Raw genomic sequence first — 461,373 nt, 5'->3', positions numbered from 1 at the left:
CCTCAATTTTTTACGAGATAGCGGTTCCAGAGACATCTGACCTTCGTGGAACATACTGGAGCGTCATTATGGTGGAACCCATTCCTCAAGATGCTTTGAAACCTCCGAATCCTAAAAAGGACAAAGCGACTATCGGAGTTCAGGCTGTGTTTAGGCATGCCGTTCAGATGATCACACATATAGAAAATACAGGAACCCGTGCTCTCCAGTTCTCAAACAAAGCCCTCAAAGTTCAAGCCCACAAGACCTTCCTAACCATAGATGTAGAAAATGTAGGCGAACAATGGCTAGTTCCTCAGCTTTATGTTGATGTAGCCGATTCAGGTGGGAACGCAATGAAACGATACGAAGGGAAAAAGTTCCGCATATACCCGGGCTGCTCCGCCCGTTATGTTATAGATCTTGGAAAATTGAATTCGGGAAAATACAACGCTCTCGTTATAGCAGATAGCGGAGAAAATGAAAAAGTTTTCGGTGCCAGATACATATTAGATGTTAAGTGATCCTGAGCGCTAACCTGAGTCTTGGTGCGAAAAGCCATGGTGAAGGGGAGGCTGAAGAAGAGAAATGATGAGAAAAAAGAGACGGTACAGATCAATATTCTTTCTTTTCATTTTATTGATTCTTCTTCTCTGGGCAAAAAGCGCGTACGCTCAGGGTAAGGGATATGGTGTACATATCCGCCTCATGGTTCCCCCACAACTTGATGCTAACCCCGGAGAAATAGTTAGCGCCAGTTTTATAGTTGAAAATACAACCGATAGTGAAGAAACCTTCGAAGAAGCCCTCTCCTTGCCGGAAGGCTGGCTTGAAATCACTCCCCCCGACGTTTTTATTCTGGGCGCTAAACAGCAAACGGTGAGAATGCTGGCTTTCCAAATTCCGACCACATCGAGCGCCAAGGATTATACCGTAACGTACTCGGTGCGATCCCAACGAGACTACGCCATCTCAGACGCCGTTTCCATAAGCATATCTGTTCTTTCAGTAGATGGAATACACATTTTTTCTGAAAGTGCGCCAGACATGATTGTAGGCGGCGAATCCTACGAAATAACAGCAAGAATCGCCAATAAGGGAAACACTGCTCTCACAATGCTGATCTCTGCCAGAAGTTCGAATGACTACCCCTTAACTCTCTCTACACACGAAATTGTTCTTGAACCTGGAGGAAATACCGTCATCGCCATTTCAGTGAAAACCCCCTCCCAAATACCCAAAAGTCTGAACCACACCGTCTTCATTGAAGCAGTGAGCAAAGAGGATTCCTCTATCAGATCGGTTCTTTCCGTAACGACAGGAATCGTATCTCAACACGCGAAAATCGACCTCTACCACCGCATTCCGGCTAGTTTAACCCTGAAATCTATGGGGAGAAGAGATACAAAAGACTCCGATGGTTTCGACATCGAACTGGAAGGTAAGGGAACCCTTGAAGAGGGAGGCAGACGCTGGATTGACTTTTCACTACGCGGCCCTGACACGCATGAGAAGGGACTTTACGGAGAGAGAGACGAATATTACATAAACTACTTTGACCCCGACCTCGATTTCAGACTGGGCGACCAAAGCTACGGACTCTCGCACCTCACGTCTTACTCGCGATACGGAAGGGGAATAGAAGCCTTCTATCATCCCGAAAACAGCTTTTACGGTCTTGGAACCTACTATGTGAAAAACCGTTTCACCACTCCTGACTGGGAAGAGGGCGGAGTGTACATAAAGGGAGCCTTTTCCCCCCAGGCCCAATGGAAGCTCAACTATTTGCAGAAAGAGTGGGATAGGCATGAAAAGAGGGGTTCCAAAACAACAGATGATATTTATAGCATTGAAGGAACCTTCGTGCCTGCCAAGAATACGAGGCTCAGCCTTGAATATGCGAGAGGAGAAAGAAGTGAAGAAAATGGTGCGGGAAAAGTCGAGGATGACGCTTATAGGGTGAATCTTTCAGGCCTTGCGGGAACAGCGCGCTACTCCTTTGTCAAAACTCACGCTGAGCCTGATTTCTACGGATATTACAATGATAGCGATTATATGGCCACGTCGGTGAGCTTTCCTCTATTCGGCCAAAAATCAAGCCTCGTAGCAAACCGTACGCGGGGTTTCCTTGCATACAGCACCTATGAAACCAATCTAGACAAACGACTCGATAAGGGAGACATTTCGGCAAAAGAGACGCTCTTTCAGGCAGGAATCAATCACAGCCTCTCTAATGGCTGGTATGCTCAACTTGCTTACGATAACTTCAGCAGAAAAGACCGACTCTTCCCCTCGGAATATGACACAAAAGAAAAGGCCTACCGCTTCAGTCTCGGAAGAAGCACCGAAAAATTCAACTACCGAGTCGAGGCGCGCTACGCTGACCAACACGATCTACTCACCGATGAAAGCAGTTCGCCATGGAACTACAGTTTCTACATATCGTACATACCCTCAAGCAAGCTCTTGTTCACCCTTTACGGAGGGTTCGGCGATAATAGCGCGATCAGCGGAAGCAGGCTTCTTTCAGATCAAGACAACTGGGGACTTTCTTTCCGGTGGCAGGCAACAGAGCAACTTATACTCAGCGGATGGTACACGAAATATAATTTCAACTCGAAAGATCCCGAAAGCAACAACTATCAGTTCGAAGTATCCCTCGCCATGCCAGACGAAAGCCGTTGGGCCTTCAAAATCCGCCGCTACGACTGGGAGTATGGCAACGAGACTGAAACTGACTACTCCCTTTCATACACCGTTCCTATCGGTATCTCTGTGAGCAAGAAAAAATCTCTAGGAATCCTCTCTGGATCAGTATGGGAACGTGTCGGGGATGTTTCCGCATTGGCGGCAGCTCAAACATCTGCGGCATCGGCACAACTAAACACTTATTCCGCTCCCGACGAAACTAAAAAAGCTCTTCCCAACGCCATTATCACCCTAAACGGCAGCAAAGTTGCCACAGACGCTTCTGGAAAGTTTACGTTTTCGGCACCTCCTGGCACGTACTTTCTCGACATAGATCGCTCCTCCATCGGACTCGAAAAAACCGCGCTGGAAAAACTCCCAATGAAAGTGCACGTACAAGCAGGCCAAACAACCTCCGTTGAGCTCACAATTGTCAACGCTGCTACACTCAGCGGAGAGATCGTTCTTCTTAAAGAGGAGACACCACCGTCACATACAATCAGGGATGAAGCCGTAACGGTAGGAAACCCTGACAACGGCGCGGCGCGGGTTCCAGCAAAATTGGAAGGAATTCTGGTTGAGCTTTCAAAAAACGATGAAACCATCAGAATGATGACAGACAGCGAAGGAAAATTCTCTTTCTTGAACATACGTCCCGGAGCATGGAACTTCAAAGTCTACGACTACGACGTACCTGCTTACCACTACATTCAAAACCCCGAAGAACATATAACACTAGCGCCCGGCGAGAAAAGAAACATCACAATAAAAGTCGCACCTAAAAAGAGACAGATCGAAATATTGGAAGAAGGGATTATACGAAACCAGTCATAAATTCCCTTGCGGATTAATCGTTTTGTGCAAGACTGATATAGACAAAACGTATAGACATAATCGAAAAAGCCGCGAGGAGTTTGACCATGATTCGAAATCGAAAACGTTCTATTTTTGCCAGCCTTCTGACCGCCATTTTCTTAACCATCGCCAGCCAGGCATTAGCACTCTCCATTGGAACCATGAATATCGAGTATTTCGACGTCTCGGGGAAAAAGGCCTACTCCCCCTCTGATTGCGCCAACCTAGCCAAGACCATCACCTTTTCTGGCGCTGATGTTTTAGCCCTCCAGGAAATCAAGGGAAACGCCGCAATGAGATATTTCGTTACTAAATTCTTGCCAAAATGGAAATATGCAGGAAACGACACAGGCGGAAGACAAGATCTTTACTTTCTCTGGAATAGCGAAAACTTAAAACTTCTAGACGGCCCCTTCGCTTATGGAGCCAATGCCTCTTTCCGATTTGAGGGGAAAAGCTACAAACTAAATGACCGCCCCAATCTCGTAGCTACCTTCCTAGACAAAGAGAAAAACCGCCAATTTACCCTGGTCAACGTGCACCTCAAAAGCCAGAGTACCAGAGGGAAAAAAGACCAAGATCAGGCCAAACGATATAACGAGGCTAAACGCAACGCCCAAATCGATGGGATCAACAAACTTGTATCGACACTGAAAGGTCCCGTTTTCATACTCGGAGACTACAACACTGACACGCCTACTGGGTGTTCCTTCCCCTTATTAGCCCTCGGCAAAGGACGATACAGCTACGACAACAGCAAAAGCAACCTTGATTACATCGGATTTGCGAATGTAAAAAGAGCACCCTCGTGGGTATTATACGAAGTCGAAAGTGCTATAGCAGCTCGATCAACAAAACGCACTCAGCACCCAGACCACGACATGGTTGTGCTTTCTATAGATGGAGAAAAACCGTCACAAACTGTTATTGGATTAGAAGGAATCCCCGCTCCACGATTAATAGCGCCACAAAAGGGAACAGTTACGGCTTTTAGCAATCATAATAAGCTACTTTTTATATTTTCTTATTTTTTTTAGTTTTATTCATAGGTGGGATATTACAAGAATGTAAAAGGATTAACGATGATTTTTTATTTTGTCCTTTCTGACAGAATAAATTCTGCTTTATAAATAGTACTGCTTCTCTTCCTATCCTGATTAGCTAACCATTTTATGGTGTATATGTATGTGAATTTCTTTAATGAAGGATTTTGATATCTCAATGCAAGTTCTGCTTCTGGAAAAGGAATTTTTTCTATGTAACATATGTACAAAAGTAATAGTATCGCTCGCGGAACTACTATAGACACAGAATCCTCTGCCTTTTTACCTATTGACCAACACCTTACCTTTTCTTGCCTAATATCGGTGTTTTCAGCTTTATACTTTTTATAATTTACCTCGTTAATACGTGAACTTTTTCTTATTCCATTTTCGCAATTTTGACGTTCTGTATAATCGCACAAATTACCTAGATAAGGGACATCCCATTCAGCCACTATATTTATAGCAGGGTAAACCCCCATGTTAATGAATCCAATTTGTGGCAATTCATTTTTATCACTTTCTATACCTTCTTTCAATTCCTCCTGCCTAAAATTAAGCCCTGTTGGGAATAATTTAGGTTGACGCTCTTCATTATACTGTTTTCTCGTTAAAATCACTTGCCTCAATGAACAAAACGAAGCTATTAACGACGCAATGGCTGACATCATTGCCCAGAATGACATATCCATGGCGGCCTCCACTATAATAGTCAATTTTCGGATAAGCTTTTGTTGTTGTATCTGCAAACTTTCGTAACCGTATAACGATAAGTTGTCTTATTACCAAATTTCTTTGTGATTTTTAAATTAACTTCAAGTTTATCTGTACTACGCAAAATTATTCTGTTTTCACGGATAAGAGAAAGAAAGACCTCGTCTTCCATGTCTACATGGATAGCTTTCCCTTCTTGAACGTAATCAAAACGCCACCCATTATCTTGCCCTATCACATTTGTGATAATAGGCTGAAGTATAATTCTTCTTTCTTCATATTCCTCTTCAGTTATATCAGGAATATTCTCATAATCAGAAGATGTCAATTCTATTTTGGTTAATTTATCACCTGTTGTAATTTCTTCTTTGTAAGTGGACGTCGCCGAAAGAAAAGTTTTAAAATGTTGCATCACTTTTTTATCTCGATAAAGTTCCGCTGAATCTGTACTTGTTTTATATTCTCTGTTGTCTTCGGTAATAATGCGGCATAATCCATCAGGCAATATTTCTTCTATTCTATATTGAGTTTTCTTTAAGAATCTTATTAGATGTATAAGAGAGGCTGGATTAATAATAATATAATCTATCATAGGAAGTAATGATAGTTTTGAAACTTCTATTAAGCTTACTACCACTGAACCTTTTTTTACGTGCCCCTCTATTTCTAGGGAAACTTCTTCTTTATGAATCGCTTTTGCTGCAGCTTTTATTGTTCTAGCAAGACCATCAATAGATTTACAAAAATCTTGAGCGTTAATTCGGCTGCCTCTTTTCTTGTTAATTGGTACATATCTTAGTGTAAATTTCGTTTCATGCCATCTTTTAGCCGAAGGACGAGCCATTTTAAGTCCCCCTATTTTCATAATAAGAACACATAGTAATTGTACTATAAAATTAATAGAACTTTTACTTCAAATAATGTCAAAAGGGAACTCTTTTACCAAACGTCACTTCCTCTTGAAATATTTAATAGTATAGTGCATTGCTACGAAACGTAGAAACATTATAAAGAAAAAGGATCAGTATATTTTCAAGAAAATTTCTTTCTCACATATTCTCCGCTAGATAGTCCCCTTGTTTACACCTCGTCGAACCTCGTACTCTTTATATAAAAATAAATAAAGTAGCACGATAAATTAAATGAAATTTTTCTATCTAATTTTAATTAGATTTTTCATTCTTATGTTTTTTGCAACTCCCGCCCGGTAGGAGTTTTTCCAAAGAAGCAAGACAAGAAAATAAAAAATACACCCCAGAGAATTTCTAGAAAAATAAACGCTACTCTGGGGTGTTATATTTAGTTCCAAGGCCACTTGCCTCGTTTTTCATGATATATAAAGCTACCCATAACTACCAAAGTAAAAATCAACCCCAAGTATGACCAGCTTTTTCCAGCTATATCTGCAAAACTCATGTAGATGCCTCCTTTTGTTGATGTTCTCTTACTAGTTCCTCATACCTCTTCTTGTAATAATCAGGACTCTCTCTACCTCTCTCTTCTACTTCTGATTTTACGGGAGAATGGAATCCCCCAATTTTTACATCTGTGTTATCCCATGCTTTTTTCACGAATAACCCAATCACAATTGTAGAAGCCATATCTACGTAATATCCAGGTAGTTCCAAGGCAGGGACTGTAGCTTGAAATCCCCACGATAATAAAGGAGCCACTACGTGGTTGAATAAGATAACGAAACTAACCATCCACAAAATTGTCGGAATTGCTCCCGCCACGTACGGACTTTTGTTAGATAACCAAGCTTTCTGAACATCAAGTTTGGCTATATCTCTCTTTATGTCGAGTTTGGCTAGTTCTATTTTTAGTTCATTTGCCTGATTGGGGTTGGGAACAACTTTATCTATTAATTGTCCTATAACGGGTGCTACTTCAAGAATATTCATCTTCTACCTCCCTGTCATAGTAGGCAATACAGTGTGAGCTACCCAGCCAAAGATTCCACCAATGAGACCTGCAGAAGCAATCCATGATCTCAATCCCGTAAGCTGACGTTCTATGTGATCAATACGTTCGTCTAAAGCTGCTATGGCCTTTGCATGAAGAACACATTGCCTATCACGATCTTCTAAACGTTGTTCTATTCGGGTTGTACGATCCCTAATTTCAAGAAGAATTTTATTTTCGTCTCCTGTCATGTTACCCTCTCCATTGACGTAAATGTCCGTCTCTAGATTTATGTGTATCTACGTGAATTCTTCCGTTATAAAATCCCAAACCTCCCAACTCTGGAAGTTTTCCCTCTTCATATGCCTGAAGAACCTTTGAATGAAAAATATCGTTAGAACATTTTGTTTGGCGAATATCTGCGGCTATGCCTTGCATATGCCAGCTATTTGGAACCCCCCCCACTTTTTTGTTATGCGTAGGGCAGCGGTAGCCGGAATTGATGAAGATTGGCGTTCCCATCAGAGAGCGGATCTTTTCTAAAAGATTCAAAAGTTCCGGTTTGATATCGCACCTATCACACCCACAACGGCATGCAAGTTCAGATCTGCTAAAGTGCTCTGAAAACATGTGATACATCCCTCCTCTCCATAAAGAAAGAGGCTGCCGAGTAGGCAACCTCTCGAGTGTTTAATTTAGCTTGTTCTTTTACCAGTTGATTTGTTCTAGCTCTTCTAATGTTGCAGCATTATCAGCTTGCTTTTGAAGTTCCCATTTTTTCTGCAGCATTTGAGCATAATATGCTTTCTGTAAAACAGGTATAGATTCATAAACATTTCTAGGTAAAGAATAAAATGTGTTATCTATAGCTCTTACCTCTACTTCAGTTACTTCTGGAGCCACATATTGAACGCCCTCCTGCCAAATAAGAGCATCTTCTACTCCAAAATCAACATTAAAATTGTGGCCTTCTATAGGCATACCGACTTTTTCTATCTCATTCAGCCATGCCTGTTTTATTTCCTCTTTTTTTTCAGTTATTTTTAAAGTTAATAATTTTGCTGTATTTACGGTTATCCTGACCACTACGCCTCACCCCCATAACCATCGGGATTTGAAAAATCAACTTCCCATGTTTCTTGAGGTGCAGTAGGTAATTCAGTTGAATCTATGATAATAAAAGGAACTCCTGCCGGTACATCTTTTTTTGCCGTTGTGAGAGAATCTCCGACAGGTGTCATTACGGCAACTTTTTCATCTATAGGAAATAAAATTACTTGCATGTTAAAACCTCCTAGCAAAATACAGCTACACAATTATTTTCAACATCGACGGGAACAGCATTGTAATTTGTTGTAAATATATCAACTTTATTTTCTGTGGATAATATAAGAGCAGAACCAAGAAACCGACAAATAGCACTAACAGAAGGGGTTCCAGTTGACATTGGTGTTTGAAAATTTATTGTAAATTTCCCAACATCTATTTTCACAATGCTAGAAACGTTCGCGCTGTTTTTTATGACGGGAGTTCCTGATGAGGCATCAAAATTTACCCACGCACGACAAACATACATTGGAGCATCTCCCGGAGCTTTGATATCTACCTTATCAACTTTATTGTTTAGTTCATTTGCTAAAGCTGTAATATCTATTAGCCCTTGGTTGGTCGCTCCGTCAAAAGCCTTAATGCAACAGAGAATAGCAGTGTTGCGTGGGCGGGTTTCAGAATCACCAGTACTTGTAATTCCACTCTCAGAAGATAATAAGGAGCTTCCCATTTGTGTTCTTAGTACATAAACCGCGTTCCCAAGAGTTTCTGTCGTGGTCCCTAATAAATGCGTATGACTTTTAAAAGCATCCATCTGCTCACTACCAACAACTCTGCCAGAATCGGGGTCAACTCCGCGGGTTTTATCGAGTACCCTGAAAAACGTTCCTTGTGGGTTAGGTAACCTGAAAGTGGTAAGGCCATTCCCCACTGTGAAGTGTCCTTCATTTGCCGTTGTATCTTCCGCTAGAATGTTTCCAGAACTTTGAGCATATGCCCATAATTCCGGATATGTTTCTCTACTGACTAAAGAACCATTACACTCAAGCCACCCAGCAGGCGGTGTTTCAGCCAAGAAAATGCCGATAAAACCAACTGGAATGCCAGTACCGTCAGGCAACCTATCTTTATTTATTTTTCTCTCTGCATCTAACCCAACATACCCACCCGGTTGATCTTTTTGCGAGGTTTTCTGATAAGGCAGATTCCCATGCGCCAAGGGGTCTGTGTTATGCTCTGCAATGCTCTCATCGACATATCCACGTGTTGACAGCACAACAGCAGGGTCAATCTTCAACGTAATTGCAGACGCGTTCGACACCTCTAAAATCATCCGGATATAAAGATCTTTTCCAGATCCCTCAGCCAGAGCTGGCTTGTATGTAGCCGGGTATTTGCCCAGAGCTATCAGGTCTCCCTCAGAATCAATAATTCCAGCTTCCCGAACTGTAAAGCTTCCCGTCGTGGTAGGAATCACCACTTCAACAACAATCCAATTCGGATTTGCCTCATCCGTTTTTATCTGATTTATCGGCCCACGCCAAACCTCATTTTTAAGAGCTGCTTGCGATTCGGCAGGTTCGTAGTAGTTTCCAGCCCCATCTCCAACAGCTATGGAAGAAAACTCCACTTTCGTTCCCAACGCCTGGGCGTTGGCAAGTTTTGCTTTCCCCACATTAGTTAAAATAGTATAAAAATTTTCAGCCATATCACACCTCCTAAAGTGGATAAACTGTAACTGTTTCAACTGCTTGATATCCCAGCGCCCACCGGATAGAAGCAACGTTTTCAAGTTCCGTAACGTTATACGGATAGACTGTTATCTCTTCCCCGCACAAACTCACCATTGCAACTTTAGGAACCGCACCCCGCACGGTAAGATACACATTCAATTCGTCAAGCCACGAACGAACGTTCTTGTACTCATCTATTAGTCGCTCTAAAAGCACATAGGTCTGCTCATCAAGTCCACGCTCGCTAAGCTCAAGAATCTCTACCTTGAATTTGTACGGCTCCCCACCGTATTCATACCATTCGGAAATAACTCCACGCATGGAGAGCATTTCGAAAATGCGAAGCAGCGCCGCTTTCGTTCCTTTCAGACGATGTATCTCAACAGCCCTTTTAACAAGATCTCTTTTTTCTTCAACCGAAACGGCCAACCCCGCACCCTCATCAAGGGTGATATGAAACTCCCACAACAAGAGGTCTAATACTTCTTGAGACAGTTCATCAACCCGTGGCAAAATAATGGTTTGAATCAAATGAGAATTAATATCAGCAAGTTGGTCATCTAACGCTAAAGTTGCGGATTTCACCTGCGAATCTATTGCAATACTTGCGGGAATAAGGTCTTTCAACCCGGCGCTAGCCATCTTCAAGTCCTCCATAATTTACCGTCACACTATCTTCCTGAGCAATTTGCCATGACTCTAATGCCGTATAAACTGGAGATGTTACAGAAACTCTCTTAGCCCCGGCATCCATCACACGCTTGATAAGCGCCGAGGGGTTAATATCTCTGCCCAATTTCGCTTTCTGCCATGCAATATATTCCCCTACGGCAGTTGCCACCTGAGCCTGTATCGCAGAAATAGAGATAGCTTCTACGCGATCTATGAAATATGTAATATCAATAGAATAGGCAACCCGTTCCGGGGCTAAAACCGATACCCGATCTGTCAGTGGGCGCACGTCATCAGCTGAACAAATCTTTAAAACGGCATCAAGAATTTCGGAACTGGGGAGTTCTCCTCCCTCCATCAACGGCCTTATTTCAACTTCTCCCGCAGCAGGAGATCTTACCGACACGTCAATTATTCCCTGGTGTGCAGTACGTGCCCAGAAATCATAGGCAAGTCGAGGCCCTGCAACAGAGTACTTTTCCATAGCCTGCCTTATACGCAGTCTGAAATTGTCATCTGTTTCTTCGTCAACACCACCTGCAGAAGGTGTTACATTCTCTACTTTCGCAATATATGGAAGAGGGTCTACCAGTTTGTTAATCTGCCCTATTGCAAAGTTGTTTCCAATAGAACCACTTTGAACGCACGTAACCACTACCTCAATAGAAGTCTCTCCAGAACTGATTTCATGGGCTTTCTGCGTAGCAAAAAAGAGCCCATCTCCAGGAGTAACACGAGTTCCTTGAGGGATAGACACAGGAAAAGGTTGTGCCATTGGCAACGAAAAACGGACTGTGGTCATTGCCGACTGCTCAGGAAGCCGCGCAACCCCCTGCCTGTCACCAAGATGATCAAGATAGGTTCCCGTTGAATAAGCCAGCAAATTTTGCTTCGCAGAAAAATCAATAAATACACGCTGTTGCGCTATAACAGCCGCTACAGCCTCTAAAAAAAGTCTGACCGGATCCCCCTTTGCAAGAATCCGGCCTGCCTTTTGTTCATATTTCGCTATGATCTCGGCCTCAACGTCAGCCGCAGATTTTTCCGTAAAATCTATATTAGGTAATGTCAGCACGAATTCTCACCTTCACTTTCGGAATTAAACGTCCATCACTATCTCCCGAGAAAGAGACCGCCGCCACTTTGGCCCTTGGCTCATATTTCGATATAGCCTCCACGATCTCAGCCATACACCGCGCCTTCACAACAGGAGTTGGAGAATCAACTAAATCAGCACTAATGCCAAAATCCCTATCGAGAGGCACACTCCCGCGCACAGTAAAAAGAATAGTTTTAACGTTTTGCAATATCTCCTCGACTTCACTTTTCGGGGAAAAATTTACCCCATCAAGGCTTGCTGCAATATTAAAGTCCAGCATTTTTAACATACTCCTTCAAAGAAATAGCTACTGTGGCTACAGTTAAAACTCCTGCAGGATTTATGGTTTTCCACGACTCCGTTATTCCGGTTATTACAAATAGCCCGAGAGGAATTCCTCCTATTATGAGAAGTTGAGCAACTCCGTTATCGCGAACAGCACGTAAAGTTTCGATTTCTATCCTTGGATTCATTCCCCAAGAAAGATCGAATCGCATTGAAAAACTGACACTATCGAGCCCTGGCCCCAAAAATTCCAAAAGAGGCTTGCCCTGTGCAACAGTATGCTCGGAAAACCGAGCCTCACACCCCCGTTCAAGGTCGTTTATCGTTTTGACACTCTCTGTCGATACCTGAAAAACGACAGGTCCTAAACTTCCTATCATATTTATCCCCCCGCAAAAACATTGGAAGAGCCCGTAGCTACGCTGGAACCGCACGCAACAGGATCTCCGACACGGCCAATCTGCTTTCCATTAACATAGACTGTCGATGATCCGGAAGCCAATACAGACGCATGGGTTTCAGGAATGTCAGGACACGTATGCGCAGCCCAGCCGTCACCTTGACGATGAACGGCAATTCCATTTACAAAAACATCAGACGAGCCCCCCACTGAGGACCGAGAAGGCCATCAGCCGTGACCAGTCCCCATGTCTCCTATTCGAGTAACTGCTGGCATATATATCCCTCCTTATGGATTCAGATCCAACCGTGACGCTTTAATAACCCCATGCTTCTCGCTTTCAATTACAAAATCACCTGTTATATGAACTATGTAAGCTCCAGTGCTTCTGTCAAATTCAAGCCAGGACCCATCTCCGAAATCAATTCTGCGCTTTTCGCTATTAACCACGGAAGAAACTCTATCTTCCTTGCTGTAAAAAGCCCCCAACACAAAACCTTGCTCGGAACCATTGTCAAGAAAGACACATACTACATGCTCTCCAACATCCGGCATGTAAAAATCTTTATTTATCTTCGTCTGTTGAACTAAAACAGGCAGGTCATAACTAACGAGATTGCTTCTATCTTCGAAGATTACCCTTACCGTACAGTGCGCTGGATCAATGGAACAAACCTTTCCCACACAGATCATTAATATCCCTCCAAAACACGATGCAAAGAGAGTCTGGTTACATACCCACTTCCTTGCGAATACGAGTGTGAAGCTGTATCTATGGCATACTTCGCATCAAATACTCCAAAACCTGAAATTTCTACGTTAAGCCCTGCAGAAAGATTGACGTTCCCAAGAACCGATATATCTCCTGTCACTTCATTTTTATTTTGTAGTCGTAACTTTTTCTTGGCGAGCGTGATAGCTTCGGCAATATTTTCAACTCTCTCGTTAACCATGAGAGTGTGCCCAACTTTAGGCGCATTCGGTGGTTCGTAGGTATAGTCAATATCCGTTTTTGTTACAGCATCGTGCCATTTCACGCGACAAGCCCGATAGGTGGCCTCCGCCTGAGAGGTAAAAGACCAGGACAAAAGGCTGGAATCAGACGCTATCGTACATACTGCCGCTTTCGACTCGTAATCAGCTTCATCGAAGATAATGATCTTCTCATTTGCAATCTTCAGACACACTCCTGCGTCTTCGCACATTCGCTTTAAAAATTCCATATCGGATTCTTCATTCTGGTCGCGTCTTTCATAAAGAGGGTCAGAGGCAACTTCCCAAAACAATTTCATGCCTCCATGTTTGGCTATGTCATTGGCAATAGCAGATAAGCTGATATTTTCCCAAGCGCGCGTTTTCTTTTCACGCCTGATATCAGATGAGACAAGGGCTGAGACTCCTTTGATCTGACATGTGCCCGGAGATCCGCTTACATCAATCTCATCTATAGAAAATGTTCCGCAGGGCAATGTTATGGACTGTCCATCTCCGCTGAAATTTTTAGTCACTATTGCAGCCTTGATTTTTGCCCCTTTTGAAGGAAACCACGGCCCCCGCCATAGACCGTCTTTGTCTTCAAGGGTTATCTGCAAATCATCCGACTTACCATGACCATTGTCAGTGAAGGAAAAATCCAACAAAAAAGAGTGGATATCCCGAGAGATATCCACTCCTGCATAAATCAACGATATATAGGCTCTTCTTGCTTCCACGATATCACCTCTTCCATGGCGGCAAGATAGCAAATCGGGTTACATCCACATCTGGTACACGAATAGTTATATTCGCAGGGAAAAAGACTCTGTCATGATGTTTGGGGTTCGCCTCTATCAAATGATGCATGAAACGTTCGTTCCCATATACTTTTTTTGCAATCCAATCCCATGTGTCACCTTGAATAGTTGTGTATGTCGTCATGAAAAATTCAACCTCCGTTCATCACGACGCATACTTTCAATTCGTCGCATAAGATCATCACAAGCTTTTTTCATGACCATTTCAAGATCGCCAGTAGCGTTTCCGTTACCCGAAACTGTAATATTCGGAGCAAAAGTCAAATCGATAGAACCCTCTGAATTATTTACTCCAAGTATGTCTCCTGTCTTTTCCCACAAATTTATGGCTCTTTTTCTTCTGTGTGGAGCATGAGGGATAATAGACTCGCCGCCCTCTTCTGCAACCACCGCCAAATGTGGAGACCTCGCAATAGCGCCAGAAGCATATCCAGGAACTGAAGAATACACATCCCAGGCCAGATCCGCTTCTTCTTTCTGGCTCTCTTCATCGCCCCCAAAGCCTATAAACTTTTTGAGACCGTTCCATTTTTCTTTGAACCACTCTATTTTCTCGGCAAGCCATTCAAAAACCGATCTGAAAGGTTCAACCATGCAACTCGCCAACGCTCCAAACCCAGCCTTCATCGTGTTCCAAAAGCCAGAAAACCAGCTTGAGACTTTATCCCAATTTTTATATAGGGCTATTCCTGCAGCTATAAGTCCTGACACTGCTATAACAGCAATAGCAATCGGGCTAGCCGATAAGGCCGCGTTAAAAAGCCACTGTGCCGCCGCCGCTGCCTTCTGAGCCATTGCAAGGGCTACTGTTTTTACCTTCATTATTCCCAACATGGCTATATGCTTCGTTGTTCTCCCTATATTGAGAGCCTTTTGCCAGCCTTTCTGTGCAAAAGTAACAGCCTTAGCAACTGCAGTTCCTTTCAGCTGAGAAGCCATAAGTGCCTCATGACCACCTCTTAACAGCAAGATAGATGCACGAACGTTAGTGAAGACTGCTGAAATGCCAAGAGCTCCATCCTGTACAAATGTCCATACATAACTTCCAATAGTCGCAGCTTTGTTCAGCTTGACCCAAGCAACAGCTGTTGTCGAAAGAGCATTCGTGAGGAAGGGAAATTTCTCTGTCATCTCAGTAAGAAACTCTGCACTTTTTGCTTCCAAAGATGCCACATTATTTACTCCTGGCAACAACATTTTTCCAATAGAAGCAGACAGAGAGGCCGAGTTTTGAGAGGCATTACCCCCTTCTCCGCCCCCTCTTTCTTCAGGACTGACGTTGTACTTCGACATGACTGAGAGCGCTTCATTCATAGCTGAATCGTTATGCTTCTCATTAACAGCAGTTGGAAGTTTTATCTCTGCATTTTGAGCTTTCTTTGCAGCATTGACAGGAGCCGCTATCAATGAATCCAAAACTTCAATATCCGCCACTCGCTCTCGTAACTGAGACCTCTTTTGCTGATTGGCTTGCTTCTTTCCTTGTATCGCCTGTAGCTTCTTTTGAATCTTCGTTGTCTTGTCTATCTGCTTTGTAATTTGTTCCTGCTCACTTTTAAAGCTTTTCGTCGAAATTCCGGCAGTTAAGAGAGCTCCTTCAAGCTGAACAAGTTCTTTGCGCTGATCAATAAGTTTTACTTGCAAGCTTTCCACTTTTTTTTGCGCTGAACCGAATCTATTTTGAAGGGTCCTCGCCGGTTTTTCAGATTTCACCATCTCTCTAGATAAAAGCTTTGCATCAGAACGAGCCAGAATAAACTGCAAACGTGTGTCATGAGTATCTTTCTTTAATTTTCTAAAAGCATTGATTTTACCGAGTCTGTCATTCAGCCCCTGTAACCTTTTATCGAGCCTTTCGATATTGGCAGCGGTAGAAATGAAAGATTTCCCCAAGCTGCTAGATATCTTCGAATCCAAATGAACTGCAAGCTCATAAACTTTCCCCATATCTGCCACCACCTTCCTGAACCATTTGAGATATGTCGTCTAGCCATAACATCAACTCTTCGAGAGGCATTCGTAGCCAGAAATCAACACCTGTTCGGGTGTATTGAGCTACTCGCAATATTAAGCGCCTAATAGTTCTTCCCGAGGGCCTCCCGTATCCAGCAAAAAATTTTGCACCACGAGAGTAACGTAGGTAAAATCTCTTACCGGAAGCTGCTTGATCATCTCGTAATCAACCTTTGCAGCTCTGGCGGCCAAACTACTCAAATAGGTTTTGGAAAACTCCGCCACTGGCGAAACAACCTGCTGAAGAACCAGACATTCCTGCTCTGCGGCAATCATGTCAGCACCACTCAAACCTTCAAGGTCAAGTTCTAACTCCTTATACTCTTTTCCCGCGTAAGACACAGGTTTCGTTAACTTTATTGTCTCCATATAATTCACCCCTTATGCAAGGCCGAGGTCTGCTTTTACCTTGGCGAGAACGTCTTTACCGTTGATTTTACATACGCCATTAAGCTTATCTATCTGAATAAGCTCTTCCCCTTCAAGCCATACCCTGATATGCAAAACTTCAAACTCATTGGCTACCTCTCCAGAAGCTCCAACGTTAAGTTTTCCAAGTCCTGTCTTTTTAGGAACCGCACCACAAACAACCTTTAACGCTTCAGAAGTATATTTTCCTGTAGCAGCGTCATGAACCTGAATCGAACCGCGCATATCAAGCTGATGGGCCTGAGGAACAGACAATGCAGCTGAATGGCTTGTAACAGTTCTCCAATTAATAGTCAGACTCATACTTCCATAATGGCCGAGAATCGGAGAGTCTATTTCTCCGAGAATTCCCGCCCCCTTAATTGTTTCCGTCATTGAATCAAGGGAAGGCAAGTCCACATCGGCTACACCAATCAAATCGTTGCTTTCATTAAAAACTCTAAAGTTAATCAGCTTTTCTGGAATTATATTCATCCAAGGTCACCTCCTAATCAAAAAGAGAGTTCAAATTGCTTACGTCGTACTCTATTAACCACTCAATATCCCGAGCAGGAATAGGTGGAGTCATAAACAAGTGGAAACGAACGATTCCATCGATCAAATCGGTCAACGGATTTTCATCTGATCTGAACTCTACTCTGTTCTGGTTGCCTACCAGAATTCCTCGTGCTGCAAGGGCGTTAAGATTGATATTCTCACTATCGACGATAGTCTCGATCAATCGACGATTTGTAGGGGCATCAACTTTCTGCCAATATGTCATGATCAGCTGATTGGCCTTCCAGTAGAACATGCGTTTTACAGGAATGAAAGAATCTTTTGCATCGGTAACGCCTGGATATGTCGCAGTGCGGTTTCCCCAGCATTTCCAACCGCCGACAAAATTCAAAGCGGTAACAATACCCTGGCTATTCAGATAGTTTGCCTGATCAAGGGTCAGGTTTACCTCGTTGCCCTCACTGGCATCGCCAATCGTCGCTCCATCCATCTGTAGAAGATGGTTTGAAGGGCTTATATAAGGAATCCCCTCATTTCCAGCATCAACCTGCATCATCAAAGCAGCCACCTGAGTACTCAGATGATAGACAGCGTTACCCAGCTTGATCTTCGGCCAACATGTGATCATATTTTCATGAACAAAGTTATTTGTTGTCTTCCAACCTGGTGCATCGGAATATTTTGAGTTTGCATCGACGGGAATATCGACAAGAGTAATAGACTTAAAAACGCTATTGATATTCTTTGTTTTAGCCGCCATAACCGATGCTACGGAAGTATCATCGCTCCAGCCAGGAGCCAATAGCATGCCCGGAACAAGCCTAAACTTCGGGAATACCTGTTCCACAAGTTCAAGACCTGTGTATTGACCGGTAGACACATCGTAACCACCTACAATATCTGTGTTTTTAACAGCTGTTGGATCAAGTTTGTCGTAAGAAACTGTCAGTGTTGCCGAAGCCTCTATCGTCCCTGTAGCAACGCGAGTAATTACCAGCTTCTCATCGTCATCAAAAGAAAGGATGTAGTCTTTGTTAGGCTCATATGTCGTATCTCCAGCCTGACTCTTCACCACAACAGATTTGGGCAAAGCACCTGACTCCTTCAAAGTAGCCTTATCATTCTCACCCAAACTGACAGCTTCGGCAGAAACAGATACCTTATGGATAGAAGGATCAAGAACGTTTACAAAAACGACTGGTGCTACACCGAAAAGAGCGAAGAACGTGTACATGGCTTCGCACAAAGAATAATTTTCCCAATCGGCAGAATAGCCGAGAGCCTCAACAGCTTCTTTATATGAGTAACAAAGAATTGGAACATTCGTCTTCCCAACTCCATCAAGACTCATATGCACAGGTGCAGTTCCTATGACTACAGCGGGACTATCGAGTCTCACGGGCGGCACAATCGCTGTAGGAATTTCAGAAACTCTTACTCCATGGAAATAACTCATACTTTTTCACCTCATTTATATAGATAATTTTTTTGCCCGCTCTGAAAGGGAATACAGAACGGTTCCATGCGTAGAAATAGACACCAAAGCGGCTCCGACCTCTTCCGGTTTAACAAAGAGTTTTTTGAGAAAGGGGTTATCTGATGCCAATATTTTTATTTGTTCCGGCACTCCCCCTATGAATGTGGAGCCATGCAAAAGCCCCAGCATTGGGATGCTGGGGCCGCAATATGTTACTTTGACTATTTTTTTAGAACCCTTCGCCATAAATCGTGGCCTCCTCTTTTATTGAAAGTGTCTCCCTGGGAAGTGGAACTTCCCAAGTTGTCGTAATCTCCCCCTTCCACTCCGGGTAGGGTTGTTCGTCGATCATTCGCCACGAGAAAGGATATTCAATCCTATATCTCCCGTTTAAAACACGCTGTTTTCCGAAAGCAATACGTATTCTCTCTATAATGTTCAGCACATCGCGGAATCCGGCTGAATCTTCTGTATATGTACCAACCAGTATTTTCACAACAGCGGTCGCACGCCCCTCCGTATCTTTACCTTCCGACCCACGCACAATCACATACGGAAGTTGAGGAATATTTGTTGGGTCTATCGAAAATCCTCCTGCAACTACCTGAGGAGCTCTTGCGGTCTTTTCTTTTGTTTCAAGAGAGTAGTCGCAAACAACAGTTTTTAGAAATGCACAAATCGAATCAACAAGACCATTCATTTTCTGAAAGCCTCCTTTCTTTAATAAGATTATTTAATACTGGTTGTCTCTTGCTTATCCATCGCATGCTTGCCTCAACCGATCTATAGACCATCCTCTCCTTGCTCTCTTCTCACACCAACGTCGCATAATGCGAAGATCGCAAAAATCCACGCACGTAATAATTTCAGCGCCAATTGGGAGAGGAGAGCATCGTACATCCGACATGCCTATACGCATACCTTTTCCCTCGGGTATTCCCCAGAGAACATAACGTCTAGCCGTAGCTGCTTCCTCCTTCCCAAAAGAAAAGGGAACGAACGAATAATGCTCGCCCGTCCCCTTTACTTTTATCCTTACAGGAAAATGTTCAGCCCCCCAAAAGTTGGATTCTTTTCCAACATCTGGGGGGCCTTTCAAAGCCTGTCTGGGTTTTTCATATTTTTTCTATGCTAGTATTTTAACAGCTTTTATAGGATTAACAGTGGAATATTAACGGATCATTGTCGGATTATCAGAGACTTTGAATTTCAATAACTCCTTCTATTACCCTGAAATAGCTAACTGAAAACATCCTACTGCTTCACGAGCTATAGCCATTGGCACTGTCTTACGCCGTCTCGTTATGGTTTTGGGATCAACTGAGTATTTTGTTGCGATACGTGCTAACATGCTCCCCCTGTAGAGTCTTGAAGAGAAAGGATTTTCTATATATCTGACGTGATCTATAAACATATCCCAATCTGTAGGAAAAACCTTTCTAAAACTACAAGCAGCTGAAACAACATTTTCCCAACCACCTATACTTTCAAGAAACGACGTAATAAGATTGCCCTTCGAAATATTTGAGAAAAAACCATCTGGGTTAAGAGAGGTATCTACACGCGTATTGGTGGTTCCTTTCTCATGAAGATATTGAGTCAGTTCAAACCACTCTACATCTGAAAGAGACGGACGCTCTCCCAACAAAATCATTATGCCCGACGGATGGTAAGTAACAAGTAAATCTATAATAGCCGCTAGACGCTTCATATCATTCATATAACACCCTCCTTTTCAAAAAGACCTATTAGAAATACACATAAAGTACGCTCTTCGCTTTTTGGAAACATCTCCATTCATTCTGACCATACCATTTTCGTATTTATAAATAATATACTTACTGACGTTAATACCCTTAATAAGCTCAGTTATTAAAAGTTTTTCAGAGAATTGAACGTGACCGAAGATTATCATACTAATTTCGTATGGTCAATGGTAAAAATACGCTTTATGTATTATTATATATACGCAAACCGTTATAACACTTTTCGTATGCTTCATGTATTATTAAATTAGGTGGTGATCTTATGAGTGTTTTTGGAGACAATCTGCGCTCTGCAATAGAGCGTTCTGGCATGACTAAGGTAGAACTCGCCAAGCAACTTAATACGACCCCCACCACGATTTATCGCTGGGAAAAAGGCATAAATGAAGCTTCTGATGAAATCAAAATCAAGCTTGCAGCTGTCTTAAACACTACTGTGGCCTACCTTATGGGAGAAACCAGCGATCCTAACCCACTTAGCGAAGCGAATGTCCGTAAAGATTCCATAAGAAGCTTTGATAACTTGATAGAAATTCCTGTACTTGATCCAACGGCAATCGCTTGCGCAGGTGTCGGAAATGGAGGCATGACAGGTATATATATAAACGCACAAAAAACGGTATTCCTACCTTCCAATCTCGTAGGAACAATTTCCGTAGATGTCGATAAAAAACCCTTTGCTATCTTAGTAGAGGGAGACAGCATGGAGGGAGCCGGAATTCCAGATCGTAGCACGGTGGTAGTAAATCCAGCCGAGTCAGTCTACGACGGAGATGTTGCTCTGGTATGCTTTGGTTTACAAAACGAATGGGCTATAAAGTGGGTCTATTTCAACAAAAAGGATGAATCTATTGAAATTCGTTCTGCTGCTCCTCAATATAAACCTATGCTCTTCACAAAAGAAGAAATAGAACTGGGACTTTTCAATATTGTGGGGAAAGTAACGCTTTATACAGGAACTCCAAGAAAAGGAATTTGATCTTTCGCTGTACTTAAACCTAAGAATAGTTCCATGCTTGCGCACACTTCAAACATAGTCAACGCTACTCCCTACAAATATTTGTACAGCTTCTTATGAACTTAGCCCTATACATCTTTATACACACATAAAAGATCTCTAATAATATATAAGGAGGACTTTATTATGAAAAAGAGAATCATTTTTATTGCACTAATGCTTCTTACGTTTTGCCAAGTTGTATTTGCTGCTGATTTTGAGTTGTTAACGGTGAAGACTCGTAAGTCTGGAATAGATGATTTTACAGAGATCATGGGACAAATTCAAAACAACACAAATAAATCTTATGAGATAGTAATGTTTAATCTGAATATATATTCGGCAGATAAAGAACTATTAGAGGTCACCCCCCTGATAATTCCAAATTTCCCCAAAAAATCAAAGAAAAGTTTTAAAGACATTATTCAAATTGTAGTTCCTAAAGAAGCATTATTTGAACTTGAACTTGACACAACACTGTAAGCGAAGCTCTTTACACGAATACACTTATTGCGTTTACTAAAAGTCAGGCCCGGATTTACGCAACTGGCCTGACTTTTATAATTTTTTCTGAGGATAGATCATATCCAAAAACCGTGCGCCGTAACCTTGCCGTTGGCCTCACAGGTTACTCCGAGCACTCAATACCCAAACGAAAGCAATCAGACCTGATCTGCTGGCTTACTTGAGTGAAATATTCTTCTGTCATGTACTCTTCCAAACCATATTTTTTATAGACAAAGTCTGCATAGTGATAGTTCATGCGATCTACCAAGATGTAGTCAACAGCCCCTTCCAGCAGATTAATCAATTTTTCCGCACCTGGAAGAATCGGAGCAATCATCGCATAGGTCCGAATTCCCTGCCGATGTAATTCCGCAAGAGCGTTTATTCGCTCAGGTATAGACGGCGCAGCTGGTTCAAACAATTTTCTTATGCTCTCATCTGCGGTCGTTATGGAGAACCCTACTTCTATATTTTTTGCTCCCCTGAGTATGTCTATATCTCTGAGAACCAGGGGAGAGCGGGTCTGAATCACCACAGGCCAATCTTCGCTAATTAATATCTGCAAACATTGCCTGGTGAGTTCATATCTTCTCTCTAAGGGCTGATACGGATCACAGACACCGCTAATCCAAACTGTCGCCTTCTTTTTCTTACATATTTCTTTCCGAAGCAACTCTGCCGCATTGATCTTCACATCAACGAACGTACCCCACGGTTCCTTATGGCCGGTGAACCTCTTCATATATCGGGCATAGCAATACGTGCAGGCATGCTGGCAACCGACATATGGGTTGATGACATAGGGGAAAATTTTTGAGGCTGTAAGAATACTCTTGGCGTGTATCTCCCGAATAATCATGAAAGCCTTCTTATTTGTACGTAGCATGCGCTACTGATAGGGAATCTGTCGTCGCGGTTTTCCACGTTTGTACATGCGCTTATTCCATATTTTTGAAGTTCTGAATCATGGACATGTTTTCGAGCTCTATTGAAACTACATTTGTGGTAACCAAAGACAACCAATTTTTAAGAGTCTCTTTCAACACATCTTCAATCTCTGTAAGTCTTTGCTTCAGTTCCTTTTTTATGAGAGGTATTCCATTTGCCCAAGCCGAGAATCACTTGATGTAATTTCCCCTTATTTGCTCTTGGACTTCTTCTGCAGTTACTTCAGCCATTGTGAACCACTCGCCTCTGCGTATATTTGTGATAGGGTATTGTATAAAACCTTCAAAACAATGGCTTTTGCGCGGACATATTACAAATTTTGTGTCTGCAACGAATAGTTTAGTTCTGTCCGTTCGATAGCTTGGCATACATCGAAGGTATGGCGATTCGAAAATAGTAGATTTTGATTTTGCGAAATAGATAGGTAGGTATCTTTTTGATTTTAACACTTGTGGTAGTGGACATGGTAACCTCCTTTCAAAAAACAAAAAAAGCCAAGCCCGGAAATAGACTTGGCATTAACAGATATTCAGATTTAATTAAAGTTACCATTTCCCAAGTCTCATTGTAGTAACTTTACTGCTGCTACAATAATCGCCCTAATCAATGCTGGTGCAGCAGTAATTAATCCTGTAATTATTTTAAGACCCATTTATTCCTGTTCCTCGCTAACCATTAACTGTGGGGCGCGTTTTTACGTCCGCACCAATGGCTGGTTAGAGATCATTTGTTACCCTTTGAATATGAATATCTACAAGCTGACCAGGCGATATGGCCCCATCCTTGACACCAAGCCACGAAAATATTAGTCGAGCACAGTCCTGTTTGATAAGTACAAACAATTGATGCATGTCGTCATAAGAAATGTGAATTAAAGTGCTCGGCGGGAACCTTGAGCCGACAACTTTCAAACGCCTGTGCTCATCGGGACGAATATTACTCTTGGCATGCAAGATTGCATGTCTCAATATTCTGAGATCACCCATGATATCAGGTTTAATTTCATTGATCGGGATGCTTTTTGCGGCAGCTAGGCGAGGCCGTATTTCATCTTCCCAGTAAGTAAACAAAAAAATCACAATTGCTCGGGAAAGGCGTTGCTCATTCGAACCGCCTGGAGAGTTGGCTTCAAGATAGGTATCAGCGCGGACGATTCGGTTGTGAACGATGCCTGGTTTGCTTGGATCTTCGTAACTTGCGTAAACAACGACAGTTTTGCCCTTTTCTTGACGCTTTCCAACCCGGTCGCGATATGCGGTGAACTTGTCTCTGCACTCTAGTGTAGTGTCCAGCAAATCCCGCCAAAGCATCCATGTAGGTACCCACTTGCTCGTTTACAAAATCGATATATTCACGAACTACATCGTCGTAACGCTCAACCACAGCTTTACTCCTGTTTTTTCCACAATCGTTTCCTCAAGCTCTAACATTTGAATTCAACGGCAAAAACGCATGTATTGTCCGGTGGAATGATTTGTTATGTGTACTAACCTTTTTCTTTTTAGTTCGGTCAGTCTTGCGAACGTATTCTTTGGCTCTTTCCAGCCAAGTATTCACGCGATGCATTTGTAGAATTAAGTCACGGAATGTCTGTTCTGCTACGTTTAAATTTTTTAATTGGTTCGCGATCATTGGACAGAGACTGGCCTAGCAACTTCCAAATTATTGTTTCAGCTAAAACGAGTTCCTCAGAAAATCGCCAGCGATGTACCTCCTCGTCTCCCCAGAAATTTTCTTCATATCATTGTTCTTACGTGTTATATGTCAGTTCAATTTTTATAACCCCGGGTTTATCAGGGTGTGTCAACAGACAAATATAACCTAGTTTTGCCGCTTGCCAAACTTCTTCTTGTTTTCTGCCGCCGATACCACAACACAGCGGACAACCTTCACCATCTGCTACAAGAGCACATCTTGTCCGCCATTCATGGCCATTCATGCATCGAAAGCTAGCTTTCCCAAACACCATACTTCTAACATAATTAAATTCTCGTCGGAACGGGATATCTGCCAAAGGCGTTGCTACCCCAAAAACCTTTTCGGCTCAATATGGATCAGGAACGGCAATGTACGTTTTAATATTCTATTTCTGACAGTCTCTTTGACTACCTGTCCCGTGTATGTTTCGTCGTTACAATTATGCTCAGCCAATCGTTCCTCTGGGTAACAAGCAGTTTGTCCGATCTTATAAAGGTCTGAATCGGACGGGTGAACTAAAACATAAAGATAACCTGATTTCATTTGTAAGCTAGGATCAATAACAATGATTCATTAACCACATAACACCGCTCTCACCGGTGCAATGAAACGTAGCGATGTTGGCATCCGGAGGCAGCACCTGTTAAATGCTTGATATGACAAATTTAAGATCATATCCATTGAATCTATGGTTTGGCCATTCTTCTACAGCCAACGAAATAATCTTACCCTCAGTGTTTTCAGAATATGGCTTCCCTTCAACAATAGCGTCCTCCATATCTTCGGACAGAGGCTTATTTAAGCTAGACAAACTCAATACTTCAGCGAGTTCCAACAATTTTCGTCGTGCCTGTTGAGATCTGGTCGCGTCATTCACACTGACTATCAGTTTTAAAGTATTTGCTAATTCCTCAGACCCTTCAACGTAGTAAGCAACATTATCTGGGATAATGACATCGCCAAACGCTTCCATTGGAGATGATGCAAACCATTCATCTTCGAATACGCGATTATAGAAACCAGTACTCAGCCCTTTGCTTGAAATAAATTCCTTGGCATGATATGGACTCCATCCAAGGTCTATTGGTACATCCTTCGGATTTCGTTCCGCTTTCCTCACTTTATGAATGTGCCGAAAAGAATCTATCAAATCTGCGTGTGACTCGATATTTTCCCTAGCGATATGAAATGACCAGCGATCAAGCAAGCTCATCCTTATATTGAAGAATATGATGGCGTATAGTTTTGCCAAATTTCTATAAGTTTTATTTTTAATGGAAAACTGTAGGCGGATAAATACTTGCTCATATGTAGAATAAACGAGCATGGCGAATATAAATGGCAAATAGCAAAGAGTTAACAATGGAGGAACAAAGAAATCATATACAGTCCTTTCATTACCAAATTCACCAAAATTGGTAGCCAGCATATATAAAGAATAAACAATCAAGATAATGCCAACGGACGATAAAAAATATTCAAGTAGCGATTTTACTTGATGATATTTTTTGTCACTTTCAGTAATAGCCAACATAGCCCCTATCAATGCCAAAACAAGTGCGAGTAGAACTTCAATCCAAAGTGTAAACGTGTAAAAGCCAACTATGAATTGAAAGATTGCCAATAACTTCAAATTGTCTATGACTGAGTGTTTGAAGAAGCTTCTATCCTTTTTTATAGTTTCAATCTTGAACAGAGACATAAAGCCCACTGACACAAACCAAAATATGGTGTTTTTGATCTGCTCAACATTCCATAAATCTAATTCAGATAGGAAGTAAACCATAGTAACCATGTACGCAACCATCAAACCGAGCACCAATAAAATCTGTTTTACAAAAAACACAGATAATAAATGTCTAAATGATTTTCTGACCTCGGCCACTTTGGGAGACAAATAGATATAAACTGAAAATGCTAACAGCCACAAGCCAATTGCAATTTCTCGACTATTAAAAATATCCACCATGCTCCTTTTGCATTTAACACTTGAGCTCACCGGCGCTCAAGTGTTACACGTTTTTTTATATTAAAACTTCACAAATTAATTTCTTTCTTACAATCCCAGTTGACCTAGGACTGTTTCAATTACTTTTACAGCTTCAGACACTGAGCAACAAAACACTTCACCAAATGGTGCCTGCTTATCTAGACAATCTTCAAGAATCTTATGTGAAAGTAATTCAACCTGTTCAGCACACTCCGTGTAAAAAGCAATCTTGAATTGCCATTCTCCCAATGGTTCATTGTAGTACCGATACTTTTCTATTCACTTTTCAAGATTATTAATTATTCGAGTGGCTGATCCTTTTTCACTACCTGAAAGTTTGCTAAGATGATCTTTCATATTCTCGAGGTAGGACTCGGCAAACGTCACACCTTTCTCCAGAGGGAAAGCATTTCCGCTAGGACAACTTATACCACTGACAACACGTTGAGGAACAAGGCCATTTGCATTAACTAATCGTCGTCCTCCACAAATCTGACATCTTCAAATCGCAAGACCACTTTGTTAATGATCATATCAACTTTCACGCGCTGGCTTCAGAATTTTCATGAATGTAAATAGCCCCGTAGAGGTAACAAAATCCAACCATTCAAAGTTTGCCAATTTTTCATGGTAATTATTCACGTATAACATCCTGCGTCAGGATCTCGAATTTGGGAACGTATCTTGGACGCTGTTGTTATGTTTCCGTCTTTGTCACTCTTTGCAATATTCGTCTTGCTAACTGAAGAGATTTGGAATTGGTAAGATCAGTATGACAGTCTACGGATCGTCGGCGTAGAGCACCTCCAAAGGCCGTCTTGTACTCAATGCTCCATCTCAAGTTGGCACCCTGGGTTAGCGACAGAGAGTACTTCCTCCCATGTATGGATTCTCCTTCCCACAACTTTCCACCGTGAATTCTCTTCTCAGTCCATCCGACAACAATACTCTGCTGCTCAAGCGCGTGACGCATATCGTCGGCCGACTGGAATCGTTTAGTTGGATCAATGTTCATCGCTCTGTTTATCAACCGACGTAGGGATGTGGGAATAAAGTCGCGGTATTGGTCGCGAGGAGGGAACTCGCCCCTCCGTGCACGCCGGGTTGCCTCGGTGATATCAATCGGCGGCAGATAGATGTCGCCGTTGACCAGTCGGTACAAGGTTACGCCGCAAGCGTAGATATCGGATACAGTCGTGTAATCCTTCATTCTGCGAACTTCGGGCGCCAGATGAAGTCTGTACTGATACTGCTTGAACTGACTCGCATCGACTGAAGCGATATCGGGAACCGCCAGCCCGAAGTCAGATAGCTTACCCTCTCCAGAGTTCCCTATCATGATGTTGGCGGGTTTGATGTCGCGATGGACAATGCCTTGAGAATGTGCGTGAGCCAACCCCCTAAGAACATCCACCATCAACTGTTTCGCTCTTGGCAGCGGGAGAAAGGCTCCGCTCGCCTCGTCCTCAACGCTGCCGCGGGGCAAGTACTCCATGGAAATGTACACACGTCCATCTGACAAAATACCCGTCTCCGTAACACGCACGATGTTGGCGTGCTCGGACGCTTTGAGGGTCTGAGCTTCTTGGTGAAGGTTCGAAGAGTTGATGATCTTTTCTGGAGGAATACACTTGAGGGCTATTTCGCAGCCGAGACCATTGTCGATGGCATACCAGACTTCCCCAAAGCATCCAGATCCAAGCCGCTTCTTGAAGTCGAACGATGCAGCCATGTCTACTTCAAACAGCTCCATCCCACAAGGATGGCTTCCTGCCGCTTTGTGTTGTATGAATCGAACCCCGCAATCGGGCTTGTAATAAGTTTCGTTTCGAGATACTTGCCCTTTCCTTTCATGCCAAGGTCCTTCGCAATGGTTGACTTGACTTTGCGGCAAGCGATGGAACAACCGGCTTCTGCCCCCGACATTAGGGCGATGCCCTCAATTCTTATTCGGGTTTCCAATATCCCCGATCGCTTTACCATAGGCTCGGCAGCTTTGACGGCCACTCCGTCGGGGCTGTAATGGTTGATCAGCTCCATGATTTCCTGATGAAACCAGTGAAAGAGAACATGCTCATCGTATCCCTTTGGGTAACCGACAACTTCAGAATCAATCACGGTTGGAGACCCTTTACTACCCTCGACTATTGCATACGCGAAATCGCAATTGCTGCATCGGATGGCAAGTATTTTCATCTATCCTTCTCCTTGCATAACAAGTTATTTATTCGTTTCTTTATACCTCATCTGAAATGTCACTGATCATAACCTTTCTCTACCAAACAATTCCATCGTACACAATTAAATATACCATAAAAGCATATTATTAAGAAAAAACTTGAAATTATTCCTACGGATATCATAGTTAATATAGGGTAATTGTGAAAAGAGATATCACCTACGATCAAGTTACCGAAGGCGTTTTTAGATAAATTCAACGATTTCACATTTAGGTTTTGGATACTGATGCCAATCATTTCCTGGAATTGACATGGAAAAGTAAATATTACTGAGCAGGTTTGGTACAAAAAAGCAGCCTACAGCTTCTTTTCTTTAGATTGTTTGTAATCATGGTGGAGGTGCAAGGGTAATCACTTCTGCGTATATTTATGAAAAGGTCTCGCATAAAACCTGCAAGAACAATGGCTTTTGCGCGGACATATTGCAAACTTTGTGTCTACAACGAATAGTTTAGTTCTGTTCGTCCGGTAACTTGGCGTACCTCGATAGGTATGCGATTCGAAAATAGTAGATCTTGCCTTTGTAAAATAGATAGGTAGGTGTTTTTTCGATTTTAAGACTTCTAGCAGCGGATATGGCTGATATTTATGAGAAGATTCATGAACAATAGAATTTCTCCTATCCAATAGAACGTTATACACAAGCCCAATCTTTAAAAGAATCCTTGTTATTGGATTCGAATTTAAGACATAACATGCATCATCTCAACTATTTTGTCCTCAAGACTAGACATAACATCGGTGCAAACAAGTAGAGCAACTATGATTCCACCAGGTACCATAGCTTCTTTTAAAACTCTATAAAAAGAAAAGAGTCTTTAAACTCCATCAAATAAATATTCTTCCCAACTGCTAAAATCATTTGGACATCTTTCAAAGAAGTAACCAAGATAGATTAAGATACCCTCAAGTACATTAATATAATCATAACCAGCTTGCATCTGTTCAGAGGTAACACCGCTGCCAACACCGTTATCAAAATCTATCATTACTTTAGCTTTAATAACATTGATTTTGGCCTTGAAGTTTTAAAAATCAATTGCTCTCTGTTTTTCATCTCTTTGTAATGTAAGATATCTCTCAATGGAAGTCTGAGCCCGACATGAAACAGACGACGGTATTTTTCACCCGTTGCTTCATAGTAATGCCTTGGAAACACTTCCCTGCTCTCTTTAACCTTCTAGTACAATCATCTCGATACCTTTCAATTGTTGGCTTGTTAAGTTTTCGTCCAAAACCTCCTCTAACTTGCGTTTCGTTATAACATTCCAGACAAAGGACTGCAAGGTTGTCTTTTCTATTGTTTGGTGGATTTCCATCCAGATGATGGATTTGCACTACCTTACCTTTCTCCCTACATATACAACAAGTTTTATCTGACAAGAATATTATTTCACTTGCAACATCTTCCAGAATTGGAATACTTTCTTTTCCTGAGATACTCCCACCTTTTAAAGAAAGTTTTTATTCATTCCACTTGTAATTACCTGTGAAGCAACTTATACCCTGCCCAAAATGATGAGGTCAAATTCTGTCCCATTTTAAAACAACCTTCCTCGCAAAAAAACGATGCTTAAGTTTTCTTAATTAAAAAGCCGCACTCCGAATTGAATAGCTACGCAAGAGTTGAATTAATACTCTATCAAGACACCATCCAAATCTGAAGGATATACATCAACCAAGAGTCACTTTTAAGGATAATGGCACGAAGCTGCTTATCGGTGAGTTCAATATTCAAATTGTGGACTTGGTTGAAAAATTCCATCAACTTCACAAGCGCTCGAGTGTCTACATCGATAAACTTGGTCAATGGATCATTATTCAGATTCCTGCAGATATACAAGACTTTGGAACGTCTTGTTGGACGCCCATTTTCCAAGTATCCTTGATAGCCGTGTTCCTGGATCCATTGAATAACTCGATCATCCGGTGCTAATTGTCTAAGGAGATGATTCCAAAGCTCTCTTAGTGAACTCAAAATATGTCTTGACCGATCTGGATTATTTCCGTACAAAGCGTCACGTGCCCCTTCGTACGGTAAAACAAGAGATAGATTCACTTGCTGCAAGAGGTCAATACAGTTAGAAGTTTCCTGTTCAATTTCTGAAATTATTGAGATATCAGAATCATCGTCTCTATCATTTGACTTCTTCAAAGGATTTAGTGACTCCAACACGTAGCCTGTTGTGAGTAGTTCTCGCGTCGCTCCAGGAATGATAAATGATGGTTGCTGAATAATTTTAGGAAGGCTTTTCATAGAATCAGCTAAACTACCATAGGAAGTCATCAAATTGGACACATCATGCCCAATATCTACAACTTCTTTGTGAAATCGCATCTGTAATGATTCTAAATCTATACCAGAAAAAATCCTCTCTGCAGCAGCTAACTGATATGAGACATTGCATAACGAAAGTTTTGCAGTGGCTTCAAGTTGAGTAGCAATGCTGCAATGATGGGGCATGATATCTTTAAGCCAAGAGTGATGCACCTTTACTAAGTTATCGAAAATTATATCTTTTGTTCTTACCTGATTGATAAATTCTTGCTTTTGCTGTCCAATTCCGATAATCTCATTTATAAACGCAAAAGAGGGAGATGATGTCAAGACTCGAATAGCTTCTTCTTGAATACAAATTGGCTCCATCACATTTCTCATTTGCTCAACTAAGTTGGTATAGGAAGGCTGATTCAACCTGCTCAAAAATTCCATGTCATCCTGAATCTTCGAAAGAGTAGCTTTAACCATCTTCAAGTCGTTCAATATATAAACCTTCTTTCTCTATTCAACTGATTCTTTGCAGATCCAATTCTCTTTTGGGGCTGGAAAGCAATGATATCAAAATAAAATCAGCACATTATCCGAAATAATTTAGCGAATGGCTTCATTTTGTTATTGTTAACGGATTAAAGTTCACGCTCCTCTTGGCAACTGTACAATATGGGAAGTAGTTTTAATTCTAAGATCTTGAAACATCCGTTGGAGATCTCTAACTGCCTGAGCTTGAGCATTCTGATTTTTATTCTTTGCTTCGATTATTAATACTGATAATTGGCGTCTATTCACCAATAGAGCAATCCCATCGATATTTGCCGCAGTCCAATTAATTACATCTATTTTCCCTAATAAAGTAATGATATACCCTCTAAAGTGTTGAGCTTCAATTGCATCAGCTAATATCTTTAATTGGTGTTTCCTATCTTCATCAAGTGATTTAAAAACCTTAATTTTATTTCGTAATATTTTTGCACTCCTCTTAGCACCTTTATTAATTAAAAAAGCTTCGGCAGAATCATACTTCTTGATATAACCTTCGATAAAACAATCGAATAACTCGTGCAACACTTTCAACAAAATATCTTGTAATAATCGCTCCAGCTGCTTGCTGGACTTCCTTATCTTCAATAAAACTATTTAGTAAAAGAGCAATTGAACGAAAAGGATGACTTATATTTTCATAATTTTTTTAGCATAAAATGAAACTAACATATTTGTGTTTTCCAATGAATTAGTCCGTTCTATGAATATTCCTGCATTTGGGGACGGCAAGAAAAAATTTTTTGCCCTTATTGCAGTTTGTAAGTTCTTTGTTTCGAAAGCTAAACAAATATGTTCTTCTCTTGGATTTTCAGAATAATAATTCTTAATGCCCTTTCGGAGTTCGGAAAGAGAAGTATCTAACCCCGAAAAATACAAATAAAAATACAAATAAAAATACTTAAAGGCAGTATTTTTAAAAGGTGCCGTTTCATTTCGATGATATAGGCGTCTCAAAAATTCAACATGCATAGAAGAAATAAACTTAGAAATACTTAATTCACGTGAAAACCAAACTGAAAGATTCTTCTCCCAGCTTTTGATAACTTAATCCAAAGAAAGATTGAAAGGCACAGAAGAATGTCTTAAATCTAACTACTTAAAACTAAGTAACCTGCACTTTTGAATACCTCGTCCTCGATATCTCTTGGCCTAAAAGGATCAAGATGCCAATCAAAAATTTGATAACATTTTTGTTTTAACTGTTGATCAAAACACAGTCCCGATATTTTTATATAAGAAATAATTTTGTGAAAGCTCATAACATCAAAGTTTTTTAATACCTGATCAAAATACCATTTTAGATTGCGGTGTTGGCAAAATTCTTCGAATGGTCAATAGCTTTATCTTACACATGCAAAAGTACCAGAGACATGACCTATGTTATGCAAAAGGACCAAGGATTGAATGATTTCAGCACGAGATGTCGTGAAAGAGAAAATAACTTATCTCTACGGTGCCGCGATATGTAAAGCTCATGCAATGAACCTATTTGATAAATCTGAGATAACTCTTTTATCAAAACATACCGATTGAGAATATGAAATATGTCTTTCGCTACTCCATAAAGTTGGACAAGAAGGTAGTCAATTCCAGAAAAGAATTTAAATACACACATTAATTATCTCCAATAGATTAGTAAAACATAGTGTGTAATATTTCATTAAGATATTATCATAATTATGAACTCTAATCTTAGGCAACCTTTCTTGAAAATGGATACTCATCCAAATCATTTTGAGAACTCAGGAATAAAAGTCAGCTATAGATTTTTTCGTAGCTACAAAAAAGTAGCCAGACATGCTTGCTATCTGACTACTTTAACCCAATGCTAGTGTAAGCGCGGATAAAAGCTACACCTCTACCGTAAAACCTGCAATCCCTTACAAACACTGGATCCCCTACTTGCCGCAACTTTAAATTTATATCAGTCTTTTATAGCAAAAATCAATATATTTAATATACTAAGAACCGGCCATAAATGGAAATTAGTTTGGAAAATAATTTTTGAGATGAATAACTTCCTAATAATCAAGACTCGCTATTTGTAAGCGCTGTAATTAACTACTATAATTTTTACCACTTTTTGGCAAAAAGAAACAATGGAGCGATGAAAAGAAGCATTGACGGTACGAATATCCCAGCATTACATTCTCTTCCCAAGCATTGTTCGGTAGATTGGAATATTGTTGTTTCAACCTTCATATTTCGAGCAAATCGTCAAGGTCTGGCTCATCTATAATCTTTCCATTGTTCTTTCTGATCTCAGCATACATAAGCTCGGCTGTGTCATTAGCCTTCATATCCTCAGATGCGTCCTTATCAGCAAATGGTTAAGCATTTTTTAGGTGGCAGATCGTCATCTAAGCATGTCAAACCAACTTTGAATAGTTGTTGAAAGGGTGCCTATGGTAGCTGCATTTCGTTTTATCCAACTAAACCCTCTTTGGATTAACGTCTTACGTTTAGAAGGATCTGCACATTTTAGTTCGTCTAATATATTCTCTATTTCATTTCTTTCTTCTTGAGGAACACCTTTTTCTTTTAAAGCACCATGGATGCTTGAATAATCACCGATTTGCACATTTGAAGATGATACATCCCCCAATATGCCTTTAAAGCTTTGAATATTATAAGTCACTGATCCTGCCTTGCTAATTTCTTCGCTTGAAAAGGACATACCATCACCAATAATTCCTTGATTTTCAAGTTCTAAACTCCATTCCAATATTTCATTCCTTACAGCATCCAATATCCCTGCAAGTTGTGACCCGTCAACGATCAAAGTTGGCACCATACCCAATTGGAATTGTTCGCTATGTGAAAAGAGTTTCATTATCCATTCATGAGGTAGAGGAACCTGTAAAACTCCACCTTTGTCTTTTTCAGTTAACAACGACTCAAGTTCTGAAATGGGTTGACCAATATCTCTTTTTGAAATTAATTCACTAACTTCTGAATCTTCTATAATAACTGGTATCCAACCGTTATAAGGATTCCAAGCTTTCACTGAGCCTTTCACTTTCCGGTACGATGGTATTTGGTTTTCAGCATAACCTTTCATCTCAGACTCAATCCATCTTTTAAAATCATCAATTTTGAGTTTCGTCGCAACAACCAAAGCCTTTCTTAAAATATCTGAAAGAAGGCTGTTAGTATTCATTGCTTCTCGTTGAAGCTCTAGAACCAAAGATTTCATTTTATTCACCTTCTGAAACTTAACATTCAAGATAACTGGTGCCTGCCAAAGCGTCCAGTTCACCTCCTTATTAGCTGCATTAAAAAAGTGTTTTCGTCATTTTTCCGACCCCATGAATCAACTCCTCAACTTCGTCATCTGTAGGATCTCTGTCTTTGCTATGATCACAGAGATTTCGTATATCACCAAGCCTTTGAATATTCCTCCACTCTGGCGTATCAATGACTCCACCGTTCTTCAAGCCATCATTGAAATCACTTATGGTTGGGTTTTTCTTGCGTGTTTTGAGTGCATGATTCGCAAAGACTTGCCCAAGATGCTTTTCGAGCACAACACCTGCAACAGCGCCAGCACCACGATGAAATCCTTTCTTAGATAGTTCTGTCGCAGCAGCAAGCTCGGAATCGAACAGATCTGCCTGTACCAATTGGCGAATGTCAAATAGAGAGCTGTGGAATCTTGATTCTACGGACTTGAGGATGGCGATTTGCTGTCGCAGATGAGGAATGGCTGACTCAGGACCGCACTTCTTTTCGCCAAATCCGGTTCTTATTACCAATCCCTGTAGGCAATCCTCAATCCGATAATTTTCAAAGGAAATATCCTTCCGGCTTTTTGGTTTCTCGTAATGACGACGGAAATCATCTAGTCGATCTGGAAGCAATTGCCGTATCAAGGCCGTAGCTTCAGAGTACCAAGATTGATATTCTTCTTTGAAAGAAGGTAGTTTTTCTATGATTTTATCTGCCATATCCCCAGCCTGTTCAGTAAACTGATCGGGATACGATTCATACTGAATGGCCAAGAAAAGGAGATCAGCACGGCTTACAAGCTTCTTGAGGTCAGTTTTATATTTTTCAATGTTTGTTGTCACCAACAACGCTCCTTTCATCCAACAAGTTATTAGTTCGTTCCTTTATGTCTCATTTACGATGTCACTGATCATAACCTTTCTCTACCAAACAATTCCATCGTACACAATTAAATATACCATAAAAGCATATTATTAAGAAAAAACTTGAAATTATTCCTACGGATATCATAGTTAATATAAGGTAATTGTGAAAAGAGATATCACCTACGATCAAGTTGCCGAAGGCGATTTTAGATAAATTCAACGATTTTACATTTAGGTTTTGGATACTGATGCCTATCATTTTCTGGAACTCTACTGGAAATGTTCAAATTTCTGTCCGTTTTCAAACAACAAAAAATCCGCTGTTGCAAGGTTTTTCGTACTACCTTGAACAACAGCGGATCTCTATCTGGTGGAGGCGGGGGGAATTGAACCCCCGTCCGACAAGGGCCAGCCGTGGAAGCTCTACGAGTGTAGTTCCTGATTTAATCTCGGATGCAGACTCCCAGGAACAGGATTCTGCGCTCCCAAGCCCCTTTATCTTTCTCGCAGAACCAGAGGCACTCTCTACGAGGCATTCACCTTATTATGACGTCATTCAGCAGACCGGTGACTGATCTACTGAAGACGTGGCTGAACTAAGCAGCCAATGCGTAATTATTATTATTGACGTTTATTGTTGTTCCGCCGTTTAGCGAGGTTGCGGAGTCCTCGACCCGCTCTTCCAGACCCTCCATCTTGCCGTCGAAACCTGTCGCCCCCTTAATCTCTATCGTCACGTCGTAAGGCTCTGGCCATAGATCTTTTCGCATCTCGTTCAGCTATAGCATCTCGCTTATCATGTTCGGCCTTACCTTTAGCCAACGCTAACTCAATTTTTGCATGTTTGCCGTTTTTAATGTAGATAGAAAGGGGCACAAGTGTTAAGCCTTTTTCTCGAATCTTACTATTTAAACGCAACAACTCAATTTTATGAATTAACAGTTTTCTGTCTCGTTCGGGTTCATGATTATAATAGCTACCTTTTTCATAGGGGGAAATGTGCATACCTATCAACCAAAGTTCTCTATCACGGATAAGTGCAAAGCTATCTTTCAAGTTAACTCTGCCGTCACGTACAGACTTTATTTCGGTTCCAGTGAGAACAATGCCGCACTCAAAAGTCTCAAGAATAAAGTAATCGTGTTTTGCTTTTCTATTTACCGCAACTCGATCTATGGCCACTCTACTTCCCTCCACTGCTGATTCTAGCAAAATAGTCAGCAATAGTCAATAATAGTCAATTTGAAATTTTACCTCTCCATACAAAAAAATCCCGGCTATAAAAGCCAGGATTATTCTTCTATATGGTCGGGGCGAGAGGATTCGAACCTCCGACCTCCTGGTCCCGAACCAGGCGCGCTTACCAGACTGCGCTACGCCCCGAACGGCGAGATTGTATCACGCCCGTAAAAGGTCGTCAAACCCCTAATGAGCTCTGTCGTCATCTCCCGAAGAACTATTTCCGTTCGACGTTTCCTGAGACCCTTTACGCAAATTCCGCCAATTCAGTCGTCCACCGGGACGCGTCGCATCTCCTACAGGAATCTCTGTCCAGCCCCAAGGAGTTATCATTATGAACCGGAAAACAATTCCCTGATTAAAGAGTGTTCGAATATGAGCCGAATACCGCAAAAGATCCGAAATCATGTAACTGTCGCTCATGAGCCAGACCCGCTGACATACGTCTCTTCCGAAGAGAGAGGCGTAATCTATAGCCATACGAACGCCATCCTCAAACTGCGCTGGGCCAAGAGCCAAAACAATGGCATCATCATGACCCGTCGGTTTGTGAAGCGAAGGAATTACATCCGCACACTGCTCCGCCCACTCGATTCGCGAAAACAAATTATCCATATCCACTTCAAAGGGTTCTTCCAGATATGGCATGAGTATATCTTTTTCGTTTTCTGTCATTTCTTCCCCAGATAGAATATCTTCCATCCAGGTCTGCACATCGGTAATAAATTTTAATATATAGTTCGGATACCCCTTGCCCGACATTGCAACAAGAACATCTCGCACAGTCCATTGATTAAGATTTTTTTCATCTTCGCCGTTAGGCATAGTCATTCATGTACCTCCAAAAGTGCTCTTTGCATGTTATTGAGGAACAGCATAACATAAAGTGTGTTAGATTACACGAGTTATATTACAATAAACTTTGACAATCAAAAGAATCTTTTTTTCAAGGAGGAAAAATATGAGTTCTTTAAAATTATCCTGTGAGAATACGCAGTTTCTCATGATCGATATTCAGGAACGCCTTCTCCCGGCAATAGATCACTCCGAAAATGTGAAAGCAAACGCCTTTAGACTTCTGGAAGGAGCGCGCACTCTCCATATTCCTGTAACATATACTGAACAATATCCCAAGGGCTTGGGCCCCACTGACTCTCTCTTATTAGAAAAACTTGAAGGAATAGACTCTTTTCAGAAAACAACTTTCTCATGTTGTGACGAAGAAGGGTTCATCAACGTTCTGAAAGATAAAAAACGAAGTAATATAGTTGTGTGGGGAATTGAATCTCATATCTGTGTACTTGCCACAATTATGGATATACTCAGCCACGACTTCACCGTCTGGCTTGCCGCCGACGCCAGTGGAAGCCGCAATACTCGAAATCATGATCTCGCACTACAGGCCATGTCACAGATGGGCGTCATCGTGGTTCCCACAGAAACAATTCTGTACCAGCTTATGAAGAGAGCGGGAACGCCTGAATTCAAAACGTTGCTACCTCTTTTTAAATAAAAATCGAAAAGGGTTCTTTTCAAGGGGGGATTCTTGTGACTATTGATCGACAAAAAGCTTTAGAGCTCCACCGCAGAGCTCGCGGAAAAGTAAAAATGTATCCTACAATCAATATACGAAACGAAGAAGATCTGGCCATGGCTTACGTTCAGGGAAGCGCCTTCGCCGCCGAAGAGATTCAAGAAGATCCAGACAGAAGTTATGAGTACACCGGACGAGCAAATCGTCTGGCCGTTATCAGTGACGGAACAGCCGTTCTCGGCATGGGAAATATAGGACCCCGCGCAGCCCTTCCCGTTATGGAGGGGAAATGCCTTCTCTTCAAAAATTTCGGCGATGTAAGCGCCATTCCAGTATGCCTGGAAGCTCAAAACGCTCAGGAAATCATTGAGACAGCGAAACACCTGGCCCCCTCATTCGGAGCTATCAATATTGAAGACATATCGAGTCCCAACACCTTCGACATTGTCAAAGCATTACAAGCCATAGAGGTTCCCGTTTTTTCAGATGACCAGCAAGGAAGCGCAGCCGTCGTTCTCGCCGCTCTCAAAAATGCCCTTACCGTCGTAGACAAGAAACTGACCGAGACAAAGATTGTTATTCATGGCGCAGGAGCCGCAGGAATCGCCGTTGCAGACCTTTTCCTCCACTTAGGTGTAAAGAATATCGTCCTGCTCAATAGCAAGGGCATTCTCGGCCCAGACAACCCTTCTATGAACCACGTGCAGCAAAGCATGTCTGAACGGGTGAATCCAGAAAACCTCAAAGGGAACCTGAAAGAAGCCATCGACGGGGCAGACGTCTATATCGGCCTTTCGTCGAGAGGAACCCTGCCTTCGGAATACATAAAGAGAATGAATGACTCTCCCATCATTTTCGCACTTTCAATGCCCACACCAGAAATTTCAGCCGAGGAAGCTCAGGCCGCAGGCGCACGAATTGTAGCCATGGGCCTTAGCACCGGGAAAAACCCCATCCCCAACCTTCACATATATCCGGGACTTGTACGAGGACTTCTCGATGTACGAGCCACAGGTCTGAACAAAAACGTTATTATTGCAGCCGCCAATGCCGTAGCGGGAGTGGTCGATAAGCGGAGAATGAATGAGCACCACATTATGCCCGACCTTTTCTCTGACGAAACGGCACCATCTGTAGCAGAAGCCGTAGCTCAGGCCGCCATCGTTGAAGGTCTGGCAAGACGCTCAGTACCGCCGAAGAAGATTTACGACGATACGTGGCAGCGACTCTTCGGAGGATATTTGCTCCGCACCTAGTGAGCATAGTGAACACAAAAAGGGCCTTTCCCGGATGCATTTTCTGAAAGCAGTCGCGAGAAAGGCCCTTCTTCATGAAGCGTTGCATATAGATGTTACATAACAATAAGATAGATATTGTGCTATTCGAGAATCACTACAGGTTTAATCAGATCTCTTGGCTTATCTTTCATAAGCAATAAGGCTTCTTCCATCTTGTCAAAGGTCTTAAATTCATGAGTAACCAATTTTGACGGATCCAGGCGACCATACTTCACAAGGCTCGCTAAACGCTCCATACGTACTCTACCGCCAGGGCAAAGTCCGCCGCGAATAGTCTTGTGAGCCATGCCGCACCCCCATTCAAGACGGGGAATTAGCAAATCTTCACCTTCGCCATAATAGTTGACATTAGAGATAACCGACCCGGGTTTGGCCATCTTCACACCCTTTTTGATCATATCAATGCCAGGTGCAGCGATAATAACTCTGTCTACACCCTCACCGCCGGTAAGTTCCATAACCTGATCTACAATTTCTCCATCTTTGTAATTAATAATGTCAGTAGCACCGTAAGCTTTGGCAACTTCAACGCACTTGGGGCGGCTTCCAACAGCAAAGAGACGCCCAGCGCCAGCCAAAGCAGAACCGGCTACAGCCATGAGTCCCACAGGTCCAATACCAATAACGGCCACACTCATACCGAAACCAACTTCAGCCAACTCTACGCCGTGAAACCCTGTAGTAACCATATCGGTGAGCATGACTGCTGATTTCGTCGACACTCCATCTGGTATAAGAGCCAAATTCATATCAGCATCGTTAACGTGAAAATACTCAGCGAAAACTCCATCTTTAAAGTTTGAAAACTTCCATCCGGCTAAAAGACCATTGGAATGCTGAGGAAAACCGCGCTGCACAGCAAGTGACGCCCAGTCGGGGGTAATAGCGGGAACAATAACTCTGTCTCCAGGTTTAAAATCTTTAACTTCTGACCCTACTTCTTCAACTACTCCGACAGCTTCATGACCAAGGATCATATCTTTTCTGTCGCCGATGGCTCCCTCAAATACTGTATGGATATCTGAAGTACAAGGTGAAACAGCCAGTGGAGAAACTATTGCATCGCAAGGTCCTGCCACAGGTTTTGCCTTCTCGATCCAACCTGTTTTCCCGATTCCTAACATTGCAAATCCCTTCATGATACACTCCTCCTCTACAGATAAGGTCTGTCGTAAAAGAAACACTAATCCGCTTTTTGCTTTGTGATTTTTTTAGCTTTATTGCCTTGTAGTTATTATATAATAAAAATGTATAAAATTTGATAAAAAAACATATTCTACTATACGCAATATTCCGAATCAATATGGCCAGACTATCTGCTTTTTGGGAAAACGGCTGTTTTTCTCTCTTTTCCTGAAAAATATAATCTTAGTTTTTTGTTTTGTTTTTTCCTGCTATTTACAGTCGAAACTGTGTTATACTTTTGTGAATAAATTATCAAAATCACAGAAAGGGAGAGATTTTTGTGAAGCGCCTTCTCGAAGAAAAATACGCCATTGTCACCGGAGCTAGCAAAGGAATTGGAAAAGGGATCGCAAAAACTTTCTTAGATCATGGAGCAACTGTCGTTATAACAGGTCGAACAGAAAAAGACCTCAAGGCCGCTGTGGAAGAACTCTCTGCCCACGGACCTATCTCTTATATTGTCGCTGACGTCAGTAAGGCTGACGAAATCAAGACCATGATCAGCACTTTCATTGAAAGACACGGACGATTAGACATACTTTGCAGCAACGCCGGCATTTTTCCCATGTCTCTCATCGAAAATATGTCAGAAGAAGAGTGGGACTATATCAATACGGTTAACGTAAAAGGTATGTTCTTAGCCGTAAAAGAATGTATTCCTCTCATGAAAAAACAGGGAGGCGGCAATATTGTCATTACCTCCTCCATTACTGGTCCCATTACAGGTTTCACCGGCTGGAGCCACTATGGAGCCACGAAGGCGGCACAGCTGGGTTTCATGAGATCTGCTGCCATTGAATTAGCTCGCTACGGTATCAGAATTAACGCCGTTCAGCCAGGCAATATTGCAACTGAAGGGCTTCTCAGCATGGGGGAAGACTACGCCAACACAATGAAGAAGTCTATTCCTCTCGGCACGTTGGGAGAACCTGAAGATATAGGAAACGCTATGGCATTCTTAGCTTCAGATCTTGCTAAATTTATTACAGGTCAGACAATCGTAGTGGATGGTGGTCAGATTCTTCCTGAATCGTCTGACGCCATGGAAGTACCAATTGAAGAATAACACGACAAAGACACATCCCTAAAAAATTACTATCCGTAAGGCAAGAAGCCCCCTGAAATCAAATTCAGGGGGCTTCAAATATATGGTTATCACGTAAAAACTTTTTATGCAGCGTACATTAATTACCGCACTACTACCATTTAAAGCGAGAGAGAAGTAGTGCTGTTCCTGCAAGAGTCACCCACAACGAATGCCTCTCGCTCTTCCAGACTATAGACCATTCGTAATGACCGTTAATGCGCTTTCCAGGCCATGAGAGAGGAATAAAACGTCCCGTCGTTTTCTTATAATCTGTGTATGCCGCACCAAATTTTTCTTCCAGAAAAGATTCCTCATAGGGAACGATCCATATGCCGTAAATGAGGAAAAAGGAGAAAAGAAAGAGGGCGACAACCCAGGGGCCTGCCAATATAGACCATCCCAAACCGATAAGTCCATTTCCAACGTAGAGAGGATTCCGTACAAAGGAATAGGGTCCCCATGTAACCAGCTGCTCTGCTCCAACCTTTTCGCCTCTGTATTTCACTATGCAGCCCGAGGCCCAGAAACGTATGAACTGGCCCAAAGCCACAATGAGCAAAGAGGGAACAACCCGACTCAATTCAGGTCTGGCCAAAAAGAGGATAAGGAGGTAAAGAGCTGTCCACAGCCCTCCACGCAATTTAAATACCTTGGCTTGAAATGTGTCATGCGTCATGGTCTAATTTCTCTCTTTCATTCATAAAAATTTCTTCGCTGGTTCCCCATCCCAAGAGTCGGATGGCTACAGCTGCACCCATTCCTATAGCTAAGTATTCCGTAAAGAAACGCCATAGAATGGCCATTACTCCTGCAACATGCCAGGGAACGAGAAGTCCGAAAAGGGCGGCTCCTCCCCCTTCTGCAACGCCACTTGCGCCAGGAGTGGGAACAAAATAGAGCACAAACATGAATACAGCTTGTGCCATAAAAGCCTGAAGGTAGTGAACAGGAAGGCCAACTGCCCAGATAAGGCAGGGAAGAACCGAGAAAAGACAGAGCAAATGAAGGCCAGAAAGAATTATGGCGCCTACAAAGTGAGGAAATCCAGACGTGAAGAAGAGTCTGAAATTCTCGCTATAATTGTCTATTTCCCTATTGACCCTGCGTATTACAGAGAGCACCTTTATATGCTTTACAATCCCGAAACGTTTCAGCATAAGGGTCAATATCTGGCCCCATCTTTTCATCAGCTGAGGTTTCGTGAGACTCAAAACGACAAGAACCCATGAAATACCCACAAAAATTGCAACATATGTAAATACGCTTTTTACAAAGAGGCTTGTTCCCAAAAGCTCTGGTTCAAAAAGAATAGCCATAGGAACCACAACGCCCAGCAGCAAAAGGGTGAGAAGGGTGCGCGTTAAGGTAATTGCCACACCTTTCCCTATAGGCATATCGTGTTTATATAAGACAAAGACCTGAAAGGGTCCGCCGCCACTTTGCATAGGAGTTACAGCGCATCCAAAGTAATGGAGCCACGTTAAAACCAATCCAAGGCGGAAAGTTACGCGCTCTGAAGCTGCTCTGGCTATGGCACAAAAACGCATGGCGTCACAGCACCACGCCCCAAAAACAAGCAGTAAAGCAACTACTAATGCAGATTTCCTTGCGGTAAAAAGCATTTCAACAGTACTCTCGTCCACACTTGAAATAAGAACCAGAGCACTTACTCCGAATGTCAAAGTTAAGAATACAACGAGTCCTTTTCGTAATGACAAGGGTAATGCACCCCTTACTTTCTCCTATGGGTTTCTTCTATAAGACATGCTGCCTCGTACAACCCATCGACGACATGTAGCGACAACATGCTTTTCTTCTCTTCCAACTCTGCCCCATATCCGCTTCGAACAAGAATGAATGGACAATTCACATTCTCGGCCAGAAGCAGATCTGGTTCATTGTCTCCTACGACCCAGCTTCTCCGTATATCTATTGAAAGATCTTTAACCGCTCCCAATACCATTCCAGGAGCAGGTTTCCGACACGTACATTCTTGTTTGTATTGCTCTATCACAGCCTCAGGATGATGAGGACAGTAATAGAAAGCATCAATACCGGTTCCTTCCCTTTCCAATTCTTTCTGTATAAAGCGATGGCTCTTTTGAACAAAGGCTTCATCAAAATACCCACGAGCAACGCCGCTTTGGTTGGAAACCACCACGAGAAGATATCCCAGGCTTTTTAACTTTTTGAGAGCTTGCGCGGCAAAAGGCACAAGTCTGATCTTGCAGATATCGTCTAAATAAGGAACGTGTTCTATTAATGTTCCATCTCTATCGAGAAAAACCGCAGGAACCATTTACTGAATATAACCACTCGCAACTGAACTAAGTTCTTCAATATAAGGGTACAATCCTTCGAGAAGAGGTACGATGTCATCTCGGATACTGGCAGCCATCTCCTCGGTCTGATTGTTCTCCATATATTCCGATGTCTTCTCAAGAGCTTTTGTCAAAGCGTTGCGATGAGATTCAATCTTTCCGTCTCCCATGTCGCCATCCTGCACTGAGAGGAGAAATTGAGAGTGCAACATGACCTGCAACAGCCAGCTAATACCTTCCACTCCATCTTTGAGAGTCGCCATAGCTTCGTCCATCTGGTGATTCTCCAAAAAGGTGGCAACGCGCTTCATACCGTTGATCAGCGTAGGCAAATAGGTTTCCGAGCTTTCCAAAGACTCCATAACAAGTTCTCTAATGGACGTGCTCTGAAAATCAACGGCACCGACACTTTGAAGCTTTTCAAAGGCTTCTTCATCTAACGCAGCTCCATCTACTTCTACTGCCCTCAGCACTCGCCCCTTTTGGGAAAGTATCTGTTTCACCTCTTGAAGCAAAATTTTCTTATCTTCCGTTTCTGCCGAATTCAACTCAACTTTTTTCCCATCAATAGATATGATCAAATTTGATTTCCTCCTTCTTTCTCTGATTTTTTCAATTCCTCTCTCCACCACTCTACCATATCATTTACAGTGTCACTCAAAACGTGGCAAGGTTTCCAGCCAGTATCCTTCTTGATCTTTGATAAGTCATTCCAGTAGATCAATTCATCAACAGCACGCACAAGAGCCGGATCCCGCACTACGTTTACATCTTTTTCGCAACCTTCAAGAACAATGTCGAGAAGCTGCTGCATCGAAACGACATCTGATCCAGAAATATTATAAGCTTCTCCGCCACGTCCCTTCTCCTGAAGAGCCCAAAAGCCCTCTACAGCGTCTCGCACATCAAGGAAGGCCCGCTTCGTGTGCAAATTTCCCACATGAAATTCCGGCGGAATAATATCTAAATCTATCTGAGCGCGACGTCGGGTAAAGTCGGAAACAACTTCCCCCCTGCGGCGACGTCCTACGCAATTGCCTATTCGCAGGCGAATAATATCAAGTGAGTGAGCGTTGCCATACGTCACGGCAAGCAAATCCTGAGCCGCTTTCGACATACCGTAGACGTGAGCTGGCCGAAATGGCTGATCTTCTGTTACAGGAGCCTCGGAGGGATCTATAAATCCGTAGGCAGCTGTAGATGATGCCAGCAAGACTCTCGTATCTTTCAATCCCAGATGAAGCATTGATTCAAAGACGTTGAGCGTTCCCATAACGTTCGATTCTACTGTGAATTCAGGTTCTTTATACGAAACCATAGGGTAGCTCTGAGCCGCCAAGTGGTAAATAACGTGAGGACGAACTTGTTGAAGAGCTTCTTCAAGATGTGATCTCTGACGAACGTCAATATTAAAAAGACCTTTGGCATATCGTGTCGGAACACTCATATCGTTTGTCGGACGGAAATACGACCCCCACACTTCGCATCCCTTGCGGGCCAGAAACTCTGAGAGGTGACTTCCTATAAATCCGCCAATTCCCGTAATAAAAACTTTCAATGACATTCTACAAACACCTTCTTTATTGATCAAGGGAAACTATAAATTCAGGAATATTTTTTTGGCTTTTTTGATAATCGTCTGGAACGCCAATGTCAACAAAAAAACCTTCCGCTTCGTGAGCGTACACGGGGGCATTTCTTTCAAGCAATGCGGGCAATACATCTTTTTCCCAGGAAAGCCGCCCTTCTGGCAAATCCTCAACCACTTTTCGTTTAACAACATAGAGTCCTCCATTGATAAGCCACTGGCCATCGTCCCCAGCTGCTATGGAGGAATCCCCAAATCGCAAGACTCTTTTATCTTCGTCTATCTCAACAGGATCTGTTCTTTCTATTGAAGGCCATTTGCGAAGTGCAATGACCACGTCGGCATCGAGATGCCGGCTCTCTTTAAACATGCTCTCTATATCCACATCGAGAAGGGTGTCGCCGTTAAGAAACAAAAAATCGTCTTCCTGAATGGAAGGCAGGGCATAACGCAGAGCTCCCGCCTTATCGAGAGGCTCAGGTTCCACACTATATTCTATCGATAATCCCCATGGCTCTCCGTTTTGGCAATATTCCCGGATCTGGTCGGCCTTATAGCCAAGAAGCAGAAGACATTTCCCTATGCCTCTTTGACGAAGGAAGAGAAAAAGCCAATGTAAGAAAGGCTTGCCACCTATAAGCGCAAGCGCTTTTGGACGGTCGGAGACAACCGACCGCAGGCGGGTTCCAAGGCCTCCCGCAAGAATAACGGCAAGTTCACTCTTCATGGGAACAGAGAGCCTCCTCTACGAGACCACATATTATATGTCCCCATGTAATATGCAATTCCTGTATTCGCGGAGTGTGAAGGGAAGGAGCCGCAAGAAGAACAGAGACAATGTCAGCTAATTTTCCGCCACCCTGGCCCGTCATGCCGATTGTCTTAAGTCCATTTTCTCTGGCCCATTCCAGCGCCTTCACCACGTTGGCACTTGTTCCACTCGTAGATATTCCTACAACTGTATCTTTTGAATCGGCCAATCCCTGCAACTGTCTGATAAAAATATTCTCATACCCGAAATCGTTGGCAAGGGCCGTTATCGTACTCGAGTTCGTCGTCAAAGCCATTGCAGGCAGCGCCTTTCTGTTCCGTTCAAAACGACCGAGAAGCTCTGCCGCCATATGTTGCGCATCGGCAGCAGACCCGCCGTTCCCACAAAAAAACACCGTTCCACCTTGAGATATGGTTTGAATTATATACTGGGAGGCTAACGCCACTTTTTCAGCTAAAGGCAAGGCTGCCCTCTTGACGTCTATAGATTCTCTGAGTTCGTCTTGTATTTTACCAATCATGAAACCAATCCCTTCACGATCTTCTCAACAAGATATTCTACCACGTAGAGAAACAAAAAACTTTTCCTCCTATAAAGATATACATATATTAAGAAATATAGCGCGCTACCCGATACATATTATGAAACCAATATATTCAAGGAGGAATAGCCATGGCAGATTCTAGTGAGCCTCTCTTTACTATGCCTGGTGTTGCTAGTGGTATGGATTGGGGAAGTATGCTCGATAAAGTGATGGAAAAGGCACGGAAGCCTGAAGAAGTCTGGCTTGAGCAGAAAGATACCCTTGAGTTGAAAATAGATCTCTATAAAGAACTTTCCGCTTCTATTAAACAAGCTCGAACGGCTTTGACTCCTCTAAAACTCGAGTCTACTTATCTTAATAAACAGGCAGAAATGGTCGTTCTCAGCGGGGGATCGTCAAGCGATGCCATTGTAAAAGCTACAGTGAAATCAACAGCAGCCATTTGTCGTCATGAAATAGAGGTTATTCAGAAGGCCACGAAAGAAACTCGCTTCGGTGCTCGTATCGAAGACAAGATGGAAGACCTTGGTCTTACGGAAAACCGCATTTTCTACATTTCAGCAGGTGGAAAACGGGCAAAGATAGAGATTACCCCAAGCGACACGCTTCAGAAAGTTGTAGATAAAATCAACGGAGCCACAGATATAACCCTTAATGCAGACGGTGAAGCAAAGGGAGAGCCACTGCCCATCGTCGCAAAAATTCTTGACAACAGGCTTGTTCTCGAAAGCACCGAAACAGGACTTGGAGAAAAAACTTTCGAATCAACTATTACACGGGGCGCCGACGGCGAGCCAGATCTATTAGACTTTTCCATAGACAAGCAGGCTCCTGCCAATGGAGCGTTGACTGTCACCCAGGCTGGCATAACCTATATTGAAGGTGTTGACTTCGAAGTTTCTCAGGGCGGCAATGAGATTACATGGCTCGCTGGCGGAAACAAACCGGCAGAGGGCATAAAATATAACGTTTCCTATAAAGTAAACGCCAATGTTTACACCTTTGATACTGAAGGAGAGGCAGACGGAAGCATTATCAACATTCTCGGACTGGATAGCGCTGATGCCAGAAATTACATCCCCGCTCAAGATGCAGAGCTTGTCATCGATGGAATGAGCATAACCCGATCGAGCAACACCATAGAGGGCCTCATTGACGGTGTAACCCTTGATGTGGCGGGACCAGGCACAGTCATGATGGATGTAACCCTTGACGCCGAGAAAGCTGTTACATCTACAGAGGAGTTTGTAACGGCCTACAATGACATTATGGACTGGATCAATATCCGTCTTTCCGAGGAACTCGTCAAAGACCCAGTTTCAGACTTCGAACGAAAATGGGGCAAGCTTCATGGAGATTCAACACTTTGGCAAATCAAAAGCCAGTTACGCCAAATATTGGGAAGTTCCGCTCCTATCCCGTTCAACCAGAGAACCGGCACAGAAGCTATTCTTGGAACAATGGCCGACGAAGGTCTTACAAACGATACGGCCTTCTCTATTACCATAGATAACAAGAGCACTTCCATAGTCGTGAAACCTGGCGACACCGTACAAAATATAGCCGATCGTATCAATAGCTCCAGTGAGCTTCGCTACGATTCGAATGGAGAGCTTCTCTCCCCGCCTCTTGCCACAGCAAGAGTTACAGAAGGCCGCCTTGTTATTACTGCTGCAAGTAATAAACAGGCGACAGTTTCCGACTCAAGCGGAGTATTGGGACTTTTAGGTCTCAACGATCCCTACACACAGCTTTCTCAGCTCGGCATTACTACTGAAAAGGCCGACTTCGGAAAGAGCGGGAAACTGGAATTCGATACAGATAAGTTCATGACTGGCATGAAAAAGGATCCTAAGGCTGTGGAACAATTCATGACGAATGTTATGAAAAAACTCGACGAAGCCATGGACGGACTTACCAGTTCTTCCACTATCGCCACTGGCGGAACATCTCAACCTAAGGGACGTATTTCCAGTCAGATACACTCATGGGAAACAGAAGTAAAATCGATAGATAAGCGAATCAGCAAATTCGAAGATCAGCTTTCTGAAAAACGGAAACGAATTTATAAGCAATATACGGCAGCAGAGCAGCAATTAGCCAAACTACAACAGCAGATAAGCTGGCTTTCCAGCGTATCAACGCAACTCGCGTCACAAAGCCAGTAATTCAACAGGAGTTATGCGTCGCATAAAACGGACAATATAACAAACACAGAAAAGAGGGCTTGTTGTTCAGCCCTCTTTTCTGTGTTTGTACCTTTCGTTTACGCATTCCAATCATTCAGTTTACTGATTCAGTCAGAATCTTACTTCGATGATAAAGAACCGCTAATAACCTGTCGCAAAGAATCTGGTTGCAGTTGTGCAAAACCAATGCGCCACGCCAAAATCGCTGCCTGAGTTCTATCACGCAAATCAAGCTTCTTTAAAACGTGACTTACATGATTCTTAACTGTTTTCTCAGAGAGAACCATCTTAGCTGCCACTTCGGAATTGCTCAGCCCCTGTGCAAGCCAGTATAATATTTCCTTTTCCCGGGGCGTCAATTCATAAAGCTGATCATTTTCCTCTTTGCGTCTTGAAAATGAAGTCAATAGTTTTCCCGCAACTCGCGGGTCCACATACGGTTGATTACGATTGGCAGAACGAATTGCCGACAACAATTCCACTCTGCCCGAAGCTTTAAGCACAAATCCTAAAACACCCGCTGAAGAAAGAGCTGAAAGACTATCTTCATCATCGTAAGCACTCACGGCAACATATTTAATAGCATGTGTATAGCTGTTCAATTCCCGTACAAGCTGAATTCCGTCTATTTTAGGCATATTGATATCAAAAAGAAGAACATCCGGCTCTTTCTCTCGCACGACTTTTAAAGCTTCTTCACCATCTCCAGCTTCACCAATTACATCAATATCAGACTCAAGTTCCAGAAGTTTCTTTACGCCATCTCGAAAAAGCCTATGATCGTCAGCTATAACAAGGCGTATGGAATCCATGGCTCCACCCCCATAAAATACTCTGCGAGTCTTTACATATCCATGACAAATGTCTCTATGATATATAGACCTATGATATAGTTTAGGTACTTTTACAAAAAAGGAACCGTACTTACATCTTCGGGTTGATTAGGTCTATAGACCTAATTATATACCATAATGATCAAAGGAGCACTTAAAGAAAGAACATGACGGATAATTCAAAAGAAATAGTCAACCTTCAGCTTCAACCAATGCTCCGTAAACGCTTTGGAAAAGCTCTCGGCAATTTTTCTATGATTAAAGATGGAGACAAGATCCTCATCGGACTCTCAGGGGGCAAAGACAGCCTTGTTCTTTTAACAGCCCTGTCCGCTTTCCGCAAAAGATCTCCCCGCCACTTCGAACTTGGAGCCTGTACCGTCGATATTTCAGGGGGAGAGATGGATACACAACCTCTTTCCGATCTTTGCGATAAACTTCATGTCGAACATTTCGTGACGATTTACCCTATTTCGGAGATAATAAAGAGACGAAATGAGAAATCGCCCTGCAGTTTTTGTTCCAATCTCAGACGAGGCATTCTGAGTTCCGTAGCTGTGGAACACGGATATAATGTACTTGCCTTGGGACACAATCTCGACGATGTATCGGAAACAGTTCTTATGAACCTCTTTCAGACAGGTCGCTTTAAAAGTTTCAGACCCAAGTTTTGGCAAAGTCGCACAGGGTTGTGGGTTATCAGGCCACTCATATATATTGGGGAAAAGGAACTTAAAAAAGAAGCGTTGCGTTTGAAATTACCTATCACACCTGAAATTTGTCCCTTTTCGCTCCATACGCAACGAAGTAAGACACGTTTGCTTATAGAACAGTTAGAGCAAGAGAATCCGAGCATAAAAATGAATATTATTCACGCTCTTTCGTCAGTGCGGTCATCGGATGTATGGGGCATAGAGCAAGAAGATTGCGAGAAGGAGAGACGATAAAGCCGTGAACGATAAGACAGCAAACGAAAAGACAATTAGTGAGTATTTTGCGTGGGATCCACAAAACGACCCCGACTTTTCTTCTCTTATTGTAGGGGAAGGAAGTATCGGAGGAAAAGGTCGTTCCCTCCTCTTTGGCTTTCGCAAGATTCGAGACAACGTTGATCCCGATCTACAAGAACATGTAACTATTCCTGTCTCACTCTTTATAGCTGTAAGCTCTTTTCGTGATGTTATTCGCCAGATTCCCAACCTTGAAGAACTTCAAAATGGGGATCCTGCCCAATTGGAAGAAGCCTTTTTGCGCACCACGCTGCCTGAAGAGGTACGAGGCCATCTGGCTGCTTTTCTGAGCAAAATGACAGACCCCATTATTGTCAGAAGCAGCAGCATACTCGAGGATTCCCTCAAATATTCCTTTGCGGGAAAATACCTCTCTCTCTTTGAAATAAATGGGGATGCCCCGTTGGAAGAACGTCTTGCCCGTGTCGAAGAGGATATTAAGAAAATTTACGCACGAACCTTTTTCCCCATCGCCACAGCGTACAGAAACAAGCATAAACTCGGAAATGATGAAATGGGAATCATTATAATGCGCGTTGCCGGAAAGTGGCGCGGAAACTACTACTATCCCACCATGGCCGGCGTCGGATTCTCTCGGTACTACAGACGGTGGACAACCCGTATTAAGTCGGAAGATGGCATTATTCGCCTCGTCTTCGGTATGGGAACAACAAGCACTAAGCGAGGGTACGCCAGAACCTTTTCACTGACAATGCCCTGTCTCCGCCCGGAGGGACAAAATCCATTTAACGTTATGCGGCACTCACAGGAGCATTTTCAGGTCGTAGATAAAGAGAAAGGAGAGCTTGTCACCGTTGATATAAAGCAGATATGGAAAGACATAGCTCCCTATCACGAGTGTTTCCCCGACTATGCGCAGATATACCGTTCCGACGACGAGGGAGGCTACTTCTCCCCTATGGCATCACGAATAGGATCCATCGTAGAAAAAGGAGACAAGATCTGTTTCACTTTTGAAGAGTTTGCATGTCGCTCAAAGCACTTTTTTGAAAGGATGAAGAAGATTCTTCAACTTCTCGACCATGCCATGGGCGTTCCGGCAGATGTGGAATTTGCCTACCACCCAAGAGAAGATATTGTAGAGATAGTCCAGGCCAGGCCACTGTGGCTAAGCGATACCTTTGAGAAGAGGATTCCCGATCTTTCAGACAAGAAGGTTATTCTGCAAGCTGACCGGATGGTAACAAATGGCGCTCGGGAAAACATACCTCATATTGTGCTTATAGACCATCACCTCTACTCCAGGGAACGTCGTTTCTCAGATATTGCCAGAGGCATTGGAGAGGTTAATCAGAGCATGGGGGATAAGAACTTCATTCTCGTAGCTCCAGGACGTGTGGGATCGAGCAACCCCCTTCTAGGTGTGCCTGTACAGTACGATGAAATAACGAAGTGTTGCTGCATTGTGGAAGTCGGTATTCCCAAAGAAGGCTATATGCCCGAACTCTCTTTCGGAACCCACTTCTTTACTGACCTTGAAATTGATGGCATTCTCTACATGCCAGTCTATAAAGGAGACAGAAATAATATTTACGATGAGGAATTCTTTGAGACAGCTCCATATGCATTGGGGCCTCACCCTGCCATCCGCATCTATACGGGATCTTTCTCCGTCTATACAGATGGAGACCACAACAGAGGAATTGTCATCGTCAATTCTGTAACGAAGCCAGTATAAAAAGAGGCCTTTCCCGTCGAGGAAAGGCTTCTTAATTTTAGTTTCAATATGTTCCCGTTCTCTGCCGGCAAAAAGCTATTTCAAAAGGCCCGAAACAATCATGTCTATAGCTTCGTCGGAAGTAAGTCCCTTCGCCATGAGCCCGGCAATTTTATCATCAGCAATACGGCCAATAGCCGCTTCGTGAGTCACTTCCGCTTCCGGATGAGATGCCCTCACCACAGGCGAGGCATCGGCTATGGCATGTCCCTGAACAACTTCAGTACAATCGACGTGCCCCTTCGCACCAGGAGCAGCTCCGTCGATCATGCCCATGAAACTGCCTACGCTATGATCTTTCAATACGGTTCTCGTCTTTATGAGAGCGGAGCTATTCTTCCCTGAAAGCTTCACGACATCCTGAATTTTTACAGAATCATCGGCCTTGCCGTAGACCTTCGATGTCAGCTCGACGCGGCTTCCTTCACCGACAGCATCTATATCTATATCTATGTCGAGAGAGCCGACCTTGCCTTCGACAAGAGTAAAATCATTAACGTAACGGCCTCCCTTATTAACCTTTACCTTCGTTACAGGACGAACTTCCATCTGACTTTCAGGGCCATGATAGTGAAGTTCTTTGTAAGAGACATTCGCTCCCTCGCCCACTTCTACCGTTCCTTCCATGGCGTGGAGAAATTTCTCCGCATGAGGAAAGACACAATGAGCGAGAAAATCAACTTTCGCTCCCCGTCCCACAGTAACGTGGCTCTCGATAACTTGACGGCCGTTCTTGCGAACATCTCCGAAACAAAGATGGACAGGCTCTACGAGCTGCACACCTTCCTCAATATCGATGAGAGCCTTTACGCCATCGTCTGTCTCGTAGGCTTCAATATGAACTCCCTCAATTTCATGATAATCTACAACTTTATTGGCGTTGATAAGGGCGTAGGCACCTTTTTTATGGTCAAAATGGTCGTATCCTGGCGTGCTGGCAGCAATTTTCAATATTTCCTGAAACTCTTCACTGATCTTAGCCACGGCGCATCACCTCTCCCACTTCACAACCATCACAGGGACGGCATTGAGACATAAAGTATCTCTTTACCGCTCCGGCACTCCCCTCAAGAATAATGCGGCCATCGCACATAAGATACGAACGATCACATCCAGCCGCCACATCTTCGCGGTGAGTAATAACCATGACGCCGCTCCCTTGATCGGCAAGCAGACGCAACAGCCCCAGAACCTCACGAAGGGCCAGGAGGTCAACTCCGGAATCAGGCTCGTCAAGAATGGCAAGGCGAGGCTTCATGAGATAGATAGAGGCCAACTCTATTCTTTTACGCTCACCACCAGAGAGGCTTTTGTCGATTGCCCGGTCAAGGAATGTCGTATTCATCTGAATAAAGTCCATGGATTCTTCTAAATCTCGTTCAGAGCACCCTTTTGTTCCTGTCCGCAGATAGTCTCTGATACTAATACCCTCATACCGTGCCGGAAGCTGCCACGCAAGTGTTAATCCGGCCTTCGCACGATCGGTAATCGACCATCTTGTAATATCTTTTCCAAGAAAGGTGATAGAACCTTTTACGGGAATATAATCGGGCAATCCCATAAGGGCATAGGCAAGACTCGACTTTCCCGCTCCGTTCCGTCCGAGAACGCCGGTTACTTCCCCGCTTTCAACTTTTAAGCTCATATCTTTCAATATAGTCGTGTTTTCTCTACGAACTGTTATAGAGTCAACACTGAGAAGAGTCGTCCCCACGCTTTCCCCAACTCCTTCTTTTTCAAATTCACGTGTATTGTATCACTTTTCGCAAAATGGCACGGTAATGATTCGGGAAGAAAGAACTTTTGAAAAGGAGTTCACTTCCTGTTTCTCTTCGTCGAATCCCTCTCTTCCCATTAGTCCATAGGTATATCGCTTTCCCTGCTCCACTCCCGGCTGATTGAAGGGATTGATCTCCATAATCAAACCGGTAAGGGCCGTCACATATTCCAAAAGGAAAAGAACTGCTCCAAGATAGAATGGGTCAAGAGTAGGAATCTGCAACCAGAGAACTGGACAACCTGCCTTGACCAGAGCCGACGCCGTAGAAAGCTCTTCTGCCGAGCGAAGCTTATGCATGGATTGACCAAAAAGGTATGAGAGGGGAAGAAGACTTTTTTCATCCCCCTTAGGAATCTCAAAATCATCTTTCACATCTTGAACGTTCAGAAACATAAATAATTTATCATCAGGACCCTCTGTATAAAGTTGCAGTTGAGAATGCTGGTCTATGGTTCCCAAAGCTTTTATGGGAGTGGAACCGCGCCCTTCCTTGCCGAGACTCTCACCCCACAGCTGGGCAAACCATTCGCTCAACATGGAGAGACGGTCGATATAGGGCATGAAGACGAGCATATTTCGCTCACGTTTCGCGTGAAGCCATGCCAGAGCAGATATAATCCACGCAGGATTTTCTTCAATATTTTGGGCAGCAGCCAAAAAGTCAGACATCTCGCGCGCCCCCGCAAGAAGACTTTCTATATCAATACCAAGAGACGCAGCAGAAAGAAGGCCCACAGAAGACAAGACAGAATAACGACCGCCCACTCCCTTGGGAATGGGGAGAACAAAGCATCCTGTCTCCTGGGCAAAGGCCCGTAAAACACCCTTTTCGGGATCTGTAATGACTACTGTTCGTTTTGCAGCCTCTTCCGCCCCTAGTCTTTCTTTTAACTTGTTCCAGAAGAAAAGAAAGTTGGCCATGGTCTCTGCCGTAGTTCCTGATTTGCTTACAACAATCAGAGCTGTATTCTGAGGGTCTACGTTATCCCATATAGACTTGTTCTCTTCAGGATCTACGTTATCTGCCATATAAAAACGAGGTCTGGATAGATTATGAGCAGAATCGTTCCAATAGGGGGGCAAAAGCGCATTATGAAGCATGAGGTTTCCTAAAGCGGATCCTCCAATGCCAATTTGAATAACGTCACTCATAGAAGCTAAATGAGAGGCAATTTCCAAAATCCGAGAAGGGGATTCATAAGGAAGAAGGAGCCACCCTGCACCTTCCATGCCATTTTCCTGGTGACTCCTCAACAAAGAATCCGCCTTCTGTAAATGAGGCAGTAAATTTCTTACATTTTTAAATGTCACAGCTTCCGGGGCCGAAGGCTCTCCCAGCGCTGCACCATAATGGAATTCAAGACAACCTTTCATACAATGACCTCCCTACATGGAAGCTAAGGTTAGGCCACTATTATATTACGTTCCCCTTATTCCTGGTTACTTCCCTATTTTTTCAAGTTCAGCATCTATGGCAGGTCGGTCAAATCCTACTATATATACATCATCGAACTGAACAACAGGAACGCCCATCTGTTTCGTCTTTTTAACCATATCCATAGCTGCTTCTCTATCTTGGGAAACATCAACGACTTCAAATTCCACGCCTTTTGAAGTAAGATATTCTTTGGCTTTGGTGCACCAGGGGCACGTGGGTGTTGAATAAACTTTTATCATTATTTATCCCTCCGTTTGAATAGGACTATTTATACCCTCTATGGGTATATTACATAGTTCCCCTTCATTCGTCAACCCTGAGAATAAATCACATTTTTCGTGGTTAAAAATAGTAAAAAAGATGAGGTACTGAATGTAAATATATGGCATAATTTGTATTGACAAAATAAATATAACATATAAGGTATCAAGTTGAGAGTAGATAACACGACCCCTAATAACATAACCCCCAGTATATCTTCGATAAACGAGGAGGAAACAAAGTGTACAAAATTATTTCCAAAAAGCTTGTCGTCCCCAAGGAATTCGACATTTGGGTAGAAGCTCCTAGAGTGGCACGACATGTTCAGCCGGGGCAGTTCGTCATCATCCGTACGAACCCCCAAGGAGAGCGTATTCCTCTCACTGTGGCCGACTTTGACCGTGAAAAAGGTCTTATCCGCATGATTTTCCAGATCGTTGGAAAGACAACTGCCGAGTTTGCCGACATGAAAGAGGGAGACTGTTTAACCGATATTCTTGGTCCCCTGGGAATGCCCAGCGAGATTAAAAATTACGGAACAGTATTAATGATCGGTGGTGGCGTTGGTATAGCCGCCCTTTTCCCAATTATCAGAGCTTTGAAAGAGGCCGGGAACAAAGTTTACACCATTCTTGGCGGACGAACAAAGGATCTTGTCATTATGAAGGAAGAATGCGAGAAGTACTCTGATGAGCTTCTCATCACCACTGATGACGGATCTGCCGGCATGAAGGGCGTTGTTACCGATGCTATGGTGGAGCTTCATAATCGCGGAATCAAATTCGATCAGTCATGGGCCATCGGTCCTTCCATTATGATGAAATTCTCCTCTTTGAAAGCCAAAGAGTTGAATATTCCCATTTTTGTTTCCTTAAACCCAATTATGATCGATGGAACAGGAATGTGCGGCGGCTGCCGAGTAACCATTCATGACCAGATCAGATTCGCGTGTGTTGACGGACCAGAGTTTGACGGATGGGGCGTAAACTGGAATGAGTTTATGAACCGTATGCGTCAGTACAAAGACGAAGAAAAAATGTCTCTGGAAAAATATAAAGCTGAAATGGGTGAAGAGTAATGGCTTTAGACATAACCCCGAAAAGACTTCCCGTTCCTGAGCAGAGTGCCGAGGAACGTGTTCATAATTTTAATGACGTCGTTATAGGCTATAACATTGAAGAGGCTGTAGCTGAGAGTTCCCGCTGCCTTCAGTGCAAAAACCCTCCATGCGTGAAGGGCTGCCCTGTAGGTATCAATATTCCTGAATTTTTGAAAGCTATCAAAGAGAGAGACCTTGAAGGATCTTGGGAAGCTCTTACAAAATACACCAACCTTCCAGCCGTATGTGGACGTGTTTGCCCTCAGGAGAAGCAGTGTGAAGGCGTCTGCACCGTAGGAAGAATCAAAGGCTATGAGCCTGTTTCCATCGGTAAGATGGAGCGTTTCATCGCCGACTGGAAGGGTGAGCACGGCAGCAAAGTTGCCCCTAAGGTTCCTGAACAGAACAAGGGTAAAGTTGCTATTGTCGGTTCTGGCCCTTCAAGCCTTACAGTTGCTGGTGATCTTGCCAAAATGGGCTACAAGGTCACAGTCTATGAAGCTCTCCACGCCGCTGGCGGAGTTCTTATGTATGGAATTCCCGAGTTCCGTCTTCCCAAAGCCATTGTTCGCAGAGAGATCGAGAACATCAAGGCTCTTGGCGTCGAATTTCAGACCAACGTTGCTGTAGGACGCAGCGTAACTATTGAAGAGCTTAAAGATAACTATGATGCCGTCTATATTGCAACTGGTGCCGGTACCCCTCACTTCATGGGCGTTCCCGGAACAAGCTTGAACGGTGTATATTCTGCAAGTGAATATCTCACACGTATCAACCTCATGCACGGCTACGAGTTCCCCAAATACGATACTCCTACAAAACAGTCTGAGAAGGTTGTCGTTGTTGGCGGCGGAAACGTTGCCATGGACGCAGCACGCTCCGCTCTTCGACTTGGAGCCAAGAGTGTTCAGGTTGTCTATCGTCGTTCTCTTGAAGAACTTCCTGCCCGTATTGAAGAGTACCATCACGCAGTTGAAGAGGGTGTTGTCTTCAACTGGCTCACCAACCCTGTTGAGTATGTTGCTGGCGAGAGTGGAAATCTTGTAGGTGTAAAATGTGTACGTATGGAGCTCGGTGAGCCTGACGCATCTGGCCGCCGCCGCCCCGTTGAAATAGAAGGCAGTGAATTCACAATCGAAGCAGACACCGTTATCGAGGCCATTGGACAGGGCCCCAACAAGGTGTTGCTGAGCGCCTTCCCCGAACTTAAGCTGAACAAACGTGGCTACATCGAAGCTGATCCTGAAACTGGTCAGGCTGATCCTGACTGGGTCTTCGCTGGTGGAGACATCGTCACCGGAGCAGCAACAGTCATCCTTGCCATGGGTGCAGGCAAAAAGGCTGCCGTCGCTATCGACAAGTACATCACAGAGAAAAAAGCTGCCGGCAAGTAAGGGAAACGTGCTTCTAAATTAAAACATAAGGAGGAATGCTGAGATGTCTATTGATGAGAAAAAAGCTGCCCGTTGGGAAGAATTCAGAGAGCAAACGTTAGAAATAGCAGCTCGGCGCAACAGTCCGGAGTTTGACGCGTATATTGGTTCTTTAACTGAACGAGCATGGAAACATGTCATTTCTGAGGGAAAACTTAATTCTCAGAATGCGGAAGCTACCATGTGGAAATTCTTTTGTGAAGACCAAAAAAATCGCTAGCTCAACGTTTTAGCAAACCTCCACACATCTTACGTTTCAAAGAAAAGTAAGAGAGGGACTGAAAAATCAGTCCCTCTCTTTTTAATATACATAGTGAACAGCATTTCAGACGCTATTCGCTATTCCTCTTCCTCTTCTTTCTTGTGCTCGGCTATAACCTTCTTGGCCACATCTCCAGGCACATCCTCGTAGTGGTCGAATTCCATAGAGAACGTTCCACGTCCTGATGTCATAGAACGAAGCACGATAGCGTATTTAAACATCTCTGCCAAAGGAACCTGAGCACGTACAACCTGTAAACGGCCGCGGCTGTCAATTCCAAGAATGCGTCCACGTCGGCTGTTCAAGTCGCCCATTACATCGCCCAGATAATCTTCTGGAACGATAACCTCAATCTGCATAATAGGCTCAAGCAACACTGGGTTGGCGTCAAGAATACCTTTCTTAAACGACATGGATGCTGCGATTTTAAAGGCCATTTCAGAGCTATCTACATCATGATATGACCCGAAGAAAAGTTCGGATTTAAAATCAACTGTGGGAAATCCTGCCAAAGGCCCTTTAGTCAATGCTTCACGTAAACCTTTTTCAACGGCGGGAATGAAGCCCTTGGGAATGGCTCCTCCCACGATCTTATCTTCAAAAACAAATCCTGACCCGCGGTCGAGAGGAATAAAACGAATGTGAACGTCTCCGTACTGTCCGCGCCCACCAGTCTGTTTCTTATATTTTCCCTGGGCTTCGGCGGTTTTACGAATTGTCTCCCGATAGGGAACCTGAGGTGTCTTTGTTTCAAGCTCTACTCCATACCGCTCACGGATACGAGAGAGAAGAATCTCTATATGCATATCGCCCATTCCGGAAAGAACGTTGTCGCCTGTCTCGGGATTCTTTGCAAAGGTGAGAACAGGGTCCTCTTCCAGAATCTTATGAAGAGCATTGGAGAGCTTATCTTCGTCTGCCCGGCTCTTCGCCATAACAGCTACGCTGTAAACAGGTTTGGGGAATTTAATCGGCGGGAAGATGTATTCGGTGTTCTTCGTTCCCAATGTGTCTCCCACTTGAGTGCTGTGAAGTTTCGGAATGGCAATAATATCTCCAAGAATAATTTCCTTTTCGTCAGCGCCGTCTTTTCCTTTCATAATTTTGAAGGAACTTATGCGTTCTTCCTCTTGTTGGCTGACATTGTAAATAGTGTTCTCACTAGACAGATGTCCTGAGTTCACACGAATATATGAAAGTTTTCCTACATAGGGGTCAACCATAATCTTAAAGCAGAGTGCCGAAAATGGAGCTTCAGGATCTGGTTCGATAGTTAAGGTTTCTTCACCCTTTTTAGCCTGGCGTGAATGTGATTCCAGAGGAGAAGGAAGCATCGTTCCAATAAAATCAAGAAGATGCTGCGTTCCTACATTAGATGTTCCCGAAACGGGGAGTACCGGATAAATCTGACGTTCCCGAATTGCTTTTCTCGCAACAGAAAGAATCTGTTCTGGAGAAAGCTCTTCGCCGTCAAGATACATCATCATTACTTCATCGTCAGCTTCAACAATCGTCTCAACCAAAGACTCTCGTGCAGCTGCTACGTCGTCTGCCATATCAGCAGGAATATCGCATTCTTTGAAAGAACCTGTCGCGTCTCCTTCATACATATAGGCTTTCTGATTCAAAATGTCGATAACTCCCTTGAAGGAAGCCTCTTTGCCTATGGGAAGGAAAAATGGAACAGCCTTTTCTGTAAGCTGTTTCTGAATATCTTCTACTGTTCTGGCAAAATCCGAATGTTCGCGATCAAGCTTACTGATTGCAAATGCTACAGGAATACCAAAATCTTCTGCAAATTCAAATGCTTTGCCTGTTTGAACCTCAACACCATGAAGACCGCTTACTACTGCTAATGCCGAGTCTGAAACTCTCATTGCTGAACGCATATCACCTATGAAGTCAGCAAACCCCGGCGTGTCAAGAAGATAGAATCTTTTCCCGCTACGCTCAAGTGTAACAAGTGCAGTATTGATGGAAATCTGTCGCTTCTGTTCTTCGGCTCCGAAGTCTGCAACGGTGTTGCCATCTACGACATTCCCCATACGACTAATGTCACCATTAGCAAAGAGCATCGCTTCAACAAGGGATGTCTTTCCGGCCCCACCGTGAGCCACAATGGCAACACTTCTAATGTCTTCAGGTTTGCGCGTTCCCATACCCTACTACCTCCTCTAAGACGTCCGACTGCCTCCCTCTCTATTCTCTTCCGGTCAGCAAGCCGGCAGATTTATATCTTCTTTACATTGCTTTATCTTACGCATTGCTGTTACGATAGTCAATAAAGAAGAGGGCAGGGAATACATTCCCTGCCCTCAATCATTATTCTTCCAAAAGTTGAGCCAACACAGATGCCGCCTCTTTGGGGTCAGCTTGTCCCCGTGCTTCCTTCATAATCAAGCCTTGGAGGAACTTTTGCTTTTTCCCCTTCTTATCTTGTCCCGTCTTGATGATTTCAACGACATCGGCATTATTTTTCAAAATACCGCGAACCATATTTTCAAGGTTCGATCCGGAAATGCCGCCTTCCTCCACTCCACACTCCGACATAGCTTCTTCAAGAGAAATTCGACGAGCTGCCATCATGTCGAAAACCTCTCGCGCCGCTGTTGTCGATATCTTATTATCGTCAACTTTAGAAACGAGCTGGGCCAAAACCGCAGGCTTGATGGGGAAGTCCTCAATTTCGATCTTCTGTTCGTTCATGATGCGAAGAACCTCTGTCCGCACCCAGTTTGAAGCTCTCTGAGGGCTTGCTCCCGCCTTGACACACGCTTCATAGAAGTCGGCAAGAGGAATATGCTCTGTCAGAATCATAGCGTCAGTTTCGTTCAATTTATAGGATTTTTCGAAACGATCCACTTTCTGCCAAGGCAGTTCAGGCATAGTCTCTTTTATTTTGTCTACATACCCGTCAGGAAGAAGCAGCGGAGGCAAATCCGGCTCCGGGAAGTATCTGTAATCGTGAGCCTCTTCCTTGCTTCGCGTAGCCATAGTCACACCCTCTACGTCATTCCAGTGCCGTGTCTCCTGAGTGACAGTTTTACCCTCGGCCAAAAGCTGGCTCTGACGTTTGAACTCGTATTCAAGTGCTCGCTCAAGAGCGCGTAGCGAGTTCAGGTTCTTTACCTCGGCACGGTCTCCCCATCGTCCGTCAGAACATTTCACCGAAATGTTGGCATCGACACGAAGAGAACCTTTTTCCATATCGCCGTCAGAAACACCAAGATAACGAACAAGCTGGCGAAGACGGGCCACATACTCTTTCGCCTCTGCAGCAGAGCGGATATCCGGCTCTGAAACAATCTCTGCCAGAGGAACACCGCCTCTGTTGTAATCGACAAAAGACTGGTCCGCACCTACAAGACGGCCGTCACTTGCTTCATGAACAAGTTTACCGGCATCTTCTTCAAGGTGAAGTCGTGTAATACGAACGTGATATCGTCCGCCATCCTCTGTTGGAATCTCCACATAGCCCTTTTCAGCTAAAGGAAGATCGTACTGGCTGATCTGATACGCCTTGGGCAGATCTGCATAGAAGTAATTTTTTCGGTGAAATCTCGTCGCTGTATTTACTGCGCAGTTCAGGGCCAATGCTGCCTTAACGCCATATTCAACAACTTTGGCATTGAGTACGGGAAGGCTTCCCGGCAACCCCAGACAGACAGGGCAAACATTCGTGTTCGGCACGGCACCGATGTAGTCAGTGGAGCACGAACAGAAAATTTTACTCTTCGTTGCCAACTGCACGTGAATTTCAAGACCGATAACAGGTGTAAAGGTCAATTCAGACATTAGCAAACACCCCCTTGGGCAATAGGAGCGGTTCCATAGGCTTTTTCGTGAAGGGCAGCTATGGAAAGCAGATCCTCCTCACCCCACCATGATCCGATAAACTGAACACCAAGAGGCCGGCCATCTTTTGAGAAGCCAGCGTTGAGAGAGAGACCGGGAAGCCCCGCCAGGTTTACAGGCAACGTAAAGACATCTGCCATGTACATCTGAATAGGATCGTTCACTAGTTCTCCCTTACGGAAAGCCGGTGTGGGCGCTGTGGGAAGAAGTATTGTATCTACAGACTTAAAGGCGTTTACAAACTCTCGCTTAATAAGCTGCCGCACTTTCTGGGCAACAAGATAATAGGCATCATAATAGCCGGAACTCAACACATAGGTTCCAACCATAATACGACGTTTGACTTCCACTCCGAAGCCCTCGGCACGTGTCTTCATATAGAGATCGATCAAAGACGCCGCATCTTCACTTAAACCGTAGCGTACGCCGTCAAAACGGGCCAAATTGGAGCTAGCTTCCGCTGGAGCAAGAATGTAATAGCAAGGAAGTCCGTACTCGATCATTGTGGGAAGAGAAATCTCGACAATTTCAGCCCCCTGCTCCTTACAAAACTTCACTGTTTTGTCGAAAGCTTCTTTGATTTCCGGATCCAATTTGTATCCCAGAGTCTCTTTAATAAGACCAATCTTCCGTCCCTTCAAGGAATCCGCGCGCAGAGCCTTTTTGTAATCGGGACGGGAACGACGGCTACATGTGGAATCATGATCATCTTTCTGTGAAATAACATCAAGCACGAGTGCCATATCTTCGGCAGTTCGTGTAAAAGGTCCGATCTGATCAAGAGATGAAGCGAAGGCGACAAGACCACGACGGCTTACAAGGCCGTAGGTCGGTTTCAGACCGTATATACCGCAGAAAGCGGCTGGCTGACGAATAGAGCCGCCTGTATCGCTGCCAAGGCTGAAAGGAACATATCCGGCAGCAACAGAGGCCGCACTTCCGCCAGAACTACCGCCTGGAACGCAATCCAGTTTCCACGGGTTCGAGGTTACGCCGTAGGCCGAATGCTCAGTTGAGCCGCCCATGGCAAACTCGTCAAGATTCGCCTTCCCCATGAGGATGGCGCCCGCTTCATCGAGAAAATCGACTACTGCAGCATTATAGGGAGGCTTCCACTGTGCAAGAATTTTGCTCGCACACGTAGTTGGAATGCCTTTGGTGCACATATTGTCTTTCACAATAAATGGGACCCCGGCAAGAGGACCAAGTTTTTCTCCTGATGCCAAAGCCTTATCCACTGCTTCCGCCTGAGCCATTCCGCTCTCTTCAGTAAATGAAAGTAACGCGGATATGCGAGGTTCCAGCATCTTAGCCCTATTCAGGCATGCTTTAAAAACTTCACTTGCCGAAAAGGTGCGGTTCTGAAGGCCTTCTATGATTTGCGCTACTGAAAGCTCAAAAAGTTCCATGCTAATCCTCCTCCACTATACGAGGCACTCTGAAGAAATCTCCATGCCGATAAGGAGCTTCATCTAAAGCATCTTCCCGCACAGAACTCTGCACCGCTTTATCCTCTCTCCAGGGGATTTCTTCGTCAACTTTCAATGCAAACGCATCTATCCCTTCGAGATCAAGTTCGTTCAGCCTGTTAAAATATCCTAATATTTCTTCGAAATGCTGGTGCATAGCCTGAACCTCATCGTCTGTGATCTCAAGACGAGCCAAGGCTGCAACATGTCTAATATCATCTGCTGAGACTGCCATGATCACTCCTCCTTCGCTGAAATATGTTTATCTTCGAATGATTCTTCTATATAGGGACGAATCATCGTTAAAAACTCTTCTTCATCTATAACTTTTACGCCAAGCTCCCTGGCCTTTTGAAGTTTGCTTCCGGCACCAGGCCCCGCAACGACTATAGATGTCTTTTTGCTCACGCTGGAGGAACTCGCCCCTCCCAGATCTTTCACGAGAGCTTCGGCATCGGCCCTGGCCATGGATTGGAGTTCACCGGTGAAAACAAAACGCTGGTTTTCAAAGGGCGTATCCTCCCTTGACGCTTCTTGCTTCTCTTCCATCTGAACACCGGCTTCCTTGAGGCGGCGAATCATTTCCCTGTTAGACTCGTCGTCAAAAAAGGCCCTGATGGACGCCGCGATCTTAGGTCCTACGCCTTCAAGAGACGAAAGATCCTCTTCCTTCGCTGAGGCAAGGGCATCTAAGCGACCGAAATGGTCTGCCAGTATTTCCGCAACCTTCTTTCCTACAAGAGGAATGCCCAGAGCGGTAATCAGATTGGAAAGTGATCTCTGTTTTGACGTATCGAAAGCCTTTAAAAGTTTATCTGCCGATTTTTCGCCCATACGTTCGAGAGAAAGAAGCTCCTCTCGACTGAGAGCGTAGAGATCGGCCATATTCTTAACCATATTCTTTTCGACAAGCTGCTCTATGAGCTTATCGCCAAGGCCACGAATATCCATGGCGGCACGAGAGGCAAAATGGGCCAATCCTTCTCGAAGCTGGGCAGGACACGATGCCTTGTTGGGACACCGCAACGCCACTTCGCCAGGTATGCGAATAACGTGAGAACCGCACACCGGACAGGTGTCAGGCATGAGGAATTCCTTCTCATCTCCAGTACGCTTCTCAACAAGCACCCGCACAACTTCGGGAATAATCTCCCCGGCCTTTCGAACAGCTACTCTATCTTTAACGCGAATATCCTTGCGCCGTATCTCATCTTCGTTATGCAGGCTTGCCCGCTTAACGATGGTTCCGGCAAGATGAACCGGCTCCAGATTGGCCACAGGGGTAAGAACGCCTGTGCGGCCTACTGAAATTTCGATGTCAAGAATCTGGCTTTCCTTCTCTTCCGGCGGATATTTAAAGGCAATGGCCCAGCGAGGCGATTTAGCCGTATATCCCAGGTCTCCCCACAAATCCACAGTATTGACCTTCAAGACCACGCCATCAGTGCTGTAAGGCAAGGAAAAACGCCCTTCCCGCCACTTTTCTATAAAGGCATCAATCTCATTCCGAGTGGAACAGAGTTTCCAGGCCTTCTGAACGGGAAAACCAAGATGCTGAAGCCACTCCAGTATCTCCTTTTGAGTCGATAGACCGTACTCCTGAGGCTGAGACACATAATAAAGGAAAATCGAAAGCTTCCGTGACGCCGTAATCGTCGAGTCGAGCTGCCGCAAACTTCCGGCAGCAGCGTTCCGGGGATTGGCAAAAAGCGGTTCCTCAGCCTCTTCACGAGCCTGATTCAGCGCTGCGAACTGCTCTCTCATCATGAGCACTTCTCCACGGACTTCCAGCCGTCCCGGAACTTTTTCGCGAAGACGAAGGGGTAGCGAACGGATGGTACGCAGATTTTCCGTTACATCCTCGCCAATTTGACCATCCCCACGGGTTGCACCTCGCACAAAGACCCCGTCTTCATAGACCAGTGAGACGGCCAGACCATCTATTTTCAATTCGCAAAGATAATCTATATCGTTCAACCCTAAGGCTGATGAAACTCGATCTGCAAACGACCACATTTCATTCTTCGATAAGGCATTATCGAGGCTGAGCAGCGGCGTCTCGTGAATTACCTTTTCAAAATGATCTAAAGGAATGCCTCCTACCCTGTGGGTGGGAGAATCAGGATCGTCAAATTCAGGGAAGAGCTTCTCTAAAGAAAGAAGCTCTCTCAAAAGGGCATCATAGACATCATCCTCTATTTCAGGAGAGTCCAGAACATAGTATAGATAAGCGTGATGGTTGAGTTCTTCTCTTAAAGCTTCAATACGCTTTTGAGCCTCGTTACGATCCACAAAAACAGCCTCCTCTTACGCTTTTGGACGCATTGTCGGGAACAAAATAACGTCCCGTATGGAGCGAGAGTCAGTAAGGAACATAACTAAACGATCTATTCCAATGCCAAGACCGCCAGTTGGAGGCAGTCCGCACTCGATAGCATTAATAAAGTCTTCGTCAAAGGCATGAGCCTCTTCGTCTCCCTCTTCTTTCTTGCGAAGCTGATCGAGGAACCGCTCTCTCTGATCGAGAGGATCGTTCAATTCACTAAAGGCATTAGCCACCTCGGAGCCATAGATAAAGAGCTCGAAACGGTGGGTGTAATCAGGATTCTCGGGATCTCTCTTCGCAAGAGGAGAAATCTCCGTCGGATGTCCCAAAACAAAGGTAGGCTGCACAAGCTTCTCTTCGACAAAGGCCTCAAAGACCTCGTTAAGAACGCCAAAACGGCTCTCTGTACCCTTAAGCTCAACGCCCTTTTCTCTGGCAATCTTGCGTGCATCTTCGTCTGTCTTTATGGTGTTGAAATCAATGTCTGCATATTCTTTCACGAGATCCAGCATGGATACTCTGCGGAAAGGCTTGCTGAAGTCAAGTTCAACGCCCTGGTATGTAACAGTCTGCTCGCCTACGACCTTTGCCGCGTTGCGTATAATCTCTTCGGTAAGATCCATCATATCGTTATAGTCAGCATAGGCCCAATACACTTCCATGGCTGTAAATTCAGGGTTGTGCATTGTATCTATGCCTTCATTTCTAAAGTTCTTACCAATTTCAAATACCCGCCCGAACATTCCTACGACAAGGCGTTTGAGGTAGAGCTCCGTAGCAATACGAAGATACATATTGGAATCAAGGGCATTATGATAGGTAACGAAGGGGCGCGCATTAGCTCCTCCTGCAAGAAGAGAAAGAATGGGCGTCTCCACTTCGAGAGTTCCATGATCTACAAGAGTCTTTCGTATAGATGCGATGATGGCAGATCTCTTTCTAAAGGTATCTTTCACATCGGGATTTACCATCAGGTCAAGATAACGCTGACGATAACGAATTTCAGTATCCTTCAATCCATGCCACTTCTCAGGGAGGGGACGGAGAGCCTTCGAAAGAAGGGTGCACTCCTTCACCAACAGGGTAAGTTCTCCCCGTCTCGTTCTGAAGGGAATACCGACGATACCCACAAAATCTCCACCATCTATCCATTTTTTGGCGAAATTATAGGCTTCTTCTCCCATGGCGTTAAGCTGGAAGTAAAGCTGCATAGTATCAGTTTCGTCCTGAAGATTTGCAAACATGGCCTTACCATGCTTACGAAGGGTCATCATACGACCGGCAATAGTAAGGTTTGCGTTCTCATCAGCTTCGTCAACACCGAGATGATCGAAACGTTCCCTAATATCTTTAAGGAAATCAGCGCGTTCCCAGCGCTCTATGAGGTACGGATTGTACCCCTCTTCCTCTACTAATCTTTGAAGCTTATCTTTTCTCTGGCGGAATATTTCTTCCTCTGGCAGAGCAATCTCATCTGTCTTGTTTTCTACATTGGCCGACACAACACGTCTCTCCTTTCAAAATAGTGCTCGCAGCCGCTCATGAGTCTTCGAAGGTCGTTCCAGCCATGGAAGCTGGCGCAATCCCTTCGAAGTTCTGCTATTCCTGGAATGCCTTTAAACATACCGGAGAGAAGCCGCTTTATCAATATTTCAGCCAGTCTGGGACTGGCCATTTCTGCAATGTGGTCCCCCAATTCAATAAGCAAGGATATTTGCAACTCTATGGAAGGACATAACAATCTATTATCCACCGAAAAGCCTAAAGTCGCCAGTGTTTGGGGAAAAATAAAAGGATCTTTCAACGCCCCCCGGGCCATAAACACTGAAACACACCCCGCATTCAGATATTGGAGGGCATCTTCAGGTTCAAAAACGTCGCCACTGGCGCTTATTTTTCCGGGAAAAAGTTGGGCTAGTTTCATAACAGACTCTTTATCGGCCGTTCCTGAATATCGCTGGGCCGGAGTTCTGCCATGCACACAAATATTATCTGCACCAGCCTCTAATAGTTTCTCACAAAACATTTCTGTTGAGAGCGGGGCACGATCTGAGCAAATTCGTACTTTGGCCCAGACGGGGAGATTGAATTCCTTCAATGCCCTCACCATGGAAACCGCTCTATCGGGATATTGAAGTAAACGAGACCCGGCTCCCTTTTTAAGAACTTTAGGCATGGGACAAGCCATATTGATTCCAACGGCAGCAAATCGCCCATGCGCCTCCTGCTCAGCCTTACAGGCCGCTGCATAGAGAGTGTCTGTATCGCCGGCAAAAAATTGCAAAATCACCGGATCCTCTTTCTCACAGACGGCAAGCATGTTCTTCGTCTTCACACTACTGCGGATCAAACCGGCACCACTGATCATCTCCGTATGAACGGCAGCGGCTCCAAGTTTGCGGAAAAAGGCTCTCATCGGAGGAATGGTTATACCGGCCATGGGAGCTAAGATAAGAGGTGATTCGAGGGGAACTCCTCCAACAACCTTAGGAAACGTTTCTTTCATATATTATCCGCAGTCCTTCCAAGGTAAGCCATTGATCTACAGTTTCAATGGTCTCAGATATTTTAGCGATAGCCTCTGCATGACCGCCTGTAGCGATAACACCACAACGGCATCCCAGAGTCTCCCTTGTTTTTCGAACAAGAAAATCCACCAAACCGGCATTTCCAAACATAAGCCCAGCCTGAATGGATTCCATGGTATTGCTTCCTATAACACTCATCGGAGCCTCCAAAGAGACTTGAGGCAGCTTCGCCGTGCGGCCAAAGAGAGCTTCCATTCCTGAAACAAGGCCTGGTGAAATGGTGCCGCCCAGATAGGCCCCTTCCTTCGAAATAATATCGAGAGTAATGGCCGTTCCGAAATCGATGACGATCAGCGGAGCGCCATAACGTTCACGCCCTGCCACAGCATTGACCAGACGATCCGCCCCAACTTCGTGCGGAGCACCATAAAGGATGTCCATGCCTAAATCCAATTTATACGAAACGCGCAAACAGTGAACGTCGTTAAAGTAACGGGATACGCCTTCCTGAATTACACTGTCTAAAGAAGGAACGACACTCGATAGAATAGCTCCGTGTATCTCTCTATATGGTATAGACGCAAACTGCAATAAGTTGCGTAAGTAGATTCCAAGTTCATCAGATGTATGTCGTTCAGAAACAAGCCGCCAGTGAGCTACAAGACTATCATTATCGTAGACACCCACAACTGTCGTCGTGTTTCCTACATCTAAAACAAGTAACATGCCTCTCAACCTCCATAACTCTCAGTCTCAACTCTTAATCTTAAATACTACATCAAAATCAATATCACAACACATTGTAACAGTAATGCCGTCGATAGAGAACGCTTCCACGAAAGCCGAATGGATCGAGCAAGAAACAAGGGTAAAATTCCAGCGGCAAAAGCTCCCCAGAAGGGGTTCCACGAGACGTGACAGGGAACAAAACGAACAATCGTATCAGCACAAAGTTCCCAAAGATAAAAGAGCCCATCAGCGGAGCGGGAAAGCCAATATCCGCCAGGGATAGCCAGTAACGACGGCAAGACCAAAAGAGAGCTCAGAGGATATAAAACGCCAAAAACAGCACCGGCAAAAGTGTTCATAACAACTCCCGCCAAGGGGACACTCCCCCAGACCGCGGAAACCAGCGGAAGAGTAGACACCCAAATTGCAGGACTCACACTACACCACCACAGAGGAGAAAGTCTTCTCTCAAGGGCTGCGGCAATAATCAAAGCCGCTATTATAGAAAGACGCCATCCCAAATCCCAAAACCAGAAGGGACGCCATAAAAGAAGCAAGAGTCCCGCCAGTGAAACGGAATTAACAGGTGACGGAGGTCGGCCAAATAAGCGCCCTAAAAGAGCTATCTGCATCATAATTGCAGCTCGTATCGCACTTGGAGCCGCTCCAGTCAGGAAAATATAGCCCCACAAAGCACCAGAAACCACGAGCTCCCTTTTCTTTCCTGCGGGAATAAGAAGCCACAGGCCTGAAACAAAAAGAGCAACGTGAAAACCGGAAACAGCCAATAGGTGGCTCGTCCCCCATTGCTGATGCTTAAAGCTCAACACTGGAGATTTCAGACCGGTCCAACAGGCCAGTATGTACCCTCGCGTACGGGGAGGCAATGTCAAAAGAATACGCTGTACGAGGGCATTTCTCCACCCAATGGGCGACATCCAGCGTGATGAGCCAAGCAACGAAACATCTTCTGGAATAATCTCGCCAACGGCTCCGCGGGCTTTCCAATATCGGTCCTCTCGAAAGGAATTATCCTTATCTGACGGAAGTTCGAGCAGTATCCCCGATAATTTTATTTTATCTCCAGGAAGAAGTTCATACTGGGGCCCTACTTTTACCATAACCCGACCTACTGAGGTTCGAAGCAAAAGAGCCCTTCTTCCTCCCCAGGAACGCTCGTAAAGAACAACGCCCTGCCCTTTGTATCTCTCTCCGGCATGGTCAAAAGGCTCAGACACTCTCAGGCAAACTCCCATGCTGCCAATTCCCGCAATAAGAAGAAGTCCTATAGCGGCCTTCCAATAATCGGGAGCATCTCTGTCAGTAAAAAGGAAAAGCAACGCCAGAGTGCCAAGCATGGCCAGTAAAGAATCCCATATCAATGACACGCCACGTTGCTGAACAAGAAGGGCCAGACATATGCCGGCAAAGGGAAAGAGGGCCGGCATTCTGCCGAGAGCTGTCATGAACCTATCGTAACCAGTTGACGTATCTTCTTGAATTTTGCAGGGCCAATACCTCTCACCCTCAACAGATCCTCAACGACCTCAAAGTCCCCTTGAGACTCTCTGTAACTCACTATAGACGCTGCTGTCTTGGGACCAACTCCTGGTAATGCCTGTAATTGTTCCTCTGAAGCACTGTTAATATCAATCTTCCTATTTATATCCCTTTCTTCTGCACGAGACGCGACAGCCCCATTCAAAGAAACGGAAGACGTCCCCTTCGTCTGAACATCCTCTTTGGGAACCTCGCCACGAGCCGGCACGTGAATGTGCATCCCATCCTGTAACGGCGTCGCGAGATTGATAGCTTCGTGATCGGCCAGTGAAGAGAGCCCGCCAGCCATATCGACAACCTGATAGACTCTCGAATCAGCTGGAACGTGGTAGACACCAGGCTTTTGAACACACCCCGTTATATATACGACCCACTCGTCTTTTTCCTCCACAGGTTGCTGTTCCATCGGCTGCGGTTCCTTCTCCACTCTGGCAACAGGCAGGGGCCCTGCAACAACAGTGGGACGGCCTGCCTCCCATCGTCCTGAAAAAGTGGTAATCAGCAAACCTGCGAAGACGAGACAAAGAATTCCGGCGGCGAAGAAAAAGAGCGCCTTCGTTTTTTCTTTAGTCAACGATATCAATCACCTCTCCGTAAAGGCACCAATTATCAGCAGAAGTAATTTTTATAGTAGCAAAATGACCGATAAGGTCTTTTCCACCCTTGATAATAACAACTTTATCAGTAGGAGTACGACCCTGAACCAATCCTTCTCCCTTCGGAGCAACATCGTCAATAAGAATCGAATACGTTCTATTTACAAGGCTCTGGTTGATTTCCGAAGCTATGCGAGACTGTATTTCGTTAACGATATTGAGACGTTTCATTTTTATCTCCTGAGGAATCTGATCTGGCATTGTAGCAGCCACTGTTCCTTCACGGGGAGAATATGCGGCTGTATGAACAAGATCGTAACGGAACTCGTGAAGTGCCGCTACAGAATCCTGAAAGTCTTCTTCTGTTTCGCCTGGGAATCCTACGATAAGATCGCTGGTCAATCCCACTTCTGGCAGAGCGTTGCGAATGATAGAAACAGTCTCTCTATACTTTTCAAGAGTGTATTTCCTGTTCATTTTCTGTAATATGCGCTCGCTCCCCGACTGTATGGGAAGATTTATCGACGGACAAATCTTCGGGTAACGAGACATAACCTTGACAATATCCGGCGTAAAATCTTTCGGATGAGAGGTTACAAAACGAATAAGAGGCAGATTCTCAATATTAGCTACATCGCGAAGAAGGGATGAAAATGCGTAGCCATTATCAAAATCAAGACCATAACTGTCGACATTCTGACCCAAAAGAGTTACCTCTTTTATGCCATCGGCAACAAGTTTCTCAACCTCTCTGATAATTGACTCTGGAGATCTGGAAACAAAACGCCCTCGCACATAGGGGACGATACAATATGTACAGTAGTTATCACACCCATGAGCTATAGTCACATAAGCCTTCCATGGATTCACTCTTTTAATAGGAGGAACCTCAAGGTCAATAAAGGCTCTGGGGTCCTCATCAAGAAGAGAGATACACTCCCCTGCCATTACTCGTTCGCATGCCTCAGGCAGATTTCCTATATGACGGGGACCTCCCACAAGGCGCACCCATGGAAAACGAGTCATCATGGCCTCTCCCAAACGCTGGGCTATACAGCCGGTTACAGCAACATAAGGTTTGCTTTTCTCATTCCAGCTATCACCGTAACGACCGAGTTCGCTCCACACTTTATGTTCAGCTTTGGCCCTGATACTACAGCCATTGAAGATAACCAGATCGGCCTCTTCTTCCTCTACCTCTTTCCACCCTTTTTGAATAAGGGCTGTACGAAGTTTATCGCCATCATAAACGTTCATCTGGCAGCCATATACCTTTAATGCAAAACGATACACACGTATTCCTCCTGGCCATAGAAATTCTAATATTCTAACATAACAAACAGTCTAACTGAAAAATCTTAACATGATTTGGGGAAGACGTCTAAAAAGAAAAGTGGCGATGTACCCGCTCAAGGGAGAAAGTGACAAAAACAAATTAAGTTGTACAATATAAAAGAATTGTCAGAAAGTCGGCATAAAGGGGGGACTTTCATTGACAGACCATAATATTACTATGTCTTCTGACAACCGCCAGAAACAAAAAGAAGCCTTGCTGAACATTCTCTCTTCATACTCCAAGGAATCACGCTTTCTTCTTCCCATTCTTCAGGATATTCAACGAACCTTCCGTTATCTTCCCGTCGAAGCGATGAAAGAAGTCGCTACCTATCTTGATGTTCCGGAAAGTCGCGTTTACAGTGTCGCCACTTTTTACAAAGCCTTTACGCTCTCACCAAGAGGACGTAAGACCATTCGTGTTTGCGGGGGAACAGCCTGCCACCTCAGAGGAGGGGCATTCATCCTCAACACGCTGCAAAAGGAACTCTCTATCTCATCAGGGGAGACAACTCCAGATGGTCAGTTTACTCTGGAAACGGTAAACTGTCTTGGTGCGTGCGCTCTGGCTCCTGTAGTCATGGTCAATGAAAAAGTCTACGGACAAATGACGCCCAATCTCATTCCATCTATGATTGAGGAGGAACGAAACAATGACGTTTAACACCCCTTCAGACCTTCGTGAATACCGGAGGAAACTACAAGAAGAAAAAACAGCGGCTACCATTCCCTCCGTCCGCATATGTTTTGGTACGGGATGTATCGCAAGTGGGAGTCGCGACGTATACCGCGCCTTCGAAAAGGAACTCAAAGAGAGGAAGTTAAACGTTAATCTTCAGATTTCCCTGGATTCAACAGGATGCCACGGTTTTTGCGAACATGGCCCACTGGTAACTATTAACCCAGGCAACATTTTCTACCAGAAAGTCAAGCCATCAGACGTTCAGTCGATCATCGACGAAACCATTTTAGGGCAAAAAACAATTAGTCATCTTCTCTATCGGGATCCCAACACGAAGAAATCGACTACCGAAGCCCAACAGATTCCCTTCTATTCTCATCAGACACGAATCGCCCTCCGCAATTCAGGAGAGCTCAACCCTGAAAAAATAGACGACTATATTCTGGCCGACGGCTACGAAGCCCTTCTTCGGGCCTTCGAAACAGGGCCAGAACATGTTTTACAAGAAATTATCGATTCCGGTCTGAGAGGCCGGGGCGGCGGCGGATTCCCTACCGGCAAGAAATGGCAATCCGCTCGAAAGATAGAATCAGACATTCGCTACGTTGTCGCCAACGGGGACGAGGGGGATCCAGGGGCATTTATGGACCGAAGTCTTATGGAAGGCGACCCCCACAGCGTTATTGAGGGAATGGCTATCGGTGCTTATGTCATAGGCGCTAATAAGGGCTTTATATATGTGCGAGACGAATATCCGTTAGCCGTCAAGCACCTCTCCATGGCGATAAAGGAAGCCCGTAAGGTGGGGCTTCTCGGCAATAATATTCTCGGATCCGGTTTTTCCTTCGATATTGAAGTCTATCGTGGAGGCGGAGCCTTCGTCTGCGGCGAATCGACAGCGCTAATGGCCTCCATAGAGGGCCGGGTCGGCGTTCCGAGGGTCAAATATATCCGTTCTACAGAGAAAGGACTCTGGGAGAAACCTACAGTTCTTAATAATGTAGAAACATGGGCTAATATTCCTCCCATTATTTCGAAGGGAGCCAGCTGGTTTCGAAGTCTGGGAACAGAGACGAGCCCAGGCACAAAAATATTCTCTCTCGTAGGCAAAGTCAAAAACAGCGGCCTCGTCGAAGTTCCCATGGGAACAACTCTCCGTACAATTATCTTTGATATTGGAGGGGGAACCCTGAAAAACAGGCCTTTCAAGGCCGTACAGACAGGTGGACCATCGGGAGGATGCATTCCCGAATCCTTCCTCGACCTTCCTGTGGATTTCGACCATTTGGCTGACGTAGGGTCTATGATGGGCTCCGGTGGCATGATCGTCATGGATGAACGAAGCTGCATGGTCGACGTAGCCCGATATTTTGTTGATTTTCTCGTAACGGAATCGTGCGGTAAATGCACTCCCTGCCGTGAAGGCCTTATGGAAATGCAGCGGATTCTTCATAAATTGACAAGGGGGAAAGGTGAAGCTGGAGACACTGAAAGGTTGCGCGCTATTGCAGAGAATATGCCCGAAACAGCTCTCTGCGGACTTGGGAAAACAGCGGCCAATCCCGTTCTCTCCACCCTTCGCTATTTTTCAGAAGAATACGAAGAACACGAAAGGGAACATTTCTGCCGAGCCGGCGTTTGCCAAGGAATGTACATGCCTTTTATTCTCCGTAACAAGTGTATAGGCTGCGGTGCCTGTCAGGCCAACTGTTCAACTGGCGCCATCTCGGGAAATGACAGGGATATTCGAAAGATCGACCACGATAAATGTATTACCTGCGGAATGTGCCTGGAGGTATGTCGTTTCGAAGCTATCGAACCCAGGCCAAAGGAGGCGACATCATGATCTCTATCACTATAAACGGAAATCCTTTGAACATCGAAGCAGGAACAACCATTTTAGAAGCAGCCGGTCTTCTTGGCATCCATATCCCCACTCTCTGCTACCACCCTGGATTACCGGCTGATGGAAATTGCCGAATGTGCTCCGTAGAGATAGAAGAAGGCAAGAAGCGCAAAGTCGTTATGGCGTGCTCTTATCCCATTACAAAAGACGGACTCATCATAGAAACGGATACGCCAAAAATATACTCGCTTCGGAAATTCGTACTGACACTTATCGCCAAAGAGGCAAAAGAAGCGTGTAACACACCAGTTCTTCGCCATCTCTTTGAAAAATACAACGTTTCTGTTCCCACCCGATTCAATACTTCGCCAGATCCCCTTCCCCACACTCCACTTGATACTCATCTCGCTCCCCCACTCGATCTATCTCCCAATCCATCTCTCAATACTCCGATTGATACGTCTCAGAATGCCACCCACGATTCTGCATCGAAATGTATTCTCTGCGGCCTTTGCGTTCGTGCCTGCGAAGCTGAAGGTATTGGATGTCTTGATTTCTGCCGGCGAGGTCATCAACGAGAGGTCACATCGCCCTTCAAGGAACCGCCAACGTCGTGTATCGGATGCGGCGCATGCGCAGAAGTATGCCCAACCGGCGCTATAGAAAAGCTGGAAAAGGATGGCGTACGAATACTCTGGGGAAGAGAGTTCCAACTTGTACAGTGCACTCGATGTGGACGCTTTTTCGCAACAAAAGAGCAGCTAGAACGGGCAGCTCTCAACTACGACGACGATAACGATCTTAGCTCTTATGAAGAGATATGCCCGCAATGTCGTCGTAAAGAGGAAGCGTACGCACTTGTTTTTTCAAAAGTAAAAGCAACACGGGGGTAGGCTAATTCAACTATATTGCAAAATGTGAAAGGGGAGAAAAGTTCATGGAAAAAGTATTACTCATTTCGCCAGATCGCTGCATTGGATGTGGCAGTTGTGAGGTAGCTTGTTCTTTGTCTCAGGAAGGGGAATGTCGTCCTTCCCTGGCTCGAATCAAAGTGTTCAGATTCGAACTGGGAATACATGTTCCCATGACATGTTTGCAATGTGAAAACGCTCCATGCGCATCAGTATGCAAGACTGGCGCACTGGAACAGGATCAGGAAACGGGCATTATTAATATTCATTCAGAAAAATGCATTGGATGCCGTATGTGCGTAGTTGCCTGTCCTTTCGGGAACATTTCCTATAACAGAGAGGGCAAAAGCGCCTTTAAGTGCACGCAATGCAATGGTGATCCTCAATGCGCTCTTTTCTGCCCTACCGAAGCTCTTCAATATGTTCCTGCCGAAAAGGATAACCTCGAAAAGAAAAGAGCCTATGCCGCTAAATTTGCAGCGATAGTTGAGGAGGTTGAGGCATAATGTTTGGATGGACAGGTCGGGTTTTACGTGTAAATCTCGGCGAAAAAACGTGGAAAATAGAGCCTATTCGAAGCGAAGACGCCCGTCTCTTTATAGGAGCACGCGGCCTTGGCACAAAATACTATATAGATGAAGTTGACCCAACAGTCGACCCGCTCAGCCCTGAAAACAAACTCATCTTTGCCACGGGACCTCTTACCGGCACCCTCACCACATCATCAGGACGATACGATGTTATAACCAAGGGACCTCTGACGGGAACCATTGCGGCTTCCAACTCGGGGGGGTTCTGGGGACCGGAACTTAAATATGCCGGTTTTGACATGGTCATTCTTGAAGGAAAAGCCAAAGCTCCAGTCTATATCTACATATACAATGACATGATAGAAATTCGTGACGCACGTCATCTCTGGGGAAAGGATGTTCACTCCGTAACAGACTCCCTGCTCACAGAGACAGACTCTGAAGCAAAAGTAGCCTGTATCGGGCCGGCAGGAGAAAACCTCGTTAAATTCGCCTGCATTATGAACGAAAAAGACAGAGCCGCCGGCCGTTCCGGTGTAGGAGCCGTTATGGGCTCTAAAAATCTTAAAGCCATCGTCGTTCGAGGAACGAAGGGCATCAAAGTTGCCGATCGGGATGCCGTTTTCCAGAGCGTAGCCGCTGCACGAAAGAAACTCAAAGAACATCCAGTAACATCAGGAGGACTGCCAACCTTCGGAACAAACGTACTTGTCGGCATCATCAACTCAGCGGGAGCTCTTCCCACAAGAAACTTCAGAGAAGCTATTTTCGAAGGTGCAGATAAAGTCAGTGCCGAAACATACAATGAGAAAAACCTCATAAAAAATAAGGGCTGTATGGGATGCCCAATCGGATGTGGACGAGTTGCCAAGAGCAACGGTATCTATGTGGGGCAGGGTGAAGGGCCAGAATATGAAAGCACGTGGTCATTCGGCCCAGATTGCGGCATTGACGATATTGATGCTATTGTCAAAGCCAATTTTATCTGCAACGAACTGGGAATGGACACAATAACACTCGGTTCCACTATAGCCTGCGCCATGGAACTTTACGAAATGGGCGTTCTTACCGAAAATGAAACTGGATATGACTTGCATTTTGGCAATGTTAACGCTATGGTAAAGTTAACAGAAGATACAGCCTATAGACGTGGATTTGGCGATAAACTTGCTGAAGGATCGTGGAGATTGGCTGAAAAATGGGGCCATCCTGAACTTTCCATGACCGTTAAAAAGCAGGAAATGCCAGCCTACGACCCACGAGCCTTGCAAGGTATGGGTCTTGAATACGCAACTTCCAACCGAGGCGGGTGCCATGTAAGAGGTTATTTGACTTCACCTGAAGTATTGGGCGCTCCCGAAAAAATAGATCCTGAAGATAACGAAACTAAACCCGTCTGGCTCAAGGCTTTTCAAGATCTCACCGCTGCCCTTGACTCTGCGGGAATGTGCCTTTTCACAACATTCGCCCTTGGAGCCGCAGATATTGCTCCTCAACTTGCGGCAGTAACGGGAGTCGATTATACAGAAGAAAGCTTCATGCAGGCTGGAGATAGAATCTGGAACCTCGAACGTCTTTTCAATATGAAGGCAGGTCTCTCAAAAAGTGACGACACGTTGCCTCCACGCTTGTTGAAAGATCCAATTCCCAATGGACCTATGAAGGGACGAGTCAATCGTCTTGATTCCATGCTTCCTCAATACTACTCGTTGCGAGGATGGAATGAAGAAGGAATACCAACAGAAGAAAAACTTATAGAACTCGGGCTTGCAAGCTATCTGTAGTTCTATTTGAGGGGAAGGGGCCTTCGGGCCCCTTTTTTGATGCTAAAATATCACCTAAAGAGTTGTCTTCGAAAGAAGGGATAGAGATGAAACCTTTTCATAAAATAGTATTTTTCTCGTTGATGCTTCTGCTCTTCTCTGCAGAAGTATCTTCAGCCGCAATAGATACGTTGCCTGATCTTGAAGGATGGACAGGAGAAGACCTTTTTTCACAACAACTAGAGGCTCCTTCTGGCAATTATGGCATATGGCGTAAACGACGTTATATTGCCCCAGGTGGGCGTAATTTCAGTCTTACGGTGCTCTCTGGCTCAGGAAGCGGCGATCTTTACATTCCTGAAAAGGAAGTTAACACAGATGACCGCCCCATGGGGTTTGGAGCTACCTACCGCACTCTCTCCCTGGGAAAATACAGAGCGCTACTCGAAAGCTACCCGCAAGTTGGAAAAGCTTTATCTATCCGTCTTCCAGAACACACCACATTGATTGTAGAAAGCAAGAGTCTTGAGGAAGAAGAGCTTTTTAGGGTAACACAAGAGATTCTCTTCCAGCTGGAAAATAAAGAGAACTAAGAAGCGTTTAATGCCACGTTACATAAAAAAGAAGCGATGAGAAACTACCTTACACGGTAATTTCTCATCGCTTTATCTCGTATAGTTAAGCAACGTAGCGAAACTTCTAGCTCTTGCTTTTAAATACTATTTCTCTCCCATCCACTTCTTTTCAAGCTCATCAAGTGCCCCAGATTCTTTAAGCTCGCGAAGAGCATTATCGACAGCCTCTACGAACTGAGGATCATCTTTACTCATGGCCAGGGCCATTCCCTTATCGATATAAAGGTTGAAAGCTTTCTTAAGCGTATCTGTAAAATCTTTGTTATTTTCAAGGTTTTCCTGAGTTACAGTTCCATCTACTACTGCAAAATCGGCTCGTCCAAGAAGAACCTCTCTGAAAGCGTCATCCGTCTTCGAGAAACGTTTGACTTCTTTCAAACCAAGCTTAGAGACGTACGCATCCTGAATTGTACCCATCTGAACGGTAGCCACTTTATCACCTTTTAAATCCTCTTCCTTTGTTATTCCCGACTCTTCTGCCTTAACAACGACTGCGGAAGGGGTAAGATAATACGTATCTGAGAAGGCAACGCGTTTTGCTCGCTCTTCAGTTGCACTCATTCCTGCTGCTATAATATCAATCTTCTTTGTCAGCAAAGAAGGGATAAGAGAGTCAAAAGATGAGTCTACGATTTCAACTTTTTTACCAAGTTTTTCTGCTATCATGTTAATGAGGTCAATATCAAATCCTACAACTTCATTATCAACGTTTCTAAATTCAAAGGGGCGAAACGTCGATTCGGTTCCTACTCGAATAACATCTTTCTCAAGAGCTGACTGGGCAGCCATCGCACCAATAGCACTCGTAAAAACAAAAATAACAGCAAGCAACACGACTAACTTCTTCATACCTATTCCTCCCTATTTAAACACTAGTTACATATAGTCAAATTTTAGAACTATAGTTTAAGATTGGTCTATTATAATTCAGGCAAGGAAGAAGTCAAGAAAAAAGAGGGGAAAAATCCCCTCTTCCTTCTACTAAATTAAAAAGACTTATACAACAAGCCACAAGAAAGACTACTCTTCTGGCTCGAACATATCCTTTCCAACGGCACAAACTGGGCAAACCCAATCTTCCGGAAGGTCTTCAAAAGATGTTCCAGCGGCAATACCATTATCAGGATCCCCTTCTGCAGGATCATAAACATATCCACACACTGTGCAAACATACTTTGTCATAACTTCCCCTCCTTCATTTTTTAAACTTCACATGTAGAGACATTATATCCGTCTCTCTGTTAAAAAAGCAACCGTTAATGTATTAAAGAATAAGTAGCCCCTGATCTAAATCTCCGGAAATACGCTCCGCTCCATTTTCCGTAATGAGATAATCATCTTCGATACGCATTCCTCCGAAACCAGGAATGTAAATGCCAGGTTCTATAGTGACTACATCCCCAACTTGAAGAATATCTTTACTTAATGGAGATAATCTCGGATTTTCATGAATCTCCAATCCCAAAGCGTGTCCCAGACCGTGGTTGAAATATTCCCCATACCCTGAATCAAAAATGATTTTACGGGCAATGGCATCTATGTCCTTTCCGGCAACACCTGGTTTAAGGGCTGCTGCTGCTTCCTTATGGGCACGCAGCAAAATTGCTTCGATCTCTCGCACTTTCGAATCAGGTTCGCCAAGGCAGAAATTACGCGTGAGGTCAGAGATATATCCTCCAACCATAGCACCAAAATCGACTGTCACCCAATCTCCTTTTTTGAAAGGCTGGTCAGTGGGTGCCGCGTGAGGCAAAGCGCTCCGAGCTCCAGAGGCAACTATAAAATTATGATTTCCCCAACCTGCCTCAGCACCAAGCTTCTTCACCATATATTCCAATAGAGCTTCAAACTCTTTTTCAGACATCCCTTCTTGTACTCGGGCTGTAACTTCTCTATAAGCATTGCACGCAATCATTCCGGCCTCTTTGATCAGCTCAATCTCAGAAGTATCCTTCGTCCTCCGCATTATAGGCAGAAGACTGGAAATATCACACCATTCTTTTCCTTCCAGTGAATGTTGAATCTGCTCAAATGTCTTAGCCGATATCTTTTCTTTCTCCACTCCGATTCGAGAACAGCCATGTTCCTCCATAAGATCACACATTGTTTCAAGAAGAGAACGTTGTCCCTGTGGAACCAGCGTAAAGGGCGACTGCTCCGATGCCTGCGTTAAATAGCGCCCATCTGTTACAAGAAATGTTTCTTTTTCTGTGATAAGAACTCCAGAGCTACTTCCACGGAAACCGGAAATGTAATACACACTTTCCCAATTAGAACGTTCGAAAACAAAAAGCGCAACAGCGTCTATTCCAAGGGCGGGAAAAGACTGACGTAACTTCTCTGTACGGTGAAAAATATTCTGCATAAGCACTTTTTCCTCCTTATTGGGACTTCTTACAGATCAAGAAGTCTCCATAGTTCTTCTTTTGTGTTCAGTTCATCATTGTCCTGGCCTTCTGCAGCTATGGTTCCTATCAACGTTGCAGAAATATCTTTCTCTTCGAAACGTGCCAATGCTTCGTCAATATGTTCTTTAGGAACAACAACAACAAGAACTCCTGAAGAGATAAGATGAAAAACGTCAAAATCTAAGTCGTCCTGTACTTTTTTCGTTAAGGGGTGAACTGGAATGGCCTCTTTATTGAGTTGAAGGCCAAGTCCGCTTAAGCGACATATCTCTGCAAGTCCACCAAAAAGTCCACCTTCAGTAGGATCGTGCATAAATCTGGCTATATCTCGAACAGTTTTGGCATCTTCCAATACGGATATTGAAGAAATCCATGACGAAACCTCTTGAATTTCTTCGCTGGTCAGACTTCTTTCGAGAAGATCGCATCTATCATGAGCCAGTATGGACATGCCTTCAAGCCCCACATGTTTGGTCATAATAACACCATCGCCAACACAAATGTCAGTTGCTCTGTAAAGATACGATGTTTGGCCCATCATCGTTCCCACTATGACAGGTTTTTTATATCTATCTGTAAATTCCGTATGACCACCTATAACGGCAACACCCATTTTTTTACAGGCGTGGTGGATTTCTTCCATGATCATCGACGCAAAGGGAAGCCCCTGATCTACAGGGATAATGAGCGTAATAATGAGATATGCAGGATCTCCACCTTTACATGCGATATCGTTGGCGTTAATATGAACAAGAAAGGTTCCAGCACCCTCCGAAGCGCCTACAATAGGATCAGAAGAGACAGCTAATAGTTTTCCCTCGGGGAACCGGATAAGCGAAGCATCTTCCCCAATGCCAGGTCCAACGAGAACATCAGGCCGTCTAGCTCCACTAAACTGCAATATGTGCTTCTCTAGAATATCTGGGGGAAGTTTTCCGACAGGCAATACGCTACGTTCATCCTCCATGGGGGTCATCTCCTCTTATCAATACTTTCGGCATGTATGCTATAGCAACAACCGCAATAGTTCTGACGATATAGATTCATCTCACGGCTTTTTCGTACCGATTCTACGAAACCGTTATTTTTTCTCCATATCTTGTTCAGCCATATAATTCCATATCGAGCTGAAATTTCTTCTCCCAACCTATTAATTCTATCAGGATCTTTATGAGGACTAATAGTCAGGGTCGTACATAAATAAGAAAAAGAAAGCTCCCGGGCTCTCTGAGCAGCGGCTTCCAGCTGTAAGGCAAAACAAAGGGAACACCGACGCCCGCCTTCGGGCTCTTCAGATAAAGCCTTTGCCTTTTCAAGCCATTCATTGGGATTATATTCTTCTATATATACAGATTGAGACAGGAGAGAGGCAAGTGTCTCTACTGCCTCTCTCCGCCGATTATACTCTTCTTGCGGGTGAATATTGTGCCCGTAGAAATATCCCGTTACACAATACCCTTCCTCAATAAGTGCTGGCCATGGGATTGTTGCATCTGGAGCACAACAAATATGTAGCAAGAGATTGTGCATGTTTTTTTACTTACGCCCTTCCTTTACAACATTCTTCGGCCTGCGAAGCTATTGACGCTGCATCAAGCTTCATCTGCTTCATTACTTCTTCAGACTTGCCAGAAGCACCGTATGAATGTACGCCAAGAGGCATAAAGGCAGCACTAAGCCTTTCCTCAGCCATTGCTAAGGCTATGCTAACACCTAAACCATTGTGATAATGATGATCTTCAACAGAAATAACAACGCCTGTGTCGCAAGCTTCCCTTAAAGCTGCCGTGTCGATGGCTAATGGAGTAGCTACGGAAAAGAGCTTGAAGTTCAATCCTTTTTCACGAAGTATTTCCCAGGCTTCAAGAGCTTTTCCTGTCATGGCCCCAAGTGCAAAGATGGCACCATCTTTACCATCACGTACCTTCACTGCCTGACCATATTCAAACGTATAATCTTCGCCAAAGATTGGTTTGCCTTCCTCGTCTGTAAGGACTGGCAACTTGCTTCGTCCCATGGCAAGGCAGACATTCCCCGCTTCTTTAATGGCCCATCGTGTCGCTCTGTCTGTCTGATTGGGGTCTGCCGGAACAATAAGTTTCCAACCAAATGTATTTCTTAAAAGGCCAACGTAGTCAATGGACTGATGGGTCATGCCATCTTCTCCCACGTCAAGACCCACGTGAGTAAGCACCAGTTTAAGGTTTGTCTTGTTTATGTCATTCAGCCGCTGCTGATTATAGGCTTCGCTCAATCCGAACACTCCGAAATCAGCCCAAACGCTTACAGCGCCAGCCACAGAAGCAGCTCCGGCAACTGTCGCAGTAGCATGCTCCTGTATGCCTGTCTGAATAAACCATTCAGGGCACTTTTTAGCGAAATCGGCTGTTTTTACAGAACCTGCCAAGTCACAGTCAAAAACAAGAAGAGGTGTCTTGTCTTCTTTCTTATAGTTAAGGGCTCCCACATCGGCAAGAGCATTGCCAAAGGCCGATCTGTTGTCTGTCTTCGTTTCACTGTCATACTGGCGAGGTTCCCCATAGACAAGATTATTTGAATTGGGAACAATTTTTCTCCCTACAGGCATCGGATTGCCCCGTAAAGATTTGGCCTTTTCGAGATATTCCAAGTCACCGCCAAGCTCTTTCATGGCTTCTGCATACTGATCTTTACTCGGTGCTTTTCCGTGATAATCAGGAATACCTTCCATAAAGGAGATGCCTTTTCCCATTTGGGTATGACAGATAATTACTGTCGGAACATCGTCATTTACAGCATCGCGCAAAGCCGCATAGATCTCGGCAAAGGAGTGTCCATCGCATTCGAGAACTCCCCAACCATCGGCTTCCCATAATGAACGCACATCAACAGGCATAACATCTTCTGTACGTCCGGAAATTTGTATGTGGTTATAATCGATAAGGGCTGTAATATTTGAAAGTCCCTCTTTTACCGCAATTCGCCGTGCTTCGGCAACCTGCCCCTTGGTCTGTTCTCCGTCACCCATAACGACAAAGACACGCCCGCCGTTATTCCGGGCTTTCTGCGCAAGAGCAAAACCTACACCAGCAGCCAGCCCTTGCCCGAGGTTTCCACTTCCCCAGTCTATTCCGGGAACATTTCTCTCAACATGTCCCTGGAAAGGACTGGAGCATAATCTGAAATTGGCAACAGCATCGAGAGGTTCGAAAAAGCCCCATGTAGCTAAAGTCGCGTATGCGCCAGGAGAGGTATGTCCGTGGCTGACGACTATATAGTCACGGTCTGTATCGTTGCAATTTTCAGGGGTGAGATTGGCCACACCGTATGTAGCCAAGTACATTTCCATACTTGAAAGGGATCCGGCAGGATGTCCACTCCCTGCGAGAGAAACCATAGTCACAGCATCAATACGTGCCTTGCGAGCTGCATTATCAAGAAGCTTTACGTCTTCGTCGCTTAACGCCTCTACGGGAAAATTCCGAAGTGAAGGCAAATTGTTTTCCATCAGTCTTACGTCCTCCTTATATTCAAACTCCAGGTCTGATTATATCCATTTTTTCCTTTTGAGGCATAATTTTTATGTAAAAAAAGAACATCCCTCAAAAAATGCCCCTTTATCCTATCCTATGTATTCTAACCTCTACAGCATAATTATATGAAGCATAAGGGCATAAAATAGAAAAATATTTTTATTCCCCCATAACAAATTTATTTTGACTTCCAATAATAAGAGAAACTACAATGACACGGTATATTTTCTATACAAAGGAGCATCTCAAAATGACAATACAAGAAATATGGGAGCGCGCAAAAGAAAAGATGTCCCCAAGATGCAGAGTCTGTAAAGTATGTAACGGCATCTCCTGCCGTGGAGAAGTCCCTGGAGTGGGGGCTGTAGGCAACGGTTCTTCTTGGACTGTTTGCACTGAATTTTTGGATAGTGTCAAACTCAATATGGATACGTGCTATGAAAACTGCGGACAAGATACAACTTTGGCTATGTTCGGTCAGAACTTTAGCTATCCGATCTTTATTGCCCCCATAGGTGGTATGAAAAAAAACTATAACGGTATTATGACTGACATCGAATATATGGAATTAACCATTGAAGGAGCCAACAAGGCAGGTATCCTAGCTTTTACGGGAGATGGACCTGCTCCTGGGATGTTCGAAAGCAGCATAGATATTATTAAAAGGCATAAGAATCGCGGTGTCCCCGTATGCAAACCGTGGAGCAATGAAAAATTACAAGAGAGACTCGATTCAATTAATACAACAAAACCCACAGCTTTTGGAATGGATATTGATATGGCAGGGTTGAAAAACATGGGAAGTAAAGTCAATACTCTCTCGCCTAAGAGCGTGGAAGACCTTCGCCTTCTTACTAATGCGACAAAAGTTCCTTTCATTCTTAAAGGTGTTATGACCGCTAAGGGCGCACTTAAAGCCTTAGAGGCAGGGGCCCACGCTATTGTCGTATCTTCTCACGGTGGCCGCGTTATGCCCTCAGCTCCCGCCACGTGTGAGGTCTTACCGGAAATTCGGGCAGCAGTACAAGATCGCCTCAAAATAATAGTAGACGGAGGAATCCGTACGGGAGCCGATATTTTCAAGGCCTTGGCACTAGGAGCCGACGCAGTTATGATCGGTCGACCATATGTTATAGCAGCATGCGGAGGCCAATCTGAAGGTGTTGCTCTTTATACAGAATTTTTAGGCGAACAGCTTCGTAACATTATGCTTATGTGTGGCGCTGCAAACCTCAAAGAAATCACCATGGAAAAAATACGTATGCCCCTTCGGTAAAGAGGGTCATAAAAAAATAAGGAGGCTGCCTCCATTGACAGCCTCCCTTTATTCTTTCCTGTTGATCTAACGAATATAAACTCTGGGAACTCGCGGCAAAAACATAATTGGAATTTCGTAATTAATAGTATTCCGAATTGCCGCCACTTCCTCTGGCGTAATAAACTCTTCACCCTGACGCCCTATAATAACAACTTCATCTCCCACTTTTACGTCATCTATATCCGTAACATCGATCATCGTCTGATCCATGCATATATTTCCAACAATAGGAACTCTTTTACCGCGCACAAGAACTGGTATTTTCATTGACAGTGAGCGAGAGTACCCGTCTCCATAACCTAACGGAATAATGGCAATTTTTTCTATGCCTCGTGTCATATAGCGAAGACCGTATCCGATGCCACTATTGCATGGCAACTCTTTTATAGAAGCAATAGCCGTTTTTACTTCAAATGTGGGCTTTAATTCTATAGGGCGAACGCACTCATCAGAAGGCCACATACCATAAAGGATGACACCTGGTCGAACAGCATCCAGATACATCTCGGGAGAATGAAGCACTGCTGCGCTATTGCAAACATGGCGCAATGGAATTCGGAGCCCCTTGCTCTCAAGAAAATGATACACATCCATATATCGCGTAAATTGAAGCTCTGTATAATCCAAGCGTTTTTCATCTGCAACAGCAAAGTGAGTAAAGAGTCCTTCTACTCTTATTCCTGGTAATTTCAAAATTTCATCTATAACTTGAGGTATTTCTTGTGGGAGAAAACCTATTCTCCCCATTCCAGTATCAATTTTTAGATGAAGCAAAGCTGTCTTTCCCTGATTAACAGCTTCACGGCTCATCGCCTGTGCAAACTTAATATCTGTAAGGGCAGCCGCTATATCATATTTGACATATTCTGAAGCAACATCGTAAGGAGAGGGGCCAAGAACCAATAGTGGGTCGTTTATTGCTGCTTCTCGTATCTGTACCGCCTCATCTGGAGTGGCTACGGCAAAACGCTGACATCCTACATCAAGAAGAGCTTTGGTTACTTCTAAAGCACCGTGCCCATAAGCATCAGCTTTCACTACAGCCATGACCTGGGAACCAGTTCCTACGTGTTTCTGAATTGCTTTGAAGTTAGATTGAATATTCTTCAAATTAACTTCCATTCTGGTAGGACGAAGTAACACACCTATTCCCCCTGTTCTTTATATAAATTTCGTTGCACAGAAGACAGGGGCGGAAATCCGCCCCTGCCGCCATGTTACAATAGTTAGTATATTTGTCAAATTGTGATAATTTACTCAAGTTCTCCTGATTTTCTCTTGGCATCAAAATCTTTGACAAGACGACGAAGCTCGTTAGAAAGTAAAAGAAGGGCAACAAGGTTAGGGGCAGCCATTAGTCCATTCAATGTATCTGAAAGGTCCCAAAGGTTTGTTAAGAAGGAACTGGCATCCCCGAGGAGGGTTCCACCAGCAGCACCAAGGAATATGAAGATAATCCAGAGCACTTTCATGACAGGAATGACTTTTGGTCCAAAAATGTATGTAGCAGCTGTTTCACCGTACCAATACCAACCAAGAATTGTTGAGAAAGCAAACAATCCCAGTCCTATGGATAAGATCATTGTACCGGTTCCGCCAAGAACAACCTGGAATGCAGAAAGAGAAAGCTGAGCTCCAGAAAGCTCTGGTTTTCCCGTAAGAACGCCGCTGGTAATGATGGCTAAAGATGTAAGAGAACAAATAACGACTGTATCTGTAAAAACTTCGAACAAACCGTACATTCCCTGACGAACTGGGTGATCAACTATAGCGGTAGCGTGAACCATAGGGGCAGAGCCCAAACCGGCTTCGTTTGAAAAGACTCCTCGCGCAATACCCTTTGTAAGGGCCATCTTTATCGTCCAACCCGCTAAAGCTCCAGGCATTGCCATGGGATCACTGAAGGCATACTTAACAGCACTGGCCAATGCTGCCGGAACTTCGCTCGCGTGAGCAAAAACGACAATGATGCCGCCGATAATATAAAAAACAGCCATGAAAGGAACAAGATATGTCGTAACGTCAGAAATACGTTTCAAACCACCAACGATAACAAGAGCCGTCAATACGGCAACTGCAATACCTGTCCAAATCTGAGGGATACCAAAGCCAAGGAAGAATCCTTCAGCTGTGGAGTTTGACTGAACAGCACATCCGATTCCGAAAGAGGCAAGGAATGCAAAAAGAGCGAAAAGCCAAGCAAGCCATTTATATCCGGTACCTTTTTCTAATACATACATGGTACCACCGCGCCAGTTCCCCAAAACATCCTTTTCACGGAAACGGACAGCCAGCGTAACTTCACACATTTTTGTCGTCATACCGAAAACGGCTGAAATGAGCATCCAGAAAAGTGCTCCTGGGCCGCCTAGGTGAAGGGCCGTCGCAACACCGGCGATATTACCGGTTCCAACGGTTGAGGCAAGAGCTGTAGACAGAGCTGCGAAGGAAGAAATCGTACCTTCTCCTTCTTTCTTTTTACCTAAATTACCGAAAACTTCCTTAAACATAAGAACAAAATACCGAATCTGAGGAAAGCCGAGAATCAGGGTCAGGTAAACACCTGTGCCAACTAAAAGAGCCAACATCCACGGCCCCCACACAATACCATTAATTACACCGTTCAGCTTCATAATAGCGTCCATTGATGCAATTCCCCCTTTCACTATGAGAGAGAACATGACTTTTCTCTATTCTTGTCATTCTCTACTCTCTTCACAACACACTCTTTCTCGTGGTGCAAACTTCAAGGAGCGAAAAGCACGTGCTAAACTGAACTTTCTACCACCTCCTACTTTTTGTTAGATTTTAAACAATCTAAAAACTACGAAAATTATATCACTTTTATTTCATAAAAAAAGCGGGAAAACATTAAACTGTTTTCCCGCTTACTCTTTTATTTCTATTTTGAGTCTTTAGTATTACTTGATTCTAGAGATATCCGTTGGCCTTTAATATTTCTTTGGCCTTTTCTGTATACTTTGCCGGTAACTTCACCACTGGGCCTGTACAGCCCATGGCAGACTCGGCGTAGATCTTTTCTTTCCAAAGCACCTTTACGGCATCTTCAATGGAAAGTACGTCTATCCCATGAATTTCATCATCTGTCGGCTCTGCAGGAGGAGGTGTTATCTCCTCTTCTGCAGCCGCAGGTTTGGGCTGCAGGGCCGCAATGATATCGTCAAGTCCAGCACTTTTTGCTTTCGCAATTTCCTCAGCAACAACTGCAGGAAGATTTCCACGAACCGCAGCTGCATTATAAGCTAAGGCATTAGCAATTACAGGAGCACCGGAAGCTCTTGAAATAATGGAAATAACGTGAGGCCAGCCTTCACCAGCTGATGGGCCGTAACCCCAACCGAGAGCCTCATAGGAACCACCTGTGTTAAATGAAGAGAATACCTTCATCAACACGTTACCTGTCAATGTGTCGCTAACACACACATCAACGGCACCAGCAAGGATATCGTTCCCACGAAGGACAGAACCGCCATCCTTACGAATGCTTGTTCCAAAGGTAATATCGTAGCCTTTCTCTTTCAACTGGCTTAAAGCTCTGAAAACAAGCTGAGCTCCTTCTACGTTTAATATACCTACCGTCGGATTCTCTTTACCAATAGACTTGGCAACGGCAATACCGTAAATCGCATTCTTAACCATGGCTTCAACTCTCTGAATAGCAGAAGTACCTGTGGAAGAAGCGATAATCATATCTTTTCCTTTAGCAGGAGTTACAACACGTCCAATAGTTGTTACTCCCATGGGGAAAGGATAGTGCATCGCGACAGCACCCTGTATAACTCCCTCTTTTATGGCTTTCTCCATTGCGGAAGAAACATCTGCCTCACAATTAGGAGTTTCAATCCATTCAAGCTCATCATATCCATCCACTTTGGGACCGATCATAACGACCTTGACGTTGGGATACTGTGCCTGAGCCAGAACACCAGCTTTCGCCAGCTCTTCTCCTCCATGTTCACTTCCAGTAGCCATAAGTCCTACGCTGATGCGAGGACCGCCACTTTTAGCTGTTTCAACTATTTCGGAGAGAGCCTCCCCGACTAGACGCCTGATTTCACTCATACTGCTCACCTCGCTCCTACTACTGGAGCTTTTCCGTGATCTCAGAAAGAACCTCGAGAATCAGCGCTTTAACATCTTCCTTGCTCACGGCAGCTCCAGCACCACCGCTGCTCGGCTCGATAAGGAAGGAAGCTCCGTCAGCCAGGTTGGTCAAACGTGCAAGGAACAAACTTCCCTTACCGATGATCATTACCCGGTTCATAGAACCCTCTTTAATGGCTTCGCAAGCTGGGCCAACGAAAGGAACTCCAGAAGGGATATGTCCCTGTGTATGGGCATATCCAACGAGACCTTTCTCTTTTACGAAGTTCATCATGTCGGCTTTCTCAATAACTTTCTTCATAACAGCTAACGCAGCAATCATTTTTGTGCTTGCAAGAGGCACGTCGCCGGCGCCGGCAGGAAGTGTTATTTCAGGTGTGTGAAGTTCAGCTGCAAACTTATCTACATCTGTAAATGTCAAACCAATTTTCTGCAAAGGCTCGAAAACGAGGGCAGAGGTAACAGCCTGGGGGGAAGCTCCGGAACCTACAGAGTGCTTACCCACAGCATCAAGGCGAATTACTGGATTTGTACCATCATCGGGCACAAGCATAATTGCAAAGTTTCCAAGGCAATCTTCCAGTGCAGGCATTCCCTTTTTAACATGGTCGCGGCTGTTCATGTAAAGCTTAGGAATAGCTCCACCAGCGAGCACGACACAGTTTTTACGAAGACCGGAAGCAACCTGTGATGCCGCTGCAAGCATAGCATTAACAGGGCCAGCACAGAATCCACGAACGTCACATCCACTTGCATTTACACAGCCTGCGATTTCAGCAACAGATTTTGCAAAGTTGCCGCCGCCACGCTGGTTCATATCTCCGGCAGCCTCTTCAGAACACTCGATAACAAAATCGATTTCCTCAGGAGCAACGCCTGTATTTTCCAACATGTGAAGAAGGGCCAATACTCCGCCAGCCTTACAAGCTAAATTTTCAAGTAATACGTAGGCGAAAAGGCACTCGTCAACCTCGTGACCGTTACGTGCGCATCCTACAACTTTATTGTCAAAATAGAGAGGCAAAGCTAAATGATCTTTCACTTCTGTCTCTATTTCGGAAAGGTCGTGTCCTGCCTCAAGACGGGCAAGAACATGATCATTAATTATTGGATCCTGGGCGAGCTTCTCTTTTACGCTGGCTGCAAAACCTTTCTCAAGCCAAATAATATCGAAGACGTCGCATATATCCATGAGTCCAAGGAATTCATCCTCGGGCATGATTTCACCAAACTTGCCATAACGGCTTGAACCTGTTAAACGATTTTCATACCAGGGCTGTTTCTTGGCTTCATACTCGGAAAGAGGGAAACCGCCAATATAAGCCTGGTTGGGAGCATAATCTCTTGCATCCTCAAAGGACTGCATATGTTCCGGTAAATTTTTTAAATACTCACTCTCTCCTTTATGATGGTGCCTCTCAACGTAAGGGGTGTTCCCATAATGGAGACCCAGTTCGGGGACGTGGTTCAGGCAGTAAGCGTAACCTTTAATACCAACACTGGACATGGCTGCAAAAACCTCCTCAATTAACAATCTTTCTTTATTATTCTACAATAAGAGATAGGCCCAGGGATTACCCTGGGCCCTGATTACAGACGTTACTAGTCTGTGAAAACTGTCTGATCGTCGACTTCTGTCTGAAGGGCTTTCAGAGCTTTCTCTACGAGATGCCGACGAATTGCTTTTTCTTCCTCGAAAGGCTTTGTTGGGTCACCCAGGGGGTGAGGAATGGCAACAGCTGGAACGATTCTGTTAGCACCAACAGTCAAGGAAATAGGAACGATTGTACAAACGTGAACGACTGGAAGACCAGCGCGCTCAATTTCTTTTACCATCGTTGCACCGCAACGAGTACAAGTTCCTCAGGTGGATGTTAATATTACCGCATCGACGCCGTCTTTCTTTAATTTTTCAGCAATTTCGGCACCGAAACGTTTTGCGCTGGCTACGGCAGTACCGTTACCAACTGTTGTATAGAATTTATTGTGAAGCTTTTTAAATACTCCGGCTTTTTCCATCTCTCTCAGTACGTCAACAGGAAGAACTCTGTCGGCATCCTGGTCAGCATAGGTAGCGTCATAGCCACCGTGGGCTGTGCAGTAAGCTTCAGCTGTAAGGTCATCTACGCCGGTAATATCATATTCGCCATATTTGCTGGCACTGGAAGCCTCGATATGATCAGGGTTTCCTTTGGGGCAAATACCACCAGATGTAACAATAGCAACAGTGGCATTTTTAAGGTCTTTAATGGCAGGGTTTGGAGCTACTCTGTCAAAGACAGGCATTGCATATTCAGTTGTGAAAGGTTTGCCCTGCATTTTTGCTACAAACATGTCAACAGCGCGCTCGGCAGCAAGTTTCTCATAGAACTTGTTGATTCGAACACCGCGCTCAATGTAGCCTTCCTCTGTGGGCAGACCAATTTTCTCTCCCTTAAGCTGTTTGAGAAGAAGAGCAGCCATTGCAGGCACTGCTTTACCCATTCCGCGAGCACTGTCAGCAGCCTCTACGATGAAAAGGTTCTTTCTATACATCTCAACGCCGGGGTTTTCAGGATACATGGCGGAAACGACAGGAACGCCAAGCTCTTTGGAAACTGCGGAACAAATAGCGCCGCAAGCTGTGCCATAACGTCCAGCGTTAAAAGCAGGGCCAGCTATAAAAGCATCGGCATTGCTCTTTTTCACCATATCAAGAATCGTCTTTGTTGCTTCTTCCATATTGGAAGCAAAGTATGTATCTCCACAGACAACGGTGGCGACTATTTCGGCTTCTCCTTTAAATGCTGCATTAAGGGCCATACCAGGGCCTACTACACCTTCACGAAGCTCTGGTAAATAATCAGCCTTCTCCTCACCGCCAATACCTGCAAAGAACTGATTTATATAATGAACGACACGGTAAGTCATATGTACCCCTCCTTTCTATAAGGATTTATAATGTATGCTTACTAAATTCTTCGCGCATAGATTTTACAGCAGCAGAAAGTGCCTCGGGGTCGAGAACCATTTCCATCATGCTGATCTGATCTTCCCAAGCCGCTTCATCGGCTTCATCGCGAATTTCCTGCTCAAATACGTGGTATACTGCGAGTCCCAACGGAACTCCAGCCAAAGGACCAGCGAAAGTAGGATCACCGTTTGTTACTGTTTCAGCGTAAATCTCAGCGCCTTCTGCATCAGAAGAACCAAGAATTACTACTACGTTTTCGGCTCCATACTTTTCAGCAGCATCTTTAACACGCTGCTGGTTCTGCAAGTCCATGGCTCCTGCAGCCGTTCAGACGAAACACTCGGTCACTGAGAAGACAACCTCAGCGCCGCTATCTTTGAAGCATGCTTCCATGGCAGGTCCTGGAACGCCATCGCGCTCGCCAAGAAGAAGAACTTTTTTTCCAGCCAATTTGCCCATGCTTCGCACCTCCTTTTTAGTCTTTTTTATAAGGAACTTCCTACACTACTGAAAACTAGATTGTGTAGGCTCCAAGTTTCGTGTAACCAAGCTCACTTGTAGCGCCGAGGATAGCCTGCAACTCAACGGTAATTGTGCCGTCTTCAGCAAGGGAACCCTGCCAGCCGCCAGCGATAGTGTTGGCTTCTTCAGGAATGCCGATAACTCTCTCCATTGGAGGAAGTACGATAACTTCGTTAGCGTTACCAGCTGTTACACAGGCATCGCCCTCTTTGCAGGAGTCTGCAAGAGACTGGCTTGCGCCGTCCTGACCAGCATATTCGTCAGTAAGAAGAGTGGTCTTGATTCCGGCGCGCTCGGCTTTCCAGCAATTCATGATAAGGTCGGCATCGGGGTTACCAAAGCCTTCCTCAGAGATAAGAACGCCGTCTACGCCAAGTGTCTTCGCAAGTTTGACAGCATAGGAAGAGCTTCTCTTCTTGTCGGCCAAGGTTACGTTCTCATTGGTGATGATGCAGCCGATGAAGTTGAAATCTTTTCCGTGGCGATCAAACATGGATTTGATGACAGGGTTGTTGAGGTGAACATAGGAGTTGTTCTTATCGCAAGCGGAAACGCAGTTTCCGGAAACGATAGCGCCATCAAAAACTTCTGTCGGGTTGATGAATGTGGGAAGAATTTTCTTGGCGTCTACACCGTAAACATAGGTATCGTGAAGAAGTCCCTGAGACTGAAGCATATAGAGGTATGCTACTTTAGGAAGCTCAGGATAGGCATGCATAGCTTCGTTGAAGGAAGGAAGCTCGTAAGTCTCGACCTCGTCAGCTTTTGCTTCCTTGCAGCTCTGGGCAAGGTAAGCAGCGGTCTTAAGGCCAGCCATACGGCATGCTGCTTCATGATCGTGTTTCTCAAGATCATCAACGGGAGTAAGAACAAGTACGACGTTGTTGGTCTGAGAATAAGGAGTATACTCCGCACCAGGACCCATCATATCAATGATGCCTTCCTGGAAACGAACTATTTTTCCCGTTGTTACAACGGCAGCACCTTTTAACACGAGAGTCTTGCCCTCGCCGACGGTGTCTACATCGCCGATGAAACCGGGGAATACTTCGTTAGAGCCTTCGAGTTTGCAACGAGGCTCAACAACATCCTTCACTGGAAGGATACGTACGCTCTCGCCGGGCATAGCAAGATCAACATCAATTTTAGCAAGACGCTCGTCATCGGAAAGCTTTGCAATAAGCTCTTCTTTGTTGACATAGAGAACGCCGTCTTTTACTGTTGTCTTGTCTCCCCATGCAAGTTTACTAACTTTTACGTTATGGAGTTCTAATTTCAAATGACTCCCCCCCTTTTTCGCGGATTCGCTTACAGTAATTTCTCTACATTTTCCTTGATTTTCTCAAGGGTAACCTCAGCACCGCTAATACGTGCAACCTCTTTGCCATCTTTCCAGAAAAGGAATGTGGGTAATCCCATCACCCTATTGTTGATAGCTACACGACGGTTCTGAGAAACATCAACAGAAGTGAACTTGACTTTTCCTTCAAACTCCTCGGCCATTTTATGTACGTTGGGAAGAAGGGCCATACAAGGACCACACTTAGGGCCCCAAAAGTCGACGAGTACAGGGAGACTGCTCTCCTTTACCTCTGCATCGAAATTCTCTTTCGTCAATTCGACCATTGCCATTCAACTTCACCTCCTTTCAGAAAAAGTTAAAAATCTCACTAACACGACAACACTAACCCCTATTTATCTCTGCTCATCCCCAGCAGAGAAAAACATTGAATACTTATTCAGACTTTCTTTAATAAGTTCCTTATCAAGAAATGAGAAATCATCTATCATTTCCTCTGATAGAGACGAGACTTTTAGTATCCTCTCTCCACAAGAACGATAAATCGAAAGAGCGTTTTCTATAAGCTCAAGGGAATATGTATCTACTTGACGTACAGAATTTTCACTTGGAGCTTCTAAAAGAAGGGAACGGAAAGGATGCTGATAGGGGCGCAAATTACCATAAAGCGGATGTGACAAAAGAACCCATCCTTGATGGATATAATCACGAGCTACAACCAAAACGTCGAATGACGATCCTTCTACACATTCGACATTTTTCACTCTCTTACAAAGAGTTTTATTATTTGTTACGAGGAGCTTGCGACCCATATACACTGCCTCCTATATCGATTCTATAGGTAAGACAATCTCTGTCGCATAGCCCAATCTGGCTCTATGAAAAGAGCGGCTAACTCTTCCAGAGACCCGTCCAGTCGCAATCCTTGTGCCTGAGAGTTTCCATTTTAAGGTTCCTACACCTAAAAACATTGCCCCTTCGGCGCCCCTCTACCATAGTAAAAAGGACTCTCTTGCGACCTTCCTCCGGCAATCTGTTATGATTCTACACTATAAGTGATGATAGTCAAGGCCCTTGTGAAAAATGAAACTTTCATCCTATTCACATAAATATACAAAATACAGGGGGAATTATTCTCCCCCCTGTTATCTTTACTTTAAGCAGCTATTGTCAAAACCCGCTGCTGATTTCACTTTTATTACCTTACTACTCTTTTACCATTTCAACCCCTGCCAGAAAATGATAGCAATGGCTATTGGGGCAACAGTTCTACATATCCAAATCCATACATCCATCAGACCAAATTGATATGTGCCATCGTTGCTAACCTCTTTACGCGCAGTCTCTGTCCAGACCCAGCCGACAAAAAGGGCAATGAAGAGTCCACCTAAAGGTAACAACACGTTAGAAGCCAAAAAGTCCGCCGCATCAAGGAAATCTTTTCCCGCAACTTTCAAATTGCCTGCAAGAGAAATTGCAGAAGGAATACCCAACAGGAAAATTGTCAGTCCCATAAGCAACGCAGCCTTGGGTCGTCCCCATCCCATTTCATCGATAAAGTAAGCAGAAACCACTTCAAGCAAAGAAATAGCAGACGTTAGCGCCGCTATGAAGAGAAGCAAAAAGAATAGTGATGACCAAATGGGACCACCAGGCATCTGAGAAAAGACAGATGGCAACGTAACAAATGTAAGCCCCGGGCCAGCTCCGGCTTCGACACCAAATGCAAAAACTGCCGGGAAAATAACGAGACCAGCAAGTAAGGCTACCATTGTGTCGATAAAGCATATCTGACCAACAGCACTTGGTATTGTCGTATTTCTCGTCAAATAGCTGCCATACGTAATCATACATCCCATGCCAAGAGAAAGAGAGAAGAAAGCCTGACCTAACGCTGCCAAGAAAGTATCTCCGGTAATTTTCGACATGTCGGGTTTAAGATAGAATTCAAGCCCTTTTCCTGCGCCTTCAAGAGTCACAGAACGAACAATAAGAATCAAAAGAATTACAAAAAGCGCTGGCATCAACACTTTACAATACTTTTCAATTCCTTCGCCTATACCACGATAGACAACCCAAATAGTTACTATCATAAAAAGCGCTTGGAACATAATAACTTGTGGCGTATTTGTTACGAAACCGCCAAATACATCTCCAGCCTTGCCAGCAGCTCCTGCTTCCATGAGCCCTGTCCATGAGCTAATAAAGTATTTAATAGTCCAACCGCCAATAACTCCGTAATAAGACAAAATAATAAACCCTGCAGCGACACCCATCCAGCCAACGATCGGCCAAGCTCCACCTTTTAATTTTTTAAATGACCCTACAGCATTCAACTGAGCGCGACGTCCAATGGCTACCTCTGCAAGCATAACGGAGAAGCCGATAACAAAAACAAGTGCAACATAAATAAGAACAAAAGCTCCTCCACCATTTTGGCCAGTGATATAAGGGAAACGCCAAATGTTTCCCAAACCAACGGCTGAACCAGCGGCCGCAAGAATAAAACCTATTCTACTTCCCCACTGTTCTCTCTCTCCATTGTTACTCATCTTCCATATAACCCCCCTTTTCATCTGACTACTAAAAACTTTTGTAACATTCGACTCTCACTCTATTTTTTCCTCTTCCACCTCCCCACACTCAACAACTAAATTTGAAAATACTCAAGATTGGCATTATTCAAGATATACGATAATGTACTTCAATTATACATCAAGAGGTTAATAATTGTAGCCCTTAAATGAAAATAAAATGATCAAAAATTCTTTTATTTTTTCTGTCCATTGCATAAGAAATGATATAGAGTAGAATTATATGTCGGAAGGAGTGATAGACGAGATGTGTCTTGCTGTTCCTCACACAATAGAAAAATTCTTAGGTGAAAACAAAGCGTTAGCCAACACAGGTTCCGTTCAGGTTGAAGTTCGTACAGACTTGTTAGACTCTGTTGAAATAGGAGATACCGTTCTGGTACATGCGGGTTTTGCTATTGAAAAACTAGAAAAAGACGATTCAATAGAGTTGCGGGCCCTTTGGGATGAAATTTATCAATATGCCGAACAGAGCCATGCAAAAGTCCGATAAAAAATCCAACCCCTTCAAGGCCTCTTTTACAGCTCAACATGTAATAGAAGCCATCGGCCAGAGAATTTCAAAACCATTAACTTTTATGGAAGTATGCGGAACACATACAGTCTCTATATTCCGTTCAGGAATCCGCTCTCTTCTTCCTGAAGAGTTATCTCTTGTATCTGGACCAGGATGTCCCGTCTGTGTGACAGATCAAGGAGAGATCGATTGCGCCATAGACATTCTTGACATGCCACAAATCACAGTAGCAACCTACGGAGATATGCTTCGTGTTCCTGGAACCAAGAGCTCTCTCTCCGAGAGAAAAAGCGAGGGGAAGGATGTTCGACTGGTAACAAGCGCAGCTCAGGCTTTATCCATTGCAGAAAATAACCCCGAACGAGAAGTTGTTTTTTTGGCTGTGGGTTTTGAAACAACTGCTCCAGCAACCGCAGCTACCGTTCTCGAAGCGCGCGAAAAGAACATTTCAAATTTCTCTATTCTGAGTTATCACAAACAAACACCTCCCGTTTTGGAGCAATTAGTTCAAGATCCAGACCTGAAAATAGATGGTTTTATTCTTCCTGGTCACGTCAGTGTTATTCTCGGACACAACGCCTATCGGTTCATTGCCCAAAAATATAAAATTCCTTGTGCTATTGCCGGATTCGAACCAATGGATATTCTTTTGGCCATTGCTGACCTTGTCTTTCAACATGCAAATGGTCAGGCTGTTTTACACTCTCTCTATCCACGAGCTGTCCGACCAGAAGGCAATCAAAAAGCTCTTTCAATGATAGACCGGGTATTTACACCCTGCTCTGCTCGATGGAGAGGCTTGGGAGAAATTCCTCTCTCCGGATATATGCTTAAGGAAGAGTTTTCATCGTTTGATACCCTTCTTCGGTTTCAAATAACACTTACATCACCGCCTCCTCCTGCAGGATGCCGTTGTGGTGATGTTTTAGCAGGGCATATACGTCCATTGGAATGCCCTCTTTTCGCTAAACGATGCACACCTATGACTCCCGTTGGACCATGTATGGTCTCAAGTGAAGGGTCTTGCTCTGCATACTACAAATATAATAGAGGAGGTGAATCTCCCTGGAAAAAGTCACACTTGGCCACGGAAGTGGCGGACGATTAACTCAAGATCTTATACAGGTCATTCTTTCCGTCTTTCCTAAAAAAAATCTTACGTCAGATCTTGAAGATTGTGCTCTTATCTGGGAGAAGATTGGTGTAACCATTGATAGCTTTACTGTTTCGCCTCGAGATTTTCCAGGTGGGGATATTGGAGAGCTTGCAATCTGCGGAAGTGCAAATGACTTAGCCGTTCGTGGGGTTAAACCTCAATTTATAACGATGAGTGTTGTTGCAGAAGAAGGTTTTCATATAGATGAACTCACACGATATATGAAAAGTGCCTCTTCGATATGCCAAAAACTCGGCATTCAGCTTGTAGCAGGGGATACTAAAGTAGTTCCCAAGGGGCACGTTGAAGGTCTTTTCATAACAACATGCGCTGTTGGAGAAAGAGTTACACCTGCCCCGTTGGGGATGAATCTTCTCCAGCCAAGCGATACGATTATCGTCAGTACATCTATAGGACGACACGGTGCAGCAATAGGGGCAAGCCGTTTTGATCTTAATCCGGAAGACCTGAAAAGTGATTGTGCTCCTCTTTGGCCAGCATTAGAACCACTGCTCAAAATTGATGGGTTACGCTGTATGCGCGACTGCACCCGAGGAGGGCTGGGCACGGTTATGTGCGAATGGGCCGAAGGACGACAATTAGGAGTAACACTCTCAGAAGAGGGCATTCCTATTCGTTCATCAGTGCAGTCTGTCTGTGATATTTTAGGTTTTGATCCGCTTTATTTAGCGTGTGAAGGATGTGCAGCCATAGGAGTTGACCCGAAAGACGCAGATAAGGTATTGAATATTTTACGGGAAAACCCTCTTTGCCAAGAAGCCTCAATAATAGGCAGTGTCACTGAAGAACATAAGGGAATGGTTGCTCTTCAGACAAAAATAGGTGGTATGCGAGTAGTGGATATGCCAGTAGGTGAAATGTTGCCCCGTATCTGCTAAGACCGCAGATTATAAAAATTACATGATTAAAAAAGGGAGGAGCTTTTGAAAGCTCCTCCCTTTTGTTTTATTAATCAATTTTTTTATTATCTTATTAGTTTTCTTCGTCTAATACTCGTACTATTCTTTCTATGTGTGTAGCTTTTTTAGTCTCTGTGTCGATATCAATAAGCACAGCATTAAGACGCAAATCGTCGCTGGCCACTTGAAATCGAGAGGGGAGACCTGTAAGGAATTTTGGCAAAACACTTTCTAACGTCATACCAATAGCGCTGTGATGCGCACCTGTCATTCCTACATCAGAAATATATGCTGTTCCTTTTGGTAGAATTTCTTCGTCAGCTGTCTGTACGTGAGTATGGGTTCCAAGAAAAGCTGAAACTCTGCCATCAAGATAAAAACCTAAAACCCTCTTTTCAGATGTTGCCTCTGCGTGAAAATCAATTAGGGTGGGAACATCGGCAAAATCTTCTAAAATTTCATCAGCCTTACGAAAAGGACAGTCAGTATCAGGCATAAAAACCCGACCCTGCAAATTTATAAGGCCAAGCTTCAATCCTCGTTTCGAAAGAACAGTCACTCCTATTCCAGGACACCCTGGCGGATAGTTAGCAGGCCGCACTATTCGAGTTTCTTCGTCTAAAACTGTGTAAAAATCAGACCTATCCCAAATATGATTTCCTGATGTAATACCATCTACTCCTGCATCAAAGAACTCGTCTTTGATTTTCTCCGTCAAGCCCTTTCCAGCAGCAGCATTTTCACCATTAACAATGACAAAATCAATCTTCGAAAATTCTTTCTTAAGAAGAGGCAACTGGGTCAAAAAAGTTTTTCGACCCGGTCGCCCCACTATATCTCCAACGAAAAGTATTCTCATCATCGCAAATGCCTACTTCGCATATTCTGTTGCCCGAACCTCACGTGTTACCGTGACTTTGATCTGACCTGGATATTTCATCTCTTCTTCGATCTTACGGGCGATATCATAGGCTATTTTATAAACAACGCCTTCATCCGTCACATTGGGAGAGACCACAACGCGAACTTCACGTCCAGCCTGTATAGCGAATGCTTTACTTACTCCCTTGAAAGATTTCGCTACTTCCTCCAGCTTTTCGAGTCTGCGTATATATGCGTCAAGGCTTTCTCTTCTAGCTCCCGGACGAGATGCGCTCACAGCATCTGCAGCAGCAACAATAACGTCAAACACCGACTGCTGCTCTACATCTTCATGATGTGCCGCGATAGCATTTATGATTTCTGGAGATTCGCCATACCGTTTCGCCAAGTCTGCTCCGATAAGGGCGTGAGGCCCCTCTATCTGATGGTCCACAGCCTTCCCTATATCATGCAACAAACCGGCTCGTCTGGCCAACTCCTCATCAACACCCAATTCAGCAGCGATAATACCCGATAAGTGTGATACTTCAAGGCTATGCTGTAAGGCATTTTGTCCGTAGCTATATCGATATCGCAATTGACCTATAAGGCGAATAAGCTCATCGTGCATATTTTTAACGCCTGTTTCCAAAAGGGCGGTTTCTCCAGCTTCAAGTATCTGCTCATCAACATCTTTTGTTGCCTTTTCCACCAGTTCTTCGATCCGGGCAGGATGAATCCTTCCATCGGCAACAAGTCTTTCGAGAGAAAGACGTGCAACCTCTCTTCGTACAGGATCAAAACTGCTCAAAGTCACAGCTTCTGGCGTGTCATCAACAATAAGATCTACGCCTGTCAAGGTTTCAAAGGAACGAATATTTCGTCCTTCACGGCCAATAATACGTCCCTTCATTTCATCAGAAGGCAGAGGCACGACACTCACGGCGACTTCCGATGTCTGTTCAACAGCACAACGTTGGATAGCCGTCGCAAGAACTTCTTTCCCCTTTTTCTCCGCTTCTCGCCGCGTTCGTTCCTCTAAATCTTTCATAAGCATGCCCAAATCATGCTGCATATCGTCTTCTGTCTCTTTAAGAAGAATCTGACGGGCCTCTTCTCTCGACATTTGAGCAATCTCTTCAAGGCGTTTAACCTGTTCCTGTCGAACAAGCTCTACCTCGGCAGACTGTTTCTCTATATCGTCTTTACGTTGACGAAGTTCTTCCTCTTTGTGACCAATCCGGTCCATCTTTTTATCAAGATTTTCTTCTTTTTGCTCAAGGCGTCGTTCTGCTCTTTGAAGTTCCAAGCGACGCTCCTTACTTTCCCGTTCAACTTCCTGACGAAGTTTATACGCTTCTTCGCGAGCCTCCGCCAACTTCTCCCGTTTACGCTGTTCCCCCTCTTGAAGAGCCTCTTTAAGAATTGTTTCTGCTCGTAATTTGGCATTTTCAAGATGTTTGGCTCCAATAGTCTTTGAAAGCATGAACCCTGCTGCAACTCCAGCAGCAAGGCCAGCAGCTATTCCTATAATAGCAGTCATCATTTGCATAATTGGCCTATCACTCCTCATTTTATTATCAAGGTGCTGATCAGTAACATTTTAAGACCGCACACGTAGTGCTGAGGATTCTATTTTACAGATCAACGGAAAGGCTCACAAGTCCTTTCCAAAGCAATCTTGCAGGAACTGGCAGAAAATCCACGACGTATCAATCGTCCCCATATTTTTCGAGAATCAACATCATGCCGCTTCCACTCCTGTGCCAAGACACACGCACGATGTACTTCGTCTGTTTCCGCTTCCTCGAGCACCTTTTGAATTATCGTAGGACTCACTTTTCGTCGTCTCAGCTCGTCCCGTAACTTTCGGTCACCCCACCCCACATGAGATGCTACATAAAGAATACTATAGGCTTCATCATCTAGAAAGCCCAATTCTGTATATTTTTCTACCAATGTATGTGCTACTTCTTCAGCTGCACCCTTCTTTATGAGTTTATCCTGAATTTGCCAACACGTATAGGCTCCACGGGTCAACAAACGCTGAAGATAGTTTTCAAAATATTCTTCATTCATGCAATTCCCACCAAATCCAGGTTTCGTCCAACTGTTCTTAACACGTAGTTCAAAAGTTCCGGTTCTTTTTCAAGTCGTGAATCCTTTTCGATCAGATCAGACGCATCTTTTCGGGCCAATTCCAAGAGAGAACGATCTTTCAATAAATCAGCCACACGAAAATCTGTAATTCCATGCTGTCTGATGCCACAAACTTCTCCTGGACCGCGAAGTTTCAAATCTGCTTCCGCTATTTTAAATCCGTCAGTTGTCGCACACATAACCTTTAGCCGTTCCACAGCTTCCTTTGTTGATGGGTTGCTTAAAAGAACGCAATACCCCTGTTTTTTTCCTCTTCCCACTCGACCACGAAGTTGATGAAGTTGCGAAAGACCAAAACGATCCGCATCTTCGATAATCATGACCGTCGCCTCAGGAACATCAACTCCAACTTCTATAACAGTAGTCGATACGAGTATATCAAGTTTCCCCGCGGCGAAATGATTCATCACGTTTTCTTTTTCCTTCGCTGGAAGTTGTCCATGTAATAATCCCACTCTCAGTTCAGAAAATAGTTCCTGCAAATATTCATATCTTTCCGTAACTGATGTTACTGAAAGGGCTTCACTCTCTTCAATAAGAGGACACACCCAATATACTCTCTCTTTCTCCGAGCATCGCTCCCGAATGAAAGTCCACAATCGCCTCTCTTCTTTTTTCTTGAGCCAGCGAGTATGAATCTCAGTTCTCCCAGGAGGCATCTCATCTATTGTAGAGACAGAAAGATCTCCGTAAACAGAGAGCGTAAGTGTTCTGGGAATGGGCGTTGCCGTCATCACCAACACGTGAGGAACCATGCCCTCATTGCTTCCCTTGGAACGCAGTGCATTTTTTTGAAGCACTCCAAATCGATGCTGTTCATCTATAACCGCCAAACCCAGTTTCAAGAAAAGAACAGGATCTGAGAATAATGCGTGGGTCCCGACAACCACCTGTGCTTCGCCGCTTTCTATTTTGTGCAGTGTATCATCCCTCACGCTGTTTTTTAAAGAACCAACGAGCAAAACTACAGAAATTCCCAAATGTTTAAATAAGGATTTCAATCGATAGTAATGTTGTTGGGCTAAAATTTCTGTAGGAGCCATAAATGCTCCTTGAAACCCAGCTTCCACAGCTTGAATGAGGGCTAAAACAGCAATAGCCGTCTTTCCCGAGCCCACATCCCCCTGAAGCAGACGGTGCATGGGAATGCTCTGTTCCAAATCTGAACTTATTTCGAAAGAGACTCGCTTTTGCGCTTCAGTCAAGGCGTAAGGGAAGACCTCATCTAAAAACTTTTTCCGCAACGGGCCATCTACAGGTAATATTGGCGCTTTTTCTGCAAAATGCGAACGCTTACCCCGTCGGAGAGCCATTCCTGTCTGCAGAACGAATAGCTCTTGAAAAGCAAGACGATCCCGCGCTTTCTTCCAGCTCTTTCTGCCTTGTGGATAGTGCATTTCACGAACAGCTTCGAAGAACGTCGGAAATTCATATTTCAAGCAAATAGATGTTGGAAGAGGGTCCGACGTTATTTTATAATTTTCAAGACAAAAACGAACTACATTGCGAAACCAGCGTTGTTGCAATCCGGCAGTAAGTGGATAAACCGGCACAATATGTCCAATGGAATCCGGATGTTCCCCTTCCTCTATGATTTCAAATTCAGGACTCGTAATTTGCAGTTGCCCGTATCGCCATTCAACTGCACCATATAATGCAACTTCCTTCCCTGGAGTGAGAAGGCGTTCAAGTCCCTTCCGATTGAACCAGACAGCCCGTATGAAATCGTGTCCATCAGTAAGAAGAGCTTGGATAATCATGAAGCCTTTTCTTGAGGTCTGGCGTTTTTCCAAAGCAACAACACGAACGAGAAGAGAAACTGTTGTATCCGGCTTTACATCGGCAAGGGGGGTTAATCCCCTCCGATCTTCGTAACGACGGGGGAAAAAAAGAAGAAGATCTTCCACCGTCTCTATCTCTAGACGATTCAACAGTTTTTCTCGAACTGCCCCTACCCCTTTTATGTAGCGAATCGGTTGCTGATGTACTTCAAGTTCGGTCACTCCGCCTGATGCTCCTCAACTACAGTAATTTCCTGAGTAACGTCAACATCGTCTTCAATAGAATCGATTAAGGAAGAGAACTTGGTCAACAAAGCTGCCATATCACTCTTAAAGACGCGTTTCATGTCAGAAAACCTGGCCGCATCACGTCGATGACGGTCTCGCTCGTTCATCGCCTCAAAAACAATTCTCTCTCCCTTGGCCCGGGCCTCAGAAATAATAGCATCAGCTTCCTGCTTTGCCGCATCATTTTTCGCTTCTGCACTTTTTTGAGCCATGAGAAGTGTTTCCTGCAATGTATCCTTAAGATTGTTATATTCCTTCAATTGCTCTTCCAAACACATTTTTTCCCGTTCCAGGTCTGAGAACTGCTGCCCCATAAGACGTAACGTCTCTGCTAAATGATCAAGGAATTCGTCAACCTGATCGGGGTCATACCCTCTGATAGCCCTGGAAAAGGTTTTACTTTCAATATCAAGCGCCGTGATAAGATCAGGCACGATGTTCCTCCTTCCATTCTTCCACTATACCCTTGCGATGAGATGCCATGAATACTCCTGGAGAGACACGAACTACATCTCCTCGCATAGCGAAAGCAACTCCACACAAAAAATCAAGTACACTTTGCCCTACGTCACGATCCATATTCCGCAAATCAACAATAACATTAAGACCCTTATGCAGGGCTTCCCCAAGTTCTTCTCTACGATCAAGACAAAGTTCTCCACGACAAATAATAATCTGAGCCTGTGTCGGTGGAGATTTTAAGATACGTTTCTGGCGTTCTTCAACATCTTCTTCGCCGTAAGTTGTTTCTAATTCCGTTTCATCTTCACCATTAACGTCATCGTAGTTATATTCGGCAAGCCCCAACATCGCCATAAGGCGCTCGAACATTGAACCACCTCCTATAATATAAGAGCGGTTAATACGATCGAGGACCAAATATCGCCGTCCCGATCCGGACCATGGTACTTCCCTCTTCGATAGCCCACTGAAAATCGCCGCTCATCCCCATAGAAAGTTCTGGAAGCGAAACGTCCCTTGATGAGCTTAAATTTTCTTTCAAGCTTCTGAGTAGAGCGAAAGCCTCTCTAACTTCGCTTTCTTCTTCCGTGAGAGGACCTACAGTCATAAGACCTTGAACTGTTAGAGATGGACACTCTCCCATAACATAATCGAAAAGAGAATAGACATCATCGGGAGCAACTCCATGTTTGGCACTTTCTCCCGAGGTATTGACCTCAAGCAAAACACGAACTGTACGCTTCATTTCCACACAAATACGTTCAAGTCGTTCTGCAAGAGCAATAGAATCTAAAGATTGAATAACATTAAAAATTTCAAGAGCTTTTCTTGCTTTGTTTCTCTGCAAGTGTCCTATAAGATGCCATTCAGCATTTACATTTTCCGGCCAGCTTGCCCGCTTGGTCTGGGCTTCCTGCACTCGGTTTTCACCAATGTTCGTAACGCCCGCTTCCTGTATGGCCTTAACCATTTCTTCTACTTTGTGATTTTTAGTCACAGCAATAAGTTGAATCTCTTCTTTTTTGCGCCCGCTCTTCTTTGCACTTTCTGCAATCAAGCCACGAATTCTTTCTACATTTTCACAAATATTAACGTTTACCATAGCTCAACTCGACCCTCCCTGGCATGATCTGCTTTGAGTATAACAATATTTCCTGGTTGCAGTCCGCTTGTCACGAAAAAAAGATGATCAGACAGGGGAATACCATTGATTTCTTTAAAACAGGCATAGTTTCCTTCTACAAGGAAAACCCCAAGTTTCCCGCCTCGCAAGATAACCGCCGATTGAGGAACTGAAACGCCTACACGTTCTTCCGTAGAAATAAGATACGATACAGAACGATTTTTCACAATATTAACAGGAAAAAAGGGCAATGAGAGATACAATTTTGTTCTATACCCCATTTTACGAACTACGCGTATTCCCGCTTCGTACAATGATTCTTTGGGCCCTCTGCGCACCAAAAGTACTCCTCGTGCCAGTTGTTTTTCAAGGGCCGGAGTTAAATCGGCATAACCTACAATACGCAGCTGTTGAGGCATCGGAATAATTTTGCCGATAGCGTCTCCCTTGTTAACTTTATGATTTCCAGGAAAATACCTCAGCGATGGAAGGTCAGGAAATTTTTCCTCTCCCCCCCAAAGGGAAGAGTAGCTCAACCCACCTTCCACACCATCAAGGCCCGGAATAAAATAACCTGTCTGAGGGGCCCGTAATTGTTGGCGTGCGGAGGCTGTTACAGTCGCAATGACATCCCCTTTGCTGACTCTCCCTCCATGCCCTGAAACAGCATATGAAAGTGTTCCCTTGAGGGGAGAAGTCACTACAACTTCGTCCCATAAAAGAACACCATACAGAGGAACCTGCTCCTCATACGAATGAGGAATAGCCTGTGCAATACGAGGATGAGTCACTTCGTAATAACGCCACCAAAGACCATAAATCCAAATAGCTGCCGTTATAAAACATAAAACAATAACTCCATAAAGAAGTTTTTTCCTTTTTTCTTTAAAGTCCATCGATTAGAGTGTCTTCTTTCTTTGAAGATCCCTGCTATTCAAGCAAGAATAGGGCTCTTCTCCAAGGGCCACCCTCTGAACATTTTTTACAATAAAGTCAATAGCACCATTCAAAGAAGCATCAGTGACCCCTCCAATATGAGGGGTTGTCGTTACAAGAGGGTGATTCAATATAGGGTCAGTAATTTCAGGCGGCTCTTTCCAAAAAACGTCGAAACCTGCGCCTGCAATCCATTTGTTTTGAAGAGCTTTATCAAAGGCTTCACGCACAACAATATCCCCGCGAGCCACATTAATAAAGAAAGCGTCCCTATCCATCGACTGAAAGAAAGGTTCTGCTATTGAATGATATGTCTCTGGGGTCAAAGCCAACGCCAAAATAACAAAGCGGCAACCTGCCAATGCTTTTTCCATTTCAGCCAGGGAATAAAAGGTATCAACTCCCCATTGGGAAAATTCTTCCCGGTGCGTTCTATTAACCCCAGTAACGCTCATTCCAAGGCCTTTTAACCGCTCAACAACACAGTGCCCCAAGTTTCCAAGTCCGATGACACAAGCTCGTTTTCCCCAAAGAGTGACTCCCGGAGGTGTGAACACCTTGCCTTCCTGAAGTTTTTCTTTCGCCCTGTGATATCGTCTTGCCAGCAGCATCATATGAAGAATGGCTATCTCTGCAACACCTTCTGCATTACCTGTTCCCCGCGAAGGAATATTACATGCATAAACGCCTGCTTCAGTACAATCTTCAACGTTTAACCCCTCTACACCAACACCCCACTGCTGAACCAATTTAAGTTTTGCTCCATACTTGAGAATATCCTTATCTATAGTCATGGGGCGTATAACAAAAATATCTGCCCATGGGAGTTTGGAAGGTATCTCTTCGTCTTCGGCAACATCTAAAGAATGCTCTTGGAAAGCCGGAGAAAGCACATCCCATAAACGTAAAAAAGCCTTGCCACCAAAGAGTATGTTCATACTATCCCCCCTAAGAAGATACGTGCCGCTCTAATTCCGCGAAAGCATCGTGATTATGTATACTTTCTGAGCTTACAACTCGCACTCTGTACCATGAAATGCGTTCTTCCGTGTCGAGTTCCAACGCTGTATCACGTAAAACATCCTCCACAAATTTAGCGTTATTATACGCTTGTTCAGTAACATATTTTTCATCTTCCCGTTTCAATAATGTGTAAAGAGGTGCAGAACCACATCGCTCAGCTATTTCTACAAGTTCCTCTATCCATACGAAATTTTTCATACGGACAGAAATATCTATCCGAGCTCTTTGATTATGAGCTCCAACATCCGAAATTTCCTTTGAACATGGACATAACGTTTGAACTGGCACCGAAACAGTAGTTATCAGGTCGAAGTTTTCCTCTTTTTGAGTCCAAAAAGTAACATCATATCGGGAATAGCTCGGAATTTTTGTTACAGGAGCATAACGGCGGATAAAATAGGGAAATTGAAAGGTTATCTCCGCCCGATCGGCTTCCAGAACCTGGCGAAGGTGTTCTGTAATTTGCTCCATTCGGGATAAGGTAATTTTGCCTTGTATCTCTTCAAGCACTTCGATAAAACGACTCATGTGTGTTCCCCTGTAGTGATGAGGCAGGGAGACCGCCATCGAAATCTGAGCTACAGTCTGCTGTTCGTTCTGTTCTCTGTCAAGAACAACTATAGGATAAGAAACATTTCGTACCCCTACGAGGTCAATGGCAACCTTTCTTGAATCTCTCTCGTTTTGAACATCACGCATAGATGTCTTCCTTTCTGACAATAACTCCGCTGGTTGCGGTTTCCCAAATTTCTACAGCGTAGAGATGAGAATGTGGACGTTTGAAAAACTGTTCTATCTCTTTCCAGACCCAGACAGCAATATTTTCCGCTGAAGGCTGAGGAATAATATCGTTAATATAAGCATGGTCAAGACGAGAAACAACTTTTTCCTTTACTATTGAAGAGACTTCGCAAAAATCAACGACCATTCCCTCATGATCTGGAGTTCCTTCTATAACAATAACCATGCGGTAGGTATGCCCATGAAGGTTTTCGCATTTCCCCTTATAGTGCACAAGATTATGAGCCGCATCGAAAATAAACTCTTTCTTAAGAAGCATTGAGCCATTCGCTCCTCTCTCTATAAAAGTGACGTTATTTTGATTTTACACTATATTTACAAGACTTCGCATTTGTTGCATCTCACAAGAAAAGAGACGAAATACCCAGTTTTGATATATTTTGTCATCCCCAAATACATATACATGCAAAACTGCATAAAAAATGCTTCGCTTTAGAATTGAATGTGCATAAAACAACTTTTTAAATGCAATTTGCACATTAAACCCATACTTATAACATTAAATTTGCAAAAAGCTATTGACTCTTTATTTTTTAAGTGCTATAAAACAGCATCGTTTTTTATTCTATATCCACATTAGAAAGGGAGAGGAGATTAAGATGGCGTACGATAAACCACGTGATATTTTCGGCATGTATGTTTTCGATCGACGAGCTATGCGAGAACGACTACCGAGAGATGTATACGATGCTCTCATTGCTTCTATTGAAGGCGGTCAGAAACTTGACGCAAGTATTGCCGATATGGTAGCAGCCGCAATGAAAGAATGGGCTCTTTCAAAAGGGGCTACTCATTACACACATTGGTTTCATCCTCGAACAGAACTTACGGCAGAAAAGCATATGGCGTTCCTCACTGCCGACGAAAACGGACTGCCCATGGAGTCTTTTAAAGGAAAAGAACTGGTACAAAGTGAGCCAGACGCCTCTTCTTTCCCATCAGGTGGCATTCGCTCTACTTTTGAAGCACGCGGATATAGCGCATGGGACCCAACAAGTCCTGCTTTTATTGTTACGAGCCGAAAGGGAGGTACTCTCTGTATTCCATCTGTCTTCATCTCCTACGACGGAACTCCATTAGACCTCAAAACACCTCTGATGAAATCGCTCGATGCCGTGGAAAGCCGAGCCCTTCGTCTTTTAAAACTCTTTGGAAACCGCGGTGTCCGTTGGGCTAAGGTAACAGTAGGAGCTGAGCAGGAATTTTTCCTTGTCGACGGAGCTGGTGCACGTAAACGTCCCGATCTTCAATTCTGCGGACGTACTATTATTGGTTGTCAACCTCCTAAAGGACAACAGATGGAAGATCACTATTTTGGTGCCATTCCTCCACGAGTTCTTGCATATATGGAAGATGTCGAACGAGATCTGTATCGGCTGGGTGTTGTCATTACAACTCGACATAATGAGGTTGCCCCCTGCCAGTTCGAATTTGCACCACAGTTCGCTGAAGCCAACCTGGCATGCGATCAGAACCAGCTTATTATGGAAACTATGCGCAAAATGGCTCGTCGCCACGATCTCATGCTTTTGCTTCACGAAAAGCCTTTTGCCAGTCTCAACGGAAGTGGAAAACACATTAACTTCTCAATACAGGATAGTGAAGGTAAGAATGTATTGAAACCTTCATCAAACCAGAGAAAGAACATTCAGTTTTTGACGTTCCTATCAGCGCTGCTCCTTGGGCTTTCAAAGTATAGCCCCCTTCTTCGCGCCTCCATTGCATCTCCAGGGAATATGCACCGACTTGGAGGAAATGAAGCTCCTCCTGCAATTATGAGTGTCTATCTGGGAGATACGCTATCTGCTATTCTTGAGAGAATCGAGCAAGGACTTCCCGAATCTTTCCCCGGGAAGAGTCTCATCGATCTCGGCCTAACACGTCTACCAGAAGTCAGCGTAGATAATACAGATAGAAACAGAACTGCTCCATTAGCCTTCACAGGTAACAAGTTTGAATTCCGTGCACCTGGTGCATCTCAATCCATAGCCGGACCTCTTACCATGATCTTGAGTATCTGGGCGTGGGGATTAGATCAGATATGCTCAATGATAGAGTCCCGACTTGGCGGTGGGGACGTTGTAGATGCAGCCCTTGAAGCTATTCGTTACGCAGCTCAGGAAAGTAAAAATGTTCGCTTCGAAGGAAACGCATATAGTCAGGAATGGCACGATGAAGCAAAAAGACGGGGCTTGACTATTGCAAACAGTACCCCGGAAGCTCTTGCCCTCTATCTTGTTCCTGAGCATCGCCAGCTTTTGTCTGATTTACATGTTATGACAGATAGAGAGACATCTGCATATTATGAAATACGACTTGAGCAATACGTAAAAACTGTTGAAATCGAGATGGGCATTCTTCACTCCATGGTCTGGGAAGGTATTTTACCAGCTTTGACGAAACAAATTGTTCTAGAAGGACAATCCCTCTCTTCTTTTGAAGGAAAGGGAGCTATCGATACACAACCATGGTTTAAATTCGTAGAACGCCTAGGATCACTTAAGAGCGGGCTTCTAACATCTATCGAACGTCTGGACAATTTGCGTCAGTCTATTCAAGAAATGCCGCTTGAGAAACAGGCTCAGGTTCTCACAGAAGAAGGATTGCCTCTCTATGAAGCTATTCGAGGCATGTGTGACGCAGCTGAATCCATTACGGCAGCTAGCGTATGGCCCTATCCTACATATAGGGATTTACTGTACATTCCATAAAACGATTAATAATACTATGGGGCAGAGAAAATATTTTCTCTGCCCCATAGTGTTTACTGAATAAAAGATGACATTTCCTGAATTAGAGTTTTGTTTTCTAGCTTTTTCCCCCAATCGAGAAGAACTGAAAGCTCCCTACTGTGAGGTTGTTGCTTAAAAACGTTGTAAAGGCGATTGAGACCAATAGCAACTAATTCGGGATTTTCATGATTCTCACCTAAGTTCAAATAATAGTAAGCTAATTTTTTTTCTGCTATATCTTGCACCATAAGGGATGTTGCGGCTTTTTCCAGATAATTTTTTTTGTTTTCAGCACTCTCGCTATCAAGAGAAAGACTGACGAGACGATCGCCATAAAGGCCATGTCCGAAAAAGAGGAGCGCCGACAATACACACATTCCCGCGAAGGTAAATAAAATTTTTTGTCCCTTTTCAGAGAAGGAAAGAAGAGGCTGAAAAAGGAAAATTTCCCTATTGGCAACTCCGAAAGCAACAGATATCCACACTGCATCCTCGATACGATGGAAAGGCCGCGTCCACAGAGCTGTTCCTAATATAAGCGCCAAAATAGATATTCCCCAGAACGCCTCATAAGAGAGGGATCGTTTTCTCAATAAAAGTCTTGTGAAATTCCATAACCACCAACTTGCTAAAAGAAGAAGCCAGCCTCCCCCAATAACGCCTGTTTCGCATATCCATTGCAGATATTCATTGTGCGCCCAGTACGTAAATTGCCATGTTTTTTCCGGACGCAAATGCCTCATTTCTCTTTGGGCTTCAAGATAGTGCCATTTGTATTGGCCAAGGCCTACTCCTGAAACGGGGGTTGAGCGAAACATGGTCCATGACGTGAGCCAAATGCTATCTCGCTTGGCTACAGACGTAGGATGGTCAAGGATATCTTTAAATTTATCCTTCAGCGTTCCTATGCGCCCCTTGTTAATTTCCACAATTCCAGCCATGACGAGGAGGAAAATAAAAACTACAGCAAAAGTCCTTTTGAGTGTCTCTTTCGTCTGCGTCCGAAGAGCCATAATCAACATGAAAAAAATCCCCGCTGCCATTCCGAAAATAGCAGAACGACTCGTTGTATTCCAAAGACCCCATTCAATAATTGCTAACAAGAAAAGGGCAATGATTCCTGAGTTAAAAGATTTTTTCTTTATGTAAAGAAACATGGTATTGAGAGCACATAGAGCAAGCCATATGCCGAACATATTCTGCTGCCCAGTATTGGCAATATAGTGTCCAGGAGTGTTGAGAATAAAGGGGAAAACCCCATTTATTCCAAGCAACTGCAACTCAGCAAAAAAGACACTGAGAACGCCGGCGATACTACTCCCCCATAATATAAAAGAGAGCATCGTTTCCTTAAAAAAGTTTAGAGTTAAGCAATAAAGAGCAAAGAGGCTAGCAAAAAAAACATAGCCCCTTATAAAAGAAGGGATGGAAGATATTTCAATGAAGACTGGTTGTATCGCCATATAGAGTAGAAAAATAAACCATAATATCGAAAAAAAATCTATTGTAAAAGAAATATGACTCCGAAATGAATAGATCCATAAAACCATAACCATCATAGCTATGGGGACAAAAGCAAAAAACCATTTCATCAAATGTAACGTCTGATACCAATAATCACCTGAAAAGATCATATTTGGAAAGATTAGAACCATTCCAAAACAACAAAATAAAAAGCCCTCCATTAAAAATGAGGGGCTTTGAGATGCAAAAAACGATTCAATATTGTTACTTGCTTTCATGGGACAAAGCCTTTTCTTCATCATTCACAATTTGTTCTTTCAAATCTACAGCTATTTCAACAATAAGCTGCCGCTGAGCGAGCTCCTTAACTTTCCAGACAACAGGAATTCCTCGCCGGCGGCTTTGCTCCACCAATAAAGCCAAATCTTTAAGAAGCTCTCCTGTCGGCCCTTCTGGTCCGGCAAAACTTAATCCCTTCTGTTTCTTTCCCTGAGTTGTTCTATTACTTTTAAGCATATCTGTTTTAGACGATTCCTGACGAACAAGCTTTTCTACATCTTTTGCAGGAATTTTTTCATCGACGATACGCTGTGCCCATTCTTTTTGAACGTCTCCTTCAAGAGCAACGAGAGCTCTCGCTTGACGTTCCCCCAACTCTCCCTCAAGAACCATAGTCTGCACATCATCTTCTAATTTAAGAAGACGAAGTTTATTTGCAATAGCAGACTGAGAACGTCCAAGGCGCTGTGCAAGATACGATTGGTTCCAGCCTGTACGTTGCAAGATATCCTGTAGACATCGAGCTTCTTCTATTGAAGAAAGATTACTTCTATGAATATTTTCTACGAGAGCAATAACCTGTTGGTCTGTCGGCGTTACTTCCGTTATGATTGCCGGGATTACAGAAAGTCCGGCTCGTTTAGCGGCTCGAAGACGTCGCTCCCCCACTATGAGTTCATAACCATTCTCTACCTGGCAAACGACCACAGGCTGTATTACTCCGAGTTCTGCAATAGACGTAGCTAGTTCTTGCAGATCATCTTCATCGAAATATTGCCGCGGCTGAAGGGGATTCGGTCGTATCTGATCTATAGGCAAATCACATAATCGCCGCTTTTGATCGTTAGCCGTCTCATTTTTCATCCCGTGCAGCAATGATTCATTTCGAAGAAAATTCATCATGCCTGCCATATCGTTCCTCCATATATAGTCAATCTCCCTGAAAGAAGGACCTTACATATATCCTCTTTCAGCATTTACAAACCTCGTATATTCCCTCAAGAAGACAAGATCGACATCTCCTGTAGGTCCATTACGATGCTTCGCTATACGAATAACAGCCCTATTATCTTCTTCTTCTGGAGCAGCTGCCGTATCATAATAACCGGGACGATATAAAAGCATAACCAAGTCTGCATCCTGTTCTATTGCTCCACTATCTCGAAGATCTGACAATTGAGGCATTTTATCGTTTCGTTGCTCAACAGCTCGTGAAAGCTGAGAAAGGGCAACAACTGGGACATCAAGCTCTCGTGCCACTCCTTTTAAAGCTCGTGATATTTCAGCAACTTCCTGCTGTTTGCTATCAATTCGCCTTGCGAAACTCATAAGCTGCAAGTAGTCGACAACGATAAGTCCCAAATTTTCAAAACGGGATTTAAAACGTCGCGCTCTGGCTCTAAACTCAAGAGTAGAGAGCATTGAACTATCGTCAATAAAGATGGGAGCTTGAGATAGCCGTCCAGCAGCATCCGCAAGTTTATCCCAATCATTTTCTGCAAACGACCCGTTACGTATATCATGAATATTGACCTTGGCTTCAGAACCAAGCATTCTCTGAACAAGCTGTTCAGCGCTCATTTCAAGGCTAAAGATCAATACAGGATCATGACGATCGACACCACCATACTGCGCCATGTTCAAAGCCAAGGCTGTCTTACCCATAGACGGACGAGCCGCAATAATATTCAAACTTCCCGGCTGGAATCCTCCCGTTATTCTGTCAAACTGATAAAAACCAGTGCAGAAACCTGTTACGTCCTGATCTGACTTACGATATTGCTCTTCAATAATCTGGAATGTCTTGCCTAAAACATCAGATATTGGTCTGAAATTCGTTCTATTCCTCTTTTGAGCAATTTCAAAAACTGCTTTTTCAGATTCTTCAAGGATCTCGTCTACTTCCAATTCCTCAGAATAACCAAGACGCACGATCTTATTACCCGCAGAAATAAGACGCCGATGTATTGCCTTATCTTTAACAATAAGAGCATAATATTCCGCATTAGCCGTCGTCGTAACCCCATTGACAAGTCCTGCTATAAAGGGCTGCCCACCAATTTTTTTATCAAGTTCACGGCGATTAATTTCTTCAAGGAATGTCAAAGCGTCGACAGGCTTATTTCGCTGCGCCATGTCACAAACCACATCGTAAGCTTCACGATGAGTCAAATCATAAAAATCTTCTGGAGTTAAAATCTCTATTACCGTATTGAGGGCTTCTCTGTCAACGAGACAAGCCCCCAACACAGCACGCTCAGCCTCCGGACTCGCTGGAGGCACTCTGTCATAAATGGTCTCAGTCACAACTATTCAGCCTCGACTTTAACTGTCATACGAGCTTCTACTCCTGAATAGAGCTTTACAGTAAAGGAATACTCTCCTGTATTTCGGATGTTCTCATCCAATTTGATATCTTTCTTGTCAATAGACACATCCAGTTGTTTCTTTAATGCCTCTTCTACATGAGCATTAGTAACACTGCCAAAAAGTTTTCCGCTATCGCCGGCACTCGCCTTTACAACGATTCTTTTCCCCTGCAACCAACGGCATTTCTCTTCGGCTTCAGCCAAAAGTTTTTCTTCCTTTTTCTCTTGAGTCTTCTTTTCTTTCTGCCACTCTTTTATTTTAGCAGGAGTAGCTTCATCTGCTAAACCTCGAGGGATAAGATAGTTACGAACATATCCATCGGAGGCCTCAACAAGGTCTCCCTTACGACCAAGTTTCGAAACATCTTCTTTCAAGATCACCTTCATTGCTATTACCTCCTGATTCGTGACCTGAAATCAAACCACATATCAGATACACCAAGAATCAATGCAATTGTTGAAAGGAAGGGAACAAAGAGAACTAAAATAACAGCAACCCATCTCACAAAAGATCCCAAACCCTTCAATGAAAAATAATACCAGATGACGGACAGTCCCTGGAGTAAAAAAAGAATATTAATCAAAAGTTTTAGATTCATTCCCATACGAAACATAAGACTTGCTTCCCCTTGTTGCATTCCTAACATGGAAAACAGTATGGAGACAAGAAGAGCCCAGAAAATGCTTTTGGGGAATCTCCAGTTTGAAAAAGAAGGCAACGGAGGAAGAGTGCCACTCCCGATACGTCGGATTACTGCCCCGCTAATAACATAACTCAAATAGCAATCCACTGATGCAGCAAGAGTCAGCAAAGCCGGGAAAACGAGAGGGATAATTTTCAAGGTCATCATCATCTGCTGCTTCATCGATTCGATAGTTTCTTGCGATAACCCTTTTCCCGCATAAAAAGCAAATACTTTATTCAACATACTCTCAATCTCTACAGGATCAACAGAAAAAGGATTTACTCCCATAACTTTACTCGCTATCACCATAAGAAGCAATTTACTTCCCAGAGAAAGGAGTATGCCATAGAGAAGGATTTCCACTCCTCGATGAAGGCGCTTTGCCAATTGGCCAAGACCTACTCCCAATACGCCAAAACCAAGGAGGAAAAAGAGTGCTCCCAGAGGTCCCATGAAGATCATGACAAGCCCTGTCGCTACAGCAACACCCAGCAGAGCTTTCTTAAAATCATGTCTTAGACCCATTACCACCAGAGGAGCCGGACAAAGAAAGGAAAAACCAATCCCCACAACCGGTAGAAACTGTGCGGCCAAAAAAAGGACCACAGCCAACCCTACAAGAAGGGATGATTCTACGAGGCTTCTCGTCGGTGTCACACACAAACATCCTTTCATGCACTAGTTGTGCCGAAAAAACAAGGGGAGAAGCCGCAGCTACCCCCCTTGGAAAAGTCTCTATTTTGCCGTTTAATCTAAGGCGTAGGGCAGAAGTGCCATAAAACGAGCTCTTTTAATCGCTATTGTCAGCTGACGCTGATGCTTTGCGCAATTTCCGGTAACACGTCTTGGCATAATCTTGCCCCGTTCACTTACGTACTTCCGCAGGCGTTCTACATCTTTATAGTCAACGTGATCAATTTTGTCGACACAGTAAAAACAAACCTTTGGCCGTCTCTTGCCGCCTCTTCTCGGACCTCTGTTTCCGCCCTTTGAAGCGCCACCACTTACAGCCATTGATGTTCCTCCTCCCTAAAACGGAATATCTGCTTCATCATCTCCGGAATCAGTCTCTCCCATTTCGGAGATATCCAGAGGGAACTCTTCTCCATCGAAACCTCTGTCACGGATGCTACCAAAGTCATCGCTTCCGCTACTAGAGTGGTTTCCTTTGTTATCGTCATCTCGAGGGGCACTACCTAAGAAGACAACCGAAGAAGCAACTACTTCCGTCACCCAACGGCGTTCGCCAGACTTGTCTTCGTAGCTCCGTACCTGGAGACGTCCCTCAACAAGAACAGGACGACCCTTTCTAAGATACCGCTCGCAGTTTTCAGCCTGGCTTCCCCATACAACGATAGGAATAAAGTCGACCTGGTTTTGAATCTCACCATTTCGCCCCTTCCACTGGCGATCAACGGCTACATTCAACCGCGCTACTGCTTGCTTGGAAGCTGTGTATCGTATTTCTGGGTCTCGGGACAAGTTCCCCATGAGTATGACTTTATTGAATCCCCTGGCCAAAAGATCTCCTCCTTATTCTTCGTCAAGACGGACGATCATATGCCGGTATACATTCTGTCGAAGACTCAGTAAACGTTCAAGCTCAGTTACTTCGTCTGAAACGAGCTTGAAGGTCAAAACGGCATAAAAACCATCGGTGTGTTCGTTAACTGGATATGCTAGCTTTCTTTTTCCCCATATGTCAGTTTTCGAAAGCTCTCCACCGAGGTTTCGCACGACCTCTTCTACCTTTGCAATCTCCTCTTTGGGATCTTCAAGGTCGGCATTAACAAGAACCATCAATTCGTACGGTCGCACGCAACTCACCTCCTCCCTTTGGTCTAATTGGTCCCTTTTATTAATAAAGGGACAGGGACACATGCCCGTGTATTATACGCTACTGTTTCTTCTCGGGCAATATATCATCCGACGTTACTACAATTTTATAAATTTTCTCACCGGGGAAAACCAGATTATATTGGTCTCTCGCTAAATGCGCCATTCCCTCCGGCGTTTTATAAAATTCAATTTTTTCTTTGTATTCCTGAATGATCTGGCTCTTCTGCATTAAAAGAGCCATTCGCTTATCTACCAATGCAGACAAGCGATGAACCTCTCGTAATTCCACGATATAGGCAGTTCCCATGATAGCCGCAATGAGAGATAAAACAATAGCCAGAAGAACCCACCGTAACCGCGGCAAATGTCTACATCCTTTCTGGAGCGTTTAAGCCAAGCAGGCTCAGAGAACGAGAAAGAACGTATTTTGATGCTAAGACAAGTAAAAGCCGAACATTCATAACATCTGGGCGCTCCCCAAGAATACGATTGGCGTTATAGAAGGAATGGAAGTCAGACGCCAAATCATAGGCATAATTTACAATAACATGAGGAGCACGATCTATAGCTGCTCTCCGAACCTCCTGAGGGAAGAGGGATAAACGGTTCACCAGCTTCTTCTCTTCATCGGAAGTCAAAAGTTCTGTGTTTAAAGCTTCAAGTCCGTACAGCTTTATTTGACGGTTTTCAGCTTCTTTTAAAACACTGCAAATTCGAGCGTGAGCATATTGAACATAATAAACGGGATTTTCATTGGAAGATTGCTTCGCCAGCTCAAGATCAAAATCAAGGTGACTGTCACTTCGGCGCATAACGAAGAAGTAGCGGGTTGCATCAACTCCTACTTCATTGATAACGTCTCTTAACGTTACGAATTGCCCAGAACGAGTTGACATTGCAACCTGTTCGCCACCTCGCAAAAGGTTGACGAACTGAATCAGAACGACCTCTAAACTCTCCCTATCCTTCCCTAAGGCTTCTACTCCCGCTTTCATACGGGGAACATACCCATGATGATCCGCTCCCCATATATCGATAACTCGTTCAAAACCTCTGCCAAACTTCTCCATATGGTACGTAATATCTGATGCAAAATATGTTGGCACGCCATTATTGCGAATGAGAACCCTATCTTTTTCATCCCCAAAGGCTGTCGCTTTGAACCAGAGCGCTCCGTCCTGCTCGTAAGCATAGCCATGTTTCCTTAGAGTATCCATGGCTTCCGGCACCAAATTTCGTTCATAAAGGCTCTTTTCGGAGAACCATACGTCAAAATGAACGCCGAAATCTGCAAGATCTTTTTTTATACCCTCTAAAATATGTCCTGCAGCATAAGTTTGGAAAAACTCCATGCTCTCTTCTAAAGGCAAGGAAAGAAAACGATCGCCTTCCTTATCAATAATTTCTTGGGCTAAATCGTAAATGTATTCACCTTTATACGCATCTTCCGGGAATGGGGCGCGATCTTTATGACCAAGAAGTTCAAAGTAACGTGATTGAGTAGATGTGCCCAATATTTTCATCTGCAAGCCGGCATCATTGATGTAGTACTCTTTCTGAACATTCCACCCTGCAAAATCCATTATCTTAGCGATAATGTCACCAACAGCGGCACCCCGTCCATGTCCCACATGAAGAGGTCCTGTAGGATTTGCACTTACAAACTCAACCTGAACTTTTTCGCCCTGCCCCACATTCTGACGACCGTATTGATCTTTAAGCGTAAGTATTTCTTCTAAGACCTCGCCCATCCATTTCTGAGACAACCTGAAGTTAATAAACCCCGGTCCGGCAATTTCAACAGAAGTAAAATAATCGCAATCAGCAAGACGATCTACTATTTGTTCTGCCAATTTTCTCGGGCTATTGTGAAATATGCGAGCCAATTGCATAGCTGCGTTTGTTGCCCAGTCACCATGATCTTCATTTTTTGGCTTCTCTATCACAAAGTCAGGAAGATTTTCAAGTTGAATGTTTTGCTCCTCCGCCATTGATCGTATGGAATCATTAAGAAGTTGGCGAAGAGTTACGAGTACATCAGCCATTCTTACACCTCCGGAAATCTCTAAAAATCTTATTTGGCGCGCAGGGCCAATGTCTTGGCATTAAAATCAGCAAAACGACGAAGAGACTCGTTCAGTGCTGAAGCTAATGCCCCGTCTATACGATCAGAAGAGACAACAACTCTGGCGCTACCACGAATAACATGTTTTTTCTTTCTATATGTCATATCTTCATAATACTTTACTTTACCCATATCTCTATCAGACGTACTTGGAAGTGTGAGTACATTCATTGATGATGGCAAACTCAGCTCATATTCAGCCTCGACAGCAAAAGGAAAACGTAGTGAATACGGCGGACGTACCGAAGAAAGTTCTCGCAAACATGCCGGGACAAAAACAGGAAGTTTTACGAGCATCTGGTGACCTTCAGAACCCGTAATGGCTCCAAGCATTCGTACGGGGAACCGTATCTCAAAACCATATTTAAGCTGCTTGATTTCTCCTTTACTACTATCAAGTTGTAACCCAGTGCAGCTAGATAGAACAGAAGCCGCTTCTTCAAGGGTAGGCGTTTTCCCTGAGAAAAAGAGCCCTGTCCACCCATTTCTTACAAAAAAGGAAAGTTTTCCCACCAAAAAACCTGACTCCTCCAAATCAAGGTCCCATCTAAGAGAAAGTCGGTGGTCTGCTGCACCTCCACCTTGAATAACGTCAGATACAATTTCTTTATTCACAAGTCCGTAAACTCTATTTCCCCAAAGTGATGGAGGTGTTTCGCCTAAAGAGAGACCTTGTTCTACATCAAAGTAGACACGGCCACCCCCAGGGATATTTGCCTCAACAACCGGTTTGAGAAGAAGTCCCCTTGTAATGGGAGTCTCTTCAGTAATTTCCGTAGGGGTAATCCACTTTAGATTAACTTGCCAACCTGCCAAAGGCAACCACTTACAAAGAATTAGCGCTTTTTCCCATTCAGACCACGGCCCGTCACTTGGAATTTTCGATCGGACTACATTATGAGCAGCTTTATCTTGGAAAGATGGGTGATTTTTGACAAACTGAATAATATCTTCTCCTGCTTTTACACGATTAGCTCCACGTCCCATTGAAATGACACTATCTGGTGCCTCTGGAACAACAACGTCTTCTGTAGACTGCAAGAGTTTATAAAAAGGAATTTTCCCCTGCTGAAGGCTAAAAGCTATAAAAGGTTCGAAAGAACTCAAAAGAGAAGTATCTCTCCATACGGGGCGATTGACAATATGCCATTCGTATCTGTCGCGACCCATTTTTTTCTCGAGACTTGGTGCTTCATTCTCACTTGAAAGCCATGTAAAAGAAGAACCTGAAGGAACATCTACAGTAATCTTCTGCTCCCATTGAGGCAAAGATATTCCTGTTTTTACGTATCCGTCCACACCTAATTTTCGAGGGGAAGTAATCCTGTACGAAAGAACCCAAAGAACTTCATCCCGTGCCGGAAATTTAACACGGTAGAAAGTCCGTCCCTCAGATTCTGTAGTTGTTATGTCAGCTTTAGTTAATAACATAGCTGAGGCGGGATCGTATACTTCGGCTTTTTCGATGGAAATGTTCCCTCCTTCGGGAACAATAAGAGACCAATTCTGCCATGACTCATCAATGGTTTCCTTTACAAGGATAGCCCATGTGACGTCTGTCTGCATGCTTCCATCGGCAAGCAGTGTATAATGATACTCTTTCAGCCATACTATTCCCTGTGCGTTTCCGTAGAGAGAAAAATCGGGGGCTTCCTGAACAAGTCTCCGAATATTGATTTCAGTGGAGGCCGTTGCCGGAGACTGTAATAGGAACATTCCCGCTATACATGCACAAAACACAGCAAACACCAGGGCTGCTTTAGTAAAAGTTCGGCCCATACTTATTTTCCTCCTCATTTTAGGCGTTTTTGCCACAGCAGTGTTTATACTTTTTTCCGCTGCCACATGGACACGGATCATTGCGCCCTACTTTGGGACCCTTTCGTATTGGTTGAGGTTTTTCGGCACCAACCTGAGCTCCCGGAACCTCTTCTGAAGGGAAAGGAAGAGTGAAATCTCTACTTTCCCTAAGATTCCTCCGATCAGGAGTCCTCCGCGTTTCCTCTGAAACTACTGTTACTCTGAAAGCAAGTTCAGCAATAGATTCTCTTACCCTTTCCATCATTGCCTGGAAAAGATTATACGATTCGAACTGATATTCAAGCAGAGGATCTTTTTGACCAATTGCACGAAGGCCTATTCCTCTCCGTAATTCATCCATTGCAAGTAAGTGGTCTTTCCAACTGCTATCTAGCGTGTGAAGAACAATAAAACGCATCAGTTCGTCAGAAATTGCCGATCCCAGATTCTTTATCTTTATCCTGAAACGATTTTCGACTTCCTGTTTTATCTGTTCAGAGGCCTCTGGCAAAAGACGGCGGCTATCTACATCTTTCAAAAAGGAGTCAAGCCCTGGACCAAAGATACTTTTTAACTTTGAAGCAGCTCTCTCTGACTCCGCCTCCCCATCTTCGGGGAAGTAGTGGTCTAACACATCACCTATAACGCCCTGAATAACTTCCCATGTATGCTCAATAATATCTTTATCCGTAAGAATCTGGCGTCGCTCACCATAAACAGCTTCACGCTGTTGATTCATAACGTTGTCGTATGCCAAGAGCTGACGACGAATGTCAAAGTGCATCTGCTCTACTTTTTTCTGTGCCGACTCAATAGCTTTCGTCAAAAGGTTATGCTCAATAGCTTCTCCCTCTTCCATGCCAAGCTTTTCCATAAGTCCATGAATACGATCAGACCCGAAAAGTCTTAAGAGGTCATCTTCCAAAGAGAGATAGAAGCGGCTGGAACCAGGATCGCCCTGACGACCTGCTCGTCCCCTCAGCTGATTATCGATTCTTCGCGATTCGTGACGCTCCGTTCCAATAATTTTAAGGCCGCCACTTTTGAGAACCTGATCGCGCTCTTCTGCACAAATGTTTCGATATTCTTCGAGTAGTTCTTCATAATGCTTAGTGTTCTGAGCATTTTCATCGCCCTCTTTTCGAAGGGTCTCTTTGGCCAAAAATTCTGGATTTCCTCCTAAAACAATATCTGTTCCACGTCCTGCCATATTTGTAGCTACGGTAATAGCCCCAGCTCGTCCAGCCTGGGCCACAATCTGGGCTTCCCTTTCGTGGTACTTGGCATTCAAGACCTGATGAGGAATTTTACGTGCTTTAAGAAGTTTGCTAATATGTTCAGAATTTTCTATTGACGTCGTGCCTACAAGTACAGGTTGCTTCTGCTCATAAGTCTCTGCAACTTCCTCTGCAACAGCATGAAATTTTTCTAAAGACGTACGATAGATGACATCTGGAAGATCTTTACGAACCATAGGCTTATTCGTAGGAACCAAAATAACCTCAAGTCCGTAAATCTCTTTGAATTCTTCTGCTTCGGTTATAGCCGTACCTGTCATTCCCGCCAGTTTCTGGTACATACGGAAGTAGTTCTGAAGAGTTATGGTAGCAAGGGTTTGACTCTCTCTTCCGACTTTAACTTTTTCCTTCGCCTCAATGGCCTGATGCAATCCATCTGAGTAGCGACGTCCAAACATAAGACGGCCTGTAAATTCATCGACTATTACAATCTCACCATCTTTGATGACATAGTGTACATCTTTCTGAAAAAGCACATGAGCCTTAATTGCCTGCACGATTCTGTGAGCCAGATCAGAATGAGCCGCGTCAGAAAAAAGCCCTGGCATCTTCAGCAGTTTCTCACACTTCGCTATTCCTTCTTCTGTAATGGAGACATTCCGTTCTTTTTCATCTTTCTCAAAATCCGGACCTTCTTTAAGCTGTCTCGCTATCTGGTCTGCTGTGTTGTACATCTCTACGTTGTCTTCAGAAGGACCTGAGATAATAAGAGGCGTTCGCGCTTCATCGATCAAAATAGAGTCGACTTCGTCAACAATACAGAAATGGTGAGGTCGTTGAACAAGCTGTTCCTGGGAAACAGCCATATTGTCTCGCAGATAATCGAAACCGAACTCACTGTTTGTACCGTATGTCACATCAGAAAGATAGGCTTTTTTACGCTCTTCCTGATCCATATAGGCGTATATAACACCAACAGACAGGCCTAAAAAATGATATATGGGCCCCATCCATTCAGCGTCACGTCTCGCCAAATAGTCGTTTACTGTAATGACATGAACACCTTGCCCAGAAAGTGCATTGAGGACAACGGCCAAAGTAGCAACAAGAGTTTTTCCTTCTCCTGTTTTCATTTCAGTTATTTTTCCTTCGTGAAGGGCAATGCCTCCCATAAGCTGCACATCGAAATGGCGAAGACCAAGGGTTCGACGTGAAACTTCCCTCACCAAGGCAAAAACTTCTTTTAATAGATCATCTGGACTTTCACCATTATTGAGACGCTCTTTATAATCTGTAACCAAGGAACGAAGCTCGTCATCGCTTCTCGCCGTCATTTCCGCTTCGAGCTCATTGATATCATCAACAATCTGGCGATATCTCTTGAGCGCCCGTTCATTAGGGTCCAACCCCAGAACGCGCTTTAAGCCATTAAACATTCACTTCACCTCTACAAATATTTGCAATAATCATTCCACAAAAAAACATTATATGCTGTAACAAAGGAGTGGGTCAAAAGTATTTTCACTTAAAATAAAATATGGGCGGAGGCTCTTATTCCTCCGCCCTTGTTTTTATTCTACACCAGCCATTAAGAGGGCAAAAACCTTGGTTTCGTTTATCAGATGTTCAATTTCACAATATTCGTTAGGCATATGAGCTACATCTGCCTCCTGAGCCCAAACAACAGCTGGAATATCCTCTTTTCTAAAATATGCAGCACACGTTCCTCCTCCAACGCCACCCACCTCGGGATCAAAACTGTAAACGGCTTTAATCGCCTTGGTAAGCAGGTGAACGATTGGAGCATCCAGCGGAGTTGGGGGGGTAGAATCCGTTCTCTGAAGAACAGTCAATTTTATCTTTCCTCCATACTCTTTCTCTATTGGGCTAATTACTTGGGAAACTACATTTAAAACATCATCTACATTCACAGAGGGTAAAATGCGACAGTCGAAACAAAATGTTTCTTTACCTGGAATCGTATTGACGTTTCCTACATTAGGTAAACGTCGTGTAGGTTCGAATGTGGAAAAAGGTGGTGTAAAAAGATTGTCCTCTTCAGGAAAAGCGTCATGAAAAGCCTTGTCAAGTTCCGTAGCAAAGGCATTCGCGATGCGACACGCATTTAATCCTAAATCAGGCCTACTCGCATGAACTTGCTGTCCTCCTACTGTAAACTGAAGCCATAGGATACTCTTTTCGGCAACTTCTACAAAATCTCCCCGATCGTTCCCACCATCAGGAACGATAATCAGATCATCCTCTTTAAAAAGATTCTGCTCTATAAGATATTGAATTCCAAACTCACTGCCCAGTTCTTCATCTGCAACAAAACAAAGATATGTCTCATATTCAGGCAGAATATTGCATTCCTTCATGGCTGCGGCAGCGTACAGACTAGCAATGAGCTCTTGACCATTATCATTACTACCACGGCCATAGATACGATTTTCCTTGATTACAGCTTTAAAAGGATCCGTCTGCCATAAACTGCGGTCACCTTCAGGAACCACATCCATATGAGTAATGATCCAAAGCCTCTTATCAGTTTTCCCCGGAACGCGTATAACCAGATTAGGCCTGAATCCTTCTGGCGCTAGTTCATCTGGAGCGTTATGCCATTGGATATGAGAGAGACCTAATTCTTGAGCAAGTTTTTCCAGAAAACGGGCTTTTCTATTCTCACCTTCTCCTCCTTCATGGGGGGAAACAGCAGGGTATTCTACAAGTTCAGCCAAACTCTTCACGATTCGATCTTGAATCGTATCAACATATTGAATGACATGAGAAGTCATTGTTAAACCCCTTCTTTCTCCATGATTATGAAGCATCGAAAAGCATATTACGCCCTTTAATAAGATATTCCATACCAGACCAGACGGTAAGGATCATTGCAATCCACATTGCAGGAAGGCCGCCAGGCAAGTTAAAAATAAGCAATGATATAGCAATAATCTGACCTACTGTTTTCAACTTTCCCATAGAAGATGCCGCAATAACAACTCCTTCAGCAGCAGCAACAAGCCGAACTCCGGTAACGATAAAATCTCTTGCGATAATCACAACAACAATCCAAGCCGGCAAACGCTGCAATTCAACGAGCGATATTAATGCCGCAATAACCAGTATCTTATCTGCTAAGGGATCAATAAATTTGCCCAAATTCGTAACTATACCTTTTTTACGAGCAATGTATCCATCGGCAGTATCTGTAAGAGCCGCTATGATGAAAACGAAACCTGCAATAAGATCTCCGTAGCTAATGCTTGCTCCCAATTTTTCAAAGATAGGGACAGGCGTACTTATTTTTAAAGTCAAAAATATAACAACTAATGGAGAAAGAAAAACTCGTAGCAAACTTAACATATTTGGGACATTCAGGGCAGACATTTAAACGGGTGCCTCCTCAACTAATTTTCTCTGTTGCTAAGCATCTCAATATTATGACACAAAGAAGGGGACGGCAAGTCATCCGTCCCCTTGCTTTTCATAACAATTTATTATACTACTATTTTTAGCCGCCCAGATAGGCTTCTTTTACTCGCGGATTTTTCAACAACTCTTCGCCCGTACCTGAAAGGACAATGCTTCCCACTTCCAGAATATAGGCATAGTTGGCGATTTTAAGGGCTGCAAAGGCATTCTGCTCTACAAGAAGAACGGTCTTCCCCTGTGCGTTGATTTCCTGAATAATATCGAAAACTTCTTTAACAAGCATGGGAGCCAACCCCAAGGAAGGTTCATCCATCATAACAAGTTCAGGTCTGCTCATTAGAGCACGTCCTACGGCAAGCATTTGCTGCTCTCCTCCAGAAAGAGTTCCACCTTTTTGCCAGGCGCGCTCTTTAAGTCGAGGGAAGAGGGAATAAACGTGATCGATATCTTTTTGAATGCCTTCTTTATCGTCACGTATATAAGCACCCAAAAATAGATTTTCTTCAACAGTGAGATGGGGAAGGATCCTCCGTCCCTCAGGGCTCATGGCAATTCCTTTTTTAACAATATTTTCTGGAGCTTTGCCCAATATATTCTCTTCTATGCCGTTGCCGTTCGTATATAAGATTTTACCTTTAGCTGTTTTAACAAGGCCGGCAATACTTCTGATCGTACTGCTTTTACCTGCACCATTGGCCCCTATTAACGTTACAATCTGCCCTCGTGGAATATCGAGACTAATGCCCTTGACAGCATGAATACCGCCATAGTAAACGTGAAGATCTTCAACCTTAAGCATTTTTCGCGTACTCCTCTCCTAGGTAAGCTTCGATAACTCGAGGGTTAGACTGTATTGCTTCCGGATCTCCCTCGGCAATAAGCTTCCCATAATCAAGAACCCATATATATTCACAGATTCCCATGACTACTTTCATATCATGTTCTATAAGAAGTATTGTCAAGTTGAATTCATCTCTGATTCTGCGAATAAAAGCCATGAGTTCTACAGTTTCGAGGGGATTCATTCCTGCAGCTGGCTCGTCTAAAAGCAAAAAGCTTGGTTCAGTGGCCAGTGCACGAGCAATTTCAAGACGCCGTTGCGCTCCATAGGGTAAAGAACTTGAAAGCTCATCCGCATGTTGAGCCAACGCAACTGACTCCAGCAATTTCATTGATTTTTCTCGAATTTCCTTCTCTTCCCTGATCATTGACGGGATAAGAAAAGGAGCCATCCACCATTTACTTTTCTGTCGTACGTGACAACCTATCATTACATTCTGCAAGACAGTTTCATTCGTAAAAAGTCGTATGTTTTGAAACGTTCTGGCAATGCCCGTTTCGCACACTTTATATGGGGGAAGTCCAGTAATTTCATTGCCGTTAAAGAAAACGCTTCCCTCTGTCGGAGTATAAAAACCGGTAATCATATTGAATACTGTCGTTTTTCCTGCTCCGTTGGGACCAATGAGTCCGACAATGCTTCCCTGGGGAACTGCCATATTTAAGGAGTTAACAGCTGTCAATCCTCCGAAACGCATAGTAATTTCTTTGGTTTCAAGCACTGTTTTGACCTGATTCATTCTGTCTTTCCCCCTTTAGAGAAACGAGCGAATAAACCATCCCAGGTCAATTCTCTCATTCCCATAATGCCCTCTCTTCTGAAGAGAATAATGAAAATAAGGGCTAGAGAGAAAATAACCATTCGCATTCCGGGAATTCCGGGAATTTCAAAAGAACCGATGGTGAGGGGGTTTTCCACAAAACGAAGCCATTCAAGCAATATGGTGATAATGATGCTGCCTAAAACACTTCCAGTAATGGATCCCAAACCTCCGGCTACGGTAATCATGAGAATATTGAAAGTCAGAAGGAAGATAAACATCTTAGGGTCGATAGTTGTAATAAGGCTCCCCATGAGAGCTCCGCCGATACCAGCAAAAAATGATCCTATGGTAAAAGAAATGACACGATATTTGAAGGTATTGATCCCCATATTTTTGGCCGCTATTTCGTCGTCTCGGATAGCCTTGAGGACATTACCAAAATTGCTATTGATAAATTTCACCATAACGTAAAGGGTAAACAGAAGCCAACCATAATTCCACCACAAATTAGAATAGGAGGGAATTCCTTTAATACCGAGAGCTCCATTTGTTATTGGTGTTATGTTCGTCAGAACTACACGAATAATTTCGGCAAAACCAAGGGTAGCGATACCGAGGTAATCGCCTCCAAGACGCAACACCGGAAGAGCAATCAGTAAACCAAAAAAGCCAGCAACGAGACCTCCTGCTAAGACTGCTACAAGGAAAGGAGCGCTCATAACAGAAAAGGGCCATACAATTGGTTCCAAAATCCATAAGGCCTGTTTCTGAGCCGGACTCAAGATTAATATGGCACAAACATAGGCACCAATAGCCATAAATCCTGCATGTCCCAAAGAAAACATTCCGGTGAAACCATAAATCAGGTTGAGGCTGAGTGCAAGAATAGCATTGACAGCCACGAGATTGATTACCTGAATTTTATACCCATCAAGGTTTCCCTGTGCCCAGTACATAAAAAGTGCCAAAAGGCCAATTCCGCATAAATTAAGTATGAAATTTCTCTTCTTTTTATCCATCAGATCTTGTCCTCCAACTTCTCCCCCATTAAGCCGGTAGGCTTTATGAGGAGGATAACGATCAGAAGAATAAATGCAAATGCATCGCGATATCCAGAAAGAGCGGGGAAGAAGGCCACAACCATTATCTCAATAATGCCAAGAATCATTCCCCCAGTAACCGCTCCCTGAATAGAGCCGATACCGCCAAAAACAGCTGCTATAAAAGCCTTAAATCCAGGAATAACCCCCATGAAGGGGTTAATTTGAGGATATCGCAGTGCCCACATGATACCCGATGCTGCCGCTAGGGCCGAACCGAGAGCAAAAGTTATGGCTATAACTTTATCAACGGAAACGCCCATAAGACGTGTCGTTTCAATATCCTTGGAAATTGCCCGCATAGCCAAACCTGGTTTAGTTTTATACACGACCCACAGTAACCCGATAACAAGAAGAAATGTTACAAGAGGAACGACTATTGCTAAGGGTAAAATTCTAACTCCTCCAACTTTGATGACACGTACAAGCCAATCGGGACGAGCCACTGGTCTAGGAAGACCAGTAAAAATGACGAGACCAAGGTTTTCTATAAAGAAAGAAACGCCAATAGCACTAATAAGAGCAGAGATACGGGGCGCGTTCCGAAGAGGACGATATGCAACACGATCTACCAAAATTCCACAAAAAGTCGAAAGTATTACAGCAACAATAACAGCTATTCCCCACGGCAATTTAGTAAGAGTGACAGAGAAAAAGACAAAATAAGCACCAAGCATAAAAATATCGCCATGAGCAAAATTGATAAGACGTAAAATTCCATAAACCATAGTGTAGCCAATGGCAATAAGGCCGTATAGAGAGCCAAGGGTAATAGCATTAAATAAATGCTGAATAAACATATTTAGGCTCACAGCAACTTCCCCCTTGTGAAAAGGCAGGAAGGAAATTATCCTTCCTGCCTCTATAGAAATTAAAATTTACTGAAAAGAGACATGAAAGGCCATTTTACATTTCAGGCTTCACTGTACCTATAAATGTCTTTTTACCTTCCTTGATCATAACAATTCCTACTTCTTTTTCAGCATCGTGAGTCTCATTAATCGTGGTGTTACCTGTTACTCCGGGGAAGTCTTTCGTTTCGGTCAGAGCCTTGGTAATCGCTTCTGGCTCAGCGTTTCCAGCCCGTTTAATGGCATCGATAACGAGAAGATACGAATCATAGCCAAGCGCTGCATTGACGTTAGGATCTTTATCGGGGTGAGCCTTTTTCCAATTTTCAGTAAACTGTTTGGCAAGAGGACTCATATCTTTCATAGATGGGTCATATGGGAAAGTTGTATGCATAAAGCCTTCGACCGCTTCTCCACCAATAGTAACTATCTCTGGATTATCCATGGCATCTCCGCCCATTATCTTAAACTCTGCTCCGAGTTCAGCAGCCTGTTTCATGATAATGGCACCTTCTGCAAAGTAAGAAGGAATAAACATAATGCCAGGTTTCTTACTGATAATTTCAGTAAGCTGGGCCGTGAAATCCTGATCTCCAGTGTTATATTTAAGTTCAGAGACTATCTCTCCGCCCAGTTTTGCAAAAGACTGTTTGAAGAATCCTGCCAAACCAACGCTATAGTCGTTAGAAACATCAACAAGAACAGCGGCTTTCTTTATACCAAGTTCGCGAATTGCGTATGTTGCAGCAGCTGCGCCCTGATAAGGATCTATAAAGCACGCACGGAAATAATACTTTTTCCCTTGGGTTACGAGAGGATTTGTGCATGATGTACCCATAACAGGAATTCCCGCTTTTTCTGCTACTTCTCCACCAGCCATAGCCAAAGAAGATCCATAGGTTCCTATAATAGCTATAACTTTTTCCTTTTCGATCAGTCGTTTAACAGCATTTGCTGACTCAACTTTGTCTGACTTATTATCAACAACGATAAGTTCAATTTTCTTTCCCATCACTTCTGGTATTTCTTCATGAGCCATTTTCACGCCGTCCAACTCCAACTGACCACCGAAAGCATTCTGCCCTGTCAGGGGAAGATAGACACCGATACGAATCGTATCCTGGGCAAAAGCCCCCCCTGTAAGAAGCAGAACCATTGCCAGAGCCAATGCTACTCTTCTCAGCTTCATAAACCAAACCCCTCCTTTTTCATATTAATAAAAAGATATATGAGTATAAGATACAGAAAGATAATGTAATTATACACGAATATCCAATCAAACAATGGTATAAATTTTAACTAGAGAGACGATTATATAGAAAAAGACTATTCTCTTTCGTCAGAAAGACGTGAAATTTCACGCTGGAAACTTGAGAGGTCAGTAAATTCACGATATACAGAGGCAAAACGGACGTATGCTACTTTATTCAGTAACTTGAGTTCTTCCATAACTTTTTCTCCAATGAGAGAGACTGGAATTTCCCCATAACCACTTGAACGGAAACTTTCTTCTATACGAGAAGCTACTTCCTCAATCTGCTCTAAGGAGACTGGAAGTTTCTCGCATGCTTTGCTAATCCCCCTTGTAATTTTTTCCTTATCAAAAAATTCTCTGCTTCCGTCTTTTTTGATAACACGCAGGGTCTTTTTTTCTTCAACTTTTTCATACGTTGTAAAACGCGCCAGACACTCGGGACATTCGCGACGACGGCGTACGACACGTCCTTCATCTGCAGTACGTGTCTCTATCACCCTTGTTTCCATTGCTCCACACTTAGGACATCTCATATAGGGTCCCCCTCTAAAGTGACATTAAAAATAAAAGCCGGGTATAATACCCGGCTTTTATTTTTATACAAAAGTTAATCAACGAGAGACTGCAAATACGATTGAACCCGGGTTTTAACTCTTTTCCCATCAGCCCGGCCTCGAATCTCCCCCATCAAACGCCCCATTACTCGCCCCATATCTTTGGGCCCCGTAGCTTTTGAGGCAGCAGCAGCTTTCTCTATCATTTCATCAAGCTCTACATCAGAAAGCTGTTCAGGAAGATAAACTTCAAGGAACGTAGCTTCTTTCAATTCTTCTGCAGCCCTATCGGCGGCTCCACCGGCAGAATATTGTTCTGCAGATTCATGTCTCTGTTTTATGAGACGTTGGATAAGAATCACAATATCTTCGTCTGTAAGTTCCGTCGTGCGCCCTTTTTCTGTTTGGGCTTTCTGTATTTCTGATTTCAACATTCGCAACGTTGAAAGTTCCATATCTTGTCTCGCTTTCATCGCTGCCACAAGATCTTTTTGAATACGTTCCGACAGATTGCTCACCTTAAATTACCCCCTGGATTTGCCCCGTCGTTTTCTGGCCGCTTCGGCCCTTTTCGCTTTCTTCACTTCGCTTGGTTTCTCGTAATGTTCGCGTTTACGTGCCTCGCGAAGGGTTCCAACTTTCGAAACCTCACGTTTAAAACGTCTAAGCGCATCTTCTAGGGACTCGTTATCTTTCCGAATGATCGTAGTCATACTGGATCCCCCCTTTCTGTGCCACCCACATTGACTAACCTGGTGGCCAGCGGAACGACCGTCCCGCCAACAGGTGAACATGAAGGTGGGGGATTGTTTGTCCAGCTTGAGCACCACAGTTAATAACTAACCTGTAACCGGATTTATTCAAGCCAAGCTCTTTGGCAACATACGTTACTGATGCCATAAGATCGGCCCAAAGACTATTTTCGCTAACTTCGGCTGATGAACCAACGTGCTCTTTGGGAATAATAAGCACATGAACAGGAGCCTGAGGATTAACATCCCTAAATGCTACGACCTTAGAATCTTCATAAACGATATCAGCATTTAGCTCTTTTTTAATAATTTTACAAAAAAGACAACTTTCGCTCACCAAAACCCACCTCTCAGCTTCACGTTATTCTATACCAGATTTTTATTCCGGACAATAGACCCCGCCCAAACTCGTACACTTGCTGCACTATGAGATTGAGCAAGCAATTTTATTTTCGCCATGGTCCAAGAGGGTACATTTTCTTCTCTTCTCAATATTTGCAAAAGGGGAACGAGAATTTCTTCTTTATCTTTCTTTAGAAGACGAATTAAACTTAAATCGTCGGGAAGCCCTTTCCCATGAGGCCATCGTGTCAAAGCTTTCGCTACAACATCTTCCGATGGATGGGAAAGAAAACGTTCGAGATATATTTTACGTTTATCGAAGCGTGCAATCCAGCGCAAAAAAGAAAGAGCTACTTTCTCTGTAAGCTGAGAAGCTTTTGCAGCTACCGCTTCTGCAATTGGAATAAATCTGTTCTGAAAATATATTCCATCAAAAATGTACTGTAACACGTATTCGTCTTCAGGATACGCTTGAATCATTTCTGCAAAAGAATCAACGACACCTTTTTCATCTAAATGATTGAAAAGGAGAGATGCCGCCAGAGATCGAACTTCAGGATGGGAACTTAAAAGTCTCTTTTGTGACCTATAAAAATCTGATTCCCCCTGTTTTTCTGCAACTTTCTCCATAAGTCTAGCCATTTTTATTTCTGCTTCAACTATTATTTTTTCTGTAAGAAGATGCCTTATTTTTTCAGGATTCGCTTTTTTTTCTGTACGTTGCGATTGAGCTTTTCTAAAACCCTCTCTTTTTGGCTTCGTACGAGTATAACGATCTTTAGTTGTCTTTGTTTCTTTGCGAGTAAGAGTGGTTCCCTTCTTTTTCAAAAAAAGATATGCCGCCGTAATCTTTTCAAACTCTGCTGCCGTCTGAGGTCCTGCTATATCAGGATGGCATGTGCGTGCCAAGCGTCTAAAAGCAGAGCGAATTTCTTTCATTGAAGCGCCAGAAGCAACGCCAAGGATTGCCAGACTTTCTTCGATCTGAAGTGATATATCTGTCATAGGGAAACCCTCTCCATTTCACGAACCATCTCTTCAAGAATAGCTACAGCATCCCCATAAATAGATTTATCGGAAAGTGTTCTGGCGGAACTAAAAAGAGACAAAAGCCTGCCTTGTTGCTCTGAAGGTAGAGCAATAGAAACACGGGCTAAACGTTTTTCCAAATCTTTTATTTCCGGCGGTACAGGGTTTTCCTTTAACGTACATTCTTCTACCGTAATATCAGGAATTGCTATTCTCTCTCCATTTTTTCTTTGAAGCTCTATAGCAAGAAGTCCGTTAGAATCTACGGAGAAAAAGAGTTCAACTTCTTCTTTTTCTGAAAGAAAGTCGATCGTTACCTGATTTAATGTTGAAAACTGCCCCTCAGATGTTCCTTGCATTATATGCAAATCCAAACTGCCGTTAGCAATGCTTATAAATCTTTTCGAAGCCTTACAAGGAAGAGGTGAGCCTTTTTGAAGAACAGAAACAAAATCGCCAGTTGCAGAGCGGATACCAAGATCTTGAGAAAGAACATCTATCAAAAAACGTTTTTCTGAACTTGCTCCAAAAAGAGCTGCGCCAATAGCAACAGCCTCATCAGGACATTGATTCAAGTGATCAGGTCGGGCAACTCGTTCTTCAAGCATTGAGTGCAATAAAGGTATGCGACTGCTCCCGCCTACAAGCAAAAGACGTTGAGGAGAGTACTTTTTCCAAAGTTCACTTACTATATTAACCACTTTATGAAGCATGGGGCGCATAAGACGCTCCAATTCCTCTCTTCTTATCAATATCGGTTTGCTTGACTGACAAATTCCAAAGGAAGGCAACCACGTAAAGGAAGAACACGTCGAGAGAGCTACTTTTATATTCTCCGCCTCACCAAGGAGGTACCGCCAGAGCGCTTCACTATCTGCTAACGTTTTAGAGATCAATGAAAGTCGTTTCTGAAGCATGCGAGCGAGAAGAAAATCAATTTCTCTTCCCCCTATACACGAATCACCGACACTCTCTAAAACCTGCCATATACCCTGTTCAGCTTCAACTACAGAGACATCGACAGTTCCCGCTCCAAAATCTAAAATTAGAGAGAGCCCTTCTTTTCCATAGGCAAACGCTGCAGCTGTAGGCTCGTTAATTATTTTTATTTCTTCAAAACCAGCTTTATCCGCAGCTCGCGCAACAGCTTGTCGCTGGGAAAAATTAAAAGAAGCAGGAACAGTGAGGACACACGACGTTATAAAACGAGTTAGTGTTGCTTCCGCATCCTCTCTGACCAACGAAAGAAGGGGGACTAACAGTTCTTCTGGAGAGAAGGTACGCCGACCACATCGAATAGGTCCGGTACAAGCTATATGCCTCTTCATGTCCCAATATGTGTACTCTGGAAACGCCACTTCACGACGAGCAGCCTCCTCGCCAGCAAGCCACCCCTCGGATGCCCACGAAACAACGGAGGGAGTTTTTTTCAATCCCCACCGATTCGAAAGCACTTCAACTTTGTCATTAATTTTGCAGGCCGCCAGGGCATATCGAGTTCCAAGATCTATCCCAAGCATAGAGTCCATACAAACAGACCGCCTTCCACTTATAGCATTGAGACTCCGCTTAATCTATATTCATTATACCAGTGTAAGAATTCATTTTCAGGAATCGGCCTTATGCATAGAATTGCTCTGATGCATATTTACGTGGAGAAACCTCAATTATTTGGCCGACAGACATCTTTCGGGGAACAACAGCTTTTACAAAAAAGGGAGCTAATCCCGAAGATTCGTTTTCTCCTGCCTCCTCTATTAGGATAGGGAAGGTCTTACCTATCCACTGAGAACAATACTCATTCAGAAGTTTTTCGCCAGTTTCTAAAACCCGATGCACTCTCTCCTGAATTATTTCATGCTGTATCTGTCCTCCCAAAGAGGCAGCTTTTGTTCCCTTTCTTCGTGAATAAGGGAAAACATGTACTTTACCAAATTTTACATTTTCCATTAGGGCAAGAGTATTGGCAAAAGCCTTTTCGTCTTCACCTGGAAATCCTACGAGAATATCCGTACTTATATGCACATTATCGCCAAGAAAACGACGAACCTTTTTTACTGAAGTCATATAGTCATTTACACTATATCCACGAGCCATCTTTTCTAGCACTCCGTCATCTCCGCTCTGGAGAGGGAGGTGAAGATGAGGACAAAATTGAGGTGTTTCTGCCAAAGAACTAAGCAGTTCATCATCTATCCCAAATGGTTCAAGGGAACCAAAGCGGATTCGTTTCACTCCAGAAATTGCTCCTATTTGCCGTACAACTTCTCCAAGTGAAACCTCTCCATACTTACCATAAAGACCAAGATGAACTCCTGTGAGCACTATTTCAGAACATCCTGAATCCACTATTGAACAGACCTCTTTGAGGAGGTCATTAAGAGGACGACTTACCGGATTCCCCCGAACAAAGGGGATAATACAATATGTGCAGAAATGATTACATCCGTCCTGTATTTTTACAAAGGCTCGGCTATGAAGAAGAGGGTGATATTGAAACAAATGATCCCATTGGGCATCACGAAGGACATCGCTTCTCATATCAGTAAAAGCCATGGGCTGATTCGACGAAAAGGCCATACTGAAAAGAGAGGGTATTTGCCACTTTTGCCGGTTTCCTACAAGAAAGTCAACTCCTAAAACTTGCGCGAGGTGAGATTCAGCTTGTTGAGCCCAACAACCTGTAGCAACGATAACGGCTTGTGGTGCCTGCCTTCGTAAGCGTCTTAACAGCTGTCGACTTTTTTTATCAGCCACAGCTGTTACAGTACATGTCACCAGAACAGCACCGTCAAAAGGTGGCTCGCTTACAATATCTGCCCCAGCAGCCTGCAACATAGAAGCAAGGGAGTCTGCCTCAGACTGATTGGATCGACACCCCATAGCAATAATACAAATTTTCTTCCCTTTGAGCTGACTTATCATTTCTTAGTTACTGCCACTCCCCACCAATCGTTTCTTTCAAGCTCATCGATAATTTTTAGACCTGCCTTATTAAGCGTCTCGATAAATGTATCTTTTTCCTTCGTCAGGAGGCCAGAGAAAATCGCAATTCCTCCATCGCATAAAGCATGGGGAACATCAGGAATCATAGACATAAGAGGTTCTATTATAATATTTGCCATTAATAAATTTACGGTATGATCGAAACCTTGAAGAAGATTTCCTTCTTTAAGATCCACCTCTTCTTTATAAATGCCATTGAGTTCCATATTATTCAACACTTCATTGAGTACTGCAGGATCAAGATCTCTTGCATACACTTTACCAGCGCCAAGTCGAATAGCACCAATAAAAAGAATGCCTGACCCTGTTCCAATGTCAGCTATATTCCAGTGAGGTTTCATGTGACGTTCCAAAAGTGTCAAAGCAATCTGGGTGCTTTCATGATATCCAGTGCCAAAGGCCGAACCAGGATAAATATAAAGGGGAATGCGATCGTTAGGTTCCGATCCACGATGCCAAGGAGCCAATACAACAAACTTCTCTCCTACGGGAAGGGGAGGAAAGGCTTCTTTCCATTCTGTATGCCATTGGCGATTTTCAATTTTTCCCATGTCCACTACACTTATTCCAGGGAAGGATTCTAAAACATGATTAAGCAATTCGAGCCAATATCCGAGATCGTGAGACGTTCGGTAATAAATTCGAAGACGAATTTTCCCAGAGCCTTCATGTTCCTCTGACCCTATCCCTCCAGAAAGATCTGCTAAAGAAGAAAGTGCTTCTTCTTGCTCAGATCCTCCTTCAAGTGTTATATACCACCAGAAACTATCTGCCCCGGTCATTATTCGTCCTCCTCTAAATCATTTCATTATGAAAATATAGGGAAAAAACGGGGAGCCGCAAAGACAGCCCCCCCGATTCGTTAAGAGCCAAAAATATTTTTAAATTTCGCAAAAAGTCCTTCGTCTTTAACTTCAAGCTCCATCTCTTTTGCTAGACCTTCAATCAGAGCCTTTTGCTTTTCAGTAAGCCGAGTAGGAACCTCTATCGTTACATGTACGAACAAATCGCCACGACCTCGGCCACCTCTCAGCTTAGGCATTCCTTTTCCTCGCACGCGGAAGACCTTTCCTGGTTGCGTACCTGCAGGAACATCAAGCTCTTCTTTACCGTCGATAAGCGTTTCCAAATGGATCACTCCGCCTAAAGCCGCAGTGGGAAATGCTATGGTTTCCTTTTTATGTAGATCAGCTCCGTCTCTTTTAAAGACCGGATGCTCATCTACATTGATAACGAAGTATAAATCTCCAGACGGACCTCCGTTTAAACCGGCTTCTCCCTCTCCTTGAATACGAAGACGCGTTCCAGTATCCACTCCAGCCGGGACCTTTACTTTCACCCGGTGAGTTTTTCTGACACGTCCTTCTCCGTGACATTCTGAGCATTTATTTCGAATGATCTGCCCCGTACCTCCACATTCAGGACATGGGGTCACTGAAACAAATTGACCAAAAGGCGTCTGTTGACGCACTTCAACCTGACCAGTTCCTCCACATCTTGAACACGTTTCAGGAGATGTTCCAGGTTCTGCTCCACTACCGTTACACTTTGAGCACGTTTCCCACCTTGGTATATCTACTTCATGATCAATTCCCAAGGCAGCATCCTGAAGCGTAATTGTAAGGCGCATTTCAAGGTCGGATCCTCGCCGGGGAGCTCTAGGATCTGAACGGCGTCGACCCATTCCGCCACCAAAAATATTATCAAAGATATCTCCAAAGACATCTCCCATTCCGCCAAACCCATCAAAGGGACTACCTCCTGGCGGCATATCGCCTACAGTTCCGAACTGATCGTATTGAGCCCGCTTTTCTGAATCACTCAGAACTTCGTAGGCTGCATTTATTTTTTTAAACTTTTCTTCGGCTTCAGCGTTCCCTGGATTCGCATCGGGATGATACTTCCGAACAAGCCGCCGATAGGCTTTCTTGATATCAGCAGCCGAGGCATCCCGGGGAACGCCAAGTATTTCATAAAAGTCTTCCTGCGCACCGGGAGCTGGCACCTCAGATCACCCCTTACGCCTGACTCTGATCACTAAATTCAGCGTCTACTGTTTCTCCAGCCTGCTCAGAGTCTGCACTCTGCTGTGATTCTTCGGCGCCTGGATTGGAATCAGCTCCAGCCTGACTATACAAGCGAGTGGAAAACTCTTGAATTTGTTTAATAAGAGCCTCTTTGGCCTCTTTCATCTTCTCTAAGTCAGAACCTTCAAGGGATTTCTTTACATTTTCTATAGCCGTATTAATTTTTCCTTTTTCCTCAGCAGATATTTTATCGCCGTGATCTCTCATTAATTTTTCGGCCTGATATACAACGCCATCGGCCTCATTCTTAATTTCTGCCGCTTCTTTACGTTTCTGGTCTTCTGCTTCGTTTTCCTCTGCCTGCTTCGTCATCTTATCGATTTCGTCATCGGAAAGCCTTGAAGACTGAATTGTAATTTTCTGCTCCTTACCTGTTCCTTTATCCTTCGCAGATACGTTCAAAATTCCATTGACGTCTATATTAAATGTGACCTCAATCTGGGGTATTCCCCGTGGTGCTGCAGGAATCCCGTCAAGAACGAAACTTCCCAGCTTTACGTTATCAGCAGCCATAGGACGCTCTCCCTGCAAAACCATTATTTCAACCTGGTTCTGGTTGTCTGCAGCTGTCGTAAAGACTTGGCTACGAGAAACAGGAATAGCTGTATTTCGTTCAATTATCTTTGTGAAGACGCCACCAAGAGTCTCAATTCCCAAAGAAAGAGGAGTGACATCAACTAGAACTATATCTTTATGGTCTCCAGATAAAATCGCTCCCTGAATAGCAGCTCCTGCAGCTACGCATTCATCAGGGTTAATGCCTTTGGTCGGTTCCTTTCCAAGCAGATCTTTAATCTTCTTCTGAACCATAGGCATACGAGAGGAACCACCAACAAGCAATACTTTATCGATCTCGTTAGCTGTTAAGCCTGAATCCTTTAACGCACGCTTTACAGGCCCTTCTACTCTTGCCATAAGGTTATATGTAAGCTCCTCAAATTTAGCGCGGGAAAGAGACATTTCAAGATGTTTGGGACCAGTCTCATTCGCCGTAATGAAAGGCAAGGAGATGGTTGTTTCAGGCATAGAAGAAAGCTCTACCTTAGCTTTCTCAGCAGCTTCACGCAAACGCTGCAAAGCCATACGGTCATTATTTAAATCAATACCTTCGGCCTTCTTAAACTCACTTACCATCCACTCGACAATGCAGTTATCCCAATCATCTCCGCCGAGTCTGTTATCTCCAGATGTTGCAAGTACTTCGTATACTCCTTCTCCTACATCAAGGATGGAAACATCGAAGGTTCCGCCGCCAAGGTCAAAAACAAGCAACTTACTCTCGCCCTGTTTAGAATCTCCATAGGCAAGGCAGGCAGCTGTAGGCTCGTTGATAATACGTAATACTTCAAGCCCCGCAATTGTTCCTGCGTCCTTCGTTGCCTGACGCTGAGCGTCTGTAAAATATGCAGGAACCGTTATGACAGCCTTCGTAACAGACTCGCCAAGATAGTCCTCTGCATCACGCTTCATTTTTTGTAAAACCATGGCTGAAATCTCTTGCGGCGTATACGGCTTATCGTCAACTTTCACGGTCTTTTCAGTACCCATGTCTCGTTTAATCGACATAATAGTACGATCGGCATTGACAATAGCCTGACGTTTGGCTAACTGGCCCACAAGTCTTTCATTATCTTTCGTGAACGCTACAACAGATGGAGTGGTTCTGGCTCCTTCAGCATTAGGGATAATAGTAACGCTGTCGCCTTCTTTAACGGCAATACAGCTATTCGTTGTCCCAAGGTCTATTCCTACTACTTTTGACATGAATATCACCTCTATAAAAAAGAGTTAGTTTTTTGTATGTATTTTTAAATATTAACGCGCTATGCGTCTTTTTCCTTATCTTTATCGCTATTTATACTCGCATCAGAATCTTTTTTACCTACATATTTGCCTACTTTTACTCTAGATGCTCGAACAACCTTATCCCCGATCTTATACCCCGTTTGAAGTTCTGTTACGATAACTCCATCTTTTTGAGGATCATCAACGGCTTCTATTCCTACCGCTTCGTGGCAAAGGGGTGAAAAACTCTCTCCCACAGTAGGAATCTCAGAGACACCGGCACTCTCCAAAACTCCGAAAAACTGCCTACGAATCATCAAGACACCCTTTCGTATATCATCTTCTGCAAAATCACCCGATTGATTCAACGCTCTATCGAAGTTATCGAGAACTGGCAATAACTGCAAAATCAAATCCTCATTAGCTAAACGGATATACCTCTCTTTATCTCGCTCTACCCTGTTTTTAAAATTAAAAAAATCAGCCCTGGCCGAAGCTGCAGCTGTTTTAAGGGCACTATTCTCCGTTTTAAGCTCTTCTATAACTTTTTCCATCTCTTCTTTTTCTTTAACTAAGATTTCCATCTCATCCTCATTCTCAATAAGATGTGCAGACTCTTCTAACACATCGGTCTGGTTTTCCTGAACGACCTGATCGTCTTGTCTTTCACATTTATCTTTATCTACAGGGGCCATAAAGGTGAAACCTCCTTAAATATTATTAATCGATATTTTCTTTCTCAATGTCAGCCATCATGGCTTCGAGGACTGTAATAGTTTTTTCATAATCCATTCGTATGGGACCAATAATCCCCAATACAGTTTTGCGCCCTCTTTTACGGGAAGGAACCATAAGGACTGAGCAATCTTGCATTCCTTCTTCAGGATTTTCATCACCAATGGTCACGTTAACTCCAAGATCGATAGAACACCGGTCTACCATATCTACCATAGCCGATTCTTCTTCAAGAAGTGAAATTATAGCCTGCAACTTACTAATGTCCTGAAAATCAGGCAAACTGAGAATATGCTGGGCGCCTCCGACAAAAAGCTTATAGTTATATTTCTGCAACATGTCGTCCATTTGAAGGATAGCAACATGGCACGCCTCTGACAATCTTTCCAGTCCCTCAAGAACATAAGAAGAAAGAACCTGGCGAACTTCAGCCCACGGATGTCCGACAACAATCATATTTATACGACGAGCCAACTCGTCAAGAGTTTCTTGGGAAAGCTCACACGGCAGGGTAACATTATTATGGTGAACAAGGCCACCTTGAAGAACGAGTATTACGAGAACGGCATTTCCCCCAAGACGGACAAAATCTACCCTCTGTATTTCCACTTCGTGAAGAGAGGATATGGCAGCCACACCGACATAATTTGTAACCCGGCCCAAGAGTTGAGAGGCATACGAAAGAATGGATTCAATACCTTGCTTTTGGTCTTTGATACCATTTCTCCAACTTTTAAACCCCACAGGTGCAATTCTTCTTCGATGCAATATAGAGTCGACATAAAGACGATATGCTCTAGACGTAGGAAGTCGCCCGGCTGACGTATGAGGCTGGTAAAAATACCCCATCTGCTCAAGATCGTACATCTCATTCCTTACCGTGGCAGCACTGCAACCTTTTAAGTATTTACGAGCAATTGTTCTGGAACCGGCAGGTTCCCCAGTCTGTATATACTCATAAACAACGGCAAGAACGATCTCTAGTTGTCGCTCGGTAAGCACAAAGCTCCCTCCTCTTGAGGACGTATTAGCACTCTATGCCAATGAGTGCTAGCCCTCATGTTTACAAAAGGTAGATTATCAACCCTGGGGTGTATTGTCAAGACTGGTCAGCCTTTTTGTTATACTTTTTTTTGTTATACTTTCTTTTGATATAAAGATAAAAATACCTTTTAAAGTGTGAGGAGGCTTTTATATGGCATCTCAATATAAACACACCACTATTATTCTCGCTCGTCACGGTGAGTGCCAAGGGAACAAGGAAGAACGATTCCGAGGACGAGTCGACTATCCACTTAACGAAAGAGGGCTAGAGCAAGCTTCTGATCTGGGGAAAGCCCTTATTGCTCTCTCTCCTCAATATGCATATACAAGTCCCTTGCTCAGAGCTCGCCAGACAGCGTCAGCAATAGCTACATCATGCTCAATAGAAAAAGTTGAGATTCTAGAAGGGATAAATAATATTAACTTCAGTTCATGGGAAGGCCGGCTCAAAACGGATATAGCACTTGAATATCCTTCGGAATGGCAGATGTGGCTTACCTATCCGGAAAAATTGTCTCTCCCTGGCGCTGAAACTCTTGCCGATGTTCAAAAGCGTTCCATACAAACTCTCAATGAGCTCGTGAAAAGACATAAAGGCGAAACTTTTGTTGTGGTCTCCCATCGTACAGTTCTTAAACCTCTCATTGCAGCTTGTATTCATATACCTGAACCATATTTCTGGAAAACTCACATGGATACAGCTTCGTATAGCGTTCTTACTCATGATGAAAAACGAGGGTATAGCCTTTTCTCATTAAATCAGACATTTCATCTGAAAAAAGTACAAACCGAGTGGATTTAGTCTTTTTCTTGACCTCCTTTATGAGAGGACTTATTATCTTTGTGTTTCATGCTTATTAATCACTAAAGGAAGGGAATAGTTCATTGGCTATATACCCAGTAAAAATCAAGAGTAATAAAGACCTCGTATCTTTGATAGCAAAAGTAGGAGCTGATCCCCGATCAGTGGCATATTTTGTTCCTAAACGAGAAGTCTTCGCTTTTTGGATTCCAGATGTTGATTTTCGTGCCGCCGCCTATCTCAAGCAAGAGATGCTTGCCAGAGGTGGAGATGCTGTTGTTCATCGCAATGTTATAGATGCACAGAGCAAATATAGTAATGTTCTTCTTATAGGAACAGAAGGACAATACAAAGCACTTTTTCCTAAACTGGAAGCCATGTCATGTTGGGGCATTGAAAAAATACGAAAAGAGTTAGCAGTTTCTTTTAAAAAATATTTTGCTTCATCATGGAAATTACCACTTCCGAGAGGTCGTTTTCTAAATTTAAAGCAGGGGGAAACAAAAATTATGGGCATCCTTAACGCCACCCCCGATTCCTTTTACGCTGGAAGCCGCTTAGAATCCATTGCTGACCTACTGAAGCAGGCAGAACACATGCTTGAAACAGGAGCTGACATTCTTGATCTAGGGGCTGAATCGACTCGTCCAGGTGCTGATCCTATTAGCGAAGAGGAAGAAAAAGAACGCTTACTCCCCTCTCTTCAGTCATTAAGAAAAGAGTTTCCTGAAGCGATTATTTCAGTAGACACCTATAAAGGGGAAATTGCAACAATTGCAGTAGAAAACGGTGCAGATATTATTAATGATATCTCCGGTTTCTCCCTTGATGATAAAATGCTTGAGGCAGTAGCTCAGACTACGTTACCCTATGTTCTTTCCCATATTCAGGGGGCCCCTAAGAATATGCAAACAAACCCGTATTATAATGATGTTATTGGGGAAAGCCTCGACTATTTCAAAGAAAAGCTACAAAGGCTTCAAGATGCGGGTGTCTCAGCAGAGCGTATTATTATTGACCCAGGCATAGGTTTTGGAAAACGGTTAGAAGATAATCTCCGTATTTTGAAGTCAATACAATCGTTTAGAAGTTTAGGCCATCCTCTTCTCATTGGACACTCGCGAAAAGGTTTTATAAAAACTATTCTCGCCAAAGAGGACCTTCAGTCTCGCCTTTATGGAACCCTTGCAGTTTCTGCTCATTGCGCACAAGAAGGAGTAGAACTCGTTAGAGTTCACGACGTAGAGGCTACACATGATGTTATAAAAATGGTAGAAGCGGTAAGGGAGGCAGAAATGTGATGCGCGTTGCATTAGGAATAGGCAGCAACATTGGTGATCGAATGGGAAATCTGCGAAAGGCAGTGCAGCTGTTGAAAGAAAAAAAGATCGCCATTATTGCAAAAAGTGATATTTTTGAAACCGCTCCAGTAGGCGTGACACAACAGCCTCGTTTTTTAAATGCGTGTGTAATTATAGAAACTGAAGCAAAACCTGAAGAGTTGCTTTCTACTATAAAGACCATAGAGCAAGAAATAGGTCGTGTACAAAGAGTTCACTGGGGACCGAGAGAAATAGACATTGATATTTTACTTTTAGAAAATGGACAAACCTATACAAGCTCCACCTTATGCATTCCTCATCCTGAAATGTATAAAAGAGCTTTCGTTCTTGTCCCATTGGCACAAATAGCACCAGATTGGGTTCATCCTCTTTCAAAGACAACTATTGATGCGCTTGCGCAAAAACTCAATCTACAAGATGAAACTTTAATTAAAATTTCAAGTTTGTAAAACAGGAGGTGTTTAGCATTTATGTCTTTTAAAAAGATCAGAATTTCTTTCATCTTTTATATGGTCTGTCTTCTTTTAACAGCACCTCTTTCCTTGGAAGCAGCAACTACAACTAGAATATACTCTGTGCCAGGACATCCTCTGGCCTTGACGATACAAAGTGATAGAGGCGTTATCAAAGAAGCTTGGCTTCGTTCCCCAGCGGGACTTCATCCACTCAATGTGCTTCAAGGGAAAAAGATCACCGGCAGTGCGTGGCGCCAACCTCTGGCAGACAGTGATCTTTGCCCTGACCTTATATGGCGACTCTCATTTGTTGATAGCAACACTTCCAAAGTTTACTTTCTTTGGATCACCTCTCTCACAGAAACGCCTCGAGCATGGCTAGCCATTACACCAGCAGGGGGTTCATGTTGGGACTCTTTACCTTTGCAATTATCCATGCCTGATGATGTTTTTCTCTATGTATCTCCAACACTTCCGTCATATTCTGAGTTAGAAAATATAGAAAGAGAAAGTTCTTCCCTTCTCACATTTGTCTACACAGTCGGACTTACACGTGATGGTCCTAACTTTGTGCTTGTCCCTGAAGTTTACAAGCAGCTTCTACCTATTACGGAACTCGTGCGTCAAGCAGAAACGGACCCAGTAATAAAAAACGCCTATAACAACCTTTACGACGATTTTGAAAAAATGGGAAAAGGGCAAACTCCATCGCGAGAAGCTATTATTAATTTCTCTTGGAAGAAAATACTCAGCCTCAACTGGCAAAATTAACCCCCCGAGAACTGGGGGGTTTTCTCATCTAGTTTGTTGCATCGATACCTTTGGCTCTGCTATCTTTGATACAGACAGTTCTACCCAGAGCATCTTTCATGCATCTTTGTATTTCAATTTCAATATTAGGGATTTCAGTTCGAGTGTAATCTTTAAGTACGAAGATTATTTCTCGAAGATCAGGTGTTTCTTCCAGTCCGTATATTTTAGTAAAAATGACTTCATGTTTCTCATTGAGAAGTATATTCGCACGAGAAGAAATTCCATCTTGTTCTCTAAAGACGCCATATTGTCTCGCTATAGAACCATGAGGCCAAAAATCAGAAAGGAATTGTAGCTTTTTTATTCCAAGGGCGTCACTCCATGCCTTTTTGCTGGCATATGAGTCTACACTGAGAGCAAAAGGTATAGTATTTAATTTATCAAAAAGTCTCATATGAGTATCTATTGTATTGACTTGCGCTTGACAAACACTTGTCCAAGCTAAAGGATGAAAAGAAAGCAAGATATTTTTCCCTATCAAAGTGGAAAGAATTACGTTTTTACCGTTTTGGTCTCTTGACGAAAAATCAGGAGCTTCATATCCTAACGGAATTAACCCTTCCATTTATTCTTCCCTCCCTTTCAAGAAACATCCTTTTCGTTCTCACATCATACCTGTAATACAAGTTTCAATTTCTCTGATTTTAGCACTTCTTTGAAAAAGAGGCGTTCTTTTTTCTTTATACAGAGAAAAATTCTCCTCAAATGTTTTTCTTCCTTCCTGCTTATACAAAACACCTAAAGGGAATTTATCTTTCTTTAGCGCTAAAGAAAGCGCAGAGATCTGGTTTTCAGGATCATGAGTATCATCAATATAATATGTATTCTCTTCGTACCATTTATATGTATTTATCTTATTAAAGGAAACACACGGTTGAAATATATCGATTAGCGCATAGCCACGATGTTCAATAGCCTGTTTTATTAGGTAGGTTGTTTGTTCCACATCTCCTGCAAAAGCTCGTGCAACAAAAGTAGCCCCCAAAACAATGGCAACAGCTAAAGGGTTAAAAGGAGTGGCAAATACGCCATCTACTTGAACAGGTGTTTTAAAACCAGTAAAACTTGTAGGAGAGGCTTGTCCCTTCGTTAAACCATAAACCATATTGTTATAGACCAAATTTGTAATGTCAGGATTCCGACGAATAGTATGGATAAAATGATTTCCGCCCTCCCCATACATATCTCCATCTCCACCTATAGCTATAACATTCAGTTTTGGATTAGCTATTTTAATTCCTGTCGCGTTGGAAAGAGCTCTACCGTGTAAACCATTTAAAAAATGACATTTTATAAAATGGGGTGTCTTCGCAGCCTGACCTATACCAGATACAACAACTACATCATTAGGTTGCCAGTTTAATTGTGAAAAAGCAGATTTGAGAGCTTCAAGTATTTTAAAATCGCCACATCCCGGACACCACGCTATATCAGCTTCTGGAAGGTCGAAAATTTTCGGCGTAGTCATCTACAGCACCTCCCCGTTTAAACAAGAATCAAGGTCTCGCGTCAGTTGCTCTACTGAGAATTGCAACCCAGAATAATAAGGAAGAACATAATCAATCATCCTCCCTGTATGTTGTGTCAATAATCTTGCAAATTGACCCGTTTTATTTCCTTCTATAACGATAATCTTTTGTGCTTGTTCCAACTTCATTCCTATGTTTTGAGGAAGTGGATAGATCTGTTGAAAATGCATTAAAGCTGTATCAGAACGTCCTATAAACTCCAACGTCTCTTCAATAATATGGAAGCTTGACCCCCATCCAATAATAAGCGTTCTAAAATCTTCTGGACCAATTAGTAACGGCTCTTCGATATCCTTCTGCATGCTCTCAATCTTTCGCAAGCGCTTTTGAACCATACGTTCACGAAGATCAAAGTCTTCGTACACATGTCCAATCTCATCATGTTCATGACTATCTGCTCCAACCAACCCATTTCCATATCCTGGAACAGCTCGCGGTGAAATTCCATCATGAGTTATCTCGTACCGTCTGTAATTGTCATTCGCTTCAACAATTGCAGGGGGGACCAACGTACCCTTCACATCAGGCATAGCCATATCATAATATGTGTTGAGAAAGTATTGATCTGTCATGAGAATAACGGGAATCTGATATGTATCAGCCAAATAAAAGGCTTTTGATGACAGTCTGAAGGCTTCCTCAAGAGAAGCCGGCGCTAATACAGCTCGTGGAAACTCGCCATGTCCACCATATAAAGCGACATTAAGATCTCCTTGCTCTGTACGTGTAGCCATACCAGTAGCTGGCCCTGGACGCTGAGCAAGATGGATAACTACAGGTGTCTCCATTACTCCAGCCAGACTGACGCCTTCACACATAAGATCAAAACCTCCTCCCGACGTCGTAACCATAGATCTGGCTCCTGAATATGAGGCCCCTATCGCCATATTTATTGCAGCAATTTCATCTTCAGCCTGTTCAACAATAATTTCCATCTCTTTAGCCTTTTGAGCCATAAATGTTAAAACTCCCGTTGCAGGAGACATGGGATATGCCGTAACAAAAGAACATCCAGCAGAAAGAGCCCCTAAGGAGACTGCTTCTGTTCCACTCATTACAACTCTTTGAGCAGATCTAATAGCCTGATCAGGTGGAAGAAGAATAGAATCATCTCCAATATATGATCTTCCTATAACATAGCCTCTCTCTAAGGCCACCTTATTCTGTTCTGCAAGTTTCTCTTTTTTACCACTGAACTTTTCATCACAAAATGCTTTTGCCGACTCCATTCCTCCACCGATAAGACCTAATATAACGCCTGCAGCAATAAAATTAGAAAAGACCTTCCCTCCAATTTCTCTTGCGACTTCATTAATATTCACATTTAATATAGAGCCCCTAAACTTCTCTATTTCACTGCCTAAATCCTCTTGATCGCAGATCACAATCGTTTCCTTCGAAATACGTCGCAAAATATTATCTCTGACTCCCAAACTTAAAGGCACCGCTATATCGATACGATCTACAAAGGCCCGTATTGGCCAAGGAGATATTCGTATCTCTGTAGAATTATTTCCTCCTCTTACGCGAGACATATATTCACGACTGGCAAAAACGCTGTAGCCAATATGACGTATAGCCCGTATAAGTAACTCTTCAACTGTCTGTACTCCTTGTCCAGCAGCTCCACAAAGAACCAAAGATATCTCTTTTCTTGATTTCCCGATTGGAATAGTCATTAAAAACCTCCTCTCTCAAAACATGTTAATATTACAATACAAATTTGTATTATTATAACTAAATATCTTCATTAAAAGCACAAATCAATTATAATAAATAGGCCGTCGTGAGATATCTATATGGAGGTGTTTATATATGGCTAAGTTCCAATGTCTGGAATGCAAAAAAGAGTTCGAATTAGAATCGACAGCTCCGATAATGAGATGTTCTTATTGCGGAAGCAGATTTCTTTCAAAGATTGAAGGAGAACCGTTAAAACGAGGAAAATCTTGGAATAGTAAGTCTTTTAGCGTCGGCAGACCAGAAAAATAATAAAAGAGGTCGGAGAATAGCTCTCCGACCTCTTTTTTCATTTACGCTTCCGTAGTATCTTTTGTTTTTAGAGCATTGAAAGCCTCTCTCACCATCAAGACAGCTAAGACCAACAATATGACAGAAATTGAAACGAGTAAATAATTAGGAACGCCAGTAAGCTTCTCTTTTATCATTATGAGCAAAGCAGCTACTGTTGTCGCCAACATAAACCACATTGGAACCATAAGGAAAGAGTTGTTTTTCTTTAACCCCTTGGCAATCCAAACTCCGACAGCAAGAAGAGCTAGAGCAGCAACTAGCTGGTTTGCTGCACCAAACATCGGCCAAATAGCCGCCCATGCCGGAATAGGCTTTCCATCAGGTCCCACTGTTTTAACAAGGAGCAAGGCCATTGCAGCAGCAACCGCTACAATTGTTGCTGTGTATTTATCGACCTTCATATTAGTAAGTTCCTGAATTTGATAACGGGTCAGACGTGTTGCTGTATCAAGAGAGGTAAGCAAGAAAGAATTTATCGCCAATCCGCCCAATGAAGCACCAATTTTAGGATCTATTCCGACAAGGCCTGCAAATTTACCAAAACCTTGAGCATACGTAACAACTGGACCACCTTCAAGAATTTTACCGCTAATCATGATAGTACCGATAGCGATAACAGCAACAACTCCTTCAAGAAGCATAGAACCATAACCGACAAGAGTGCTATCTGTTTCACGACGAAGCTGTTTCGATGTTGTTCCGCTTCCTACAAGGGAGTGGAAACCAGAAATGGCTCCACAGGCAACGATTACAAAAAGCATAGGCCACATATATTGTGTTCCTGCAACAAACCCCTTAAAAGCGGGGAGCTGAACTTCAAATTTTCCACCAAAAATCATTCCAATGGCACCGATAATAACAGCAAAATAAAGGAAGAAAGAAGCAAGATAGTCGCGAGGCTGTAACAAAAGCCACACTGGAAGAACAGAGGCTAGAAGAATATAAACAGCTAGAACCCAACGCCAGGCGGGCATAGAATAAGTAAAGCTGCCTGCTACCCAATCAGCGTAATTTCCATACCAACAAGCTCCGATTACTATAGGAACCATTACAAGGGTCATAAGCCAAAGTGGCGTATTATACTTATAAACAAGGACACCAAAGATAACAGCCATAAAGATGTAAAGAGTACTTGAAAAAGCAACTGCTGGGTCCGCAGCAAAGGTATTTGCAGAAAGCTGAAGGAAAACAGCAACAACGAGGACAAGGCTTAAAATTGTAAAAGTCAGGAAAAAGAATTTTCCACGCCGTCCGATCCAGTGGTCAACAACTTCGCCAACAGATTTTCCGTTATGCCGCATTGAAGAAACAAGAGCACCCATATCGTGCGGACCACCAAGGAAAGCAGAACCGATAAGACACCACAAATATGCAGGAAGCCATCCAAACATACTAGCAGCAGCAATAGGTCCTACAATCGGGCCAGCTCCAGCGATGGAAGCAAAGTGGTGTCCAAGCAAAACAGCTGGATGCGCGGGACAATAGTCTATGCCATCGTACATAGTCTCAGCCGGAGTAGGATTATCATTATTAAGTTCATAAATACGTGCCATATACCGCCCATGAACGCGGTATGCGATTGCAAAAAATACTATTGCTACAATGAATAGCATTGCTAACATCTGTTTCACCTCCAAAAAATTATGTATTTCCATAAATTAAAAGGACTACTCTTTTCTTCGTTATGGCAAGATCACCCCCCTAAATATCAGAAATGGCTATTTCCCGAGCTTTATTAACTAATGGAGCCAAATCTTTAATTTTAGGATTCCATTTAGTTCCCGGAACGTAAGAATAAACTTCAATAAATCCTTTTAAGCCAAAGAAAAACATCTTAACTTTTTTGGGGAAACTGGAAATTTCTTCTATGAAAAGGAAGCGCTGAGTCATTACTTCAGGAATTGGTTTCCATGTGGAGAGGATATATTCGGCGTCATGTCGCCCTTGATGTGACCAAACTATATAATCATATGCATAATACTTTCCGACTTCCCCTAAAAGGGAATCTTTTACGAAGGTTACCTTTCGATAAACCCCCCTCATCAAATTATGAGACCATGGTTCAAAACCCCAATACGTCCAAAAATCCATACTTTTGCCATATAGAAAAGACATATCAACCATACGCATCACCCTTGAATCAAGAATATGCTTTATATGTACAAAATTTATCTCATTGGCTTGAAATAATGAGATAAGACAGCTATAATACCTGCTATTGTGGGTGACTAGCTCAGTGGAAGAGCGCTTCCTTCACACGGAAGAGGTCACAGGTTCGAACCCTGTGTCGCCCACCATTTTTTATGCCTACTCGTCTGGTATACAATTTTAAATACACAATTTTAGACTTAAAGGTGCATCTTAGCTGCAATGAAAGGGAAGTTTTGTCTCCATAAGTAAAGCCGTAGCAAAATCTTCGTAGTAATGTTCTTCTTTTTTAATTACGCGAAATCCGAAATTTAAATATAATTTTCTTGCTGTTTCGTTATCTTCACGAACATGAAGTTTCAATTTATTATACCCCTCATTAAGGCAAAATTCACCTGCTGCGAGAAGTAATTGGCTAGCGATCTTTCTTTTCCTATGGCTCTTGCTAACAAATAAATCACTAATCATAATTGCATTTTTCTTCTTTTCTAACACGATAAGCCCAACTATACGAGAATGCCAACGGGCTGTCATATACACTGACAGCCCGTTTTTAATATCTTCCACTATAAATTCGCGGGGCCAAGCGGCTCCACCTTTTTCCACTTCAAGAGAACAAAGAGAGTCAATATCGCTAAGGGAAGCAAAATCTATTTCTACAAATAAAAAAGACAGTATTAAAGCCCCCTGATAATAGTCTGATCTCTCCCCGGACCAACTCCTATAAGTTGCACAGGTACACCTGTCTCTTTCTCTATGTACTCCACGTACTTTCTCGCTGTCTCAGGCAAGTCATCAAAGTTTCGGCAGGCTGAGAGGTCTTCTTTCCAACCATCCAATGTAGTATAAACTGGCGTAGCCTTTTCAAGAAGGGATGTATTCGTCAAATAATTCTCGTATTTTTTACCATTTGCTTCATAGTGGGTACAAACTTTAATTTTGTCAAACCCAGTAAGAACATCAAGTTTGGTGAGAGCTATGGAAGTCATACCATTAACGCGTACAGCATATTTAAGCGCTACGAGGTCAAGCCAACCGCAGCGCCGAGGACGGCCAGTTGTAGCTCCATACTCTCCCCCCTTGTCTCGTAATGTCTGTCCATCGTTTCCAAGATCTTCTGTAGGGAAAGGACCTTCGCCGACACGGGTACAATAGGCCTTTACAACACCAATAACACGATCAACATCGGAAGGACCTACCCCTAATCCAACACAGCCACCAGCTGCTATAGGTGAGGAACTCGTTACAAAGGGATACGTTCCGTGATCAACATCAAGAAGGGTACCCTGAGCCCCTTCGAAAAGAACGCCCTTACCTTCTAACATGGCTTCTTGCAACGCTAAAGAGACATCGGCAACATAGGGAGCTAATGTCTCTCCCCAGGAAAGTGCCTGGGCATACACATCATCGAAAGCAACAGGTTCTGCATTATAAACCTTCGTTAAAATAAGGTTTTTCAGATCAAGATTGAAGGAAAGTTTCTCGCGCAGTATTTCCGGATCAAGAAGATCTTCAATACGAATGCCACAACGGTTAAATTTATCAACATAACACGGACCGATTCCACGTCCTGTAGTTCCTATCTTTTTATCTTTACTTCTAAACTGTTCGTCGGCCTTATCAAGGATTTTATGATAAGGCATAACGACATGGGCTGATCCGCTAATGATAAGACGGGCTCGATCTTTTCCCTGCTCCTGTAATGTTTTAAGCTCATTAATTAGCTGCTCAGGATCGACAACAACTCCGTTCCCTATAGCACACAATTTACAGGGATAAAGCATTCCTGATGGTAAAAGATGAAATACATATTTTTCCCCTTCTACAATCACTGTATGTCCAGCATTGGCGCCTCCCTGATAACGAGCAAACACTTCCACTCGATTGCCAAGGGCATCTACAACACGCCCCTTGCCTTCATCACCCCACTGGGCTCCAATAATAATCTCTACTCGTCCTTTCACTTTCAAGGCCTCCTCATTGTGCCTTTTGAATTCTAAGAAGTTCAGGCACAGTTACAAATTTTACGTCATTTATATTAGAATCGCAAAGCTCTTGTAAAAAAGGAATTGTATCCGGTCTATTATGACAAATGGCTACAACCCATCCTCTTTTTTTTGCAATAGTAACAGCCTTTTGAAACTGCTTTCTCATAAATTCGATATTTGTCTCATGGTCAAGAAAAATTGAATTATAAGCACTTGGAACCCCGAAGCGCTGAGCAGTTTTATAAGCGACAGATTTAGACGATGTTCGGCTATCTATAAAAATTTTATTCATAGGAGCCAAAGTCTCCATCAGCACACTCATAATCTGGTCGTTACTTGTTGCTTTTGAACCTCTGTGATTGTTCATTCCTATCGCGTTTGGCATGATTGCAAAAACATCTTTTACAGCCTTTGCAACAGCTGGAGCAGACATGCTTACTCCAATAAGAGAGTCCCCCTGCGCTTTATCGGCTAATGCTTCCATAGGCATATGAACCAAGTATGGAATTTTTTTTGATTCCGCCAATAGAACTGTTTTTTCTGTGAAACGTTGATGCGGAATAATTGCCCACGTAAAAGGAAGATCTATAGCTGCTATCTCTTCTGCCATGGAATATGAGAATCCGAAATCATCTATAACAAGAGCCACAAGAGCACCATGTTGCTCTTCTATCTTGTCTTCAGATACAACGTCTTCTATAGACGTTTCAGGTCTCTCTTGAACATTTACTACATATACTTCTTTATTGTCTGCTGAGACATTATTTTCTGACCTTTCTTCCGTTATATCTCTCACAGTATCATGAGATTTTATGAGCGGAACAAATACCAGTAAAATCAATATCCCGAACAGGATAAAGAGGAGGCCTCTAGACCTCCCCCTCTTTCTCGTCTTTTTTCTCGGCATAATTTTCCTCTAATTAATTTTTCAGCAGTTTAGATGTTCCTTTTTCAAGCTTTAGCAGCTCGTCCATAGCCCGCTTCAACTGAATGTCTTTTTTACGATCTGGATTATATTCTCCTTCGACTGTCACATGAGGTGTTAATCCTATATGATCAATAATTGTTCCAGAAGGAGTATGATACCGAGCTATCGTAACATATAACCCCGATCCATCCGAAAGATTAAACAGAGTCTGTACAGATCCTTTTCCGAAGCTCTTTTTTCCTACAAGCACAGCCCTTTGGCGATCCTTGAGAGCACCAGCCACTATTTCCGAAGCACTGGCACTTCCTTCGTTAATTAATACGACAAGAGGAAGCTTCGTCAAAACTCCGGCCTGCGCATATAACTTATCATTTGCCCGTTCTACGCGCCCTTTCATTCCAACAACCAAACCGCCATCCAAGAAGAGGTCGCTAATATCAACAGCCGCATTTAATAAACCACCACCGTTATTGCGTAGGTCTAAAATTAACCCCTTAGCACCTTTTTTCTCTAAATCGATGATGGCATCCCGGGCCTCTTCGGCAGTTTTTTGTTTAAACTGAGAGAGCCTGACATATCCCGTATTTTTTTCAAGCATTTCTGATCGTACTGATATCAGTTTTATATTTTCTCTCATCAAATCAAATTGAAGCAACTTATCTTCTCCTTCGCGACGAACCCATATAGTAACAGAGGTTCCTGCCGCACCGCGAAGTCGTTTGACAACCTGCTGAGATTCCCAACCAATAATAATATCGTCACCTATTTTGACTATTTCGTCTCCAGGCTTTAAACCAGCCCGATCTGCAGGGGTCCCTTCTATAGGGCTTATTACAAGAGTTTTTCCGTCTCTATGCCCAAGGTAAATACCAAGTCCACCATATTCCCCTTCCATTTCTATTTCTTCTTCTTTTAGTTCTTCAGGATCAACAAAGCGAGTATAAGGATCTCCATAAGCCTGCACAAAGCCTTTCATGGCACCATAGACAAGATCTTTCTCTTCTTTTTTATCCTTATCGCTGTCAACCTGATACGTCTCTATAATTGCTCGTGCCTGCTTCATAAGCCAAAGATTTTCCAGCTTAAAAGGAACAAAACGAGCGAAATCTTCCAAATCAGAAGCATGAGCTCCCAAAAGGGCTCCTGTGAGAACTACCCCTAATACCAGTCCAAAAATGACGCCTCTTAGTCGTTTCAGCATGCTCTGTTTTTTACTCCTTTTCTCATCTCAAGAATATTTATCGCAAATATTTCATTGGATCTCGCGCATCACCATTTTTGCGCACTTCAAAATGAAGATGAGGACCCGTACTGACACCTGTACTTCCAACTTGCCCTATAATTTGTCCCTTTGATATCCCTTGCCCCTCATCTACAGATGTGCTTGAAAGGTGAGCATAAACAGTACTCAAGTCATTTCCATGATCAATTATTATAATTTGTCCATATCCACGCAACCATCCAACATAGAGAACTTCGCCGGGTCCTGCTGCATGAACTGACGTTCCTCGAGGCGCTCGGATATCTATTCCCGTATGCATTGAAGTTGTTTTAAAAACAGGATGAACCCGTTTTCCAAATCTTTCAGATATCTCTCCCCTCACAGGCCAAGCCAGCTGGCCACCTGAGGGTAAATATGTAATATTCGTAGACGGACGCTTTTTATTTTTTTCTTTTTCTCTGGCAAGAAGCTCTTGCTTCTGACGCATAAGGCGCCGAATCGTATCTCCCACTTCTTCTTGCGCTTTTTGCAACTCTTTTGCCGTTTGTTCATGAAGCGATTTTTCTTTTCTCAACTTCGACAAGAGTTGATTTCTCTTCTGTATTTCAGCTTTATAAGCTTGACGTTCTGCCTGAAGTTTTTTCTCCTGAGATGCATAAAGTGCTCTTTGTTCTTCCAATTCCTTTTTCGATGCATCAAGCTTCTCACGGCTAATACCTAATTCTTCTATCATATCTTCATCTTCTCTGGCTATTTTACTAAGGAGGATAGATGTGGCCATTGCCTCGTGGGCCGTCGAAGCTGTTAAGAGAAGATCTAATTCAGCCATTCCTCCGTATTTATATATAGCTACAAAGCGTTCTTTCAAATACCCCTTTATCTCTACAATACGTGCATCTGTCTTTTTTATATCATTATTCAATTCTTTTATTCTTCGTTCAGCCTTGTTCTGCTTTAATTCAAGAACCTTGATCTGTTGTTCTGCCTTCCCTTTACGTTGATCGTATTGAGTAATCTGGTCAAGAATTCCCTTTTCTTTCTCTCCGGCTTTCTTTATAAGTTGTTCATAATAAGCCGTCCGTCTTTCCATTATCGTCATGCGACGCTCTTCTGCCGCTATTTGTTCGTCAAGTTCTCGTGACGTTAATCCAAAAGCAGGCAAAACGACAAAAAAAGTAGAAAAAACCGTTAGAAGAATACCGAATAATTGTCTTTTTGTGAAGTTCTTCAAGAGACTCTTATTCCTCCACTCTTTCATATCAAAGGGGCTTTTGTGCCACACGAACAAAACGATTCACCGCAAACCAGCTGCATATCCACCCTAAAGTTGTTCCAATTCCTAAGAGTAATACATAAAACTTCAACAAGAATTGCGAATCGCCGATAAGTTCCACAAAAGGCAGAGTTGTTCGTATAGCCTCCTGCGCCGAAGTATAGGAACCCACGACAGCGAGAACGGCAAATAAAGCTCCCAAGGAACCTAAAATCATCCCCTGTAAAACAAAGGGAAGCGAAATATATGTTTTCGTCGCCCCAACTAAGACCATAACCTGTATCTCTTCTTTACGAGAATAAAGAGAGATTCGAATAGTGTTATACACAACAAGAGCACTAATTATAAGGGCTAATCCAAGAACTACAACGGAAACTCTTGAGACCATAAAAGAGATTTTTGATAGTTTTTCCGCAAGTTTTCCGGCATAAACAAGTTCTTCTATTGCCGGCATTGTCGTAAGGTTTCGCACAAGCGGAGCAACTTCTCCAGCTCGCTTTACTTTAACCTCAATACTCCATGGAAGTGGATTTTCCCCAAGAAGGGTCACTGCTTTTGCTTTAGTTCCCAGTTTGGCACGCAGTCGTTCAAGAGCTTCTTCTGGTGATACGGCCTTTACCTGCGTTACATATGGAATAGTTTTAATTTCCTTTACCGTTTGCTGAATCTTACTGTCATCTTTGAGATAGGCTTGAACAACGAGTTCACTCTCGACCTTCGACACCATAGACCGAACATTCAAAGAAAAAAGAGCTGACATACCAAGAAGGTATATAACAGCACCTGCAGTAAGAAGTGTGAGGACACTCAATCCCCAGTGTCGAAAAACCAACCTGAAGGTATCTCGCAGTGCATATCTAAAGCTCGCCATCAATAAGATACCTCCCCTTTTCTTCATCCCGAACAATACGTCCCTCATGAAGCTCTACAACTCTTTGTCTGTAAGCGTCTACGAGGTATTGATCATGCGTCGCCATAAGAACTGTTGCCCCTGCAGTATTGAGCGATATCAAAAGACGCATAATATCTTCTGCAGTATGAACGTCCAAGTTACCGGTGGGCTCATCAGCAATAAAAATGGATGGGGAATTAGCCATAGCGCGAGCAATAGCTACTCGCTGTTGTTCTCCTCCTGAAAGTTGCGGGGGATACAAAAAACGTCGACGCCACAAACCGACCTGGTCTATTACATCATTGGTACGCTTCTCTACCATTCGAGGCGGCATCGCCATGGACTCAAGAACGAAAGCAACGTTTTCCCACGCAGTTAGATTGGGAAGAAGCTTAAAATCCTGAAAGACAACTCCTATATCTCTACGATAATACGGTAATTCTGAAGGTCTGATTTTCCTTAAGTTACGTCCTCCTACAGTAACTTGACCTCGTGTTTGAACGAGTTCTCGTGTAATAAGCCTCATGAGAGTTGTTTTGCCCGATCCAGTCGTTCCTACGAGATAAAGAAACTCTCCTTGCTTAATATCAAGGTAGACGTCTTCTAAAGCTGTAATGTCTGGTTGAAAAATTTTAGTGACTCCTGCCAGGCGTATATCCATTTTTACCTCCTGCGCATCGTCCAAACCTGTACTGCAGCACTCACAATCTGGCTCGATGTGAGCCCGTAATATTCTTGTAATTCTTCTGCCGTTCCACTCTGACCGAATTTATTATCTACAGCCACAAATTTAACTGGTACAGGATAACTGCGACAAACAAGACTTGCAATAGCTTCTCCTAATCCACCATGAAGCAAATGTTCTTCGGCAACAACGCAGCAACCCGTACGATGAATAGATTCAAGAATTTGCTGAGCTGGTAATGGACTGACACTATAACAATCAATAACTTCTGCGCATAAGTCTTGCTGCGCAAGTATTTTTGATGCCTTTAATGCTTCATGAACCATAATACCACACGCACATATGGTCACTTCTGTTCCTTCTTTTAAAACTCTGCCGCCACCAAGCGTAAAATCAGTATCATTATTTTCATAAAGAAGTGGCTGTTCCGGCCGTCCTAAACGCACATAAACAGGCTTGGTACATTCAGCCGCTATTTTGATCAACGTAAGAGCAGAATTGTAATCTGAAGGAACAAGAACTCCCATTCCAGGTAAAGCTCTCATCAATGCTATGTCCTCAAGCATTTGGTGAGTTGCTCCGTCTTCTCCGACAGTTACTCCTCCATGGGTAGCAATAAGTTTTACAGGCAAGCCTGGAATAGCAATGGTTTCACGAATTTCATCATAAGCACGCCCCACAAGGAAAGATGCTAAGGAAGAGACAAAAACACGAAAATTGGCGAGACTTAATCCGGCAGATGTGAGAATCATGTCCTGTTCAGCTATTCCCAGATCAAAATATCGGTCAGGGTGCAAATTACGGAAGGCGACACTTCGAGTTGAAGATCCGACATCCCCATCTATTACAACTATGTCGTCATATAAAGTAGCCAATTCTGTAAGTGCAGCTCCATAGGCATCACGAGTACTCTTTTTCGTCTCATCAGTTGTCATAATAATAATCCCCCTGAATCAAGTTCTCTAAGAGCTTTGTCTACAAGATCACGGGTAAGGACAACAGATGGCTCATGTTGTCGTCCCTCTAAAAAGGAAACGCCTTTTCCGATAATTGTTTTAGCAATAATGGCCAATGGTTTACCAGAGACCCTCAAGGATAGGGCGTTATCCAAACTAGGAAAATCATGCCCATCAGCCATGCAAACTTCCCATCCAAAGGATTGCAGTTTTGCTTCTAATGGTTCAATCGACATAACTTTTTCAACTGAGCCTTCCATTTGCATATCGTTTCGATCAATAATCATTACAACGTTGTCAAGCTTATAGTGGGAAGATGTCATGGCAGATTCCCAGATTGCCCCTTCCTGAAGTTCACCATCTCCAGTAATGCAATAGACTCTACCCTGAAATCCCTTAAGTCGCATCCCAAGGGCAAGGCCGTTAGATATTCCCAACCCCATCCCTAAAGAGCCACTGGAAGCATCTATTCCAGGTGTACGGCTCACCAAAGGATGTCCCTGCAGCATAGCTCCAAGACGCCTATAATTCCATAGTTCATCTCGTGTAAAAAAACCTCTGTTCGCAAGAGCGGAATAAAGGGCCGGGCATCCATGTCCCTTGCTTAAGACAACTCTGTCTCTTTCCTCCCAATTAGGATCTTCTGGACGTATATTAAGGACTTTCCAATAGAGCCAAGCCATGATTTCTACTATCGAAAGAGAAGAGGCAAGATGGCCAGAACGCGCCACTCCAATCATGCGAACAACATCCTTTCGAATTGAAGCAGCAGCCTCTTCGAGAACTTTTACTTCATTCTCAGGAATTCTATTCATGAGAGTTCAACTCCTTCCAGGCTCTTCTTACGGATTCATCACATTTTTTGCGCGCACGTTTTAATTTTTCGCCACAAGGATACGGCCACGGCAAAGGAGGTAAATCGCCTTGTGGGAAAAGAGGGATTTCCCATTCTTGCGCGAATGCTTCCACTTTGGGATCGTATGGAACGGCAACGAGAGGACATCCTGAGAGCAGTGAAATCATACAAAAATGCAGCCGCATACCCATAGCTAATCCACCTAACTGCCAAACGTCTTCAATATCACGTAAATTTCGAACAAGCCGAACTTCCTGACAGGGCAAAAGTTCTGTTGCAGAAAAAGAGCGTAAAAGCTTTTCATCTTCTGGAGCCATGCCTACACCTATGATCGGAAGAGAATGCTCTCTAGCATACTTTGCCGCTGCCTTGGCCGTTTTAACAGCCAAATCCCCTTCCCATGGTCGAATATTAACAAGCAACACTTTAGGCTTATCATAATTCTCGCGAATAGGGAGTCCCATAACAAGATCAAAAACAAGATCGCCTTCAAGTTTCCATTTATGAAGCAAATTTAGCGATCTCTGGTCACGAACCGTTCTGATTTCACAAAGAGATAAGCCATTACGAGCTAAAATTTCCCCTGTTCGGGAACGAAAGGGACCAATTGATTGGGCTAATGCTGCAGAACGACATCCGGCTATTTTCGCCATACGAAGTAGCCCCCAATAGTATAAACATGAACGGAGGCTTGTCGTGTCTTGAAAAAGCCCACCCCCACCGAAAATCAAGGTTTCCGAACGGGATAAAGTCTGCATAACGTCGCGTAAATTCCATCTATTAACAGCATGAGTTCCAAATGACATTCTGCTTTCTTCAGGAGAATTAGACAATACAACCATTTCACTTTTTGCCACTCCGGATTTTTCAAGTGACGCAATAAGAGACGCTGCTAAAAGTTCATCGCCTAAGTTTTTAAATCCATAATAGCCAGCAATGGCTACCTTAAAGGGGCGATATCGACTCAATCCCAAATCACTCCTCGCCAACGATTCCACAGAGGCCGAAGAACGTAATGAAACACCACAAGGAAGAATACACCAAGCAAAATACCAGACCACCAGCCATTAAATTCTCTCCAGAGAATGAAATACAAAGGCGTATGGAAATGGCAGAAGCTATTAACAAGGGAAGAGAAAGCTAACGTCGATGCCAATCTAAAAATTTCACGGTATCGTCCCCAAAGCTGACTTCTTCTAAAATAAAACCAAAGCAAAAGTGCAGGATACCCTGCGAAAAGCTCTTTATTACGCGGACGAGCAACAAGAATTCTCTCAAGAGTATCGCGAACGGCAACTTCCCATCCTGGCACAAATTGAGCATTACCACTTCGTAATAGAACAATAGCAGCAGCAGCAAGCAGTCCTCCAATAAGAGCGAGTTCTCCCCAAAGAGGAGGTCTTGCAAGAACCTGACCTAGAGATTCTGGATGCACCCGCCGTCGCAAGTCATGAATAAGCACAATTATCAAGGGTAAAAAGAGTGTTAATTTCACTCCGGAAAAGGTTCTAAGCCGCAACGTATAAATGGGATAACTAAATAGAGCTGCTATGGCAAGCCCACCAATGAGGGCGACAAGGAAACTGAAGATCAGCCCCCGTAAAGGCTTTCTCCACTGCTCCAACGCCATAAGGCACGCTTCAGAAGCAAGAAGGCCAGCAGTAAAAGCTGCAACAATACGGGCTATAAATAAAACTTTCCAGACACCTATAGCAAGAAAAACGCTAATAACTATAAAGGCAATCGTCTGAGAAAGATTTACTGATGTCAAATTAAGAAGTTCAAAACGATCAGCTAGTAGAGCAATGGTCAAAAGGAAAATGAAAGAACATGCCACTGCCCCGAAGAAAGACATTTTCCATTCTGAAAGAGGTTCAGGCCATTGAAGAGTGATCCCCTGATCTGATAAACCTTGTGATAAGCGCTGAATCTCTTTTTCGAAGACTAAAAGAGGGTCTTCTGCCGCTTCAATCACAGAAGGACGCATAAGCAATAAGCGCACGCTTCGCTCTTTTGCCGCTCGAAGCATTCGCTCATAAAGTGTGTGTCGAGATATATTACGACTTATGATCTCTTCGGTTGTAACACTATGAAGTGAAAGCAAATTCGGGTACATCAACCAATTTAACTGAGGTGCTCCGAATTGTCTTGAAAATTCAACCATCGCTACAGGAATTCCCGCCTCTTTTAAAACATGAGATAGAGGTTTTAAGTTGGGATATCCAGCTGCAAAAAGTCCGGAAGGAGAGATAACACGTATAACAGAAGAGAAATCGTCAAGCAACGCTTCAAGTAACGTCATCTCGCTTTGTGTATCGGAAGGAGTAACTGGAGCAACTCGGTACATTACCGGCGTTCCCGTAGATAATGCAAAGAGAAGTCCTGAAAAATCAGGCAAAACCCCTGTCTCTAATAGTTCATCCAAGGTATGAGGAAGCACATAAACTACTCCCTCTTCTTTTACATATCTATGGCTATTCGGGAAACGAGTCTGCAAGGCTGTATCATACCATTCCGATTCCATAAGGTTTGAAGGAATCCACAATGCAGCAGAACCGTAAGGCTCATTAATTCCTTTTCCTAGATCATCTGGAAGATCCGCTACTGTGCCATAATAAATGGGAAGCAACCCTGAAGAAAGGTCTTTACCAATAGTTTCAGAGACAATAAGGCCTGAAACCCCCGCTTGGCGGAGTCTGTCAAAAACAATATCTGCCTTCTCGTTACTCTTCTTTGCCAAAGAAAGTACATCTCTATACTCAATGATAATAGCAGTATTCCTATGCTCTTTTTCCGCATTCCAGCGAGGAACAAGGGCCAAGCCAGCACTGATTAGTGTTAGCGTTAAGATAAACAGAGTAAAATACCCTTTCTTAAATTTCATTAACTCCTCATCCTCCATTGATCAGCCAGGGAAATTCCGGCTTTTTCAAAAAGACAACTTAAAGAATATAACGGTAAACCTACAACATTAAAATAACAACCACGAATAGACTCAACAAGAAGAGAACCAAGACCTTGTATAGCATATGATCCTGCTTTATCAAGTCCCTCTCCGCTTTCAACGTAAGCAAAGAGAGCTTCTTCATTTAAGTACCGAAAGGTTACTTCAGTAGAGTCAAAATCTGAGAAAACATTATCGCCAAAGCAAAGAGCAACTCCCGAATAAACGTAATGTGTTCTTCCGTTGAGTAATTTCAACATCTCTATCGATTCTTTCTTATTTTCTGGCTTGCCTAATACCTTCTTTTCTATAACAACGCTGGTATCTGAACCAATAACATAGGCATCTGGAAAATTTACGGCAACGGCCCTAGCCTTTTCTATAGCCAAACGTTTAACCATATCGGGAGGAGCCTCTCCAGCCAATAATTCTTCATCAATATTTGAAACAATAACATCAAAAGACCACCCTAAAGATTCTAAAAGTTCTTTTCGTCTAGGGCTTCCCGAAGCCAAAATAATCTTTTTATTTACCGTGCAAGCCACAATCCTACAATGCCTCCGATCAGTGTTCCCAAATTTACATGAAGATAAAATTTCAAGCCAAAATCAACTACGAGCAAATTAAAATCCTGGAAGTTGAACCCTACAGACACAATGTTGCGAAAATACGGAGCCGTAGGGACAAAACGCTGCAAATAAAAACCGATAAGGGTTCCAATAACAATAGCAACGACAAGCATCCACCAACGAACAGAAAAAGTTTTTCCCACGGCCACCTCTATCTACCTCCAAAAATGAAATATTATACTCACGCTAGCAGGAATTAGACAGTATAGTGCAAATATCCGCCAGCGTCCCAATGTCACCATCCTCCGCAACCAAACAAGGGCCATATAACCAGTTATAAAGGCCGCAACTACTCCACCATACCAAAAATCAGGCAACGTATTTGCAGGGGAAAATCCACTCTCCGATACATCAAGTAGCTGTAAAATAGTCGCTCCTAAAATTGCTGGTAAAGAGAGAAGAAAAGAAAAACGAAAAGCTTCTTCAGGAGACAATCCTCGTTTTAGTCCAGTAACAATAGTTGATCCGGAACGGGAAATCCCGGGAATGACGGCAAATCCTTGCGCAATTCCTATAATAAGACCAGAACGTAGTGATAATTCCGATGAAGAACGTGGCAACCTCGAAGCATAAAAGAGGAGAAAAGAAGTCATAAGCAAAGACACTCCAATAAGAAGAGGTTCGCCCATCCATCGCTCCACAACAGGCTTTAGTGGGAAGCCGATGAAAGCAGTAGCTATCGTTCCCACGATTACAGCCCAACCGAACCGCCACCCTTGAGTCTGTCGACCAGCATCAGAGAGAAAACCGCTTATCCATTCACATGCGAGAGAAAATATATCCCTCCAAAAGAAACACAATGTAGCTATCATCGTACTAAAGTGAAGTAACAGATCAAATGTAAGGTTGTTATCTGTTATTCCCCAAATATTTTGCAATAGAGCAAGATGACCGGAACTACTTACAGGAAGAAATTCAGTCAATCCCTGCACAATGCCTAAAACAAGCGGTTCAATGCTCATTATGAAGTGTCTCCTCTACTATGGTTATGATTGGAAGAATCATCGGTCGAGAATGTTCGTAACGACGACGAATAGTTTCGCGGACCCGGCTTTTCACTCGTAATGCGATTGTATCTTGATCTATAACTTTATTCTTTTTAGCAAAATGCTCAAAAACTTTCTTAACAGATGAAAGTAAATCTTTATGCAAACTAGATGCATCTTCCATGTGAAGGAATCCCCTGCTCTCAATGCAAGGCTCAGATAGAAGATTATAATTCACATCTGCAACAACGGAAACGACAATCAGACCATCTTCTGCTAATTCCCGACGCTCTTTCATAATGCTACCTTCCAATTCCCCCATAGCCACACCGTCGACCATGATTCGACCAACTGTCACATGATCACGGACTTGAGCTTTGTGCTCAGAGACAGTAAGTACATCTCCGTTCTGCATAACAAAGGTATGCTTTGACGGAATTCCCATTTCCTCTGCAAGTTGAGCATGACGAACGAGATGACGATATTCTCCATGAATAGGAATAAAATACTTCGGCTTTACAAGATTGATCATTAACCTCAATTCATCGCGTGCAGCGTGCCCAGAGACGTGAATTTCTTTGTCTCCTTCATAAATAACTTCGCATCCACAGGCGAAAAGACGATTTATGGTGCTACTTACAAGTTTTTCATTGCCTGGAATAGGTGTGGCAAATATGGCAACTACATCTTTTGCCCCCAACTGTATCTGTTTATGTTCTCCCTTACTCATCAAGACAAGGCCAGAAAAAGGCTCACCCTGACTTCCAGTAGTCATAACAACAACTTGATTAGGAGCATACTGATAGACATCAGATGCGGGAATTATCAGCTTATCATCAATGGATAGATAACCTAGCTCCCTTGCCAAATCGACGTAATTGATCATACTTCGGCCTATAAAAGCTATTTTTCTATTAAATCTACTCGCTACATCGGCTACCTGCTGAACTCGATGAAGGTTGCTTGCAAATGCAGCTATAATAATGCGCTTATTTCGATGTAATCGAAAAACCTTATCGAGAGTTCCTCCTATTAAAAATTCTGAAGATGTAAAACCTTTTTTTTCGGCATTCGTCGAATCTGAAAGCATAAGAAGAACACCTTTTTCACCTGCATCGGCAAACGCAGCATAGTCGGTAAGACGTCCGTCTATTGGAGTGGGATCTAATTTAAAATCTCCTGTATGCACAATAGTCCCTAGGGGAGTTTGTATTACCAGTCCGACGCCATCGGGAATAGAGTGACAAACTGAAACAAATTGCACGGTAAAGGCGCCAAGAGTAACTTGGGCTCCAGTCTCTACCTCTACAAATTTTTCTGCATATCCCGAAGCTGTTTCTCTTAATTTATGCCTAACCATACCGAGAGTCAGCCGCGTTCCATAAACAGGAACGTCAAGACGAGGTAAAATAAAGGGCAGTGCGCCAATGTGATCTTCATGTCCATGAGTAATAATAATACCTTTTATATTTTCGCGATGTTCTTCTAGGTACGATGTATCAGGGATGACGAAGTCTATGCCAAGCATTTCCTCATCTGGAAACATCAATCCTGCATCGACAACGATAATGTCATCTTTATATTGAAATACGTACATATTTTTCCCAATTTCGCCGAGTCCCCCAAGGGCAAAAACCTTAAGATTGTTACTTTTTCTTTGCCGTCTAGGGCGACGTCGAGTTTTTTTATTGTCTGGCATTCATGCACCTCCTAAAATAACATTGCCAGAATAGCACTTTTTTGATAACATACTACGTTACCGTAGATTTTTCCCTCTGAAGGAGGTTGAACTTTTTGAGTCGAAGTGATTTTGATTCTGCACCTGTAATGACACGAAGCGGTTACGATAAGCTTACTGCCGAGCTCATTGATTTGAGAAGTAACGGACGGGCCGAAATATCGCGCCAACTTGAAGAAGCCAGATCCTTTGGTGACTTAAGTGAAAACGCAGAATACTCTGCCGCAAAAGATGAACAATCTAAGTTGGAAGCCCGAATCTCATGGTTGGAATATCAGCTAAGTAAAGCTAAAGTCATAGATGCTTCCGACGTAGACACCAGCCGCGTTACCCTCGGTACAACAGTTACGATAGAAGATACTACCCATCAGAAAGTTTTTACGTACACACTTGTCGGATCAGAAGAAGCAGACCCCAAAACAAACCGCATTTCATCTTCAAGTCCAGTAGGAAAAGCCCTTTTTGGCAAAACAGTCGGAGAAGAAATTCTAGTCAAGGTTCCTAGAGGAATCAGAAGCTTACGTATTGTAAGTATTGCAGTAATGTAATGTGCTTCATCGATGCGTCTGCCGTTTAACGGCAGACGCCTTTTTTATCAAAGGATAAGCTGACGATTTTCGACAAAAACGTAGAAAAATCGTAACCTGCAGCTGCTGCAGCCTTAGGGACCAAACTTGTTCCCGTCATTCCCGGTGCCGTATTGACTTCAAGAACCCAAGGTGTACCGTCTTCTTCAACTCTGAAGTCTATTCGCGCGTATCCATCACAACTCAGGGTTTCAAAGGTTCTGCAAGCCATTGTGGCAATTGTCGTATTGACTGTCGGCATAAAAGGAGCAGGTACAATATATCTCGTCATCCCCGGAGTGTACTTCGAGTCATAATCATAAAAGCCTTTTTCCGGGCAAATCATCACAGATGGTAACGCTTCAAGAGAGCCGTTATTATTCCATACTGTCACAGCAACATCTACACCCTCTATGTATTTTTCAAGAATACATCTCGTATCATATTTCCACGCTTCGCAAAGAGCTTGAGAAAGACTCTGCCCTTCTGAAACAATTGTGACTCCTAAAGTACTACCACCATTGCAAGGTTTGACTACAATGGTACCGTGTTTTTGCACAAAGGAGTTAGCTTTTTCCAGCGAATAATCGGAATCTTTTAAAACAAGCACACCTTCAGGAGTTGATATCCCAAAAAGATTCAAAAGTCCTTTACTTGCAGCCTTATCCATTGATAAGCAACAAGCCAACGGTCCCGAACCTGTATAAGGAAGTTTCATGGTTTCTAAGACTGATTGAACGCGCCCGTCTTCACCCCAACTGCCGTGAAGGGCTATAAAAACACTGTCAAACTTCGAACTTTTCAAATCCATTAATTGCTCTATGCTTTTCACATCAAAAGGTTCGACCTTATAGGCAGCATCCCGCAAAGCCTGAATCACAGCTTGACCACTTTTAAGAGAAACCTGACGTTCCGGTCCGTCTCCTCCATATAAAACAGCAATATTCAAAGCTTTTTTCACAGCTATATCCTCATTTCGTTGAAAGATGTAATGTAGTATATCCACTGCCTAAAAAGGGAATGGGCTCGATAATTTTTTATCTCCAAAGGCCAAAGGTTTGTCGGGGAACGCATTAATAACAAGCTTCATACTTATCCAATCGTCGTTCTCGCGACTTAAATCATCTCGGTAGACAAGCTGCCATTTCAAGCAATCGCTTGTATCGTAAGACAAAATATATGCCCGTTCAAACCAGTCTGAAGTGCGTATATTGTAGGCACCGCGAACAGCCAGAGACACATCTTTCCCCACGGGGAAAGCAAACTGCTGGTAGAGTTCTTCCAAATTGCCATATCTATCCCATAGCATGGGCGAATGCCCCGAAACCCAACGTCGGCGATACGCAGTTCTTGCATCAAGAGGTCCCACTTTATATCCCGCGCCTGCCGATAGCCACAAAATTTTCTGTTCATCATCTCCGCCATCATATCGATAATGCCAATAACTGGAACTCCAGAATGGACGAATAGGCGCAGGATCGGCAACACCAGATACCATCAGCCCCAAACCCAAACGATCTGTCGTATAGGTAGTTTTAGCTCGTCGTTCTTCATATTTCCCAGCAGTACCGGCAATACGCCATTTCGTGTTCATCCAAGACATAAGAGGCCAATAGGGACTATAAAAATGGAATTCAGGTTCTCGGTATAAAAGATTCTTATAAATCTCTCCGCCGCCCTTTTCTATGTTCAAACTTTCTCTCTGAGACCACCATAACTTGGCTGTCCATCCATTCCAGCTTCCTTTTACTCCCCATAAAGGACGATATGCCTGCTGATCTGTCGTTTCCTCCCAAGAATACTCCACATTAGCAAAGAGAGAAACTCCAGATAGCCCTAAATTCTGCAAACTCTGAGAGAGAGCAAGAGTCCATTCCATATTTTTTTTAGTCCAAGCTGTAAGACCTATTCGAGCTTCTCCATCATCCCAAACTATAGGCCCACTATACCCAAATCCCACACCTTTATCAGAATCATGAACAATAGCTGGCATCAATTCTGAGTCAAGGAAAGATTTCTTTTTATTTAAACGAACAACGTAATCAAAAGGATATGTAAAAAGGTATGACCCACCTATATATACTTTGGGTTTTTTTGCGACAATACTTTTCCCTGGGATAATGGTTAATTTATTCGTGACCACTCTGTAATGAGGATTCTCCTGAGGACACGTCGTTAAAGAAGTTTCGCTCCATTTCCCTATGGTAACCTTCTCTTTAAAACGTGCTGCGGTCTTCTTGCTGATCCAGCCTTTTTTAGCAGCACTCTCTGCAGGAGCAAAATCAAGTTTTTTCCCCTTTATATAAAGCTGCCCTATTCCTGCTGGTGCTTGTCCGCTTGCGCCATCAAGAACGCCTTCTTCCGTAGGAAGGTGATATAAAAGTCGTTCCCCATAAAGCTTGTTTCCGCCAGAAAGAATAGTAACGTTTTTTTCAGGCAATGCCGTAGCGTACGCTTCCTGAGATTCTACATCAAAGTGAATATAATCGGCATAAATCCGAATGGTACCGTATCGAAGGTTTGCGCTTCCTTCTGCTGTAGCAATAGTCCCCTTTTCATTGTATGTAACAAGATCTGCTTCCAGAAAGACCTCAGAAGGCTGAGAAGCCCAACTAGGTGTATGGCTAGATACTATTATGGTTAACATGCATACCAGAGCGGTGAAACAGTTACGGCCTATTCTTTCCACGTCAGACTAGCCCCTTTCTCGACATAAAATGTACCATCTTCAGTAACACGGGCATATGACCCTGTTAAAGTACCACGGGTATGTTCCGCCCATATCCCCTTAGGAAAAATCCACTCTGCACTTGTACTCTTCCATAAGACCTCTGGAGCATTCCACGTCACAGTAAAATCTTTCCCTGTCGTAGTACCACTTGGTTTATACAATATGCCATCAGATGTTTTTTCATCAAAATTTCCAGAAGGAGCCGTTACGTTCCATTTGTTACCATCAGCCGTGTTTCCCTGCATCGTCAAAGATTCTGCAGAAATATTACCTGATTTCCGAACAGTTCTTTCGGCATGAATATGCCATACCCCCCCAGATATCTCTTTCTCCATAGAAAGGCTTTCCACAACTACAGTCGGCCCCTCTTTAACGACTTTTTTTATAGAATTAGGATCAAGATGAAGATCCTTCCAAGCAGACCATAGATAGAAGGCAATACTGCCACATATAATCAAAATGAATACTAAAAATCTCTTTTTACCACTGAACTCGCCAACCATCTTTTTCTCCTACCATTGAAATTGTCATTTTTCGTAAAGTCCGAACAAAAAGCAACTTTTGAACAGAAGTTATACGTGCCTGTTCTCCATTCCATTCGACACTGTACCCACCACTAAGAGGCACGCGCATATTTTTACTCTCTACGTCTTTTTTAAAAGATCCAATATTCCACATTTTTTTTGCATCAGTTGATAATAAATCATACATCTCTTCAACATTGCCCTTTTGCCAATGTGCCAAAAATTCTTCAAGTACCTTCTCTTTATCCGCACCTAATTCACTGCTCTTCTCTAATGCAGATTCCTTCAAACTCTTAGTATCGACACTTGAAGTATCAATTTTCTCCTCTTCTTCTTTTGTTAATGGTTCATATCCTGAAAGATCTATTTTTACCGGAGGAACAACAGGGACAAAAGGCTCCTCAATTTTTTCAATTTCAGCCTTTACAACCTTTTCAGTTTTTTGCTCTTCTTTTTCTTTCTTTTCTTCTTTTGATCCTTCCTTTAGAGGTGGAAGTTCAATAACAACCCGCTCTTTCTTCTTACTCTGTTCTGCAACAGCAACAGTTTCAGTATTTCTATCATTCTCTTTCGCAGCTGCAAATTCAAATATAGACTCGTCAGAAATGCCCATTCCTTTCATTGCTATTGAAAAAACCGGTACGTTTTGACGAGGGAAAAAAACAAGTCCCTGCACAACCCCGTTTATCGGTTCATCAAATTTTAGTTCATAGGAAAGGGGCTGAATTCGCGTTCCATCTGGCAAAAGCATGGAAATTGCTTCTGAGAAGGGATGAAGCAAAAGAGGTTTAACGCCAAAAGAATAGACAGTTACAAGAAAAGATTCCGTTTCTTCAATACGAAGCTGATCAACGAAAGCTTTCTTATAGGCTTCCTTTTCTTGGGAAGACATAGCAGCCCGGGTCGATTCCGCATCGACCCAGGGCTCTATTAATTCTTCAGGATAATGTACCAACCAGACGAGGCAATCTCGCCCCCAATGAAAGGAAGTCCATTTTTCTAAAATATCTGTCGCTCGCGCCAACGCTTCCATGCCCCACAATGGCGAGGCAACAAAAGTCCCTAAGATGAGGATCAGAATAAGCACAACATGTCTCTGTTTCATAGGGCTGTCGCGAGCCTCCTTTATTACAGTTTAAAGTCAATTATGGCAGAAACTCCCACACCTTGAACTCGCCTAAACTGTTTTATTGGATTTTCCGAGTCAACTGGTATCAAAATCTTGACACGCAGACGATCTCTGAACGTAACTTCAAGCTGCGCTACTGCCTTTGTTTTTTCTATAGCTTCACCACGTGGCCCTGCAACCTGAGCAGCACCTATACGCGTTCCGGAACCTAAAGAAACAATAGGAACAACTTTCGTATGCCCCTCAACCTTGGCACCTTTATTAAAGGTAATTTTGTTAATAAAATCATTAAGAGGGCCCGCTATCTGAGAGACCAAAAAACCGCCGCCTACAACACCAATAAGGTCTCCAAGATTTACTGCATAGGCTACGCCTGACAAAGATAAAACTAAAACGAGAACTACAGCTGCTATTTTTTTCTTAACGAATTTCATAAAATTCTTCACTCCTTCACTACTCAAAAACACTCTTACACACGGGTTAATCTATAGGAGTTAATGTGTTATTTGTTTCGTTACTTGTAGCTTCTGTCGTGTTAGGCTCATCGACAGGAGCTACACCACCAGATTCAGGTTCGCCAGATATTTCATTTGAACGAACCATCCCCTGCAATCCTGCCGGCACTGGATACGCTGAGATACGAACAGCCTGTGCTGTTTCTATGAAAAGTTCAGTTCCTGCCGGTATCTCTTTCGCATCTCCCCTCACCAAAAAGCCACCAGCCAGACCTACCGGGCCGAAAAGGATAGCCCCAATAAAGCTTGTACCAGCAGCTGCAATTTGAGAAGACTCAGCCTTTGAAGCTTTTTTAGCTTGTTCTCCTATAGTTACCGGAATAACTTCAGGCCCCAAAGGCAACAATTGGTCAACTCCTACATTAACTTCTGCGGGACGACCAAAACTACGCGGTTTCGTCACACTATCGATATGAGCCACAACTCGACAACCAGCGGGTGCCAAAAGAGTATTTCCTGAAACTAAATCTTCCGAAAGTTCAAGATCCACACTATCACCCTTTTTAGCGGTTGAAGGGGAAAGAGTATTTTTAAATTTCACCTTAAAGACCTGCCCTGCCGGAATCTCCGAATCTTGCCACTGGACCGCATCTGAAAGAATTAGTCCTAATATACGTTCTAATCTCATGGCTATAGGTTTGTCAGGTTTTGCTGTCCCCTCAAGGACCGTTTCCAGCGCATCAACACGTCGGTTAACAGGGTTATACGCATCTACCCGTTGATTAATCGCCCATTCAGCAACTCCTAATTTAAAAAGCATGGAAGGTTGCCCAGATGTTCCCTTTTCCAAAAAGTCTAGAATAGCCGTCTGTCGTTCAGCAATACTTCCAGGAAGTTCCCGGCCAAAAAGATCTTTCTCAATATTACTCAGCCGCTCTATTAAACCACCAGTCTTAATTCTACCGTATAGTATATCCTCTACATGGTTCAATGTTTGAAAAGTCGACGTTCCTTCGTCACTCTGAGCAAACAAAGCAGTATTTGAAACACCTAAACACAGGGCTGTTAAAATCATTACTGTCACGAACAATTTCAGCATTTTCTTCATTCTATGGGTCCCTCCTTTAACTATCAGTAGCCGTTTTTCTACTCTTCAGAAAGATCCACCGCCGCACGTATAAACCCTACAAAGAGAGGATGGGGTTTAACAGGTCGCGAACGGAACTCAGGGTGGAACTGAACCCCTACAAACCACGGATGCTCTGGAATTTCTACAATTTCAACAAGATTTTTCTCTTTATAAATACCTGCAATTTTAAGGCCCGCATTTTCCATAGTTTCGCGATATGCGTTATTAAATTCGTAACGATGACGATGCCGTTCATTAACAACTTGATCACCATAAGCAGCGGAAGAATGCGTTCCTTCCATGAGAGTGCACGGATAAGCGCCAAGGCGCATTGTTCCGCCTAAATCGTCAATATCGCGTTGCTCATCCATAAGATGTATCACCGGATGTTCTGCTGCTTCATCTATTTCAGCACTATTAGCGCCCTTAAGATCACATACGTGCCGAGCAAAATCAATAACTGCAACCTGCATACCGAGACAAAGGCCTAAATAAGGAATCCTTTTTTCACGGGCATAACGCGCTGCCTCTATTTTACCCTCTATACCCCTTGCTCCAAATCCACCAGGTACAAGAACACCATGAACTCCTGATAAAACTTTTTCTGCACCGTGCTCCTCAATCTCTTCCGCTTCAACAGATCGAATTCTCACTCGAACGTCATTTTGAACACCTGCATGGTTTAGCGCTTCAACAACGCTAAGATATGCATCTTTGTGATTAATATACTTACCAACCATGGCGACTTCAACTTCACCATCAGGATGACAGAAACTTTTTACTACATGTTCCCAATCGTCCAGTTCAGGCTCTAACGGGCTTGTGACGGAAAGCAGTTTCATAACCAACCTATCAAATTTTTGCGCATGAAGACTTAATGGCACTTTATAGATCGTTGGTTCATCAAGAGCCTCAATAACTGCCTCTTCAGGTACATTGCAGAAGAGCGCGATCTTTTCTTTCATCTCGTCACATATAGGATAATGTGAACGGCATACAATTATATCGGGAAGAATACCGATTCGCCTCAACTCCTGAACGCTATGCTGGGTTGGCTTTGTTTTGAGTTCCCGCGCAGCTTCCAAGTATGGGACAAGAGTGACATGACAGTAAAGCACATTTTCACGCCCTACTCGAGTCGCCATCTGGCGAATAGCTTCAAGGAAGGGCTGCCCCTCTATATCCCCAACTGTTCCACCTATCTCTGCGATAACAATATCATTATCATCTGCAGCTCTGAGGATGCACTCCTGAATCTCATTGGTAATATGGGGGATAACTTGCACAGTCCCGCCAAGGTAACAACCATGTCGTTCTTTAGATATGACTGCAGAGTAAATTTTTCCTGTCGTTACATTGTTGTTCGCTGAAAGAGATTCATCAATGAAACGCTCGTAATGTCCAAGATCAAGATCCGTTTCCGCTCCATCGTCTGTTACAAAAACCTCTCCATGTTGAAAAGGATTCATTGTGCCAGCATCGACATTCAAGTATGGGTCAAGTTTAATAATAGAGACTCTAAATCCCCGTTTCTTCAACAACACACCTAAGGATGCGGCAGTGATACCCTTTCCAAGAGAAGAAACCACGCCGCCTGTTACAAAAATAAACTTTGTCATGGATTAATCCTCCACCTAGGAAATAAAATATCAAAAAAGATGGACCAGGGCCGCTACAAATCCCTGGTCCAGTTTAACCAATCGAAGTTCCCTTGTCATGGGGCCCGAAGCCTATCGAAGCACCTTTAAGGGATTAATAGGACTGTTATTTTTACGCACTTCAAAATGAAGATGAGGTCCAGTTGCACGACCGGTAGCACCAACATAAGCAATAACTTGTCCCTGATTAACTCGCTGTCCTTTTCTTACAGCCAACTTGGAACAGTGAGCATATAAAGTAGAATAACTTCCTCCATGGCTTAAAACAACAACTCGCCCGTATCCACCCATCCAACCAGAATACACGACTCTGCCATCTTTTGCAGCGCGAATACGATAACCACGAGAAGCCTTTATATCAATACCCGTATGGAAACTTTTACGTCGAGTAATTGGATGACGACGCCAGCCAAAAGGACTGTTAATACGCCCTACAACAGGCCACCTAAAAGACCTCGAATACGAAGAACTTCCAGATGAAGAGCCCCTACCAGAAGCATTCAATACTGAAACCTCTGGGCGAGCTTCAGGAAGGAATAGTTCTTCTCCTACTTTTAAAACACTTAGATCTACTCGAGATTCATTTATTTCTTTGGTCTTTTCCATGGAGATTTGGAATTTTTTAACGATAGTAGCCAATGTATCTCCCTTTTTTACCGTGTAGAAAATTCCATCTTGGTTAGGAATTCGCAACTCTTTTCCCGGTTTCAAAACATTGGGGTCTCTTAAATCATTACTTCCAAAAAGTGTGTCTATTTCAAGGTTAAATGTGTTAGAAATAGACCACAAACTATCGCCGTTAACAACAGTATATTTTTTTATTTCAAGAGGCTTTACTCTATTTCTTTTTTCTGCTAGCTTTGCCTTTCGTGCTTTTACTTCCTCCAAAACCACCTCTACTTTATCCACAGAATGAGGAATGAGGAGTTTTTGGTTTTCCATTAAACGATTAGGGTTTTTTAATTCGTTAGCACGAGCAATATCCTCTGCAGTTACGTTATAACGAGAGGCAATGTCAATAAGTGTTTCCCCTGTTTTTACAGTATATTCTTCCCACTCCGTCTTCACTTCGGAAAGAACGACATCACCGCCACTACTTTCTGCATTTTCAGCAGCTTTCGCAGATACATAATCTACATTGGGATCAACGTCATCAGTAGCATCGGAACTCTCTCCTTCTGCCATAAGGACAGAATCCTCTGCGCTAGAAAGAGCTTCTCCCTCAGGAAGGGGACCTATTCCTAAAGTTTCGCTATTTACATCCGTTTCATTTGCAACTGCTCCAGACATATCAATAACAACAAAACCAGCTGGAACTCGCCCTTCTTCTGAATCATCACTACCTTGAAGATTTCCCCAGGCCACTCCTGCGGAACGATTACTTGCACAAACAGTAAGAAAGATAGCCGTACTGAACATAAGAAGCATTACTATCATAAAGCCCATACGGCCTGATTTAGAATGGGTACCTTGGGCTGGAGAATCCTTCATACTCGTCCCTCCTTAAACACTCCCACTACTCTATACTACGCCATCTTAATGGTCAACAGGAAATCTTTATTCGTTGGCGATTTCTTCAATTTATCTATAATTAAAGATAGAGCTCCAGCTTCATCAACATTAACCATTCTTCGTCGTAATAACCAGATACGGCTCAAGTCTTCCTCAGGCATAAGCAATTCTTCTCTTCGTGTTCCAGACTTTGTAATATCCACAGCTGGGAATATACGCTGTTCGGAAAGTTTTCTTGAAAGATGAAGTTCCATATTTCCTGTTCCTTTAAACTCTTCATATATTACGTCATCCATACGACTGCCTGTATCAACTAAGGCCGTACCAATAATAGTGAGACTTCCGCCTTCTTCTATATTACGCGCGGCTCCGAAAAATCGCTTAGGGAAATAAAGTGCTGCTGGATCCATACCGCCTGACAAGGTACGACCAGATGGCGGAACAACAAGGTTGGAAGCACGTGCGAGTCTAGTAATGGAATCGAGAAGCAATACGACATCTTTCCCCGTTTCAACGAGTCTCTTCGCCTTTTCTAAAGTAAGATTTGCTACTCGTAAATGTTCTTCGGCAGGACGATCAAATGTAGACGCTATTATTTCACCATCTACTGAACGAGCCATATCTGTAACCTCTTCTGGGCGTTCGTCTATCAGCAAAACCATAAGTATTATGTCAGGGTGATTAACTGTTACGGCATTCGCAATTTTCTTTAATACCGTTGTTTTGCCTGCTTTCGGGGGAGAAACTAAAAGAGCACGTTGCCCTTTTCCCACAGGGGCAAAAAGATCTATCAATCGAGTTGATATTTCTTTGGGGTCTGTTTCTAACGTTAATCTTGAATCGGGGAATATTGGTGTCAATGCGCCAAAATGAGGACGTCTGCGTGCTGCTTCAGGGTCTGCAAAATTTACCATTTCCACCCGTAAGAGGGCCTCATAATGCTCCTGTTCCTTGGGAGGTCTTACCATTCCCCAAACAACATCTCCATTACGCAAACCGAAACGACGAATCTGAGAAGCTGAAACATAGATGTCATGATCGCTTGGCAAGAGTCCTTTAGGCCTTAAAAAACCATACCCTTCATTCAATATTTCAAGGGTTCCTCCACCAAAACGGTAATTAAGTTGCTCAGCTTGCGTAGTAAGAATAGCAATGATGAGGTCATCTTTACGGAGAGAGGAAAATCCGGTTACACCAATATCTTTTGCAATTTTTCTAAGTTCTGTTATGAGCTGAGATGAGAGTTTCGCGTAATTATATCGTGGTCTAGGTACAGATTTCACCTCAGCCACCTCAACCTCTGCCTCTTCTTCGGTCTCATTGACCTCGGGTACTTCATTTTCTGTATTAATGGGTTTATCTATCATGTTATTTTCCGAATTCTGATTATCTGTCATGGCTTTTACGATACCCCTCCCAATCTGAAATAAATTGCTGCAGGCCTTTTTCAGTCAAGGGATGATAAAACATCTGTTTCATCACTTTAAAAGGCACCGTTGCAATATGTGCACCAGCCATCGCTACCTCAGAAACATGGGCAGGATGACGGACGCTGGCCGCTATTATCTTTGTTTCTATACAATGAATATGGAATAAATCAGCTATATCTTGCACAAGACCGCTACCATCTTCGCCAATATCATCAAGACGGCCCACAAAAGGACTCACGTAACTCGCTCCGGCGGCAGCAGCTAAAAGCGCTTGTTGAGGAGAGAAGACAAGAGTTACATTTGTAGGAATATTATCATGGGAAAGAACTCTTACCGCCCCCATCCCCTCTTGTGTCATAGGGATTTTTACTACTATATTCGGGGAAATAGAGGCGAGCTGACGACCTTCATTAATCATTCCATCTGTATCAATCGCAATAACCTCGGCACTCACTGGACCATTTATAATACCTGTAATGGTTTTAATTAACTCTTGAAACTCTACGTTCCCCTCTCTCGCTATAAGAGAAGGATTTGTTGTCACTCCTGAAATAACTCCCCACGCTGCAGCCTGTCTTAACTCATCAAGGTTGGCTGTATCAAGGAAAAACTGCACATACATCCCTTCTTTACTTTTTAAATTAGAGCTATTCACCTTTTATTGAATTGGAAATTTCGAAATTCAGGTTGGAATACACGGTTCCTTCATAACAAACTTGCACATCATACATGCCTATGGGTAACGGAGAACCATCTTCCCGTAAAAGGCAAAACACTTTCGATCCCTTACCTGGAGAAAGCAGAAGAACTTCAGAATAGATCAAATGATCTCCATAATACCACTTAATTCGAATATCGCTTCTTTTGCTATCAAGGCTATAGTCAAAACATAAACACAACTGGCGAACCCCCGCCATAAACTGAGTCCCTGTATGAAGAGGTCGCAGTTTTTCGTCTACTTCGTCGCAAAGCACTATGTTTTCAAGCTGGAAGGAAGAATCTGTTGCCCGTCGATTGTGTTTTACTGCCCAACAGGAAAAACCAAGAAGAAGCACAATACATGAAACCACTAAAAGGAGGAATACTCTCCCGTTCCTAGACATTATACCCATCGCCCCTCGAATATGACAAGCTTTTAAAATAAAAAAGATTTATTCAGGTCCAGAAATGCTGCAATCATTGTCAAACTGGCTCTAAAACCAGACTTAGAATCATAGTACTATATCTATACATTCCCACTAGGACGGAGCTGATCGTATGATGAAAAAAAACACTCAGGCATTTCGCGTCGCTCTCGGAGCTGTTATGGCCTCAATAGTTACAGTTGCTACTCTTATAAGTATTCCCATGCCTGGATTTCGCCTCTATTTTAACATGGGAGAAGGAGTGATCTACACTATTGCTCTTATTTTCGGGCCACGATATGGTGCCTTATGCGGAGGTATCGGAGCATCTCTCGCTGATCTCATTCTAGGTTACCCTTTATGGGCCCCCTTCACTCTCATAATTAAAGGCACTGAAGGTTTTATAACTGGTAAATTACGCGAAAAAAACAAAATACTAGCCATAACAGTAGGAGCTATTGTTATGATTATCGGCTATACGAGTATGGCTACATTACTCTATGGAGTTCAGGCAGCACCGGTAGAATTTGCAACTGACATTACACAAACAGGAATAGGGGCACTTCTTGCATTACTTCTTGCTCCTCTTATTGAAAAACGCCTGAAGCCCTTTCTTCTTTCAAATTCATAGACTTTCTCCACCAGTTATACAATGACTCAACAATCCGAATATGCACATCAAGAGGGAAGCTATCTATGGAAAGCTCCCTCTTTTTTGTTACACCGTCAACAGCCCCCGCCTCATAAAGTGCGGCTAGAAGCTTTTCTTCTTCTTCGGAAGTTTGACCTAGCCATTGAGATTCATAAAGAGAAAGTAATGCTGCCAAGGCGTATCCTCCCCAACTCGACACATCAACTGGCAATGTTACATCTGCTGAAACAATTGATAGGGAATCTTTAAATTCAGGCAACAATCGTGAAAGTTCAGGGAAGAAAACCCCCATTCCGGCCTCGTTACCCCCATCTCCCACTGCAAGTACTGATACTTTATTTTTTAAAGCATGCGTAACAGCATCATCTAAAGGTGCAGTCCACTGTGAAATATCCTTGCCCCGCATATTATGATAACAACCTGAAGAATTTTTACCTAATCGTTCAATATACACGAAAGCATCAAAGAAATCTGATGTCAATATTTCTTCAGATGTCGACACTGCTACTATGTCTGGCCCATTGATAGCCTGACTCGCAGCCTTCACCACAGGGTAACATAACGGATCAGTAAAAAGGGTGACATTACGTTTAGAACGTGCAAGAGCGCGTCCTAAAACGACAGCCCCTGAAGGACCATCTGTCTCAGGGGCGTCAGCTGAGGGGACATAGAAGCCCGTAACAATAGCAAGGGAAGAAGAAGCCACTAAAAGATCAAGAGCCCGACTCCAAAGTTCTGGCGCACAAAGGAGAGAGACTCGTCTTGCTGCCCTGTCTGAGGCAACAAGAGAACAAAGTTCTTTAATTTCGATCATCGTTATATACTCAACTTTTCAACAAGTTCCAATTTCTCTGGACTCAGTATTTTTCTAGTTTGCCATGAAGCGGATAGGGGCGACAGAGTCATTTGATGAGCCACCGTACCTATCATCATTCCTTTATGCCCTTCAAGTAAAGATTCAACTGCAAAGGAGCCCATACGAGAAGCAAGAATCGCATCAAAGGAAGTTGGACTCCCCCCCCGCTGAATATATCCCAAAACAGTTATTCGCGCGTCATACCCAGCCGTATCCTGAAGTTTATTTTTAAGATCCGCCGCAGACATAGCCCCTTCTGCAACAATAATAAGTGAATGTGTTTTACCGCGAGACCGCGTATCGTGAAGTTTATCGCAAAGGCGACCGAGACTAAATGAAAGTTCCGGTACAACTACATATTCGGCACCGCTAGCAACAGCAACTTCAAGAGCGATAAAGCCCGCTTCACGCCCCATGACTTCCACAATAAAGAGCCGATCGTGACTACTCGCTGTATCACGGAGCTTCTTCACAGCTTCAAGGGCCGTATTGACAGCTGTATCGAAACCTATTGTTTCATCCGTTCCTGCAACATCATTATCAATGGTTCCCGGTACACCTATTACGGGAAAACCTTTCAAATGAAGATTTTGTGCGCCGCGAAAAGATCCATCGCCTCCGATAACAACAAGACCGTCAATTCCCGAATTCTTAAGTTGGTAGAGCGCCCTATTGAGACCATCCTCCGTTTTGAAACGTTCACTACGAGCCGTTTTAAGAATAGTTCCACCTCTATGGATAATTCCTCCCACAGAAGACCTGTTCAGAGGAGCAAATTCGCCATCAATGAGCCCCTCAAAACCTCGCATTACACCAATAGCCTCAAGACGATGATAAATGGCTGTTCGCACCACTGCCCGAATAGCCGCGTTCATTCCAGGAGCGTCTCCTCCGCTGGTAAGCACTGCAACCCTTTTCACGTCTTCTCTTCCTCCTCTAAAAAATACGCAAAAAATAAAAAAAGGACGGCAAAGCCGTCCTTGTATTGTCACATAAAAACTACTGTCGTTGCAACTCTTCCACTCGCTTTTGTACCTGTTGCAACTCACTTTCTACTTCAGCTAATTTTCCCTCAAGCTCTTTCTTCTGATCATTCAGCTTCTCAAGTCGCTTAATAAGCCGATCAAGCTCTAATCGAGCAGCTGCCTTACCTGTGTAGAGTTTTTCAGGATTATCATCAACTACATCCCAAATATAATCTATAGTTTTCCCCATAGTTATAGGACTGACATTTCCATTAATAGCAAGGCGTATCGACTTAACACCCTGGAGTACAGGCTTTCCCTTTTCATCATATCTCGGGAAATAAATAAATCCATCGCGCTTACCCTGAAGCTTGAAGTTGAATCTTTTATCATAATCAACTGGCTGTAATTTTTTCTTGCCCACCCACAATGTTATATGGTCACTAAAAGGAGCCATATGCATAGAAGGACCTCTATTATCAATACCTATAAAGATGGGGATATACTCCGTCAAATTTAAAGTTTTTAACAACTGATATTTATATTGCTCTGCTTCATCTGCTGTCCATAAATTTTTTTCGGCTTCACTCTGGACCAAAGCCTCTACATATTCTGAAGCATAATACGTAGCGGTTATCCACAACTCATTTCCCAAATCATTCTCGTAATGATTTGTTTTAGACCAACGACTCAAAATTTTATCACTAGCAAAACCTGACGAAACCACCCCTAATGTTAAAATTAAAAGGACAGTGCATATATACTGTTTTTTTAACTTCAAAAAAAGCCCCTCCTCAGTTTCACTCAAATTGGCAATCATTATACACTGAAAAAGGAGACGAAAAAAGGGCTCCCCTTTAAGGGGAGCCCTTTTACAGACATTTAATTAGTACCGTAATTTGTTTAAAACTAGAATGTTACGCGAGTACGAAGTCTGACTACGTTATCGTCGAGACCATTAACTGTCATGCTATTTTCAATCTTATCATAAGCAAGCTCAAAGGAAAGAGCTGGTGTGTAGTAATACTTCACGCCAAATGTCCAGTTAGTGGTGTCATCAACAAGAACACCTGTTCCACGAGCGCTTCCGCTCAAATAACGCTGGAATGTGCTCCACTTATCGTTCCATTTCTGATTCAAACGTACAAACAGAACATTGTCATAATTTCCGAGAGCTTTGCCTGTAACTGTTCCGTAGTCATCCCAAGGACCATCTGTCCAAGCTTTGAAATTCTCGTCGAAATCCATGTACTCAATCCAAACAGATGTAAATCCAAGAGCTTCCTGATCAACATCAAGGATAGCCTGCCATGCACCTGGTTTATCTTCTCCAGTTACATTACCAAGATCCTCTTTGTAGTAAGCACCTTTAAAGGCCCACTCAGGATTGAAATGTACGCCCATAGCTGCCCACCATACGGACTCATCTTCGCTTACTTCATAGTCACGTTTGATGTAGTTTCCAGACATCCAGAAATTCTCGTTGAAGTTGAATTTCACACGGCCTGCATACTCATAATACTCATCAGCAGCAAGCTGAATACCTGCAACGTTGTCCATCTCGTCTATGATATTACCATCATCATCAAACTGCACCAAAGTATCAAAGCCTGTTACTGTTGTATTTGTGTCTTTACGAGCAGCATAGAGAGCGAACTCACCCATGCTGAAAGGTTTGGCGAAGTAGAAACCCTGGAGGGAACGATCGGTGAAACGAGCATCGTTATCAGTATAGAGTCCATCGTCGCCTTCCCAATCGAAGAGCCAAAGACCTGCCCACATATTTACATCCCAAGGCATTTTTACATCAATGTAGTAACGCTGCCATGCAACGTTTGTACCTTCACCTTTACCCAAACGAGCGATGAAAGTCACTTTATCGTCAACTTTCTTGCTCATCCAGATACGATAACGGTTAAGATCAAAATCTACATCTTCGTTATCAGTGTAAAGTCCACCTTTTTCATCGGCAAACTTTGCATCGAAACGGAACTCGCCCCATAATTTCCAGCCGCCAAGGTTCTCTTCAAGAACAGCTACTCTGCTGTCAAGTTTGTCAACCTTTACGCCAAGAGCGTCAAGTTCGTCTTTAAACTCAACAACGAGTTTCTTAAGCATCTCAACATCCTGTTTGCTGGCTTTGTTCATATCAACAACAGCCAGTGCACGGGCTACGAGAGAAGCCATTTCATAACGGGTCATGGGCTGGTTTCCTTTGTAGGAACCATCAGGATAACCGGAAACTACGCCACGAGCGGCAAGCTGACCTACTGCATCATAGGCCCAGTGATTCATAGGTACATCCATGAAAGGATTAGCGGCAAATGCCGGTGCGGCAAATGCAACCAATGCTACTACTGCTACAAGTGCAAGCATTTTTTTCATATTAGTGCAACCCCCTTGGTTGTCTTTTTGTATTTTTGCGGGATTACACACTTTCGAGAAAGACATTGATAGAAGTTTCCTCGTTTCCTTCTTTTGTCTTTTATCTAAAATGTGTTTTCTCCGCCTTCAACATCCGCTCCCTCTTTATGGCCGGGGGTCGTCGGCACCTCCTTTCCTGCCTTCTGAGATACTCACGGATGAACGAAGCACTGTGATGAACCAAGTCAAATTGTCAAAGGACTCAGTAATTTCGCTGACTATGCTATCGTGAAATTCATTTTATGGGAATAGGGCTTAAGCCCTAAATATACGATCCCTGCGTTGCAAGCCAAAGCCAAGCACAGACCAAAATAAAACAGCTGCCTTATATCTGAAAGAAAAGACATCACCTGCAATACTGTATATAAGGATTAATATTATGGTAACCCAACAGACAAGAAAAAGCCAACGCCACTTATCGCCAGACTGTCTAAACCTATAAAACATATTTTTTAAGGCCGTTAGAAATAAAAACAGTACTCCTAAAAGTGTTGGAATTCCACCATATATGGCAAGATTGAAGTACATATTATGTGCATCAGCAATTTTTATTCGATTTTGGGGAACACATTTTCTTCGTATCGCATCAAATTCTTCATGAAATTTTCCCCACCCCCAACCAGAAAGGGGTTTTTCTTTTATCATATAGTAGGAAACTTTCCAAATATCCGACCTTTTTGTTGTTAACATACTCATATCATTAAAACTTGTTATTTGCTTAATTTCCCGAAGAAAACGATTTGAGACTTGATGAAAAGTTGAATTTCCTGAAATATAGCCAACGGAAGCAATAAGTATAAACATTAAGAAGAAAAGCCCCGTTACTTTCCTGACACGCCGATCAAAATAGAGGAGTAATAATAAGGCAATACTGCATGATCCCCATGCTGCGGTGGTAAAACTCATAACTAAGCTTAAAAACACTAAAAGGGCAACGAGAACATAACCAACTCGTTTTATTGGCATCATTTTTGCGAAATTATTACTTCCGGGATATAAAAGTGCAAAGGGGAAAATGATGCAAATATAAATTCCAAGAGAATTAATATTTGAGAAAAGACCTTCGCCTAACGGGGATTGGAGTATTTCATAAAAAGAATAAGCTAGAGTAAGAATAATCGTTGCGTACCAAATGCGTACCCAACGTGTTATGTTTTTTTCTTTTTTCAAAACATAAGCAGCGAGCCAACAAGCGAAAAGAAACTCCACAAGCATAGAGAATCCTCGCCCCCATGCGTTAAGGTCATGTTTCGCAATCCACGTTCCAACCCCTCCCCATAACAATAATCCTATACATACATAAGATACTGTTTTTTCAAACACAGGAGGAATCGGCTCTTTTCGCACAATTTTTATTGCAAAGCCAACCAATGCAACTAACCAGCCAAAATATCGCGGAACAGGCCCCCATGGAGACCAAAATAAAGACCATAAAAAGCCATACTCAATCATGCGATCTGCAACCATGACAACGCTCCTTTGTTTTAAGCTCTTTTGTGAATAATCTCGCGCGCAACATCAAAAATCTCTAGGGGGTTTAATGTTTTCATACAAGGAGATGTGCAATCCCAATTCTGGCATCCCAGATGAGGACAATTAACTGTAATAAAGACTATATCTTTATATCCCGCATCCCAAGGATCAGTGGGACCGAAGAGACCTATAGTAGAAGTTCCTATAGCTTCTGCTAAATGCAAAGGACCAGTATCTCCACCTAAAGCGACAGCAGCAACAGAGCACGCAGCGCCCATTTCTAAAAATGATAATTTTCCTATTAAATTTTTAACACGTTTGTTTGTTGTGGATGAACATATTGTCTGTCCCCAGTCTTCTTCTAATTCTCCATGGCCTATAAGAAAGGGAATAACATTTAAGTCAGTAAGTAGATTCAAAAATTCAATCCAGTTCGCCACTGGCCAGCATTTTTCAGGTTTACTTGCCCCAATAATACACAAGATTAAGGGGAGATCAGGAGAACTCAAAAGCAATTTAACCCGTTTTTTTGCTTCTTCTGGCACAAAGATTCTTGGTTTTTCAAGAACGTTTGTATCTATCCCCAAAAAGGCAAGGGCATCTTGAACAAAAAAATTATGAACATATGGGAACCAGGCGTGCCAACCTATCCTTTGAGAAGCTCTTGAGAAAAGGGTCATGACCAAAGCTCTGTCAGAACGCTGTAAATCCAAAACAATATCGAACTTACATCTCCTTATCTCTAGTAACAACTTAGCAAAGCCAATATTTCCTTGGGAACGATCCCAAACAATAATTTCGTCTACGAAAGGTTGAGATGCTACTAGCTCCCTGTAGGGGGAACAAACAAGCCATGTAATATAGAGATGCGGATTTTTCCTTTTTAACTCTCTGACTGCACCAAATTTAGAGATAACATCACCAAAAGAGCTATAAGCTATAACAAGCATTCGCCCCGCTAAGTTTAATTCTCTCATTTTTCTGAATCCCGCTGGCTCTCTGACAAGACATCATCGCATGCGTTCATTACAGTATCAACAGGTAATCTAGAAAGGCAACTTCCTACGCCTTGCTTACATTTTTTCCCTTGGATACAAGGAGCACATGAAACAGGCGGAATAACAACTCGATGTATTGTCCCCCACGGACCATTTATCTGTGGTAGAGATGGCCCATAGATGCCAACCACAGGAACTGAAAGAGCAGCAGCCATATGGAGCGGTCCTGTATCATTTGAAACAACCAAATTAGCACATGAAAGCCACGCCCCCAAAGTGCTTAATGCCAGCTTTTTTGATAAATCTATCCCCTTTTCGCCAACAGCTTCAAGCACAGAAGCAGCTATTTTTTGTTCTTGATCGCTATAACCTATTACACCAATATAGGCATTGTAACGTTCGACAAGTTTTTCCCCCAGATTAGCATAATGTCCCCATGGCCATCTTTTAGCGGAATCGGCCCCTGGATTAAGAACAAAAAAAGGATTCCCTTTCAATTTTTCTTTCAAAAATGTCGTAACATTATTTTTTTGAAAAGAAGAGATATGGAGTCGCATATTACGATATAACAATGGAACACCCAAAGATGAAAAAAAATAAAGCCATTTCTCCACCTCATGAATTTTCTTGGGGAAGAAAAATTCGTTTACTGCAAACAGAGGAGAGTACAGAGCTCCGCTAACTAAAGGCATGAGCGTTGCTCTCAAATCGACAACAAGGTCAAATTTACCGCCTCTCATTTTTTGTACGGCCTTTAAACGACCATTGAAACCAGAAAAATCTTTTCTACGATCATACAATTCTACACTATTCCACATAGGATCTTCTTCAAACATTCCTATAATACGAGGTGGGGCCCATAAAGTGAAACTGGCATCAGGTAAAAAATGACGCAAGTTTCTAAGAGCCGCCGTAGCAAAGAGCATGTCCCCTATGCAGGAAAGTCCAATAACTAATACTCGTGAAACACGAGATGCCTCAATGCGCATATTTCTCTCCCATTAATAAAGACTGATAATAATCAATACACAACAAAGAAATTTGTTCCACATCAAAAGTAGCCGCTTTTTGAATAGCACGCTTTTCTACCTCTTTTTTTCGAACTTCAGAAGAAAGCAAAACTTGATTCAAGGTGTTGGCAAGATTTTCACAATCATCGGGAGGAACAAGCCAACCATCATAATCATGATTGATAATATCATTCGGTCCCCCGTTACTTGTAGCAACACATAACAACCCTGATGCCATAGCTTCTAACAAAGAGAGACCAAAGGGTTCCGGTAGTCGCGAGGGCAAAACATAAAGGTTGGAAGCCCACAAAAAGGGACGAATATCATTAACAAAACCTAAAAAAATAATACGAGGATGGTTATCGGCCAATAATTTTAATTTATCTTCTTCCTCACCACAACCAGCCAATAATAACCATACATTTCTACTATTTTCACTGCTAATTTTCTTAAAGGCTTCAATGAGAACATCAAACCCCTTCCAACCAACAAAACGCCCTGCAGCAATGATAATAGCGTCTTCTTTTCTTATTCCATAACGATCTCTAACTATTCCAAAGTCAAAAGTAGCTGGTTTTTCATAATACTTCACCTCTACTGCATTAGGAATAACATCAATGTGTTCTTTCTGCATCCCGCTTGCTATCGCTTGTTGTTTAATATAAGAAGAGACCGCAATAGTTTTATCTATATAACGAAAATACTTCTTTTTAGGCCTTGAATCTATTGTGGCAACAACAGGAATATTATATTTTTCCCCCCAATATCCTCCTATAACTGCTGCAGAAAAAAGTCGTGTATGAATAATATCTGGCTGTATCTTTTTTAGACATTCTTCAAAACCTTTGCAGAGAAAGGGAGCCCAAGAGATACGGGGTTTGTATGTAAAAACAATAATCCCTGCTTCAGTAAATAAGGATGACAATTGTCCTTCCAAAGGACAAGCAACAACATTATCTACATTTTTATTTTGTAGACTCTGGATTAATTGAATCCAAGGGCGGCTCCACGACAACGTCCCTTCATTTACGTAGTGCAACACCCTCATAAATATCCCTCCTGGAGAAATTAAGTAAGAATTTCTTCATAAAAATTCGCTGTATCTCGCGCCATATCTTTATGAAATGGCAATTCATGCATGAAAAACTGCTTTGTTTCTCTGGTCAAAATTATTTCTTCTAAAGCATCTTTCCACTCACTTACACTTCCCGGAGTAATCAAACATTCGGAAGAGAAAGAGAGTTCTTTCACGGGAGGTAAATCGGAGGCCAAAACCGGAACTTTCATTTGAATAGCCCTCATCAACGTAAGGCCCATCCCTTCAGACAATGAAGGGAACAGAAAACATGAACATTCTGACATCCATTGGTCTGGATTATCCTGAAAACCGTGGAAAAAGACTTTGTCCGAAAGATTATAATCAGCACACTTAATCTCAAGTTCTTGCTTAAAGGGTCCATCTCCCACAATATCTAGACGCCAGTTATTTTTCTCTCTAAAAGAACAGTCTTTCAAGGCTTCCAAGACAATATGCAGTCCTTTAAGTTTGGTTAACCGACCTACAAATAAAAAGATGAAAGGACAAGATGAAAGTTCACCCTTCCATGAGATTTTCAAGGGAGGCAGCCCATTTAAGATAACAACTCGCTTAGCAGGTAAATACTCGTCAAGATATTCATATACCCAACGACTTATACATATGGCTCCTGCTGCTTTCTTAAAAACTGCTATTCCCATATTTTTAGAATACGTAGAATGGGCAGTAACAACAAAAGGGACCCCGGAGAAACAACTTGCCCACCACGCTATCCACGCTGGAACTCTAGAATGTGCGTGAATAACATCCCACTTTTCTTGTTTCGCCCTGTTCGCGATCTTTATTGCCGCATATAGACCCGTTGCCGGATTTTTTTGATAGACAGGAAGAGCCCAATGTTCAACATTTTTTAGATTTTTCTGGAGCTTACCTCCTCCAGAAACAACCAGCACCGTATGCCCCATTTTAGATAATTCATTTGAAAGCGCAAGAACATGACGTTCAACTCCCCCCTCAGAAAATTCAGGAAGAAGCTGAATGATTTTCATTCTTTCCACCTCTTGATTATCCACAACGCTGCACGCCGTGCTTCATTAAATTCTGTCGTTCCTTTATAGTCATTTTGTTCTTCTAAAACTTGCTGCGAATATTCCACAAGACAGCTTTTCTCTTTGAAAGCATCAAAAAGTGTGTTAAAACGTGGAATTCCCCACAAATAAAAGGGCTTGCTCATGTGTTGCAACATTCCCCTTATTCCCTTTCTATGCTCAACCCGCATTAATATAACACGATGTCCTGCTGTTACAGCCTCTGAAGCCATAGAGACAGAGTCTTCTGTACAAAAGACACGATTACAAAGCTTCATCATTCCAGGAACAGGGTTCATGGAATCTTTTGATGCCAACAACAGCATTCTAACATGAGCTTCATTACTTGTAATACAGAGTAGCTCTTCTTCCGCTTCAGAGTTCGTTCGTCTGGAAGTTGTTATATAAAGGTCAGCACATGCTCCATGTGCCGCATGAATGATAGGAACAACGTTTTCACGTATCCATTGGCTGCTAATAGAATAATTTGCGTCATCTCCACCAATAAGAAGCGCCCATCTATTCTCAGATTGAAAGGGATAAAGCAAGGCCAGTTCTTCGGCAGCTTGCTGTAACTTCTCAGGGAAAATGGAATTAGGCGCGCCTAAAGTCGGCAAAACATTATTGGCCTTCTTCGGACGATCATGCAGTGGAACAACTCCAAAATCAAAAGGTTCCGAACCTATAAAAGAAGGAGTCATTAAGGCACAACTTTTTGCACCCAAATATTTCGATAATGCGAGATTAAATGCCGCAGTCCCGCTTCCAGCTGAAATAAAAAGGGTATCGCAAGGTTTTACATTATATTGATCGAAAAGAGACTGGCACTGTTGCAATAAAGAAACAGCTCCAGCCTCTTCAAGCCAATTTCTAATTTTTTCTTTGCTCATCGACGGTAGGGCACGCCCTCTTATTTTGAGAAGACGAAACTTACGTCCCCCTAAAACTTTAGGTACTTCATATTCTGTAATGACCGCACCTATTTCTTTATGGAGCCAGCCAGCTATTCCTCTACTCTGAAAAAGATGACCTCGTATTCCATCACTCAAAATAATAACAAGGGCAGGTTGTCGATGCATGTTTGTTCTCCTTAATGATTCCGATCAGCCTAAAATACGACGCACGGCATTAAGATCTTCAAGAGTATCTACACTTGGTCCGCGATGGGATACAGCAGTCTCAACCACTTTCATCGAATACCCGTGCTCAAGTATTTTCAACTGCTCTAAAGATTCTGCCGTAGAGAGAGGCGTAGCTTCTAATTTCACATACTTCATCAAAAAGTCTTTACGGTATCCGTATATCCCTATATGTTCGTATACGGGAAGAGGTGTCTTCACCCTAAAATAAGGGATTGGTGAACGGCTGAAATAAAGCGCAAAACCACGACAATCCCTTACGACTTTAACAACGTTAGGGTTACTTAAATCAGCCTCATCACAAAGAGGCGCACAAAGAGTCGCTGAGACTATATCTTCGTTTTCAGTAAGGGCTAGGGCCACTTCATCGATCATACGAGGATCGAGAAGAGGCTCATCACCCTGAATGTTAATGACGTAATCCACATTCATGTTTTCAGCAACTTCCGCCACTCTGCATGTACCGTTGGGATGCTCTTTTGACGTAAGGACTGCATTGCCGTTAAAGGCTTGCACTGCTTCTATAATCCTTTCATCGTCTGTTGCCACAATAACAGCTCCTAAAAAGGAAGAGCACTGTGCTTTTTCATAGACATGCTGTATAAGTGGTTTGCCGCAAATATCAGCAAGAGGTTTCCCCGGAAGTCGAGTTGATCCATAACGTGCAGGAATTACGCCAAGTATATTCATAGCTAAATACGATACTCCTTCGCTTTTTGAAGTAATTTTTCTCGGTCAAGGAATTTTATTTCCTTGACAATCCATTCTCTCATTGCCTTACCATCTTCTGTTTCTTGGGAATAACTCATAAAATCAAGATTTATATTGAGTTCATTCGCAACTCGCCAAGCCATAAGAGGCCATACCTGACCAATATCTCCAATTATAGGAATACTTCCTTCATGTCTGGCAAAGGCAGACATCTCCATACGGAAAGGTATTTTAGAAATTTTGGTCTTCGGCAATCCTTTATCGATGGCTTCCTGAATCATGGCGCTCTGCTTTTGCAGATCCTGAGCTTTTCTGAGGTTTTCATCAAGATCTATGCGAATAAGCTTCTTATCGCGCAAACTGTATGTGTGAAGACCTTTCCACCACGACCAAATGCCGTGACCTGTATAGCATTCAAAAGGACCGTCGTGAATTTCCTGAGTCAATGCTACTGCCGATTCTATAATAATATCAGCGCTTTCAAGCATACTAGCTATCCGTTTAGACCTTTCAAAAATAGAAATGCTATCTCCGATAGACATTCCGATATGGCCACTTCCTATCATCTGAGGAATGCTTACAAGTACAGGCAATCCTTTTTCGGCACCGATACCAATCATTGTCCGGCGATCAGCACCCCATCCTGCAACAAGTTCGAAGGGAAGGCCGTATGCCTTGCACACCGTCAAAATTTCAGCTGCCAAAGACTCGTTTCTTAATCCCATAGGGTAAGCCATATTACCAGCCGCTTTTAAAACAATATGACCATCAACCTCTTCGCCACGTCTCAGAAGAAGCTCATCAAGAACCATTTCCTGGCGAAGAACGTCTATTTCATAAGGGGTAAGCTGGGTAAACTCAAAAACATTCCCTCGGGGCATATATTTCTCGTCGAACCCTAACTCCGATGCATTACACATTTTCACTTTATCAAGAGCGCCAGCCATTTCGTGACCAATAACAGCAGAGCTTGTTGTAACTCCATCAATAATTCCTTTATCCATTAATTCAGCGATGAGAGTCGTAACTCCTTCATGTATATTGGGGCCACTTCCGGTAGCAACGACTATTTTGCCGCCTTTTTTCTTCACTCCCACCATAGTCTCAACGGCTTCATCTAAAGCCGTTTTCGATCTTTCATCTAACTTCTCATAAAATTGATTCAGCAGCTTTTCATTAACTTCCATTATCTCATCACCTCGCGTATTTCTCTCCATGATATTTGTGCAGCTCCCCCCACTCCCTCAAAATACTGTCTAGCTCCTCGCCGTACATCGTCTCGAAGGGAAGGGGAAAGACTTTTTATCCACCACTCCGCTATCTCTTTTGCATTATGTACTGTAATTGCGACCTTCTTCTCACCAAGAGCCCCAGCAGCTTCCGGGAAATCTTCCATATCTGGACCATGACAAATAGGGACACCGAATATCGCAGCTTCCATAAGATTCTGCCCGCCCTTCGGAACGAGACTGCCCCCTATAAAAGCACTATCGCAAATTCCATAAAGATCAAAAAGGACTCCTATTTTATCAACAATTAAGATACTCCACTCTTTTTCTAAAGAAGACAAGCGCTCTACAGACGCAACATTTTGGGCTAACAAACTTATTGCTTCTGCCCGTTCAGGGTGGCGTGGCACAATAATAAGTCGTGCTTCAGGAACACGGGCCTTCACCAAAGAAAAAGCTTCAAGTATTATTTCGTCTTCGCCCGTATGAGTACTGCCCGCTAAAAATATGGGCTTTTTTTCTCCTATAATTTTTCTAGCCCACGAGAGATCGACGGCTTTTTGACGCAAAGCCAATGCATCAACTTTGCAATCTCCCGTAACAATAATTTTCTTTATATCTATTCCTAATGAAAGCAAATAATCGGCATCACTTTGAGCACGAACCATTAGTCGGGTAAAACAAGAAAAAATGTCCCTCCAAAATGCAGACTGCTTTTTCCCCTTTGATGATGTTGTCTCAGAAAAACGTCCGTTAACAAGAAAGGCTGGGATCTTACGCTTCGCAAGCTCTTTGAGCAAATTCGGCCAGATTTCTGTCTCTATTACAGCATAGGCACGCGGTTGCATAATATCAAGGGCACGAGAAACAATCCATGGAATATCCCAAGGATAGTAGATATGTGTTTCAAAGAGCCCGGGAGCTAGCTTAAAAGCCATTTCCCTCCCCGTAGATGTTGTAGTTGATAAGACAACGGGAATATCTTTCGAATCATTTTTCACAGCACCAAGAAGAGGCCAAGCTGACTGCACTTCGCCTACCGATACAGCATGAACCCAAAGGGGATTATGACTTAAAATTTCTTTTTTCTCGTCACTATAGAAAGCTTTACGTTCATCAAGCCCCATTTTATATTTATGAGCCAGCCATGGATAGGCCAGCATATAAGCAGCCGAAACGAGATGCCGGTATGTTGCGTATTTCAGATCAGGCCACCCCCGCTTTTAGTAGTTCATGAAGATGAATTATTCCCAGCGGTTTTTTATCCCGAACAATAACAATTACTGAAATCTCCCGCTCTTCCATAATGCGAACAGCTTCAGCTGCAAGACGCCCTGGTTCTATGGTTACTGGATTTTGAGTCATAGCGCTTGAAACATCTGATTCTAAACATTCAACACCACAACGTTCTATAAGACGACGGAGATCTCCATCCGTAAATATGCCAACTAGATGTTCCTGAGCATCGACTATTACCGTTGCCCCGTACCCCTTGCTTGTCATTTCGAATAAGGCATCGCTTACCGTAACATTTTGTTTTACTATAGGTAATTTTTGTCCCGATCCCATAACGTCTTCCACTTTGGTCAAAAGTCTCCGCCCCAAAGATCCACCTGGATGGAAAAGGGCAAAATCTTCTTCCACTAAACCACGTAATTCAGTTACCATTCCCGCTATCGCATCACCGATAGCAAGTTGAACAGTAGTACTACTTGTAGGAGCAAGATTCAACGGATCAGCTTCTCGACTTACAGCAGAGTTCAATACAATGTCGGAGTTTTTAGCAAGAGGAGATGATGTTCCTCCCGTTATCGATATCACTGGGGCCCCCAAACGTCTGAAAAAGGGCAACAGAGAGACCACCTCTTTAGTCTTACCACTATTACTTATAAAGAGGCCTACATCTTCTCTACAAACCATTCCAAGATCTCCGTGGGAAGCCTCTGCTGCGTGAAGGAAAAAAGACGGGGTTCCCAACGAAGCCAAAGTTGCCGCAATTTTCCTGCCAATAAGCCCCGACTTTCCCATACCTATAACGACAAGACGCCCTTTGCTGCAATGAATGGTTCGTGCCGCTTTCACTAACTCGATTCCCAATTCATTCGCTTTGCGTGACAGTTCTAGCGCCTCTTGCTCTAAGACATTACGGCCTATGGAAAGAAGCCGCTCATCATCAAGTTCAATTCCAGCTCGTTCTCTGGGAAGACAGACCATGCTTACGCCTCCTCTGCCCAATCTATATCTGTTTTTCCGATGGCGTTCTCTACAAGATTCCACACATCGCCAATCTGAGAAAGGAAATATTCTAACTTCTTCAAAGGAACCATATTAGGCCCATCACTTTTTGCTGAAGATGGGTCTGGATGGGTCTCTATAAATAAACCATCAATTCCGATTGCTGCCGCAGCCCTGGCCAGAGGCAAAGCAAATCGTCTGTCTCCACCACTTGATGTACCCTTTCCACCAGGCATCTGCACGCTATGAGTTGCATCGAAAACGACAGGACACCCCATATTTCTCATAAGCACAAGAGAGCGCATATCAACAACAAGCTGGTTGTACCCCATTGTTGTTCCACGCTCACAAAGAATGACTTTATCGTTTCCGGCCTCTTTGCATTTTTCCACAACCTGCTTCATATCGTGAGGGGCTAAAAATTGAGCTTTTTTAACATGAAGAGGTCGATGCGTCTGAGCTGCAGCTACTAATAAATCGGTCTGTCGACAAAGAAAGGCAGGAATCTGTAAAATATCTGCCACTTCAGCTACGGGCTCAGCTTGCCACGACTCATGGATGTCAGTCAAGACCGGCACTGAAAGTTTTTCTTTTATTTCAGCCAGTTCCGAAAGCCCTTTTTCAAGGCCAGGACCTCGATAGCTATGAATAGACGTTCTGTTTGCCTTATCGTAGGAAGCCTTAAAAATATAATTCATTCCCAAACGATGACATATTTCTTTTGCCTTTTCTCCTATTTCCAAGCCAAGCTCCAGACTCTCTAAAGAGCATGGGCCAGCAATAATTGTCAGTTTTTTCTCTCCTATACAAAAATCATGAACTGGTATCGGTTGAACCATACACGTCATCCCCCTGCTTTATATTTCGGGATATTTTTTTATACACATGGCATCGAAGATCCCAACCATACTCCCGTGCCACATATTCCACTACATTATCCAGAGCGCCAGGTCCGCCTAAACGTTTTTTCCCCTCTTCTGACATGGCCGCACGTCGCTCCGGGTTTGAAAGAATGTCAAAAGCTGTATCGGCCAACACCCGAGGATCTGGTGACACAAGGATTTCTGATTCTCCGAGAAGTTTTTTCTGTACAAGTTTCCCCTTCTCATAAATAGAAACAACGGGAACTCCTAAACCAGCACATACCTGATTCGCCGTTCCTCCCAATCCCAAAAGAATATGTGCACGAGCAGCCGCAGATACTAACGTTCCAAAATGGAAAAAAACGCGCAATCCATTCTTCTCTATTCCGCTTTCGTTTTCCATGAGACTCCATCCTGGAGCTGCAGCAACAAGTTGCTTTATGTCGAGGGACGGAGCTATAACCGCTACAAAAACACATGGAACCTTATCGTAAAGAATCAAGGCCGCATCAAGCAGCAACTTCATATCGTGATACGCCCTTTTTCTACTTCCTGGCAAAAGCAATACCCGAACTTCTTTTTCACCAGGCCATTCAAAGGTCCCATTAGTATTATCACATGTTAGGTCCATTATTGGATTCCCTGCAAAAATTGCATCTGCATGAGAGCGAACAAGCTCTGATGCAGTTTCTGCATCTCGAGTCCAGACACGGCGACAACGATGTTTTAATAAAAAACGTTCAAGGCGCCAATGTCCACTTAAGTATACCGTTTTAGCCGTGGCTACAAGCACTGGCAATTGCCCTTGCCCCCATAATGTGTGGAGCAAAAGATATACATCCCCCACACAGAGCGGGGTTCGTATTTGTCCTCGCAACTTATGCCATGCTTTTAATTGAGAAAAAATATGTCGAACGAGACCCGATTTCAAGTCTCGTATTAAATCTGAAATATGATACTTAATAACTCCTCCAGAAGGAGAATCGGAGGTAACAGAGTCAACAGTAATACCTGCGTTTAAATACTGTTCCCCCTTTCCGACAATGGGAAAAGAAGTAACACGAGCAAGTGGGAAACGCTTTCTTACCTTTTGCGCAAGCAATGCTCCCATTGCATCTTCTCCATATCCGTTAGAAGCTACAACAAGTTGGGGACGAAGCCTTTCACTTAAAAGATGCCAAAAACGCTCTTCCTCGTCTATAACTGTAGAAATAATGGGCACAAGCAAGGGCTCCTCAAGAGAACTTTCCGGCAAGTTATACACATCTTTTTCAGTACAAACAAGGTGTGACGCTCCTAATTCTTTTTTAAGTGCTATGAGGCGTTCCATATCGCGGTAATCAAAACGATGGTGGTCTTTAAAGCGCATCTCTTTCAGAACGTTAAGCCCCTGTTGTTCAAGAGTTCTCCGAAAACTTCCAGGACTTCCTATTGCAGAAAAGGCTACAACGGGGAGTCTATTCACATTAAAGTCAATCTCATCTTGCCAGGAACCGTTCCAGAATGACCAGCATCGTAATTCTAGCCTTGATGTAAATAACCTCTCTTCGGGAACGTAGCGCAAAAGTTTTTGACGAACCTCTCTAAGTTGTTTTTCTGATACTTGATCTGCTTTTGTAATAACAACAATATGTGCTCTTTTCAGCGCACTTGGAGGTTCTCTTAAAATGCCTGCGGGAACAAGACGCCCATTTCCAAAAGGGCAACAGGCATCAACAAGCACAATATCCACATCTCGCCCTAGCCGCCGGTGTTGAAATGCATCGTCAGCAACAATAAGCTCTACATTATATTTTTGCAGAGCCTCAACATCTTTTAAACGATCTCTCGAAACAGCAACTGGTACATAAGGCAGACGAGACGCTAAAAGGAGGGGTTCATCTCCCACTATATTTCTATCGAAAGATGTTCCCTGAATAACCACAGGTTCGTTCGTCTGTCCCCCATAGCCCCGGCTTACAATACCAACATTAATTCCCGTATCGTAAAAATGACGAGAAAGCATTTCCACGAATGGCGTTTTATTTGTTCCACCAAGTGTAATATTTCCAACACTAATAACTGGAATAGAGGGTTCGTAACTCGCCATAAGACCGTGATCGAAAGAAAAATTCCGAGAACGTATAAAACTGTGAGATACGCACGTTAAAGGGACGAGCAAAGACCATGGACTTACTTTGCGCTCTCCTCTCGCCCATTCGAGATAACTACGAACAACTTTCATGGTTGATTTCTCCACCAAATTGCAACTCATAAAGGTGGCGGTATATTCCTCCCTTTTTAATGAGTTCTTCGTGTGAACCGCTTTCTGCAATGCAACCTTTATCTAAAACAAGAATTCTGTCAGCACTCCGAATAGTGGAAAGTCTATGAGCAATAACAAAAGAAGTCCGGCCTTCCATTGCCTTTTCCATAGCTTCCTGAATCTGACTCTCTACTGCAACATCTAGAGATGAAGTTGCCTCATCCAAAATGAGGATTCTGGGGTTACGAATGATCGCTCTGGCTATAGCTACTCGCTGTCGCTGACCTCCGCTCAACGTTATTCCTCGTTCCCCTATCTCTGTTTCATATCCTTTAGGAAGAGACGAAATAAACGTATGAATTCCGGCTATCTGAGCTGCTCTTACAATATCTTCCTGCGTAGCCGATGGACATCCATAGGATATATTAAAAGCCAGGCTTCCTTTCATCAAAACAGGATCCTGCGGAACAATGCCTATCTGTTTTCGAAGCTCCGTCAAATCAAGAGTTTTTACGTCATGTCCATCTATACGTACTGTTCCCCTGGAAGGATCATAAAAACGAGGGATAAGGTCCATCAATGTAGATTTTCCTCCGCCGGTAGAACCAACAATGGCAACTCTTTCTCCAGGTTTTGCTTCCATAAAGATACCTTTCAGAACCCACTGTTCATCTGTATAAGCAAACCAGACATCGTCCATCTGTATAGAACCCTGAATAACACCAAGTGGAATAGGGTTTTCTGGTGAGTGAATTTCACACGGCGTATCGAGTATGGAAAAGATTCGCTCTCCAGCAGCCAATCCAAGCTGCATACTGCTTATTACACGGGTAAAGACACGTATAGGTTGCACGAGAAATCCAAGATATCCTAAAAAGGCAATAAGTTCTCCGGGCGTCAAGACTCCATGTATGACATCTCTTCCTCCAACCCAGAGGATAAATGCCAACGCAGCAATAAGAATAACCTCTATAATGCCTGAAAGAGCAGATTGTACCTGTACTCCATGCATTAATGCTTTGAAGTTAGACATATTTTGTCCCTTAAAGCGTTCATTCTCCATATCCTCTGTCACAAATGAGCGAACGATGCGAATAGCTGACAACGCCTCTTGGACAATGGCAGATAACCTTGCAAGCTCTTCTTGGATGGTGTGCCCTACGATACGAAGTTTTTTCGATGCATGATCAAGAATCAAAAATGTTAAAGGTAGAATGGCAAAGGTCATAAGCGTGAGACGCCAATTTATATATATAAGGAATCCGAGCATTCCCAAAAATGTTATTCCCTGAACAACAAGATCCACAACAACAGATGTCACCATATTCTGTAAAACAGTCACATCGTTCGTAATACGCGACATAAGTTCTCCCACGCGTTTCCCATAAATATAACGGAGAGACATTCGTTGCATATGATCATAAAGACGAACACGAAGATCCATTACGACGTGCTGTCCTACCCAGTTCATAAGATATTGATGCCCATAGGAAGCAGCACCCTTTCCAACAAAGATGGCAACAAGGCCTATTGCGAGGACATTAAGGACATCCATCTTTTTGGCGATCAGCACATCATCAACAACATTCTTTAAAAGCCACGGCGGAATTACGGTAAAGGCAGACGCCAATACCATACAGCCGAGAGCTGCAAAGAGCCGAGGCAAGTAGGGACGTGTATATTGTAAAAGTCGAAGGTAGATATGTTTTTTATTCATGCACACACAGCCTTTCAATCATGGCGCTTATACTTTTCGAAGGCATGTCTCGAGATTGTTGCGATAACTTTAAAAGTTGTGTCTTTTGAACTTCGAAAGCCTCTCTATTCTGCCATAAATCATATAGTTCGTTGGCAACATCCGAAGGATGTAATTCTCCTACACTTTCTCTCATTATCTGTTTTTTTACCAAACGGTTTGGCCACGCCAAATATGTCGTTCTGTGAGCAGCTTTACTTCGTAGTATCTTTTCCTTTATTGCAGGGCCTATCGTTGGTAACGACGTGATAAAACTTTTTATTCCACTTAATGGAATTTCCCTTAAAAAGGCAAAAGGAACTGCCACAAGAGTTGGAACAGACATATGCATTAGTTCTAAAGTATTAGTTCCAGGCTGCGTTAAAGCAATATCCGCCTCTTTCAAAACTATTCCTGTTCCCGTAATAGAAGGATTCATCCCTTCATCTTCCCACATTTTTTGTTCTTCTATCTTTGAGAATGGGGATAACAACGTTGTTACTTGCAATGTTTCTATTTTTTCTCTCAACAAATACGTTACTTCTGACAAAAAAGGCAACGCTTTATTCCGTATTGCCGGACGACTTCCAGGGAAAAAAACTAATTTTACACCATCTTCATCTTGCCATGGGGAGGGCCCTTCGTCCATAAAAACCCCTTCCTTCACAAGATCGCCAACAATAATAGTTTCTGATGATATCTGTCGTGCCATAGCTTCATAGGCTGTAAAAACTGCGTTACAGTGATGCAACCCCTTTTTCTGTCCGTATGTATAACAAAAAAGAGGGACATCTCGCTTTCGAGCAATGTGATGACCAAAGAGAAGATCCCCTCCCATTTGAAGAACAACATCAGTTTGATGATTCTTCAAAGCTCTCAATGTTTCAGTCGCTGAATAGGGACCTTTGACTTCATCTGCACCGATAGTCACAGCAGCCTCTGCTTCCCGCCCACTTGCGAATTGGCAAGGAAGAAGCCAAATTGTCACATGTTTTTTCTGACGTTTCAATTCTTGAGCTAACGGTCTGCACCAACCCCAAAGCTCTCCTGGCCCATTAACCAACAAGGTGACGGATATCACTGCCGTTCCCCCTCTAAAATAACCTTTTGCCAAAGAGCAAGAGCTCCTGGTTTTCCCATATCGTCTCTGGCTCTTTTTAGAGCTTCATGTTTTTCTTGTTGCACCTTTCTGTCCTGTAAATAATTTGTAGCTTCTTTCATTATATTCTTACAAGAAGCATCTTCCTGTAAAAGTTCAGGATATATCTTTTCTTGAGCCATAATATTGGGTAAAGAGACCCAAGGGGTCTTAACAAAATTTTTATAAATACGCCATGATAGCCAAGACCCTTTATATATGACAATCATAAAACGATTTACCATCATGGCCTCCAATGCAACAGTGCCGCTTGCTCCTATTACAATGCAGCTCTGCTTCATTAACTCTTTGCCATTACCCTCGAAAAATTGCCACTCATGTAACTCCTCTTTCATCTTCTTCTTAATCTTAGAAGAAAGACCTGGAGCGATGGAAAAAACTGGCTGATAGCCCATTTCATGAAATTGGGAAGCGCATTCTTTGAGCACCGGCAATAATCGTTCTACTTCGCTCTTTCGACTGCCAGGCAAAAGGGCAATTATATTGCTAGAAGGATCTGTAAAAGAAAAATTTTTCAAATCAAGAAAAGGGTGTCCCACCCAAACAGAGGGAACATTGTGGTCACGTAAATACCTGTGCTCAAAACCTAATAGTGGCAACATAAATGTACAATATCGGCGTAACGCTTTAACCCGCTTCTTTCTCCACGCCCACACTGTGGGAGGAGCAACATAAATAACGGGATTTCTAAAACCTTTTTTCCGAAGGGTACGAACAAGAGGAAGGTGAAAATCAGGACTGTCGATGACAATAACTCTTCGAGGTTGTTCTCTAACAATATAACTCGCTATAGTGTTTTTTAAACGCCATAAACGAGGAATAGCAGCAACAATATCAGAACTTCCCATAAGACTTAATTGATCAATAGACCACAGAGCAGTTCCTGTCGCTTTTATTCCTTCTTTGCCTAGCATACCTACAATAGGCTCTTCTGTAGATTCTCGAAGAGCCTTTATAATCAATCCAGCGTAATAGTCTCCAGAAGGTTCGCCACAACTTATGAAGATAGACACGAGTCTACCCCTACAACGGCAATATCCAAGTTGGCGGCAAGATCAAGAAAATGCTCCTTTTCAAGCAGAAGAGTACGTTCTACTTCAAGAGCTAAACTTGTCTGTCCTGCCTTTGCCATCACTTGAAGGGTATGGGGTCCAACAACAGGGATGTCAAATCGCTCATCCTGATCGATTCGCATCATTTTTATAACCGATCCACCATGAACGAGATCGCCAGCCCGCTGAATCATGGCATCCGTTCCCTCCATAGCTTCTACCGCAACTACGGCACCATCTTGAACAACAATGCTTTGCCCAAAAGAGAGAGGAAGAATCTGAGAAAGGATTGAACAGCCATATGCTATATCTTTCGACTCATCCTCTGTCAGTCCTCGCTGAGAAATCTGCCCTCTTGGGGTAAGAAGATCAAAAAGAATATCTCTGTAACCAACTACATGTATTCCCATTTTTTCTATGGTTTCAACTATCCGTCCGAGAAGAGCGTGATCATTGTTATCTTCAGCATCAAGTGTCTGCTTAAGTAACTGATCAAGATTCTCTCTTTGATACATAAGTTTTTTAGAAACTTGTCCCGCCAAAATAAGTGTATCTATTTGATATGCAAGCATACGATGTAAAAGACCTTTGAGATCGAGGTCAAAAACTGGCCATATTTCCTGAGCGAAAGGACGCAATGCCTCTCTTGTTCCTCCAATGGCAAAGATGTAAGGAGAAGTTTGCTGTTCCGCAAGTCTTCGACTTATAATTTCGGGGAGAACACCTTCTCCTGCAATGATAGCTATTTTACCCATTTTAATCATTCGCCTTTCGTGCAAAGTATCCGCCTACAAGTAAAAACACTACATTTGGAATCCAGGCAGCCAAAAAAGGCGGCATGTGCTCTGTTTCTCCAAAAGCTTTACAGAGAGACATCACGACGTAATAAACAAAAACAATCATTACACTGAGACCAAAACCGACTCCTGAACCCGTTCTATGCGAACGAACGCCAAGACTTGCGCCCAAGATAGCAAGGACAACACTCGCCCACGGCACTGCCAAACGCAAATGAAAAAGAACCCATAAGGGAGCCTTGTTTCCACCTTGCGCCTGAAGTAACCGTATTTGAGTCAACAATTCAATAGCGCTCATTTCGCTGGGTTTACGGGATGCCTGTTCAACTTGCTGTGGAGAGAGGTTTAAATCAAATTGCTGACGATCAAAGCGAAAAAGGAGTTCCACTTTTCCATTCTCTGCTACCTGAAAAACCTCTCCGTCATTGATCCACCATTTTCCATCTTTCCATAAACCAGTTTTACCTACAGTAATACGTTTTATCTTTCCGCCCTCGAATTCCTGCAGTAACACATTGTTCATAGTACCTTTTCGAGGTTGTAATTTTTCTATATAAATAACTCTGTTGAGCTGCCCGTTGCTCTCATCACGAAGAAAAACCTGCTCTTTGAGAATAGATGGCTTTTCCCGCATTACTTCGTACCGCATAAGATTTTCGGCAGCACGATTAGAAAAAGGGACTACTGTTTCATTTAATATAAGAGCCACTATGCCAACGAAAATGGCCCCAATAATTACAGGACGTAAGATTCGCTGAAAAGAAATGCCTGACGATTTTAACGCAACAATTTCACTGTTGGCTGAAAGTTTTCCAAAGGTAAGAAGTGCAGAAAGCAAACAAGCCATAGGCAAAGTCAATATGACAACTTCAGGTAAACGATAAACAAAAAGCCGTAGCACAACACCAAGAGAGATCCCTTTTTCTATAATCAGACTGGCTATCTGAAACAGGAGATCCCCCGCGACAAAAACCATGGTGAAGGCCATTACACCAAAAAAGAAAGACCCGGCCATTTCCCGTAAAATAAATCGGTCAAGTATTCCTCTATTTTTCACTGCATCCACGTCCCGTTACACATTCTCTATTATGCGCAAGTATATATTCAGCCACCTCTCTGATGGCTCCATGTCCTCCACACGCAGATGTTACATTTTTTGCCGCTATTTTTGCTTCATTCACAGCATTAGCTACGGCAAAACTAAATGTCACCCACTGCAAGCATTCTACGTCATTAATATCGTCACCAGCATAAGCTATTTCCGAAGGCAAGATAGAAAGATCAGAAGCCAACTTCTGTAAGGCTTCGTATTTATTTTTTACTCCGTTATGAAGCAATGAAATTCCCAACTCTTTAGCTCGCCCCTCAGTGGCAGCAGAATAACGCCCACTAATAATCGCGACATCAACCCCACTTTTACGAAGACGGGCGATTCCCATGCCATCATGAATATCAAAACGCTTAAATTCATTTCCACGACCATCTAGATATACGCCGCCATCAGTGAGCGTTCCATCTACGTCGAGAACAAGAAGTTTAATCATCTGCATCTCCCTTAATTACATGCGGCCATGGCGTTACTCCTCGCTTGGACTGAGCCACAAAAGCAGAAATTTCTGCAGCGGCGAGGCTTCCTTCTACAGGCATACTTTGAGCTGCCGTTCTGAAAGGGAGTCCAGCATGGTAAAGATGTCGATAGAGCTCCTTTATTTCCTGTCTCTCTCCAGAAGAAAAGCCTGCCCGTTTTAATCCGACTCGATTTATACCATGCACACGCGCTGGATGACCATCTACAAGCAAGAAAGGAGGAACATCTTTAACTATCTTTGATAAACCACCAATCATACAGAAACGTCCAATACGAACAAATTGATGGAAACCTGCGAGACCGCCGACAACAGTACCATCACCCACCGTAACATATCCGGCAAAACCTGCTTTATTAGCTATTGTTACTCGGTTGCCAATATGCACGTTGTGCCCAAGATGGACTCCTTCCATGATGAAGCAATCATTTCCTACTTCTGTTGTCGTTCCTTCACCACTTGAGCGATGAATAGTTACGTTCTCTCTAATAACAACATTATTGCCAATGCGAACCCAGCTCTCTTCACCACCAAAATCTCTGTCTTGAGGTTCTCTGCCAAGAACTGTATTTTCATAGATATGACATGTGCTGCCGAGTTCTGTAAAATCAAGAAGATGAATAAACGCTTCCAACACAGTTCCCTCACCGATATGGACTTTGTCTTCCACAATACAGTAGGGACCTATGACAACATTATCTTCAATTTCGGCTTTCGGTGATACTATTGCGGTAGGGTGAATGGTCGCGCCCATGATTAGTCGTTTACCTCCGTCTTTTCTTTTGGGAGTTGTTCTGCCAAAATGAAACTGTACTCGGCTTCCGCAGCAATTTCTCCATCAACTTCGCTCTTAGCTTTTACTTTGCCTACATGGCCTCGTATTTTCGTTATCTCAGCTGTAGTAATCAACTGATCTCCCGGTCGAACGGGGCGACGGAAGCGGGCCTTGTCAACTCCTGTCAAATATGTAATCTTATTTTCCATATTGGGACGACAAACAATCATCATTGCTGCTACTTGTCCCATGGCTTCCAGAATCAGCACTCCAGGCATAACTGGTTCTCCTGGGAAATGTCCCTGAAAAAAAGGTTCGTTGATTGTAACATTTTTCAAACCAACAACTCGATTTTCTTCTACAGATACGATGCGATCAACCAATAGAAAGGGATAACGGTGAGGAAGAGCCTTCATTATTCTATCAATGTCAATCATTATATATCCTCCTTCATTCATTCCGGTTTAACATTCTTTTTAACCGCCGTACAAGACGAAGGTGCATGTCATGACCAGTACGGATGGCTACTATATGGGCATGGAGAGGTCGACCTAACAAGGCCAAATCTCCGATAATATCCAATATTTTATGTCGAACAAATTCATTTGAAAAATATAATCCCTTTTGATTTAAAGCTTCATGAGGTGTTACTAAAATAGCGTTTTCAAGATTTCCGCCCCTGGCAAGCCCTCTTTCACGCAGGGCATCCATTTCTTCTTCCAAGGCAAAGGTTCTACAAGGAGCAATCTCTTCCAAAAAGCCTTCAGAAGTGACTCTAAAGTCATAGATTTCTGTTCCTATAACGGGATTTTCATACTCAATGGCATACGTTATAGAAAGTGAGTCACTTGGAAAAGCGCAAAGAATTTTTTTCTTGCTATTGTCTGTCTCAACTATAGGTACCCAAGGACAAAAGGGCACTGTTTCGCAATCTGTCTCTACAACTCCTACTTCTTTCAATTTCTTAGAAAAAGCAAGAGAACTACCATCTAAAACTGGCATTTCAGGACCGCTGATTCTTATTACTGCTTGCCCTATGTTGCGAGTATAAAGAGCAGCCATAAGATGTTCAACTGTTCTTACTATGGCTCCATCTGAAAAAACAAGCTCCGTGCCGCGCCCGCTACCTCGAAGCTCCGCTTCGTCAAGACTATAAGAACGATTTTCTATTTCAAAAACAATACCTCTCGACACATATAAGGGGTTGATTTCAACACTACATGGCTTCCCTGAATGGAGACCAACACCTTCAAAACGTACAGGATTTTTTACCGTACATAAAAAACTCATTTCTCTTCCCCGCTACCTGACAATTTTTTCTCCAGAGCCTTAAGGCGCGCAAAGAGCTCTGGTAAACGAAGGTAGAGAGCTTGTGCTCTAAAATGCTCTTTGTGATCCCGCGCAGGAAAACCTGAGACTATTATTCCTGACGGAACGTCTTTTATTGCCCCGCCAAAAGCCGCTATTTGTGCTCTTGAGCCAACTTTTACGTGATCCTTCACTCCACTTCGGGCAGCCATTATAACGCCTTCCCCTATTTCTGCACTTCCTGCAATACCAGACATGGCGACTATAATACAATTTTCTCCTATCTGAGCATTGTGAGCTATATGAACATGATCATCTATCTTTGTGCCCGATCCAATAACGGTATCGTTGAGAGTCCCTCGATCTATAGTGGTGCAGGCTCCAATTTCGACATCATCTTTAATGGAAACGCCACCAATCTGTGGTATTTTCTGAGGACGCGCTTCCGGATGAAATGATGGGATAATACCAAAACCATCGCAACCAATTACAGCTCCGCTATGAATCAATACATTTTTCCCCACCTTCACATCTGAATACAAAACTACCTGGGGTTCAATATGTGTTCCTGCTTCTACAACGCTGCGCTCTCCTATAAAAATCTGCCCTTCAAGAATAACATTTTCTCCTATTACAACATCATCACCTATAACACAAAGAGGACCGACATACGCAGCGGCAGAGATACATGCCGTTTCAGATACAACAGCTGTAGGATGAATACCGTATGAGAAACTGGTTTTTTTATCAAATAAATGTAAAAGATTAGCAAAGGCTTCTCTCGGTTTTTCAACAATAATACCTTGGCGAGATTCGTTAAAAAAAGATTGCGCTGCAACAAGCAAAGCATCAGAAGAAAGTAACTCCAGTTCTTTTTCATCCCAGATTACTGAGAGAGTACCCTTTTCACTCTTTTCTGGAGAGACAAGTTTATGTACAACCATTTCTTTGTCCCCTACGATCTTCCCTCCTATATATTTGGCAATCTGACCTAAGGTCATATTTACGTCAGATTTATTTTTCATATCAACTGCCCCCCTACAAATTTCCGACCGCGCGGATACTCCATTGATCATCATCGCGCTCATCATAATGCAATTCAATGGATAAGAACTCATTTATACGATAGCCTATACCCATGTTGCTTTTACTATTTTCACTATATCGCCACCATACATAGGGCTGTTTAACGTGACCAGTAAACCAAAATCGCCACCATAGTTCTTCTCCTGGATAAGCAATTTCGGCTCCTAGCAATATGCGGGAATGAATCTTCCATCGGGCTCCCCAACGACTTTCAAGATCAAAATCGTTAGTTGAAAGTATCCATTCACCGTAAAGTTCCACATTCCATCCGCTCATAGGTAAAGCTTTACGTCCGACATGAAGCCCCAATTCCGGATACCTATCGTCCGTTCCTCCGTAAGCAGCAGCCCATGCCTGAATCGTATATCGAGAGCTTTCTACTCGCGCATCAGCACGAGAAATTTGAGACGGTCGAAACGAAACGTCCACTTTTGCTTTAGAATTTTCGATGATATTTCTATCAGCAAGAGATTGCTCTGCCAATATCTCAATATCTCTCTTGTGGTAATCAACCCAATTTACAGGTAATCCAATAACAGGAAAAAGTCCCGACTGCAAATTATCTTTCAAATCTGTTTGAAAAGCAACAGGCAACGACCCTGACTGAACTGAAGGAGTAACGGCCAGAACTAAAGGTTGTTCAGGAACAAAGGAAATTCTTAAAACTGGAGAGTTCGCACCTTCTGCCAATTCGACAAGAATTGAAATATCCCAGCCAGGAACATGTTCTTTCGTTATCGCCTCTATTTCCCGCCTCAAAGCCATATCTGCCCACGCTAATGCACTAACAGGTACATTCTCCAAACATATATGAACAAGATCAGGGAACTGTCTCGTATCATCTTTAAACCACGTATTGGCTGGAAAAGGAAGAGAGGGATTGTTCAATTCGATACGCCACTGGGGAAAATCCTCCGCCAGAGCCCTAACAATTACATCACCATCAGAATAGTGAGGCGTTTCAATAGTATATCCTGAAAGCAACCTATTCCCAACAAGAACCAACATAGAAAAACGCTCAGCAAGCGGTATGGTTCTATCCATTTCATTCCAAACCGCATTGAGGCTTTTTTCAGCACTTTCAGCCATCCATTTCGGCATTCCCTCAATACGAACAGCCCCGTACAAGGGGAAAGAAATAAAAAGCAGGGTTGCAGCCAAAAAGAGAGCGGCTACAACCCTTTTTTCTTTAGAAAAGTTCACCGAACCCAAAGTGAGTCTTATTTTCCTCGTCTCCCTTAGCATAATCAAGTCGCAGATTACCTATAGGGGTTTTTACTCTTACACCGACCCCCCAGGAATCGTGAAGATCAGAAAGACTGAAGTTTTTATCATCTCTCCAAGCGTTTCCTGCATCGTAAAAGAGGACAAAGCCAAAAGCATTTTCTATGGGAAGTCGTGCCTCCACATTTGCTAAAAACATTTCGTCTCCTTCAAACTCTCCACCATCATATCCACGCAAAGAGTTAGATCCTCCAATGGAGAAACGTTCAGCAGATGGGAGGGTTCCAGAGGAAAAACCAGCTTTTATACGAGCTGCCAAAATTGGAGGATTATCTTCTTTCCCCAAATTCATATCCAAGAAATCGTTAAGTCCTAAAAGAGGAACATAATATCGTCCTTGCAACCAGTATTTAGTATAGGTCCAGTCAGCTCCCAAGAAATCCAAGGCGTGTTCAACGTTTAAGTCTATAACATCACCTTTGGGATAGCTCAAGTATTCATCAAGGGTGCTTCTTGTCAATGTTCCAATAGCGGCAAAGGTTGTACCCTTTGTCAAATCATCAATATCTTCCTGTGTACCTAAAGAAGTTTTTTTAATGTTATAAACATCTACATCATGCCAATCAAGAGTTAGGAACCAACTCAAACGAGGATCGTGGGTAAATTTTTTACCGGCACCGAAATAAAATCCCACTCGCTCCTCATCGTATTCAAGACGTTTATCTCCACTGCGATAGTAACCGCGCTCTTCCCAAACTCGCTTATAAGCGCCAACTTTCCACGAATAGTGCGTTTCATCCATATACGGCTCTATGTATGTCAACCAATACTGTTCGTTGTCACCAGTTTCAAAACCAATCTCGGCCTTATGCCCTCTACCCTTCCAGTTTATATCTCCGTAAGAGAGTCCCCCGGACCATCCACTTTCTGTACCATGACTAATGGAAAGCCCTACTGAAGCCGTCTTTTTTTCTTCAACCGTCACAACTATATTAGTAGCGAGAGGTGTGTCTCCCGGTTCAAATCCGACATTTACATCTTCAAAATATCCAAGTTGCTGTAACTTATTAATTGAATGGCGAAGTACTGTAGCGTTAAAAAGATCTCCCTTTTTAACCTTTATTTGGCGTTCAATTACATAACGTTTCGTCTTCGTATTTCCCTGAATAATAATATCCCCAACGATAGGTTCCATAATCTGAACGTTTATAATACCATTTTCTACCTGGACATCAGCAACTCTCATCATTACGTAGCCATCTTTTTGATACTTTTCCTGAATTCTTTCTAGATCATGCCTAAAAAAGACACGATTGAAGACAGTTCCCGGGGTCGTAAAAACCAGTTTCATCAAATCTTCATCGCTATAGATGGTATTTCCAGAAATCTCAATCTTTTCTATAACTGGATTTTCTTTCACTACATATGTAACAGCAACACCACCTGCTTCAGGTGTAAGTTCAACATCCACAAAAGAAAAGAATCCTAATTCATAAATGGCTTCCACATCTTTTTGAAGTTGCTCTCGATTCAAAGTCTCTCCAATCTTGGTTCCTACGGTCGAAAGAATATGTTCTGATACTACATGTTCATTTCCTTTAACATTTCTAGAAACTACCTGGAGATCTTGTGCCCAACCTCCCTGAATCATAAAAAACATAAAAAGGAAACATATTATTGAAATAAGTACTGGCCGTTTCACACGTAATCTCTCCTTCCAGGAAGGTGAAGTTTTTTACTGCCGATTTATAATTATAGCAGGTCCTTGTTCACGTAATGCACTTTGCCCTATTTGGAGCAACGTTAAAAGTCGTTCTAGAGTTTCGTTTGCATTACCAACTTGTTGATCTTCTTTTGCCACACTCTTTTTGTTCTGGAGTTCTTTTTTTTCTATTGGCATTTCCTTAGCTTGTTTTACGTCTGTCGTCATCGCAACTGAAGATATAGGTAGAGAATCTCGTTCATTTTTATATCCTTCCTCTCTGTTACGTAACGCTTCAATATTACTTTCGCTCAGGCTTTTACGTAAACCAGCTAATACCGCCCGTTCATCTGAAGTAACCCATTCTAAGGAAAACTCTTTTTTTGCTACATACTTTTGGGAATCATTACTTTGAGAAACAGACAAAGGAACAGACAAAACACAGAGGAAAAGAACAGTAAGAGTGGCAACACGACTTAACACCACTATCCCCTTGTTCTTTTGCTCTTGACCTTGTGTTTCAGCTAGTTGCCAAAGCTCTTTCCTAGCTTCTTCCAACTCAGCTCTGGCGCATTCCATTTCCGTCAAGGCATTATGCCACGATTTGCTTTTTGTGGCATACATACATCTCTCAAGCCATCGCATAACTCGGCTAATACGCTTTTCCACAACAGATCACTCCTGGAAGGGTACCTTTTCTTTCTACATACCTTCTCTAATAGTTATCACCTATTACGCTTTTTTAGTGGTATGATCAGGAAAAATCCAACTCTTAAGACGAGCTATAGCGCTGCGTTTAAGCCTATATACATGACTTACATCAATCCCTTGATCTTTTGCTACTTCTTTTGCCTCATGCCCCTTGAAAAACATCTCCGAAACCACTTCTGCTTCCCGATTAGGAAGCTTTTCTATTTCTTGAGACAACGTAAGAAATAAATCGTATGAATCACAAGAGAAATCGTCTGATATACACATTTCCTCATCGTCGACAGGAAGGGGAGCCTTAGCCTCGCTACGTTGTAAATAATTAACCATTTGCCCCTTAATACGGTAAAAAGCATATGTCGTAAATTTAAGTTGACGCTCAGGTTCGAATTTATCAACTGCCTTAATAAGGGCAACCATACCCTCCTGGACTAAATCTGGATAGATAGACGGAGAAACATGAAATTTTTGAGCAAGCCAAAAAACGAGGGGTCTATAAGATACTATCAATTCTTCACGGGCACAATCGTCTGTGCGGCAGGAAGCCCAGAGTTCTTTTTCCCTTTCTGGAGAAAGTCGTACTTCGTCCTGCTTCTTTTCATAATCTACACTCAACCCTATCCCCCCTTATAGCGCAAACAAAACTATGAAAATTCTATCAGTTTGGCTTACGATTGTCTAAGAAGAAAGAGGTATATAACGAATAAATTCTTTAGGTACGTAAAGATGAGTCGCATCATTTAAAAATGCCAGCATTATCGTACTTTGAAAAACATGCACCGAAGAGATCGAACAATTATCAAGGCGCATGTGCCATACTAATGAGGAATTCACTTTTAACAAATCAACAAGAGCCGTGCGAATTGCTCCCCCATGGGCAACAACCATTATTTGTTCTTCATCTCTTTGTAAGATTTCTTCAAGGACACTCGCTACCCTTAAACGAACGGCCTCAAAAGATTCACCATCCCCAGGAATCACTGTAGAAGGATCTTTTCTCCATTGATCATGTTCATCGGGAAAACGTTTTTTTACCTCGGAGACAGTAAGACCTTCCCATTTCCCAAAACCAATTTCCTTTAAATCCTCACGTACAAGAATTTGGTCTTTTTTCTGCCGCATCGCAATAATTTCCGCTGTTCTATGAGCACGACACAGAGGGCTTGTTACTATAAGGTCAGCTTGAAAACACGAGCATAAACGAAGAGAGAGACGATCGGCTTGTTCCAATCCTTCTGCGTTAAGAGGAACATCACTTTGCCCTTGATACCGCATTTCATTATTCCAATCAGTTTGTCCGTGGCGAATAAATAATATCTGTTTCAAAACCATTCACAATCTCCTTTACTAGCGCATTCTCTGCAATTATATCGTGCCTTCGCATATTATGCAGAATTCATCATTTTTCAAATGGAATAATAAAAGAGGCCTTGCGCTTTTCCTTTCAGAAAGAAAAACACAAAGCCTCTCGCTTTTCATTTATTAAGCTGGAGCCGGCGGGCGGACTCGAACCGCCGACCTGCGCATTACGAGTGCGCTGCTCTACCAACTGAGCTACACCGGCAGAGTAAACTAAAATGGCGGTCCCAACGGGATTTGAACCCGTGTCGCAGCCTTGAAAGGGCTGTGTCCTAGACCTCTGGACGATGGGACCGCGATGGTGAGCCGTGTGGGAGTCGAACCCACGACGCCCGGATTAAAAGTCCGGTGCTCTACCAACTGAGCTAACGGCTCTTGCCCCGGCTAGTTACCGCCGTTACGCAAGGGTTTATTCTACAGAAAAAACGCAGCAAGTCAAGCCCCTTTTAAAATATTTCAGGATTCTGGACTGTACTTACTTTTTTCTGAGGAAAGCCAATGGTATCCATTGTCAATTTGCTTCTCGACACTATCAAAGGATGTGCCACCGTATGTCTTGCGTCTACTCACACTTGCTTTCAATGAAAGAAGAGGCATAATATCTTCTTCCACCTCCGGTATGATAGCTTGCCATTCTGACAAAGATAGATCAAAAAGTGATCGTTCATTATCCACACAATAACGAACAAGCTGTCCCGCTTTCCAATGGGCATCTCTAAAAGGAATACCTTTCCTAACAAGATATTCCGCAACATCCGTAGCAAGAACCATCCCATTTTCCATTTTCGAAGTAGCTTTTCGTTCATCTACATCTACATGAGATAAAAAATCAGGTAATATACCCACCATAGAAAGGATAACTGAAAGCGAAGCTAAAAGTCCTCGTTTATCTTCTTGCAAATCGCGATTATATGTTAAAGGTAAGCCCTTAAGCATAATGAGCATATCAACTAAATGCCCAACTACTTGCCCAACCCGACCTCGTGTAAGCTCAAGCACATCGGGATTTTTCTTTTGTGGCATCATGCTTGACCCTGTACAATATGCGTCTGGAAGTTTAAGCCACCCAAATTCCTGGCTGTTATAAATTATAAAATCTTCTGCGAGTCTGCTGCAATGTACGGCAAAAACTGCCGCAAAATAATGGTAATCTAGCAAGTAGTCTCTATGGGCGACAGAATCCAGACTATTTTCTGTCGGCCTTTTAAAACCGAGGGCCGACGCTGTATTAAAACGATCCAGAGCAAGCGTAGATCCGGCTAAAGCTCCTGCACCCAGAGGGCAATCATCAAGAGCATCCAAAGCTGCCTGTAGATGGATCATATCACGTCGAAAGGCTTGAAAGTGAGACATCCAATATTGTCCCATACTTATTGGCTGGGCCTGCTGCAAATGAGTATATCCTGGGATGATAATATCACGGTGAGCGTAGGCTTTTTTAAGAATAGTTTCAAGAAGAATGCACATTCCCTTATGTATTAATTTCAATCTGTTGCGTAAATAAAGACGTAAAGTAGTAGCAATCTGATCGTTTCGACTTCGCCCAGTATGAAGTTTCGCTCCCAGTGGGCCTAATATTTCTATGAGTCGATGTTCAATATTCATATGTACATCTTCCAACTCAATAGAAGGAGTAAAGCATCCATCTTCTATCTCTTTCAAAATCAAGGAAAGCCCTTCTTCTATCTTTTGACCTTCCTCTGAAGAAAGGATTCCAACAGATACTAGCATCTTGGCGTGAGCAAGACTTCCCTTAATATCAAAAGGAGCCAGGCACCAATCAAGGTCAAGAGATTGTGTGTAATTTAATACGATTTCTGCCGTCTGTTCACTAAAACGTCCCTTCCACATCAAGTACCCCTCCCCTGGCAATACATGAATAATCGTTAGGTGTTTTACAGTCTGTCATTTCTATATGTTGGCGAAACCATTCCTCTGCTGGATGCGTTCCGAGAGCCAACCAAGAAGCAACGTGAAGATGAAGGCATTTCACTGTAAAAGAGTTCTTATTTTGAATTCCCCCGACCCCACCTTGAGTAATGGCTCTCCATAATTCAGGACGTCTTTTTTGGAAATAACGCTTCTCAGACGAAGAAAGCAAGGCTAAACGTACATTAATGTGCTGGATATGATATGAAATCCAACGGCGAAGAGAAACGTTCTTTTGAAGGTACTCTTCTAATCTACTCACTCCGTGTTGGGATTCTAGCTCTCCGCACTTGGCAACCAAATAAGGACAGGTGAGCCAAAAAGAAGTTGGAAAGGGCGTTTTTTTATAAAAAGGCCGACAATATAAAACTTGAGGGGCTCCCCAACAACAGCGACACGCAACAGATGCAACAATTTTCTGTTGAAACTTACGAGAAACCATTTGACGCTTTACTACATCCATATCCTTTTTTGCAAAAAACCAATACAGGCCAGGGGAGCTTAAGCTCCCCTGGCCTGTTATCATATCGATCATTTACTTTTTTTACTCCGTTTTTTATTGGCTTTTGCGTTGTTTAGTTTGCTATTCAAATCGGCTATTTTTTGATCGCTGACTTTTAGAAAGTTAGATAACTTTTTTTCAAAGCTATCTTCTGTTTCCTTGGGAGCGGAAGACGCAACAGAAGGTGGCTCTTCCATCTTCTTAAGAGAAAGGTCAATTCGATTTTTTTCATCAATCTTGATTACTTTCGCCTTAATCTTTTGCTTGAGCTCAAGAACATCTTCCACTTTCTTAACATAACTATAAGAGAGCTCCGAAATGTGAATCATCGCTCTCTGTCCTGTCGAAAGACGTACAAAAGCGCCATAAGGCATGATCTGCTCCACTTCACATTCGACCGTATCCCCTACATGTACAGGAGCTTGGTCACTCCTCTTTTCTTCTACCATCAGTTTTTCTACCCTCCAGAAGGCTAATATGAAAGGCCTTTTTAAAAAGTCTGCCTCTATCTCTAAATGGCAATGATAATTCTAACAAATGTTCAATGTCTAGGTCTATTTTTTAAAATTAGACATTTCGTGAGGAAGATCATGCCACTCCCAGACGAGGCCTCCATTCTTTCCCAGACGGCTAAATAACACCAAACTCTGAGAGAAAAAAGACCTGCTCTGGGAATTATACCAAATTAGCAGTGTTCCAGTCTCTTTATTCAAAACACTTTTCACTAAAGCTTTTTCTATTATAGGAGAAAACAACGCCAAAAAAGCATGTCCATCTTTTCGTGGTTTTAACAAATGTGAGGAGGAGCGGTTTTCTCGAGTCTGTGGTAATGCACGCATGATCTGAATTCCACTTTTTATAGTAACCTTATTCATTCTAGTTTTAAAAGAATGAACTCTTGTTAAGAAAGAAGAAAGCACCACACTATGCACCTGCACGTCATTTTTTAAAAGAGATAACGTACTCACATACGGTTCATGTCGAGTTCCATTTTCCAATAAAGAAAGGGTTGAAACATGCACCTCAGAAAGAATTTTATGAATAGGAAGACTTCTATAAAGGCTAAAAACTTGGAACATTTTAGAGTTTGATTGTAAATGCCGAACTTTTACTCGACCAAGGAAGAGCCGTAATAAAACCTCCTTGAAGTTGTAAAAACGTTGCTCATCAATTTGTTTGTTCATCATCAATAACTTTCAACGCCTTCTCTATTCTCGAAAAAGGTTCGGAAAGTTCCATTGTTTTTGCCACTTCTACAAGGAAAGAAGCTACACTATCAATTTCTGAGGAATACTCTTCTGAAAGACGCAAACGGAGAGGTGATCCCATGGCATCAGCTTGAAGTATAAAAACACCATTTTCTGGCTGGGGCTCAACGTCACCTGTTTGTTCAAGAAAGGGGCGAGAGGTGACAGACAAAGTAAGTGTCGGAATTTTACTTAACTTTCTTAAAGGAACAAGCAAAGAATCATTGCGACAAATCCACACACCTGGTTTTACCTCTATAGAATCAAGTAAGTTGCTTAAAATCAATTCCTCTTTAAGATACACATCTAAAGCCCCTCCATAGAGAATCTGTTCTATGCGGGTCGGCTTTATTGGATCAGTATAACGGAAATCAAGGGGAATGCCTCGAAAATCAGTAACTAAGGCCACTCCACGATAAATGCCGTTGTTTTCTTCAATAAGAATATAACCTATTTGATTATTTGTTATCATAACAGCCATCCTTCCGTGAGAAAAAATCACGCATAAAGATCAAAGTTTTTATTCTGGGACGTTTGGCTTTCTGACTTTTTCTTATGATTCGAACCAGATTGACGCTCTTTTTTAGATCTTTCTTCCTTTTCCTTTTTGCGCCCTGTTTTTTCTCCTTCTGACGCATTATCTCCTGCTTGAACAACTTGCTCCTTTTGTATAGCAGCCGAAACTATCTCTCCTTGCTGACCAGCAAGGGCTGCAGGGCTATTGTTTCCTCTGATAGATTGGGTGTTTTGTTCAACGTTCCAATGGGCCAACTGTAAATGCACTGGATTTACAACCATCCTGGCATTCCCCCCAGACCTTTTTTAATAGTCGTAAGGTTTTATTCGAACTTCACCAGCTTCGTAGACAAAAGCAACAAACCGCTGTTCTTCACGCACTATATGTCGAACACCTCGTATAGTGACAGAAACCCCAGGGTAACAAATTCCCTTCACTCGAACAGCTCCATGAGCTCGACTTGCTTCAATGCTAGACTCGACACTTTCTAGCTCTTGGATGCACTTTGAAAGTTGAGACTGCACTTGAAACTTCGCTTTTGTAAGAGATATGAGCAACTCTCGTTTAGGTCGATCAAGTTCTCCTGCCGACTCTATTTTTTTAAGAAAATTCAAATTTGTCTCTACCTTGGTGGCTTTTTCTTGAAGCTCACCTTTAAGAGCCTGAAGTTCTCGCCTTTTTTCATTATATTCAGGCAAGACACCAACAACGACTTCTGTTTTGGTTCCCATCTCACTTCCAAGATGCAAACAAACTACTTCTATTCCGGCCTGAACTTTTCCACCTGCTATCTGAGCTTTGGATCCTTCTTGCACTATAACGGAATTATTCGCTGAAACATCACTATGCAAAATTGCATTTTTTATTCTTACCGTGCCCTTAGATATGACTGTACATTGATCGATAAAATTAGCAGCTATATCCCCATCAGCTTCTATTTTTGCCTTTCCCATGCCCCGAACTCCGCCAGAAAGTGAAATATTACCACCACTAGAAAGATACGCTCCTTCAACAACTCCTTGTACGTCTACGTCACCTGAAGAAACGATCTCAAACCCTTCTCTCACCGCTCCTTTAACTGAAACTGCTCCAATAAAATTGATATTACCTACACTATAATCAACGTCACCTTCGACGTTAAAAACCGGAACAACGTTCAGTTTGCCATTAGCTAAAACGAGATGACCATCTATTGCAGAATAAAGAGAGAGCGCGTCTTCCGAAACAACAGTTCCCTTGCCAGAAGGTAAAGAACGATCTCTCCCTGCTTTTGCTACAAGGGGTATGCCTCGAACAGTCATTCCATTCTTTCCCTCTGTCGGAGAAGTCTTTGTTGCGAGAAGTTGATTTTTTAGAACAATAGTTATAGAATTCACGTTTTTATAATCAATGCGATCTTTTTCATCTGCAATCACGGGTTTAGCTTGTCCAAACTGAATGGCAAAATCTATCTCTGCATCTTTCCCATTAATTGCCGGTTCCCCTTTGGCAACGACAATCCAATCCTCAACTCTTTTGGAATCTATGACTTGTCGCAATGCAGAATCTTTAATTCCAAACGTAACGCCTTTATCTTCAAGTATTTTTTTCAGATCTTCCACTGTAGGCCAGGGCTTTTCCCCAGAAGGTGGGAAAATTCTTATCTCGGCTGTTAAAGAATCAGAACTGATTTGTACTTCCACAACGGCATCGCGTTCTTCTTCCGCCTCGCGTTCTGCAACTTTAAAGGGTTCTAACGATTTTTCTTTAAGGAAAGTGTTAATTTTATCTCCATCGTAATTATTCACGCCGTTTTTTTTGAGTATATCAACAACATCTTTAAGTGATGGTTCACTTTCGGATACCATCGATATATATACTCCATCTTCACGAAATTCCAGATGTAAAGGTACCTCTTCCATAATTAGAGCCCCCCTCACTTAGCCTGAAGCATCCCCCGTAATGCTACCAAAGCCTTTCCGTGTAACTGGGATACTCTTGATTCAGTAACTCCTAAGACACTTCCAATTTCTTTCAGCGTCAATCCTTCATAATAATAAAAAGCTATAACTTGTTGCTCCCGCTCAGGCAACTTTTGTAGAGCGTGTGCAACTTTATCTACTTCCTCAGAATCTTCAAGCAACGCGAGCGCCGATGGCGACTCGTCAGCAAGAAGCCCCTCACGGGTTACATCTCCATCATCCAAAGCCATAACTTCATCAAGAGATACAATATAACTTCGACTTGCGAGTTCAAGTGTTTCCCTATATGTTTTTTCGTCCATTTCAAGCTCATTCATGAGCACACTATCTTTAATGGTTCCTTGTTCTTGCAAAATTTTATCCATAGCACGGTTCAATTTTTGCAACTTCTCTCTTCCCGTTCTAGAAATCCAATCGTACTTGCGGAGTTCGTCTAAAATAGCTCCGCGGATTCTCGGAACAGCAAATGTTTCAAAAACAACGCCTTTTTCAAGATCAAAGCGATCAATTGCATCAAGGAGACCGAAAACTCCAAAACTCAACAAATCTTCATAATCAAGGCCGGGAGGAGGAGACACAGCCATTCTACCTGCCACATACTTAACGAGAGGAAGATAACGTTTAACAACTTCCTCCCTGATAGCTTCGGTATGATTGTTTACATAACGGTTCCAAAGTTCCTTGTCCCTTGATTTCATCCCCAAATGCAACAACCTTTCATCGCAAGAAAATATAGACAAGCCATAACAATAAAAGAGAGCCACCTATCCAAACTAAAAGCCTTAACGGGAAAGGTGAAATCTTTTCCATCGAATGTTCAGATTCTACTCGTACTTTTATATCTCCAGACACACGTACAAGTCCTTGTACTCCTTCAGAAATTGCAATTTTTGCCAAAACAAGGCCTGTGGGAAGTTTTTCTACTGACCGAACGGGAAAAACAGGCTTCTCGCTTGTTTGCTCTAAGGTTCTTTTGATAAATCCAGAAAGGCCGGTATCTTCGAAAGAAACCCAAATACAATCATTCTCCACAAGTTCTGAAGCAGCTTTCCCCCGAACTGGATCAACAAAAGGATTACAAGAAATCTGGATTCCACCTTCACCGATAACATTCGTAGTTGTTTTTTCTTCTTTTTCTTCTTTCTTTTCTTCTTGGCCCAAACCGGACAATTCCAAGCGAGCTTTATTGAACCGCTCTACCGATATTTGCATTTCAATTTCTGTTCTGAAAGCTTCTTTGAGCTGTTCATGCAATACGTCTTCTATCTGTTTTTCGCCTTTATCTTGTGAAAAGATAAGATTCAGTTGTGTGGGTGTCATGAGATCGCGTACTATACTGCGAAGCTTGTTCCAAAGAACTTTTTCAAAGTGGGCACGCAGATCGGGACCTCTTAAGTCTATTAACGCTTTCCGTACAGATTCCCAACTGGCATTTACACTAAACCTTTCTGGAAATCCTTTACTGGAAACCCAATAACTTTCATCAAAGATATCACCAGATGTTCCTTCACATAAGAGGCAAAAAGCACCGCCAACATCTCCCCTTTTGCGAGAATCAAAACGAACTTTCACAGCAAGAAACTTAGGGGAAAGCGATTTAAGAAGGGTTAAAAGCTCTTTAGGATTTTCATTAACTGTAGACATAATAGCAGACAAAGATTTAGAAGTGCAATGAAAGAGAGAACATAGCTCTTCTTCTATTTCAAGGGGAAGTTTAGGCTCGTCTATTCCAATTTCTCCTGTTTTCTCCAATTCGTTTGTTTCTTCCATTTTTCTTGATTCATCCACTTCCATTATTTCTCCCGTCTTATCCAATGCTTCCACCTCTCTCCCCCCTTTATATTTCTTTTTTCCCTTGCCCTAGGGTTTTAACACTAAGCATCCATGTTTCCGTAGAAAACTCCACGCTTCTACCTTTATTTCCTCCAGTATCAGAATCCATTATCTTAATGCCATACTTATTTAGCCACGCCGTTGTTTGCTGAATATTTCGACTTCCAACAGCGAGAAAATCAGACTGAGAGCCCGGTATAGCAAACATCTGAGCCCCTCCTGCAAATTTTGCTTTAAGCCTAGACTTTAAAGCTCCTTTTTTACATACAGCATCAATGAGCGTAGGAACCGCCGTATTGGCGAATTTCCCTGGCTTATCTACAGGAGCACCTTCCCTGCTTTCAGGAAGCATTATATGAGCCATTCCAGCTACCTTTGCGACAGAATCAAAAATCACGAGACCTATACAAGACCCTAATCCTAAGGTTACAAGTGTATCCGGCGCTGTTATGACAATGAGATCAGCCATGCCAACATGAAAAGTATTCGCCATTGTTTACATAACCCCCAGTTTCTCCAGCAGTCCCTCTAGAGAACCGGGGTCAGGAATCATTATCACATTTCCTTGCACATCAAGATCTGATTCTCCAACACTGAGGGTCGTATTAACTACAAGGGCTACATCTCCTGTTTGTCCGAAAATAGAAATGACGACATCCAAAACCGCAGCCAACATGTCATGAGCTACTCCGGGAACCGATATGTTGTATGTACTGCCTACGAACATGTTTATTGCATTCAAGAAAGAACTCAAAATAATATTGCCAACCTCTGATAGTGCACTGTCTCTCATTTCCTCAGGAAGAGAGGATACATCCATTCCTCCACCAAATTGTTTTGTAATAAGCAAATCCACAAGGGACTGAGCGTTCTCTTCCTCTTGTATAAAAATAAGACTGCATGGGAAATCTCCATGAGATCTGACAAAAACAGCGGCGACAAGACTCATTGCCGGCCCATAATGTTCCCCCAACTCATAAATTGAAATAAGCTCTGCTTTAGGGACATCCATTTCCACAGGTTTTTCCAGAAGTTTCGATAAGGCCGTCGCGGCATTACCAGCTCCGATATTTCCAACTTCCCGGATAGCGTCAAGTTGCAAGTGACTGAAACTGTCTAAATTCATCGCCCTTTAATCCCCCTAGCTCTACCTCGCGCAGAGAGAGGCTACGTCAAGTATTAAAGCAACATTTCCGTCTCCCAATATTGTCGCTCCAGCTATTCCTTTTGTTTTAGATAGGAATTTTCCTAAAGATTTAATGACAATCTCTTGTTGTCCTATTAATTCGCTAACGATCATACCGACCTTGTTTCTCCCCGCTTTAACAACAACTACGGGATACTCTTCCTGACCATCGTCCTCAACGGAAGTCCCCAAAATTGAGGCCAGATCAGACAGTGGAAGAACATCCCCTCGCAAAAGAGTAGCAGGTATTCCGTGCATAGTTTTGATATCATTTTTATGTACAAGAATTGTCTCTTCTACATTTTCAAGGGAGATAGCATAAATCTCATTTTCCACTTTAACAAGCAAAGCAAGAACAATGGCAAGAGTTAACGGTAATCGTACAAGAACACGTGTTCCCTTCCCATGCTCACTTGCCACCTCAAATTGACCGCCAAGAGATTCAACCTTTGTTTTTACTGCGTCCATACCTACACCACGACCAGAGATGTCGGTAACTGCATCGGAAGTGCTGAAACCAGGCAAAAAGACAAGTTGCACAAGCTCTTCTTCTGTCATTTCAGAACTTTGTTCCGGCGTAATTAGAGCTTTTTCAAGGGCCTTCTTACGTACCTTATCAGTATCGATACCATGTCCATCGTCATCGACCTCGATAATAACACCGCTACCTTCCTGATAGGCAGAAATACAGATTGTTCCAGTTGCCTCTTTACCGTTTTTAAGTCGCGCTTCAGGCAACTCGATACCATGATCTATGGAATTACGAATAAGATGAACAAGTGGGTCGCCAATTTCATCTATTACTGTACGATCAAGTTCTGTATCTTGACCTTCTATTCGGAGATCTATCTTCTTTTTCATTGTTTTGGATAAATCCCTTACTAATCTTGGGAAACGATCAAAAATGAAGGAAACAGGCACCATCCGAAGCTTGGTAACCATCTCTTGAATATCGCTAGAAATACGACCAAGCTGAGATAGAGGTTCATCAAACTCTCTCAAACGTGCCTCTTGAACAAGACGCTCTATACGAGCCCGGCCAATAACCAATTCTCCGACAAGATTCATTAGTTTATCGAGACGTCCGATATCTACACGAACCGTTTGACTGCTTTTTTTATGATTAGCCGACTTCGAAACATTATTTCCATTCTTTTCAGAATGAAGAGCTTTATTTTCAGAAGAAACTTCGTTCTGTGAGGCATGATCTTGATCCACAGAGTTTTCGTTTTTTTCTCTTTCCACTTGAGGAGCGCCAACATGCTCTATTTCTATTTTTTCTATCTCACTAATGCGAGAAACAGCTTCTTCTATCTTATCCTGAGAGCTATGTGTAGCAATGTACACTTCAAAAGATCTATCAAATTTTTCATTTTCAAGATCGTCTACAGGAGGTGTTGTTTTAATAATGTCTCCCATTTCTTCTAAACGATTTACAACCATATATGCTCGAGCCGCCTTCAGGAGGCATTCTTGCGTCAGAAAAACCTTGACTTTAAAAACATCCATACCAAGGCTACTTGCTTCATGTATCCATTCTTCTTCATGAGATTCTAAACCAGCTGGTTTGCTATCACTGCCAAGAAAAGTATCTTTTTGTGGTTCATCAGAAATAGCTTCTCGTAAAGCCTGAACAAGTTCATCTATAGAAATAGACGTATCATTTCCATCATTCCGAATAGCGTCTACCATAGATTGAAGAGTATCAAGAGATTTAAAAAGTAAGTCGATATCGTTACTTTTTAACGTATTTTCACCCTTACGAACCTTATCTAAACGATCTTCAAGAGCATGGGTCAGAGACGACATTCTTTCAAATCCCATCGTTGCAGACATTCCTTTTAACGTATGAGCAGATCGAAAGATTTCGTTTATAACTTCCATGTCTTCCTGATTTTTCTCTACAGCAAGTAGAAGATCATCAAGATGCAAAAGATTATCAGAAGCCTCATCAAGGAAAGCGCCTAAATATTGACTCAGATCCATTCCAGCCATGATACATCATCTCCAACCTCAAAATTCACTCTAATTAAACTTTATCCTAATTATTCACATACCTTAAAATAGCTGTTGATATCGAAGTTAAAGGTACCGTTTCATCTACTATTCCAGCCTCTACAGCCGCTCTGGGCATCCCATAAACGACGCAAGATTCTTGTGCTTCAGCAATAACATAAGCACCCTTTTTCTTTAGCATTGTTGCGCCATCTGTTCCATCTCGCCCCATTCCAGTTAATATAACAGAGAGCACCTTCCCTCCCACTTCATCAGCTAAGCTCATAAACAAAACATTCGCAGACGGCTTTACAGATAAAACAGGAGGCATATCGGAAAGCCCACAAAATAATCTTTTATCTTTGTCTCTTTTGACAATTAAATGGGCCCCTCCTGGAGCAATAGCAGCCATACCAGCCTGAAGAGGAGCTTTGTCATATGCCTCTATGACTGTAAGCTGCGACACAGAATCAAGACGTTTGGCAAAAGAAGGCGTAAAATCCTTAGGCATATGCTGAACAACCACTATAGGTAATGGGAAATCGCCAGGCAATTGAGATAACACATATTGCAACGCCCTCGGACCGCCGGTAGATGCGGCTATAGCTACAATAACAGGCGGCTCACTTTTTATAATTTTCGCTGGTCGTATTTGTTGCTCTATCTGTTGCGTTATATATGCTGTTGGTTCTTTTAAAACCGATGGGGTTACAGAGCCTGCAGCTACCACTTTTGCAATAAGCTCTTCACCAACGACATTCATATCAAGAGAAATATGGCCTGAAGGTTTCGTAACATAATCAAAAGCACCTAAAGATAAGGCCTGCAATGTTGCTTGTGCTCCTTCTTGAGTTAAACTACTTACCATAATAACAGGTCTTGGGAACTGTTTCATTATTATTTTTAATGTTTGTAATCCATCTAGTTTCGGCATTTCAATATCGAGAGTAACTACGTCTGGATTCAATTCTTTAATTTTTTCCAGAGCATCCTCCCCGTCTCTCGCAACGCCTACAACCTCTATCTGAGGATGGGAAGTCAATATATCCCTTATTATCTTTCTCATAAAAGAAGAATCATCTACGACTAAGACTTTTATCATAATATGCTCACCTAACGATTAATAAGTTCTTGTTGACGAATAAAATTTCCTAAACTTTTTTCTGCCGAAATAGGCAAAATATCAAAAGAGACCCCAACCTCACATCGACCGTCGCGTTCTTGATTCCTCATTATAGAAACAGGGACTAAAAACTCTGTTTCGGGAAGAAAGAGACGGCAAAGATATCGTCTTTTATTTTCAAAAAGATGTTTCTTAGAAATATCCAACAAAAAACCGCAGCCCCCCAAACTTATATCTTTCGCGGTAACAGCGATTTTTTCCTCTCTTGCTGTTTTAAATTGTTCTGCTTCCTGGAGCAAAAACATCTCCATTTTCATAATACAAGGAACACGAACAAAACGTCTTCTTTGTAGTTTGATTACCTCGCCATGCGGCTCTACCCAAAGTAACGGTATTTGTTCTGCAATGGAGCTTCGAACAATAAAAGCTGCAACTTCATATAGTGAGCCCTCTATCTCTATCTGTAAAACTATTTCGAGACTTCTATGTATTGGTAACAAGGCCCCCTTTAGCATGGGATGAGCCACAGCTATCTGATTCTTACGAATATCTTCAAGTCTGGAAGGATAACGTCCCTTATACAATCCAGCCCTAATATCTACAAAAACTTTCTTCCCTATTTCTTTATCAAGAAGAGAAAGAAAATGAGTTAAATCCATCAAGGCTCCATCTCCATTGTGCGTAATCCTCGAGCAAGTCTCAAGAAAAATGCTTTTAATCCTCTCCCCGCTGTCTCCTGTTTTGCCCCCGTTAACCGCGAGGCTATTTCGCGGAAAGAATAAGATGCCACCGAATTCGGGAATTCTCTCAACAATGGCCTTTGAGAACATATCGCTTTCTTTAAATGACGATCTATTGGAACAAATCCATCATAATCAACGTTTAAACTTAAAAAACGCGAAGAGACTTTTTGCATTCTTTCTGCTGTTTCTCCCGCTTCTACTGCATTATCTGCCATATTTACAACAAGATGCATATCAGCCTTGCTCTTTGACTCTATAGCTAAAATCTTCATTATTCCATAAGCATCACGAACCGACGTAGGTTCTGGCGTTGTAACCACCACAACAGAATCAGCGGCAAGAGCGAAAGAAAGTACATCTTTATGTATTCCTGCTCCCGTATCAATAATGAGATAGTCAGCCATAAGATCAAGAGTAGTAAGTTGCTCTAAAATTTTCAAAAAAATGTCTTCATTTGCCTCTGCCATTTCACGGACTCCACTACCGCCTGGAATAACCCATACCCTATCATCAAGCTCGATCAATATTTCTCTTATTTCCCTCGACCCACGTATAACGTGAGCAAGAGAATAACGAGGAACTAACCCTAGCATAAGGTCAACGTTGGCCATCCCCATGTCCGCATCCAATAAAACCACTGAAAAGCCCAGATCGGCTATTGCAAGAGCAAGATTAACAGAGAGGCTGCTCTTACCTACCCCTCCTTTACCGCTGACAATAGCCATAGAACGAGTATTTCTAAATACTTTCTTCTCAAAACTCCTATTTTTTTCTACTAAACTTCTAAGCGTCTTTGCCTGATCGGCAACTGGGAGCCCCTCTCCATTACGCACGAGAATAGTCCTCTTCCGTCAAAAAAAGGTCTACAATCTTCTGAGCATCTGCAACCTCAATATCATTAGGAACATTTTGTCCTGTAGTAAGAAAGGATGCTGGAAGCTTTTTCGAAAGCAGCACGTTAAGTAAACCACCATAGGAACTTGTCTCATCGATTTTTGTAAAAAGCATATGGGTTAAAGGTAAACTTCCCATTCTTCCTACTACGTCAAGCATATCCTTATCTTTCATATTTGAAGCGAGTACGAGGTGAAGAGCATCAGGTTTAAAGGCTTCGTAAAGTCTTTTAGCCTCTTCGAGTCGTTCAGAATCTTTTTGATTTCTCCCTGCCGTATCAAGTAATATAAGGTCAGCCTTGCTATGTTTTTTCAATACAGTATCAATTTCTTCTATCTCAAAAATAACCTCAATGGGAACCCCAAGGATTTTCGCATATGTTCGTAACTGTTCTACCGCAGCTATACGATAGGTATCTGATGTTAGTAACAATACATTTTTTCGCTCCCAAAGAGCATGTATGGCAGCTATTTTGGCAATTGTCGTCGTTTTGCCCACGCCTGTAGGGCCTACAAACATTACTTTTTTCCCGCCAATTGCTTTCGTCGGAACTTTTGCTGCAACTGGAACCTGATCTTTAAGCCAAAGACAAAACTGATCCTGAGGAAGTTTTTCTTCCAAAAACTTTTCTTGAAGTTTTTGAGCTATATCTGGTAATAAGCCTTTTTCTATAAGAGAACCTGTTAGATCAGAAGAAACAGAAACAGCAATGTTTGTTTTTTTGTTTTTCTCGACACCACTCTCCGCCACAACTGATTTGGGATGAGACTCAATAACTGCATGTTGAGGCTTCTCATCCAGACGTTCCAAAACTTTATCCAGTTTTTCATATATGCGCGCTACTTCTTGTTCTAAATCTTTAGTTTTTCCCTTCTCCTCCTGAGGCTTTGCTAAAGCCAAACTTTGAGATGAAAAAGAAACTTCATCTTTTACATCCTCAGTAATCCGCTCTGAAATTGTCGGAGACGCCGATGTTTTTTTAGAATCAAGAAGACGCTGAAATGCTACTAGTCGATCTCGCGATGCTTCTCGCTGATCTGCTTCATCTTCTTCAAGAAGACCAGCAGTAACAACAAGAATATCTTTTCTGAAAAGCCCTAAAAAACCTCCGGCTTTGGCAGGACGAGTGGAAAGAATTACCGCATCCCGCCCTAAGCGTTCACTGGCAATTCGTATTGCTTCTGCATCATTCTTAGCTTCAAAAGATATCTGCTGAACTACGCGCATTTATCACTCCACCATCCCCACAGATTTTAATTGCATTCTCTGGGATATTTCATTATAGGATACAACATAAAGTCCAGGCAATGATCCCTCGAGAATTCTTCTTACTATAAGACGCACATCTGGATGTACCAATAAAACAGGAAGATGCCCCTCCATGGCCATTTTTTCAACCATTTTTGCTACGGCCGCGGTAAGCCCCTGAATATCTTGAGGACTCATATTGAGTTGCCACCCCTGCAGCAGGTCTCCTTCCAGGCCATCTTTGATTTTCTGCTCCCATACAGGGGAAAGTGTAGACACTGTAGCAACACCTTCCTCTCCCTGTATTTTCAAAGATATAATGCGAGAAAGAGACTCTCTTACACGTTCGGTTAAATAATCTACACTTCTCGTTATTCGACCATTATCTGCCAAGGCCTCAAAAATTGTTACCAAATCTCTAATTGGAATCTGTTCACGAACAAGATTTTGCAACACTTTCTGAACTTCACCTAATGAAAGGACTCCCATCATTTCTTCTACTACAGCAGGAGAATTTTCTTTTACAAGATCCGTAAGTTTCTGAACCTCTTGTCGCGTAATAAGTTCGCTGCCATAACGTTTAATAATTTCAGACAGATGTGTGGCAAGAACCGATGGCGCATCGACAACAGTATATCCCATGGATTCAGCCTTATCTCTCAGTTCAGGAGAAATCCATGTAGCTTGTAAACCGAAGGCAGGTTCAACTGTTGGAACCCCCACAATTTCTTCCTCTGCGTTCCCTGTATTCATGGCTAAGTACTGATCCGGCAAAAGTTCTCCCTTACCTGTTTCAGCGCCTCTGACACGTATGACATACTCGGAAGGTTTAAGTTGAATATTATCTCTTATACGAATGGGTGGAACAACAAGACCAAATTCCAAAGCCATCTGTTTGCGAATAGTGCCAATTCTATCAAGCATATCTCCTCCTTGTGAAGGATCGACAAGGGGGATTATTGCATACCCTATCTCTATTTCCATGGGGTCAACAGTCAAAAGTTGCATTACATCTTCTGGAGAAGCAGGCGCTACAGGTTGAGCAGATGTTCCGCTACCTGCACTCTTCGTTGCTCCCTCTCGTGAACCAGATGGAGTGTGAGCCGCAGAAGAACCAGCTCCCTCTGATGATTCTATTTCCTGAACTTTTCCTTCTCTGTAAACCCAATACCCCATCAAAGCAAGAAATATTCCGAGGACAAGAAAGGGTATTGTGGGTAATCCCGGAATGAACGCTAAAGCAAAAAGCAAACCAGAGCCAATGAAAAGCGGGCGTGAATATTTAGTAAGAGATATAAATATATCTCGCCCCAAATTTGTTTCGCCAGCAGCTCTGGTTACAATAACTCCAGTTGCTGTTGAGAACAGAAGGGCTGGTATTTGGGAAACAAGACCATCACCAACAGTGAGGAGGCTATAAATAGCACCAGCTTCCCCTAAGGTAAGTCCTCGTTGAAGAACTCCTATGGCGAGGCCACCAATAATATTGATTATCGTAATAATAAGCCCCGCTATTGCATCACCTTTTACGAATTTTGAAGCTCCATCCATAGCTCCATAGAAGTCTGCTTCCCGCTGAATATCTTTACGTCGCGTACGAGCAACATTCTCATCTATAAGGCCAGCATTTAAATCTGCATCAATTGCCATCTGCTTTCCTGGCATAGCATCAAGAGTAAATCGAGCAGCAACCTCCGCAACACGTTCAGAACCTTTCGTAATAACTATAAACTGGATGATAACCAAAATAAGGAAAACAACTCCACCAACAACATAGTTACCACCTACAACAAAATTTCCGAAAGCACTGATAACTTTTCCCGCATCTGCCCGCAAAAGAATGAGTCGAGTAGTGGAAACATTGAGGGCTAATCTGAACAAGGTAACGATAAGAAGCATCGTAGGAAATGCTGCTAAATCGAGAGCTCTATTGACATAAAAGGTGGAAAGCAACATAACGACTCCCAACGTTATATTAGAAGCGAGAAGGATATCGAGAAGCCATGTTGGGACAGGAATAATCATCATGGCCACTATCATAATGACCATAATAGCCAACCCTAAGTCGGAATAAAGAAGGAGTCGTTTCAAAAAAGATCGTTGTAAGGTCGTTTCTGCCACTTAGGCTCATCCTCTCAAATAATTTCTGTTTTTTTCCTTTTTTGTAGATTTACCTCTCTTGAGTTTGTAAACAAAAGCAAGAACTTCTGCCACAGCTTTGTACAATTTTTCGGGAACCTCTTCTCCAATATCTATAGCATCATAGAGAGCCCACGCCAACGGTTTATTTTCTACAATGGGAACTTCGTTTTCTTCTGCTAGCTCCCTTATCTTTTGTGCTATAAACCCCTTCCCCTTTGCAACAACAACAGGTGCTTCCATCACTGATTTATCATACTCTAGAGCTATAGCTAACGTTGTTGGGTTTGTAATAACCACATCGGCTTTTGGAACAGATGACATCATTCTGCTCCTTGCCAACTCTCTCTGTTTCTGACGAATTTTTCCCCTTAACTGGGGATCCCCTTCTGTTTGTTTGTACTCTTCCTTTATTTCCTGACGACTCATACGAATAGAACGTTCGTGCTCCCATCTCTGATAAAGATAGTCAAAAATAGCGATTGCAAACAATAAAAAGGCTAATTTTAAGCATAAACGCCATATCTTATAAAAAACCAAAGCAAGTCCCTGATCTATTGGGAACTGCAAAACTCCTGCAATCTCTCGAATATCCTTCTTCAAGGCAGTGTAAATAACAATGCCAAAAAGGGTTGCTTTGAAAAGTCCCTTCACAAGCTCCACCAAAGACCTCAACGAAACGATCTTCTTTAATCCTGAAACAGGATTAAAGCGATCCGGCTTAGGTATAAGAGGCTTCGGAGTCAAAACCAAACCAACCTGTGCAACAGTAACGATAAAGGCTGCCAAAGCAGCAACTCCTCCCAAGGGAAGAACAACTATTGCAAGTGTCTTTAAAGCGCGTATCCACAAAATGTGCTGCCAACCTTGTGCTTTCATGGATGGGCTTGCCATAAAAGCTACAGTATCTCGAATATAAAATAAAAGAATGTCCCAAAAAAAAGTACCGAAAAGAAAAAGAGCAATAAGACCAACAAGAATAACGACAGATGCTCCAAGATCCTGACTTTTAGCGACACGCCCTTCTTCCCTTTCTCGTCTTCGTTTACGAGGGCTCGCAGGTTCAGTTCGCTCTTCTGCAAAAAACTGTAAATCGTAAAAGCTACTCTTTTCTATTTCCATACCATGACACTCTTCATTGCCAATTCTATATATTTTGTCAAATTCGCTGATACTAGATCAACTGTTAAAGGCAAAACTATCATTAAAAGGAAGAGGCCCAAACCTATTTTCAAAGGAAGTCCTAATATAAAGATATTCATCTGAGGAACAGTGCGAGCTAAGAAGCCTAACCCGATATCGGCGAGAAGGAGAGCTCCGTAAAAGGGCAAAACCATTCTGACAGCGATAACAAAAAGCTGTTGAATCCAAACCGCTATTCCCATATCGGCTGGAATAAACAAAAAGAGTTTTCCTACTGGAATTAATTTTAAACTTTCTACAATGGATTGTACCAGAAGTAGATGGCCATTCCAGTAAAAAAAGAACCATAAACCGACCAAAAATTTTAATTGGCCAAGAATAGAACTTTGTTCCTCACTTAAAGGATCAAGAAGACTTACCATCGCTAGGCCCATTACATTACCAACCAATTCACCCGCTACTTGCAATGCATAAAGAGGCAATGCCGACAAAAATCCCAGAGCAACGCCTATTAAAAATTCACGTGCACCAGCTAAAACAATTGGCATCCACCCTGAAAAAAGAGTGGCAGGAACAGATAAATCAGCACTTCCTACAGCCGCTATCGATATTAAAATTGCTGCCCAGAAACGAACAGGCAACGGCATGGAGGAAGCCAAGAAAACAGGGGATGAAAATATCATTCCCACAAACCGAAGTCCAACCACCATATAAACTATAAGGACTTGAGAAATAACAAAATTATCAGCCGTCATTGCACAAATTTCTCTAGTTGCCCCAACAGAAATTGTGTCAATTCACCTATACGACCAAACATCCAGGGGCCAAACAACACAAGAGCTACAAGAACAGCTACGATCTTCGGAATGAAAATAAGTGTCTGTTCCTGAATAGATGTTGCCGTTTGCAAAATACCTATAATAAGCCCCACAATCATGGCAACGAGAAGAACAGGCAGAGAGGTAAGGAGAGTTACCCAAACACAATGACTCAATACGTCGTACATACTAAATGTGTTCATGTATGCGCACCTTCCTCCCTACGAAAAACTCTTAAATATACTCATAACAACCAAATCCCAACCATCAGCCATAACAAAAAGGAGTATCTTAAAGGGTAGGGAGATCATCATAGGAGGCAACATAATCATGCCCATACTCATAAGGACACTTGCTACGATCATATCGACAACTATGAATGGAATAAATATTACGACTCCCATCTGAAAAGCTGTTTTAAGCTCGCTGAGCATAAAGGCGGGTAACAAAAGACGAGTCGGTACATCGTCTGCATTTTGAGGACGTTCCATTTTAGCCATCCGAACCATGAGCGAAAGCTCTTCTTCTCGTGTATATTTCAACATAAATTGACGAACCGGAGCCACTGTATTCTGCCAAGCTTGTGCAGATTGTATTTCTCCTGCCATGTATGGAGCCAAAGCCGTGTCGTAAATTTGGCTCCATGTAGGAGTCATAATGAAAAGGGTCATAAAAAGAGCTAATGTAACAAGCACCTGATTCGGAGGAGTCTGTTGCAGTCCAAGGGCGCGGCGTACGAACCCCAAAACAACAAGAATACGAGTAAAACTTGTAAGCATGAGCATAATTGCCGGAGCTAGGCTCAATACAGTCAAAAGAGCTAAAATCTGCAATGTGAGGGCCACATCTTGAGGTGATTCAGCAGCTCGAACACCCAACTGTAAAGCTGGAAGAGGAATAGACGGAGCTTCTGCACACAATGCAGCTGAAGGAACTACGAATGCTGCAAAAAGAAATATAGCGACTATAAGTATCAATAAATCAGTTACATTTTTTTTCACCATTCACGTCTCCCTGAAGCCAATCTTCTTTCCGCCATTTTCCTACAACCTTAGAATTATTCCCCCCAGATAACAATGCTATAACATCTGGACCACACTGAATAATGTAAAGCATTTCGCGACCAAGTCGCAACGCAGCTATAACTTTCACATTGTGGCTTTCTCTTACCGCAATGGATGGACGAATATACCGAATTAAAATATACGAGATACCGACCAAAAGGCAAAGAGCCAACATAACCCGTATAAAGTAAGTCGTAAGTCCTGACGTAGAGGTTGCAGCCTCCGACGGTGTCTGAATGACAAAAACGAAAAACCCAGCCAGTAACGCTGAAAAGCGACTGCCTGGGATAATTTTTAAAAAATTAACCATTACTCTGACCTTGAAATTTAGGCTAGGGCCTTGCTTAAAGCCTCCACCACTCTATCTGGTTGAAAAGGCTTCACTATAAAGTCAACAGCGCCGGCCTGTATTGCCTCTATAACCATAGGCTGCTGCCCCATAGCACTAACCATTATAATTTTAGCCTGAGAATCAAGAGCTTTAATAGCTTTTACAGCATCAATGCCGTTCATTTCGGGCATTGTTATATCCATTGTTACAATGTCAGGATGAAGCTTCTGATAAGCCGCCACGGCAACTTTACCATTTTCTGCTTCTCCAACAACCTCAAAGCTATTTTTTGAAAGAATATCTTTTAACATCATCCTCATAAAGGCGGCATCATCAACTATTAACACACTTTTTCCCATTCCTGCACCCCTCACTTGTCAAACTCGAAATGACTATGTTATGAACGAAATTTTGCTGAGGAATTTACGATCTCTGTAATTCTCACGCCGAAGTTCTCATCGATAACAACAACTTCTCCGCGTGCTACAAGTTTACTATTTACTAATATATCTACTGGCTCCCCAGCCATTTTATCTAATTCTATCACGGAACCCGGTGTCATGTTTAAGATTTCAGAAATACTTTTTCGTGTACGCCCCAACTCTACAGTAACACGCACAGGGATATCTGCTATAAGATCAATATTACCAGACCCCTGCGATCCACCAGATTGACTTAAGGGCATAAACTGTGCAGGTCGGACATCTACTTGTGAAACTGGCTGCGTAGCAGCACTTCGTTGTTTGTTAACATTGTTCTCCATCGGCTGAACAGGAATTTCAACTTGGCCTTTATTTTGAGTTCTAGATGCAGAAGGAGCCGGTGAGGAATCTTTCTTTTCAGGCTCTGGAGCAGATTTGGCTTTCATAATCTCCAAGGCTTCATCTGCTATTTTATTGACAACGTCCAAAGGAAAGACAACCCAGAGTGGAAAGACTGCGACATCATCAATTTTTATAGACATCTCAACAGACCATATTTTTTCGTCTGGCCCCATCTCCGCAAATGGCAACCACTCTCCGCTTTCTAAAGCAGATTGAACATTATCTGGTAATAGGCGACGACCTCCTAAAATGCCACTCATATTGGTTAGAGATGCCCCTACCATCTGGCTAAGTCCCTCTTGAGCCGCATTGAGGTAGAGCTCACTCGCTTCTTCTGGTAAGTCCTTACCTTCTCCCCCCATCATAAGATCGGCTAAGATCAAAGCCCCTTGTTGGGTCGTTATGAATGTCAACGGCGCATCGCTCATGCCCTGACACGTTATATGAAAAGAAAAGGCAGATTCTCCTGGTTTTAAAACAATATCTTTCTGAGGAATCGTTTCCTGCTTTTTATCAGGAACATTTACATCTCTGCCTGCAAGCATGCCAAAGACATTTGTAATAGCAGTAGCAAAAATGTTTGTTATATCATTAAATATCTGTTGTTGTTCAGAAGATACGCCAGAAAGAGATGATTCTTCCTCTTTCAAAGAATGCCCCTGAAGCAAAGCATTAATTTCATCCTGACTCAACAATTCGTCAATCATCTTTGACTCCTCCCTCATTTTCGGGAATCATCTCGTCGTCATAGAGAACATCTGCTATCTCCGCAGCATAATTGCCTTCAACGGTTCCGGGACGCCCCAGGAATTTAATCATATTCCCTACTCGAATATCTATTCTATCTTCTACAGTCTCATCTAGTTTAATAACATCCCCAGAACGAAGCTGCAATACATCTTCTACACTGAGAATGGTATGTCCAAGTTCTATTGAAAGAGGAATTTTAACGTGCCCAAGATGACGAACAATGGCATCACGAGCTCCTTCTTCTTTTTTACGTCCAGTCGATGCAAACCACTGTTGGGAGCTAAGCTTATCCATAATTGGTTCCATCAGAAAGTAAGGGATACAAATACTGACCATTCCTTCTACATCGGCCACTTTCAATTTCAAAATTACAAGCAACACCATATCAGTACCAGGACATATTTGGACAAAAAATGGGTTACTTTCCATATTTTCAAAACGGAACCGGACATCCACAACAGTACTCCAACTCTCTTCAAGAAGCTCAAGCATTCTCATAATAACCCGCTCTATAACCATCCGTTCAATATCTGTAAGGTCTCGAGCTTTTCCTGAAAATTCACCCTTCCCGCCAAGCATACGATCGATTATGGCAAAAACAAGGTTAGGATTAATTTCAATAAGAGCATTCCCACTGAAAGGATACATCTCTAAGATACCTATAACGGTAGGTTGCACGAGAGAACGAACAAACTCATCATAAGCTAACTGGTCAACAGAAGCCACTTCCGCAGAAACCATGGAACGAACCATCGTCGAAAGTGTTGTTGTTAATTGCCTGGCAAAAGATTCATGGATCATTTGTATAGCTCGAAGCTGGTCTTTGCTGAACTTATCGGGCCTTCTAAAATCGTAAATTTTTATTTTCTTCTCTTCGGACTCCGCATCCATCGAATCGATGTCGAAGCTTCCACTAGAAAGAGCGTCAAGAAGAGAGTCTATTTCATTCTGCGAAAGTACATCTGGGCACATTTTCTGCCACCCCCTAGCCCACTAATTCAACTATTGAAGTACAAAACTTTGGAAAAGAACTCTTTTTACTGGCACCTGCTCTTTAGAAGCGGGAACCATGCTATTTATCGATTGTTTAATTTCCTCTGCCAACTCAAGCACGCCTTCTGCATTTCTAAGTTCTCCAGCTGTTTTCCCTTTTGTTACAAGCAAAATTTCGTTGGTTATACGCATTTTCCAATTCTCTTGCTGTAAAATTTCGAGAGCTTTCGCTCCTGAAGTTTCCAAAGCAACGGAAAAACTTACTATACCGCCATCAAGACCTGAGAGATTTGTAGTAAAATCCCCCATACTACAGATAGGTCCAGGTGTATCTATGGCTTCACCGGAAGCAGATGCTACTGTCGACGAGCGATTCCACATCCGCCCAGCCAACAAACCGCCACCAAAACCAACAGAAAAAGCCATAACCCCTACTATTATAAAGATAAGAACTCTTCTGAACATATGATTTCCTCCCAAAGGTTGTTCTCACAGTCTATTTGGGATACTGTGAAAGAATAACTAGATCAACCCTTCGATTAAGTGCCCGGTGTTCTGGCGTATCATTAGGAACAATAGGGCGAAAAGCACCGTAAGAAACAGCCTGGATTTTTCTGGGGTCTATTCCACCACTTTCTTGTAAATACGAAGCTACCGTTGAAGCTCTAAGAGCGGCAAGTCCCCAATTATTTTTTAAGGGACCACCGCGAAGAGGGACACTATCTGTATGCCCCTCGACAGATAAAGTCGGAACGACATCCTTCAATTGCTGGGCCAACTTGAAAAGAACCCTTTTCCCTTCCGGTTTCATGTCTGTTCGTCCTGTCTCAAAAAGAAGCTGATCAGAAATAGAGACTGTTATACCTCTCTGATCGACTCTGACAACTGTCTGACGCTCTAGACCTTCCTGCTTTAAATAAAGCTTTAAACTTTGGGCAACTTCTTGAATATTAATCGTTGTTCTTTTCGATTCTCCCGCATCCTGATGTTCCATGCCTCCAAAAACGCCACCATTTTCCTGTACTGTTTTGCCGCCTGGTAAAACACCTAAAGCTCCTTGGAAAGAAAGAAGCATCTTTTGAAACTTTTGAACATCTATAGAGGAGAATGAAAAAAGGAAAACAAAGAAAGTCAAGAGCAGAGTAACCATGTCACCATAAGTTGTAAGCCAGTTTCCGCCTCCACTTTCTTCCTGCAATTTCCTTCTACGAGCCATTTACGCTCCACCTTCCCTAGCTTGCTTTTCCTCTTCTTCCAATTTCTCTCGCTGTAAGGGAGGTAAAAAGACTTTCAGCTTTTCCTCAACAATACGAGGATTTTCTCCTGCTTGTATTGCAAGAACGCCCTCTACCATAAGTTCTCTCGCCATCACTTCTTCTGATGACCTTGTCGATAACTTACGAGAAACTGGAATAGCAAAAACATTAGCAATAAAGGAACCATAGAATGTGGTTATAAGAGCTACTGCCATTCCAGGGCCAAGAGCATCGGGGTCGTCAAGGTTACGCAACATAGCGATAAGCCCTATTAACGTCCCCAACATTCCAAAAGCAGGAGCAAGTTCAGCCATTGTGTCGAACATACTCTTATTCGCGACGTGTCGCTCCTCAAGAACTCCTATTTCAGTATCAAGTATAGCCTTAACAAGTTCTGGGTCCGTACCATCGACAACAAGCTGAATTGATTTTTTAAGAAATTCATTGTCAAGCTCTGCTGCATCGCTTTCCAAAGCAAGTAACCCTTCTCTTCTCGCTTTTTCTGCAAAACTTACAATAGTTTGTACGAGAGAAACAAGATCGGGACTTTGAGAAAAAAAGGCACGCCCCAAAATTTTACCTATATTTTTTATCCGTTCTACGGGGTTTGCCATTATTGTGGCGCCTAAGGTGCCGCCAAGAGTTATCAGAAGGGACGGGAAGTTAACAAAAGACATAGGTTCACCGCCTGCAACAATACCCCCAATAACCAAAATAAGTGCTACTGAAAGACCTATTACTGTTGCCAGATCCACAAAAACTCCCCTCCCTAAAACAGCCTAACTACACCAAAGAACTTATTTGTCGTTCTGCTGTTGTGTGATGATAGCGCTCTCAGATTGACAGGAAGAGCGCCAAATACGATTCCTATACTGAACAACTAACTCCACAATCTCTTCCATGTTTTCTCGAACTACATAACGATGGCCATTAAAAAGTTTTATTACTGTGTCTGGTGTCGTTTCCACCGTTTCAATCAAATCCGCATTTAACGTAAAGTGCTCTCCGTTAATTCGTGTGAGAGTGATCATAAGCTGTTTCCTAACGTTTCATATTCACAAGTTCTTCAAGAACTTGATCACTCGTCGTAACGACACGAGCATTCGCCTGGAATCCCCTTTGGGCAATGATAAGACGCACAAATTCTTCGGAAAGGTCTACATTCCCCATTTCAAGAGAACCACCGGATATCTTGCCAGCTCCTCCTTCAAGAGGAGATACCACCTGACCTATACCAGAGTTGGCACTTTCAGCAAATGCAGTATTACCTACTTTTTCAAGACCGCTCGGATTCGCAAAAAGAGCGAGTCCAAGTCGGTAAAGAGAGCGACTTTCGCCATTACTGTAAACACCTACAACAGTTCCATCAGTTCCTACTGCAAAATCGTTTAAAACGCCCATCTCATAGCCATCTCTATAGTAGGCTTTTGTAGTAAAGGCCGATCCGTACTGTGTTACACCTTCAATAGGCTCTTTATCAAACGACTGACCACTGAAATCAAGTTTTATAGAAGAATCTTCTGCTCCCAAAGAACCAAACCCTAAAGACATTGTGGCGTTACTTGACGATCCATCAATTTTACCGTTACTCTGGAAAGAAATAATTCCAGTATTGTTGGTTAATGTAATTCCAGGCTCTGTAGGAAGCCACGCTCTCCAACGCCATTGATTATTCTCTATTTTTTCCCAACTTACCTCTAATGTATGGCTATTCCCCAAACTATCAAAAACATCAAGCTTCGTAGTATGAACACTTGGAATTCGCTGATTAACAGTTGATAATACATCCCCAGAAACAGAATCGCTTCGAATCTCAATACCTTGTCCATTTTCTGAAGGAACAGCAAAAAGAGTCTTTCCTTCAGGGAAGGTTGTTCCCAAAGAATAACCGTTACCAGCCGGGTCAATAAAGATGCCATCATGAGACGTTGTAATTTCTGAAGAGAAACGTGTTACAGCAGAGGGAGTTGCGTTATTATCTCCCCAAAGAACCATTTCTCTGTTTCCACCCTGGCTTCCGAGATCGTTATATTCCACGAGATAATGATGTTCTGTTCCGTTACTTTCAGCAATGCTCACTATATCGTAATCCATCATGGCGCCAAGCTCATATTCCCATGAATCTGTCGCATCTGCCTGATTCGTCATTTTCAATACACCAGAGGCGCTATCAAACGTAACATCGTATGTCTGTCCATCAAGAGTCAACGTTGTGTCTGCCAATTTAGGACGTTTTACGTCTTGATCTACACCATCTATTGCCATCTGTACAGTTTGGTCTCCGACTTTAACTGTGACAAAAGAATTCACATCAGTACCAGAACCAAAGGTGATAGAACGCTCAGCTCCTCCTAAAAGTCCCGTTGCTTTTACTCCATTAGTCAGGAACCCCATGGGCAGGTATGCATCAACTCTGCTATCGAGATTACAGCGGAATCCTGTAAGAGTCGTCGCTTGAGCTGGCAATTTTTGCCCTACAGGAATATTCATATCTACTAGCTGCGTACCTTTAATATACCGAGTAGGATCGTTAGGATCAGTCTCTAATGTATAACCTTTCAACATATACCCAGTTCCAGACTGAACAATGTTCCCATTAGCATCAAGAATAAAATTACCTGCTCTGGAATAAAGAGTTCTGCTTCCATCACCCATGACATAATATCCGTCACCTTGTATAGCCATATCAGTTCTATTGCCCGTATACTGCAACTGTCCTTGGCTATGAATTGTTTCAATAGCCCCAATATTAACGCCAAGACCCACCTGCATAGGATTTATTCCGCCCCTATCGCCCTGTGGAGAAGAAGCTCCACGAGACGTCTGATAGAGCAAATCCTGAAAAGTCACCGTCGATTTTTTAAATCCGGCTGTATTCACATTGGCAATATTGTTACCTACAACATCGAGCAGAGTTTGATGTCCCCGAACTCCACTTACTCCCGTCATAAGGGATCTTAGCATTTCTATTAACCTCCCAACACAGAGAAATGCGCACTCCCTTGCACATGTCAAACCCAACCGTCCCTAGTGGGCTTTTTTCTCTCATAGTTACTATTTCGGAGAATACTTACAAGAACTCAAATTTTTTATGAAACAGAAAGAACTCCTGCCAATTTGATTTGCCCCTCGGGAACCTGAAGAATAACACCCTCTTTATCGTCAAACCAAACAGCCTGAACTTTAGATGTCATAACTTCTCCGTTCTCATCATAGAAACTTACGTTTTTACCAAGATAAGAAACTGCATTCCCTCGATTTACAGTAGCCATTTCGTCTACAACCTTGCCCATATTCGTCAATTTTTCTACTGTAGTAAATTGAGCCATCTGAGCAATGAATTCTCTATCTTGTAAAGGATTCATGGGGTCTTGGTGGGTCAACTGAGTGATCAAGATTTTGAAGAAAGCGTCTTGATCCAATCCTCCATTCGAATCGGTTTTACTTTTCTGTTCTGTCGCGCTTGTGGCAGAAGCTGTTGTAGCAGAGCCTGTTACTGAATAATCGGTACTTTGTACAAACATTTTCTCCCTCCTATCCTATGCCATCCAAACGAGTAAGCCTTGCTCTAGGTCAAGACGAAAAGCAAGAGGTTCTTCAGTTTCGTCTAAAGCATCCATCGCTACTTTTATTCCTCGCCGTTTATTCTGTTGGTTTTGTCCACTATGTTCATTCTCTTTTCGAACATCCACAGAGCAATCGGCTAAAACAAGTCCTTGCTGCGAAAAGGCACTTCGAAGCGCTGGTAACTGTTCTTGCACAATATGCCTTAAAGATTCGGAACTCACACGAAGAAACGCCTCAACCCCTCGTTGAGAAGAGAGCAGTTCCACGTCTACCCTGCCAAGAGCTGGTGGCTCAATAACGACCTTGGCTTTTGTTTCTCCTCTCGTATGAAGGAACCTTAATACATGCGTCATTCCTGTCTGTATTTGTTCCCCTTGATTTGTGCCAACATATACACCTCTTTGAAATGCTTGAGGAACTGTATTCATACGATTTAAATCCGATTTTTCTTTAACTATATTTTGAGCCATCACTTCATGAAAAGGATGCTGCGACACTGAAGTATTTGTCTTATCCTTTTCTATTCCCCATTTATGTGGAACATCTACATCTTGTGATTCTTTATGTAAATCTAAGGAATCACTCTGCGTATTTCCCATGTCAGTTTGTTGAGAAACGCTTTTATCTGAAGTTATTATTTCCTGCGGAGGCAACACATTATCTTCAATCTCTCGTTTTACATGAGAAAACGATTTTTCAATATTTGGGATAGAATCACCAACAACAGAAATTTTATCTAAAGGAAACTTCTCCTCTTTCGGACCTTGCACTTCTCCTTTATCGTGGTTACGTACAAAACCTTTTATAAGCGGCTTTTCCTCTTCTTTTTCACTCGATACTTTTTTATCCTTATTATTAACGTTAATGCTGCCTTTTAAAACCTCAATCTCTGCAGCTTTTTCCTCATCAATTGTTATTTCTTCAAGCAACCCTGAACCTTTTTCTTCCAATTGATCCATTTCTTTCTGTGGCAAAAGTTCTGAAGGATTTTGCTGCAAATTCTCCTCTTTTTTTGTCTTTTCAGTTGTCACGCTATCAATAAGAGTTTCAGTTTCATTTACCGTTGTCATTTCAATCTTTTTTTCTGCTGTTTCACTTTCCGCCTCGGTTTTCGTTAATAAAATATTCACTAAAGGCGGACACGTTGCATATAAAGAAGATAAAGATAACGATTGTCCCCTCTCCTTTTTATCTGATTTGTCTGATTTATCTGAGGCTATCAAATTAAGGTTAGAAAGAGAATCTTTTTCTGTCTCTCCTGATACGTTTTCTGACAGAGCTGCAACAAGAGTTGCAAAATCCAACTCAGTAGTTACTTTCATATCAGGTTGAAGGGTATTATTCGGCTCGGTAAGAAGCTCCCCCATTGAAATAACTGAAAAAAAATCACCTTGCATCCCCATCTCACCTATCTTTCTGAAGTGCAAGCTGTTCCGTCAGCAAGGCTGCCCGTCCTGGGTCCATACGTCCTAATATAGATGCAACACTATCTTCAGGCATTTTCAAAAGTAGTTTCACTGCCAATTTCTGATCTAACTGCTCAATGATAGATGCAGCCCGACGCGACGACATTTCCTGAAAAGTCTGAACTAACGCTTGTAAAGACTCTTCGTTTTGAACTTTGCTATCATTAGAATCCTTTTCCAAGGCCTGGATTTCAGTTTCCTTCACAAGAAGAGCATCTTTTCTAGAGACAAGGTCTTGAGAAAGAACTTCAAGATTATGCTCTTTTTCATTAAGTTCATTTTCTTTTTTACTCAAGCGGCTTGCCCACTCTTCTAACTCTTGTTGTCGGCGATCGGCTGGAGAGAGAGTCTCGCTTTTAATTATGCCTAATTTTTCCGCAAAGGGGCGAATATCCCAAACCCCACCTAAATGGAGTCCTAAAACTACGCCAGCCCCTATAATGAGCAAAACAAAAAAAAGGCCCAATCTACGCCTCAGTCTACTCCCCTTTTTACGTGGAGAGACGGGCCGGGATGAGCCCTGATTTTCCTGTAACTCCCGTTCTGTATCCTCTGCCCATAAATTATCGTCAGGCATTGTTCTATTCGCTCCCTATATTTCGCTTATATTCTGCTAAAACGTTTTGAACATATTGCTGCGTTTCAGGGAAGGGCGGAATACCTCCGTAGGAATCAACCCGAGAAGGCCCCGCATTATATGCTGCAAGAGCCTGCTCTAAATCCCCCTTATATTTATCGGACAAAAAGGCCAGATATTTTACACCGCCCTCTATATTTTCGTCGGGATTATAAGGATTATTAACCCCCAACATACGCGCCGTTCCCGGCATCAATTGCATAAGCCCCATAGCCCCCTTAGGAGAAACAGCATCTGTTTTCCCCCCAGATTCCATCTTTATTACGGCACGAATAAGGTTTTCATCCACATTGTAATTTTTAGCATGGCGCTTTATGATCGAATTTAAAGAAACATTTTCTGAGGTAGGAATTTTGCTGTTTTCTTTTTCTGGCAAAACGTTCACATCAAGGCTAGATTCTCTTTCTACACGCGACAAGACATCAACAAATCGTTCTCTCTTTTTTTCTTGTTTAGGCGCTTCATTCGGGCAGAAGCGCTCCTGAATCTCATTTATACGTTTTATAACTCGTTCCAATCCTACTCTTTTTGCCTGCAAAAGATTTCACTCCCCAGACTTATTCTCGAATCGTATCGTAGCTATATCGTCAAGTTCTTCTTGCTCCATTCGTGACACGACTTGGTTATACTCATCTTTCATCTTACCAAGATATGTCTCCATAACCTTTACGTCTTTATGTTTCTGAAGAAGACGTTCTTCTGATTGACGAATAGCATACTGTATCTGTAACAATGCCTCGTGCGCTTCGTCTAATTTTCTTTCGATACAATCAATGGATTTTCGTCTATACCACATATCCTGAGGGGAAAAAAGACAGTTATCCTGCGTACTGAAAACATGTAATGCTTGTTGTTTTTCTTCTTGCAATCCATTCATTAAGGAAACAATATTTTGCTCATAATTACGCTTTTCACTTAAAAGTAAGCGTTCTTCATCTCTTACCTTTTCTCGTGTCGACAAAATCTTTTGGAAGCGTTTTATACGTTCAATCATGAATTACCCCTCTGCCTCCTTTTAACCTACCTTTATATATCTTCGGCAAATGGAGCCAATGTCATAAGACTTGATTCTGTCTCTTCAAAAGTATATTTTTCGTCAGTCGACTGGCAAAGAAAAGCATGTATATCTTCTATATGACTTAAGGCCCAATCAATCTTACGGTTAGAGCCCTCTTTATATGCCCCAATATTGACCAAATCTTCCGCTTCTCGATGAACAGCTATAGCTTCTCGTATTCTGGAAACAGCCTTTAAATGTTCTTTGGAAACAACAGAAGGCATAACTCGACTCACACTGTTCAGAATATCAATAGCAGGGTAAAAATTTTTCGAAGCTATCTTTCGAGAAAGCACAACGTGTCCATCAAGAATACCCCGTACGGTATCAGCGACAGGCTCATTCATATCGTCACCTTCAACAAGAACGGTATAAATACCGGTAATGCTTCCACGCTCTCCGGCGCCAGCTCTTTCCAATAACCGAGGAAGAGCCTCAAAAACAGAAGGAGTATATCCTCGGGTTGTAGGCGGCTCTCCTATAGCTAAACCTACTTCTCGCTGAGCTCTGGCTACTCGAGTTACAGAATCCATCATCAAAAGCACATTTTTACCTTGATCTCGAAAATATTCCGCTATTGCTGTAGCTGTCAAGGCCGCTTTTAAGCGTATGAGAGGAGGTTGATCTGACGTTGCAACAACAAGCACTGAACGTTCCATACCTTGCGCGCCAAGATCATGATCTATAAACTCTCTAACTTCTCGTCCTCGTTCTCCAACAAGAGCAATAACATTTATGTCTGCTTCCGTATTTCTGGCCATCATTCCCAGAAGAGTACTTTTTCCCACGCCGGAACCGGCAAAAATTCCGATTCGCTGCCCAGTACCCAATGTTAAAATACCATCTATTGCCTTTACTCCTACAGAAAGATGGGAGGAAATCATCTGTCTTCGTAACGGATGAGGCGGATCTGCATAAAGAGGGTAAAAATCTGAAGCAATAATAGGTCCCTTATCATCCATAGGCTGCCCTAAGCCATCAAGAACCCTACCAAGGAGGTTACGACCTACATGCACTCCCAGAGGACGTTCCATAGAAACAACGTCACATCCAGGCCCAACATCTTTTAAGCTCCCTAAAGGCATTAAAAGAACTCTATCTTCTCTGAAGCCGACAACTTCCGCCTTTAACGGAGGAGAGTCGCCGCGAAAGCGTATCTGGCATAAATCTCCAACTCGAACATCAGGACCTTGAGATTCCACAACGAGCCCCACAACTTGTACCACTCGACCGTTAATTTTTATTAATTGATTTTTAGAAAGTCGGGCCTCTAAAACATCCCATAGAAGCTCCCTACTCTTTTCGGAGTTCAAGAGCAGAAGCCTCCTCTAAGAAAAGCTGGTCTATTTCCTTTTCGATCTGTTCAAACTGAGTTTTCCAACGAGCATCGTAAACCCCAAGATTTGTTTCTACAATGCAACTTCCCTTACCCACATGATCATCAACATGTATATCTAAAACCTTTACACCTCGTAAAAGATCGGCATAGGTGCTTTTTTGATTTTTCACACGTTCAACATCTTCAGGGTTAAGATATATAACAATTTTTTCTTTATCACTAACTCTTGTTAAAATACTTTCTAAAATACGTATTACGGTATTCTGATCAATGGAAACTTCTTTTTTAAGCAATCTCTCCAAAAGGCATTTCCACAAACGCATCATATAAGGCAAATTAAGTTCAGCGAGAGAAGATTTTTCTTTCACAACAGTAGCATGAATATTGTCAAACGTAGCCAAAAGCCCGGAGAAGCGCTCTGAATATTCCTGCTCCACCTCGTCTCGGGCCGATTTTAAACCTTCGGAATGCCCTTCTATTTGGCCGGCATCATATCCTTCTTTTTTAGCTTGTAAAAAAAGAGAGTCTTTTTCTTTGTTCAAATTACAGACAGCCCGCTGATATTCTTCATCTACCTGTTTTTTATGGGCTAAAAAATCGTTTTCGAGAACGCGATTACGCTGAAGGGCTTCTTTCAATTCTTCTTCTAGTTGGGAAGCATAATTCTGAAGGTTTGCTAATTCTTTTTGGAGAAGTTCAGACTGATCTTTGTCTAAAGAGCACACAGCAGCTGTTTCGTCCTGAGCCAAAGCTTCTCGGGAAACTTTCCCGTCATTAGCTGAAGCTCCTATACGTACAGCTTCAGGAAGAACACGAACTGCTCTAATAATATTGTGACGCACAAACTTAGACAACCAGCTCTTCCTCTCCTCCGCGTGATATGACTATTTCTCCTACATCCTCAAGGGCTCGAATAACGTTAACAATCTTCTGTTGCGATTCTTCAACATCACGTACACGTACAGGCCCCATAAATTCCATATCTTCATTCAACATCTCAGCAGCACGCTTTGACATATTTTTAAAGAACTTAGACCGAAGATCCTCTGTAGCCCCCTTCAGAGCCAGAGCAAGCTCTTTCATCTCAACTTCACGCAAGACACGCTGTAAAGAACGATCGTCCATTTTGAGTATATCTTCGAATACAAAGAGTCTCCTCTTGATTTCCTCGGCTAATTCCGGATCATTTTCTTCTAAGTGTTCCATAATATTTCTCTCAGTTCCACGATCAGCATTATTAATAATGTTCACTATGGCATCGATGCCACCAGCCAAGGTAAAGTCTTGCCCCATGACAGTGCTTAACTTCCTTTCTAGAACTCTTTCTACCTCACGTAATACCTCAGGTGTAATACGATCCATTTTGGCAATACGTTTCGCCACTTCAGCCTGCATAATTGCCGGAAGGCCACCGATAACCTGAGCCGATTGCTCTGGTTCAAGATACGAAAGAATCAACGCTATCGTCTGAGGATGTTCGCCCTGAATAAAACTTAATAACTGCTGAGGATCTGAATGTCTCATAAAATCGAAGGGACGAACCTGCAAACTCGCCGTTATACGAGCAAGAAGGTTTTGAGCACGCTCAGGTCCCAAAGCTCGCTCCAGTATATCCCGAGCGTAATCAACTCCACCACGAGCCATATACTCGCGAGCAAGAAGCATCTCTTGCGCATCCTTCAATACTTCTAATTTTTGTTCAGGAGATATTTTCTGAAGATTGGCTATCTCAAGCGTTATTATTTCGATGGTCGCCTCATCAAAATGTTTGTAAAGTTCAGCTGCGACTTCATTCCCCAAAGCAACAAGCAAAATCGCCGCTTTTTCTTTTCCCTGCAATCCACGAGAGCCAGAACTACGCGCCATATTTTATCTCCTGTCTTTTACATATCTTCTGAAATCCATTCCTGAAGAAGATTTGCAACTTCTTCAGGCTTACTTTTCGCATAAGCCCGTAATTGTTCTTCCAATATAGCCAATTCTCCCTGAGATTCAAGAAGTTCAGGGGAGCTAAGAATATCCTGTATAGACGGTATCGCCTTTCCTGCTTCAGCACCAGCCGCAATTTTCTTTTCCTTTCCTTCTTTTCTGCGACGAACCCACCATAGAGCTCCGAGAGAAAGCAGAAGCAAAAGTGCCGCTAAACCAATAAGAAGAAAAATAAGCTGTGTACGACGTTCTCGCTGAAGCTGTTCCTTAAGAGAATCTGCAAGTGTCGTTGAGAATTTCATTCCCTGTATTGCCAATTCGTCACCACGCTCAGCCCTAAAACCTAAAGCCGGCGCTACAATGGCATTCAATTCTTTTAATCTTGTCTCATCCAGGTCAGCATCAACTAAAACAGAAGCTGTCAGTCGTCTGATGCCACCTGGTGTATCTATTTTTTCTCCTTCTCGTGTTGTTATCTCGTAGTTACTAACAACGTCACTCTTATTATATTCATTCATACCAGTGTTAGGAGCACCTATTGCATACCCTGGAATATTCGTCGTCGTTCCGGGAGCGCCCCCTACTGGAGTACCACTACCAGTAAAGCTCTCTTCCATATTTTGCTGACTTCTTAAAACACCTTTTCCAGACGCAAAAGGAACATATTCCTTATAACGACTTTGTTTCTTGTCAAAATCAAGCTCTACTTTCACACGAACCACGACATGGCCTGGGCCATAAACTCGTTCGAGCATTTGCCTGACCTTACTCTCTAGTTCTCGTTCCTGCTGCCTTTCCAGTTCTCGCTGTACAGAAGAAACAGTCTGTCCATCTCCATGGCTATATACCAAGAGCTCCTGATCAAGCATATCAGAAAGAACCTTACCACTCGTATCAACGACGGTTACATAATCAGGGGCAAGACCTTCTACACTATGAGAAACAAGATGAATAATGGCTTTTATCTGAGAGGGACCTATCTCCTGCCCTGCCTTCAAACGAATAAGTACAGAAGCTGTAGAAGGTTGCTGCTGTTCTAAAAAAAGGTGTTTTTCGGGAAGAACGATATTTACCTTGGCATAATCTATAGCTTCAATCTGACTTATTGTTCTTGCAAGTTCTCCCTCCAAGGCTCTTAAAAAAGTCACCTTTTGTTGAAACTCGTTCATCCCCATTTTAGTATCGTCGAAAAGTTCTAAACCTACATTGCCACCTTTGGGAAGTCCTTCCTGCGCTAAAGTAAGACGAACCTCATAGACTTGATCTCGAGGAATCAAAACAGCGTGAGCAGCAGGATCGATCCGATAGGGAATTTTATTCTCCTTCAGATAAGAAACGATGGCGGCTTCATCAGAAACCTCCAACTGTGCAAAAAGAGGCTCATAGGAGGGCTTTCCTCCCCATAAGACAAGCAAAACAAGAGCTGCTGCAACCAAAACAGCGGCCCCGACAAGTGACCATCGTTGCCATTGACGCAACGATAACCAAAACGCACTAATTTTTTCTTTTAACTGAGTTAATCCATTCATATTAAATTAAGAAAAGGATAAAAAAATCAAACAGGCATACGCGCAAGTTGCTGATATGCATCCACAAGCTTATTACGCACTTCTGTAATCATTCGAAGTGCAAGCTCAGCTCTTTGAACCGACAAAACCACAGTCGATATATCATCTACTTCTCCGACCGCCAATTTCTGAACCATCATATCAGATTCTTGTTGTAAATTATTAACATTAACAAAAGATTGGGAGAGAATCGACTCGAAAGAAGGACTATGGTGTATAAGATCTGTTTTCTCCTGCATCGTCTGTTTCATTTTATTCTTCGGAGTAAGCTGACTGAGATCAAGTTTTACAGGATCCATATTATCTCTCCTTCAGTAATAAAAGCAAATATCAAATTTGTTATCAATAAGTTTAATTTTAACACATCTGTGTAACAACAATGATAAAAAAGGGGACACTTTACAGTGTCCCCTGAAGGAAGTCATATAGGCAAAAAGGCTCATATTTCAATGTATGCCATATTACCCTCGTAAGATCTCAAGAGCTCCATTCCACATACCTCTTGCTGCATCTGCAATAGCGAGGTTTGCTTCATAAGCACGGCTAGCCGTCATCATGTCAGCCATCTCGCGAACAACATTAACATTAGGGAAAGAAACATACCCCTGGGCATCTGCATCGGGATGATCGGGTTGATAAACCCGACGGGAAGGCTGAGAGTCTTCAGCAATATCAACAACTCTAACCCCACCTCCACACTGGCGCCCTTCTTCAGTTGCTAAAATTTCTGAAAAGACAGGAGTTTTTCGAACGTAAGGACCACCTGTATCAGTTCTTGTAGTATTTACATTCGCTAAATTAGATGCAACAGTATCCATCCATAGCCTGTGTGCGGTAAGGGAACTCCCCGCTATATCAATTGTACGAAAAACTCGCATTAGCGTCCTCCTATGACAAGACGGTACATGGAACTTTTCTTGCCTATCAATCGTGTCATTGACTGATAAGCTAAACGAGTCTCCATCATCTTAGCCATCTCTATCTCTAAATCTACGTTATTTCCGTCAAACCGCACTTTCTCGTCATAAATTCTTTTTTCCGATGGAACAACTTTATCTACCGTAGCCGGAACAGAGACAATATGAGAAGGTTGCGTAACCTTTAAAGGTAATTTATCGGGTCCTAGAACAACGCTTCTTAGCTCTTCTTCAAAAGAGACCTCTTTTCGCCCATATCCTGGAGTGTTAGCATTAGCAAGATTTGACCCCACCGCTTGAAAACGCTGAGATAGACCTTCCAAATCTTTTTCTGCAACTTTCCACGCTCGATCAACAATCATTGCTTTCACCCCTTCGTGTTACATATCGGTAGAAGTAATTCTTTTCTTAAATAGAATATATAAAAAAGTGAAGCTGTCCTTCATGGCAGCTTCACTTTTACTCAGCAATATTAATGTTTTAAAGTTACATGCTCTGAGGAAGAACCATTCCTAACTCCTCAATAAAGAGGGGGCTTAAAATCTTTATAAAGGTTCCTTTCATGCCAAGGCTTCTACTTTCTATAATACCTGCGCTCTCTAGTTTTCTAAGAGCATTGACAATAACACTCCGTGTTACGCCTACTCGATCTGCAACCTTACTGGCAATAACTACGCCCTCATAAGCGCCTAATTCAGCTATGATATGTTTTACTGACTCTACTTCAGAGTAGGAAAGTGCACGCATGGCCATTTGAACAACAAGACGCTCTCTGGCACGCTCTTCTATACTGCGGGTTCTGTCATGTAAAATTTCAATTCCAACGAGAGTTGCAAGATACTCAGCTAAAATAAGATCTTTCATATAAAAAGGATCAAAGAATCTCACAAGAAGTAACGTTCCTAAACGCTCAGCAGCGCTATATATAGGAACGTATAGCATGTGTTTCTCTGGAGAGCCTTCAACGTTTTCTTCATCATCAAAGAGATAGCCGTCTGTTTCGCTCAAAATGGACTCTCTGTGCTGATTCATTTTTTCAACAAAATTCTCGGGCATATACCCTCTCTCCAAGAAATTAGCCACTGCTTCCGAGTGGTATTCACTAATCCATGAATAGCCAAGAATTTTGCCCTCTCTGTTGATAATATAGACATTCGCTGTGGAAAATTCACAAAGAAGTTTAGCAAGCTTGTTATAATCAGGTTTAGTTCCTTCTCTGCGGTTCTGAAGCGCTCTGCCTACTTGACGAGTTTTATCGAGTAAATCTTTCATTGCTGGATCTTCCACTATAACAGGATTACTATCTGTTATTTTCTTTTCTCCTTTAGTCATTTCGAATCCCTCCTGAATAATTAAAGCAAATACTTTCGCAAGTCAGTATCTTCCATGAGAGGGGAAAGCCTCTCTTCAACAAATAAAGTATCTATCTCTATTACATCACCTTGCCGCTCTGGTGCCGTAAAACTAATATCTTCAAGAAGCTGTTCTATCATCGTATGAAGACGACGAGCTCCTATGTTTTCCATTTCGGTGTTCATTTTCTCAGCTAATGCCGCTATTTTGTAAATAGCCTCTTGAGAAAATCGTATTTCCACATTTTCAGTGCTCAACAGAGCCTGATACTGTTTTATGAGACTATTTTCCGGTTCGACAAGAATGCGAGCCAGCTCATCTTTTCCTAATGGCTGCAACTCCACACGAATGGGGAATCGTCCCTGAAGTTCTGGAACAAGATCAGAAGGTTTAACGCTTGAAAAAGCTCCCGCAGCAATAAAAAGAATGTGATCTGTTTTTACCGTTCCATACTTTGTTTGAACCGATGCCCCTTCAACAATAGGGAGAAGATCCCTCTGAACACCTTCCCTGCTCACATCGGGACCATTAGAAGATCCGCGGGCAACAACCTTATCAAGTTCGTCAATGAAGACAATGCCTTCTTCTTGCGCCTTCTCCAAAGCCTCTTTGCCTACCGACTCCATATCGATAAGTTTTTCAGCTTCTTCGGCCTGCAAGAGCCTTTTGGCATCCACAACCTTCATTCGACGTTTTTTAGTTTTTTTAGGAAGAAAGCCGCTGAGCATTTCATTAATATTCATACCCATCGAATCCATTCCTGCGCCACCAAGAAGAGGTATACCGACAGCAGAATTTTCAGTTACCTCAATCTCTACTTCTCTTCCATCCAGTTTGCCTGTCTTAAGAAGTTCTAAAACTTTATTTCTCGTAGATTCTCTAATAGAGTCATCTTCCTGAGACGGCGCCACTTCCTCCTCTTTTCCCGAAAACATTTTCATAAAGTCGGGCATTGACGATTTTCTCTCCGGTCGTGGAAGCAAAGCATCCACAAGCCGCAACGAAGCTCTCTCTTCTGCAGGACCTTGAACCTCTTCTATCTTTACTTTTTTTACCATGGACACAGCCATTTCGACGAGATCTCGAACCATTGACTCCACATCTCGTCCAACGTAGCCCACTTCAGTAAATTTCGTCGCTTCTACTTTCACAAATGGGGCTTGAACAAGATCAGCCAAACGACGGGCTATCTCCGTCTTTCCTACACCTGTCGGGCCAACCATCAGTATATTTTTAGGAGCTATTTCGTTGGCGAGATCGTGAGACAAATTGCGACGTCGAATTCTATTACGAAGAGCAATGGCTACCGCTCTTTTAGCCTTCTCCTGCCCTATGATGTACCTGTCAAGACACTCAACTACAAGGCGAGGTGTTAAATCCAGCTTCTCTTCTGCTACAATACTCATTCGCCAATCACCTCTACCGTTATCTCTTTATCCGTATAGATACAAATATCCGCAGCTATTTCTATAGATCTGTGGGCGATTTCAGAAACAGACCCTTTACCAGACTCCATAAAAGCCCGTGCAGCCGCCAGGGCGAAACCAGCACCAGATCCGATAGCAGCAACATTGTTCTCCGGTTCAAGCACATCTCCTGCACCTGAAAGTAACAATGTATGGTTTTCATCTGCAACAAGCATAAGGGCCTCAAGTTTTCTCAAAGCGCGATCCAATCTCCACTCTTTAACGAGAGAAACAGCTGCCCTCATAAGGTCTCCGCTATTTTCCTCTAAACGCGCTTCAAAACGCTCAAGAAGTGTCATTGCATCTGCGGTACTCCCTGCAAATCCTGCAAGGACTTTTCCCTTATATAAGCGACGCACCTTCCGTGCCCCTGCCTTTATAATTTGATCTCCTAAGGTTACCTGACCGTCTCCAGCCATCGCCACTGTATCTCCGCGGCGTACACACAATATAGTTGTTCCCTTAAACAGTTCAATCATCTCCTCTAGTTCTCGGAAAAGCATCTATGTAGCTTTGTTTAAGATGTTCTGCCGTCACTGTCAGATACCGTTGTGTCGTCAATAAACTTTCATGTCCCAAAAGCTCTTGCATCACTCGTATAGAAGCTCCACCTTCAAGCATATGGGTTGCAAAGCTATGACGTAACATATGGGGAGTTACCCCAAATAATCCAACTCTCTGCGCGGCTCTCTCCACTATACGCCCAACAGTACGCACAGTAAGATGATCGCCATTTTCCCCCGGGAAGATAAAATTATTTGGTTCTGAAAAAGTATCTTGCCACACCTGAACAGCCTCTTTAGCCATTCTGCCTACGGGAACCATTCGCTCTTTGTCTCCCTTGCCTCGAACCCGCAGCCATCTTTCGACAAGATCTATATCCTCCCAGTGAAGAATTGCAAGCTCTCCAATACGAAGTCCACATCCATAAAGTAACTCTAAAACAGCCCTGTCTCTAAGAGGCGTTGTGCTTTCCGCACTTCCTTTTTCAATTAGCCTCGTAACTTCCTCTACACTTAAAGCACGTGGCAAGCGCGCAGGTAAACGTGGACCCTTAACATTTTTAGCTGGATCTTTCTCCACTAATTTTTTATCAACTAAAAAAAGAAACCAATTTTTTATAGCGGAAAGTTTTCTGGAGACAGATGACTTAGCGTATCCAAAAGAAGCCAAGACCCTCAAATACTCACGAATCAAACGTGTATCTACTTCCGAAAGAAGGGTAACGTTTTGCTCAAGCAAATAGTTAACAAATTGATTGAGATCTACAGCATAATTCTCAATAGTATACAATGACATATTTTTGGCAAAACGCATCTGTTCCAAGTAATAATCCAACGCAGAAGATAACTTTTCAGCCATAATCATATTTTATCATTCTTTTCCAGATACTTGATACTTTTCTAAACAATCAGAATGCCATAAAATTGCAATTTTTGCAACAAGATTTGCCTGAAAAAAGGCAAAAATATAACGACACAAAAAATTTTAAAATCATTGGAATTTATTATTATACATTATACAACAGAGGTCTATTATAAAAAATAGGGGGGGAGTCCTATTTTAGGTAACTTTTGTAAAATTCTTCTAAGAACAACATCGCTCTTTCGCCAACTTTTTGACATCGTTCTATTTTTTTACGTATTTTTACATCAAGATGGGGGAATATGCCCAAGTTTACGTTCATAGGGTGAAAAACCTTCGTGTCAGTTTCTGATAAATAACGGAGCAAAGAACCTATCGCTGTCTCTTTAGGCCAAATGGGCATTTCTGTTTGTCTCAAAGAAAACGCCATATAAATAGCAGCAACAAGTCCCATAGCGGTACTCTCAAGATATCCTTCTACTCCCGTTATTTGCCCCGCTAAAAAAAGATTTTTACGATCCCGTAAACGAAGAAAACCATCAAGTACAGTAGGTGCATTGACGTATATATTCCTATGCATAACACCATAACGGGCAAACTCAGCATCTTGAAGCCCTGGGATAAGTTTAAAAACTCGAGCTTGCTCTCCCCATTTCAGGCTTGTCTGAAAACCAACTAAATTAAAAAGAGTGCCATCTTTATTATCTTGTCGAAGCTGAACAACAGCATAGGGTTCTTCTCCTGTAAGGGGATTGGGCAAACCAACTGGTCTTAAAGGACCAAAACGGAGAGTATCGATACCTCTGGAGGCAATAACTTCTATTGGTAAACATCCCTCAAAATAACGAATGTCCTTTTCAAATTCATGACGTGTGGCTCGCTCTGCAGAGACAAGAGCATTCCAAAAACGAATATACTCTTCTTCGTTCATGGGACAATTTATATAATCTGCTTCTTGACCGTAGCGTCCTGCTTTGTACGCTTTCGTCATATCGATGGAATCGTAAAAAACTACCGGAGCTATAGCATCAAAAAAAGAAAAATATTCTTCTCCTGTTATTTTCTTCAATTCTTCTGCAAGAGAAGGGCTTGTTAAGGGACCTGTAGCAATAATAGCAGGTTCCTCCGGCAACGATGTCATCTCTCGTCTTTCAATTCTTATACAAGGATGTTCTGAAAGTTTTTTCGTTATGTAACCAGCAAAAGCGTCACGATCAACGGCAAGTGCTTTGCCTGCAGGAACGCTCGTATGATCTGCAGCTTCCATTATGAGACTACCAAGATAACGAAGCTCAGCCTTTAATATTCCAGCTGGGCTTGTCATATTATCAGCACCAAGAGAATTACTGCATACAAGTTCCCCCATCATATCGGTCTGATGTGCTGGGGTTGTTATTTTCGGTCTCATCTCTACTAAACAAACAGGATATCCTCTTTGTGCCAACTGCCAAGCTGCTTCGCTCCCGGCCAATCCGCCACCAAGAACCAGAATTTCGTTTGATCTGTCCATAATTACTTTTTCTCCTTTTTCCAACCACATTCGGGGCATTCTGGAAGACTTTTTTTGTTTTTGCGAACAAGTGGAGTTCCACACTCTGGACACTTTTCTCCTGTAGGTTCGTTCCATGAGACATATTTACATTCAGGATATCGTGAACATCCATAGAAAAACTTTCCTTTTTTACTTCTTCTTCGAACAACTTCTCCATTTTCAGTTTCCCCACATAGGGGACACTTCACACCAATAGTTTTCAGAATTGGGCGAGTATATCGACATTCAGGATATCCCGAACAGGCTATAAAATCACCGAAACGTCCTCGTTTTTTAACTAAAGGCTTCCCACATTCCGGACAATCCTCACCAATTGGCTCAGGTTCAGGCAAATCAACAGCCGATGCTTTTTTGGCTTCTTCTAGAGTTTCTGCAAAACCACCCCAGAAAGAACGGACTACATCAACCCATTCAAGCTTATTTTCTTCAATAAGATCCAATTGTCCTTCCATTTGAGCCGTAAAATTCGTATCGACGATGGGAGAAGGGCTTTTAGAGTCAAAATATTGAAGCAAGAAATCGTCTACTGTCATTCCCAAAGAAGTAGGTTCCAACCGTTTTTCTTCGTTCTTTTCAACATATCCTCTGTCGTAAAGAGTTTCAACAATAGTGGCATAGGTTGAAGGTCGTCCAACTCCTTTTTCTTCTAAAGTTTTTATAAGAGTCGCTTCTGAGTAGCGCGCAGCAGGTTTTGTAAAACGCTGTTCTTTAGAAATATCATGGCATATTAGCTCTTCTTCTGAAACTGCTGGAGCTAATTCGCTCCCTTTTAACTCTAATGGCCATAATTTTCCCCATCCATCAAAAATTAAAGTCTCTCCTGTTTGCCTTAAGCCATAAGAACCCGCTTCCACATCAAGAATAGCATTGGCAACAACGGCGGGAGCCATTTGCGAAGCAACGAAACGGTTCCAAATAAGAGAATACAGCTTGTATTGTTCAGGTGTTAATACACTTTTTAAGCTTTCTGGTGTCAACGTCACATCTGTCGGTCGAATTGCTTCATGAGCATCCTGACTTCTGGCTTTAGATGTAAACAGGTTGGCAGTTTTAGGAAGATATTCTGATGAATAACTTTGGGTAATATAATTTCTGGTCGCATCTAATGCTTCCGGTGCTATCCGGAGACTATCTGTTCGCATGTATGTAATAAGGCCGGCAGGACCTCGCCCTGGAATATTAATGCCTTCAAAAAGCGCCTGTGCAACAGCCATTGTTCTACGAGGAGAGAAACTTAAACGACGCGCACCTTCCTGTTGTAATGTACTTGTTTTAAAAGGAGGTAAAGGTTTTCTTTTACCTTCTTTTACTTTATATTCTTTTACAACTAAGGCAGCTGATTGAATATCGCTGGCGATCTTTTCTGCTTGTTCTGAGCTCGATATAAGAAGGGGCTTCCCTTCCTTCCAAAAAGATTTATTTTCAAAGCTCATAACCTTTAAATCATATTTCCTTTTATTATCGTTTGATAAGGCTTCCACATTGACATGCCAATATTCCGAAGGAACAAAATTTTTTATTTCTCGTTCCCTATCGCATATCAGATTGAGAGCTACAGATTGCACTCGCCCAGCAGAAAGGCCATAGCGTATCTTTTTCCACAATAGCGGACTTAAAGAATAGCCGACAAGACGGTCAAGAACACGACGTGCTTGTTGCGCATCTACTCTGTTCATATCTACGGACTCAGGCTTTTTAATTGCCGCTTTGACAGCCTTTGGCGTAACTTCGTAAAAACGGACCCGGCATTGCGATTCTGGATCAAGTTTCAAAATATCGCAAAGATGCCAAGCAATAGCCTCCCCTTCCCTATCAGGGTCAGATGCCAGTAGTATTTTCTGACTCCCTTGAGCAAGTTTAACTAATTCATTTTTTATTTTGGCTTTTCCTTTAACTAGAATATATTCTGGTTGAAAGTTGTTTTCGATATCAATAGCGATCCGGCTTTTAGGAAGGTCTTTGATGTGGCCAATGCTCGCTTTTACTGTATATTTTGATCCTAATATTTTAGAAAGAGTTTTCGCTTTTGTGGGAGATTCGACTACAACAAGAGTTTTCCCCGTTTCTTTCTTCGTCATAAGATCCTCCTTGTTTAATGTTTAATGGACAAAATACTGACCCTTTACTGAATCATAAAGCGAACCAGTCGAGTCAAAATGAGAAATTGTTGAATCTGCTGTTCTCTGTATGATGCTCATAAAAGTTATGGCATCAATATGCCCTCCACGAACCTGCCCGATCATCATGGCATCTTCTATAGCTATTTCTATAACGTTTCTAGCGTATTCTTCAGTGAGAAAAAGCTGGTAAATAAGTTCGAGAGCATCTTCTGTAAGAAACATTCTTTCAAGATCATGAACTAATCGCGTCAATATGATACGCTCCTTTACTTTGATTCAATAGAGGCCCTAAATCGGCCAGGCCCTGATGAATATATAAGATCTAACGCAGACAGATGACTCACGCAAGAGATAACATCAGCGGCAGTCATTTTACCTTGAGCAGTTAAGTTGTCAACTGTTTGGTCTCCATGATTTTGAATAAGATTGAGAATTTTTTGCTCTTTTTCACTTATATTCGGACATAACGATTTACTCTTTTCTTTTTTTGAGTTCAATAAATGAAGTTGTGTAATCGGTGACAGCGTTTCAGCAAAATCCGCTAGATCGACAAGAGGATGGGCACCGTCATAAAGAAGTTTATTGGAACCACTACATATTTTTTCATCTATCCGACCAGGCACAACCCATATTTCACGTCCTATATCCAAGGCAATCTGGGCTGTAACGATAGCTCCACTTCGCTTTGGAGCTTCAACTATGACGATTTTATCAGCTAAACCAGCTATTATCCGATTTCGTTTAGGAAAATGCCAAGGTTTTGCACTTATGCCTAAACCGTACTCTGTAACAAGAGCCCCAGAAGAGAGAATATTTCTAAATAATTCTTCATGCTGTTTAGGGTAAACATGGTCCAATCCATGGGCAAGCACAACTGCTGTCTCTCCTCCAGCATCTAAGCTTCCACTATGTGCTGCCCCATCAATACCAAGAGCTCCTCCGCTTAACAAGGTCCAGTTTTTATCTGCTGCCACACGCCCTAATGCTCTAGCCACCTGTTGCCCATAATATGTACTCCTTCGTGTTCCAACAACCGAAAGTATAGGTTTCTTAAAAGAATAATTTCCACGAACGTAGAGAACCAACGGTGCATTTTCCATCTTCTCTAGTTTTTTGGGATAGCCTGATTCTCCCATAAAAAGCAATTGCACTCCAACAGACTCACAACGATATCTTTCTTTCTCTGCCCATTGGGAGTGAACCAGATAGACAAGACGTTTATACGTTCGAGATGTAAGACTTTTCTTTTGTTCATCCGTTAAAAATCCGTTTCGGATCGTTTCAATTTTCTCTTCACTATCAGCAATTTTATCCCATAAACGGCGATCTGCTTCTATGGCATTTATAAGTAAAAGAGCCTCCTGACGAGGAGTCATAAAGAGACACTCCCCTTTCTATAAGCAAGAGCTTCGGCTACATGCGAGACTTCTACTTCAGAAGAACCGGCAAGATCCGCTATTGTACGCGAAACTTTTAACACTCTGCTTATTCCCCTTCCAGAAAGACGAAGTCGATCTGACATTTGGATCAAGAAAGAACGGACATCTCGGCTCAATTGCAAAGAACGTTTTATAAAACGCTCAGGAAGTTCAGCATTACAATGAAAACCATACTTTCCCCATCGTTTTCGTTGTCGCTCCCTGGCCATACAGACACGTTTACGAACAACTTTACTGCTCTCAACCCTTTGATTTTCGAAAGAAATTAATTCTTTCGGGAGAAGACGTGGAACAGACACGTGTAAATCAATGCGATCTAAAATAGGTCCGGAAATGCGTTTTCTATATCTCTCTTTCTCATATGCCGAACAAATACATTGTTCCACCATGTCTCCATCCCAACCGCAAGGACAAGGGTTACAGGCAGCTATAAGCAAAACACGACATGGGAAAACAACACGCCCAGCTGCTCGGCTTACTACTATTTTTCCATCCTCCAACGGTTGACGGAGAGCTTCTAAAAGATCCCGCCTAAACTCCGTAAATTCATCAAGAAAGAGAACACCACGGTGAGCAAGGCTTATCTCTCCTGGACGAAGAGCTGACCCTCCCCCGCAAATCGCAACAATACTTGCTGTAGGATGGACTGTATAAAAAGGTGGCTGGAGGGTCGCTTGGAAGTCAAGCTTGGCAGTACTGTGAACTTGAAGGCTTTCCAATAATTCTTCTTGAGAAAGTGGTGGTAAAATTCCTCGTATTGCTCTGGCAAGCATTGTTTTTCCACTTCCAGGGGAACCAACAAGAATCAAATTATGATGGCCTGCTGCTGCTATTTCCAGAGCTCTTTTAGCTCCACTCTGTCCTTTAATATCAGCCAAATCAGGATCGGCGACAATGTTCTCAGATGGAAGTATTTCTTTTCTAAGGGGAGAAAGTAATGTTCTTCCTTTTATATGATCGAATAATTGTTGCAGACTTGAAACAGCATATGCCTCTACATCAGGAACTAATGAAACCTCAAAGGCATTTTCTTGCGGAACAAAGAGGGGAATTTTAAGCTTCCGAGCCAAGAAGGCAGCTGGAACCACTCCCCTTGTTTTTCGTAATCGACCATCAAGAGCCAGCTCTCCCACAAAAAGAGCCGGTTTATTTAAAGAAATAACACCTAATTTCTGTGCAATACCTAAAGCTATAGGGAGATCAAGAAGGGCTCCTTCTTTAGGGCTGTCAGCAGGTGCAAGATTTACAGTAACACGTCCGCGAACTGGAATAAGAAGGCTGCGCAAAGCCGCACGGACCCTCTCCCGAGATTCTCGTACAGCAGCGTCAGGAAGGCCTACAACTGCGATAAAAAAAAGACCACCTGTTATTTCAACTTCAACTTCTACTTTCAGAGCTTGCACGCCTTGAAGCGTAATACCATAAATAGGGATCACAAAAAAGACATCCCGTTCGTAATATCTTTGAAATGTTCTATGGAATAACTATCATCTTTATGACACGTAATTCCCAAGAGATCAATTCTCCAAAAACCATTCCAATCTACTTTTTCCACATAGCAAGACCCTGCATATACCAATCTTCGCGTTTTCACAGGTCCCACCGATTCTTCAGGAGACATAAGATATCCTAATGATCGAGTTCGAACCTCTACTACAACAAGTTCATCCTTATCCATGGCTACTATGTCGAGCTCTCCCCGAGGAAAATAAACATTGCGATCCAGAATATTCCATCCCTTTTTATGGAGATAAGAACATGCTGTTTCTTCCCCCCAACGGCCAAGTGCAACATGATCCACGGTTTTATTCATCTCCTTTGTCAAGTTTATATAAGAAAGCAAGGATACGCGCTACAGCTTCGTAAAGATCTACAGGGATTTCTTCTCCTAGCTCAAGGGTTAAAAGAGCTGAAACCAATGCAGCATCTTCTACGATAGGAATATTTGCTTCCTTCGCAACTTCAATGATTCGCCTGGCGAGAAAATCTTCACCAAAAGCACCTACTCTAGGAGCATTATCTTTTTCGGGATTATATGAAAGGGCTGCCGCTTTTTTTCTTTTATCAAAAGCGTTCATATTTCTACATCAAACCTCCTATACACAATATCTCTCTCTATATCCTTCAAAGCAACGGAAATATATTGTGTATGGAGAGGGAGCCCATCTAGCAAATCGTAAAGCTCCGTTTTTCTTCTGCGGAGAATTCTTTGCACAGTCGGATTTTCCACCTTCAGTGTAACTCCCAGCGAATGACCTTCTGTTGCAACTTCTCCTGACACAGTTTTTAGATTGTAGCAATCCAGATCAAATGCAACTCTCCAAAAAGAATTTTTCAAATTTTCCAAACTTCTTTTTTCTACTCTTACTTTGGCGGCAAGTGTTTCTGTTTCTTCTCCTACAGGCCACCATGCTGAAAAAAAGGGCACGACTTCGCTATGATTCTGTCGCGCCGATTTCATAAGCAAACTATGGGCTTGCAAAAAACAACCTACATCGTCTGTATCTGACAATAAACGTCTTAACACCGCGTGAGGATTTTCCCCTTTTTCAAGTCCCTCATGAAACTTCTGGCGAATCTTTTTCCACACATCAAGAAGTTCTTCTTTGGAAAGACCTATATACCATACCAGAAGATTAATGTTTTGGGAGGATAAAGGCAAATTTCGAGCCCAGAGCTCCACAAGGGGGGCAAGCATGTTTTGCTTCCCTCCTGCGCGAATCCATGCTACTTGAAGACTTTTTAATACTTCCGTCGAGATAGGGAGTCCTCGAAGCAAAAGAGCTTCAGCTATAGGACGATCAGTTTCGGACAAGCTTCCCAGGAGAGCTACATCAACGTCACGAAGGCGAAGAACAGGAATGTCTCCTGACGTATCCCAAATGGCCTGAAATCGCTGACCTACAACGAGAGGAATATTAGCCATAGCTTTAAGATTCTGCGATCCTATTCGGACAAGATATCCCCCCTGCCATGTATCTATAACGCGCCCTTCAACAAGACTCCCATTGGCAATGGCCTTAGTGGATGAAGCTTTCGTAGACGAGACATTACTTTCAGACAGAGTCTGATGTAAACTTTCCGATACATTTTTTCCGCCAACCGGACCAGAAAGGCCATTGAGAGACGTCATGGCGTCGGGACCTTCCATGTAAAGCTTTTACGATGAATGGGCGATAGTCCAAAATGAGCAATAAGAGTTCGATGTTTCACGGTAGGATACCCTTTATGCTTGGCAAATTCATATTGAGGATACACCCTGTCTAAAGCTATCATAGCCCTGTCTCGTAAAACTTTTGCTATAACAGAGGCAGCTGCCACTTCTGGGATAAGGCTATCTGCCTTCGGCATGGCCTGTTGAGAAACACCCTCAAGATACGGAATTCGAATATTTCCATCGACAATAATTTCATCAAAGACAGGGGGCAGCTTTTTAACAGATCTATACATGGCCCAAAGAGTAGCCTGAAGAATGTTCATGCTATCAATACGCCGTGGAGAAGCAGCCTGGGCCTTCCAAACCACACCAAGACTAAGCATTACTTTAAAAATTTTCTCACGCTTTACAGGGGTAAGCTTTTTCGAATCATTGAGACCTAAAGCCAACAAACTTTCCTTTTGAGATGGCGTTAAAATGGCTGCAGCTGCAACAACTGGTCCTGCTAAAGGGCCACGACCTGCTTCATCAACGCCAATAATTAATCGATCTCCCATGGATACCGCTCCCCTGGCCATTCTAAAGTTATACGTCCAAGCTTTCCAGTCGAAAAAGTATCAAGAAAGCGCTGTCCTGCTAAAGAGAAATCAACACGTCCACCACTAACCAGACACCCCAAGCGACGCCCGATTTTTTCAAGAGTAATCAGTGATTCCTCAGCTTCATTCTCTATATTCCACTTCTCTTCTATCAAATGCCAATATCCACGTTCTTTTAAAAACTCAATAAGAGAAAGAGCAACAACATCGGTCCCACCTATAACCTGAGCCTTTGAGCTTCCAAGCCAGGCCAAACGGCGATGGACTTCATTATGTGAATGGGGATCAAGTATTCCAGGAGAATCTACAGCAAGAATATCTTGTCCCTTATACCATGAAACACCTTTAGTAACTCCGGGAATACCTCCAACCTGAGCTCGTTTTTTACCCACGAGAAGATTCAAAAACAATGATTTCCCCACATTGGGGATTCCAACAACAGCAAGGCGAAGTTCTCTATGGGAAGGCTTCATCTTGGTTAAATCACGACGCAACGATTGTATTTTCCCCTCTAAGAGATTGAATGCCCAAGCTTTACTTTTCTGAGAAGCAAAGAAACTTAACCAAGCTTTTGTTGCCCCTTCTTCAGCGAGATCAGCTCGAGTAAGAACGATATATACAGGGCATATCTTGGAAAGCTGAACAGCCATCGGCGAAGACGTAAGCTGCGGAGCTCTTGCATCGCGAAGTTCGAAAATAATATCTAGTTTTTTGGCTAATTCCTCCAGTTTGCGCTTACCTTTAGCCATATGTCCTGGGAACCAAACTGTACGTGGCACGTTAACGAACAACTCCTATTCTATTGAGAGGCCAATATCGAAAAAGGACAGGGCCTCGAATATTTTTTTGGGGGACAAATCCCCAATAGCGGCTATCCTGAGAGTGAGAACGATTATCTCCCATGGCAAAATACATTTTTGCAGGTATATGTACGGGAACATTCGGGAAAATCAAATTTGGCAAAAGTGTATAATCATCAGCTTGTTTAACATAGCCTTCATGAAGAGGATTATTATTTATATAGACAACTCCATCTTTAATATGAAGAGTATCCCCAGGAAGACCTATGATTCTTTTAACAAAATCTCTTTTAGGGTCTAAGGGGAATTTAAAGACAAAAATATCTCCCCGCTTAGGTTCTCGAAAAGTATATAGAAATTTTGCTACCAAAACTCTGTCCCCTGGTTCTAATGTAGGAAGCATAGAGCCACTTGGGATCCAAAATGCCTGCACAATAAAAGTTCTTAAAATGAGTGCAAGCACAAGAGCCCATAATATTGTTTCAACAAATTCTCTCCACCATGGCCTCACTTCCGCCATTAAACGAACCCCCACTTCTACTACATTATCGGAATTGTCTTTTTATACCCCAGTACTTTTGAGATTTCAATAGAGATGTATTCAGTTTACCTTTTTTCTTCGATGCTGACAAAACAATGTGGTGAAACAATGACTTTACAAACTTTTTCCCCTTGCTGAGGTCTTGTTGAAACATCAAGAACAAACGCAGGAGAAATCGTATGCCAATAAGGACTATATAGCGGAGCTCTATTGAATCCTCCCATCTGAAACCATGCACGACCATGAGCATCATAAATCTCTCGTTCTCCAGTATCCCACGTAATCCTTATTTGATCGACAGGACGATCTCCTGGCAAGAGACGAATAATACACGAAGTTCTTTCTAGTCTGCCCTTTGTTAATTGCGATTCAAACCACAGAGCAAAACGTTCCGCTTCTTGTCTGGCTTTATAACAAGAAGAATTAACTCGAAAAAGAGGCCGAAAGCCAGCACAAAAAACTCCCAACATTATTATCGTTATAGCACATACAACAAGGAGCTCAAAGGACGAAAAACCTTCACTAATAAAAAGAGGGAGCCCTTTTGAGCTCCCTCCACATAACCTCTTTTTAATATTACGAAAGGGCATCGTACCCGAGGTTGAGAACTTTCAAGTTTGCATCTGCAAACTTTTCTGGAGATAACTGATTTATAGCTTCCCGAACTTCGTCAATTTTAACATTGCTGACATTAGATGCACAAAGAGCTCCTAAAATGAGAACATTTAAGAAGAGAAAATTACCCCCCATATGCTCTTTTAAAAGGTCATACCCTTTGATCTTAAAAAGTTTTATGTCCTTTTTTCTCAAGTAATTGTCAAGATGGCTATTACCAAAAGCTTTTTCGTCAAATATATTGACAATCAAATTTCCTCCGTCACGAAGAAAGTGTAGATTTCTTATAGCTTCATTTTGATCAAAAGCCAAAAGGATATCAGCTTCTCCAGCCTTTACCAACGGACTTTTATACTCCCCTATTTTGAAATGGCTGATAACAGAGCCTCCGCGTTGCGCCATACCATGAACTTCGCTACCCATTACATTCTCTTTCCGAGACATGGCTATATGGCCCAATACCTTTGTTGAAAATAAAATTCCCTGTCCACCAATTCCAACTATGACATACTGCATGGGTCTACGCCTCCTCCACAGGAATTATAGCCCCGTGCGGACATACTTGAGTGCAAACGCCGCAAGATACACAGAATCGTTCATCGATGTAAGCTTTCTTCTTAGCTTCGTCAAAAACAAGCCCAGGGCAATTAAAGAAATTGATGCAGAATTTACAACCAATACATTTCTCCGAATCCACTTTTACCTGAATCTTATCTTGTTTCTCTCGAAGAAGCATGCATGGGTGCTTAAATATAAGCACAGCTGGTTCCTGATGTTCTTTTGCGTATTCCCAGGCTTCTTTTACCAACCTTTTGCCTTCTTCCACATCATAGGCTTCAAGAGTTTGCACATAGTGAACGCCACAACCCCGAACAACCTGCTCGATTTCTACTATTCGCCCCTCATCCCCTTTGCGCAACTTATCTCCTACAGAAGGATTCGACTGGGCACCTGTCATCGCCGTTGTTCTGTTATCAAGAATGCTTAAAACAAAAGCGTGCTTGTTATATACTGCGCTAACAAGCCCGGGTATTCCCATGTGGAAAAAAGTAGAGTCGCCTATTGTGGAAACAATGGGTTGATCCTTTCCCATTACTTTATGAGCTAAATAAAGGCCAGAAGCCATAGTTACAGACGCACCCATATCCATAACGGCATCTGCTCCCTTCTGATTAACAGAAAGGGTATAACAACCAATATCAGATGGGTTAATGGCATTCGGAATAGCCTGACGAATTGCAAAAACGCTTGCTCGGTGAGGACAACCGGGGCATAACATAGGCTTTCTCGGAGTTATCTTTAACTCTTCAAGAGCTGCCTTCAGGTCGCTATCAGCACCAACAGCTTTCTCTTCGTCAAGAGCCTTAAGAATGATAGATTCAATAACTTCAGGTAAAAGCTCACCTGCTCTTGGAACAAATCCATTCCAGCGCCCCTTGACCTTTGTTCGGTCTAAGAGCTGCATTTCAACAACAGGATAGGTTTCTTCAAGAACAAGAACATTTTCATGGCGATTGATAAAATCTGTCACCATTTTTATTGGTAATGGCACTGGAGTTCCGATTTTCAATATGGAGATATCTTCACGTCCCCAAGCCTTCAAAATATCATAAACAATAGAAAAAGAGACGCCAGAGGCAATAATGCCAAGCTTGGCTTTGCCTTTTGCAGGAATTTCATAGTTATATTTGCTATATTCTGTTTCGAAATCTTCTCTGATTTGATCGTTTTTCTTATTGAGTTTAGGATGGTTGATTCTGACAGTAGCAGGAAGACAAACCCATCGTGCCGGATCTTTTTCAAAACGTATCTCTCTGTCTATAGTAAGAACATCTTTTATATCTACGTCCTGACGACAGTGATCTACGCGTACACTCGGTCGAAGCATTGTAATGATGTTGTATTTCTCCGAAAGATCATATGCATCGAAAACCATATCTTTCGCTTCCGCCGCAGTCGAAGGATCAAAGCATGGCACTTTAGCAAAATATGCAAAAAAGCGGCTATCCTGTTCTGTCTGAGAACTATGGGGACCTGGATCATCAGCTACAACTAATAGCATTCCACCCTTCATATCGAAATGAGCAGCACTCATAAATGGATCGGCAGCAACATTCAAACCAACTTGCTTCATAACGACGCAAGATCGAACTCCTGTAAAAGCTGCTGACGTTGCCATTTCAAAAGCTACTTTTTCATTTGCTCCCCACTCAACGGCTGTAGAAGTTCCGAGCGCATCTGCAAACTTAGCCACTGCTGGCAAAATCTCCGAAGAAGGAGTTCCTGGATATGCAGTAGCCACAGCACAGCCGGCTTCCACAATACCACGAGCGATGGCTTCATTGCCCAAGAGTATCGCCTTTGTGCTCACCGTACACGCCACCTCCATTATTTTTCTTCAATAAGTTTTTGAATCCAGAGATAAAAAGGATGTTTTCTTCGAAGCAACTTTCCCTCTTTATCAACAAAGGCATGACGAGTTGTGCCCTCTGCCAATGTTTTTTTATCTTCTTCTCTCTCAATACGATATCCAAATCGCATACTCGACACTTTTATTTCTTCAACCCACGTTGTAACAGTCAGGTTATCATCGTAACGTGCTGGGGATAGATATCGACAAGATGCCTCCACTACCGGTAAAAGCACCCCTTCTTCTTCCCATTTAGTGTAGGGTATACCTAAAGCACGACAATATTCAGTACGTCCAATCTCAAACCACGTTAAATAATTGGCGTAATAAACAATTCCCATTTGATCTGTTTCGCTATAACGAACTCGCAAAGAAATGGCAATTTCATGATACAAAGGGGAAAACCTCCCTTAAAACAAAGAATAAAAAGTAGCTCTATGAAGGATTTTAGGCAAGAAAAAGGAATCGTTCTTTATAGAATTATATACCATAGATACCAAAAGTGTGACAATTTATGGCTATCGTTAAAATTGTATAACGTATTTTGCCTATAATAAATTAAAAACACCACTTACGATGGGCTACCATCATGCATTCATGACTAACGACAAAAAAGCCTCTTTCCTCAAGCCATAATTCCACTGTTGGATTCTCCGCTCCCGGCTGAAACCAAACTACCGGATGATTTTTTTTATTCTTCACTAATTCTTCTGCTACAGGTTGTTGCAAGGAAGGTGAGAGAAAAAAAGCAACAACATCAATAGAATCTGGTATTTCGCTCAAAGAATCAAAACAGGGAATGCCGAGAATTTCCTTTCCTTTATATGCTGGGTTTACAGGATAAAGTGTGTGACCAATTTTTTGAAGATAATTCATCACACCATAAACAGGTCTGTTTTCTTTCGGGGAAGCTCCTATTATGGCGATAGAAGAAGGGGTACAAATGTATTTTTTGATCACTTCCATTCTCTCCATCGCTAGTCCTCCTCTTTAAGAAATAAAAATCTCTAAAATTATAGCCCATCTTTTCTATGAAAAGGGTTGTCTGCTTCCAGACCAATGTGTATAATACATGCCCGGACACATGTCCCTTTAGTATAAGCGGAGGACTGGCCGAGTGGTCGATGGCGGCTGACTTGAAATCAGTTGAGGCGTGAGCCTCCAGGGGTTCGAATCCTCTGTCCTCCGCCATTTTCATGCCTTTATTTAGGAATACCTACCCTCGGTAGAGGCCAGAAACGGAAAAATGCAGGGCCACGCAAAGCTTCCTTAGAAACAAACTGATGTTCCCAGTAACGTCCATCCCATGAATTAGGCCTGTTGTCTCCCAACATAAAGTAGTGATCTTGCGGCACTGTTATAGAATTCATTGAAACTGAATCATGATTTTGTATATAGGGTTCCTGAAGAGGCTCACCATTTACATAGACAACGCCATCCCGAATTTCTATCGTCTCTCCTGGTAGCCCGATGATACGTTTTACAAAATCCTTTTTTGTATCGTCAGGAAATTTGAAAACCACAATTTGTCCCCGCTTAGGTTCGGAGAAGTAATACCAAAATTTAGCAGCCATAACGCGGTCTCGAATTTGCAAAGTCGGTATCATCGATCCGCTTGGAATCCAATAAGATTGAACTACAAAGGTACGGAGAACAAGCGCAAGCGCCACTGCCCAAAGAACAGTTTCAAGGGTCTCGCGCCACCAGGGTTTAACAGACATAAAATAACCTCCATCACAAGCTTTAATTTTTAACACTCTTCTATGAGAGAATCCTAAAAAAATATACCACAAAAGGAAAAATAGAGACGCAAAAATAAAAATAACGGCCGACTTAGTTTAAGTCGACCGTTATTTTACAGATTCTCTAGTTTTTAGAACAAGCCGGTAATATTTCCGTTATCGTCAACGTCAATTCTCATAGCGGCTGGAACTTTCGGAAGGCCAGGCATGGTCATTATCGATCCCGTTATGGGAATAATGAAACCTGCTCCCGCCGACAGGCGAACTTCTCTCACCGTCAGCTCAAAGCCTTCTGGACGACCTATCAACGTCGGGTTATCAGAGATGGAAGCCTGCGTCTTCGCCATGCATATCACCAAATCATCCTTACCCAAACGATGAATCTCTTCAAGGTCTTTCTCGGCCTGGGCCGTATAGGTCACACTCTTCGCTCCGTAGATCTCCTTCGCTATCTTCTCGATCTTTTCCTTCGGGCTCAATGTCGTCTCGTACAGCTGATGGAAGGTGTTCTTCGCTTCTACTGCCTTCAATACCTCTTCCGCCAACTCTATGCCGCCTTCGCCGCCCTTCGCCCAGATCTCCGACAGCGCTACCGATACACCGAGGGCTCCACATCGCTCGCGCACAAGCTCAAGTTCTCTCTCCGTGTCTGTCGGGAAACGGTTGATTGCCACTACAACTGGAAGACCGAAGCTCTGCATGTTCTCTATATGCTTCTCAAGGTTCGGAATCCCCTTCGATAACGCCTCTATATTCTCATTCGTCAGGTCGCTCTTCGCCACTCCGCCATGCATCTTCAAGGCTCGGACTGTCGCCACGATCACTACCGCCGATGGGTTCAATCCACCCATACGACACTTGATGTCGAAGAACTTCTCTGCTCCAAGATCCGCTCCGAATCCGGCCTCGGTAATGAAGTAATCGGAAAGCTTCAGACCATATTTCGTCGCCTGCAGGCTGTTGCAGCCGTGGGCTATATTCGCAAAGGGACCTCCGTGAACAAAGGCCGGGACATGCTCAAGAGTCTGCACAAGATTCGGCTTCAACGCATCTTTCAACAAGACCGCCATTGAGCCCTGGGCGTTCAGATCCCCTGCCGTTACGGCCTTACCTTCGTACGTATAGGCAACTACAATTTGGGAAAGACGCTCCTTCAACTCATGAATGCTGCCTGAAAGACACAGAATGGCCATCACTTCGGAGGCTACCGTAATATCAAATCCTGACTCGCGAGGCACACCGTTCGCCTTCCCTCCAAGACCGACGATCACGTTCCGAAGGGCTCGTTCGTTCAGATCCATGACTCGACGGAAAACAACTCGGCGCGAATCTATGTTCAATACGTTGCCCTGCTGCAGATGGTTATCGAGCAAGGCTGCCAGCAAGTTATGGGCTGCCGTTATTGCATGAAGGTCTCCGGTAAAGTGGAGGTTGATATCCTCCATGGGAACAACCTGGGAGTAACCGCCTCCTGCCGCACCGCCCTTGACTCCGAAGCTCGGCCCCAAAGACGGCTCGCGAAGACCTATGCTCACCTTCTTGCCAAGCTTCGCCAGGCCCTGGGCGAGACCTACTGTCGTCGTTGTCTTTCCCTCTCCTGCCGGAGTCGGGGTTATGGCTGTCACCAATACAAGCTTTCCGTCCTCTCGATCCTTGATCCGATCCCAGAGTCCGTACGTTACCTTCGCCTTGTACTTTCCGTAAAGCTCCAATTCCTCTTCGTCGATACCTAACTGAGAAGCTATCTCCACAATAGGCTTCATTTGGGCCTGCTGTGCTATTTCAATATCGCTTAGCATCATTCGTTGCCTTACCTCCTCTGCTCATTTCTCGTGCGAAAGATATTTTAAGGGCAAAAAGGGGCAGAAAAGTATTCTGCCCCTCTATGGACATTACCACTATAAGATATAAGGATTTTTAAAGTTTTGAATCTACTTTTTCCTGAATCGCCTGGCGAAGAGAGATGCCTTCTTCAAGCATTTTCTCAACAGCAGTTTTTTTCTCCGCTACATACGCTTCATCTTTTATAGAAGGAAGGTTAATACGCACATTCATAATGGCACCTTCCAGACCGGCTAAAGCCTGTGCAGCAGCGACACCCATATCACTCATAGCATTTGTATTTCCCTTATCGACAATACTATCGGTTAAATGAATAACGGCGAGGCATTCTTCAGCTATGGCAAAAGGCGAGTCGCATGCCCCTTTAAAGGCTTCCTGGATTGCAGCTTTACGTAGCGCTTTCTCTTCTTCAGTTTCTTTTTTCATTTTAAAAGCGGCCATAACCTTATTAAAGGCATCTGTATCCTTGTCAATTCTTTCAAGCAAACTTGTGTACAGATTATCCGCTTGTGCACGAGCATCTGTCATTATTGCCTCATAGGCCTCATATCCTTTTTTTTCTATGGTCAAGTTGCAAACCATAGAGACAAGGCCAGCTCCCAAAGCTCCAGAAAGAGCAGCTACACTACCGCCACCTGGAGCCGGTGATTCTGAAGCAAGTTCTTTTACAAAAGCTCGTAAATCCATTTCCGCTAACATACGCATCTACTCCTCATCATCAAGTGCTAGAATATTATTCTCCAGAATCTGATTGCGGTCAAAATCAACGATGCGAAGGAAATATTCAGCGCAGTTCAGTAAAGCATCCTGCGGAAGAGTACCACAAATCTGCGTTCCAATTATAGTAAGTCCAAAACGGCGAGCTTCATTTTCTACAACCTGAAAAGCTCTGTAAATTGGCGTATTGACCGTATCAAACATATTCATGGAGACAGCTACATTATCGTAACCATCCGGCTTAAATGCAACTGAACGAATTGTGCTGAAACCGCCACTGGGACCTCTCATCATTTTGGCTATTTTCTTTCCAATTTCAAGGTCTGTCGTGTTCAAAATCATATTAACAGCTACCAGATTATGAGTTGCGGCACTGACTATTGTAGCACCTGCTGTGGGATGAAGCTTTGCAGGGCCAAGATCAGGACAACGCTCAGGTGTATGAGCTACTTCTTTCAAGCCTTCATACTGACCTTTGCGGATATATGCCAATTCTTTGCGCTCAGGCGTTCTGGCATTCTCGCCACTGAAGTAAACAGGAACCTGATAACGCTCCCAAATTTCTTTACCGATTTCTTCGGCAAGCTGGGTGCACTCTTCAAGAGAAATATTTCGCAGCGGGAAAACTGGAATTGTATCCTGTGCTCCGATACGAGGATGTTTTCCTTCCTGCTTTTCCATATCAATCAATTCGTAGGCTTTGCCTGCCATCTTGAGGAGAGCTTCTTTAAGAGGCTTGGGCTCTCCTAAACATTCGATAACAGTTCTATTAAAGTCTGCATCGGGGAAATATCCGATGAGTTTTACTCCTTTGGCATTGCGGATTTCATCAACGATAGCTTCAATAACATCCTTGTCTCTTCCATTGCTAAAGTTAGGTACTGCTTGTACATACTGTCTTTTAGACAATTGTGGTTCCTCCAATCAATTGGTAGAATGTAAAATAGTTGTATTTTTATTTAGGGGCAGTTTCTCCCTGCACGGAGAGCTGCCTTTTTACTTTGTTGCCAATTCTTTCTCCGCTGCAGCCATTTCTGCTCTGAAATCTTCAAGAAGTTTTTTTGCAAATTCTGGGTTTCCAGAAAGCTCAAAATACTTTTCATCGGCTTTTTTGGCGATTTCACGGAAACTCATTCTCTGATCGTGTTCAAGCTCTAAAAGTTTCTGATCAGGTTTGAAAGCTTTGACCATCATGTCGAGACGTTTGTCATTAAGGTCTTGCTGTACTTTGTAAACAAAAGGCCGAAGCTCAGCGATGCATTCTTCAACAATTTGTTTTATATCTTCAGGCAAGCTCTTGTAAAAATCAGCGTTGGCAAGGGTGTGCATAACATAGATGTTATGTTTTGAAGCAATGAGATACTTTTGAACTTCCATAAATTTCATTTCCTGGATAATGTAAGGAGCATTTTCCTGTCCTTCAACCATATTAAGCTGCAGAGCACTATACAATTCTGTGAAGGAAAGAGGTGTAGGATTGGCACCGTAGGCTTTATACGTTTCTACAAGCATTTCAGAAGGCATGACTCGTATTTTGAAGCCACTGAAATCTTCGGGTTTAAGAAGAGGTTTGTTGCCTGTCCAATACATGGCACCCTCGCTAAAATAAGAAAGGACTTTTAAACCCTTCGTTTCATAAACACTAGCGAGATCTTCGTTTAAAGCTTTGCTTGTGGCAAGAACTTTTTCGTTGAGCATATCATCGTCAGAGAAAAGGAATTGAAGAGAAAATATCTGGTTTTCAGGAACAATAGCACCACACTGGCCAGGACCTACAAGTGCAAATTCAATAGCGCCATTAAGGCAAAGCTCGAACATTTCTGTGGGTGTTCCCAAGGTTCCTTGTGGATACACATCAAGCTGAATTCTGCCATTAGACTTTTCTGCAAGAAGGCGAGCAAATTCGTTTGCATAAAGGTCACAAACACTACCAGCTATTTCTTCTTCAGCCAGACGCCAATTATACTCGGCAGCAGTTGCAATACCAGAAAACGCAAGAACAAAAGCAAGAACCAGAGCTAACACATGCAGCTTTTTCATAGATATAACCCTCCTGTTTTATTAAATTAAGGCAATATTTTTATCGCCTTATCCTAAACTAATAACTTCTATTCCTTGGGCTATTTACTGAGCAACAGCCAAATCTCTTAAGAACAACGCAATTTGTGGGAAGAATACCAACAAAATTGAAACAAGAACCAAGATAAATACAAAGGGAGGAACACCTCGCACTACATCCATATATTTCTGTTTAAAGATAGCTATAGCAGTAAAGATATTGCAGCCGAAAGGAGGCGTGGTAGATCCGATAGCAGCTTGAAGCGTAACGATCGTTCCAACTAAAACGTTATCCAGCCCTGAAGCAGCAATTGCAGGCTTAAAAATGGGCGTAAGTATCATGATAACAACAATGGGATCGACAAACATGCATCCTAAGAAGTACGCAATAGAAAGAACAGCTAGAATACGAATGACAGAGGGATCTGTTCCCAGCAAAGGAGGCAAAATCAAATTCGGGATTCTGGCAAAGGAGACTGTCCAAGAAAAGGCCTGCCCAACTGCGATAAGAATGAAAACGATAGCAGTAACTATTCCAGTACGTAATGCTAATTTAGGAATATCAGACAGCTTGATTGACTTATAGATGAAAAACTCAAGAACAAAAGCGTAAAGAACGGAAACAGCCGCAGCTTCTGTAGGACTAAATACTCCTGAATAAATACCACCAAAAATAATGATCGGGAATGTAAAACCAAGAATAGCTTCTTTGAAAGCCACCCAACGTTCGCTCCAACTTGCTTTGGTCATACCATTCTCTTTGCGTGAAATAAACCAACAATAAATGGAGAAAAGTAACAGGATTAAAAGACCAGGGCCAACCCCTGCAATAAAAAGCTCCCCAACAGAAGCTCCGCCAACAACACCATAAACAATCATGTAAATACTTGGTGGGATGAGCAGAGCAATAATGGCAGCGTTAATAATCAGAGCAGTAGAAAAGGAAGCAGAATAGCCAGCATTCAGAAGCATGGGACGAAGAGGTCCTCCTATGGCAACTACTGTAGCTTGTGTTGAACCGGAAACTGCTCCAAAGAGGGTACATGCAGTAGCTGTTGCTATAGGAAGACCGCCTCTTTTGTGTCCCACCATTTTTACGACGAAATTCAGTAGTCTATCTGCAATTTGTCCAGAGGTCATAATATCTGCTGCAAAGATAAACATTGGAACGGCTGTTAAAGAGATCGGTTGAATTCCGCCAATAACTTGCTGTATCAACATTGATGGATTAACTCCTGGGAAGTTCAATATAAGAGTTAAAAAAGCTCCAGCTGCCAGGGGAACCATCATTGGGAACCCCAAAATCAGCAATATGATCATTGTGCCCATAAGTGTCAGTAACATTACGTCCCCTCCTAAAAGTCGAAAGATTCTTCGTCTTCAGTGTGCCCTTCTATAACAGTTCTCGAAACGTAGACATCACTGGATGTCAGGTTCTTAATGAGAGCCAGCACATACTGAATACCTGTCATAACGAAACCGACAGGAACCCAAAGCATGATTAAATAGAGGGGAATATGCAACCCTAGTGTCTGTTTATTTATTTGAGCAAGCTTAGCAACATATACATATGCAAACCAGCTAAGATAAAACATTAGAGCTGCCGTTCCAGCACAAACAATAATCATCAAAATTTTACGAGCTTTAGGCCCCAAGAAATCAAAAAGGGCAGACATTCGGATATGGGCACCAATTCTTGCAGCGTAACTGGTTCCTACAAAGGTAACCCATACTATGGTAAACTGGGTCACTTCTTCCGCCCAAGTAAGACTATGGTGGAAAAGATTGCGCCCAATAACATTAACTATGGCAACAAGAGCCATAATAATAATGCTCCACGAAACAACAAATTTTTCAAAACGTTCACACAAATTGTCTATTATATAGAGAAGCTTCATTTATGATCCCCCGTTTTACTTCCTACTTTTCACATATTGTGTAAGAACTTCACCTACGCGAATAACAGAATCGATTCGCACATACTCGTCGGGCTGATGAAAGAAAAGGTCATCACCTGGCCCCAAAATTACAAAAGGAACACCTAAAGAGGGAATAAGGATTGATGCATCTGTAAAATAATTTAATCCTGTTTTTTCCCAGGGAATATCAAGGTCTGAATAAATTCCCTTCAAAGATTGCACAAGAGGTGCTTCTTCATCCATGCCAACAGGTGGTCTGTTGTTAACAACTTCAACTGAAACATGGATTCCTTCATTTAATTTTTCCACGTTTTCTACGCAGGTATAAATTTCTTGAAGAAGCCAATCATGGTCAACGCTAGGTAGGGTTCTGATATCTAGTGTTCCTATCGCACAATGAGGAACGACATTAAATAAATCACTTTCAGCTTGAAGAGAGGTTACAACACAGGTTGAATGGCCAAGGAGATCGTGTTTTTTCTCCTCGTTGAAAAGCTCTGTAATTTTCTCTGCTATGCTATTAAAAACACTCAGAGCATTGACACTTGCACCAGTCATAGCAGCATGAGAAGATTTCCCTAAAGATTTTACACAAAGCCACACTGCCCCTCGTTCCGCCAATCCAATTTTTTCATTGGTCGGCTTAACAAGAATGACTTCTTCCACACTGTTCAGGAATCCTCCCCCTATGAGAGCACTCGCTCCTATGCCTCCAACTTCTTCATCCGCTGTAAAACAAAATCTAATATCTATAGCAGGTTTAAATTCAGCCTTGAGGATAGATAAAGCAGTAAAAATAATAGATGTTACTCCACCCTTCATATCAGCTGCGCCACGACCATAAACGACATCGTCAACTATCTCTGCTCCAAAGGGAGAATGTGTCCATTCCCTAACATCTCCGACAGGAATAGTGTCCAAATGGCCAGAAATAGCTATTCCTCGACTTCTATCCTCTCCTGGAATCGTGATAATCAAGGATGCCCTATTATTGCCGTGATTTATTATTCTTTTCTCAACACGATCGTCCGGGAATAAGGAGGAAATATATGTTACAGCATCTCTTTCATCGCCTGAGGGCTGAGAGGTACGTATACGAATAAGCTGCTGAAGAATTGTAATTGCTTTTTCTCTTGAGATATAGACTTCTCCCGTCATGAATCTCCCCCCTTTCAATAGTAGCTTAGCGGAGGAGAACCATTAGGGCATTAGCTTGAGTGGATAACTTTTATGGGGTTGTCTTGTCAAGTTTTGACAATTAGCTAGAAAGAGCCAAGATCATATAGTTTAAGAGCAAGAGCTATATCAAAACGTTGATCACTATCATCTGGGTCAAAATCAAGGAGTTCGCATATTTTTTTATTCCTATATTTAATGGTGTTATAGTGAAAATTCATCTCATCCGAAACATGTTTTATATTCCAATTGCACTTGTTCAAGACGCGAAGAGTCTGAAGTAATTCACCGTTTGTCGTGGAATCAAATTCTATAAGTTTTTCGAGTACTTTATGGCAAAAGAGAGATGCTTCATGGCTTTGAGAAACTATCGAAAGCAACTTCATAGCTCCTAATGCATCCCAAAATACGATTTTTTGACGCTGTGGTGAAAGATGGGCAACACGAAGAGCTCTACTGGCTTCTCTATAACTTTCATGGGTATTCAATGGGTCAGATTTATATCCTCCTACTGATACGACAAGTTGACAATGAAGCTCTCGCTCCACTTCCTCGTTTAAATGTTCCGCAACTTTCAATAGGTTCGTTTCAAGACTTTTAATTCCATTATCCGGTTCAGGAGGAGAAACAAGAAAAACTATAGATTTTGTCAACAACGTATAAATAGACTTTGGGAAAAAAGCCAAAAACTTAGACCTTATTGTGGAAAAGAAGACCTGAAGCTCACGCTCTCCAGACTCTCCACTCTTTGTTTCTACCTCAATAGAGACAACGACAACGCCATTTGTCGGATTCCAACCAAAGGTCCTTGCACGACTATCTAGTTCTTCTCTTCTCTGCATTTTGTTATAAATAAGGTCACGTACAAATTCATCAATATAGTTACGTTCAACTTGTTGCGTTGACAATTTTTTTTCTATTGAAAGTTTGACAGCTATGACCGCATTTTCCATAGCCGTCATTTCGTAAAAGGAAAACTTTCTGTCAGAACGACTTGATCTATTAAGAATGAGGTAGCCACTTAAAACTCCACCTACTCGAACTTCCATATGTTGATGAAGCCTAATAACTTCTTTCAGGGGATAAATTTTTACATGTTCTTTAAAATCATCAGAATGAGACGCAACAAATAATTTCTTATGTATTAAATCCCTATAGGCTATGCCACAATGTATTTCTCCACGCAAAGCCCATAGTATATGTTCAATGTCTCCGTCGCTAAGTAATATATCTGCAAAAGGGGAAAAAGATGAATAAAGCCCACTTTCATTTGCCTTTATTTCGCTATTTAAAGCGAAAAGGATATCAAGTAAAATCTGATCTGAAGAAATGTGGAAAAGAGGCACGTTATACTCGTCAGCCAAACGAACAAGCTCCAGAGGAAGATCTCCTTGCAAGGCAACCCCAGCTACTCCCGCTGAGAAGGCCTTACGCAAAAGATTCAGATCCTGACTGTAATTATTGTCACTACTTTCAGGAATCCAACCTCCTACAATGAAAAAACCATGCTCACAGGTACGTCCTGCTCTCATGTCATCTAAAAGAACTATCTTCTCAATGACATTATCCAATCCTTTTTCTCCTGCGAGTAATGAAGTGTTAACAAGGGTTTTGCATGTTCGTACAATAGACAAGAAAGTCGTTCTCTCCTCATAAAAAGATTTTCGTATTGTATCACAAGAGAAAAATAAAAAAGAGGCCCTCTGCTAAGAGGACCTCTTTTCAATCTTCTTTACGTCTACTTTTTTTGTCCAGCTTCCAGCGTATTTTGAAGCAACATAGCAATAGTTAGCGGCCCTACTCCTCCTGGAACAGGAGTAATCCAAGAGGCTACTTCAGCTACAGCCTCAAAATCAACATCTCCTACGAGACCTTCTTCAAGTCTGTTCATGCCAACATCAACAATAACTGCCCCCTCTTTCACCATCGAAGCAGTAATCAGATGAGGCTTGCCAACAGCTGCTACAACAATATCAGCCTGCCGCACGATTGAAGCAAGATCTCTCGTTCTGCTGTGACAGATAGTAACTGTAGCATTACGATCAAGAAGAAGATGGGCAATAGGTTTTCCTACAATATTGCTTCGTCCAACTACAACAGCATGTTTTCCTTCAATATCTATGTTATAAGCATCAAGCATGTACATTATTCCCTTAGGAGTACAAGGATGCACCGCTGGTAAACCTGTTACAAGATTCCCCATATTTACAGGGTGGAAACCATCAACATCTTTTAGCGGATCAATAGCTTTCAATATTTTATTTGTACCAATTTGCGGAGGAAGAGGAAGCTGCACAAGTATTCCATCTACAGCTTTGTCGTTATTAAGGGTTTCTATAAGTTTTAAAAGCTCTTCTTCTGTCGTCGTTGCTGGCAGCTTATGTAAAAAAGAATTAAACCCTACTTCCTTACATTTTTTTTCTTTCTGACCTACATATACTTTTGAAGCAGGATTTTCCCCGACAAGAACAACTGCAAGTCCTGGAATGTGCTTCCCTTCCGCTTTTAAAGAATCAACTTCTTTTTTTATAGATGCTCTTACGTCTGCTGCTACCTTTTTTCCGTCAAGTATTTGAGCTTTCATTTTTAATGGCCTCCCACTTTTAGAACAAGCCGGTAATATTTCCGTTATCGTCAACGTCAATTCTCATAGCGGCTGGAACTTTCGGAAGGCCAGGCATGGTCATTATCGATCCCGTTATGGGAATAATGAAACCTGCTCCCGCCGACAGGCGAACTTCTCTCACCGTCAGCTCAAAGCCTTCTGGACGACCTATCAACGTCGGGTTATCAGAGATGGAAGCCTGCGTCTTCGCCATGCATATCACCAAATCATCCTTACCCAAACGATGAATCTCTTCAAGGTCTTTCTCGGCCTGGGCCGTATAGGTCACACTCTTCGCTCCGTAGATCTCCTTCGCTATCTTCTCGATCTTTTCCTTCGGGCTCAATGTCGTCTCGTACAGCTGATGGAAGGTGTTCTTCGCTTCTACTGCCTTCAATACCTCTTCCGCCAACTCTATGCCGCCTTCGCCGCCCTTCGCCCAGATCTCCGACAGCGCTACCGATACACCGAGGGCTCCACATCGCTCGCGCACAAGCTCAAGTTCTCTCTCCGTGTCTGTCGGGAAACGGTTGATTGCCACTACAACTGGAAGACCGAAGCTCTGCATGTTCTCTATATGCTTCTCAAGGTTCGGAATCCCCTTCGATAACGCCTCTATATTCTCATTCGTCAGGTCGCTCTTCGCCACTCCGCCATGCATCTTCAAGGCTCGGACTGTCGCCACGATCACTACCGCCGATGGGTTCAATCCACCCATACGACACTTGATGTCGAAGAACTTCTCTGCTCCAAGATCCGCTCCGAATCCGGCCTCGGTAATGAAGTAATCGGAAAGCTTCAGACCATATTTCGTCGCCTGCAGGCTGTTACAGCCGTGGGCTATATTCGCAAAGGGACCTCCGTGAACAAAGGCTGGGACATGCTCAAGAGTCTGCACAAGATTCGGCTTCAACGCATCTTTCAACAAGACCGCCATTGAGCCCTGGGCGTTCAGATCCCCTGCCGTTACGGCCTTACCTTCGTACGTATAGGCAACTACAATTTGGGAAAGACGCTCCTTCAACTCATGAATGCTGCCTGAAAGACACAGAATGGCCATCACTTCGGAGGCTACCGTAATATCAAATCCTGACTCGCGAGGCACACCGTTCGCCTTCCCTCCAAGACCGACGATCACGTTCCGAAGGGCTCGTTCGTTCAGATCCATGACTCGACGGAAAACAACTCGGCGCGAATCTATGTTCAATACGTTGCCCTGCTGCAGATGGTTGTCGAGCAAGGCTGCCAGCAAGTTATGGGCTGCCGTTATTGCATGAAGGTCTCCGGTAAAGTGGAGGTTGATATCCTCCATGGGAACAACCTGGGAGTAACCGCCTCCTGCCGCACCGCCCTTGACTCCGAAGCTCGGCCCCAAAGACGGCTCGCGAAGACCTATGCTCACCTTCTTGCCAAGCTTCGCCAGGCCCTGGGCGAGACCTACTGTCGTCGTTGTCTTTCCCTCTCCTGCCGGAGTCGGGGTTATGGCTGTCACCAATACAAGCTTTCCGTCCTCTCGATCCTTGATCCGATCCCAGAGTCCGTACGTTACCTTCGCCTTGTACTTTCCGTAAAGCTCCAATTCCTCTTCGTCGATACCTAACTGAGAAGCTATCTCCACAATAGGCTTCATTTGGGCCTGCTGTGCTATTTCAATATCGCTTAGCATCATTCGTTGCCTTACCTCCTCTACTCATCGTGTACAAGATCATTATCATGCCGTTGAATATTGCCAGAACGGAGAGCATCCTGAATATAATAATGCATTTTTATAGAACTATCCATAATTGTACGCTGAAATATTCTTGCATTTTTTAAAAAGATATAATATATTAACCTTTTATTACAGCTATAGGTCGAAGACGAGCCACCTTTAAACTGAGTTGGGCTTTATGTACAACCTCTACAACAGCGGAAATATCCTTATATGCTTCGGGCATTTCCTCCCCTAATGTTCGTGGGCTATCTGCCATTACCGTCACACCTCGCCGAGCCATCTCTTCAAACAAATTCATACCTTTTGTCCGGCGCATCGACTCGCTCCGGCTTAAGACACGACCAGCTCCATGACATGTAGAAGCAAAAGTTTCTTCCTCTGCTTTTTGAGTTCCTACCAAAACATAACTGGCAGTTCCCATGCTACCGGGAATAAGTACAGGTTGCCCTTCATAGGATCGGGTAGCCCCTTTACGATGGACACATACTTCTACTTTCCGTTTCTCCCATACATGTTTTTCTATATGAGCCATATTATGGCTAACGTCATAGACAGTAAAAAGAGGTCTTCCTGGGAAAAAGTGAGCAAAAACATCTCGCACCGCTGATCCTATAATCTGCCTGTTAGCCAAAGCAAAGTTCGCAGCAGCTCTCATAGCTCCAATATAGCTTTGCCCCTCTTCAGAGAGTATAGGAGCACAGCACAGTTGTCGATCAGGAACATTAATTTTATATTTAGACATAGCCCTACGCATGACTTTCAGGTAATCATCGCAAACTTGATGACCAAGTCCTCGACTTCCACAATGAATCATGACGGTTATACATCCTTCCTCAAGATTCATGCGCGATGCTGCGTTTTTATCGTAGATTTCATCTACAACCTGAATTTCAAGAAAATGGTTACCAGATCCCAGTGTTCCAAGCTGATTTTTACCTCGCTCTTTCGCTCTGGAAGAAACAGCCTCACAAAGAGCGCCTTCAATACAACCATTTTGCTCTGTATGTTCCAAGTCGCTATGTATACCATATCCCTCTTTGACCGCCCAATGAGCCCCCTTACAAAGAACGGCATCTAAATCTCTTGATGATAATTTCACTGTACTTGTTGCTCCAACACCGCTTGGTACTGCTGAAAAAAGGGAAGAAGATACTGAATCTAGAGTAGGTAAAATATCTGATAGTTTAATATAAGAGGAAAGGAGGCGAACTCCACAGGATATGTCATATCCAACTCCTCCAGGTGAGATTATGCCTTTATCTACTTCAAAAGCAGCAACTCCGCCTATAGGAAATCCATATCCCCAATGAATGTCTGGCATAGCGAAACTGTAACCTAAAATCCCAGGCAAACATGCTACATTTGCTACCTGTTGCAATGCACTGTCTTGTTCCAATGTTTTTTCTATATAGTGATCAGCAAAGATCAATCCCGGCACCATCATTCCTGATAATGCTTCTTTCTCTAAAATCAAACGAACACTATCCACTCTCTTTAACATATTTTTCATACTCTCACCTCTCTCTACACATCAAGAAAAATTCTGAGAAAAGGTTTGGGTTCCTCGTAAATAACAAGTCCTCCATATGTTGCAGCTTTGGCTGACATCCGCACTGAATGACTCTTTACAAGAACGCCATCTGCTTCAAGATGCCATGTATTTTTTCTTACTACGAGAGTTAAAGGAATAAAGAGCATTCTATGTTTTTCATAAATATAAATAAGCTCGTTAAGCCATGAAACAACCAGTTCTTCGAGATCTATTCCATCAAGTAAAATTGTGTAACGGCTTCCATCATGAATATTTTCATCAGATAAAGTATTCCCGTAACAAACACCATAGAGAGCAAAAGCTGCTTCCTTGAATAATTCATCAAGAGAAAGAGCGTCTACCTCAAACCCTACATCTGCAGTATGTTCTATCTCTTTCCAGACCATCAGAAGCCCTCCGTCAAGGTAATAAAAAAGGCGACTCAGTAGAGTCGCCTAAGATTTATCGAGAAATAAAGTTCGCTACATCGATCATTCGCCTTGAGTATCCATACTCATTGTCGTACCACACTAATATTTTAGCGACTCTATTCTGAAGAACTCGCGTAGAGGGGCCGTCTACAACCCCCGAGTGCGGATTCCCCAAAATATCGGCAGAAACGATTTCCTCATCATTATACTCAATAATATTCCGAAGTTCCTCTTCTGAAGCCCTTTTAAGAATATTGTTTATTTCCGCAACAGATACATCTGATTCAAAGTGCACAACCATATCGGTGAGGGCACCATCTGGTATGGGAACTCGAACTGCTATGGCATCAAGCTTGCCCTTCAGCTCAGGCAAGACAAGAGCTGTTGCTTTTGCAGCCCCTGTAGATGTGGGAATAAGAGAAAAAGCTCCCGCTCGTCCTCGTCTTCGCTTAGATAAGGGAGAATCAACGAGCGTCTGAGAAGACGTATACGCATGTACAGTCGTCGCCATAACATAGACGATACCCAAAGACTCGTTAAGTACTTTTAAAACAGGAGCCATAGAATTCGTAGTACATGAAGCGTTGGAAATAATCGAATGTTTTAAGGGATCATACTCCTTTTCGTTAACCCCCATGACTATACTTATATCTGCACTTTCAGAAGGAGCACTTATAATAACTTTTGCAGCCCCACCTTCAAGATGTCCTTTGGCTTTCTCCCTCTTCGTAAATCGGCCGGTACACTCCAACACGACCTCAACGTCCCTCTCACTCCAAGGAATTTTCGAAGGGTCTGAAATTGAAGTCACATATATCCGTTTCTCGTCTAAATCAAGGTAATCAGGCCCTGCCTCAATATGGAAAGGGGCCTTGCCGTGAATAGAATCATATTTAAGTAAGTAAGCTAATTCATCTACAGGTATAAGATCGTTAATAGCGACAATATCGATATTCTCAGGAGGATCAATTACATACTGTCGCAACGCCAAACGGCCAATACGCCCGAGGCCATTAATCCCTACTTTTTTCATCTCTCTTCAGCTCCTTTACCTAAAACTATTCACATTGTGACGCTAGCAAAGTTTCACGTCAAGAAATACTTACCCTAAAAGAGCGAGGAGAATTCCTCCAGCTAAAACAGAACCTATTTGTCCCGAGACATTTGCGGCAACTGCCGGCATAAGAATAAAAGCATTTTTATCTTCTTTATATGCCATTTTTTGTACAACCCGCGCTGCCATAGGAAAAGCAGAAATTCCTGCAGCTCCTATCATCGGATTTATTTTTTTAGTTAGGAAACAATTCATGAAACGAGCCGAAAGAACACCAACGGCAGTATCAAGAATAAAGGCAACAAGTCCCATTCCTAAAATGGCAAGGGTTGACGGTTGCAAGAAACGATCTGCGGTAAGAGTAGCTGAGATTCCAAGTCCGAGAAGAATGGTTACAATATTTGCCAGTTCGTTTTGGGCTCCTTTGGCAAGACGGTCTACAACGCCGCTCTCTCGAAGAAGGTTTCCAAACATAAGAAAGCCAATAAGAGAAACAGAGGCCGGAGCTAATATTCCAGCAATCAAAGTAACGCAAATAGGGAAGAGGACCTTTAATCTCTTGGAAACAGGTTTTTCTGCGTAGGTCATTGCAATTTTACGTTCATCCTTCGTTGTCAATAATCGTATTACAGGTGGCTGAATAAGAGGAACGAGTGCCATATATGAGTAAGCAGCTACAGAAATAGGCCCCAAGAGATGAGGTGCAAAACGAGAAGAAACATATATGGAGGTAGGCCCATCTGCCGCTCCGATAATGCCTATGGAAGCCGCTTCATTAATATCAAACCCCAGCAAGAGCGCCAGCCCCATTGTCAGGAAGATGCCAGCTTGAGCTGTAAAACCAAAAAGAGCTGTCATTGGAGACTGAAAAAGAGGTGTAAAATCAATCATAGCTCCAACAGCTATAAAAATAAGAAGAGGAAAAAGTTCTGTAGAAATACCTATATCAAAGAGCAATGAAAGAGCTCCAGGATGAGAGGTCCCCGCTACAATTTGAGTTAAAGCCGATGTCAACGGAATGTTGACTAATATGGCACCGAACCCCATGGGAAGAAGTAATGCTGGCTCATACTCTTTAACAATAGCTAAATAAATAAGAAGTAAACCCACACCTATCATAATGCCTTGCTGTATTGTTATGGAAGCAATGCCTTCAAAGATAGTTTCCAACTATGTTCACACTCCTGTCTTCATACATTAAGATAGAATTTTATTCATAAAAAAAGACCCTTAGCATGACTTTCGCCACACTAAAGGTCTCGCTTATTGGCAATTACCAACGACAGAGCCAGACCTAAAGGTCATGATGTTGACCCTGCCTTTTCAAGCTACTCCCCTTCAGGAGGTTGTTAACTTATAGAAGTTATTCTAACTTAGCCTTATACTTTGTCAATGGATAATTGTTCAAAGGGGGATAAAAATGATTTCTATGATGCTCATGAAACAAGAAAGCTACGAAAAGAATTCCCTGAAACAAAAAATAAATCGTATATTTAATCACTTTATAGATGAAAGGCAAATTATTTTAGAGAACGCCACTGTTTTATTGAAACCCAATCTGCTCTCGGCATCTCTTCCGGAAAAAAGAATAACAACTGACCCAGCAGTCGTGGAAAGTATCGCCGAAGCAGTGCTAGATAGAGGTGGTCATCCAATAATAGCTGATAGTCCAGGTCTAGATCGCTTCTCTTCTGTTGCTGAAAAGACCGGGATGAACACTATAGCCCAAAAGCTTCATATTCCGGTTGTTGAATTGACAAACCCTACACCTATTCCTGTCTCTCGCCAGGCTCGTTTCCATCGTATTGAATTGTCACAAACAGCTCTTGATGCAGATTTTATTATTAATATCCCCAAGCTTAAGACTCATGCACAAATGCTTTTTACTCTTGGGGTTAAAAATCTCTTTGGAACTGTTGTTGGTCAGCAAAAGGCTTCCTGGCATTACAATGTTGGTTTGAATCGTGATATTTTTGCTGAGCTTCACCTCGATATATATGAAGCGCTTTCTCCCACATTAACAATTATTGATGGCATTTGGGGTATGGACGGTCATGGCCCTGGAAATGGGAATCCACACTTTTTTGGTTTACTGGCTGCTTCAGATGATGCTATAAATCTTGACGTTACAATTTGCCGCATGCTTCATGTAAAGCTTAAGGATTTTCCTCTATATCGAGCCGCACAAAAAAGAGACTTGATTCTAGATAAATCCTGCATCTTTTTTAATTGTGAAGAACCAGACTCCTTCGATTTTCAACATGTTAATATGCCCAACCTTGACTCACTACATCTTCTTCCTCCTTTTTTGGATGTTATTTCGAAACGATACCTCGTTTCACGTCCCGTGCATAAACCAGAAAAATGCATTCGATGCAGAAAATGCGAAGAAATATGTGCAGCCCAAGCTGTAACTTTGGACTCATACGGGAAACTTAATTTCGATTACAATAAATGTATTCGGTGCTTCTGTTGCCAAGAAGTATGTCCTAATGATGCTATTGAATTTCGAAAAGGTTTGGTGCTCAAACTACTCGATCTTATAAAGAGCAGGTGTTGACACGGTGAGTTTTCCCTTCGCACGTTGGAAAGATAATCCAGAAATTACACAGCAATATAAGGCTTTCGAAACACTTTTAAATGCATATAAGAAATATAGCATTTCTGACGATGTCCAGGAAAAGATCGAATCGCGAAAAATCTGGCAAAAGCTGGGAGAATGCTATTGGCAATGCGTATGGCTTTTACTTGAAGCTCAAATAACACAGAATCCCGATCAGCTTTTTTTCGACGAAAAAGAAGATCTCTTTATTAATTACGGTCTTGTACCTACTGAAGAATATTGTGACACCTTTGAAATAGATACCTCAGCAGCTTTACCTGCCGGATTATTTCAATATGTTACTTTAACTGACTATTTTAATGAATTATATTGTTTCGTCTTCCAACATCCTTATGAAAAACCTCTTAAGGGGCTATCTTTGTCTGAACGGAAAAATCAACTAAAGCGACGTCTTGAATCGAATAAAAAAAGGCTTCATCTCCTTTTGCAAGTCATTATGGGAAAAGAAAACACTTCTATCGAAGATAATAATCTCACAATGATTTCCAATCTTGAAAAAAATCTTCCGAATTTCACAGAAGTAGAATTCAGAACTCGCAAGTATCGGGAAAGCAATGAAGAGACTCACCAATCCATGGCTTCTTCACACTACACGTACAAAGAAGCTGAACGAGCAATGATGACACTTCTTAAAGAAAGGTGCTCTTTAGAAGAAGGGGGCATTACGGAAGAAGAATACAAACGTATTCTGGCGATGCATTATCAAGCTCAATACTGTTCCATGGCTCTTTCCTTTCTTGAAATAGAGGAAGAAAAATGGCGCCAGAAACAAGAGCGTTTTGGAGAGAAGTATAAAGAAGAAAGTGTTGCTTTTCAGAAACGTGAATTTCGATCAATGTTTGACGCTAAAAGAGAATATATTTCTTTGACAGCTAAAAGTGCCAGAACAGACCTTTCTCCCCTTTATATTCCAGGCAAGAATGCAAAGGTACTTCCCTTAGAGCAAGGAGCTTCTCTAATGGAAGAAATGATCAGTCGCGATACAGACATGCTACGTGTAGCCCGCGTTCGAATGTACGGTTTACCTACAGTTATTTTAGTTCCCGGGCATGGCTATGGAACATACGATTGGAGCGATAATACTCTGCTAATCCCCTTTGTTTCTGCTCATAGCCACGAAAAAAGCGTAGCTTACGCTCTCGCCACATTTCGTTGGGATAGTGACGAAGATAGGGCTATTAAAAATAGTTATGAGCTTATTAAAGAAAACCGTAAAAAATCTATAATCACCCTTGCACAATCATTTTACAAAGACTACTTTCTCTGGCTCACCAAAGAATGTAAAGGATATCGTATTTTACCCAGAGAAACACATAAAGTCTTTAAACAACTTTTTCCCATATTAGATCTGTAAATAAAATAAGAAGGAAAGGAAACTCCGAGAAAAATCTCAAAGTTTTCTCCCCTTCTTATTTTTCTAATTTATGCTTTTCCTATCTGCAACTCTTAATGATGGTGATGATGGGAATGCTCATGCTCAGCCTCTGAAAATAAGCTTTCTTCTAGTTTTTCCAGTGCTTCCCATAAATTTTTCAAGTTTGCTTTTTTAGATTCGATGGCGTGAAGAAAGGCATGTTTAGCCTCATGACCTTCCACCGCATGCCATCTGGCAACAAGACTTGTCATTCCTTCCAATTCTTCAGCAATTGTTTCACGAAGCAATTCAGCTTCTTCTAACGGACCATGAACATGAAGATGTCCTTCTGTTGATTCTGGAGTTATAACCTTACACATAATTAAAATTAAACCTCCTCTCGTTTTTTCCACCACTTATGAAAAGCTTCTTCTGCTTTATGAGCATCTGATAGGCACTGTTCAGTAAGTGTCTCTGCAAAATTAAAGGAATATCCTGAAACAGAAAGCAACCAAGTTTCTGGCTGCTTCATGTCAAGACGATCCATTAAAGAAAGCAACCATGCAGGCCCCATTGAATGTATGTTCAATCCTTCAAGAGATGAATCTGACATAACCTGCTCAAGTATACACCCTTCAGGTAACGGTCTTACATCAGCATCTATAAATAAAACTAAATCAACATTTTCAAGATCATATGCCAATTCTGGCAAAAGTTGTTGCCCAGTCCACAACTCAACGTCAACTCCGCAACCTTCAAGCCAACTGGCAATTCGAGGGGCAAGAAATAAGCCAACACTATCATCTTCGCGAAAAGGATTTCCAAATCCTGCAACGAATACTCTCATGTATAACTCCTTTAATAAAAGGCAGGGCCAGGGAGCTCCCCCCTAACCCTGCCGTGATCCGTTATGGATTACGAGAAAGAACGATTTCCTCTAATGTTTCTCAATTGTGCGAATTTCTTTCCCCATCGCATCAAGTATGGAAAGTTTCAAAGGCATTCTACCCACAGCATGCGTAGAGCAGGAAAGACACGGATCATAACAGCGAATAACGTGTTCCATTCTGTTAAGAACACCCTCTTCTACTGTTTCTCCATGTATATACTTTTTAGCGACAAGTTCTACGCCCTTATTCATAGCATAGTTATTATGTCCGGTAGCAACTATAAGGTTTACTTTAGTAATGGCACCTTTTTCATTCACTTGATAGTGATGAATCAGCGTCCCACGAGGAGCTTCGATAACACCAATACCCTCTGGCTGAAGGTCATTTGACGTAATCCTTAGTTCCCTGCCGGTAATATCCTCATCGTGCAGTAGTTCTTCCATACGTTCCACTGCATACATAATTTCGATCAACCGAGCATAGTGATAATACATTGTGTAGTGAACAATGCCATCTTCTGTCAACTTTCTGAAAGCAGCCAATTCTGACGCAGCTTCAGGAGTTGAAATAGTATCGCAAGCATTAACACGTCCCAAAGGTCCAACTCTATAGCTACCATGAGGGAATCCCAATGGCTTATAGAAGGGGAACTTCAGATAGCTCCATGGCTCTACGTGTTCACCTATGAAAGTCGCATATTCAGTTGAATCAAACTCGTCTGTTATACGACCTCTCGGGCTACGTAAACGAATCCGTCCATCATAAAGTTCAAGATTTCCTTCTCGTACAAGCCCAAGATAAGAAGTCTCTAAAGTTGCAAATTCTTTAGCTTCGTTACCATGCTCAGCCAAATAATTTTTGATTAGATCTAAAGCCTTGCGAAGATCTTCTTTTACCTTTGGAATGCCAGCCAGAATCTCATCTCGCTCGTCTTCCCTCAAACTTCTGTTTACCCCACCAGGAATGCTGTGCCATGGGTGTACTTTCTTACCGCCAAGAGTCTTAATAACTTCCTGACCAAATTTTCTCATTGTTACACCCATAACAGCCAAATCTGGGAACTTATTGACCAGACCAGCTACATTACGAACGGCAGGATCAGCATCAAATCCAAACAAAAGATCAGGACTTGAAAGGTGGAAGAAAGAAAGAGCATGAGACTGAATAAACTGCCCCATATGCATAAGCTCACGAAGTTTATGCGCCGTGGGAGTCAACGTTACACCAAGAATAGCATCGCATGCTTTCGCAGATGCCAAATGGTGACTGACAGGGCAAATTCCACAAATTCGAGGTGTAATTACGGGCATTTCACGGAAATCACGTCCCTGTGTAAACGCCTCAAATCCTCTAAACTGCGTGACATGAAAACGGGCCCCGGTAACTTCTCCCTTTTGATCGAGCATTACTGTAATTTTTCCATGTCCCTCAATACGGGAGACAGGATTAACAACAATGGTCTTTGCTTTTTCTGCACACATTTTCGATCTCCTCCCTGCTCCCTAATCGTATCTCATCATATCTACAGGCACTTTAGGAATACGTCCCTGCAAAATTTCTTGGAAAACATAGTAAATAGTGTCTGCATCCGGAGGACATCCGGGAACATACACGTCAACTTTTACTTCATAATCTACAGGCACGGCATGGGGTAGCAATTTAGGAATATCTTCTCCAGGGATAATGCCCTGAGGATTTACTGTAGAGACAGTATTGATATATCCTTCTTTCAGTACGTCTTCTGCTTTCATGAAGTTTCTCATACAGTTAATTCCGCCAAAAACAGCGCAATCTCCCCATGCAATAAGGATCTTGCATTTCTTCCGCATTTCCTTGGCGAGATGTACTTCCTCTTCATTTCCCAAGGCTCCAGAGATAACGCCAACTTCGACTTCTGGAAATTCTTTTATGTCTGTCACAGGCGTAGCCGTCAGATCTACCTTCTCAAGGAGGTCTATAATCCGTTCATCAATATCAAGAAATGACATATGACATCCGGCGCATGCCTCAAGCCAGACAGTAGCTACTTTTGGTTTAGACATATTCTACACCTCCTCAGAGGAGACCACTTGGGCCTTATCTGGAGAAATTTTCGATTTAAACGCATTTTCACAAGGTGACGCCGAAGATGTAGAGAGAGAAACACCCATTTTAGACGCCAAATCCTGGAAAACCTTTGACAAACCACGAAGCCCCTCTTTAGGAGGAACAACCATATTCATGCGGCGACGCTCCCCTTCCAGAGTGCAGAAGTGGCCGCTTCGCTCATACCATGCAGGCATCGGAAGTAAAACATCTGCCATGTTAACCAAGGGACTGACCATATATGGAGTGTGGACAACAACAAATCTTGCTTTGTTCATAGCTTCTAAAGACTTGGGATCTTCGGCAACCATACCTGTCGAGTTAACATACAGGAAGTCAAGATCTGCTGTTTCAAGCCAAGGAGTCTTGCCTAAAACAGTATTCCAGGCACCAAGACTATTCCCGCTAAGAATCATAGGAACAAGTCCAAGCCCATCATCAAAAACGCCTTTGGCTGTAATAGCCATATTTACAGCTTCCATAACAATCTGCGGATGTTTGGCCAATCTTGACCCCAATACAACAATTGGTTTTTTTGCATCGGCCAAATATTTCGCCGCTATTGCTATTTCTTCTGGCTCCATATTCGCAAGATCAGCTACTGAAGAAATACGGTTCTCGGCATCTTCTCTTCCTGCAACAGCTTCGGTAAAGGAAACGAGAGCACCGTGAAGAACTTCTGCCGATATACGGATATCAGCATCTGTAATATCCTCGAAAGGATTATCCTTGGCCGAGAAGTTAATAAGTTTTGCACCATTCTTCACTGTAGCTACTCTGATATAGCTGGCAACTACAGGAGCTTCATTCTGAGGATCTCCGCCAATAACAATAATGGCATCACTGTCAAGTATGTTATGAGCTGCTGTAAAGGGGCGCACTCCCTGACTTAAGAACGGCTTGAAACCTTCTTCAAAACCACGAAGGGTATCCCCATTAAAGCAATCGATTTTGTCTATTTTCAGAGAATCACGGAAAAAGTCTGAAATAACAGAGAGTTCTTCGTCTGTAGAAAGCCCTGATACAAGGGCGCCAGCCTTCTTTTCAATCTTGGCCGTTCTCAGTTTATCAGCAACGAGTCCGAGAGCTTCATCCCAAGATGCTTCCCGGAATGTTGAGCCAGTACGGATCATAGGAACAGAAAGACGTTCTCTTTCTGTGGATTCAGGCAGCCACCAACGGCCTTTATGACAAAGCTGCCCTCCATCGGGACTTGTTACTGAAGCACCTTCAACTCTTGTTATGCTGCCCGTTCTGACATATGCCTTTATTTTGCATCCTACTGGGCAAAGAGGGCAAATACTCTCAACGACCTCGTCACAATCGTTACGACGCCCACGATAGACAAAATCGCGGATGGTAATAGTTCCAGTGGGGCAAACCTGAGCACAAGCTCCGCAAGAAACGCATGTGTCACTTTCACCAAGAACTTTACCAAGATCGGAGACTACGCTGGCGTTCCAACCCCGTTTTTCAAGATCTAAAGTATGTGCTCCAACTTTCTCATCACAAATCCTGATGCAGCGCAAACAAAGTATGCATCTGTTATGGTCTACCTGCAAATCTTCATCTGACGCATCATTATGAAAATCCGCATAGAGATAAGGATAGCGAACCTTATCCATTCCATGTTCAATAGCAAGACGTTGCAGTTCGCAATCTCCACTCTGTGAACAGAACATACAGAAGTGGTTTCTTCCAGCAAAAAGAAGTTCAAGAATCTGACGTCTATATTCTTTTAACTTTTCTGTTTGTGTGTGAACAACCATGCCATCTGTAGCTGGTGTTGTGCATGAAGTCAGAAGTTTATTGCTTCCTTCCACTTCCACGACACACATACGACATGAACCTATAGCAGAAATACCCTCAAGGTAGCAAAGGGTCGGAATGTAGACATCGTTTTTACGGGCTACTCCAAGGATAGTATCCCCTGCAGTTCCCTTACAAACTTTTCCATCAATGTTCAGAGTAATTTCGCTCATATTCGCATCCTCCCTGCCACACTAACCTTTGATAATGGCTCCGAAGGGGCACTTATCATAGCAGGTGCCGCAACGGATACATCTCTCTGTGTCGATGGTGTACCCCGACGCTCTATCCCCAGGGATACATTGTACCGGGCAGTTTCGAGCACAAAGGCCACAACGCTTACAAAGGTCCTGGTCGATGGAGAATTCAATAAGTGCAGGGCAGACACCTGCCGGACATTTTTTGTCTCGTACGTGAGCAATATACTCATCTTTAAAGTAACGAAGAGTCGTAAGTATGGGGTTAGGAGCAGTCTGTCCCAATCCACACAGAGACATTTCCTTGACCATAAGGGCAAGGTTTTTCAGGTTTTCGAGATCTTCCATCGTGCCCTTACCTTCAGTAATTTTGTTAAGAAGCAACAACATTTGCTTTGTTCCCTCTCGGCAAGGAGTACACTTTCCGCATGATTCCCGCTGTGTAAACTCAAGGAAGAATTTAGCAACGTCGACCATACAGTTATCTTCGTCCATAACGACCATTCCGCCGGATCCCATAATGGCTCCAACTTCTGCAAGAGACTCGTAGCTTACGGGAATATCAAGATGTTCTTCCGTAAGGCATCCTCCACTGGGGCCTCCAATCTGAACAGCCTTAAATTTCTTATCGTTAAGGATGCCGCCACCTATATCGAAAATAATTTCTCTCAAGGTGATACCCATGGGAACTTCTACAAGACCAGTATGTTTAACTTTTCCTGTAAGGGCAAAAACTTTCGTTCCCTTAGATTTTTCTGTTCCCATCGAAGCGTAATGAGCACCACCATGACGAATGATATAAGCGACATTTGCCCATGTCTCAACGTTGTTAATATTCGAAGGCTTTCCCCACAACCCCTTATTGGCAGGGAATGGAGGACGTGGACGGGGCATACCCCGCTGTCCCTCAATAGAAGCCATTAGAGCTGTTTCTTCACCACAAACAAAGGCTCCTGCTCCCTCTTTGATATGCAAATTAAAGGAGAAATCAGTACCCATAATATGTTCTCCAAGGAGGCCATATTCTTCAGCCTTTGCTATAGCTGTCTTTAAACGCAGAATTGCCAAGGGATACTCGGCACGACAATAAATATATCCTTCATTGGCCCCTATAGCATACGCTCCAATCATCATTCCTTCGATTATGGCGTGGGGATCTCCTTCAAGAATTGACCTGTCCATAAATGCGCCTGGGTCCCCTTCGTCAGCGTTACAAATAACATATTTTTTGTCTCCTTGAGCCCTAGCACAAAAAGTCCACTTTAAGCCTGTAGGGAATCCGCCGCCCCCACGGCCACGCAAGCCAGAAGTTTTTATTTCTTCAATAACCTGCTCGCGAGTCATTTCCGTCAAAGCTTTACCTAAAGCTTCATAGCCATGCCGAACAATATATTCCTCTATATTATCCGGGTTGATATAGCCGCAGTTTTCGAGAGCTATACGATGCTGTTTTCCATAGAAAGGAATTTCTTTATAGTGAGGAACTTTAGGAGCTTCTTCTGAAACAGTATAAAGAAGCCGGGGAACAATTCGTCCTTTTAAAAGATGTTCGGAGACTATTTCCTTAACATCATCTGCAGCAACCCTGCAATAGAAAGTTCCCTCTGGATAAACAACAACGATAGGCCCCATTTCACACATACCGTGACAACCTGTAGGAACGACGAGGACTTCCCTGTCAAGTTTTTGTTTACGAAGTTCTTCTCGGAATGCGTCCATCACATCATGGGATCCACTAGAGGTACATCCAGTTCCTCCGCAGATAAGAACGTGAGAACGATAGATCGGCATTCTGACTCCCCCCCTTAGTCGGCTCTGCCAATGGCCAGTTTTTCAACGACATGACCATTAACAACGTGTTCAGTAATAATGACGGGGATATCAGAAGGTTTCACATTACCATATGTAATACGCATCCCGTCACGAATAACATCTACTAAAGGCTCATTCTGGCACATACCGATACAACCGGTTGTCTGCACATTGACATCAGTCAACTTTCTCTTCTCAACTTCATCCATAATAGCAGTCATTACTTCGCGGGCTCCTGCAGCAATTCCACAAGTTCCCATACCAACAATAATAACGACTTTTCCTTCGGAACGGGCTGAAGTTAAATCTTTAGATTTCTCGCGAATTTTTTTAAGCTCTTCCAAATTATTAATTTTAGCCATTGCCGTCCTCCTCGTTATTCGAACTTAGCAAGTATTCCGGCCACCATGTCAGGGGCAAGACGTCCAAAAGTCTGGTTATCTACCATCATGACAGGGGCTAGTCCACATGCACCAAGGCAGGCGACCGGCTCTATCGTATATCGTAAATCATCAGTTGTTTCGTTTTCGCTAACGCCTGTAAGCTCTTTGACCTTGTCAAGGATTTTCAAACTGCCACGAACGTGGCAAGCCGTTCCTCGACAAACTCGAACAACATGTCTGCCCCGTGGTTTCAAATGAAACTGTGCATAAAATGTCGCTACTCCATAAATTTCAGCTTTTGCAATCTTAAGCTCTTTGGAGATTGTTTCCATGACTTCGGGGGGCAGGTACCCGAATTCGTGCTGAGCTTCCTGGAGAATAGGAATGAGACCACCTTTCTTTCCCTTCCAAGGAGCCACAATTTCCCGCGTTTTCTGGATTCGTTCCAACTCCACCTGTGACATGATTCCCCTCCTTGTTGTGAACTCCCGAAATGACTTCGGGAACTTTTTCTCAAAGCAAATGCTCTTTATGAAGAACAAGAGATAGCAACATTAATTGCTATCTCTTTCACAATCTTAGAAAAAAACCATATTACGTATTTTCCATACAAAAGACACAGAAAAATCATCAATATAGATAAAAGCCGCTCCCCCTCGGAAAGCGGCCGGCAGTTTTCTTTTCGAGAGGGGTTCCATTATTGTCATCTCTTGGCCCCTCAAACTTTTCCATAGAGGTGATGAACTGAAGAAAAGGAATTTTCAAATTCCACGTTCATGCTATCACATGAATAAAAACTGTACAACCCAACTGAAAAGTGTATATTGCGTCCATTATTCAAAAAAACTAATATTGGGAAGTATGAAATGATGTCGCTTTAAAAAAAGCCCAAACATACATTCCAGGAACAATATTGAGTTCCTGGGCCGCTTCAGGAGTTATTCGAACAACCAGGGTGAGGCCCCTCACAGAAAGTGTAACAAGAACACAATTGTTGCCATTTTCATATGTAAGACTGTCAACAAGCATATACAGAGAATTCCGAGCCGAAATTCCGTCTACCTTTTTTACCGAGAGAACAATAGCGGAAGGATTAATATAAAGATTTTCTCCCTTTTCAGGAAAAACAGAAGAGGTGATCACCTGTCCATCTTGCAAGTAAAGTTTTGCCATGTCTCCCTTTTTTTCCCAAATCCCTTTTATGAGATTATCACGTGCGGAAAAAGAGAGTTTCCCTTCCGATAAGCTCATAATTTGGTCCGCGAGACTTTTAATCCAAATATCGTCATGGCTAACAAGAAAGATAGTTGTCCCCCATTTCTCTCGCCAAACTTTGATAGATTGCTTCATTAAATCGACACTATTTTGGTCGACACTAGCTGTGGGTTCATCTAAAAGTAAAACCTGAGGTCTTAATATAAGGCGACTTGCAAGAGCAACACGTTGAGCTTCTCCTCCAGAGAGTTCAAACCACTTTCTTTTCGCAAAATTTTCAGGTTCAAGACCAACAAAAAGAAGAGCCTGCTCCACCCTTTTAAACAATTCCTTACCACTGATTCCACGTATTTTTAAACCAAAAGCAACGTTTTCCCATACCGTTCTTTTCAAAAGATATGACTCTTGCAACAAGAGCGTTACTGATCTTCGATCTTCCACCGAGAAAGTTTCTATTTTTCTGTTTTTAAAATAGAGTTCACCTTCTGTCGGCCTTTCAAGAAAAGCAAGAATGCGAAGAAGGGTACTTTTTCCGCTACCATTAGCACCGAGAAGTCCTATTATTTCACCTTGCTCTATATCTAAATCTGGGATGTCGAGCACACAACGTCCGCTATAAAAATGTCTGACTTTTTTAAGAGAATATATAGAGCTCATGCCGCACTCCTCCGCTTAAACTCAGCAAGCATCAAATTGACCACTAAAACAAGTGATAAGAGAACCAAACCCAAAGCGATGCCCATAGCAAACTCGCCCTTGCCTGTTTCAAGCGCAATAGCTGTTGTTATAGTACGAGTATGCCATTTTATATTGCCACCAAGCATCATTGACACTCCCACCTCTGAAATAATACGACTGTATGCTGTTATTGCGGCAACTATAACAGCATAACGAGCTTCCCATAGAGTACTTAATGTAAGCTGTCTCTTTGTTGTTCCAAGAGTCAGAAGTGTCTGGCGGAGTTGCACTTCAAGTCCTTCGATAGCAGAAGCGGTAAGAGCTACGACTATAGGTAATCCCAATACAATTTGTCCCAGAGCAATGCCTTCAGTTGTAAAAAGCAATCCCCATGATCCCAATGGACCCCGTCTGGAGATAAAAGAATAAACAAGCAATCCTACAACCACTGTGGGAAGAGCCAAGAGCGTGTCAACACAGGTTCGAATAATATTCCTCCCCGGAAAAGGAACGCTCCCGAGAAAAAAACCTGCCGGAATACCAATAAGAAGAGTGAGGAAAATAGAAAGAGATGACACCTTTAATGTAGTTACAATAGCAGACCATGTCTGTGCATCACCAGATAAAAGAAGACTGAAGGCTTTTAAAATTCCTTGAGAAATATAATCCATAAAGATATTCCTCCAGTTAAAGAAAGCGCCACCCTGTTAAGGCAGCGCTTTCTCTATAAAATATGCTTTTTACTGCGCATCAGCATTCGGGAAAAAGAGAGTCTTTCCAAGCAATTCAAACTTTCCTATTTTTTCCTGAACTTGAGGAGAGACGATCCAATCTATAAATTTAAGAGCCAGATCATACTTGACATTGTCACAGCGGGCAGGGTTAACAGCAATGACACTATATTGGTTTCTTAGAACGGGATCTCCCTCTACTACTATTGCAAAAGGTGAATTCCCTTTGCTTACATCCTCATATTTGATAAAAGTTCCACGATCAGTCATTGTATATGCAGAGCGCTCTGCCGCTATATTGATCGTATTAATCATTCCTTGACCAGTCTGTATATACCATGCCTCTTTATCAGGCGCTAAACCAGCTTCTTTCCAAAGGTTCATTTCCATAATGTGTGTACCTGATTTATCTCCTCGACTTGCAAAAGAAGCATTGGAAGACGCTATTTTACTCAAAGCTTCAACAACAGTCAGCTCTTTAATTCTCGCGGGATCATCTTTAGGACCGATGATAATAAAATCATTGTACATTGTTTGTCGTCTATTTACCCCATATCCATCTTCCACATACTTCTTTTCTGTATCAGGAGCGTGAACAAGCAATATATCTACATCACAATTTTTACCTAATTCCAGGGCCTTTCCAGTTCCAACGGCAACCCACTGTAATTCAATACCTGTATCGGCTTTGAAAAGAGGAGCAAGGTAGTCAAGCAATCCGGTATTGTCTGTACTCGTTGTAGTCGCCATACGTAATACTGGTGTTTCAGCCCAGGCACAAGAAGCAAAAACAAAGAGCGCTACGAAAAGAAAAGCTACAATCTTTTTTTGCATTTTACACATTCTGACTATTCCTCCTTTACATAAAATAAAACCCTCACAAGCTTTAAGCCTATGAGGGCAACATATCATAACGAATATTTAAATTCAATATTAAATACTTATACTATAACGTAATAAGAAAATATTTACGAGGCTCTTCCTAACGACAAAGACATTTTAGACGTTGCACGAATGAGGGAGAAATCCGCTTTTGCACAATACCAATTGCCATAAGAATCCTTCTGCCAATATCCCTGGCACTCGTTCATCTTTTTGCTCGAAACTGCATGCTCACTATTATACCAATTTCCGTTCATGTCTTTCATCCACATAGACATCGCCTCCCTCATAGGAAGCATTATACGTCAACACTCAATATAATGCAACCGGTTGCATTATATTTTTTCGTTATCCTTTTCTTCGACTCTAAAGCGCTCAAAATCCCGAAATTGGCGCCGTAGTAAAAAGGCACCGAATAAGCCTCCTCCCACATCAGAGAATGGAAATGCCAACCAAACTCCATCAGTTCCAAGAAGAGGAGGGAGGATTAAAAGCGGCGGAATGAAAAAAATAACCTGCCTCATAATATTGAGTATTAAGCTCTGACGGCCCAAACCTAAAGCCTGAAACGTATATGATGCAATGATTGTAATCCCAGCAAAAACTACGCAGCTGTAAGAAATAACAAGCCCTCTTGCTGCTAGATTAATAAGTTCTGGGCTCGTCGTATTAAAAATCATAACGAGAGGTCGGGCCAAAAAGAAAACGATAATAAAGCTCAAACCGAAAAACGATAAGGCTCCGGCAAGTGCCCACTTCACCGTCGATTTAACCCTGTCGATATGTTTAGCACCGAAGTTATACCCTATGATAGGTTGAGCTCCTTCACCGATCCCCAAAACAGGAAGGAAAAGCATAGAATCAAGACTAAAAAATATTCCCAGAGCTGATATAGCTATTTCTCCACCATAAACCTTCAAAACTTGATTCAGTAGCCCTAAAATAAAAGTAAAGGTCGCCTCAAGTAAAAAAGGAGCCATTCCTATGGAAACAATCCTTTTAACTATTCTTTTGCGCAATCGTAAATTTATCAATCGAATACGTAAACGTCCTTTATTCCTCGCGTAAAAGGATGTTGCCCATAAAGCAGCTATAAGCTGGGCAGTAATGGTAGCAAAAGCAGCTCCTTCAAGCCCCATATTAAGCCCCATTATCATAACTGCATCAAGAACGATGTTTGCCCCGGCCCCTAGAAGGAGGGTCATCATTGCAAAACGGGGAGATCCTTCAGCTCGAATAAAGTAGTTAAAACCAAAACTAAAAAGAGAAAAGGGAACCCCCATAAGAATAATTCGCAAATATTTCCTGGCTTCTGGCAATAATAAATCAGTTGCTCCCCCCAAACGCAAAATATCGTCTAGGAAAAGCCACCCCAAAATCACGCCTAAAACACTTGCTATGGCAAGAAGAGCAACTGCATTCCCCATAATAACTTCTGCTTGTCGTCTCTTTTTCTCTCCAAGAGAAATTGAAATAAGAGCAGAAGAGCCGACTCCCACAAGCAGGCCCACTGCAATACCTGCAATCATAAAGGGAAAAGCAACAGCAATAGAAGCTATTCCCATAGGTCCAACTGCATGACCTACGAAAATTCTATCAACAATATTGTATAAAGCATTAGCAAGCAGTCCCACTATAGCAGGAGCTGAAAAATGAAAAAGAAGACGGGGGATTGACTCTTCCCCCATCCTTCTTGTAGTCTCCACATCTATTCACCTACCAAATAAAATTCTTTCGATACTATTGTTAATTTTCTCCGGGATATCCTAACTCCCTTGTTAAACTTTGAAGAGTTTCAAGAGCTTCTCTGGGAAGCTTATCTACTCCTCCCCGTTCCGATTCTCTTGATTTAACAAAAGCAATTCGATCTTTAATGCGAGCAAAAATTTCTTTTTTATAGTTCACATCGTTGAGTGAAACAGAGAAATCATCGATATGCATTATTTCAATTGTACGCAGCGGGCCAAAAGGTTTAAAGGAGGCATGCCCTTCAATGATTGATTCGAGTATTGAAAGAGTATGGCAAGGCTGCACTTTTTTGCCCATAAAATCTCCCGTATTTAGAATATAACAGTTTACACCACTATCAAAAAGGGCTTTAAAGCGATTGTAATCTATGCTTAACGGATACGTTCTGAAGGGGTTAGCATAGGGTTCAAAAACAAGAGCATTCGGGTCAACTCCAGGAGCAAGACGTTCTGCCGTCGTTCTTCGCGTAGCTAATGTTGCCCCCATAGTTGCTCCCAAAACCGGATCTGTAAGTTTGAGAACTGGAGGAATAGTTGGATCTTTCATTAGCCAGAAGATAGCATTTATAGGTTCATCTATTCGATCGACACGAGTTGGAGACCAAAGTTTAGACTTTATAGCTCTTCCATTTCCATTACGGAGATCCTCTGTAACGGCACAAACAAGGCCATTCTCATTACGCACCGCTCCGCAATTCTGAAGCGTAACAATAAATTTATTATCATCACACCCCATAGGATAATCCTGAACTTTATCAAAATACGAAGGTTCCAAAGCTATGGAATACCTATCTTTAAGATTAATAACGAAAGCATCGTCATGAAGTACGGTAATATCATATCTATTTTGGTGCCGAGCATGAGTGATAGTAGATTTTCCCGACCCGGAAAGGCCGAAAACAGCGGCAACAAAGGAACGCCCTCCAGAAAGATTATATCTTTTTAATCCTCCATGACACGAAGCAAAACCATTGCGTACGGCAGTTCCCCACGCCAATGTCAGTGTTCCCTTCTTTAGCTCACCGAAATAACGCATTCCTAAAACAGCAGCACAATTATGCTCTGGATCAAAAAGTGACAAGCCTAAAGGATGATCTGGATGTTTCCAGTCTGGATCTGCCAATATATAGATATCACCCTCAACATATTTTTTAGACTCTTTGTACATTTCATTGTAAATTTTATTTATATACTGGAAATTTAGAACCCAATTATAGAGCATATTTTCATGCCCTTTAGGAATGAGAAGGTGGGCTCTAACCATGAAGTCTTTCTCAAGACCAATAACAGCTTCCGTAGCATATAAATCTTTATAGCGCATATTGTAGACTGCTTCCCGCAACTTTGTCGCGTACTCATCAAGAGACACGTTAGGCTCACCAATAATACGTCTCGCTGCTGCGCACCGTCCTACGACAGCTCCATCATTAAAAAGAAGGACATTGCATCCCGTTGGAAGTCCCTGCCATTCCGGTTCATATACTGGCATTCCCGTCAGTTCCACTGTTCCAGGGCTTCTTTTTGCGAGTTCATATGCTTCACGCGGTGTTGTTATATGGAAAACGTTATTACCCCAAAAAGCAGTTTCGATGGTGGTTCTGATTCGTGAGGTAATTTTTTTGAAAGATTCGTCATCTTTGTAATTTCCGAAAGTCGCCATGTGAACACTCCTTTTCTCCACTGGCTCATAAAATGTTAAAAATATCAGAAGACAAGATGTCATTCATCTTACAATATGCACACGATTCCGACTAGAAGCAAAAAGAGAAAAAAAGAGAAGTACGAAGAAAATCCATACATATAGCGTTATAATATTATAAATGACGCTATATAGACTCATATAAACATTTGGTCTTTTCTATAAAGCACTGTATAATCGGACCTCGTGCATTTGAAATTACTCCCATAATTAAGGAGGCCTCTACTGTGATACATCGAATACGGAAAAGAGATGGCCATGAAGTACCCTTCGATGAAAAGAAAATTACAACGGCTGTAATGAAAGCGGCTAAAGCTGTTAATCATGCAAACCCCGCAGAAGTCGGCCAAGAAATTACTCGGCAAATCGTTTCTCTTCTTGAAATTTTCTATAAGGAGGAAGGAATTCCTACCGTAGAACAAGTACAGGATCTTGTGGAAAAATTCCTGATAGAGAAGGGATATGCCTCTATAGCAAAAGCATATATTCTGTATCGAGAGCAGCACGCCAAAATGAGAGATACGCAAAAACTTCTCGGCAGTGCAGCAGACATGATCAACAAGTATCTTAAAAAGCTAGACTGGAAAGTCAATGAGAACAGTAATATGAGTTACTCCCTTCAAGGGCTTAATAACTATATTGCATCTGAACTAACTGCTCAATACTGGCTTCAAGAGATATATTCACCTCGAGTACGGGAACGCCATATTGCAGGTGATTTGCATATTCATGATTTGAGTAACCTCTCAGTATATTGTTGTGGCTGGGACCTTTATGATCTTCTTGTAAGCGGGTTTACTGGAGTACAGACGAAAATGAGCAGTAAGCCAGCGAAACATTTTAGAAGTTTGCTTGGACAAATTGTTAATTTTTTCTATACGATGCAAGGAGAATCTGCTGGAGCTCAGGCATTTTCTAATTTTGATACATATCTGGCTCCTTTTATCTATTACGATAATCTTACATATCGTGAGGTAAAGCAGGCTCTACAAGAATTTATTTTTAATCTGAATGTTCCCACCCGTGTAGGATTCCAGACACCTTTTACGAATATTACGATGGACCTTATCCCCCCTGCTGTTCTTGGTGGCCTTCCAGCGATAGTAGGTGGTCAACCTATGGATAAAACATATAAGGACTTCCAGAAAGAAATGGATATGCTCAATTGCGCTTTTGCGGAAGTCATGCTAGAGGGAGACGCTACAGGCAAAGTCTTCCCCTTCCCTATTCCCACATACAACATAACGCAGGATTTTGATTGGAATAATGACGTGCTCAACTCGGTATGGGACATGACCGCTCGTTATGGAATCCCATATTTTTCGAACTTCATTAACTCCGATATGAGTCCAGACGATGCTCGTTCTATGTGTTGCCGTCTACGTTTGGACAATAGAGAGCTCCGAAAAAGAGGCGGTGGCCTTTTTGGTTCGAATCCCATGACCGGATCAATAGGTGTCGTGACTTTAAATATGCCTCGTATCGGCTATCTCGCCAAGGATGAAGAGAACTTTTTACAGCGCACATTTGAACTTATGGATATAGCAAAAGAAAGTCTCGAGATAAAACGAAAAATTCTTGAACGATTAACAGATGCAAACCTTTATCCTTACTCTAAATTCTATCTTCGCTCTATAAGAGAAGAAACTGGAATGTATTGGAATAACCACTTTAATACGATTGGCATTAACGGAATGAATGAAGCATTGATGAACTTTATGGGTAAAACCATTGCAGACCCCGAAGGGATGGCATTTGCAACTCGAGTGATGACAGCTATGAGGCAACGTCTCTCAGATTTTCAGGAAGAGACTGGCAATCTTTACAATCTTGAAGCAACTCCAGCTGAAGGAACAAGCTATCGCTTTGCACGCCTCGATAAAGACCGTTACGGCAATAGCATTATTGCTGCCAACGAGGATAAAGTGAGACGTTGGGGAGCAGAACCTTACTATACAAACTCAACTCAGCTACCAGTAGGATATACCGATGATATTTTTGAAGCTTTGGAACTTCAAGACAACCTCCAGACACTCTACACAGGAGGAACCGTTTTCCATGGTTTCCTAGGAGAAAGTATGCCTAGCGGTGAAAGCACGAAGCGTTTGGTTCGAAAAATTGCAGAGAACTTCCATCTTCCTTATTTTACGATTACGCCTACTTTTAGTATTTGTCCCATTCATGGCTATATTCCAGGAGCTCACGAATATTGCCCTTACTGCGATGCAGAAAATGGATATGAGGAAGAAGTGAAAACGAAGTGATTTTAGCTGGTATTGTTCCGTCAAGTCTCATCGATTATCCAGAGAAAGTTTCAGCCGTTATTTTTACAAAAGGATGTAACTTTCGGTGTCCTTACTGTCATAATCCGGAACTGGTAGTGGGAAAAGAAACATCACATATTTCAGAAATTGATTTTTTTGATTTGCTTAAAAAACGAACCGGCCTTCTTGACGGCGTCGTTATCAGCGGAGGAGAACCCACGTTACACTCTGATCTTTTACATTTTGTAGAAAAAATAAAAGGAATGGGTTTTCTTATAAAAATCGATACGAATGGTAGCAAACCTGAAATCATACAGACTTTATTGGAAAAAGAGCTTGTAGATTATATTGCAATGGACGTCAAAGCATCTCCAGATCAATATGTTTCGACAGCAGGATACAACGGTTCTATAGAACCCATATTTCAAACCATTAAGCTATTGGAAAAATCCTCTGTCTTTCACGAGTTTAGAACTACCGTTGTACCTGGATTTACTGATGAAGAAGAGATTGAAAAAATAGGTAAAATGATAGAAGGCTCAAAGAAATATTTTATTCAAAATTTCAGACCTTCTAATACTCTTTTAAATGAACTATCTAAGCAACGTGGTTTTTCAATAGCTGAATTAGAGCATTTCAAAGAGATCGCTTTAAAATATGTTTTAAATGTGGAAATACGTAACTAGAGAATTAAAGACGAAACTGAGTTTAAGGAGAAAGTTAAGGAGGAGAAAAAATGAATAGCGCAAAACGGACTAAGTGTGAAGTTTATTCACGTGTCGTAGGTTTTTTAACTCCCGTCTCCCAATGGAATAAAGGGAAAAAAGAAGAATTCAAAGATAGAAAAACATTCGATAACGTTTTAAGAAAAGAAGAAAAATAGGAAGAACTTAAAAATATAAAAATAAACAATCTATTAGACTCTTCATAAAGGGATCCTGAATTTCAGGGTCCCTTTATGTTTTTACACTCCAGTTTTTTTAAAATCGTGCTACAATAAAAACATTGTAAAAAAGGCTTCCCACCGGAATTGGAGGGAGATATGATGTCATCTCTGTTTATTTCCGCACTTACTAAAAACTTCGGGAAACTTAAAGCCGTCGATAATTTTTCTCTAGAAATAGCCAGTGGTACTGTTCATTCTTTAGTTGGTGAAAATGGAGCAGGAAAATCTACAGTTGTAAAATGTGTTTATGGTTTATATTCACCCACATCAGGCTCTTTCGAGCTTAACAAACAGAAAATTTCAATAAAAACCCCTCGGGATGCAATGAAATACGGAATTGGAATGGTTCATCAACATTTTATGCTTGTCCCCTCGCTGCCTGTGTATAAAAACGTAGTTCTTGGCGACGAACCTTTTCATGGTTTGGTTTTTGATGATAAGCAGGCAATAGAAAGCGTTGCGTCACTCTCTTCACAGTATGGACTCGAAATTGACCCTTTAGCTCCTGTTCACTCTTTACCGGTAGGTATTCAGCAGCGAGTGGAAATACTCAAACTTCTTTATAGAAAAGCCGAAATTCTTATTTTCGACGAACCAACAGCAGTTTTGTCTCCTAAAGAAATAGATGGCCTTTTTTCGATTATTAAAGAATTTCGTAAAGCTGGTAAAACCATTATTTTTATTGCCCATAATCTCAATGAAGTTCTCGCAATTTCTGACGTTATAACAGTCATGCGCAAAGGCAAACATATTGCCACGTTACCCCGTGCAGAGGCAAATGCAGAAAATCTGGCTTCTCTTATGGTTGGACACAGCGTACATATTCCTGTTTTAGAAGAAACTTCATCTCATGAATTAAAATCCTGTATTGAAATAAAAAATCTCACCGTTCTCGGGGACAGGCACCAAGAGGCTATAAAAGATTTTTCGCTGGAAGTTCATAAAGGAGAAATAGTAGGAATAGCAGGTATTACCGGTAACGGACAGAGCGAACTTGAAGAAGCTATTTCAGGTCTTCGTACCGTTAAAGAAGGGCAAATCTTTATGGGGGGAAAAGATATTACCTACCTATCTCCTCTGAAGCGAAGACGTGAAGGTTTTTCATATATCCCTGAAGATCGAATAAAAACAGGTTTAGCTCCCCTGGCCTCATTAAAAGACAACGCTCTTTTAGGCTATCAATATAAATCCTCCTTCTTAAAAAGAAACTTTTTCCAAAATTTCCCCGCCATCAAAAAATTCACTCAAAATCTTATGAAACAATATAACGTCATGGCTGCCAATGAAAATATTCAAGCAGGAACTCTTTCAGGAGGAAACATGCAGCGTCTTGTTATGGCGCGTGAATTAGAACAGGCTCCTGAATTTCTTCTTGTCTCTCAACCTACACGAGGTGTCGATATTGGTGGAATATCCTTTATACATGATCGTCTCCTTAGCTTACGAAAAGACGGAAAAGCTATTTTACTCATATCTGCAGACCTTGACGAAGTCTTATCTTTAAGCGATAGAGTTGCCGTTATCAACAGAGGAACATTAGTTGCCATTCTTCCTCGAAAAGAGGCAAATCGAACCCTTATCGGACGTTTAATGTTAGAGGGGGTATAAAAACGTGAATTATTCACTAAAAGACTGGTTTTCCCGCTATCGCGATCAATGCATCATTCTTATTTCTTTCGGCCTGAGTCTTCTTATTGGCTCTATTCTTATCCTTTTTTACGGAGCTAACCCAATTGAAGCCTATGCTGAAATGATTATAGGTGCTCTGGGAGACACCGATGCTTTTCTAGCTACTTTAGCACGAGCTGTTCCTCTTGTACTTTCAACAATGAGTATAGCTGTCGCTTTTTATGCCGGAATGTGGAATATTGGTGCTGAAGGGCAACTCTATCTCGGCGCCTTTGCAGCCGCTTTTATTGGAATAGAGTTTGCGGGGATGCCTGGTTTTATACTCATACCCCTTGGACTCGCCGCCGGAATAAGCGCAGCCGCTTTTTGGGCCTGGATTCCAGGCAAACTACATCTTGATCGTGGTCTCAATATTGTTGTTCTTACAATAATGCTTAATTCCATTGCCATCCTTTTTACGACCTTCCTTGCTACCGGACCATACGCAGGAGAAAGAACAAGTGCAGGAAGCACCGAAAAAATTGCTGAAGCCATGCGCCTTTCCCACTTCCAGATTTTTGGAACTCTTAACACTGGCATTTACATAGCTATAGTAGCAGTAGTTGCTGTTACGATTCTCATGACCCTCTCTGTATGGGGATATGATTGGCGCTCTTCCCGCATGAATATTCGCTTCGCACAATATGGAGGTATTGATGTACGAAACAGACAAATGACAGCCATGCTTTTAAGTGGAGCCCTTGCAGGTCTTGCCGGTTCCCTTTTGGTCATGGGAGACCACTATCGTTTTCTCATTAATATCTCACCTGGGTACACATGGACAGGAATGATACTGGCCATGATGGTTACTTATTCTCCTCTTGGAGGAATTATCGCCGCTCTTGTCTATTCCGTTATGAGCTCTGGAGCCCTTCAAATGGAGCTTATGACCGACATCCCTCAAGAGTTAGTGTCAGTCATTGTCTGCTGCGCCGTTCTTTTTGTAACTGCTGGAATATCTATCGCAAACCGTTTGGCAAATCGTATCAGGGAGGATTAAACCATGCTTGACTTTGTCAGAGCAACAATACGAATGTCTACCCCCTTATTGCTCACTGCTCTTGGCGGAACATGGACACAACAAACCGGTGTTCTCAATATCAGTCAAGAAGGAGCTATGCTCATTTCGTCTTTTTTTGCCGTCTGCGGCAATTATTTTTTTGAAAGTTGGGTTATCGGAATTCTTTTCGGCATGGCTGCGGGATTGCTTTTTAACATGTTATTCGCGCTCCTCTGCGTTTTTTTAAGAGCTAACATATGGGTAGTCGGAATGACCCTCAATATTCTTGCCGATAGTCTATCTATTCTTCTTATGAAAAGTATTTTCCATGTAAAGGGAGGATTCAGGGATCCACGTATGGTTCGCATTCCAGACGTACACATACCATGGCTTGGTGACCTTTCTTTAATCATAATAGTAGCCTTCGTTCTTTTCTTTATTTTTTGGTTCTTTGATTCCAAAAGTGTTTTTGGAATGCGTTTAAAAGCTGTAGGAGAAAATGAAGAAGCTCTTTCTGCCGCGGGAATTTCTCCGATACGTCTTCGTTTTAAGGCCCTCGCAATAAATGGGCTCATGGTCGGAATGGCCGGAGCATTTCTTTCTACTTCATATCTAGTTGCTTTTGTCAGCGGAATGAGTGCAGAGCGAGGTTGGCTTGCCGTAGCTGCTGTCATTTTTGGGGGAGGAAATCTCCTCTGGACTGTTGTGGGCGTTTTTCTCTTCGGTGCTGCGCAAACAGTAGGGATAGAGCTTCAATCCTTTGGATTTTCAAGCCATTTAGCTCTGATGCTTCCTTATATTTTAGTTATTTTTGCATTGATTTTCAAAAACTGGAAACGAATGAAGCGGGCACAACAGGCCTGATTCAAAATACTCTCAGATGAGGTGATAAGGTATGAGTAAAAAAATATGGTGCCTTTTTTTAGCTGGCTTACTTCTCTTCGGAGTCATTGCCGCACCAGTTTTCGCCGCAGACAAAACAAAAGTAGCCCTTGTTATTGCCAATAAACTGGGCGATGCCTCTTTTTATGACTCTGCAAATGCGGGTCTTGAACGGGCTAAGAAAGAGCTGGGTATTGTCGGGAAGGTTGTAGAATGCAACTTCGACCCTGCAAACTATGTTCCTTATTTAGCAACTGCTGCTAAAAATTTCGATCTTGTATTTGTAGTAGGCTTCGAATTTATCGACGCTATAGAGCAAGTTGCACCCGAGTTTCCAAACACTGATTTCGCCTATTTTGACGTTTCTGGAGAAACAGCCCATGTAACATATGTCGACTTTAAAGAAAATGAAGGAAGTTTTTTGGCAGGAGCTCTCGCCGCGATGATGACAACACGAGAAAACGATCCACATGTTAATAAAGATGCCATTATAGGAGCAGTCGGTGGAGAAGATATCCCCGTTATTCACAATTTCTTTGTGGGATATGAACAAGGAGCCAAGTACGTTAACCCTAACTGTAAAATTCTTACCGGTTTTGTCGGAAGCTGGTCAGACCCCGCTAAAGGAAAAGAGATGGCCTTAAATCAGTATCATAACGGTGCTGACGTTATCTTCCAGGTTGCCGGCGGTACTGGAGAGGGTGTAATTGCTGCTGCAAAAGAGGCAAACTTCTATGCTATTGGCGTCGACTCGCCACAAGAATATCTTGCCCCTGAAGTCGTTCTCACTTCTATGCTGAAACGCCTCGACAACGCTGCATTCGACCTTATAAAAGCAAAACAGGAAGGGACATATCCAAGAGGACAAGTCGTATCTTATGACCTGAAAAATAACGGCGTCGGACTTTCATGGACTGACAGTGCTCTCAAACTTGTTCCCGAAGACGTAAGAGTTAAACTTGAAGAAATTACTAAAGATGTCGTGGAAGGCAAAATTGTTGTTGAAGAATATAAATAAGAGGAGATGAGGTTATGGGAAGGAAATTAACGAGAGGACTTTTGGCCTTTTGTCTTGTCCTCCTCCTTGCCGTAAGCGCCTTTGCTGCAGATGGGACAGTTACATTCATCACTATGAATGATATTCATGGACACATTTATCCATACTCAATTAGTCAAGAAAAAAATGGGGAGAAGGTCAAAGTTGAAGTTGGAGGTATGGCCCGTGCTTCTACAGTTATAAGAACGGAAAAAGCTAAAAATCCAGGGAATGTTTTTGCTCTGGAGATGGGAGATATTAATGAAGGGCCACTTTTCTTTTTCTATAAAGGTCTTCCCGAAGTCAGATCTCTCAATTTAGCTGGAATTGACGTTGGAACGTTGGGGAATCATGAATTTGACCTGGGAGCTGCTGTTCTCGAAGATGTTATGCGTTATGCCAAGTTCCCTTTTACTATCGCCAATCTGTATACGGATCTCCCAGCTTTTAAAAATCTCTATCACCCTTACGTTATAAAGTATGCAGCCAATGGATTAAAAATAGGCTTCTTTGGTCTCATCGCTCCTGAACTCGCTACAGTAACGACTGGAAGTCGCCAATTCAGAGTAGGACAAAATCTTATTGAAGAAGCACAACGTATGGTGAACATACTACAAAAGGAAGAGTGCGATGTTATTGTCGCTATGACTCACATCGGAGTGTACGCAGATCGAGCCATTGCAGAATCTGTAGAAGGTATTCATATTATTACAGGCGGGCACACCCATACATTAATCGAAACGCCAGAAATTATAACCGGCCCTAACGGGTGGAAAACGATGGTTACTCAGTCCGGTTCAATGGGGAGATATACAGGCATTGCCCGAGTTGCCATAAAAAATGGCAAGCTTGATGAAGAGCACTCGACGTGGGTAGCCAGAGAGCTCACGACTGCTATCCCAATGGATAAAAGAGTATCATGGCTCATTGACCCCTTCCAGCAAAAGCTTGATGAACAACTAGGTGAACCTATAGGCATCATGGATCAGGACGCAGATGCCAGAAAAATCATGGTAAGAGGACAAGAAGCTCCTATAGGAAACTTTATTGCTGACGCCCTTCGCTGGAATGGACAAACACAAATAGGTCTCATGAACGGAGGAAGCATCAGAGGAGACAAAGTCTATCCCGCAGGGGAAGTTTCATATAAGACTCTCTATGAAATGCTTCCTTACGGTAATACTCTTGTACGTTTTGAACTTACGGGAGAACAAATTCGAAACATTCTTGAAGTTTCTGCCTCTGCCCTTATTCGTGAAGGTGATGGGTACGATGGCAATCTGAGAACTCCAACTGGCGGATTCATTCAGGTAGCTGGACTTAAAGTGACTTATGACTTAAGTCGCCAACCTGCAATTATCAACAACGAAGGGGAACTTGTTAAGACTGGAAACCGCGTTGTCGACGTATTAGTAGAACACGAAGATGGAACATGGACACCTTTAAATCCCCAGGCTGTCTATACAGTTACAGCTAACGATTGGTTGGGCACAGGTGGAGACAAACATTACATATTTAAAATGGCAGGACCTACCGCCTATAGTCTACAGTTAGGAGATGTTGAAAGTCTTGCACAATATGTTCGCCATGTGGGGCACATAACGCTTCAAGAAGAAGGAAGAATAACGATTCGTTAGAACAGATTCGTTCCTATGATAGTTCACCCCCCCAACTTAGCTACAAAAGCGAAGTTAGGGGGGTCTTCTTATTTTCTGTCTATATATTGGGCACTCCATTCTCCGCCATAAAAATTATAATCAAATTCGTTTTGTCCAAACCACGTTCCAGAAAGACTCCCCTTTGAATAGGTCCCTTTCAAATCACAGAAAAATCCATTATCGGAACGATATCTACTATCGTGATAGTCTATTACAGTCATTTTTCCCGAAATCGACGCTTTAATGGTGGCATTCTCAGGGTTATAGGTTCCCTTAAAAGGCGAGTTTATATCCATCTTATATTTGGAATCTTTATATGATCCAGCAAAAACACCACGTACAGAGGTACCAGAAATAGTCAATTGGAGAGATCCAGAAAACCCCTTGCCGCTAAAAACACCTTTATAATCTCCATCAACTCTCATCTTACCAGCCACAGTCTTCACTGTTTCCTCTTTATTTTCAGATTTCTTATGAATGGATTTCGCCACCAAAGCTTTCGTGAAGCCACTTCCACTCCTTACCACTATCTGAATCCCCTGGGCATCTCCCATAGCCATGGCCGGAACAGAAGTCGACTGCCCCGGAGACAACGAGATAGTGTTGCTGCTTCCCTGCCCCCAACCTACTCCTCCCGACTTAATCTCGTTGATAGCCGCTAATGTCATCGATACGTTATCCACAACATGATCGGAAACATTCGTCACCACAATATCGAAATAAGTCGTATCTCCTTCTCCCTTACGAGCTGATACGCTACAGACAAGGGGCTCAGCTAGCGAAACCTTCTTTTCAACCTTCGGCTCTGGTAAAACTTCTACCTCATCGGGCTTCTCTGCTACAACTGCTTGAGCCTCTTCTGGCATATCCGGATCGGGAAGAGCTTCATCCAACCCTATCTCCGATTCTTGGTCCGATACAAGTTCTGACTTTTCTTCCTCTTTCTCTGCTGGCTGATCTTCTTCCTCTTTTTCTTCCTTCAACTTCTCTTCCGCAACGTGCTTACGCTCAGCAATTCGCTTCTCCTCATTTTCCTTCGCGATCTCCGCTGATATATCTGCTTCTATCTCTATTTCCTGCTGTAAATTTTCAGGGGTTCTATCTTTTCCTTCCAATCCATACTTATCGCAGAGCACATCAAAAGTATTCTTTGCTATGAGCATTTCTATCGCCGCTCTCTCAAGCTCTTCTTCCGTCTTCAAATCACTATGCTTCTTTATATATGTGAAGAGAATTGCTCGCGTCGATCCTGAAAAGATCGTATAAAGCTCATCATTTCTCTTGAACTCTTTATACGTCCCTGGGAATTGATAGACCGTCGTAAGTCCTTCATCTCCACGCAACAGCTTGTAACTCTTCTCAAGCTCCGATGTGGCCAGCCAATGGAAGGTCTTCTCTCCCGCATATTTCCCCACATTCCCAACTGCCACCATATAACCTACAACGGGAATTGACGAAACAGCTTTACCTGCAGCAAAGTCACCTACCTGTTGCATCGCCTTTTTGTAGTTGCCTTCGAGAACACTCTGCCCAATGGATGCCAGCGCCGACGTATCGGAAGCTATTCCCAAAACCTGCGGGGAAGAACCTAAAAACGTCGTCACAAAATCATTGGCGGTTGCTATCGGATCTGGCTGAAACTCTTCTATCTGCGAAGAATGTGACGACGGTGTCTCTCCACATACCACTGACGAACTCGCTATAAAACATATACACACAATAAGAAGAACGATGCCCTTTCTTGAAATCATCCTCTTCCTCCTACTGATTTAAAAAATATAACTCTTACTACAGAAAAGTAGCAATTTCTCGTAAATCAAATAATGTGAGATCAATAGGACGTCCCTTTTCTCTCGATCTATTTCTTAACAAGTAGCTCGGGTGAAAAATAGGACGAATCTGCATTTCTTTTTTTTCTAAAGTCCATGTATAAAATTGACCTCGTAGTGCTGTAACTCCCTTCCGTGTATTTAAAAACCATTGTGTCGGAGTATTTCCAGCTGTAACAACTAAGGCTGGAGAAAGTTCGTCTATCTGTTCTTTTAAAAAAGGCCAACATGCCTCAATCTCTTCTTTAGTTGGTTTTCTGTTCTCAGGCGGACGACATTTCACCATATTGGTAATGAAAAAATTTTCACGTGTCAAACCTACCTCTTCCATCAGTTGTCTCAACAAGTTACCTGATCTTCCGACAAAAGGCCGCCCTAATTCATCTTCCGTCGCTCCTGGAGCTTCTCCTATAAGCATAATCTTGTTTCGTATGTCTCCTTCTCCCATAACCGGCTGCCGGCGCTGAGCACATAATTGACATTTTTGACATGAATTGATCCTCTGTTGTATTGAAAAGATATCCATAGACGATTTATTCCTCCTATTGAGCACTCCATTGTCCACTTGAGGAGATATAACTACTTCCACCAGACCAATTCCCCGCAAGTTTCTTTTTTGAATATACCCCACTAAACGAACCTGAAATAGGTTCGTTTACGTTATATTTTTCTCCGTCAACTTTCATTGTTCCTGTAGCCATTCCAGACCAACTTGCCGAAATAGCACCAGTCTCCGGATCAAATGACCCTGTAATAGCTGCTTTATTTACGATCTTCTGATTAGGGTCGGTATATGACCCAGTCAAAACACCACGTACAGAGGTACCAGAAATAGTCAATTGGAGAGATCCGGAAATTCCTTGTCCTTTAAAAGCACCTCTATAACAACCATCAGCCACTATCTTTTTCTTATGAACAGATTTCGCCACCAAAGCTTTCGTAAAGCCACTTCCACTCCTTATCACAACCTGAATCCCCTGGGCATCTCCCATAGCCATGGCCGGAACAGAAGTCGACTGCCCCGGAGACAACGAGATAGTGTTGCTGCTTCCCTGCCCCCAACCTACTCCTCCCGACTTAATCTCGTTGATAGCCGCTAATGTCATCGATACGTTATCCACAACATGATCGGAAACATTCGTCACCACAATATCGAAATAAGTCGTATCTCCTTCTCCCTTACGAGCTGATACGCTACAGACAAGGGGCTCAGCTAGCGAAACCTTCTTTTCAACCTTCGGCTCTGGTAAAACTTCTACCTCATCGGGCTTCTCTGCTACAACTGCTTGAGCCTCTTCTGGCATATCCGGATCGGGAAGAGCTTCATCCAACCCTATCTCCGATTCTTGGTCCGATACAAGTTCTGACTTTTCTTCCTCTTTCTCTGCTGGCTGATCTTCTTCCTCTTTTTCTTCCTTCAACTTCTCTTCCGCAACGTGCTTACGCTCAGCAATTCGCTTCTCCTCATTTTCCTTCGCGATCTCCGCTGATATATCTGCTTCTATCTCTATTTCCTGCTGTAAATTTTCAGGGGTTCTATCTTTTCCTTCCAATCCATACTTATCGCAGAGCACATCAAAAGTATTCTTTGCTATGAGCATTTCTATCGCCGCTCTCTCAAGCTCTTCTTCCGTCTTCAAATCACTATGCTTCTTTATATATGTGAAGAGAATTGCTCGCGTCGATCCTGAAAAGATCGTATAAAGCTCATCATTTCTCTTGAACTCTTTATACGTCCCTGGGAATTGATAGACCGTCGTAAGTCCTTCATCTCCACGCAACAGCTTGTAACTCTTCTCAAGCTCCGATGTGGCCAGCCAATGGAAGGTCTTCTCTCCCGCATATTTCCCCACATTCCCAACTGCCACCATATAACCTACAACGGGAATTGACGAAACAGCTTTACCTGCAGCAAAGTCACCTACCTGTTGCATCGCCTTTTTGTAGTTGCCTTCGAGAACACTCTGCCCAATGGATGCCAGCGCCGACGTATCGGAAGCTATTCCCAAAACCTGCGGGGAAGAACCTAAAAACGTCGTCACAAAATCATTGGCGGTTGCTATCGGATCTGGCTGAAACTCTTCTATCTGCGAAGAATGTGACGACGGTGTCTCTCCACATACCACTGACGAACTCGCTATAAAACATATACACACAATAAGAAGAACGATGCCCTTTCTTGAAATCATCCTCTTCCTCCTACTGATTTAAAAGAGCCTTTAACTGATCGGCAAGTGAAGAGTTAAGGGATCTAAGATTTTCAACTTCATTCACTGCCTTCTCCTTTTCTCCCTTTAAAGCCCAAACCAAGCCTAAACCAAAGTGAGGTTCTGCATATTGAGGCGCCAATGATATGGCTTCTTCAAAAGCCTTCACCGCCTCCGAATACTTTTTTAAACCAATGCGAGCCAACCCCAGATTATTTAAAGCCATAGGGAATTGTTTTTTTAATGAAAGAGCTTCTTGGGCAGCTTCTTCTGCAAGAGAATACTGCTTCGTACGAACATAAAGAGAACTCAAGTTGTTCCATGAATAAGAATAACGTGGCTCAATCTCTATAGCTTTTTTAAAGGCATCAATGGCTTCTTCCGTTTTTCCAAGCTGAGCTCGTGCAGTTCCAAGATTATAATATGCTAGATAGAATTGAGGATTAAGTTCTATCGCCTTCTGATAGTAGGCTATTTCTTTTCCACGATCCCCTTTTCGTCCCCATAAAGCCCCCAGATTAAAATGAGCTTCAGCATGAGAAGGGGCAAGTTCTACAGCTTTTTCATATGCTTTAAATGCCGCATCATACTTTTTTTGTCTGCCAGAAGTAACTCCGAGCATAAAAAACCCCTCTCCCCATTTGGGGGCAAGTTCCGTTGTCTTTTTAAACCACTGTTCTGCTTCTTTCATATTTTTTTCCTGAAAAAGAGCGCGCCCTTTACCATAGGTCAAAGCAAAAGAATCAGGAGCAATTTTTAAGCCCTGAGAATATAAGTCTGTAGCTTTATCATTTTCTTTTCTCAAAAGATATATATTCCCTAAATTTATATAAGCACCAGAATAAGATGGTTTTAGCTTTATTGTCTCCTGATAGGCTACTATTGCCTCATCTGTTCTATCAAGCTTTTCTAAAGCTACAGCCATATTATAATAAGCTTCAGGATAATCTTGACGGGCTTCAATAGCTCTCTGAAAAGTAAAAACTGCCTTTTGATATTGCCCAGCCTCAGCAAAACGCATCGCTGTCGCAAAATATTTGCTTGCTTGATCAGATGCAAAAATCGCAAAGGGGAAAACGGATAAAAACAAAAGAGATAAAAAAAATCGGGGGACCCTTCTTTTCATATACATGGGGTGTTCCTCCTCTTCGAAAAGTTAAATATTTTTATTTATTCTACTATTTCTTTTTTATATGCAAAAGAGGAACTGACATCAAAAAAGAATACGTGCTAAAATCAGTTTCCACATTGGAGAAAGGAGAATCGATAAATGAACTTTGCAGTATTCGACCTTGAGACAAACGGGTTAAAGGGTAGTTCTGTTGTTTCAGCCTCTTCCATAGTTTTTGATGATAGAGGGTATATTCGAGATATTTTCAACCGATTCTACTTTCCTACCGAAACTCCTGACATGGCTACAGAAAAAATTCATGGATTAACTGTGGAAAGAATTCATTGGTTTAGGCAGGCAGAATCCTATCCTCTTTATTTTCTTGAAGACATTAACGCCCTTCTCTCCTTTTGGAAAAGATGGCATGTATCTGGAATTATTGTTCATAACTTGGCCTTCGATACTTCTTTTCTCCCTAAAGAAGCAGTAAAGATGTGGAAATGGTGGTGTTCTATGTTGGGACTTACAACTTGGTGCGCCATTCCTAATCCGCGCAACGCAAAACTTTACAAATGGCCACGTTTAAACGAAGCGAAGATGAAAACTATTTCTCGACTTAAAACGCCAATTATCGTCAGAGAAATAGAAGAAAGTATACCGGCAGAGATGGGACATTACTCCCTTAGTGACTGTCTCGAACTGTATGGAATTTTCATGCGCGTGTGGAGTTCAGAACCAGAACTCGTTTCATTTAAAGCTTACAAGAATCAATACTTTAAGCCACAAGAAGAGCACTACACCATGCCTTTTCCAACTCAACCTGACTGTTTTGTTATACAGGGCCTTAAGTTTGCAGAAGCAATCGCGCGTATTGCCAACCTCACAGAATATTCATTTCAATTACAGACTCTTATCAACCGCTATGCGTCACTTCATGCCCCACTCGAATAAAGTCAATAAAGGTCAGGCTTTATAAGCACTTTATTAGTCTATGGAGGTATAGGAATGTATTATATTGAGAATAATAGTGTCAACCCCCGTTACAATTTAGCATTTGAAGAATACGTATATTCTCTACTATCTACATGTCAAGAAAAATTTATTCTTCTTTGGCGTAATGAGCCATCTATCATTGTAGGACGATTCCAAAACACGGCAGGAGAAATAAACGCTCCTTTTGTAAAAGAGAATAATGTTAACATTGTTCGACGTATTACAGGAGGTGGAGCTGTGTATCATGATCTTGGTAACCTCAATTATACTTTTGCCGTTCCTAACGATTCCGAGAATCCCTTTGATTTTCAAAAACATACGCAACCAATTATTGATGTATTGCAAAGCCTTGGCGTAAAAGCTGAGTTCAATAGCCGAAATGATCTCTCAATCGACGGGAAAAAATTCTCAGGGAATGCACAACATATGGATAAAAAAAGACTACTCCATCATGGAACACTTCTTTTCAACTCAGATCTTGATGTTCTCTCTCAAGCGCTGAATGTTTCAGAAGACAAATTTATTTCTAAGGCTGCAAAATCTGTTCGAAGCCGTGTGACAAATATCCTTCCGTGGCTTCCCCGTAAAATAACCATAGAAACATTTCGAAACGCAATTCTAGATCAAATGGATAAAAAAGAAGGTGTGAAAACATATCCTCTCACCCAAGATGATCATAAGAAAATAAAGAAACTTATGGAAGACAAATACAACACATGGGAATGGAATTGGGGGAAATCCCCCGAATATACAGAAAAAAAGAGCCATCGCTTTGATGCAGGGAAGGTTGAAGCCTACTTCAACATCAAAGAAGGGACAATCATTGGCTGCCAATTTTTCGGAGATTTCTTTGGTGACGAAAACATTGACGTTTTGGAAAATCATCTTTTAAACTGTCCCTATGAAGAAAGCGCTCTGAAGGAGAGGCTATCTTCCGTTCTTGTCGAAAAGTATTTTGCAGCTATACCAAAAGAGGAAATTGTCTCGTTTATCTGCTGTTAGAAAGGTCAGGAGTTTCACATAAGATGTGAATAGCTTCTTCTTTACACCGAATAAACACGGTTTCGCCTATTTCAAAAAGATCTGGAGTCATGGGGTTCACAGTATGAACAATGAGATTTTCACTGAAATATTCGTTGTGAACCTCTATTTCATATTCGATGATTGTACCTAAAAACGTTCTGCGGATAATTCTACCCCTATCGTAAATGTTACTCTCCTCAGTGATATGGCCTATTATGAGAGACTCGGGGCGTAATGCTGCAATGAGAGTATCATCAACACTACATCCAGATGGCATTTCCGTTACCTGTAAGGTCGCTCCTCCTATCTGTACACACCCCTTGTCTTTGATACGAACCGGCATAAAATTGACCTTACCAATAAAAGCAGCGACAAAAGAGTTTGCCGGCCTCGCATATAGATCAAAAGGTGTTCCAATCTGCACTATTCGCCCTTTGTTCATAACGACAATACGGTCTGAAATGCTCATGGCTTCTGCTTGATCGTGTGTAACATACACACTTGTAATTCCCAGTCTTTTTTGCAAATTCCGTATTTCTATGCGCATTTGTTCTCTCAATTTTGCATCAAGGTTAGAAAGAGGTTCATCAAAAAGAAGAAGGGCGGGTTCCATAACTATGGCTCGTGCTAAAGCGACCCGTTGCTGCTGACCTCCTGAAAGTTGGCTCGGTTGCCGAGATTCCAATCCTGTTAACCCCACTAAATCAATAACTTGTTCCATCTTCTCTTCTATCTCTTTTTCTTTTATCTTTTTAAGGCGAAGACCAAAAGCAATATTCTCATAGACGTTAAGGTGGGGGAAAATAGCATAGGATTGAAAGACCATAGTAGCATTCCTTTGATTGGGGGCCACATTGTTCACTCTCTCTTCACCAAAGAAGACGTCGCCAGAAGTAGGATCCTCAAAACCAGCAATCATTCGAAGTAACGTTGTTTTACCACAACCGCTAGGTCCTAATAGAGTTACTAGCTCTCCCTCCCCAACAGAAAGATTGACGTGATCGACAGCAACTACTCTATTTGATGGATCATCGAAACTGCCAAATTCTTTAACTAGATTATTTATATTAAGTTCCATGAACTTACAGCTCCTTTGAAATCTCTATGGCTTTCATCCCACCCGCTCTGCCTGAAACAAGACGGCTTATAATAACAATTGCGCAAAGAACAATTACGACAAGAATCACACTAAAAGCGGCCGCTACACCTAAACGCCCCGACCCAACCTCGTTAAGAATCTGAACTGTAAGCAAGTTCCATCGTGCAGAAACAAGGAAGATTGCAGAACTAATAGCTGTCATGGCACGAACAAAAGCAAAAACAAGCGCGGAAAAAAAGGCTGGCGCAATAAGAGGCAAAGTTATCTTCCTAAAGGTAGTTACTCCATCTGCCCCCAGATTCTGAGCAGCCTCCTCTATGGCTGGATCAATCTGTCGCAATACAGCTATTCCTGATTGAATACCCACAGGGATATAACGGAAAATAAAGTTAAGCACGAGAATGGCCAATGTTCCGATAAGAAGAAGAGGCGGTTTGTTGAAGGCCAAAATATACCCAATACCCACAACTGTTCCCGGCACAGCAAAATTTAAAATAGAAACAAATTCAATCGTACCCTTTCCAGGGAAACGCTGTCGAACAACAAGGAAGGCAATAAGCATACCGAGAAGTCCTGAAATAGGTGTAGATAAGAGGGCAACAATCAACGTATCTTTTATCGTTTCGAATCCAACACTCAAAGCATAGAGAAAATGTTTAGCAGTCAAAGAAAAGTCATATCCCCACACATTTATCATTGCGCCAACAAAGATTGTGCCATAAAAAAGGAGTACGAAGAGGGCAAATGCAACAACAAAGGATTGCAAAACTTTTCGAGCACCTCGGCTAACAAGCTTTGACGATGAAGCTACAGGTTTACCTGTTATTGTCGTATATTGTCGTTTTTCAAGGTAATAGCGCTGTATTGCAAAAGCTGTAATAGACGGAAGAAGCAAGACTACCGCCAACGCCGCTCCCAAAGGAAGGTTAAATGACCCCGTAATTTCCAGATATGCCTGTGTAGAAAGCATGGGGAAACGGCTCCCTGCCAAAACGAGAGGATTTCCAAAATCAGCGAGAGATTCAATAAAAACAACAAGAAAGGCACTGGCTATTCCAGGAAGACTCAGAGGTAACGTTACCTTCCAAAATGTTTGCATACGAGATGCTCCAACATTCATAGCTGCATCCTCCAACGTTGGATTCAACGACTCCAATACCCCCCTTAACGTTAGATACGCAACTGGAGCGAATGTAAAAATCTGCGAAAGAAGTACACCTTTAAAACCATATATGCTGAAATTTTTTAAACCTAAAACACCCTTGGTGATAAGACCGTTTGCTCCGAAGAGCATCAAGATAGCAAGGGAACTTGTAAAAGGAGGCGAAATTATAGGCAAAATGAAGAGCACGTGTAAAAATTTCTTCGCTGGAATTGTCGTTCTGGTAACAGTAAAAGCAGCTATATAACCTATAAAAACACCAACACATCCTGTTGCGGTCCCCACAAGAAGACTATTTTTTAATGCATTTCGCAAATAGCGAAAAGTAAAGAAACGATGGTAGTTTTGTAAAGAATAAAGTCCTTCCTGAGATTGAAAACTTTTGATCAACACTGAAATAAGGGGATAAAGAACAAAAAGAATAAGTGATAAGGCAACCCCTCCAACTAACAGGGCAAGAAGGGGATCACGCCATAGGAGTCGCAGTTCTCTCTTTGCTCTACGTAAATACGACATACAATCCTCCTAAACAAAAGGGGGCTGAGGAGAACCAGCCCCTTTTGTTTACTGTCCTAAAACCTCTGTAACCCAACGATCAATAAGACGTCCCTTCTCCTGGGCTGCTTTTTCTCTGTCATAATCAATAAGTTTTATTTCAGAAAGAGAGGGAAGCCCTTCTCCCGCAGTAACATCACTTCGTACAGGGAAAAAGTATGTTTTATTTTCGCTGAGAGATTGTTGTCCTTTTCTAGATAATATCCAGTCAATGAGTTTATGTGCGCCTTCTTTATTTTTAGCTCCTTTGATAATTGATAAGGCTGCAGCTTCATACCCTACTCCCTCTTTGGGGAAAATAACCTTTGCTGGGAAACCTTCATCAACAAGCTTGAGAAATGCAGGAGTAAACTGAATGGCCACTTTTGCTTCTTTAATGGCTAAATTTTTACTCGGGCCCGTTCCGCTCTGTGTATATGTCTGGATATTGGGATTAAGAGCTTTCATATAGGCAAAAGCCTCATCTTCTCCATAAATACTTATTAAGGTCATCATAATAGCAAAAGCTGTTCCTGAAGATTGAGGTGATGGCATTTGAATCGTCCCCTTGAACCCTTCGTGTTTTAAGTCTTCCCAGGATTCTGGCATTGGGAGATTTTCAGATTTCAAGGCATCTGGAAGAACACCTATACCAATAGGATTCATATAGAAAGCATGCCAAAAACCTTCTGTATCCTTAAAATTATCAGCAAGGTCAGTAGCTTGGGGAGAAAGATAGGGTTCTGTAAGACCTCTTTCCTTAGCTACAATATGATTTTCACTCGGCGCACCAAACCATACGTCAGCTTGTGGATTTGCCTTTTCCGCTTCAAGACGGCTTAATGCCGGGCCTGAAGATAAGAATACCATCTGTGTCTTTATGCCTGTGTCTTTTGTAAAAGTCTCTAAAATATGGCGGGCATTCTCTTCGTCAACACTTGAATAAATAATAAGATCTGCGGCAAAAGCATGAAGAGGCGATAGGCATAATGCAATAATCGCAATACCAAGAAATGTAAAACTTAAAAATTTACGTTTCATGAAACTCCCTCCTTTAGCCGGTATCTAAAATACTTCTACAGTTTTGTAATTCAATATAGCACAGAACGATCTCTTTTCTTTTTTCTGAATTTTTCTACTAGAAATTGTACCATTGACTTTGCAACAATATTCGATAGACTGTAGGGTACAAAATGAATATAAGCGAGTTGAGTCTATTTCTATATGCACAAAAGACTCAATGAGGCGCCGAAGGGACATTATACAAGTCATCTGGACAACGGCCAGGCTTCAAGATGATTATTATGAATTGTCTCTAGAGGGGATCGGAGCCTGCAATGGACATATTTATGTCTATTGTAGGCTTTTTATTTCGGGAGGTGCCACCATGCTCAAAGTTAAGACATTTTTCGCAGAATCTCCTTTTTTCGATCCATGGATCAACTTGGCTTTCGAGGAACATCTTCTCTCGTTGCTCTCTCGTCATGATGTAATTTTATACCTCTGGCAAAATGAACACACTGTCGTTATTGGCCGAAATCAAAATGCATGGAAGGAATGCCGTACTAGCCTTCTGGAAAAAGAAAAAGGGACTTTAGCTCGTCGATTATCTGGTGGCGGAGCGGTTTACCACGACTTAGGAAATTTAAACTTTACATTTCTTGCTTCTCATCTCAGTTACGATTTCATTCGACATATCAAAGTTCTTGTTGACGCCTTCAGATCTATTGGAATCCCCGCCTCTTTCAGTGGTAGAAACGACATTCTAGTACATGGCAGAAAAATTTCAGGGAATGCTTTCTATCAAGGTAAACTCGGTCGATATCATCACGGCACAATCTTAGTTGACGTTGACTTAGAAAAAATGGTTCGATATTTACAGCCACCTGCTGCTAAACTGAAGGCTAAAGGAATAGACTCCGTAAAATCTCGTGTTGCGAACCTCAAAGAATTTAATGAATCTCTTTCCATTGATGTAATAAAAAAAGCAATTTTTACCTCATTTCTAAAAGAATACGGAGGAGAAGGATCTCCTATTTCTCTGAAAGATCTTGCTCTGAAAGATAACGTTCAAAAAATTTATAAAAAATATAGCAGTCAACAATGGATTTATGGGAATTCTCCTGATTTTGACGTGCAATTGGAACATCATTTTGATTGGGGACACGTAGATTTCGGTTTCCACGTTAAAGAAGGAATGATCTCTCACTGTCAACTCTATTCTGATGCTATGGACGGTGACCTTATTGCAAGCATAGCGCCCCTTCTGCACGAGGTCCCCCTAAATGGACAGGCTCTTGCAGAAAGATTACGAAATAGCTTCCCTCATTCTATCCCCCAGGAAGCTCACGATATAGCATTCTGGTTTGAACATAACTGGACAAACATGTTTTAAGCATAAAACGGAGGTGAGATTGTGAGGAAAACAGCATTTTATGAGAAACATATTGCGCATAGCGGAAAAATGGTCGATTTTGGCGGCTGGGAGTTACCTGTGCATTATGAAGCAGGTATTGTCGAAGAACATAAGAGGGTCAGATCTGCAGCCGGCCTTTTTGACGTCTCTCACATGGGCGAGGTACTAGTTACTGGACCTAAGGCAGAAGCCTGGCTTCAAAACATGATGAGCAACGATATCACAATCATGGAGGAAGGACAGGTCATTTATACATTCATGTGCTACCCCAATGGAGGAGTAGTTGACGACCTTCTCGTCTACAAAGTTTCTACAGAAAATTATTTTCTTGTGATCAACGCATCCAATACTGAAAAAGATGTTCTTTGGCTTCATGATCACGTCTCGGAAGGGGTGCATGTTGAAAACTTATCTCCCCAATACAGTGAATTGGCTCTGCAGGGACCTAAAGCAGAAGAAATCCTGACGAAAATTACAAACTTTGATGTTGCAAGCCTGGGTTTCTTTAGATTTGTAGAGAATGTCAATGTAGCTGGTGTAAATGCACTTGTTTCACGAACTGGATACACAGGAGAAGATGGATTCGAAATCTATATTCCTTGGGATGAAGGCGCGAAGGTTTGGGATGCCATTATGGAAGCAGGCCAAGATTTTGGAATTTTACCTGCTGGTTTGGGATGCAGAGACAGTCTTAGATTCGAAGCGGGGCTTCCCCTCTACGGTCATGAATTAGCCGCCCATATTACCCCACTTGAAGCGGGGCTGGGATTCTTTGTAAAGCTGGATAAACAATTTATCGGTCGAAATGCTCTTGCCGCTCTTAAGGAAAATGGCGTACCTCGAAAAATTATTGGCCTTGAAATGATTGATAAAGGAATCCCGAGAGAGCAATACGAAGTGAAAGCTCAGGGTAGAACTGTGGGAAGAGTAACAACTGGAGGCTTCTCTCCAAGTCTTGATAAGAGCATTGCATCCGCTCTTGTAGAGGCTCCATTCGTCAACGAAGAGGAAATGATTATTGTTATTCACGGGAAAGAAAAGAAAGCTAAAAAAGTAAAAAGACCCTTCTATCAAAAACATTACAAACGTTAAAAAGAGAAAAGGAGGTAATTAATTATGGCAAAGGTATTGAAAGATATTAAGTACACAGAAAGTCACGAATGGGTGAAAGTAGAAAACGGAAAAGCTCGTATTGGTATAACCGACTATGCCCAGCATGCTATGGGCGATATTGTTTACGTTGAGCTTCCAGAAGAAGGTTCTGATTATTCTGCAGGTAGCGATCTTTGCGTTGTCGAGTCAGTAAAAGGAGCCAATGATGTCTACGCTCCCATAAGTGGTACTGTAACCGAAAACAATACAGAGCTGGAAGATTCTCCTGAACTCCTTAATGAAGATGCATACACCAACTGGATTACCATTATTGAAATGTCCGATACATCAGAACTTGATAATTTACTTGACTGGGAGGCTTATGAGAAGCTGTGTGACAGCCTCGAAACAAAAGAGGGGGCATAAACTCATGGCACGTTATATTCCGAACACTGAGAAACAGCAAAAGGAAATGCTCCAGACTATCGGTCTATCTTCAATTAAAGATCTTTTTGCCGATATTCCGGAGTCTATACTGTTGTCACGAGATTTGCACATTCCTGCTGCTCTTTCCGAGATGGAACTAAGCAAAGAAATTTCTTCCATGGCTGCCAGAAATGCCAGTGCTGATAAATATACCTTCTTCTTAGGGGCAGGCATATACGACCATTTTATTCCTACTGTCGTTAATCATCTTGCAAGCCGGCAGGAATTTGTAACAAGTTACACACCCTACCAGCCTGAAGTAAGCCAGGGAACCCTTCAGACTATTTTCGAATACCAGACAATGATATGTGAACTAACTGGTATGGACGTATCGAATGCTTCTATGTACGATGGGGCATCTGCTATGGCAGAAGCTGCATTCATGGCTGGCACTGCCACCAAAAGAAATGAAATTCTCGTTGCCCGTTCTGTTCACCCTGAAAGCAGAATCGTTCTCGAAAGCTATGCACCCTATCAACATTTAACTGTTAAAGAAATAGGTTTTAAAGACGGACGCCTCGACATAGACGAATTGAAACAAGAACTCTCATCAGAAACAGCGGCTGTCATCGTTCAAAATCCAAACTTCTTTGGAACACTAGAAGATCTTGAAACAATAGGAGAAATTACAAAAAATGCCGGAGCTCTTTTTGTTGTTGCTACAGACCTCATGGCTCTGGCCATTTTGGAACCTCCAGTAAAATATGGTGCAGATATAGTTATTGGTGACGGGCAACCTATGGGTAATACTATGAATTTTGGCGGCCCTGGATTTGGATTCTTCGCCGTAACCAAAAAATACATGCGAAAAATGCCGGGAAGAATTGTGGGACAAACTGTAGACAGAAATGGCAATACTGGTTACGTCCTCACACTTCAGGCACGAGAACAACATATTCGACGTGAGAAAGCAACATCAAATATCTGTTCTAACCAAAACCTTAATCTTGTTATGGCGACAATTTATATGACTCTCATGGGAAAAGAAGGATTGCGAGAGGTTGCCGAAACATCTCTTCAGAAAGCGTTCTACACGAAAAAACTTCTTACTAAGACGAGTAAATTCAAAGCTACCTTTGATACCCCCTTCTTCAGAGAATTTGTTGTCACATCAGAAGAAGACCCCACGTTATTAAATAAACGACTTTTCAAAGAGGGGATCATCGGCGGTTTCGATCTCTCCTGTCACTATCCAGATCTGAAAAATGGCTGGCTCGTTGCTGTTACAGAGAAACGTACGCAGGAAGAGATTCAACGTTTTGTCAAAATAGCAAGGGGGGATCAGGCATGATTCGACTTGTGCCTCCTATTTTTGAAACAAGCGTACCAGGAAGAAAAGGATACTCTCTTCCTGAAATAGATGTGCCTTGCGAGAAGCTGGAGAGTCTGATTCCTGAAGGCATGCTCAGAAAAGATAAAGCTGAATTGCCAGAAGTAAGTGAAGTAGATGTTGTTCGTCACTTTACTCGTCTCTCTCAACTGAACTTCGCTGTAGATGAAGGCCTCTATCCTCTCGGTTCATGCACGATGAAATATAACCCGAAATTAAACGAGGATATGGCAAAGCTGGCTGGATTTACAGGAATCCATCCATTGCAAGATCCGACAACAGTTCAAGGAGCTTTGGCTCTCATGTATGAACTCTCTGAAATGCTGGCGGAAATAACCGGAATGAAAGCAGTATCGCTTCAACCGGCAGCAGGAGCTCATGGAGAGCTCACCGGAATAATGATCATTAAGGCATATCATGAGAACAGAAGCGATACGAAACGAACTAAAATGATCGTGCCTGACACAGCCCACGGTACAAACCCAGCATCTTCATCTGTTGCTGGCTTTGAAGTTGTAGAAGTAAAATCCAATGAACGAGGCAATGTGGATCTTGAAGCTTTGAAGGCTCTCATGTCAGACGAAATTGCTGGCATTATGCTCACAAATCCAAACACCCTTGGCCTATTTGAGGAAGAGATTCTTGAAATAGCCAATGTCATTCATAACGCCGGCGGACTTTTGTACTACGATGGGGCTAACGCTAATGCCATTCTCGGAAAAACACGTCCCGGTGATATGGGATTTGATGTAATTCACCTTAATCTGCATAAATCCTTCAGTACTCCCCATGGAGGTGGCGGCCCTGGTGCAGGCCCTGTAGGAGTGTGCGAAAAACTCGTCCCCTTCCTGCCCGCTCCACTTATTATCAAGAAAGATGATACATACGAATTCGATTATGATCGTCCGCTATCTATCGGTAAAGTACGCTCTTTCTACGGAAACTTTGGCGTTCTCGTACGGGCATATACGTACATTCGCACCATGGGACCGGAAGGTCTTCGATCTGCGGCAGAAAATGCAGTTCTTAACGCAAACTATGTGCAGGCCCTGTTGAAAAAGCACTACATACTTGATTTTGATCGTATTTGCAAACACGAATTCGTACTCTCAGGCAAAAAACAGCATAACCAATACGGAGTCTCTACTTTAGATATAGCTAAACGTCTTATCGACTACGGATTCCATCCACCCACAGTCTACTTCCCTCTCATTGTCGAAGAAGCTCTTATGATAGAGCCTCCAGAGAGTGAAAGCAAAGAGGAGCTAGACGCTTTTACACAGGCTATGATTTCCGTAGCAAATGAAGCTGAAGAACATCCGGAAACCTTTAAAGATGCTCCTTATAAAACGGTGGTTTCTCGACTTGACGAAACACTAGCTGCTCGAAAACCCGTCTTACGTTGGACTCCAGAAGAGGAGTAACATTGGAGGTGGATGCATGTACGATGTTATCGTTTTAGGTGGAGGGCCCGGAGGAAACAAAGCCGCAGAATTAGCTGCTAAAAGTGGTCTGAAAGTTGTAATGATTGAAAAAAGCCGTCTTGGCGGTACCTGTCTGAATCGTGGTTGTATTCCTACGAAAGCCTACTTTGCCAGAATAGTGGGCGGTCATGGTTCCATTGAAGAGATGTGGGATTACAAGGAACGTATTGTAGAAAAATTACACGATGGCATATCGACTCTCATGAAAATGTCAGGAGTCGAAATTATACGCGGAACAGGTGAAATCACCAGCACTGGCGAAACTAAAATTATTTCTATAGAAACTAAGGATGGCCTGCGGCAAATCGAAGGGAAAAATTTTATTATAGCAACAGGAGCACGTTCCCTTTCTATGGACTTTGAAGGATCGGCGCTTCCCGGCATCATTACCGGAGATTACGCTGTTACTTATCCCGAGCTGTGGAAATATCCCGAATGCAATGAAGTAGAATCCGTAGCCGTTGTAGGAGCCGGCGTCATAGCTGTTGAGCTTGCAGTTCTTCTGAAACGTATGGGGAAAAACGTTACGATTCTCAAACATTCCGACCAGGTTCTTCGTCGATCTGATAAGGACATAAAAAAGAAACTTATCCAATCTCTTAAAAAAATGAAGATTACGATGATCGACTATTTTACGCCGGAAAAGGCAACTCAGGAAGAAACATCCATTAAGCTTCATGGCTCTACACCTAAAGGTCCTGTTGATATCCAGTGTGATCGTCTTATTCTGGCGTCAAGCATGATTCCTATTCTCGATGGTTTCGGGCTAGAAAAAACCGCTATAGAATACTCTAGGAAAGGCATCAGGGTAGATAAAAATATGCAAACTAATATTCCTGGAATATACGCCATAGGAGATGTCACTGGTGGAATGATGCTTGCTCATCTTGCTGAATACCACGCGTTGAGCGCAGTGGAACATATTCTGGGTCGAGAGTATGTTATCAACCCCGATCATATTCCATGGTGTGTTTTTTGCGATCCCGAAATTGCTGTGGCCGGCATAACCGAAGATGAGGCTGAAGCTCGAAATATTCCCATAAAAGTCGCCAGAGCCTATTTCTTGGGTAACGGTATGGCACAAGCTCTGAATCATACTGACGGTTTTGTCAAGGTAATAGCATCTAAAGATGATGATCGCTTACTTGGAGTTCATATTATGGGCCCAGAAGCATCTTCTCTCATAGGTGAAGCAGCCCTTGCTGTAGCTCAAGGGATGAAGGCGAAAGAAGTCGCTAGAACAATTCACCCCCATCCCACTTTAACAGAATGCTTTAAAGATGCTCTCTTCCGCCTGGAAGAAGAATAAAAATTAGAGCAAAACACAATAAAAAGAGCCGGAGAATGTATCTTTACCTCCGGCTCTTTTCTTTCTTTTCTGCTATTTTTTAGCAGGAAGATGAAGAGCCCTGTTAAGAGCTGCTAAAGCTCCTTCTCCCAAAGCTTCTCCTACTGTGGGATGAGCATGAATCGTTGAAATAATTTCTTCTGCTGTTGCTTCCAGTCGAAGAGCTAATGCGCCTTCCACAATAAGATCCGTCGCTCTCGGACCTATAATATGAACCCCGAGTATTTCATTGTATTTTTCATCTATAACATACTTCACCAAGCCATCGATATCATTCATTATGACGCACTTTCCATTATTCACCAATGGGAAACGTCCTACTTTTATCTTGTACCCTTTCTCGATAGCTTGTTTTTCTGTAAGCCCAACAGATGCAATCTCAGGAGATGTGTAAATAGCACTTGGAACTGTTTTGTAGTTCATGATAACTGTTTCGCCCATTATATTTTCGGCGGCGACTAGACCTTCATGAGTTGCAACATGAGCAAGCATAATCGGAGAAGCACAATCTCCGATTGCATAAATGTGACTTACACTTGTGCAAAGGTGGCTATCTACTAAAATTCTACCTCGCTCAGTCTTTACCCCCGCTTTTTCAAGCTCAAGACTTCCCGTTACGGGGCGGCGACCCACAGAAACGAGGACTTTGGCTGCTTCAATCGTTAACGAGCCATCAATATTTTCTACACTAACAGAAAGGCTATCACTGCTTGACCATACTTTCGTTACCTTGGAAGATGTATAGAATTCCACACCTAAACGCCCTAAAACCCCTTTTATTATCGGAGCCAGCTCTTCATCAATATTTGGAAGAACGTCAGGTAACATTTCCACAACAGTCACTTTTGTACCTAAAGAGGCAAAAATAGAAGCGAATTCCATGCCAATAACTCCGCCCCCCACAATGACCATAGATGTTGGAATCTCATCGAGACTCAGCGCTTCATTGCTTGTAATAACACCAGGAAGATCAAAACCTGGTATTGGCGGAATAACAGGTTCGGAACCAGTCGCCACTATAAAATTATCACCCTCCACAACCATTTCCCCACCTGCATTTAACTGTACACGGACTGCACTTGGAGAAACAAAAGCAGCCTCGCCTTCCACTACATCTACTCCATTGGATTTCAGAAGTATGCCAACTCCGCCTGTCAATTGCTTCACTACATCTTCTTTTCGTTTCATCAAAGTATTCCAATCAACAGATACATTGTCAGCTATGAGTCCCAACGAAGCTCCTGCCTTAATGGCCGTATATAGCTCAACGGTGTGCAACAAAACTTTGGTGGGAATACACCCAATATTTAGGCATACTCCGCCAAGGCGTTTTTTTTCAATAACAGTAACATGAGCTCCCAATTGCGCAGCTCGTATAGCGGCTACATAGCCCCCCGGGCCACCCCCTATAACAACTATACGTTTTTTCCCGTCAGAAATTGTTCCTTCATTCATCGTTAAGCCCAGTTTCGGCATTGTTATTGTATGTGCCATAATCTGCTGCAAACCTCCTCTTGGTACCTACAAAAGCAGCAGGTAGGGATTTTCTATAAGTTCTTTAACTCTGACCAAAAATTTAGCTGCATCTGCACCATCTACGAGACGATGATCAGCTGTAAGACATAACATAGAAATAGGACGAACCTGAATTTCTCCGTCTATCACCATTGGTCGATCAACAATAGCATTCACAGCCAAAATGCATGCCTCTGGAGGATTTACAATTGGCGTAAAGCTATGCATTCCGAACATTCCCAAATTCGAAATAGTAAAGGTTCCACCTTGCATCTCTTCAAGTTCCAGCTGATTTTCTCGAGTTCGAGCTACCATATCATCTGTTTCGGAAGCAATTTGCAACAGAGACTTTGCCTGAACAGCCTTCACGTTGGGAACGACAAGACCGCCCTCTACAGCAACTGCCAAACCTATATTGACATTGCCATGTAGAATAATTTCCTGGTCATCAAGACTCGCATTCGCCATAGGATATTCGGTGAGGACCTGGGCACATATTTTCATTAAAATATGATTGTAGGAAATTTTTACATCTTGTTTTAAAGCTGCTTCTTTTATATTCTTTCTTAAAGAAATAAGAGCAGAAAAATCCACTTCCATGTTGTAGGTCACTGTAGGTATGGTTGTAGTAGAAAGAAGCATTCTCTCTCCAATAACCTTCCTCATATTTGTTAAAGGAATACGGCGATCTTCAGCGGGAAAAACATAGCGAGCAGGAGTAGAAGCTGCGGTTTTGCCTTGAGAAGCAAAAATAACATCTTCTTTCATAATACGTCCCTGCTTCTCTATGTCGATAAGGTTGACTCCCAAATCGGCAGCCATACGCTCTGCAACAGGAGATGCCTTTACTTTTGAAGAAACAGACACACTTTGAACAAAGGCAATAACGTCTTTTTTAACGATACGACCTTCCGGACCGGTTCCTTCTACAAGAGAAATATCCACTCCAAAATCTTTTGCCGTTTTTTTCGCCAGAGGAGATGCTTTGATAAAACCTTTTGTCTCGCTCTTTTTTTCCTGCTCAGCATGTACATCAAAAGAGGAAGAATTTTCTTGCCGAGTCTCCTGAGGCTTTTGTGACTCTACTTCACCGAGAAGAGACATATAATCTTCTCCCTCTTCGCCAATCACAGCCAAGGGCGCTCCCACTTTTACATCTTCATTTAGTGCCACAAGAGTTGCCAATAAAACGCCTTCTTCTGGAGCTTCTACATCAAATGTCAGTTTATCTGTTGCTGCTACAAACAGAATCTCACCTTTACCAACAGCGTCTCCTTCCTTCTTCTTCCATTCTGATACAGAGCCACTGTTCATAGTGAGTCCCAATTTAGGCATTGTAACCAATGTAGCCATAATAAACCTCCTTCCAACTTATTTAATAAAGATTAAAAGCCTTAGGTAAGAACGTAGAAAGTGACGGGAAAAGCATAATGACGATAAGGGCCAATATAGAGGCGAAGACAAGGGGCATAGCCGGCTTGCTTATTTCTTCTATAGTGAGATTACTTATATTAGCTCCCACGTACAGGTTAACGGCAACAGGAGGAGTAACCTGTCCAATAGCCAGATTGACAGTCATAACAACACCAAACCATATAGGGTCCCAGCCGAAGTGGCTCATAATAGGAATAAGTATGGGCAAAAAAACGTAGTAAATAGAAATAGCGTCAAGTACCATTCCGGCTAAAAGCAAAATAACGTTGATGAGAAGTAATATAACCAGTGGATTATCAGAAAGGGTCAAGAGAAAATTGGCAGCTTTATCTATAAGACCAACAGTGGCGCCAACCCATGAAAATAACCCTGCACATGTTACAACAATCATAACAACAGCTGTTGAAATTACACTTGAGACAAGAATATCGTACATAACCCGACGAGTTATGGTTTTATAAATGAACACTCCCACAAAAAGACCGTAAAAGACAGCCACTGCAGCAGCTTCTGTAGGAGTAAAGATACCCCCATAAATACCGCCGAGAATAATTACAGGAGTCAACAATCCCCATAGTGATTCTTTAAATGCTCTCACAAGAGCTTTTCTGCCTCCTCTTGCCTCACCACGATAGCCATGTTTTTTACTGATTAAGTAGACAAAAAGCATCATAAACAGAGCAACGACAATTCCCGGGAAAACTCCTGCGGCAAAAAGAGCACTTACAGATGTCTCTGTAACAACGCCATATACAATAAATGCTATGCTCGGTGGAATAACTATAGCTAAACCAGAAGAAACTGACACAACAGCAGCTGAAAATGCTTTATCATATCCGGCTGCAGCCATACCTGGGATAAGAATCAGACCAAGAGCTGCCACTGTTGCCGGACCAGAACCGCTTACCGCCCCCCAGAAAGTAGCAACGCCAACCGTTGCAATGGCGAGTCCGCCTGTAACAGAACCGACCAATTCCTTAATGAGATTAATTATTCGTCCGGCAATCCCTGCTTTCTCCATAATGACGCCTGCCAATATAAAGAAGGGAATAGCCAAAAGAGGGAACTTTGCAATACCTGCATAAAAATTGTAGGAAATCATTTGATGCCCTAATCCCCAGAACCATGAAACGAAGAGAGCTGCCCCTCCAAGAGCAACAGCTATAGGGAATCTCAATAAAAGAGGTATTATAAAAATGATAAGTGCCCATAATGCGGGGTCTTTAAATATTTCAGACATGATAAGTCCCCCTTAAACCTGATGATTTCTGAATGTTTGAATGGAATGCTGTAAAAGACGTACAATAATAAGCACAGAAAAAATTGGTGTAGCTATGGTATATATCCAGACTGGTATATCCAGTGATTCTGTGGTTACGTCCAGTGCAATCTCATCCAAAACTTCAATATATCCGTAATAAGCCAGAACTGCGAAAAACATAATGGTTGCTGCTGTGGAGCATATAAAACAAACTTTTCGCGCTTTTGGAGCCAACCTTTCGTATATGAAGGTCATGCTTAAATTGGCTCCTTGTTTAAAGGCCATAGACGTTCCCAACATAACAAGCCATACAAAGAGGTTGACTTCAATTTCCTCAGTAAAAGAGAGGGGGTATTTTATAAAATAGCGAGTGACAACATTGATAAAAGCTATGCTGACCATAATCATCAACATTGCCGCTCCAACGAGCTCTTCAAAGTGATTCCATACTTTTTTCAGCATAAGGCCAACAATCCCTTCCTTTTTCGAAAAAGAGGAGGAAAAGGGTCTTCCTCCTCCGCCATTTTCACTCTGAAACCGTAGCAGTTACTTTACAGTTGCCATATCCTGTTCAGCGGCTTCTACCAAATCTTTACCAATCTTATCTTTCCATGTATCGAAAACAGATTTTGTCTTCTCAACAAAGACATTAACCTGATCGGCACTTAACTTCGTTATAGTCATACCTTGCTCTTCAAGGTATTTATATGGTTCGGTAACCTCTGGAAGTTCACCCGTTTCTTTGAGATAAGCTATTGAAGAGCCATCGTCAAGACCAACCCGAGCAAGGGCCTTTTGATATTTGGAAGCCTCTTCAACACACTCCATAAGCATTTTCTGATCTTCGGGGCTAAAAGATGACCATATCTTATTGTTTACAGCGTACATAAGTGGGTCGACAACATAGTGCCAATCTGTAAGGTATTTATGAAATTCAAATACTTTATAAGGAAGGATAACTGAGTTAACGGGGTTCTCCTGACCATCGACAACGCCCTGCTGGAATGCTGTTACTGCTTCTCCCCAGTTCATATTGATGGGGTTAGCACCCAGAGCCTTGAAAATATCGAGATAGAGAGGGCTTCCTACTACGCGTATTTTCATTCCAGCCATATCATCAGGGGTTACGATAGGTTTAATGCCATTTGTAAGCTCCCGGAAACCATTTTCTCCCCATCCAAGAACAGTAACTCCTTTTTTCTGAAGAGCATCAGAAATTATCTTACCTGCTTTTCCCGCCTCTATTGCATCAAGAGCTTTATAGGGATCGGGCTGACTTGAAATAAAGAAAGGAAGAGCAAACAAGTTTAACTCTGTTGCCTGAGGCGACCAGTTAATTGTAGAAGAGAGAGCAAAATCAGCTGCTCCATTTCGAACAATCATAAACTCAGAAGTCTGTTTCCCAGCCATAAGCTGTGCAGAATAGTAAACCTTAACATTGATCTTTCCACCTGATTTCTCAGCAACGAGATCGGCAAATTTTCCTGCGCCCTTTCCCCAGGCACTCTGTGCTGCTACGTTAACACTCATTTTGTATTCGTCTTTATAAGCTGCAAGAGCAGGAATGGAAAGCCCACAAATCAAAACCACCAAGGTTACAACAGCAATCAGTTTACGCATTCTTTTCCCTCCTGTTAGAGATGTAATGGGTATTCCTCAATTCTGTAACCTGTACCGCTACCACATTTTTCCCCTTTTTCGGTTATTTCACCCCCTGCTAATATCTAGTTAGCCTTATTGTTTCTAGTACAACAATCACTTATTGTTCTTTGAAGTAACTTTAAAAAGAGTAAATCTCGTTTCCTCATCGAAAGAACGCAACATCTGTACATCGGAAAAAACATTGATCACAACTTCAACTGTAGCTAAAACCTTATTATGTCCAGAATCAACAATATGCCCCGCCAGGGGGTGCATATCTTCACCCGCCACTACTCCATGTAGATGAATAGACAATTCTCCCTCTTCGTTTTTCCCAATAATTCCCTGTGCACCTACAAATTCAAGAGGACCAATAATTTCTACCGGATCAAGGTAATGAGCCTGTCCCCCTGGGGAATCTTCTGTTACACAAACTAATGTGGCACTCTCAAGACTGCCAATCATGGTGCAAATACTTCCTGATTCGATATTCTTTTCACGGCAAAGGGCTTCCAAAGATTCAAAGATATCTTCCTCCGGACCAAAACGAGCCACTATCATTTGAGATAAACCTGTAGAAAGAGCTTGCACAATACTTCTCCTTACATCATTCTCTTAACAGCTTCGCATATTTTGTCTGCTGTAATTCGGTAAGCCTGTTCCAATGGACGAGCAAAAGCAATTGGCGTAAAGGGAGCACCAATACGAACTATTGGAGCATCAAGATAATCAATACCTTCCTCCGCGACAATAGCTGCAATTTCTCCCCCTACTCCTCCCTGCTTTACAGCCTCATGAGCTATGGCAAGACGACTGGTTTTTGCTACTGAATTCAAAATGGTATCTTTATCTATAGGTGAAATAGTTCTAAGATCAATCAACTCTACGCTTATTCCTTCCTTCTCAAGTTTCGAAGCCGCTTGAATAGCCAGATTCATTGTTAAGGAATATGAAACGAGAGTCACATCGGTCCCCTCTTTTACAACTTTAGCTTTCCCGATAGGAGTAAAATATTCCTCTTCAGGAACGTCTCCTTTCATACTGAAAAGAGCCTTATGCTCAAAATAAATAACAGGATTATCATCACGTATGGCAGACTTCAAAAGTCCCTTGGCGTCAGCTGGATTAGATGGAATAACAACCTTTAGTCCGGGAATATGCTGAAACCACGCCTCAACACTCTGCGAATGCTGAGCTGCCGCCTGGTTTATTAAGCCGTCTGGTGCACGAAGAACCATTGGAAGGGTCTTTTGGCCGCCAAACATATAGTGAACCTTGGCCATCTGATTAAAGACCTCATCCATACACACGCCAATAAAGTCTGCAAAGTGCATGTCTGCTATCGGTCTCATGCCGGCAAGAGCGGCTCCTACAGCAGCACCAACAATGGCTGTTTCGGTTATGGGAGTATCTCTTACACGATCCGCACCGAACTTGGCAGGGAGTCCTTTAAACTGACCAAAAATACCCCCTTGTCTGACAATATCTTCGCCCATGACAAAGACGGTTTCATCGCGGGTCATTTCCTCATCCATAGCTTCCAAAGTTGCTTGAGAAAAACTAATGTTTTTCATTGTCATCCACCGCCTTATACATATAGATCTTCGAAAAGTTCAGAAGCATCTGGCTCTGGGGATTTTCGAGCAAAATCAACTGCTTCCTCGATTGCCTGTTTAACAGCTTCTTCAAGAGAAATAAAATCTTCTTCGGACATGACTCCAGCTTTAATTGCTTTTCCCTTAAAACAAGGGATGGGATCTGTTTCATCAAAAACTTTCTGAACCTCTTCTTTGGTTCTATACTTTTCAGGATCCCCAACAAAGTGACCTTTGATGCGATAAGTTTTTGCTTCAAGCAAGGCAGGCCCCTCTCCTTTGCGGGCTCTTTCTATAAGTTCTTTAGCTGCTTCATATACAGCAAAGACATCGTTGCCATCAACAATAATTCCAGGCATATCGTATCCTTGTGCACGATCAGCAATATCTTCAACTGAAGTAGTCGTTCTATAAGGTGTTGTCGAGGCCCATTGGTTATTTTCACAGACAAAAAGAACCGGGAGCTTCCAGACTGCCGCCATATTGGCTGCTTCGTGGAATGTCCCCCGGTTCGATGCTCCATCTCCAAAAAAGACAACTGAAACACCATCTGTTTTTTGCATTTTTTGAGCTAAAGCTGCACCTGTCGCAAGAGTAAAACCGCCACCTACAATGCCATTTGCGCCAAGCATACCCACACTGAAATCTGCAATATGCATAGAACCGCCCTTACCTTTGCAATAACCTGTTTTTTTACCAAAAATCTCAGCCATCATTCGATTCAGGTCGGCACCTTTGGCTATTGTATGTCCATGGCCTCTATGGGTGCTTTGAATGTAATCCGTTTTTCTAAGATTAGCCATAACCCCAGTAGCAACGGCCTCTTCTCCGATATACAAATGTACAAAACCTGGTATCTCTCCTGCAAAAAAGAACTCTTCAACTTTTTCCTCAAAGTGACGGATTTTTACCATCGTTTCGAAGAAAAAATGAAGGGTCTCTTTGTCAAAGTCACCGATGGGAATAGTAGGTTCTCTCCGAACCGCTTTTGCACACATACGGAACCCTCCTCTTAACTTTTACAAATTAAACTGATTATATTAATTTAGTAAAAACATACTGTCTTTTGTTTTTTATGTACATATCTTGAAATGTATACCTTATATTTGTACAAAGAGAGTGTGAGCTTCAGTAAAAAATAAAGGAACTAAAGATAAGGAGGTTATGACATCAAATTTTTTTTACCTGTAAGCATATGTAAATGCATTGCTTCTGCCGCCATTACCGGATCATTTTTGCGAAGGGCATCTACAATATCGCAATGTTGGCGAAATGAGCGTTCAACTGTTCCTGGACCTTTTAAAACATTTACACCTACAGAAAAAAACCGATCTTGCACTCGTTTTGAGGTAGAAATAATAAGTGAGTTGGAATAAACATGTAAGAAGTAATCATGGAAATCACGATCATAGTTAAGATATTCTGCCACGTCGTCTTTTTCCATTGCCAGTTTCTGATATGACAAATTTCGATCAATTTCCTTGAAATGTTCATCTGTTAAAAGAGGAAAAACATTTTTTATGACAAATTCTTCTATGGCCATACGCAAATCAAATATTTCGTTAGCTTCAAGAAGAGTCACATCTCGCAATACAATGCCCCTGTTAGGGAAAATTTCTATGAAACCTTCCATCTGAAGGCGTTGTAACGCTTCTCTGATAGGAGTACGACTCATGTTCAATTTTTCAGCAAGGGAGTTTTCAGAAATATCATAGGACTTCATATACTCTTTATCGAGAATCAACTTTTTTATTTCTTCATACGCTATATCCTTTTTTTTCATCCTTACCATGAGATTTCCCCCTCAATGGTTTTAAAAAGCTTGCATACAAGTTATATACAACCTGTACACCTAAAAGGATATAGAGAAGCTAATTTCGTGTCAAGACAAAACTTAGAAATATACAATATACTTAAAATTGGAATGCATTAAACTATTTTTTATAAATCATTTCATTCAATTTCAACCCTATTTCTAAAAACTCAAGTTCTGCCTTTTTAAAAACTTCAATATCTTCCTTGTAATCTTTCTGGGTGTAATCCTTATGACCAGTACTTCTTTGATAAAGCTTTTCAGCAATCTCTTTGACACAGACAACAGCTTTAAGCATTCCTGTTATATATGCTCTTTGAAGAATAAGAAAATTTCCATCTTCAGTTTTATTGTCTGGAGAAATATCCCGTATAGATGTTTTAATACACTCAAGTTCAGATATGATTTCTTCAAGTTTTTGACAGTTGCCGGAATAATCAATGGGTTTATAAATTCCTGGAAGGCGGATCATTTTCCGAAGGGAAGGTTTAAAGAGCTCATTTTGAATAGCCATATATTGTTTCAAAACTGCATTTGTCCTTTGAGCAATTTCAAGTATTTTTTGCTCCAAATCCAATACCTCCTTTTCAAAAGTCAACGAACAAGCGGTTCCAGTTCTGTTTCAAGAGCACCTACCTTTTCCTCTAATTTTTGAAGTATTTCATTGTTGGAATCTGGAGATATTTTTATGCGCACATCTAAAAGCTCCTGACGTTTTTTTTGCACTTCCTTAATTATTGATTGTACATCTTGGCGAGCTTCATCATCAAGAGAACTCAAGTTAGATTCCCCCGCTGATATGACTATATCCGCTAAGGTTAGAGCTTTATCTACACGAGACATCAGTATCTCAGATCCAGCAGGGCCGGAAGACAAAGAAAGAGTTTCTTCCTTCTTCTCTACAAAGTACATGAACGACAAAAAAATGCCTACAAAACAAACCAAAATAATGAGTACCTTTTTTTTCATTACTGACATCTTCCTTTGACTCAATATTTTTTTATTGTAACGAGTATCAAAAAAAAGAAAAAGCCCCTTTTATAGGGGCTGAACAAACAAACTGGTATCTTTCTATTTCCGACTCCCAGGTTTCTTAAAAGGAATCTCTTTAGCACACATAGGACATTCGTCTGGTCTATATACAGGAAAAGAAACATTCCAAAGAGAGAGAGGTTCATGGGGAAGAATATGTTTTCCACCACTTCTATCAACAATACAAGCTGTTGCTACCCATTGAGATCCGTGTTCCTCCATAAGTTCTCCAACTTCTTTCACTGATCCACCTGTTGTTATAACATCTTCTACGACAACCACTTTTGCCTTTTCAGGAAAAGGAAAGCGCCTCAGGCTCATTTTCCCCTCTTCCCTCTCACAGAAAAGGAAGGGAACATCCAATGCCCTGGCCACTTCATGACCAATAATGAGTCCTCCAATAGCTGGTGAAATTACTACTGTCGGCTGAAATTTTTCCACCAATCGGGCTATCTCTTTACCTGCAAAAGCTGCATAGGCAGGAAAACGTAAAAGGAGAGCGCATTGCATATAGTTGGCACTATGTAACCCTGAAGTCAGGAGAAAATGTCCTTCTAGAAGAGCTCCACTATCTCTCATCATCTCTTGAATTCGTTCTTCTACTAATCCTCTTTCCATTGCAACCCCTCCTTTATTTCATTCACAATAGTATGCAGCGCCGCCAAACGATCAGGAGCTTTTAAAATTGGGCGGCCAACAACAAGAAAATCAGCCCCAGCCATAATGGCTCCTTTAGGATTTGCAGTACGAGCCTGATCATCCCCTCCTGCTGAAGGACGAATGCCAGGAACAACTTTTATTAAATTTTTGCCTTTCGTTTCATTTATGATGGGCAAGTCAAGGGGAGAACAGACGAGGCCATCAATCTCTGCATCAGCGCAAACTGTAGCTCGGGCCTTCAGAGCATCAGACATCGCGCAACCAGGGGTAACTTCCTCCCAAAGTTCGTTATTCATACTTGTCAAAACTGTAACTCCCAAAAGATTCATTTCACCGCCGACCTTGTCTCTACCAGCCTTAGCATCTTCCAGCATAGCTCTGCCACCTGCACCATGAAGAGTCAAAGCCCATATTCCCTCTCCGGCTAAAGCTTCAACAGCCATACGAACAGTATTAGGGATATCATGAAGTTTCAAGTCGAGAAAGACCTTATAGTCCATAGTCATTATCTCTTTTAAAAAAGGAATTCCGCCTTTTGCATAGAGCTGGTGACCGATTTTAACGTGTTTTAGCTCTCCCTGTAACTCGGAAAGCAGTTGACGGCATTCAGTTAGGTTCTCTACATCCAAAGCAAGTATCAACTTGTTTTGGGCTTCGTTTATCATCTAAAAAACTCCTTTCTGAGCGCGGGCTTGCCCCTTAAGGTCACGAAGATGTTTGACCTCATGTTCAATTAAATAGGTATTCAGCCCTTTACATATAAGGGACGGGATATCAGAGTGAACGAACATTGCCGTTCCAAGTTCTACAGCGCTCGCTCCTGCAAGAACCATAGATAAAGCGTCTTGCCACGTAGTAACACCACCACACCCAATAACAGGAATGGAAACGGCTTCACAAACCTGCCAAACCAAGCGCAGCGCAAGAGGAAAAACAGCCGGCCCGGAAAAACCGGCGAAGGTTCTGTTAAAGACAGGTTGCCGCCGATTAATATCTATAGCCATTCCAAGCCACGTATTCGCTACGACAAGGGCATCTGCCCCTGCATCTTCAGCAGCTCTCGCTACTTTTTGTGGATCGTGAGCCTGAGGCGTAAGTTTAACAAACAGCGAACCCGGCCAGACCGATCTGGCTGCAGCTACTGCTTCGGCAGTACTTTCAGGATGGACGCCCCAAGCCATACCATCGCCATCCACATTAGGACACGAGATATTTAATTCCACACCCTTTACAATGTCACTTCTTTCAGCAAGAGCTAATAACGTTTTTTGCGTATCCTCTATATTTTCCATAACGACGTTGACTAAAAAAGGCATACCGCCTTCGTGAATCATGGGAAGAGAATCATTCAGGAAAGAAGAAACTCCAGTATTTTGAAGACCTATGCTATTGAGCATACCGCACGATGTTTCCCATACCCGCATTCCTTTATTGCCACGACGGGCTTCATAACTTACAGCTTTTGTGCAAAGAGCTCCCACACCATCGAGATTTTTACGACTCCAGAGAGGGGGGTCATACGGCCAGACACCTGAGGCAATAATGATTGGAGTTTCTATATTTATGCCGGCCAGAGTATCTGCTAATCTATTCCACGTCATTCCAGTCAACCTCCCCCGCCAAGAAAAACGGACCATCTACACATACTCGTTTAGGTCCCTTTGCAGTGGTAATTACACACCCTAAACATCCCCCAATGCCACAAGCCATCTTCATATCAAGGCTTACTCTAACCTGATCGCCCTGGTCGTTATATTTTTGTGCAATGGCTTTCAACATGGGAAATGGACCACATGTCCATATTTCTTGATCTCTTTCGAGTCTATCTGGCAAAGCGACAAGGACATTTCCTTTGAGACCTATTGTTCCATCATCGGAACATACTTTCAGATTAGAGGTCTTTTCCTTTACATACCTTGCAAATCCCTCCCAGCCTTCGCCGGGAATTCCAAGTACAAACTCATGGCTTTTAAGTTCAGGAAAACACTGCAGTGCAAAAAGGAGAGGTGCAGCTCCTAATGTACCAGCTACAAAAAGAATCTTCTTTCCTGAAGGCTTCTCTAGATATCCATTCCCTATTGGCCCTCGCAATGTCGCTTTTGTTCCTGGAGGAAGAGTAGCTAGAAGATTCGTAAATTTTCCCACTATCTGAAAGAGTACCGTAATCGTATCAGCTTCAGTAGCGGCTATTGCAAAAGGACGGCCTAATAAGGGATCGAGAATTCCTGGCAAACGAACCATGACAAACTGCCCTGGTTTCGCTGAAGAAGCCACGGAAGAACAGTGAAAAACCACTTCTGCAACTTCGGAACTTACAGAACTGACTTTTAAAACCGTTGCATTATGATCTATTCGATCCATTATCTTCTCCTTTGTCAAAAATTTTTCCCTCAAGAATGGTCATAACTGGCCAGCCTGTTAAAACTTCTCCATTCCATGGAGTCATCCGTGCTTTACTTTTCCATGTAGAAACATCTACAACTTTCGATTCATCAAGATCGATAACAGTCAAATCTGCAATTAAACCTTCTGCTATATGTCCAAGTTTTTGCCATTCTTCTGGAAGTATGGCTGCCGGCCCAGAAGTAAAGAGTTCAAGAACCCTTGCTAAAGAAACTGGCTGCCCCATTTTCAACCATGTATCAAGAACAACGGCAACTGAACATTCAAGAGATGCTATGCCAAAAGGAGCTTCCTGAAAAGGAAGATCTTTCTCATTTTCGTGCCAGGGAGCATGGTCGGTAACAATAGCGTCAATAGTTCCATCAGCTATGGCAGCCCAAGCGGCTTTCACGTCTTCCCGACTACGAAGAGGAGGATTGACTTTATACACAGCATGGTATCGGCTGACAATTACGTTGTTTTCATCAAGAGAAAGATGATGAGGTGTAACATCGCATGTAACAGGCAATCCTTCCTTTTTAGCCGCTGCGATAGCTTTAAAGGCAAGAGCCGTACTTACATGAGTGAAGTGAATGGGAGCGCCTGTTTCTCGGCACAGAGCTATTCCCCGTTCAATATCGATATATTCGGCAGAATGAGGAAATCCTTTTAGGCCGCTCAGGGCAGAGATTCTACCTTCGTTAACCTGGCCTTTTTCCGTTAAGGAAGCTTCTTCCGGATGCTCCATAATAATAGCACCAACATCCTGGCTATAGAGAAGGGCGGTTCGTAAAAGTTTGGATGTTTTGACAGGAGCCCCATCGTCTGTGAAAAGAACGGCTCCTGCCTCACGAAGCAATCCTAGCTCTGCCAAATACTCACCTTTTCTCTTGTGGCTTATACACGCTCCTGGCAAGACTCTCGCGCCTCCGGCACGACGACCCTTTTCAGCAATATATTCTACAAGGGATGGAATATCAATTACAGGATCAGTATTAGGCATGGTAACAACAGTCGTATAGCCTCCAGCTGCTGCGGCTTTAGAACCGCTTTCTATATCTTCTCGCCACTCGAAGCCTGGATCTCTAAAATGTACATGTAAATCTATGAATCCTGGAGCAAGAACTTTCCCCTCCAGGTCAATAACCTTCATATCATCAGTTACATCTATAGTCTCTGCTATTTTTTCTATCTTTTTCCCCGCTACTAAAACATCGGAGACCTCTTCTCGCAATTCTTTCCCATCGAAAATCCGGGCATTTTTAAACAGAATCAATTGCGTACACCTCCCAGGCAAAGGTAAAGCAAGGCCATTCGAACAGCCACACCGCTTCGTACCTGTTTCAAAATAATGCTCTTCTCTCCATCAGCAACGGAAGAAGCAATTTCAACTTCTCTGTTTATGGGGCCAGGATGCATTACTATAGCATCAGGTTTTGCTAAATCCATAAGTTTTTCTGTCGCTCCATATCGTCTGTGGTATTCGTCAATGGAAGGAATCAACCCTTCTTCCTGGCGTTCTTTTTGTATTCTAAGGAGGTAAACCATATCAGACCCTGATACGGCTTTTTTCGGATCAGCCTCGTAGGCAACACCGAGCTCTTCATGGCACAGGGGCATTAACGTTCTTGGTCCTGCAAGAACAACTTCAACTCCCATTTTGCGGAAAGCCTGAATGTCGCTTCGCGCAACTCGGCTATGAAGCACATCCCCAACTATAGCCATTTTCCTGCCTTCCAATTTTCCAAGATGCTGTCTGGCAGCGTGGAGATCGAGAAGGGCCTGAGTTGGATGTCCATTTGTTCCGTCTCCTGCATTAAAGACAGATGCCCTATGAAGTTTGCGTGCCAGATAATCTGCTGCTCCTACTGCCGAATGGCGCATAACTACAGCATCTGCTCCCATAGCTTCAAGAGTCCAGGCTGTATCTCTCATAGTCTCGCCTTTACTGACACTTGAACCAGAGGCCGACCAATTGACAACATCAGCCGAAAGCATCTTTTCTGCAAGTTCAAAAGATACGCGTGTTCGCGTCGAGTTTTCAAAAAAGAAATTGACAATCAGTTTTCCACGCAACGCCGGAACTTTTTTAATAGGACGATTCATGAGTTCTTCCATATAATCTGCCTGTTCAAGGAAAAACTCGAGCTCTTCTCTGGTCCAATCCTCCAGCGAGATAAGATGCCGATGTCTCCACTGCATCACTCTACTCCCCCATTTCGTTCACAAATCACTACTTTATCTTCGCCATCAAACTCTTTAACTCGAACTTCTACTGTCTCTGTTTTAGAGGTAGGAACAGTTCGACCTGTATAATCAGCCTGTATAGGAAGTTCACGATGTCCACGATCCACAAGAATAACCAGTTGAACGCGATCCGGACGCCCTAAATCCATGAGAGCATCCAGAGCTGCACGTATAGTTCTTCCCGTATAAAGAACATCATCGACAAGAATGAGTTTCTTTCCTGCAATATCAATTGGTATAGATGTACTATGTACGATGGGTTGTTCTTGTAAAGTTGTAATGTCATCACGATAGAGCGTTATGTCAAGTTCTCCAGTTGGGACCTTAACTCCCTCTGTTTCCTTAAGAATACTTCGAAGACGTGCCGCCAAATATACACCTCGTCGCTGAATCCCCAGAAGGACAACATCTTCAAGCCCTTTGTTTCGCTCAACAATTTCTACGGCAATTCGCCGAAGAATTCGCTCCATATCTCCTTCTGTCATGACAACCGCTTTTTCAATAAGATTCATCCCCATCCTCCTTTTCCTTACAGAGCAAAAAAACAAGGCCATAAGCCGTTTTCACGGCCCATGGCCTTGTTACGATTCTTTATTCTTCCCAAAATAACACCATCTCTTTTTACCATTTCTCAGAACCTCCCTGATGTTCTGAGAAAGTGTATCAGGAAAAAAGTCTTAATGCAAGCGGTTGCACAATTAATTTTTATTCAAATTCTTTAAGCATAACCTTAAATTCTTCTTCTTTCCCAGACAGTATGTGATAAACATGATCGTCTGTCGGGAATTTCTCCGTTTTCACATCTTCAACATATTCTTTAAAGGCTCTGATCTCCTCTGCCGCTACATTAGCATACTTCTTTACAAATTTTGGCGTGAATGCCTCAAACAACCCTAACATATCGCCGCAAATCAAAAGTTGACCATCGCAAGGCAATCCAGCTCCAATAGAATAGACGGGAATGGTAAGTTTCTTCGTTATAAAGGCCGTCAGCTCTGGGGGAACAGCCTCAAGTAAGAGAGCGTAAGCTCCAGCTTCTTGTATAGCCAATGCATCTTTGATAAGCTCCCGAGCACTTTCAGGATCTCGTCCCTGTGCCTTAAACCCACCAAGCTGTCCAGAACTTTGTGGAGTTAATCCAATGTGCCCCATTACTAAAATACCAGCATCAGCTATAGCTTTTATTCGGCTCAAAACTCGTCGTCCGCCCTCAAGTTTTACAGCATCCATATCCGCTTCTTTTAAGAAGCGTCCAGCATTCCTAACAGCATCCTCATCGGAAATCTGATACGACAAAAAAGGCATGTCTCCGATACAAAAAGTATGTGGAGCTCCACGACGAACAGCCTGACAATGACGAATACAATCATCCATGGTCACAGGAATAGTTCCTTCATATCCAAGAACAACCATACCAAGAGAATCGCCCACAAGAATCATATCCATTCCTGCCTGTTCAACAAAAGATGCTGTCGGAAAATCATAGGCTGTAACCCAAGCCACTTTTTCTCCACTGGCTTTCATTTTTACAAAATCCAGTCGCCCTTTCTTCTTTGCCACTATCAACCGCCTCCTCTAGCTATTTATATACTTTATTCTCGATAACCAAGTCGTTTTGAAACATCTAAAGAAGCTATACGCAGCCCCTCAACTAGTCTTTTTTTTGCTTCAGAAGTGAAAGCTCCCTCCACCCCTGAGGAACTCATTGCTGCCACAATTTTTCCCAGATGATCTTTTACAGGAACCGCCACACAGCACAATCCCAGTTCAAGCTCTTGATTATCCTCGGCCCACCCTCTTTTTCTTACGTTATCAATCTCTTGAAGAAACTTTTCTTTTGTTTTTATCGTATATGGCGTAAGGGAAATTAGAGGGAAGGCAATGATTTCTAAGATTTTAGAATCAGGCAACTCAGAAAGAAGAACTTTTCCGGCTGCAGTGCAATATAGAGGTATCCTTTTGCCAATATGTGAATAATGAATATGTTGACCTTCAGGTTCTACTTTTTCAACATATACACCTTCATCCCGATCTCGAATAACTAAATGAACCGTTATATGCACCTTTTTCGCAAGAGCAGCCATTATAGGTTGCGCACAGAGACGAATATCCAAACTATGATGGACAATGCTTCCAAGCTCTAAAAGTTTTAAGCCAGGCGCAAAGTAGCCAGGAGATGTTGTTTCCTTCAAGAAACCATGCTCTACAAAAACTTTAAGAAAGCGATGAACTGTCGATTTGGGGATAGAAGTACATAAAGCAATTTCCGACGCTGTTCGTTGTGGATGAGAAAAAGAAAATGAGGAAAGAATAGCAAGAGCCCGATCAAGACTTTTAAAAGAAGGGGAAGCTTTTCCTTTCATTAAATCTTCCACCTCGTCTCATATAATAAGAATTATTTCCCATAATATGAGATTGTATCATATTTTGAATATCTTTTCTATTGAATATTTTTATATACAAACAAAAGAGATACTTTTAAGTGTCTCTTTTGTTTATTAGTATCCCTAATATTCCAAAGATTCGAGCCAGTCAAGAATATGTCGAGCTAATGCAACACGACTATCTGAGTAAGCATGATCAGTATCCATAATTATTTCCTTTAGACCTTGCGGAGTAGTTCGTTTCAAGGCTTCTACAAAAGGAAGATGATTTGTTCTCAAAGGGGTAATATTATCCTTTTTTGCTCCTATCACAAGAATATTACGCTTCTTAAAATGAGGAGCAGAGTTGACAATATCCCATTCATGCAAATGATTACGCAACTCTTTCAATAACATATCTTCGTTTGTCCCCTGAAGAGGTGGGGTACATACTTGAAGCAATAGATCCAATTTCTTCTGACTTTCAGGATCATTTAGACTGTTTCTAGCATCTAACCCTGGATTCCAGCCTGAAATAAAGCAAAAATCACGAATATCAGAAATAAAATCAGCAACTTTTGCCATAGCAAAGCCGCCCATACTATGACCGAAAACAATAATCCGTTCGGGGTCTACACCATAGTTCTTCTGTGCGAAATCACTCTGCAAAAAACGAACGGCATGAACCGAATCGGCAACAACATGAGAAAAAGAATAGGTACCCTGACTTCCCCAACAGCCTCTATAAGAGAAGACCATCGTATTGAATCCTGCTCGTCTTAAAATTTGTGCAAGGTCAAGGTTTTTTTCCGTTCCAGGAAAACCGTGAAGAAGCAAAATCGTAGGGTGAGGCGGCACACCCTGGGCAATATAGATGACACCATAAAGATGACATCCTTCCGAAATAAAATCGATAGCCTCTACGGAAGGAGGAAAACGCCAATCTACAGTTTCAGGATCGATACCGATGCAGGGACGATACATAAAGAGATCACCTCTCGTTTTCTTCGTTTATATATCGAAAACACTTACAACAGGCGTATGATCTGATGGTTTTTCCCAACCTCGTGGCTCTCGGTCTACATAACAATCTGTAGAGCAATCAGCGAGGGAGGATGTAGCAAGAATATGATCTATTCTCCATCCGATATTTCGTTCAAGGGCATTTTTTACCCGATAATCAAAAAATGAAAATTCCCCTTCTTCAGGCCTATATTTTCTAAAGATATCGACGAAACCCCAATCTTTTACTTCTTCAAACTTTTTCTTAATATCCTCATGAAAGCAAACGTGGTCTCTCTTCCGCTCCGGACTTGTCACATCAATATCTGTAGGGGCAACATTCATATCACCAAGCCAAACTACTTTCTCATCAGTAGAATATTCTCTCTCGAAGAGAGCTTTCAGGCGATCAAAAAAACGCATCTTATAGAGATAATCAGGGTGATCTATAGCTTTGCCCTGCGGTACATACGTATTGATAATATGGACACCGCAAATCGTTCCTCGAACTATACGACTTTCAGGATCGGGAGATTCGCCGTCTTCAAAACCAAAGTGGGCATTTTCTATCGGATGGGTGCTCAAAAGAGCAACGCCGTTATAGGCTTTTTCTCCTCTGAAAGAGGCGTTATATCCTATACTCTCAAAATCTGAAGCGGGGAAAAACTGATCCTCAGTTTTAGTTTCTTGCAGACATAGCACATCCACTCTGTTATCATGAAGCCACTTAGTCAATACATGCATTCTGCTTCGAACTGAATTAACGTTAAAAGTTGCAACCTTCAATAAGGCCATAATATCCACCGCCTTCTCGTAATATGCTTCTATTTTACACAATCTCGGGAATGAGGAGTGTTGGATAACAATGAAGAAGAATTTCTGGTCGGATTCTTTAGGGAAAAAGGTTTTTACGATGCTCCTTATTACTAGTTTTATCATCGTATTTGGCATTATAGGTATGCACTTTATAGTAAACCTTTCGTGGATAGATTCTCTCTATTACACCATAATTACACTTTCTACAGTCGGATACGGCGCTCCTGAAAGTCTCTCTGGAGCAGAAAAAATATTTATTGTCACTTTAATTTTACTTGGCATGGGAATTGTAGGATATGTACTTGGGAATATGGCACAGCTTTTAGTGAGCGAAAAAATCGTAGCTCTTTTAGGTAAGGGAGGGGACAGACGAGTGGCTCGACTTTCAGATCACTGGATTATTTGCGGATTAGGACGTTATGGCTCAGAAGTTGCTCATTTTCTTTCAGCTGACAACATTACCTTTGTTGCGCTGGAGATAGAAGAAGAAAAAGTATCGGCTGGACGCGAACAGGGATGGCTTGTTCTTCACGGCGATGCAAGAAATGAAGAGTGTTTGAACAAAGCCGGAATCGCCGTTTCCAAAGGAATGATTGTTGCCCTCGGAGACGATGCCGATAGTGTCTACACCGTTCTTACGGCTCGTTCATTAGCCTCAAATATACGAATTGTAGTGCGAGCAAATGACGCCGGATCAGTAAATGTCCTCTATAGATCCGGCGCCGACAAAGTTATTAACCCTGTTTTGGCTGGCGCCGCTTCAATGGTACGAGCTTCTCTCCAGCCATCTGTAGAAGATTTTCTCGAACTGGTCAATATTTCAAGAAAGCTTGATCTTGATTTTGGAACAGTGCATATCACTTCAGGAAGTTTCATGACTGGAATGACTCTCTCTGAAGCACCTTTGCGTTCAATTTACGAAGCAAATGTTATCGCCGTTATTAGAGAAGGCGGAAAAATCATATATAATCCAAGCGGCAATCTTCAACTTGAGACCAATGATCACCTTATAGTCTTTGGGCAACGAAAACAAATTGCGAAGCTTCGGCATGATATTACTCTTCCAGAACAGTCACATTCTCAGGAAGAGCTCTTTGTTTCTCATCCGATTCAAGAACAAAAGTAGTAAGAAGCTCAGAAATTGATTCGGCACCACAGCTTACACCTTCGGCTTCCTTTGCAACACTTTCTGAAGCAGAAACTGTCTCTTCCGAAGCCTGACGAATGGTTGAAATCATTTCTCTGATACGAAGAGCCGAGGAAAGAACCTGCTCAACAGACTCTTTCATTTCTTCTCCTGAAACCGCCTGATTTTCAGCCAAAGAGGCCAGAGACTGAATTATAGTATTAATTTTTGAAGTTTCTCCCAAGGCTTCTGTGAGACCCTCTCTTGCATGTCGAGCTCTTTTTACCGTTTCTGCCATTATTTCTCCTGTCTCTTGAATAGATTGAACTGATAAAGATGCATCCTTTTGAAGGTGCTTAATCTGACTCTCAACATTCCGTGCAGCAGTTGCCGATTCCTCTGCCAATTTTCTAACTTCATCTGCGACAACGGCAAAACCTCGCCCCGCCTCTCCTGCACGTGCAGCTTCAATAGCCGCATTTAAAGAAAGAAGATTCGTCTGATCTGCAATTCCTGTTATCACACCAACAAAATTTGATATTCCCTCAATGGAAACACCAAGTTTTGCTATTTGCTGCTCTGTGCTTTTCATATTTTCCCCTACAGATTGAATAGAAAGAATAACTTCTTCCACTTTGCTTGCAGCTTCAGAGGAAAGAGTTGACGCGACTTCCGACGTTTTAGCAGCTTCCAAAGAAGAACGAGCTGACTCTTCAGCGCTACTTGCTACGCTCTTCACAGCCTGCTCCGCCTGTGATAAAGCAACACCGCTCTCCTCAGAAAGAGAGGTAAGCTCTTCTATAGTACTTTTAATTTCTTCCATTGATGCTGTGCTCTCTTGAGAAAGGGCAGCTAAATTTTCTGCTCTTTGAGTAGCGTTATCTGTATTTTCCCAAATTTCGGTTAAAGCCTGACGAAGAGAATCCACCATCGCTGATAGCGCATCTGCCATCTGTCCAAATTCATCACGGCTTTTTATTGCAAAATCCTCCCTGGAAAAGGAAAAGTTTTTATTGGCCCCTAACTCAGCCAGAGAAACAACATTTTTTAAAGGTGATGTTATTGACGAAGAAAGCTTCCAACCAGCGAAAAGACTTCCTATAACCATACATAAAGATGTTATGAGAATAAAACGAAGTGCAGAACTGTTCTTTACTGCAATAAGAGGACCAAGCTCATTTTGTAAACTCTCAATACGTGCTCGAAGAGAAGAAATTGCTCCATTCATTTCAGAACTAATACTTTCCATTTTTTCTGAACGGATTGACCGCCTTTCCTCATCTACTTTGACAAGAGGCGAAATCGATTCTTCAAGTAATTTTTGTGCTTCCACAAAATTTTCGAAATGGCTTCGAGACTCCTCGTCAAGGGCCATCATATCGAAAAGGGGAAGGTATCCAGATAAATTGACCATTTCTTTTTTGAGATTATCAATATAGGAAAGATCGCCCGTCTGAAGAAAACGAACTCCTTCCGACTTGGCAAGCAATAAGCTGCGAATCCCCAGCCCTGCATAATAAGAAAGACTTGCGTTCTGATTTTTTTCTGCAGCCACCATCATTGCTGTCAACTCTTGTTCCATTGTTTCACTGGGGCTGATAAAACCTGTCTGAGAAAGTATGTCAAGATCATCGTTGAGTTGTACGGCGGTTTGAAACGCTTCATCGTAAGAAGAAAGATAGGATAAAAGTTGTGATGTTTTCTGTTTTAACTCCTCCGACTGGAGTTTATCTTTTAACAATGGAAGGGAAGTTTGCAGTTCAGACTGAATATTTCTATACTGAATTTGATCGTCAATGCGTCTAAACTCTATATATCGATTCGCAGTTGTGGCCATAACCATCAAATCTCGTTGTATGCGCGCACTTTCATCGCTAATAGTCGCTAAATACTGATATTGGTACAGTCCATCTGACGACTGATTGAGTGATCGGAAACTAAGCCATCCAACAAGTACCATCAGAAAAATCAACAGCATGAAAGTTATCGCAATCTTGCGCGATATACTTCCATATTTCATAGGCTATCCCTCCAAATAATATTAGACTTATTTTTTACGTGACAATAAAGCTAATCCAATAAAAATGAGGAAAATACCAAAAAAAGAAAGCATTGAAAGCCGCTCTCCTAAAAGAAAAACTCCCAATAAACATGCTGTCAAAGGTTCTGTTAGCGAAAGTGTGTAAACTTTCGCTACTGGTATCCAGGCAATACCAATAGAGAAAAGAACATATGGCAAAGCTGTAGCAACTATTCCAAGATGAAGAGCTACCCCCACCCCCTTCCATTCGGAAAGCCATGAAATATTAAAAAGGAAAAGAAGAGGTATAAGAAAAAGAGCTCCGCCACAAAGAGTAATTGCAGCACTTTCAACAGGCCCGTGAGAAAGCCTCAGACCTTTGAGCCCAATACCACACACGGCATAAGAAAAAGCTGCGCCTAAGGCCATAAAAATGCCTAAAAAACTGGCTTCGGCCTGAAAAGACACCCCTTCCATACTTAAAAAGAAGCATCCGACAACCGCTAATATTGTTGAGAAATACCACATCTTTTCCGGTGGTTCTTTATAGACAAAATAGCCGAGTAAACCTGCCCATAAAGGGGCACTCCCAATAGCAACCATCGTTCCTACGGAAACTCCGGTGAGTTTCACTGCAGCGAAGAAAAAAAACTGGAAACCAGCCATACCTAAAGCAGCAGGTAAAATATGCTTCGGAAGCCACGGTCCTTTAATCCAAGAAATTCCTCTTCTCAGCAACAAAAGCAAAAAAAGGATTCCGCCTCCCACAGCAATTCGTATTGTTCCTACTGTGAAAGGGGAAGCTCCGAGAGGTGCAAAGGCCTGAGCAGTTCCCGAAGTTCCCCAGAAAACACCAGCCAGAAGAACCAGAACGGAACCAATAATATTCTGGCTGCTGACTATTTTTCTCACGAAATCGCCTCTTTCTACATATCGGTCAACGACTCCATATCAACGTAATCTGCGCGGTTAATTTGACCATGCCACAATTCCCCCTTGAGGAAAAGAGCTACATTCTCAGCCGCAACCTGGCATGCATCGGCCATAGCACCAATAACATTATTTGAATTATGAGGAGACCCTAGAAAATTAGGAAGGTCGAAAAAAGGATAGTTTATCTCAAATGTACCTCTCCCCCATGTAGGTTCGTTCCACCAGACATCAAGTCCGGCCTGAAACTCTGGGAAAAGCTTCAAATGTTCATACAAATCCTTTTCAACTACGAGAGGAGCTCTTGCTACATTAATAAGGATAGCATCTTTTTTCATTATTAACAGTTGCTCACGACCTATTAAATTTTTCGTCTGTTTCGTAAGAGGGAGGGTCAAGACAACAACATCGGCATTCTCTAATACATGAGGAAGAGAATGTAATGTACCAACATAATCAACAGAATCTGTCGTCTTCCCACTCGTGTTAATAGCCATAATTTTCATTCCTAACGCTTTAAATAAATGAGCCGTATGCCTGCCTATGCCGCCATATCCGATAATTCCTGCTGTAAGTCCCTTTAGATTTCTCAAAAACAATGATCGTTGATCAAATTCTCCAGAAGCAAGCTTCATATGTAAAGGAACCAGATGTCGAGCCAAAGCCATGGTCATAGACAAAACGTGCTCAGCAATTTGATATGCCCATCCGCCTGCATTGCATGCAATAGCAACATGCCGAGGAATATCAGTAAAAGGAAGATAATCAACACCTGTTGAGATCGTCTGCAAAAGTCGAAGATTTTCTAAAAGCGAATACTCTCCTTTCTCAATCTCTTTATTAAAAAAGAAAGAAAGAAGTACATCTGCATCTCTCAAAATGACGCGCCGACTCTCTCTATCTGAATCTTCAAGGTAAACAACCTCAGCTACATCTTGAAGGGGAGCTTCAATCCGCTTACGAATTCCAGCTTCTATGGAACTAGTCACGACAACAGAACTCAACTCTTTTTTCATAGTGCAACCTCCCTTTACACATATACTTGATACAGGTATTTGTATCATACACTATTGTCGACTCTTTCTCTTATATTGTAGAACCTATGCGATAAGTGTATAATTTACTTAAATTATAATATTTCGACTGTGTCAGGAGGGATATAGATGTCATCTGAATGTTTTGAAATGAAAGATGCCCTCAAATATGGAATTCACGCCGAAATCGAAGCGAAAAACTTTTACTCTCTTTGGGCCGATAATGTCACAGAAGAGCATTTAAAAAAGGAATTATTAGAACTTGCAGAATGGGAAAATAGCCACGAGGAAGATTTAAAGAAACTTTACTTTAAGATGTATGGGGAAGAATGTCCTATTGATCCAGAAATGGTCGTTTCCCCAGAACTAAAAGTTCAAACAAAAGATTTTGGTGAGGTAACATCTCTTCTCAGAATTGCTGGAGCTGCATATCTGTCAGAAATGAGAGCGATGGAATTTTATGAACGCCTCGCCAAAGAGAGCAGCGGAGAGTCCGCTGTTATGTTTAACAAGCTTAAAGATATGGAAAAAGGACATATGGATATTACCAAAAAACGCTATATGAAGATTCGTGAAGATGTTGTAGGATTCAGAGCTTTTTAAAGAACATCACAGACACAAAAGTAAACGACATAAAAGGGAAAAGGGAAACTTTCTTGTTGAAAGTTTCCCTTTTCTTCTTTATTCAATGTAAACGTATTTGCACCTGCTTATACGTTAGATGCTGCCTCTTTTTTTAACATACGACGCAAAACTTTCCCTGTACTTGACAGAGGGAAAGCATCTATAAACTCTACACTTCGCGGAACTTTGTAATGAGCTAGATGTTTTTTACAAAAATCTATAACTTCACGAGGGGTCAAGGATTCTCCCTGTTTTTTCTTCACATAGGCCTTAGGAACCTCTCCGTTCACTTGGTGAGGAATTCCTACAACAATCGCCTGTTCTATAGCTGGATGGGTCTGCAAAATAGCTTCTACTTCCTGAGGATACACATTAAAACCACCAACAATAATAATATCTGTTACGCGGTCAAGAATCTGAACATACCCATCAGAATCAACACGTACATAATCTCCCGTGTTAAACCACCCCTCTTGGAAGCGATCTGCAGACTTGTCAGGATCTCTGAAATATTGAGAAGTTACAGAATTTCCCTTAACCCAAAGCACACCTTCACCGGCAGAAGTTACGTCTTCTCCTGATTCATTTATCAGGCGCCATTGATAACCAGAAATGAAGGGACCAACCGTTCCTAACTTTCGTTCTTCATAAGAGCGATTTACACAAACAACTGGCGAACATTCAGTAAGACCGTACCCTTCAAGAACCTCAACTCCCAAGTATTCTTTCACTCGTGAATCTAGTTGCACATTCAATCTATCTCCACCACTTATAACAACTTTTAAACCTTCAGGTTTGGGAGCACCATGATCGATAGAAGAAAGAAGAAATGTAAGCATGGTCGGAACAACTAAGAGGACATTTGTTTTTGAATGGCTAATGGCCTCAAGCGTCCTATGGGGCGGTAGAAAAGAAGGTAATATCGTCTGTAGCATTCCGCACAAAAGAGGCATAAGACCAGCGACGGTAAAACCAAAAGAGTGAAAATTAGGCAAAACATTAAGAAAAATATCCCCTTCCCTCAACTCTGTTAACTCCTTGAAAACCGTAAGGGCATTGTGAAGAAGGTTTTTATGAGAGAGAGGAACTGCTTTAGGAAGACCTGTCGTTCCAGAAGTAGCAAATATAACGGCTAATTCTTCATCTCCTCTTTGAGAAGGTCGACCTTCCAAAGAACCCAAAGATGAGTCGAGAGGAGATATATACCAAGGGAAACCATTATCAGTAAGAGCTTGTTGCAAATCATCCATCTCGGTGCCAAGAATGACAGCAAAGGGATCTACAAGTTTGAGAATTCCCATAGATGTAGGAACCCCAGCTCTTGTATTTATCGGAACAATAGCTCCGCCTAAAGACCACACAGCTAGCGATAAGGCTAAAACCATCGGTGAATTTGGCATCATTACCGCCAATCTATGCCCTTTACCAAATCCACCCTTTTCGAGATTATCTTTACAAACAGCTGCGAGATCAGCTAATTTCCGTCCAGTCCACCATTCATCATTCCACCAGAGAACAGGCTGATTCCAATCTTTTTGAAGCCTGTTCATAATCCTATTTTCGAGCCGAAACACCATTTCCGTCATACTAGCCTCCAGATAAAGAGTGTCCAGTTTACAAAATATCACTGGCCGGTGACAATTTTACTGTGAAATAGGGAGAAGATCAAAAGGAGAATATAGAGCAAATATGTGATAGGATTTCGTTACAATAAAAAGGAGGTTTTCTTTTGAAAAACTACACTGATTATCTCAATCTCATCGACACCACAATAGATAAATACATCGACTCTATCTGGGAGCTAAACCTCTATATGGCCTCTCATCCAGAGTTGGGAGAACAAGAAGTAGAAGCCAGTAAAAGAATGCACGATTTTCTTCAAGGAAGTGGATACAAAACAACGCTTCCCTACTGCGATATTCCCACTTCCTTCTGTGCGGAAAAAGGAGATACTGGCCCCTCAGTAGCTCTTTTAGCTGAATATGATGCTTTGCCGGAAATAGGTCATGCGTGTGGACATTGCCTTCATGGAAGTATGTCATTACTTGCCGGACTTGCCCTTTCTCCTGTTCTTGACCATGTGCCAGGAAAAGTTTTTGTTATTGGTACACCTGCAGAAGAAACAAACGGAGCAAAGGTAACGTTGGCAAAAGAAGGAGTTTTTGACTCTATTGACTTGGCTATGATGATTCACTGCAACGATGTTACTAGTTACGTAGATTACCGATCATTAGCAATGGATGCCATCGAATTCACCTTTGACGGCCAAACTGCTCATGCAGCAGGAGCTCCATGGGAGGGACGCAATGCTCTTAATGGAGTGCAACTGTTTTTCCATGCTATCGATATGCTCAGACAACATGTCAAACCAAGTGTAAGAATGCATGGAATCGTTTCTCACGGCGGAGATGCTCCTAATATTGTTCCAGACAAAGCCAGTGCCAAATTTTATTTTAGAGCTCCTGAAAGGAAGTATCTCAATGTTGTTTTAGAAAAGATCTTTAATTGTGCCAAGGGAGCTGCTTTGGCAACAGAAACGACTGTACACTGGCGAAATGTAGAGTTCAGCTTTGACGAGATGCGCCCCAATAAAGCAGCAGAAAAAATGCTGGGAGAGATTTTTACAGAGTGCGGTGTCGCCACGATAAACTCACCTGGCCCAGGCGGATCCAGCGATATGGGTAATGTAAGCCAACACTGTGCGGCTCTTCAACCACTCCTTGCAATTACAGATGTATCGACACCACATCATACGAGATCTTTTGCTAAAGCTGTCACAACACCACAAGCCAAACAAGCATTAAAAACCGGAGCTGAAATTCTTGCAAAGGGAACTTTGCGTTTCATCCTTAATACTACACTTCAAGAAGAAATCAAAAAAGAATTTAATTCATATCGTTAACACATTAAGGGGCATTCGTATTTATGCGAACTGCCCCTCTTTTCCCTATCATGAGAATAATGTATTTTTTATACCAAATATGCCCTAGGTCCCATTGACAGCCATTTTTGCTAGTGATAAGCTCTTTTTCAAGAGATAGTGATTGAGATAACATTCTCAAGGAGGCGCTACCATGTGGGATCATAAAATATCAATTAATGAGATTAGAGAGATTAGAACAAAAACAACTGCCTATTTTGGCGTTGGAGCTATTAGAAAAATTGATGACATTATGGGAATTCTTTCTGCTCAGGGAATAAAAAAGGTTCTCTGCGTTACAGGACGCGGATCATATAAAAAAACAGGTGCCTGGAATTATGTCAGCGACGCTTTTAATAAGCATGGCATCGAACATGTACTTTACGATAAGATAACACCGAACCCAACAGCAGATGCTGTAGACGAAGCAACACAGATAGCACGCGATTTTGGAGCACAGGCAGTTATAGCTATAGGCGGTGGAAGCCCCATAGATGCAGGTAAAAGCGCAGCTATACTTCTGGAATATCCCCAAGAAAATGCTCGTTCTTTATATGAGTTGAAATTTGCGCCAACAAAAGCCGCTCCTGTTATTGCTATAAACCTCACCCACGGAACAGGTACAGAAGTTGACCGATTTGCCGTAGTGAGTATTCCTGAAAAAGAATATAAGCCAGCGATTGCTTACGATTGCATCTATCCGTTGTATGCTATTGATGATCCAGCTCTCATGACTGGTCTATCTCCAGACCAGACTCGTTACGTCTCTATCGATGCAGTCAACCACGTTGTGGAAGCAGCGACATCGGCAGCAGCAAGCCCCTACTCCATACTTTTAGCTCAAGAAACAGTACGTCTTGTTGCAACATATCTTCCTCAGGCATTACAACATCCTGAAGACTTAACTGCCCGCTATTTCCTGCTCTACGCATCTCTAATTGCAGGTGTAAGTTTTGATAATGGGCTTCTTCATTTCACTCATGCTCTTGAGCATCCTCTTTCTGCTGTAAAACCAGATTTAGCTCACGGCTTGGGGTTAGCTATGCTTCTTCCAGCCGTTTTAAAACAAATCTATCCGGCACAGCCAGAAGTACTTGCCGCTCTTTTTGCCCCTGTTGTCGATGGATTAAAAGGAATTCCGGCAGAGGGTGAAAAGGTAGCCCTCTCCGTAGAAAAATGGCTCTACTCTCTGGGAGTAACATCTAAACTTGCCGATGAAGGATATACAGAGAACGACCTTGATCGTCTCACCGAATTGGCCATGACAACACCGTCCCTTGATGGGTTGCTCGCGATTGCACCTGTACCAGCATCAAAAGAAGTTATTCGAACCATTTATAAAGACTCAATGAAGCCTTACTCCACCAAGTAAGATATTACGCATAGAGAGGGCGGCATCCCCAACCGTCCTCCAACAACGAAACCGGGGAGACCACCCTCTCCCCGGTTCCCCCTGTTTTAAAACATTTTATTTCTTACTGTATCCATCGACTTCAAAAGGAAGATCTATAACTTCATTTCCTTTTACCGAAAAAACTTTTTGCCAATTTGGCGAGTATCTTATTGGACAAGAAGGATTACCCTCTCCATCTTGCCATTGAAGAGGGAGGTCATACTCATCGTATAATACTGTTATCTCCCGTTTTTCCTTCATAAAAATTTTAAAAAGATTAAGTTCGTCAAGTCCAAAAAATTCATCGCAATACCCCTTGGCAAGCGAAAGAACGTTTCTGGGGATATGATCATAATCATCAAGTAAAATGGAATAAGGAGCAACTCGTATTCGTTCAGCTCGAAGAGGAACCCAAACTACCATCAGGTCTTTTTTGCCATTATGTTCCGGAAAAAAAGAAAAGGCACGATATACCTTCTCTGACATATAATACGCCTCCTTGTTTTATCCTCTATTGATAAAGTACAATTTCTACATCCTAACAGAAAGTTTTGGTGATTAATATGAATGACGGAGATCTTAGAAACCTTACACGTCAACTCATGGATGGAGCCATAGATCAGAATCTATTTATTCAAAGAATAAAAAGCCTTCCCTTTCAAGATCTAGGAGAAGTTAAACTTGATACACACAGAGCCCTGCGTAAAGGCTTTGCTGAGATCGTCTACTGTCCCGGCAAAAGTGACGAACAACTTCAACAAATAGCTAAGGCTCTTTCGGAAACACAAGAAAACGTTCTTTTTTCACGAGCAACAACACATCAATTCGACATTGTAAAATCTCTTCTTGAGGATGCTCAATATCATGAAAAAGCTCGTATGATTGGAATAAGACGTCGAGATATGGGAAAAAAGCCAGGGCTTGTAGTCGTAACTGCCGGTAGTAGTGATGTTCCTGTTGCTGAAGAAGCAGCAGTTACGGCTGAATATATGGGATGTGTTCCGAAACGACTCTACGATGTGGGAATAGCAGGTCTTCACAGACTTCTTGCCCATGTAGAAACCCTCCAGTCAGCAAAAGCTATTGTTGCTGTAGCCGGTATGGAAGGTGCTCTCCCTAGTGTTCTCGCAGGTCTTGTATCATGTCCTGTCGTCGGAGTTCCCACAAGCACAGGGTATGGAGCTAATTTAGCAGGCATGGCCCCTCTTCTAACAATGTTAAATTCATGCGCTTCCGGCGTTGCCGTTATGAATATTGATAACGGTCTTGGCGCCGGATTCTTTGCTGGGAAGATAGTCTTACAATCAGCCTAAAATAAAGATGAGGGCAAAAATAATTTTTTCTGCCCTCATCTTTATTTACTCTTTTGAATAAACTTCTCTTCCCTCTATAAACGTTCTAAGTACATGAGACCGTACATCAAGGGGATCTCCATCCCATAAAACGATATCTGCATCTTTGCCTTTTTCGAGGGTACCTACTTTGTCTGCAATACCTAAATGTTCTGCTGCAAAAATAGTAATAGCCTTCAAGGCAATATCTCGAGGTAACCCTGCTTTAAAAGCGAGAGCTGCACATACATAGAACTGATCAATAGGAATTACAGGATGGTCTGTTATGATGCAAAAATGGACTCCAGCATTATATAAAGTTGTCAAAGTCTGCCATGATGCATTCTTTAACTCAAGCTTGGGTTTACCGGTAAGAGTGGGGCCAATTGCTGCCATAATATTTTTTTCAGCTAAATAAGATGCTATAAGATGCCCCTCTGTACAATGTTCGATTGTGTAAAGAATATTAAATTCCTCTGCAATTCGAATTGCAGTAGCAATATCATCAGAACGATGGCAATGTATGCGCAGAGGCAATTCTCTGTTAATTACTGGGAGTAATGCTTCCATACCAAGATTCTTTTCAAAAAATTCTCCCTTTTTTTCAGCTTGCTCTTTTTTCCCCTGATAATTATGAGCATCGTTAAGTGCCTGACGCATTAAAGAAGCGTTAGCCATACGTGTCATAGGCATATTCGTTTTTCCGCCATACACACGCACTGGGTTTTCACCAAGAGCAGCCTTCATCCCAGAAGGAGCGCGAACAACCATTCTATCAACAACATCTGCACATGTTTTGACAATTGCTCCTTCTCCTCCAATAACATTGGCGCTTCCAGGTAAAATTTGAACACATGTTACTCCTCCAGAGAGAGCCTCGCTGAAACCAGGATCATCCTGATAAATGGCATCAAGAATCCGCAATTGAGGCGTAAGAGGATTTGTCATTTCGTTCCCATCTGACATACTCTCCGGATAACCTTGTATAAAAGCACCAAGATGGGTATGTGCATCAATAAGCCCAGGAGTAACGTACATTCCTGTTCCATCAATAATTTCAACGTCTGAAGGAAGAGTCAAACTTTCTCCTACGCTTACAATTTCTGATTCATTAAAAAGAACAGTTCCATTTTCAATGGGCTTACCAGTCATAGTTTCAATAGTGGCATGAATTATTGCTTTCATAAAAGTCCCTCCTGTATAAAAACTCGTGCATACAACAGAATTGTACCTTTGCTCTAAGCTTCTCTCAAGAGGTGTTATAATTCTTAATAGTATGCCAATCATGATTTAGACGGGAGGAATAAGATTCGGCATGATTAGTCGTTCATTAATCGAAAAAGTTTTTTCCGCAGCAAGTATCGAAAGATGGAATGACCATCCAAGGCCGGTGCAGTTTACAGAGTTGGCCAAACAAGCACATAAAATGATCATTGCCTATGTTATTGCCCGAGAAGAGGAAGATCACGGAACATCTATAGACTGGCATACTTTGATTGAAGGAGGTATTTTTGAATTTCTACATCGTGTTATTCTTACGGATATTAAACCTCCTGTTTTTCATAAACTCATGGCCCATAGAAGTGAAAGATATAAGCTGAATTCATGGGTGGTAGAACGTCTACGAAGTGACATAGAAGCCCTCTCTACGGACTTTTTTAACCGTTTTCAACACTATCTTTTAGATAATCCTGAATCAAACAAAGAGCGCAAGATTCTTCGCGCTGCTCACTATCTCGCAACAAAGTGGGAATTCGATTACATTTATGAATGGAGCAAACCACTATACGGCATAGATGCAACAAGAGATGAAATAAACAGACAGATAGAAGAACATAACGATCTCAGGGCCGTACAGACAATGCTAATGAATAGAGAGCTTCCGGACACACAAAAAGGGATATACGGTTTCACCGCTCTTGTGGGACAACTCCGCTTTCAAAAGAGATGGGCTCAAACTCCCAGAATTCCTCAAACATCCGTTCTGGGGCATCTTCTCATTGTTGCCATACTTTCATATTTTATCGCTATTGAAATAGGCGCATGCCCCCGTAGACAATATAACAACTTTTACGGAGGCCTTTTTCACGATCTTCCGGAAGTACTTACACGAGACATTATTTCTCCTGTAAAAAACTCCGTTGAAGGTTTAGATGATCTCATTAAAGAATATGAGCAGCAAGCTATGGAAGAAAAAATTTACCCGCTGCTTCCCTCTGGGTGGAGACGAGAAATTCGTTATTTTACTGAAAACGAATTCTCCAATCGCATCTGGCCTAACGACCAACCTTCACCTCAAATATTTCTGTCAGAGGAGATGGAAAACTCTCTAAACAAAAATGAATTTAATCCTGTCGATGGAAAGATTATCGAGGTATGTGATAAATTGTCTGCTTTTGTGGAAGCCTCTCTTTCTATGCGGACAGGAATAACATCACAAGCTTTGGATGAAGCTAAACGAAAATTATATAGCAGATATGCCAATAAGAAACTCTATGGATTCCCTATCGGCATGCTCTTTGATTTCTTTTGGTGACAACTATAGTCGCTCCTCTATTTTTAGTTAAGGAATTGAAGAGCGACTACAGCCAAAATGGCAGCACCTATTGGAAGACATTTTTCATCGACATCAAAGTATGGGCTATGAAGCGGATGAGTAAACCCTTTCTCTTTATTTCCCGTTCCTAAAAGGAAGTAGGCTCCTGGTGCTTTTTGAAGAAAATATGCAAAATCGTCGACACCCATTTCAGGTTCTTTCATAACCTGGACATTTGCCGCACCAAGTAGCTGACGACCACACTCTGCCACGAGGTTTGTCATCTCTTCATCATTGATAAGACTCGGATAACCTTCAGTAAAGTTAATTTCACCTATTGCTCCCAAAGCATCTGGAATATTCTGTACAATACGTCGAACCAAGGCTCTGGTAAATATGCGTGTGTCAGGATCCATTGTGCGAATAATACCCCGCATTTCAGCTCTATCGGCAATAATATTACCTGCTGTACCTGCATGAAAAGAACCAACGGTAATAACGACTGGATCAAAAGGAGAAGAACGTCTGCTCACAACTTGCTGAAGAGACGCAACCATCTCGGAACCAATGGCCACTGCATCTATTCCACGATGAGGTTGAGCACCATGACTACCCGTTCCATGAATGATAATATGAAACATATCAGAAGCAGCCCTGAATTTTCCATACCCAACGCCAACAGTTCCAGCTTCTAATTGGGGATCACAATGAAGTCCGAATACGGCATCAACCTTCGGTGAGTCCATTACATTTTCTTCAATCATGGGCAAAGCTCCGCCATCTGTCTCTTCAGCAGGTTGAAAAAAGAATTTTACAGTTCCCGACAAATTATCACGAAAATCTGTCAATAAAGACGCCGCCCCAAGAAGAGAAGCTGTATGTACGTCATGTCCACATGCATGCATACACCCTTCAATTTCAGAAACATAAGAAGCCTCATTTTTTTCAGAAACAGGTAAGGCATCCATATCAGCGCGGAAGGCAATAGTTTTACCCTTTTTTTGCCCTCGGAGAATTCCAACAACACCTGTTTTCGCAGCTCTATAGTGTTCGATTCCAAGAGCATCAAGTTCTTTTTCCACGAGCTGGGCCGTATTTTCACAGTTAAAATCCAATTCTGGATGCTTGTGGATATTTCGTCTCAAGGCAACAAGATGTTCTTTCCTCTCTTGAGCTAAAAGATAGAGATTTTCTGAATTCATAGTTAGGCCTCCATGCATTACAAAAAAATTTTCTAAAGTATCATACCAAATTTTACACGCTTCCGTTTCTTTTATTCTGCGAACATACTCTTGACGGGTACCCAAAGTCCCGTATAATCGACATCATAAAAGGAGGTGTTATTTTCTATGTTACGTAAGATAACAATCATTACCTTACTTCTTCTAGCAATAGCAGGAATATTTTATTTACGCGGAACAAAGGTGGAGAAAGTGCAGACTGAGACTATAGCAAAAGTACCTGCTACTCTTCCTTTAATTATAGATATAAGTGCAGCAGGGTGACCAGCCTGTGTTCAGATGTCCAAGGTTTTGGACGATTTCACACTGCAATACGGAGAATACGTTCAGGTCAAGAAGATTAATGTTATGCAAAATACGGAATTGGCAAAAAAATATGAAGTACGATACGTCCCCACTCTCGTTTTTGAAGATGGACAAGGTAATATTTTAGGAAAAGAAGTGGGTTTTATGCCTTTAGAGGATATTCTTAAGAAGTTAGAAGAATATGGTATCCAAATAAAGAAGAAGTAACAAGAAGGAGAATAAAATGCTGCATCTATTTGAATCAATTTACAGCACCCTCCATGCATCAAGCGGGCTTGCTTTAATGGCCGCCTTTATTTGGGGCATTTTCAGCATTTTGCTGAGCCCTTGCAATCTTGTTACTATACCTCTTGTTGTGGGGTATATCGAAAGCACACGAACTGCAAAAAGAGCGAGTGCTTTTGCTATTTCTTTAGCTTTTTCAGCAGGGATTTTTGTTAATTTGGCGCTTATCGGAATGGTACTCACATCTACCGGAATTTTAATGACAGACATTAGTTTGTATACGAATTACTTTGTTGCTGGAGTTTTCTTTCTCATAGGGCTCCATCTTTTAAATGTTATTACCCTTCCATGGTTCGGGCAAAAAGAGATCAAAGCGAACAAAAACAAGGGACTTCTGGGGGCACTTATACTTGGAGTCCTTTCCGGACTGGCCCTTGGGCCGTGTAGTTTTGCATACGTTGCTCCGCTTTTGGCCCTAACAATAAAAACAGCAACGACAAATCTGCCATTTGCTCTTCTACTTGTCTCCTTTTACGCTATTGGACACTGCTCAGTTATTGTCATAGCCGGAACATCAACAGACTTTGTTTCTAAGTTTTTAAAATGGGACGAAAAATCCAAGGCATTGACACGAGTCAATTATATTTGCGGTGTTCTTATTCTTATTGCAGGTCTTTACTTTATCTATACAGCTCCACTCTAAAATACAAAAAATGTAAGAGGGACATACCTTTTCGCTATGCCCCTCTTCATTTTCTTTTGTTCCGGATTGCTCGCCGGACTCTTTTCCCTAGTGGGATTATTACAGGAATTTCTTCCTGTGATTTATTGCTATTCAGTTGTTCGTGCGTAGAAGGTTCCATTACACTTATTTTCCCATCCCCTCCTTCGACGACCTTTTATTACATTTATATTCTATATTCGTTTTTAGCAAAGCGCAAAAGCCTCACAGTCCCATCTCAGGCACTGGAAGGTTCTGAAGAACTATTTAAGGGCAAAACAAGTCATTTTCTACTGTTATTGCATATTTTTGAAAAATCCCGCTTGTTCTACATGTCTATTTATCTTCATCATTAAAATCTAGCTTTTTTTGGACAGCAGTGGGAACAAATGAACGTAATCCAAGCACACGTTGCATCTCCAAAGCATTTTGCACAGCGTAATCTTTATAACAATTATTAAACATTATAAAAGTTACAGCTACATCTTGCGATATGTTTTCTATAGATCCCTTCCATTCTGTTAACTCTTCGTTTGTATAAAGATAACTAAAACGTTCTTGTACTGATGCTCCCTTCTTCTGCCACATTTCTGCATTTCTGCCATGAAAACGTATGACGCTTCCCCACGTCGCAGTAACAAGCCTTTCAGCGGGAACCGTCCATGAAAGCTGCGGCTCATCTACGATAACATAAGCCATATTACTATCTCTCAAAAGGATTTCTAAATCATTTCGCCCCTTATTAAACCAACTTCGGTGACGAACCTCTATTGCTACTTTGAAAGGAGGAGTTATCTCCGCCAAACGCTCAAAATATTTTAAAGCTGGGCGAGAATATTTAAACCATGGTGGAAGTTGAAAAAGGATGTACCCCAACCTTCCCATCTGATGAAGTGGCGTTACAAGAGTAACAAATTGTTTCCATAAAGCACGACGAAGGGGGAAAGGAACATTTTGATGCTGTATTCGCTGACCATGCACAGGTTGGGGTAATTCGTTACGAATCCATTGGGGCAAACTATTGTATGAAACCTTGTGATATGTAAAAAGGCCATACGCCTTTATGTTAAAAATAAAACCTGGCGGTGTTTGTACAACCCATCGATATACAGATGATTCATGAGGAAGAGCATAAAAAGTACTATCTACTTCAACAGTTGAAAACCTTTCCGAATAAAAACGGAGACGATTTTCTGAATTTGAAACAAAATGAGGGTACCAACCACTCTCTAAAAGAGAACGATCACTCCACGAGCATGTTCCTACGTGCAGTTTTTCCATTGACAATCCCCCGCAACAAACAATTTTATCTTTTTTGTATATATTTACTTTTTATAGATACAAATATATTTTATATATTATAATAATAAAATTAACACACTTAAATATACAATTCAAAAAAGGAGGTTGCATAATGCCAGAAATATCGGAACGAGAACAATGGGGTAGCAAGCTGGGTTTTATCTTAGCAGCAGCTGGTTCTGCCATTGGTCTCGGAAGTATTTGGCGTTTCCCCTACATAACGGGGCAATACGGTGGAGCCGCATTTGTGCTAGTCTATACTCTCCTTGTCTTTTCTATCGGAATTTCTCTCATGATGGCAGAAATAGTTATAGGCCGCCGCGGGAAACTCAACGCTGTAGGATCATTTAAGGCCTTAGGAGGAGGAGCATGGTCTATTGTTGGCTGGCTCGGCGTTATAGCCGCATTTATTATACTTTCGTATTATGGTGTAATCGGCGGCTGGACTATAGCTTACTTCATAAAATCTTTCACCGGTTTAACATCTCACAGTAGCAGTGGCCAAATCGCTAAGACATTCGAAATTTTTGTATCAAATGCTGGGTCTGTCATTTTTTATCAGGTACTTTTTATGGCGGCAACGATTTTTGTCGTGTATAACGGCGTTGGCGGTGGTATTGAACGTCTTTGTAAAATCTGCATGCCTGCACTTTTCATTCTTATGTTAATTCTTATTCTACGATCTGTCACCCTTCCAGGAGCCTCAAAGGGACTTTCTTTTTTCCTCAAGCCCGACTTTACAAAAATAACAGGAGAAGTTCTTCTTGCTGCTCTTGGGCAGGCATTCTTCTCTTTATCTCTGGGGATAGGAGCAATGATCATATACGGAAGTTATCTACCAGAAGATTCGAATATTCCTTCATCAAGTGCTCAAATATGCTTTCTCACTCTTCTTATTTCAATTATGGCCGGCCTTATTATTTTCCCTTCTCTATTTGCTTTTAACATGGAACCTGCGGCGGGAGCAGGTTTAACCTTTATAACTTTACCTGTTGTTTTTGCAAAAATGCCAGCTGGATTTTTATGGTCTGCTTTATTCTTTGTTCTCTTCTTTTTTGCGGCCCTCACCTCTTCCGTATCTCTTTTAGAAGTAGTTGCATCTTATTTTATAGACAACTTTGGCTGGAAAAGGTCGCGCGCCACTCTTGTTCTCGGAATTATCATTACTATTGCAGGCATTCCTTCAGCCCTTTCACAAGGAGCGGTCCCCATTAATCTCTTCGGAAAATCTTTTCTTGACGCCGCAGATTTTTTTGCCTCAAATCTTCTCATGCCTTTAGGTGGGTTCTTCATCTCTCTTTTCCTAGGCTGGAAAATACATAATATTGCAAAAGAGGAAATCAATAATCTGTCAGAAAACTCTTTTCCACTTACCAAAACATGGCTTTTTATTCTCCAGTACATTGCACCTATCTGTATCGCCATAATATTTATTTCAGGACTAAGAAGTTAATTTGATAAGGGGGTGTTCGACATGAGAAAAAGATTTTTAAGTTTTCCACTCGTCTTTTTAGTTCTTTTGATGAGTTCTCTGGCATGGGGGAGCACACAAATGGACCAAATTATGCAACGGGAAAAAATTATTATCGCTATTCCCGATTTCGACTACTACCCCTTCTCCTTTGAAGAGGATGGAGAATTTAAAGGGTTTGACATTGATCTGGGAAAACGTATAGCAAATGAATTAGGAGTAAAAGTGCAATTTATCAGAGCTTCTTGGGATGGTCTTATCGCCCTTTCCTGGTACTCTGATTATCCATGGACAAAATTTGATATTGCGATTGCATCAATAACAGTAAAGGAAACCCGCGCACAAGTATGTAATTTTTCTGAGTGGTACTTCTACACAGGAGAAAGACTTCTCGTTCGAAAAGAGGACAACTACAGTCATATTTTGGATCTCACTGGACAAAAGATAGGAGTTGTAGCTGGCTCTACAAGCTACGACACAGCAAAAAAAGAACTTGCAGCCCACACCATTTCTTACCCCACTCCAGATAAAGCAGTACTAGCACTTCTTAACAGAGAGGTTGATGCTGTTTTAACAGATGGCGTCATTGTTCTTAATGCAATAAAAGAGAATAACATGCTTACGCTATTGGGAGATATGCTAACTACAGAAAAATATGCTATAGCTTTACCCCAAGGGGCACAAGATTTAAAGATCGTTCTTGATAAAGTTGTTGTTGAAAATCGAAAAGAACTTTATGAAAAATGGTTTAAAAATTAAGAAAGACTAAGAAAGGGATGGGGAAAATTTTCCCCATCCCTTTCTTAGTCTATATATAATATTATTTTTTATAGACGTCTCGCGGATTCCATTTCTCCCAAACCTTAGAAACAAGATCAATTCCAGGCTCAAGAACTTTTCCACCAGGCTGCCACCCAGAAGGTGTAACCTGAGATCCACCAGTTTTTCTCACCAATTGAAAAGCCTTAATCTGTCGTATTGTTTCATCAACATTACGTCCTACAGGCGGAGTAAGCACTTCCATCGCCTGAATGACACCGTCTGGATCTATAATAAAACGGCCTCGTACATTTACTCCAGCATCTGGATCATACACCCCATAAGCTCTTCCTATATTTCCTCCACCATCTGAAGCCATATGGAACGGAACTCCGCCATCTACCATTTTTGAAAGCTCCGTATCATTCCATACTTTATGTACAAATTGACTGTCCACACTAATCGAAATAACTTCAACACCCAACTCTTTAAATTCCTCATATCTGTCAGCAACTGCTGACACTTCTGTAGCTCACACAAAGGTAAAATCTCCAGGATAGAAACAAAGCAAAACCCATTTCCCGGCAAAATCCGACAATTTAACGGATGTAAATGTTCCATTATGATACGCTGGAGCAGTAAAATCAGGAGCTTTTCTGCCAACCATAATTGTCATTGAGCTCTCCTCCTTTGCAATGGCTAAATCTTTGCCTGCATCTTTTTCGTGTTCATGTTCCTCAGTTACAGCAGCAGGAACAACACAACCACTCTTTTTCTCCACCATTCACTCTTCACCTCCTAAGAGTTAATAGTTGATCGTACCACAAAAAAGCCATGGCTGTTTGATTTATAAAACTTATAACGGAGAAGAGAGCACCGGCTCTACAATTTGTCTTACATTCTTAAGCCAAAAGCTAAAATCTGTAGCTTTTACCAAGGAAGCTATAGTAAAAAATTCGTCTTGAGAACTTCCAGCAGAATCATGACCCAGGGCCTTTTCAAAGTTGCTCAAACTCACTTTATACATACGCTCTTCTTTATGACGTGCTGTTGCCATTAATGGTTTGAGACAAAAGGCAATTAAATCATCTTCAACATTTTCACATATTGTGACCGTGTAAGGGACGTCTCCTAACGCCTTTTGGGGGAAATCAACTCTTCTCTTTCGCTTATACCCCTGCTTCAAAAGGAAATCAACGCTATCGTAATTTTCCTCTCTGGTTATATCTTGAACAACCTCCCAATGACGAGTAAAAGCTTTTATTTTCTGTTGAAAAGACAAAAGGGGCGAACTCATCTCTTTTGCTATAAGAGCAGGCTGACGAAGACTTCCCCAAACATCGACATCTGTAGTTGTTGGTCTCTGCCAAAGGTGGTCTGAAAGTTCTGACGCTACTTCTTCTGAAAGAGAGAAACCTAAAAGCAACGCAACTGCTGAAAAATAAAGATGGCGATACCAGCGTTCAGGATTGCAAGAAGCTAACTGTCTCGTTATTCCCTTTGCCCGAAGAGCCACAACGGAGCGATCATCACCTATATGTATACCTTCTATTTTTTCTTCAAGATGCGCCTCTTCTTTCGCAAGAGGAAAAGAGGGAGAAAAAATTTGTTCCTCCATATCAGCAAGCCAGAGACTTTGACGTTTTTCTTCAGATAAAAGGGCACGATCTTCTCGAGATATGAGCACTTTGGGTTCATGAAGATAATCAGAGAAAAGGAGAGCTGTTTTCCAAACTAACATTTTAAAAGGAACTATTGCTGCTTCAGTAGAGAGAAGCTCTTGAATAACTGGCAAGAGCTGGGCAAGGGAATATTTTTCGATTTTCCCGTCTTTTCTTTTGAGAGATATAGATTTATTCTCTCCTTCCAGCCAAGAGAAACGCACTGTCTTGCCACTATCTTTCCCTTTATTATATATAACAAGACGAGGGACTGCTCCTCGGGACCAAAGTTGCAAGCCTAAATGATCATCGACGTCTATAGATTGAAGAATTGCTTGTTCCTTCATTTACGACCTTCCTTTTCATACATTTTGCCCTCTATCACATTTATAATCAAAGTGATATGATGTAATAAATGTACAGAGAGGGGGTATTTAAATGGTTAAAACCTTAAAAATCATAATACAGCAAAGGCGATTTGCCGTGGGTTGTTGTGGCGGAACACCTTACGGTGAAGATGAAAAAGCTACATCGCCACAAGAACGACAATATGAAACCTTAGGGCCTCTTCTTACACGAATTAAAGAACACTATAGAGCTGAAATAGAAATAACGATGGTCGATCCACGTAACATCTTATCTCTTATCGACAATGTCCGCTATAATATTAAAGGAAATGTTCCCGCATGGATACTCGAAGGAGAAAAAATTTATGAAGGAATTCCTACGTGGGAACAAATTCATTCAATTCTTGAATCAAAGTTAAAAAATAACCGTTAAGTTTTCTAAATTCACTCCGTGGTTCTATCTACAGGTATTTTTATAACCTTCTTTTGCTGTTAACCAAAAGAGAACATAGAGCTTGGACTTGCTACTCTTTGGAAATTAGAGTATTATGTTCGTTTGTCTCAAGCTATTTTTAGGAAACTGCATATTCCAGGGAGTTGTTATGAATGGTTCAAGCAGAAAAGATTAGAAATCTCGCTATTATCGCACATATCGATCATGGCAAAACGACACTTATCGACTCTATATTTAAATCCGCTCAAGTATTCCGAAAAGGGGCACACGTAGAAGAAAGAGTAATGGATAGCAATGAAATAGAGAGGGAACGAGGCATTACCATAAGGGCCAAACACTGCACCGTAGAATGGAAAGATTACCTTATAAATATTATCGACACCCCAGGCCACGCCGATTTCTCAGGAGAAGTGGAACGTATTCTTTCAACGGTTGACTCTGTCCTTTTATTAGTAGATGCCAATGAAGGCCCAATGCCACAAACACGTTATGTTCTTATGAGGGCTCTGGCTATGGGACTTCGCCCCATAGTTTTCATAAACAAAATAGATCGGCCTAATGCGAATCCAACAGTTGTATTAAATCAGACATTTGATCTGTTTATTGAACTCGGAGCGACAGAAGAACAGGTTGATTTCCCTATTCTTTACGGTTCCGGCCTTGATGGCTGGGCAGTAAGAGATCTTGAAAAAGATCCTCACGAAGGGATGAATGCTCTCTTCGAAACAATAATTGACTATGTACCTGCACCGCATGTCGATCCTCATTCCCCTTTTCTGATGCAGGTTAGCACCTTAGCATGGAATGAATATACAGGCCGTATTGGGTGTGGAAAAGTTCTTCAAGGAACGCTTCGAAAGGGAGAAGACTTCATTCGTTACTCAACAAAATGGAAAGATGTCGCCAATAAAAGTGGCGAATGGGAAGTCTGCGGGAAAGAAGAGACTCGATCCGTCAAAATGTGGATTACTCGCGGTCTTGACCGCCAAGAAGTTGAAGAGATATCTGCTGGTGACATTGTCTGGATATCTGGTCCACAGGAAATCAACATTGGAGATACGTTCTGTTCGCCAGAGATTGAAGGCAAAACTCTTCAGCCATTGGCTATAGAAGAACCAACTGTTTCCATGTTTTTCCTTATAAATAACGGACCCTTTTCAGGACGAGAAGGACAACCCATTACACTCAGACAATTAAAAGCAAGACTTGAAAGAGAGATGCATGTCAATGTAGCTCTCCGCGTAGAGGATATAGGACGTCCTGACGGTCTTAAGGTTTCTGGACGAGGTGAGCTACATCTTTCTATTCTCATAGAGGAAATGAGACGGGAAGGAATGGAATTCTGTGTATCGAAACCAGAAGTAATTACACGAAATGAAAATGATCGCCTGTTGGAACCTATGGAAGAACTTACTATTGACGTTCCTGAAGAGTATCAGGGAGTTGTTTTTGAAAAACTCTCTAGAAGAAAAGCCAGACTTCTTTCTATGGAAAATACGCGAACAGGTCTTATACGTCTCGTATTCCAAATTCCTACTCGAGGTCTTATCGGATACCGAGGAGAATTTTTGACGGATACGAGAGGGCTGGGAATCATGAATACCATTTTTACTGGATATGGCGAATGGGCTGGAGAAATTTCACCACGCAATCGTGGAAGTATGGTCAGTCTTGATACAGGAGAAGCTACAAGTTACCAGCTTGAAAACCTTCAAGAACGAGGGACTCTCTTTATAGAACCTGGCGATCCTGTATATGAGGGAATGATCGTCGGGGAAAACTCAAGACCAGGGGATCTTCCGTGTAATCCGACTAAAAAGAAACAAGCGACAAACCATCGCTCGGCTACAAAAGATATGACAATTAAGCTTGATGTACCGCGTAAAATGTCTCTTGAAAAAGCCATGGAATGGATTGCTGATGAAGAACTTGTTGAAGTAACACCTAAATCAATCAGAATACGAAAAGCTATTCTTGATTCTCAAGAGCGAAAAAAAGCTTCAAAAAAAGCTAGCTAAAATTATATGCCTCGCTGATATTAACGTAAAATAAAACCCCGTTTGGGAAAATATCCCAAACGGGGTTTTTTCTTTACTATTTCTCTGAAAAAATTGAAAGGGGAACACTTAAATGGATAGCCGTTCCGCGACCAGGTTCACTTTCAATTCTTAAATTTCCTCCGATCATCATTGCCCTTTCTTCCATGCTAATAAGACCATATGAACCTCTTTCAGCAGCTTGCATTCGTTCTTTTTTTACATCAAAGCCTCTACCATCATCTGAAATACGAACCCTCATAACATCATTTAATATATCGATTCGAACAGAAACCTCTCTGGCTTTTCCGTGAAGAAACGCATTAGCAACAGCTTGATGGATAATTTTGAAAATAGGCCTTCTAAATGAAAGGGGAACTTTACGTTGATCTCCCTCAATACGAACACAAACCTCTGGTCCTCCGGAACTCCAAACCTGTTTTGCCAAACGATCAAGAGCTGAATCCAGGCCTTCTGAAAGCCCTGTCGGGTTAAGTTGAAAAAGAAGAGCGCGAATATCACCTAAAGCTTCCTGAATCTGATTTCTTGTTTTTTCCAACTCAGAAACAGCCTCGTTAATATCCCCACCCTTAATATACTCTTGGGCTGTCTCTAGTTGTAATACGGCACTTGAAAACCGTTGTACTGGACCATCATGCAAATCTCGTGCCAAGGCCCGACTCTCTCTTTCAGCTAACTGACATGCCATCTTCATACTATTCAAATCGTAATTTTCACTTGCCCCCAACGCTTCGTCAATATTAGATGAAATAAATTCCAGAGCTACCCTGAAGCGGTTAGCAACATGTTCACTACGTTCAAGGAAATTCTCAGTTCTTCGTTCTTCTCTATCAAGATCGTCTCGCATCCGACAAAGGCTTTTTTCTCTTTCTTCAAAAGCCCCTCTAATTTTCATAAGATGAGCTGCTCTATTATAAGCATCCTGCTCACACTGCTTATTGTTGGACCTGGAAGCTTCCATCAGCTCCATTCTTGATTTTCTATATTCTTCTTCAGCATTTTGAGAGGCAATAATGACATCCTCTAACTCTTTCTGCAAGCTGGCACGTTTCATCCTCACTTCATGCAGGTGCTCTAATTCATCTTCACGAAGTGAAGCTATGAAATCAAGACTCTCCGTAAGGGTTTCACTTACCTTCTCTTGTACTTTTTGTAATTTCACTGGTAAACGTCCATTTTCCATAAATGTTTCATTCTTCCTTTCGGTCTGTCTTCAGACGTCTTCGCTCTTCCTTGCTTTCATACATTCTGTTATCAGCAATCTTCAACGCTTCATGAAGAGAGAAAGAGTCTTCCGGAACAGTTGCTATACCAAAATCAGCAGAAATCTCACTCTCAACACCTTTTATACTAAGTAGTGTAAGATTACGTTGCAAACGTTTTATAAGATAGATTGCCTGTTCTTTGCTGGTTCCTGGTAATATCAAGAGGAACTCGTCTCCACCAAATCTACCAGCTATATCACCAGCTCGAATAGAATCACCCAAGAGAGAAGCAAAAACTTTTAAAACTTTATCTCCAGCAATATGACCATACGTATCGTTGATCTTCTTAAAATCAACCATATCAACCATAACCACACTAACCACTTCACCATTTCGTTCGTACCGAGATTGCTCTTCTGCAAGGCGCATCGAAAGGAAACGACGATTCCAAAGTTGAGTTAAATCATCAACAAGTGCCTTTCTTTTCATATCTTCGAAAATTTTCTGCAAAGCTAAAAGAGCTCCCAAATGACGAGAAAGAATCATAAAAAAGTCTTCATCGCTTTTTTCAAAGGGGCTATTCCTCTCTATTGAAATAACAGCGTAGACTTCCCCTCCGAATATAATAGGAACGTCAAGTTGGGATGTCGTATTTTTAGAAGAAAGATTAACGTAATAAGGAGACTTTTTAAGATCCGGTGTATTAATAATCTGCTCTAGCTCTACACATCGAGCAACCTGACCACCTCCAATATCATGAAGCCTTTCTGAAAAATGGTCTAGATCAGACATGCCCACAAAATTAGAGGCTAAAGCCCTAAGGAACGGAGGCTCTACCTCTTTCTTTTCTACAGCAAAAATTGTTACTTTCTCATAACTAAAAACAGAAGTCAACATTCTCATGACATGATTAGAAACTTGTTTAAAACTTGCCTTTTCATTGGAAAGAGACTGAACTATATCAAGAAGAGCCTTTAAACGATTAACTTCAAGATTAAGACATCTGAAAGATTCTATATTTTCCAACTCAAGTGCTAAATGAGTAGCTATAACACCTAAAAACTCCTGGTCTTGATGGGTAATTCCACCAATTTTGTCATCATCGACAGCAATTGCTCCCCAGGTTCCATTGCTAGAAAGCACAGGGATAATAAGTTCTGAGCGAACATCATTATCGAGATTAACGTAAAGAGCGTCTTTAGAAACATCTGTCGCCAGATAAGGTTTCCCTGTTTCTAAAACGTAAGTTAAAATACCCCGTTTAAGACCTTTTATATTTTTACATTCTTCAGGAAGTTTCCCAACCCACGACTGAAGGGACATTTCTTTAGAAAAGCTTCGACGAGAAAATACATATACATTTTTATATCCCAATCTCTGCGAAAGTTGCTGTGAGACAAAAGGAAATAATTCTTCAACGGAGTGACAATATGACATCCCTTGTACTATATCGAAAAGATCCCGAAATTTCTTAATCAAAAGCTCTAGATTCGTCTTCTGCTCACGTGTTACATCAAGAGCGCAAGATAAAGCTTTCTGCGCAGAAAGATATGCTCTATTCGTTTGCTCGAGCTCTTTAATGTTATTCTCCAGTTTCTGCTCCGCCATTAAATGCGAGAAAATTTCTCCTAAAATGGCTGCAAAAAATTGTAAGTTATTTACATCGCTAGAAGAAAACCGCCCTAACTTTCGTGATTCCACATTAATAACGCCATTTTTTTCACCTCGCCAAACAATAGGTACAGTCAATTCTGAACGAGCACCAGGTAATCCTTCCTTATAAAGTGGATTTACCCTTACATCATCTACAACTATCGGTTTACTTGACAAAAACACTCTGGAACAAATATTGTCTCCAAGGGGAAGAGTTCCATTGGGATCAACCCCTTCTCCTGTGTACTCATCATGCCCACTCATTAATCGAAAAAACTTATTTTTTTCATCGTAAAGAGCAATAGCAGGAGCACAATCAGGCAGAAGACGGCGAACTAGTTGCAGGGCAGGAACACACGCCTCTTCTACAGATGAAGTGGAACCAACCTGCTTTATGCAATCAAGAAAGACAGAAGCTTTTCTCGATAATTTCCGTTTCAGATATTCTGTAATGCCGTACATAGAAAAAATCATGGCATATAATGGAAGAGCTGCTTGTAAAGGGAAAACGTCTAAAACAACATAAGCAGGGAGTGATATAGAAGCAAACAGAAACATTATCCCAGCTGCTCTTTTTGTCCCGTATATAGAAACAGCAGGGAATAAAAGAAGGAGGACTGCTGGGAAAAGACATAAAGAATACAAAGTTCCTTTCCCTAAAAAAAGACCTGCAGCTGAAGCTAGAAGAAAAAGGATTCCGCCCCACCAATCTTGCAAAAGACTACCTCCAAGGTGGTTATTTTATTTCAGTTTATACTTTATATTCTAACATTACTACAGAAAAGATCGTTAAGTAAAATTTAAATTTTAGTAAGGAGGAATGCAGCGTGGCAACTCTATCTCTTTTCGGCGCTGGGAGCTGGGGAACAGCCCTCGCCAATGTCTTGGCCAACAATGGACATGACATTTGTTTATGGTGTCGACGACGGGAGCAAGCTGAATATATCAATACAAATAAAATGAACCCCGACTATCTAAAAGATATACCTTTGGCTCAGAATATTCATGCTACATGGGATATGGAAGAAGCCGCCACACGATCATCTTTTTGGATCATGGCCATTCCGACACAATCAGTACGGGAAATACTTTCATCCCTAAAAAATTTTAACACTCCATATTCAGTATGTAATGTAGCAAAAGGGATAGAAATAAAAACTCTTAAACCTATTAGTGAGATCGTAAAAGAATTCTATCCAGATGCACTTTACGCTGTACTCTCCGGTCCAAGTCACGCAGAAGAAGTTATCAAAGGACTCCCTACTGCAACAATTGTAGCCTCTTCTTCTTTTGAAACAGCACAATCTTGGCAAAATTTATTTAATGCCCCTTGCTTTAGAGTGTATACTGGCAATGATGTAGCAGGAGTAGAAATCGGAGGAGCTGTAAAAAATGTAATAGCAATTGCATCAGGAATAGGAAAAGCAATGAATCTTGGAGATAATGCCACAGCGGCACTTGTCAGTCGAGGGCTCGCGGAAATAATGAGACTCGGAGCAAAATTGGGAGCCCACCCACTTACATTGGCCGGACTTGCCGGTATCGGTGACTTGGTAGTTACGTGCTATAGCTTCCATTCTCGAAATTTCAGACTCGGCAAGCTGTTAGGAGAGGGCAAATCCCTTGATGAAGCTAAACAAATCCTCGGTCAAGTCGCAGAAGGAGCTTTTACTGTCCGGGCCGTTATTGATTTGGCCAAAGAGCATCATGTTGAACTCCCTATTGCTGAAGCAATATACCGTTTACTCTATGAAGGAACCTCTCCACGAGACGAACTTGAAAATCTTCTCACTCGTGATCCTAAGCCAGAGTATCCACCAGCTATTTTCTGGTCATAAAATGGGCACAAGTTGCCTTGTCAATTAAAGTATTATATAATCCGCCTTGTGAGGTTTATCTCAATACAGAGGGGGTATACATGATGGCAAAAGCAGTCGTAGATAAAGATGCATGCGTTGGTTGCGAAACATGTGTAGGGACTTGCCCTGTAGAAGCTATTTCTATGGTTGATGGTAAAGCTGAAGTCGATGCAGATACATGCATTGAGTGTGGCAGCTGTGTTTCGGTTTGCCCGGTTAATGCCATTTCCCAGTAAAGAAGGAACCTGCGGTATCGTATTTATAATGTTGCAGGATACAGGAGAATCCTTGGGGTTCTCCTTTTTTTATTGGTCTATGATATAATGATTAATTGTGTACTTAATTTATTTTGGAGGGAAAAGGCATGTCTACCGGTCACCAATCTTTCTTTTCGCGATTCTGGAAAACCGAAACAGCTGGCAACTCCCTTCCGGCCCTCAAATCTTCTTCACATCAAGAGAGGGACCGAAAAGACCTCTTAGAAGAATTTATACAAAGAGCTAGGGACGAAATAGCCAGTCTCGATGTTATTGCAGAGGACATGAATCTTCTTATTACAGATAACGCAGCTTCAATGGATGTCATATCTGAAAATGCTAATGGACTCGCCCAAGGAGCTAAAGAACTGGGAGCGCTAGCTCAGGAATCTGACCAACAACTGAAAGAAATGACAGAAGCATCTCGTCAAACAGCAACCCTTATAACTGATATGGCAACCCAGGGGGAAACGATACGCCATCTCGCTGAAGAAAATAGAACGCTCACCTCTCGATCAGAAACAACAATACTCGCCGTAGTTGATGCAACTGCCTCTGTAGCTGAAGCTATAAAACAAATGCTCTCCGTTAGCGAAAACATTGGTAATATTGTCAAAGCTATCTCAGGAGTTGCAGATCAAACCAATCTATTGGCCCTCAACGCAGCTATAGAAGCAGCAAGAGCTGGGGAAGCCGGCCGAGGTTTTGCCGTTGTTGCAGATGAAGTAAGAAAATTAGCAGAAGAATCTGCAAAAGCAGCTACACAAATAGGGAAATTAGCTCAGGCCATTCAAAATTCCGCACAAGACGGATACAGCAAAATCAACACGGCAGAAAGTGCTGTTCAGGATGCTCAAACGCAGTCGCAAAAAAGTCGAGATGGTCTTGATCATATGCTTAACGAAGTAACAGAAATTTTACAAAAACTGTCAAGTGCCAGTTGTTTTGTTCAAGAACAAGTAGCATCAATAGAAAACGTTTCTGACGCTATTGGACAGACGACAGAGCTAGTAATTGATCAGTCGAATAAACTTTTTTCAATTAACACATCAATTCAAGAGCAAACAACAACTGTCGCTGCGAGCACAGAACACCTTGCAGTTCTTGAAAAAAAAGCATCATCCCTTCAAAAACATTCCTTAGTTGCTTTCAGCAGTACAACAAATACCCGTATCGATAGAATCAGAGAAACAGGATACCTCTCTGTAGGAATAGATCATTCAGATTGGGGACGTTTCCATTTTTGGAATGGTGAAACTGTTAGAGGACTCGACGTAGATTTGGCGCACGCCATTGCAACAAAACTCGGAGTAAACCTTAAAATTGTTCCGTTAGAATGGGGAAATGGTGAGGAGCAAACCATCACAGGCATTTGGAAAGATAGACCTTGGCCCAATTGTGATTTAATCATTTCGCCTGTTACGAAAACTCCTGAACGAGCAGCTTTTGTTACTTTCTCCGTGTGGTATGTCGCAAGTGGGCAACTGGCAGCGTCATTAGAAGAAAAACATCTTTCTGGACTTTCCGATTTGAAAGGACGATCCGTAGGTGTACTAAAAGGGAAAACCGGAGAAGTCGTAGGTCGAAAGACCTTAACAGAAAGCAGAATATTAAGTCTTCCTACATGGGATGAAATAATTAACCAGCTTACACATAAAAAAATAGATGCATGTATCTTAGAGACACCAGTTTACCTTGAATATGCATCAAAAATACCATCGTTGATTCAAATCGGCACTCAACTTGCAAGAGAACATTTTGGTGTAATGATGCCTAAAGATGTCTCACCTGGCGTTAAATCACTTGTCGATGGAGTTATACAAAAAGAAAGAAACGCTCTTTTTACAACGTGGTTCAAAAAGAAATAGAAGAAGCCAAAGAGGAGGCTTGCTTGTGAAAACCTTCTCTTTGGCTTCTATTGTTTGTTTTCCCTATTTAACGATTATGGCCAAAAACACCAAAGGATCTTTATCCACATTTACAAGGCTATGTTTTTCACCTCTAAATGTCAGAGTTACATCTCCAGCTTTTACTTCATGAAAAGAACCATCGTTATCTTCATAGCGTCCCTTGCCTTTTAAAATTACATAACACTCTTCATCATCTTCGTGAAAATGTGTTCCTATAGAGGCCCCAGCCTCCAAAGTCATTGTACCTATCATGTAAAAAGAGCTACCAGAAAACCCCGTCCCTTTGGGAATGGCATAGAGACAATGTAATATCCCCTCTCCATCAGAAGCGTTACATTTTTGTTGCACCTGCTGCTTGTCTTTATAAATAATCATGCCTTCCTCCCCTTTTCGCTGCTTTCAGAAATATGAGAAATCAGAATAGCCAATTGTCCTTTTTGAGGAACAAAATAGCTCAGAGTCATCGTGCAATTTAAAAGCATACTATTAAAACTTAAAGTTTGCGGTTCTCCTGTCTCAATAACATTTTTCATCGCATTTTTAAAAACTAAATCTTCTACGGAAAACACATCCAAAAGGGAACGCCCCACTATATCACCATACCCTTTTTTCTCCAAAAAAAGTCTGGCCTGTTCATTGATTTCTATAAAACGCACATCTGCTAACTGCCCTAATTTGTCATACAAGACATCAAAAAGCATAAAAGGTTCTTGAAGCTGTAAAAAAAGTCGTTGATACTTCTCTCTATCTTGATGAAGCATTTCATAGGCAGCATCCCTATCTTTAAGGCTTGAAAGCATCTCAGCAAAAAGGTTGAACAGGGATAATTCATCTTTAGACCAATTAAAATAATTTTCTATTCTCTCGAAAAGGATAAATCCGTTCACCTCTCCACGAAAACGATAGGGAATGACAAGAAGAGACTCTACGTTATGTCGTTTCATGAAGTTTAAGGTATGTATGGCCTCCCGAGGCAAAATATTCTTATTTTCTATGGAAAAAGCTTCTCCCCGATCAAGATTGGCACAAAACCATGAGTCCGAATTAAGGAGAAAAACATCCTCATCTCCATCATAAAACGCCTTCATTGGGGGGATATCTCTTCTGCGCCATTCCGAGGAAAAAGAAATTTTTCCATGACGTTTGACAAGATATGAAACTCTGTCTGCATCAATATACAATGCCATTTTATGAAGTGAACTACGAATAGCGTTTTCTAAAGAAGGGTAATTCAAAATCTCAGCTGATATTTCTGAAACCATCTGCTCAACTTTCAATTTTCGTTTTAAAAGAGTTTCTCCCCGTTTCTTTTCTGAAATATCCGTATAAAGATAACATATAGCAACAATACCACCAGGCATTGTCACCGGAGAAGAGTTCAAGAAAACATCGATAATTTGACCATCTTTACGACATCGTTGCGTTTCCAAAAAAACTTTTTTCCCATTAAGAACCATTTGGCAAATGGACAAAGACTGGGCCATATACTTTGATGGGACAATAAAGTCACTTACGGATTTTCCCATAATTTCATCTTTGCTAGAAAAGCCAAACATATGAACAAAAGCATCGTTAACTTCCATTGCCTTTAGAGAAGGATCCAATATGGCAATTCCTGCAGGCGAACTCTGAAAAATTCTCTCAAATTTTTTCTTTTGCAACTCTAATTCAAAAACACTTTGCTTAATAGATGAAACATCAAGAGCTACAACGTGAACATTCGTATAATCAGTCCTCCCATAAGGGACCGACCACCGAATCAAGACGGAAGCAGAAGAAGTTCCATCGGGAAGGGTAAGGAAAATATCCTTTTCAAAAAAACGTTCTCCTTTTAAGAGAGCTTCGAACAGAGCAATATTAAATATTTCCCCTTCGCTTGAAAAAGAACTTTGAAAAAGAGATTGCAATTCATGAACAGAAGAGACGCTAAAAAAGTCTAGGGTTCTGCTATCTGCATCTACAATGCGAGAAAGGGCTATGCAAGCATGAAGGATATGGCGATTTTCAAGCAAAAACGTATGTATACTTTTTTTTGAATCAATAGGAAAAATTTCTTCCAAAAATTTTTTTTGAACAGAAAAATCCTGAGTCCACACAGCTATAGGCATAACATCCTCACTTTCTCCAGACATGGATTTTTGACGTAGAGAAGGTAAAGATTTATCGAACTCCGGAAGAAGGTTTGTTATAAGTGATCGAACTTTTCCCTCTTCAATGGGGGGGAAAAGAAACATTCCCCCCTTAATTTCCCGAGCTAAACTATATGTTGCTTCACTAAAACAATCGACTACAAAGGCAACTCCCATCAAAGAAAGCCGCCCTAACTGTTTAATCAATTCTATTTTTTCTACGTCTCTAGCCAAAGACAGACCTACAAAAACAATAAAAGGAGACCCCTGTTTTGCTAATAATAAAGCTTCTTTTAGGTCAGAAACAACAAGCACAGCATATCCCCACTCATAAAGAATTTGCTCTAAAGATTCCTCTCCTTTGAGATACTCTTTAACAAGCAATACCATTCCCTTTTGAGGATACGCTACTGATCCGTTCATCTATGCTCCTATTTTTCTAATTGAGATTCAATCCTTTTATTCCTGAAATAAAGGCACGTATCAATACCTACCATAATAGCATTTAATCCATATAAAATGAGAATCCAGCTAAAACCTTCATAATCTAAGACCACATGCACTATACCTGCCGCATACCCTGTTAAAATAATAAAAAGGAAAGAAAGACTCTTACCTCCCGTACTTTTAGATTTCCATGACTTACAAATCGATGCAGGCCACGCCAATCCAAAACAAATCACCATAAGCGCTTCGAAAATCTTACCAATCATTTGTAACCATCCTCTCAAATACACATTAAAAAGACGCGCATATAGCGCGTCTTTTTATACTTTGACTAATAATTAATCAAGAAAATCTCTTAATTTTTTACTCCGGCTGGGGTGCCTCAATTTTCGTAAGGCCTTTGCCTCTATTTGACGAATTCTTTCCCGCGTAACACCAAAACGTTTACCAACTTCTTCAAGTGTATATGAACGTCCATCTTCCAAACCAAAGCGATATTGAAGAACCTCTCTCTCCCTCTCTGAAAGAGCCTCTAACATTTCATCTATTTGTTCATGAAGCAAATGACTTGCTGCTGATTCTTCCGGGCTCGGTAAATCCCTATCCTCAATAAAATCTCCAAGTTGGCTATCTTCTTCTTCTCCAATGGGTGTTTCAAGAGAAACAGGCAGCTGGGCAATACGTCTGATTTCTTCAACTTTAGAAGCTTCGATTTCCATCTCGGCCGCTATTTCTTCATCTGACGGCTCCCGCCCCAGTTTTTGAACGAGCTGCCTCGAAACCCTTACCATTTTATTTATTGTCTCCACCATATGAACTGGAACCCTGATTGTTCTTGCCTGATCGGCAATGGCACGAGTAATAGCCTGACGTATCCACCACGTCGCATAAGTACTGAATTTAAAACCTTTTCGATAATCAAATTTTTCTACAGCACGAATAAGTCCCAGGTTCCCTTCCTGTATTAAATCAAGGAATAACATTCCACGCCCGATATATTTTTTTGCAATGCTCACAACAAGGCGAAGGTTAGCATCAATGATCTTCTGCTTAGCCACTTCACTACCTGCCTCCACCTGCTTCGCCAATGCAACTTCCTCTTCTGGTTCTAGAAGGGGAACTTTTCCAATTTCTCGCAAGTACATGCGGACAGGATCTGTCAATGGTATATCATCAAGTTTACCTATTTCACCATCGACAGAGGGTTGAGCAAGAGCTTCTTCTTCAGCTATATGCTGCCCTTTTTCTTTTCCTTCATCATCAGTTACTTCAATCCCCATCTCCATAAGATTTGCTACAACATTCTCAAGTACTTCCGCACTCCAAAATTCTATGGGGATGTATTTTTCAATATCTTTTTGGGTCACATATCCCTTATTTTGTCCCTCTTGAATAAGTTCTCGCACCTTATTCATATAAACAGCAAGCTCTTCTTTTGTAACGTCTCTTTTAGTTTGCTTTTTTTTGTTCTCCATAAAGAGAGTAATCCTCCTCTGGTTTTATTGCATAGACATATTATACCTGCTCTTTCTCAAGCTATAAAGCGCAAAAAAAGAACAGGCCAGTTAACTATCCTTGCCTGATCTGACTTTAGATTAACTCTACAATTAAATATATCGTGATATTATATCATATATGAATGTTCGCAAGTAAAACACAAACCAGTTGTTGTATAATAATTCAAACAGAACCAAATTGTTGTTGCTCATGCTTACCTCTAGTTCATCCTCCCGCATATTAAATTCAAGACGAGTATCTATTCATATTTTTTATTTTGTTCTTTTTGTTCAAAAATTTACAGAGCCTACAGAGCCTATGGAGAACAATAAAGCTCGCTTTTTAAGAGTCTTGTTATGAACAAAAAGATACACTTATGAACAAAATTTTCAAAACATTGCCTTTTATTTATTCCAAGTTAGCATTAACAATCAATAACCTTCAATATAAAAACTTCTGATGCAGTATGCAGTTTGCACCTTGACACGTCGTTCAAAATTCTATAACCACCATACAAAAAAGAGATTTCGTTACACTTTTTCAGCGTTTTTACAATGCAGCCATCATAAGAAAATTCATGGGAATGAATTTGTACTCAAATATCATAATAATGAAAGAAGGATGGTTAAGGTGAAAAAGTTACGCCCTGGAATACTTGTAGTCTTTACGGTTCTCCTTGTCTCTTTTATGTCTCTCTCTGCCTGGGGTTGCACTGACATAGTGGTAGGGAAAAAAGCCTCTGCTGATGGATCCGTTATTACGTCCCATACCGCAGATGGCGCTTTTTATGATGCAAGAGTTCGTACAATACCGGGGAAAACCTTCCCTGCAGGAAGTAAGGCCGATGTCTTTTGGAATATTGGAATGGATGAAGACTCTGAACCTGTAAAAATAGGAGAAATTCCTCAAGTAGAAAAGACATACACTTATTTTCATGTAGGTTATCCTTTCATGAATGAGCATGGGGTTGCTATTGGTGAAACTACTATTGGACAAAAAGAAGAACTAAAAACTTTTCGTCCTGATGCACGTGCGATACTGACAATAGAACAACTGGAAATTCTTGCACTACAAAGGGCTAAAACAGCCCGTGAAGCCATTAAAGTTATTGGCGAACTTGCAGAAAAATATGGATTCCTTCCTTCTTGCGGCACCGAAGGAGAATGTCTAACGATTACAGATTCAGAAGAAGCCTGGATTTTTGAAATTCGTAGCGCAGGATTTATGTGGACTCCAGATAGTGGCAAGCCAGGTGCTGTATGGGCTGCACAGAGAGTTCCAGATGATTGTGTTGTTGTCGTCCCTAATATGAGCCGCATTAGAGAAATTAACATCAATGACAAAGACAACTTCATGGCTGCCAAGAACTATAAGCAATTGGCTATTGATAACGGCTGGTATGATCCTAACGGTGATAAGCCCTTTATTTGGCAAGAAGCTTATTCTCCTCTCACTGGAAATGAAGATTGGTCTTTATCGTCTATGTGGATACGTAATAGGCTTTACACACTTTATAGCCAGCTAGATCCAACTAGAGAATGGGATCCTTATGCAGAAACCATGTCTTATCCCTTTGCAATTAAACCTCAAAAGAAACTTTCCGTACAAGATGTAATGACAATGTTACGTAGTCATATGGAAGAAACTCCTTTCGACATGGAAGCAGAAAAAGCATGGTATGTCCGAGAAGGAGACAAAATGGTAAAAAGTCCTCTTGCAACGCCATTTGTAACAAAAGATATGCGAAACCTCTTAAAAATCCCTTATAGCAGACCTATTTCAAAATGGGATTGTGCTTATAGTTTTGTTTCACAGGCTCGATCTGGTTATCCCGCACCTGTAAGAACGGTACTTTGGTTTGGTTACGATAACCCACATACTACATGTTACGTTCCGATCTACTCGGGTGTTCTTGAAACAAGACAAAGCTGGAGAACTTTTGATCGTAACTCCTTTAACCTTAGCTCTGCACAGTGGGGATTCATTTTAGCTGATGATCTCGTGAATCACCGCTATCAAGAAGCTATGGAAGACTTAAAAGCAGTAAGAAATCCTTTGGAGCAAAACTTTGCAAAACAAGTATTAGAAGTAGACAAGAAAGCCCTGGAACTCGCTAAAAAGGATTCGTCTAAAGCACAAGAATATGTAACTAAATTTACAAACGAATGCATGGAAAAAACAGAAAAGGCATGGTGGCAACTTAATTGGGATTTAATAACAAAATATAACAATAACAGGAAAAAATAGCATTTCGTTCTTTTTTGTTCTTTTTGTTCAAAATGCCGCATAGCTGGTAGAGAACGATAAAGCTTGCTTTCCAAGAGGTTTGTTATGAACAAAAAGATACACTTGTGAACGAAAAAATCAAAAATATTGTTCTTTCTCAATGCTCAAGTTAAGGTATGCACAGACAAACGCGATTTTGGTAACAAAGTCGCGTTTATTTTTTAAGGAGGGGAAACATCATGAAAATGAATCTAAAAACTTCCCTACTTTTAGGAGTGGTCTGTCTCTTTGCCATTCTTAATGTAGCTGGAGCTGGTATAGCAGCAGAAACACCCACTGTTGAAGCTCCTATTATTGTAACAACCTGTGGACAAAGCCCAGGTGCGGTAATGGTAAAGATGTCTCTTATGCAAGCTAAGCTGGCACCTGTAGAGAGTAATAATACCATTGCAGCAAGCGAGTTAAAGGGCAAAGGTTACAAGACTCTTATCGTGACTACCGGTACAAGCGGCAAAGGAATGGGTGCTGCAGGCACTAACGTCAACAAAGAAATAGCACGATGCAAAGAAGTTATTGAAGCTGCAAAAGCCGAAGGGATTATTGTTATTACTGCCCACGTAGAAGGAATGGCTCGTCGTACAGATAGTGCCGACCAAGCTTCTATAGATGAAATCATTCCCCTTGGAGATGCAATACTTATCGTTACAAACAGTAATACCGATGGTTATTTTACAAAATTAGCCGAAGAAAATAATAAACCTCTGATTGAAGCCAAAGATGCTCTTGCCATTGGCACAAGCTTGAAAGAGTTAAGCAAATAGTTATTTTTTCAAAGAGCCCTCGGTTGTAACCGGGGGCTTGTTTTCTCTACAAAAGAGATTAAGGAAAGGAACGACTCAGTCATGTTCACACACTCAGTAGTAATTTTATTAGTCATAGCCGTGGCTTTCATCATTCCGAAAGTCATGAAGCTGAGCACGGAGCTTTCGATGTTCGTAGCAGCCTTGGCAGGAGCTGCCGCCCACTCCATCATGCTCAGCGTAACGGGAAGTCCCCACAATCCCGTGGCCCTTCTTCCCATTCGTCACATTGTGGAAGGCGCTTTCACCTACTTTGATGTCTGCCTCATTTTTCTCACGGCTACCTTCTTCATGGCCCTTCTTCGGGAAAGTGGCGGCGTCGCCTTTATTGTTCGGAAGATCGTTTCGACCTTCCATTCAAGACGAACCATCTGCCTTTTGCTGCTCACCTTCGTGTTGCTTCTTCCCGGAGCCCTGACCGGTTCCGGTGCAACAACGGTTCTTACCGTAGGAGCCCTCGTCGGTTCTGTTCTGGCTGCCATGGGTGTCGATGAAACGAAACGGGCGGCCATCATCTTTTTAGGAGCAGCCATGAGCGCTGCCGCTCCTCCTATCAACCTCTGGGCCATGATGGCTGCCGCTGGTGCCAACATGCCCTACGTGGGATTCGGCAAACCGCTGTTTGTCCTTTCCGTTGCCGGAGCGCTCTTCTCCATGTTCTGGCTTGCAGGACGAGGAACGAAGAAGATCGATCTCGACCAGGCTCTGGCCAATCTTCCGGAAGCGCCGGAAGGACAAAACTGGTTCAGAGTTCTTGCCCCATTCATTCTGCTGTTGGCTTGCGTTATTGCGGGACGAATCTGGTTCTTCTCACTGCCCGTACTGGGATTGCCCCTGCTCTTCATGGTCGCTTCTTTCGCAGTGGTGCTTCTCAGCCCGCGCAAACTTCAGTTCTGGTCTATCGCCTGTTCCACCGTTCACGGCCTTCTTCCTCTCGTAGGCATCATGGTGGTTGTAGGTGTACTTATACAGATTATGGCCCTGAGCGGAGCGAGAGGGCTCATCTCCCTAGCGGTGGTTACCCTTCCCCTGGGAGTGCTCTACCTCACCCTCTGCATTATTCTGCCCCTCTCTGAGGGACTGGTGCAGTATGCTGTTGCTCCGTTGCTGGGCGTACCGCTCATCATGCTCTTCAACATGCGCGGTCTCGACCCCATCATCGCCTTATCGGCCATGGCGGTCATATGGCCTCTGGGAGACTGTTTGCCGCCAACCGCCGTCGTGGGACGGGCCACAGTTATGGAACTGGGGTATAAGGGACGGTATTTCGGGGATTTTGTGAAAGCCTGTCTGGTGCCCATGGCCTTCATCGCCATCTTGGGAACGCTCTTTCTCATCTTCAGCACCAGACTGTCATTTCTTGGAGGCTAGAGAATCATGATATTGGCAAATACCATCATTATGTACCTGTATTACGCTATGGTCCTCTTCTTCGGAGGCGCCATACTCTGCAACTTCATCAAGACAAGGAATGCCCAGGAAGCAGTGCTCTACAGCATTGTGCTCATGCCCTTCGTGCTGAGAATCCTTCGGCTGAAGTAGGAAGAGGGGTGAAGAGAAGATGAAGGGAAAACTGAATGGCATCAAGATACTTTCGTTGGTCGTAGCCCTTGTTTTCGTGGCTATTGCCGGACGGGAGTTTTACGGACACCGACATTTCAAGGAACCGGTAGTTCCCTCTCCCTCACTTACTGAGGTGAAGAAACTCTCAGACTACGAACCGACGTTGAAGGGAACGCCCAACGACAGCAACGTCTACATTTTTGACAGTGGTGTTCCTGGCGGAACGGCTCTGCTTCTTGGAGGAACCCACCCCGAGGAGCCGGCGTGCAACCTCGGAGCCCTTCTCGTCGCCGAGAACGTGAAGGTGGAGCAGGGACGGCTCATCGTCATTATTCGGGCGAACCGAAGCGCTTCTACATGCACTCGTATGGGCGAGGCCTACCCCACGTACTACTACGTGAAGACGCCGTGGGGACAGAAGCAGTTCCGTATGGGCGACCGCTGCACCAATCCACTGGACTCGTGGCCCGATCCCGAAGTGTATATCCACTATCCCAGCCGTCAGATGTTGGCCTATATGGATATCAGAAACCTGAACAGAACCTGGCCGGGTCGACCCAACGGCGCCCTTACAGAGCGAACCACCTGGGCCATGACCCAGCTCATTCGCCAGGAGAAGGTGGATATCGCCGTGGATCTTCACGAGGCCGAGCTTGAATATCCGGTGGAAAATACCATCGTAAGCCATGAGAAGGGGCAGGCCGTAGCGGCCATGACATCCATGACCCTCACCGCCGAGCTTTTCGAAGTGCCCCTGAGCATGGAGTTTTCACCCAAGGCCCTTCACGGCTTGTCTCACAGAGAGATCGGCGATCATACCGACGCCATGTCTCTTCTCGTTGAGGTCGCCGAACCCATGCTTGACCGTATTCGTGGCATTACCGACGAATATCTGCTCATGACGGGCCGCGATGAGTTTGTTATGAAGGCGGGGGAACACAAGCTCCTCTACGCTCCTATCGACGAGCGGGGCTGGCCTATCGATGTTCGGGTGGGACGCCATTCCTCCACATTCCAGAAAATGCTTGAATTTTATTCTCTTACAGCCGTTGATCGCCCCGTTGTCATCTCTGGGGTTCCAGGCTATACGGAAGTTATAGAGAACACGCTGGGCACCTATATGAAAAACCCTGAGGATGCACCAGCTCAAAACATCTACTACGATTAAGAGGGGGTGAAATCTCGTAAACATCTGATCTTTTCTATGTCAACTGGTTTACGAAGTAGTGGCAACACAAAAAAAGGAGGGAAAGTGTATGAATTCTAAAATGCTTAAAGTAGTAACAATAGCATCTCTTGCAGTCTTCCTTGCCGGATCTGTGGCATCTGCATGTACCACAATCCTCGTAGGAAAGAAAGCTTCTGTCGATGGCTCTGCAATGGTAACCCATACATGCGATGGTTGGTATGATAACCGTGTCAGAGTCATTCCCGGTGCAGCACACAAAGAGGGAGAAATGACGCCCGTTTATAAAGAGATATGCCATGGCACACGCCCTAACAAGCCTCTTGTAAAAGTCGGCGAAATTCCTCAGGCGAAAGAAACATACACATATTTCCATGTGGGTTATCCTTTCATGAATGAACATCAGGTTATCATGGGAGAAGACACTTGGAGCGGACGTGACGAAAACTACTGCGAAAATGGCTGGATGATGATTGAGCAGCTTGAAGTGTTTGCTCTTCAACGCGCTAAAACAGCCCGCGAAGCCATTCAAATCATGGGTGCCCTTGCTGAAAAGTACGGCTATGGTGACGGCGGAGAGACCCTTAATATCGTTGACGGCAAAGGCGAAGCCTGGATGTTCGATATTTGCGGACCTGGTCCCCTTTGGACACCTGAAAGCGGTAAGCCCGGCGCTGTCTGGGTTGCCCAGCGTGTGCCCGATGATTGCTTCACAGTAACCGCTAACCGTTCTCGAATCGGCGAAATCGACTGGAACGACAAAGAAAACTTTATGTATTCTTCCAACATCAAAGAATTCGCAAAAGATATGGGTTGGTGGAAAGAGGGAGAGAAATTCGTCTTCCACAAAATCTATAACCCAGAACCTTACGGAACTCCTTACTATCAGCAGAGACGTGAGTGGAGAGTCATGAGCCTTCTTGCACCTTCCCTTAAGATCGCAGAAGATGCTGCTGAGATGTATCCTCTGATGGTAAAACCCGACAAGAAGATTTCTGTAAGAGACCTTATGACTGTTAAACGTGACTACCTTGAAGGAACACGCTTTGATCTTACAAAGGGAATGGCTGCTGGCCCCTTCGGAACACCAAACCGTTACCCCACCCCGAAGAGCGTTCGTCCTGAAGATAAACAGGGCGTAGACTGGACAAGAGCTATTTCCATGTTCCGCTGCTCTTACAGCTTTGTCGCTCAGGCTCGTAGCTGGCTTCCCGACGCCATCGGTGGTGTTCTGTGGTTTGGAGAAGATGCTCCTCACTCCACAGTCTATATGCCAATTTACGCCGGTGTCACATCTCTTCCCAAGAGCATAACCGACGGTAAGCGTGCAGAGTTTGATAGAAATTCCGCTTGGTGGGCATTCAACTTTGTTTCCAACTGGGCAGATCTTAAATTCAGCTACATGATTAAAGACATCAAAGAAGCTCAGAAAGCTTACGAAGATGAATTCTTTATGTATCAGTCAGTCGTAGATAAAGAAGCTGTCGCTCTTTACAAAGAAAGCCCTGCAAAAGCTAAAGCCTATCTTACCAACTACACCAACAACAGCATTAATAAAGTTGTTGAAGGCTGGTGGAACCTGGCTTGGACTCTTGTCGGCAAATATTCCGACGGCTACATCACATCTCCTGATGGTAAACAGCAGTCTGTAGGTTACCCCACAGATTGGCTTAAGACAGTTGGTTTCGGCGAAGAAGAATCTGAACCTAAAAAATAGCACTAACGTAAATACGTAAAGAAGTAAGGGGCTGTCAATTAAGGCAGCCCCTTTTTTATTTCGATCCGATATAATTTTATCTTACCCTTTAGCTAACTTTGCAATCATGCTAAGAGGAGAAGGAAAAGGCACTTCTGGAGACGGGCCAACTGCTTCTCGCGTCTCTTCGAATTCCATTTCATATAGGAGACGACTAATCTCAAGTTTTAAAGGATCATCTGTCTCGTAGGGAATTGAAAAACGCCGATACCCAAACTGTTCGGCAAAAAATCCTAATTCCCGGTTCCCCTTCTCTTTTCTCATTGCCTCAAGAAACTGAGCGAGAAAATCTTCATCGTCAAAAAAAGGAGAAGAACTAACGAGAACAATTGCTTTAAAACTCCCCAGAAGCATAGATCTGCTCCAAAAGTTACACAGGGAAACTCCAGCACGTATAGCTCGATTCCCATCTGTTTGCCGCGCCACTAAATCCTCCATCAAAGTTGAGTAACCAAAAACTGCTGTGAATCCCAAGGTCAGCCCTCTTGCACGTCCAGGAATAATCATGCAATCTCGAAGAAAAGGACCTGCAAAACCCATGCGGGGACTCGAGAGGCAAAAAAGCTCACTTCCTAGTGATAAAGAAAGAGATGCTAATGTAACAAGTTCACCGCTATAGAGATGGTTCACCGATATAGGGCGGTAGTCAATTCCCAAAGGCAACCACGACGCAATATCCATATCAAGATTGACATTCCAGTATGGAAGGTTATTCATAGCTTATATACCTCCTTCCCGGGAAACAATTTGTATAATATATCGCATCACTCGTTACCCTACAAGCGCGGAATTACCTGTCTGTTATACTTTAAGAAACTCTTTGTATTATGGAGGTTTCAGATGGCTTATGAATCAACTTTCCTTGAAAAAGAATCTATTCTGAAACTGATTCCCAAGCTATCTTTTCCCGCCATGGTAGGAATGATCGCTCAAGCTCTCTATAACGTTGTCGATGCGATCTTCGTAGGGCGGGGCGTTGGCATGCTGGCTATTGCTGGAATATCCATTGCATTTCCAATTCAAATGGTAATCATGGCAACAGCACAAATAATTGGTGTGGGCAGTGCTTCTATTATCTCACGAAGTCTCGGAGAAAAAAATAGAGAAAAAGCAGAAAAGACTCTTGGAAACCTTATGAGTTCAACCTTGCTGCTTAGCGCTATAGCCGCATCTTTCGGACTTTACTTTCTTGAACCTATCCTCCGTCTTTTCGGAGCAACAGATGCTATTCTTCCTTTTGCCGCCGCGTATATGAAGATTCTATTCGCAGGATCTGTTTTCTTTGCCTTCTCAATCGCATGCAATAATGCAGTACGAGCAGAAGGAAACGCAACTTTTGCTATGCAAACCATGCTTATTTCAGCAGGAGTAAATGTCGTTCTCGATCCTATTTTTATATTTATCTTAGGCATGGGGATTCAAGGAGCAGCGATAGCAACCGTAATAGCTCAAGCCTCAACAGCACTATGGCTAGGATTATACTATCTTAGAGGGAAGAGCGATGTCCGTTTTTCCTTACGTAATCTCAAACCCCAATTCAACATTTTATCTGAAGTAATAGCTATTGGCCTTTCCGCTTTTCTCAGACAAGGAGCAGCAAGTCTTTCACTCGTAGTTATAAATCGACAGCTCGCTTTTTGGGGAGGAGATGCAGCAATTGCCGCTATTGGAATCTTACTCAGGATAACTCAATTTGCTGTTATGCCCATCTTTGGAATAGTACAGGGACTTCTTCCTATCGTCGGCTACAATTTTGGTGCAAGGCTCTTTTGTCGGGTTACGACAGCAATGAAACTCACAATAGCCATTTCTACTTTTTTATGTTTTCTTTCTGCCGCTCTTCTCTATTTCATGCCAGAGACACTCATCTCTTTGTTCAGCACCAACAGAGAACTTCTCCCCTTGGGCATTACAGCATCTAGGTATATGGCTATAGGTTTCCCTTTTATAGGATTTCAAGTTATGGCTTCTGGACTGTATCAAGCTATAGGAAAGGCTGTACCTGCTCTTTTTCTCTCTTTGCTTCGTCAAGTATTACTATTAATACCACTGGTTCTATTTCTCCCCTCCATATATGGTCTTCAAGGAATTTGGAAGGCCTACCCCATTTCTGATGTTTTAGCAGCTATAATAACTCTGATTCTATATAGGCGGGAAATGCAACGTCTTACAACGCTTTGCTCAGAAAGATTACGATAAAGAAAAGGAGAATTGACTCTATGCTTGAAACTGCCGTATCTTGGCTCGTCACAACTATTGGACATCTTGGATATCTCGGAATCATATGCCTTATGTTTCTCGAATCTTCCTTTTTTCCCTTCCCAAGTGAAGTTGTAATACCACCTGCAGGCTACTTAGCTTCAATCGGCGAAATGAATATTTTACTTGTTATCATAATGGGAATACTAGGGAGTATTCTCGGAGCCCTCTTCAATTATTGGATTTCTCTCCGATTTGGGCGTCCCTTTTTCCATAAATATGGGAAATACTTCTTTCTGAAGGAATCAACGCTCGATAAAGCGGAACATTTTTTCGTACGACATGGACACATCAGTACTCTTATAGGGCGTTTACTTCCCGGGATTCGACAATATATTTCTCTTCCTGCCGGGCTATCTAGAATGCCTCTATTTCCCTTTTGTATCTTTACTGCTATAGGGTCAGGCATATGGGTAACAATACTGGCCTTTGTGGGATATTGGGTAGGAAATAATAAAGAATTGGTAACTGAATATCTTCACACCGTAACAATTATTGCTGTTATTTTCTGCTTCTCTATCGCTTCTATTTATACAATTTATGTAAGAAAAAAGAACAAAAACAACGGAAAGTAAAGAAACTCAGGAGGTTCGTGAGACACGAGCCTCCTGAGTTTTAAAAGTCGAGAACTGCAGTAAGAAAATGGGTGTAGAGTACTGGATTCTGCTGAACGTTTTGCGCAAATGCAGCTCCTATAGATCGAGCCTTTTGAAGATGTTCCTTTTTCCCAGTTCTTTGGTGCATACGCAATAAGTTCATCATAGCCACAGAGTTACCTGAAACAACAGCACCATCTTCGGCTTCCAAGGGTCTGAAAAAGAGCAACTCATCTTTCTCAGAGGTCATAAAATAGCCACCACTATTTTCGTCATAAAAGAGAGAATCCATGCGCTCAGAAAGTTTTACTGCTCGCTCACCATAGACTGGCTTTCCTGTAGCCTCTTCTAATTCGAGAAGTCCCCAGATCAAAAAAGCATAATCGTCGAGGAAACCAGAAACAGATCCTTTACCGTCCACAACGCTATGATAGATTCCTTTTTCTACATGAACAGCCTTAGATAAAATATACTCCGTTGCTTTTTGAGCCCCATCAATAAAACGTTGTTCTTTAAAAATTCGTCCCGCGAACGCTAAAGCAGCAATCATCAAGCCATTCCAATCTGTAAGAATCTTTTTGTCGCAATGAGGGCGAGAACGTTTATTCCTCGCGTCAAGAAGCAAATGACGAGAGGCAGCTAACTGTTTTTCTAACGTTTGCAAGTCGATCTCATACTTTTCCGCCAATTGAGGAATAGGGGCAGAAAGAGCGAGAATATTATCGCCCATTCGTCGTCCAGTAACTGGATGGTTATAATTCCCACTTTTCTGAATGCCGTACGCATTTAGGAAGAGAGGCAATGATTCTGGCGGCAATATCTCCCGTATTTCCTTCTCCGACCACACATAAAAACGCCCTTCTACTCCTTCACTATCAGCATCTTCGGCAGCATAAAAAGCCCCCTGAGGAGAGCGTAAATCTCGCAACACATATGACGCTATGTCAAAAGCTACATTTTTATACATTTCTCGGCCTGTTACTTCCCATGCCGAGGCATAAGCCAAAAGGAGAAGAGCCTGATCGTAGAGCATCTTTTCAAAATGAGGAACTTTCCATTCCCTATCAATAGAATAGCGGGCAAAGCCTCCACCGAGATGGTCTCGTATTCCCCCCATAGCCATCGTCTCTAGTGTTCGCTCCACCATTTCAAAAGCTTTATCCTCTTTAAACATCTTCCCATATTCAAGTAAGAAAAGAAGAGAATGAGGCATCGCGAATTTGGGGGAATCCGCAAATCCTCCCCACAAAGGATCAAAACTCTCACACAATCCTTTAAATGCTTCTTTTGCGACACTTCGCCCCGGACAAGAGCCTTTTTGGTTTGATATTCCCTTTTTCAAAGCTTCTAAAATACTATCTGCTGATTGAATTACATTTTGCTTTTGCATAAGCCAAAGCCACTTAACACGTGGAACTATATCGACAAGACCTGGAATCTGTCCAGACGTCCGTTTGGGAACATAGGATATCGCAAAAAAAGGTTTACCATCTGGCGTCAGAAAAAGATTTAAGGGCCATCCGCCACTCCCATTCATGATAAGACTCACGGCCATACATGCATGGTCAATATCCGGACGTTCTTCTCTATCCACTTTTATAGAAATACAAGCATCATTCAGGAGGTTAGCAACTTCGTCATCACTGAAGCTCTCCTTTTCCATAACATGACACCAGTGACATGAAGAATATCCGATACTCAAAAATATGGGTTTATCCTCTGTTCTAGCTTTCTCAAAGGCTTCAGCTCCCCATGAATACCAATCTACTGGATTATGAGCATGTTGAAGTAAATACGGACTTTTTTCATTGATTAACCTATTCGATTTATTTTTCATTACTTCACCTCTAAAAATCAAAAAATGACACTGTTAACTTAAACATAGCGTCACATAGGTAATAAAAATAGCCGCCAATACAGAGAAAATCAATCCCCTTCCAAACCATGAGAAGATAGCTGCCGTACCAATGCCAGCTAATGTGGGAATTACCATCTCAGAAGAAGATTCTGCTACGCCTCTAACAATAAGAACTCCAAGAGCAGTGTAGGGAATGGCAAAAAGGAACTTCCTCATCGAAGGAGATATGGTCTTTTGGGATAATATCCAAAAAGGGCAAAATCTTGGAATGTACGTCACAATAAGCATTCCAATAATAAGGGGCAAAGAACTTTTCATATCTTTTCTCCTTCGTAAGAATCTTTCAAAAGAAAAGGACCGGCCGAAGAACCAACTATAATAGCTGTAATAAGCTTCCAGCCATCAGGGAAAAATTCCAAAGCGTCAAGAATAAAATAAACCAAACCGGAGAAGCCAGCTAAACAAAGAGCCGTCATAGATTTCCTTATTTCCGGAATCAAAATAGCAGTAAACATAGCGTACAGTCCTACTCCCAAACTAATCTGAACAGTCTCGGGCAAAACAGTACCGACAGCATACCCCAATGCAGTTCCTGCTATCCACGCCGCGTAAGACACCCCATTTAATGCCATCAAGAAAAAAGGAGACAACTCTTTACCTTGCAAAGAAGCTACAGAAAAAGTTTCGTCTGTAATGCCAAAGGCTATAAATGGTAGCCACTTCTTATTTACATTTTTGAGACGAGCTGCCAATGAAGCTCCCATAACCATATGGCGCAAATTCAGAAGAAAGGTTGCCAAAATAATATCTCCTGTGGCTATCCCGGCCCTGAGAAGATCCAACGCCATAAATTGACTTGCTCCTGCAAAAACAAGGATAGAAAAAAGGCAGTTTTCACCAAAAGATACCCCTACATTACGAGCTAAAAGTCCGAAAGCCATGCCAATTGGTATGTACCCAATGACAATAGGAATACCTGCCTTGAATCCGCTATAAAGGCTGTTTCTCTCTATTTCTTTCATATCCTTAACAAACCTCTAAAAAAGAGTAAGTATGTCTTCTATTTTATCGAAGGTATAATAAGCACCAGAATTTTTTAATTCGTGGGACGAGAAATTACCAGTAGTCAAACCAACTCCACGAACTCCAGCAGCAACAGACGTCATCATATCAAGGTCTGTATCCCCTACGTAGAATATTTCTTCAGGAGCAGCATCTAAAAGTTCCATGCTTTTATGCAAAATATCAGGAGCAGGCTTAGGATGTTCTACATCCTGAATACCGATAATATGCTCAAAAAAGCCATCAAGTTTTTGAGACTCTACCACCGGACGTGCATTTTGGCGATTCGATGCCACTGCAAGACGAATTCCCTTATTGCGAAGAGATTCCAAGAGCATGACTGTGCCTGGAAAAAGCCGAATTCCAGCATATTCCTGCTCTACAAAAAATCCTCTATACTGAGTAAGCCATTCTTCTTTAAACTCTCCCCAAAGCTGAAGCCAAGAATCTCGGATAGGCATACCAATAGTCTTCAAAACCTCTTCTCTCGTTACCTTACGCAATCCGTGCTCTTGTGCCAAACGATTGGTGCAATCAGTAATTGCATAACTGCTATCAGCCAAAGTCATATCAAAATCAAAAACGACAGCTTTTATCACGTTAATTCCACCTTGTCAAAAAAATTGCTTGACTCAAAAATTTTTAGATATTAAAGAATCGTACCTTAAGAAAAAGAAAAAAGCAAAATTCCGGTGTTTCCTTTTACACAAAGGAAACACCGGAAGATTAGTCATTCCTATTAAACTTTAATCGTAAAGGACCGATTTACTAATCAAAATTTTATTACCTCGAAATTCTAGTAATTCAAGAGTAATAATATCATCTTTGAATTTCATACTATTTCGTACCCACAGCGTAACGTCACCATGGGAAACGAGAACGAAAGATTCTGGATCAATCGGTTTTTGGCTCTTCACGAGAGCCGACGCATCTTCTCCTCAAATACCTCTGTAATATCCCCAATCAAGATACAGAGGTTGAGGCAAACGCTGCAAAAACGCCAGTGCCTGATCAGAAAAAGCAAAGGTAAGCTCTGAAGCATTTTGTGACGCTTCCAAAGCAAAAAGAACTGACCCTGTCGAAAAAATATAGAGACTGCATACGAGCATTACTGATAAGACTATTCTTCTCACTCTATCCCTCCTCACGAATACCCCCAATAGTATATATTAGAATACCTGCCAAGTCATCATTTCCTCAAGGGAATAAAACATATTTTCAATAAAAATCTTCAGACGAACCTCTTCGCTACATCGAGATGAAAAACTAAACCGAAGAGAATGAGGATACCTGAGATAACGAACCGCAAAGCCTTTCTCTTCTACTGGCCCATACCCTGCTGCTTTAAGACCAGTAGGTAATGTCGTACTTGTGGTAATTTCATTTTGAGTAAAATGTAACCAGCCTGGGGATTGGAATATATCAGGTATTTTCCCATCCTTGGAATTTTCTTTCCACACTTCGTAGAGCAAAGATAAATGAGCTTCCGGACCATAACCGTTCATATACATAGCAATTCTTTCTCGATGAGACTGAGAAACTCTTTGTAACAACTCTTTTAGATTTTCTTTCTTATACCCTTCTCTCATTCCCTTAACCAAGAGAACCGAATCTTTTGTAACAGGGCGCATTCCGTCTGTTCGTCCCTTTCGAAAGTGACGAAGATGAACCGATTCAAAAACATGAGGGAGAGAAGAAAAGCTCTTAAAAAAACTTGATTGAATAGCCACTTGAACGAAAGCATCTGTGCTAAGAGAATGCTTTTTTATATCCTCTAATCCAAAAGAAGGAAAATCTCTAACGATTAAAGACGTTCCTTTTATCATTGAGTCAAAATGTGCTGCAGCTTTTTCTATAGCTTTACATAGTGAGGAATCAAGAATAAACGAAACTTTTTTTGCCAGTGTTCCCATCATAACTCCTCGTGGAAAGATAACCTTTTCATCTTCAGTAACCCATCGAACTAATCGAGTGACCGCAGCTCCATCCAAACCTGAATGTTCAAAACAAAGCCCTCTATATCCTGGACCAATAATTAACTGTAGAGATTTATCAAACCATCGATCTCCTCCTTTTCCATGCCAAACATTTCTGCACACATTCATTGTGTGAGAGAGTGGATGATCTTCTAAGCAAACAACAAAAAGAGCTTTCTCCAAAATATTCATGGCATGAATATTTTGAGAATCAACCTGCAAAAGCCGTTTTCGCCAATAGAACCAATCTGTTCTAGGAAGGGTTGTCAGAAGTGCTGGAGAAGATATGCTTTCTGTAGACACATCTCCTTCAAAGAAACTCTGCAAAATAGATAAAAAAACGCCACTTAATTCGTTAGTGTCCCTAATGTCTCCCTTATCAGAAAGAACATCAACCTTATAGAAATTACCTTTAAAGATTACAATAATATGAGACTCTTTTGTGGAAACCTCTCCATTCGCGCTCCAAGGTGATTTTAAAAAGTCTTGATTGAGTCCAGGAATTCTCGTTGTCGAAAAAAAATTTTTATATTGTTCCAAACTTAAAGGATTTCGCTCATCCCATTCTATTTCTGGATTTTGCAACAGGTTTTCTCGAAAACGCAAAAATGAAACAACACTTTTCGCTGCCCTATCACATAGAGATAAGCTATATGAAGTTGAAGAATCGTTGAAGACATAATAAGGATTACTGTATATAGGCAAAGGATCTCTCGCTTTTAAATACCATTTTTCCCAATAAGGGAGATTTTCAAGAAAAGACTCTTCTTCGGTCAAACGTTGTTCTAGCATCTTTTGCAAAAAAGGTCCCTTCTCTGGCGATTGCAAAAAATTTTTCACCGCTTTTTGAGTCGTTTCTATTTCATTAGAAGAGAGAAACGGCTTGCTCCACATGGAAAACAACTGACAAGTTTTATTTAAATCGGAAAAAGAAAGAGCCGGCAAGCGGCTCTCTTTCGAACAAAAATATTTATATTTTTTCATTTTTTAACGCATCTTCTACGTTTTTGATCACGAGAGGATCATCAAGCCATTGATGCCAACGTTCCGAATAATGCTTTAAAAACCAAACTGCCGCTTCAAAAGAAGAAGCACTTTCTCTTTTCATATATGCTAAAAAGGTGTTTGTCTCACCCATAGTCGTCTCATATTTTATAAGAAAATTTTCTATCTCCGGATTTTCCTCAGCAAACACCGTGTTTATAGTCTTTAAAACCCTTGAAGCAGGAAAGTCACATCCTCCAGATGTATTCCATACTTTTTCATCATAAGGAGGTTCTTCTAATTTCGTCATATCATACATTCCCAAGATAGGAGTGGGCTCCCAATAGTATGCAAGAACAGGCTTCCCTTTTTCATATGCAGATGCAATAGCTGTGGCAAGGGCGCTTGCCGAACCACAATAGAAAACAGTATAACGGGAATTCAGTCCATAGGACTTCATTTTTTTCTCGTTTGTAACGCTTACGTTCCAGCCAGTTGGTCCGTTATAAAAACGTCCTTTTTGAGGATTTTCGGGGTCTCGAAATAGTTCCCAATAACGAGACAGATCCTTTACACTTTTTAAATCCGGTGCCATAGGTTTAATTCCCCGATTTGGATCTCCCTTGATTAAATATGTAGGAACATACCATCCTTGAGGAGCATCTGGAAAATTCTTCCCCAAAGACCGTAACTTACCGCGCTTCTCTGCTTTCTTCCAAAATTCACCAGCATTGTCTACCCAAGTTTCCATGGCAATATGAACATCCCCTCGTTCCAATCCCATAAGCCCAGGCACAACTTCCGCAAACGTATAAATTACACTCCGTCCAAAACCTTTTTCGATAATATACGCTGCAATTCTGTTATGAACTTGAACACTTTCCCAACTAAAATCAAGGAAAATAACAGGACTTTCTGTGGAAAAACCACAAGAAGCTAGATTAAAAAGAACAACTGACAACGTAAACATAAACAATATTTTTCTCCACCATTTTTCACTTTTCATATCAAAACTCCCTTCTAAAATTTAGTATAATAATTTGATTATAACATAAGGGCATAAACATCATTGATGTATAATCGATCAGAATAAGACGACTTGCCCCATTAAAAATATCTTTGAGGTAAAATAAATGTGGATGATTACATGATTGGGAGGGCTTTTTATGACAGTATCACCTCGTATAGTTCTTTATCGAAAAGTTTCAGAACTTGAAAGAGAGCTTCATTTAGCAGCCCAAAAGCCTTCCTGTATATTTTTTGTTCCCACGAGCAGAGATAGAAAATTATTGCAAGATGTTATTTTTCCCCACAATATGGCAGGACAAAGTGCTCCCGCTATTTGGCGATGGGATGATCTTATCCGCCAATTTGAAACATTCATATCTGACAATTCTGAAGGAGGTCAAAATAACTACATTCGCCAAATTGATCCTCCTGACCACTGGCTCATTGTTCGGTATATCGTTAAAGATTTTTTGGAAAGTCAAAAAGGAAACACACTTCTTCCTCCTGGAGTGTGGCAAACCGGCTTTATTTCAACATTGGGAGACCATTTTAGAGAGTTATTACGAGAAGCTGTTTCGCCAGAAACATTGGGGCTCTCTCTTGAGTGTGGTAATTGTAACCGAGAAAAATGTCCCCATATTCACACACCAGAAGGAATTCTCTGTCACCTTTTTCACCTTTACGTAGAATATTTAGAGAGATGGCATCTTGTAGATAGTGCGCAAATTCCTCTTATAGCTCTTCGTTTCCTCAAAGAGGGTCCCTCTTCACTGCTACGATGGGTTGTTAATCGCCATTTCGTATTTGTTGGATTTCTAAGCTTTAATTCAAGTCAGATACATCTGCTTTCACATCTCTCTTCGTTAGGAGCAACAATAACAATATATACACCACAAACGGGTTTAGATAATTTTTACACCACAGTAGATCAGTTTCCCGGAGCCTTGGTAGAAAGTCTTCCCTCATCGGGGACACTGAACGCCCTGCGAATTACATCGGGATCTCCACGAATGGAAATGGAAACACTGGCACGAGAGCTTGTATTGTGGAAGAACCAGAAAGGCTATATTACAGAGCATAATATTCTTCCTTCTACAACCTCGTGGCAGAAAATGGGCATGGTTATAGACAGTCCTTGTCTGGCTTTGGCAGAAGAAGTATTGACTCGATATCATATTCCTTATTCCATTCATGAGGGGCTTACAGTAGAACAAACTCCTCTCTGGGATTTGGCCCGAAGGATATGGTCTGCTGGTGAAAAACAATGGCCTGTTGAAGAAACGTGGAATATCCTTCGTGAACCATCCCTCGCGGGAAGGGAAATTCAGACACCGCCTCCTACAGACATATTCAGTCTTAGTGAGGGAGGCTGGATTGACCTACTAAAACATAGAGCACCAGAACGAGGTGTTCTTTCATTTAAAAAAATGTGTCAGTTTATCAAAACCATGGAAAAAGGCGGAACTCCAGCAGATTTGCTTTCCGCCCTATACACCCTAGCCGCAGAATCACCTTCTTGGGGCAACGAACTCTCCCTTTGGGTCATTGATCATCCGGAACTTGATGAGTCTGTTCGCCGTCTTCAGGCAGCATTACGTGAAACAGAACAAAAAGTAGAAAGTCTCGGAGAACTCCAAGATCGAATAGGCAATGCAGGAAAGGTACATTTTTCAGGATCGGAAGCTATCTCTTTCTTACATCACTGGGCTTCTATAGCCACTATCTGGCTCCCTGCGGCAATAGAGGGAACACTTTCTTTATTTGTCGGGACTCCGCCAGTCCTTACACAGAAATCTCTTTGGATAATGCCTGGTACTACTGCATCTATGTGGCCCGGCAAAATAAGCGAATCCTCCCTTCTTCCTGATGATCATAAAATGACACTTCATGAAATGATGGGAACAGAACGGGGACATCTTCCCTTACTTAAAGAAAAAAGAGAACAAAGAGAAGCTCTATTCAGACGACTGTTGGCCTGTGGAGAAAAGGCCATAATTATAAGTTCTCCACTTGCGGACGGATCGGGGAAACCTCTTCCGCCCTCTCCATTCATCGGAAAGTCTTTCTCGGAAAAGTGGATTTATTCAAAAGAAGAAATTCCTCCTCTCGAGAGAACATTGAGTCATCTTCTGCCTAAAAAAGAGGAGCCTGCTATTGAAGGTGTTGAGATCAGAGAAGATGCCTACCCATATACAGGCAGACAACGCTACCTTCCTGAGGAAAGAACGGAAGTTCCAGTATCTCCTAAAGGGCAGCTTAGCAAGCTTGACGAATATATGGATTGCCCTTTTAGATTTGCGAACCTCAACTGTCTCAATATAGACGAACCCGTATCTTCAGGACTGGATCTGGCACGAAGCGGAAGTACGCTGCACCAACTTTGGAATAAAGTATGGGAAACATATGAAGAGACAGGAGAATCTCTCTCCCTACTTGCTCGCCGTTATTGGGAAGAAATAGTAGAGGACGCTTATCCTGACCTGCTTCAGAGATCCTCTCTTACCAGACATAATGAACGACTTCTGCAACAGACCTTAAAACTGGCCGATCTTCAACAAATCATGGAAGAAAATGGCCTGGAGAAGCTTCGCTACAGACAATATAGAGAAATGGATCTTCCCCTCCTCAGTGTAAATGGGGTTCCTTTTACAGGTAGAGCCGACAGGGTGGAATTTCTCAATGATGGAAGAATTATTATTCTCGACTATAAGCTCGGCAGCGGAAACGGCCGCAATAAAAATCTCCAATTAGCTGCATATACCCTAGCAATCCAAGAAGGAGAAGGAACGTTGCCTGCGCATATGCCCAATCTCCGCGTAGTAGGAACTCTCTATCTCTGTCATAGTGACACTTCTATTGTAGGTGCTGTCGAAGAACAGGATATTCTAGAGATTACGGGCTGTTCAAATGCGCGAAACGGAAACACACTAGAAGATCTCATTGAAGCGACAAAAGTTGGGCTGAACAATATGGCACAAAGCCTTCGGTCTGGTATATATGCCCCTAACTATGATTCAAAAGCATGTCACTACTGCTCTCTCAATCTTATGTGTAGAAAAAGTGAACTTGCAAGCAAAGGAGAAAAAGATGAAGACAAATAACACTCTTGCGCAACATATAAAAGAACAGATAAAAGAGCAGACTGAGGCCGTTCCAGGACAATACGAAGCAATAACTTCTGATTCCCCCCTTGTTGTAGTTAGCGCAGGAGCTGGAACTGGGAAGACGTGGACTCTCGCATGGCGCTTCATCTGGGCTCTTATTTCAGGCCGCGCAGCAACTAATGAGATTCTTACGTTAACCTTTACCGAAAAAGCAGCTTTGGAAATGGCTGAGAGAATTAAAAATATGCTCTTTCAACTAGGGATGAAACACCCCTCATATAGAAGCTTATTTCAAGATGCCGCTGACCGTATTGACGAAGGGTATATTTCTACCATTCACGCTTTTTCCATGAGAGTGCTTAAAGAATGCGGGCTTGCTACTCATCTTGACCCAGAATCTGGAGTTGTCGCTCCTCCTCAGGAAAGTATTTTTTGGAAAGAAGCAGAAGAAGCTCTCGATCAGTGGAATAAAGAATGGTTTCAGAGAGGTCTGCCATCCTTATGGACAGAAAGGGTACGGACCCTCTTTACAGACCCTCTCTTCATGAATATTATTAACGCCTTTGGGCCAGAAGCAGTAACAACTCATGCTAGGCAATCCCTAGCCCTCTTTGCCAGCCAAGGATATGGTCCAGAAGATATTTGGCAATGGAGCAACGTTCTTCCAGATAGAGACCAGTCCACTCTAGAACAAGCTCAGACAAGCTTGTATCAAAAATGGGAAAAAGAATGGCTTCGTTTTCTGGAACCTGATATCGGCATCTTTTATAACCTCAAAGAACTCAAAGGGAAAAGTCAATTAAGTAATCGCATTCAAAGTTTAATGAAACAATGGGGTGAAAGACCTTCTCTACATGATATGCCGCTTTTTGTACTTTCACTCATAGATACGCTGAAAGGGGCTCGCGGAAAACTTTCAGATGAAATTGCCGAATCTCTTGGAGAAGCAGTCTCTCCGTACAGAAATCGCCTAAAAAAAGACGAACCATGGCTTAGTGCATTTCATTCAGGATTTGATTCTGACGAACAGCTTTCACGCATATGTATGCTTCGTATCGCTGCTGTATTCTGGCAAATTTGGAATGAATTCCGCATTAGAAAGAACAGGCTTTCTTTCGACGATATGATCAGTTATGCAATAGAAGCCCTTGAACAGAGTCCATCATATGCTGGCCGTTTTAAAGAAATTCTCGTTGACGAATTTCAAGATACGAACCCTCTTCAGGATCGTCTCATTCAGGCTGTTAGACGATATAATCAACGTCTTTTTCTTGTAGGTGACGTAAAGCAGTCTATCTATCGCTTTCGTCATGCTGATCTTTCTCTCTTTGCTTCGTATATAAGAAAAGCCAAAAGCGGAGAAGGAGAATATATTGCTCTCAATAAAAGTTTCAGAAGCAGGGAAAACCTTGTTTCTGAGGTAAACAACCTTTTTGCTTCCATATGGAAAGACGGACTCGGGCAAAACCTACAATTGCCCTTTGAACCTTTGGACGTTCCGAGAAATCTCGACACGTATAAAACTCGTCAGCAATGTACCGTCGACCCTTTAGTTATCTACCTTGAAGAAGGAAAAGAGAAAGAAAAAGTCGGAGATATGCGCCTTCGACAAATTAGACGTCTCGCTAGTCTTTTCTCTCGTTATCATAATGATAAACACACGATTTGGGACAAAAAACAAGAATGTCTCCGTCCTGTGCAATGGGAAGATATGGCAATTCTTGTCCCTTCTCGAACTACGTGGTTTCCTCTGCTCGAGAAGATTTTCTTCGAAGAATTTCAGATTCCCATTTATTTTGAAGGAAGTACCCGTTACTTCTCTCGAAGCGAAATACAAGATATCATTGAACTGCTTAACCTTTTGGATGATCCCGAGAACGAAAACTATCTTATAAGTTTTCTTTCTTCTCCCTTTTCGACACTATCCCTTGATGATGTTCAAGAGCTTGTCAAAACAACAACAAAAGGATACAGATACAAGACCTTTCAACAACAATGGCCTCATCTGGCTCAGCAGATTCAGGAATGGCGTTTAATGGCTCATTTTCTTGGCCCATCATCGGTACTTGCCTCCTTCCTTGGCCGAGGAAACGAAACATTACTTAGTTTCCCTGCGTGGAAGAGACGAAGTGTAGCCGCCAATATACGCAAAGCCATCGATATTGCCAGAGAATTTGAAGAAACCATCGGAATAAGTCTACCAGGCTGTGCAAGATACCTTCGTGATGCCGTGGAAAAGCAAGAAAAAATAACTGAAGCAGAAGTATCAGGAGAACATGAAGATGTTATTCGTGTCATGACCGTTCATGGGGCTAAAGGATTGGAATTTCCCGTTCTCGCCGTTATGGGCTTGGAAAGAAGCAGCAGTGACGGTGAAAAAAAGGGACTCATGCCTTCCAAACAAATGGGAGTAGCCTTGAGGCATTTCCCTGACGAAAAATCTTCCAATCCGCCCTTGGCATGGTCTCTCTCTAAACTGTTGGATGAGCAAGAAGAATATGAAGAATGGCAACGTCTCTTTTACGTAGCCTCAACACGAGCACGAGATAGTCTGGTTTTATGTAGTCTCCTTCCTCAAAATAAAGATGGATACTCTATTTCTGAGAAATCATGGCTTAATATGCTCCTGACATGGAAGCCCGGATTGCCACTTTGCAATGACGAACCACCTTCTGTCATTAATGTGAAGCTACAAAAAGAAACAACAGAAAACATAGCGTCTTTCGTACCTCTTCCACAACCGGAACCTCAATTTTTATCTAAAATAAGCGCTACATCATTTGCTCTTTTCCAATACTGCCCTTACGCCTTTCGACTAAAACACAGGCAAGGGCAAGAACTCGTATGGGAACAACCAAGCGATGACCCGACAGAGGGAGGAACAGACGTAGGGAGTTTGGTACACATTCTCCTCTCTCGATGGGATTTTATATCTGTACCACTCGATTCCTTCTTTCCTCAAAAAAATTGGCTTGAGTTTGCAGAAACATTACCATCAGAGCTTAGGCCAGTCTGGAAAAGAACTCACACGAGAGAAGATGTATATTCTTGGCTTTTCTCCTTTCAAGAGAGTTCTTTGGTTAAACAGATTCGGGAAAACAGGACAACAATCCGCAAGGAGTTCCCTTTCCGCGTCTCTTTGCCAGAAGGTCCAACTATGGGAGGATCTATTGATTTACTTTGGAGGGAAAAAGACACTCTTTTCATTCGCGATTACAAAATAACAACCCTTGCTCACGTACCTGAAAACTTGTACAAAGATCAGCTGGCTTTTTACGCATTAGCAATGAAAAAGGCTCTTCATATATCCCAAATCTCTCTTGGCCTATGGCACTTACGAGAAGGAATAGAAGAGCCTGTTCACGTTTCAAATAAAGACTGGACTGCCCTTGAAGAAAGAGTTCGAAAGACAGCACACCTCGCTATATCTGGTCCCTTTAAGCCTATAGAAGGACGCTGTTCTCTCTGTCCCTTTAAACGAGAGTGTACGTGGCCGTTGAAATAGTTCTATAAGGCCTTCCAGCTCTTAAAACCTTTACCAAGAACTTCTGAAGCATCGCTAATTGACATAAAGGCATTGGGATCTTTTTCTCCCAGAAAGCGTTTAAGAGTCACCATTTGACGTGGTTCAAGAAGGGCCAGTAACACTATTCGTTCCTGCCCCGAAAAGCCGCCTTCTCCGCGGAGTAAGGTTACCCCCCTATGAAGGTCTTTCGTAATAAAAGATGAAACGTCATAGGGCTGACTTGTAATGATAAACACCTGTTTTCGCCGGTCAAAAGAACGAGTTGTATTATCTAAGACAATGCCATAAATGTAGAGACCAACAACACCGTAAATTGACGACTGAATGCCAACAACAAAAGCAGATAACGCCAGAATTACTGTATTATAATAAATGGAAAATTGCCCCATCTCTATTCCATATCGTTTACGAAGAGCCATTCCGGGAATATCCATCCCCCCAGTAGAGGAACCCGCCCTAAAAATCAATCCTGCTCCAAAACCCTTTATAACACCTGAAAGGACGGCCGCCATAAATTTATCTTCAAGATCTAGAAGAGGAATGACCTCAAAAACCTTCAATAACAAAGAAAAAAGAACAACAGAATACGCTGTCCAAATAACGAAACGAGGTGAAAGTTCTCGCCACCCCCACGCCATTAATGCAGCATTGGCAATAAGGATAACCCACGCCGGAGAAATACCCCATACATAGTTCGAAAGAACAGCAATACCTGAAACTCCAAGATCAGGAAAACGATTGGGCAAAACAAAAATAACAAAACCAAGAGCCATTAATATATTTCCAACTGTTACGGCAGTAAAAGCCTGCCACTCTCCCTTTATAGCCAAAAATAAACGAATGAGAGATTTTTTTATAGCCAAACGAGAAACGCCTTTCAATCCACATATCCTCCTTAAAAATATATTCCAAAAAATGAATTGTTACTCTAGCGCAGCAGCTCAAGAAAAGCAAGAGACAACCATATTTGGTATAATAATTAGGTTGCAACACTAGAAAAAGAAAGGGTGTGAAGCCGTGTTCATTCCCCTCGAAGGTCAGGGAATCATTTCAGCAGGTAAGATCATTGCCATCGTTCGCCACGGGGACGAAACGGCTCTTTATACGAAAGATGGGTCTGTAGTTGCAACTGGGTTTAAACCAGAGACCCTATCTAGAAGATACCGCGCTTTCGTAAAAGAATCAAGACGTAATGCTTTGGATTTTAAGCAAAAGCACCAAGGAGGAGATTCCGTATGACAGCACCGGCCAAACAGTACACGGCCAAAGATATACAAGTACTTGAAGGCTTACAAGCCGTTCGTAAACGTCCAGGCATGTACATCGGGGACACAGGGGCCAGAGGCCTTCACCATCTCGTGTACGAGGTCGTAGACAATTCAATTGATGAAGCCATAGCTGGCTACTGCAGCAAGATAAGTGTTGTAATTTATGAGGATGAGAGTGTCTCTATAGAAGATAACGGCCGAGGCATTCCAACAGAACCTCACCCGTCAAATGGCAGACCTGCATCAGAAGTTGTACTTACAGTTCTTCATGCCGGAGGTAAATTTGACAATCAGGCCTATAAAGTGTCAGGAGGATTGCATGGCGTAGGTATTTCAGTCGTTAACGCCCTTTCTGAATGGCTGGAAATAACTATCCATCGCAATGGACTGGCTAGAACCCAACGTTTTGAGAAGGGGACACCAGTAACTGACCTCTCAGATGGCGTTCCAACAGATCAAAATGGAACCTTTGTTCGTTTTATGCCCGACGCTACAATATTCGAAGAAGTTAAATTTTCAACGGATATATTAACTGGTCGCCTTCGGGAAATGGCTTTCTTAAATCCGGGACTCATGATCTCACTTGAAGATCGACGGGTATCAAAGATCATTGAATTCCATTACGAAGGTGGTATTAAAACGTTCATAGAGTACCTCAATAAGGGGAAAACTCCTCTTTTTGCCGATCCCATCGTTATTTCGGGAGAAAAAGATGGGGCATCTGTGGAACTTGGAATCCAATATAATGACGGCTACCTTGAGCGTATCTATGCCTTCGCCAATATGATTCATACGGTCGAGGGAGGTACCCACGTATCCGGTTTCAGAACAGCTTTGACCCGAGCTATAAATGAAGTTGCCAGACGAGCGAAACTTCTTAGAGACAAAGATGAGAACCTTTCTGGTGAAGACCTTAAGGAAGGTCTTACCTGCGTTCTTTCTGTCAAGCTCCCCAACCCGCAATTTGAAGGACAAACAAAAACAAAGCTGGGGAACAGTGAAATTAAAGGTATTACTGATTCCGTTGTATATGACGGTCTTATTACATACCTTGACGAACATCAAGATGTGCTCAAACCTGTTGTAGAAAAAGCTCTTCGTGCTCGACAAGCTCGAGCTGCTGCTAAAAAAGCCAGAGAACTTGTACGCAAGACGGCTATGACAGGAATGAACCTTCCTGGGAAATTGGCCGACTGTTCCAGCAAAGATCCTCATATTAGTGAAGTCTATATTGTTGAGGGAGAATCTGCTGGTGGAAGTGCAAAACAGGGACGAGACCGAAGTTTTCAAGCCATTCTCCCTTTACGAGGGAAAATTCTTAATGTGGAGAAGGCACGCCTCGATAAAGTTTTAAGTAACAATGAAATACGAACTATCATTCAGGCACTTGGATGTGGCATAGGAGAAGATTTTGATTACAGCAAGCTTCGTTACGATAAAATCATCATCATGACAGATGCTGACGTTGATGGTGCTCACATCAGTACGCTCTTGCTCACTTTCTTCTATCGCTATATGCACGATCTTGTTGAAAAAGGACACCTCTACCTGGCCCAACCGCCCCTCTACCGGGTTCAGCGAGGAAAGAATATTTCTTACTGCTTTAGTGATAAAGAGCTGCGCCAAATCATGGATTCTATGGCTGACTCCAAGAAAGCATCAGTGCAGCGATACAAAGGTTTGGGAGAAATGAATCCAGATCAGTTGTGGGAAACAACAATGGATCCGCAAAACCGGCTTCTAAAACGAATAGAAATAGAAGATGCCATGGTCGCAGACGAATACTTCAGCATTCTGATGGGCGATAAAGTTGAACCACGACGAGATTTCATCACTGCCCATGCTCACGAAGTACGGAACCTTGATATATAATTGTAAAAAATAGAGACAACGTCAAATAAGAGTCTCTTTAAAAAAGAGACTCTTATTTGCTTTATTTTGTGCGCTCTGTATAAGATTAAAAAGATTCAATTCATCATAAAATCACTTAATCGAGTATCATTTTATGATGTATCAACATACATAGGGGGTGTGTACTTGACCTAGCTTTTACATACTATTCATCCAAACATATTTGACAACGGAAAGGGAGGATCATCGTGTTTTCGTACATCACGAGGAAAATTCTTTACACAATCCCTGTTGTGTGGGGCGTTATAACAGTCGTGTTTCTTCTTATTAATGTTGTGCCTGGAGACCCTGCCATGATTATGATGGGGCAACGTGGCGACCCGGAAACTCTCGCAAAAATTCGAGCGGATTTAGGCCTTGATCTTCCGCTTCACGTTCAGTACGTCCGCTTTATTACCCAAGTATGTAAAGGGGACCTTGGAACATCCTACCGAACAAATGAAAAAGTTTTAGACGCCATTATCACCCGCTTTGGAGCTACGGCCAAGCTTGCAGCTGGTGCTTTGTTTCTGGGAACCACTATCGGTATATTGGCTGGTATTATTTCGGCAGTTAAACAATATTCCGTTTTTGATTACTCGGCTATGTTTATAGCCATAGCAGGGGTAAGCGCCCCAGTTTTCTGGATAGGGCTTCTTCTGCTTTTTATTTTTGCGTACACCCTTGGTTGGATTCCAGGTGCAGGATTTGGAGACGGATCTATCAAATATCTGATACTTCCCATGATTACATTAGGTGTTCGACCTGCCGCATTAACAGCCCGTCTTACTCGTTCCTGCATGCTTGAAGTTCTTAATCAAGACTACATCCGTACCGCCCGCGCCAAAGGTTTGGCACAAAACATAATTATCATGAAACATGCTTTGAAAAATGCCATGATTCCTATCATCACCATTATAGGAACTCAAATAGCGTCTCTTCTTTCTGGTGCCGTTCTAACAGAAACCATCTTCGCATGGCCAGGTATTGGCCGACTTTCTGTAGATGCACTGATAGCTCGAGATTTCCCTATGATTCGTGGAACAGTTATTTTCATGGCCATCATCTTTCTTGTAGCCAATCTTATCGTTGATATATCTTACGGCTTCTTCGATCCACGAATTCGTTACGACTAGACGTACAGGAGAAAAAATTATGGCAGAAAAACAAAAAAGGAAAGCTACGACAGGAAACCTCTGGTATGAGGCATGGATTCGTTTTCGCCGCAACAAATTAGCAATGATAGGGTTATTTATGGTTATAGCTTTGCTCAGTATAGCTATATTTGCACCATTTATAGCTCCTCACGACCCGACCAAACAGCTTATTTGGACAGAAGGAGTTAAAGCGAAACTTGCAGCGCCATCTGCAGAGCACTGGATGGGAACAGACCTCTACGGACGAGATATTTTCAGTCGAATTATTTATGGGGCCAGAATATCTCTCCAGATCGGTATTTTTGCAACCATCGTGTCTCTCGTTGTAGGCGTAACCCTCGGAGCATTGGCTGGGTATTTCGGTGGCTATGTTGACGATATTATTTCGTGGGTCATCAACGTAGTATTCGCCTTTCCATTCTTTCTCTTCGTTCTGGCCGTCGTTGCTGTCTTTAAAAATCCAGGAATGATCGTCATTTTCATATCTATTGGTATTGTGACATGGGTACCTATTGCCCGTGTTGCCAGAGCACAGTTTATCTCACTTCGAGAAAGAGAATATGTGGAAGCAACAAAAGCTCTCGGCTTGCCAACGTCAAGAATAATATTCAGGCATATTTTGCCTAACGCTATTGCACCAATAATCGTTCAGGCAACCTTAGGCATGGGTGGAGTTATTACAACAGAAGCAGGGCTTGCTTTTCTTGGTTTTGGTGCTCAACCGCCTACACCCAGTTGGGGACTCATGATATCTGAAGGCCAGCGTTATCTGACTACAGGACAATGGTGGTGGGCTATATTCCCTGGCTTAGCGATCATGTACACCGTTCTCGCTTTCAACTTTGTAGGTGATGGCCTTCGTGACGCCCTTGATGTTCGTTTAAAAAGGTAGGGGAAAAACATGACACTGCTAACAGTCAAAAACTTAAAAACATACTTTGATACAGATGCAGGGACAGTCAAAGCCGTTGATGGTGTCTCTTTCTCCGTTGAACCAGGAGAAACATTGGGTATCGTAGGAGAATCCGGATGCGGTAAATCGGTCACATCTCTCTCTATTATGGGGCTTTTACCTCGTCCTGCTGGACGTATAGCTGGAGGAACAATCCTCTTTGATGGAAAAGACCTTACTAAATACTCAGAGGAACAAATGAGAAAAGTTCGTGGGAATGATATCTCCATGATTTTCCAGGAACCTATGACAAGCCTTAATCCTGTCTTTACGATAGGAGAACAAATTATGGAACCACTTCGACTTCACCAGAAAATGGATAATAAGGCTGCTTTTGAAAAAGCAGTGGAACTGTTGGAACTTGTAAGCATTCCCTCTGCTCGTCAAAGGATGCTGGAATACCCTCACCAACTTTCTGGCGGTATGAGACAAAGAGCCATGATTGCAATGGCATTGGCGTGCAACCCTGCTCTTCTCATCGCAGATGAACCGACTACGGCCCTTGACGTTACAGTTCAAGCACAGATCCTTGATCTTATGAACGAACTCAAGCATAAAATGAATTCCGCCATTATTTTCATTACCCATGATCTTGGCGTTATTGCTCAGATGGCTCAAAAAGTAGTGGTAATGTACGCAGGGAAAGTTGTGGAGAGAGCTCCAGTTGTTCCGCTTTTCAAAGATCCCAGACATCCGTATACGCAAGGACTTTTGAACTCTATTCCTAAACTTCACACGAAGTCTACGCGTCTTGACGTTATTCCTGGAGTCGTGCCAAGCCCATTAAACTTTCCATCTGGATGTAAATTTCATAACCGTTGTTCTCAATGCTTTGAAAGATGCACTAAGGAAGAGCCACCTCTTTATAATCTTTCAGATAATAGGGCTGTTCGATGCTGGCTCTACGAAAACCACTCTGAGAAGGTAGGTGTAGAAAATGAATAAAAATAGCCCAGACCTTCTTAGAGTCGAAGGACTTAAAAAATACTTTCCCATAAAAAAGGGAGTCTTTAAAAAAACAGTAGGCTACGTAAAAGCTGTGGATGGCGTCTCTTTTTCCATAAAAAAAGGAGAAACACTAGGACTTGTAGGCGAGTCTGGATGTGGAAAATCTACAACTGGGCGTACACTTATGCACCTTCTTACGCCTACTGAAGGCTCTGTGTATTTTAAAGGTAAAGATGTGGGAGAAACTTTGAAGGAAAATCCTGCAGAAATTCGAAAAAACATACAAATCATCTTTCAAGATCCTTATGGAAGCCTTAATCCTCGCATGACAGTGCAGGAAATAGTAGGAGAAGCCGTTAAATATTACGGTATTGTCAAAGGCAAGAAGGAACTAGATGAGTATGTGACCGACGTTATTGTTAAGGCAGGTCTTCTTCCAGAACATCGATTCCGTTATCCGCATGAGTTTTCTGGCGGACAGAGGCAGAGAATAGGTATTGCACGAGCTCTTGCTCTCAAACCTGAGTTTATTGTTTGTGACGAACCTGTAAGTGCCCTTGACGTCTCTATACAGAGCCAGGTTCTTAACGAACTTATAGATTTGAAGGAAGAATTTGATCTCACGTACCTTTTTATCACCCACGACCTCTCTGTCGTAAAGTTTATTTCCGACAGAATAGCCATAATGTATCTAGGAACAATTGTAGAGTTAGGTGAAAAAGAAGAGATCTTTGAAAATTCTATGCATCCCTATACTAAAGCTCTTCTTTCCTCTATTCCTCTTCCTGATCCTGAACAGCGAGGAACACGAATTCCGTTGGAAGGTGATATCCCTTCACCGGCTAACCCTCCCACGGGCTGCCGTTTCCACACACGTTGCCCATTCGCCATGGATCGCTGTTCCCAAGAAATTCCGGAACTTGTCGACAGAGGAAACGAACACTTTACTGCCTGTTTTCTCCATGAAAAATAAAAAGCCCGGCTCCACAAAAAAAGCCAGGCTCAATCTATTTTTCAACGAAGTCTCAACAGAGAGAGAATTTTTAAAAATTCTCTCTCTGTTTATCCTATAGTTCTTTCCAAAAATCTCATAAAATTCCCGCCCATAATCTTTATTGCATCTTCCTCACTGTAATCTCTAGCAAGAAATTCCGCAGTAAACTCAAGAGAGCGAGAATGTCCTTTTATGCAATCATAATTTCTATGAGGCCCAGGTTTTGTAAAATCTCTCATTTCATCGCAAAAATCAAAACCAAAACCTATATGCTCAACCCCTGCCAATTCGCGGATATGATCAACATGATTGGCTAAATCTTTTTCATCCAACTTTTTCACATCGGGATCTCCCACAAAAGTACTGCACACATTCATGCCCATCACACCACCTCGCGATGCTAATTTGCGAATTAAATCATCTGTAAGATTTCTCATAGATGGAGCCAGCGCTCTGCAATTAGAATGTGAGGCCATGAAAGGTCCTTCATAAAAAGAAAAGAGATCGTCAAAACCCTCGTCATTAAGGTGGCTTACATCAAGATACATCCCTAAACGAGCTGCTTCTCGAATAACTTTTACACCGAACTCAGTGAGCCCACCTTTTTTCCCTTCTTCTACACTGTGGAAAAAGCAGCCATCTGCTGCGTAATTTCGGCGGCTCCATGTAACACCAATACCTCTGACACCCAATTCATAAAAAATACGAAGCAAAGAAAGGTCGTTTCCGATAGGTTCAAGACCTTCGAATGACAGAAGTATGGCAAGTTGCCCCTTTTCTCTGGCAGCACGAATTTCTCGAGTATTTCTACATAAAACAAAAAGGCCTGGACTTTCTTCCATTTCTGCATGAAGTGCGCTTATTAAATCAAGAGCACGTCGTAACCCCATCTCAGGCAGATATTCATTGGGTATAAAGAGTGAGGAAATAACCAGACCGACACCGCCCGCTTTTAGAGAGGGAAGATAATCTCGTTCAATAACATGAGTTTCACCCTTTAAACGCTTTCCCAAAACCAATGGTAAAAGATCAAAATGCGCATCAACTACTATATTTTTCTCGTGAAGTTTCTGAGCTCTCTCATAATAAGAAAGATTCATGTCGTTCTTATCTGCCATAAATTATGCCTCCAATATAGTAAGGTTGTAATATCCATATGAAGTTGAAAAAAATACACAACTAACCTTCGAGATTATACCCTCTCTTCTATCCTTTGTTGTATAGTAGACGTTTGATGACATTATTTTTGGAGGTGTACGTCATGGATTTTCTAAGTTCTCACCCGTCATACACAACACCTACGAGTGTACGCGGATTTATGATTTTTGAGGATATCAAAATACCTGAATCTCTGACACTCTACAGTAGTTTGGCTTCGAAATGGGGGAAAAAGGGATCTATTCAATTTATTCCGTCCTCTGAAGGCACTCATTGGATCGCCATTATTGGTCTGGGGAAAAAGAGTGATCAAAATTCAGATATTATCTGCCTATACCGCAACAAAACTGCCGAATTTGTAAGAAAAGGAACAGCTATGGGGGTTACTTCCTTTTCTCTTACACTGCCAGAAGACCCAACAGATGCGACAAGTAAAGCTGTAGCTGAAGGAGCCATTTTAGGAAACTATCGATTCACAAAATACCGTACGACCGATACCTCACCAGCCACACAGTGTGAGTCCTTTTTCCTTGAGAAAGGAAACCTCGAAGCCATGGAAAGGGGCCGTTATATCGCTTCTGCTCAAACATATTCCAGAGATTTGGCTAATGAGCCTGGGAACGTTATCACCCCTCTTACAATGGCAGACATCGCCAGAGAAATAGCGTCACAATATAATATGGATCTCACCATTCTTGACGAGCAGCAAATTCAGGACCAAGGCCTTCTTGCTCTCTGGCACGTTGGCAAGGGGTCTAAAACACCTCCGAGACTTGTACATCTTACATATCATCCTCAAGGAATAGAACCCCTTGGAAAGATAGCTATCGTGGGCAAAAGCGTCACTTTTGATAGTGGCGGTCTCTGTATAAAAACAAGAGCTGGCATTAAAACCATGAAATGTGATAAAACCGGTGCTTGTAACGTTTTAGGTATTATGAAAGCTCTTACTCCTCTTCAATGTCCTTATGAAGTACATGGCTTTTTCGGAGCTGTCGAGAACATGCCTGATGGGAACTCGTACAGACCTGATGATATTATCCGCGCATTCAACGGTAAAACAATTGAAATAAAAAATACCGATGCTGAAGGTCGAGTTACTCTTGCTGATATGCTTGCTTATGCATCGACATTCAAACCTCAGGCCATTATTGATATGGCAACTCTTACAGGTGCTGCTGTTACAGCTCTGGGAAACTATACTGCAGGGCTAGTCTGCGATTATGATGAACTAAGCGATGACCTGTTTCAGGTAGCTTCGACAACGGGTGAACGTTTCCACAGATTTTGCATGGACGATGAAAAACTTCGAGAACAAATCAATACTCCTTATGCTGATGTAGTAAACACAGGCGGGCCTGGTGGTGGCATGATTACAGCAGGAATGTTTTTAAAAGAGTTTGTTGATCCCACCATTCCATGGGCTCATCTTGATATAGCAGCAGTTGACTACTATGAAAAGGAATTCGATTGCTATGGACTCGGAGCATCTGCTTTTGCTACACGAACCTGCCTCGAATACCTTCTAAGAAATCATAAATAACATAAAAATGAAAAAGACGTCCGAAAATTAATTCGGACGTCTTTTTCAATGCTATTTTACTTCTTCCCTTTTAAGAAACGGTCAAACCACGCTGTCATCTCCTGAAGGCGGGCAAGACGCTGCCGAGGTTTGCCACTTCGGCTCAATTCATGATTTTCTCCCTTGAAAACACACATTTTACTCTCCACGCCATGACGCTTCAATGCAGAAAACATCTGAAGCCCCTGAGAAAGTTCACAGCGATGGTCCTCATCAGAATGGATGAAGAGCGTCGGAGTTTTAGCCTGGTTAGCATACTTCAAAGGAGAATGCCACCATAATTTATCAGCATCCGACCAAATATCAGCATCTTGCTGATCTGGAACAAAGTAATAACCTATATCCGATACGCCAGCTTTTGAAATCCAGTTACTGATACTCCGCTGAGAAACAGCAGCTTTAAAGAGATCGGTGTGTCCAATAATCCAGTTCGTCATAAATCCACCATAAGAACCACCTGTTACGCCAAGGCGATCTTTATCAATAAAGGAAATATTCTCTGTAATCCAATTGGTAAAGGTCATTAAATCTTCGTAATCTATTGTTCCATACTTGCCTCGTATATCATCAAACCCATTTCCTTTCCCGTCACTTCCTCTGGGATTGCAGAAAAAGACACCATAGCCCTGCGCAGCCCAATATTGCATTTCGTGAAAGAACACATCTCCATACGTCGTTTTTGGACCGCCATGTATATCTAAAATGGCAGGATACTTCTGCCCTTCCTCGAAATTTACAGGTTTCATATACCATCCGTCGATGGGATCGTCTGTTCCATTATCAACAAGCACATGGATAGGTTCAGAAAGATCGTATTCCTGTAAAAGCCAATCGTTAAAGTAGGTTACCTGCTCTTCTTTTCCATCTTTTACCAGATAAAGCTCTTGAAGTCCCAATCCTTTTAAGCCTATAACCGCAGCCTTATCTCCACATATACGATAATCATCAACCGAAAAAAGCTCGTGAGTCATTTGTTTTATCGAACCATCTGGACAAACAGTATGAAGATAAGATCTGAAGTTATCTGTAGAAACAAACCATGCGGTGTTTCCTTGGGCAAAAAAGGCAAGATTAAGATTTGTCGTTCCATACCGACAATCGCATCCTATGGAATTACGCAACCCTCTGTCTAGTTCGGGAGTAACACAAGATAGACCATCATTATTAAGCTTATAAAATTTAACGTTTTCATTGATTCCATGTTCTTTAAGGTAACTGCCAGTAACCCATATTTCACCATTGACATATGATGCCCAACGACAGGTAAACGTGTCGCCAGTTAAGAGCTCTTTCTTGCTATCCGATTGAAGATCAAATTCAAACAATGAATTATAACGTCCTTTGACGCAACGATATTGCGGCCCCCAAGCTAAAATTTTATTCCCGTTATCACCTACGCAAAAATTCTCAACGTCCATGTCTTGGGGAGAAAGTAACGTGGCCTTCTCTGTAGATAACCTATATAAATAAAGTCCATTTTTACGTTGGGCTGTAAAACCTTTCCCATTGGAACAAAATGGAATCTGTTCAAAAATCATATAATCCGCTTCATAGGGGTTTACATATTCTGGCTCGAAAGAAGCCATCATTAAGAGAAGATCATCGTTAAGGACAACAACGGAAGAGAGAGACATGGGGATACTTTTGAGGAAATGGGCTTCTCCGCCATCCAGAGGGAGGGAATAAAGATGGGTTTCTTTTTTCCCAGGCTCTTTCCTCTCACTGGCGAAGAGGAGAGACTGTCCATCTGGCTGCCATGCAAAAAATTTTTCTTTACCTGATGTGGTTAGTTGTTTAAGCTCTTTGCGAGGAATATTATAAATCCAAAGATTTGTGGCATAACGGTTCTCTTCTTGTAAAGCCTGATGAACCTTGAAGCAAATATGTTCTCCATTCGGTGAAAATATAGGAGTTGAAAGAAATTTATATTTCAGCAAATCCGTTAATTCTACTCTTTGTTTCATAGTGCCAAGAACTCCTTTCGTTCATTTCCATTTTCCATTCAACTGAAAGAGGGAGACCGGAAACGGTCTCCCTCTTTTAATTCAAAAACTATATGAATAGTTTATTTTGCAAGATATACTTGTGTAAGCTTCGTCATATAGTCTCCGAGGAAGTCAAGATGAATATCCTCTACGTTTGGCCCTGCAACAAGGCTGTTTGTGCTGTAGAAAAGGAAGAGCCATACAGCATCATCAACAACTTTCTGCTCGGCTTTTTTGTAAAGCTCGACACGTTTTTCATGATCAGTTTCCTGGCGTGCGGCAACAAGCCACTGATCTACTTCGCTGTTCTTATAACGGGAATAGTTTCCTTGAGGTCCGATATTTCCGGAATAGAACAATGTATAAAGGAAGTTATCGGGATCGACATAGTCTCCAGCCCATCCAGCTCTGAATAGACCGTAATCGCCACGTCGAACGGCATCGTAGTGAGCTCCCACTTCAGAAGAAGAAAGGTTCATCTTAATTCCCAATTCAGCAAGCTGGGCCTGAACTGCTTCACCAATAGCCTTATGACGTGGGTTGTTATTATAATGAAGTGTCACTTCAAAACCTTTGTCGTATCCTGCCTCTTTCAAAAGTTCTTTAGCTTTCTCTGGATTATACGTATAGCTGTTCATATCGGGGTTATATGCGGGCATACCAGGAGGCAGAACACCCTTTGCAACAGCATAACGTCCATTAAGAACTAATTCGTTGATGGCCTCTCTATTTATAGCGTAGTTCAAAGCCTGACGAACTTTAACATTATCAAAGGGAGCCTTAGTCTGGTTCATTCCATAATATTGAACGTTCAAGCCAGGAATTTCCTGGAACTTATCGCCAAACTCTTCTTTGATTTCGTTATAGTACTCATCAGGAATATCTGGTAATACGTCAATGTTACCTTTTTTAAACTCAAGGTAAGCTACGCTATTATCAGGGATAATAATCAGATCTACCCCATCAAGATAAGGAAGCTGCTTTCCATTAGCATCTTTTCTCCAATAGTCAGGATTCTTTTTAAAGGAAACCAAGCTATCGTGATCCCATTTTTCAAGAATAAAGGGACCTGTTCCCACAGGATGGAAGGTAAACTCTTTGCCCCATTTCTCAGCATCTTCTTTAGGAAGAACGCCGAAGTTAGGGTATGTCAAAACAGCAAGGAAAGGTGCAAAAGAAGACTTAAGAGTAAACTGAACGGTATATTTATCAAGAACCTTGATGCCACTCCATTCATCAACCTTACCATCGTTCAACTCTTCAAATCCGGCAATACTGCTTGCAAAGAAAACACGAGCCGCTTTCATTTTTACTAAACGTTCAAAGCTATATTTCACATCTTCGGCTGTCATTTCACGGCCACCATTGAGAGTGGGTTCGCCTAAAATTGCCTTATGGAAATGAACGCCCTTGCGCAGATGGAAGGTCCAAACTGATGCATCTTCATTGACTTCCCAGCTTTCAGCCAACAAAGGAAGAATCTTTTGACCATCAGCAGATGTTGTCACCAAAGTTTCCAGATACAAATTTGAGCCACGGGTTGCAACAGTAATATTAGAAAAAACAGGATCAAGAGACGGTGGATCGTTAATAAGACGCCATCTCAAAATACCACCGGTCTGAGGTTCAGCAAAAGCCCCAGATACTGCAAAGACACACACTAGCGCTGCAAGCAAAGCTATCCACATTTTTTTCTTCATTCAGTTCTTCCCTCCTACGAGATATAGAAAAGCCCATCGCACCTTGCTAAAAGTATATACATGATATAATCAATGCTTAGAATTATCAATCAGTGTATACAGAAAAGATGCATACTCTTTCAGAGAATGGCGAACATTTCCATCTCGACCTTTTGTAGTTTCTGCACAAATCATCGAGTTGAGAACGGCTTCTTCTGTCGCCTCCACAACTGCTCTAAAAGCTAAATTGATGTGATTTTCGTTGAATATTCCTATGGGACAAACAGGTGCTTTTTCATAATGAGCAAAACGATTAGATGTTGTAAAAGCAATAGCTATTTCACCACTACCGTTTCCGATATAAGCCCCCGTCCTGGTGATTCCCACTGAAGAGCGACGACAGAGCCGTTTTAACTGGCGTTCTGTCATAGGAATATCTGTTGCTATGACGACAATAATAGAACCTTGATCCTCTTGTGGCTGTTCTAAAGAAACTATACTTTTTCCTACTTTATGACCATCTACAACAAAGTCACCTTTTTCTCCGAAATTGGAAAGGACAAGAACACCAATCGTAAATGTCGAATTATCTATCTCTACAAGCCTGGATGCTGTTCCTATTCCACCCTTTAGCTGATAACAGGACATGCCGCGTCCCGCCCCTACAGAACCTTCTTCAAACTCCGTACCAACATTGGCAAGAGCTTGCAATACATGCTCCTCTCGAATATGGAGACCTCGTATATCGTTGAGAAACCCATCATTACATTCGCATACAACAGGGTTTACAGTTCCTGTTTCTTTACCAATATCAAGGTTTTCTTTGAGCATATAACGAACAAGCGCTTCTGTAGCCGTCCCCGTGCTTAATGTGTTTGTAAGAATAATGGGAGTTTCAAGTGTTCCCAACTCTTCAATCTGAATAAGGCCAACAGATTTCCCAAACCCATTAATAACGTGACATGCTGCAAAAAGTTTTTCCTGAAACATATTGCCCTCATGAGGTATTACAGCAGTAACCCCAGTTTTAATGTTTCCATCGTCTAAGGTGCAATGTCCAACCCTTACTCCGGCAACATCTGTAATGGCGTTAAGCACTCCCCTTTTCATACAACCAATGTGGATACCGTAATCGGCAATACGTTTCTGCGATTTCATTATTTTCTCCTCAGCTTTCTAGGCAAAATGACAAGCGACAAAATGCTTTTCTCCTATTTTACGCCACTCAGGAGCCTCCAGAGCACAAACATCTTGCGCAAGAGGGCAACGAGTGTGAAATCGACATCCTGTAGGAGGATTCAAGGGGCTGGGAATATCCCCCTTAATAACCTTATCTTCTATATCCTCCCCCGTAACACATGGTTTCGGAATACTTTTCAACAAAGCCTGCGTATATGGATGCTTCGGATTGTTGAAAATTTCTTCTTTCGAAGCGTATTCCATCAATCTTCCAAGATACATAACAGCAACATTATCGCTGATATGACGAATAACGGCCAGGTTATGCGAAATGAAAAGATATGTCAGACCACGTTTCTCCTGAAGAGTTTTAAACAAGTTAAGAATCTGAGCTTGTACAGAAACATCAAGAGCTGACGTTGGTTCGTCAAGAACAATGAAAGCCGGATTAGAAATAAGGGCACGTGCAACAGCTATACGCTGACGTTGTCCGCCTGAAAATTCATGAGGGTAACGCCCAAGATGTTCTGGTTTAAGCCCCACTTCCTGAAGGGTTTCAAGCACTCTATCTTCCATTTCATTATCATTTTTGACGAGACCATGAATTTTAAGAACTCTACCAATGGTATCTCGAATAATCATTCGGGGGTTTAAAGAAGCAAAAGGATTTTGAAATACCATCTGAGCATTCAATCGAAATTCTTTTAATTGAGTATCATCAAAAGAACGAATAGATTGACCTTTAAAAAGGATGTCACCGTCAGTTATGCTTAAAAGCTTAAGAGTCATCAGCCCTATCGTTGATTTTCCGCTTCCAGATTCGCCTACAAGACCAAGTGTTTTTCCTTCTTCAATAGAAAAGGATACTCCATCTACAGCTTTTACTTCACCCGTTATTTTCTTACGAAACATACCTCCCTCGACAGGGAAGTATTTTTTTAGATTATCGACCTTGAGAATAGACATGGCATGCAACCTCGTGTCCTTTTTCTACTTCAACCCGCTCTGGTCTTCGTTCAGAGCATTCCGGTCTGGCACACTCGCAACGAGCCTGGAACTTACATCCCTGAGGAAGCTCCATTAAATTAGGAAGAGAGCCTTTTATAACCTGTAGCCATTCCTGATCACGATCAAGTCGAGGGATGGCCCCAAGAAGCCCTTTTGTATAGGGGTGAAGAGGATTATTAAAAATATCCTGCACAGTTCCATACTCTATAATGCTGCCAGCATACATAACTGCAACTTTTTGCGCCATAGAAGCTATTACGCCCAAATCATGGGAAATAAGCAAAATGCTTGTTCCATAATCTTTCTGAAGCTTTTTTATAAGAGAAAGAATCTGAGCCTGAATAGACACATCAAGAGCCGTTGTCGGTTCGTCAGCTATCAATAGTTTGGGATGGGACGATAATGCCATAGAGATCATGACACGTTGTTTCATCCCTCCAGAAAACTGGTGTGGATAACGGTCAATGGATTTGTCGGGGTCTGGAATATTAACCTCGCTAAAAAGGCTCTTGACCTTATCCATAACTTTTGACAAAGATAAGGAGCGTTGATGAACTTGTATGGCTTCCTGAACTTGAAAACCTACTTTATAAACAGGGTTGAGACAACTCATGGGATCCTGAAAAATCATAGAGATCTCATTTCCTCGAATCTTTCTCATCTCGTTTGCAGAAAGATCAAGAAGATTACGATCTTCAAACATGATCTTTCCGCCCATAATTTTCCCTGGAGGTGTGGGAATAAGCCGCATAATACACGACGATGTAACAGACTTACCACACCCTGTCTCCCCCACAAGTCCAAGAATTTCCCCCTTCTTGATAGAAAAGGAAACATTCTCAAGAGCTTTTACAATTCCTCCCTCTGTATAAAACCACGTTGTAAGATCTTCTACACGCAGAAGTTCGTCATTAGTATTCATGACAATCACTCCTTCAGTCGTGGGTTAAGTGCATCCTGTAATCCATCGCCAAGGAAGTTAAATCCTAATACGACAAGCATAATGCATAACCCTGGAATAATAGCAACATGGGGGGCACTTCGAAGATAAATTCGTGCAGAACTTAACATCGTTCCCCACTCCGCTGTAGGAGGCTGTACTCCGAGTCCTAAAAATCCCAAACCAGCCGCCGTAAGAAGTACCGTCGCCATTCTCAAAGATGTTTGAACAATAATGGGAGATATAGCATTAGGAAGCACGTAATGCCATATAATTGAATTATCAGTTTCTCCTATGGCTCTGGCTGCTGTCACATAGTCGTTCTGTTTTACGCTAATGACAGAACCTCTTGTTATTCTTGCAAACTGAGGAACAGAATAAATTCCAATTGCAATGATAAGGTTGGTTAAGTTCGGCCCCAACATTGCAACAATAGCAAGGGCAAGAAGCATTCCTGGGAATGCAAGCATAATATCCATGAATCGCATAATGACTTCATCTATCCAGCCCCCAAAATAGCCCCCCACAGCTCCGAGAAAAACTCCAACGAAAAGAGCTATGACAACAGAGGTAAGCTGAATGATCAGAGAGGTTCTTGCTCCGTAAATAATACGGCTCAATATATCCCTCCCGAAATCATCGCACCCAAGCCAATGTTCCGATGACATAGGAGCCAGGCTCAGGCTTAAATCCTGCTCTGTCGGATCATAGGGTGCTAAAACAGGAGCAAATATGGCAGCCACAACATAAAGAGTAATAAGCAAAAATCCAAAAACTGCAATTTTATTTCGTCGTAACCGCCGCCAAATAAGCGCTATATGAGTTGTTGATTTTCGAGTTTTCTGATTAGCCATGATAACGAATCCTCGGATCAAGATAAGCGTATAAAATATCGACCATAAGATTGGCAAAAACAAAAATTGCCGCCACGATCAACAATGTTGTCTGAACGACGGGATAATCTCGGGCAAGAATCGACCCGACAAGAAGTCGTCCCACTCCGGGCCATGAAAAAACGCTCTCTGTAAGAACTGCTCCAGCAAGGTGCCCTCCAAACTGAAGTCCTATAACTGTTATTGTTGGAATCATAGCGTTTCGCAAAGCATGACGGACAATAACAATTTTCTCTAAAAGCCCCTTCGCTCGAGCTGTCGTAATATAATCCTGTCTCAAAACATCAAGCATACTTGAGCGAGTCATACGAGTTATGATTCCCATGGATGCCGTACCTAAGACGATGGCCGGGAGTACTAAATTCCTAATTCCCCCCATACCTCCAGAAGGAAGCCACATTAAATTCACCGCAAAGACAAGAATCATGAGAAGCCCCCACCAAAAAACCGGCATAGAAATTCCTAATAGAGCAAGAACTGTGGCTAAATAATCAAGCCATGAATACCTGTAGACCGCTGCCAGTACTCCGGCAATAACACCCAAAATAATAGAAATAGCCATTGCAGCTACAGAAAGGATCAGAGTATTTTTCAGGCGAGGTCCAATAATCTTATAAACAGGCTGTTCATATTTCAACGAAAGCATATCACCTGTAACCACACCTCTTAAAAACCTGAAATATTGAATGTGAAGGGGTTGGTTTAACCCAAAACGTTCTCTGATTAGCTCGATTTCTTGTTGGGAAGCTTCGACCCCGGCTAACATTTCTGCTGGATCGCCAGGAGCCAAATGTAAGATCATGAAGGCAATAATGGAGACTCCGAAAAGAACAGGAATAAGCATTATCAACCTTCTGGCAACAAAACGTCCCATACTACACCTCCATAACTCCGTAACAAATTACGTCATCATAGTTTCGTTACAACGATTCCAGTGTTGCCATTTCACTTTCCTAGATTTTTCTCAGGAACACCTCCTTTCCGAATCTAGAAATTATTAGATTTTTCTATTCTGCAAAAATGTTCGTACGTTCGGCGAATATGTTCTGCCATGGCTTGATGAGCTTCGTCAGGGCATCTATTCTGAATAGCCGAAATAACTCGGGCATGCTCTTTATTCGTATGATGTTCAGGATCACGAGGATGAGATTTCCTCTCGGCAAGAGAGCGATAATAGCGATAAAAACTACCGAGATAAAAGGTATAAAGTTGGGCTCTCCAATAAAGTTGTACTGCAAATCGTTGTAAGTATATATTTTTACTTAGAGTACTGATTGTGATATGGAATTTTTCGTTAAGTGTTGCAAAACGTTCTTTATCGTCTGTTTCGTAAAGAAGATGTTCTTGTCTGTTCATGTTCCAAAGTAAGGCAACATCCTCGTCTGAAGCATTAAGCGCTGCATAATACGCACACTTAGCCTCAACCATTTCACGCGTAGAATATACTTTGAACATATCTTCAGGGGTTAAAATAGGCACACTATAGCCTTTCTGTCCCTCACAATTTTCAAGAACACCCTCTGAGATAAGTCTACTTATAGCTTGACGAACTGGCGTTCTGCTTACTCCAAGTTCCCTGCAAAGTGCCGGTTCGTATACTCTCTCTCCAGGATGCAACTCCCTAGAGACCAATTTCGATATGACATATCGGAAAACAATTTCGTCGGCGCGTAGCTTCCCCTCCACTTGCTCTCCCCCTTTTGGATGGAGCAAATAATAAATGAATCTAAAAATGGGTCCATTTGTCTATCCATTTTTACATCTTGCGTTTATAATTGTCAATTAAAGCATCGTATTTTTACTATTGAGGTGATCTCCTGTGAAAATCTATGTAAGTGTAGATATGGAAGGCGCTACAGGTATAGTCAGTTCGCTCCACGTTCGGGCAGATGCACCAGTAGAATATGCCTTCGGATGTACAATGCAGCTTCATGACCTACAAGCAGTAATAGAAGGAGCTCTCGAAGGAGGGGCTACAGAAATTCTCGTGAACGATTCACATGCACGTATGATCAATGTGGATGTTTCGCAGCTTCCAGCAAACGTTCGCCTTATTTCAGGTACTCCTAAAGCTTTAGGAATGATAGAGGGAACAGATGGATGTGATGGAGTTTTCTTCGTAGGATACCATGCTATGGCAGGAACCCTTCATGCGGTTCTTGATCACACTGTATCTGGAAGCACTATTTTCAACGCAAAACTTAACGGAATGCCCGTAGGAGAAACAGGATTAAATGCTGCTGTATGTGCTGAAAAAAGCATTCCTGTAGCTCTTGTTACTGGAGATAAGGCCGTATGTCGAGAAGCCGAAAATCTCTTGGGGAAAGAAATTGTAACATGCGCAGTAAAAGAAGGACGCTCCAACAGCTGCGCCAAGCTTTTACCACCTTCAGCAACTTTTCCTCTTTTAAAAGACGCCGCCAAAAGGGCCGTTGAAACTCTTCGCGCTGGCAAAGCACCCATAATGAACATTACACATCCTTACTCTCTAGAACTTACTTTCAAACATACTCGCCAATGTGATGAAGTTTCGTACACTCCCGGAGTAACACGAATTGATGGACGAACAGTACGTATGGATGGAAACTCCATGGAAGAGATGCGCCGCTGGATGGGCATTGCCACATCCCTCGCTGCGTCTATCAAGCTTTAAACAAAAAAGCTACTTTTAAGCAGACAAGAAGGGGGGGAAGCAGCGCTAGGTATATTTATGCTTGTTTGTAATTTTCACCATTATCAAAATATGGAGGAGTGATTGTATATGGGTGTATCAGTAAAACGTTCTCTCATACTTGTTCTAACAGTTCTTCTCGTAGTCTTTTGTTTTGCAGGAATAGCAGCGGCATCCAGTAAGGATACACTCCTTATTGGTAAGGGCACCGAGGCTCTTGGCATGGATCCTCAAGATCTCACAGATACCCCTTCAGAAGAAGTGTGTCATAGTATCTACGAGGGACTTGTCTCTTTTGATGAAGAGATGAAAATTCAGCCTCGACTGGCTACCAGTTGGGATATCTCTGAAGATGGGAAAACATGGACATTCCACCTTAGAGAAGGTGTAACATTCCACAGTGGAACTCCCTTTAACGCAGAAGCTGTAAAGAAAAACTTTGATCGCATCCTTTCTGGGAAATACAAACGTTCTTCCCTCTACGCACCTATCGTAGATTCTGTGGAAGTAAAAGACGAATATACTGTAGTTTTCAACCTTAAAACATCTTTTGGTGCTTTCCTAAACATCCTTTCACATACTGCTGGACTTATTCTTGACCCCAAAGGTGTTGATGAAAACAGAGATTTCGTTCGTAACCCTTCTGGGACAGGTGCCTTTATGCTTGACGAATGGCTTCAGGGCGACTACATTGCTCTAAAAGCTTATGACAAGTACTGGGGTGGTAAACCCAAACTGAAAAAAGTAATCTTCAAGACAATTCCTGAAGACTCTGCCAGAGCCATGATGATGGAAACAGGAGAAATTGATGTTGCAGAGCAGGTTCCCCCACAGGATGTTGCCCGTTTAAAGGAAAGCAAGAAAATAGATATGCGCATAGGGCCTTCCGTTATGGTTCAGTTCCTTGCCTTAAACTGTCAGGATGAAATCTTGAAAGATGTTAAAGTTCGCCAGGCTATATTTATGGCCATTGACAGAGAGGCAATCTGCAAAAATATCATGATGGGATTTGCAACACCTGTAAACTCAATGGTAGCTCCTCTTGTTAACGGTTACTCAGAAGTAGAAGGACTCCCCTACAATCCCGAAAAAGCAAAAGCTCTTCTTGCCGAAGCTGGCTGGAAAGATAGCAACGGAGACGGGATTCTTGAAAAAGACGGGAAGACTCTTCACGTAAAACTTCTCACACATGGAAGAAACACTCCCGCACTGAAGATTCCAGAAGCAGTTCAAGCATATCTCTCCAAAATCGGTATGGATGCAAAAATGGCTGTTATGGACTGGGGTACATTCTTGGCTGAAACAAGAAAACCTGTTGAGGAAAATACAAGCCAGGTTATCTACTACGGTTGGTCACCATCGACAGGAGATGCTGACTGGGTATACAGACCACTTACTCTTTCTGATCAGTGGGTTCCTAACGGTGCAAACAGAACATTTTACGCCAATAAAGAAGTTGATGAGGCCGTTATGATGGGATTCTCTTCCGTAGACCAGGAAGTTCGCCGTCAGGCCTATGCCAGGGCGCAGACTATAATGAATGAAGAAGTTCCATGGGTACCCATTTATACCCGTTCAAACCTTACTGCTGTGAACAGAGGCGTTCATGATATCATGTTAATTCCTCTTGATTTTGTAAAAGTTACAAACACAACATACAAAGACTAATATCGACTCATAAAAGCACCTCTAAGGCCGTCGGCACATAGCGCGCTGACGGCCTTTTTCCGGAGAATGAAGGAGATGTAAACAATGGATATTGCTCAACATCTTGAATTTTTGGCTGAGCAACAAGCTGTGTGTGGTGCAGAAAACTTTTGTGCAGACACACTTATAGGTTTAATTCCAGAAAAATACAAGAAATACGCAAGAAAAGATCAATTAGAATCTCTCATTATTAAAATCCCAGGAAAAGACTCTTCAAGACAACTTATGATTCTCACACATTACGATGAACCGGGAATCGTAATAACAGGACATGAAAAAGGCTTTCTAGCTTTTAGAACAGTTGGGGGCCTCGAGGCTTCTGACGTAGCTGCTCAAGAAGTTATAATCAGCGATGGTTCTCATACGCTTTTTGGAGTAATTGGAACCCGTCCTCCTCATATTTTAAAAGCTGAGGAACGTAAAGCTCCTCTATCAGAGGAAAATTTAAGAATAGACTTGGGGCTGACATTTAGAGACTCCATACCCGAATGGATAGTACCAGGAACAACAGCAGTTGTTAGACGAAAAGCCACCTCGCTGGCACAAGGGAAAATATGTGGTCGAGCTCTCTCTGATCGCTGGGGAGCTTCTCTCCTTCTTTCCTTACTCGAAAATATTCCTCATCTTGAAAGCGATCTCAACATCGTCTTCGCTGCGCAACATTACAATGCTTTTAAAGGAGCAGTTGCTGCTGCTATAGCCGAAAAACCTCATATTGCCCTTGTTTTAGATTCAACAACCGCCCAAAGCAAGGAAACACCCCATTCCCCCATCTCCTTGGCAAATGGGCCCGTCTCATACTCAGGACCGGCAGCACATCCATTCGTAACAAATGCTTTGCGCACACATGCAAAAGAAAAAAATATGCAACTTCAACTACGAGCTTCTGGTGAACGTCGTTTTTCAGATATATGGGCGCTACAAACAGCGGCAGGTGGAATTCCATCAGCTCTTATCGAGTTGCCAGTAACATATAGAGCAAGTAGTACAGAAATCATCTCCACCAATGACCTCAATAATGCTTTTGCTTTGATATCAGAGAGCCTTCCTCTGCTTGATTCCATGACAAAGGAGGAGACTTTATATGCTTAAAACTCTTACAAACCTGATAGGAGTCTGTGGTGATGAAAAAGATGTTAGAGAATTCATCAAACAATCTCTCTCCGGAAAAGTCGATCAGATGGATGTCGATCCCCTCGGAAGCCTTATTACATATCAAAACGGAAATACTCAGCATCCCAAGGTAATGATAGTGGCCCATATGGACGAAGTCGGTTTTATAGTTACAGCAATAAGAAAAGATGGAACAATCTCTTTCACTCCATCTGGTGGAGTTCATGAACAAGTCCTCTCATCTAAAACGGTAAAGATCGGCCCGAATCGCATTCCTGGAATCGTCAGGATGGAAGATTCTTTTGAAAATTCATATATCGATATAGGAACAACGACTGCCGACGAAACCTCTCAGCTTGTTGCAGTAGGAGATTACATTGCTTTTGATACGCAGTATGGGCCTTTATACGGTACATCAGTAAAGGCAAAAGCCCTAGATGATAGAGCTGGATGTTGCGTTTTAGCCTCAGTTTTACAAAAAAAATGGGATTTACCCCTATATGGCGTTTTTTCTTCTCAGGAAGAAGTCGGGGAACGGGGAGCTCTTTCAGCTTCATATAGAGTTAAACCTCAAATTGGCATTGTTCTTGAAGGAACCGTTTGCTCAGACCTTCCTACAGTTGAACCATATAGACACTCTACGACGCTTGGAAATGGCCCCGCAATTTCCATTGCCGATAACACAAGCTGTTTTGATGTACAACTCAGTGAAAAACTTTGTTCCCTCGCCGAAGAAAACGGTATTCCATGGCAAAGACGTCGAATAATGGGTGGAGGAAACGACGGTGGAGTTGTTCACATTGCAGGAGAGGGAGCCCGGTGTGCAACTGTCTCTGTTCCGTGTCGCTACATACACTCTTCTGTCAGTGTTGCCAATTTAGAGGACCTTCGTCATACGATCGCCCTTATTGCAACTTTCTTAGAATATGTAGAGAAAGGAGGGCTCGACTAATGGAACTTCTTCGTACCCTTGTGGAATCTTTTGCTCCCACAGCATTTGAAAAAAATGTGTCTAGTATTATTGAACAAAGACTGAAATCATTATTATCATCAGATATGAGTATAACGAGAGATCCTTTAGGGAATGTTACTGTGGGCTATGAAAGAAACAAATCTGTTATGATCTTAGTTTCTCTGGATCAGTGCAGCTTTGTTGTAGTTGGACACGACGAAAAATCTCGTATTTACTATTCTCCTATGGGCCCCCTTCCTCTAGTTACGCTATCAGGAAGTACCGTTTGTTTTACCAACGGATCAACTGGGATAATAAATGATGACCAAATCTCAATAACTATTGATAATAATGCCACATTACCACAACCTGGAGATCGAGGCATTCTCACAGGTCCTTTCTCTATTGAAAGAGATTCAATCACTGCTCCCGCTCTGGAAGGGCGTATTGCTTCGTGGACATTGCTCTCCCTTCTGGAGAAGAAAGATATGCTATCACTCCTTCGAAAAAGCTACTTTTGTTTCAGCACTCATGGGATAGTGGGCGGACGGGGTTGTCACGTTTTAGCTCAAACACTTGTCCCTCGCATAGCAATAGGGCTTCACATTGAACCTGTTATAGATTCTTCCATACAGGTAGGGAAAGGTCCTGTTCTGAGATGCCGGGATAATGCTGTTATTTCAAGCTCTCATTTAAGCAAAGAACTGAGGGATATTGCAGAGGATCACAGTATACCACTTCAAATATCGGCGATATCACCAGATACCGCTCCTATAGCAGGTATTCACACGTCTGGAACTGATTGCGCCGTTTTATCCCTAGCTATACCATTGGAAAAAGCTTATACATCCAAAGCCAAGTGTTCATTAAAAGACTGTAATAATGCAGCAAAACTTCTACAAAAAATGATCGAAACTCTTTGATTTCATCATCGTAAGACCCGGGCAGAAAGACGCTACTCTTCAGCAATATTTTTATTTCTGTCCGGGGCATTTTTCCAAAGCCACTCTTCCGCCTCTTCTTTATTTTCAATCTCACCTTTGGCAGCAGCTTGCCTAAGTCCTGTCTTTAAAAAACCAATCAAAGGTCCTTCTTCTATAGCAAGCATTTTCTTTAAATCTTCTCCGTTGGGAAGAAAATCTACACATTTCAATCTTAAAATTGTACGGTAATAAAGAAGCATATTTTCACGCCACGAATCGGTAGACTCACCCGATGCCATGAGTGATGCAAAAGAGAGATCAAAAAGCTTATTTACCACGCTATCTCCTAAAGCATCGAACATAGAAACGGCTCTATCGTCAGATAGTGGTTCTAAAAAAAACGGCAGATTTTTAATTAATGTAACAATTTCCCCCCTGAGAAAAGAAGGCCACGACCAATCAACAAGCAACTCGTTAATAAAACCAGAATCTACATGCTGAAAGAAAGCAGCAGTTTGAACAGCCATATCTTTGCGTGAATTTTGAGCTGCCTGCAGAGAGAGAAAGGAGTGCAGAAGGCTATCCCCCTCATAGGAACTCGTACTTTCAACACGTTGTCCTGAAAGTTTTTGTAAAAAAGGGAAAAATGGCATCATAAGGTTATGGCTTCTTACAAAACGGAAAAAGAGAAGAGCGTCTCCTTCAAAAGCCTTTAAAACCTCATGTCCAATACGTTCAGATGAAACATGGGGTATATGAGAAGAAAAATTTTTTACAGCTCGAGCGGAATCCTCGTCTATTCTTAAATCAAGGGCAGAAGCAAATCGGCACAAACGAAGAGCTCGTATGGGGTCATCTTTCAGGCGATGAATAGGATTGCCGTTAAAACGCAAGATTCCTCTTCTTAAATCTGAAAAACCATCGAAGGGATCATAAATCTTTCCTTTACTATCTAGTGCCATAGCATTAACAGTAAAATCGCGTCGAGCAAGGTCTTCTTCAAGAGGTTTATTGTATAGAGGGAACACATCGAAAACTTCACCATCAAAAAAAACGACAAACGTTTTTTTACTATCTTTGCCTATCTCCGGCGCTTTAGGGAAAAAACTTTTTATTTCTTTCCCACTACACCCAACAGCAACATCTACATCAGAAAGTGAACGGCCTACCAAAGAATCACGAACAGCACCGCCTACAATCCACGCACGTACACCTTCCTCTTCAAAAAAACGAATAAGACTTAGGGCACTATGTAAAGACACCTTAATCCCCCCTTCCATTTATTATTGTATAATAATATGAAATAGGAAGAAAAGAAAATCAAATCGAAAGTAGGTGATAATAAATGAAGAAAAAGCCGTCCCTTCTGGGACAATTCATTATTCTATTCACGGTTATTATTTTGGCTCTTTCTCTCGTTATTGTCATCGATAAATATACCCATCCTGGCAGGGAATGGAGTGATACCCTTCTTATTCGTATGATGGTAGAACGCCACAAATAAAGCAATTATAAGGACGCGAGAATTCCTCCATCAACGTATATAATCTGTCCGTTAACAAAATTAGAAGCGGGAGAGGCCAAAAAAAGCAAACTTCCAATTAAATCAGAAGGTTTACCCCATCGACGGGCTGGGGTCCTCTTCTTAAGCCATGCATCAAAATTCATGTCTTCCGACAAAGGTTGAGTCATTTCTGTAAGAATATATCCTGGCCCAATACCATTCACTTGTATGTCATAAGAAGCCCACTCTGTCGCCATAGCCTTGGTCAACATTTTAAGACCGCCCTTTGCTGCTGCATAAGCCCCTGTAGAAACTCGTCCTACTTCACTCATCAAAGAGCAAATATTGATAATTTTGCCCCCTTCATTTTGGGCCATAAGAGACGCCACTTCTTTCCCAACAAGAAAAGCACTCGTCAGATTAGTCTGAATAACACTTTGCCACATTGCTTCTGGCATAGAAAGTAAAGGCTCTCTTTTCATTATTCCCGCATTATTAACGAGTATATCTATAGAACCGTACTCCTCTTTAATTCCATGTATAGCCTGTGTAACGCTTTTTGAATCACAAATATCGAAAGCTTTTCCACTTGCTTGATACCCTTCTCGACAAAAATCTCGACATACTCTGTCTACAGAATCTTGAGAACGACCATTAATAAAAACTAACGCTCCCGCTTGAGCCAGTCCCTCCGCCAAAGATCTTCCAATTCCACGAGTCGAGCCTGTTACCAGGGCTCTTTTCCCTTTTATATCGAAAAAAGACTGGACCAATTTCTTTCCTCCTCAATTTAATAAAAAATATCGGGTCTTTTTATTCTACTCCAAAATAAAAAGACCCGATATCTCGATTTTACTATTTGTGGCTTACAAGATATTTCCAGGCCACACCTGCGTACGTTGCCACACCTTTCCAAAGAACTTCATCATCAACGTTGAAATGAGGCGAATGATGAGGATTATCTGTTCCTTTATCCGGATTGCCTATTCCTACAAAACAGAAGCCACCAGGAATTTTTTCCTGATAAAAAGCGAAGTCTTCTCCTCCCATAATCAATGGACTTTCTTCCACATTATCAGCACCAAATATATCTTCAGCTACATCTTTTGCTATCAATTCCACTTCTTCATCATTGATAGTAGTAGGAATCATCTTCTGATATTCAAAATCAGCAGTACATCTTGTCATTGTGCAAAGGCCATCAACGATTCTCTGCATTCTATCTGGCAAACTATTCCGTACTTCTGGATTAAAAGTTCGAATAGTGCCATTGATTCCCACTTTATCCGGAATAATATTGAAAGCGCTTCCTGCTTGCAGCTTCCCAATACTCATTACAACTGTATCCTGAGGATCTATTTCACGACTGATAATCGTTTGAAGATTGAAGACAAAGTTAGCAGCAGCTATTGTAGGATCAACAGAATATTGCGGGGCTGAACCATGCCCCCCCTTGCCCTGAATTTTAAGCTCAAAACCATCAGCAGAGGCCATAAAAGGACCAATCTTATATTGGATTTTCCCAGAAGGAACAGACGCCCATACATGCTGACCATAAATAGCATCTACGCCTTCAAGAGCTCCCTCTTTAATCATTATATTCGCTCCAGCTTTTATGCCGTGCTCTTCCGCAGGCTGAAAAAGAAGACGAACATGACCTGGCAATTCATCTTTCATCGACATTAATACTTTTGCAGCCCCAAGCAAAAGAGCATTATGAGCATCATGACCACATGCATGCATAACACCTTCATTTTGTGACTTATAAGAAACGTCATTTTCCTCAACGATGGGGAGAGCGTCTATGTCACCACGTAATGCAATGCACGGCCCATCAACATCTTTATTGATGTCTGCAATTACTCCCGAAGAAGTTCCTCCAAAACCTACTCGCAAATCTTCTTCCTTAAAACCATAACTCTTCAACGTTTCTACTATTTTTTGAGTCGTCTGGACTTCTTTCCATGAAAGTTCCGGATGGGCATGAAAATGATGTCTTAAAGCCACAACGTCAGATTCCGCTTCTCGTGCAAGTTTCTTAATGCCTTCCATATCCATATAAAGACCTCCTTGTGTATCGTGACATTTTTTATAAAAACCTTCACTCTAGCGCCTGCAAAAAACAGGAAAGCTTGGCTTCCCATCACTCATCATGTTTTGCACACTTAACCAATGAATACTATTTTTTAAATCACATTCTATAATTCAAAAAAATAAAACAAACCAAAAACTTGTTTATATTGTAATACTAAAATAGGCTTTATTTGTTTTATTTGAAAATTTTATTTATTTTTTACTATAAACAACATTAAAAAACCCTTCGAGGGATACAATTATTCAAAATACGAACCGTCGGTTCACATTGCGGATAAAAATCCTTGACTTCGTCTTGCTTTTTCTCTTATATAACTATTATCAATTCCCCATTTTCTACTACAGATACGAGAGAAAAGATTTCATAGAAAGAAGAGGTGTCTTCAAATTATGTCTACATATAGACGTGTTGATTATCGTGCATTAGTTGATTTTGCTGCAGAGGTGCTCAAAGAAATAGGCTATCCTCAGCATAAAGCAGAAATAACGGCAAAAGTGCTTGCAGAGGCTGATGCGAGAGGAGTTTCATCCCACGGAGTTACCCGATTGAAGGTTTATAGAAACGAATTGAAAAGCGGACACGTTCGCCCTGAAGCGGATCCTGAAATAGTTTTCGAAACCCCAATATCTGCTGTTATAGACGGACACTACGGAATTGGATCGCATATATCCCAATTTGCAATGGAAATTTGCCTAGAAAAAACTCGTAAAAACGGAACATGTTATGTTGCAGTACGAAACTCCAACCATTTTGGGATGGCAGGACTATGGGCAGAAATGGCCGCTAAAGAAGGTTTTGTAGGCAGCGCTTTTACCAATACAATCCGCTGTGCTGTCCCTGCACTAGGACGCCAGCGTATGCTCGGAACAAACCCAATAGCTGTAGCTATTCCATCAGATGAAGAAGATCCTTTCCTTCTTGACATGGCTACAACAACCGCAGCTAGAGGCAAGTTAGGGGTATACAAGAGACGTAATAAGAAACTTCCTGAAGGTTGGGTTATTGATGAAGAAGGAATGCCTATTACGGGAGCCCAAGCAGCAACAGATCTTTTAGCAGATCCTACAAGAGAACTTGGCGGACAAGTTTATTTAGGTGGATCAAAAGAAGAAATGGGTGGACATAAGGGATACGGAATGGGCCTTCTTGTTGAACTTCTCTGTGCTCCTCTTTCAATGGGAAGCTGGACCCGAGATGTATTTCAAACTCCTGATGCCAATGTAAGTCACTTCTTCTCCGCTTTCAGACTTGATTTATTCGGTGATGCCGCTCCAATAAAAACATATGTAGGAGATATACTTCGGGCTCTTCGCACAAGCACTCCACTAAAAGATGAAGAACGAGTATATACTCACGGTCAAAAAGAAGCAGCTCGACGAAAGATGGCCCTTGAAAAGGGAGTAGAACTCGATGATGCGACATTATCAATGCTTGAAAACTTCGCCCAAGAGTTTGGTCTTTCTCCTTTAAAAGAATGGTAGAGCCATGAATACTACTATCTCTTTTTCCTACCCCGATTACGAAGGTGTTTCGATTCCTGAAAAAAATCTTGTAGCTGTGCTAAGCCCTGCTTGCCCACCGAAGCCCTTCAAAGATGATATCGAGGCTATCAACGCAGGTCTCAACGCTCCTGTCGGTGCCCCTAGGCTGGAAGAGTGCGTAAAAAGTGGACAGAAAGTGCTTATTCTTGCCGACGACAATACGCGCAATACACCTGCACACATTATTCTTCCTGAAGTTATGAAAAGACTTCAAAAAGCGGGAGTTGCACCTGAAGACATTTCTATTATGGTGGCCCTGGGAACTCACCGCCCTATGACTCAGGAAGAACTTGAGAAGAAATTTGGAAGTAATATCCTTGATAAATATACAATATCGCAACACTGTTGGAATGATCCCGATCAACTTGTCGAGCTTCCTCCTACAGAAAATGGAACAGAAATATGGGTGAATAAAGCTCTTTTAGAAGCTGATTTTGTTATAGGTGTTGGTCATATCACTCCTCACCGCGTCGTTGGTTTCTCAGGAGGAGCAAAAATAGTACAACCTGGCGTTTCGGGAGGCATTACTACAGGGCAAACCCACTGGGTAAGCGCTCTATATGACGGGAAAGACTTTATAGGGAAAATCGACACGCCTGTTCGCCGTGAAATGAACGCCGTGGGACTCGCCGCCGGATTAAAATATATCGTCAATGTGGTTCTTGATGGTAATGAAGAAATATATCGCTGTGTCGCCGGAGATCCCATAGAAGCACACAGAGCGGGCTGCAGCTCATCGAAAGAAATTTTTGGGGCATCTCTCCCTTGTCTTGCAGATATTGTTATTGTAGAATCTTTTCCTGCCGATGCAGAACTCTGGCAAGCCGCAAAAGGTATTTATTCTGGAGACCTCGCTCTCAAAAAAGATGGCATTCTCATTCTTGTTACTCCGTGTCCCGACGGTGTAGCTCAAGGACATCCCGAGCTTCTCGAAATAGGGTATCTCCCTTTCGAAGAAATTAAGAAAAAAGTAGATGAAGGCGAAATAACCGACCTGACAATGGCAGCTCATATTTCTCATGTAGGGCGAGTAATCAGAGACAAGGGACGAGGAATACTCGTTTCTGATGGAATAGATAAAGAAACTGCAGAAAAGATAGGATTTATGTGGGCTCCTTCAGCACAAAAAGCATTAGATATGGCTTTTGAACTGAAAGGGAAAGATGCTAGTGTTGTTGTTCTGAAAAATGGCGGAGATATCCTCCCCTTACTTGATGATTAAGGAGGGCAACCTGTGCAAAAGATATTTCAAACGCTACTAAAAGCTTATAAAGCTTTTCTCATCATTCTTACCCTTTCTCTTTTCATTATAGTAGGAGTTAATGTTTTTTGTCGTTACGTTCTTAACAGCTCCCTCAGTTGGGCAGATGAACTTTCTCGTTTTATTTTTATCTGGGTTTCGTTTCTTGGAGCTGTTCTTGCTTATGGATATAACGAACATATCGGATTGGATTTCGTTGTAGATCGTATTCCTTCTCCAACTATCAAACGTTTTATTCGCCTTGCTGCCGATTTCTTCATTCTTCTGGTTATCGTTATTCTTCTTCGCTATGGTCTTATCGTGGCAAATTCAGCTACAAACCTTTCTCCAGCACTCTACATTCCCATGAAGTGGGTTTACATCATCGCTCCTGTCAGCGCATTCATGATGCTCATTATCAATATTTGCAAGATATATGAGCATCTTGCATTGCTACTTGGCTGGAAAAGGAGTGAAGCCTAATGCTTTGGTTATTCTTAGGAATCCTTTTCTTCTTTATTATTTTCGGGTTACCTATTGTTTTCTGCTTGGGCCTTGCTAATATTGCTATGCTCCATGTTATGAATATTCCTTTCATGGTACTCCCAGCCAAAATTATTTCTGGAATGAACAGCTTTCCACTTCTAGCTATACCCTTTTTTATGTTTGTAGGAGAAGTCATGAACAGAGGTGGCATCGCTAAACGTCTTGTTGACTTTGCAGACTCTCTGGTGGGTCATATAACCGGAGGGTTAGGACATGTCGCCATTTTAAGCAGCATGTTCTTTGGAGGTATTTCCGGATCTGCCGTAGCAGAAGCAGCAGCCATAGGCGGACTTCTTGTTCCCCCGATGAAAGAGGAAGGCTATCCTCCTTCTTTTGCCGCTGCTGTTACAGCTTCTGCATCTGTAATCGGCATTATTATTCCTCCGAGCATCCCCTTTATTCTCTTTGGGATCGTTACAAACACATCTATAGCTCGTATTTTCCTTGGAGGAATCATACCAGGAATCATAGTGGGCCTTTCGCTCATGGTCACGACCTGGTTCCTAACCAAAAAGCATGGCTATGGGAAAATGAAAGGAAGCAGCCATAAGTTTAATATTAAAAGGGTTGCTCAAACCTTTAAAGGAGCTTGGCTTGCTCTTTCCATTCCTGTTATCGTCGTTGGAGGCATACTCGGAGGTATATTCACAGCTACTGAAGCAGGAGCAGTTTCTGCCTTCGTAGCCCTCATTCTTGGCTTATTTGTCTACAAAGAAATCACATTCCGCGATCTTCCTGATATATTTTTGAACACTGCCAAGACAACAGCCATTGTTCTCTTCCTCTGCGGAATGGCCATGGCAACCGCCTGGCTCCTTACAAGAGCACGTGTTCCTTTCGCCCTTGCAGAGCTTATACGCTCAATAACAGATGCTCGGCTTGGCGTTTTGATCATTGCTAATATCTTGCTTTTCCTTGTCGGATTCGTTATGGATCTTACTCCAGCCATGCTCATTTTGGCTCCTATTCTTCTTCCCGTTATGGAGTCTGTGGGAATTGACCCTGTTTACTTCGGAGTCATTATGTCTATCAACCTCGGGCTGGGGCTCATAACACCTCCAGTAGGAACAGTTTTATACGTGGCATGTGGAGTTGCTAACGTCAAATTCGAGGAACTCGTTCGGTCTATTTTACCGTTCCTCATAGCAGAGATTGTGGCTCTTATTTTGTTTATTTTCTTCCCACAGTTGGTTATGTTCATACCTAATGTGTTGATGAACTAGTTGGAAACAAATATGGCATCAAGACAGCGTTATTAAGCGCTGATTTTAAAAAGGGGTGAATTATTTATGAGAAGAAAGATTTTTTCAACCTTTGTATTGACATTGGCTCTTCTTACTGCATTCGCTTTTGCAGCCGCTGCTGCAGAGTATACCATCACGGCAGGCATTGGACTGAACGATAAGTCTGCTCAATACAAATCACTAGAGTACTTTAAAGAACTCGTAGAGAAAAATAGCGCTGGCAAAATAACAGTCGAACTTTACCATTCAAGCCAGCTTGGCGATGACAGAGAAATGATGGAAGCATTGAAAATGGGAACTCAGGAAATGACATGCCCTTCAACAGCTCCTATCAGCACCTTCGTAAATGGCTTCAAAATTTTTGATTTGCCTTTCCTCTTCCCGAACGAAAAAATTGCAGACTACATTCTTGACGGACCAGTTGGTCAGAGTCTTCTTGATCAGCTTAAAGATCAGGGGCTCATTGGTCTTGCTTACTGGGAGAACGGTTATAGAATGCTGACAAATAACGGTCATGCTGTTAAATCTCCTGCAGATGTACAGGGGCTTAAAATTCGTACCATGGAAAACCCCATTCACCTTGCTGCCTGGCGCGCTATGGGAGCCAACCCTACCCCAATGGCATTTGGAGAACTTTTCTCAGCCATGCAACAGCACGTCGTCGATGGACAGGAAAACCCATGGGGAACAATCTATCTTCAGAACTTCTTTGAAGTCCAGGACTTTGCTACTGATACAGGTCACGTCTACTCTCCTTTCGTTCTTCTCATTTCTAAATCTTTCTGGGATGGTCTGCCCGCAGATCTTCAGAAGGTTGTAAAAGACGCCGCATTAGAAGCAAAGGTTCACAATAGAAAATTGAACCGCCAAATGAATGCAGAATATCTTGAAAAGCTTAAAGAGAAAATGACTGTAACCATTCTTACCCCTGAGCAGAAAGCCGAATTCCAGAAAGCCGTACAGCCGGTATATGACGAATATGCTAACGAAATTGGTGCAGATCTGATTAAGCAGGTTCAGGATCTCATTGCTGAATATAAAGACTAAGTAGAAAAATACATTTGATAAGGGGGGAAGGGGTAAACCCTTTCCCCTTTTTTGCAAGGGAGGGTGAAAAATGCTAAGAAGTCAGAAAATGCGGTCCGTCGCAGCAGAAATGGACTCCCTTCGCATGGGATCTGGCTGGACCGCAGAAGAATTGGCACTGCCACAAATTATGATTCAAAGTACGATGGGTGAAAGTCATCCTGGAAGCGCCCATCTTCATTTGCTCGTAGAAGAGGCACAACATACTCTTCGAGAAAAGCAAGCCAGAGGTGCCGTTTACACAGTTACAGATATTTGTGATGGCATAGCACAGGGACATGATGGGATGAACTATTCTCTCCCTTCTCGTGACCTCATAACAGCTATGGTTGAAACACAAATTATGGCGACGCCCTTTGATGGGATTCTTTATATTTCATCGTGCGATAAAGCTATTCCTGCCCATCTCATGTCTATGGCTCGACTCGATCTGCCCGCAATCTTTATGCCAGGTGGAGCTATGTCGGCAGGCCCTGAGAATTTAACCCTCGAACAGATAGGAACATATCTTGCACAATATAAAAGAGGGGAAATTTCAGAAGAAAAATTTACATGGTATAAACAGCACGCATGCCCTACGTGTGGTGCCTGTCAATTCATGGGAACAGCCTCAACAATGCAAGTCATGGGAGAAGCTCTTGGTATGGCCCTTCCCGGCTCTGCCCTCATACCAACGGTGAGACCAGAGCTGAAAAAAATGCTTCAAGAAAGTTGTAAGGCTCTTCTATCCCTTGTGGAAAAAGATATATGTGCACGTCAGATTTTAAACGAAAAGGCATTCGAAAATGCAGTTATGGTTCATGCTGCAATTGCAGGTTCTACGAATGCCGTAATGCATATCGCTGCTATTGCTCATGAAGCGGGAATTTCCTTTAATGCAGATATTTTTGACCGTATTAACCGTAATATTCCATGGCTTGTTAATATAAAAACCAGTGGGAAGCATCCATCAGAGCTTTTCTGGTTAGCAGGCGGAGTTCCAGAAGTTATGAGACAAATTAGAGACTCTCTGAACCTTGACGTAAAAACCGTAACTGGAGAAACACTGGGAGAAAACCTTGAAAAGCTGGAAAAGGCAGGATACTTTGAACATCATAAAGAACTTATTGCCGAACGTGGCTTTGAAAAAGAAGAGATTATAAGAAGCAAAACTGCTCCTCTCAACGCTTCTGGCTCAATTTCCATTCTAAAAGGAAACCTGGCTCCAGAGGGAGCTGTTGTTAAACACTCCGCTATTCCTAAAGAAATGAATGTCATGATCGGACGAGCACGTCCTTTCAACAGCGAAGAAGAGGCATATCAAGCTGTTATTGACAAGGTTATACAGCCTGGAGATATTGTCATTATACGCTACGAAGGACCTCGTGGCTCTGGAATGCCAGAAATGTTCTATACAACAGAAGCAGTAGCTTCAGATCCTGAATTAGCGTCTTCTATTGCGTTACTCACTGACGGAAGATTTTCTGGTGCTACTCGAGGACCAGCAATCGGACATATTTCGCCTGAAGCGGCGCAGCAAGGTCCAATAGCTTTCGTTGAAGAGGAAGACCTTATAGAGATAAACATTCCTGAACGTCGACTCTCTCTTGTTGGAGTCCATGGAGAAAAATATACTGAAGAAGAAATGAAAAACGTTATCAAAAAACGCAGAGAAGAATATATCTCTCCAATGACGAAAAAGAAAAAAGGAATCCTCGCTCTTTACAGTCGCCATGCAAGTTCGGCAATGTTGGGAGCCTATATGGATTTTGAAAACTAAAAAACAAGAAAACTTAAAGAAAGAAGTGGGTATATATGAACGCTGTTCTTGAAACTATTGGGAAATGTGGTCTTATTCCTGTAATAAAACTTGACCATGCCGAAGATGCCCTTCCTTTGGGACAAGCCCTTATTGATGGAGGTCTTCCAGTAGCTGAGGTTACATTCCGAACAGATGCAGCAGAAGAATCCATACGACAAATATCAACACACCTTCCCAACCTTCTTGTTGGTGCTGGAACTGTACTGACAATCGATCAGGTGAAACGATCAGTTGATGCGGGAGCTCAATTTATTGTCTCTCCAGGTTTTAATCCTACGATTGTAGATTATTGCATTGACAACAATATTCCCATAACACCTGGAGTTAACTCTCCATCTCAAATTGAAATGGGATTAGAACGAGGACTTTCTATATTAAAATTCTTTCCTGCCGAAGCATCAGGCGGTGTCGCAATGCTCAAGGCCCTGGCCGGCCCCTATCGAAATGTGAAATTTATTCCTACAGGGGGCATAAATGCCGAGAACTTGAATAGCTATCTCGCTTTACCTGTAGTGCACGCATGCGGCGGCAGCTGGATGGTAAAAGGAGACTTAGTGGCGGCCAAAGCATTCGATCAAATAACAAAACTTGTACGCGAAGCTGTTTTTACAATGCATAATTTTTCTCTGGTTCACATAGGGATCAATGAAAGTTCGGAAGAAGAAGCTTTACGCTGTGCTCAGCTCTTCGAAAAGCTCTTCAATATGCCAGTAAAAAACGGAAATAGCTCGGTTTTTGCCGGCAAATCTTTTGAAATAATGAAATCTCCCTATCTTGGCAGCAAAGGACATATCGCCATTCATACGAATAGCGTTGAACGTGCCGTAGCCTATTTTGAACAAATGGGAATAAAGACCAGACCAGAAACAGAAAAAAGAAAAGATGGGCGGTTAAAAGTTGCTTACCTCGATATTGAAATATCAGGTTTCGCCATACATCTTGTAGAGTAAAAAAATAGGGTCTTGAGTTTTCTCAAGGCCCTATTTTTTACTAAATAATGTAAGCATCAACACCACGCCTGCGTATAGCAAATTCTCGACAACGTAATCGCTCGGAAGCAGTTTCCTCGCCATTTGCCACAGTAACGGCATAATTAAAAAGATCTTCTCCCAGCTCAGAAATACTCTTATCTCCGTCAATTACTAAACCTGCATTGAAATCAATGTTATCTCTCATATTTGCAAACGCCTGGGAATTACTTGAAACTTTAATGACAGGTATCCCTGGACAGCCCGTTGGAGTTCCTCTGCCAGTAGTGAAAAAAATCAAATTTGCCCCGCCAGCTGCCATAGCAACCATAGATTCAACGTCATGTCCCGGTGCATCCATAACAACCAATCCTTTTTGTTGAGGACGAATGCCATGACCAACAACCTCTACAATAGGCCTGGTACCTCCCTTACGAATACACCCCAAGGACTTCTCCTCTATCGTACTCAGCCCCCCAGCAATGTTCCCTGGGGAAATGTCTGCAATATCACTATGTCCAACACGTGCCATAAAATGTTCAGTCATTGCCACTAATTCCATAAGCTGAGAACCTACTTCTTCATTTTTACACTGTCGCCTTAAAATATCTTCCGCACCGATAAATTCTGTCACTTCTGTTAAAAAGACAGTAGCCCCTTCATCAACAAATCTATCACAGGCATTACCAACCACGGGATTTGCGGAAAGCCCAGAATAGCTATCGGAAGCGCCACATTCTGTGCCAATGATAAGGTCAGATAAAGCAACATCTACTTTCTCTTCCCTTTTTAAAATTTCGGAGAAACGGTGGATAATCTTATCCCCTTCTTCTATCGTCTTTCGTGTTCCTCCACATTTTTGAATTGATAATATTTCAACCGGTTTTCCCGTCCTCTTAATGGCACGGCTTACTTCAAGAAGTTTAACTGTTTCGCATCCTAAACTTACAATCAGAACAGCTCCAAAGTTAGGGTTTTTACCTAAGCCTACAAAAATATCTGTAATTTCCCTATTACTTAAAGGATCAAAGGTACAGCCATAAGGGTGAGAAATAGCAATGATATCAGGGTACCTACGCCCTAATTCCTCTACTACAGAATTACCACAAATAACTGTCGGAAGCACGAGTATATGATTGCGGATACCTACCGTTCCATCTGCCCGTCTATACCCTTTTAGAGAAATCGAGTTCATTTGTGTTCCTCCCTATACTCCTTGCCTCTGTTACTTCTAATGTTGTGCACATGAACAACTTTTCCTGCCTCTATATCTTGAGTAGCAACTCCGACAGGCTTCCCATATTTATAAATAAACGCTCCTTTTGGGATATAAGACAATGCAGCTTTAAAACCTCTTGGGATAGGCTCTTTAGCCAGTAATTCTTCTCCACAATAGTCTTTAGCTATTACAGCGTCCCCTGCCGCTATATCTTTTACTGCCGTAACAACTGAATCTTTTTTATCTATCAATATGGCGTTTGGAGTCATTCTTCTCATCCTTCCACAATGAAGCCTCAAAAAGCACAGCCCCCCCTCTAAAGAAAGGGAGGCTGCATTTATATCTTTATTTATTATTCATATACTCTTTATAAATATTTTCAAATTCCTCAACAGTAACAACATCTCTTTTAGCTCTTCCCAATTCCTTAACTTTATCGGTAAGAGGCTGCAAGTCATCTTCAGCATATGCCAAACCCATCTTATCCAGATACTGCATAATACTGTCTTTTCCACTTGATCCCCCGATAACAACATTAGCAGGTTCTCTTCCCACTAATTCGGGCATGTAAGGAAACATTGCTGCTTGAATTCCAGCTTGTTCAAGCCTGCTTTTTGCCTGTACAACTACTCCTGATTCCATCCAAAAAAGTCTTTTTCCAGTCACAGGTTTGTTGTAATGAATAGGAATTCCTGTAATCTTCTCAACCATGAGGGTAACATCGTTGATCCTGTCAAGGTTGATATTCGTATCGATATTAAGCAATAGTTCAAGAGCTGCGGCAACTTCTTCAGTAGCTACGTTACCCGTTCTCTCTCCTAAAGCATTAATCGATGAGTGTATTCCAGAAATACCTGCATATGCAGCAGCCATAACTGATCCCATGGCCATTCCAAACTCATTATGAACATGAAATTCTATCGGCGTATCTCCAAGTACTTTCTTTAATTCCTTAATAGAATGGTATATTGCTTGAGGAGTTGCCACTCCAAAACTGTCAGTAAAAACCACTGCTTCTGGATGGACCGCATCGACAACTGTTTTGTAAACCTTTTTGGCATAATCCAAAGTTCCTCGTGTTACGTCCCAACCCATAAAAGTAACTTTCAAACCAAGTGACTGAGCATAACTTACATTTGAAATAACACGATCAAGAAGCTTTTCAGTATCTGCATGATAGGCATAATAGTTTGTATATGGATTAACTGCGTGCTCAACTATTATTTTTTCGACTCCTGTTTTAGCAGCAAATTCGATATCATCTTTCCTTGCTCTGCAAAAAGGAATGAGTTCTGACGTTAAATTCATTTTTACTAAACGTTTAATGGCCCTTCCTATATCTTCCGATATAATAGGCATTCCTACCTCGATACTTTTTACGCCTAAATCATTCAATGCGACAGCGATATCTACACGTTCATCTTCTGTCCAATTCAAGCCACATGTTTGTTCGCCATCTCTCAAAGTTACATCATGGATGTATACTTTAGAAGAAGTTTCTTCTCCTTTCACCTCAGGCATAAAATTTAAAGGTGAAACCCATTTCTTTTCTCCGAAATAAGGAGCACCCTCCATTGGCATGTTTTCAAGAAGTTTCATCACTAATCCCCCTTAAAATATAACTACAACGTAAATTCACTATTTAAAGCATGGCAAGAGCTAAAAGGAGTGAATGATAGCGCTCTTCAGCCCCTGCGGACCTTGAAGTAAGGATAACTGGCTTAGTTGTACCGGCAAGTATTCCAGCAGAAGGGAAACCAGCGATATATGTTAAGCCTTTACAAAAGATATTCCCTGCATCAAGAGATGGAACTATAAATACATCTGCCCGTCCTGCCACATCACTTTTTATGTTTTTCTTTTCCTTTGCTTCCAGTGAAAAAGCATTATCAACAGCTAATGGGCCATCCACTAATGCCATAGTTTGACTTGAACGGAAGCTATCAGAGAGAATTTGAGCATCCCATGAAGATGATATTGTTTGAGTCGGAGTCTCGACACTCGATATAATTGCTATTTTGGGCTCTTCCACTCCAAGACGTTGCAATAATAATATTGCATTTTGAATAGTGATCTGTTTCTGCTCAACAGTTGGCTCAATCAAAATGCTTGGGTCCGATACAAAAAGTAACCCACGAGTCGGTATTTCAAAAGCAACGACATGAGTAACAAGAGAACTCGAGAGAAGCTCTTTCTTCTTTTTCAACAAACAATGCATAAAAGTATTTGTGTGAACAATCCCTTTCATTACAATCTGAACGTCATTAGAAACAAGCTTTTTAAAGGCTTCATCAACAGAATCCTGCTCATCTTTTATGTCAAAAGTAGCAAAATCGCTTTCTTTTAGTTCCGATGCTCTCAAATATTTAGCAATTAGAGTGGTATCACCTAAAAGAAGACCGTTGCAGATACCTTTTTTTTGAGCCCTATCCAATGCTTTTAAAATCTCTATGTCATACGGACAAGGTACCGCTACAACATTCTCTTTGTTTTGGTGCAATGCTTTTGTTTCAAAATCTGCAAACTGGGCCATCATATAAAATCTCCTTCTGGATAAACACGAGCCCGCTCTTTGCCTTCCATAACATTCAAAACACGCAAAGCTAATGCTTCCATTTCAAAGGATCCTGGAAAAAATAAAACTTGCGTCATTTTTGAAAATCTATCGCTTAAAGCAGAACAAATTCTTTGTGACTTTGCAATTCCACCAGTAATACATAAAGCATCGACTTTGAAATTTAAAATGGCAACAATACTTCCAATAGTCTTTGTCAGTTGATAAAGATATGCCTGCATCAAGAGGGAACTTTTTTCATCCCCAGCTAAAATTTGTTCTTCAATCTGCTTCAAGTTTTTGGTTCCCAAATATGCTTTAAACCCACCGTCTCCCTCTATCATGCGCATTACCTCATCTTTAGAAAACTTTCCGGAAAAACAAAGACTAACTAAATCTAAAGTCGGTAATCCTCCAGATCGTTCAGGCGTAAAGCTCCCTTCAAAATCATTAATAACATCAATCATGCGTCCATTTTTATGGGCACTAATAGTTGTTCCACCACCTAAATGGGCAACTACAAGGTTGAGGTTCTCATAATTCATACCCAACTTCAAAGAAGCTTTACGTGCAACTTCCTTAGAATTAAGAGCATGACTTAAACTTTTACGCGTAATGAGAGGGGTACCTGAATATCTTGCTTCAGGTACCATCTCATCTACAGAAACCGGATCAACTATATAGACAGGACACTTTGCAACTTCTGCAAAATCTTCTCCTAAAAAGACTGCAAGCGAAGATGCATGTGCTCCATTAATGCTGCTTTTAGAATCTTCAAGAAGAGCATTATTCACAGAATACACACCAGAAGGAACTGGCCGTACCCGCCCTCCACGTGCAGCTATTGCATTAATTTCACTTAAGGGAATATCGGCCTCAGAAAGCGCTTTCATGATTACTCGTTTTCTTTCTCCATATTGCTCCCATATTCCCAGGGATAATATCTCTTGATCATGCTCATATGAAACCTCTGATAGACATGAGCGATCTTCATAAATTGCTACTTTCGTTGAAGTAGATCCCGGATTAATGGCTAGAATCTTAAATGCCATGAATATCAACCCTTTACTTTTTAATCAATGGAAGCAAATCGATGTAATGCCTCAATGCTACTTCTTACATCTTCTTCAGGATTATCAGTAGGGAAGGATTCTACTGATACGAATCGATCATATGACGCTTTTCCCAATAAATTAAAGAATGAAGAAAGGTCAAAAGAACCATATCCCAGAGGTAAGCGGTCTGAATCACAGACATGTACATGGTCAACCCAACTCATTGCCATATCGATACTATGAGGAATATCTTCATCTTCCGAAATCATATGTATGTAATCAAGCATGAGGCGAACATTTGCTACCCCCAACAATTTAAGAAAATCAACACCTTCAGATGTAGTTAATATGAAATTTTCATAATCTTTACATATGGGTTCAATCAACAGATGCGCATCTCTCGACACAGAAGCACATTCGCATAAACACTCTTGAACCCACTGTAACGTTTTTTCTTTGGGGATATTTTCTAAAAAGCGCCCTCGCAACCGACCAACGTTGACATGAGCTCCCAAATCAGAGGCTATTTCCATTAGTTTTTTAGTTCTTCTCACAGCCTCTTTACGTACTTCGTCATCAGGATCGGCAAAAGACAACTTATCCTCCCCGTACATTTCCCCAGTACAAATAACAGGAACTTCTAATTCATATTGCACAGCTTTTTCAGCTAACAATTCAAGGTTTGCCTCAAATGGATTTTTTGTCATAAATTCGACTCCGTCGTAACCTTGAGATTTCAACAATTTAAAGAGACTATCGTAATCCCCTCTTAGCGCTGTTATATGTTTTCCTTTAACTTCAGGTGTTGCAATCATGTACGCAAATTTCATTATCTGCCCATCCTCCTTTCTCCCCTAATGACTTCCTAAGACCAACGCAGGTAACGTGGTGGTGAGTGCAGGGAATATAACAGTAAGAATCAAAGCTACGACAGTAGCACCAAGGAAAGGCCATACTGCTCTAGACGCCTTTGTAAATGAAACATCTGCGATTTTAGACGCTGTCATAAGGGTTACTCCTAAAGGAGGTGTATTTGCTCCAACGCATGTATTCAGCAAGAAAACTATTCCAAAATAGATGGGATTGAGTTCATAGGCAGCAACTACAGGCATAAGGACAGGAATTAATATAATAACTATTGCCGTAGTTTCCATAAATGTTCCTAAGAGAAGAACAAACAAATTTATAATCAATAAGAAAACCCATTTGTTTGGAGAAATAGCTATAAAAAATTTCGTTAAAATAAGTGGAATCTGTTCTGCGGTTAACACCCAACCGAAAAGAGAGGCTAAGCCAACAATAATCATTATTGATACAGAAATTTTCACAGCTTTAAAAGCAACATCTGGTAAATCTTTAATAGAGACTTCCCGATATACAAACAAAGCAACAAAAAGAGAGTAAACTACTGCTACGACAGCTGCTTCTGTTACTGTAAAAACTCCAGTAAGTATTCCTCCCAAAATAATTACAGGAGCCATCATTGGGATAAGACTCCCCTTAATCGCTAAACAAAGTTCTTGAAATGTAGCTTTCTTTTCTCCACCGTATCCCTTTTTAATAGAAATAATTGTTGACACCGCTATTAAAGAGAAAGCCGTGAGAAGTCCAGGAACAAGTCCACCTAAGAGAAGCCCGCCAATAGAAATTCCACCTACAGCACCTATAATAACGGTAGTAAGACTTGGAGGAATCAATGATGCCAACACTCCGGAACACCCCATTAGGGCTGCAGCGAAAGACGCATCGTACCCCTTTTTCTTCATGGCAGGAATCATAATAGAGCCAATTGCCGCTGTATCCCCTACACCAGATCCAGACAATGCACCAAAAAGTACACTTGCAGTTACAGTAACAGCTGCCAAACCACCCTTAAAATGCCCAACCAAAGCACTTGCGAGCTTCATTAATCTTTCAGTTATTCCACCGGAATCCATTAACATTCCAGCAAAGACAAAGAACGGCAACGCTAAAAAAGGATAACTATAAATGCCCTGTACAGTTCTCTGTGCAACAAGAAAAGAGGGGTAACCACACAACGTCAGATAGAGCAGTGATGAAAGTCCTATAGAAAAGGCAATAGGAACACCAAGACCAATAAGAACAAATAAAGCACCTAGCAAAACAATAACCATGGAACACCCCTCCTTACTTTCCTAAAGATAATGTTTTAATGTTATTAATTATTTTCTCTACGTTAAATAACAAAAGTAACGAACCACCTATAAATGCAGGTAAATACTCTATTGCTACACTCACCTTTAAACCGGGGGTAATAGATGTATATGTAGTTCCTATTAAAGCTAACCCACCTCTAAGCATAACCACAAAAAGAGGCATAATTAATATATTTATTATTAACTCTAAGCGGACCTTCCCTCGCTCTGATAGTCTCTCCATAAGAAAATCTACACAAAGATGCTGATTATCTTCATATACAACGCTAGCTCCTAACAGGGCCAGCCATACAGCACTAATAAGAGCTAATTCATCTACCCACACAAGTGGCTTTTTTAAGACATATCTGAATATGACCCCGGTAAACACATCCGCTGTCATAAGAAAAAGAAGCGAACAAACAGCAAATTTCAACAAAGACATTAGTTTTTTCTTAAATAACTGATACAATGCTTTCACCTCTGGGCACTGCGGGATGGTTGTTAACCATCCCGCAGATTCTATTAGCAAAACAATTTCAAATATGGAATTTAAAGGTTGGAATATTTGCGCACTACATCAATAATATCTTTACCAAAGACACTTTCGTATTTTGTCCATACAGGTGCTACTTTCTCTTTAAAAATACCGAGTTCAGGTTCAGTAACAACCATCCCTTTTGCTTTCAGATCTTCAAGGATGCTTTTCTCCGAATCAACGATCATCTGGCGCTCTTTTTCTTTCCATACTTCCGCTTTGTCAGAGATGATAGTTCTATATTCTTCTGGAAGATTATTCCAAGTCTTCTCACTTATAGCTAAGAAAGCGGAACCCCAAATATGTCTGGAAATACAAAGATATTTTTGAACTTCAAAAAACTTGGAGGAATAAATTGTTGCGAGAGGATTTTCCTGACCATCAACGACTCTCTGCTGTAAAGCTGTGAAAACTTCGGAAAATGCTAGGGGGGTAGGTAATGTTCCTAATTCTTTAAATGTATCTATTCTCATCTCTGCTTCTGGAACACGAAGTTTCAAACCTTTTAAATCATCAACTGTATTTATTGGTCTTACATTGTTGGTAATATGACGATAGCCACTTGCCCAGAAACTTAGCCCAATAATACCTTTGCTCTTCATACGATCTTTTAAAATTTCACCTAATTCTCCATCCAAGGCTTTATATGCATTTTCTCTTTTTACCCAAGCATATGGAAGTTCTTCAACTATCATAACTTTATCGAGAGACTGCAATGCACCAGTTCCGATAAGAGCCATCTCGATTGATCCCATTTGAAGTCCTTCTGCCATGTCACGGTCTCCACCAAGCTGAGATGAGGGGAAAACCCTTATTTCTACTTCTCCATTCGTTGCTTCAGCAACATCAGAAGCCATTCCTTCCAATGCTTTCTGCCACGGATGCGACGACGTAAATACGTGCCCAACCTTTAAAACATATTTGGCCTTAGCTTCACATATACCAGAACCGCCAAAAACAAGACCCACTGCCATAATGCAAGATAAAATAACTAAAGACACGCGAAATCTGTTGCGACGACTGCTACCATTCATAATCCATTTCCTCCTTTTATATGTGAATCAACAAGATAAAAATTGCATCCATCATTCGTTAGAAACGTAATCAACAGAAATGGCTTTTTTAGAGAGGATCTTTTCTATAACTTTTCTCAAAATTTCTATAGAGGCTTCCGATAAAACGTTTTCATATTCGATAACTTTCTTATTGATCTTTTCAAAAGTTTCTTTATTAGCTTTGAGAGCAAATTTAGAGGCAACTATGATATCCACATCTTGAGCAATCTTATAAATTTCATCTTCAGTCGCATCTGCCTCAATAATGGAATCGCTTCTCACTCCTAAATTAAACAAAACCTGTTTCAATCCTTCACTTCCACTACGCGAAGACATGCAGACAATCCCGATTCTCGCGTCTCTGGGGCATGAAAGCAGCTGCTCCAAAACTTTTAGATAAGGACCTATATTAATTCCGTATATATTTAATTCGTCTCCAATGAGCTCTAAAACTCTGGGGTAGTGTCCTGCTGTGGTAACAACAAAATCAAAGGAATGTAAAAACTGTTTACTTACCTTTCCTTGTTCAAGATCATCTAAAAGGACTCCTTCAACAGAAATTGAAAGAGCCTCCGCAAGATCTTTTACATATTGCTCCAAGGCAAAAGAATTACACTCGACAAAAAGAGCCTTTACGTTAGAGCTATTCTTTTTTCCTTTCAACATAATCATTTGAGCCATGTTCACAAACTCTTCAGCGCTAAAACCTAATTCCAACGACTGTTGCATGGCTTTTTTTAAAACAGAAACAAACTTTTTTGTATCTTTACGAGGCGGAATATCAAGAGTTTGTGCCACATAAGTTCCTGAAGCCTGCCTAATATCAAGATACCCTTCTTCCCCTAATTCTTTATAAGCCTTAGCAACAGTGTTGCGATTTGTTTTCAAAAAAGAAGCAAGCTCTCTTACACTGGGAATTTGCATACCAGGAGCTAATTCTCCGCTAAGGATTAAATATCTCAATTGAACTTTTATCTGCTGGTTTAACGGGATATCACTATTAGCGTCTAATAATAAATTCACTCTAATCTCCACCCTTTTCTGGAAGCCTGTCTTTGTCATGCTGTATCATACCACTATGACAGTTAAAAGACAACAAGAGTCATTACGTTAAAACTTTGGTTTTTCTCCTTAAAACGAATTATAACGAAGCTGATATTTGGGTCTTTATCAAAAAAGGCAGGGAAACTGTCTATAAAAACAAACAGTTCCCCTGCCTTTTACTTATATATTTTATATATCTTTTACTATTTTCATGATTTCAATTTCTTTGCAAAGATAACTTATATAAATAATAGAAAAGCCTTTTTACTAAATTTTGTTTTTATCAAAAATTTTTATCTCACACGCTTTTATTCAGAATAAATAAGATATTTTTATCGAATCCTTCACTACCCACGAATATCGCTTGATATTTTTATATTCATATGTTAAAAAGTATAAAATAATTTGAATTATAAATATTTTATTTAAATTTATAGTTATTTTTATTTATAAAATACCTACTTTTTATTTATTATTTAATATATATGATAAATTAAGAATTATTTGATTTACGTGTTTCTATTTCGCACCTTGACAATCGTTTTGCATGAGCTCCAAGAAAAAGTCTCCTTGTTTTATTAATTCAAAAATCCGCTCTTGTCGCGTTTTTAAAAAGTTAAATATTGCCACAAACATTTTTCAAAACACGTTCAATTTTTAAGGAGGATTGCAATATGAAACAAGACAAGGAGAAAGCTGGATTCTTTAAAACTTATTTCAATCCAGGATTTGTGCTTATGTCTGTCATGATTGGCGGAGGATTTGCAACTGGACGAGAAATTCTCCAATTTGGTGGTATCTATGGAGCAAAAGGATGGATAGTCGGTGTAGCAATCGCCATCGGGTTTGCTGTTCTATCTATGTTATCTTTTGAAATTGCTCGTTTATACAGAGTATATGACTACAGATCTCATCTCAAAATTTATGCAGGTCCACTAACTATTGTATTTGATATTATATATTTTATTCTCTCTCTGCTGATTTTATCTGTCATGTCTTCTGCAACAGGAAATATTTTACAAGAAACAATTGGGCTCCCCTACTATGCTGGCGTCATCCTTATTGTAATACTGGCTGCAATAGTAATATTTTTTGGTCAATCATTTATTGAAAAGGTAGAAGTCTGGGGCGGGTTACTCTTATATATAAGCTACATAATATTTGCATTTTTAGCTATTTCTGGGCGCACAGATAACATTATTCGAGTGTTTGCAGAAGCAGATACTCACTTCTTAAAGCCAGGAACCAACATCAATGTTCTAGCTTTATTTTGGGTTGGGCTTCTGTATGTAGGTTACAATTCATTAACCTTAACAACATGTTTCTTTGTTTTACGTAGACAAAAGAAGCGAAAAGAAGCATTATGGTCAGGATTAATAGCAGGTTGTATGGTCATTATTCCATGGCTACTCACTTATTTCGCTTTGATGGCATATTATCCTTCAAAAGAAGTTTTTGGAGCCCCAGTTCCATGGCTAGCAATGATGCAAAATGTTGGATCATGGGTAGTTGTGTTATTTTCTATCGTATGCGGTTGGACACTGGTAGCCACAGCTGTAGGTATAATGAACGCTGTTATAGACAGACTCGATAAGCAACTTTTAGAAAACAATAAACAATCTCTTTCACGATCACAAAAAGCCATTATCACTACTGCCTACTTAATTGGATCAGTTTTCTTGTCTAAAATTGGCATAATTGACCTTATTGCTAAAGGTTACACACTAATGTCATATGGTTTAATTGCTTCTTTTATTATTCCCTTAATTACCGTTGGGCTATACAAAATTATAAAAAAAGATAAATATCCAGGTAAAAGCCACCTTTCTGATGAAGATACATTTCAAAAACAAGCTATTTAAAAACTATCTAGAAAAACTCCCTTCTGTATTTTTCAGTCATTCCGCTATTTTCCACCCGATTTTTCTCAAATACTAATCTTTCTTACCCAAGTTTTTCGCAACACTCCCAAGCCCTACTTTCATATTCCTATAAATTGTATACTTTTATATTTTATTAGAAATATAAGGAGGTATTGATTAAAAGCCATGTGGGAAAAAATAAAAAAATATACCAACAAAAAATTGGATGCTAATTTGGAAATAGTCAAGCAAGAAAAACTTTACATACCGCAAGCTTGTGCCCTTAAATATTATCCTCTTGCTATAACAGAAGCATCTGGTTCAATTGTTAAAGACGCCGATGGAAATGAATTTATAGACTTTTTAACAAGCGCTGCTGTTTATAATATAGGGCATAGACATCCCAAAGTAGTAGCCGCAGCAAAAAAGCAAATGGATAAAGTTTTAAACTATACTATCGCTTATTTTTATGAGAAACCCCCTATAGAACTTGCTAAAAAACTTGTAGAAATTACTCCCGGGAAATTTTCAAAAAAGGTAACTTTTGGATTTTCTGGCTCTGACGGAGTAGACTCTGCTATTAAAGCAGCACGAGCTTATACTGGTAGAAAACCAATTATCGCCTTTAAACATTCTTACCATGGGATGACATATGGCGCTCTTTCGGCAACAGGAATAGTAGACCCTAATATTAAAAAGCAAGTTGGTGTCAACGAAGTTGAGTATGTTGAATTTCCAGATCCCTACAGAAACTCTTTTGGAATTGATGGATATGAACACCCAGAAAAGTTAACTAAAACAATACTAGAATCAATCGAACAAAAAATAGTCAATTTAAAAGAAAAACCAGCATGCATAATTGTTGAGCCAATTCAAGGCGATGCTGGCGCTATTATCCCTCCTCAAAATTTTCTTAAAGAACTCAAAGAACTAGCAGAAGCATTCGATATTCTCTACGTCGACGAAGAAGTACAAGTAGGGACAGGAAGGACTGGGAAATTATGGGCTACTGAACTTTTTAATGTAGAACCGGACATGCTTGTTACCGCAAAAGCAATTGGTGGAGGGTTTCCAATCTCTACACTTGTTGGAAGAAGTGAAATAATGGATAGTGTGCCTCAGCCTCTATTCGTATTCACACATATAGGCCATGCAGTAAATTCAGAGGCCGCTATAGCTACTCTCAATGTAGTAGAAGATGAGAAGCTACCAGAACGTGCCAGTAATTTAGGAAATAAAGTACTGGCTCAATTCATTAACATGCAAAAACGTTACCCGTTAATTGGAGATGTTCGCGGTAAAGGTTTTTTAATTGGGATAGATATTGTCAAACCAGGAACCAAAGACCCTGATAAAGCAACCGCACAAAAAATATGTTGGAGAGCTTGGGAAAAAGGACTCATTCTCATAACTTTTGGGAAACATGGCAACGTATTGCGCATAGCACCACCTTTAAATATTCCAACGGATCAGTTAAGACACGGTATTTCCATAATAGAAGAAGCTATAAAAGACGTAGTAGGCAACAAGGTTCCAGATAATATTTTAGAATTTTTTACGGGCTGGTAATAAAGTGAAATTGTTGATTTCGCTTTAAATAAAGTAATTGGAAGCAACAAAACAAATCCAAGCTAATAAGCTTAATTAACATCAGCGCGACGAGAGCGGATATTCTTTAGTTTAATCAAACATATAGCAACGAGTTTATTAAGCAGTTGACACTACACCTTTTTTTAGATATCATATGCCACAATCTGCGCACCACCATATTAAGAGCAAGGAGGAACCAGCATGCACGCAAAAAATAGAGCAGCAGCGGCAACAGTTTTGAATAGCATGATGATGTGCATGTGCGGCGGCCCTCCTGACGTGGTCGACGCAGTTTAGTGCTGCTGTCGATTGACTTTCAGGCCGGGGCCTTCTTATTGAAGGCTCCGGTTTTTTTTATGCTTTTATCGCTATTATTACAGGAGATGAATCTATTGATTAACATCCAAAATCTACACAAGACGTATAGCTCTGAAAGAGGAGATTT

At 42.3% G+C, this 461,373-nt stretch carries 448 protein-coding genes, 6 tRNA genes, 1 other RNA gene and 1 riboswitch (2 of these 456 only partly in view); of the genes, 101 read left to right on the top strand and 354 right to left on the bottom strand.

From position 1 onward, the window contains the following. The 3 genes from RBH88_RS03355 to RBH88_RS03345 all read left to right on the top strand — a co-directional run. Positions 1 to 503, top strand: partial view of a hypothetical protein gene (locus tag RBH88_RS03355; RefSeq protein WP_307879909.1) — the 3' portion only. The gene continues 316 nt to the left of window position 1, outside the view; only the last 503 of its 819 coding nucleotides appear in the window; its start codon lies off the left edge, out of view; it ends in the stop codon at positions 501 to 503. Positions 504 to 567: 64 nt separating this feature from the next. Beyond that, on the top strand, positions 568 to 3,501 hold the full coding sequence (locus RBH88_RS03350) for a hypothetical protein (protein WP_307879908.1): 2,934 nt from the start codon (positions 568 to 570) through the stop codon (positions 3,499 to 3,501). Between the two features lie 86 nt (positions 3,502 to 3,587). After that, a complete protein-coding gene (locus RBH88_RS03345; protein ID WP_307879907.1) occupies positions 3,588 to 4,559 on the top strand; it encodes an endonuclease in 972 nt (323 codons plus the stop codon). Positions 4,560 to 4,612: 53 nt separating this feature from the next. Here RBH88_RS03345 and RBH88_RS03340 read toward each other — a convergent pair whose 3' ends face one another. The 24 genes from RBH88_RS03340 to RBH88_RS03225 form a co-directional block, all read right to left on the bottom strand. Beyond that, on the bottom strand, positions 4,613 to 5,257 hold the full coding sequence (locus tag RBH88_RS03340; RefSeq protein ID WP_307879906.1) for a hypothetical protein: 645 nt from the start codon (positions 5,255 to 5,257) through the stop codon (positions 4,613 to 4,615). A gap of 20 nt (positions 5,258 to 5,277) precedes the next feature. Then, complete coding sequence (locus RBH88_RS03335) at positions 5,278 to 6,123, bottom strand: hypothetical protein (RefSeq protein WP_307879905.1); 846 nt, start codon at positions 6,121 to 6,123, stop codon at positions 5,278 to 5,280. A 568-nt stretch (positions 6,124 to 6,691) separates the two neighbouring features. Further along, positions 6,692 to 7,183: a 3TM-type holin gene (locus RBH88_RS03330; RefSeq protein WP_307879904.1), complete on the bottom strand. Its 492-nt coding sequence runs from the start codon at positions 7,181 to 7,183 to the stop codon at positions 6,692 to 6,694. A 3-nt stretch (positions 7,184 to 7,186) separates the two neighbouring features. Further along, positions 7,187 to 7,435, bottom strand: coding sequence for a hypothetical protein (locus tag RBH88_RS03325; protein ID WP_307879903.1), 249 nt, complete (start codon positions 7,433 to 7,435; stop codon positions 7,187 to 7,189). A gap of 1 nt (position 7,436) precedes the next feature. Beyond that, positions 7,437 to 7,814: a D-Ala-D-Ala carboxypeptidase family metallohydrolase gene (locus tag RBH88_RS03320; protein ID WP_307879902.1), complete on the bottom strand. Its 378-nt coding sequence runs from the start codon at positions 7,812 to 7,814 to the stop codon at positions 7,437 to 7,439. 78 nt (positions 7,815 to 7,892) lie between these two features. Next, complete coding sequence (locus RBH88_RS03315; RefSeq protein WP_307879901.1) at positions 7,893 to 8,270, bottom strand: hypothetical protein; 378 nt, start codon at positions 8,268 to 8,270, stop codon at positions 7,893 to 7,895. Beyond that, positions 8,270 to 8,467 (bottom strand): hypothetical protein, encoded by a 198-nt coding sequence (locus RBH88_RS03310; RefSeq protein WP_307879900.1) that lies wholly within the window; start codon positions 8,465 to 8,467, stop codon positions 8,270 to 8,272. The genes RBH88_RS03315 and RBH88_RS03310 overlap by 1 nt, the downstream gene beginning before the upstream one ends. An 11-nt stretch (positions 8,468 to 8,478) precedes the next feature. Then, positions 8,479 to 9,942 (bottom strand): phage tail protein, encoded by a 1,464-nt coding sequence (locus RBH88_RS03305; protein WP_307879899.1) that lies wholly within the window; start codon positions 9,940 to 9,942, stop codon positions 8,479 to 8,481. Positions 9,943 to 9,952: 10 nt separating this feature from the next. Then, entirely contained in the window at positions 9,953 to 10,609 is a 657-nt protein-coding gene (locus RBH88_RS03300; RefSeq protein WP_307879898.1) for a phage tail protein I, read from the bottom strand. After that, on the bottom strand, positions 10,602 to 11,714 hold the full coding sequence (locus tag RBH88_RS03295) for a baseplate J/gp47 family protein (protein WP_307879897.1): 1,113 nt from the start codon (positions 11,712 to 11,714) through the stop codon (positions 10,602 to 10,604). The genes RBH88_RS03300 and RBH88_RS03295 overlap by 8 nt, the downstream gene beginning before the upstream one ends. After that, positions 11,698 to 12,018, bottom strand: a complete 321-nt coding sequence (locus RBH88_RS03290) for a GPW/gp25 family protein (protein WP_307879896.1) — start codon at positions 12,016 to 12,018, stop codon at positions 11,698 to 11,700. The genes RBH88_RS03295 and RBH88_RS03290 overlap by 17 nt, the downstream gene beginning before the upstream one ends. Beyond that, positions 12,005 to 12,403 (bottom strand): phage tail protein, encoded by a 399-nt coding sequence (locus RBH88_RS03285; RefSeq protein ID WP_307879895.1) that lies wholly within the window; start codon positions 12,401 to 12,403, stop codon positions 12,005 to 12,007. The genes RBH88_RS03290 and RBH88_RS03285 overlap by 14 nt, the downstream gene beginning before the upstream one ends. Before the next feature lie 2 nt (positions 12,404 to 12,405). Beyond that, positions 12,406 to 12,633 (bottom strand): PAAR domain-containing protein, encoded by a 228-nt coding sequence (locus RBH88_RS03280; protein WP_307879894.1) that lies wholly within the window; start codon positions 12,631 to 12,633, stop codon positions 12,406 to 12,408. A gap of 78 nt (positions 12,634 to 12,711) precedes the next feature. Continuing rightward, complete coding sequence (locus tag RBH88_RS03275) at positions 12,712 to 13,116, bottom strand: phage baseplate assembly protein V (RefSeq protein ID WP_307879893.1); 405 nt, start codon at positions 13,114 to 13,116, stop codon at positions 12,712 to 12,714. After that, positions 13,116 to 14,135, bottom strand: a complete 1,020-nt coding sequence (locus RBH88_RS03270) for a phage late control D family protein (protein WP_307879892.1) — start codon at positions 14,133 to 14,135, stop codon at positions 13,116 to 13,118. The genes RBH88_RS03275 and RBH88_RS03270 overlap by 1 nt, the downstream gene beginning before the upstream one ends. A 4-nt stretch (positions 14,136 to 14,139) precedes the next feature. Beyond that, the gene (locus RBH88_RS03265) at positions 14,140 to 14,340 is read right to left on the bottom strand and encodes a tail protein X (protein WP_307879891.1); all 201 of its coding nucleotides are present in this window, start codon (positions 14,338 to 14,340) and stop codon (positions 14,140 to 14,142) included. Beyond that, the gene (locus tag RBH88_RS03260; protein WP_307879890.1) at positions 14,337 to 16,163 is read right to left on the bottom strand and encodes a hypothetical protein; all 1,827 of its coding nucleotides are present in this window, start codon (positions 16,161 to 16,163) and stop codon (positions 14,337 to 14,339) included. The genes RBH88_RS03265 and RBH88_RS03260 overlap by 4 nt, the downstream gene beginning before the upstream one ends. Continuing rightward, complete coding sequence (locus RBH88_RS03255; protein ID WP_307879889.1) at positions 16,147 to 16,281, bottom strand: hypothetical protein; 135 nt, start codon at positions 16,279 to 16,281, stop codon at positions 16,147 to 16,149. The genes RBH88_RS03260 and RBH88_RS03255 overlap by 17 nt, the downstream gene beginning before the upstream one ends. Positions 16,282 to 16,283: 2 nt before the next feature. Continuing rightward, positions 16,284 to 16,598 (bottom strand): phage tail assembly protein, encoded by a 315-nt coding sequence (locus RBH88_RS03250; protein WP_307879888.1) that lies wholly within the window; start codon positions 16,596 to 16,598, stop codon positions 16,284 to 16,286. A gap of 12 nt (positions 16,599 to 16,610) precedes the next feature. Next, the gene (locus tag RBH88_RS03245) at positions 16,611 to 17,132 is read right to left on the bottom strand and encodes a phage major tail tube protein (protein WP_307879887.1); all 522 of its coding nucleotides are present in this window, start codon (positions 17,130 to 17,132) and stop codon (positions 16,611 to 16,613) included. A 13-nt stretch (positions 17,133 to 17,145) separates the two neighbouring features. Further along, positions 17,146 to 18,612 carry a phage tail sheath family protein gene (locus RBH88_RS03240; RefSeq protein WP_307879886.1) on the bottom strand — a complete coding sequence of 489 codons (1,467 nt, stop codon included), beginning with the start codon at positions 18,610 to 18,612 and terminating at the stop codon, positions 17,146 to 17,148. A gap of 15 nt (positions 18,613 to 18,627) precedes the next feature. After that, on the bottom strand, positions 18,628 to 18,879 hold the full coding sequence (locus RBH88_RS03235) for a hypothetical protein (protein WP_307879885.1): 252 nt from the start codon (positions 18,877 to 18,879) through the stop codon (positions 18,628 to 18,630). Further along, complete coding sequence (locus RBH88_RS03230) at positions 18,863 to 19,333, bottom strand: hypothetical protein (protein WP_307879884.1); 471 nt, start codon at positions 19,331 to 19,333, stop codon at positions 18,863 to 18,865. Before RBH88_RS03230 ends, RBH88_RS03235 begins: the two co-directional genes overlap by 17 nt. A gap of 525 nt (positions 19,334 to 19,858) precedes the next feature. After that, positions 19,859 to 20,353, bottom strand: coding sequence for a hypothetical protein (locus RBH88_RS03225; protein WP_307879883.1), 495 nt, complete (start codon positions 20,351 to 20,353; stop codon positions 19,859 to 19,861). 308 nt (positions 20,354 to 20,661) lie between these two features. On the opposite strand from RBH88_RS03225, the gene RBH88_RS03220 reads away from it, so the two are divergent. Together RBH88_RS03220 and RBH88_RS03215 are read left to right on the top strand one after the other, a co-directional pair. Continuing rightward, a complete protein-coding gene (locus RBH88_RS03220) occupies positions 20,662 to 21,378 on the top strand; it encodes a LexA family transcriptional regulator (protein WP_307879882.1) in 717 nt (238 codons plus the stop codon). A gap of 165 nt (positions 21,379 to 21,543) precedes the next feature. Then, a complete protein-coding gene (locus RBH88_RS03215; RefSeq protein WP_307879881.1) occupies positions 21,544 to 21,879 on the top strand; it encodes a hypothetical protein in 336 nt (111 codons plus the stop codon). Positions 21,880 to 22,024: 145 nt separating this feature from the next. On the opposite strand, the gene RBH88_RS03210 is transcribed toward RBH88_RS03215, so the two are convergent. The 15 genes from RBH88_RS03210 to RBH88_RS03145 all read right to left on the bottom strand — a co-directional run bounded on the left by RBH88_RS03210 (position 22,025) and on the right by RBH88_RS03145 (position 37,764). Then, on the bottom strand, positions 22,025 to 22,762 hold the full coding sequence (locus RBH88_RS03210) for a radical SAM protein (protein WP_307879880.1): 738 nt from the start codon (positions 22,760 to 22,762) through the stop codon (positions 22,025 to 22,027). Between the two features lie 805 nt (positions 22,763 to 23,567). Further along, complete coding sequence (locus tag RBH88_RS03205; RefSeq protein WP_307879879.1) at positions 23,568 to 24,161, bottom strand: hypothetical protein; 594 nt, start codon at positions 24,159 to 24,161, stop codon at positions 23,568 to 23,570. A 712-nt stretch (positions 24,162 to 24,873) separates the two neighbouring features. Next, positions 24,874 to 25,092, bottom strand: a complete 219-nt coding sequence (locus tag RBH88_RS11710) for a GIY-YIG nuclease family protein (protein ID WP_374047595.1) — start codon at positions 25,090 to 25,092, stop codon at positions 24,874 to 24,876. A 100-nt stretch (positions 25,093 to 25,192) separates the two neighbouring features. Beyond that, positions 25,193 to 26,518, bottom strand: coding sequence for a hypothetical protein (locus RBH88_RS03200; protein ID WP_307879878.1), 1,326 nt, complete (start codon positions 26,516 to 26,518; stop codon positions 25,193 to 25,195). 718 nt (positions 26,519 to 27,236) lie between these two features. After that, positions 27,237 to 28,292 carry a serine/threonine-protein kinase gene (locus tag RBH88_RS03195; RefSeq protein ID WP_307879877.1) on the bottom strand — a complete coding sequence of 352 codons (1,056 nt, stop codon included), beginning with the start codon at positions 28,290 to 28,292 and terminating at the stop codon, positions 27,237 to 27,239. Continuing rightward, entirely contained in the window at positions 28,274 to 28,735 is a 462-nt protein-coding gene (locus RBH88_RS03190; RefSeq protein ID WP_307879876.1) for a hypothetical protein, read from the bottom strand. The genes RBH88_RS03195 and RBH88_RS03190 overlap by 19 nt, the downstream gene beginning before the upstream one ends. A gap of 862 nt (positions 28,736 to 29,597) precedes the next feature. Next, entirely contained in the window at positions 29,598 to 29,768 is a 171-nt protein-coding gene (locus RBH88_RS03185) for a hypothetical protein (protein ID WP_307879875.1), read from the bottom strand. Between the two features lie 653 nt (positions 29,769 to 30,421). Further along, positions 30,422 to 31,543 (bottom strand): hypothetical protein, encoded by a 1,122-nt coding sequence (locus tag RBH88_RS03180; RefSeq protein ID WP_307879874.1) that lies wholly within the window; start codon positions 31,541 to 31,543, stop codon positions 30,422 to 30,424. A 150-nt stretch (positions 31,544 to 31,693) separates the two neighbouring features. Next, a complete protein-coding gene (locus RBH88_RS03175) occupies positions 31,694 to 32,131 on the bottom strand; it encodes a hypothetical protein (RefSeq protein WP_307879873.1) in 438 nt (145 codons plus the stop codon). Between the two features lie 1,825 nt (positions 32,132 to 33,956). After that, positions 33,957 to 34,796 (bottom strand): hypothetical protein, encoded by an 840-nt coding sequence (locus RBH88_RS03170; protein WP_307879872.1) that lies wholly within the window; start codon positions 34,794 to 34,796, stop codon positions 33,957 to 33,959. Between the two features lie 79 nt (positions 34,797 to 34,875). After that, on the bottom strand, positions 34,876 to 35,670 hold the full coding sequence (locus tag RBH88_RS03165; RefSeq protein WP_307879871.1) for a hypothetical protein: 795 nt from the start codon (positions 35,668 to 35,670) through the stop codon (positions 34,876 to 34,878). A 392-nt stretch (positions 35,671 to 36,062) separates the two neighbouring features. Next, positions 36,063 to 36,414: a transfer-messenger RNA gene (gene ssrA, locus RBH88_RS03160) on the bottom strand. Next, the gene (gene smpB, locus RBH88_RS03155; protein ID WP_213691881.1) at positions 36,415 to 36,876 is read right to left on the bottom strand and encodes an SsrA-binding protein SmpB; all 462 of its coding nucleotides are present in this window, start codon (positions 36,874 to 36,876) and stop codon (positions 36,415 to 36,417) included. It abuts the tmRNA gene before it with no gap. A gap of 123 nt (positions 36,877 to 36,999) precedes the next feature. Further along, positions 37,000 to 37,077 (bottom strand) — tRNA-Pro (locus RBH88_RS03150). 42 nt (positions 37,078 to 37,119) lie between these two features. Then, entirely contained in the window at positions 37,120 to 37,764 is a 645-nt protein-coding gene (locus tag RBH88_RS03145) for a hypothetical protein (protein ID WP_213691880.1), read from the bottom strand. A gap of 130 nt (positions 37,765 to 37,894) precedes the next feature. Between RBH88_RS03145 and RBH88_RS03140 the strand changes: the two genes are divergently transcribed. Further along, positions 37,895 to 38,446, top strand: coding sequence for an isochorismatase family protein (locus tag RBH88_RS03140; RefSeq protein ID WP_213691879.1), 552 nt, complete (start codon positions 37,895 to 37,897; stop codon positions 38,444 to 38,446). A 35-nt stretch (positions 38,447 to 38,481) separates the two neighbouring features. Next, positions 38,482 to 39,723, top strand: a complete 1,242-nt coding sequence (locus RBH88_RS03135; RefSeq protein WP_213691878.1) for an NADP-dependent malic enzyme — start codon at positions 38,482 to 38,484, stop codon at positions 39,721 to 39,723. Between the two features lie 122 nt (positions 39,724 to 39,845). Here RBH88_RS03135 and RBH88_RS03130 read toward each other — a convergent pair whose 3' ends face one another. Further along, a complete protein-coding gene (locus RBH88_RS03130; RefSeq protein WP_213691877.1) occupies positions 39,846 to 40,904 on the bottom strand; it encodes an NAD(P)-dependent alcohol dehydrogenase in 1,059 nt (352 codons plus the stop codon). 326 nt (positions 40,905 to 41,230) lie between these two features. On the opposite strand from RBH88_RS03130, the gene fabG reads away from it, so the two are divergent. Next, positions 41,231 to 42,016 (top strand): 3-oxoacyl-ACP reductase FabG, encoded by a 786-nt coding sequence (fabG, locus tag RBH88_RS03125; RefSeq protein ID WP_307879870.1) that lies wholly within the window; start codon positions 41,231 to 41,233, stop codon positions 42,014 to 42,016. Between the two features lie 133 nt (positions 42,017 to 42,149). On the opposite strand, the gene RBH88_RS03120 is transcribed toward fabG, so the two are convergent. The 7 genes from RBH88_RS03120 to RBH88_RS03090 are packed head-to-tail and all read right to left on the bottom strand — an operon-like array spanning position 42,150 to position 47,238. Next, positions 42,150 to 42,713: an isoprenylcysteine carboxylmethyltransferase family protein gene (locus tag RBH88_RS03120; RefSeq protein WP_213691875.1), complete on the bottom strand. Its 564-nt coding sequence runs from the start codon at positions 42,711 to 42,713 to the stop codon at positions 42,150 to 42,152. Then, positions 42,703 to 43,755 carry a lysylphosphatidylglycerol synthase transmembrane domain-containing protein gene (locus RBH88_RS03115; protein ID WP_213691874.1) on the bottom strand — a complete coding sequence of 351 codons (1,053 nt, stop codon included), beginning with the start codon at positions 43,753 to 43,755 and terminating at the stop codon, positions 42,703 to 42,705. The genes RBH88_RS03120 and RBH88_RS03115 overlap by 11 nt, the downstream gene beginning before the upstream one ends. 14 nt (positions 43,756 to 43,769) lie before the next feature. Beyond that, positions 43,770 to 44,336: an HAD-IIIA family hydrolase gene (locus RBH88_RS03110; RefSeq protein WP_213701247.1), complete on the bottom strand. Its 567-nt coding sequence runs from the start codon at positions 44,334 to 44,336 to the stop codon at positions 43,770 to 43,772. Further along, positions 44,337 to 44,939 (bottom strand): hypothetical protein, encoded by a 603-nt coding sequence (locus RBH88_RS03105; RefSeq protein ID WP_307879869.1) that lies wholly within the window; start codon positions 44,937 to 44,939, stop codon positions 44,337 to 44,339. Beyond that, complete coding sequence (locus RBH88_RS03100; protein WP_307879868.1) at positions 44,936 to 45,922, bottom strand: GDP-mannose 4,6-dehydratase; 987 nt, start codon at positions 45,920 to 45,922, stop codon at positions 44,936 to 44,938. Before RBH88_RS03100 ends, RBH88_RS03105 begins: the two co-directional genes overlap by 4 nt. A gap of 16 nt (positions 45,923 to 45,938) precedes the next feature. Then, on the bottom strand, positions 45,939 to 46,673 hold the full coding sequence (locus tag RBH88_RS03095; RefSeq protein WP_213699725.1) for a nucleotidyltransferase family protein: 735 nt from the start codon (positions 46,671 to 46,673) through the stop codon (positions 45,939 to 45,941). Next, entirely contained in the window at positions 46,663 to 47,238 is a 576-nt protein-coding gene (locus RBH88_RS03090) for an SIS domain-containing protein (protein WP_213691869.1), read from the bottom strand. Before RBH88_RS03090 ends, RBH88_RS03095 begins: the two co-directional genes overlap by 11 nt. A gap of 152 nt (positions 47,239 to 47,390) precedes the next feature. Between RBH88_RS03090 and fliD the strand changes: the two genes are divergently transcribed. Next, a complete protein-coding gene (gene fliD / locus RBH88_RS03085) occupies positions 47,391 to 49,430 on the top strand; it encodes a flagellar filament capping protein FliD (protein WP_213701250.1) in 2,040 nt (679 codons plus the stop codon). Positions 49,431 to 49,570: 140 nt separating this feature from the next. On the opposite strand, the gene RBH88_RS03080 is transcribed toward fliD, so the two are convergent. Next, the gene (locus RBH88_RS03080) at positions 49,571 to 50,263 is read right to left on the bottom strand and encodes a response regulator transcription factor (protein ID WP_213691867.1); all 693 of its coding nucleotides are present in this window, start codon (positions 50,261 to 50,263) and stop codon (positions 49,571 to 49,573) included. Between the two features lie 188 nt (positions 50,264 to 50,451). Here RBH88_RS03080 and RBH88_RS03075 point away from each other — a divergent pair, with 188 nt between their 5' ends. Further along, complete coding sequence (locus RBH88_RS03075; RefSeq protein WP_213691866.1) at positions 50,452 to 51,231, top strand: ATP-binding protein; 780 nt, start codon at positions 50,452 to 50,454, stop codon at positions 51,229 to 51,231. A 4-nt stretch (positions 51,232 to 51,235) separates the two neighbouring features. Beyond that, positions 51,236 to 52,993: a PEP/pyruvate-binding domain-containing protein gene (locus RBH88_RS03070; protein ID WP_307879867.1), complete on the top strand. Its 1,758-nt coding sequence runs from the start codon at positions 51,236 to 51,238 to the stop codon at positions 52,991 to 52,993. Between the two features lie 75 nt (positions 52,994 to 53,068). Here the strand turns inward: RBH88_RS03070 and RBH88_RS03065 are convergent, their stop codons facing one another. From RBH88_RS03065 to RBH88_RS03050, 4 genes are all read right to left on the bottom strand, one after another. Further along, positions 53,069 to 54,016 carry a SufD family Fe-S cluster assembly protein gene (locus RBH88_RS03065; protein WP_307879866.1) on the bottom strand — a complete coding sequence of 316 codons (948 nt, stop codon included), beginning with the start codon at positions 54,014 to 54,016 and terminating at the stop codon, positions 53,069 to 53,071. Continuing rightward, positions 54,009 to 54,746, bottom strand: coding sequence for an ABC transporter ATP-binding protein (locus tag RBH88_RS03060; RefSeq protein WP_213691863.1), 738 nt, complete (start codon positions 54,744 to 54,746; stop codon positions 54,009 to 54,011). The genes RBH88_RS03065 and RBH88_RS03060 overlap by 8 nt, the downstream gene beginning before the upstream one ends. Before the next feature lie 42 nt (positions 54,747 to 54,788). Beyond that, positions 54,789 to 56,186: a glucose-6-phosphate isomerase gene (locus RBH88_RS03055; RefSeq protein WP_307879865.1), complete on the bottom strand. Its 1,398-nt coding sequence runs from the start codon at positions 56,184 to 56,186 to the stop codon at positions 54,789 to 54,791. A 66-nt stretch (positions 56,187 to 56,252) separates the two neighbouring features. Further along, complete coding sequence (locus tag RBH88_RS03050) at positions 56,253 to 56,489, bottom strand: glutaredoxin domain-containing protein (RefSeq protein ID WP_307879864.1); 237 nt, start codon at positions 56,487 to 56,489, stop codon at positions 56,253 to 56,255. Between the two features lie 263 nt (positions 56,490 to 56,752). On the opposite strand from RBH88_RS03050, the gene RBH88_RS03045 reads away from it, so the two are divergent. Genes RBH88_RS03045 through RBH88_RS03035 form a run of 3 tightly spaced genes read left to right on the top strand, consistent with a single transcriptional unit; the run spans position 56,753 to position 59,263 of the window. Beyond that, complete coding sequence (locus RBH88_RS03045) at positions 56,753 to 57,589, top strand: sulfide/dihydroorotate dehydrogenase-like FAD/NAD-binding protein (RefSeq protein ID WP_213691861.1); 837 nt, start codon at positions 56,753 to 56,755, stop codon at positions 57,587 to 57,589. Beyond that, the gene (gene gltA / locus RBH88_RS03040; protein WP_307879863.1) at positions 57,589 to 59,004 is read left to right on the top strand and encodes an NADPH-dependent glutamate synthase; all 1,416 of its coding nucleotides are present in this window, start codon (positions 57,589 to 57,591) and stop codon (positions 59,002 to 59,004) included. Before RBH88_RS03045 ends, gltA begins: the two co-directional genes overlap by 1 nt. Before the next feature lie 43 nt (positions 59,005 to 59,047). Further along, positions 59,048 to 59,263, top strand: a complete 216-nt coding sequence (locus RBH88_RS03035; protein ID WP_307879862.1) for a DUF255 domain-containing protein — start codon at positions 59,048 to 59,050, stop codon at positions 59,261 to 59,263. A 119-nt stretch (positions 59,264 to 59,382) separates the two neighbouring features. Here RBH88_RS03035 and fusA read toward each other — a convergent pair whose 3' ends face one another. The 11 genes from fusA to miaB all read right to left on the bottom strand — a co-directional run bounded on the left by fusA (position 59,383) and on the right by miaB (position 73,661). After that, complete coding sequence (gene fusA, locus RBH88_RS03030; protein ID WP_213699732.1) at positions 59,383 to 61,464, bottom strand: elongation factor G; 2,082 nt, start codon at positions 61,462 to 61,464, stop codon at positions 59,383 to 59,385. Between the two features lie 163 nt (positions 61,465 to 61,627). Beyond that, the gene (gene gatB / locus RBH88_RS03025; RefSeq protein ID WP_307879861.1) at positions 61,628 to 63,100 is read right to left on the bottom strand and encodes an Asp-tRNA(Asn)/Glu-tRNA(Gln) amidotransferase subunit GatB; all 1,473 of its coding nucleotides are present in this window, start codon (positions 63,098 to 63,100) and stop codon (positions 61,628 to 61,630) included. Beyond that, positions 63,100 to 64,569, bottom strand: coding sequence for an Asp-tRNA(Asn)/Glu-tRNA(Gln) amidotransferase subunit GatA (gene gatA / locus RBH88_RS03020; RefSeq protein ID WP_213699734.1), 1,470 nt, complete (start codon positions 64,567 to 64,569; stop codon positions 63,100 to 63,102). Before gatA ends, gatB begins: the two co-directional genes overlap by 1 nt. Before the next feature lies 1 nt (position 64,570). Next, positions 64,571 to 64,864, bottom strand: a complete 294-nt coding sequence (gene gatC, locus RBH88_RS03015) for an Asp-tRNA(Asn)/Glu-tRNA(Gln) amidotransferase subunit GatC (protein ID WP_213699735.1) — start codon at positions 64,862 to 64,864, stop codon at positions 64,571 to 64,573. 2 nt (positions 64,865 to 64,866) lie between these two features. Further along, positions 64,867 to 66,921 carry an NAD-dependent DNA ligase LigA gene (gene ligA, locus RBH88_RS03010; protein WP_213701253.1) on the bottom strand — a complete coding sequence of 685 codons (2,055 nt, stop codon included), beginning with the start codon at positions 66,919 to 66,921 and terminating at the stop codon, positions 64,867 to 64,869. Between the two features lie 15 nt (positions 66,922 to 66,936). After that, positions 66,937 to 68,457, bottom strand: coding sequence for a lysine--tRNA ligase (lysS, locus tag RBH88_RS03005; protein ID WP_213699737.1), 1,521 nt, complete (start codon positions 68,455 to 68,457; stop codon positions 66,937 to 66,939). Continuing rightward, complete coding sequence (locus RBH88_RS03000) at positions 68,442 to 69,461, bottom strand: tRNA-dihydrouridine synthase (protein ID WP_307879860.1); 1,020 nt, start codon at positions 69,459 to 69,461, stop codon at positions 68,442 to 68,444. The genes lysS and RBH88_RS03000 overlap by 16 nt, the downstream gene beginning before the upstream one ends. Continuing rightward, positions 69,442 to 70,209, bottom strand: a complete 768-nt coding sequence (locus RBH88_RS02995; RefSeq protein ID WP_213699739.1) for a type III pantothenate kinase — start codon at positions 70,207 to 70,209, stop codon at positions 69,442 to 69,444. The genes RBH88_RS03000 and RBH88_RS02995 overlap by 20 nt, the downstream gene beginning before the upstream one ends. 47 nt (positions 70,210 to 70,256) lie before the next feature. After that, positions 70,257 to 71,678, bottom strand: a complete 1,422-nt coding sequence (locus RBH88_RS02990) for a ComEC/Rec2 family competence protein (protein WP_307879859.1) — start codon at positions 71,676 to 71,678, stop codon at positions 70,257 to 70,259. Next, complete coding sequence (locus RBH88_RS02985) at positions 71,675 to 72,346, bottom strand: helix-hairpin-helix domain-containing protein (protein ID WP_307879858.1); 672 nt, start codon at positions 72,344 to 72,346, stop codon at positions 71,675 to 71,677. The genes RBH88_RS02990 and RBH88_RS02985 overlap by 4 nt, the downstream gene beginning before the upstream one ends. Next, positions 72,339 to 73,661, bottom strand: coding sequence for a tRNA (N6-isopentenyl adenosine(37)-C2)-methylthiotransferase MiaB (gene miaB, locus RBH88_RS02980; protein ID WP_213701257.1), 1,323 nt, complete (start codon positions 73,659 to 73,661; stop codon positions 72,339 to 72,341). Before miaB ends, RBH88_RS02985 begins: the two co-directional genes overlap by 8 nt. A 199-nt stretch (positions 73,662 to 73,860) precedes the next feature. Here miaB and nuoE (RBH88_RS02975) point away from each other — a divergent pair, with 199 nt between their 5' ends. The 6 genes from nuoE (RBH88_RS02975) to RBH88_RS02950 all read left to right on the top strand — a co-directional run bounded on the left by nuoE (RBH88_RS02975) (position 73,861) and on the right by RBH88_RS02950 (position 80,028). Continuing rightward, a complete protein-coding gene (gene nuoE / locus RBH88_RS02975) occupies positions 73,861 to 74,367 on the top strand; it encodes an NADH-quinone oxidoreductase subunit NuoE (RefSeq protein ID WP_307879857.1) in 507 nt (168 codons plus the stop codon). Then, the gene (locus RBH88_RS02970; RefSeq protein WP_307879856.1) at positions 74,357 to 76,231 is read left to right on the top strand and encodes an NADH-ubiquinone oxidoreductase-F iron-sulfur binding region domain-containing protein; all 1,875 of its coding nucleotides are present in this window, start codon (positions 74,357 to 74,359) and stop codon (positions 76,229 to 76,231) included. Before nuoE (RBH88_RS02975) ends, RBH88_RS02970 begins: the two co-directional genes overlap by 11 nt. Next, entirely contained in the window at positions 76,228 to 77,124 is an 897-nt protein-coding gene (locus RBH88_RS02965; protein ID WP_213701258.1) for a 2Fe-2S iron-sulfur cluster-binding protein, read from the top strand. The genes RBH88_RS02970 and RBH88_RS02965 overlap by 4 nt, the downstream gene beginning before the upstream one ends. A gap of 44 nt (positions 77,125 to 77,168) precedes the next feature. Next, positions 77,169 to 77,648, top strand: a complete 480-nt coding sequence (locus tag RBH88_RS02960) for a 4Fe-4S dicluster domain-containing protein (protein ID WP_213701259.1) — start codon at positions 77,169 to 77,171, stop codon at positions 77,646 to 77,648. After that, positions 77,648 to 79,456, top strand: a complete 1,809-nt coding sequence (locus RBH88_RS02955) for an aldehyde ferredoxin oxidoreductase family protein (RefSeq protein ID WP_307879855.1) — start codon at positions 77,648 to 77,650, stop codon at positions 79,454 to 79,456. The genes RBH88_RS02960 and RBH88_RS02955 overlap by 1 nt, the downstream gene beginning before the upstream one ends. An 86-nt stretch (positions 79,457 to 79,542) precedes the next feature. Further along, positions 79,543 to 80,028 (top strand): hypothetical protein, encoded by a 486-nt coding sequence (locus RBH88_RS02950; RefSeq protein WP_307879854.1) that lies wholly within the window; start codon positions 79,543 to 79,545, stop codon positions 80,026 to 80,028. Between the two features lie 126 nt (positions 80,029 to 80,154). Here the strand turns inward: RBH88_RS02950 and RBH88_RS02945 are convergent, their stop codons facing one another. The 6 genes from RBH88_RS02945 to RBH88_RS02920 all read right to left on the bottom strand — a co-directional run bounded on the left by RBH88_RS02945 (position 80,155) and on the right by RBH88_RS02920 (position 85,965). Next, on the bottom strand, positions 80,155 to 80,919 hold the full coding sequence (locus RBH88_RS02945) for a transporter substrate-binding domain-containing protein (RefSeq protein ID WP_213690862.1): 765 nt from the start codon (positions 80,917 to 80,919) through the stop codon (positions 80,155 to 80,157). Positions 80,920 to 81,090: 171 nt separating this feature from the next. Further along, the gene (gene rd / locus RBH88_RS02940; RefSeq protein ID WP_213690861.1) at positions 81,091 to 81,252 is read right to left on the bottom strand and encodes a rubredoxin; all 162 of its coding nucleotides are present in this window, start codon (positions 81,250 to 81,252) and stop codon (positions 81,091 to 81,093) included. Positions 81,253 to 81,334: 82 nt separating this feature from the next. After that, complete coding sequence (locus tag RBH88_RS02935) at positions 81,335 to 82,435, bottom strand: Xaa-Pro peptidase family protein (protein ID WP_307879853.1); 1,101 nt, start codon at positions 82,433 to 82,435, stop codon at positions 81,335 to 81,337. 29 nt (positions 82,436 to 82,464) lie between these two features. Then, the gene (locus tag RBH88_RS02930; RefSeq protein WP_307879852.1) at positions 82,465 to 83,445 is read right to left on the bottom strand and encodes an AIR synthase family protein; all 981 of its coding nucleotides are present in this window, start codon (positions 83,443 to 83,445) and stop codon (positions 82,465 to 82,467) included. Between the two features lie 5 nt (positions 83,446 to 83,450). Then, entirely contained in the window at positions 83,451 to 84,008 is a 558-nt protein-coding gene (locus tag RBH88_RS02925) for an epoxyqueuosine reductase QueH (RefSeq protein WP_213690858.1), read from the bottom strand. Between the two features lie 10 nt (positions 84,009 to 84,018). Then, a complete protein-coding gene (locus RBH88_RS02920; protein ID WP_307879851.1) occupies positions 84,019 to 85,965 on the bottom strand; it encodes a transketolase in 1,947 nt (648 codons plus the stop codon). Between the two features lie 275 nt (positions 85,966 to 86,240). On the opposite strand from RBH88_RS02920, the gene RBH88_RS02915 reads away from it, so the two are divergent. Beyond that, positions 86,241 to 87,266 (top strand): alpha-hydroxy-acid oxidizing protein, encoded by a 1,026-nt coding sequence (locus tag RBH88_RS02915; protein ID WP_213690856.1) that lies wholly within the window; start codon positions 86,241 to 86,243, stop codon positions 87,264 to 87,266. Positions 87,267 to 87,332: 66 nt separating this feature from the next. Here RBH88_RS02915 and alr read toward each other — a convergent pair whose 3' ends face one another. The 10 genes from alr to RBH88_RS02865 form a co-directional block, all read right to left on the bottom strand. Next, on the bottom strand, positions 87,333 to 88,451 hold the full coding sequence (alr, locus tag RBH88_RS02910) for an alanine racemase (protein WP_213699749.1): 1,119 nt from the start codon (positions 88,449 to 88,451) through the stop codon (positions 87,333 to 87,335). A gap of 110 nt (positions 88,452 to 88,561) precedes the next feature. After that, entirely contained in the window at positions 88,562 to 89,953 is a 1,392-nt protein-coding gene (locus tag RBH88_RS02905; protein ID WP_213690854.1) for a sodium:alanine symporter family protein, read from the bottom strand. A 286-nt stretch (positions 89,954 to 90,239) separates the two neighbouring features. Next, positions 90,240 to 91,391, bottom strand: coding sequence for a glycine/sarcosine/betaine reductase complex component C subunit alpha (gene grdD, locus RBH88_RS02900; RefSeq protein ID WP_213690853.1), 1,152 nt, complete (start codon positions 91,389 to 91,391; stop codon positions 90,240 to 90,242). 19 nt (positions 91,392 to 91,410) lie between these two features. Further along, the gene (gene grdC / locus RBH88_RS02895; protein WP_213690852.1) at positions 91,411 to 92,940 is read right to left on the bottom strand and encodes a glycine/sarcosine/betaine reductase complex component C subunit beta; all 1,530 of its coding nucleotides are present in this window, start codon (positions 92,938 to 92,940) and stop codon (positions 91,411 to 91,413) included. A gap of 95 nt (positions 92,941 to 93,035) precedes the next feature. Continuing rightward, complete coding sequence (gene grdB / locus RBH88_RS02890) at positions 93,036 to 94,343, bottom strand: glycine reductase complex selenoprotein B (protein WP_213690851.1); 1,308 nt, start codon at positions 94,341 to 94,343, stop codon at positions 93,036 to 93,038. Between the two features lie 25 nt (positions 94,344 to 94,368). Continuing rightward, positions 94,369 to 94,845 carry a glycine/sarcosine/betaine reductase complex selenoprotein A gene (grdA, locus tag RBH88_RS02885; RefSeq protein ID WP_213690850.1) on the bottom strand — a complete coding sequence of 159 codons (477 nt, stop codon included), beginning with the start codon at positions 94,843 to 94,845 and terminating at the stop codon, positions 94,369 to 94,371. 55 nt (positions 94,846 to 94,900) lie between these two features. Beyond that, the gene (locus tag RBH88_RS02880; RefSeq protein WP_213690849.1) at positions 94,901 to 96,187 is read right to left on the bottom strand and encodes a glycine/sarcosine/betaine reductase component B subunit; all 1,287 of its coding nucleotides are present in this window, start codon (positions 96,185 to 96,187) and stop codon (positions 94,901 to 94,903) included. 29 nt (positions 96,188 to 96,216) lie between these two features. Beyond that, entirely contained in the window at positions 96,217 to 96,534 is a 318-nt protein-coding gene (locus RBH88_RS02875; RefSeq protein ID WP_213690873.1) for a co-chaperone YbbN, read from the bottom strand. Between the two features lie 69 nt (positions 96,535 to 96,603). Continuing rightward, positions 96,604 to 97,020: a GrdX family protein gene (locus RBH88_RS02870; RefSeq protein WP_213690848.1), complete on the bottom strand. Its 417-nt coding sequence runs from the start codon at positions 97,018 to 97,020 to the stop codon at positions 96,604 to 96,606. Between the two features lie 97 nt (positions 97,021 to 97,117). Continuing rightward, positions 97,118 to 97,233, bottom strand: a riboswitch (glycine riboswitch). Positions 97,234 to 97,422: 189 nt separating this feature from the next. Next, entirely contained in the window at positions 97,423 to 98,760 is a 1,338-nt protein-coding gene (locus tag RBH88_RS02865; RefSeq protein WP_213699632.1) for a sodium-dependent transporter, read from the bottom strand. Positions 98,761 to 99,025: 265 nt separating this feature from the next. Between RBH88_RS02865 and RBH88_RS02860 the strand changes: the two genes are divergently transcribed. The 3 genes from RBH88_RS02860 to hypE are packed head-to-tail and all read left to right on the top strand — an operon-like array spanning position 99,026 to position 101,374. Continuing rightward, the gene (locus RBH88_RS02860; RefSeq protein WP_307879850.1) at positions 99,026 to 99,295 is read left to right on the top strand and encodes a HypC/HybG/HupF family hydrogenase formation chaperone; all 270 of its coding nucleotides are present in this window, start codon (positions 99,026 to 99,028) and stop codon (positions 99,293 to 99,295) included. After that, the gene (gene hypD / locus RBH88_RS02855; RefSeq protein ID WP_307879849.1) at positions 99,249 to 100,427 is read left to right on the top strand and encodes a hydrogenase formation protein HypD; all 1,179 of its coding nucleotides are present in this window, start codon (positions 99,249 to 99,251) and stop codon (positions 100,425 to 100,427) included. Before RBH88_RS02860 ends, hypD begins: the two co-directional genes overlap by 47 nt. Continuing rightward, positions 100,379 to 101,374, top strand: coding sequence for a hydrogenase expression/formation protein HypE (gene hypE / locus RBH88_RS02850; protein WP_307880070.1), 996 nt, complete (start codon positions 100,379 to 100,381; stop codon positions 101,372 to 101,374). Before hypD ends, hypE begins: the two co-directional genes overlap by 49 nt. A gap of 94 nt (positions 101,375 to 101,468) precedes the next feature. Here the strand turns inward: hypE and RBH88_RS02845 are convergent, their stop codons facing one another. From RBH88_RS02845 to queD, 11 genes are all read right to left on the bottom strand, one after another. After that, positions 101,469 to 102,254: a TIGR00282 family metallophosphoesterase gene (locus RBH88_RS02845; RefSeq protein WP_213690869.1), complete on the bottom strand. Its 786-nt coding sequence runs from the start codon at positions 102,252 to 102,254 to the stop codon at positions 101,469 to 101,471. 12 nt (positions 102,255 to 102,266) lie between these two features. Next, positions 102,267 to 103,808, bottom strand: a complete 1,542-nt coding sequence (gene rny, locus RBH88_RS02840) for a ribonuclease Y (protein WP_213690846.1) — start codon at positions 103,806 to 103,808, stop codon at positions 102,267 to 102,269. Positions 103,809 to 103,900: 92 nt separating this feature from the next. Continuing rightward, positions 103,901 to 104,335 carry a regulatory protein RecX gene (locus tag RBH88_RS02835; RefSeq protein ID WP_213699633.1) on the bottom strand — a complete coding sequence of 145 codons (435 nt, stop codon included), beginning with the start codon at positions 104,333 to 104,335 and terminating at the stop codon, positions 103,901 to 103,903. After that, complete coding sequence (gene recG / locus RBH88_RS02830) at positions 104,332 to 106,419, bottom strand: ATP-dependent DNA helicase RecG (RefSeq protein ID WP_213699634.1); 2,088 nt, start codon at positions 106,417 to 106,419, stop codon at positions 104,332 to 104,334. The genes RBH88_RS02835 and recG overlap by 4 nt, the downstream gene beginning before the upstream one ends. Then, positions 106,416 to 106,919, bottom strand: a complete 504-nt coding sequence (locus tag RBH88_RS02825; RefSeq protein WP_307879848.1) for a DivIVA domain-containing protein — start codon at positions 106,917 to 106,919, stop codon at positions 106,416 to 106,418. The genes recG and RBH88_RS02825 overlap by 4 nt, the downstream gene beginning before the upstream one ends. Further along, positions 106,912 to 107,316: a cell division protein SepF gene (gene sepF / locus RBH88_RS02820; RefSeq protein ID WP_213690842.1), complete on the bottom strand. Its 405-nt coding sequence runs from the start codon at positions 107,314 to 107,316 to the stop codon at positions 106,912 to 106,914. The genes RBH88_RS02825 and sepF overlap by 8 nt, the downstream gene beginning before the upstream one ends. A 28-nt stretch (positions 107,317 to 107,344) precedes the next feature. Next, a complete protein-coding gene (locus tag RBH88_RS02815; protein ID WP_307879847.1) occupies positions 107,345 to 108,049 on the bottom strand; it encodes a YggS family pyridoxal phosphate-dependent enzyme in 705 nt (234 codons plus the stop codon). Beyond that, on the bottom strand, positions 108,043 to 108,966 hold the full coding sequence (locus RBH88_RS02810) for a hypothetical protein (RefSeq protein WP_213690840.1): 924 nt from the start codon (positions 108,964 to 108,966) through the stop codon (positions 108,043 to 108,045). The genes RBH88_RS02815 and RBH88_RS02810 overlap by 7 nt, the downstream gene beginning before the upstream one ends. Before the next feature lie 3 nt (positions 108,967 to 108,969). Then, a complete protein-coding gene (locus RBH88_RS02805) occupies positions 108,970 to 109,944 on the bottom strand; it encodes a 2-hydroxyacid dehydrogenase (protein WP_307879846.1) in 975 nt (324 codons plus the stop codon). Positions 109,945 to 109,954: 10 nt separating this feature from the next. After that, complete coding sequence (gene folE2 / locus RBH88_RS02800) at positions 109,955 to 110,728, bottom strand: GTP cyclohydrolase FolE2 (protein WP_213690838.1); 774 nt, start codon at positions 110,726 to 110,728, stop codon at positions 109,955 to 109,957. After that, positions 110,721 to 111,089 (bottom strand): 6-carboxytetrahydropterin synthase QueD, encoded by a 369-nt coding sequence (gene queD / locus RBH88_RS02795; RefSeq protein ID WP_307879845.1) that lies wholly within the window; start codon positions 111,087 to 111,089, stop codon positions 110,721 to 110,723. The genes folE2 and queD overlap by 8 nt, the downstream gene beginning before the upstream one ends. Before the next feature lie 340 nt (positions 111,090 to 111,429). Between queD and RBH88_RS02790 the strand changes: the two genes are divergently transcribed. Continuing rightward, entirely contained in the window at positions 111,430 to 113,541 is a 2,112-nt protein-coding gene (locus tag RBH88_RS02790; RefSeq protein WP_213690836.1) for a glutamine synthetase III, read from the top strand. A 53-nt stretch (positions 113,542 to 113,594) separates the two neighbouring features. On the opposite strand, the gene RBH88_RS02785 is transcribed toward RBH88_RS02790, so the two are convergent. From RBH88_RS02785 to hrcA, 31 genes are all read right to left on the bottom strand, one after another. Beyond that, positions 113,595 to 115,304 carry an O-antigen ligase gene (locus tag RBH88_RS02785; protein WP_213690835.1) on the bottom strand — a complete coding sequence of 570 codons (1,710 nt, stop codon included), beginning with the start codon at positions 115,302 to 115,304 and terminating at the stop codon, positions 113,595 to 113,597. Next, positions 115,291 to 116,217, bottom strand: coding sequence for a ParB/RepB/Spo0J family partition protein (locus RBH88_RS02780; protein WP_213690834.1), 927 nt, complete (start codon positions 116,215 to 116,217; stop codon positions 115,291 to 115,293). Before RBH88_RS02780 ends, RBH88_RS02785 begins: the two co-directional genes overlap by 14 nt. A 42-nt stretch (positions 116,218 to 116,259) precedes the next feature. Next, positions 116,260 to 117,612 (bottom strand): replicative DNA helicase, encoded by a 1,353-nt coding sequence (gene dnaB, locus RBH88_RS02775; RefSeq protein ID WP_213690833.1) that lies wholly within the window; start codon positions 117,610 to 117,612, stop codon positions 116,260 to 116,262. 2 nt (positions 117,613 to 117,614) lie between these two features. Continuing rightward, positions 117,615 to 118,061 carry a 50S ribosomal protein L9 gene (rplI, locus tag RBH88_RS02770; protein ID WP_213690832.1) on the bottom strand — a complete coding sequence of 149 codons (447 nt, stop codon included), beginning with the start codon at positions 118,059 to 118,061 and terminating at the stop codon, positions 117,615 to 117,617. 5 nt (positions 118,062 to 118,066) lie between these two features. Next, complete coding sequence (locus RBH88_RS02765; RefSeq protein ID WP_213690831.1) at positions 118,067 to 119,017, bottom strand: YybS family protein; 951 nt, start codon at positions 119,015 to 119,017, stop codon at positions 118,067 to 118,069. 90 nt (positions 119,018 to 119,107) lie between these two features. Beyond that, the gene (gene rpsR, locus RBH88_RS02760) at positions 119,108 to 119,374 is read right to left on the bottom strand and encodes a 30S ribosomal protein S18 (RefSeq protein ID WP_213690830.1); all 267 of its coding nucleotides are present in this window, start codon (positions 119,372 to 119,374) and stop codon (positions 119,108 to 119,110) included. Between the two features lie 15 nt (positions 119,375 to 119,389). Further along, positions 119,390 to 119,881, bottom strand: a complete 492-nt coding sequence (locus RBH88_RS02755) for a single-stranded DNA-binding protein (RefSeq protein ID WP_213690829.1) — start codon at positions 119,879 to 119,881, stop codon at positions 119,390 to 119,392. Between the two features lie 12 nt (positions 119,882 to 119,893). Continuing rightward, positions 119,894 to 120,178, bottom strand: a complete 285-nt coding sequence (gene rpsF, locus RBH88_RS02750; protein WP_213690828.1) for a 30S ribosomal protein S6 — start codon at positions 120,176 to 120,178, stop codon at positions 119,894 to 119,896. Positions 120,179 to 120,257: 79 nt separating this feature from the next. After that, complete coding sequence (locus RBH88_RS02745; protein ID WP_213690827.1) at positions 120,258 to 120,563, bottom strand: septum formation initiator; 306 nt, start codon at positions 120,561 to 120,563, stop codon at positions 120,258 to 120,260. Between the two features lie 4 nt (positions 120,564 to 120,567). Further along, positions 120,568 to 122,244 (bottom strand): arginine--tRNA ligase, encoded by a 1,677-nt coding sequence (argS, locus tag RBH88_RS02740; RefSeq protein WP_213690826.1) that lies wholly within the window; start codon positions 122,242 to 122,244, stop codon positions 120,568 to 120,570. 29 nt (positions 122,245 to 122,273) lie between these two features. Next, positions 122,274 to 124,103, bottom strand: coding sequence for a hypothetical protein (locus tag RBH88_RS02735; RefSeq protein WP_213690825.1), 1,830 nt, complete (start codon positions 124,101 to 124,103; stop codon positions 122,274 to 122,276). Between the two features lie 19 nt (positions 124,104 to 124,122). Continuing rightward, entirely contained in the window at positions 124,123 to 126,798 is a 2,676-nt protein-coding gene (secA, locus tag RBH88_RS02730) for a preprotein translocase subunit SecA (RefSeq protein ID WP_307879844.1), read from the bottom strand. 135 nt (positions 126,799 to 126,933) lie between these two features. Next, positions 126,934 to 128,157: a M20 family metallo-hydrolase gene (locus RBH88_RS02725; RefSeq protein WP_213701269.1), complete on the bottom strand. Its 1,224-nt coding sequence runs from the start codon at positions 128,155 to 128,157 to the stop codon at positions 126,934 to 126,936. Between the two features lie 25 nt (positions 128,158 to 128,182). After that, entirely contained in the window at positions 128,183 to 128,752 is a 570-nt protein-coding gene (gene pgsA / locus RBH88_RS02720) for a CDP-diacylglycerol--glycerol-3-phosphate 3-phosphatidyltransferase (protein ID WP_213690822.1), read from the bottom strand. A 124-nt stretch (positions 128,753 to 128,876) separates the two neighbouring features. After that, on the bottom strand, positions 128,877 to 129,596 hold the full coding sequence (locus RBH88_RS02715) for an ABC transporter ATP-binding protein (protein ID WP_213690821.1): 720 nt from the start codon (positions 129,594 to 129,596) through the stop codon (positions 128,877 to 128,879). After that, the gene (locus RBH88_RS02710) at positions 129,589 to 130,377 is read right to left on the bottom strand and encodes an ABC transporter ATP-binding protein (protein ID WP_213690820.1); all 789 of its coding nucleotides are present in this window, start codon (positions 130,375 to 130,377) and stop codon (positions 129,589 to 129,591) included. The genes RBH88_RS02715 and RBH88_RS02710 overlap by 8 nt, the downstream gene beginning before the upstream one ends. Beyond that, positions 130,374 to 131,420: a branched-chain amino acid ABC transporter permease gene (locus RBH88_RS02705; protein ID WP_213690819.1), complete on the bottom strand. Its 1,047-nt coding sequence runs from the start codon at positions 131,418 to 131,420 to the stop codon at positions 130,374 to 130,376. Before RBH88_RS02705 ends, RBH88_RS02710 begins: the two co-directional genes overlap by 4 nt. Further along, a complete protein-coding gene (locus RBH88_RS02700; RefSeq protein ID WP_213690818.1) occupies positions 131,420 to 132,313 on the bottom strand; it encodes a branched-chain amino acid ABC transporter permease in 894 nt (297 codons plus the stop codon). The genes RBH88_RS02705 and RBH88_RS02700 overlap by 1 nt, the downstream gene beginning before the upstream one ends. A gap of 94 nt (positions 132,314 to 132,407) precedes the next feature. Then, entirely contained in the window at positions 132,408 to 133,541 is a 1,134-nt protein-coding gene (locus RBH88_RS02695) for an ABC transporter substrate-binding protein (RefSeq protein WP_213690817.1), read from the bottom strand. A gap of 137 nt (positions 133,542 to 133,678) precedes the next feature. Then, positions 133,679 to 134,140: a transcriptional regulator NrdR gene (gene nrdR / locus RBH88_RS02690; protein ID WP_213690816.1), complete on the bottom strand. Its 462-nt coding sequence runs from the start codon at positions 134,138 to 134,140 to the stop codon at positions 133,679 to 133,681. Positions 134,141 to 134,214: 74 nt separating this feature from the next. Next, positions 134,215 to 134,679, bottom strand: coding sequence for a GatB/YqeY domain-containing protein (locus RBH88_RS02685; RefSeq protein WP_213690815.1), 465 nt, complete (start codon positions 134,677 to 134,679; stop codon positions 134,215 to 134,217). Between the two features lie 6 nt (positions 134,680 to 134,685). Continuing rightward, complete coding sequence (gene rpsU / locus RBH88_RS02680; protein WP_213690814.1) at positions 134,686 to 134,874, bottom strand: 30S ribosomal protein S21; 189 nt, start codon at positions 134,872 to 134,874, stop codon at positions 134,686 to 134,688. A gap of 34 nt (positions 134,875 to 134,908) precedes the next feature. Further along, positions 134,909 to 135,250: a histidine triad nucleotide-binding protein gene (locus RBH88_RS02675; protein WP_213699639.1), complete on the bottom strand. Its 342-nt coding sequence runs from the start codon at positions 135,248 to 135,250 to the stop codon at positions 134,909 to 134,911. Between the two features lie 29 nt (positions 135,251 to 135,279). After that, positions 135,280 to 136,260 carry a J domain-containing protein gene (locus tag RBH88_RS02670; RefSeq protein ID WP_307879843.1) on the bottom strand — a complete coding sequence of 327 codons (981 nt, stop codon included), beginning with the start codon at positions 136,258 to 136,260 and terminating at the stop codon, positions 135,280 to 135,282. Further along, positions 136,257 to 137,813: an Hsp70 family protein gene (locus RBH88_RS02665; RefSeq protein WP_307879842.1), complete on the bottom strand. Its 1,557-nt coding sequence runs from the start codon at positions 137,811 to 137,813 to the stop codon at positions 136,257 to 136,259. Before RBH88_RS02665 ends, RBH88_RS02670 begins: the two co-directional genes overlap by 4 nt. A 91-nt stretch (positions 137,814 to 137,904) precedes the next feature. After that, positions 137,905 to 139,209, bottom strand: a complete 1,305-nt coding sequence (gene mtaB, locus RBH88_RS02660) for a tRNA (N(6)-L-threonylcarbamoyladenosine(37)-C(2))-methylthiotransferase MtaB (protein ID WP_307879841.1) — start codon at positions 139,207 to 139,209, stop codon at positions 137,905 to 137,907. After that, positions 139,206 to 140,072 carry a 50S ribosomal protein L11 methyltransferase gene (locus RBH88_RS02655; protein ID WP_213690809.1) on the bottom strand — a complete coding sequence of 289 codons (867 nt, stop codon included), beginning with the start codon at positions 140,070 to 140,072 and terminating at the stop codon, positions 139,206 to 139,208. Before RBH88_RS02655 ends, mtaB begins: the two co-directional genes overlap by 4 nt. An 80-nt stretch (positions 140,073 to 140,152) precedes the next feature. Beyond that, positions 140,153 to 141,295 (bottom strand): molecular chaperone DnaJ, encoded by a 1,143-nt coding sequence (gene dnaJ / locus RBH88_RS02650; protein ID WP_213690808.1) that lies wholly within the window; start codon positions 141,293 to 141,295, stop codon positions 140,153 to 140,155. Positions 141,296 to 141,308: 13 nt separating this feature from the next. Next, positions 141,309 to 143,141 carry a molecular chaperone DnaK gene (gene dnaK, locus RBH88_RS02645; RefSeq protein WP_213690807.1) on the bottom strand — a complete coding sequence of 611 codons (1,833 nt, stop codon included), beginning with the start codon at positions 143,139 to 143,141 and terminating at the stop codon, positions 141,309 to 141,311. A 59-nt stretch (positions 143,142 to 143,200) separates the two neighbouring features. Further along, the gene (locus tag RBH88_RS02640) at positions 143,201 to 143,857 is read right to left on the bottom strand and encodes a nucleotide exchange factor GrpE (protein ID WP_213690806.1); all 657 of its coding nucleotides are present in this window, start codon (positions 143,855 to 143,857) and stop codon (positions 143,201 to 143,203) included. A gap of 25 nt (positions 143,858 to 143,882) precedes the next feature. Continuing rightward, complete coding sequence (gene hrcA, locus RBH88_RS02635) at positions 143,883 to 144,899, bottom strand: heat-inducible transcriptional repressor HrcA (protein ID WP_213690805.1); 1,017 nt, start codon at positions 144,897 to 144,899, stop codon at positions 143,883 to 143,885. A gap of 193 nt (positions 144,900 to 145,092) precedes the next feature. Between hrcA and RBH88_RS02630 the strand changes: the two genes are divergently transcribed. The 4 genes from RBH88_RS02630 to RBH88_RS02615 all read left to right on the top strand — a co-directional run bounded on the left by RBH88_RS02630 (position 145,093) and on the right by RBH88_RS02615 (position 148,312). Continuing rightward, positions 145,093 to 145,743, top strand: coding sequence for a histidine phosphatase family protein (locus RBH88_RS02630; protein WP_213690804.1), 651 nt, complete (start codon positions 145,093 to 145,095; stop codon positions 145,741 to 145,743). A gap of 83 nt (positions 145,744 to 145,826) precedes the next feature. Then, on the top strand, positions 145,827 to 147,044 hold the full coding sequence (gene folP, locus RBH88_RS02625; protein ID WP_307879840.1) for a dihydropteroate synthase: 1,218 nt from the start codon (positions 145,827 to 145,829) through the stop codon (positions 147,042 to 147,044). Continuing rightward, positions 147,044 to 147,535 carry a 2-amino-4-hydroxy-6-hydroxymethyldihydropteridine diphosphokinase gene (gene folK, locus RBH88_RS02620; protein WP_213690867.1) on the top strand — a complete coding sequence of 164 codons (492 nt, stop codon included), beginning with the start codon at positions 147,044 to 147,046 and terminating at the stop codon, positions 147,533 to 147,535. Before folP ends, folK begins: the two co-directional genes overlap by 1 nt. A gap of 21 nt (positions 147,536 to 147,556) precedes the next feature. Next, on the top strand, positions 147,557 to 148,312 hold the full coding sequence (locus RBH88_RS02615) for a hypothetical protein (protein ID WP_213690803.1): 756 nt from the start codon (positions 147,557 to 147,559) through the stop codon (positions 148,310 to 148,312). Positions 148,313 to 148,340: 28 nt separating this feature from the next. On the opposite strand, the gene RBH88_RS02610 is transcribed toward RBH88_RS02615, so the two are convergent. Genes RBH88_RS02610 through RBH88_RS02600 form a run of 3 tightly spaced genes read right to left on the bottom strand, consistent with a single transcriptional unit; the run spans position 148,341 to position 151,562 of the window. Next, positions 148,341 to 148,919 (bottom strand): redoxin domain-containing protein, encoded by a 579-nt coding sequence (locus RBH88_RS02610; RefSeq protein ID WP_213695390.1) that lies wholly within the window; start codon positions 148,917 to 148,919, stop codon positions 148,341 to 148,343. A 39-nt stretch (positions 148,920 to 148,958) separates the two neighbouring features. After that, on the bottom strand, positions 148,959 to 149,822 hold the full coding sequence (locus RBH88_RS02605; protein WP_213690801.1) for a thiamine pyrophosphate-dependent enzyme: 864 nt from the start codon (positions 149,820 to 149,822) through the stop codon (positions 148,959 to 148,961). Further along, on the bottom strand, positions 149,823 to 151,562 hold the full coding sequence (locus RBH88_RS02600) for a 2-oxoacid:acceptor oxidoreductase subunit alpha (RefSeq protein WP_213690800.1): 1,740 nt from the start codon (positions 151,560 to 151,562) through the stop codon (positions 149,823 to 149,825). It lies immediately after the preceding gene. A 136-nt stretch (positions 151,563 to 151,698) separates the two neighbouring features. Between RBH88_RS02600 and RBH88_RS02595 the strand changes: the two genes are divergently transcribed. Beyond that, on the top strand, positions 151,699 to 151,875 hold the full coding sequence (locus RBH88_RS02595; RefSeq protein WP_213690799.1) for a hydrogenase expression protein HypA/HybF: 177 nt from the start codon (positions 151,699 to 151,701) through the stop codon (positions 151,873 to 151,875). Positions 151,876 to 151,916: 41 nt separating this feature from the next. On the opposite strand, the gene RBH88_RS02590 is transcribed toward RBH88_RS02595, so the two are convergent. Together RBH88_RS02590 and RBH88_RS02585 are read right to left on the bottom strand one after the other, a co-directional pair. Continuing rightward, the gene (locus tag RBH88_RS02590) at positions 151,917 to 153,539 is read right to left on the bottom strand and encodes a carbon starvation protein A (RefSeq protein ID WP_213690798.1); all 1,623 of its coding nucleotides are present in this window, start codon (positions 153,537 to 153,539) and stop codon (positions 151,917 to 151,919) included. Positions 153,540 to 153,618: 79 nt separating this feature from the next. Beyond that, a complete protein-coding gene (locus RBH88_RS02585; protein ID WP_213690797.1) occupies positions 153,619 to 154,041 on the bottom strand; it encodes a hypothetical protein in 423 nt (140 codons plus the stop codon). A gap of 98 nt (positions 154,042 to 154,139) precedes the next feature. On the opposite strand from RBH88_RS02585, the gene RBH88_RS02580 reads away from it, so the two are divergent. Further along, a tRNA-Val gene (locus RBH88_RS02580) sits at positions 154,140 to 154,214 on the top strand. A 64-nt stretch (positions 154,215 to 154,278) separates the two neighbouring features. Here the strand turns inward: RBH88_RS02580 and RBH88_RS02575 are convergent. The 15 genes from RBH88_RS02575 to RBH88_RS02505 form a co-directional block, all read right to left on the bottom strand. Next, on the bottom strand, positions 154,279 to 154,671 hold the full coding sequence (locus tag RBH88_RS02575; RefSeq protein WP_307879839.1) for an N-acetyltransferase: 393 nt from the start codon (positions 154,669 to 154,671) through the stop codon (positions 154,279 to 154,281). A gap of 71 nt (positions 154,672 to 154,742) precedes the next feature. Further along, positions 154,743 to 156,029, bottom strand: a complete 1,287-nt coding sequence (locus tag RBH88_RS02570) for an adenylosuccinate synthase (RefSeq protein WP_213690237.1) — start codon at positions 156,027 to 156,029, stop codon at positions 154,743 to 154,745. A gap of 13 nt (positions 156,030 to 156,042) precedes the next feature. Further along, positions 156,043 to 156,960, bottom strand: a complete 918-nt coding sequence (locus RBH88_RS02565) for a divergent polysaccharide deacetylase family protein (RefSeq protein ID WP_213690238.1) — start codon at positions 156,958 to 156,960, stop codon at positions 156,043 to 156,045. Between the two features lie 13 nt (positions 156,961 to 156,973). Beyond that, on the bottom strand, positions 156,974 to 158,182 hold the full coding sequence (locus RBH88_RS02560) for a S41 family peptidase (RefSeq protein WP_213690239.1): 1,209 nt from the start codon (positions 158,180 to 158,182) through the stop codon (positions 156,974 to 156,976). 37 nt (positions 158,183 to 158,219) lie between these two features. After that, positions 158,220 to 159,434, bottom strand: coding sequence for a murein hydrolase activator EnvC (locus RBH88_RS02555; RefSeq protein ID WP_213701272.1), 1,215 nt, complete (start codon positions 159,432 to 159,434; stop codon positions 158,220 to 158,222). A gap of 28 nt (positions 159,435 to 159,462) precedes the next feature. Next, positions 159,463 to 160,347: an ABC transporter permease gene (locus tag RBH88_RS02550; protein WP_213695393.1), complete on the bottom strand. Its 885-nt coding sequence runs from the start codon at positions 160,345 to 160,347 to the stop codon at positions 159,463 to 159,465. After that, positions 160,334 to 161,029, bottom strand: coding sequence for a cell division ATP-binding protein FtsE (locus tag RBH88_RS02545; RefSeq protein ID WP_213691887.1), 696 nt, complete (start codon positions 161,027 to 161,029; stop codon positions 160,334 to 160,336). Before RBH88_RS02545 ends, RBH88_RS02550 begins: the two co-directional genes overlap by 14 nt. 2 nt (positions 161,030 to 161,031) lie before the next feature. Then, complete coding sequence (locus RBH88_RS02540; RefSeq protein WP_213691888.1) at positions 161,032 to 161,988, bottom strand: transketolase family protein; 957 nt, start codon at positions 161,986 to 161,988, stop codon at positions 161,032 to 161,034. Continuing rightward, on the bottom strand, positions 161,985 to 162,824 hold the full coding sequence (locus RBH88_RS02535; RefSeq protein ID WP_213691889.1) for a transketolase: 840 nt from the start codon (positions 162,822 to 162,824) through the stop codon (positions 161,985 to 161,987). Before RBH88_RS02535 ends, RBH88_RS02540 begins: the two co-directional genes overlap by 4 nt. Beyond that, positions 162,817 to 163,833 carry a polysaccharide pyruvyl transferase CsaB gene (gene csaB / locus RBH88_RS02530; RefSeq protein WP_307879838.1) on the bottom strand — a complete coding sequence of 339 codons (1,017 nt, stop codon included), beginning with the start codon at positions 163,831 to 163,833 and terminating at the stop codon, positions 162,817 to 162,819. The genes RBH88_RS02535 and csaB overlap by 8 nt, the downstream gene beginning before the upstream one ends. Beyond that, the gene (locus RBH88_RS02525; protein ID WP_307879837.1) at positions 163,830 to 165,749 is read right to left on the bottom strand and encodes a DUF5693 family protein; all 1,920 of its coding nucleotides are present in this window, start codon (positions 165,747 to 165,749) and stop codon (positions 163,830 to 163,832) included. Before RBH88_RS02525 ends, csaB begins: the two co-directional genes overlap by 4 nt. Next, on the bottom strand, positions 165,749 to 166,354 hold the full coding sequence (locus tag RBH88_RS02520) for a nucleoside triphosphate pyrophosphatase (RefSeq protein WP_213695397.1): 606 nt from the start codon (positions 166,352 to 166,354) through the stop codon (positions 165,749 to 165,751). The genes RBH88_RS02525 and RBH88_RS02520 overlap by 1 nt, the downstream gene beginning before the upstream one ends. Next, positions 166,339 to 166,587 carry a hypothetical protein gene (locus RBH88_RS02515; RefSeq protein WP_213691956.1) on the bottom strand — a complete coding sequence of 83 codons (249 nt, stop codon included), beginning with the start codon at positions 166,585 to 166,587 and terminating at the stop codon, positions 166,339 to 166,341. Before RBH88_RS02515 ends, RBH88_RS02520 begins: the two co-directional genes overlap by 16 nt. A 6-nt stretch (positions 166,588 to 166,593) precedes the next feature. Next, on the bottom strand, positions 166,594 to 167,400 hold the full coding sequence (locus RBH88_RS02510) for an undecaprenyl-diphosphate phosphatase (protein ID WP_307879836.1): 807 nt from the start codon (positions 167,398 to 167,400) through the stop codon (positions 166,594 to 166,596). After that, a complete protein-coding gene (locus RBH88_RS02505) occupies positions 167,390 to 169,123 on the bottom strand; it encodes a ribonuclease J (RefSeq protein WP_213695399.1) in 1,734 nt (577 codons plus the stop codon). The genes RBH88_RS02510 and RBH88_RS02505 overlap by 11 nt, the downstream gene beginning before the upstream one ends. Before the next feature lie 95 nt (positions 169,124 to 169,218). Between RBH88_RS02505 and greA the strand changes: the two genes are divergently transcribed. Next, positions 169,219 to 169,710 carry a transcription elongation factor GreA gene (gene greA, locus RBH88_RS02500; RefSeq protein ID WP_307879835.1) on the top strand — a complete coding sequence of 164 codons (492 nt, stop codon included), beginning with the start codon at positions 169,219 to 169,221 and terminating at the stop codon, positions 169,708 to 169,710. 25 nt (positions 169,711 to 169,735) lie between these two features. On the opposite strand, the gene RBH88_RS02495 is transcribed toward greA, so the two are convergent. The 11 genes from RBH88_RS02495 to RBH88_RS02445 all read right to left on the bottom strand — a co-directional run bounded on the left by RBH88_RS02495 (position 169,736) and on the right by RBH88_RS02445 (position 181,399). After that, positions 169,736 to 170,689 (bottom strand): D-alanine--D-alanine ligase, encoded by a 954-nt coding sequence (locus tag RBH88_RS02495; protein WP_213695400.1) that lies wholly within the window; start codon positions 170,687 to 170,689, stop codon positions 169,736 to 169,738. A 48-nt stretch (positions 170,690 to 170,737) separates the two neighbouring features. Then, positions 170,738 to 172,417, bottom strand: a complete 1,680-nt coding sequence (locus tag RBH88_RS02490) for a hypothetical protein (protein ID WP_213695401.1) — start codon at positions 172,415 to 172,417, stop codon at positions 170,738 to 170,740. After that, positions 172,405 to 172,962 carry a hypothetical protein gene (locus RBH88_RS02485; RefSeq protein ID WP_213695402.1) on the bottom strand — a complete coding sequence of 186 codons (558 nt, stop codon included), beginning with the start codon at positions 172,960 to 172,962 and terminating at the stop codon, positions 172,405 to 172,407. The genes RBH88_RS02490 and RBH88_RS02485 overlap by 13 nt, the downstream gene beginning before the upstream one ends. Next, positions 172,940 to 174,088 (bottom strand): hypothetical protein, encoded by a 1,149-nt coding sequence (locus RBH88_RS02480; RefSeq protein WP_307879834.1) that lies wholly within the window; start codon positions 174,086 to 174,088, stop codon positions 172,940 to 172,942. The genes RBH88_RS02485 and RBH88_RS02480 overlap by 23 nt, the downstream gene beginning before the upstream one ends. 23 nt (positions 174,089 to 174,111) lie before the next feature. Next, positions 174,112 to 174,546: a hypothetical protein gene (locus tag RBH88_RS02475; RefSeq protein WP_213691963.1), complete on the bottom strand. Its 435-nt coding sequence runs from the start codon at positions 174,544 to 174,546 to the stop codon at positions 174,112 to 174,114. 46 nt (positions 174,547 to 174,592) lie between these two features. Continuing rightward, positions 174,593 to 175,675 (bottom strand): hypothetical protein, encoded by a 1,083-nt coding sequence (locus RBH88_RS02470; RefSeq protein ID WP_307879833.1) that lies wholly within the window; start codon positions 175,673 to 175,675, stop codon positions 174,593 to 174,595. A gap of 38 nt (positions 175,676 to 175,713) precedes the next feature. After that, positions 175,714 to 177,315, bottom strand: a complete 1,602-nt coding sequence (locus RBH88_RS02465; RefSeq protein ID WP_213691965.1) for a CTP synthase — start codon at positions 177,313 to 177,315, stop codon at positions 175,714 to 175,716. A 111-nt stretch (positions 177,316 to 177,426) separates the two neighbouring features. Beyond that, on the bottom strand, positions 177,427 to 178,845 hold the full coding sequence (locus RBH88_RS02460; protein ID WP_213699646.1) for a LysM peptidoglycan-binding domain-containing protein: 1,419 nt from the start codon (positions 178,843 to 178,845) through the stop codon (positions 177,427 to 177,429). Positions 178,846 to 178,880: 35 nt separating this feature from the next. Then, positions 178,881 to 180,263, bottom strand: a complete 1,383-nt coding sequence (gene rho / locus RBH88_RS02455; RefSeq protein ID WP_374047594.1) for a transcription termination factor Rho — start codon at positions 180,261 to 180,263, stop codon at positions 178,881 to 178,883. Further along, entirely contained in the window at positions 180,253 to 180,912 is a 660-nt protein-coding gene (fsa, locus tag RBH88_RS02450; protein WP_213695406.1) for a fructose-6-phosphate aldolase, read from the bottom strand. Before fsa ends, rho begins: the two co-directional genes overlap by 11 nt. A 31-nt stretch (positions 180,913 to 180,943) precedes the next feature. Then, a complete protein-coding gene (locus RBH88_RS02445; protein WP_213695407.1) occupies positions 180,944 to 181,399 on the bottom strand; it encodes a hypothetical protein in 456 nt (151 codons plus the stop codon). 154 nt (positions 181,400 to 181,553) lie between these two features. Between RBH88_RS02445 and RBH88_RS02440 the strand changes: the two genes are divergently transcribed. Further along, the gene (locus RBH88_RS02440) at positions 181,554 to 182,051 is read left to right on the top strand and encodes an ECF transporter S component (RefSeq protein WP_307879832.1); all 498 of its coding nucleotides are present in this window, start codon (positions 181,554 to 181,556) and stop codon (positions 182,049 to 182,051) included. Here RBH88_RS02440 and RBH88_RS02435 read toward each other — a convergent pair. From RBH88_RS02435 to RBH88_RS01960, 96 genes are all read right to left on the bottom strand, one after another. Next, the gene (locus RBH88_RS02435; protein WP_213695408.1) at positions 182,008 to 182,886 is read right to left on the bottom strand and encodes a DUF4392 domain-containing protein; all 879 of its coding nucleotides are present in this window, start codon (positions 182,884 to 182,886) and stop codon (positions 182,008 to 182,010) included. The genes RBH88_RS02440 and RBH88_RS02435 overlap by 44 nt on opposite strands. 2 nt (positions 182,887 to 182,888) lie before the next feature. Beyond that, positions 182,889 to 183,848, bottom strand: coding sequence for a 6-phosphofructokinase (gene pfkA / locus RBH88_RS02430; RefSeq protein ID WP_307879831.1), 960 nt, complete (start codon positions 183,846 to 183,848; stop codon positions 182,889 to 182,891). Between the two features lie 79 nt (positions 183,849 to 183,927). Continuing rightward, on the bottom strand, positions 183,928 to 184,674 hold the full coding sequence (locus RBH88_RS02425) for a hypothetical protein (RefSeq protein ID WP_307879830.1): 747 nt from the start codon (positions 184,672 to 184,674) through the stop codon (positions 183,928 to 183,930). Between the two features lie 128 nt (positions 184,675 to 184,802). Then, positions 184,803 to 186,278 (bottom strand): S-layer homology domain-containing protein, encoded by a 1,476-nt coding sequence (locus tag RBH88_RS02420; protein WP_307879829.1) that lies wholly within the window; start codon positions 186,276 to 186,278, stop codon positions 184,803 to 184,805. Positions 186,279 to 186,572: 294 nt separating this feature from the next. Beyond that, complete coding sequence (locus RBH88_RS02415) at positions 186,573 to 187,784, bottom strand: O-antigen ligase (RefSeq protein ID WP_307879828.1); 1,212 nt, start codon at positions 187,782 to 187,784, stop codon at positions 186,573 to 186,575. A 17-nt stretch (positions 187,785 to 187,801) separates the two neighbouring features. Continuing rightward, on the bottom strand, positions 187,802 to 188,767 hold the full coding sequence (locus RBH88_RS02410; RefSeq protein ID WP_307879827.1) for a glycosyltransferase family 9 protein: 966 nt from the start codon (positions 188,765 to 188,767) through the stop codon (positions 187,802 to 187,804). Next, a complete protein-coding gene (locus tag RBH88_RS02405; RefSeq protein ID WP_213695456.1) occupies positions 188,764 to 189,777 on the bottom strand; it encodes a glycosyltransferase family 9 protein in 1,014 nt (337 codons plus the stop codon). The genes RBH88_RS02410 and RBH88_RS02405 overlap by 4 nt, the downstream gene beginning before the upstream one ends. After that, on the bottom strand, positions 189,767 to 190,846 hold the full coding sequence (locus tag RBH88_RS02400) for a glycosyltransferase family 4 protein (RefSeq protein ID WP_307879826.1): 1,080 nt from the start codon (positions 190,844 to 190,846) through the stop codon (positions 189,767 to 189,769). The genes RBH88_RS02405 and RBH88_RS02400 overlap by 11 nt, the downstream gene beginning before the upstream one ends. Before the next feature lie 20 nt (positions 190,847 to 190,866). After that, complete coding sequence (locus tag RBH88_RS02395) at positions 190,867 to 191,883, bottom strand: glycosyltransferase family 4 protein (RefSeq protein WP_213690985.1); 1,017 nt, start codon at positions 191,881 to 191,883, stop codon at positions 190,867 to 190,869. Then, on the bottom strand, positions 191,880 to 193,001 hold the full coding sequence (locus RBH88_RS02390; RefSeq protein ID WP_307879825.1) for an ELM1/GtrOC1 family putative glycosyltransferase: 1,122 nt from the start codon (positions 192,999 to 193,001) through the stop codon (positions 191,880 to 191,882). The genes RBH88_RS02395 and RBH88_RS02390 overlap by 4 nt, the downstream gene beginning before the upstream one ends. 24 nt (positions 193,002 to 193,025) lie before the next feature. After that, on the bottom strand, positions 193,026 to 193,751 hold the full coding sequence (gene kdsB, locus RBH88_RS02385) for a 3-deoxy-manno-octulosonate cytidylyltransferase (protein ID WP_213695459.1): 726 nt from the start codon (positions 193,749 to 193,751) through the stop codon (positions 193,026 to 193,028). 2 nt (positions 193,752 to 193,753) lie between these two features. Then, on the bottom strand, positions 193,754 to 194,989 hold the full coding sequence (locus RBH88_RS02380; RefSeq protein ID WP_307879824.1) for a hypothetical protein: 1,236 nt from the start codon (positions 194,987 to 194,989) through the stop codon (positions 193,754 to 193,756). Continuing rightward, positions 194,959 to 196,164: a 3-deoxy-D-manno-octulosonic acid transferase gene (locus RBH88_RS02375; protein WP_307879823.1), complete on the bottom strand. Its 1,206-nt coding sequence runs from the start codon at positions 196,162 to 196,164 to the stop codon at positions 194,959 to 194,961. Before RBH88_RS02375 ends, RBH88_RS02380 begins: the two co-directional genes overlap by 31 nt. Positions 196,165 to 196,207: 43 nt before the next feature. Continuing rightward, a complete protein-coding gene (locus RBH88_RS02370; RefSeq protein ID WP_213690989.1) occupies positions 196,208 to 197,215 on the bottom strand; it encodes an SIS domain-containing protein in 1,008 nt (335 codons plus the stop codon). A 2-nt stretch (positions 197,216 to 197,217) separates the two neighbouring features. Beyond that, positions 197,218 to 198,075, bottom strand: a complete 858-nt coding sequence (gene kdsA, locus RBH88_RS02365; protein WP_213695461.1) for a 3-deoxy-8-phosphooctulonate synthase — start codon at positions 198,073 to 198,075, stop codon at positions 197,218 to 197,220. After that, positions 198,050 to 200,323 (bottom strand): tetraacyldisaccharide 4'-kinase, encoded by a 2,274-nt coding sequence (gene lpxK / locus RBH88_RS02360; RefSeq protein WP_213695462.1) that lies wholly within the window; start codon positions 200,321 to 200,323, stop codon positions 198,050 to 198,052. Before lpxK ends, kdsA begins: the two co-directional genes overlap by 26 nt. Next, positions 200,307 to 202,061, bottom strand: a complete 1,755-nt coding sequence (locus RBH88_RS02355) for an ABC transporter ATP-binding protein (RefSeq protein WP_213690992.1) — start codon at positions 202,059 to 202,061, stop codon at positions 200,307 to 200,309. The genes lpxK and RBH88_RS02355 overlap by 17 nt, the downstream gene beginning before the upstream one ends. Further along, on the bottom strand, positions 202,054 to 203,160 hold the full coding sequence (locus RBH88_RS02350) for a cdisaccharide synthetase (protein ID WP_213695463.1): 1,107 nt from the start codon (positions 203,158 to 203,160) through the stop codon (positions 202,054 to 202,056). The genes RBH88_RS02355 and RBH88_RS02350 overlap by 8 nt, the downstream gene beginning before the upstream one ends. Further along, complete coding sequence (gene lpxB / locus RBH88_RS02345) at positions 203,157 to 204,251, bottom strand: lipid-A-disaccharide synthase (RefSeq protein ID WP_213690994.1); 1,095 nt, start codon at positions 204,249 to 204,251, stop codon at positions 203,157 to 203,159. Before lpxB ends, RBH88_RS02350 begins: the two co-directional genes overlap by 4 nt. Then, positions 204,236 to 205,045 carry an LpxI family protein gene (locus tag RBH88_RS02340; RefSeq protein WP_213695464.1) on the bottom strand — a complete coding sequence of 270 codons (810 nt, stop codon included), beginning with the start codon at positions 205,043 to 205,045 and terminating at the stop codon, positions 204,236 to 204,238. The genes lpxB and RBH88_RS02340 overlap by 16 nt, the downstream gene beginning before the upstream one ends. Position 205,046: 1 nt before the next feature. Continuing rightward, on the bottom strand, positions 205,047 to 206,144 hold the full coding sequence (gene lptG, locus RBH88_RS02335; RefSeq protein WP_213690996.1) for an LPS export ABC transporter permease LptG: 1,098 nt from the start codon (positions 206,142 to 206,144) through the stop codon (positions 205,047 to 205,049). Beyond that, the gene (locus tag RBH88_RS02330) at positions 206,134 to 206,631 is read right to left on the bottom strand and encodes an HAD family hydrolase (protein WP_213690997.1); all 498 of its coding nucleotides are present in this window, start codon (positions 206,629 to 206,631) and stop codon (positions 206,134 to 206,136) included. Before RBH88_RS02330 ends, lptG begins: the two co-directional genes overlap by 11 nt. Continuing rightward, positions 206,624 to 207,427 (bottom strand): acyl-ACP--UDP-N-acetylglucosamine O-acyltransferase, encoded by an 804-nt coding sequence (gene lpxA, locus RBH88_RS02325; RefSeq protein ID WP_213690998.1) that lies wholly within the window; start codon positions 207,425 to 207,427, stop codon positions 206,624 to 206,626. Before lpxA ends, RBH88_RS02330 begins: the two co-directional genes overlap by 8 nt. A gap of 2 nt (positions 207,428 to 207,429) precedes the next feature. Then, the gene (fabZ, locus tag RBH88_RS02320; RefSeq protein ID WP_213695466.1) at positions 207,430 to 207,885 is read right to left on the bottom strand and encodes a 3-hydroxyacyl-ACP dehydratase FabZ; all 456 of its coding nucleotides are present in this window, start codon (positions 207,883 to 207,885) and stop codon (positions 207,430 to 207,432) included. Positions 207,886 to 207,898: 13 nt separating this feature from the next. Next, positions 207,899 to 208,738 carry a UDP-3-O-acyl-N-acetylglucosamine deacetylase gene (gene lpxC, locus RBH88_RS02315; protein WP_213691000.1) on the bottom strand — a complete coding sequence of 280 codons (840 nt, stop codon included), beginning with the start codon at positions 208,736 to 208,738 and terminating at the stop codon, positions 207,899 to 207,901. Further along, positions 208,735 to 209,781 (bottom strand): UDP-3-O-(3-hydroxymyristoyl)glucosamine N-acyltransferase, encoded by a 1,047-nt coding sequence (gene lpxD, locus RBH88_RS02310; RefSeq protein WP_213695467.1) that lies wholly within the window; start codon positions 209,779 to 209,781, stop codon positions 208,735 to 208,737. Before lpxD ends, lpxC begins: the two co-directional genes overlap by 4 nt. A 13-nt stretch (positions 209,782 to 209,794) precedes the next feature. Further along, complete coding sequence (locus RBH88_RS02305) at positions 209,795 to 211,045, bottom strand: hypothetical protein (RefSeq protein WP_213691002.1); 1,251 nt, start codon at positions 211,043 to 211,045, stop codon at positions 209,795 to 209,797. Further along, a complete protein-coding gene (locus tag RBH88_RS02300; protein ID WP_213691003.1) occupies positions 211,032 to 212,768 on the bottom strand; it encodes an outer membrane protein assembly factor in 1,737 nt (578 codons plus the stop codon). Before RBH88_RS02300 ends, RBH88_RS02305 begins: the two co-directional genes overlap by 14 nt. Before the next feature lie 33 nt (positions 212,769 to 212,801). Then, positions 212,802 to 213,437 (bottom strand): hypothetical protein, encoded by a 636-nt coding sequence (locus RBH88_RS02295; RefSeq protein ID WP_213691004.1) that lies wholly within the window; start codon positions 213,435 to 213,437, stop codon positions 212,802 to 212,804. Between the two features lie 63 nt (positions 213,438 to 213,500). Then, positions 213,501 to 214,091, bottom strand: coding sequence for a sigma-70 family RNA polymerase sigma factor (locus RBH88_RS02290; protein WP_213691005.1), 591 nt, complete (start codon positions 214,089 to 214,091; stop codon positions 213,501 to 213,503). A gap of 63 nt (positions 214,092 to 214,154) precedes the next feature. Next, positions 214,155 to 214,808: an alpha-ribazole phosphatase gene (gene cobC / locus RBH88_RS02285; RefSeq protein WP_213699660.1), complete on the bottom strand. Its 654-nt coding sequence runs from the start codon at positions 214,806 to 214,808 to the stop codon at positions 214,155 to 214,157. 156 nt (positions 214,809 to 214,964) lie between these two features. Beyond that, positions 214,965 to 215,040: transfer RNA gene (locus RBH88_RS02280), tRNA-Thr, on the bottom strand. A gap of 14 nt (positions 215,041 to 215,054) precedes the next feature. Further along, positions 215,055 to 215,130, bottom strand: a tRNA-Glu gene (locus tag RBH88_RS02275). 4 nt (positions 215,131 to 215,134) lie between these two features. Beyond that, positions 215,135 to 215,210 (bottom strand) — tRNA-Lys (locus RBH88_RS02270). An 81-nt stretch (positions 215,211 to 215,291) separates the two neighbouring features. Beyond that, positions 215,292 to 216,686 (bottom strand): argininosuccinate lyase, encoded by a 1,395-nt coding sequence (argH, locus tag RBH88_RS02265; RefSeq protein WP_213695911.1) that lies wholly within the window; start codon positions 216,684 to 216,686, stop codon positions 215,292 to 215,294. Continuing rightward, entirely contained in the window at positions 216,667 to 217,299 is a 633-nt protein-coding gene (locus tag RBH88_RS02260) for a DUF501 domain-containing protein (RefSeq protein ID WP_307879822.1), read from the bottom strand. Before RBH88_RS02260 ends, argH begins: the two co-directional genes overlap by 20 nt. Then, positions 217,296 to 217,715: a S1 RNA-binding domain-containing protein gene (locus RBH88_RS02255; protein ID WP_213691361.1), complete on the bottom strand. Its 420-nt coding sequence runs from the start codon at positions 217,713 to 217,715 to the stop codon at positions 217,296 to 217,298. Before RBH88_RS02255 ends, RBH88_RS02260 begins: the two co-directional genes overlap by 4 nt. Positions 217,716 to 217,820: 105 nt before the next feature. After that, positions 217,821 to 218,453, bottom strand: a complete 633-nt coding sequence (locus tag RBH88_RS02250) for a hypothetical protein (RefSeq protein ID WP_307879821.1) — start codon at positions 218,451 to 218,453, stop codon at positions 217,821 to 217,823. Further along, the gene (locus tag RBH88_RS02245; RefSeq protein ID WP_213691363.1) at positions 218,434 to 218,985 is read right to left on the bottom strand and encodes a hypothetical protein; all 552 of its coding nucleotides are present in this window, start codon (positions 218,983 to 218,985) and stop codon (positions 218,434 to 218,436) included. The genes RBH88_RS02250 and RBH88_RS02245 overlap by 20 nt, the downstream gene beginning before the upstream one ends. A gap of 26 nt (positions 218,986 to 219,011) precedes the next feature. Beyond that, positions 219,012 to 219,311 (bottom strand): hypothetical protein, encoded by a 300-nt coding sequence (locus RBH88_RS02240; protein ID WP_213691364.1) that lies wholly within the window; start codon positions 219,309 to 219,311, stop codon positions 219,012 to 219,014. 24 nt (positions 219,312 to 219,335) lie between these two features. After that, positions 219,336 to 220,931 (bottom strand): DUF342 domain-containing protein, encoded by a 1,596-nt coding sequence (locus tag RBH88_RS02235; protein ID WP_213691365.1) that lies wholly within the window; start codon positions 220,929 to 220,931, stop codon positions 219,336 to 219,338. Between the two features lie 14 nt (positions 220,932 to 220,945). Continuing rightward, on the bottom strand, positions 220,946 to 221,689 hold the full coding sequence (locus RBH88_RS02230; protein ID WP_213691366.1) for a sigma-70 family RNA polymerase sigma factor: 744 nt from the start codon (positions 221,687 to 221,689) through the stop codon (positions 220,946 to 220,948). A gap of 19 nt (positions 221,690 to 221,708) precedes the next feature. Further along, positions 221,709 to 222,815 carry a hypothetical protein gene (locus RBH88_RS02225; protein WP_213691367.1) on the bottom strand — a complete coding sequence of 369 codons (1,107 nt, stop codon included), beginning with the start codon at positions 222,813 to 222,815 and terminating at the stop codon, positions 221,709 to 221,711. Positions 222,816 to 222,828: 13 nt separating this feature from the next. Then, positions 222,829 to 223,317 carry a chemotaxis protein CheD gene (locus RBH88_RS02220; RefSeq protein WP_213691368.1) on the bottom strand — a complete coding sequence of 163 codons (489 nt, stop codon included), beginning with the start codon at positions 223,315 to 223,317 and terminating at the stop codon, positions 222,829 to 222,831. 3 nt (positions 223,318 to 223,320) lie between these two features. Continuing rightward, entirely contained in the window at positions 223,321 to 223,950 is a 630-nt protein-coding gene (locus RBH88_RS02215) for a chemotaxis protein CheC (RefSeq protein ID WP_213691369.1), read from the bottom strand. A gap of 21 nt (positions 223,951 to 223,971) precedes the next feature. Continuing rightward, complete coding sequence (locus RBH88_RS02210) at positions 223,972 to 226,005, bottom strand: chemotaxis protein CheA (RefSeq protein ID WP_213691370.1); 2,034 nt, start codon at positions 226,003 to 226,005, stop codon at positions 223,972 to 223,974. 46 nt (positions 226,006 to 226,051) lie between these two features. Further along, the gene (locus RBH88_RS02205; RefSeq protein ID WP_307879820.1) at positions 226,052 to 227,107 is read right to left on the bottom strand and encodes a chemotaxis response regulator protein-glutamate methylesterase; all 1,056 of its coding nucleotides are present in this window, start codon (positions 227,105 to 227,107) and stop codon (positions 226,052 to 226,054) included. 11 nt (positions 227,108 to 227,118) lie between these two features. Then, positions 227,119 to 227,787 (bottom strand): flagellar brake protein, encoded by a 669-nt coding sequence (locus RBH88_RS02200; RefSeq protein WP_213691372.1) that lies wholly within the window; start codon positions 227,785 to 227,787, stop codon positions 227,119 to 227,121. Beyond that, complete coding sequence (locus tag RBH88_RS02195) at positions 227,787 to 228,704, bottom strand: MinD/ParA family protein (protein ID WP_213691373.1); 918 nt, start codon at positions 228,702 to 228,704, stop codon at positions 227,787 to 227,789. The genes RBH88_RS02200 and RBH88_RS02195 overlap by 1 nt, the downstream gene beginning before the upstream one ends. After that, the gene (flhF, locus tag RBH88_RS02190) at positions 228,697 to 229,992 is read right to left on the bottom strand and encodes a flagellar biosynthesis protein FlhF (RefSeq protein ID WP_213695745.1); all 1,296 of its coding nucleotides are present in this window, start codon (positions 229,990 to 229,992) and stop codon (positions 228,697 to 228,699) included. The genes RBH88_RS02195 and flhF overlap by 8 nt, the downstream gene beginning before the upstream one ends. A gap of 3 nt (positions 229,993 to 229,995) precedes the next feature. Continuing rightward, positions 229,996 to 232,062 carry a flagellar biosynthesis protein FlhA gene (gene flhA / locus RBH88_RS02185; protein WP_374047604.1) on the bottom strand — a complete coding sequence of 689 codons (2,067 nt, stop codon included), beginning with the start codon at positions 232,060 to 232,062 and terminating at the stop codon, positions 229,996 to 229,998. A 78-nt stretch (positions 232,063 to 232,140) separates the two neighbouring features. Further along, positions 232,141 to 233,274, bottom strand: a complete 1,134-nt coding sequence (gene flhB / locus RBH88_RS02180; RefSeq protein WP_213695747.1) for a flagellar biosynthesis protein FlhB — start codon at positions 233,272 to 233,274, stop codon at positions 232,141 to 232,143. After that, positions 233,265 to 234,050 (bottom strand): flagellar biosynthetic protein FliR, encoded by a 786-nt coding sequence (locus RBH88_RS02175; protein ID WP_213691061.1) that lies wholly within the window; start codon positions 234,048 to 234,050, stop codon positions 233,265 to 233,267. Before RBH88_RS02175 ends, flhB begins: the two co-directional genes overlap by 10 nt. Next, positions 234,047 to 234,316: a flagellar biosynthesis protein FliQ gene (gene fliQ / locus RBH88_RS02170; protein WP_213691062.1), complete on the bottom strand. Its 270-nt coding sequence runs from the start codon at positions 234,314 to 234,316 to the stop codon at positions 234,047 to 234,049. The genes RBH88_RS02175 and fliQ overlap by 4 nt, the downstream gene beginning before the upstream one ends. An 18-nt stretch (positions 234,317 to 234,334) precedes the next feature. Then, positions 234,335 to 235,117: a flagellar type III secretion system pore protein FliP gene (gene fliP, locus RBH88_RS02165; protein ID WP_213691063.1), complete on the bottom strand. Its 783-nt coding sequence runs from the start codon at positions 235,115 to 235,117 to the stop codon at positions 234,335 to 234,337. Next, on the bottom strand, positions 235,095 to 235,487 hold the full coding sequence (locus RBH88_RS02160; RefSeq protein ID WP_213691064.1) for a hypothetical protein: 393 nt from the start codon (positions 235,485 to 235,487) through the stop codon (positions 235,095 to 235,097). Before RBH88_RS02160 ends, fliP begins: the two co-directional genes overlap by 23 nt. Before the next feature lie 17 nt (positions 235,488 to 235,504). Next, entirely contained in the window at positions 235,505 to 235,867 is a 363-nt protein-coding gene (locus RBH88_RS02155) for a response regulator (protein WP_213691065.1), read from the bottom strand. A gap of 38 nt (positions 235,868 to 235,905) precedes the next feature. After that, the gene (gene fliY / locus RBH88_RS02150; RefSeq protein WP_307879819.1) at positions 235,906 to 237,039 is read right to left on the bottom strand and encodes a flagellar motor switch phosphatase FliY; all 1,134 of its coding nucleotides are present in this window, start codon (positions 237,037 to 237,039) and stop codon (positions 235,906 to 235,908) included. Further along, complete coding sequence (fliM, locus tag RBH88_RS02145) at positions 237,032 to 238,054, bottom strand: flagellar motor switch protein FliM (protein ID WP_213691067.1); 1,023 nt, start codon at positions 238,052 to 238,054, stop codon at positions 237,032 to 237,034. Before fliM ends, fliY begins: the two co-directional genes overlap by 8 nt. A gap of 30 nt (positions 238,055 to 238,084) precedes the next feature. Beyond that, complete coding sequence (fliL, locus tag RBH88_RS02140) at positions 238,085 to 238,540, bottom strand: flagellar basal body-associated protein FliL (protein WP_213691068.1); 456 nt, start codon at positions 238,538 to 238,540, stop codon at positions 238,085 to 238,087. Positions 238,541 to 238,571: 31 nt separating this feature from the next. Continuing rightward, positions 238,572 to 239,291: a flagellar motor protein MotB gene (locus RBH88_RS02135; RefSeq protein WP_213695749.1), complete on the bottom strand. Its 720-nt coding sequence runs from the start codon at positions 239,289 to 239,291 to the stop codon at positions 238,572 to 238,574. Then, positions 239,292 to 240,086: a motility protein A gene (locus RBH88_RS02130; protein ID WP_213691070.1), complete on the bottom strand. Its 795-nt coding sequence runs from the start codon at positions 240,084 to 240,086 to the stop codon at positions 239,292 to 239,294. A gap of 42 nt (positions 240,087 to 240,128) precedes the next feature. Continuing rightward, positions 240,129 to 240,362: a flagellar FlbD family protein gene (locus RBH88_RS02125; protein WP_213695750.1), complete on the bottom strand. Its 234-nt coding sequence runs from the start codon at positions 240,360 to 240,362 to the stop codon at positions 240,129 to 240,131. 10 nt (positions 240,363 to 240,372) lie between these two features. Continuing rightward, complete coding sequence (locus tag RBH88_RS02120; RefSeq protein WP_213691072.1) at positions 240,373 to 242,295, bottom strand: flagellar hook protein FlgE; 1,923 nt, start codon at positions 242,293 to 242,295, stop codon at positions 240,373 to 240,375. Between the two features lie 125 nt (positions 242,296 to 242,420). After that, positions 242,421 to 242,855, bottom strand: a complete 435-nt coding sequence (locus RBH88_RS02115) for a flagellar hook capping FlgD N-terminal domain-containing protein (protein ID WP_213691073.1) — start codon at positions 242,853 to 242,855, stop codon at positions 242,421 to 242,423. A 15-nt stretch (positions 242,856 to 242,870) separates the two neighbouring features. Beyond that, positions 242,871 to 244,295, bottom strand: coding sequence for a flagellar hook-length control protein FliK (locus tag RBH88_RS02110; protein ID WP_307879818.1), 1,425 nt, complete (start codon positions 244,293 to 244,295; stop codon positions 242,871 to 242,873). Positions 244,296 to 244,302: 7 nt separating this feature from the next. Further along, a complete protein-coding gene (locus RBH88_RS02105; protein WP_213691075.1) occupies positions 244,303 to 244,941 on the bottom strand; it encodes a MotE family protein in 639 nt (212 codons plus the stop codon). Between the two features lie 4 nt (positions 244,942 to 244,945). Continuing rightward, on the bottom strand, positions 244,946 to 245,539 hold the full coding sequence (locus tag RBH88_RS02100; RefSeq protein WP_307879817.1) for a lytic transglycosylase domain-containing protein: 594 nt from the start codon (positions 245,537 to 245,539) through the stop codon (positions 244,946 to 244,948). A 6-nt stretch (positions 245,540 to 245,545) separates the two neighbouring features. Continuing rightward, positions 245,546 to 245,995, bottom strand: coding sequence for a flagellar export protein FliJ (locus RBH88_RS02095; RefSeq protein ID WP_213691076.1), 450 nt, complete (start codon positions 245,993 to 245,995; stop codon positions 245,546 to 245,548). A 32-nt stretch (positions 245,996 to 246,027) separates the two neighbouring features. Continuing rightward, on the bottom strand, positions 246,028 to 247,371 hold the full coding sequence (fliI, locus tag RBH88_RS02090) for a flagellar protein export ATPase FliI (RefSeq protein WP_213691077.1): 1,344 nt from the start codon (positions 247,369 to 247,371) through the stop codon (positions 246,028 to 246,030). Further along, the gene (locus tag RBH88_RS02085; RefSeq protein ID WP_213691078.1) at positions 247,352 to 248,251 is read right to left on the bottom strand and encodes a FliH/SctL family protein; all 900 of its coding nucleotides are present in this window, start codon (positions 248,249 to 248,251) and stop codon (positions 247,352 to 247,354) included. Before RBH88_RS02085 ends, fliI begins: the two co-directional genes overlap by 20 nt. Further along, positions 248,244 to 249,263, bottom strand: coding sequence for a flagellar motor switch protein FliG (gene fliG / locus RBH88_RS02080; protein ID WP_213691079.1), 1,020 nt, complete (start codon positions 249,261 to 249,263; stop codon positions 248,244 to 248,246). The genes RBH88_RS02085 and fliG overlap by 8 nt, the downstream gene beginning before the upstream one ends. 17 nt (positions 249,264 to 249,280) lie before the next feature. Then, positions 249,281 to 250,855, bottom strand: coding sequence for a flagellar basal-body MS-ring/collar protein FliF (fliF, locus tag RBH88_RS02075; RefSeq protein ID WP_213701292.1), 1,575 nt, complete (start codon positions 250,853 to 250,855; stop codon positions 249,281 to 249,283). Between the two features lie 26 nt (positions 250,856 to 250,881). Continuing rightward, a complete protein-coding gene (gene fliE, locus RBH88_RS02070; RefSeq protein ID WP_213690397.1) occupies positions 250,882 to 251,193 on the bottom strand; it encodes a flagellar hook-basal body complex protein FliE in 312 nt (103 codons plus the stop codon). A gap of 162 nt (positions 251,194 to 251,355) precedes the next feature. Beyond that, positions 251,356 to 251,772 (bottom strand): flagellar basal body rod protein FlgC, encoded by a 417-nt coding sequence (gene flgC, locus RBH88_RS02065; protein WP_213690396.1) that lies wholly within the window; start codon positions 251,770 to 251,772, stop codon positions 251,356 to 251,358. Continuing rightward, on the bottom strand, positions 251,772 to 252,173 hold the full coding sequence (gene flgB / locus RBH88_RS02060; RefSeq protein WP_213690395.1) for a flagellar basal body rod protein FlgB: 402 nt from the start codon (positions 252,171 to 252,173) through the stop codon (positions 251,772 to 251,774). Before flgB ends, flgC begins: the two co-directional genes overlap by 1 nt. Before the next feature lie 124 nt (positions 252,174 to 252,297). Then, positions 252,298 to 253,143 carry a GTP-sensing pleiotropic transcriptional regulator CodY gene (gene codY / locus RBH88_RS02055; protein WP_307879816.1) on the bottom strand — a complete coding sequence of 282 codons (846 nt, stop codon included), beginning with the start codon at positions 253,141 to 253,143 and terminating at the stop codon, positions 252,298 to 252,300. Positions 253,144 to 253,163: 20 nt separating this feature from the next. Further along, entirely contained in the window at positions 253,164 to 254,570 is a 1,407-nt protein-coding gene (hslU, locus tag RBH88_RS02050) for an ATP-dependent protease ATPase subunit HslU (protein ID WP_213696085.1), read from the bottom strand. Next, positions 254,567 to 255,109, bottom strand: coding sequence for an ATP-dependent protease subunit HslV (gene hslV, locus RBH88_RS02045; RefSeq protein ID WP_213690757.1), 543 nt, complete (start codon positions 255,107 to 255,109; stop codon positions 254,567 to 254,569). The genes hslU and hslV overlap by 4 nt, the downstream gene beginning before the upstream one ends. Continuing rightward, entirely contained in the window at positions 255,102 to 255,998 is an 897-nt protein-coding gene (locus RBH88_RS02040; RefSeq protein ID WP_213690756.1) for a tyrosine recombinase XerC, read from the bottom strand. The genes hslV and RBH88_RS02040 overlap by 8 nt, the downstream gene beginning before the upstream one ends. A gap of 190 nt (positions 255,999 to 256,188) precedes the next feature. Beyond that, positions 256,189 to 257,505 carry a methylenetetrahydrofolate--tRNA-(uracil(54)-C(5))-methyltransferase (FADH(2)-oxidizing) TrmFO gene (gene trmFO / locus RBH88_RS02035; protein ID WP_213696087.1) on the bottom strand — a complete coding sequence of 439 codons (1,317 nt, stop codon included), beginning with the start codon at positions 257,503 to 257,505 and terminating at the stop codon, positions 256,189 to 256,191. A 2-nt stretch (positions 257,506 to 257,507) separates the two neighbouring features. Beyond that, on the bottom strand, positions 257,508 to 259,625 hold the full coding sequence (topA, locus tag RBH88_RS02030) for a type I DNA topoisomerase (protein ID WP_213690754.1): 2,118 nt from the start codon (positions 259,623 to 259,625) through the stop codon (positions 257,508 to 257,510). Positions 259,626 to 259,646: 21 nt separating this feature from the next. Next, positions 259,647 to 259,919 (bottom strand): hypothetical protein, encoded by a 273-nt coding sequence (locus RBH88_RS02025; protein WP_213690753.1) that lies wholly within the window; start codon positions 259,917 to 259,919, stop codon positions 259,647 to 259,649. A gap of 14 nt (positions 259,920 to 259,933) precedes the next feature. Further along, positions 259,934 to 261,043: a DNA-processing protein DprA gene (gene dprA, locus RBH88_RS02020; RefSeq protein WP_213690752.1), complete on the bottom strand. Its 1,110-nt coding sequence runs from the start codon at positions 261,041 to 261,043 to the stop codon at positions 259,934 to 259,936. Further along, the gene (locus tag RBH88_RS02015; protein WP_213690751.1) at positions 261,040 to 262,542 is read right to left on the bottom strand and encodes a YifB family Mg chelatase-like AAA ATPase; all 1,503 of its coding nucleotides are present in this window, start codon (positions 262,540 to 262,542) and stop codon (positions 261,040 to 261,042) included. The genes dprA and RBH88_RS02015 overlap by 4 nt, the downstream gene beginning before the upstream one ends. Further along, positions 262,539 to 262,907 carry a YraN family protein gene (locus RBH88_RS02010; RefSeq protein ID WP_307879815.1) on the bottom strand — a complete coding sequence of 123 codons (369 nt, stop codon included), beginning with the start codon at positions 262,905 to 262,907 and terminating at the stop codon, positions 262,539 to 262,541. The genes RBH88_RS02015 and RBH88_RS02010 overlap by 4 nt, the downstream gene beginning before the upstream one ends. A 4-nt stretch (positions 262,908 to 262,911) precedes the next feature. After that, positions 262,912 to 263,184, bottom strand: a complete 273-nt coding sequence (locus tag RBH88_RS02005) for an EscU/YscU/HrcU family type III secretion system export apparatus switch protein (RefSeq protein ID WP_307879814.1) — start codon at positions 263,182 to 263,184, stop codon at positions 262,912 to 262,914. Continuing rightward, positions 263,181 to 264,239, bottom strand: a complete 1,059-nt coding sequence (locus RBH88_RS02000) for a hypothetical protein (RefSeq protein WP_213690748.1) — start codon at positions 264,237 to 264,239, stop codon at positions 263,181 to 263,183. The genes RBH88_RS02005 and RBH88_RS02000 overlap by 4 nt, the downstream gene beginning before the upstream one ends. Further along, entirely contained in the window at positions 264,236 to 264,820 is a 585-nt protein-coding gene (locus RBH88_RS01995; RefSeq protein ID WP_213690747.1) for a ribonuclease HII, read from the bottom strand. Before RBH88_RS01995 ends, RBH88_RS02000 begins: the two co-directional genes overlap by 4 nt. Then, positions 264,805 to 265,641, bottom strand: coding sequence for a GTPase (locus RBH88_RS01990; RefSeq protein WP_213690746.1), 837 nt, complete (start codon positions 265,639 to 265,641; stop codon positions 264,805 to 264,807). Before RBH88_RS01990 ends, RBH88_RS01995 begins: the two co-directional genes overlap by 16 nt. A 1-nt stretch (position 265,642) precedes the next feature. Then, positions 265,643 to 266,182 carry a signal peptidase I gene (gene lepB, locus RBH88_RS01985; protein ID WP_213690745.1) on the bottom strand — a complete coding sequence of 180 codons (540 nt, stop codon included), beginning with the start codon at positions 266,180 to 266,182 and terminating at the stop codon, positions 265,643 to 265,645. An 86-nt stretch (positions 266,183 to 266,268) separates the two neighbouring features. Next, positions 266,269 to 266,673, bottom strand: coding sequence for a hypothetical protein (locus RBH88_RS01980; RefSeq protein ID WP_213690744.1), 405 nt, complete (start codon positions 266,671 to 266,673; stop codon positions 266,269 to 266,271). 106 nt (positions 266,674 to 266,779) lie between these two features. After that, on the bottom strand, positions 266,780 to 267,334 hold the full coding sequence (locus tag RBH88_RS01975) for a 2-oxoacid:acceptor oxidoreductase family protein (RefSeq protein WP_213690743.1): 555 nt from the start codon (positions 267,332 to 267,334) through the stop codon (positions 266,780 to 266,782). Positions 267,335 to 267,338: 4 nt separating this feature from the next. Next, complete coding sequence (iorA, locus tag RBH88_RS01970) at positions 267,339 to 269,207, bottom strand: indolepyruvate ferredoxin oxidoreductase subunit alpha (protein WP_213690742.1); 1,869 nt, start codon at positions 269,205 to 269,207, stop codon at positions 267,339 to 267,341. Continuing rightward, complete coding sequence (locus RBH88_RS01965) at positions 269,207 to 269,623, bottom strand: thioesterase family protein (protein WP_213690741.1); 417 nt, start codon at positions 269,621 to 269,623, stop codon at positions 269,207 to 269,209. Before RBH88_RS01965 ends, iorA begins: the two co-directional genes overlap by 1 nt. 163 nt (positions 269,624 to 269,786) lie before the next feature. After that, positions 269,787 to 270,203, bottom strand: a complete 417-nt coding sequence (locus RBH88_RS01960) for a CoA-binding protein (protein WP_213695918.1) — start codon at positions 270,201 to 270,203, stop codon at positions 269,787 to 269,789. 128 nt (positions 270,204 to 270,331) lie between these two features. On the opposite strand from RBH88_RS01960, the gene RBH88_RS01955 reads away from it, so the two are divergent. Beyond that, positions 270,332 to 270,419: transfer RNA gene (locus RBH88_RS01955), tRNA-Ser, on the top strand. An 11-nt stretch (positions 270,420 to 270,430) separates the two neighbouring features. Here RBH88_RS01955 and lepB (RBH88_RS01950) read toward each other — a convergent pair. From lepB (RBH88_RS01950) to RBH88_RS01880, 15 genes are all read right to left on the bottom strand, one after another. Continuing rightward, positions 270,431 to 270,949, bottom strand: coding sequence for a signal peptidase I (lepB, locus tag RBH88_RS01950; RefSeq protein ID WP_213695917.1), 519 nt, complete (start codon positions 270,947 to 270,949; stop codon positions 270,431 to 270,433). Positions 270,950 to 271,101: 152 nt separating this feature from the next. After that, positions 271,102 to 272,772 (bottom strand): formate--tetrahydrofolate ligase, encoded by a 1,671-nt coding sequence (locus RBH88_RS01945; protein ID WP_374047593.1) that lies wholly within the window; start codon positions 272,770 to 272,772, stop codon positions 271,102 to 271,104. Positions 272,773 to 272,887: 115 nt separating this feature from the next. Next, positions 272,888 to 273,511 carry a cyclodeaminase/cyclohydrolase family protein gene (locus tag RBH88_RS01940; RefSeq protein WP_307879813.1) on the bottom strand — a complete coding sequence of 208 codons (624 nt, stop codon included), beginning with the start codon at positions 273,509 to 273,511 and terminating at the stop codon, positions 272,888 to 272,890. Positions 273,512 to 273,517: 6 nt separating this feature from the next. Continuing rightward, positions 273,518 to 274,438, bottom strand: coding sequence for a glutamate formimidoyltransferase (gene ftcD, locus RBH88_RS01935; protein WP_213690882.1), 921 nt, complete (start codon positions 274,436 to 274,438; stop codon positions 273,518 to 273,520). Between the two features lie 87 nt (positions 274,439 to 274,525). Then, positions 274,526 to 275,569, bottom strand: a complete 1,044-nt coding sequence (locus tag RBH88_RS01930; RefSeq protein WP_213690883.1) for a DctP family TRAP transporter solute-binding subunit — start codon at positions 275,567 to 275,569, stop codon at positions 274,526 to 274,528. Between the two features lie 84 nt (positions 275,570 to 275,653). Then, on the bottom strand, positions 275,654 to 276,931 hold the full coding sequence (locus RBH88_RS01925) for a TRAP transporter large permease (RefSeq protein ID WP_213690884.1): 1,278 nt from the start codon (positions 276,929 to 276,931) through the stop codon (positions 275,654 to 275,656). An 11-nt stretch (positions 276,932 to 276,942) separates the two neighbouring features. Then, positions 276,943 to 277,485, bottom strand: coding sequence for a TRAP transporter small permease (locus tag RBH88_RS01920; protein ID WP_213690885.1), 543 nt, complete (start codon positions 277,483 to 277,485; stop codon positions 276,943 to 276,945). Between the two features lie 15 nt (positions 277,486 to 277,500). Next, positions 277,501 to 278,664 (bottom strand): M20 family metallopeptidase, encoded by a 1,164-nt coding sequence (locus RBH88_RS01915; RefSeq protein WP_307879812.1) that lies wholly within the window; start codon positions 278,662 to 278,664, stop codon positions 277,501 to 277,503. Positions 278,665 to 278,768: 104 nt separating this feature from the next. Then, positions 278,769 to 280,316: a helix-turn-helix domain-containing protein gene (locus RBH88_RS01910; RefSeq protein WP_213695967.1), complete on the bottom strand. Its 1,548-nt coding sequence runs from the start codon at positions 280,314 to 280,316 to the stop codon at positions 278,769 to 278,771. 104 nt (positions 280,317 to 280,420) lie between these two features. Next, the gene (folD, locus tag RBH88_RS01905) at positions 280,421 to 281,266 is read right to left on the bottom strand and encodes a bifunctional methylenetetrahydrofolate dehydrogenase/methenyltetrahydrofolate cyclohydrolase FolD (RefSeq protein WP_213690888.1); all 846 of its coding nucleotides are present in this window, start codon (positions 281,264 to 281,266) and stop codon (positions 280,421 to 280,423) included. Positions 281,267 to 281,285: 19 nt separating this feature from the next. Then, positions 281,286 to 282,956: a formate--tetrahydrofolate ligase gene (locus RBH88_RS01900; protein ID WP_374047593.1), complete on the bottom strand. Its 1,671-nt coding sequence runs from the start codon at positions 282,954 to 282,956 to the stop codon at positions 281,286 to 281,288. Between the two features lie 160 nt (positions 282,957 to 283,116). Beyond that, positions 283,117 to 284,511, bottom strand: a complete 1,395-nt coding sequence (locus tag RBH88_RS01895) for an RtcB family protein (protein WP_213691541.1) — start codon at positions 284,509 to 284,511, stop codon at positions 283,117 to 283,119. A 14-nt stretch (positions 284,512 to 284,525) separates the two neighbouring features. Next, on the bottom strand, positions 284,526 to 284,939 hold the full coding sequence (locus RBH88_RS01890) for an archease (protein WP_213691542.1): 414 nt from the start codon (positions 284,937 to 284,939) through the stop codon (positions 284,526 to 284,528). 55 nt (positions 284,940 to 284,994) lie between these two features. Then, positions 284,995 to 285,996, bottom strand: coding sequence for a type I glyceraldehyde-3-phosphate dehydrogenase (gene gap / locus RBH88_RS01885; RefSeq protein WP_307879811.1), 1,002 nt, complete (start codon positions 285,994 to 285,996; stop codon positions 284,995 to 284,997). Between the two features lie 69 nt (positions 285,997 to 286,065). Then, positions 286,066 to 287,187 (bottom strand): sodium ion-translocating decarboxylase subunit beta, encoded by a 1,122-nt coding sequence (locus tag RBH88_RS01880; RefSeq protein WP_213691544.1) that lies wholly within the window; start codon positions 287,185 to 287,187, stop codon positions 286,066 to 286,068. Positions 287,188 to 287,437: 250 nt separating this feature from the next. On the opposite strand from RBH88_RS01880, the gene RBH88_RS01875 reads away from it, so the two are divergent. Beyond that, entirely contained in the window at positions 287,438 to 288,577 is a 1,140-nt protein-coding gene (locus tag RBH88_RS01875; RefSeq protein WP_307879810.1) for a DUF362 domain-containing protein, read from the top strand. A 4-nt stretch (positions 288,578 to 288,581) separates the two neighbouring features. Beyond that, positions 288,582 to 289,994 (top strand): hypothetical protein, encoded by a 1,413-nt coding sequence (locus RBH88_RS01870; protein ID WP_213691546.1) that lies wholly within the window; start codon positions 288,582 to 288,584, stop codon positions 289,992 to 289,994. 92 nt (positions 289,995 to 290,086) lie between these two features. On the opposite strand, the gene RBH88_RS01865 is transcribed toward RBH88_RS01870, so the two are convergent. The 14 genes from RBH88_RS01865 to RBH88_RS01800 form a co-directional block, all read right to left on the bottom strand. After that, on the bottom strand, positions 290,087 to 290,374 hold the full coding sequence (locus RBH88_RS01865) for a hypothetical protein (RefSeq protein WP_213691547.1): 288 nt from the start codon (positions 290,372 to 290,374) through the stop codon (positions 290,087 to 290,089). Positions 290,375 to 290,382: 8 nt separating this feature from the next. Next, positions 290,383 to 290,841, bottom strand: coding sequence for a hydrogenase maturation protease (locus RBH88_RS01860; protein ID WP_213695593.1), 459 nt, complete (start codon positions 290,839 to 290,841; stop codon positions 290,383 to 290,385). 90 nt (positions 290,842 to 290,931) lie between these two features. Next, positions 290,932 to 292,365: a Ni/Fe hydrogenase subunit alpha gene (locus RBH88_RS01855; RefSeq protein WP_213691549.1), complete on the bottom strand. Its 1,434-nt coding sequence runs from the start codon at positions 292,363 to 292,365 to the stop codon at positions 290,932 to 290,934. Positions 292,366 to 292,386: 21 nt separating this feature from the next. Further along, positions 292,387 to 292,926 carry an NADP oxidoreductase gene (locus RBH88_RS01850; protein ID WP_213691550.1) on the bottom strand — a complete coding sequence of 180 codons (540 nt, stop codon included), beginning with the start codon at positions 292,924 to 292,926 and terminating at the stop codon, positions 292,387 to 292,389. Positions 292,927 to 292,929: 3 nt separating this feature from the next. Further along, positions 292,930 to 294,951: a molybdopterin-dependent oxidoreductase gene (locus RBH88_RS01845; RefSeq protein ID WP_213691551.1), complete on the bottom strand. Its 2,022-nt coding sequence runs from the start codon at positions 294,949 to 294,951 to the stop codon at positions 292,930 to 292,932. Positions 294,952 to 294,972: 21 nt separating this feature from the next. Next, a complete protein-coding gene (locus RBH88_RS01840) occupies positions 294,973 to 296,766 on the bottom strand; it encodes an NADH-quinone oxidoreductase subunit NuoF (protein WP_213691552.1) in 1,794 nt (597 codons plus the stop codon). 14 nt (positions 296,767 to 296,780) lie between these two features. Beyond that, positions 296,781 to 297,149, bottom strand: a complete 369-nt coding sequence (locus tag RBH88_RS01835; RefSeq protein ID WP_213691553.1) for a ferredoxin — start codon at positions 297,147 to 297,149, stop codon at positions 296,781 to 296,783. A gap of 14 nt (positions 297,150 to 297,163) precedes the next feature. Then, positions 297,164 to 297,634 carry an NADH-quinone oxidoreductase subunit NuoE gene (nuoE, locus tag RBH88_RS01830; RefSeq protein ID WP_213691554.1) on the bottom strand — a complete coding sequence of 157 codons (471 nt, stop codon included), beginning with the start codon at positions 297,632 to 297,634 and terminating at the stop codon, positions 297,164 to 297,166. Positions 297,635 to 298,016: 382 nt separating this feature from the next. Continuing rightward, positions 298,017 to 299,042 (bottom strand): ATP-binding cassette domain-containing protein, encoded by a 1,026-nt coding sequence (locus RBH88_RS01825; RefSeq protein ID WP_213691555.1) that lies wholly within the window; start codon positions 299,040 to 299,042, stop codon positions 298,017 to 298,019. Further along, positions 299,039 to 299,734 (bottom strand): ABC transporter permease, encoded by a 696-nt coding sequence (locus RBH88_RS01820; RefSeq protein ID WP_213691556.1) that lies wholly within the window; start codon positions 299,732 to 299,734, stop codon positions 299,039 to 299,041. The genes RBH88_RS01825 and RBH88_RS01820 overlap by 4 nt, the downstream gene beginning before the upstream one ends. Before the next feature lie 69 nt (positions 299,735 to 299,803). Beyond that, positions 299,804 to 300,637: a substrate-binding domain-containing protein gene (locus tag RBH88_RS01815; RefSeq protein ID WP_213691557.1), complete on the bottom strand. Its 834-nt coding sequence runs from the start codon at positions 300,635 to 300,637 to the stop codon at positions 299,804 to 299,806. Between the two features lie 125 nt (positions 300,638 to 300,762). Beyond that, complete coding sequence (locus RBH88_RS01810) at positions 300,763 to 300,948, bottom strand: hypothetical protein (RefSeq protein ID WP_213691558.1); 186 nt, start codon at positions 300,946 to 300,948, stop codon at positions 300,763 to 300,765. A 63-nt stretch (positions 300,949 to 301,011) separates the two neighbouring features. Then, positions 301,012 to 302,382, bottom strand: a complete 1,371-nt coding sequence (locus RBH88_RS01805) for an MATE family efflux transporter (RefSeq protein ID WP_213695591.1) — start codon at positions 302,380 to 302,382, stop codon at positions 301,012 to 301,014. A 40-nt stretch (positions 302,383 to 302,422) separates the two neighbouring features. Next, positions 302,423 to 304,084, bottom strand: coding sequence for a phosphoenolpyruvate carboxykinase (ATP) (locus tag RBH88_RS01800; protein WP_213691560.1), 1,662 nt, complete (start codon positions 304,082 to 304,084; stop codon positions 302,423 to 302,425). A 266-nt stretch (positions 304,085 to 304,350) separates the two neighbouring features. Here RBH88_RS01800 and RBH88_RS01795 point away from each other — a divergent pair, with 266 nt between their 5' ends. The 8 genes from RBH88_RS01795 (at position 304,351) to RBH88_RS01760 (ending at position 313,556) form a co-directional block, all read left to right on the top strand. Next, on the top strand, positions 304,351 to 306,387 hold the full coding sequence (locus RBH88_RS01795; RefSeq protein ID WP_213691561.1) for a ribonucleoside triphosphate reductase: 2,037 nt from the start codon (positions 304,351 to 304,353) through the stop codon (positions 306,385 to 306,387). Then, positions 306,384 to 307,073: an anaerobic ribonucleoside-triphosphate reductase activating protein gene (locus RBH88_RS01790; RefSeq protein ID WP_213691562.1), complete on the top strand. Its 690-nt coding sequence runs from the start codon at positions 306,384 to 306,386 to the stop codon at positions 307,071 to 307,073. The genes RBH88_RS01795 and RBH88_RS01790 overlap by 4 nt, the downstream gene beginning before the upstream one ends. A 50-nt stretch (positions 307,074 to 307,123) precedes the next feature. Continuing rightward, positions 307,124 to 307,270, top strand: coding sequence for an anaerobic ribonucleoside-triphosphate reductase (nrdD, locus tag RBH88_RS01785; RefSeq protein WP_213691563.1), 147 nt, complete (start codon positions 307,124 to 307,126; stop codon positions 307,268 to 307,270). A gap of 162 nt (positions 307,271 to 307,432) precedes the next feature. After that, positions 307,433 to 308,941, top strand: coding sequence for an ABC transporter ATP-binding protein (locus tag RBH88_RS01780; RefSeq protein WP_213695590.1), 1,509 nt, complete (start codon positions 307,433 to 307,435; stop codon positions 308,939 to 308,941). A gap of 4 nt (positions 308,942 to 308,945) precedes the next feature. After that, on the top strand, positions 308,946 to 310,001 hold the full coding sequence (locus tag RBH88_RS01775) for an ABC transporter permease (RefSeq protein ID WP_213691565.1): 1,056 nt from the start codon (positions 308,946 to 308,948) through the stop codon (positions 309,999 to 310,001). A gap of 3 nt (positions 310,002 to 310,004) precedes the next feature. Further along, the gene (locus RBH88_RS01770) at positions 310,005 to 310,865 is read left to right on the top strand and encodes an ABC transporter permease (RefSeq protein ID WP_213691566.1); all 861 of its coding nucleotides are present in this window, start codon (positions 310,005 to 310,007) and stop codon (positions 310,863 to 310,865) included. 31 nt (positions 310,866 to 310,896) lie between these two features. Beyond that, positions 310,897 to 311,901, top strand: coding sequence for a BMP family protein (locus tag RBH88_RS01765; RefSeq protein WP_307879809.1), 1,005 nt, complete (start codon positions 310,897 to 310,899; stop codon positions 311,899 to 311,901). A gap of 14 nt (positions 311,902 to 311,915) precedes the next feature. Continuing rightward, entirely contained in the window at positions 311,916 to 313,556 is a 1,641-nt protein-coding gene (locus RBH88_RS01760; protein WP_307879808.1) for a bifunctional UDP-sugar hydrolase/5'-nucleotidase, read from the top strand. 68 nt (positions 313,557 to 313,624) lie between these two features. Here the strand turns inward: RBH88_RS01760 and RBH88_RS01755 are convergent, their stop codons facing one another. Genes RBH88_RS01755 through RBH88_RS01740 form a run of 4 tightly spaced genes read right to left on the bottom strand, consistent with a single transcriptional unit; the run spans position 313,625 to position 318,739 of the window. After that, positions 313,625 to 315,328, bottom strand: coding sequence for a hypothetical protein (locus tag RBH88_RS01755; protein ID WP_307879807.1), 1,704 nt, complete (start codon positions 315,326 to 315,328; stop codon positions 313,625 to 313,627). Positions 315,329 to 315,365: 37 nt separating this feature from the next. Further along, positions 315,366 to 315,932 (bottom strand): uracil-DNA glycosylase, encoded by a 567-nt coding sequence (locus tag RBH88_RS01750; RefSeq protein WP_213701703.1) that lies wholly within the window; start codon positions 315,930 to 315,932, stop codon positions 315,366 to 315,368. Positions 315,933 to 315,948: 16 nt separating this feature from the next. After that, the gene (locus tag RBH88_RS01745; RefSeq protein WP_307879806.1) at positions 315,949 to 317,595 is read right to left on the bottom strand and encodes a hypothetical protein; all 1,647 of its coding nucleotides are present in this window, start codon (positions 317,593 to 317,595) and stop codon (positions 315,949 to 315,951) included. A gap of 10 nt (positions 317,596 to 317,605) precedes the next feature. Next, positions 317,606 to 318,739 carry a tetratricopeptide repeat protein gene (locus tag RBH88_RS01740; RefSeq protein WP_307879805.1) on the bottom strand — a complete coding sequence of 378 codons (1,134 nt, stop codon included), beginning with the start codon at positions 318,737 to 318,739 and terminating at the stop codon, positions 317,606 to 317,608. Positions 318,740 to 318,883: 144 nt separating this feature from the next. Between RBH88_RS01740 and RBH88_RS01735 the strand changes: the two genes are divergently transcribed. Beyond that, positions 318,884 to 319,675, top strand: coding sequence for a hypothetical protein (locus RBH88_RS01735; protein WP_213691673.1), 792 nt, complete (start codon positions 318,884 to 318,886; stop codon positions 319,673 to 319,675). Positions 319,676 to 319,729: 54 nt separating this feature from the next. After that, complete coding sequence (locus RBH88_RS01730) at positions 319,730 to 320,719, top strand: lipoate--protein ligase (RefSeq protein WP_213691672.1); 990 nt, start codon at positions 319,730 to 319,732, stop codon at positions 320,717 to 320,719. Here the strand turns inward: RBH88_RS01730 and RBH88_RS01725 are convergent. The 3 genes from RBH88_RS01725 to RBH88_RS01715 are packed head-to-tail and all read right to left on the bottom strand — an operon-like array spanning position 320,706 to position 324,576. Next, the gene (locus tag RBH88_RS01725) at positions 320,706 to 321,818 is read right to left on the bottom strand and encodes an ABC transporter ATP-binding protein (RefSeq protein WP_213691671.1); all 1,113 of its coding nucleotides are present in this window, start codon (positions 321,816 to 321,818) and stop codon (positions 320,706 to 320,708) included. The genes RBH88_RS01730 and RBH88_RS01725 overlap by 14 nt on opposite strands. 4 nt (positions 321,819 to 321,822) lie before the next feature. Beyond that, positions 321,823 to 323,517, bottom strand: coding sequence for an iron ABC transporter permease (locus RBH88_RS01720; protein ID WP_213695846.1), 1,695 nt, complete (start codon positions 323,515 to 323,517; stop codon positions 321,823 to 321,825). Positions 323,518 to 323,565: 48 nt separating this feature from the next. Continuing rightward, the gene (locus tag RBH88_RS01715; protein WP_213691669.1) at positions 323,566 to 324,576 is read right to left on the bottom strand and encodes an ABC transporter substrate-binding protein; all 1,011 of its coding nucleotides are present in this window, start codon (positions 324,574 to 324,576) and stop codon (positions 323,566 to 323,568) included. Between the two features lie 346 nt (positions 324,577 to 324,922). Between RBH88_RS01715 and RBH88_RS01710 the strand changes: the two genes are divergently transcribed. Genes RBH88_RS01710 through RBH88_RS01685 form a run of 6 tightly spaced genes read left to right on the top strand, consistent with a single transcriptional unit; the run spans position 324,923 to position 331,652 of the window. Continuing rightward, positions 324,923 to 325,930, top strand: a complete 1,008-nt coding sequence (locus RBH88_RS01710; RefSeq protein WP_213695847.1) for a lipoate--protein ligase — start codon at positions 324,923 to 324,925, stop codon at positions 325,928 to 325,930. Positions 325,931 to 325,951: 21 nt separating this feature from the next. After that, a complete protein-coding gene (gcvT, locus tag RBH88_RS01705; protein WP_213699850.1) occupies positions 325,952 to 327,043 on the top strand; it encodes a glycine cleavage system aminomethyltransferase GcvT in 1,092 nt (363 codons plus the stop codon). A gap of 24 nt (positions 327,044 to 327,067) precedes the next feature. After that, positions 327,068 to 327,469 (top strand): glycine cleavage system protein GcvH, encoded by a 402-nt coding sequence (gcvH, locus tag RBH88_RS01700; protein WP_213691666.1) that lies wholly within the window; start codon positions 327,068 to 327,070, stop codon positions 327,467 to 327,469. Between the two features lie 4 nt (positions 327,470 to 327,473). Then, on the top strand, positions 327,474 to 328,820 hold the full coding sequence (gcvPA, locus tag RBH88_RS01695) for an aminomethyl-transferring glycine dehydrogenase subunit GcvPA (RefSeq protein ID WP_213695848.1): 1,347 nt from the start codon (positions 327,474 to 327,476) through the stop codon (positions 328,818 to 328,820). After that, a complete protein-coding gene (gcvPB, locus tag RBH88_RS01690) occupies positions 328,817 to 330,283 on the top strand; it encodes an aminomethyl-transferring glycine dehydrogenase subunit GcvPB (protein ID WP_213691664.1) in 1,467 nt (488 codons plus the stop codon). Before gcvPA ends, gcvPB begins: the two co-directional genes overlap by 4 nt. Before the next feature lie 16 nt (positions 330,284 to 330,299). After that, the gene (locus tag RBH88_RS01685) at positions 330,300 to 331,652 is read left to right on the top strand and encodes an NAD(P)/FAD-dependent oxidoreductase (RefSeq protein WP_307879804.1); all 1,353 of its coding nucleotides are present in this window, start codon (positions 330,300 to 330,302) and stop codon (positions 331,650 to 331,652) included. A 72-nt stretch (positions 331,653 to 331,724) separates the two neighbouring features. On the opposite strand, the gene lpdA is transcribed toward RBH88_RS01685, so the two are convergent. From lpdA to xth, 22 genes are all read right to left on the bottom strand, one after another. Further along, on the bottom strand, positions 331,725 to 333,185 hold the full coding sequence (lpdA, locus tag RBH88_RS01680; protein WP_213691662.1) for a dihydrolipoyl dehydrogenase: 1,461 nt from the start codon (positions 333,183 to 333,185) through the stop codon (positions 331,725 to 331,727). 27 nt (positions 333,186 to 333,212) lie between these two features. After that, positions 333,213 to 334,559: a dihydrolipoamide acetyltransferase family protein gene (locus tag RBH88_RS01675; RefSeq protein WP_213695851.1), complete on the bottom strand. Its 1,347-nt coding sequence runs from the start codon at positions 334,557 to 334,559 to the stop codon at positions 333,213 to 333,215. A gap of 22 nt (positions 334,560 to 334,581) precedes the next feature. Further along, complete coding sequence (locus RBH88_RS01670) at positions 334,582 to 335,880, bottom strand: TRAP transporter large permease (protein WP_213691660.1); 1,299 nt, start codon at positions 335,878 to 335,880, stop codon at positions 334,582 to 334,584. Positions 335,881 to 335,892: 12 nt separating this feature from the next. Continuing rightward, positions 335,893 to 336,363, bottom strand: coding sequence for a TRAP transporter small permease (locus RBH88_RS01665; protein WP_213691659.1), 471 nt, complete (start codon positions 336,361 to 336,363; stop codon positions 335,893 to 335,895). An 84-nt stretch (positions 336,364 to 336,447) separates the two neighbouring features. Next, on the bottom strand, positions 336,448 to 337,521 hold the full coding sequence (locus RBH88_RS01660) for a DctP family TRAP transporter solute-binding subunit (RefSeq protein WP_213691658.1): 1,074 nt from the start codon (positions 337,519 to 337,521) through the stop codon (positions 336,448 to 336,450). A 135-nt stretch (positions 337,522 to 337,656) separates the two neighbouring features. Next, entirely contained in the window at positions 337,657 to 338,133 is a 477-nt protein-coding gene (locus RBH88_RS01655) for a PPC domain-containing DNA-binding protein (protein WP_213691657.1), read from the bottom strand. An 11-nt stretch (positions 338,134 to 338,144) separates the two neighbouring features. Next, a complete protein-coding gene (locus RBH88_RS01650; RefSeq protein WP_213691656.1) occupies positions 338,145 to 339,122 on the bottom strand; it encodes a pyruvate dehydrogenase complex E1 component subunit beta in 978 nt (325 codons plus the stop codon). Positions 339,123 to 339,130: 8 nt separating this feature from the next. Beyond that, positions 339,131 to 340,135, bottom strand: coding sequence for a pyruvate dehydrogenase (acetyl-transferring) E1 component subunit alpha (pdhA, locus tag RBH88_RS01645; protein WP_213691655.1), 1,005 nt, complete (start codon positions 340,133 to 340,135; stop codon positions 339,131 to 339,133). 164 nt (positions 340,136 to 340,299) lie between these two features. Beyond that, the gene (locus RBH88_RS01640; RefSeq protein WP_213691654.1) at positions 340,300 to 340,929 is read right to left on the bottom strand and encodes a GntR family transcriptional regulator; all 630 of its coding nucleotides are present in this window, start codon (positions 340,927 to 340,929) and stop codon (positions 340,300 to 340,302) included. A gap of 142 nt (positions 340,930 to 341,071) precedes the next feature. Then, entirely contained in the window at positions 341,072 to 341,521 is a 450-nt protein-coding gene (locus RBH88_RS01635) for a hypothetical protein (RefSeq protein WP_213691653.1), read from the bottom strand. Positions 341,522 to 341,544: 23 nt separating this feature from the next. Beyond that, positions 341,545 to 341,919 (bottom strand): hypothetical protein, encoded by a 375-nt coding sequence (locus tag RBH88_RS01630; protein WP_213695853.1) that lies wholly within the window; start codon positions 341,917 to 341,919, stop codon positions 341,545 to 341,547. Between the two features lie 102 nt (positions 341,920 to 342,021). Beyond that, positions 342,022 to 342,600: an orotate phosphoribosyltransferase gene (gene pyrE, locus RBH88_RS01625; RefSeq protein ID WP_213691651.1), complete on the bottom strand. Its 579-nt coding sequence runs from the start codon at positions 342,598 to 342,600 to the stop codon at positions 342,022 to 342,024. Then, on the bottom strand, positions 342,585 to 343,307 hold the full coding sequence (gene pyrF, locus RBH88_RS01620; RefSeq protein WP_213691650.1) for an orotidine-5'-phosphate decarboxylase: 723 nt from the start codon (positions 343,305 to 343,307) through the stop codon (positions 342,585 to 342,587). The genes pyrE and pyrF overlap by 16 nt, the downstream gene beginning before the upstream one ends. After that, entirely contained in the window at positions 343,308 to 344,243 is a 936-nt protein-coding gene (locus RBH88_RS01615) for a dihydroorotate dehydrogenase (RefSeq protein WP_213691649.1), read from the bottom strand. Further along, positions 344,230 to 345,003, bottom strand: coding sequence for an FAD-binding oxidoreductase (locus RBH88_RS01610; RefSeq protein ID WP_213691648.1), 774 nt, complete (start codon positions 345,001 to 345,003; stop codon positions 344,230 to 344,232). The genes RBH88_RS01615 and RBH88_RS01610 overlap by 14 nt, the downstream gene beginning before the upstream one ends. Beyond that, positions 344,984 to 346,300, bottom strand: coding sequence for a dihydroorotase (locus tag RBH88_RS01605; RefSeq protein ID WP_213691647.1), 1,317 nt, complete (start codon positions 346,298 to 346,300; stop codon positions 344,984 to 344,986). Before RBH88_RS01605 ends, RBH88_RS01610 begins: the two co-directional genes overlap by 20 nt. Next, positions 346,297 to 347,226, bottom strand: coding sequence for an aspartate carbamoyltransferase catalytic subunit (locus tag RBH88_RS01600; RefSeq protein ID WP_213691675.1), 930 nt, complete (start codon positions 347,224 to 347,226; stop codon positions 346,297 to 346,299). The genes RBH88_RS01605 and RBH88_RS01600 overlap by 4 nt, the downstream gene beginning before the upstream one ends. Further along, complete coding sequence (pyrR, locus tag RBH88_RS01595) at positions 347,226 to 347,783, bottom strand: bifunctional pyr operon transcriptional regulator/uracil phosphoribosyltransferase PyrR (RefSeq protein ID WP_213691646.1); 558 nt, start codon at positions 347,781 to 347,783, stop codon at positions 347,226 to 347,228. The genes RBH88_RS01600 and pyrR overlap by 1 nt, the downstream gene beginning before the upstream one ends. Before the next feature lie 193 nt (positions 347,784 to 347,976). Next, on the bottom strand, positions 347,977 to 348,831 hold the full coding sequence (panB, locus tag RBH88_RS01590; RefSeq protein WP_213695855.1) for a 3-methyl-2-oxobutanoate hydroxymethyltransferase: 855 nt from the start codon (positions 348,829 to 348,831) through the stop codon (positions 347,977 to 347,979). Between the two features lie 32 nt (positions 348,832 to 348,863). Next, positions 348,864 to 349,634, bottom strand: a complete 771-nt coding sequence (locus tag RBH88_RS01585; RefSeq protein ID WP_213695856.1) for an IclR family transcriptional regulator — start codon at positions 349,632 to 349,634, stop codon at positions 348,864 to 348,866. A 144-nt stretch (positions 349,635 to 349,778) separates the two neighbouring features. Then, entirely contained in the window at positions 349,779 to 350,618 is an 840-nt protein-coding gene (locus RBH88_RS01580; RefSeq protein ID WP_213690002.1) for a S9 family peptidase, read from the bottom strand. Between the two features lie 27 nt (positions 350,619 to 350,645). Further along, on the bottom strand, positions 350,646 to 351,431 hold the full coding sequence (xth, locus tag RBH88_RS01575) for an exodeoxyribonuclease III (protein ID WP_213690003.1): 786 nt from the start codon (positions 351,429 to 351,431) through the stop codon (positions 350,646 to 350,648). 70 nt (positions 351,432 to 351,501) lie between these two features. On the opposite strand from xth, the gene RBH88_RS01570 reads away from it, so the two are divergent. Then, complete coding sequence (locus RBH88_RS01570; RefSeq protein WP_307879802.1) at positions 351,502 to 352,578, top strand: TrkA family potassium uptake protein; 1,077 nt, start codon at positions 351,502 to 351,504, stop codon at positions 352,576 to 352,578. Here the strand turns inward: RBH88_RS01570 and RBH88_RS01565 are convergent. Genes RBH88_RS01565 through RBH88_RS01555 form a run of 3 tightly spaced genes read right to left on the bottom strand, consistent with a single transcriptional unit; the run spans position 352,508 to position 356,544 of the window. Next, positions 352,508 to 354,598: a methyl-accepting chemotaxis protein gene (locus RBH88_RS01565; RefSeq protein ID WP_307879801.1), complete on the bottom strand. Its 2,091-nt coding sequence runs from the start codon at positions 354,596 to 354,598 to the stop codon at positions 352,508 to 352,510. The two genes, RBH88_RS01570 and RBH88_RS01565, sit on opposite strands and share 71 nt — an antisense overlap. A 27-nt stretch (positions 354,599 to 354,625) precedes the next feature. Then, on the bottom strand, positions 354,626 to 355,510 hold the full coding sequence (locus RBH88_RS01560; RefSeq protein WP_213690005.1) for a DMT family transporter: 885 nt from the start codon (positions 355,508 to 355,510) through the stop codon (positions 354,626 to 354,628). A gap of 14 nt (positions 355,511 to 355,524) precedes the next feature. After that, on the bottom strand, positions 355,525 to 356,544 hold the full coding sequence (locus tag RBH88_RS01555) for a 2-hydroxyacid dehydrogenase (RefSeq protein WP_213699855.1): 1,020 nt from the start codon (positions 356,542 to 356,544) through the stop codon (positions 355,525 to 355,527). Between the two features lie 147 nt (positions 356,545 to 356,691). On the opposite strand from RBH88_RS01555, the gene RBH88_RS01550 reads away from it, so the two are divergent. After that, positions 356,692 to 357,165, top strand: a complete 474-nt coding sequence (locus RBH88_RS01550; RefSeq protein ID WP_213690007.1) for a ferritin family protein — start codon at positions 356,692 to 356,694, stop codon at positions 357,163 to 357,165. 107 nt (positions 357,166 to 357,272) lie between these two features. Here RBH88_RS01550 and RBH88_RS01545 read toward each other — a convergent pair whose 3' ends face one another. After that, entirely contained in the window at positions 357,273 to 358,772 is a 1,500-nt protein-coding gene (locus RBH88_RS01545; protein ID WP_307879800.1) for an AMP-binding protein, read from the bottom strand. 143 nt (positions 358,773 to 358,915) lie between these two features. On the opposite strand from RBH88_RS01545, the gene RBH88_RS01540 reads away from it, so the two are divergent. Both RBH88_RS01540 and RBH88_RS01535 read left to right on the top strand, forming a co-directional pair. Beyond that, positions 358,916 to 360,088 (top strand): M20 family metallopeptidase, encoded by a 1,173-nt coding sequence (locus RBH88_RS01540; protein WP_213691742.1) that lies wholly within the window; start codon positions 358,916 to 358,918, stop codon positions 360,086 to 360,088. A 172-nt stretch (positions 360,089 to 360,260) separates the two neighbouring features. Next, positions 360,261 to 361,478 carry an iron-containing alcohol dehydrogenase gene (locus RBH88_RS01535; RefSeq protein WP_213691743.1) on the top strand — a complete coding sequence of 406 codons (1,218 nt, stop codon included), beginning with the start codon at positions 360,261 to 360,263 and terminating at the stop codon, positions 361,476 to 361,478. A 96-nt stretch (positions 361,479 to 361,574) separates the two neighbouring features. Here RBH88_RS01535 and RBH88_RS01530 read toward each other — a convergent pair whose 3' ends face one another. After that, positions 361,575 to 361,985 (bottom strand): hypothetical protein, encoded by a 411-nt coding sequence (locus tag RBH88_RS01530; RefSeq protein WP_213691744.1) that lies wholly within the window; start codon positions 361,983 to 361,985, stop codon positions 361,575 to 361,577. Positions 361,986 to 362,062: 77 nt separating this feature from the next. Here RBH88_RS01530 and larB point away from each other — a divergent pair, with 77 nt between their 5' ends. Beyond that, positions 362,063 to 362,812, top strand: coding sequence for a nickel pincer cofactor biosynthesis protein LarB (larB, locus tag RBH88_RS01525; RefSeq protein ID WP_213691756.1), 750 nt, complete (start codon positions 362,063 to 362,065; stop codon positions 362,810 to 362,812). A 45-nt stretch (positions 362,813 to 362,857) separates the two neighbouring features. Here larB and RBH88_RS01520 read toward each other — a convergent pair whose 3' ends face one another. Further along, the gene (locus RBH88_RS01520; RefSeq protein ID WP_213691745.1) at positions 362,858 to 364,015 is read right to left on the bottom strand and encodes an amidohydrolase; all 1,158 of its coding nucleotides are present in this window, start codon (positions 364,013 to 364,015) and stop codon (positions 362,858 to 362,860) included. Between the two features lie 130 nt (positions 364,016 to 364,145). Between RBH88_RS01520 and RBH88_RS01515 the strand changes: the two genes are divergently transcribed. Continuing rightward, a complete protein-coding gene (locus RBH88_RS01515; RefSeq protein ID WP_213691746.1) occupies positions 364,146 to 365,366 on the top strand; it encodes an HD domain-containing protein in 1,221 nt (406 codons plus the stop codon). Positions 365,367 to 365,389: 23 nt separating this feature from the next. Here the strand turns inward: RBH88_RS01515 and RBH88_RS01510 are convergent, their stop codons facing one another. Then, a complete protein-coding gene (locus tag RBH88_RS01510; RefSeq protein ID WP_213701402.1) occupies positions 365,390 to 366,568 on the bottom strand; it encodes a M20 family metallopeptidase in 1,179 nt (392 codons plus the stop codon). Positions 366,569 to 366,715: 147 nt separating this feature from the next. Here RBH88_RS01510 and RBH88_RS01505 point away from each other — a divergent pair, with 147 nt between their 5' ends. The 3 genes from RBH88_RS01505 to RBH88_RS01495 are packed head-to-tail and all read left to right on the top strand — an operon-like array spanning position 366,716 to position 367,841. Further along, complete coding sequence (locus RBH88_RS01505) at positions 366,716 to 366,871, top strand: hypothetical protein (RefSeq protein WP_213691748.1); 156 nt, start codon at positions 366,716 to 366,718, stop codon at positions 366,869 to 366,871. Positions 366,872 to 366,886: 15 nt separating this feature from the next. Beyond that, positions 366,887 to 367,120, top strand: a complete 234-nt coding sequence (locus RBH88_RS01500) for a co-chaperone YbbN (RefSeq protein WP_213695870.1) — start codon at positions 366,887 to 366,889, stop codon at positions 367,118 to 367,120. 16 nt (positions 367,121 to 367,136) lie between these two features. Further along, a complete protein-coding gene (locus tag RBH88_RS01495) occupies positions 367,137 to 367,841 on the top strand; it encodes a cytochrome c biogenesis CcdA family protein (RefSeq protein ID WP_213691750.1) in 705 nt (234 codons plus the stop codon). A gap of 354 nt (positions 367,842 to 368,195) precedes the next feature. On the opposite strand, the gene RBH88_RS01490 is transcribed toward RBH88_RS01495, so the two are convergent. After that, positions 368,196 to 369,140, bottom strand: a complete 945-nt coding sequence (locus RBH88_RS01490) for a DUF72 domain-containing protein (RefSeq protein ID WP_213691751.1) — start codon at positions 369,138 to 369,140, stop codon at positions 368,196 to 368,198. Between the two features lie 133 nt (positions 369,141 to 369,273). On the opposite strand from RBH88_RS01490, the gene RBH88_RS01485 reads away from it, so the two are divergent. Beyond that, positions 369,274 to 370,614, top strand: a complete 1,341-nt coding sequence (locus tag RBH88_RS01485) for a sodium-dependent transporter (protein ID WP_307879799.1) — start codon at positions 369,274 to 369,276, stop codon at positions 370,612 to 370,614. A gap of 21 nt (positions 370,615 to 370,635) precedes the next feature. Further along, the gene (locus RBH88_RS01480; protein WP_213691752.1) at positions 370,636 to 371,391 is read left to right on the top strand and encodes an ABC transporter substrate-binding protein; all 756 of its coding nucleotides are present in this window, start codon (positions 370,636 to 370,638) and stop codon (positions 371,389 to 371,391) included. A 61-nt stretch (positions 371,392 to 371,452) separates the two neighbouring features. On the opposite strand, the gene prxU is transcribed toward RBH88_RS01480, so the two are convergent. Both prxU and RBH88_RS01470 read right to left on the bottom strand, forming a co-directional pair. Next, a complete protein-coding gene (prxU, locus tag RBH88_RS01475; RefSeq protein WP_307879798.1) occupies positions 371,453 to 372,175 on the bottom strand; it encodes a thioredoxin-dependent peroxiredoxin in 723 nt (240 codons plus the stop codon). A 72-nt stretch (positions 372,176 to 372,247) separates the two neighbouring features. Next, positions 372,248 to 373,399 carry a hypothetical protein gene (locus RBH88_RS01470; RefSeq protein ID WP_307879797.1) on the bottom strand — a complete coding sequence of 384 codons (1,152 nt, stop codon included), beginning with the start codon at positions 373,397 to 373,399 and terminating at the stop codon, positions 372,248 to 372,250. A gap of 91 nt (positions 373,400 to 373,490) precedes the next feature. On the opposite strand from RBH88_RS01470, the gene RBH88_RS01465 reads away from it, so the two are divergent. Continuing rightward, positions 373,491 to 373,832, top strand: a complete 342-nt coding sequence (locus RBH88_RS01465) for a hypothetical protein (RefSeq protein ID WP_213691826.1) — start codon at positions 373,491 to 373,493, stop codon at positions 373,830 to 373,832. Positions 373,833 to 374,005: 173 nt separating this feature from the next. After that, positions 374,006 to 375,871, top strand: a complete 1,866-nt coding sequence (gene typA, locus RBH88_RS01460) for a translational GTPase TypA (protein ID WP_213691825.1) — start codon at positions 374,006 to 374,008, stop codon at positions 375,869 to 375,871. A 76-nt stretch (positions 375,872 to 375,947) separates the two neighbouring features. On the opposite strand, the gene RBH88_RS01455 is transcribed toward typA, so the two are convergent. Both RBH88_RS01455 and RBH88_RS01450 read right to left on the bottom strand, forming a co-directional pair. Next, positions 375,948 to 377,093: a sensor histidine kinase gene (locus tag RBH88_RS01455; RefSeq protein WP_213701405.1), complete on the bottom strand. Its 1,146-nt coding sequence runs from the start codon at positions 377,091 to 377,093 to the stop codon at positions 375,948 to 375,950. Positions 377,094 to 377,100: 7 nt separating this feature from the next. Then, complete coding sequence (locus RBH88_RS01450) at positions 377,101 to 379,485, bottom strand: diguanylate cyclase (protein ID WP_213699884.1); 2,385 nt, start codon at positions 379,483 to 379,485, stop codon at positions 377,101 to 377,103. A gap of 110 nt (positions 379,486 to 379,595) precedes the next feature. Here RBH88_RS01450 and RBH88_RS01445 point away from each other — a divergent pair, with 110 nt between their 5' ends. The 3 genes from RBH88_RS01445 (at position 379,596) to RBH88_RS01435 (ending at position 382,752) form a co-directional block, all read left to right on the top strand. Next, a complete protein-coding gene (locus tag RBH88_RS01445) occupies positions 379,596 to 380,606 on the top strand; it encodes an NAD(P)H-dependent glycerol-3-phosphate dehydrogenase (RefSeq protein ID WP_213695863.1) in 1,011 nt (336 codons plus the stop codon). A gap of 83 nt (positions 380,607 to 380,689) precedes the next feature. After that, positions 380,690 to 380,863: a DUF362 domain-containing protein gene (locus RBH88_RS01440; protein ID WP_213691112.1), complete on the top strand. Its 174-nt coding sequence runs from the start codon at positions 380,690 to 380,692 to the stop codon at positions 380,861 to 380,863. 128 nt (positions 380,864 to 380,991) lie between these two features. Continuing rightward, positions 380,992 to 382,752 carry a methyl-accepting chemotaxis protein gene (locus RBH88_RS01435; RefSeq protein ID WP_213691113.1) on the top strand — a complete coding sequence of 587 codons (1,761 nt, stop codon included), beginning with the start codon at positions 380,992 to 380,994 and terminating at the stop codon, positions 382,750 to 382,752. Between the two features lie 63 nt (positions 382,753 to 382,815). On the opposite strand, the gene RBH88_RS01430 is transcribed toward RBH88_RS01435, so the two are convergent. The 4 genes from RBH88_RS01430 to rpoD form a co-directional block, all read right to left on the bottom strand. Continuing rightward, positions 382,816 to 383,169 carry a cupin domain-containing protein gene (locus RBH88_RS01430; protein ID WP_213691114.1) on the bottom strand — a complete coding sequence of 118 codons (354 nt, stop codon included), beginning with the start codon at positions 383,167 to 383,169 and terminating at the stop codon, positions 382,816 to 382,818. Beyond that, entirely contained in the window at positions 383,166 to 385,346 is a 2,181-nt protein-coding gene (locus tag RBH88_RS01425; RefSeq protein WP_213701406.1) for a PAS domain-containing protein, read from the bottom strand. Before RBH88_RS01425 ends, RBH88_RS01430 begins: the two co-directional genes overlap by 4 nt. An 8-nt stretch (positions 385,347 to 385,354) precedes the next feature. Then, a complete protein-coding gene (locus tag RBH88_RS01420; protein ID WP_213690880.1) occupies positions 385,355 to 385,636 on the bottom strand; it encodes a PQ-loop domain-containing transporter in 282 nt (93 codons plus the stop codon). Positions 385,637 to 385,708: 72 nt separating this feature from the next. After that, positions 385,709 to 386,845: an RNA polymerase sigma factor RpoD gene (gene rpoD, locus RBH88_RS01415; protein WP_213690879.1), complete on the bottom strand. Its 1,137-nt coding sequence runs from the start codon at positions 386,843 to 386,845 to the stop codon at positions 385,709 to 385,711. 652 nt (positions 386,846 to 387,497) lie between these two features. On the opposite strand from rpoD, the gene RBH88_RS01410 reads away from it, so the two are divergent. From RBH88_RS01410 to RBH88_RS01385, 6 genes are all read left to right on the top strand, one after another. Next, complete coding sequence (locus RBH88_RS01410; RefSeq protein WP_307879796.1) at positions 387,498 to 389,114, top strand: dipeptidase; 1,617 nt, start codon at positions 387,498 to 387,500, stop codon at positions 389,112 to 389,114. Between the two features lie 218 nt (positions 389,115 to 389,332). Further along, positions 389,333 to 389,914, top strand: coding sequence for a DUF6305 family protein (locus tag RBH88_RS01405; RefSeq protein ID WP_213690877.1), 582 nt, complete (start codon positions 389,333 to 389,335; stop codon positions 389,912 to 389,914). Positions 389,915 to 389,995: 81 nt separating this feature from the next. Continuing rightward, complete coding sequence (locus tag RBH88_RS01400; RefSeq protein ID WP_213695936.1) at positions 389,996 to 391,324, top strand: C4-dicarboxylate ABC transporter; 1,329 nt, start codon at positions 389,996 to 389,998, stop codon at positions 391,322 to 391,324. 6 nt (positions 391,325 to 391,330) lie between these two features. Then, complete coding sequence (locus RBH88_RS01395; RefSeq protein ID WP_213691305.1) at positions 391,331 to 391,495, top strand: hypothetical protein; 165 nt, start codon at positions 391,331 to 391,333, stop codon at positions 391,493 to 391,495. A gap of 19 nt (positions 391,496 to 391,514) precedes the next feature. Beyond that, positions 391,515 to 392,684, top strand: coding sequence for a succinylglutamate desuccinylase (locus tag RBH88_RS01390; RefSeq protein ID WP_307879795.1), 1,170 nt, complete (start codon positions 391,515 to 391,517; stop codon positions 392,682 to 392,684). Positions 392,685 to 392,772: 88 nt separating this feature from the next. Continuing rightward, positions 392,773 to 394,419: a dipeptidase gene (locus RBH88_RS01385; RefSeq protein WP_213691303.1), complete on the top strand. Its 1,647-nt coding sequence runs from the start codon at positions 392,773 to 392,775 to the stop codon at positions 394,417 to 394,419. A gap of 81 nt (positions 394,420 to 394,500) precedes the next feature. Here the strand turns inward: RBH88_RS01385 and RBH88_RS01380 are convergent, their stop codons facing one another. After that, the gene (locus RBH88_RS01380) at positions 394,501 to 395,175 is read right to left on the bottom strand and encodes a hypothetical protein (protein WP_213691302.1); all 675 of its coding nucleotides are present in this window, start codon (positions 395,173 to 395,175) and stop codon (positions 394,501 to 394,503) included. Positions 395,176 to 395,298: 123 nt separating this feature from the next. On the opposite strand from RBH88_RS01380, the gene RBH88_RS01375 reads away from it, so the two are divergent. Further along, positions 395,299 to 396,657 (top strand): MATE family efflux transporter, encoded by a 1,359-nt coding sequence (locus tag RBH88_RS01375; RefSeq protein ID WP_213691301.1) that lies wholly within the window; start codon positions 395,299 to 395,301, stop codon positions 396,655 to 396,657. Positions 396,658 to 396,677: 20 nt separating this feature from the next. Continuing rightward, the gene (locus RBH88_RS01370; protein WP_213695934.1) at positions 396,678 to 397,292 is read left to right on the top strand and encodes a DedA family protein; all 615 of its coding nucleotides are present in this window, start codon (positions 396,678 to 396,680) and stop codon (positions 397,290 to 397,292) included. Between the two features lie 40 nt (positions 397,293 to 397,332). On the opposite strand, the gene RBH88_RS01365 is transcribed toward RBH88_RS01370, so the two are convergent. From RBH88_RS01365 to RBH88_RS01330, 8 genes are all read right to left on the bottom strand, one after another. Then, on the bottom strand, positions 397,333 to 399,150 hold the full coding sequence (locus RBH88_RS01365) for a thioredoxin domain-containing protein (protein WP_213699302.1): 1,818 nt from the start codon (positions 399,148 to 399,150) through the stop codon (positions 397,333 to 397,335). Positions 399,151 to 399,183: 33 nt separating this feature from the next. Beyond that, positions 399,184 to 399,489 (bottom strand): AzlD domain-containing protein, encoded by a 306-nt coding sequence (locus RBH88_RS01360; protein ID WP_213691298.1) that lies wholly within the window; start codon positions 399,487 to 399,489, stop codon positions 399,184 to 399,186. Then, positions 399,486 to 400,193: an AzlC family ABC transporter permease gene (locus tag RBH88_RS01355; RefSeq protein WP_213691297.1), complete on the bottom strand. Its 708-nt coding sequence runs from the start codon at positions 400,191 to 400,193 to the stop codon at positions 399,486 to 399,488. Before RBH88_RS01355 ends, RBH88_RS01360 begins: the two co-directional genes overlap by 4 nt. Positions 400,194 to 400,208: 15 nt before the next feature. Further along, positions 400,209 to 400,832, bottom strand: a complete 624-nt coding sequence (locus RBH88_RS01350) for an HAD family hydrolase (RefSeq protein ID WP_213691296.1) — start codon at positions 400,830 to 400,832, stop codon at positions 400,209 to 400,211. A 147-nt stretch (positions 400,833 to 400,979) separates the two neighbouring features. Continuing rightward, the gene (locus RBH88_RS01345; protein WP_213695932.1) at positions 400,980 to 401,150 is read right to left on the bottom strand and encodes a hypothetical protein; all 171 of its coding nucleotides are present in this window, start codon (positions 401,148 to 401,150) and stop codon (positions 400,980 to 400,982) included. Positions 401,151 to 401,171: 21 nt separating this feature from the next. Beyond that, a complete protein-coding gene (locus RBH88_RS01340; RefSeq protein ID WP_213695931.1) occupies positions 401,172 to 401,366 on the bottom strand; it encodes a hypothetical protein in 195 nt (64 codons plus the stop codon). 36 nt (positions 401,367 to 401,402) lie between these two features. After that, on the bottom strand, positions 401,403 to 403,193 hold the full coding sequence (locus RBH88_RS01335; RefSeq protein ID WP_307879794.1) for a choline/carnitine O-acyltransferase: 1,791 nt from the start codon (positions 403,191 to 403,193) through the stop codon (positions 401,403 to 401,405). Beyond that, on the bottom strand, positions 403,180 to 404,199 hold the full coding sequence (locus tag RBH88_RS01330) for an ABC transporter substrate-binding protein (protein WP_213691109.1): 1,020 nt from the start codon (positions 404,197 to 404,199) through the stop codon (positions 403,180 to 403,182). The genes RBH88_RS01335 and RBH88_RS01330 overlap by 14 nt, the downstream gene beginning before the upstream one ends. A gap of 160 nt (positions 404,200 to 404,359) precedes the next feature. Here RBH88_RS01330 and RBH88_RS01325 point away from each other — a divergent pair, with 160 nt between their 5' ends. Together RBH88_RS01325 and RBH88_RS01320 are read left to right on the top strand one after the other, a co-directional pair. Next, positions 404,360 to 407,302, top strand: coding sequence for a PD-(D/E)XK nuclease family protein (locus tag RBH88_RS01325; RefSeq protein WP_213691051.1), 2,943 nt, complete (start codon positions 404,360 to 404,362; stop codon positions 407,300 to 407,302). Further along, positions 407,289 to 410,810, top strand: coding sequence for an exodeoxyribonuclease V subunit beta (locus RBH88_RS01320; RefSeq protein WP_213691050.1), 3,522 nt, complete (start codon positions 407,289 to 407,291; stop codon positions 410,808 to 410,810). Before RBH88_RS01325 ends, RBH88_RS01320 begins: the two co-directional genes overlap by 14 nt. A 2-nt stretch (positions 410,811 to 410,812) precedes the next feature. On the opposite strand, the gene RBH88_RS01315 is transcribed toward RBH88_RS01320, so the two are convergent. Beyond that, positions 410,813 to 411,712, bottom strand: a complete 900-nt coding sequence (locus tag RBH88_RS01315; RefSeq protein ID WP_213699300.1) for a YitT family protein — start codon at positions 411,710 to 411,712, stop codon at positions 410,813 to 410,815. Between the two features lie 136 nt (positions 411,713 to 411,848). On the opposite strand from RBH88_RS01315, the gene RBH88_RS01310 reads away from it, so the two are divergent. From RBH88_RS01310 to RBH88_RS01285, 6 genes are all read left to right on the top strand, one after another. Continuing rightward, the gene (locus RBH88_RS01310; protein WP_213691048.1) at positions 411,849 to 412,070 is read left to right on the top strand and encodes a hypothetical protein; all 222 of its coding nucleotides are present in this window, start codon (positions 411,849 to 411,851) and stop codon (positions 412,068 to 412,070) included. Further along, positions 412,067 to 413,971 (top strand): DNA topoisomerase (ATP-hydrolyzing) subunit B, encoded by a 1,905-nt coding sequence (gene gyrB, locus RBH88_RS01305; protein ID WP_213691047.1) that lies wholly within the window; start codon positions 412,067 to 412,069, stop codon positions 413,969 to 413,971. Before RBH88_RS01310 ends, gyrB begins: the two co-directional genes overlap by 4 nt. 227 nt (positions 413,972 to 414,198) lie before the next feature. Further along, positions 414,199 to 415,125, top strand: a complete 927-nt coding sequence (locus tag RBH88_RS01300) for an ABC transporter permease (protein ID WP_213691046.1) — start codon at positions 414,199 to 414,201, stop codon at positions 415,123 to 415,125. A gap of 19 nt (positions 415,126 to 415,144) precedes the next feature. Then, positions 415,145 to 416,038: an ABC transporter permease gene (locus RBH88_RS01295; RefSeq protein WP_213691045.1), complete on the top strand. Its 894-nt coding sequence runs from the start codon at positions 415,145 to 415,147 to the stop codon at positions 416,036 to 416,038. 9 nt (positions 416,039 to 416,047) lie between these two features. Next, positions 416,048 to 417,043: an ABC transporter ATP-binding protein gene (locus tag RBH88_RS01290; protein ID WP_213691044.1), complete on the top strand. Its 996-nt coding sequence runs from the start codon at positions 416,048 to 416,050 to the stop codon at positions 417,041 to 417,043. Beyond that, entirely contained in the window at positions 417,036 to 418,019 is a 984-nt protein-coding gene (locus RBH88_RS01285; protein ID WP_213691043.1) for an ABC transporter ATP-binding protein, read from the top strand. Before RBH88_RS01290 ends, RBH88_RS01285 begins: the two co-directional genes overlap by 8 nt. Positions 418,020 to 418,108: 89 nt before the next feature. Here the strand turns inward: RBH88_RS01285 and RBH88_RS01280 are convergent, their stop codons facing one another. Next, complete coding sequence (locus tag RBH88_RS01280) at positions 418,109 to 419,158, bottom strand: dipeptidase (protein WP_307879793.1); 1,050 nt, start codon at positions 419,156 to 419,158, stop codon at positions 418,109 to 418,111. Positions 419,159 to 419,301: 143 nt separating this feature from the next. Here RBH88_RS01280 and RBH88_RS01275 point away from each other — a divergent pair, with 143 nt between their 5' ends. Beyond that, positions 419,302 to 420,741: a M17 family metallopeptidase gene (locus RBH88_RS01275; RefSeq protein WP_213691042.1), complete on the top strand. Its 1,440-nt coding sequence runs from the start codon at positions 419,302 to 419,304 to the stop codon at positions 420,739 to 420,741. Between the two features lie 56 nt (positions 420,742 to 420,797). Here the strand turns inward: RBH88_RS01275 and RBH88_RS01270 are convergent, their stop codons facing one another. The 8 genes from RBH88_RS01270 to RBH88_RS01235 form a co-directional block, all read right to left on the bottom strand. Beyond that, complete coding sequence (locus RBH88_RS01270) at positions 420,798 to 422,744, bottom strand: S9 family peptidase (protein WP_307879792.1); 1,947 nt, start codon at positions 422,742 to 422,744, stop codon at positions 420,798 to 420,800. A 101-nt stretch (positions 422,745 to 422,845) separates the two neighbouring features. After that, complete coding sequence (locus RBH88_RS01265; RefSeq protein ID WP_213691040.1) at positions 422,846 to 424,465, bottom strand: ABC transporter substrate-binding protein; 1,620 nt, start codon at positions 424,463 to 424,465, stop codon at positions 422,846 to 422,848. Between the two features lie 69 nt (positions 424,466 to 424,534). Continuing rightward, entirely contained in the window at positions 424,535 to 425,602 is a 1,068-nt protein-coding gene (locus RBH88_RS01260; RefSeq protein WP_307879791.1) for a P1 family peptidase, read from the bottom strand. 18 nt (positions 425,603 to 425,620) lie between these two features. After that, entirely contained in the window at positions 425,621 to 426,598 is a 978-nt protein-coding gene (locus tag RBH88_RS01255; protein ID WP_374047591.1) for an ABC transporter ATP-binding protein, read from the bottom strand. Next, positions 426,567 to 427,553, bottom strand: a complete 987-nt coding sequence (locus tag RBH88_RS01250; RefSeq protein ID WP_213691037.1) for an ABC transporter ATP-binding protein — start codon at positions 427,551 to 427,553, stop codon at positions 426,567 to 426,569. Before RBH88_RS01250 ends, RBH88_RS01255 begins: the two co-directional genes overlap by 32 nt. Before the next feature lie 5 nt (positions 427,554 to 427,558). Then, positions 427,559 to 428,425, bottom strand: coding sequence for a nickel/cobalt ABC transporter permease (gene opp1C, locus RBH88_RS01245; RefSeq protein WP_213691036.1), 867 nt, complete (start codon positions 428,423 to 428,425; stop codon positions 427,559 to 427,561). After that, positions 428,418 to 429,338, bottom strand: coding sequence for an ABC transporter permease (locus tag RBH88_RS01240; RefSeq protein ID WP_213691035.1), 921 nt, complete (start codon positions 429,336 to 429,338; stop codon positions 428,418 to 428,420). The genes opp1C and RBH88_RS01240 overlap by 8 nt, the downstream gene beginning before the upstream one ends. Before the next feature lie 113 nt (positions 429,339 to 429,451). Then, positions 429,452 to 430,150 carry a GntR family transcriptional regulator gene (locus tag RBH88_RS01235; protein WP_213691034.1) on the bottom strand — a complete coding sequence of 233 codons (699 nt, stop codon included), beginning with the start codon at positions 430,148 to 430,150 and terminating at the stop codon, positions 429,452 to 429,454. Between the two features lie 133 nt (positions 430,151 to 430,283). Between RBH88_RS01235 and RBH88_RS01230 the strand changes: the two genes are divergently transcribed. The 5 genes from RBH88_RS01230 to RBH88_RS01210 all read left to right on the top strand — a co-directional run bounded on the left by RBH88_RS01230 (position 430,284) and on the right by RBH88_RS01210 (position 435,830). Then, on the top strand, positions 430,284 to 431,117 hold the full coding sequence (locus tag RBH88_RS01230; RefSeq protein WP_213691033.1) for a M55 family metallopeptidase: 834 nt from the start codon (positions 430,284 to 430,286) through the stop codon (positions 431,115 to 431,117). A gap of 108 nt (positions 431,118 to 431,225) precedes the next feature. Then, positions 431,226 to 432,803: a glutathione ABC transporter substrate-binding protein gene (locus RBH88_RS01225; RefSeq protein WP_213691032.1), complete on the top strand. Its 1,578-nt coding sequence runs from the start codon at positions 431,226 to 431,228 to the stop codon at positions 432,801 to 432,803. Positions 432,804 to 432,887: 84 nt separating this feature from the next. Continuing rightward, the gene (locus RBH88_RS01220) at positions 432,888 to 433,934 is read left to right on the top strand and encodes a hypothetical protein (RefSeq protein ID WP_213695420.1); all 1,047 of its coding nucleotides are present in this window, start codon (positions 432,888 to 432,890) and stop codon (positions 433,932 to 433,934) included. After that, a complete protein-coding gene (locus RBH88_RS01215) occupies positions 433,927 to 434,907 on the top strand; it encodes a M42 family metallopeptidase (protein ID WP_213695419.1) in 981 nt (326 codons plus the stop codon). Before RBH88_RS01220 ends, RBH88_RS01215 begins: the two co-directional genes overlap by 8 nt. Then, entirely contained in the window at positions 434,907 to 435,830 is a 924-nt protein-coding gene (locus tag RBH88_RS01210) for a hypothetical protein (protein WP_213691029.1), read from the top strand. Before RBH88_RS01215 ends, RBH88_RS01210 begins: the two co-directional genes overlap by 1 nt. 32 nt (positions 435,831 to 435,862) lie before the next feature. On the opposite strand, the gene RBH88_RS01205 is transcribed toward RBH88_RS01210, so the two are convergent. Continuing rightward, positions 435,863 to 437,092 carry a hypothetical protein gene (locus RBH88_RS01205; RefSeq protein ID WP_213691028.1) on the bottom strand — a complete coding sequence of 410 codons (1,230 nt, stop codon included), beginning with the start codon at positions 437,090 to 437,092 and terminating at the stop codon, positions 435,863 to 435,865. An 83-nt stretch (positions 437,093 to 437,175) separates the two neighbouring features. On the opposite strand from RBH88_RS01205, the gene RBH88_RS01200 reads away from it, so the two are divergent. Further along, positions 437,176 to 437,334, top strand: a complete 159-nt coding sequence (locus RBH88_RS01200; RefSeq protein WP_213699292.1) for a hypothetical protein — start codon at positions 437,176 to 437,178, stop codon at positions 437,332 to 437,334. 5 nt (positions 437,335 to 437,339) lie between these two features. Here RBH88_RS01200 and RBH88_RS01195 read toward each other — a convergent pair whose 3' ends face one another. Together RBH88_RS01195 and RBH88_RS01190 are read right to left on the bottom strand one after the other, a co-directional pair. Continuing rightward, a complete protein-coding gene (locus RBH88_RS01195; protein WP_213691026.1) occupies positions 437,340 to 438,107 on the bottom strand; it encodes an SDR family oxidoreductase in 768 nt (255 codons plus the stop codon). 82 nt (positions 438,108 to 438,189) lie between these two features. Continuing rightward, entirely contained in the window at positions 438,190 to 439,392 is a 1,203-nt protein-coding gene (locus RBH88_RS01190; protein ID WP_213691025.1) for a M20 family metallopeptidase, read from the bottom strand. A 426-nt stretch (positions 439,393 to 439,818) separates the two neighbouring features. Here RBH88_RS01190 and RBH88_RS01185 point away from each other — a divergent pair, with 426 nt between their 5' ends. The 7 genes from RBH88_RS01185 to eda all read left to right on the top strand — a co-directional run bounded on the left by RBH88_RS01185 (position 439,819) and on the right by eda (position 447,837). Then, a complete protein-coding gene (locus RBH88_RS01185; RefSeq protein ID WP_307879789.1) occupies positions 439,819 to 440,910 on the top strand; it encodes an Ldh family oxidoreductase in 1,092 nt (363 codons plus the stop codon). A 4-nt stretch (positions 440,911 to 440,914) separates the two neighbouring features. After that, a complete protein-coding gene (gene larA / locus RBH88_RS01180; protein ID WP_213691024.1) occupies positions 440,915 to 442,192 on the top strand; it encodes a nickel-dependent lactate racemase in 1,278 nt (425 codons plus the stop codon). Positions 442,193 to 442,204: 12 nt separating this feature from the next. Continuing rightward, positions 442,205 to 442,693 carry a TRAP transporter small permease gene (locus RBH88_RS01175; protein ID WP_213691023.1) on the top strand — a complete coding sequence of 163 codons (489 nt, stop codon included), beginning with the start codon at positions 442,205 to 442,207 and terminating at the stop codon, positions 442,691 to 442,693. Further along, positions 442,693 to 443,979 (top strand): TRAP transporter large permease, encoded by a 1,287-nt coding sequence (locus RBH88_RS01170; protein WP_213699290.1) that lies wholly within the window; start codon positions 442,693 to 442,695, stop codon positions 443,977 to 443,979. Before RBH88_RS01175 ends, RBH88_RS01170 begins: the two co-directional genes overlap by 1 nt. A gap of 66 nt (positions 443,980 to 444,045) precedes the next feature. Then, positions 444,046 to 445,047, top strand: coding sequence for a TRAP transporter substrate-binding protein (locus RBH88_RS01165; RefSeq protein WP_213691020.1), 1,002 nt, complete (start codon positions 444,046 to 444,048; stop codon positions 445,045 to 445,047). 70 nt (positions 445,048 to 445,117) lie between these two features. After that, positions 445,118 to 446,845, top strand: coding sequence for a dihydroxy-acid dehydratase (gene ilvD, locus RBH88_RS01160; RefSeq protein ID WP_213699289.1), 1,728 nt, complete (start codon positions 445,118 to 445,120; stop codon positions 446,843 to 446,845). Between the two features lie 35 nt (positions 446,846 to 446,880). Continuing rightward, positions 446,881 to 447,837 (top strand): bifunctional 4-hydroxy-2-oxoglutarate aldolase/2-dehydro-3-deoxy-phosphogluconate aldolase, encoded by a 957-nt coding sequence (eda, locus tag RBH88_RS01155; protein ID WP_213695575.1) that lies wholly within the window; start codon positions 446,881 to 446,883, stop codon positions 447,835 to 447,837. A gap of 40 nt (positions 447,838 to 447,877) precedes the next feature. Here the strand turns inward: eda and RBH88_RS01150 are convergent, their stop codons facing one another. The 10 genes from RBH88_RS01150 to RBH88_RS01105 form a co-directional block, all read right to left on the bottom strand. Continuing rightward, positions 447,878 to 449,050 (bottom strand): UxaA family hydrolase, encoded by a 1,173-nt coding sequence (locus RBH88_RS01150; RefSeq protein ID WP_213691017.1) that lies wholly within the window; start codon positions 449,048 to 449,050, stop codon positions 447,878 to 447,880. Continuing rightward, positions 449,047 to 449,343, bottom strand: a complete 297-nt coding sequence (locus RBH88_RS01145) for a UxaA family hydrolase (RefSeq protein ID WP_213691016.1) — start codon at positions 449,341 to 449,343, stop codon at positions 449,047 to 449,049. The genes RBH88_RS01150 and RBH88_RS01145 overlap by 4 nt, the downstream gene beginning before the upstream one ends. A 76-nt stretch (positions 449,344 to 449,419) precedes the next feature. Further along, the gene (locus tag RBH88_RS01140) at positions 449,420 to 450,673 is read right to left on the bottom strand and encodes a LeuA family protein (RefSeq protein ID WP_213691015.1); all 1,254 of its coding nucleotides are present in this window, start codon (positions 450,671 to 450,673) and stop codon (positions 449,420 to 449,422) included. Between the two features lie 43 nt (positions 450,674 to 450,716). Further along, positions 450,717 to 451,610 (bottom strand): phosphate acyltransferase, encoded by an 894-nt coding sequence (locus tag RBH88_RS01135; RefSeq protein ID WP_213695577.1) that lies wholly within the window; start codon positions 451,608 to 451,610, stop codon positions 450,717 to 450,719. Next, positions 451,607 to 452,680, bottom strand: coding sequence for a butyrate kinase (gene buk, locus RBH88_RS01130; RefSeq protein WP_213691013.1), 1,074 nt, complete (start codon positions 452,678 to 452,680; stop codon positions 451,607 to 451,609). Before buk ends, RBH88_RS01135 begins: the two co-directional genes overlap by 4 nt. A 20-nt stretch (positions 452,681 to 452,700) precedes the next feature. Continuing rightward, entirely contained in the window at positions 452,701 to 453,513 is an 813-nt protein-coding gene (locus tag RBH88_RS01125) for a sugar phosphate isomerase/epimerase (RefSeq protein WP_213691012.1), read from the bottom strand. Between the two features lie 24 nt (positions 453,514 to 453,537). Beyond that, complete coding sequence (locus RBH88_RS01120; RefSeq protein ID WP_213691011.1) at positions 453,538 to 454,818, bottom strand: TRAP transporter large permease; 1,281 nt, start codon at positions 454,816 to 454,818, stop codon at positions 453,538 to 453,540. Positions 454,819 to 454,831: 13 nt separating this feature from the next. After that, positions 454,832 to 455,311 carry a TRAP transporter small permease gene (locus RBH88_RS01115; protein ID WP_213691010.1) on the bottom strand — a complete coding sequence of 160 codons (480 nt, stop codon included), beginning with the start codon at positions 455,309 to 455,311 and terminating at the stop codon, positions 454,832 to 454,834. A gap of 80 nt (positions 455,312 to 455,391) precedes the next feature. Continuing rightward, the gene (locus tag RBH88_RS01110) at positions 455,392 to 456,411 is read right to left on the bottom strand and encodes a DctP family TRAP transporter solute-binding subunit (RefSeq protein ID WP_213691009.1); all 1,020 of its coding nucleotides are present in this window, start codon (positions 456,409 to 456,411) and stop codon (positions 455,392 to 455,394) included. Between the two features lie 51 nt (positions 456,412 to 456,462). After that, positions 456,463 to 457,455: a GntR family transcriptional regulator gene (locus RBH88_RS01105; RefSeq protein ID WP_213695578.1), complete on the bottom strand. Its 993-nt coding sequence runs from the start codon at positions 457,453 to 457,455 to the stop codon at positions 456,463 to 456,465. A gap of 695 nt (positions 457,456 to 458,150) precedes the next feature. Here RBH88_RS01105 and RBH88_RS01100 point away from each other — a divergent pair. The 3 genes from RBH88_RS01100 to RBH88_RS01090 all read left to right on the top strand — a co-directional run. After that, positions 458,151 to 459,338 (top strand): hypothetical protein, encoded by a 1,188-nt coding sequence (locus RBH88_RS01100; protein ID WP_213692162.1) that lies wholly within the window; start codon positions 458,151 to 458,153, stop codon positions 459,336 to 459,338. 186 nt (positions 459,339 to 459,524) lie between these two features. Beyond that, positions 459,525 to 460,907, top strand: a complete 1,383-nt coding sequence (locus tag RBH88_RS01095) for an aspartate aminotransferase family protein (RefSeq protein ID WP_307879788.1) — start codon at positions 459,525 to 459,527, stop codon at positions 460,905 to 460,907. A 413-nt stretch (positions 460,908 to 461,320) separates the two neighbouring features. Then, positions 461,321 to 461,373, top strand: the beginning of a protein-coding gene (locus RBH88_RS01090; RefSeq protein ID WP_213701812.1) for a methionine ABC transporter ATP-binding protein. Its footprint extends 961 nt past the window's final position; only the first 53 of its 1,014 coding nucleotides appear in the window; the start codon lies at positions 461,321 to 461,323; the stop codon falls past the right edge of the window.

The organism is Aminobacterium sp. MB27-C1 (assembly GCF_030908405.1).
Lineage (GTDB): Bacteria > Synergistota > Synergistia > Synergistales > Aminobacteriaceae > Aminobacterium.
The sequence above is the reverse complement of the archived record's forward strand: the minus strand, read 5'-3'. Positions and strand labels throughout refer to the sequence as shown.

Coding starts and splice junctions, on each gene's coding strand:
- RBH88_RS01280 (WP_307879793.1), bottom strand. CDS start 419,158: ATGGCAGATAAGAACGACATGAATCTTTCTTATTATGAGAGAGCTCAG.
- fliQ (WP_213691062.1), bottom strand. CDS start 234,316: ATGAACACATTTAGTATGTACGACGTATTGAGTCATTGTGTTTGGGTA.
- RBH88_RS01240 (WP_213691035.1), bottom strand. CDS start 429,338: ATGGGACGTTTTGTTGCCAGAAGGTTGATAATGCTTATTCCTGTTCTT.
- RBH88_RS03350 (WP_307879908.1), top strand. CDS start 568: ATGATGAGAAAAAAGAGACGGTACAGATCAATATTCTTTCTTTTCATT.
- gatB (WP_307879861.1), bottom strand. CDS start 63,100: ATGTCTGAATTGACCTTTACACCTGTTATCGGTCTTGAAATTCACGTG.
- RBH88_RS01900 (WP_374047593.1), bottom strand. CDS start 282,956: ATGATGCTAAGCGATATTGAAATAGCACAGCAGGCCCAAATGAAGCCT.
- RBH88_RS02735 (WP_213690825.1), bottom strand. CDS start 124,103: ATGGGCCGAACTTTTACTAAAGCAGCCCTGGTGTTTGCTGTGTTTTGT.
- lepB (WP_213690745.1), bottom strand. CDS start 266,182: ATGGCGGAAGTGAGGCCATGGTGGAGAGAATTTGTTGAAACAATATTA.
- RBH88_RS02400 (WP_307879826.1), bottom strand. CDS start 190,846: ATGAGGGTGTTGCACTACGTAAATGAAGGGACGTTGTCGTGGAGCCGC.
- queD (WP_307879845.1), bottom strand. CDS start 111,089: ATGCTTCTTAAGAAAGAGTTTATTTTCGATGCGGCTCATAATCTTGTG.
- RBH88_RS01820 (WP_213691556.1), bottom strand. CDS start 299,734: ATGGATTATATTTCTCAAGGAATTTTAAAAGCCTTCAGTCTTCTTTTA.
- pyrR (WP_213691646.1), bottom strand. CDS start 347,783: ATGAATCTTATTGAAAAAGCGGTTGTCATGACAGAAGGAGATATGGAG.
- grdD (WP_213690853.1), bottom strand. CDS start 91,391: ATGAGTGAAATCAGGCGTCTAGTCGGGGAGGCTCTCTCCGAAATAGTT.
- RBH88_RS02535 (WP_213691889.1), bottom strand. CDS start 162,824: ATGAATAGAATTCCTGAGAATGAAGTAAAAGTTCTCGAAGAGGCTGCT.
- RBH88_RS03220 (WP_307879882.1), top strand. CDS start 20,662: ATGAGTGTTTTTGGAGACAATCTGCGCTCTGCAATAGAGCGTTCTGGC.
- RBH88_RS01685 (WP_307879804.1), top strand. CDS start 330,300: ATGTACGATGTTATCGTTTTAGGTGGAGGGCCCGGAGGAAACAAAGCC.
- RBH88_RS02805 (WP_307879846.1), bottom strand. CDS start 109,944: ATGAACATACTCTTTGGTGGCAAGGCTTTTTTACGTTTATGGGATGTG.
- RBH88_RS02460 (WP_213699646.1), bottom strand. CDS start 178,845: ATGAAGGATTCTCCAGCCCAAGGTACCCATTCTAAATCAGGCCGTATG.
- RBH88_RS03225 (WP_307879883.1), bottom strand. CDS start 20,353: ATGAATGATATGAAGCGTCTAGCGGCTATTATAGATTTACTTGTTACT.
- RBH88_RS03265 (WP_307879891.1), bottom strand. CDS start 14,340: ATGACGACATACACAACTATTCAAGGTGACACATGGGATTGGATTGCA.
- RBH88_RS02545 (WP_213691887.1), bottom strand. CDS start 161,029: ATGGATATACGCCTGGCAGGAGTCACTAAAATTTTTCAACCAGACATT.
- RBH88_RS03335 (WP_307879905.1), bottom strand. CDS start 6,123: ATGGCTCGTCCTTCGGCTAAAAGATGGCATGAAACGAAATTTACACTA.
- RBH88_RS02845 (WP_213690869.1), bottom strand. CDS start 102,254: ATGAGAATACTTTTCGTTGGAGATATAGTGGGGCGACCGGGTCGAAAA.
- RBH88_RS01465 (WP_213691826.1), top strand. CDS start 373,491: ATGGTTAAAACCTTAAAAATCATAATACAGCAAAGGCGATTTGCCGTG.
- RBH88_RS01335 (WP_307879794.1), bottom strand. CDS start 403,193: ATGAAAAAATATAAATATTTTTGTTCGAAAGAGAGCCGCTTGCCGGCT.
- RBH88_RS01585 (WP_213695856.1), bottom strand. CDS start 349,634: ATGAAAGGAAAAGCTTCCCCTTCTTTTAAAAGTCTTGATCGGGCTCTT.
- flhA (WP_374047604.1), bottom strand. CDS start 232,062: ATGGTCATTATGATAGTGGCCATGATGATTATTCCTGTCCCAACATGG.
- RBH88_RS02610 (WP_213695390.1), bottom strand. CDS start 148,919: ATGGAAGGGTTAATTCCGTTAGGATATGAAGCTCCTGATTTTTCGTCA.
- RBH88_RS02475 (WP_213691963.1), bottom strand. CDS start 174,546: ATGAAATTCGTTAAGAAAAAAATAGCAGCTGTAGTTCTCGTTTTAGTT.
- RBH88_RS02445 (WP_213695407.1), bottom strand. CDS start 181,399: ATGTCTAGGAACGGGAGAGTATTCCTCCTTTTAGTGGTTTCATGTATT.
- lpxD (WP_213695467.1), bottom strand. CDS start 209,781: ATGAAAAATAAATCTGACGTAAATATGACCTTAGGTCAGATTGCCAAA.
- RBH88_RS01750 (WP_213701703.1), bottom strand. CDS start 315,932: ATGGATATCTTTTCAATACAACAGAGGATCAATTCATGTCAAAAATGT.
- RBH88_RS02245 (WP_213691363.1), bottom strand. CDS start 218,985: ATGATAACAAATAATCAAATAGGTTATATTCTTATTGAAGAAAACAAC.
- RBH88_RS02125 (WP_213695750.1), bottom strand. CDS start 240,362: ATGATCACTCTCACACGAATTAACGGAGAGCACTTTACGTTAAATGCG.
- RBH88_RS03215 (WP_307879881.1), top strand. CDS start 21,544: ATGAAAAAGAGAATCATTTTTATTGCACTAATGCTTCTTACGTTTTGC.
- RBH88_RS01425 (WP_213701406.1), bottom strand. CDS start 385,346: ATGAACGGATCAGTAGCGTATCCTCAAAAGGGAATGGTATTGCTTGTT.
- RBH88_RS03090 (WP_213691869.1), bottom strand. CDS start 47,238: ATGATTGGTAAAATACAAGACGAACTCAGAGAATCTATAGACGTCAAG.
- RBH88_RS01570 (WP_307879802.1), top strand. CDS start 351,502: ATGAAGAAGAATTTCTGGTCGGATTCTTTAGGGAAAAAGGTTTTTACG.
- RBH88_RS02380 (WP_307879824.1), bottom strand. CDS start 194,989: ATGGAGAGAAATACGCGAGGTGATGAGATAATGGAAGTTAATGAAAAG.
- RBH88_RS01740 (WP_307879805.1), bottom strand. CDS start 318,739: ATGAAAAGAAGGGTCCCCCGATTTTTTTTATCTCTTTTGTTTTTATCC.
- RBH88_RS02205 (WP_307879820.1), bottom strand. CDS start 227,107: ATGATAAAAGTCTTAGTCGTAGATGATTCTTCTTTTATGAGAAAGATA.
- RBH88_RS01295 (WP_213691045.1), top strand. CDS start 415,145: ATGGCAGAAAAACAAAAAAGGAAAGCTACGACAGGAAACCTCTGGTAT.
- RBH88_RS01185 (WP_307879789.1), top strand. CDS start 439,819: ATGTCTACATATAGACGTGTTGATTATCGTGCATTAGTTGATTTTGCT.
- RBH88_RS01375 (WP_213691301.1), top strand. CDS start 395,299: ATGGCTTATGAATCAACTTTCCTTGAAAAAGAATCTATTCTGAAACTG.
- RBH88_RS02215 (WP_213691369.1), bottom strand. CDS start 223,950: ATGAATTTAGACAGTTTCAGTCACTTGCAACTTGACGCTATCCGGGAA.
- gltA (WP_307879863.1), top strand. CDS start 57,589: ATGGCTTTAGACATAACCCCGAAAAGACTTCCCGTTCCTGAGCAGAGT.
- RBH88_RS01250 (WP_213691037.1), bottom strand. CDS start 427,553: ATGAATACTAATGACGAACTTCTGCGTGTAGAAGATCTTACAACGTGG.
- RBH88_RS02505 (WP_213695399.1), bottom strand. CDS start 169,123: ATGCCAGACAATAAAAAAACTCGACGTCGCCCTAGACGGCAAAGAAAA.
- RBH88_RS02135 (WP_213695749.1), bottom strand. CDS start 239,291: ATGGCTCGTAGAAGGAAATTGCAGGAAGAAAGTGGAGGCGGAAACTGG.
- flhF (WP_213695745.1), bottom strand. CDS start 229,992: ATGCGCGTAGTTCAGCAGATATCTTTTGAAGCTAAGAATGATGCAGAA.
- codY (WP_307879816.1), bottom strand. CDS start 253,143: ATGACTAAAGGAGAAAAGAAAATAACAGATAGTAATCCTGTTATAGTG.
- RBH88_RS01535 (WP_213691743.1), top strand. CDS start 360,261: ATGTGGGATCATAAAATATCAATTAATGAGATTAGAGAGATTAGAACA.
- RBH88_RS02695 (WP_213690817.1), bottom strand. CDS start 133,541: ATGAAGCTGAGAAGAGTAGCATTGGCTCTGGCAATGGTTCTGCTTCTT.
- nrdD (WP_213691563.1), top strand. CDS start 307,124: ATGAATAGCGCAAAACGGACTAAGTGTGAAGTTTATTCACGTGTCGTA.
- RBH88_RS02945 (WP_213690862.1), bottom strand. CDS start 80,919: ATGAAGAAGTTAGTCGTGTTGCTTGCTGTTATTTTTGTTTTTACGAGT.
- RBH88_RS01865 (WP_213691547.1), bottom strand. CDS start 290,374: ATGTGTAAGGTTATAACTCCAGAATCAACAGAAGGACATCTTCATGTT.
- RBH88_RS01500 (WP_213695870.1), top strand. CDS start 366,887: ATGTCCAAGGTTTTGGACGATTTCACACTGCAATACGGAGAATACGTT.
- RBH88_RS01940 (WP_307879813.1), bottom strand. CDS start 273,511: ATGTTAGCGGAAATGGATTTACGAGCTTTTGTAAAAGAACTTGCTTCA.
- RBH88_RS02355 (WP_213690992.1), bottom strand. CDS start 202,061: ATGAATAAAAAACATATCTACCTTCGACTTTTACAATATACACGTCCC.
- RBH88_RS01470 (WP_307879797.1), bottom strand. CDS start 373,399: ATGAAGGAACAAGCAATTCTTCAATCTATAGACGTCGATGATCATTTA.
- RBH88_RS01110 (WP_213691009.1), bottom strand. CDS start 456,411: ATGAATGGTAGCAGTCGTCGCAACAGATTTCGCGTGTCTTTAGTTATT.
- RBH88_RS01515 (WP_213691746.1), top strand. CDS start 364,146: ATGATTAGTCGTTCATTAATCGAAAAAGTTTTTTCCGCAGCAAGTATC.
- RBH88_RS03345 (WP_307879907.1), top strand. CDS start 3,588: ATGATTCGAAATCGAAAACGTTCTATTTTTGCCAGCCTTCTGACCGCC.
- RBH88_RS02105 (WP_213691075.1), bottom strand. CDS start 244,941: ATGCCTGACGATAATTTATGGGCAGAGGATACAGAACGGGAGTTACAG.
- RBH88_RS01120 (WP_213691011.1), bottom strand. CDS start 454,818: ATGGTTATTGTTTTGCTAGGTGCTTTATTTGTTCTTATTGGTCTTGGT.
- RBH88_RS01780 (WP_213695590.1), top strand. CDS start 307,433: ATGTCATCTCTGTTTATTTCCGCACTTACTAAAAACTTCGGGAAACTT.
- RBH88_RS03120 (WP_213691875.1), bottom strand. CDS start 42,713: ATGACGCATGACACATTTCAAGCCAAGGTATTTAAATTGCGTGGAGGG.
- hslU (WP_213696085.1), bottom strand. CDS start 254,570: ATGAGTATTGTAGCAGAAGAGAAGCTGGATTTAACACCTCGCCTTGTA.
- RBH88_RS01875 (WP_307879810.1), top strand. CDS start 287,438: ATGATTTCTATGATGCTCATGAAACAAGAAAGCTACGAAAAGAATTCC.
- rpsR (WP_213690830.1), bottom strand. CDS start 119,374: ATGGCTGTAAGTGGTGGCGCTTCAAAGGGCGGAAACAGAGGTCCGAGA.
- RBH88_RS02710 (WP_213690820.1), bottom strand. CDS start 130,377: ATGAATCAGGTCAAAACAGTGCTTGAAACCAAAGAAATTACTATGCGT.
- RBH88_RS02330 (WP_213690997.1), bottom strand. CDS start 206,631: ATGATTAAACTTCTTGTTCTCGACGTAGATGGAACGCTCACTGATGGC.
- gyrB (WP_213691047.1), top strand. CDS start 412,067: ATGACAGCACCGGCCAAACAGTACACGGCCAAAGATATACAAGTACTT.
- RBH88_RS01365 (WP_213699302.1), bottom strand. CDS start 399,150: ATGAAAAATAAATCGAATAGGTTAATCAATGAAAAAAGTCCGTATTTA.
- RBH88_RS01800 (WP_213691560.1), bottom strand. CDS start 304,084: ATGGCGACTTTCGGAAATTACAAAGATGACGAATCTTTCAAAAAAATT.
- RBH88_RS01290 (WP_213691044.1), top strand. CDS start 416,048: ATGACACTGCTAACAGTCAAAAACTTAAAAACATACTTTGATACAGAT.
- pyrE (WP_213691651.1), bottom strand. CDS start 342,600: ATGGAAAGAGGATTAGTAGAAGAACGAATTCAAGAGATGATGAGAGAT.
- RBH88_RS01980 (WP_213690744.1), bottom strand. CDS start 266,673: ATGTTGGGAGTTTTTTGTGCTGGCTTTCGGCCTCTTTTTCGAGTTAAT.
- RBH88_RS01505 (WP_213691748.1), top strand. CDS start 366,716: ATGTTACGTAAGATAACAATCATTACCTTACTTCTTCTAGCAATAGCA.
- RBH88_RS02860 (WP_307879850.1), top strand. CDS start 99,026: ATGTCGGAAGGAGTGATAGACGAGATGTGTCTTGCTGTTCCTCACACA.
- dnaK (WP_213690807.1), bottom strand. CDS start 143,141: ATGTCAAAAGTAGTAGGAATAGACCTTGGGACAACGAATAGCTGTATT.
- RBH88_RS01665 (WP_213691659.1), bottom strand. CDS start 336,363: ATGCTGAAAAAAGTATGGAATCACTTTGAAGAGCTCGTTGGAGCGGCA.
- RBH88_RS03110 (WP_213701247.1), bottom strand. CDS start 44,336: ATGGTTCCTGCGGTTTTTCTCGATAGAGATGGAACATTAATAGAACAC.
- RBH88_RS02115 (WP_213691073.1), bottom strand. CDS start 242,855: ATGTTTGTACAAAGTACCGATTATTCAGTAACAGGCTCTGCTACAACA.
- rho (WP_374047594.1), bottom strand. CDS start 180,263: ATGACAGATAATCAGAATTCGGAAAATAACATGATAGATAAACCCATT.
- RBH88_RS01430 (WP_213691114.1), bottom strand. CDS start 383,169: ATGATTATTTATAAAGACAAGCAGCAGGTGCAACAAAAATGTAACGCT.
- RBH88_RS01510 (WP_213701402.1), bottom strand. CDS start 366,568: ATGAATTCAGAAAATCTCTATCTTTTAGCTCAAGAGAGGAAAGAACAT.
- RBH88_RS02870 (WP_213690848.1), bottom strand. CDS start 97,020: ATGGGTCGCAAGCTCCTCGTAACAAATAATAAAACTCTTTGTAAGAGA.
- RBH88_RS01210 (WP_213691029.1), top strand. CDS start 434,907: ATGGAACTTCTTCGTACCCTTGTGGAATCTTTTGCTCCCACAGCATTT.
- RBH88_RS01825 (WP_213691555.1), bottom strand. CDS start 299,042: ATGAGCTCTATATATTCTCTTAAAAAAGTCAGACATTTTTATAGCGGA.
- RBH88_RS02810 (WP_213690840.1), bottom strand. CDS start 108,966: ATGGACTTTAAAGAAAAAAGGAAAAAACTTCTTTATGGAGTTATTGTT.
- rpoD (WP_213690879.1), bottom strand. CDS start 386,845: ATGGAGAACAAAAAAAAGCAAACTAAAAGAGACGTTACAAAAGAAGAG.
- RBH88_RS03195 (WP_307879877.1), bottom strand. CDS start 28,292: ATGGAGCTGTTTGAAGTAGACATGGCTGCATCGTTCGACTTCAAGAAG.
- pyrF (WP_213691650.1), bottom strand. CDS start 343,307: ATGATAAACGAAGCCCAAAACAAGTTGATACTTGCTTTGGATGTAGAG.
- RBH88_RS03210 (WP_307879880.1), bottom strand. CDS start 22,762: ATGATTATTCGGGAGATACACGCCAAGAGTATTCTTACAGCCTCAAAA.
- RBH88_RS01960 (WP_213695918.1), bottom strand. CDS start 270,203: ATGGAGAGAATGGAAGTGATCAAAAAATACATTTGTACCCCTTCTTCT.
- RBH88_RS03205 (WP_307879879.1), bottom strand. CDS start 24,161: ATGCTTTGGCGGGATTTGCTGGACACTACACTAGAGTGCAGAGACAAG.
- cobC (WP_213699660.1), bottom strand. CDS start 214,808: ATGGTTTTGAAACAGATATTATTTATTCGCCACGGACAAACTGATTGG.
- RBH88_RS02210 (WP_213691370.1), bottom strand. CDS start 226,005: ATGGCTGGAATGGATCTGAGTCAATATTTAGGCGCTTTCCTTGATGAG.
- RBH88_RS02110 (WP_307879818.1), bottom strand. CDS start 244,295: ATGCAAGGTGATTTTTTTTCAGTTATTTCAATGGGGGAGCTTCTTACC.
- RBH88_RS01545 (WP_307879800.1), bottom strand. CDS start 358,772: ATGACGGAAATGGTGTTTCGGCTCGAAAATAGGATTATGAACAGGCTT.
- RBH88_RS01670 (WP_213691660.1), bottom strand. CDS start 335,880: ATGTCTGAAATATTTAAAGACCCCGCATTATGGGCACTTATCATTTTT.
- RBH88_RS02040 (WP_213690756.1), bottom strand. CDS start 255,998: ATGATTATGGCTGAAAAGTTATCTTCTGCGTTGGATTATTACTTGGAA.
- RBH88_RS02935 (WP_307879853.1), bottom strand. CDS start 82,435: ATGCAGAATATTTTTCACCGTACAGAGAAGTTACGTCAGTCTTTTCCC.
- RBH88_RS02595 (WP_213690799.1), top strand. CDS start 151,699: ATGGCTAAGTTCCAATGTCTGGAATGCAAAAAAGAGTTCGAATTAGAA.
- RBH88_RS01810 (WP_213691558.1), bottom strand. CDS start 300,948: ATGTGGATGAAAGACATGAACGGAAATTGGTATAATAGTGAGCATGCA.
- RBH88_RS02560 (WP_213690239.1), bottom strand. CDS start 158,182: ATGCTGAAACGACTAAGAGGCGTCATTTTTGGACTGGTATTAGGGGTA.
- RBH88_RS03170 (WP_307879872.1), bottom strand. CDS start 34,796: ATGAAATCTTTGGTTCTAGAGCTTCAACGAGAAGCAATGAATACTAAC.
- RBH88_RS03330 (WP_307879904.1), bottom strand. CDS start 7,183: ATGAATATTCTTGAAGTAGCACCCGTTATAGGACAATTAATAGATAAA.
- RBH88_RS01840 (WP_213691552.1), bottom strand. CDS start 296,766: ATGCCGATCTATCGTTCTCACGTTCTTATCTGCGGAGGAACTGGATGT.
- pgsA (WP_213690822.1), bottom strand. CDS start 128,752: ATGTCTGCCCTGAATGTCCCAAATATGTTAAGTTTGCTACGAGTTTTT.
- RBH88_RS02715 (WP_213690821.1), bottom strand. CDS start 129,596: ATGCTTAAGGTTGAAGATCTTCACGTTTACTATGGCGGTATTCATGCT.
- RBH88_RS02965 (WP_213701258.1), top strand. CDS start 76,228: ATGATCTCTATCACTATAAACGGAAATCCTTTGAACATCGAAGCAGGA.
- argS (WP_213690826.1), bottom strand. CDS start 122,244: ATGGCTGATGTACTCGTAACTCTTCGCCAACTTCTTAATGATTCCATA.
- RBH88_RS02630 (WP_213690804.1), top strand. CDS start 145,093: ATGGCATCTCAATATAAACACACCACTATTATTCTCGCTCGTCACGGT.
- RBH88_RS03140 (WP_213691879.1), top strand. CDS start 37,895: ATGAGTTCTTTAAAATTATCCTGTGAGAATACGCAGTTTCTCATGATC.
- RBH88_RS01495 (WP_213691750.1), top strand. CDS start 367,137: ATGCTGCATCTATTTGAATCAATTTACAGCACCCTCCATGCATCAAGC.
- RBH88_RS01565 (WP_307879801.1), bottom strand. CDS start 354,598: ATGAAATATGGAAGTATATCGCGCAAGATTGCGATAACTTTCATGCTG.
- RBH88_RS03235 (WP_307879885.1), bottom strand. CDS start 18,879: ATGGCGAAGGGTTCTAAAAAAATAGTCAAAGTAACATATTGCGGCCCC.
- RBH88_RS01490 (WP_213691751.1), bottom strand. CDS start 369,140: ATGGAAAAACTGCACGTAGGAACATGCTCGTGGAGTGATCGTTCTCTT.
- RBH88_RS01765 (WP_307879809.1), top strand. CDS start 310,897: ATGAGTAAAAAAATATGGTGCCTTTTTTTAGCTGGCTTACTTCTCTTC.
- RBH88_RS01440 (WP_213691112.1), top strand. CDS start 380,690: ATGGCAAAAGCAGTCGTAGATAAAGATGCATGCGTTGGTTGCGAAACA.
- RBH88_RS03305 (WP_307879899.1), bottom strand. CDS start 9,942: ATGGCTGAAAATTTTTATACTATTTTAACTAATGTGGGGAAAGCAAAA.
- buk (WP_213691013.1), bottom strand. CDS start 452,680: ATGGCATTTAAGATTCTAGCCATTAATCCGGGATCTACTTCAACGAAA.
- topA (WP_213690754.1), bottom strand. CDS start 259,625: ATGACGAAGAAAGAAACGGGGAAAACTCTTGTTGTAGTCGAATCTCCC.
- RBH88_RS01145 (WP_213691016.1), bottom strand. CDS start 449,343: ATGACTCCAAACGCCATATTGATAGATAAAAAAGATTCAGTTGTTACG.
- lpxA (WP_213690998.1), bottom strand. CDS start 207,427: ATGGGCGCGACCATTCACCCTACCGCAATAGTATCACCGAAAGCCGAA.
- RBH88_RS03240 (WP_307879886.1), bottom strand. CDS start 18,612: ATGAGTTATTTCCATGGAGTAAGAGTTTCTGAAATTCCTACAGCGATT.
- RBH88_RS03190 (WP_307879876.1), bottom strand. CDS start 28,735: ATGAAAATACTTGCCATCCGATGCAGCAATTGCGATTTCGCGTATGCA.
- RBH88_RS03035 (WP_307879862.1), top strand. CDS start 59,048: ATGTCTATTGATGAGAAAAAAGCTGCCCGTTGGGAAGAATTCAGAGAG.
- RBH88_RS01725 (WP_213691671.1), bottom strand. CDS start 321,818: ATGGAACTTAATATAAATAATCTAGTTAAAGAATTTGGCAGTTTCGAT.
- RBH88_RS01150 (WP_213691017.1), bottom strand. CDS start 449,050: ATGAACTCGATTTCTCTAAAAGGGTATAGACGGGCAGATGGAACGGTA.
- fliE (WP_213690397.1), bottom strand. CDS start 251,193: ATGGATCCTGTAAAACTTGATCTCAGTCAGCTTACTCCGAAGAATAAA.
- RBH88_RS02120 (WP_213691072.1), bottom strand. CDS start 242,295: ATGCTAAGATCCCTTATGACGGGAGTAAGTGGAGTTCGGGGACATCAA.
- RBH88_RS03095 (WP_213699725.1), bottom strand. CDS start 46,673: ATGAAGAGTGAACTTGCCGTTATTCTTGCGGGAGGCCTTGGAACCCGC.
- RBH88_RS01095 (WP_307879788.1), top strand. CDS start 459,525: ATGTGGGAAAAAATAAAAAAATATACCAACAAAAAATTGGATGCTAAT.
- RBH88_RS01165 (WP_213691020.1), top strand. CDS start 444,046: ATGAGAAGAAAGATTTTTTCAACCTTTGTATTGACATTGGCTCTTCTT.
- RBH88_RS01945 (WP_374047593.1), bottom strand. CDS start 272,772: ATGATGCTAAGCGATATTGAAATAGCACAGCAGGCCCAAATGAAGCCT.
- RBH88_RS01380 (WP_213691302.1), bottom strand. CDS start 395,175: ATGAATAACCTTCCATACTGGAATGTCAATCTTGATATGGATATTGCG.
- RBH88_RS01135 (WP_213695577.1), bottom strand. CDS start 451,610: ATGATGGCCCAGTTTGCAGATTTTGAAACAAAAGCATTGCACCAAAAC.
- RBH88_RS01275 (WP_213691042.1), top strand. CDS start 419,302: ATGGATTTTCTAAGTTCTCACCCGTCATACACAACACCTACGAGTGTA.
- RBH88_RS02790 (WP_213690836.1), top strand. CDS start 111,430: ATGGCGTACGATAAACCACGTGATATTTTCGGCATGTATGTTTTCGAT.
- RBH88_RS02220 (WP_213691368.1), bottom strand. CDS start 223,317: ATGGCGAATACTTTTCATGTTGGCATGGCTGATCTCATTGTCATAACA.
- gatA (WP_213699734.1), bottom strand. CDS start 64,569: ATGGAACTTTTTGAGCTTTCAGTAGCGCAAATCATAGAAGGCCTTCAG.
- RBH88_RS02665 (WP_307879842.1), bottom strand. CDS start 137,813: ATGGACTCTATGCTTGGGATAGATCTTGGAACTCGATATGCCCTGGCG.
- RBH88_RS02865 (WP_213699632.1), bottom strand. CDS start 98,760: ATGAGTAACAATGGAGAGAGAGAACAGTGGGGAAGTAGAATAGGTTTT.
- RBH88_RS02155 (WP_213691065.1), bottom strand. CDS start 235,867: ATGGGAAAAAGTGTGTTAATAGTTGATGATGCCGCCTTTATGAGGATG.
- kdsA (WP_213695461.1), bottom strand. CDS start 198,075: ATGGTTCAACCGATACCAGTTCATGATTTTTGTATAGGAGAGAAAAAA.
- RBH88_RS01995 (WP_213690747.1), bottom strand. CDS start 264,820: ATGGGAGATCGATTAATTATTGGCGTTGATGAAGCAGGTCGTGGCCCT.
- RBH88_RS02930 (WP_307879852.1), bottom strand. CDS start 83,445: ATGGAGGATGAACGTAGCGTATTGCCTGTCGGAAAACTTCCCCCAGAT.
- RBH88_RS01270 (WP_307879792.1), bottom strand. CDS start 422,744: ATGAAACAAAGAGTAGAATTAACGGATTTGCTGAAATATAAATTTCTT.
- RBH88_RS02990 (WP_307879859.1), bottom strand. CDS start 71,678: ATGACAGCTCTCGGCAGAATGCCGGCCCTCTTTCCCTTTGCCGGCATA.
- RBH88_RS01370 (WP_213695934.1), top strand. CDS start 396,678: ATGCTTGAAACTGCCGTATCTTGGCTCGTCACAACTATTGGACATCTT.
- folD (WP_213690888.1), bottom strand. CDS start 281,266: ATGAAAGCTCAAATACTTGACGGAAAAAAGGTAGCAGCAGACGTAAGA.
- RBH88_RS01170 (WP_213699290.1), top strand. CDS start 442,693: ATGCTTTGGTTATTCTTAGGAATCCTTTTCTTCTTTATTATTTTCGGG.
- RBH88_RS02510 (WP_307879836.1), bottom strand. CDS start 167,400: ATGAGCATTGAACCGCTTGTTTTAGGCATTGTGCAGGGATTGACTGAA.
- RBH88_RS02835 (WP_213699633.1), bottom strand. CDS start 104,335: ATGAATGAAGAATATTTTGAAAACTATCTTCAGCGTTTGTTGACCCGT.
- RBH88_RS01530 (WP_213691744.1), bottom strand. CDS start 361,985: ATGTCAGAGAAGGTATATCGTGCCTTTTCTTTTTTTCCGGAACATAAT.
- RBH88_RS02415 (WP_307879828.1), bottom strand. CDS start 187,784: ATGGTTGCAGATCGCATGATTGAGTATGGCTTTTTATGGTCTTTATTT.
- RBH88_RS03055 (WP_307879865.1), bottom strand. CDS start 56,186: ATGAAAGGTTGTCTTGAATTCCATTATGGTGCAGCGCTGGGAGAGCCT.
- RBH88_RS01720 (WP_213695846.1), bottom strand. CDS start 323,517: ATGTCGTATTTACGTAGAGCAAAGAGAGAACTGCGACTCCTATGGCGT.
- kdsB (WP_213695459.1), bottom strand. CDS start 193,751: ATGAATATACTTGGCGTAATTCCTGCACGTTATGGATCAACTCGACTT.
- RBH88_RS01615 (WP_213691649.1), bottom strand. CDS start 344,243: ATGACGTGGAATAGATTAGCAGATACTCTGGCCGGCATAAATATAGAA.
- rny (WP_213690846.1), bottom strand. CDS start 103,808: ATGCAAATGATGACTGCTATTATAGGAATAGCTGCTGGCCTTGCTGCT.
- xth (WP_213690003.1), bottom strand. CDS start 351,431: ATGGCCTTATTGAAGGTTGCAACTTTTAACGTTAATTCAGTTCGAAGC.
- RBH88_RS02405 (WP_213695456.1), bottom strand. CDS start 189,777: ATGCGCATTGAGGCATCTCGTGTTTCACGAGTATTAGTTATTGGACTT.
- sepF (WP_213690842.1), bottom strand. CDS start 107,316: ATGTTCGAGCGCCTTATGGCGATGTTGGGGCTTGCCGAATATAACTAC.
- rd (WP_213690861.1), bottom strand. CDS start 81,252: ATGACAAAGTATGTTTGCACAGTGTGTGGATATGTTTATGATCCTGCA.
- RBH88_RS02600 (WP_213690800.1), bottom strand. CDS start 151,562: ATGACTATTCCAATCGGGAAATCAAGAAAAGAGATATCTTTGGTTCTT.
- RBH88_RS02000 (WP_213690748.1), bottom strand. CDS start 264,239: ATGACGTCTCTCAATGGCCTTTCTGGTCCGGTTGGCGGAAAAAATGTA.
- RBH88_RS03145 (WP_213691880.1), bottom strand. CDS start 37,764: ATGACTATGCCTAACGGCGAAGATGAAAAAAATCTTAATCAATGGACT.
- lpxK (WP_213695462.1), bottom strand. CDS start 200,323: ATGAAAGTTGTTCGTAGTTATCTCGAATGGGCGAGAGGAGAGCGCAAA.
- RBH88_RS02095 (WP_213691076.1), bottom strand. CDS start 245,995: ATGATTGAACGTATAAAACGCTTCCAAAAGATTTTGTCGACACGAGAA.
- RBH88_RS02655 (WP_213690809.1), bottom strand. CDS start 140,072: ATGACCGGGGCAGATAGTTTCTGGTGGTATATAACACTTGAAGGAGGA.
- RBH88_RS01265 (WP_213691040.1), bottom strand. CDS start 424,465: ATGAAGAAAAAAATGTGGATAGCTTTGCTTGCAGCGCTAGTGTGTGTC.
- RBH88_RS03130 (WP_213691877.1), bottom strand. CDS start 40,904: ATGAAGGGATTTGCAATGTTAGGAATCGGGAAAACAGGTTGGATCGAG.
- RBH88_RS01770 (WP_213691566.1), top strand. CDS start 310,005: ATGCTTGACTTTGTCAGAGCAACAATACGAATGTCTACCCCCTTATTG.
- RBH88_RS02780 (WP_213690834.1), bottom strand. CDS start 116,217: ATGGCAGGCATGATGAATTTTCTTCGAAATGAATCATTGCTGCACGGG.
- RBH88_RS02240 (WP_213691364.1), bottom strand. CDS start 219,311: ATGGTTGTAAATCCAGTGCATTTACAGTTGGCCCATTGGAACGTTGAA.
- RBH88_RS01610 (WP_213691648.1), bottom strand. CDS start 345,003: ATGGATCGAATAGATCATAATGCAACGGTTTTAAAAGTCAGTTCTGTA.
- RBH88_RS01710 (WP_213695847.1), top strand. CDS start 324,923: ATGCTCAAAGTTAAGACATTTTTCGCAGAATCTCCTTTTTTCGATCCA.
- RBH88_RS02875 (WP_213690873.1), bottom strand. CDS start 96,534: ATGGTCGAATTGACGAAAGAGAATTTCGATGCAGAGGTAAAGGAGAGC.
- RBH88_RS03320 (WP_307879902.1), bottom strand. CDS start 7,814: ATGTTTTCAGAGCACTTTAGCAGATCTGAACTTGCATGCCGTTGTGGG.
- dprA (WP_213690752.1), bottom strand. CDS start 261,043: ATGACTCCTCGTCAGGAGGCTCTTTTACTTATAAATGCCATAGAAGCA.
- RBH88_RS01550 (WP_213690007.1), top strand. CDS start 356,692: ATGTCATCTGAATGTTTTGAAATGAAAGATGCCCTCAAATATGGAATT.
- RBH88_RS01405 (WP_213690877.1), top strand. CDS start 389,333: ATGAAAATGAATCTAAAAACTTCCCTACTTTTAGGAGTGGTCTGTCTC.
- RBH88_RS02390 (WP_307879825.1), bottom strand. CDS start 193,001: ATGCATCGACAACCTGCCCTTGTTATTATTTTGAGTGATGGAATACGA.
- RBH88_RS01650 (WP_213691656.1), bottom strand. CDS start 339,122: ATGACAATGAAAAACATTAGTTTTTCTCAAGCAACTTTGGAAGCTATG.
- argH (WP_213695911.1), bottom strand. CDS start 216,686: ATGTGGAAGGGACGTTTTAGTGAACAGACGGCAGAAATCGTATTAAAT.
- flgC (WP_213690396.1), bottom strand. CDS start 251,772: ATGCGAGTTTTTCGTACAATTGATATAGCGGGGAGTTCCCTTACCGCA.
- RBH88_RS02435 (WP_213695408.1), bottom strand. CDS start 182,886: ATGATCGAAATTAAAGAACTTTGTTCTCTTGTTGCCTCAGACAGGGCA.
- RBH88_RS01325 (WP_213691051.1), top strand. CDS start 404,360: ATGACAGTATCACCTCGTATAGTTCTTTATCGAAAAGTTTCAGAACTT.
- fliP (WP_213691063.1), bottom strand. CDS start 235,117: ATGGTGAAAAAAAATGTAACTGATTTATTGATACTTATAGTCGCTATA.
- RBH88_RS02255 (WP_213691361.1), bottom strand. CDS start 217,715: ATGGTAGAAGAAAAGAGGAGTGACCAAGCTCCTGTACATGTAGGGGAT.
- RBH88_RS02465 (WP_213691965.1), bottom strand. CDS start 177,315: ATGACAAAGTTTATTTTTGTAACAGGCGGCGTGGTTTCTTCTCTTGGA.
- RBH88_RS02485 (WP_213695402.1), bottom strand. CDS start 172,962: ATGGTTGGCGAGTTCAGTGGTAAAAAGAGATTTTTAGTATTCATTTTG.
- grdC (WP_213690852.1), bottom strand. CDS start 92,940: ATGTCCAGTGTTGGTATTAAAGGTTACGCTTACTGCCTGAACCACGTC.
- fabZ (WP_213695466.1), bottom strand. CDS start 207,885: ATGATTGACATTGATAGAATAATGAAGGCTCTTCCTCACCGTTATCCC.
- fliF (WP_213701292.1), bottom strand. CDS start 250,855: ATGAATGGATTAACTCAGTTAAAAGAAAAAATTAGTGCGTTTTGGTTA.
- RBH88_RS01200 (WP_213699292.1), top strand. CDS start 437,176: ATGAAGAAAAAGCCGTCCCTTCTGGGACAATTCATTATTCTATTCACG.
- pdhA (WP_213691655.1), bottom strand. CDS start 340,135: ATGTGTGCAAAAGCGGTTCGGAGAGAACCTACTATTCCCATCGGTGAC.
- RBH88_RS02540 (WP_213691888.1), bottom strand. CDS start 161,988: ATGACAACTGATGAGACGAAAAAGAGTACTCGTGATGCCTATGGAGCT.
- lepB (WP_213695917.1), bottom strand. CDS start 270,949: ATGTCTGTTAAACCCTGGTGGCGCGAGACCCTTGAAACTGTTCTTTGG.
- larA (WP_213691024.1), top strand. CDS start 440,915: ATGAATACTACTATCTCTTTTTCCTACCCCGATTACGAAGGTGTTTCG.
- RBH88_RS01755 (WP_307879807.1), bottom strand. CDS start 315,328: ATGATTTCAAGAAAGGGCATCGTTCTTCTTATTGTGTGTATATGTTTT.
- fliL (WP_213691068.1), bottom strand. CDS start 238,540: ATGTTCAGAAGAGTTCTTATCTTTATAATAGTAGGGGTTATGGCTTTT.
- RBH88_RS02470 (WP_307879833.1), bottom strand. CDS start 175,675: ATGAAGAAAATGCTGAAATTGTTCGTGACAGTAATGATTTTAACAGCC.
- RBH88_RS11710 (WP_374047595.1), bottom strand. CDS start 25,092: ATGAAATCAGGTTATCTTTATGTTTTAGTTCACCCGTCCGATTCAGAC.
- hslV (WP_213690757.1), bottom strand. CDS start 255,109: ATGATTGAACTGTTTAAGGGAACAACTATATTGTGTGTACGCCGCGGA.
- fliG (WP_213691079.1), bottom strand. CDS start 249,263: ATGGCGCGTAGTTCTGGCTCTCGTGGATTGCAGGGAAAAGAAAAAGCG.
- RBH88_RS02420 (WP_307879829.1), bottom strand. CDS start 186,278: ATGAAAAAAATGCTTGCACTTGTAGCAGTAGTAGCATTGGTTGCATTT.
- RBH88_RS01630 (WP_213695853.1), bottom strand. CDS start 341,919: ATGAAAAAAAAGGTACTCATTATTTTGGTTTGTTTTGTAGGCATTTTT.
- RBH88_RS02395 (WP_213690985.1), bottom strand. CDS start 191,883: ATGAAAATCATTCAGCTTCTTCCTGAATTTTCTGAGGGGGGAGTTGAA.
- RBH88_RS01400 (WP_213695936.1), top strand. CDS start 389,996: ATGTTCACACACTCAGTAGTAATTTTATTAGTCATAGCCGTGGCTTTC.
- RBH88_RS01760 (WP_307879808.1), top strand. CDS start 311,916: ATGGGAAGGAAATTAACGAGAGGACTTTTGGCCTTTTGTCTTGTCCTC.
- RBH88_RS02260 (WP_307879822.1), bottom strand. CDS start 217,299: ATGATCGATATGATAACAGGCCAGGGGAGCTTAAGCTCCCCTGGCCTG.
- RBH88_RS01730 (WP_213691672.1), top strand. CDS start 319,730: ATGTATTATATTGAGAATAATAGTGTCAACCCCCGTTACAATTTAGCA.
- RBH88_RS01330 (WP_213691109.1), bottom strand. CDS start 404,199: ATGAAAAGTGAAAAATGGTGGAGAAAAATATTGTTTATGTTTACGTTG.
- RBH88_RS02905 (WP_213690854.1), bottom strand. CDS start 89,953: ATGGACGCTATTATGAAGCTGAACGGTGTAATTAATGGTATTGTGTGG.
- RBH88_RS01660 (WP_213691658.1), bottom strand. CDS start 337,521: ATGCGTAAACTGATTGCTGTTGTAACCTTGGTGGTTTTGATTTGTGGG.
- RBH88_RS01915 (WP_307879812.1), bottom strand. CDS start 278,664: ATGACGGGAGAAGTCTATATCTCAAGAGAAAAAGCAATTACAATTCTT.
- RBH88_RS03000 (WP_307879860.1), bottom strand. CDS start 69,461: ATGAAAGAAACGTTTCCTAAGGTTGTTGGAGGAGTTCCCCTCGAATCA.
- RBH88_RS01215 (WP_213695419.1), top strand. CDS start 433,927: ATGCTTAAAACTCTTACAAACCTGATAGGAGTCTGTGGTGATGAAAAA.
- RBH88_RS02815 (WP_307879847.1), bottom strand. CDS start 108,049: ATGGTAAACGTTAATATTTGTGAAAATGTAGAAAGAATTCGTGGCTTG.
- RBH88_RS01390 (WP_307879795.1), top strand. CDS start 391,515: ATGAAGGGAAAACTGAATGGCATCAAGATACTTTCGTTGGTCGTAGCC.
- RBH88_RS01580 (WP_213690002.1), bottom strand. CDS start 350,618: ATGTATCGTCCCTGCATCGGTATCGATCCTGAAACTGTAGATTGGCGT.
- RBH88_RS02525 (WP_307879837.1), bottom strand. CDS start 165,749: ATGAAATTTAAGAAAGGGTATTTTACTCTGTTTATCTTAACGCTAACA.
- RBH88_RS01385 (WP_213691303.1), top strand. CDS start 392,773: ATGAATTCTAAAATGCTTAAAGTAGTAACAATAGCATCTCTTGCAGTC.
- RBH88_RS01745 (WP_307879806.1), bottom strand. CDS start 317,595: ATGATTTCAAGAAAGGGCATCGTTCTTCTTATTGTGTGTATATGTTTT.
- RBH88_RS01125 (WP_213691012.1), bottom strand. CDS start 453,513: ATGAAATTTGCGTACATGATTGCAACACCTGAAGTTAAAGGAAAACAT.
- secA (WP_307879844.1), bottom strand. CDS start 126,798: ATGTTTAATGGCTTAAAGCGCGTTCTGGGGTTGGACCCTAATGAACGG.
- fusA (WP_213699732.1), bottom strand. CDS start 61,464: ATGGGAACGCGCAAACCTGAAGACATTAGAAGTGTTGCCATTGTGGCT.
- opp1C (WP_213691036.1), bottom strand. CDS start 428,425: ATGGCTAATCAGAAAACTCGAAAATCAACAACTCATATAGCGCTTATT.
- RBH88_RS01640 (WP_213691654.1), bottom strand. CDS start 340,929: ATGGTAAGGATGAAAAAAAAGGATATAGCGTATGAAGAAATAAAAAAG.
- RBH88_RS03275 (WP_307879893.1), bottom strand. CDS start 13,116: ATGATCTGTGTGGGAAAGGTTTGTTCCATTGATCCAGCGCACTGTACG.
- eda (WP_213695575.1), top strand. CDS start 446,881: ATGAACGCTGTTCTTGAAACTATTGGGAAATGTGGTCTTATTCCTGTA.
- trmFO (WP_213696087.1), bottom strand. CDS start 257,505: ATGGACAGATCAAACGAAATTCTGGTTCTTGGTGGCGGATTGGCCGGG.
- RBH88_RS02615 (WP_213690803.1), top strand. CDS start 147,557: ATGTCTTTTAAAAAGATCAGAATTTCTTTCATCTTTTATATGGTCTGT.
- gcvPA (WP_213695848.1), top strand. CDS start 327,474: ATGGCACGTTATATTCCGAACACTGAGAAACAGCAAAAGGAAATGCTC.
- larB (WP_213691756.1), top strand. CDS start 362,063: ATGAATGACGGAGATCTTAGAAACCTTACACGTCAACTCATGGATGGA.
- RBH88_RS01480 (WP_213691752.1), top strand. CDS start 370,636: ATGAGAAAAAGATTTTTAAGTTTTCCACTCGTCTTTTTAGTTCTTTTG.
- RBH88_RS03300 (WP_307879898.1), bottom strand. CDS start 10,609: ATGGCTAGCGCCGGGTTGAAAGACCTTATTCCCGCAAGTATTGCAATA.
- RBH88_RS01930 (WP_213690883.1), bottom strand. CDS start 275,569: ATGAAAAAGCTGCATGTGTTAGCTCTGGTTCTTGCTTTTGTTCTTGCG.
- RBH88_RS01485 (WP_307879799.1), top strand. CDS start 369,274: ATGCCAGAAATATCGGAACGAGAACAATGGGGTAGCAAGCTGGGTTTT.
- RBH88_RS01355 (WP_213691297.1), bottom strand. CDS start 400,193: ATGAAAGAAATAGAGAGAAACAGCCTTTATAGCGGATTCAAGGCAGGT.
- RBH88_RS02915 (WP_213690856.1), top strand. CDS start 86,241: ATGACAATACAAGAAATATGGGAGCGCGCAAAAGAAAAGATGTCCCCA.
- RBH88_RS01600 (WP_213691675.1), bottom strand. CDS start 347,226: ATGCAGTGGAGACATCGGCATCTTATCTCGCTGGAGGATTGGACCAGA.
- RBH88_RS02785 (WP_213690835.1), bottom strand. CDS start 115,304: ATGAAAGCAAGTAACAATATTGAATCGTTTTTTGCATCTCAAAGCCCC.
- RBH88_RS01360 (WP_213691298.1), bottom strand. CDS start 399,489: ATGAAAAGTTCTTTGCCCCTTATTATTGGAATGCTTATTGTGACGTAC.
- RBH88_RS02440 (WP_307879832.1), top strand. CDS start 181,554: ATGATGAAAAAAAACACTCAGGCATTTCGCGTCGCTCTCGGAGCTGTT.
- RBH88_RS01435 (WP_213691113.1), top strand. CDS start 380,992: ATGTCTACCGGTCACCAATCTTTCTTTTCGCGATTCTGGAAAACCGAA.
- RBH88_RS01715 (WP_213691669.1), bottom strand. CDS start 324,576: ATGAAACGTAAATTTTTAAGTTTTACATTTCTTGGTATTGCGATTATT.
- RBH88_RS02670 (WP_307879843.1), bottom strand. CDS start 136,260: ATGACAGATATATCACTTCAGATCGAAGAAAGTCTGGCAATCCTTGGC.
- RBH88_RS02550 (WP_213695393.1), bottom strand. CDS start 160,347: ATGGCGAGCTTTAGATATGCACTGCGAGATACCTTCAGGTTGGTTTTT.
- RBH88_RS01100 (WP_213692162.1), top strand. CDS start 458,151: ATGAAACAAGACAAGGAGAAAGCTGGATTCTTTAAAACTTATTTCAAT.
- RBH88_RS01420 (WP_213690880.1), bottom strand. CDS start 385,636: ATGATTGGTAAGATTTTCGAAGCGCTTATGGTGATTTGTTTTGGATTG.
- RBH88_RS03050 (WP_307879864.1), bottom strand. CDS start 56,489: ATGATAAAAGTTTATTCAACACCCACGTGCCCCTGGTGCACCAAAGCC.
- RBH88_RS01225 (WP_213691032.1), top strand. CDS start 431,226: ATGGGTGTATCAGTAAAACGTTCTCTCATACTTGTTCTAACAGTTCTT.
- RBH88_RS03245 (WP_307879887.1), bottom strand. CDS start 17,132: ATGAATATAATTCCAGAAAAGCTGATTAACTTTAGAGTTTTTAATGAA.
- RBH88_RS01920 (WP_213690885.1), bottom strand. CDS start 277,485: ATGAAGCTTCTCTATATAATAGACAATTTGTGTGAACGTTTTGAAAAA.
- RBH88_RS01285 (WP_213691043.1), top strand. CDS start 417,036: ATGAATAAAAATAGCCCAGACCTTCTTAGAGTCGAAGGACTTAAAAAA.
- folE2 (WP_213690838.1), bottom strand. CDS start 110,728: ATGCGTGATGTTCAAAACGAGAGAGATTCAAGAAAGGTTGCCATTGAC.
- RBH88_RS02585 (WP_213690797.1), bottom strand. CDS start 154,041: ATGGTTGATATGTCTTTTCTATATGGCAAAAGTATGGATTTTTGGACG.
- RBH88_RS01835 (WP_213691553.1), bottom strand. CDS start 297,149: ATGGCTAAAATTAATAATTTGGAAGAGCTTAAAAAAATTCGCGAGAAA.
- RBH88_RS01890 (WP_213691542.1), bottom strand. CDS start 284,939: ATGGTCTGGAAAGAGATAGAACATACTGCAGATGTAGGGTTTGAGGTA.
- RBH88_RS01190 (WP_213691025.1), bottom strand. CDS start 439,392: ATGGATATGGAAGGCATTAAGAAACTTGCACGAGAAGCGGAATCTGAC.
- RBH88_RS02370 (WP_213690989.1), bottom strand. CDS start 197,215: ATGGTCTGTCTTCCCAGAGAACGAGCTGGAATTGAACTTGATGATGAG.
- flhB (WP_213695747.1), bottom strand. CDS start 233,274: ATGGAAATAGAAAAGAGTAGCTTTTACGATTTACAGTTTTTTGCAGAA.
- rplI (WP_213690832.1), bottom strand. CDS start 118,061: ATGAAGGTGATCTTGAAAGAAGATGTTTCGAAACTTGGTCGTAAGGGA.
- RBH88_RS01855 (WP_213691549.1), bottom strand. CDS start 292,365: ATGTGTGCAGAAAAAGCAAAGACCATTGTTGTTAATCCTGTCTCCCGT.
- gcvH (WP_213691666.1), top strand. CDS start 327,068: ATGGCAAAGGTATTGAAAGATATTAAGTACACAGAAAGTCACGAATGG.
- rpsU (WP_213690814.1), bottom strand. CDS start 134,874: ATGACTACGATCATTCGGAAAGATAACGAGTCCCTAGAAGATGCGCTT.
- mtaB (WP_307879841.1), bottom strand. CDS start 139,209: ATGATAAGTCAGCTCAAAGGGAAGAAAATTTGTATTATTGCTATGGGG.
- RBH88_RS03260 (WP_307879890.1), bottom strand. CDS start 16,163: ATGGGGAAAGTTTATGAGCTTGCAGTTCATTTGGATTCGAAGATATCT.
- typA (WP_213691825.1), top strand. CDS start 374,006: ATGGTTCAAGCAGAAAAGATTAGAAATCTCGCTATTATCGCACATATC.
- RBH88_RS02725 (WP_213701269.1), bottom strand. CDS start 128,157: ATGACTTCTCATGTCATTCAATATGTTGATACGATTCAAGATCGAATC.
- RBH88_RS02565 (WP_213690238.1), bottom strand. CDS start 156,960: ATGCCGAGAAAAAAGACGAGAAAGAGGGGGAGGTCTAGAGGCCTCCTC.
- fliY (WP_307879819.1), bottom strand. CDS start 237,039: ATGATTGACGAATTGTTGAGTCAGGATGAAATTAATGCTTTGCTTCAG.
- RBH88_RS02175 (WP_213691061.1), bottom strand. CDS start 234,050: ATGACGGCTGATAATTTTGTTATTTCTCAAGTCCTTATAGTTTATATG.
- gatC (WP_213699735.1), bottom strand. CDS start 64,864: ATGGCAGTCTCAGCAGATGATATTAGACATGTTGCAGCCTTGGCTCGT.
- RBH88_RS01675 (WP_213695851.1), bottom strand. CDS start 334,559: ATGGCTACATTGGTTACAATGCCTAAATTGGGACTCACTATGAACAGT.
- ilvD (WP_213699289.1), top strand. CDS start 445,118: ATGCTAAGAAGTCAGAAAATGCGGTCCGTCGCAGCAGAAATGGACTCC.
- RBH88_RS02480 (WP_307879834.1), bottom strand. CDS start 174,088: ATGAAACAGAGACATGTTGTGCTTATTCTGATCCTCATCTTAGGGACT.
- folK (WP_213690867.1), top strand. CDS start 147,044: ATGCGCGTTGCATTAGGAATAGGCAGCAACATTGGTGATCGAATGGGA.
- RBH88_RS02230 (WP_213691366.1), bottom strand. CDS start 221,689: ATGAAATCAAGGGACAAGGAACTTTGGAACCGTTATGTAAACAATCAT.
- iorA (WP_213690742.1), bottom strand. CDS start 269,207: ATGGAGGTGGCGTGTACGGTGAGCACAAAGGCGATACTCTTGGGCAAT.
- RBH88_RS02950 (WP_307879854.1), top strand. CDS start 79,543: ATGAAACCTTTTCATAAAATAGTATTTTTCTCGTTGATGCTTCTGCTC.
- RBH88_RS01860 (WP_213695593.1), bottom strand. CDS start 290,841: ATGAGAGTATTCGTTGCAGGATTTGGAAATCCTTTTCGCGAAGATGAT.
- RBH88_RS03325 (WP_307879903.1), bottom strand. CDS start 7,435: ATGACAGGAGACGAAAATAAAATTCTTCTTGAAATTAGGGATCGTACA.
- RBH88_RS02005 (WP_307879814.1), bottom strand. CDS start 263,184: ATGAACGCTTTTGATAAAAGAAAAAAAGCGGCAGCCCTTTCATATAAT.
- RBH88_RS02955 (WP_307879855.1), top strand. CDS start 77,648: ATGTTTGGATGGACAGGTCGGGTTTTACGTGTAAATCTCGGCGAAAAA.
- gap (WP_307879811.1), bottom strand. CDS start 285,996: ATGAAAAAAGTAGGGATTAATGGCCTCGGGCGTATTGGCCGTTTGGCG.
- RBH88_RS01815 (WP_213691557.1), bottom strand. CDS start 300,637: ATGTGTAAAATGCAAAAAAAGATTGTAGCTTTTCTTTTCGTAGCGCTC.
- hypD (WP_307879849.1), top strand. CDS start 99,249: ATGAAATTTATCAATATGCCGAACAGAGCCATGCAAAAGTCCGATAAA.
- RBH88_RS03080 (WP_213691867.1), bottom strand. CDS start 50,263: ATGGATTCCATACGCCTTGTTATAGCTGACGATCATAGGCTTTTTCGA.
- RBH88_RS03200 (WP_307879878.1), bottom strand. CDS start 26,518: ATGGTGGATATTTTTAATAGTCGAGAAATTGCAATTGGCTTGTGGCTG.
- RBH88_RS01395 (WP_213691305.1), top strand. CDS start 391,331: ATGATATTGGCAAATACCATCATTATGTACCTGTATTACGCTATGGTC.
- RBH88_RS02920 (WP_307879851.1), bottom strand. CDS start 85,965: ATGGAAAACAATTTGCCTTCACTTCGGAATTTTCCCGTAGAGGCGTTA.
- gcvPB (WP_213691664.1), top strand. CDS start 328,817: ATGATTCGACTTGTGCCTCCTATTTTTGAAACAAGCGTACCAGGAAGA.
- RBH88_RS01850 (WP_213691550.1), bottom strand. CDS start 292,926: ATGTCTAAACCAAAAGTAGCTACTGTCTGGCTTGAGGCATGCGCCGGA.
- RBH88_RS03290 (WP_307879896.1), bottom strand. CDS start 12,018: ATGCTGGACTTTAATATTGCAGCAAGCCTTGATGGGGTAAATTTTTCC.
- fliM (WP_213691067.1), bottom strand. CDS start 238,054: ATGTGCCCAGATGTACTTTCGCAGAATGAAATAGACTCTCTTCTTGAC.
- RBH88_RS02970 (WP_307879856.1), top strand. CDS start 74,357: ATGACGTTTAACACCCCTTCAGACCTTCGTGAATACCGGAGGAAACTA.
- RBH88_RS01735 (WP_213691673.1), top strand. CDS start 318,884: ATGAACTTTGCAGTATTCGACCTTGAGACAAACGGGTTAAAGGGTAGT.
- RBH88_RS01975 (WP_213690743.1), bottom strand. CDS start 267,334: ATGCAGTATGTCATAGTTGGAATTGGTGGACAGGGAATTTTATTTTCA.
- RBH88_RS01140 (WP_213691015.1), bottom strand. CDS start 450,673: ATGAAACTTCTTGAAAACATGCCAATGGAGGGTGCTCCTTATTTCGGA.
- lpdA (WP_213691662.1), bottom strand. CDS start 333,185: ATGGCACATACAATAACAATGCCGAAACTGGGCTTAACGATGAATGAA.
- RBH88_RS02925 (WP_213690858.1), bottom strand. CDS start 84,008: ATGCACAATCTCTTGCTACATATTTGTTGTGCTCCAGATGCAACAATC.
- RBH88_RS02410 (WP_307879827.1), bottom strand. CDS start 188,767: ATGAGAGAATTAAACTTAGCGGGGCGAATGCTTGTTATAGCTTATAGC.
- RBH88_RS03185 (WP_307879875.1), bottom strand. CDS start 29,768: ATGATAGATTTTGATAACGGTGTTGGCAGCGGTGTTACCTCTGAACAG.
- RBH88_RS01845 (WP_213691551.1), bottom strand. CDS start 294,951: ATGAGCGAAATTACTCTGAACATTGATGGAAAAGTTTGTAAGGGAACT.
- nrdR (WP_213690816.1), bottom strand. CDS start 134,140: ATGAGATGTCCTAAGTGTGGAGCAATGGAAACAAGGGTGATAGAGACA.
- RBH88_RS01455 (WP_213701405.1), bottom strand. CDS start 377,093: ATGGAAAATGGACGTTTACCAGTGAAATTACAAAAAGTACAAGAGAAG.
- RBH88_RS03075 (WP_213691866.1), top strand. CDS start 50,452: ATGACGGATAATTCAAAAGAAATAGTCAACCTTCAGCTTCAACCAATG.
- RBH88_RS02960 (WP_213701259.1), top strand. CDS start 77,169: ATGGAAAAAGTATTACTCATTTCGCCAGATCGCTGCATTGGATGTGGC.
- RBH88_RS03230 (WP_307879884.1), bottom strand. CDS start 19,333: ATGAATGGTCTTGTTGATTCGATTTGTGCATTTCTAAAAACTGTTGTT.
- RBH88_RS03285 (WP_307879895.1), bottom strand. CDS start 12,403: ATGATAGGAAGTTTAGGACCTGTCGTTTTTCAGGTATCGACAGAGAGT.
- RBH88_RS01220 (WP_213695420.1), top strand. CDS start 432,888: ATGGATATTGCTCAACATCTTGAATTTTTGGCTGAGCAACAAGCTGTG.
- RBH88_RS02640 (WP_213690806.1), bottom strand. CDS start 143,857: ATGGCCCCTGTAGATAAAGATAAATGTGAAAGACAAGACGATCAGGTC.
- RBH88_RS01260 (WP_307879791.1), bottom strand. CDS start 425,602: ATGAAATCGCAGAAACGTATTGCCGATTACGGTATCCACATTGGTTGT.
- RBH88_RS02200 (WP_213691372.1), bottom strand. CDS start 227,787: ATGGATTTAACTCATTTTCTTTCTCTTCTTGATAAAGAAATAGGGAAG.
- RBH88_RS01925 (WP_213690884.1), bottom strand. CDS start 276,931: ATGTTACTGACACTTATGGGCACAATGATCATATTGCTGATTTTGGGG.
- RBH88_RS03250 (WP_307879888.1), bottom strand. CDS start 16,598: ATGGAGACAATAAAGTTAACGAAACCTGTGTCTTACGCGGGAAAAGAG.
- RBH88_RS02605 (WP_213690801.1), bottom strand. CDS start 149,822: ATGACTACGCCGAAAATTTTCGACCTTCCAGAAGCTGATATAGCGTGG.
- RBH88_RS03100 (WP_307879868.1), bottom strand. CDS start 45,922: ATGTCATTGAAAGTTTTTATTACGGGAATTGGCGGATTTATAGGAAGT.
- RBH88_RS02590 (WP_213690798.1), bottom strand. CDS start 153,539: ATGTTAGCAATGCTATTCATTGTAGCAATAGTATTTTTTGCAATCGCA.
- RBH88_RS02235 (WP_213691365.1), bottom strand. CDS start 220,931: ATGGAAGAGGTACCTTTACATCTGGAATTTCGTGAAGATGGAGTATAT.
- flgB (WP_213690395.1), bottom strand. CDS start 252,173: ATGATTGTTGATCGAGCGTGGAAAGTTGCAGAAAAAGATTTGGAAGGT.
- lpxC (WP_213691000.1), bottom strand. CDS start 208,738: ATGAGTTTTTTATGTACGGTAAAAAATCCTGTACGTTTTGAAGGTGTT.
- fliD (WP_213701250.1), top strand. CDS start 47,391: ATGGCAGATTCTAGTGAGCCTCTCTTTACTATGCCTGGTGTTGCTAGT.
- RBH88_RS01895 (WP_213691541.1), bottom strand. CDS start 284,511: ATGAAAAATATGTTAAAGAGAGTGGATAGTGTTCGTTTGATTTTAGAG.
- RBH88_RS01555 (WP_213699855.1), bottom strand. CDS start 356,544: ATGAAAAAAGAGTTGAGTTCTGTTGTCGTGACTAGTTCCATAGAAGCT.
- RBH88_RS02160 (WP_213691064.1), bottom strand. CDS start 235,487: ATGGTTAATTTTTTAAAAATTATCCCAGGCAGTCGCTTTTCAGCGTTA.
- RBH88_RS02375 (WP_307879823.1), bottom strand. CDS start 196,164: ATGCTGGCCTATCCATGGCTGGCTCATAAATATAAAATGGGGCTTGAT.
- RBH88_RS02705 (WP_213690819.1), bottom strand. CDS start 131,420: ATGGATAAAAAGAAGAGAAATTTCATACTTAATTTATGCGGAATTGGC.
- RBH88_RS01520 (WP_213691745.1), bottom strand. CDS start 364,015: ATGAAAGCAATAATTCATGCCACTATTGAAACTATGACTGGTAAGCCC.
- RBH88_RS02340 (WP_213695464.1), bottom strand. CDS start 205,045: ATGGGTAAAATAGCTATCATTGCAGGAGAAGGTGTTCTCCCCGAAATT.
- nuoE (WP_213691554.1), bottom strand. CDS start 297,634: ATGTCACAGGTGGAGTTGGAACGAATCCAGAAAACGCGGGAAATTGTG.
- RBH88_RS01320 (WP_213691050.1), top strand. CDS start 407,289: ATGAAGACAAATAACACTCTTGCGCAACATATAAAAGAACAGATAAAA.
- RBH88_RS02995 (WP_213699739.1), bottom strand. CDS start 70,209: ATGTTACTTGTTTTAGATGTAGGAAACACGACGACAGTTGTGGGTGTC.
- RBH88_RS03310 (WP_307879900.1), bottom strand. CDS start 8,467: ATGCAAGTAATTTTATTTCCTATAGATGAAAAAGTTGCCGTAATGACA.
- RBH88_RS02250 (WP_307879821.1), bottom strand. CDS start 218,453: ATGATGAACAAACAAATTGATGAGCAACGTTTTTACAACTTCAAGGAG.
- RBH88_RS03340 (WP_307879906.1), bottom strand. CDS start 5,257: ATGGATATGTCATTCTGGGCAATGATGTCAGCCATTGCGTCGTTAATA.